Here is a 449,418-nt window from a genome sequence, read left to right as displayed (position 1 = left end):
GCGTGTCGGAAGGTAGCAAGAAGGCCGGTTACGTCATCTCGCATGACAGCGCCGTGCCCTTGTCGCAGCAGGCAACGTTCGTCACGCAGGTGGAGAAGCGCATCGCTGCCTATCGGCCTGATGCACGTATCGTGATGCACGGCCATATCGGCGACGGCAACATCCACATCCTCGCAATCATTCCGGGGCTGGAGCAGAACCAGAAGGATGAGATCCAGGACACGATCCGCGGCATCAACACCATCGTCGATGAAGAGACCGTCGCGCTCGGCGGCAGCATCAGTGCGGAGCACGGCATCGGCATCGCCAATCGCGAGCGGCTCGCGCGCGTCACCAAGCCGACCGAGTTGCGGCTGCTGTGCAGTGTCAAGCAGATGCTCGATCCGAACGACATCATGAATCCCGGAAAAGTGCTGCCTGCGCAATAGGCGAGGCGGCCGCAAGCATTCATCAGAACACTCATTCGAGAAGAGGAACACGCATGAAGATCAAATCCATCCTGATGGCGGCCTGCGTCGCCGTGGGCGCCGTCGGGCAGGCGAGCGCGCAAGATGCGAAATACCCCACCAAGCCGATCACCATCGTCGTGCCCTTCGCGGCCGGCGGCACCGTGGACATCATCGCGCGCATGGTGTCGGAGAACCTGCAGAAGAAGCTCGGCGCCACCGTGCTGGTCGAAAATATGGGCGGCGCCGGCGGCAATATCGGCGTCAACCGTGTCGCCAAGGCGCAGCCTGATGGCTACACGATCGGCCTCGCCAGCACATCGCCGCTGGCGATCGCGCCCTCGCTCTATGGCAGCAAGCTTCAGTTCCAGCCGGAGAAGGACCTGGTGGCCTTCGCGCAAGTGAGCATCGTGCCTAACGTGCTGGTGGTGAATCCCGATCGCATCAAGGCCCGCACGGTGCCGGAGTTGATCGAATACATGAAGGCCAATCCAGACAAGGTGACATTCGGCTCGGCCGGACCGGGCACGTCGCAGCATCTTGCCGGCGAGTTGTTCCAGCAGATGACTGGCACTAAGATGGTCCATGTGCCCTATAAGGGCTCGAGCCAGATGGTCACCGACCTGATATCAGGTCAGATCGATATCGCCTTCGACAATGTCCCGCTGCTGCTGCCGCATGTGGCCGGTGGCAAGCTGGCGATGCTCGCCACGGCAACGCCGAAGCGCGCCGAGTTCGATGCAAATGTGCCGGCCGTCGCCGAATTCCTCCCGGGCTTCGAGGCTGTCGCCTGGCACGGTTTCATCGCACCCGCAGCGACACCGAAGCCGATCGTCGACAAGCTCTCGGCCGAAATCCGCGAATTCATGAGCCTGCCGGAAACGAAGAAGAAGATGGCTGAACTCGGCGCAGTCGCCGTGGCGATCCCGCAGGACGAGTTCACCAAATACATCGCCAGCGAAACACAGCGCTGGAAGAGTGTGATGGAGAAGGCCAACGTCACGATGAACTAGCCGACCGCGCGGGTGGTGACGACGTCACGTTCGTCACCACCTCAGTTTCGAGCGTCCGCCAAAGGACGCCGACAATCAAAATAGAAAAATACATGGAGGAATGTTCAATGAGACTTCGGTCAATCCTGATGGCTGTCTGCCTGACGCTCGGCACGCTCACGCAAGCGACGGCCCAGGACGCGAATTATCCGAGCCGCCCGATCACCAGCATCGTTCCGTTCGCCGCCGGCGGCACGGCCGATATCTTTGCGCGCATGGTGTCGGAGCATCTGCAGAAGAAAATGGGCGCCACGGTCATCATCGAGAATGTCGGCGGCGCCGGCAGCATCATCGGCGTCACCCGCGTCGCGCGCGCGGCGCCCGATGGCTACACGATCGGCCTTGCCAGCACCTCGGCACTGTCGATCAATCCGACGCTGTATGGCGCAAAACTGTCCTACAATCCCGAAAAGGATCTCGTGCCGATCGCGCAGATCAGCATGGTGCCGAATGTGCTGGTGGTGAACCCGACAAGGATCGCGGCGCGTACGGTGCCGGACCTGATCGCCTATATCAAAGCCAATCCCGACAAGGTGACATTCGGCTCGGCCGGCGTCGGTACCACGCAGCATCTTGCCGGCGAACTGTTCCAGCAGATGACCGGCACCAAGATGGTTCACGTACCCTATAAGGGCTCGAGCCAGATGGTGACCGATCTTCTCAGCGGCCAGATCGATATCGCCTTCGACAACGTGCCACTGCTGCTGCCGCATGCGGCAGCCGGCAAGCTCGCGATGCTGGCGACGGCCTCGCCGAAACGCGCCGAGTTCGATCCGAACCTGCCCGCGGTGTCTGAATTCCTGCCGGGTTTTGAAGCCGTCGCCTGGCACGGCTTCATGGCACCGGCCGGAACGCCGAAAGCCATCACCGACAAGCTGTCAGTCTCGATCCGCGAATTCATGCAGTTGCCCGAGACGAAGAAGAAGATGTCCGAACTCGGGGCCGTCGCCGTGGCGGTCCCGCCGGACGAGTTCGCCAAATACATCGCCAGCGAGACGCAGCGCTGGAAGGGCGTGATCGAGAAGGCCGACATCACGATGAACTGAGCTGTGCCGTAGGGTCGATCAGCTTCGCCCATCCACCCTACGGCTGCGTCTCCTTCACCGATGCCAGATAGCGCGACAACCGATCCGCATCCGGCGCATGGTGGCTATGGCGGTCGCGAAGTTCGGCCGGGGCGCTCCAGCCGGGCTCGATCCCGGTCATGTCAGGCAATTCATGCGCGATGCCTTTGTGGCAGTCGATACAGGTACGCTCGCCGGTGACGAGGAACTTGGCATGGATCGCCGCCGCGCGGGGCGCCTGTTTGGTGAAATCCATTGCGATCGCCGAGTGGCAGTTGCGGCACTCCAGCGAGTCATTGGCCTTCAGGCGCGCCCATTCATGTTTGGCAAGCTCCAGACGCATGTCGAGGAACTTCTCGCGCGTCGAGATCGTGCCGAAAATCTTGCCCCACACTTCCTTCGACGCCTGCATCTTGCGCGCGATCTTGTCGGTCCAGTTATGCGGCACATGGCAATCCGGACAGGTGGCACGCACGCCGGATCGATTGGCGAAATGCGGCGTTCGCTGCAGCTCCTGATACACGTTGTCACGCATCTCATGACAGCCGGTGCAGAATTTCTCGGTATTGGTGACTTCCAGCGCCGTATTGAAACCGCCCCAGAAGATCACGCCACCGAGGAAGCCGCCCAGCGCCAGCACGCCGAGACTGATATGCGTGGCCGGTCGGCTGGCGATGCGCCAGAACCACAGAAACTTGGATATCAACCACTTCATGGCGCTCACCTGCCGGATGCCTTCATGTCGGTGAAGGTGTTCGGCACCAGCGGACGCGCATCGGTTTGCGGCACGTGGCAGGCCGTGCAGAAATAGCGTCGCGGTGTCACATCGGCGAGCATCTGGCCATCGCGATCCATGAAATGCGTAATGCTGATCATCGGCGCACCGGAGCCTTCGGTATATTCGCGGCGATGGCATTCAAGACAGCGATTGGCCCGCAGCGTGAGCTGATAGTTTTCGATCGAATGCGGAATGACCGGCGGCTGCTCCGGATAGTTCCGCATCACGCGCTTGTCGTCGGTGACGGGCCGCGGGAAGGGCGGCGCAGGAACGTCGCCCATCGGCTGCGCTGCGCCGGTGACGCGCGGCACGATCCGTGGCGTTGTCTGGACAGACTGCGCATAGATCGCACCGGACACCAGCACCATGGTGCCGGCGATGATTGCCGCGATGACCGTCTTCATCGCACTTAAACGGAAACGATCTTGACCGCGCATTTCTTGAAGTCCGCCTGTTTGGAGATCGGGTCGGTTGCATCCAGCGTGACCTTGTTGATCAACTGGCTGGCATCGAACCACGGCACGAACACCACGCCGCGGGGCATGCGGTTACGTCCGGTCGTATCGACGCGCGTGCGGATCTCACCGCGCCGCGACATCAGCCGGATTTCGGCGCCCTGGTTCAAGCCGCGTGCGCGCGCGTCTTCGGCATGCATGAAGCAGCGCGCGCCGGGAAACGCCTTGTAGAGTTCAGGGACGCGCATGGTCATCGAACCGGAGTGCCAGTGCTCCAGCACACGGCCGGTCACCAGCCAGAGATCGAACTCAGCATCGGGCGACTCGGCCGGCGGCTCATAGGGCACCGCGATGATGCGCGCGCGTCCATCCGGGTTGCCGTAGAATTCGATCTTCTTGCCCGGCTTCACGTAGGGATCGAGACCTTCGCGGTAGCGCCACTTGGTCTCCTTGCCATTGACCACCGGCCAGCGAAGGCCGCGCACCTCGTGATAGGCGTCCCAGGGCGCAAGGTCGTGGCCATGGCCGCGGCCGAACGTGGCATATTCCTCGAACAGCCCCTTCTGCACATAGAAACCGAAGTCCTTGGACTCGTGGTTTCCATAGTCAGCGGGGATTTCGCCGACGGGAAATTTGTCGACCTCGCCGTTGCGATACAGCACATCGAACAGCGTCTTGCCCTTGTAGTTCGGATTGGCGTCGAGGAGGTCGGCGGGCCACACCTCGTCCGTCGTGAACCGCTTGGAGAACTCCATCAGCTGCCAGAGATCCGAGCGCGCCTGGCCGGGCGCATCGACCAGCTGGCGCCAGACATGGGTGCGTCGTTCGGCATTGCCGTAGGCGCCTTCCTTCTCGACCCACATCGCCGCCGGCAACACGCAATCGGCGGACATCGCCGTCACCGTCGGATAGGCATCCGATACGACGATGAAGTTGGCGGGGTTGCGATAGCCCGGATATGTCTCACCCGAACTGTTGGGCGCCGCCTGCACATTGTTGTTCACCTGAACCCAGTAGAAGTTCAGCTTGCCGTCATGCAGCATGCGGTCCTGCTCGACGGCGTGATAACCGATCTTGTCGGGCAGGAGGCCATGCGGCACGCGCCAGATTTCTTCAGCGTGCTTGCGGTGCTCCGGGTTGGTTACCACCATGTCGGCGGGGAGGCGGTGCGCGAAGGTGCCGACCTCGCGCGCCGTGCCGCAGGCCGATGGCTGGCCCGTCAGCGAGAACGGCGAGTTGCCGGGCTCGGAGATTTTGCCAGTCAGCAGATGGATGTTGTAGACGAGCTGGTTGGCCCAGACGCCGCGGACGTGCTGGTTGAAACCCATGGTCCAGAGCGACATCACCTTGCGCTTCGGATCGGCATAGAGCTCGGCGAGCTCCAGCAGAAAGCCGGGCTCGACAGCGGTCAGCTTCGACACCTTCTCGAGCGAATAGTCCTTCACGAATTCGGCGTAGGCCGCGAAATCGATTGGCGTCGTCGCTGCGGCCGTGGCTGCGCCCTTGGCTTTCTTCTCCAGCGGATGTTCGGGACGCAACCCGTAGCCGATGTCCGTCGTGCCCTTCACGAACGTCGTATGGTTGTTGACGAATTCGGTGTTCACGCGACCAGTCGAGATAATGTGGTTGGCGATGAAGTTGAGAATGGCCAGATCAGTGCCCGGCTTGAACACGATCGGGATGTCGGCAAGGTCAGAGCTGCGATGCGTGAAGGTCGAGAGCACCGCGACTTTCACATGCGGATGACCAAGGCGGCGATCGGTGAGGCGCGTCCACAGGATCGGATGCATCTCGGCCATGTTCGAGCCCCACAGCACGAAGGCATCGGCGGCCTCGAAGTCATCATAGCATCCCATCGGCTCGTCCATGCCGAAGGTGCGCATGAAAGCCACGGCCGCGGACGCCATGCAATGCCGTGCATTGGGATCGAGATTGTTGGAGCGGAAACCCGCGCGCATCAGCTTGGTCGCGGCATAACCTTCGAGGATCGTCCACTGACCCGATCCGAACATGCCGATTGCAGTCGGTCCTTTTTCTTTCAGCGTCGCTTTGGCGCGCTGCGCCATGGTGTCGAATGCTTCGTCCCAGCTCACCGGCGTGAGTTCGCCGTTCTTGTCGAACACGCCGTTCTTCTTGCGGAGGAGGGGCGTGGTCAGGCGGTCGGCGCCGTACATGATCTTGGAGAGGAAGTAGCCCTTGATGCAGTTCAGGCCGCGGTTTACTTCCGCCAGCGTGTCGCCATGGGTGGCGACGACCTTGTTGTCCTTGACGCCGACCATGACGCCACAACCGGTGCCGCAGAACCGGCACGGCGCCTTCGACCATTTTATGGACAGCGACCCGACGCCGCCGGCGATCGACTGAGCGGCCGCCGGAACGTTGATGCCAGCCGCCGCTGCAGCGATGGCTGCTGCCTGAGCCTTGAGTAGATCACGCCGCGAAAGGGGCATTTCGTCGTTCTCCTAGTCGAGACGCTGTTCGAAGACCATGTTGGCCGAGAGCACGCCCGGCCACGATGAGATGTCTGCGAGCATCGCACCTAGTGCGCCGCTGCCTGGCCCTTCGAGGACCGCCACGAGTTTGGAGGCCGTGCGGTGATGTATCTCGACACCGGGAAGGCTCGACAACCGCGCAGATACCGCGTCGATATGGGCCGGAAGCACCGACACGACGGCGCTGGAGATGTGCTCATTGTCGTGCGCGGACGCGCCGGCGGTCGCGCCGGTCAACAGAGCGCGTCTGGTGAGTTTGTCTGTCATGTGAAAGTCCTAGTGAAGCAGAGGCGGGCCGGGCGGGCCGAAAATCATCTGGGTCATCCAGACCAGAAAGCCGTAACCGCCGACCACGCCCACCGCGACGACGGGCCAGATGAGAACGACGATCGTGAGAAAGACGAGCAACTCCGACATGCGGCTGTTGCGTCTTTGAGCCTCTGCAGGCTGAGCAATATTCTGGTCCGTCACCATACGCTCCCCCTTCGGTTTGCGGCCATATGCCTGGAGAAGAGGCGAGATTCGCCTAGAGCGAGGGCAATATGCCTGCTGCAGCGCCCACCTTCTTTGCGCTGGATCAAACAACAAACTCTGCGGAGGATTTATTTGATATCGTTGTTCTGATCGCGATGTCGTCGTGCAGAGCCGCTCGCATCAGAATCTTTGATGACAGTTTTATTTGATTGCGACAGCTGCTCGGCGAAATCGCTCGTTCCGGAAGGCGAGCAATGGATCGTGAGATGTGCAATTCGTTTGGTCAAACGCCGCTTTTTGCAGGCCTGGACGAGGGCGCACGCGGCATCGTCATCGAAGCTGGCAGAAAGTACGTTCTGGATTGCGGTTGTTCGCTCTGGCAACAGGGCGACCTACCGGCGATAATCGCTGTGGTCATCGATGGTCAGCTCAAGAAGACAATGATCGATGCGCATGGCGCGCAGAAAACGCTGCAATTCATGCGACGCGGCGATCTCGCCGGAGCCGCATCGATGTTCGGCAATTTTTCTCGCCCGACAACCCTGCGCGCGACAGTCGCGACCGAACTGCTGTGCTGGTCCGCCGATCGCTTCAGCGGACTGATGCATGTTGTCCCGCAGCTCGCGATCAATGTCCTCGGTATCGTCGGACGGCAAACCGATCATCTGCTGCGCCGTCTTCACGAGGCAACGAGTGAGAATGCCGATCGACGTATCGCACGGATCGTTCTGCGCCTGGTGCGGGAAGGAGATCCGGATGGTGAGTGCGTTCCGATCGAACTGAGGATCTCGCGCCAGGAACTGGCCGAACTCAGCGACACCACGCTGTTCACGGTCAGCCGCACCGTTTCGGCCTGGAACCGGATGCTGATCCTGAAAGCCGGTCGCGGCCGCTTGACGGTCATCGATCCCGCCAGACTCGCGGGCCTGGCGGGTGACGTGCGGGCGCACTGAGGCAGTTACGCCGGGTCGAGATATGGCTCGAACGCCTCGACCGACACTTTCAGCGTCGGATCGCCATCGGGTCCCCACAGTTCGGCGCCGTCGAACACGACGGTGTAAAGCCACTGCGGATTTTCGCCCTGCTCATGCGCCGCCGTGTCGGGATAGACATGCGCGCCGTGTATCCGCTCGATCACGCCGACATGACCGCGGACATAGCGCGGCAGCCGCGTATGGGTGGTCGGATGGATGTTCTTCATCCGCACGCGATCGCCGATCGCGAATGCAGCAGGCGCCGAAGCAGGGCGCGTGAACGAGCCGCGGGTCAGCACGCGCTCGACACTATCAACGGTGAAGTTGCCGCGCTTCAGCGGCTTCGGCGGCACGGATGCGTGGCCGGCCTTGACCTCGTCTGCAGCGATGAAGCCACGCTCGACCAGCATATCCTCAAGGCCGAGAAACCATTTCTTGTAGTAGCTGCTGGAGAGATAGACCTCCGGCGGCAGCGTCTCGCGATAGAAGCGCGAGGCGTCGATGTTGAAGGCGCCTGCCGCGCCCATGGCACGCACCATGGCCAGCACGCGGGATTCCCACTCGGCATGAAACATCGGCTCGTTCGGTTCCGGCTCGACCTTGCCGAAGCCGTCCATGCCGCCCATGTCGTGGACGCCGTTCACGACGGGGCTCCCGGCGTCAGGACGAGACCGGTGCCGATCATGGAGTCGCGCGTGACCAGTTCGGCCAGTTGTTCTTCGCTCCAGCCCTCGGTGCCTGCAGGACGCATCGGCAACACCAGGAAACGCGTTTCAGCCGTCGAGTCCCAGACGCGGATTTCCGTGTCATTCGGGATTGTGAAGCCGAAGTCTGCCAGCACGCCGCGCGGATCCTTGACGGCGCGGGAGCGGTAGGGCGCGGCCTTGTACCAGACCGGGGGCAAGCCGAGCATTTCCCAAGGGTAACAGGAGCACAGCGTGCATACGACCATGTTATGGCGCTCGGGCGTGTTCTCGACCACCACGAGATGATCGCCGGTGCGGCTGACATGGCCGAGGGTGCCGACCGCCGCCGAGCCATCGGCCAGCAGCGCTTCCTTGAAGGCCGGATCGGTCCAGGCTTTCGCGACCACCAGGGCGCCGTTGTGCGGCCCGATCTTGGTCTCATAGGCCTGGATCATCGCATCCAGCGCCGCCGGATCGATATAGCCTTTCTCGGTCAGGATGGTCTCGAGTGCACGGACGCGCAGCTCGGTGTCCGACAATTCGGAATGATCGTGGTCGTGGTCATGATGGTGTTCGCTCATGCCAAGCAGGATAAGCGAGGCGCGATTGTTCTGTCGAGGATTTCGGGACTCAGCTAGGTCTACAGCATGGCTGCTCCTCGTTATCGCGCGCTGACGCTGTTCGGCTTCGTTCTGGTCGCGCTGCTGGTGGCTTCGGGCCATGCGGAGGCGGCCAATGGCGCCTATGCGGTCGATGCGGCGGATATCTCGGACCTCGGCTCCTGCAAGGTCGAGAGCTGGTATTCGATGGCCACCAATAGCGACTTCGCAGCGGTGGCCAATCCGTCCTGTGTCGTTGAGATTACGCGTCCGGTCGAACTCAGCGTGCTCACCAATCACAGCCGCTCCGATGGCGAGTTCAGCACCACACTGGCGCCGAAAGCGAAGATCAATCTCGAGCCGACCGGCATCGGAAAATTCGGCGTATCGGCGCTGGCCAGCGGCACATTCGACGCCGTGACCGGCCAGAACACAGCGGTGTTCGCCGAAATTCCGGCGACCTATCGTTTTTCCGAAACCACACGCATCAATCTCAATGCCGGCTGGCTGTGGGATCGCGTGCTCGATCGCCACTACTTCACCTATGGCGTCGGCTTCGACTGGAAATTCACCGACGTGCTGCAATACACAGTGGAACTGTACGGGCAGGCGGGCCGCGCCGAATTCGCCAGCGTGATCCAGCCGCGCGTCCAGACCGGCGTGCGCTATCGGCCCAACGACATTTTCTCGGTCGATGTGATCTATGGCCGCAACATCACCGGGGAGAATTCCAACTGGATCACCTTGGGCACCACGATCCGGTTTCCGCCGCCCGGAAGCGTGAGCAAACCCGACGCGCATTTGTGATTCACATGAGGCCATCGATCGCTGTAAAACCGCGATATCGGCAAATTGCGTGATTTTCCGACAAGCATCTGAAATATCTCGATGTTAACGTCCGGCCGTGTTCAAGCCGGCTTGCGGAAATCCAGTGTCAATCTTGCGACGATCTTGCGACTTCCTGTCCGTCCTCACCATCGCCGCAGCGCTGGTCACGCCCGCATTGGCAGGCACCAGCCTGCTGACCGACAAGCCTGATCTCAGCAGCTTTTCCCAGGACGGCCTGAACCGCGTCTCCGACATGCTCGACCGCGAAGTCGGCCAAGGCCATCTCGCCGGCGCGATCATGTTGATCCAGCACCGCGGCAAGCCGGTCTATTATGAGGGCTTTGGCGTCCGCGATCCCGCGACCATGGCGCCGATGACGACGGACACGATCTTCCGGCTGTATTCGATGTCGAAGCCTGTGACATCGGTCGCGGCGATGATTTTGGTCGAGCAGGGCAAGCTCAGGCTCGACGATCCCATCGCCAAATTCATTCCGTCTTTCGCCCATCCGCAGGTCGCGACCGAACGCGCGGATGCCAGCGGCAAACCCTATCTGGACTTTGCGCCGGCCGAGAAACCGATCACCGTGCTCGACCTGATGCGACAGTCGTCCGGCATCAGTTCGGCCTTCACCAATCTTGGCCTGATCACGCAGCTTTATCTCGACGCAGGCCTGTTCGACGGCGATTTCGACAATGCCGATTTCACGGCGCGGCTTGCGAAACTGCCGCTGGCCTATCAGCCAGCCACAGTCTGGGACTACGGCCATTCGACCGATCTTCTCGGGCGCGTCATCGAGATCGCATCGGGCCAGTCGCTGTACGATTTTCAGAAGCAGTATCTGTTCGATCCGCTGGGCATGACCGACACCGGCTACTACGTGCTCGATCCCGCTAAAGCGCCGCGCATTGCGCAGCCGATGCCAACTGACCGCATCATCGGCAACGAGACCATCAGCGATCCCACGCTGAAGCGAAAATGGGAATCCGGAGGAGGCGGCCTCGTCTCGACCACGGGCGATTACGCGCGCTTCCTGCAGATGCTGATCAATGGCGGCACGCTTGACGGCGTCCAAATCCTGAAACCCGAGTCGGTTCAGCTGATGCGCCAGAACCAGGTAGCGCCGGCCAGCGATGTGAAGCCCTGGGCCTATTACTATCCCGGCGCCGGTTTCGGTTACGGCCTCGGCTTCGGCGTCCGCACCGGACCCGGCGAAGACGGCGTGCCGGGTTTCGTCGGCGAGATGGCCTGGGGCGGCGCCGCCGGAACTTACTTCTGGACCTATCCGGATCAGGACATGGTGATGATCCTGATGGTGCAGACGCCAACTCAGCGCGGCCGTATCCAGCCGATCCTGAAGACGCTGGTCTATGAGGCGATCAGGAAGTAGCGGGAGCGTGGCCGGGGTGCGGCTTTAAGAGAACTGAAACTGGGACCACACGCCAATATCTCGGATTCGCATAAGGTATATTATGGAATATATTATCCCGCAGCGATCCCAGAGACTTAGCTCAAATTGTTGCGATATCCGCTTGAACTAACGGCCATTCGAGCCAGTTTGTGGCCCCACATCATTGCGGCCCATATGGCCTCAGCCGCCGAAATATCTGACGTGATCGAGGTCCGGGATCAATCCTGACCGCGTCGGTCGCCACCCCAGCTGCTGTTGTGTCCAGTCGCTGGACGCCGGTGCGTCCATGGCCGCGAAGCCTGCGAACCAGCCGAAGTGATCCGTGGCTTCAGTCGGCGATTTCGAGACGACTGGCAGGTTCAGGTGCCGGCCGATGACCTCGGCAATCTCACGGAATGCGACGCCTTGTTCGGCGCTGGCGTGATACCGAATGTCGGCGGAACCGTGCTCCAGGACGAGCCTGTAGAGCCGGGCGACGTCCAGCCGATGTGCGGCGGGCCAGCGGTTGAGACCGTCGCCGAAGTAGGCCGAGGCGCCCTTCTCCCGCGCGATATTGATCAGCATCGGCACGAAGCCATGGTCGCCATCGCCATGGACCGATGGCGGCAGCCGGACCGACGAAGTACGCACGCCGCGTGCCGACAGACGTTCGGCGACCTGCTCTGATACACGTGGGCTTGGCGACGCGCTCGACGGGCCCATGTCTTCGGTCGCCAGATGTCCGGGCGCGATGAAGGCCATGCCGGAAGTTACGATCAAGGGCCGCTCGGAGCCCGCCAGCACATCGCCAAGCGTCTCGATGGCACGCGCGTCGATCGCGCAGTTTTCCTTGAATTTCGAGAAGTCGTGGATGAAGGCCGTATGGATCACGCCGTCTGAATTGGCAGCCCCGGACCGCAGGCTGTCCAGATCTTCCAGATCGCCGCGATGGATCTGGGCACCAGCGTCAGCCAGCGCCTTGGCAGATGCATCCGAGCGCGCGAGACCGAGCACCTGATGACCGGCGCCGATCAATTCCTGAACGACCGCAGATCCGACAAAGCCCGAAGCACCGGTAACGAAGACACGCATGTGATATTCCTCTCGTGAATGCGCGGATGTATCGATCCTGCGGTACAGTGCGTGAAGCCGTGACGTTATACGGGTATGGCGACTAACAGGCTGAGCATGACGGTCACCGAAACAACTTCCGGCGCTGGCTCCAATCCGCTGGGCGCTTATCTCAGGGATCGCCGCGCCAGGCTGGATCCCGTGGCATTCGGGTTTTCGTCCGAGCGCCGCCGCACGCCGGGCCTGCGGCGCGAGGAAGTCGCGCAACGCGCCAATGTCAGCGCCACCTGGTACACTTGGCTGGAGCAAGGACGCGGCGGCGCACCATCGGCCGATGTGCTCGACCGCATTTCACGCGCGCTGGAATTGTCGGCAGTCGAGCGCGAGCATCTGTTTCTGCTGGCGCAGCACAGGCTGCCGGAAGTCCACTACGAGCCGTCCGATATCGTCACGCCGACGCTGCAGCGCGTGCTGGATTCGATGGAGTTCAGCGCTGCCGTCGTGCGCAATGCGACCTGGGACATCGTGGCCTGGAATCGCGCCGCGCTGGCCGTGCTTGGCGACTATCCGAACATCGCGCCCGAAGACCGCAACGTCCTGCGCATCCTGTTCTGTCGTCCGAATGTCCGCGCCAAGATGCCGGACTGGGAGAATGATGCACGTTTCGCCGTGGCGGCATTTCGCGCCGACATCACGCGCAGCGGCGCGTCGCAGCGCGCCCAGACATTGATCGACGAGCTCTGCCGCATCAGCCCCGACTTCGCAGCCATGTGGCATGACAACGATGTCGGCAGTTACGGCGAAGGCCGCAAGCATGTGAACCATCCCGTCGTCGGGCCATTCACGATGAGCTATTCGACATTTTCGGTCGATGGCCAGCCGAGTTTGGGCATGGTGGTCTATACGCCGGCGACGGCTGCAGATGCCGAGCGGATGAAGATGCTGATAGCGGCGAAGGGCTAGGTGCGTAGCGACAATCTCGTCATTCCGGGATTCGTCATGACCGGCTTGCCGGTCTAGACGAAGGCCCGGAATCTCGATGTGTTTTCACTAGGTCGGGATTCCGGGTTCGCGGGCGCGAAAGGGCGCCCACGCCCCGGAATGACGAGTTTCTTGCTACGGATATTTCGGCAGCAACCCATGCGCGGCGAAGCCGCCATCGACATTGAGAATGTGGCCGGTGACGAAGCTCGACTTGCTGTCATCCAGCAGGAACATCGCGGCGCCGGCGACCTCCTCCGGCTCGGCATAACGTCGCTGCGGCACCACCTGCATCCAGCCTTCGCGCGTCGCCACCGTATGCATCTCCTGCACCATCGGCGTCTCGAACGGGCCCGGCGCAATGGCGTTGACGCGAATCTTCAATGGCGCCAGTTCGCAGGCCATCACCTGGGTCAGCGTGACGACGCCGCCCTTGGATGCGCCATAGGCCGAGCGCTCGATATTGCCGCGCAGCCCCGACACCGACGCCACATTGACGATGGCGCCGCCGCCATGAGCCTTCATCAGCCGCGCAGCTTCCTTGGCAACGGCAAAGGTGCCGACCAGATTGATGTCGAGGATCTCGCGAAACAGTTTCACCGAGGTCTCGAAGAACGGCACCTGACGGCCGATACCCGCAGAATTCACCAGACCGCGCACCGGGCCGAAACCGGCTTCGCAGTCCTTCAGGCCAGCAATCACGGCGTCTTCATTGGCCACATCCATGACAACGGTTTTGGTCACACCGGCTTTGATGGCGTCGACCTGGGCCTTGGCGGCATCCAGAGCAGGCTGGGTGAGGTCGGCGAGCAGCACTTTCCAGCCCTCGCCCACGGCCGCCTTAGCGATCGCCAAGCCGATTCCCGATGCGCCGCCGGTGATGATCGCTACGCCGTGATCCCTATTCATATGCTGTCCTTGCGTTTCCTCCACCGGTCCTGGCTGCCGGCGGCTTCAGTCGCGCGATGCTTCCCACAAATTCGCGCGGTGCAAAAGCCGTGCGCGGGCGTCCTCTATTGGGCCTTGGCCTTTGGTCGCACGGCGAAAAGGCTTGACCGGGCAGCCCGGGCATGATGACCAGACGGCAAGGGGCCTTGGGCCTCACAAAGGCAAACAAAGAAGTGGTTGGGAGAAACAAAATGACGATTTCACGCCGGACATTGTTGAAGGCATCGGCCGCCGCGACTGCATTTGGCGGCGTCAGCATGCCGTTCATCGCGCGCGCGCAGCAGGCCGAATACGTCTACAAATACGCGAATAACCTGCCCGATACGCATCCGATGAACATCCGCGCCCGTGAGATGTCGGCGGCGATCAAGACCGAGACCAACGGCAAGGTCGACCTGCAGGTATTCCCCAACAACCAGCTCGGCTCCGACACCGACATGTTGAGCCAGATCCGCTCCGGCGGCGTCGAGTTCTTCACGCTGTCCGGCCTGATCCTGGCCACCTTGGTGCCGGCCGCCTCGATCAACGGCATCGGCTTCGCCTTCCCGAATTACGACACGGTCTGGAAGGCCATGGACGGCGATCTCGGCGCCTATATCCGCAAGGAAATCACCAAGGCCAATCTCGTGGTCATGGACAAGATCTGGGACAACGGTTTTCGCGAAATCACCTCGTCCACGAAGCCGATCAAGAGCCCGGATGACCTGAAGGGCTTCAAGATTCGCGTGCCGGTGTCGCCACTATGGACCTCGATGTTCAAGGCGTTCGACAGTGCGCCCGCGTCGATCAATATCAGTGAAGTCTATTCGGCGATGCAGACCAAGGTCGTCGAAGGTCAGGAAAACCCGCTGGCGATCATCTCGACGGCGAAGTTCTACGAAGTGCAGAAGTTCTGCTCGCTGACCAACCACATGTGGGACGGCTACTGGTTCCTGGCCAACCGCCGCGCCTGGGAGAAGCTGCCGGCCGATCTGCGCGACATCGTCGCCAAGAACATCAATGCCGCCGGCATGAAGGAGCGCGAGGACGTCGCCAAACTCAACGCCAATCTGCGCGGCGAACTGGAATCCAAGGGGCTGGCCTTCAATGAGCTCGAGCCCGGCCCGTTCCGCGACAAGCTGAAGTCGGCCGGCTTCTACAAGGAATGGCAGGGCAAGTATGGCGACGAAGCCTGGGCCATCCTTGAGAAGGCCGTCGGCAAGCTCGGCTGATCGGAACCATTATGGCCGTGCATGACATCTCCGCCCTCGAAAGCGGGGCGTCCAGCGTGGAGAGGGCGCCCCTCTCCCGCCGCGACGCCATCCTGACCTCCATCGACCGCGCGCTCGGCCATCTGGTCGAGATTCCCGCGGCGCTGTTGGTGGTGGCGGAGGTGATCATCCTGTTCATCGGCGTGGTCGCCCGTTACGGCTTCCACCGTCCGCTGATCTGGTCCGATGAACTGTCCTCGATCCTGTTCCTGTGGCTGGCGATGCTGGGCTCCGCCGTGGCGTTCCGGCGCGGCGAGCATATGCGGATGACCGCGCTGGTGGCGTCGGTCGGTCCCCGAATGTGGGCCTTTCTCGACGTCGTCGGGACCTGCGCCGCACTCGCCTTCCTCTTGATGATCGTCGCGCCGTCCTTCGAATACGCCTATGAGGAAAGCTACATCACCACGCCGGCACTGCAGATCGCCAACAGCTTTCGCGCGGCCGCGCTGCCGGTCGGCATCTCGCTGATGATCGTCTTCGCGCTGGTGCGGCTGGTGCGCTACGGTCAGGTGCGCACCGTGCTGACGGCGCTCGGCACCGTGGTAGCGATCATCGGCCTGTTCTGGCTTGCCGAGCCGCTGCTGCGGACCCTCGGCAATCTCAACCTGATCATCTTCTTCGTCGGCGTCGTGGCGCTGTGTGTGTTCGCCGGCGTGCCCATTGCCTTCGGTTTTGGCCTCGCGATCTTCGGCTATATGGCGCTGACCACACACACCCCGATGATGGTGCTGGTCGGCCGCATGGACGAGGGCATGAGCCATCTCATCCTGCTGTCGGTGCCGCTGTTCGTGTTCCTGGGCTTGCTGATCGAGATGACCGGCATGGCCCGCGCCATGGTGGCGTTCCTCGCCAGCCTGCTCGGCCATGTCCGCGGCGGGCTGCATTATGTCCTGATCGGCGCCATGTACCTCGTCTCCGGCATTTCCGGCTCCAAGGCTGCCGACATGGCCGCCGTGGCGCCGGTGCTATTCCCGGAAATGAAGGCGCGCGGCGCCAAGCCGGGCGATCTGGTCGCCCTGCTCTCGGCGACCGGCGCCCAGACCGAGACCATTCCGCCGAGCCTGGTGCTGATCACCATCGGCTCGGTCACCGGCGTCTCGATCTCGGCGCTGTTCACCGGCGGGTTACTGCCCGGCGTCGTGCTGGCGATCACGCTGGGCGTGCTGGTGTGGTGGCGCTATCGCGGCGAGGATCTCAGCCATGTGAAGCGCGCGTCCGGGCGCGACATCTTCAAGGCCTTCATTATCTCGGTGCCGGCCATCGCGCTGCCCTTCGTGATCCGCGCTGCCGTGGTCGAAGGCGTGGCGACCGCCACGGAGGTCTCCACCATCGGCATCGTCTATGCCGTGCTGGCGGGCCTGTTGATCTATCGTCAGTTCGACTGGAACCGGCTGAAGCCGATGCTGGTCGATACGGCCTGCCTCTCCGGCGCAATCCTGCTGATCATCGGAACCGCGACCGGCATGGCCTGGGGCCTGACCCAGTCCGGCTTCTCGCGCTCGCTGGCCGCCGCCATGACGGGCCTGCCGGGCGGCGGCGCCACCTTCATCGCGGTCTCCATCGTGGCCTTTGTCATCCTCGGCAGCGTACTTGAAGGCATCCCCGCCATCGTGCTGTTCGGGCCGCTACTGTTCCCGATCGCGCGGCTGGTCGGCGTCCACGAGGTCCACTATGCGATGGTCGTGATCCTCGCCATGGGCATCGGACTGTTCGCGCCGCCCTTCGGCGTGGGCTACTATGCCGCCTGCGCCATCGGCCGTGTCGATCCCGCGGAAGGCATCCGGCCGATCCTTGGTTATCTTCTGGCGCTGCTGATTGGCCTGATCATCGTCGCGATCTTCCCGTGGATATCGATCGGATTCCTCTAAGTGACGTCAAATCAGCGTGTTAAAGCCTCGACCTCATGTAATTTTAGAAGATCATTCCTGCGATAAACTGATAAGTGAGATATTCGGTACAACTCACTGATCCAAATACGAGAGGGCCACTATGATCCCAGATCAGGGCGCCTATAGCGTCGGCCTCGACCAGACTCCGGCCAACTTCGTGCCGCTGTCGCCGCTGAGTTTTCTCAAGCGCAGCGCGGCGGTTTATCCAGACCTCACCAGCACCGTCTATGAGGGACGTCGTTTCACCTGGGCGCAAACCTATGAACGCTGCCGGCGCTTTGCCTCGTTCCTGACCGGGCGGGGCATTGGGCGCGGTGACACCGTCGCGGCGATGCTGCCGAACCTGCCCGCGATGAACGAAGCGCACTTTGCGGTGCCGATGACCGGTGCCGTCCTCAACGCCCTGAACATCCGGCTCGACGCCGCGGCCATCGCGTTCCAGCTCGACCATGGCGGCGCCAGGCTGCTGCTGGTCGATCCGGAATTCTCCGGCGTGATCACCGAGGCCCTCGGCCGCATGACCGGCCCGAAGCCGACCGTGATCGATGTCGACGACGTCTCCTTCGCCGGCGGCCAGCGGATCGGCGAACTCGAATATGAAGCCGTCCTCGCCGAAGGCAGTCCCGATTTCTCCAGCGCCTTCCCGCTCGACGAATGGGACGCCATCGCGCTCGGCTACACCTCGGGGACCACAGGCAATCCGAAGGGCGTGGTGACCCATCACCGCGGTGCCTATCTCAACGCCGTCTCCAATATTCTTGCCGCCGGTCTCGGCCAGCATCCGGTCTATCTCTGGACCCTGCCGATGTTCCACTGCAATGGCTGGTGCTTCCCCTGGACGGTCGCGGCGAGTGCCGGCGTCAATGTCTGCCTGCGCAAGGTCGACCCGACCAAGATCTTCGCGCTGATGCGCGAGCACGGCGTCACCCACATGTCCGGCGCACCGATCGTCTACAACACGCTGATCAATGCGCCCGATGCGCCGGTCTATTCCGGCGGTCCTCTGGTGCAGGGCTCGATCGCAGGTGCACCGCCGCCGATGGCCGTGCTGTCGGGCGCCGAGAAAATCGGCATCAAGCTCACCCATGTCTACGGCCTGACCGAAGTCTACGGCCCCGCCTCGGTTTGCGCCGAGCAACCCGGCTGGGATGCCCTGCCCGCCGATGAGCGCGCCAACCTGAAGCGCCGCCAGGGCGTGCCCTATCACCTGCAGGAAGCCGTGACGGTGATCGATCCCGAGACGATGCAGGAAGTGCCGCGCGACGGCGAGACCATCGGCGAGGTCATGTTCCGCGGAAATATCGTGATGAAGGGCTACCTGAAGAACGAGAAGGCCACCAAGGAGGCCTTCGAAGGCGGCTGGTTCCACACCGGCGATCTCGGCGTGCTGGATGCCGCCGGCTACGTGACCATCAAGGACCGCTCCAAGGACATCATCATCTCCGGCGGCGAGAACATCTCGTCAGTGGAAGTCGAGGACGTACTCTACAAACACCCCGCCGTGCTGTTCGCGGCCGTGGTCGCCAAGCCCGATGCGAAATGGGGCGAAGTGCCCTGTGCTTTCGTGGAGCTGAAGGCAAATGCCGCGGCGACGGAAGCCGACATCATCGCGTTCTGCCGCGCGCAGATGCCGGGCTTCAAGACGCCGAAGGCGGTGGTGTTCGGCGTGATCCCGAAAACGTCGACGGGGAAGATCCAGAAGTTCCTGCTGCGGGATCAGGTGAAGTCGACGGGGTCGTTTAGTAGCTGATTGCAGCAAACTCGTCATTCCGGGGCGGGGTCTCGGCGAAGCCGAGAGCACGAGCCCGGAATCCCGTTATGTTCAAAACACTTCTGGATTCCGGGTTCGCCCGCGCAAGATGCGCGAGCGCCCCGGAATGACGAGATTGGTGTAAGGGTCTCGTCGTCCCCTTGCCGACGCAGAGGTCCCACATGTGACGCAGAACTTCGCCGCAATCATTCTCGGCGGTACCGGGCAAGTCGGTGGTGCAGCCGTCGCGGAGCTGCTGGCAATTCCCCAATGCCGGGAAGTGGTGATGATCACCAGGAAGCCCATTGCCGCGCGATCACGCGTGCGCAACGTCGTGCTCGATACCGGCGCTCCAGACTTTGCCAAGCACACGGCCGTGCTTGCTCGCGACGTCCTGAGCCAAGGGCCCGTCAGCGCTGTGAGCTGTGTGGGTGTCGGTTCCGGCTCGATGCGGTGGAGCGAAGAGGAACTGAAGCGCCTTGAACTCGGCGTTGTCGGCGCCTTCGCGCGTGGCTGCCGTGACGCCGGCATCGCCCAGTTCTGCCTGCTGTCAGCAGTAGGAAGCACAGCCCAAAGCCGGTTTCGCTATGTCCGAGTCATGGGTATGAAGGAAGACAATGTGCGCAGCATCGGCTTCAGCCGCCTCGCTATCTTTCGCCCCGGCATCATTGTCGGCAACGCGCATACCCCGGCCTGGGTCGGTTGGCTGGGACGTCTCGTGCCCGGCCCGTATGGCAATATCGATCAGCGCGAGATCGGTCGCTCAATTGCTGTTGAGATAGCGTTGCATAGTCGAGAGGCCGGCGAAGTAACCTTTGAAAATGCCGCAATGAAAAAACTCGCTGCTCAAATTACTCCAGCGTCAGCCTGATCCCGTCATAGGCGGGGACCACACTCTCCGGCAGTATCGCCTTTACCGCCTCGTAATCCACATCCGCCGTCATATTGGTGATCACGGTCCGCTTCGGCTTGAAGCGATCGCGCCAGCGCAGCGCATCACTGATGCTGAAATGGCTGGGATGCTGCGTATAGCGGAGCCCATCGACGATCCAGAGATCGAGCCCTTCGAGCGCCGGCCAACTTTGCTCCGGGATGTCGTTGAGATCGGGCGTGTAGGCGGTGTTGTCGATCCGATAGCCGAGCGCCGGGATGTTGCCATGCTGGACCAGGAACGGCGTCAGCGTCAGATCACCGCCCTTCCCCGTGATGGTTCGGCTCTCGCCGGCCTCGATGCTGAGGAGATCGAGGATCGGCGGATAGTCGCTGCCGGGCGGCGACTGAAAGCAGTAGCCGAAGCGCAGCATGATATCAGTCGCCGTTGAGGCGTTCATATAGACCGGGATGCGCTTGCGGCGCTTCAGCACCACTGAGCGGAGGTCGTCCATGCCGTGGGTCTGGTCCGCATGCTCATGCGTCAGGAAGACCGCATCGATGTCATCGACATCGGCGTCGATCAATTGCTCGCGCAGGTCCGGCGAGGTGTCGATGACAACGCGCGTGACGCCCTCGGGCCCGCTCCGCTCCGCCATCATCGAACAACGACGGCGACGGTTTTTTGGATTGGCGGGATCGCAGGCGCCCCAGCCCAGCGCCGGGCGCGGCACACCCGCCGAGGATCCGGAACCGAGAATGGTGAGCACCAGCGTCATGCCGACCCGCCAGTGCCAGACGCGCTCTCGGCGGATGCCTTGCTGAACAGGCCGAAGAAGTTTTCGGTGGTCTGCCGCGACAGTTCTTCGAGCGACACGCCTCGCGTTTCCGCGAGCACCTTCGCCGTCTCGACCACATAGGATGGCTCGTTGCGCTTGCCGCGCCATTTGCCGGGCGCCAGATACGGCGCATCGGTTTCGACCATGATGCGGTCGGCGGGAAGCTCAGCGGCGAGATCGCGCAGCTCCTGTGACTTCTTGAAGGTGATAATGCCGGTGAAGGAGATCGACAGACCCATGCCGATGGCCTTCATCGCCAACTCCCGTCCGCCGGTGTAGCAATGCAGCACCGCCTTGAACGCGCCCTTCGCCATCTCGTCTGCGAGAATGGCGCCGCATTGTTCGTCGGCCTCGCGGGTATGGATCACCAGCGGCAATCCGGTCGCGCGTGCGGCGGCGATATGGGCGCGGAAGCCGCGCTCCTGCGCGCCTGATGAGCCGTGTTCGTAGAAGTTATCAAGACCCGCTTCGCCGAGCGCGATGACCTTCGGATGCTTTGTCAGTTCGATCAGCTCATCCGCGGAGATACCGTCTTCCTCGTCCGCATTGTGCGGATGGGTGCCGACCGAGCAATAGACATTCGTAAAGCGCTCCGCGATCGCGAGCAGCGCCGGCAGGCGGCGCACCCGCGTCGAGATGGTCACGAGCTTGCCGACACCCGCGGCCTCGGCACGCGCGACGATGCCGTCGAGGTCTTCGGCGAAGTCGGGGAAATCGAGATGGCAGTGGCTATCAACCAGCATCACGTCAACTCAGCTCGCAGCCGGCGGCTCGACATAGCGCGGGAATACGCCGGTCGGTGTCGGCAGTTGCGTGCCAGCCTTGATGCGGGTCGCAATTGCCGTGAAGTCCCGCTCGCTTTCGGGGATACCGAGCACGTCGAGCAGCTTCGCACATGACGCCGGCATTACCGGCTGCGCCAGGATGGCGACCTGACGCACGACTTCGGCGGTCACGTAGAGCACCGTGGCCTGCTTCTTCGGATCGGTCTTGGCGAGCGCCCACGGCGCCTCGCCCGCAAAATAGCGGTTGGCCTCGGCCACCACGGCCCAGATCGCGTTCAGCGCCTGATGGATCTGCTGCGTCGCCATGGCGCTGCGTGCGAGTTCCAGCATGCCATCGGCCTGCGCCAGGATCGCCTTGTCGTTCTCGCTGTAATCACCGGGCTCCGGCAACACGCCGCCATATTGCTTGGCGATCATCGACAGCGAACGTTGCGCGAGATTGCCGAGATCGTTGGCGAGGTCGGCATTGGTCCGATTGACGATGGCTTCGTGATTGTAGCTGCCGTCCTGCCCGAACGAGACTTCGCGCATGAAGAAATAGCGCATCTGATCGACGCCATATTGCTGGGCCATGCCGATCGGGTCGACCACGTTGCCGACCGACTTCGACATCTTCTCACCACGGTTGAGAAGAAATCCGTGACTGAAGACGCGATGCGGGACGTCGACCCCTGCAGCCATCAGGAATGCAGGCCAGTACACCGCGTGGAAGCGAACGATGTCCTTGCCGATCACATGCAGATTGGCAGGCCAGTAACGCTTGAAGTCGTCGCCATCGACATCCGGATAGCCGGCTGCCGTGATGTAGTTGGTGAGCGCGTCGATCCAGACATACATCACATGACCGGGCGCCCCCGGCACCTTGATGCCCCAGTCGAACGTGGTGCGCGAAATCGACAGATCCTGCAGGCCGCCCTTCACGAAGCTCGTCACTTCGTTCAGCCGCTCGCGCGGCAACACAAAGTCCGGAACGCGCGCATACAGATCGAGCAGCTTGTCCTGATAAGCGGATAGACGGAAGAAATAGGTCTCCTCCTCGGTCCACTCCACCGGCGAGCCGAGCGGCTCGCGCCGGACACCATCGTCGCCGAGCGTCGTTTCCGCTTCGTCGAAATAGGCTTCCTGGCGAACCGAATACCAGCCGGCATATTTGTCGAGATAGATGGCGCCGGCCTTCTCGAGCGCGACCCACAGCGCCTGAACGGAGCGCTCATGGCGCTTCTCGGTGGTGCGAATGTAGTCGTCATAGGAAATGTTGAGCGCAGCATCCATCTCGCGAAAACGCGCTGAATTCCGGTCAGCCAGTTCGAGCGGTGTCAGGCCTTCCTTGACGGCGGTCTGCTGCATCTTCAGACCATGCTCATCCGTTCCGGTCAGGAAACGAACGTCATAACCGTCGAGCCTCTGGAAGCGGGCAATCGTGTCGGTCGCCATGACCGTATAGGCATGACCGATATGCGGCACGCCATTGGGATAGAAGATCGGCGTTGTCAGAAAATACGCCGGTCGGGTTGCATCGGTTGCAGATGTCATGGCTGACTTTACGGACCTTGAATAAGACGATCTTGGTGAAGCGCGGATCGGCTGAAACCAGTCTCGCAGCGATCAGCGCGTTGCTTCCGCGAGCAGTCCAAACACCGAGAAAACCAGCGGTTTTCGCTCGAGATTGTAGGATTCGGTCTCGCGCGCGGCTCGGTTGATCTTTTCCCATACCTCCGCCAGCCGCGCAAGGCGGGGCAGATTGGCGTTGGCATTGGCATCGTCCGCCCGCATGCGCTCGCCGATCCAGCGGTCGACACTGTCGACAAAGGCGCCGAGCGCGACACGGTCACTGGTCCCCAGCGCATCCCCCAGCGCATGCAACTCGCGCGGATCGACATGGGGCAGCGTGTTCAGGAGCGAGGCGGTGCGCTGGTGCAGTTTCAGCGCGCCGCCGCCCAGCAGATTCAGAGCGCGCGACACACTGCCTTCGGAGGCTTCAGCGACCTCTTTGAGCAAGGGATCGCTGGTTTCGATCTCAGCGGCCTGCGACGTAGCGCGGGTCACGTCGGCGACGGAAAGCGGACGCAGCGCCAGCTTGCGACAGCGCGACTGGATGGTCGGCAACACGCGCGCCTGCGCATGTGTCACCAGCAGGAACAGCGAACGCAACGGCGGCTCTTCAAGCACTTTCAGCAGCGCGTTGGCGGCGTTGGCATTCAACTCGTCGACGGTGTCGACGATACAGACACGCCAGCCATCAACGGCGGCGGTCGAGCCGAAGAACGATACGGTCTGCCGGGTCTCATCGACAGTGATGACCGTGCGCATCACGCCCTTGTCGTTGAGCGAACGTTCCAGCGTCAGCAGCCCGCCATGGGATTCGGCGGCGACCTGGCGCACGATCGGATGCATCGGATCGAGACCGAGCGATGTTGCGGATTGCACTTGCGGTGATGCGGGATCGCGATGCGCCAGCACGAAACGCGCCATGCGATAGGCCAAAGTCGCCTTGCCGATGCCCTGCGGGCCGCCGATCAGCCAGGCATGCGGAATGCGGCCGCCGCGATAGGCGTTGAGCAGCGTGGCCTCGGCATCCTGATGACCGAACAGCGCGGTCGTCTCGCGCGGATGCGGAACCGAGATCGTTTGCTCGGACGACTTTGCGCTCATGCCGAAGTGACCTCGTGGTTCGACGGCGTTAGAAGGCGTCGGCGCAACACGCCCCAGATATTGTTCGATACGATCTTTGAATCTGCATTGGCGTCGATCAGTACGCAGCGTTGCGGTTCATCGGCTGCGATCTGCCGGAACGCGTCACGCAGCCCTTGATGAAAGGCGATGCCCTCGGCCTCGAACCTGTCGGGCACATCATTGCCACGCCGCGCTGCTGCGCGTCGCATGCCGATCGAGACCGGGATATCGAGAATGACGGTAAGATCCGGTTTGAGCCGCCCGATGGTGACGCGCTCCATCGCATTGAGCAGTTCCGGCGAGACGTGCCCGAGTCGGCCCTGATAGGCCCGCGTCGAATCCGAGAAGCGATCACACAGCACCCAGATGCCCTGCTCCAGCGCCGGCGCAATCACCGCATGGACATGGTCGTCGCGCGCGGCGGCAAACAGCAGCGTCTCGGCTTCGGGCCCCAGCAGCTTGCCCATGCCCGACAGCACCACATGGCGGATGATTTCGGCGCCGGGCGAACCGCCGGGCTCGCGGGTGACGATGACGCGCTTGCCTTCGGCCTCCAGCCGGTCAGCCAGAATCTTGATCTGGGTCGATTTGCCGGCGCCCTCGCCGCCCTCGAAACTGACGAAGCGACCGCGCGGCGGCGGTGTCGTGGGCGTGTCCGTCATGTCAGAGCTTCTCGGCGCCGGCGCGGAACAGTCCGATCACCAGCTCACCGGCGCCGTCGACGGCGCGCCGCATGGTCGATCCCGTGCCGACGGCGGCCGCCGTATAGAGCGGCGTCTCGACGGCGATATTGGCGCCGCGCCAGACCTTGATCACGCCGACCGGCTGACCGGGCTCGATGGGTGCACGCACGGGGCCTTTATAGACGACGCGAGCGATCAGCTTGTCGGTGCCGTTCTTCTGCACCATCACCTTCACTGGCTCCTTGGCCGAGAGCGCGACCGAGCGGCTCTCGCCGCCAAACACCTTGGCGAAGCCGACGGTCTGGTCGGCTGCGAACAGCGTGCGAGCCTCGAAATTCTTGAAACCCCACTCCAGCAGCTTCTTCGCCTCGGTCGCGCGATCGTCCGGATCGTCCAGACCGTTGATCACCACGATCAGCCGCATGCCGTCGCGGATGGCCGAGCCGACCATGCCGTAGCCACCATCCTTGGTGTAGCCGGTCTTGAAACCGTCAGCGCCGTCCAGCGTCGCCAGCAACGGATTGCGGTTCTGCTGACGGATCTTGTTCCAGGTGAATTCGCGCTCGCCGAACAGTTTGTAGAATTCCGGATAGGTGCGAACGATGTGGCGGGCGAGAACGCCCAACTCGCGCACCGTCATCTTGTTGCCGGGGTCCGGCAGACCGTTGGAATTGGCGAAGGTGGATTTCGGCATGCCCAGCGCACGCGCCCGTGCCGTCATCTTCTCGGCAAAGGCCGCCTCGCCGCCTGCGATGCCCTCCGCCAGGATCATGCAAGAGTCGTTGCCGCTCTGGATGATGGCCCCGCGCAAGAGATCGGCGACCGGCACGCGGCTGTTGATGGCGGCAAACATGGTCGACGCGCCGGCCGGCGCGCCGCCCTTGCGCCAGGAATTCTCGCTGACGCGATATTCATCTGTGAGCTTGATGTCGCCGCGGGTCAGCGCGTCAAACACCAGTTCGACGGTCATCAGCTTCATCATGCTGGAGGGCGCGCGGAGCTCGTCCGCATTCTTCTCGAACAGCACGCTGCCGGAGCCGGCCTCGATCAGGATCGCGGTCGGCGCATCGGTGTCGTAACCGCCGTCCTCGACGACCTTCTTGGCGCCCTGCACGCTCTGGTTCGCAGCCTGTGCTGTTGGGCCGAGGACAACGCCAAACGCCACCAGCGCAGCCAGCAGCGTTCGCCAGCTCCGCGCGGCGAATTGCGGTCGTTTCAAGGGGATGGAGCCAAATGCCATGTGCTGTCCTGAGTGCTCAGGTCTTAACAGGATCGCCGATGGCAAACAACGCGGCAAGGTGCAACGCGGATCAGGGCGCTATGCTGCGCCCGTCTGGTGTCGGTCGTGAACGACGAACCGGCTTAGTAGAGACCGCGACCGGACAGGATCGCCTGGGCGCCGCGCGCATCGACCGTGCCGTCATCCGGCTCGGCAGGCGCAGTATAAGCGGCGTTGCTCTCATAGGACACCGCGCGGTGGTTCTCGGTCATGCGCGGCGCCGACGCCGTGCGCATGCGGCTCGATGCCGACATTTCCGACGTCGAACGGATTGAGGCCACGTCGGCCGAAGTATTGCCGAGCGAATACGGGCGACCCTCCGGCAGAGGAACATCGCGCGAGACAACACGACCACCCTGCATGTCGGGCACGAAAGAGCGCGCCGAGGCGACACGCACCAGCGATGGCGACGGTGCCGGCTCACCGGTGCGCAGCGTGGCAACGAGCTGGCGATCGTCCGACCCTTCCAGCGGCGCACGCCCGACATATTCGACGCGAACCTTGGCGGTGCCGTTACCCTTGAATTCGAGCAGTTCGGCGGCCTTGTTCGAGACGTCGATCAGGCGGTTGCCGTGATACGGGCCGCGATCGTTGACGCGCACGATCAGCGACTTGCCGTTATAGACGTTGGTCACACGGGCATAGCTCGGGATCGGCAGCGTCGGATGGGCCGCGGTGAGCGAGGCCATGTCGAACACTTCGCCATTGGCTGTCAGACGGCCATGGAACGCGTCGCCATACCAGGAAGCGATGCCTTCAGCGCGGTAATTGATGTTTTCTTCCGGCACATAGAGCTTGCCGGCGACGGTGTAGGGCTTGCCGACACGGTAGGTGCCGCCGCCCTTGGGAACCGGCTCGCCCATCCCGACGACCCGAGGACTGCTCGAGACGCCATATTTCGGATCGAGGCGGCTGAAGCTGGTGGTGGAGGAGGAACAATTGGCCAGCGCCAGACAGGCGCTGATGGCCGCTGCTGCCTGAACAGCCTGGCCGAGTCGGTTTGACCTACGAATCCCCATACGCCCCAATACCATTCCAGCGGCCGCCTGCCCATCTCCGGGCATCCCCACGACCAAAATCCCGATGCGGCCCACTTCCCCATCAAGTGGTGAATATATCGCAGCCGGATCGCGGCGGAAATGGGGAGAGCCCCCGTATGGTAAACAGAGGATGTGGGTTTCAGCCCGCACGCCGGGTGTCGCTCGCACCGCAAACGTCGCGCTAGAAGTTCCTCCTGCAATCGGTGAGATGGCACCGTGATTGCGTTCAACCACTTCAGAACACGCGCATTTTTTCCGGGATCGACGCTTACATATTTACCCCGGATTCAGACGAGCTTCGTAGCGTGCACCACTATGAAAAACCTCATCAAGCGATTTATCGCAGACGAAACCGGCGCCACGGCCATCGAATATGGACTGATTGCTGCCGGCATTGCCCTGGCCATCATTGCCGTCATCAACGGTATGGGCACCAAGCTCAATGGCAAGTTTACATCGATCAACTCGTCACTGAAGTGACGACCTGACGATCCATTATCACTCCCCGCGCCGCCACGGCGCGCGGAGTTCTCCCTCAAGTTACGTCTCGCACGATCAATCGTACCACTCGCGGCGGATATACGGGCCGTACAACACGTCCTGACGCCAGTGATAGACCTGCACCAGCAGGCCGCCGACACCGGCAACAACACTCAGCAACAATAAGGTCTCGATCACCACAACGCCCCCGGCATTCTCGTTGGGCACAGCGATACATGGTGATTTTTAAGATCCCCGCTGCGGTTTGTTTTGAATTTGCGGCCCGCCGCTAACGGAGATTAATTTCCGCAACTCGCTGCCCGTCCGTTTCAACTATTTGTTAGTTGAATGATCACGCATGATTTGGATTTGATAGCAGAACGCGCTGACGCGATTCCTGGCGGGACTCTTGCGGCGGGATGTTGGGGATGGAGATGGACGTTTCAAGGACGGATTGCGGCGGAATAACCGGTGCGGGAGAGTACAGGTTTCGCGATGGCCACCTGATCGTGACGCTCTACCAGATCGCCATCTGGGCCGAACATCCCGAAGCCATCTTCACCGTCGTCACATCGCGCTTCCAGAACAGCATGAAGCTCTATGTGCTCGGGTCGTGGCGCCTGCCGAATGCTGCAGCGTCGAGTGAGCGGCCACCTGCTCCCGCTAGTGCGGAAGGAATGTCGCTGCATTGATCACGGTGACGACCGCGAAAGCCATCACCCATAGCGGCCAGACGGGCGCCTGCGCCCGCGGGCGGAACTGTCGGGGAACGCCGAAATTGCGTGCCATTGCCTGCTCCATTGCATCGACCGAACGACACTGAATGTGAGCATGCATTCTGTTAAAATTGCGTCGTGGCTTCGGCTATAATTTGTGCGTCCACGGCAAGCATAGCCTCGGCGCGCGGCGCTTCGTAATGACGCGGAGTGAGCTGGCAGCAAAGCGGGGCACCATCGCATCGTGACGATGGATGCCTACCGACTCAGACGCATATGCTGCCGGTAAGGTTGATTGGTTAGGTTAAACCGGTAATTGCATTGACCGCACCCGCAGCCTTGCTCAATTGCCGGCATGATCGACGATGACGACAGCTATGAGTTGAATGACCAGGGCATCCGGGTGCTGATCGGGCTGACCGTGGAAGAGACTGCGGAATTCACCCGCCTTGACGGCACCATCGGTCACGGCCGCCCGCCTGGGATCTCGCTCGAACAATGGGCCCATGCCGAAGACCGGCGCTGGCTCGAACTCTATCAGAAGCACGAAACTGCGCGGCAGCCGTTCTTGCAGACCGGCAAGACCAGGCACTGAGCGCACGGAAGCGCCATTCTCCGACACCGTAAACTAAAAGCACTCTGCAAATTAAAAGCCGCGCCAACCCGAAGGTTGACGCGGCCATGGCCGTTCTGTTGCAAGGTGGACCTACCCCGAACGGTTACGCCGCGAGGCGCACTTCGTTCATGCGAACGTTATCGTTTGCATTTAGGTTTTGACCCGATAACGGCGGTATCATGCCGAGCACAATTCACAACTTCTTCGCGGCCATCGATCCTGTTTCGCCCCCGCCTGAGCAGCCCGTGCATTTCACCGTCCGGCGAAATCGACCTCACCTGGGTGAGATCGCGAGCTGCTGAGGTGGAGGCGCCGGGTACTGCCCCCGGGTCTGCCCGCAGTCCATTGAGAGGTTCAGCGCCATCGTCTTGCGACGAACCAGATATAGGCGCGATCTCAGGCGAAATCTAGGCTCGGTCCGCCCTGCATTCCGGGCGGAATGCCGCTGGCCGCTAGTCCTTCTTGGCGGAACTCTTTTTGGTGGCGGTCTTTTTGGCAGCGCGCTTGGCCGCTTCCGCCTTGGCCGGCTTTTCTTTAGGTACCTTGGTCTTTGCAGGTTTGGCTTCGGCAACCGGAGCTTCGACCGGCGGCACTACTGCAGCCTGAGGCCCTGAACCCTGCGTCTCGACCGCCAGAACCTCGACAGCCGGCTTCCCGGCAGCCACCTTCTTCGCCGTAGGCGCAGGCTTGCTCTCCGCAGGCGCGGCGGCCTTGCCGGCCTCCTTGATCAGCCGCTGCGCGGCTTCGAATTTGGCCTCGCGCATCGCACGCAAGGCGTCGGCGCGCGGTGTCGGGTTTGCCATGTTGGTCTCCGTCCTCAGAATCGTCAGGCTTTGCTTAGCACGCCCGGCGCCCGGCACCGACCGGCCCAAGGGAATCCCCGTGCCGATGATTTCAGCCCCGGACAGCCGCCCCGGCGCAATCCTCTCTTTCCCTCGGCAGGCCGCTTTGCTAAGCGCTGTCCCACGACGGAAAGGTGGCCGAGTGGTTTAAGGCAGCGGTCTTGAAAACCGCCGTGCCTGCAAGGGTACCGTGGGTTCGAATCCCACCCTTTCCGCCATTTGCCGCATCATCCTCTGTCGGACGACATGATCGATCAATCCGAGCCAACGACGCCCGCTGAAACACTCGGCGCTCTCAAACCGCCGCGCTGCGCGATGTGCCGGGCGCGAATGACATTGTTGCGGAGCGAGCCGGATCCCGGTGGTGGCGACAAGTGCACCTTCACCTGCCCGAAATGCGAATTCGTGAAGACCAAGGTCGTCGGCGGTCCGCCCGATCTCAGCCGCCACAGGCCGCCCAAAAAAACACGACGGCCCCAGACACGTTAGGCCGCCTGAGGGATTACCGCGGCGGCTGTGTTGCTGCCGGGAGCGGAGCGCCGCCGACCGAGATGGCACCGGCGGGACGATCGGCTGGACGCTTGCGCGGCGCCGTGGGTGCCGGGCGCGCGGCCACTGGCGCAGCCGGAGCTGCGGCCATGGGCGCTGGCGCCGCAGCGGCTGGAGCCGGAGCTGCGAGAACGCCCCTGCCCTGCAGCGTATCGATCTTGGCGGTTAGTCCAACGACCTGGGTCGTGAGGCCCTGGATCTGATCGGACAGGCGCTTCAACTCTGTCTGCTGCGCCGTCAGCAGTTCGGTAGCAGTCTGGATCGAGCTTCCGGTCTGCTGCTGGAACGCCGCGAAATCAGTCGCGCTGACGCTGCCCTCTGCCGCGCTCGCCAACACCGGGGCGCTATCTCTGGGGCCAGTGCTTCCTGTCACGGCCTGTGCCATGTCGGTCAGTGCGTCGTGGTAGTTCAGCCAGAGATATCCACCGCCGCCAGCGAGGATCAACAGCACGGCGACAACTCCGAACGGGCCGAACGACCTGCGCTTGCGCAGCGGCACAGGGGGCGGTCCGACATTGATCTCGTTATTGAACGTATCGGCCACTGGAGATCCTCACTTGCGACGTCCGATCCTGCGGCTCGGGGAGCGAGACAACCGGCGCGATTCCTTGAAGCGTATGTAAGCAAAAAATCCACTGAGGTGAACTGCTGGGACTCGGTCATCCCCCATGTCGCCTCATCATGCCCGCGCAGATACGCCTTCAGCGCCCGTTAACCCTGCGCCGGGCTGGCATCGCCTCGCCGGCGCCGCATTGTCATCGCCGTTGCGCCGCGATCGCTCCTCGCAACCGCGTAAAATGTTGCAACGACGCATCACTACAGCTCCGAATGAAAAGCGGACCGCGAATCTCTTTGACTGTGCGGCCCCCCGTACCGTCTGTAGTTCGCGGGGGAATAAGGACCACCACGATGATTGAGACCGTCACTGCACTCTTCGGATTTCTCAGCGCCGGCATTCTGGCCGCTCACGCCTATGACGGTTACCGCGCCCGCTTCTAAGCGCGCGACGATTTCGTGACACCGCCGCTCAGTCATCTCGCAACTCAGCTAGTTGGTGCGCCTGCAGCCACTGCGCTGCTCTGATCGGGAGATTCGGCTTCGATGAAAGCTGTCTCCGACGAAACAAGACTGAAACACGATTCTCCAGAACCGCTTTGAACGCGCCCGACGAGGGCAGCGACTGATGGGCAGGGACACAGTAAAGCGCTCGCGCGCCCACCCAATGGAGAATATCTATGTTTCGCAAAGTAACCCTCGGACTGATCGCTGCAGCCTCGCTCGGTGCAGCCGCCCTCGCCCCCAGCGCTGCATCGGCCCATAGCTGGCATGTCGGTGGCTGGCACGGTGGATGGGGTGGCTACGGTCACCACGCCTTCTATGGCGGGCCCACCTTCTATGTCGGCGGCCTGACCGACGGCTGCCTGCAGCGCCGCGTGGTGGAAACCCGCCGTGGGCCGCGCGTCCGGACCGTCAACGTCTGCGCCTACTGATCGCATCAAGTTACGGAAAGCCCGGCCGCCCAACGGCCGGGCTTTTTGCTGCCGTACTCAGGTATTGTTCTGCTTCTGTTGCCCCCCGGTGACAGCCAAGGTCAGCGTTTCCAGCTAAAGCTTGTGTCGAATTCGCTCAATATCTTCAGAGCGATGGAAGGTCCTGGATGCGAACCCTTTGGCTGGCCGCGATCATCGCAGCGTCGGGCGCGGCGAATGCCGCTGCCGCCGACCTGCAGCCGCGCGTCTGGACCAAGACGCCCGCGACGACCGAAGCAGGCTATAGCTGGGGCGGCTGGTATGTCGGCGGCAACGCCGGCGGTTCCTGGGGCCAGAGCAACGTCTCCAACGCTTTCGTCAATGGCACCGCGCCGATCGCAAACCAGCAGGCAATTGCGGCTGCCTCGCCGCGGCTCAATCCCGATGGCTTCACCGGTGGCGGTCAGGTCGGCTATAATCATCAGGTGGACCGCTGGTTGTTTGGCGTCGAGGCCGACGCGAACTATTTCGGCCTGAAGCAGTCGCGCGGTTTCACTGCGCCTTTCCCGGCCGGCGGTTCGTTCACCACCACAAATTCCGTAACGAGCGATTGGCTGGTCACGCTGCGCCCGCGCGTTGGTTACACGGTCGATCGTACGCTTTTCTACGCAACCGGCGGCCTCGCGCTCACCGAGTTGAATTTTGCGTCGTCGCTCACCGACACGACCGGCCAGAACGAAACCGCGTCACTGTCAAAGACCGTGGCAGGTTGGACCATCGGCGCCGGTATCGAACACGCGTTCACCAAAAACTGGTCGGCGAAGGTCGAATATCTCCATACCGATTTCGGCAAGCAATCGGTCTCGGCTCCGACCTTCACCGGACCAGGCGCTGCAACCGGTATCATTGCCCACGATATCGACCTGAAGACCAATACGGTACGCGGCGGACTGAACTATCATTTCGGCGGCCCGTCGGTCGCGCGCTACTGATCGCTGCAGAGATCTCCAAACAAAAGGCCCTCGCTAGCGAGGGCCTTTTGTTTGGAGATGCATGCGCCGGTCAGCCGGTCATCGCCAGAACGCGACTTTCGACCGGATACGGCTCCACGGTGATCGTCCAGCGCAGTGGCCAGCAGGTCAGATCCGGACGAACGGCGTGAACATAGCCGTTGACGAAAACGCTATCGGCATCGTCGCTGAATCGCTCGTCGATCAACTCGCCATGGAGATGCGCCATCCGGCAGCGGCGCATCTGCGCGTATTTCGTCGTTTCGTATTTGGCCAAATCGGGCCTCCCCAACGTCGCAATGTCCCCATCGGGAACTCTGGGCGACTCGCGGTTAACAAAGCCTCAAGCGGATCCGCGACGGTATCGGGCTGGAGTGCGCGTATCAAAAATGCGCAAAGCCCCCGACTTTCGTCGATTCGATTCACGGCTGCTTCAAGAATGCAGAACAGTGTGGCGCCAATATTATTGGAGCGTCCCATGTTCATGATCGCGAGCATTCTGACGGTCGCTGCCGGTGTCTTTTACGCAGCGAGTATCAACAACAGCGGATGGGCGATGCAGGTGTGCCGCTATGGCGACATATTCTGCATGAACCCGTCATGGCTTGTCATCGCCGCCGTCCTGTCCATCATCTGGGCATTCTTTTTGCGCGTCGATCGACTGTAGTCGTTCGATCAGCAGACGACTTGGTCCGCAACGAGTTCAGCGGGCTTGAGGTGTTGCCGGCGCGGCGCCAAACGCAGCGATTTCGACGTGGCACAATGTGGACAGCCAAAGGTGCGAATTTCACCGCCCTCTTCGTCCGTCTCGATCTTGATCAGATAAACTTGGGTCCTGCAGCCGGAACATTTCAGATGTTCGGTGCGAATGTTATCGTTCAGATGAACTCTGCGGGTGCCGGACATCTGCAGTCTCCGAAAACCGATGACAGTCTGCCCAGACTATCGCGTTTTCACGCATGCCGAGCGCCGAAACAGACAACCTGTAATTGCTTAAAAGAAGCTCTGCGCCCTTAAGGAATCGTCGCCGTATTGAGCTACCGTGTTCCGGCAGGATTATCCAGATTGCGGGTTCCACGCGATACGTCTTTTCACGCAGTTTAGAGTATATCTAAATTCTTCGATTGCGGTTCATCGTCACACAACTATAGATGTTGATGGATCGATCTGCTCGACGACCCTGGAATGTCGCAATGCACAAGCGATATCAGCCGCTCAATATCCCCATCGAGATCGTTCGCACGGTGGTGGCGATCGCGGAAACCGGCAGCCTGACCAAGGCTGCCGAACGGCTGGGCCTGAGCCAACCCGCTGTCAGTTCCCAGATCAAGCGCATTCAGACCATGGTGGGAGGCAACCTCTTCACCAAAACGGTCAACGGCACGACGGCTACCCAGCTCGGCAAGCTGGTGCTGCATCAGGCCAGACGGATTCTGGAAGCGAACGACCAGATGTTGCGGATTGGCGGCGTGGCCAATCTTCCGCAGCCTATCCGGTTTGGATTGAGCACACTGTTCGTGCAGGATTTCTTCAGCCATCAGACCTCCCAAAGCCTGGCCGATCTGGTCATTCACACTGACAACTCGGTGGGCATCACCAAAGGCCTGATCGACGGCTATATCGATATCGCGTACATTCTCGAAAATCCGGAAATGAGCAGCGAGATATCGCACCTGATCGTCAACGAAGCCGATGAGGAGTTCGTGTGGGTGCGCGCAAAGGACTTCGTCCTCAGTCCGGGCGCACCGATCCCGATTCTGACCTGGCCGGGCGACGATCTGATGATCCGGACGCTGACGCGCCACGGCCTGTCCTACAAGATCGTATTCAACAGTCCCGATTATCACGCCAAGTTGGCGGCTGTGGAAAGCGGCATCGGCTTCACCGCGATTCCGAAGCGGATGATTCCGCCTGCACTTGTCTGGGCGCAGGAATATTATCTGCCACACCTGCCGCCCGTCAAAGCGTTGCTGTGCGCGCGTTCGAACCTGGAAACAATGCAGAGCACCGAATTGCTCAACACGATCTCGTCACGCTTTTTCAAATCGCCGGCCATGGTGAACCTGTAGCTCAGCCATGATCGTGAGCCCGGCCGTAGTCCCCATCGGCAGTCAGCGTGGCACGAGATAATGTTCGTCCCATTCGCTGCGCGGCACCTCGGTGCCAAGCTGATAGGCAAAGGATTTGACGTCGAGCCCGTCAGGAGTGGTCTCGCAGACATAGGACAGCCTGTACCACTTGCCCCCGCTGCGGATGGCACCGCCCGGTGCTTTGATCTGGTTGCCTCGAATGACCGGATCGGCAAACGCGTAGGCAACGAACTCGTCCGGCTTGTATCCCTTGTGCTCGCGGCCCACGGAGCCCATCGCACGCGCATCGCAACGCTGCTCCAGACGGGTTTCCGGCGACAGTTTGAGCATCTGATCGGTCCGGGACGACGCTGCATGTAGGGGAGACTGCGCAGCAATGCAGGCAAGAGCCAAGATCGCGAATGCCATTTTTCTCATCGACTTAGGCCAATTACCTTATGTGAATTAGGAGGATTCTTCGGCGCGAACCTATCATGTTCGCACGTGCAAAAAACCCCGCTCGTGTTACCGGCGGGGTTTCAAATTCGGGATCGTCAGCCGATCCGTTTGAATGTCAGCAACTGGTGAAATTCCGAGGGCGAGAACCGGCGGCCGCCGAGACCGGAGATACTGACCCGCCACCCCGCATCGTTGAGCGTCCGGGCCTGCGCGACGGCGACGTCCGGAATGATCCGATGCGTAACCATGCTCTGGTCATTGCGCGTCGCGTGGATGGTGAAGATATCGCCCCGCCGCGAAGCCGCAGGGATATCGGCTGCTTCAAGATCACTGTCAGAGAACACGGTCGCCAACGCCAGCCTCCATCATCAGTCAAAGCCCGATGTGATTGTGCAGCGCGCATGGTTAACTAATTATTACAGCAGCGCGCGCCATCAGGATTTGAAGACGCCCGTGATCTTGTTCCAGAGCGATGAGCCGTCGTCGTTATCGTGTTTCGACCGGTTCGGCTGCGTAGCACTCACAGGATCCGAAGCCGGGAAACTGTCCTTCAGGCCGGTCTTGAGTTCCTCAGACGTTTTGCGATCAGCACGCGCTGCCTCCTTCACGCCAACAGCGTATTTGTCGTGGGGGGCGGGATCGAATTTCTCAGCCATGATCGTCTCCTTCATCTGAAGAAGGAAAAACGTCCCCGTGGCCAAGAGGTTCCTCTCTGCGGCGATTAGTCGAGACCGCGCTCGCGGCTGAGGCCGACCATCTCCTGAATGAACAGAGCCTTCTGCTTGTCATCCAGCGTGGCGAATAGCGGCTCCGCGGCATCGGCAACGGCGCGCTGATCGACGGCCCGGTCGTTGAGGAACTGAGCCTCGTTGCGCATCTGCTCGATGATGTCATCCGGCGGATCGCGCTTGGCGCGGGCGATACGCAATTTCAGACGCTCCGCGCCGTTATTGCCGAGCGTATGCATGGCGTTGCTAAAACCGGCCCAGTTCTTTTCCTGCTCCGGCGTCAGGTTGAGCGACGTCTTGATACGGCTAGTGTTGGCGTCGCTACTCGCGACGATCTGCTCGGCGGTCAGTTCCGGCTCCGCCGCGGGTTGAGAGCCCTTCTTGCCCTTCTTGGCGGCCTTGGTTTGTTTGGCGCTCGACTGCCCGCCCACGGGACCGCGAACATTGTTCGAGGGCACGCCCAGGACGCCGCCAACAACGCCCACGACGCCGCCGATCGCACCACCCAAAACACCGCCGATCGGCCCAGCCGCACGATTGCCGTCTCTTGCACCCTGCTGCACGCCCTGCACCAGCCCCTGCGCATGGACCGCTGCGGAATTTCCGAGCAGCAGAACGGCGGCGACGCACAGCACATGGCGCAGTGGTCGATGCGTGCGCTTGGGCAAATTCATTCTGGTCATCATCGTCTCCTCACCGCAATTTCGCGGCGCAGCAAATCACTTGTGATCATCAGCGACCATAGTGGCTTCAACACGGCCAAGTCCACACGCCACGTCTCCGCCAATGGTAGACCTCATCGAGCCAAGCCTGTTAGATAACGCCCGCGCGGCCATTGGCAGGTGCGCAACAACGTAGAATGCTTCAAGGGGTGGAAATGGCGACCAACAAGAAGAAACTTCTGATTACCGAGTCGATGTCGACCCAGGGAATGGACCTGTTCAATGCACGCGATGACATCGAAGTGGTCAAGTTCAGCAATCTGATTTCCGCTGCCGACTACATCAAGCTGATTGAGCAACACGCACCGGTGCACGGCACCGCGCTCGGCGCCACGCGGTTCGGCGAGTCCGAACTCGAAGCCTGCAAGGACATGAAGGTGGTGGCGCGCATCGGCGTCGGCTACGACGCGGTCGATGTACCGGCGCTGTCCAAGCGCAAGGTGCCGCTGATGATCGCTGGCACCGCCAACTCGCCCTCGGTTGCGGAACAGGCGCTGTTCATGATGCTGACGCTCGCCAAGCGCGCAGTCGAACTGCACGCCATGGTCAAGGAAGGCAAATGGGCGTCGCGTTTCGGAGCGCTGCCATTCGACCTGTTCGGCAAGACTGTGCTGGTGGTCGGCTTCGGCCGCATCGGCACCCGCACCGCCAAGCGCTGCCAGGCGATGGAAATGAACGTACTGGTCTATGACCCCTATGTCTCGGCCGATACAATCAAGGCTGCCGGCTGCGAGCCTGTCGGCGATCTCGACGCGGCCCTGCCCCGCGCCGACTTTGTCAGCCTGCATTGCCCGAAGACTCCGGAGACGACCGGCCTGTTCAACGCTGCGCGGATCGCCCGCATGAAGCCGTCGGCCTATCTCATCAACACCGCGCGTGGCGGCATCATCGTCGAGGCCGCGCTGCATGACGCGCTGGTCTCGGGCAAGCTCGCCGGCGCCGGCCTCGATGTGTTCGAGGCCGAACCGCCGCCGCTCGGTCACGCGCTGTTCGAACTGCCGAACGTGATCATCGCGCCGCATGTCGCCGGCGTGACCCGCGAAGCACTCGACCGCATGGGCGCGCAGACCGCGCGCAACATGCTGAGCGTGCTCGACGGCGAGCCGATCAAGCAAAATGCCGTCAACGCGGACGTGTTCGGCTGAACCGGCGATAGCTGGCGCGGATGATTGATCCGCGCTAGCACTGCCGCAGTCCTCACCAGAGTACCCTGCGATGGCATTCAAGGAATACGGCGATCACGACGCGCTCGGTCTTGCCGGGCTGGTGCGCAGCAAGCAGGTCAGCCCGCGCGAACTGCTCGATGAGGCGGTGGCGCGCACCGAACGCGTCAATCCCCGGATCAACGCTGTCGTGGTGCGCCATGAGGACTATGCGCAGCGCCAGATCGACGAGGGGTTGCCCGACGGGCTGTTCACCGGTGTGCCATTCCTGCTGAAGGATCTCGAACTCCTCGATGGCACGCGCACGACCTTCGGCGCCAGTCTCTACAAGGACTTCGTCGCCGATCACACCGGCACCCTCGCCCAGCGCTTCCTCAAGGCCGGCCTGACGGTATTCGGCAAGAGCGCGAGCCCCGAATTCGGGCTGATGCCGACGACCGAATGCCGGCTGCATGGACCGACGCGCAATCCGTGGAATACCGATCATGCATCAGGCGGCTCGTCCGGCGGCGCAGCCGCTGCCGTGGCTGCGCGCATCCTGCCAGTCGCCCATGCCAGCGACGGCGGCGGTTCGATCCGTATTCCCGCCTCGGCCTGCGGCGTGTTCGGTCTGAAGCCGACCCGCGCGCGCAATCCGACGGGTCCTGACAAGGCGGAAGGCTGGGGCGGCTTTTCCTGCGGCCACGTCGTCAGCATCAGCGTGCGCGACAGCGCCGCGATGCTCGATGCTGTTCACGGGCCTGAACTGACCAGCCCCTACATGGCGCCCGCGCCGGAACGTCCCTTCCTCGATGAAGTCAGCCGTGGTCCCGGCAGGCTGCGCATCTTCTTCACCGACAAGTCGCCCTATGGCGATGCGATCGATCCCGAAGTCGCCGCTGCCGTCCGCGATGTCGCCAGGTTGCTCGAGGCACAGGGTCATCATGTCGAAGAACGCGCGCCGGTGCTGCCGCTGGACCCTGCGCAAGTGATTGCGGCGATCGTGTCGGCCAATACGGCGGTTACCGTGCAGTTCGCGGAGAAGAAGTTCGGCCGCCCGATGACCTCGGATGATTTCGAGAAACTCACACTCGGCAGCGCACACAATGCCCGCAAGGCAAGCGCAGTCGACTACGTGACGGCACTGCAGAACGCATTCCAGATCTCCCGCAGTGTCACCGAATTCTTTACCGGCTGCGACATCTTCCTGTCGCCGACGCTCTGCACGCCGCCGATCAGGATCGGTGAGATCGACACGATGTCGGACGATCTCAGCCATGTCGCGCCTTTGCTGCGCCGCTACATGCCAGGCACCAGCATGGCCAACATGACCGGCCAGCCGTCCATGTCGGTGCCCCTGGCCTGGAGCAGCAAAGGCCTGCCGATCGGTATGATGTTCACGGCGCATTTCGGCGACGAAGCCATGCTGTTCCGTCTGGCCGGGCAACTCGAGCAGATCCGGCCCTGGAAAGACAGGCGTCCGCCGATCTCTGCCTAAAAACAGCCACAGCGATTACCAAAATGAAACCACAGCCGATTAGATTATCGGCGGTATGTGGACGTTGCGTAATTACGGGGAGGCGCATTTCAATGACCCAGAACGATCCGACCGATCACGCCCTCGCGGCCATTGCGAGCATTCTCGACCGCAAGGAAGCGGAATCGCAAGTGGCCGAACACAGCGACGCCGAGCCCGCTTCGATTACCGTCGTCACTGAAACCGTGGTCACCGAGACTGTATCCGTCATGGTCGCCGCCGAACCCGAAGCGCCGCTCGTCGAACACGAGTCGCCCTCCACGGTTCCAGAGGCCCTCGAGGTCGATGGCTACTCCCGTCTCGGTCCGGGTCCGCTCGATGCCATCCGCTTTCGCTGGACCGCACGCCGCGACGACGATGGCCAGTATTTCGTCGATGAAACCATCGGCAGTTCGCGGCCGATTTCGTCAGGCCCGATGCCGCGTGACGAAATCATCGATTTCATCGATGGGCGCGAGCGCGCCGCCCGCGATCGTTTCGAGACGCTGAAGAGCCAGATGACCGTGGGCAGCAGCGCCTCGCGTTACAGCGACTACTGACGAAAGCCGGTTTCAGGCGACGCCGCCGTCCAGCGGCGGCGTTGGGGCCTATCACGCTGCCTCAAACAGAAGATGTCCGGCGCAGGATTGAACCACTTCTTCAGTCGGCGCCACACACCAAAGCAATTGCAATTCCCCCTGAGTGACGCGGATCACAGTGTTCCGGCGCATCCGCGGCTCGGTTCAGGGGCGGGATTTCAACCGCTTTGGAGGACACATGAAGCCGCTCTTCGCCCTCGCCGCTATCCTGCTGACCAGCACCGCCGCTCAGGCTGGCGACAGCTACTCGTTCGACATCGGTGGCCGCACCATTACCATCGAAGCGCCAAGCGACTGCAACTCGACGGACTGCATCTCGGTTTCCATTCCCGGCGTCTACGAATATGGCACCAAGCGCAGCAAGCGCGAGCGTGACCGCGAGACGCGCGAGCAGGCCCCCAACACTCCGCGATCCGAACAGACGGCCAAGCCTGTGGAGACGCAGAAGCCCGTCGTCGCCCCAAAGGAGGCGGCAACTCCGGCGACACCTGTCACGCCATCCGTCGCGGTGGCCCCGCAGCCTGCCCCGGCTCCCGCGCCTGCCGAGAAATCTGCACCCTCTACGGTCATCGCCAACGCAACGCCCACCGATCCAGTCGACAAGCAGGGTGCGCCCGCACCGGTTACGCCTGCCGCCGCGGCAACGCCGCTCGGCATCTGGATGACCGAGAAGAAGGAGGGCAAGGTTCGCATCGAACAATGCGGCGCCAATCTGTGCGGCTATTCGATGAATGCCAAGACCGAGGCCAATGGGGAGAAGGTGCTGATCAACATGAAGCCCGGCAACAACAAATGGGCGGGAAAGATCTTCGATCCGAACAGCGGCAGCACCTACGAATCGACCATCGCTCTGAAGGGCAGTGACACGCTGCGCGTCCAGGGCTGTGCCTTCGGTGGCATGTTCTGCGGCGGCCAGACCTGGACGCGGGTGAATTGATCCCAGCAGACGCGCTCATCGATTGAAAGGTCCAACATCCCCTGTAAGCTGATCGTAACGCGGTGCGCCCCTGAACGGTGCGCTTCGCGATACAAACGGGGGAGACGTCATGATCCGGATCACCGCCGCCTGGCTTGCGGCCTGCCTGCTGCTTGCCGCGCCCTTGCATGCACAGACGCCAGTTGCTGCGCCCTCACCGTCCCGCCTCGACGATATCATCGCCCGGGGGACGCTGCGTGTTGGATTGACCGGCGATTACATGCCGTTCAGCGCGTTCGATCCTGTCACGACATCGTTCAAGGGATTCGACGTGGAGATGGCGGAGGCGCTCGGAAAGGCACTCGGCGTCAAGGTCGACTATGTGAAGACCAGCTGGCCAAAACTGTCAGCAGACTTTGCGGCAGACCAGTTCGATGTGGTGATGGGCGGCGTGTCGATCACCCTCGACCGGCAGAAGAAGGGCGTGTTCTCGATACCCATCATGCGCGAGGGCAAGACGCCGATAGCGCGCTGCGCCGATGCAGGGAAATTCGGCACGCTCGCGGAGATCGATCGGCCAGGTATCAAGGTGATCGTGAATCCGGGCGGCACCAATGAGCGCTTTGCACGGGCGCATATCAAATCGGCCGAGATCACCGTCTTCAACGACAATACCCGCATCTTCGACGAGATCGCACAGGGCCGTGCCGACCTGATGATGACCGATGCGTCAGAGACCCGCTATCAGCAGAAGCTGCATCGCGGCGTGCTCTGCGCTGTGCACCCGGACACGCCGTTCGATTTTGCCGAGAAGGCCTATTGGCTCCAGCGCGATGTGGCGTTGAAGGCCTTCGTCGATCAGTGGCTGCACATCATGCAGGAAGACGGCAGCTTCCGTGCGACCGTCAACCGCTGGTTCGAGTGACCGGTGGCAATCGGTGCGCCGGACACTAAGCCGGCGCACGCGATGTGACGGCACTATCCATTACGGAACGCGTAGCCATATCCATTCAGCGCCGGCGCGCCGCCGAGATGTGCATAGAGCACCTTGGATCCTTCAGGGAAGTAACCCTTCTGCACGAGATCGATCATCCCCTGCATCGATTTCCCTTCATAGACAGGGTCCGTGATCATGCCCTCGAGGCGCGCGCAGAGACGGATGGCGTCCTTGGTCTCTTCCGATGGCACGCCATAGACAGGATAGGCGTAGTCCTCGATCAGCACCACATCATCCGCGACGAGGTCTTTGCCTAATTTGACCAGCTTGGCGGTGTTCTGCGCGATCTCAAGTACCTGCGCCTTGGTCTGGGCCGGCGTGAAAGAGGCGTCGATGCCGATCACCCTGCGCTGGCGGTCGTCCTTCGCGAAGCCCACCAGCATGCCGGCATGGGTCGAGCCGGTCACAGTGCAGACGACAATGTAGTCGAACGCGAAGCCGAGTTCCTTCTCCTGCGCCCGGACTTCTTCGGCAAAGCCGACATAGCCGAGCCCACCGAATTTGTGCACGGAGGCACCGGCCGGAATGGCGTAGGGTTTGCCGCCCTTTGCCTTCACATCCTCGATCGCCTCTTCCCAGCTATGGCGGATGCCAATGTCAAAGCCTTCGTCGACGAGCTGCACATCCGCGCCCATGATCCGGCTGAGCATGATATTGCCGACACGGTCGTAGACGGCGTCCTCATGCGGCACCCAGCTCTCCTGCACCAGCCGGCACTTCATGCCGATCTTGGCCGCAACGGCCGCGACCATGCGTGTATGATTGGACTGTACGCCGCCGATCGATACCAGCGTATCGGCGTTCGACGCGATGGCATCGGGGATGATGTATTCGAGCTTGCGCAGCTTGTTGCCGCCATAGGCCAGCCCGGAATTGCAGTCCTCGCGCTTGGCGTAGAGTTCGACCTTACCGCCGAGATGGGCCGAGAGCTTCTCCAGCTTCTCGATATAGGTGGGTCCAAAGGTGAGCGGATAGCGTTCGAAGCCTTCGAGCATGTGACACCTGTTGTCGTGAAAACTGGCGGTACAGCTAGCATTTTCGGCGCGGAAGGTGCTTTCAAAGATATGGCTGTGCTCTGCAATATATCGTGCCATATCCATCTAAACTGGAAGTAAGATGCATTAAATTCCAAAAATTCGGAAGATTCTTTCATGGCAGAAAATCTGGATAAAATCGGACTTCGCATGCTACATTTGCTGCAGAAAGACGGGCGTTTGAGCAATGCTGATCTGGCGGCCAAGGTGAATGTCAGTCCCGCCACCTGTCATCGCCGCACGCAGCAGCTGTTTGACGAGGGCTATATCCGGAATACGCGCGCCATCATTGCGCCCGAGAAGGTCAACCGCGGCGCGCTGGTCATGGTCGGTGTCGTGCTCGATCGCTCGACGCCGGAAAGCTTTGCAGTATTTGAAAAGGCGGTGGCCAAACTGAGATTCGTTCTCGATTGCCACCTGGTCGCCGGCGACTTCGACTATTTCCTAAAAATCCGCGTCGGCGACATGGCCGATTTCAATCGTATCCACGGCACGCAGCTCATCGCGCTGCCCGGCGTCCGTCAGACCCGAACCTTTTTCGTTATGAAAGAGGTGGTGGACAATGCGCCGCTAGACTTTTGAACCCAGCGTCGTCCTCGTACCCGGCAATGCCTGGCCGTCCTAGCCGACCGGCTTCGCATATTGTTCGTCGCTGACCTTTTCCATCCAATCCGCGGTCTTGCCGTCGAGCGCTTCCTGCATGGCGATATGGGTCATGCCAGTGGTCGGCGCCGCGCCGTGCCAGTGTTTCTCGCCCGGTGGAATCCAGACGGTGTCGCCCGGCTTGATCTCGACGACTGGCTGGCCTTCGGTCTGAAAGCGCCCGACGCCGTCGATGACATAGAGCGTCTGCCCGAACGGATGCGTGTGCCAGGCGGTGCGTGCGCCGGGCTCAAAGCTGACGCGGAAGGTCACCAGCCGCGCCGGCGCTTCGGCGACAATGACCGGATCCTGCCAGACCGTGCCTGTGAAGTATTCCTCTGGCGCCCTTTTGGTCGGGCGCGAACCTGCGGGGAAAAGCTTCATGGCACGGTCTCCAATCTCTGGCCCTCATGGTGAGGAGGCGCGCGGCGCCGTCTCGAACCATGAGGGATGAACACTCCCTCGCCCTTCGAGACGCGGCCAAGCGGCCGCTCCTCAGGATGAGGGTATCGAGTTGGTTGATTACTTCTTCGACGCGGCGTAGCGCGCCTTGGTCTCGGCATTCATCGGATACAGGCCGGGTAGCGTGGCGCCGTTATTCACCTCGTTGACGATCCAGGCTTCCATGCGCTCCTGCTCGGCGCCTTCGGCGAGGATGAGATCGAGGAAGGCCTTCGGGATCACGACAGCGCCGTCCTGGTCGGCGACGATGACGTCGTCCGGGAAGATGGCAACGCCGCCGCAGCCGATCGGTTCACCCCAGCCGACAAAGGTCAGGCCGGCAACTGACGGCGGAGCGGCATAGCCGTCGCACCAGACCGGCAGATTGGTGCCGAGCACGCCTTCGATGTCACGCACCACGCCGTCGGTGATCAGCGCAGCGACGCCGCGCTTCTGCATGCGGGCGCAGAGGATGTCGCCGAAGATGCCGGCGTCGGTGATGCCCATGGCGTCGACCACGGCGATGCAGCCTTCCGGCATGGCTTCGATGGCGGTGCGGGTCGAGATCGGCGACGACCACGATTCCGGGGTCGCAAGATCCTCGCGCGCCGGCACAAAACGCAGCGTAAAGGCCGGACCGACGAGACGGGGCTGACCGGGGCGCAGCGGCTTGGCGCCGCGCAGCCAGACATTGCGCAGGCCCTTCTTCAGGAGAACGGTGGTGATGGTCGCGGTGGTGACCTTCGACAGGGTGGCAATGGCTTCGGGTGTCAGGGACATACGCAGGGCTCTTCAGGTCAGAGGGTGCAGGACGTTGGACTTACGGCGGCGCATCTTGCGGTGGAATGCCAGCGCGTCAAGGGCTGCCGTCTCAAAGCGCCATGCAATGTGATGAAACCTCTGCGATCAGTACGGCTTATCGCCAACATGCGTATTAATTTATTGAAGATGCACGGCTATTTTTAGATTGCGAATTCCACTCGCTGGTAAAACGCGCTATGCATGGTCGTCCAATACTGACGTTGTGAGGCCATGGTCGCAGCTCTCTCCCCGCCCCGCATCCTCCCCAGTGGCGATGCTGCCATCACCGTCGAATTCAGCCGCACCATCGACGAGGAAGCCAACCGCCGGGTGCTGGCGCTCGACAAACTCGTCGCGTCGGCCGGCCTTGCTGCCGTCACCGAAACCGTGCCGACCTATCGCTCCCTGCTGGTGCATTACGATCCCTTGCAGATTGGCTTCGATGCGCTGGGCGAGAAACTGACCGAATTGGCGCTGCAGCCGCTGCCCGAAGCCAAGGCGGCACGACGTTGGCGCATCCCGGTCGCCTATGGCGGCGAAAACGGCATCGATCTCGAAGACGTCGCGAAGGCGCTCAACATCACGCCGGACGAGGTGGTCGCACGCCATGTGGGCGGCGACTACAAGGTGGCGATGATCGGCTTCACGCCGGGCTGGTCCTATCTCAGCGGGCTGCCGAGTTCGATGCAGATGTCGCGCCGGCAGAATCCCCGACTGCTGACGCCGCCAGGCACGATTTCCATCGGCGGCATCCAGACCGGCGTGCAATGTCTTGCCGGCCCCAGCGGCTGGCATCTGCTCGGACGGACCGCCGTGCGCACCTATCAGCTCGGCCGCGATCCCATCTTCCTGCTTGAACCCGGCGACGCCATCACCTTCGCCGCCGTCGACGAGAAGACATTTGCCGAGCAGGACCGCGCGGCCGAGGCCGGCGCATTCGTCGCGGAGCTGATCGCGTCATGAGCAAGCTCATCGTTACTTCCGTGAGCCCCGGCTCCTCAGTGCAGGATGTCGGCCGGTTCGGCGCACAGCGCTATGGCCTGGTGCCATCGGGCGCCGTCGATCGACTGGCGATGGCCGCCGCCAATGCCCTGCTCGGCAACACGCTGTTCGCCGCCACCATTGAACTCGGCCCGCTCAATTCAGTCTTCACCGCCAAAGGCGGCGCCGTGCGTGTGTCGCTGACCGGCGCGACACGGCCGGCCGATATCGCGGGCACCCCCTTCAACGTCAATGCATCCGTCACGCTGGCTGATGGCGAGAGCCTCAATCTCGGCGTCGCCCGCGCCGGCACCTTCGGCTATCTCGCCATCGAAGGCGGCGTACGCGGCGAGCCGATGTTCGGCAGTCTCGCCGTGAATGCCCGCGCCGGTCTCGGCAGTCCCTATCCGCGCCCGCTGCAAGCCGGTGACGAATTGCTGGTGGCGGCTGCGAGCAGCGCCAACGAGAAGCGCATCGATTTGCCTGCGCCGGCCGAAGGTCCGATCCGCGTGGTGCTTGGACCGCAAGATGACGAATTCGGTGACGCCAAGGACCTGTTCCTCAGCAGCGAGTGGAAGATCTCCGCGACCAGCGATCGCATGGGCTATCGCCTTGAAGGCCCCGTCATCAAACATCTGCACGGGCACAACATCGTTTCCGACGGCACAGTCAATGGCAGCATCCAGGTCCCCGGCAACGGCCAGCCCATCGTGCTGATGCCCGACCGAGGCACGTCAGGCGGCTATCCGAAAATCGCGACCGTGATCTCGACGGATCTCGGCCGGTTCGGCCAGACCCAGCCGGGCCGCGCTTTCCGCTTTAAAGCCATCACCATGGCCGAGGCGCAGGCGGAATACCGCGCCTTCGCCGAACTGCTGCAGAGCCTGCCCGGCCGTGTCCATGATTCCAACATCCTGATGTTGGACATCAAGGCGCTGCTGTCGTCCAATGTCGCTGGTGTCGCCGTCAGTGCAACCGATGACAACACGTGGCAGGCACCGCAGACGGCAGACGCGCAAGACTGATTCCGAATCCTACTCACGAAAGAGCACGACCATGGCGACCATCGATCTGAACTGCGACCTCGGCGAAAGCTTCGGCATGTGGGAGATGGGCAACGACGCCGCGATGATCGACCTCGCGTCCTCCGTGAACATCGCCTGCGGCTATCATGCCGGCGATGCCGATGTGATGCGCAAGACGGTGCAGCTCGCCAAGGCGCGCAACGTCAAGATCGGCGCGCATCCCGGCTATCGCGACCTACACGGTTTCGGCCGCCGGCCTATCGTCGGTCTCACCGCACTCGAGATCGAGAACCTGATCGCGTACCAGATTGGCGCCTTGCAGGCGATCGCCGCTATGGAAGGCTACAAGGTCACCCATGTGAAAGCTCACGGCGCGATCTCCAACGTCGCCTGCGAGGACGACATGACCGCCCGCGCCATCGCCGCCGGCATCAAGGCGGTCGACCGTAACCTGACCTTTGTGGTGCTGGCGAATTCCAAGCTCGTGACCGCGGGCGAAGCCGCCGGACTCCCTCTGGCACATGAAGTGTTCGCCGACCGCGCCTATGAGGACAACGGCAATCTCGTCTCGCGCAAGAAGCCCGGTGCGGTGCTGCATGATCCGGTGATGGTTGCTGATCGTGTGGTGAAGATGGCACAGACCGGCGAGGTCATCTCGATCACTGGCAAGGTGATCAAGATGAAGATGGACACGGTGTGCATTCACGGCGACACGCCTGGTGCGGTGGAGCTGGGACGGCACGTGCGAGATGGGCTGAAGGCGGCGGGGATCGATGTGGCGCCGTTCAAGACGGCGCTTTAGAACTCCATCGTCATTCCGGGGCGCGTGCGACTTCGCACGCGAACCCGGAATCTCGAGATGAGACCGCCTCTCGGCCGCACGCTACGTCGAGCCGATGAACATATCGGGATTCCGGGTTCGCCCGCGCAAGGTGCGCGGCCGCCCCGGAATGACGAGATTGGGGCTACCGATCGTTCAACATCCCCTCATGTGGCAGTCCCTCGATCGGGCATTCCTCGACACCGACCGTCGGCCGCGTGAAGGCCTCGACATTCTCCCGCGCCTTGTCGGGATTGTTGACCCAGTTCGCGTAGAAATCGAACGGACACGCCGCGACGCCCTTGTTGCTTTCGCCGGAATTGATCGTGCCGGTGTAGCCGCGATGCAAGAGCTTGAAGAGATGGTTCTCCGATTGCCCGGTACGGCGCGCGTCGCGGATCAGTGACTTCGACAGCGCCGCATATTGAATGCCGTAATCTTCCTCGCCGCATTCGCCGAGCGTGCGGCCATCGAAACCGATGATCGCCGAATGGCCGAAATACGAATAGACGCCGTCGAAGCCTGAGGCATTGGCAACGGCAACATAGGTATTGTTGGCCCAGGCCATCGCCTTAGCCATCAGCACCTGCTGGTCCTTGGCGGGATACATGTAGCCCTGGCAACGCACGATCAGTTCGGCGCCCTTCATGGCGCAGTCGCGCCAGATCTCGGGATAGTTGCCGTCGTCGCAGATGATCAGCGAAATCTTCAAGCCCTTCGGCCCCTCGGAGACATAAGTGCAATTGCCGGGATACCAGCCTTCGATGGGCACCCATGGCATGATCTTGCGATATTTCTGAACGATCTCGCCCTGATCGTTCATCAGGATCAGCGTGTTGTACGGCGCCTTGTGCGGATGCTGCTCATGGCGTTCGCCGGTCAGCGAGAACACGCCCCAGACCTTGGCCTTGCGGCAGGCCTCCGCGAAAATCTCGGTTTCCTCGCCGGGTACGATCGAGGCGGTCTCGTACATTTCCTTGGAGTCGTACATGATGCCCTGGGTCGAATATTCCGGGAACACCACCAGATCCATGCCGGGCAGACCGGTCTTCATGCCGACGATCATGTCGGCGATCTTCTGCGCATTGGCCAGCACCTCGGCCTTCGTGTGAAGCCGCGGCATCTTGTAATTCACGACGGCGACGCCGACCGCGTCCTTGCTGGATGAAATATCGCCGTGATGCATCTGCGCTGGTCTCCGTTGCCGGGCGATGGTGGGCCGACGGAGGGAGACCGGGAATACGTGGATTTACGGATGTGCGGGTTGTGGCTCTGGCGACAGCGAGACGTCCTCGATGCAAACACCGTCATGGCCGGGCTTGTCCCGGCCATCCACGCCTTTACTGCTTGCGGCACAGACGTGGATGCCCGGGACAAGCCCGGGCATGACAAAGTTTAAGTAGCAATTGCCGGGTCTGGAGAGTCTACAGGCCCGCACCCTTCCCGATCGCATCGTTGAACGATCGATCCACGATCGCATTGGCATCGAGCTTCTGTTTGATCAGTCCGCTGCGCAAATAGAGATCGATGGTCTTCTGCTCATCCGCGGCGACGCCATCGTCGATCGGTGCGATGCGGATTTTTGCGCGTGTCAGCCAGTTCAGCGGCACCGACGGCGCCACGTTCATCAGCTTGCCCCAGGTCTGCGCATAGGCGTCCGCGTTCTTCAGCGCCCAGGCGCGGGCCGCGGTGAGGCGGCGGAGATAGTCCTCGAGCTCGGCATGCTTGTCGCGGATAGCATTCGGCGTCGCCACGACAAAGCTCAGCCCCGATGTCAGGCCCTCGGCATTGAGCAGGACGCGCGACTGGAACAGCACCTCTTCCTGACTCACATAAGGCTCCCAGGTCGACCACGCATCGACTGAGCCGCGGGTATAAGCGACCTTGGCGTCCGATGGAGCGAGGAACACGATCTGCACATCGCTCGCCGTCCAGCCCTTTTGTTCCAGCGCGGCGAGAATGAGCTGATGCCCGATCGAGCCGCGGCCGGTGGCGATCTTCTTGCCCTTCAAATCGTCGAAGCTCTTGATCGTCGAGTCCTTCGGCACCAGCACGGCGAGGCCGTCGCCGGTCTGCCGGATCGCACCGATTGCCTTGACCGGCACATTGGCCGCTGCGCCAAAGGTGAAGGGCGCATCGCCGACCAGCCCGCTATCGAGTGCGCCGGCACCGAGCGCTTCCAGCAGCGGCGCTGCCGCGGCGAACTCCTTCCACTCGATCTTGTAAGGCACGTCCTTCAGCACGCCGGATGCTTCCATCACGGCGCGCGCATTGCCCTTCTGGTCGCCAACGATCAGCGTGGTCTCGGCGTGGGCGGAAGTGGCAAACGCCGCGAGGATCAGACCGGCGGCGAGAACAAGCCGTTTCATGCTGCGACAACTCCCTTGGCGGCGTCACGCGCCGCAATCAGCTCACGGGTGCGCGGGATCAGTTCGCGGCCGTAATCGATGGCGTCGATCAGGGGATCGAAGCCGCGGATCAGGAAATGGCTGACGCCGAGATCGTAATAGTCGGCGAACACTTCGGCGACCTGCTCGGGCGTGCCGACCAGCGCGGTGGTGTTGCTGTTGGCGCCGGTGAGCGCCGCCATCTCGGTCCACAGCCGCTTGTCAATGCGGGTGCCCTGCTCGGCCAGAGCCAGCAGGCGCTTGGCGCCGGCAGTGGCATGGCCATCGGCCGGCTTGCGATAGCCGGTCTTGTCCTGCAGCGCGGTGGCGCGGGCGAGAATGTCGTCGGCCTTGGCCCAGGCTTTCTCCTCGGTGTCGGCGATGATCGGACGCACCGACAGGCTGAAACGCGGCGCCGGACGACCATACTTGGCAGCAGCGGCCCGCACGCGGCCGGTGACGTCGCGCACCTGCGCATAGGATTCACCCCACAGCGCGAACGTATCGGCATGTTTGCCCGACACGTCGATGGCCGCATCTGACGCGCCGCCGACGAAGACATGGATCGGCACGGTCGGCTTCACCTGTGAAAAGCCGCCCTCGACCTGATAATACTTGCCGGCATAGTCGAATGGTTTCTCGCTCGTCCATTCCTGCTTGATGATGTCGAGCCACTCGCCGGTGCGTGCATAACGCTCGTCTTTGTCGTCAAGCGTATTGCCGTCCTGCCGCAGCTCCTTGGCATTGCCGCCGGTGATGACATGCAGCGAGACGCGGCCATGGTGGAAATTCTCGATGGTGGCGAGCTGGCGCGCCAGCACCGTCGGCGCGGTGAAACCCGGACGCTGCGCGATCATCATCTTCAGCTTCTCGGTGACGCCGAGCGCATGCTGGGCGACCTGCAGGCCGTCCGGCGTGGTCGAATGGAAGGCGAGTAGCGCGCGGTCGAAGCCGGCGAGCTCATGCGCCTTCGCGACGGTCTCGATATAGGCGGGATCGAGGATCGGACCGGAGCGGACGCGGGTTTCGGATGCGTCATTATTGGTGATGAAGCCGATAAATTCGACGGACATGGGTCTCTCCACTTCCTGCTGTTGTTCAGATGCCGAGCGCGATGCGTCCGGCGGAAATCTTGGTGCTGTCGTCCTGCGGCGTGTGCACGCGGCCACACAGCACGTCGCGATAATGCCGCTCCAGCGGATTGGCACGGGTCAGTCCGTGATTGCTGGTCAGCGACAGCGCGTCCTCGACGACAGCCACGGCATTATTGGTAACCGTGAGTTTGAGGATATTCGCCTCGACCGACGTCAGTGCGACACCCTCATCGATGTCGCGTGCAAACGTATCGAGCAGCCGCGCATTAACCGCGAGCTTCACCTCGATACCGCCGACAATCTCCTGCGCTCGCGGTAGCGTCGCCAGCGGCGCGCCGAGGCTCGATGGCGTGCGGGTCTTGAGAAAGTCGATCAGCCAGTCGCGAGCAGCGCGTGCAACGCCGTCATAGACGGCGCCCACCAGCACAGCCTGGATGGTCGCCTGCGACACATCCGGCGCACCCCAATCACTGGGACGGCGCAGATCCACTTCATGGTCGAGCGGAAGGAGCACGTCGTCGAACACGACGTCATGGCTGCCGCTGGCGCGCAGACCGAGATGATCCCAGGTCTCGACGATCTCGGTGTCTGGCAGACCCGCCGGCACCAGAAAGACGCCGACCCGCACTTCCGGCTCGTCCGTCTTGGCCCATACAGTGTACCATTTGAGGATCGGCGCACCGGTCGAATAGATCTTGCGGCCGGTCATGCGCCAGCCTTCGGCCGTGCGCTTTGCTGTGGTTTGAGGCAGACCACCCCGCGATGGCGATCCCTGATCAGGCTCGACGCGCAATGCGTTGATCAGCGCCAGACCATTCACGGCGTCCCGCGACACCCGCTGCGCCAGATGCGCAGGCCAGTTGCCATTCCGCGTGATGACCAGATGGTGGATATAGTGCATCGCCAATACAAGCGCGGTCGCGGCATCGGCCTTGCCAACCGCGTTTACGACGCGCGCAGCCTCGCGCACCCCGGCGCCCACGCCGCCCAGCGCCTTTGGCACCGGCAGCGCCAGAAGGCCCGCCTCGGACAGTTCCTGAAAATTCTCGAATGGAAAACTTGCCGCACGATCATGCGATGGCGCTCGTTCCGCAAATCCTGGAACGAGCAAATTAACTCTGTCAATAATGCTGGGAACCGCGTCCATATTGTATTGCTTTCGGCTTCTCTAACCCTAGAGAATGCCGTTCGGCAGGCGTTACAAGCGGTACTCGGAAATAACGACAGCGGGACTGATGGGCCTCAGACCCACAGGTGAAAATTCTCTCCGGTGACCTCAGGCGAGAATTTTATTCGCGCGATTTTGAAGCCCGATTCAGGAATCTGCCGCCTTGCCCCGACTGCCGGCGATATGGCTCGTGAGCTTCTGCGTCACCTCGCGCCGCAACGCGTTGAACTCCGGCGATGCGACATCGCGCGGGCGCGGCAGATCGACCTCGATTTCGCAATCGATCCGGCCCGGCCCCGCCGACATCACGATGACGCGATCCGCCAGCATCACGGCTTCCTCGACCGAATGGGTCACGAAAATCACAGTAAGGCCGGTGGTGCGCCAGATCTCAACGAGTTCCTCCTGCAGCTTGCTGCGGGTCAGCGCATCCAGCGCGCCGAACGGCTCGTCCATCAGCAGCACGTCGGTGTCGTTGCTCAGAACTCGCGCGATGGCGACGCGTTGCTTCATGCCGCCGGAGAGCTGGTGCGGGTAGCGATCGGCGAAGGCGGTCAGTCCGACCATGGCCATGAATTTGTCGGTGAGTTCGCTCACGACCTTGCTCGCGACACGGCGATGTTTGGGGCCGAAGCCGATATTGTCGCGAACCGTGAGCCATGGAAACAGCGCGTAATCCTGGAACACCATACCGCGATCTGGCCCCGGCTTGTCGACCGGAAAGCCGTACATGGTGACCGAGCCCTCAGTCGCCTTCTCGAAGCCGGCGACGATACGCAGCAATGTGGATTTGCCGCAACCGGACGCGCCGAGCAGGCAAACGAACTCGCCTTTGCGGATGGTCAGATTGACAGCGCGCAACGCCTCGACCGGACCGTTGGAGGCTTGATAGATTTTCCTGACGTCGCTGACCTCGAGGATATCAGGCGCAGTTGTCGTCGGTCGATCAAGCATGATGCTGCGGGCTCCACCGGAGGAAGTAGTTGCTGAGCATCAGCAGGATGCGATCCGACACGAATCCAGTGATGCCGATGATGATCATGCCGGTGATCACGAGATCGGTGCGCGACAGTGTGCGGCCATCCATGATGACAGCGCCGAGCCCTTCGGGCACGCCGGTCATTTCGCCCACCACGATCAGTATCCAAGCGAAACCGGCACCGAGACGAAGGCCGTTGAAGATGCTCGGTAGCGCTGCCGGTAAAACGACGGAGCGGAACTGCTGCGCGCCGCTGCAGCCGAGCATTTCCGCAGCCTCGAACAGCCTGACATCGACGGATCGCACCCCGAAAACCGTATTGAGCAGGATCGGAAAGAACGCGCCGAGAAACACCAGGAAGATAGCCGCGCGCGGACCTAGTCCGAAGAAGATCATCGACAGCGGCAGCCATGCCGTGACCGGGATCGGCCGCAGCAGCGACAGCGTGGGATCGAGCAGCTTGCGCAGCAGCGGCATGCGCCCGATCATCAGCCCGAGCGGAATGCCGACCGCCGCCGCACAGAGAAAGCCGCCATAGACACGCTGCACGCTTTTCCAGAAATGGATCGGCAGGCTGGCGCTGTAGGCGTCGTCATAGATTCCGCCGAAAGCGAAATCCCACATCATCACGGCAACGCCATAGGGCGACGGCACCAGTCGCGTGCCGGTCCAGCGCACCATGACGTCCCAGACCACCATCAGGCAAACCGGCACGATCAGCGCGAGCGCAACTGTGCGCGCCCGCTGCACGCCCTGCCCGCGCTTCCCGGCCGCAGGCACCGGCGGGGTCTCCGCTGCCGGCGCAAGCTGTACGCTGTTGGATGTATCGTCCATCGTGCTTTGCAGGCTCACGACGCGCTCACGTAGCCGCCAGCGCCTTCACGAAGCTGGCGTCGATGAAGGTCTTGTAGTCCGGCAACTGCCGGATCTGCTTCTTGGCCAGCATCTGGCCGCCGTAATATTCTGCCTGCTTCATGAACTGGTCGTCGATATTCCAGGTCAGCTCCACATTCGGTGCGGCCTTCTCGATCGACGGCTTCTGCTGGCCGAGCTTTTGCATGGCGATGGCGATAAAGGCCTCGCGGTCCTTCATGGCATATTCGCTGGCCAGGCGGTGGGTCTTGAGCAGCGCCTTGATCAGTTCCGGATCTTTCTCGATCAGTTCGCGGCGGGTGGCCAGCACCATGTTCAGCGAACCGGTCGGCGTGGTGTAGGGATATTCGACGATCTGGCCGACGCCATTGGCGAGGCTGATGCCTGGCCCGGGCTCGGCGCCCACATAGGCGTCGATGTCGCCGCGGGCGAGCGCCGGCGCCATGTCGCTGAACGACAGACGCACGGACTCGACATCCTTCACGGTCATGCCTTCGGCGGAGAGACGATCGAGGATCACGACTTCCTGGGTCGAGCCCGGCAGGATCGCGACCTTCTTTCCCTTCAGGTCCTTGATCGTGTTGATCCCGGAATCTTTCTTGGCGACGACCGCCATGCCCCGATTGCAGGCAGATGCGATGACGACAACCGGCTCGCCATTGGCGCCGCCGAGCGTCGCCGCGGCAAAACCGAAGATGCCGAAATCGACAGTGCCGGTCACGACGGCGTTCTTGCCGTCGGTCGGGGTTTCAAACGGGATCACCTCGAACTTGACGCCATCCGGCGCGAATTTCTCGTAGAAATACGGCGTGACGCCGTGAATGAGCTTCAGCGTTCCGATCTTGACCACGCGGTCGGCGGCGAAGGCCTTGATGCTGGTCGTGGACAGCGCCGCGGCAATGGCCGCCAGGCGGATGAAATCACGTCGGTTGGTGCTGTACATGTCATTCCCTTGGGCTGAACCGTGTGCCAGCCCAAAAGGAATGCAATAACCATGCCTCGTATACAGCTATCGGTGGAGCGTGCCCTCGCCCGCAACGGACCATATTCGGGACGAGCTCACCACGTCGCGTCCAGCCCGAGCAGTCCCAGGATCTGCCGTCGCAGCTCGGCCAGATGCGGATCGCCGCGATGGCGCGGATAGGGCCGGTCGACCGTGATATCCGCCGTTACCCGCGCGGGACGATCGCTGAACACGATGACGCGGTTGGCGAGAAACAGCGCCTCCTCCACGTCATGGGTTACCAGCAGTGCCGTGAAGCCGTTGCGCTGCCACAGCGAGACCAACTCGGCCTGCATGGTGATGCGCGTCAGCGAATCCAGTTTGCCAAGCGGCTCATCCAGTACGAGGATACGCGGATCGTTGACCAACGCCCTTGCAAGCGCGACACGCTGTGCCATGCCGCCCGAGAGCTGATGCGGATAGGCTTTCTTGAATGCGCCGAGGCCTACGAGATCGATCGCCGCATCGACGCGGTGACGCTGCGTCTTGAGTACGCCCTGCGCTTCCAGCCCGAGCGCGACATTGTCCCACACCGTCCGCCACGGAAATAGCGTCGGATCCTGAAACACCACGACGCGGGACGGATAAGGTCCGGTGATGGCAACGCCATCTTCTTCCAGCGCGCCGGCACGCGGCGGCTCGAGACCCGCCACCAATCGCAGCAACGTGGACTTGCCGCAACCGGAGGGGCCAAGCAGCGCTACGAACTCGCCGGGCGAGACACTGATGCTGACATCGTCGAGCACCGGCAGCACGCTGCCGTCGATATCGAAGGCGTGGCTGACACCCTTGATGTCGAGCGACGCGCCGGTCGCTACGGGCTGAAACGGCTTTGCCAGAGCTACCATTTGACGACACCCTTCTGCCAGACCAGCAGGCGGTCGCGCACCTTGAACAGCAGCGTGATCGCGCCGGAGCAAAGCAACGACATCACGATCAGCGCCGCATACATGTTGTTGTAGGACGCCCAGCCCTGCGCCCATTGCAGATAGAAGCCAAGCCCGGCCTTGACGCCGATCATCTCGGCCACAACCAGCACCGCGAAGGACGCACCGAGCCCCATGAACAGACCGACGAACACATGCGGCAGCGCCGCCGGGATTGCGACCTTGGTCACCAGGAAAGACGGCTTGGCGCCGAGCGTTCGTGCGACGTCGTAATAGGCGGTGCTGACGCTGGCTACGCCCGACCAGGTCAGCACCGTCACCGGAAAGCCGGTGGCCAGCGCAATCAGAAACGTGCTGGCGCTCCAGGCGGACGGGAACGTGAAGAACGCGATCGGCAACCAGGCCGTCGCCGGCAACGGTCCGATGAAGCGCAGGATCGGATGCACCCAGTAGCCCGCGAGCCGTGACCAGCCGATGGAGACGCCGGTGAAGAAGCCTACGACCGCGCCGATGAAGTAGCCACCAAGCTGCAGCTTCACCGAGGCGAAAGCGCTATCGAGCAGTTTCGGCAGGTCGTCGGTATAGACCTCGACGATGGACTGCGGTGGCGGAAAGAACGGCAGCGGCAGCCAGCCGAATTTCGCCGTCGCAAGCTCCCACAGCGTCAGGAACGCTCCCAAGGCAAACAGCCAGGGCGCGCGTCGCTGCACGCCGTCGCCGAACTTGCCGAGCGCTGCCTGCGCTGTGGTTGCAATCGCGATGCCGCCAGCAATCGCGAATGCCGTATAGGCCACTGCTTCGGTGCGTGGCCAGTCGCCGATATCCGGCCATCGCAGGCACGACAGGCCGAAAGCCAGCCAGGCGAGCCCTGCCCCGATCCCCGTGATGCTGAAACGAAGCTTGTTGACGAATTGAAGTCCACCATCGCCAGCAATAAGCGCGGTCTCGCGGTCACCGCCAAGCGATGAGATCTCAGACGCGGAATACGTCGGCATAGATGCGCTCCGCGAATTTGGTGGTGTCGGTTGACGGCTTGAATACCGAAACCGTCTTGAGATCGTCGGCGTAGGATTTCAGCTCGCGCTTCAGCGCATCGCCGACGGGATGGTGATGATGGGTGTGATACTTCACCATGCCCAGCAGATCTTCGATGGTCGCATTCTTCGGCGCATAGGGCTGGAACGACTTCGCCGCCTTCTCCGGATTCTGCGACGCGAACATCGCAGCATCGAGCAGCGCCTGCGTCAGGCCGCGTGCGACCAGAGGATCGTCACGCAGCAGGCTGCCACGCACGCCAACGATGCAGCAACTGATATCCTTGTAGGGGCCATCGAGATTGGAGCCGACTTCCTTCAGTTCGCCGTCCTTGAGCCAGAGATAGGCCAGCGGATCGGAGGCGAGCCCGATCTGTGCCTCGCCCTTCTCCACGGCGAGCCGCACCAGGTTGCCGGGATATTGCCGCCACTCGACGTCCTTGTCCGGATTAAGTCCGGCTTTCGCGAGCTGGATCGAGAAGAAGTTCTTGTCGGGGCCGGCCATATCGCCGACGGCGATGGTCTTGCCCTTGAAATCCGCAACGCTCTTCACTTCCGACTTCGCCGGCGCCAGCGCGCGCAGGCAGCCGCCATGGGTGCCGGCGACGATCTTGACGTCGAAGCCCTGTTCCAGCGGCTTTAGCCAGCGCAGCGCCATACCCAGGCCCGCATCGGATTTCCCGGTGGCAATAGCTTCGAGAAGCTGGTCCGTCGAGCCGCTGTAATTGACCAACTCGACGTCAAGGTTCTGCTTCTGGAAGAAACCATGATCGATGGCGACCGGCAGCGGCGCAAGGCAGACCGCGCCGGCATTCCAGGAGAGCTTCAATTTGCGCGGTGCACCGGTGAGCACGGGCGCCTCCGATGCGGTCCTGCAGATCGGAAATTCGGAAAAATCGATGGGTGGCGCCTGCCGAAACGGAAACGCCTGCGCGCCCCATACGCCGAGTGGCGCGGCCAGTGCGGCTGCAGCGCCGCCGCGCAGCAGCGACCGGCGATCCATCAGCGGCTTGCGGTTGTGATCATCGTTCGACATCTGGTCTCCTTGCGATCGGCGCAGCGCTGCCCATGGCCGCAACGCATGGTGTTGCGGCTCGCGCTGATGCGATGGTCAATGTGTTGAGTGGAAGCTCAGCCGTGAGAGTCCGACGACTCCCGCCCCTGTGATTTCAATGGTACGAGGATGCGCAGCGCGGCGGCTTCGGTCAATAAAATGGTATTTTGAATGTCGCGCAGGATGGAGAGATTATCTCCAATATCCAGGGCCGTTGAGGAGCAAGCTATTTCGCAGCGAAGAAGCATTCTCTGCTTACTGGCTAATACAGAACAGACCTTCTCGATATCGCCCCGAGCGCCCTCTCTCACAGCCGTCATTGCGAGCGCAGCGAAGCAATCCAGTCTTCCTTCGCTTGTAGCTCCTGGATTGCCGCGTCGCTTCGCTCCTCGCAATGACGACTGAGGGGGCAGCGTGCCTTCAATATACGTCGAGCTGAAATCGTCCCTTCTTCTTCAGCTCACTGACGAACATCACCGCCTCGTCGGTCGAACGCGCGCCATGCTGGGCGGCGATATCGACCAGAGCCCGCTCCACATCCTTGGCCATGCGCTTGGCATCGCCGCAGACATAGACATGGGCGCCTTCGGCGAGCCACGTCCAGACGTCGCGGCCGACCTCGCGCATGCGATCCTGCACGTAGAACTTCTCGCCGGCGTCGCGCGACCAGGCCAGCGACAACCGTGTGAGGAAGCCTTCGGTCTTCATGCCATTGAGTTCGTCGGCATAGAAGAAATCCGAGGCGCTGCGCTGGTGACCGAAGAACAGCCAGTTCTTGCCTGGCGCCTTGGTGGCCTTGCGATCGTGCAGGAACGCCCTGAACGGCGCGATTCCGGTGCCCGGCCCCACCATGATGATCGGCGTCTCCGGATTTTCCGGCAGCGCGAAACCGTGCGCCTTCTGGACATAGACCTTGAGCTCGTCGCCGGGCTGGATGCGATCGGCGAGGAAGCTCGAGGCCAGACCATGGCGCTTCCGCTTGCCGACCATGTAACGAACGATATCGACGGTGAGAGACAGTTTGCCGGGCGTGGCGTTGTGCGATGACGAGATCGAGTAGAGCCGCGGCTGCAGTGGCTCCAGCGCCTCGATGAAAGCTTCCGGATGCGGACGCACGCCAGAGAATTTCTGCAGCGCAGCCATCACGTCGAGCGTTGCCGCATCGCCATCGGGGTCTTCCCCCTGCGCCAATGCGCGTGCCTTGGCGCGCTGTGCCCCGCCGGTGAGATAGGACATCAGCTCGAACAGGCTGTCCGGTGCCGGGGCCAGCGAGACGTCGTATTGCAGCACTTCACGCAGCGTCTTGCCACGCACTTCCGTCATATGCGACGCGCCGAGCAGAGCGATGATCTGGTCGACGTGACCGAGATCGTTCGACGCAAAGATACCGAAACTGTCGCCGACGACGTAATCGAGGCCGAAGCCCGACAGATCGAAATCGATATGCCAGGTCTCCTTTTCGGAGCCTTTGCCATTGAGCAGGCGGCGACCGAGAAACACCGCGGGTGCGGGATTGTCGCGCGAGCGGCCGAGCGTCGACGGATCCGGCGCCGCGACTTCGACCGGTTCTGCAGCAGTCGTAGCTGCTGCCGTGGGCGCAGCGCCAGCCGGCACCTTGTCGAGCTCTTCATAGAGCGACTTCAGCATCCGCGCGGTCTCCTTGCCGCCGGGCACGCAGAGATTCAGCCGCGCTTCGGCCTTGGAGGCGATCGCGTCGGAATAGTCGTTGCAGTTATAGCCGCACTGGCCGCAGTCCTGCTGCGCCATCGCCGCCATCATCTTGCGACGAACCGGCTTGCCTTCGGCGAGCTTCATGCGATCGGCGATCGGCATGGTCTGATCATGCCACGGCGCACCGTCGTCCTCTTCCATGATCGCGGCGCCCTGCTCTGCAGAGAGCGGCGTCGCCGGCGCATCGGACAGCAGGCCGGCGAAGAAGCCGTTCAGCCAGGAGCGTTGTGCTTCCGAGAACGGCGCAGACGCAGGAATGATCTCGAGTTTGGGCGGCGGCGTCATCTGGTTCATGCGGACACCTGTTCATCAGCGAGCTTGCGCAACGAAGCCGCGTCGTGACGGCGCGAGAAAGTGAGGAAAGTTTCATCCGGCGACGCGCGGTGGGCGAGATAGGCTTTCAGCAGCCGCTCGACGACGATAGGCGCGTCCTCGGACTTCACGTTCTGATAGACCTCCTGCCCGACATCGGCGTGCGGGCCGAAACCGCCGCCGGTGAAGATGTGGAAGCCATCCAGCGTATCGTCGCTGTCATCGACGGGGATACGCGCGCCGATCATGCCGATGTCGCTGATGTAATGCTGCGCGCAGGAATGATGGCAGCCGGTGAGATGGATATTGATCGGCGTATCGACCTCGACGCGGGTATCACACCATTCGGCGATGTTCGTCGCCGTGCGTTTGGTATCCGCATTGCCGAACTTGCAACCGGCGCGGCCGGTGCAGGCGATCAGGCCGGCGCGGATCTCGGTGGTCTTGATGGCAAGGCCGAGGGCTTCGATGGCCGCAGTCGCCAGCGCGACATTCGCGTCTTTCACGCCGGGGATGAGCAGGTTCTGCCACACTGTCAGGCGGATATCGCCGTCGCCGAGATCGGCCGCAATCTTCGAAAGCCCCCGCATCTGATCGGTCGTCACCTTGCCCAGCGGCAACACGACGCCGATCCAGTTCAACCCATCCTGCTTCTGCTTGTGCACGCCGATATGCGCCGTGCGGTCGAAGCTTGGGCGCGGCAGCAACGCGTCCTCCGGAACGCGGGTAAACGGCGCGCCGAGCTTCTCCTCGACGATGGTCAGAAACTTCTCCATGCCCATGCCGTCGATCACGTATTTCAGCCGCGCCTTGAGACGATTGGTGCGGTCGCCGAGATCGATGAAGACGCGCACGATGGCGTCGGACACCTTGGTGGAGTCCTCCGGTCTCACGATGATGCCGGTATCGGTGGCGAAATCCTTGTGACCGGTGATGCCGCCGATGCCGAGCTTGAACCAGACACCGGGTGCGACGCCGAAGCCATCCTTCACTTCGACGGCCTGAAAGGCGATGTCGTTGGTGTCCTCCAGCACGGCGATCTTGCCGGCGCCGTCGAAGGCAACGTTGAATTTGCGCGGCAGGCCGGTCAGCGTGCGGTCATTGAGGATGTGATAGTGCCACTCGCGCGCATAGGGCCGCGTGTCCAGCAGTTCCTGCGGGTCGATGCCGGCGGTCGGCGTGCCCGTGACGTTGCGGATGTTGTCGGCCCCGGAGCCGCGTGAGCACAGACCGAGATCCTGGATACCCTCGATCAGCTTCACCGCATGTTTCGGCGGAATCTCGCGCACCTGCAGATTGGCGCGCGTGGTCACATGGGAAAACGGACCGCAGAGCTCGTCACTGAGATCGGCAAGACCCGCAAGCTGCCAGTGCTTCATGATGCCGTTCGGGATCCGAAGCCGGCACATATAGGAGTCTTGCGTTGGCCCGACATAGAAGATGCCGTAATAGCGCCAGCGAAAATTGTCGGCCGGCGATGGCCGCGCATCGGTCGCGGCCTGATCGCGCAGCCGCGGATAGGCGTCGAACGGATGTTCCTCGCGCTTCCATTTCTCCTGCTCGACCAGCTTCTTGCCCGACGCGATGGTGCGATCCTGCGCCTTGATATGCGGCGCATCCGGTCCGGTCGGCTCCGCATTGGCTTTGGCTGACGCAGCGCCGCCGAGACCCTTGCCGACACGGCTGATCTGCAGCCCGGTCGAAAAGCCTTCGAGGTAGCGCTTCTGTTCGTCAGTAAAGTCGATGGAGAGCGTTTCAATTTTCATGCGGGACGAAGCTCCTGCGGGCCACAGCGTGGCTTCAACGGGGATAAGGATCGCGGACCGCACAGGCTCAGGTCAGCGCGTCGCGCCGGCTTGAAGTCTGGAAGCGATCCGATCAGCCTCGTTGCTGCGGAAATCCATCTGAACTGGCCGGCGGGCATCAGCGAACGCCGGTTGACTAGAGACATTCAAGTCTCGTGCCAGATCGTCCTCGGAGGAAAAACGTCAAGAAATCAGGGCATTGAGGTCAAGGTCAGGCGAAAACCGCCTGTTCGGTGCCAGCGTTTGTGCACCGCACGCTCAATAATTAGACGGTGGGAACGTCAATGGCAGCTGTCGTTGCGAAGGGCCCGCGCGACGAAGCCATCCAGCCTGGGCGCGTGGCCTTTCGGATTGCCGCCTCGGTAAGAGGAAAGCTGGCGAACCAGCTTTCCTTGACCTCGCCATGACGTGCAAAAGTGAGCGCGGGCCTAAGCCGTTAGACCGCCTCGAACGCCGCCAGATCGGCGGTTCCGTCGTCCAGCACTTGCGTCTGCCGCAGCATGTCCTCGATGCCATCTATCGCGCGACCCACATCGACCGTTGACGTGTCGATCCGCAGCTCGACCGTCTCCGGCGCCTGATAGTCGTTGGCGATACCGGTGAAGCCCGGCAGGTCGCCGGCGCGGGCCTTGGCGTAATGCCCCTTGGGATCGCGCTGCTCGCAGATCTCTGCCGGAGTCGCGACATAGATCTCGCGAAATGCAGTATCGACCGCGCTGCGGGCCTCGGCGCGGTCGCCGCGCGAGGGTGAGACAGCCGCGACGATGGCGATATGACCGTTGCGGGCGAGATGGCCGGCCATCTCTGCCAGCCGCCGGACATTCTCGCTGCGATCGGCGGCGGAGAAGCCGAGGTCGCGATTGAGTCCGGCGCGCAGCGTGTCGCCGTCGAGCAGGATCGGCGAACCGCCTTTGGCGAACAGACGGTGCTCCAGCGCGCGCGCCAGCGTCGACTTGCCCGATCCCGGCAATCCCGTAAACCACACCACCGCGCCTTGATGGCGATAGCGCGCCGAACGTTCCTCAGGCTGCAGTGCCGACTGCACCGGCACGATGTCCGACGACGCCGCGCGTTGGGCAGCATCGATGGACAGGACGAGACCGCCACCGGCGATCCGGCCGCCGACCTCGATCACGAGACGTCCGGTGCGCGGATTGTCGACATAGCGATCGGCGGCGACCGGTTGACAGTGCGATCTCGATTTCGCCGACGTGATTGCGGGCGATCTGTTTGGTCTCGACACTGGCCAGTTCGCCGGGATCGATCGCCTTCTCGATCGCGACTACACGGCCGCGCACTTCGCGCACGCCGAGCCGCACCAGGATCGACGATCCCGCTGTCAGCGGCTGGTCGTGCAGCCAGAAGATCCGCGCCCGCAGTCGTCGTGTATCCGATGGCACCGCGCCAGCATGCGCGATCACGTCGCCGCGCTCGACGAACAGTTCGCGGTCGAGCGTGATACCGACGGATCGCCCTGCGCCGTGCTCGCCTTCCAGCGGCATCGCCGACCAGCGCTCCACGCTCTTGATCTTTGCCCGCTTGCCGGCGGGCATGATCACCACGTCGTCGCCGACAGCCAGATGACCAGCCTCGATACGACCGGCCACGATGCGCCGGTCGTCGAACTTGTAGATCGCCTGTACCGGTAGCCGCAGCGGCAATTCATCAAGCGCGAGTGCCGGCTTCAGCGCATCGAGCGCCCCCACGACGGTCGGCCCGCGATACCAGCCGATACGGTCGGTATGGGTGGCGACGCCATCGCCATCGCGCGCCGAAATCGGAATCACCGCAGCAGGCGTGACGCCGAGTTCGATGAGATGCGCCGAAATTTCGTCGCTGATCGCCTGAAAGCGCTCGGCGCTGAAATCGACGCGGTCCATCTTGTTGACGACAACGGCAACCTGCTTCACGCCCAGGAGATGCAGGAGATAGGCATGGCGCCGGGTCTGATCGCGCACGCCTTCCAGCGCATCGACGATCAGCACGGCGCCATCGGCCTGCGATGCGCCGGTGATCATGTTACGCAGAAACTCGGCGTGGCCGGGCGCGTCGATCAGAATGACGTCGCGCAATTTGGTGCGGAAGCGGATCTGCGTGGTATCGATGGTGATGCCCTGGTCACGCTCGGTCTGCAGCGCATCGAGCAGAAACGACCATTCGAACGGCATGCCGCGCCGGGCGCTCACCGCTTTCAGCATCTCCAGCTTGCCATCCGGCAAGCCGCCGGTCTCATGCAGCAGGCGACCGACCAGCGTCGACTTGCCATGATCCACATGACCGACGATGACGATGCGCAGTTGCGGGCGCGTGGTGCCGTTGGGCATTCCGAGCGAGGTCGGATTGACGGGTTTGGTCATGGCATCACCTCTACAGATAGCCGGCGACGCGCAGTCGCTCGAAGGCGTCTTCGGTCTCATGATCGAGTGCGCGGCCGGCGCGCTCGGGAATCGTGGTGCCGTCGAGCTCGACCAGGATTTCGGCAATCGTGCTGGCGGTGGATGCGACGGGATTGGTGATGTCGGCATCACCCAGCGAGCGGTAGCGCTTGCCGTCTTTGGCCAGATAGAGCGGGATGATCGGGATGTTTTCCCGCGCCGTGTAGGCCCAGATGTCGGCTTCGGTCCAATGCAGGATCGGATGAATGCGCAGATGCGCACCGGGCGGCGGCGATGCGTTGAACTGGTCCCAGAATTCCGGCGGCTGGTCGCGCACGTCCCATCCGCCCTCGACGCCGCGCGGCGAGAACACACGCTCCTTGGCGCGGGTCGCCTCTTCGTCCCGCCGAATACCGGCGATCAATCCGTCGAAGCCGTGCTTCGCCAACGCAAGTTTGAGGCCTTCGGTCTTGCGCGCTGCGGAGCGCGCCGCCGGCGGCAGTGTCGGATCGACACTATCGATCGACGGGCAATATTCGACGGTGAGGTCGAGTCCCCATTCCTTCGAATAGTGATCGCGGAAGGCGTACATCTCCGGAAACTTCTTGCCGGTATCGACATGCAGCGCGGGGAACGGTACGTGACCGAAGAACGCCTTGCGCGCCAGCCAGATCATGACGTTGGAGTCCTTGCCGAGCGACCACAGCAAGGCCAGCTTCTTCAGCCGGGCGAAGCCCTCGCGCAGGATGTAGATGCTCTGCGCTTCCAGTTGATCGAGGTGGTCCATCGATAGCACGTCCGATCGGACGCGTTCGAGATTGGTCGACGTCATACGCCTTCTCCAGGTCCTCAAAACCGCCGTGAGATTCGCCGTTGCTCACGAAGCGGATACGCTCGGAGAAAGTGCATCTCTGGAACTCGATTTATGGGGTCAAAAAATCTAAACTGCGCTTCTCAAATAGAAAGAATATTTTTCTATTAATGGGCGACAAACAACTGATATATAGAATCTTATTCCAGTCAAGCTGGATGTGTTGAGGAGTTCGAGATGCTGTCGCCCGGAGCCGTCGCAAGTGCTGTCCAATACGATCAAGCGCTGCAATCCGCCTCGCCCGCCGAGGTGATTGCTGCGGCACTTGATGTCGTCGGCCGCGATAGACTCGCGCTGGTATCGTCGTTTGGCACGGAGTCTGCGGCGTTGCTGAAGGTGATGGCCGATGTCGATCCCGCCATCCCCGTGCTGTTTCTCGACACCGGCTGGATGTTCGAGGAGACACTCGCCTATCGCGACCAACTGATCCTGACGCTGGGCCTGCGCGACGTCCGAACGATCCGCCCCGCAGCGGAAGCGCTTGCCGCTCACGACAGCGATGGGGATTTATGGTCGTCCGATCCCGACACCTGCTGCCGGATCCGGAAGGTCGAGCCGCTGGCGCAGGCACTGACGCCGTTCAGCGCGTGGATCAACGGCCGCAAACGATTTCAGGGCGCATCGCGCGCCGTCATTCCCGTCGTCGAGGACGATGGTTCAAAATTGAAATTCAATCCATTCGCCAATGTCACGCCGGACGAGATCGGGCTGATCTATGCGTCGGCGAAGCTGCCGCCGCATCCGCTCATAGCCTCAGGCTTTGCGTCGGTCGGCTGCATGCCCTGCACGTCCCGCACCGCGCCTGGCGAGGACCCCCGCGCCGGCCGCTGGCGCGGCCGCGCCAAAACGGAATGCGGTATCCACACATCGGCGAACTGACGCCGCCGCTACGACTTCATATGCGCGATCTCGAACGCAGCGAGATGGGCAGCGATGTTGCTCGGATCGAATGGCGGTCCAGCGAAGGCGCCAACCGCGTCGGGCACATCAGTCAGAGCGCTCCCGGTGATACCGAGCGCGGCATCGTAGAGGTCGGGGCGGAACACACCCTGTGCGATCTTCAGCGCCTCGGGGCTGATCGCGGCCTGTCCCCAGCGCACCATCTGGGCATAGAGCCAGGCGGCCTGAACGGGATCTGGACGCCCGGCTCCTTCGCGGCCGACCAGCAGATAGCGCCCGCTCTCGCGCATGGTCCCATCCGGTGAAATCTTCAGCCGGCCATCCAGCGTCCGCAGCAGGACCTCCGGCGAGACGCCGATATATTGGGGCTTGGCGAGAATTGCCGCAGTCTCGTTGCGGTTCTCCGGCGCCTCGATGAAGGCAGCCGCGCTCACATGCGCCCGGGTGAGTGCCGCCACGGTGTCCGGGTTCTTCTCCGCCCAGTTCTGCCTCATCGCCAGCACCTTCTCGGCAGCGCGCAGCAGGATGTCGGAGACGAAATGCAGGATATGGCCGACGCCGAGATCGACCGCGACAGAATTCCAGGGCGCGCCGACACAGAACGCATCGACGTGACCGTTGGCGAGGCTGTCGACCATGTAAGGCGGCGGCAGCACCACGAGACGGACGTCCTCATCGGGATCGACGCCGCCAGCCGCCATCCAGAAACGGAGCTGGTAATTATGCGTCGAGAACGGAAACGTCATGCCGAAGGTCAGGGGATCGGCGCCGGCACGGGCACGGGCGACGACCACGCGGCGCAGCGCCTGCGCGGTGGCCATCGGATCGGTCGGGTCACCGTCGAGTTCCGACATCAGCGCCGCATGTAGCGCCGGCGAGACGGTAATGGCATTGCCGTTGATGCCGAGATTGAATGACGCCACGATCGGCACTTTCACATGCCCGAGTCCGAGGCTGGAAGCGATGGCAACGGGCGCCAGCAGATGCGCCGCTTCGAACAGGCCGATATTCAGCTTGTCGCGGACATTCGACCACGACACTTCCCGAACCAGTTCGACATTCAGCCCCTCGGCCTTCGTGAACCCCTTGTCGACCGCGACAATCAGGGCGGCGGCGTCGGCCAGCGGAATGAAGCCGATGCGAAGCGGGTGGTCGATCATTTCAGCAACTCCGCTGCGGTGATGATCGACTGCGCGATCTCACCGATTTTCTTCTTTTCACGCATCGCCGTGGATCGCAGCAATACGTAAGCCTCCTCTTCATTGAGGCCCTTGAGCTTCATCACGATGCCCTTGGCGCGGTCGATGATCTTGCGCTCCTCCAGCGCCGACTTGGTGCGCTCGAGCTCGTCCTGCAGTTTGGAGAAGGCGTTGAAACGGGAGATGCAGAGATCGAGGATCGGCTTGATCCGCTCCTTCTTCAGCCCGTCCACGATGTATGACGATACCCCCGCCTCGACCGACGCCCGCGCCGACTCGGCGTCGCTCTGATCGACGAACATGGCGACCGGCCGGCGCACCGCGCGGGACACCTGGAACATTTGTTCCAGCACGTCGCGGCTGGGATTTTCGAGATCAATGACGATAACGTCCGGATCCAACGCATAAATCCGGGCCAGCAGGTTATGCATCTCCCGGATATGCTGGACGTCCACATAGCCAGCCTCCCGCAGCCCCTCCTCCAGGATCGCGGCCCGGATCGGGCTTTCGTCGACAATGACAATTTTGGGCGACTGGTCGGCAGGCATCGGGCACTCACATGGATGCAGCATACCCATAGCACGCCCGCGCACGGCTTAAAGCCTTGTAATTATGGGCAAATGGGACTACCTGCTGCCTCTCAATCAGGCAGATCGAACATGCAACAGGCCGCCGCGCCGAAAATCTCCTTTGTGTCACTGGGATGCCCGAAGGCCCTGGTGGATTCCGAGCGCATCATCACGCGCCTGCGGGCCGAAGGTTACGAACTCGCCCGCAAGCACGACGGCGCCGACATCGTCATCGTCAACACCTGCGGCTTCCTCGACAGCGCCAAAGCGGAGTCGCTGGGCGCCATCGGCGAAGCCATGGCGCAGAACGGCAAGGTCATCGTCACCGGCTGCATGGGCGCCGAGCCCGAGCAGATCGAAGCTGCCTATCCCAACCTGCTGTCGATCACCGGCCCGCAGCAATATGAAAGCGTGCTCGACGCCGTGCATCGGGCGCTGCCGCCGGTGCACAATCCGCATATCGATCTCGTGCCGCCGCAGGGCATCAAGCTGACGCCCCGGCACTACGCCTATCTGAAAATTTCCGAAGGCTGCAACAACCGCTGCACCTTCTGCATCATTCCGAAGCTGCGCGGCGATCTCGTCTCACGCCCGGCCAACGAAGTCCTGCTCGAAGCCGAGAAGCTGGTGAAAGCCGGCGTCAAGGAATTGCTGGTCGTGTCACAGGACACCTCGGCTTACGGCGTCGACATCAAATACGCTACCAGTCCATGGAAGGACCGTGAGGTCCGCGCCAAGTTCTACGATCTCGCCAAGGAGCTCGGCGAACTCGGCGCCTGGGTGCGGCTGCAATATGTTTACCCGTATCCGCATGTCGACGAAGTCATCGGCTTGATGAATGCCAACAAGAATGTGCTGCCCTATCTCGATATCCCGTTCCAGCATGCCGCTCCGGACGTGCTCAAGGCGATGAAGCGCCCGGCGGCGCAGGACAAGACGCTGGCACGGATCAAGAAGTGGCGCGAGGAATGTCCGGACCTGACGTTGCGCTCGACCTTCATCGTCGGCTTCCCCGGCGAGACCGAAAGCGATTTCCAGTATCTGCTCGACTGGCTGGAGGAAGCGCAGATCGACCGCGTCGGCGCATTCAAATACGAGTCCGTGGCCGGCGCGACCTCCAACGCCATCGCCAATGCGGTGCCTGAAGAAATCAAGCAGCAGCGCTGGAATGCGTTGATGGAGCGTCAGCAGAAAATCTCGGCGCGCCGCTTGAAGCGTAAAGTCGGAACGCGCCAGCAGATCATCATCGACGAGGTCGGCCCGACCGTGTCGAAGGGCCGCTCGAAGGCGGACGCTCCCGATATCGACGGTTCGGTCTATATCACGGCGCGTCGCCCGCTGAAGGTCGGCGAGATCGTCACGGCGAAGATCGAACGCGCGGATGCGTATGATCTGCACGGGACGGTGGCGGGGTTTTAGCTAGAACGTCGGCGTCTGTGGAATCCCTCCCCCTTGTGGGGTCTGGCGGACGAATTCGTCCGCCATGGGTCGGCCGATAGGCCGGGGTGGGGGTGCCCCACGTGACGTCACACTATGCGGCACCACCCCACCTGTCACGATGCTCGCTGAACGCTCGCTTCGTGCCACCCTCCCCGCTGCGCGGCTTCGCCGCTTGAGGGAGGGAGAAGAAAGCAACCTCACACCTTCAAAATCACCGCGCCTGTGGTCTTGCGTGCTTCCAGGTCCACATGCGCCTTGGCCGCATCCTTCAGCGCATAAGCGTGATTGATCGGCACATGCAGCTTGCCGTCGATCACAGCCGAGAACAGCGTGTCGGCGCCCTCCAGCAATTCCGAGCGCTTGGCGACATAGTCATTCAGCTTCGGACGCGTCGCGAACAGCGAGCCGTGATTGTTGAGTTCGGCGATGGCGAATGGCGGCACAGGACCCGACGCGTTGCCGAACGACACCCACATGCCGCGTGGCTTCAGGCATGACAGCGACCCCGGATAGGTGGTCTTGCCAACGCCGTCATAGACCACGTCGCAGAGTTCGTTACGGCTGATCTGCTTCACGCGATCGACGAAGTTCTCTTCGTTGTAATAGATGACGTGATCGCAGCCATTGGCCAGCGCCAACTCGCCCTTCTCTTTCGAGCCGACGGTGCCGATCACATGCGCGCCCATGGCCTTGGCCCACTGGCAGGCGAGCAGACCGATGCCGCCCGCTGCAGCATGGATCAGCACGCGGTGATGCGGCTCAACCTTGAAAGTCTTGTGCAGCAGATACCAGACCGTGAGGCCCTTGAGCATCAGCACGGCGCCCTGCTCGTGGGTGATACGATCGGGCAGCTTCACCAGCCGGTCGGCGGCAAATACGCGCTCGGTGGCATAGCTGCCGAGGGCCGAATAATAGGCGACGCGGTCGCCGGGATGAAAGCCGGTGACGCCCGGACCGACCTCGATCACTTCGCCGGATGCTTCATTACCGGCGATGAACGGCAGCTGCGGCGCCTTGTAGAGGCCGCTGCGGAAGTATGTATCGATAAAATTGACACCAATGGCATGCTGGCGGATGCGCACCTCGCCCGCAGCCGGTGCCGGGACCTGCACGTCTTCATAAGTGAGGACTTCGGGTCCACCGATCTCGTGGACGCGGACGGCTTTGGTCATCGTTCAATCTCCCTGAATGACTTTGGTCTCAAGCGATAACCAACACCCGCGTGATGTCAACCAGTGCCCGGCTGAGCCCGCTTCCGGCGGTTGCGCTTCGCCAGCACATTGAACAGCTCGACCGCCGCCGAGAACAGGATGGCGAAATAGATGTAACCGCGGGGAATATGGAATTTGAATCCATCCGCCATCAGCGAGACGCCGATCAGCACCAGGAAGGCCAGCGCCAGCATCTTGGTGGTCGGATATTGCGCCACGAAGCGTGCCACGGGTCCGGACGATACATACATCACCGCACAGGCGATGATGACGGCGGCCACCATGATCTCGATATCCTGCGCCATGCCGATCGCCGTGATGATGGAGTCGAGCGAGAACACGAGATCAACAACGATAACCTGCAGGATCACCCAGGCAAAGGCGTTCGGTGCCGGCTTCTCGTTGCCGGGTCCCTCGCGCGCCTCGACCTCGGCATGAATCTCGTGCGTTGCCTTGGCGATCAGGAACAGACCGCCACCGATCAGGATCAGATCGCGCCAGGAGAAGGCGAGGCCTCTCACCGTGATGACGGGTTCGGTCAGGCCGATCAGCCAGACGAGGACACTCAGCAGAATAATGCGGAACACCAGCGCCAGCGCGAGACCGATCTGGCGTGCGCGGGTGGCCTGCGGCTCCGGCAACCGCGACACCAGCACCGACAGGAAAATCACATTGTCGATACCGAGTACGATTTCGAGCGCGGTCAGCGTCAAGAGCGCGGCCCAGGCTTCGGGGCTGGAAAACAGTTCGATCATGATTTGGAGAGCCTCATGAGGCGGATGACGGCGTCACCGCAGACAATGTAAAAAGCGATCGCGCAAAGCGCGACCGTAATAGGCCAAGCAACAGCGAAGTTCTGTATCAGCGTGATGACGGCCAGCACAGCCCATATCGCCATCAGCGACAGGTTCAACCGGCGCAGACGCGTCACGCGAACGGGATGCAGCACATGCACCGGCACAAAGGTCAGGACAATCAGCGCCAGCATCGCAAGGCTCGCGATGACGGGTGATGGTTGCAGCAGGAACAGATAGAACGCCGCCCCGTTCCACAGCGCCGGAAAACCGCGAAAGTGGTTGTCGTCGGTCTTCATGCGTTTGTCGGCAAAATATAATGCGCTGGTGATGACGATCCCGGCACCGAGCAGCACCGCTGTCCACGGCACCAACAGACCGGAGGCAGCGATCGCATAGGCCGGCACGAACACGTAAGTGAGGAAGTCGACCACGAAATCGAGCGCATCGCCCGACCAATCCGGCAACACGCGGCCGACGTCGAAGTGTCGGGCGATCGGGCCATCGAGCCCGTCAATGATCAGCGCCAAACCGAGCCAGCCGAACATCACAGCCCATTCGCCGCGCACGGCGCTCATCATGGCAATGAGTGCCACGCCGGCACCGAGCGCAGTAAAGATGTGAACCGAGAACGCCGCCGCGCGCGCGGATCGTGACGACGACGGGAGTTGGTCCGGACTCGAAGCGGTCATGTGCCAGGAATTGCTAGCAGGAATCCGCCCGATTTGCACAGGCACCGATGCGGCACTCGGCCGCCCGATCACGCGGGAACGATTCCGCGGCGCGTAACGGCTTGAAAATACCGGGCCAAAGGCCGATGGTCCGGCCATGACCGAGACCCCTGTTTCCACCTCCATCTATGATGTCGCCGTTGTCGGCGGCGGTCCTGCCGGCCTTGCTGCCGCCCTCGCGCTGGCCGAGACCGGCGCCCGTACCGCCCTCGTCGCCCGCCGCGCCCCCTATGGCGACAACCGCACCACCGCGCTGCTGGGCGGCTCCGTCGCGTTTCTGGAAAGCCTCGACGTCTGGCGCCGCTGCGCCGACAAGGCGGCCGCGCTGACGACCATGCGGCTGGTGGACGACACGGGCCGGCTGATCCGCGCCCCCGAAGTCAAATTCGTCTGCAGCGAGATCGGCCTCGAGACCTTCGGCTACAATATCGAGAACCGCGAATTGATGATCGCGCTCGAAGCGCGCGCCGCGGAATTGACCAATCTCATTCGCATCGATGATGAAGCCGATACGGTCTCGCCGGACGAGATGCAGGTTCAGGTCCGCACGCGGCAAGGCCAGGTCCTGGTGGCGCGGCTGGTCGTCGGCGCCGATGGCCGCCAGTCCCTGTGCCGCGAGGCCGCGGGCATTTCAGTCAAGCGACGCGCGCTTGAGCAGACCGCGCTGACCTTCAACATCGCGCATAGCCGGCCGCATAAAAACATGTCGACGGAGTTTCACACCCCCGCCGGTCCCTGCGTGTTCGTGCCCCTGCCCGGCAATCGCTCCAGCGTCGTCTGGGTCAACAAGCCCCGGGATGCCGAGCGCTTGATGGCTTTGAGCGACGAGGCGCTATCGGACGCCGTGGAGAAGCAATCGCATTCGATCCTCGGCCGCGTTCAGGTCGAGCCGGGTCGACACACGTTCCCGCTGGCAATCGAGCAGCCCACACAGCTGGCGAAGAACCGCATCGTGCTGGTCGGCGAAGCCGCCCATGTGGTGCCGCCGATCGGTGCGCAGGGTCTCAATCTTGGCCTGCGCGACGCCGGCGATATCGCTGACGTCGTTCGCGATGCCGGCATGAATGGCGCGGATATCGGGGCAGCGCCGGTGCTGGCGCGTTTCGAGCAGATACGCCGCAGCGATATTTCCTCGCGCACCTTCGCCATCGACATGGCCAACCGTTCGCTGCTCAGCGATCTCCTACCGATGCAGGTGATCCGCGCGGCCGGCATGCATGCGATGGGGTCCATAGGCCCGTTGCGCCGCCTTGCGATGCGCGAGGGCCTGTCGCCATCGTGGCGCAAGAGCTGACGTAACTTGTCTTTCGTAGGATGGGTAGAGCGTCTTCGCGAAACCCATCATTCACACGTGCGATAGGTGATGGGTTTCGCTGCGGCGCTTCGCGCCTCCGCTCTACCCATCCTACAAGCGGGTATCCTACGGAAACGCGATCTGGCCGGTCTTCAGGAAATACATCACCGACGTCAGCGTCAGCACCGACACGAAGGTGCCGAGCAGCACCGCGACCGATGCAGGCTCGATCCAGCTGTCATATTGCCGCGCGATCACGAACACGTTCAGCGCAGGCGGCAATGACGCGAGCAGCACGGCCGTCGCGGCCCATACCGGCGGGAACGGTCCGAGCAACAACATCAAGCCGAACACGATTAGCGGATGAATGAGCAGCTTGATGAAGATCAGGCCAGGCACCTCCCACGGCACGCGCCCCAGCGGCCGCAAGGCAACCGTCACACCGAGCGCGAATAGCGCAACGGGCGCAGCAGAATTCTGCAGGAACAGCAGCATGCCGTCGATGGCGACCGGCATCTGGATGTGAAACGCCGCGACAAAGGCGCCGAGATAGGCTGCGACGATCAGCGGATGCAGCACGATGTGTTTGATGACGATGCCGATGGTCGGCAGCAGCGGACGCTTGTCGCCTGAGGTCAGCGCCATCATCAGCGGCGCGATCGAGAACAGGAAGATGCTGTCGAAACAGAATACCAGTGCAGTCGGAACTGCCGCCTTGGGGCCGAGCACCGCCAGCGCCAGCCCCGGTCCCATATAGCCGATATTGCCATAGCCGCCGGCGAGCCCCGCCATCCCGGCCTCGCGCATGGTCAGCCGGCCCAAGAATTTACCGGTGCCGACCGACAGAAAGAACGCCGTTGCAGTCGCCAGCGTGGTCCCGATCACGAAGGGCAGATTGTTGAGTTCCTCGAACGGCGTCTTGGCCATGATCCGGAAGAACAGTGCCGGCAGCGACACATAAAGGAGGAAGAAGTTCATCCAGGCGAGGCCCGTTTCGGGCAGGTTCTTCACCTTGCCGCAGGCGAAGCCGATGAAGATCAGCCCGAAATACGGCAGTGCAAGATTGAGGACGTCCATCATGTCAGGCGTGTTTTTCTTGGTTCTTGGCCCGGCGGGCAGGATAGCGGGGAGCGGCTTCCGGCTGTCTTAATTCCGTCGTTTGCCTCTAGCATCGGCCACAATCCTGGTCTATTCGACCAGAATGATTAAAGCGCGGACCGCCAAATTCCAGATTGGACAGATCGTCCGCCACCGGATCTTTTCGTTCCGGGGGGTGGTGTTCGACATTGATCCGGAATTCAACAACACCGAAGAATGGTGGCTGTCGATCCCCGAAGACGTTCGTCCGAACAAGGACCAGCCATTTTACCATCTGCTGGCCGAGAATTCTGAGTCGGAATACGTCGCTTATGTCTCCGAGCAGAACCTGCTTCCCGATGAATCCGGCGAGCCGATCCGGCACTCCCAGGTCGCCGAGATCTTCATCAAGGACAAGTCCGGCAGTTATCGGCCGCGCAATCCGTCGCTGAATTAGCCCGCTTAATGTTTCACGCCTCTCCCTCGTCCGTCATTGCGAGGAGCACTTGCGACGAAGCAATCCAGCTTTTGGCTTGCTGGATTGCTTCGCTGCGCTCGCAATGACGTGGATGGGTCAACACCTCAACCCAACAAAAAAAGGCGCTCATTTCTGAGCGCCTTTTCGTTTGTCTGTTGAACCAGCTTACTTCGCGGCCGGATTGGCCGGAGCCGCCGGTGCTGCACCAGCTGCCGGCTGCTGGGCTTCGAGCTTGGCGCGGGCTTCCGCTGCGCGCTTCTGCAGCTCTTCCTGCAGCTTCTTCTGGGTTTCTTCGAACACCTTCGGATCGGTCGGCGGGCCGTCATAGGCCTTGGCGAATTCGGCCAGCGGCAGCGGCAGCGTCAGCGGTGCGCCGTTGGAGTTGATCGCCTGCACGATCAGGTTCTGGCCCTTCTTCAGATTGGTCAGGAGCTCCGGAGTGACTTCGTAATCCGACATACAGCCGTTGGCGAAGCAGATCACATAGGGGCTCTGCGCCGGGGCATTGCTGTCCACGATCACGCGGGTGCCGTGCACGAGCTGCATGCCGAGCGGCAGCGTCACGCGCAGGATCTTCTTCGGTTCGCCTTCCGGCTCGATGATGACGGCGGCGATGACGGGCTGGCCCGACTCGATGCGGCCGTCCTTGCCGGTGAAGCAGACCTGCTTGGCATTGGCGTCCTGGCCCTTGAGGCAGAACTTGGTCCACGGCGCGTAGATCAGCTGAACCTGCTGATCCGCCGGCGGCGCGCCTGCGGCCGGCGCCTGGGCGGCGGGAGCGGCCGGGGCAGCAGCCTTCGGAGCGGCCTTCGGGGCAGCCTTGGGCGCAGCAGCCTTCGGCGCCGCGGCCGGCGGCGCAGCAGGCGCAGGAGCCTGCGCATACGCAACCGGAGCGATCATCGTGGCGGTCAAGGCCGTCGCCGCCAGAAGCGCGAAGCCCCGCCCGCGCGGCAGAACCGACGCAGCCAAGAGACGGAAATTCATTTCGGAAAACCCTTTCTGAACGGAGGCGCTCATATCCCGGAGGCGGCGCTGACAGTCACCCGTTGGCGGGTGTCTCGGTGCCAATTAAGGCCGTTACGTGACAGGCCGCGCCGTCCTCGTCAATTGTCCGCTTTCAATACAGCGGCCGACGAAAAGATCAATGGCGCCAGCCCTATTTGATGCATGGCACAGGTTCGGGGCGGGCAGCCATGGTAAAGTTCCTCTGTGAAATCAACCGAATCAAATCGCACACATGCACAGGGTCTCTCGACCCTGTCCAAGGTGATCGCGGCGCTGGCCTGCTGGACAGCTCTAGCCGCCCCAGTGGCCGATTCCGCACAGGCCGATCCCAGCCACGCGATCGCCATGCACGGCGCCCCGGCCCTGCCACCCGATTTCAGGCAGATGCCCTATGCCAATCCCGACGCGCCGAAAGGCGGCCGCATGGTCCAGGGCGTTCTCGGCACCTTCGACAGCCTCAATCCCTTCATCGTCCGGGGCATCGCGGTGCCGCAGATGCGCGGCTATGTCATCGAAAGCCTGATGACCCGCGGCCAGGACGAAGCCTTTACGCTCTACGGCCTGCTCGCCGAGAGCGTCGAAACCGACGATATCAGAAGCTTCGTCACCTTCCGGATCAATCCCCAGGCCAAATTCTCCGACGGCAAACCCGTCCTGGCTGCAGACGTGCTGTTCTCCTGGCAATTGCTGCGCGACAAGGGCCGGCCCAATCACCGGCAGTATTATTCGAAAGTGGCCAAGGCCGAGGCGCTGGATGAGCGCACGGTCCGCTTCGACTTCGGCGGCCAGGCGGATCGCGAATTGCCGCTGATCCTCGGGCTGATGCCGGTGCTGCCGAAACACGCCGTCAATCCCGACACGTTCGAGGAAACCTCGATGGCGCCGCCGCTGGGCTCCGGGCCCTATACGGTGACGGGTGTGAAACCCGGCGCGGCGGTGACCCTCACCCGCAATCCCGCTTATTGGGGCCGCGATCTGCCGATCAATCGCGGGCTGTGGAATTTCGACGAGATCCGCCTCGACTACTATCGCGAGGCCAACACCCATTTCGAAGCCTTCAAGCTCGGCCTCTACGACTTCCGCGTCGAGAACGAACCGCTGCGCTGGCACGACGGCTACACATTCCCCGCCGCCACGTCCGGCGAAGTGATCCGCGACAGCATCAAGACCGGCCTGCCGAAGCCGTCGGAATTTCTGGTGTTCAACACGCGGCGACCGATGTTCACCGATATCCGCGTACGTCAGGCGCTGACGCTGCTGTTCGATTTCGAATGGATCAACCGCACCTATTTCTTCGGCCTCTATGCCCGTTCGGCCGGCTTCTTCGCGGGCTCGGATCTCTCTGCTTATATGCGCGCCGCGGATGATCGCGAACGGACACTGCTGCAGCCCTACGCCTCAAATACAGCCGCCAATATTCTCGATGGCAGCTACCGCTTGCCGGTCAGCGATGGCTCGGGCCGTGACCGTCCCGCGCTGCGCACCGCGCTGGCACTGCTCAAAGACGCGGGCTACGAACTTGTAAACAACGTGCTGCGGCGACAGTCGGACAAAGCGCCCCTCGCCTTCGAGATCCTCGTCACCACCCGCGATCAGGAACGCATCGCGCTGGCCTATGCACGCGATCTCAAGCGCGCCGGCATCATTGCCAATATCCGCTCCATCGATGCCGTGCAGTTCGACCAGCGCCGCATCAATTTCGAATTCGACATGATCCAGAATCGCTGGGACCAGTCGCTGTCGCCGGGCAACGAGCAGTCATTCTACTGGGGCTCGGAAGCCGCCGACAATCCCGGCACCCGCAACTATATGGGCGCGAAGAATCCTGCGGTCGACGCCATGATCTCCGTCATGCTGGAGGCCCGCGACCACGGTCCCTTCGTCGATGCCGTCCGTGCCATGGACCGCGCACTGATCGCAGGTTTCTACGCTATCCCGCTCTACTATGTCGGCGAGCAATGGATTGCCCGATGGAATCGGATAGAACGACCTTCTACCATCGCGCTCTCAGGCTATTTGCCGGAGACCTGGTGGGCCAGAACGCTGCCAGCTTCGCCGCCGAACCGGAAGTGACACTGTGACATCACCCACGCCGAATGCCTCGCCCACCCTCGACGGTCTGTTTCGCCGCATCCTCAGCCGGCAGCCGCAGGCGCTGGCGCTGGTCGACCCCGCCGACAAGCTGCGCATCACCGCAACCGAGCCGCAGCGGCTGACCTTTGCGGATGCCGACCGGGCGATCTTGGCGCTGACTGCGCATTTCATGGAGGCCGGCCTCCCCGCCAATTCGGTCATCGCCGTCCAGCTGCCGAACACCGTGGAATTCGTCCTGACCGTGCTGGCTGCGCACCGCGCCGGCCTCGTCGTCGCGCTGCTGCCGCAGCTCTGGCGCCAGGCCGACCTGACCATGGCCCTGAATCGCTGCAGCGCGCGGGCGCTGGTGACGTCGAGCAAGATCGATGGCGTCAGCCATGCCGATCTGATCATGAACGCTGCGGCTGAAGCCTTCTCGATCCGCTATGTCGGCGGCTTCGGCAGCGATCTGCCGGAAGGCATGACCCCGCTCGACGCCGTATTGACCGGCGAATTCGCCGAGCCCACGCCGGTGACGCAGGACGCCCGCCGCGCGGCTATCGTCTCCTTCGATGTCACCTCCGATGGCTTCCGCGCAGTGCCGCGCACCCATCTCAACCTGATCTCCGGTGGCCTCGCCGTCTTCCTCGAAAGCGGCATGCCACAGGGCGCCACGATCATGTCGGCGATGGTGCTGTCGTCTTTCGCCAGTATCGCCTCGTCGCTGGTGACCTGGCTGCTCTCTGGCGGCGTGCTCGCTTTGCATCATCCGTTCGACAATGCGGTGCTGGAACGTAGCATCGCTGCCAACGCCTGCGACGTGCTGGTGGCGCCGGCGCCGCTGGCGCAGCGCCTTGCCGATGGTGGGTTGCTGGATCGCTCACCGGTGCTGCGTTATGTGCTCGGCCTCTGGCGTGCGCCTGAACAGGTCGCCGCCTCGCCTGCATGGCCGGGCTCGCAGGCATCGTTCACCGACGTCTATCTGTTCGGTGAAGCCGGCCTGTTCGGCGCCATTCGCGGCGACGACGGCATGCCCGTCGCCATCATGCCGGGCCCGCACGGCGCGCCGCGCGCCCAGCAAGGCTCCTCCATTGCCGGCGATATCACGCTGACGCCCAGGGGCACGCTGGGCCTCCGCGGCCCGATGGTACCGGTGCTGGCCTATACGGCCCAGGCCGACGCCAGCAACGCGCTGATCCCCGCCCAGCCGCTCGATTATGTCGATACCGGCTATATGGCCCGGCTCGACCGCGCGACGGGCGCGATCAATATCACCGCGCCGCCCTCGGGCATCATGGCCGTCGGCGGCTATCGCTTCCTGGCGCAGGACCTCAACGAATGGGCCAAGCGGCTCGGCGAGAACGCCATGCTGACGGCGCTCCCCGATCGGCTCAGCGGCTACCGCCTCGCCGGCCGCGCCAGCAACAACGGCCGCGCCCGCGACGCCCTGACAGAACTCGGCCTCAATCCGCTGATGGTCGAAGCCTTCCGCGACCGTGCCGCAGCCGACTGAGCGAGCAAAAGCGATCCTGAAAATGCGAGCGATCTCATTGACTCTGCATTAAGGACGTCGGGCTAGCCTGCCGCGATCAGTTTCGCGTAGAGGTTCAGCTCAAGCATGTCCGACCAGGCCACGATCGTCGCCGTCTCCAACCAGCAGCCGGCCGCGTTTGCGACAGCCCTGGCGGAGAGCAACATCTTCCCGGTGGTCGATGCAACATGGGCCGAGGCGCTGGACGCAGTGGCGCGGGTGCAGCCGGCCGCCGTGGTCGTGTCGGCTTCGGCTGACGACATGCCAACCTTCCAGGCGCTGGCCAAGCGCCTCGGCGCCAAGCAGCCTTATGTGCCGCTGATCGCGATCGATCCCGCTACAGACTTGCCGGGCCATGCGATCCCGCTCACGCAGACCGACGGCAATTTCGATCGACTCAGCGCGCGGCTGCGCAATGCGCTGCGTGTGCGCACGCTGCATGCCACCGTTATGCGACGCCTGACCGCCGAAAACCTGCATCGTATGTCCCTGCAGTCGGACCCGCTGGACGATGCGACGGTGATGCTGATCGGCCGCGGCGGTGGTTATGCCGCGCTGTCGGTTGCGCTCGGCGAACGCGTCGGCGTGGTCGGCGCGCTCAGCATCGAGGCTGCCGCCAAGCATCTCAATGCGCGCGACCTCGACGGCATCGTCATCGGCGAGGGCTTCAGCACGCGCGTCGTTGACGCGTTTCTCACTGTCCTCACCGAGGACGCACGCTTCCGCAATCTGCCCGTTGTCGTCACCGTGCCCGGCCTGACGCCGAGCTACGATCTTGCCAATCTCGAAATGGTCGTCGGAGACGCCGACACCGTCGCGGCCGCGGCGCTGCCGCTGCTGCGCCAGCACGCCTTCGAGGCACGTCTCGGCCGCACCTTGAAGTCGATCGAATCCGACGGACTGCTCGATCCCGCCACTGGCCTGCTGACGGCTGCCGCCTTCGAACGCGACATCGCGACCGCCGTCTACCACACGCAAACCCGCGGCGGCGGATTGTCGATGGCCAGGTTCTCGTTCGACAACATCCCGCTGCGCGCACAGCGCGACGCTGCGCGGATCATCAGCCGGCTGATGCGGCGGATGGACTTCGGCACGCTGCAGAACGACGGCTCCATCGTGGTCGCTTTCGCCGAAACCGACCAACGCAACGCCCATATGATCGCCAGGCGGCTCTCCAGCGTGATGAAGCATACCATGCACGGACCCAAGCGCGATGCGCGCAACGATCCCCACGTCACGGTGATCACGATGGAGCCAACGGATACCGCGAAGTCGCTGCTGGCACGCCTGCATGGCGAGGACGCGCAACGCGCAGCGTCTTAGTTCCAGAAATAAAATCAGGAACGAAGTATCGAACATCGCATTGTAGGTGCATCTGCAATGGAGACAACGATAATGAAAAAGCTTGCACTGATCACCGCTTCCCTCGCCCTTCTCGCCACGCCGGTTCTCGCGCAGTCGACAGTCACGACGGGTGCTGCGCCCGCCGAGGCAAAGTTCTCGACCGTTTCCAAGGAGGAAATGTTCTCGTCCAAGCTCAAGGGCCTGAACATCACCAACCAGAAGGATGAAACGATCGGCGAGATCAGCGATCTCGCAATCAAGAACAATCAGGTCGACGCGCTGATCCTGTCGGTCGGCGGCTTCCTCGGCATGGGCGAGCACTATGTCGCGGTCTCGCCGGCTTCGGTGAAGGTGAGCCTGAACAAGGACAACAAGTGGGTGGCGTCGATGAACACCACCAAGGAGGCCCTGAAGGCCGCTCCGGAATTCAAGTATCCGAAGTAAGCGTCGCGTAGTTCAACGAACGGCCGTCGGCAGCTATGCCGGCGGCTGTCTTGTTTTGCGGCATGCTCTGTCCTCATCCTGAGGAGCCGCACTTTGGCGGCGTCTCGAAGGATGCGTGTTCGGCGCTGACTTCGCAGCCATCCTTCGAGACGCAGCGCCATCGGCGCTGCTCCTCAGGATGAGGACGGAGCGAAAGCGCCTAAGCCGCCTTCTTGCTCTCCGCGAGCCCCGCCAGCGCGCGCAGGATCTCCGTCGCACCTTCGAGGCGTTCTTCCGGTGTTCCCCAATCCTGCAGGAACACCACCTTCATATCCGGGCGCACCTTCGCGGCTTGGCCATACTGCTTGATGAAGAATACCAGCTTGTCCGGCTGCGCGAACGAGTTGTCGCGGAACGAGATGACAACGCCCTTCGGACCGGCATCGACCTTCTCGACATTGGCGCGGCGGCAATAGGCCTTGATGGCCGCGATCTTGAACAGATAACGGACCTCGTCGGGCAGCACACCGAAACGGTCACGCAGCTCTGCGGCGAAGGCAGCGATCTCGTCATCGGTCTCGAGATCGGCGAGTCGACGATACAGCGACAGACGGACCGCAAGATCGGCGACAAAGTCGTCGGGGATCATCACCGGCATGCCGAGCGTGATGGTCGGCGACCACCTGTCGGCGACCGGCTCGGAGATACCTGACTTAAGCGCCAGGATCGCCTCTTCCAGCATCGACTGATAGAGCTCGAAGCCGACTTCCTTGATGTGGCCGGACTGTTCCTCGCCGAGCAGATTGCCGGCACCGCGAATATCCAGATCGTGCGAGGCGAGCTGGAAGCCTGCGCCGAGGTTCTCCAGCGACTGCAGTACTTTCAGCCGGCGTTCCGCCTGCCCGGTGATCTTGTGCGTCGACGGCAGCGTGAACAAGGCATATGCGCGCAGCTTGGAGCGGCCGACACGGCCACGGAGCTGATAGAGCTGCGCGAGGCCGAACATGTCGGCGCGGTGAATGATCAGCGTGTTGGCGTTGGGAATATCGAGACCCGACTCCACGATCGTGGTCGACAGCAGGATGTCGTATTTGCCGTCATAGAACGCCGACATGATGTCTTCGATGACCGTTGGCGCCATCTGGCCATGGGCCACGGCGACCTTCATCTCCGGCACATGCTTGTCGAGGAAGTCCTTCACCTCGGCGAGATCGTCGATGCGCGGCACCACATAGAACGCCTGCCCGCCACGATAGCGCTCACGCAGCAGCGCTTCGCGGATCATCAAGGGATCATGCGGAGCCACGAAAGTGCGCACCGCCAGACGATCGACCGGCGCCGAGGCGATGATCGACAGGTCACGTACGCCGGTCAGCGCGAGCTGCAGCGTGCGCGGGATCGGCGTGGCCGACAGCGTCAGCACATGGACATTGGCGCGGAGCTGCTTCAGCCGTTCCTTATGCGTCACGCCGAAGTGCTGCTCCTCGTCAACCACGACGAGGCCGAGGTCCTTGAACTTGATCGACTTGCCGAGCAGCGCATGCGTGCCCACGACGATGTCGATGGAACCATCTGCAAGGCCCTTCTTGGTCGCCGTCAGCTCTTTCGGCGCGACCAGCCTTGAGGCCTGCGCGACATTCACCGGAAAACCCTTGAAGCGCTCGGTGAAGTTCTTCGCGTGCTGACGCGCCAGCAGCGTGGTCGGCACCACAACGGCGACCTGCTTGCCTTCCATGGCGACGGCGAAGGTGGCGCGCATGGCCACTTCCGTTTTGCCGAAGCCGACATCGCCGCAGATCAAGCGATCCATCGGCTTGCCATGTTCGAGATCGTGCAGCGCGGCGTTGATCGCGGTCTGCTGGTCCTCGGTTTCCTCATAGGGGAAGCGCGCGCAGAATTCGTCATACTGCTCGCGCGGTACGACGATCCGCTCGGTCTCGCGCAGATGCCGCTCGGCGGCGATCTTGATGAGTTCGCCGGCAATTTCCTGGATGCGGTTCTTGAGCTTGGCCTTGCGCGCCTGCCAGCCGGAGCCGCCGAGCTTGTCGAGTTCGACATTGGCCGCATCGGAGCCATAGCGCGACAGCAATTCGATATTCTCGACCGGGAGAAACAGCTTGGTCTCGTTGGCGTAGCGCAATTCGAGGCAGTCATGCGGCGCGCCGCCGACCTGCAGCGTCTGCAACCCGACGAACCGGCCGATGCCGTGCTCCACATGAACCACGATGTCGCCCGCCGCGAGACTCGTCACTTCCGAGATGAAGTTGTCGAGCTTGCGGCTCGCCTTGCGCGACCGCACCAGGCGGTCGCCGAGGATGTCCTGTTCGCTGATGACGGCGATCTGGTCGGTCTCGAAACCGCTCTCCATGCCGACCACGGCCAGCATGGTCTCGTTGCGCGGCGTTGCCTGCACCGCGCGCCATGAATTCACCATCTGCTGGTTGAGCAGTTTGTGATCCTTCAACATGCTCGCCATGCGGTCGCGCGAGCCTTCGCTCCACAGCGCGACAACGACCTTCTTGCGCTCCGCCTGCAGCGCCTGGATATGGGCGACCACACGCTCGAACACGTTCACATTGGCGTCGGCCCGCTCCGGCGCGAAATTGCGGCCTGCCCGTGCGCCCGCGTCGACCACGCCCGGCGTGCCGTCCGGCACGGCAAACGGCGACAACCGCGCCATTGCGAGATCTTCCAGCCGCTTGTGCCATTCGCTGTCGGTCAGATAGAGCCGGTCCGGCGGCAGCGGCTTGTAGATCGCGCCGCCGCCGGGGATGCCCATGGCTTCGCGGCGCGCCTCGTAATAATCGCCGATCTGCTTGAAGCGTTCGGTGGCGGCATCTTCGCCCTGCGGCTCGATGGCAACCGGCGTGCCCGGCAGATAATCGAACAGCGTCTCCATCCGGTCCTGGAACAGCGGCAGCCAGTGTTCCATGCCGGGATGACGGCGGCCTTCGCTGACCGCTTCATAAAGCTGGTCGTCGCGCTCCGGCGCGCCGAACTGCGCGACATAGCCCATGCGGAAGCGGCGGATAGTTTCGGTGATGAGCTGGAATTCAGACACCGGCACCAGATCCAGCGCGCGCATATCCATCAGCGTGCGTTGCGTCTCGGCATCGAAGGCCCGGATCGATTCCAGACTGTCGCCGAAGAAGTCGAACCGCACGGGCTGGTCGAGGCCCGCCGGAAACAGATCGAGGATGCCGCCGCGCACGGCATATTCGCCGGGCTCGCGCACGGTGCCGGAGCGGGTGTAGCCGTTGTGTTCGAGCCAGGCGACGATGGAGTCCATCGGCACCACATGGCCGGGCGCAACCGACAGCGCCTGCGCCGCGACGATCTCGCGGGCCGGCACGCGCTGCACGACGGCGTTGACCGTGGTCAGCACGATCATCGGCTTGTCGCTGCCGGTGAGGCGCGACAGCCGCGCCAGCGTGGTCATGCGATGCGCGAGAATGCCGCCATGGGGCGAGACGCGGTCGTAGGGCTGGCAGTCCCAGGCCGGGAATTGCAGCACCGGCAAATCCGGCGCGAAGAATTCCAGCGCGCGCGCGAGCTGCTGCATCCGCGGCCCGTCACGGCAGATCACGGTGAGGCTCACTGCCGGCGGCTTCGGCTTGGCCGCAACTGCGCGTGCCAGATCGGCAACGATCAGGCCTTCGGCGCCCTCGGCGACATTGGCAAAGGTCAGCGCACGGCCGGGCGCAAGCTGCGCGGCCGGCGAGGCAACGGGGGATTTCATAGAGGCTTGTCCAGATTCCGGAACAGCTTGATGCGCTCGAACAGCGGCGTGCGGTACTGCTCGTCCAGTTGGGTATCGCCGACGAAGGCCGGATAAAGCTCGGGGTCTTCGAGGCCGATCAGGTCTTCGAGCTGCTTGAGTTCGAGGTCCGCCAGAATGCCGATCTCGGCATCCGCAAAGCGGCCCAGAATGAGATCCATCTCGCGCGTGCCGCGGTGCCAGCAGCGGAACAGCAGCCGCTTGCGGCGGTCATCCAGGCCGTTGCTCGATCGTGTCGTTCCCGTCATCTGTCCATCCCGCCCAAAGCCCGCAAACGCAGAAAGCCCGGACGTGCCGGGCAGGCTCATATAGCCTCCGCTTCCGCCCCTGTCAGCACCTCATAACGCATTGCTTTCGCCTTGAAATGCATCCAAGTCTCGCAAATACCGTAGCTCTCTCGCCGTGCTGGCCACCTGAGTCGTCCTGATGCGCCCTGAAGTGCTCAATCCCCTGTTCGTCCCGGTCACCAGCATGTCGGGCATCGGGCCGAAGCAGGACAAGCTGCTGCGCTTCCTGCTGGACCGCGCCGAGACGCCGCGCATCGTCGATCTCTTGCTGCATCTGCCCGTCAGCGTGATCGACCGCCGCGACAGGCCGAAGATCAACGAGGCCGAGATCGGCGCCATGGTGACCCTCGAAGTCATTGTCGATCGCCATCGCGAACCGCCGCCCGGCCGCTCCCGCGCCCCGCATCTGGTCTATGCCCACGACGACACCGGCACGGTGATCCTGACCTATTTCCGCACCTATCCCGGGCAGATCGAAAAGCTGCTGCCGGTCGGCGAGAAGCGCTACGTCTCCGGCACAACGCAGCTGTTCGATGGCATGCTGCAAATCACCCATCCCGACCGCGTGGTCGACGAGGAAGGCTTCGCCAAGCTCACGGGCATCGACGCGGTCTATCCGCTGACGCAGGGCCTTGCGATCACCTCGCTGCGCAAGGCCATCGCGCAGGCGCTGACCAAACTGCCGGCACTGCCTGAATGGATCAGCCCCGAAGTGATCCGGCGCTGCAAGTTCCCATCGCTGGCGGAGGCGTTGCAGCGCGTCCATGTGCCGGTCGAGATCACCGACGTCCTTCCGGAAGGGCCGTTCTGGTCGCGCCTCGCTTTCGATGAACTGCTCGCCGGCCAACTGGCGCTGGCGCTGGTGCGTGCGCAACTCCGTCGTCCCGCCGGCGATCGCAATGCCGGCGATGGTCACATCCGCCGCAAGATCATCGACGCCCTGCCCTATGCGCTGACGCAATCGCAGCAGCAGGCGACCGCGGCCGTTGCCGATGATCTCACCAAGCCGCTGCGCATGCTCCGGTTGCTGCAGGGTGACGTCGGCTCGGGCAAAACCGTCGTGGCGCTGCTGGCCGCTGCGGCCGCCGCCGAGGTCGGCAAGCAGACAGCCTTGATGGCGCCGACGGAAATTCTCGCGCGCCAGCACATCAAGACCATCACGCCGCTGGCCGAGCGCGCGGGCCTGCGCGTCGCCATCCTCACCGGCCGCGAGAAAGGCCGGGAGCGCAAGGATATCCTGGCGCGGCTCGCCAGCGGCGAGATCGACTTCATCGTCGGCACCCACGCACTGATCCAGGACGACGTGGAGTTCAAGGCGCTCGCGCTGGCTGTGGTCGACGAGCAGCACCGCTTCGGCGTCCGCGAGCGTCTCACGCTGACCAACAAGGGCAACGCCGTCGATGTGCTGGTGCTGTCAGCAACGCCGATCCCGCGCACGCTGGTGCTGACTTACTTTGGCGACATGGACATTTCGGAGCTGCGCGAAAAGCCTGCCGGACGCCAGCCGATCGAGACCCGCACCATGTCGGCGAGCCGGCTGCAGGAAGTCATCGACGGCATCGGCCGCGCGGTGGACAACGGCAAGCTGATCTACTGGATCGTGCCGCTGGTGGAAGAGTCCGAAATGGACGGCCCGAAACTCACCAATGCCGAAGAGCGCTTTGAAAGCCTGAGCGAGCGCTTCGGCGACAAGGTTGGCATCGTGCATGGCCGGATGAAGGGGGCGGAGAAGGACGCGGCGATGGCGCGCTTCGCTGCCGGCGAGACGCAGATCCTTGTCGCTACGACGGTGGTTGAAGTCGGCGTCGATGTCCCCGCCGCGACCATCATGGTGATCGAAAATGCCGAGCGCTTCGGTCTCGCCCAGTTGCATCAGCTCCGCGGCCGCATCGGGCGCGGCTCGGAGGCGTCGACATGCCTCCTGCTCTATCGCGAGCCGCTCGGCGAGATCGCCACCAAGCGCCTCAAGGTCATCAAAGACTCCACTGACGGTTTTCGCATTGCCGAGGAAGACCTCAAGCTGCGCGGCGAAGGCGACGTATTGGGAACGCGTCAGAGCGGCATGCCCGGCTTCCGCATCGCGCGGTCCGAAGTCCATGCACAGCTCATCACACAGGCGCGCGACGAAGCGCTGCGGATCCTGCAGGACAATCCGAAACTGACAGGCGAGCGCGGCGAAGCGCTGCGCTGCCTGCTGTATCTCTACGAACGCGATGAGGCGATCCCGCTGATCGGTGCGGGATAGCCGCGCTTTCTTGTCATTCCGGGGTAGGACGGACCGCAAAGCGGGCCGGACTGAGCCCGGAATCTCGAAGTGTTTTGCGCTGTCGGAGACTCTCATGCTGGGATTCCGGGTTCGCGTGCGCGAAGGCGCGCCCGCGCCCCGGAATGACGAGCTTGGGGCGGCAAGCCTGCACCAAACATTTTTTCCTACCCGCCGTTGACAACATCCCTATAAGGTTTATATTCCCCTCCGTCCTGCCCCACCGAGAGGGGCGATCGCGATCGTCACGTTCGCGGGGTGGGATGCGGTGGACGCCGGAGATGCGGCGTTACGCGGTTTGGGGGTGACGTCTGTCTTCGGGCAGGACGGATCTGCGCCAGCACTGCCACTGGCAAGGAGACGGCCGACCTTGAGATGGACAGATCCCTGGACAGTGTGACGGACGACCAAATCGAAACGCGTTCGGCCAAGTGCTTTGCGGCTACCCTGTCCCTCCGCCCTGGGACATTAATTTTGGTGATGGGACCGTTCGCCATGGCAGATGTGCAAGCAACCGAAAAAACACCGCATGCGGAACGTCGGGCAATCGCTCGGCGCCTCCGAAAGTCCTGATGCACACTAGATTGCGGAAGACCGCATCGCATCAGGCCCAAGGGTGCAACGGGCACCCGGCGTTCCGCACGCCCTCTCACAGGGGGTAGGGAATGCAAGCAACGACGGCGCCCCCGCGCCGCAAACAATGGGGGCGATGACGCATGTCTGCAGAGCAGTGGCTGTTTGACATTCGAAGAAGCTGAGACGCGCAGGCGGTCGCGATATCCCTCCCCCAAGCAGCGAAGCTGCGCAGTGGGGAGAGTCGGCCGATAGGCCGGGGTGGGGTCTCCCCATGCGAGGACAGCGTTCGTGGCACCACCCCACCCGTCTCGACCGCTCCGCGGTCGATCCACCCTCCCCACTGCGCGGCTTCGCCGCTTGAGGGAGGGAAAGAAAGCTCTACGACCTAATCCACCTGTGCTGGCTGCTTCGCTGGCGGAGCATTCGCGATACCCGCTGCCGTTGCCATCTGCGCCAATGCTGCGATCTTCTTCTGCGAATCGGACCCCGGCTGTACGACGCCCGCTGACATGATCAGCGTCGCGGCATCCTCGGCGGACATGTCGATGTCGATGATCTTGCTCTTCGGCACATAGAAGAAGAATCCCGTCGTCGGATTCGGCGCGCACGGCAGGAACACCGAGATGTGTTCCTCCTGCCCCGGCAGGCTCTTCGCGACTTCGGTGCTTGGTGGCTGCGAGATCAGCACGATCGACCACATGCCGGGCGACGGAAACTCGACGAGGCCTACTTTACGGAAACTCGATCCTGAACCCGAGAACAATGTCTCGAACACCTGCTTCAGCCCGCGATAGATCGCGCGCACCACCGGCATGCGGCCGAGCAGGTTCTCGCCGAGATCGACCAGCGAGCGGCCGATCAGGTTGGCGGTGAGGAAACCCAGCAGGGTCAGCGCCACGAAAGCGACGATCAGGCCGGAGCCCGGAATACCGTAAGGCAGGTACTGTTCGGGCCGATAGGCCTCCGGTACCAGCGGCCGCACGATCGCATCGACCCAGGTGACGAACCACCAGGTCAGGTAAAAGGTAATCGCGACCGGACCGGCAACGATCAGACCGGTGAGGAAATAGTTGCGGATCCGGGCCATGAAGCCGCGCGGCGCCTCGGGCGGCGGGTCGCCAACGGGCGGGGTCAACGGCAAATCGGGGCGTTCCATCAGCGTTTCAAATCCATCTGGCGCGGCGCGCGAAACCGCGCCGTCAGTCCTTATGGGTATCCTAGCAGGATTTCGCCAGTGCGGGGGAAGCCACTTGGCGGCGCCAGGCGGCCAAACCGGCCGCCTGCGACAATCTTGCCGCTTCGCCGGCCTATTCCACCGTGACCGACTTGGCCAGATTGCGCGGCTGGTCGACGTCAGTGCCCATCACCACGGCGGTGTGATAGGCGAGCAACTGCACCGGCACGGCATAGACCAGTGGTGTGAAGGCTGCGTCCATGTCCGGCATCACAATGGTCACCATGGAGTCCACGGTGGCCTCCTCCGCGCCCTTGGCGTCGGTCATCAGAATGATGTTGCCGCCGCGCGCTGCGACCTCCTGCATGTTCGACACGGTCTTGTCGAACACCCGGTCATAAGGCGCGATCACGACCACCGGCATGGTCTCGTCGATCAGCGCGATCGGACCATGCTTGAGTTCGCCGGCCGCATAGCCCTCGGCGTGGATGTAGGAGATTTCCTTCAGCTTCAGCGCGCCCTCCAGTGCCAGCGGATAGCTGGTGCCGCGGCCGAGATAAAGCACGTCCTTCGACTTGGCGATGTCGCGCGCCAGCTTCTCGATCGCAGCTTCGTGCGTCAGCGCGTCGGTCATCAGACGGGGGACCTTGACGAGACCGTGAACCAGTTTGGCTTCGTCGGCGTCGGACAGCTCACCGCGGGCCTTGCCGGCTGCGATCGCAAGCGTCGCCAGCGCCATCAACTGGCAGGTGAAAGCCTTGGTCGAGGCCACGCCGATTTCCGGACCAGCCAGTGTCGGCATCACGGTCTCGCTCTCGCGCGCGATCGTCGAGGTCGTGACGTTGACGACAGCGAGCGTGTGCATGCCCTGCTCTTTGGCGTAACGCAGTGCTGCCAGCGTATCGGCCGTCTCGCCGGACTGTGAGATGAAGATCGCCAGATCGCCCTTGCGTACCGGGGCTTCGCGATAGCGGAATTCGGAGGCGACATCGACTTCGACCGGCACGCGCGCAAAGCGTTCGAACCAGTATTTAGCGATGAAACCCGCGTAGCTCGCAGTGCCGCAGGCGGTGATCGAAATGCGCTGGATGTCCTTGAAGTCGAACGGCAACGTCATCGGCAGCGCAACGCGCTCGTTCGCCAGATCGACATAACGCGCCAGCGTGTGACCAACGACTTCCGGCTGCTCGTGAATTTCCTTGGCCATGAAGTGGCGATAGTTGGCCTTATCGACCATGAAGGCCGACGCGCCGGATTTCAGCACGTCGCGCTTCACGACCTTGCCGGATTCATCGTGGATCTCGCAGCCCCTGCGGGTCAGCACCACCCAGTCGCCGTCTTCGAGATAGCTGATGTCGTCGGTGAACGGCGCCAGCGCAATCGCGTCGGAGCCAAGATACATCTCGCCGTCACCATAGCCGACTGCAAGCGGCGAGCCCTTACGGGCGCCGATCATCAGGTTGTCGTGATCCTTGAACACGAAAGCCAATGCGAACGCGCCTTTCAGGCGCGGCAGCGCCTGCTTCACAGCTTCGACCGGCGATGCGCCCTTCTGCAGATAGAAACTGACGAGATGCGCGACGACTTCGGTGTCGGTCTCACTCGCGAACTTGGCGCCGCTCTTTTCGAGTTCGAGGCGCAATTCGCGGAAATTCTCGATGATGCCGTTGTGCACGACCGCGACGCCTTCGGCGGCGTGCGGATGCGCGTTGGCTTCGGTCGGCTTGCCATGCGTCGCCCAGCGCGTGTGACCGATGCCGATATGACCTGCGAGCGGCGACTTGCCGAGCTTGGCTTCGAGATTCTTCAGCTTGCCTTCGGCGCGGCGGCGATCGATATGCGCGCCTTCCAGCGTGGCGACGCCAGCGGAATCGTAGCCGCGATATTCGAGGCGCTTCAGCGAGTCCACGATCTGGTCAGCAACCGGACCGCGTCCCAAAATTCCGACGATGCCGCACATGCGGGGTTATCTCTCCAAGTGGTATCAAATTGCCCAGAAATACTGGAACTCTCTTAGCGAGAATCGCAAATCGACTGTTACTCAATAATTATTGCCGATTGAGACAAGTTACCGCGGTTATAGGGGCATTTTGCGCGACGCGTTTAACAAACCATCAACGTGTTTGCGGAAGCATCTACGCCTGACCGGAGTAGACGTCCATGTGGGAGGAGCGAGACCCCAGAGCCCCCCGATCGATCGCCGGATCACGGCTGCGACATGTCGAGATGTCGCAGAGCAAACTGGCGCATTGGCCGCCGCCGCAGCGTGATATTGCGGTGAAACCGCATGTCGCTGAGCCCCATACGCCGCAGGAAGAAATTGTCGCCAAGCGCCCGATACGCCGTGGTTGGCACCTGAAGACCCCGGTGACCTGACGTCATCGCGAACACCCCGCGCTCACTTCGGCTTCTTGTTCGCCGCGTTCTTGTCGCGGAAGCGCTTGCCCCAACCTTCCTTCATCGACACCTCGTTGCGCTCTACCGCAAGCGCATCGTCCGGCACATCGCGGGTGATCACCGAACCCGAACCGATATAAGCGCCGGCCCCGATCTTCACCGGTGCGACCAGCGACGAATTCGAACCGACAAAGGCGCCGGCACCGATGATCGTCTTGCTCTTGTTGAAGCCATCGTAATTGCAGGTGATGGTGCCCGCGCCGATATTGGCGCCGGCACCGATATGCGTGTCGCCGACATAGGTCAGGTGGTTGACCTTCACGCCCGCTTCCAGAATGGCCGCCTTGGCTTCAACGAAGTTGCCGATGCGCGCGCCCTCGCCGACCGACGTTCCCGGCCGGATGCGTGCGTAAGGACCGATCGAGGCCTTCTTGCCGATGGCCGCCTGCACGATGTGCGAGAAGGCGTGAATGACAGCGCCGTCGGCGATACTGACGCCGGGCCCGATCACCACATACTGCTCGATGGTGACGTCGTTGCCGAACGTCGTATCGGCCGCGAGATGCACGGTCTCCGGCGCGACGATGGTCACGCCCGCGTCGAGCGCGGCCTTGCGCAGCCTTGCCTGCATGATCGCTTCGGCTTCCGCGAGCTGCGCCTTGGTGTTGATGCCGCGGACTTCATCCTCACTCGTCTCGATCACACTCGCCCGCAAGCCCATGCTGCGCACGATCTCCACGGCATCGGTGAGATAGTATTCGCCCTTGCTGTTGGACGTGCCTATCTGCTCGATGATTGTGAGCGCGGTCTTGCCGGCGAATGCCATCACGCCGGCATTGCAGAGATCCACCTCGCGTTCGGTCGGTGTGGCATCCGCATGTTCACGGATCGCGACGAGCTGATCGCCTTCGACCAGGAGCCGGCCATAACCGGTCGGATCGGCCGCGCGAAAGCCGAGCACGGTCAGCGCGGCACCTGCCTTCAAGGGCGCACGCAGGCGCTCGAACGTCTCGGCTGAAATCAGCGGCGTGTCACCGAAGGCGATCAGCAGATCGTCCGCGCCTTTCGCAATGGCGTCCTTTGCCGCCAGCACGGCATGGGCGGTGCCAAGACGCTCGTGCTGAACGAATGTTGCGGCATCGGGCCGCACCCGCCTGGCTTCATCCGCCACGTCCTGACGATCCGGACCGACAACGACGGCCAGTGCAGAGCCTGCGCCATGAGGCGCCGCCGCGAGCACATGGCCCAGCAGCGACTGGCTGGCGACCTGATGCAGCACTTTCGGCGTCGAGGACCGCATCCGCGTTCCCTCGCCGGCCGCGAGCACGATGGTGAGGCTGGTTCTGCCCGTCATCCGAATCCCCGTTGTGGCGGCGCTCATGCGCCGCGGCCGTCTTAAATGGTTTTGGGCCAATCTGGAAACCGGTTTGGCTCGCCGTGTGGCCCGACAACCTCAGGTTCCCGCCGGTTTCCTGATAATGTTGAACTGTGATTCGCAGGGGCGATGGGGCGACGCAGACGTCGAATGGCGGATAAGCACGACAAGTGGGCCGATACTCTCTCAGCCGAGCATAGCGGCTGGCTGACCGGATTTCTGGCTGAGGAAGACAAGGTCGACCGCCGCATGATGTGGCGGCTGGGCTCCTGGGGCGTTGCCGCCGTGGGCGCGGTGGTGGTTGCCATTCTGGCCAGCCAGTCGCAGGTCCAGTTGCGCCGCGATCAGGTCGCCACGTCCGAGACCTTTGCGCGGCAGGCCCAGCAGATCCAGCTCGTAGCCAAAGAGACCCAGGCCGAGGCCCGGCGCCTGACGCTGGCCATCGAGACGCTGAACAGCGACCGTGACCGGCTCTATGCCCGCGTCACCTCGGTCGAACAGGGACTGGATTCAGTCACCGGTTCGATCAAGCGCCAGACCATTCCAACGCCGACAGCCGCCACAACCACGCCAGCACCGCAGCCATCTGCCACCGCATCCGTCGTTGCCCCGCCGGCAGCCACCGAGCCAAAGCCGGTGGCAGAGCTTCCGAGCATTCCGTCGACGCCGGTCATCGGTCCCGTGGCCGCCATCACGCCGCCTGCCGAAACGACACCCGCCAAACCGGCGCAAGCAGCGGCTTCATCGACAATCAATCCACCAGCCTCTGCGCCGCTCGTTGCATGGAAATCGATGACGGCACCGCCCGACGCTGCGGCCGCCAAATTGAGCGAACCGGCGCCGACCATCGAAGCTCCTCCGGCCGCTCCGGAGACAACGGCATCGGTCCAACCGGCCGCGCCCGAGCCCGCCCCTGCAGTCGTCGAAGCCGTGGCGACGCCGGTCGCGCGCACGGAGTTCGGCGTTGATATCGGCGGCGCCAATTCGGTGGACGGCCTGCGCGCGATCTGGCGCGGCATGTCCAAGTCCCGCGCGCTGCACGGACTGCGCCCGATCATGATGGTGAAGGAACGACCGACCGGACTCGGCATGCAACTGCGCCTGGTCGCCGGCCCGCTCACCGACGCGGCTGCCGCTGCGAAGATCTGCGCCGCGCTGACCGAAAGCAGCCGGCCCTGCGAGACGTCGATCTTCGATGGTCAGCGCCTTGCTATGAAGGCCGAGACGGCGCCCGCGGAAGCTGCGCCTGCACCAGCCAGACCGGCGCCACGCAGGCGCGCCGCGCCGAAGCCACAGGAGCGCACCGAACAAGCGCCGCCGCCCAAACCCGTTGAAGAAGTTGCGCCGCCCAAGCCGCAATCGTCGCTGACCTCGTTCCTGGGGCTGCGTTAAGGATCAAAAGATCAGATTTTCAATCTCTTGGCGTGCGCGGCTGAAGTGTTATCTAGGTCCGACCTCTCACCGCGACCGCATGCCGGGTTGTTCCGCACCGCGTTTTGAACCATGGTTTCCGCATGAAAAAAGATCCGTTCAAGCTCACCGCCCGTCAGGTGCAATGGCTTCTCATCGTCGGCTTCCTGTCCGTCGGCTACGCCATCTATCTGCGCTATCTCGCCATCGAATTGTCGACGACGGCGCTCGCCTGCGACGCCGGCCTGCAGAGCACCCTGTGCAAGAGCCGGCTGGTGATGACCTATCTGTTCAAGAATTCGGTGTTCGGCATCGCCGCGATCGTCATTGCGACGCTGAATCTGCTGCGGCCGTCGATCGTGCTGATCACCGTCGCACTGATCGCAGCCGGTTTCGGGATCGTGCTCTACAACGTTGCCCTGTCCGGCATCGCGATCGGCCTGCTTATTCTGGGCTTTGCACGGCCCGCGCCTGCCACAGCGTGATGCCGAACAGCAGATAGATCGCGCAGGTCCACAGCGACTGCCAGTTATCCGGCCCTTCGTTGAAGCCGATATACAGGGCCGACAGCACGAGCACTCCGGCAAACACCGACTCGGCGATCGGCCGCACACCTTCCTGCGGACGGTTGACAGCCATCAGTCCGGCGAACGGCACCACCGCCATGGTCAGCGCCGCGAACGGAAAGTCGCGGTAACGCGGATCAAACACGAAACCGAGCGCGGTCTCAGCGCCGATCAGCGCCGCCACAGCCAGGGTCAGCCCGAGCAGAACAGTCGACCACGAACGGGCCAGGAACCGGCTCGGTCCGACCAGTTGGAGGAAGGTCGGTAGCGAGCGGCCGGACATCGTCGCATAGGCGCACAGCAGCGGCGACGCGACACCGGCGGCCAGCAGCGCGCTCCACTGGATCCAGCGGCCGACGCCATAGCTTTCATAGATCAGCTTGTCTGCGGCAACGCCCAGCAGGACGCCGGCCACCGTGGCCGATACGGCAACGGTCAGCCAGGCCGACAGACGCGGCGACCAAGGCCGTCGACGGAGCGTCAACATGCCCGTCACGAAAACCAGGAAGCTCAGGCCCATGCCGAGCCCCATCTGCAGCTTCCACGACGGATAATTGGTAATCGGAACGCCCGGCGGATACTTCAATTCGCGCGGCTCATCGTAGATCAGGCCCCAATAGCCGCCGACTGTACCTTCAAGGTCGCGCTTCCACGGCTGGTCATAGGCTTCGATCAGATTGACACGGAATCCCTCGCGCTTGGCCAGATCGAGGATTTCGGACACGACCCGTGCCTGGTTGGTGCGCGATGGCAACGCGCCATCACGCATCCGCCCGGCACTCGGCCAACCTGTTTCGCCGATCAGGATTTCCTTGGATGGAAACGCCACGGCGAGACGCTTGCGGATCGAGTCCACATGGGCGGCGGCGCTCTTCGCGCGAATCGGGAAGTCCTCCCAATAGGGCAGGATGTGGATCGTGACGAAATCGACCGCGTCATAGATCTCGCGATTCTTCAGCCAGAACTCCCAGACATCGGCATAGGTCACGGGGATCTTGCCGACCTGCGCCTTCACCGACCGGATGTTGCCGACGAGATCGGCCGCCGTCATTTCGCCGCGCAACAACACCTCGTTGCCGACGACCACGCTGCTGATCACGTTCGGAAAGCGCTTGGTGAGATCCACGACGCCGGCGATCTGCGCCAGGTTCTTGAGCCGGTTGCTGCCGAGCCAGACGCCCTGAATGACCTTCAGTCCGACCTTGCCGGCCAGTTCCGGCACCTGATCAAGGCCGTTATCGATCGAATAGGTCCGCACGCATTTGGTGATCTGCGCCAGCTGCGCCATGTCAGCGGCAATCTGGCTCGCCGGAATAATGGCGGTCGAGTTCAGCGGCGTCTGCTCACCACGGAACGGCGCATAGGAGACGCATTCCAGTTTGGCGGCGGGATCGATCGGCGCGCGCACCAGCGTGACCGGCGTGGCGAGCCACCACCAAACCGCTGCGATCGTACCAAGGGAAAGGATGAGAAGCGCCAGCGGCGTGCGGGTGGAAATCGGTTCCGTCCTCCAAAGTCGTCCGTCGATTAGCCGGTCATCGCCAATCTGCCAAGTGCATCATGCCGGCAATCACGGACTTGTCGGCCCGACCCGCCACGAAAATCAGACAAACTTCCGGCGTTGCTGGACAAAATCAAAAATGTCCGTCATGGGATTCAGCCGTGGTCGCCGCCGTATTGGGGGCCCATTTGAACGGCATCTGGCGAGGGCGTCAGAACTGCCTGGCAGCCAACTTATCGGGGACTTTATGCGTCGACTGGTGTTCGGGTTCCAATCTGCGGTTCTGCGTTGTCTCGCCGTTCCAGGCCTTGCTCTGCTGCTGGGTGTTGGCTGCGCGTTGGCCCAGAGCGGCCCAGTTCGCGCACAGGATCAGAAGCCTGCGGCAAATGCGCCCGTGACGCCTGCCGACGTTGCCCGTGAGAGCCAGAAGAAGTCTGACGAATTCGTCGAGGCGACCCAGGCGATCAATGGTCCTGCTGGCAATCCCGAATGCGTCTGGCTTGGCCGCCGCGTCGTGGTGCTGATGTGGCGCGACGATCTCGACACCGCGTTCCGTCACCTCGATCTCTACGACCGATTCGGCTGCCCCGGCGGTCATGTGCAGGCGACATTCCGCTGTCTGGTCAAATTCGGACCGCTGATCGATCCGAAAATTGCTGACAGCCTCAACAGCCGCGTCCATGGCTGCTGGATCAATCCGAATGCGCAGCCGCAGCCTGCCGCGCTGAGCCAGCCCGCAGCGCCTGCGCCTGCGCCTGCCGGTGGCGGCGCAGCAGCGCCGGCAGCCACTCCGCAGCCGGACGCCAAACCGCCTGCTGAAGCGCCGAAGTAATGTGGCGCGCTCTGTTCAGGCGGCATTCAGCTGGCGGCGCCTAATCGCATTTGAATAATGGTGCCGCCCTCAAAAGGCCACGGCAGCGTATGAGTTGTTAATTCGTGTGGCGGATATAGTCTCCGTTACCGTTGTACTGGTCGGACCTCGGGGACGGGTCCGCTTCCCGGCCACGCTCGCCCCGTTATGGTTCAGTTGCGATGCGCGCTGTCGTCGCCGTTTTATTGTTCGTGACCGCCGTTCATGGCGCCCTATGGGGCGTATTGCGCGAGAAACAGGAAGCTCCCGATTTCAAGGGCATGATTCCCAGCCTCTCCTATGCGCCGTTCGAGGGCACGGCGCATCCCGACGTAGACAACATTCCGACCGTCGAGAAGATTCGCGCCGACCTCAAGAAACTGTCGACCATCACCCGTGCCATCCGTCTGTATTCGTCGACCGGCGGCGTCGAAATGGTACCCGCCATCGCCAACGAGTTCGGCCTCAAGGTCACCGTCGGCGCCTGGATCGACAAGAACGCGGATCGCAACGAACGTGAAATTGCCTCCGCCGTTGAGCTGGCGAAGAAGAACCCCAACGTCATCGGCATCGTGGTCGGCAACGAAACGCTGTATCGCGATGAACTCAAGCTCGAGGACCTCGTCGAATATATCCGCCGGGTAAAGCGCCAGGTCACGGTTCCCGTCACGACCGGTGAAATCTGGAACATCTGGCGCGACAATCCGCAGCTCGCCTCGTCGGTGGACTTCATCGCCGCGCACATCCTGCCCTATTGGGAAAACTTCACCGACACCCAGGCCGTCGACCAGGCTGTTCATCTCTACGGCGTGCTGCGCGAGACCTTTCCGGGCAAGCGCATCGTGATCGCCGAATTCGGCTGGCCAAGCGAAGGCTACAATCTGCGCAGGGCCGTGCCCGGCCCGTTCAAGCAGGCCGTGGTGCTGCGCAACTTCGTGACCCGCGCCGAAGCGATCGGCATGGACTACAACATCGTCGAAGCCATCGATCAGCCCTGGAAATTCTTCGAAGGCGGCGTCGGCCCCTATTGGGGCGTTCTCAACGCCTCGCGTGAGCCGAAATTCCCATGGACCGGTCCGGTCGTGGATCCGGACCACTGGAAGAACGCCAGTATTGCGCTTCTGGTTGGCATCCTGCTGTCGCTGCCGATCCTGCAAATCGTTGGTGCGACAGCGATGCAGGCTCTCGTGCTCTCGACCGCAGCCAATGCCGTTGGCGCCTGGGCAGCAACCATCTTCGCCTATCAGCAGACCCACTATTTCGTCTGGGGATCGGCCTTCGCCCTCTCACTCGGCTGCATCCTGCTGATCCCGCTGCTCCTGATCGCTTTGGCGCGCATCGAGGAGATTGCGGCCATCGCCTTCGGCCGGAAGCCATTGCGGCTGCTGACAGCCGAACGCAGCGAAAAGCTGCGTGCCGCTGCAGACGCCGAGCAGAAATACCCGAAGGTCTCGATCCACATTCCGGCCTATCGCGAACAGCCCGACATGCTGAAGCTGACGTTGGATGCGGTTGCCCGGCTCGACTATCCGAATTTCGAATGCGTGGTGATCATCAACAACACGCCGGATCCGGCCTATTGGCAGCCGATCCAGGATCATTGCCGCATGCTCGGCGAGCGGTTCATCTTCATCAATGCGGAGAAGGTCGAGGGCTTCAAGGCCGGCGCCCTGCGCATCGCCATGGACCGCACCGCGGCGGATGCCGAGGTGATCGGCATCATCGACGCCGACTATGTGGTGGAGCCGAACTGGCTGAAGGATCTCGTCCCAGCCTTCAACGATCCGCGTGTCGGCCTCGTGCAGGCGCCGCAGGACCACCGCGACGGCGACCGTTCACTGATGCACTACATCATGAACGGCGAATATGCCGGGTTCTTCGACATCGGCATGGTCCAGCGCAACGAGGCCAATGCGATCATCGTCCATGGCACTATGTGCCTCATTCGTCGCTCCGCGATGGACATGGCGGGCGGCTGGGCCGGCGACACCATCTGTGAGGACTCGGATCTCGGCCTCGCCATCATGCAGCATGGCTGGCTGACGCATTACACGAAGGAACGTTACGGCTACGGCGTGCTGCCGGACACCTATGAGGCGTTCAAGAAACAGCGTCATCGCTGGGCCTATGGCGGCTTCCAGATCATCAAGAAGCACTGGCGCCGTTTCATGCCGGGCGCGAGCCGCATGACCCAGGACCAGAAGCGCGAATTCGGCATGGGCTGGCTGAACTGGCTCGGCGCCGAAAGCCTCGGCGTCGTGGTGGCAATCCTCAACATCATCTGGGTGCCGATCATCGCCTTCGCCGATATCGCCATCCCCGACAAGATCCTGACGCTGCCGATCATCGCGTCATTCGTGGTGTCGCTGGCGCACTTCATCGTCTTGTATCGGCTGCGCGTGAAGATCGGCCTGTGGCAGATGCTGGGCGCGATGATCGCCGCCATGTCGGTGCAGTGGACCGTGTCGCGCGCCGTCGCCGATGGCCTGATCAAGGATCACCTGCCCTTCACCGTGACGTCCAAGGGCGGCAAGTCGACCATGTCGATCGAATTCCAGGCCTTCTGGGAAGCCGTGATCGGAGTGCTTCTGCTGATCAGCTGCGGCGTGCTGGTGTTCTCCAACAACTCCAAGCAGGTCACCGAGATCTACATCTTCGCCGGCGTGCTGGTGCTGCAGAGCCTGCCGTTCCTGTCGGCGGTGATGATTGCCATCCTGGAGAATTCACGCGCCAACGACTTCCAGTGGTGGCGCAACACGACGGTCCGCACGGCCGAGCTGATCGGCCTTCGCCCGGTGGCGATGCCGCCGATCGATGTGTCCCGTCCCGGGGCCCAGCGCGAAGCAAGCTGAACCGCGCCAATAGGGCGCGGTTCATGTCCATAACATCAAGCCCTGCCCTTGACCCCGGCGGACCCGCCTTTTACACAGCCGGTCACGCGATACGCTGCATTGCGGGCGCCATCGCGGCCGTGGCTGACCGGCCTCACCGCGCCCCGCAAGGGTCGGTTTCCTCCGTTTAGCTTCGTCAATACGGCACTTTAGGGCGGGTAGCTCAGTGGTAGAGCATTCGACTTTTAATCGACTGGTCGAGGGTTCGATCCCCTCCCCGCCCACCATCACCGCGATGAGCCACGCCGGAACTTCCGGTTTTCACACCATCCTCAGCCTCTGAACACCGGACAATCGAACATGCGGATTACCCTCGTCGGCTCCAAACACTTCGGCGTCACGACCCTCGATATGCTGAAGACCCACAACGTCGAGATCGCGTCCGTGGTGGTTGCAGATGCCGAGGACCGTCTCGCCGCAGCCGCCAAGGCTGTCGGCATCCCGGTAACAGTCCAGGCCAATCCGAAGCTCGTCGTGGCCTCCGAGATCGCCGAGGGCACCGAGCTGATTATCACGGCGCACAGCCACGCCCGCATCGGCAAGGATGCGCTCGCCGCAGCCAGCCTTGGCGGCATTGGCTACCATCCGTCACTGTTGCCCCGTCACCGTGGCATCGCTGCCGTGGAATGGACCATCAAGGAAGGCGATCCGATCGCCGGCGGCACCATCTATCACCTTGCCGATGTCATGGACGGTGGCGCCATCGCCGCGCAGGAATGGTGCTTCGTGAAAAAAGGCGAAACTGCTCGCGAACTTTGGGAGCGCGCGTTGGCGCCGCTGGGCCTCAAGCTGCTCGGCGAGGTCGTGGACTTCGCGACTGTCCACAAGCGTTTGCCCGCAACCTACCAGGACGAGCAATTCGCGACCAATGCGCCGAAACTGGCCTAGAAGCCTCCAAACTGGTTAAAAAGGCGCCGGAACTCGCCCGAATCAACCAAATCTGTCACCTAAAGGGAACCAATTTGCCCGTCGCGACTTGCATCCCGTGAGTTGTTTTGGGTCTATGCGGCAACGCAGCAAATTTTGGACACATTACCCCCCAATAAGGTGGCCATCACAACATCGAGGATTTGATTCAATGCGTTTTGACCGCATCCGTTCCGCCTTGTCCGTTTCGCTGATTGCCAGCGCAGCGTTGATTTCGGCTCCTTCGTTCGCAGCCGACAATGCCTATGACGGGCTCTGGAATGTGACCATCGTTACCAAGACCGGCAGCTGCGAGCCGACGGCTCGCTATCCGTTGACCGTCACCGAAGGCCGCATCACTGCGCCCGGCGCCGACGTCAACGGCAAGGTTGGCCGCGAAGGCACCGTACGCGTATCGATCGGACCTGCTTTCGCCAACGGCCAGTTGTCCGGAAACACCGGATCGGGCAAGTGGAACGGCGCCTCGGGCGGCGTCCCCTGCAGCGGCCGGTGGGAAGCTTCGCGTCAGTAATCCCCAACCAGGAATGCTCCCCATGATGCCTACCTCGACCTCTCCGCGTTCGCTCGTTCGGACCGCGGTGCTCTGCGCGGCGCTCGGTCTGACGTCCGCGTCGGCATATGCCCAGTCAGCGCCGTTCGCCGGTATGGCCGGGGTGTGGTCGGGTAACGGGACGATCTCGCTCGAGGACGGCTCCAAGGAGCGCATTCGCTGCAAGGCGACCTATGCCGTGAGCGGCGACGGCGCGGGACTGAACCAGTCCCTGCTCTGCGCCAGCGACAGCTACAAGTTCGAGCTGAAGAGCGACGTGAAGGCCAGAGGCGGCGAGCTGTCTGGCAGCTGGGCTGAGACGACCCGCGGCGTGACAGGGTCGCTTGAGGGCCGGGCAACCGCCGGCAAGTTCAATGTTGACGTTTCATCGCCAGCCTTCAGCGCGAAGCTGATCCTGACGACGACCGGCAACAAGCAGCAGGTCTCGATCACCTCCGAAGGCCAGTTCAGGGGCGCCAGCATTTCGCTCAGCCGCAGCTGATCGTTCCGCATGTTTGGAATTCGAACCCCGGTTGTTTCAAACAACCGGGGTTTTGTTTTGCTTCCATGCCTCTGCCGAAGAGCGTCCGGGACCACCCGCCCGCAACGCAGCCCCACCGGATTCGTCCGTTGCAAAGCCCGGCGATGTCGCCGATAGAGCCAGTTCTAAGGCTGAAACCGCTGCGTGAATCATTGCAGCGCAAGAAACTGGTTCTCAGGGATTATGGATCGCCCCCCGTCGAAGGCCCGCGCCGCGCTGTGGATGTCCGGCTGGCTGCTTCTGATGCTGTTCGTCGCCATCGGCGGTCGCGAGACGCTGCGCGAACTCAATGTCTTCCAGGTGATGGAGATCCGATCCGTCTTCGGCTTCGTCATGCTGTTGCCGATCCTGTATTTCAACGGCGGCTTTCGCGCCATGAAGACCACGCGGCCGCTGGCGCATGTGTCGCGCAACCTCGTGCATTACGGCGCGCAGCTCGGCTGGTTCTACGCACTCACGCTCATTCCGCTGAGCCAGCTGGTCTCGATCGAGTTCACCATGCCGATCTGGATTGCCATCATGGCGGCGTTCTTTCTCGGCGAACGCATGACGCTCTGGAAGATCGTCGCCATCGTGCTCGGCCTGATCGGCGTGATCGTCATCGTTCGCCCGACCACGGGCGTCGTCAATCCCGGTCAGCTGATTGCGCTAGCCGCCGCGTTTGGCTTCGGCATCTCGATCACATTGATCAAGTCACTGACGCGCACGGACAGCGCGCTGAAGATCATCTTCTGGATGATCGTGGTGCAGTCGGTGGCCGGCGTTTTCCCCGCGCTATACTCCTGGCAGTGGCCATCGGCCTATGTCTGGGGCTGGCTTGTCGTGGTCGCCTTCTGCGGGACGTTTTCTCACTTCTGCATGGCGCGCGCGATGCTCTATGCCGATGCGACGGTGGTCGTGCCGATGGACTTTCTGCGCGTACCACTCAGTGCCACCATCGGATGGTTACTATACTCTGAACGGCTCGACATGTTCACACTGCTCGGCGCAGCTCTCATTCTCGCCGGCAACACGCTGAACCTGCTCAGTACCGATCGACCGCCGGTGCGTGCGGCGGCCTGACGCATCGGGTTCCCCTTTTTCGATTTTATTCTCCGAGTGCGTGTCTCGACATTTTGGCGCACGCCCGCAATTGGTACTTTTCCCAATGTGTCTAGGGTCGAATGACCGGATTCGTGGGGGAGATCGTATCGTGCGCCATTTCGCTTTTGCCCTGTCTGCGCTGTCCATGTCCATCCTGTTCAGCGCGGATGCAGCGCTTGCCGACAAGCGCGTCGCTTTCGTCGTTGGCAATGGCAGCTACAAGAATGTCGATCCGTTGCCGAACCCGCCGATCGACGCGAAGGCCATGGCCAGCGCGCTACGCAATGTCGGCTTCGACGTCATCGAAGGATCGAACCTGACGCGCGACGGCATGACCGAAAAGCTGCTCGACTTCGGCCGCAAGGCGCAGGGCGCCGATGTCGCGGTGTTCTTCTATGCCGGCCACGGTATCTCGGTGAACAACATCAACTACCTTTTGCCGATCGATGCCAATCTGAAGTCGGAGATGGACGTCAAGCTCGGCGCAGCGATCAATGTCGAGACCACCCTCGACCAGACCATGGGCGATGCCAAGGTGAAGCTGGTATTCCTCGATGCCTGCCGCGACAATCCGTTTGCTGCCAAGATCCGCTCCAGCGGATCTGCCACGCGCAGCGTCGCGGTGTCGTCCGGTCTTGCGGAGATGAAATCCGGCGAAGGCACGCTGATCGCATTCGCCACCAGCCCCGGCCAGACCGCCCTCGACGGCAAGAGCGGAAGCAACAGCCCGTTCACCCGCGCACTGCTCAACAACATCACCACGCCCGGCGCCGAGATCCAGCAGGCGATGACGAAAGTGCGCGCACAGGTGCAGGACGAAACCAACAAAGGCCAGCTGCCTTGGGGCCACACCAATCTGATCGGCGCAGTCTATCTCAATCCAGACGTTCAGGCGCAGGTCGCCGTTGCCGCGGCCAGCCCCACCGCCACCATGCCCGCGGCTGCCACCGCCGGCTCCGATGTCGAGCTCGAGTTCTGGCGCTCGATCAAGGACTCGAACCGGCCGGAGGAACTGAACGCCTACATCTCGATGTACCCGAACGGCCAGTTCAAGCCGCTCGCCCTCGCCCGTATCGCCGCGCTACAGGAAGCCGCCACCGCGCCGCGTACCGCTGCGCCGGGCGTCGACAAGGCCGTGTTTACCGAGGAAGCCAACCAGCTCACCGAGGACAAGATCGGTCTCGACAAGATGAAGCGGCGCGACGTGCAACGCCGCCTCAATGGCCTTGGCTTCGACACCCAGACGACCGGCAGCTTCGATGCCGGGACCCGTGGCGTGATCACGCGGTGGCAGGCGGCACGCGGTTACCCGACGTCGGGCTATCTCAACAAGGTCCAGCATGCCGCACTGCTCACCGAGGTCGTTGCGCTAAAGGAAGAACCGGCACCCGCACCGAAGCCGGTGCGCCGCCAGGTGCAACAACAGACCTATGAGGAAGCGCCCGTGGTCCGGCGCCAGGCCGCGCCGGCGCCCGCCCCGGCCATCGACCCCGCAGGTCCCGGCCGGTTCATCGGCGGCGTGGTTGGCGGCTTCCTGAACCGCTAAGCCCGCTACCTGGAGCGGCAGCCTACTTGCCTGCCGCCTTGCGCAGCGCGTCGTTCATGCGGTCCTGCCAGCCCGGGCCGTCCTGCTGAAAATATTCCAGCACATCCTGATCGATCCGCAGCGACACCAGTTCGCGCACACCGGGAACGGCTGCCTTGGCGACCGGTGCCTCGACCGGCTTCGTGGTGGTCTTCTTGAACGCCGCCTCCGCCTCGGTGCGGGCATCCTGGAGCGTGCGCGGGCGTCGCGGGGGCTGTGCCATCTCGGTCAGATTCCTTCCAACATTGCCGTCGAGAGATAACGCCCGCTGAGCGCCTGCACAATCGCTTCCACGGTGTTGCCGAAGATGCGTCCGCACAAGGGCGCGACGTGGCGGCTACTCGCCTCTGCTGCAGGACCGGCAATGTCAGCAAATTTTACAAATGTCATTCATCGTAACAGGCGCATTCTTCGTGACGCACGTGGCATCGCACAAAGGTGACCGCGCTGCGGCACAAACATGCGCTGACTTAAAAAACTTCAAAGCAACGCATTTGTGTTGCGACACGGTCAAACAAATCGGATTAGGATCGCATCATGTCCGATGAGACGACGAAGGAGGTCACGATGTCAGCATCAGCTGAAGTCCGTACGACCAAAACGTCCCATCCCGCGCCGCGTGGCAGCGATCTTCCGACCTGCCCCGTTTGTGCCGACTCGATGATTGCTGCCGAGGCGTCGGCCTTTCTCACCGATGACGTCGTCAGCTATCTCTGGACCTGCGATACATGCGGCTATGGTTTTGTGACCAAGCACGCCTTTCGCCGGACGGTCTGCAACTACTAGTGTGAAAAAACTCTAACTTGGCCATCCAATGACTTTTTTGGCCACGATGCACCGTCTGCGGTGACCATTGCTGGATTTGCTTCGGAAAACTTTGGAAATCAAAGCTAGCCGAGGGCGTCAGGCTTTAAGGCGTGAACTCTCAAGAATTCAGCGAAAACGCAGGCCGCCCGCTCTGTAGGCCCACCCGCTCCCGGCATCGCTCGCGCCAATGATTGGCCAGATGGTCTTCCGTCGGTGTGAGCTGATCGAGGATTCTTTCCGGGCAAAAATCGACGACCGGTCCCTCGCTCTCGGCCACGTCCTTAACGCGGTAGCGGTCGGGACCACCTTCTGGATCATGCCGGATCAAAAGAACCACGGCTTCCACGGCGCCCTCGTTGGCTACTGCAGCGTAGCCGACCGCTGCGAAGTCACCCTCGTTGATCCCGCCCACCTCGAGATCAACCACGTTGCCGTACCCTCGCACGACCCACGCTTCGAGCGCCTCTGCGATGTCTCCGGCAATCCTGATGTCTTGGTAGCTCATGTTGTCCTCCCATTGCTGACACCAACATGCTGGCAAGCCACGCATGCGACAAAGCCGACGGAGTGTGCGGCCCGATATACGCGGAGCACGTTGTAGATCCGCTCAAGCACTGAGCGGCATTTGAATCAAAAGCGCGCAAATTCATTTGGTCGTCCGTTGTTGGGATCGTCGCCCGCGGAGATGCGATGCCTTCGCAACTCCATCCTACGCTCAGGGCTTGAGGCCGCAGCTCGGCTAAGCCAGGGAGGCAACCAACAGTGAATCCGATGCGATTTTCTGACGAGACCCGGCCACCGGGATCGCCCCGACTTGCCTGGCAATAGGGATCGTCGACCGCGCTCGCGTCCGCCCTTATCGGGCACGGCCGCCGTGGCCGGTTCGCTGCTGTGCGCGCGCAAAGTAGTGACGCAGGATCTCCAGAGCCTCGCAGCCACTTTTCATATCGCTTCCCGCGGGCGGATGAACGAAAAGGTAACCTTGGCTTGTCTCAGTTCCATTTGAAACTTGATGGTGTCTAATTAAGCAGAGTAGAGCTCCAACAGTTGACCAAAAGGCGCTGGAGTTTCCGTGAAAGTTTCACTCGCCCGTTTGAATGAGGCCCGAGAGTTGCGAGATATCGCGCTGACGCTGCTCGATCGCCACGGGATGAATGTCATCCTGGTGGACAGGCACAGGCAGATTAAGACCCGTCAGCATCACGTTAACGACCTGAAGATCATGCAAAGCGCGCCAATGGGCGAGCAAATCCTGGACGTCTATCATGGCCGAAAGGTCTTCAGTGTAAACTGGAACGATGTTGATGCGCTCGACGTCGTCGCGTTCAAACCCGGCGAATGGCGTCAGGTGCTGCGCGCGTGCGGCGATCAGTCCTCGAAATTGTCCATCAACGGCGCTCCCCAGCGTGTTGTCAGCGGCGTCATCTCCGTGACGAACGACCAACTGAATTCCCTTCAGCCGGACGAATGGTTGCAACCGCTCCACACCATGACCGATGCAGCCGCAGAAGCTTCCCAACAATCGCGGCCAGGCGACGCATCCTCCGTGAACCATACTGATGCCTATGATGGGCTATCGCATCGCATCCGTCTCGAATTCGATCCCGTCTCGCGGTCATTGCGCGTCGTTAAGCTTGAACGCACTGACGTGTGATTCTGTCACAGACTTGTGCAGGCACCGGCTTCCAGCATCATGCCGGACCGGTACCGATACCAGATTCCGCAAATTCCCATTGATCTACGTTGCTGCCTAGGTTTCGGTCGCCGACCACATGGTGGCGAGTTCAGCAGCCGCGATCCAATAATGGGGATGGTGGACGCGGCGGTTTTGCCGGTTTCTCGCCGCGACAGCAACGCATCGGTACGCGTGGCAATCTAACCCGTTCCCGGCGTATGCGCTCAGCCTTGCACCCTCTGTCCCTCCCCATTAACCTCGTGTTCTCACCAGGCATAAAGTGCCGGTAGGACTTGAGAGCGTTTTTGCACATTTTCATCGACGAAACCGGAACCTTTACGGGTATTGGGCAATCGAACGCTATTTCAGCGATCGGAGCACTTATTGTACCCGACGCGCGCCTGCGAAGTTTGGAGCGTGAGTACCGGAGAGTCAGAAGATACTTTCCGCTGCACGACGGAGAGGTGAAGGGGAAATCGCTAGGCGAGGCCGACATTGTTAAGCTGATGCCAATTCTCCGGCACCACCATGTACTCTTTGAAGTCGTCGCTATCGATCTCGGACTTCACACCGAGGATGGGCTTCGCAAAAATCAAACAGCTCGCGCCGAGGCGATGACTGCCGGCCTCACGACGGAGCATCACCCAAATCTAGTCGAAACTGTATGGAAAGCTCGTAAAGAGCTAGAAGGGTACAGCCAACAACTTAATATCCAAAGCGCCCTCATTTTCGAGCTAATGAGGACGATCCTGGAACACTCGACGCTTTACTACAGCCAGCGGAGACCTAAAGAGCTTTCAAACTTCCATTGGGTGGTAGATGCGAAAGGCGATAACGAGGTCCCTACTCCGTGGGAGAAATGGTGGTCGATGTTCATTAAGCCCGCACTTCAATCAAAATTTGCGGTTAACCCTTTGGCATCTATTAAGTGCGGCGACTACTCCCACATGGATCGCTTTCATATGCGTGAGATATCCGAATTTCATAGGCGGGTTTTGAACCCGCAGCCTGACGGACCACCTCCCTTAGACCTCGGTAAAGTTCTTTCAGAGAGCCTCCGCTTCTCGTTCCTTCCTGAACCGGGACTGGAGCTCGTCGACATCTTGACCAATGCTACGCGGCGCGCGCTCCGCGGCAACCTTCAAGCCGAAGGATGGAGGGAGATTCCATCCCTCATGGTCAACCGCAGTCCCCAAAACATACACCTCGTGTCACTAGATGACAGTGTTCCTGAAACAGCCCACCTGCCCTACGGAAAGGTGGTGCGAGCATTTGATAGGGGCGCTCGTTCGATGCTCACTGCCAAAAACGACCGAGCCGACTGGTGACATATGCGAATCTAACGCCAGCCCCTCCAAGCCAGCCATGAAGCCGCCGTAACCAGTAAAGGGGTCCATAGCGACATCACGAACAGGTACATGTAGCTTGGCCACTTCCCGTAGGCCTTCACCAGCACCGGGACGTGATCGAGCAGCTCGCCCAGGCCCGGCCTTATCAGGGTAACTTCCGCATCGCCTTTGATCCCACAGCCCGCTTTGAAAAGGTGCAAATTCTCTTTGCCAAATAGCCAACGCGACAATCCTACCCAATGGATGCTTCCAGAAATGGCAAAGTCATCCAAATCTGATGGATACTTTGCCAGCATCCATTGTCCGACCGGGGACAAAGATCGTCCGAAAATCGCCAATCCCTACCCACACCTATTCGCTCTCTCGTCCGGATTTCCGGAAAACCCTTCCGGCCTAGCGGAAACTTACTCCGGTCTAAAAACCGACGGCGGTTTTATCTCAGACAGAAAACTGCTGGATCTCGCAAGGCACCGACAAATATTCCTATTAGATTCGGGCGGAAATATGAGGCTTATAGTCTTATCAGAAAAATGCCCACAGCGGCCACGGCAATGAGCCAAGCAGCCAGCACAGCAATCGGGGCAATCCTCAGGCGAGACGGATTAGAATTCTGCATGGGCGGAGATTACGGACACGCAGGTTCGTTTGCGCTGCACGCCTCTCAAGGAGCCGACGACCTTCATCACCTTGCCGAAGCCACAGGTGCTGCTGTGGACGTAGACCACGGCGAAAGGGTTCAGGGTGAGCGGCTCACGGGCGAGATGGGTTGGGCGGACGCCTGCCCTGCCCACAGCAATACGATACCGAGAATGACCGTACGCATACGCAACCCCATCACCCAATAAGCGCTTATAATACGTAAATTGAGATTTAGTTGCTTTGCGAAATCGTCGCACCTATCGGTTTGCGGGCAGCACGTTCCGGAAAAGCCGGCGCATGAACTCCTCGCTGTAGACCGCACCTTCTCGGACCGGCGCCCTATGAATGTATCGAGGGCCACAGTGCTCCGGCACGGTTGAAAGCTGTTCTCTCGCACCTTCCGGCAGCACGAATGGTTTCACGTCCTCCCGCTCCTGGAGCTTGGGCCCTAGCAAAAGCCCGTTCAACCTCAGTGAGAGGTTTGAACGGGTCGTTCGAGAACGCGAACATTATCGGGCGCCCTTGCCCTCTCACATCCGCTTATCGGCCCGGACGGCCGCCTGGCTGTTGAGGTAGATGCCGACCTTCTTGTAACCGGCCTTCATGCGCTTCCAGCCGGTCACGGCATTTCCTCACTGCTCGCAACATCGCTGCCATTCGTCAGGCAGAGGCAAAGGTTGAAATGCTAAAGCAGTAGCGACCGCGGCTATGTGCAGGTTTCAACGGCAATTCGGCATATAAATAGGCTCTCGTCCTTGTGGCACCCATGTCGTAGGCCGCTGAAATCGCTCGATTTACGAGAATCAATGGCAAAACTCGCCTAACTTCTGAGCAAGTGCCTGATTATGAAACGCGCACTGCACCACGATCGCATTGCGCGATTATTGGCATTGCATGACAGTGGGAATCACTCGATGTGAGTTGGAGACCCACACAATGTCTCGCGATCCGATACCAGAAATTAGATTTGAGTGGGGCCGAGCGAAGGTTCTCGCCAAGGGCTGCGACGCGATACAGGCTATCAAGTGGCCTCTCCGTGCGATCCTCTGCGCGGTTGCTTTTCTCATACTTGCCTTAAGCATCACTGGACACTTTGCGATCCCTGCCCTGGGGCGGACGTTCGCCGGTTTGTTTTAAGCGAAGAGATTTTGGTCTATCGCATAAGCCGCAGCCCACGGCATCCGCCTCATCTTCCTTCAACAGAACGCCCCAGCGAGCCTGCGCCGCTGCCTGCATGTCCGGCTTCTTGGCGTTACCCTTCCTGGTAGCGTGGTCTTTAGTCGAGCGAGATGGATCGCCGACCACGGGAGCCCCTCCAGCTCGCAGGCGAGTACGGCAGCTCCAAGCATGGGTAAGAGAGCTTTGACGCTAGAGAACTGTCCAGAAAACGGCTCCTCAATGCACACCCCGACGCAATCCGGTCCCGCAAAGCGATTGATGATACTGGCGACACCGACCGTGCGACTGCCGATGTTGCTTTCAAGCCGAATTGTCTGGGCATCAAGATCTCCATCCGTGAATACTCTGGCAACCCCAAGAGTCGTCCCCAGATCCAAGCCGAGAATAAATTTACGGCCCAACGACGGCGGCTTCGCTTGGTTTTCCAACAACGATGAGTGGAAGCTTCCGGCCCTTGGCCGAAACTAACGCGTTGACCTTCTCAGTCAGACTCACAGGGAGTCGTAGAGGGACCGTATGCTCGCCGTAGCGACCGCTGCCAACATGACGGCCAGCGCGGCGGCGAGTTCCGCCTCTTGCCCCTGGTCGTGCGTGTCTGTCCACCATTGAGTGATTCTGCTCTGCATATCTGATCCTGGCAATACGCTCTTGATGATCGGGTGCGCATCCGCTTCGCTACGGCATGCGCGTGCTTTCAATGACGATTGCGGCGGCGACGGCTGTGGCGCTCATTGCGACCGCAGTATTTCTGATGTCCGTTGCGTGGCTCTAGGCAAGAGCAACAAGGGCAAGCCCAGCACCATCAAGAAAATGACGAGGACACCAAGTCCTAGGTTATCGTCGCCCTCTACTTCTCTTCGGGCCGTCGGTTCGACCGTCGGCATTTTTCGGCCTGACAATAAGCCAGCCACTTATCGACGAGCCATTCATCACCATCGTCATGACCCTTCTACGAGGCCGCTTGAAGCGTGCGCGCTTCGAGAGCTTCCATGTATTGAGTAATAGCTCTGTTTGAGAGCAGCAGGCGGCTCCTTACCCCCTGCCGGATCATGGTTTCAACCGAGCGGAGCAGAATGTGCGAGCAGAACTCTGCGTCCTCGATCTCGCCTGCCCGTTCCAGATAATCCCATGCAATCTGAATCGCCTCTTCCATGAGGACAGCGAGGTGAACCAGTCGGCCAGGGTTGTTTCTCATGCCTATTCAAACGGCACAAATTGGATTCGTTCCGCGCAAACGGGGAACACACGATTAAACCGGAGGTTACGAACATATAGATGAAAGGACCGACCATGAGCGCCGAGAAAACAAACCCGCCAAGCGATGACGACCGCGATAAGCAGGACTGGGGTAAGCAATCACAGAGTAACGAGCCCTGGAAACAGAACGCTCAGAATACCACTGACCCGAGCCTGCCTGATACGCCAAAGCCGGACTTGGAGAAGTGGAAAGACACCAACACTCACTGATCAACAAAAAAGCCCGCCGCACCGGAGGACTCCAATGCGACGGGCCGTTTCGAAGCCACGTTGGGGGCAGCCTCGCTGATGGAATGTGTGGTTATTAGAAACGTTCCGCGACACGACCTTCCGCTTGTTGAGCAGCAGCGATCTTGGCGTCCCGCTCTCTCTTGGCTTCGCGCACACCCTTGAAGGTAATGCCGATCTTGCGGCCCATAACCCTGACCGACGCCGTGTTGCGGTTCAGTGCTGCCGCCACTCGTACAGGAGAAGCTCCTGCCTCTGCCATGGATTTCAATTTGGCGAGTTGGTCCTCGGACCATGCAAGCTTGTTGGTCATCTTTCGCACCTGAAATGAAAAGCATAACGCCAACTTCCTAGTAGGGCGGGCGCCTCATCAGCTCAGGCAAGCGCGAGATGCCCTTAGCAATCCGCCGGGCCTCGTCACGTGACAGGGACTCGTTGGCGTATTGGTAGTTACGAGCGTGAAGGTCTTCCCTGTGCAGGACGACGCAGATCATGAAGCCGTTCGCATCCTTCACGCGGAAGCAGTCCCTATCCTCTTCCGCCACCCAAGGCGCCGGAAACCGCCGGAGGTTGTCCATCACATCCTGCGATGGTCTGGTACGCCCCGAAGGGCTTTGCCGCCGGGATAGGTCCGCTGCTTCAGCCGCTCCTCGCCGTTCAGCCGGTCGCGCTCCTGGCAAAGCCCCTCGACCTTGTCCTGCATCCGCTCCAGAAGGGCGACGGCGGACGCGGTACTGATGCCGGCCTTCTGGAGGGATGAGATATCTTTCTGTTGCCGCTTGATCTGCACGCGCACGCGCGCGATCTCGGCCTTAATGTGGTCGAGTGCCATGAGCCAATTCCGGATGATGGCGCATAGAACAAAAAGAGAACAAAAGAGTCAACCGGAATCCAGACGTGAGGGGTCGCACTGCTTGAGCGGTAAAAGTTTTGGTGGCTTGGGTATCCTGCGGGGGTGTAAATTCAGGCCGTCGTCGAGAGATAGTGATGCTGCCCAACACCGACCACATTACCCGCCCGCACTGTGCGAAATGCTCGACGCGTACCTATTTGATGCGAAGATCGCCGATGGCTGAGGGCGTTGAACTCAGGACATTTGAGTGCCCAAACTGCGGGGAGATCATCGAACAGGTAGCAAGGCCACCGTTTGAGACTCCCTCTCCATGGCCGAAGAGCTAGCCCATGTTCTCGAATGTCCGCATCGCGGCGACAATGTTCTTGCCGAGATATGGCTTGGGAATAAACAGCGCGTTGGCCGGTATACTCAGTGACCGAACCTTGCCGGTCGTTATGATGATGTGGACGGGCGGCCAGCGGTCGCGGACAGCGGCAGCGAGCTTGATACCGTCCATTGAACCCGGCTGTCGATATCGGTGAAGACGAGATGGACGTCCTCGCGCGCTTCGAGGACCGCAATGGCCTCATCAGCAGTGCCGACCTCAATCACCTCGAAGCCCGCGTCCGCCAGCTCCTCGCAGACAACATCCCGGATGAGGACTTCGTCCTCGACTACTAACACTGTCGGCATTGGCACTCCCGAAGGTGGGCGAATGACAGGCCACAACTGCCGATTTGAAGCTGTGTAGTCTAAAATCGTTCCGTCATTAATCAGGGGGATTTAGACCTGAATTCCGCCACCCCTTGGCGCGCTCTTCCGCTTCATCTTTTATCTTTTTGCTGGAGCCTTCCGACTTCCCTCCGGACTTTTCGGTGGGGCCTTTTTCGGACTGGCTGTTAAGGGCATCGTCTCGTCTTGTGGACATGACACACCTCGAGTTTTTCAGCCCAAATAATGCGGTTCCCCAGCAGGAGTTCCGCGGGCCAACTAGCCTGCCAGCCTCAGCAGTTCACGTTTGCGTTCAAGGACATGGTGCCCGCAGGCTTGTCGGACGTTGCGCAGACGCGCACGAAAAACGTGAAACCGCACAGCACAATAAACTTGTAATCCTCCGCCGGAACTCGCAACGCGTTGGTCGTATGTGGGAGGACGGCCGTTTCCCAATCTTTGATGCGATGCCTTGAGCAGAGCGCTCGACATCCTCGGTCAGATCGGATTTGCAGGTGACGCGCGCTCCGACCCATTGGCGATGCGTTGGCTGCAAAACAGCTTGTGACCTGAAAGGCTATTAGGTCCGCATCACTGACCATTTAGTGGCGCGACCAACACACCGGCGGACCAAAATGATCGTCCGAGTTGCGCGACACAATTTCGGCTACTTCCGCCAAGCAGATGATATGGCCGAGAAACGGCGAACAATGCGGGTCTATGGGCTGAAGATGCCGACGCGAGTGTAGAACACCGACAGCGTCCTGACTTGAACATGACAGCGTTCGAATGCGCCTTGAGGTGCCACGATGACGTTTGCGTGGAGGGTTCGAATTGCATCACGACGCCATGTGGCGGCGTGTTTGCTCGCGTTCGCTGCATTGATGGCAGAAGCATCTTCCGGGTCCGCGCAGGTTTGCCCAACGCCGCCGACGGCCAACGGAACGGCATGCACTGTGCCGTCTGGCACGACCCTCAATGTCACTCCCGCAGGCGCCGTAGGCCTCAGCGCTTCCAATGCGGGGCAGATAACAGCGAACGGAATCACAGAGAACCTCACTGCCGCGACGACGACAGGTGCCCTCGCCCAATCGGGCAGCCGAATTATCTTTGATGGCAGCACGCTCCGGACCACGGCGACCACGACGGCGACATCGGCCAGTGAAATTGGCCTCCGCGCCACAGGCTCCGGAAGCCGGATCGACGCGACAGGGTCGTCGATCACCATGGGACCGCCGAACGGCACCACCACTGCCAGCAACATGACTGGCGCGATCGCGGAAGCAGGCACCGCCATTACCCTCACCAACACATTCCTGCAGATGCTCGGCGGCGGGAACGGCTTGAACAATCGCGGCATCGTGGCGACCGGACTTGGTAGCACGATCGGCATATCCGGCGGCGGCGTTTCGACAGCGTCTCGCGGTGCTATCGCGGTGATGGCCGAGGGCGGCGGTATTATCAATATCGGAAACGCTGCGGCGATTTCGACGACCGGCGTTCAGAACACCGTCGGTCCGATCGGCAGTCATGGATTGTTTGCAACAGGAAGCGGAAGCCAGATGGTTGGAAGCGACATCTCCATCAGCACGTCGGGCTTATTGGCGAGCGCAGCGCGCGCGGAGAACGGCGGCTCGATTTTCTTGATGGCGACCGCAATCAACACGAGTTCGACGGCTTCGGCGGACACTGATCCATCGTCGGCAGCGCGGGTGCTGTCAGGTGGTTTCATTGAGCTTCGCAACAGCACGATCACAACCACAGGACAACGCGGTAACGGCATCTCGGTGCAGGATGCAGAATCAATCGCATCCGTCTTCGATACGACGATTTCCGTGTCAGGAACCCGAGCGCCTGCCGCTTTGATCTTCAATGGTGGTACGGCCCAGTTCACTAATAGTTCGCTGTTCTCCGCGAACAATACGGGCGTGCTGGTACAGGATGCGGGTTCGACCGCGACGTTCATCGACAGCACCATCAGAAGCACCGCTGCGGTCGGTTACGGCCTCCGTGTCAATGCTGGGGGAAGTGCGGAGATGAGCGGCGGATCGGTCACCACGGAAGGACGCGACGGTCCCGCATTCGCCGCCACGAACGGATCGATCGTCGCAAACAACGTCACCATCGTCACCCGCGGGCCGGACAACGCGATGGGCGCGCTTGCAGACCTTGGCGGCAACATTACCTTGAACGGCGGCTCAGTGACGACGTTTGGCGATTCCGTCAGGCTAAGCGCCTATCCTCATGGACTGGCCGCGCGTAACCCCGGTGGCATCCTCATGGCCAACGGCACCTCAGTTTTAACGCAGGGTCTAGTTGCCATGGGCGCCGTCGCTGACGACGGCGGCACGATGATCCTGAACGGCAATTCCATCCGAACGCTCGGCACCAGCAGCATTGGCCTTTATGCCACTGTCGAACAGGCGGGTTTGCAATTCCCCGCCACCTTGAATGGGTCGGGCATTTCCGTCGAGACCTTCGGAGAGTTGGCGCACGGGGCCGTATCAGTGCAGCATTTCCTGGTCGCGCCGTCCGTCATCACGCTCGACAATTCCTCGATCACGACCCATGGCAATCTCTCTGCGGGCCTTCGGGCCATCACGGCAGGCACGGTCAACGCCAATCGCACGTCCGTCCTCACCGAAGGCCTCGGATCGAACGGTCTCCATGCACGCGACCTCGGATCGTCGGTCAATATCAGTGCCACCTCGGTTCTCACGACGGGCAACGTCGGCAACGGCGGGGTCGCCGAAGGCGGCGGTCTCCTGACGGGCATCAACTCTGCGGTCCGTGCCACAGGTGCCAACGCCATGGGCCTGTATGTCGCCGGCGCACCGGGGCAAGTCTCCAACGCCAACTTCACCGGGAGCAGCATCACCAATATAGACGGCCCGACCATCGGCGTCGGCGGCAACGGCAACGTTTCACTGACGAACTCCTCCGTGTCCGGCAGCGGTCAGTGGCTGCGCGTCGGGACCATCGCCAACTTCTCGCCGCTGAGCGCGCCTGACTCCGGACCGCCCGGCATCACCGATCCGGAAGGCACGGAAATCCCGATCATCTTCCCGCCGCCCGCAGCCCTGCCCGTGGTCCCCGGTCTTGCCAATGTGACGTTGTCCAGAACGACCGTCATCGGGTCCGCCTTCACCGCGCCCGGCAGCGCCTCGAACGTCACGCTGCTCGACAACAGCACCTGGATCATGACCGGCAGCTCCAACGTCACCAATCTGGTCAACGATCCGAGCCTGATCCAGTTCACCCCGCCGACCGGCGACGCCAGTCTGCTGTCGAGCTACAAGACGCTCACGACCGTGAATTAGGTCGGCATCAACGGCATCATCGGGCTGAACACCTATCTGGGCAACGACAGCGCGCCGTCTGATCGCCTCGTGATCGACGGCGGCACTGCGACGGGCCTGTCCCCTCTTCGGATAGCGAACACCATCGGGCGCGGCGACCTGACGCGCGGCAACGGCATCCTCGTGATCGATGCCATCAATGGCGGTACGACCGCCCCAGGCACCTTCGTCCTTGCGGGTCCCGTCTCGGCCGGGCCTTACGACTACACGCTCCACCGCAGCAGCATCATCGATGCCAGCAACCCCGATGACTGGTATCTGCGCTCGCGGATCAACTGCGCCCTGGAGCCGACGAACCCGGCCTGCGCCCAGCCAACCCCGGCCCCCGCGAATTACCGGCCCGAGACATCGCTCTATGCAGCGATTCCCTCGATGGCGCTGCTCTACGGCCGTTCGCTCCTGGACACGCTGCATGAGCGCGTCGGCGAGGAGGAAGATCAGCGAAACCGCTCGAACCCTGAAAACGGCAAAGTCGGCTGGGCGCGCATCATCGGCGTCACCGGGCACCAGAACGGAGACCGGCTCGGAATCTTCGGCAGCGGGCCGCAGTACAGCTATTCGTTCGGCGGACTTCAGGGTGGCATGGACGTCTATCGACACGACAAACCAGATGGCAGCCGGGACCAGGCCGGTGTCTATTTTGCCATCGGCAACGACCGCGGCCGCGTGACGCATATCAGCGGGGTGCAGGGCAACAGCAACTTCGATGCCTACAGCCTCGGCGGCTACTGGACCCACTTCGGGCCACAAGGCTGGTACACCGACACGATCCTTCAGGGGACGTTCTATGACGTCGATAGCAGCGCCCATCGGGGACTGGCGACGCTTAACACCAGCGGTCAGGGTCTGGCAGCATCGGTCGAGGCCGGGCATCCGTTCCGGTTTGCGGACGGCTATTTCATCGAGCCGCAGGTGCAAATGATCTATCAGAGCATAGCATTCGCAAATGCGAGCGATGGAGCCGCACTCATCCGCTTCGACAACGCCGACTCTCTGCTCGGCCGCATCGGTGCCCGCTTCGGCCGCACCTGGTCGATCGATGGCGGGCCGCGCAGCGTGACTGCATGGATTCGGCCCAATCTCTGGAACGAATTCCGAGGCAATCCGGTCACGTCATTCTCATCCGAGACGGGTTTCATTCCGTTCCGTGCAGATCTCGGCGGCCTGTTTGGCGAAATCAACATCGGTGCCAGCGGGCAACTTTCGGCCGACGTCACCCTTTATGCCAACGCGTCCTACCAGGCCCGCTTCGACGGTGCGGGATCTGCATATGATGGCAAAGTAGGAATGCGCTTTGCGTGGTAAGCGCCTGCCATCATGCGAGATGTATCTCCCAAGACCGTTCTGACGGCGTCTTGCAGTTGCAATTTTCATAGATGCTTTGCGCGTCAATTCAGTGTTTCAGCCGCATTTCTATGACATCGATCGCAAGCAAATCGGTATATCGACGCTCGACTGTTTCGACGTAATCGTCAGCAAAGTGTGCCCCGCTTTCCTGCGACATCGCTTGCCAAGCTGCTTGTTTCTCAGCGCGGCACGACAATATTGCTAAGCGCGAGACAACGAGAGCGCTTTCCGAGCTTTTTGCGTATCGGGTTGCTGTGGCGTCGGCACAGGCCCGCCATTTCTTGATCGCCGGTTTCGAGTCTTCCTCCGCTGTCGCGGCAAAGGAGACAAGACACACGATAGCAGCAAGCATCGGTCTGTACATTCGTTTGCTCCTCAGGTTGCGCCTTCGAGATCAAGGAAAAACCGTCTTCCAGTCCTGTTTCATGTCGACGACCGTCCAGCCCTTCGCGGTGCCTTCATCCAGCGCCTTGTCGAGCTTGCCGACCTTCGATTGACGATCATACGCGTACTCTCGCTCGGCGTCGGTATGGTGCACGATCCCCATGAAGCGCGCGCCTTGACCGGCTGCCGTCCATTGCAGCATCTGGAGATCACCATCGGAATTGCCGAATGCAAAGATCGGACGGCGGCCGATGAAACGGTTGATGCCAACAGGCTTTCCTTGATTGTCGTCTACGAACTCGATTTTGGATGTCTTGCGCAGCGCCGGTTTCCCATCCGCGCCCATCTCGAATTTGACGACGCCGCTGGAGCCGATCACCTGTTCGGGCGGAATGCCGTAGACCTTTTCCATCCATGGCCGCATGAACTCGACCCCGCCGCCAGAGACGACGAAGGTCTTGAAGCCGTTTGCCCGAAGGTAGGCCAAAAGCTCCAGCATAGGCTGGTACACAAGCTGCGTGTAGGGACGGCCGAAGCGCGGATGCCGCGCGGTCGAGATCCATTCGACGACCGACTTCGAAAATTCATCCGTAGTCATGCCGCTATGCGCGGCGGCGACGATCTGCAACATGCCCCGTTGACCCGAAGCGGCCAGCGCCTTCATATCTCCGTCGAGCAATGCCTTGAAGGGCTGTTGCTTCTTCCATTCCGGATGCTGCGGGGCCATCGCCTTGACACGATTGATCGCGAAGGCGGCCTGGAAATAAGCGGGCTGTTCGGACCACAGCGTACCGTCATTGTCGAAGGTGGCGATACGCTCGGCAACGGGCACGAAGCCTGGACCGGCCTCCGTCGTCACCCGCGAGACGAAATCCGTAATGGACTTCTTGACCGCCCCCTCGTTCCACGACGGCAACGGATCCGTCGACGGCTGCGCGGCGGCGACGTCGATGACCGACAACGCGAACAGGAGGGCCAACAGGCGTCGTCTGGTGGGCATCGTCAATTCTCTCCTACCGGCTTCGCCGGCGCTGCGCCTGTCTCGCGCTGCCGCCCGCGCACTTCCTCCAGATCGCGATCGAGGAAGTAGTTCAGGAATGTACGGATCAGCGCGACGGCGGCGATCCGCCCTGTCGCGTTCCAATCGGTCGTGATCGAAGTCTCGACGATGTCAGCGGCAAGCTGGAACGTCAGACCCGCCACCAGCCAGCGTGCATAGCGCAGCCAGACGTCGCGCCGCTCATGCCCGGACGGCGACCCCAGCATCGCACGCATGCCGCTGAAGAAGGCCTCCACCGTGCCCACGACGATGATGACGAGCGCCAGCGCATCGATGACGACGATGGCGTTCTCGGTCGCATAGATCAGCCACTCTTTCATGCGTCGTCATTCCCGCTTCGGACTGAACGTCGCCCCGACCGGTTTCGAGCGGACGATGTCTATGCCGTCATCGTCCGCTGTCGCTCCACGATTGCTGCGCGCTGTTCAGTTCTTACGGCCCCCCTCCTGCAACGCCTGCAATGCCTTCTCAATGCTGAGTGATCCGGAAGCTTGGCTGGGCGGGTAATCTTTGAAGGTAGCGAGGAACTGACCCATGATACCCATGGCGGGCATCATGACCCACAATGCCTTCCCCCACCATTCGCCGTAGGACGTCGACTCGGTCTGGTATCGCTCCCACGGGTCAACGCGCAGGTTGGTTACGAGCGGGACATTGGTAGAGTCTTCCTTGCCCGTGAACAGGTTGCCGACGATGGTCTTGAAGGTGATCTTCCACTCGTTGTAGCGCACGGCCATGAGGTCGGCGTTGTCGCTGAAGTAGAAGAATTCCCGGCGGGGACTTTCCGCTACCTTTCCTTCGAAGAACGGCATGAAATTGTAGCCGTCGAGATGGTTCTTGAAGGTCTTCTCTCCGGCCTTGTAGCCGGTGAGCAGCTTCGCCTTCAGATCCGGATCACCGCCGGCCGCCGCGACGAGGGTCGGCATCCAGTCTTCGGCCGACACGATTTCGTTGATAATGGTGCCCGGCTTGATGACCCCAGGCCACTTGACGAGCATGGGGACCCGGAACCCCCCTTCGTAGACAGTGCCTTTCTCGCCGCGGAACGGATGATTGCCGCCATCGGGCCAACTGAAGATTTCAGCACCATTGTCGCTGGTGAACATCACGATCGTTTCGTCGGCAATGCCGAGTTCGTCCAGCTTGGCGAGCAGCTCGCCTACGACCCAGTCCAACTCGGCCATCGCATCGGCAAACAAGCCATAGCCGGTCTTGCCGTCCCATTGTTTGGACAGATGCGTCCAGGAATGGCACCGCGTGGAGTTGTGCCAAAGGAAGAACGGCTTCTCGGCCTTCACGGAGCGCTCAATGAAATCGCATGAGCGCTTCACCAGATCGGCGTCGATGTCCTCCATACTCACCTTTGCGGCGGGGTCCATGCCCGGATGCGGCGGAAGTGGACCGGCGTCGGTGATCTTCTGTTTGCCGACGCGGCCCCAACGCGGATCCTCGGTTGCATCGTCGACGTCTGTAGCAACGGTACTGATAATGTTGCGCGGGCCAAACTTTGTACGGAATTTCTCGTCTTTCGGATAATCCGGGTAGTAGGGTTCTTCCATTGCATTCAAGTGGTAGAGGATACCGTGGAACTCGTCGAAGCCGTGGACCGTAGGCAGATATTCGTTGCGATCGCCCAGATGGTTCTTGCCGATCTGCGCTGTCGCATAGCCGAGGGGCTTAAGGAATTCGGCGATGGTCGGATCCGAGTCCTGCAGGCCCTGTTTCGCCGCCGGCAATCCGACTTTCAATAGTCCCGTCCGGAAAGGCGTCTGCCCCGTGATGAATGCCGCGCGTCCCGCAGTGCATGACTGCTGTCCGTAGTAGTCGGTGAAGAGCGCGCCCTCGCGCGCGATACGGTCTAGGTTCGGAGTGCTGCCACCCATCATGCCCCGGTGATAGGCGCTGATGTTCCAGATGCCGACGTCGTCGGCCATGATCATGATGATGTTCGGCTTGCTGCTTTTGGCCATTCGATCAACTCCCATTCCTACATCTGTCGAATTCGAGGTCGCTTCTGGTCTCAAACTGATTGTCGTCTCGACGGGACGCGTCGGCGCTCCACTTTCAACCGAACGGCCCGACCTGGAACATCATGCTGACGATGGCGGCGATGCCGATGAACAGCAGGATTACCGCGGTGATCAGTGTCAGCGACACCGGAAAGCCGCTCTGGGCGTGGATCAACCCGTCGGCAGCCATCATCTTCCGCTCTTCACGCAGTTGGACCATGAACTGCAGGTGATAAATCAATCCGCCGATCAGCATCAGGATGCCGAGCGCCACCAGCGTCACGCCGAAATTGCGCGCGGGAGCGCCGTGCGTGATCACGTTCTGGTCGCGCAGTTTCTCGAACACTTGCGAGATCGTGAAGCCGAACGAGATCAGCGACAGTGACGTCCGGATCACGGACATCAGGGTGCGATCCGCGCTCATGCGCGTCCTTTGAAACGACATCCCGGTCCGACGCGACGACAGTTCGACCGATATCTGGTCGGCGGGGGACTTGGAGGACACGCTTTCGATCATCGAACGTCCTTGTGTTACATAGCCTTGCCCGTGCCCGTTCGCGCGAACCACCAACGAGCAATCAACTCGACGATCCATCGGAAGACGAAATATGGAATGACAGCGAGCATGATCGCCATCATCAACGCTTCCACCGGGTAGAAACGGTCGAGCACTTTGAATTGGTAGATCACGTCCATGCTGATGCCGAGCAGCACGATGCGCGCGACGGATGTTACACCTTCCCGCAGCCGCCCCGTGGAGGCGTTACGGTCCCACCAAGCCGACCAGAAGAACGAGCGGTGGCCGAGCCGTGCATCCCGGATGCCGTCGGGGAGTGCCGCCAGCAGCGCCATCGTCGGCTGCAGATAGAAGCGGAACGTCATCGGTCCGTGGAGGCGCTCGAAGATATCCACCCAGAACCGACGGTGGATTTCCATCGACCACCCGTATCGGTAGGCGCCGAGCAACAGGAGGACGACGGACAGCACGATCGCGGCGGACGTCAGGAGGCGCGCGAACGCTGAAGTAGGAGCAGCCGTCATGTCATGCCCCGCACGACACAGCGAAATCCCAGATGGCTGGTTGATGTGTCCACCTGCTCCGCATGCCGCGCCGCTGGCCGGTAGCGGCGGCAATAGTTCGGCGCGCACAGATGCGACCCGCCCTTGATGACCTTGCGCGGAATCCTGATGTTAGGCTGGGCCGCGTCGTAGCTGCCCTCTTCCCGAGCGCCGCGCGGGTTTTCCGGAATACAGCAGGCCTTGGGCGCATCAGCATCATGCTTTGGCGCATACCAGTCTGTCGTCCATTCCCAAACGTTGCCGATCAGGTCGTGAACGCCATAGCCATTCGGCGGGAATGCCGTCACCGGAGAAGTGCGCTCATATCCGTCCGTGTTCACGTTCTGACGGGGGAACTCACCTTGCCAGGTGTTGGCCATATGGACCCCGTCCGGCGTGAACTCGTCGCCCCATGCGAATTCAGCACCGTCGAGACCGCCGCGCGCCGCGAATTCCCATTCGGCCTCGGTCGGCAGGTCTTTGCCCGCCCACTGCGAATAGGCCAAGGCATCGGCGAACGACACATGCACGACCGGATGATGATCGAGGACGTTGATGTTGCTCTTCGGTCCGTACGGATGACGCCAATCGGCACCCTTCAAGAACTGCCACCATTGGCTCCAGTCGCGCAGATTGGTCACACTCTGCTGCGGCGCAAACACCAAAGACCCGGCGTACAGCATGTTCGGCAGCGCACCCGGATAGTCCTTCGGGTCCGGCGGAAGTTCGGCAAACGTCTTGTAGCCGGTCGCTCTGACAAACGCCTTGAACTGGCGGTTCGTCACAGGCGTGCGGTCGATCCGGAAGCCCTCCACCTTTACTCGGTGAACGGGCGCTTCTTCCGGGTAATGGTCATCGGATCCCATTCGGAATATGCCGCCCGGAATCCGGATCATGTCCGAGACGTCGACCGGCCGTTCAATCTGTTCCGGAGGGGCGTCCGACAGTGTCATGACAGGCTGCTCCCGGCATCTACCGGCAATAGTCCCAGAAACCTTGGGTGCGCGATGGGTCCGTGTAGTACCAGCACATCCCGGGTGCCGGAGGAGTGCCTGCCCAGGCTGCAGCAGTCGCGGCGGTTACGACTCCAATCGCCGCTCCCGCCGCTATCGCGCCTCCCCTGGGCCAGCCGTAGGGACGAGCCCATCGAACCCCGCCGCCGGCATACCCGGGACGCACCACGGCTCCTCGGCGAACAACCGTTCTACTGTGATACACGCCGCCTCTTGGGCCGACCGCCGTTCTCGTACGCACCGCAACGCCTCCGCGCGCCCGCACCTGCGTTACGTCACTGTCATTGCGAATTTGCTGATGGAGGCCGGTGTCTGGGCTGAATGCAGATGCAGGTGCAGCATTCCACACAACGCAGGCGCAAAAAATCGCGACTGCGCACGTTGATCTAGTGGAAAGTTTCGGCAGACGACCGACCCGCCGGATAGAGTCCATCACGAACGAATGCATTTTCGACCCTTTCAAGATGCAGCACACTACACTTCAGGAGAGCTATCTCGGGATATCGCTTTTGTCCGCAATCGGACGCAGTCATCTTCGGATTTGCTCCAGTCTGCGCATATTATCTCGGACGTCAATCATGCAAATAACAGTTCCATTTGACGGATGCGCTGCTTCTCAAAACGAGTGGGTGAATGCGTGGTCAGTTTTACTCAATTGGACACGTTCCCATCTGTGATGACTGAAGCGGACCATCGTCCATTGGAAAAGTGTGCCGGTTGAAAGAGCGCAGAAGCTGTGAATACATGGTGCCACTCGATTTGCCATTGAATCGAGCGTTCTATCATACGGTAGGGGTGCCAGATGAGACGTGCGTTCGGTGCTGCGGCTCTTGCGTTTATTGCGCTCTCGTGCGCCCCACGTTCTGCGAGAGCCGCTGAAGGAGCGACAGGCGCCTATTTGCTGGGGACACGGGGGCCTGGCGCCGGCATCACTCCTCCACCAGGCGTGTACTTCCAGGACGACACATACTTCTACAGCGGAAAACTGGGTGGCGGCAGAACCTTGCCCACGGGCGGCCTGCTTGTCGCAAATGTGTCGCAGGAGACTTGGATCAACCTCCCGACAACGATCTGGGTGACGCCCGCCAAGATCTTTGGTGGCGACCTGGCATTCTCGTTGACCACGCCCTTCGGAGAGCCGCGCGTAAACGCAAATCTCTTGGTGAATTCGCCGCGCTTCGGACCGATCGGCGTCAACGCAGTAGATTCCGAACTGGCTCTCAGCGATTTCTTCATCAACTCCTTCGTCGGCTGGCATTCCGGAAATTTCCACTGGCAAGTGGGTGTCGGCGGTGTGATCCCGTCCGGGACTTACGTGCCCGGGCAGCTCTCGAACGCGTCGCTGAACCGCCCGGCCATTGACGTCTTCACGGCGCTGACGTGGCTCGATCCGACACTGGGCTGGGATCTCTCCGCAAGCGCGGGCTTCACGTTCAATCAGCCCAACACGGCTACGGACTACAAGAGCGGCGACGAATTTCATCTTGAATGGGCGGCCACGAAGTACCTGACCAAGGAATTCACACTTGGCCTGGTCGGCTATTATTATCAGCAGTTGACCGCCGATTCCGGAAGCGGCGCTCGCCTCGGGTCATTTGAAGGGCGCGTCGTCGCTCTCGGCGGATCGATCGGCTACACTTTTGAAGTTGGCAAGCTTCCCATTTCAACGCGGCTCAAGGTCTTCCGCGAATTTGCGGTGGAAAATCGGATGGAGGGCACTTCCGGCTTTCTGACAGTGTCCTTACCGATCGCGATGGACGCGAACGTTCGCGCCGGAGCGGTCAAATCGAAATAATGCTAGGCAGCCCAACTTGGGCTGCCTCACGCACATCTTGCGGTGAATTTCAGCGGCAACCAGCGCCCTTTGTGAGGCCGGTTTCTTCAATCACCACGCATGAATGTCCCGGATCTCCTTCTGGATAAGGGACACCGGTCGGGAGCAGGAACGTGACGGAATGAGCACCGTGCAAGCCGGACGGAAATCTGGTCTTCTGTTTGACGATGTACTCACCACCCTTCGCACGCACCAGCGCACCGGACGAGAGTCGAGCGATACATCGGCCATATCGTTAGGCATGATCGCCCGAGGTCCGCGATTGTCCCAATTGATGACCACACCGCTCCAGGTGTTCTCAGTAACGATGCCGACGTCGCCTGCGTCGTTCTTCCAATGGACGCGGGCGCCAATTTTCAGTTTTCTCGATTGATCGTCGGTCATGGCCATGGCCTTTTCAGTGAACGTCATTCCCGCCTCCTCTTAAACGGCACTACGTCATCATTGGCGAAGGCCGCTCTGGCGCGTGGTGGAATGTAGTAAAGAACGACACGAAGTGTCCCCAAGCGTACCACAGGTCATTCTGCCAGTCGGAGACCGTGCAGCCTGGTGCCGAGCACACGAATAAGGCGCGTTGCCTAATCAGAACTGTTCGCTCACTATAGGAGACCTCAACGCGCGTCCAATAACGGAGTTTAGATGCCTAAAACTGTAACGATTGCAGCAGTCACTCATGATCTCTCGCGAAGGCGGTCCCTCGTCACTCTTGCATGGGACGATACACCTGAGAAAGCAGTGTCGTTGCCAGTCACATTCGGATGCAGCTTGGATGATATCCAAAAAGAAGCAGAGCGCGCCCTGCGGGAACTGTCGGCTGAGACCGCCAGTATAAAAGTCAATCGCCCGAACTAGTCAGACTGTGCCTCGCTTCTGACCGACGAGCGAAGAGCAAAATGGCCGTTAAGTGTATCATCGCCAACATCGTGGCGCCGCAGCCTGAAGTCGCTCGCGCCTTCTGCGGCGAGATGCGGCGCAGCGATCACAGACCAAAGCTCAGGCTATGGTGAGTCAGGATTCTGCCTCGCGTTTCGAACGCGGCCCAACCAGAGGAACAATCCCGTTAGCGATCCAAAAGGCAGAATGATCCATCCGATGGCAGCCGAGAAATCTCGACCATCAAACGTGGCGCTAAGAAAGCCCCACGCGAGCCAGAGCAGCGGCGCGGCGAAAAGGCCGGCAAGCATCTGGAACACGTTAGGATTCACCGGGACTTCCCATGCTCTTGCTCTGCTGACCAAAGAACGAGACCTTTCCGGCCGATTGTAATATTGAAAAAGCCCGACATGTCGATGAGTATTCTTAGGAGAGTTGCATTGCTGATCGCAGCAGCGGTTCTTTTCGCTATTCTCGACGTGATCTTTGCGATCATCTGTATGTTTATCCACTCTAAACTTTGGCTGGGACGGGTCGATATCGAAGCCTACCACACGGCGGCAGTTCTGGTTTGGCCAATGCTGCTGGGGGGATTAGCGTCATGCGCAGGACTCTGTTGGGTGTGGAATCGGTCTGGCGAAGATAGAGCCAGCCCGCTCCGGCAGAGCGATACAGATCCGGCACGATAGATCCGCATCGAGGCGACGCCCGGTCCAAGCAACCAAACGGCGACCGCCCCAATGAGGGCCGGTGACCAAGGTGAAGAATTCAAGATGCCTACTATCGTCGGAGCGCTTATTTTCTTGGTACCGATCGCCCTTCTAGCGGGCTACGGATCGAAGCTTGCAGCGTCACGCTTATCCGCAAGGTGGGTTTGGTTGAAGATCCTTGTTGAGGCGGTTATGCTAGCCGTTTGCTTATTTGCCTTCATCGCAGCGTTGCAATTTTACCAAGGCGGCCATGATGAGCTCGGCTTGTCGATGATATTGGTAACGCTCGCGGGACTCGGGGTTCTCGTATGCGGCAGCGCAATTGTCGGCAACCTCGTAGGAATGCAGCCGCGCCCCTGACCATCCCCGACGGTCGGCTAGCAGTCTTTTGTCTCATGTGTTTCGCCATCTTGATAGCGTACATCATGGTGGAGAAATACTGGGATTGCTCTTAGTCGGTATTAAACGAATAGGCCGCTTGCAGGAAGCCGCCATAGCGCTCGGTGCGGGCCGGCAGGGTCTGACACGGACATGGCGTGCCGAAGAAATTGGTCTTGGCATCCTCCGTGGCCCACATCGCCCAATAGCGCGCGCCTGCACCGACGGATAATGACGGCGTCACATAATATGAGAGGATCGTTTCCAGCTGCACGCCCCTGCCTTCGCCGCTCTCCGGCGAACGGGTATCATATGCGTTGCGCAACACGTGGTCGTCGACGCCCGAAAAGCGAACATAAGGCAGATAGGCCGCATCGCCGGTGAGTTTCAGCCGATCGTTCAGCATGACGACCCCGTTAAGGCCGACTCGCAACGAATGCCACGTATCGTCCTCCGTGATCGCCAGCGTCGATCCAGGGATCGCCGGCACACAAGGTGCCGCGACGGTCGCATTGGCGATCTGCGTGCAGCCATAGGCCGATTTGTTCTCACGATAATAATTGTAGCCGATGAACGGGCCCACATTGACTCCCGGGCCGCGGATAAACGCATAGCCGACATCGACCGTAGCATAGGCGATACTGCCCTGCACGGGGTCCGACACCGTGTTCGAATAGGGAACACCGTAGCCGGGCATCCAATCCTCGTCGTTCATCTTGCCGCTTAGCAACTTGCCGCCGCCGATGAAGCCCTTGAGGAAGAAATCGGCCAGGCCATCGACACGACCGAACACTTCGCCAGAGACCGCCGGACTCTCATAAGTGAGTCGCGAGTTCAGGATGTTCTGCTGTGCCGGATCGGTGCCTGCACCGAGATCCTTCTGAAAACGACCGGACGAATACCAGACGCGTCCGCCGATCTCGATGTCGCCGCGCATGCTCGGATCTTCAACACTTTGGGAGCCGCGCAGATGCATGTTCTCGGCATCGTCCCACCGCGCATCGGTATCGCCGCCGAACTTCATGTTCAGCCCGACTTTGACAGTCTGGATGTTCTGCGAAACGCTAGTGCTGCCTGGTGGCGTCGTCCCATAGAGCGCAAAAGGCGGAAACGGCTGGAAATAGCTGCCGGGCGTCGACATGCCGAAGCTGTTGAAACCGGCATAGTCGTATTCCACCTTCACCGACCAAGCTGGTGCCACCGCCCGTTCGATGCCGACGCCTGCGGTCCAGCCCCATTGGCTGTTCTTTGTGCCGGTCGAGAGGTCGATCGGGTTGGTATTGATATCAATCTGCTGATTGAGCCAGGCGACGCCACCTTTGGCATAGAGCAAGGTGCGCCCGGCCTCGCTAGTCGCCAAGCCAACGCGCCCTGTTACGGTGCCCAGCGCGTTCTGCCGCGCGCGGCAATTGGCCGACAGGAAATAGCCGGATGACGCAAGGCACGTATTGGTGCCGTTGGAGCTGACTGCGCTAATATCGGCCTCGACGCCGAGCACCAGATTCCGAGTCGGCTGAAAATTAAAGCCTACCTGTGCGCCTCCCAAAGCCGTCGGCGTTCTGACATCGCCGCCATAAACGGCCGGGCCATTGCTATCTGTAAATCTGGATTGTCCCAATCCGCCGCCGATATGGACGCCGAGATAAGGTCCGGCCCATGTCCAAACCGCGAGGGGATAAGGCTGACCGTATTCCGGCAAATCCGCAGCGACCGCCTGGCTTGCGCCAAGCAGCAGAGAAGCGACGACAACAGATACTCTGGTCATGTACCCCACTCGAACCCCGCATCAAGATTGGGCGCAGCTTCGGCGAGATTCGTTAAATTTCCCCTTTACGTTTCGCTAACTGTGTTTTTTAGCAAGACGTCAACGATGACAGACCGGCGACGCGCTTTTAAACCCGCGCAGGACCAGACGGGCCCCGTCCCGCGCACTCACGACTAATGAACGAGGAAATCGTGGTTATGAGAATGCTTGTCATCGCAACCGCTGTCTTCGCCGCAACATTGCAGCCGGCTAACGCATGCCGCGATCCGAAAAGGAACACCGACACGCTTCTTACTAGCCTTCCGCCTGATTACGATCGCCACTCCGTGGCAGCCCAGGTAGAGATCGTTACCGTCAACGCACCTGCGCATAATATTGATACGCAATGGTCTCCTGAAGCGACCGTCCGGGTCGTGACCGCTATTAAGGGGACCAAGGTCGGAGACCAATTTATAGTCTCAACGGGTGGGACATCCTGCGACAGCTACTTCGATCGCAAAGGTGACTACTCCACTTTGCGCCCCTTCATCGTCGGCGGCTTCGTTGAAACAACGGCTGATCGAGGTGCGGTTTTCCTTGGGAGGTGGTTGACCGACCTAACAACGGGAACGCTGCGGCCTGCCCCTTAATGCTTTACCCCAAAAGACCGGACGCTGCTCGGTTGCGACATAGCCGAAGTGTATTTGCCATTTGTGATGATTTGGGATGACGCCTTCGGATGGTGCGATCCACATACGGATTCCCTCTATAGCCGAACGCACTGGATGGAGCAGCCAGCCCCTCCGCACTCGTGAGCATGTCGTTCAGTGGTCCCGGCTGGAGCCCAAAAACGATAGGGGCCGCGAAAACGCGGCCCCTGATATGATTTACCAGCGGCGCCCGCCGCGCCAGCCCCGGTCCCACCCGCCATAGCGTGGACCGTATCCATACCGTGGACCGTATCCGTATCGGGGCGCATAACCGGGGGTGCGGAAGCAACGTCCGAAGCGGTCGCAAACTAGCCTCACCTGCTCAGTGTTATGTCCGACACCTGCGCCGGTTGCCAGTCCGAGCGGCATCGCCGATGCCGCTCCTGATACTGCCGTGCCTGCTAGAGCGAGCAGCCCGAAAATAGCCAACTTTAACTTCATCTGGTATTTCCTGTATTCAAAAGCCCCAGTCACCACTTACCTGTTCCTTCCTGAACTGGAGCTGAGCGCGCGGATCCCCCCGTTATTTTCTAAGGCAGCACTCTGGCGAGAACACCACGCCTCTCGCGGTGACGCCCTCCCCGCCATCGGGTAAAATGGCGGGATGCAGGACCATCTTTTCGATCTTATGACTTTGGGCATCTTTCTCTTCGGCGTAGTGCTGATCCTTCAGACGCACGAGGAGCCAAAGGACGGCTCTTACTGATGGGCGGGATGCGGAACGCCGTTGGTCGACTTAGAATGACTGTGGTGACGATGAGAAACTGGAAAGACGATATTGATCTCGACTGGACGCTTCGCGACATCTACGCCAACCGGCTAAAGATGTCGCCGATTACCGAAGATCAGCTGAGTGAACTCCTTGAGATGGGCCTGGCCGAGGTCGTCGACGATCAGGTGAAGCTCACCGAGAGAGGGTATCGGAAGATTGCTTGAGGTGTTGTCATGGCAAGACGCCCGATTAACAAGACCTGGACACCAGAAGACATTGCTCGATTGATTATTCTTGCAGATGGCGGCGCAACGGTGACGCGGGCCGCTGCCGCCCTCAGACGGCCGGCCACGGCGGTGCAAAACAAGGCACGCGAACTGGGGAAGCCTTTGGTGGGTATTCGAAAGGCCAAGGCGGCAATACGAGCCCATATCGAGGAGTAGCATGCAGGACTTCAAACAGAGGCTGGAAAAGCTGCGTGCGGACGCGGAAGATTGCCTTCTTATCAGCCAGCTTGCCACGAACCCGGTTAAAAGGAACGCATTCGCGCAGCTTGCCGACGAATACCAAAAGATGGCCCACGACCTCGAGGCGCTTATTGCATCTGGAAACGTTCCGGGCGACCTAGGGATATGACCGAGGCGCAATGACCACGTTCATCTTCACGCTCACGCCTGACGCGTCTTCGGCTGCTGTCGAACGCGCCATTGCAGAGTTGGACGCCGCCTTCCCTCAACACGAGTTTCTTGCCGGGGACCCGGACACCGGCGGTTTCGAGAACACCATCCTAGCGTTACATGCCGGCCCCGGCAGCGGTGACCTACCCGGCGAGATCGTACTGCCGAACCTAGCGCAAGTTTCGGAAGTAAAAATGGCTTTCCGGAAGATCGCCGAAGATTTGAAAGGTTGGAAGCCGTCGTAATGTCTGAATGAAAAATCCCGCCGAAGCGGGATTCCAAGCAGCGTCTTCTTCGGGCCCATATAGGCTCATCGGGAATTCAGAACGAAAAGATGATGATCGCCTGTCCCGCACGACCTCTTCACGGTGTCGGGATCCGGTTCAATCTTCCACCGTCCGCTGCCGGTCTTGATGCGCGACCAGCTGAGACCGCCAAATAGCGAACCGCCGCTCAGCTTCATCGGCTTGAGCTGTCGTCTGGGCGTCTCGAAGCAGATGAGATATTTTCCATCCCTCGATGTTTCCATGCCTACTGGTCGATGATCGTCGTAGATCGGTGGCAACGCCGCTGAGCCTAATCTTTCGGTTTATGTCGATTTGATTTGAGGCATCCATCGTTCGCCGCTCCAATGTCGGCTTCCAACAACAGCGTAAACGCCCGAAGGTTGCATATCGCGATTTTGCTCTACTAAAACTAGTACCTCCGCGCCAGCGACAGTTTCCTAGCCGGAAGTTCAACCTCAGCGGACTCGACTTTTGTTCTTCTTATGTTCTAATTGAGGGTATGACCGATAGACCTGCAAGCTGGCGGATGCCGACGCCCAAACAGATGGAAAAGCTGGCCTCCAAGCCAAGCCGCCCACCTGACCCGCCTATTCCGGCGCCCGGCCCTGCAGACGATCTGCCGGATGCGTACTGGGATTCCATCATCCGGGATCCTCGCGGCCAGATCCGTACCGGCGTTCCAGTTCAACAGCGCCGCCTCTCTGAGATTCCCCGGCACGTTCTGCGCGTGTCCTGCCGTCGCTGTGACCGCATCGTAGAAATCCAGACCATGGACGCTGTGCGTCTCTACGGAGCCCATGCGATCTGGAAAGACGTCGGCATGAAGCTGCTCGACAACGGCTGCAAAGAACGGACAGGACGCCTTGAGGAGGATGGCTGCTGGCCGTCGTTTGAGACGACGTAGCATTTTTGTTTTTGCATTTTTGACCGTCACGCTTGGATGCCCTTATGGCTCCGAAATATCACCCCGCGCCCCTATCTGGCGGAGACCGCAAGGCTCTCAATAAAGAGCTGACGAAGGCGCGCGGCGTGACGCTGATGCTTGCACGTCAATCAGAAGAGCTGCGCGCGAAGGGTGAAGCGCTGATCCGGGACGCCGACAAGCTTTCGTGTGAAAGCTGGAACGAGCGCATGTGGGCGGACGGTGAGCCGATCGACCCGTCACCGACCGTCGACCAGGCTCTCAACGGCGGCTTTCCATGGCTCGAAATCGAATGCTCAAGGTGTCGGATCAAACGGGACGTCAGCCTGGCTGAACTCCCGCACGTCGGCACGACATGCATCCACGATTTGGCCAGCCGCCTCCGCTGCGAGCGATGTTCGAAAAGCGGCAAGCGCCCGCTGGCGACGTTGCTGCAGTTGGCGCCCAGCCCACGGCATGGTGTGGAGACGCCATGATGCCGGAGCTGACACGGCGACGCACCGACGAACGGTTTGAGACCTGGGAAATCTGGTACGGCGACGTGCAGGTCGGTACCATCGCTCAGCAAGATTGGGATCCAAACCCGGAGAGGTCAGGTATCTGGAAATGGTCTTGCGGCTTTTACCCACTCCATCTTGATCGGTGTTTCAGGGGCGACGCCTCGACCTTCGAAACGGCCCACGCCGCCTTTGACGCTGCCTGGAAGGTGTTCCTGCCCAAACGCACCGAAGCGGAATTCGAAGCCTCGCGCCGGCAGCAACAGTGGACCGCCAACAAATACGCGCTATGGGATGCCGGTTATCGCAACAAGTTGGGTCGAGGCCCGATCGAACGCGGTCGCTGTTCGGTGATGGACTACATGGGCGGCAGAGAAATTTTCGCTCGCCTCCGCCAAGCGGCAAGTCAAAATTCATGGTGCGTCCGCACTTGATGCAAACAGGTCTAGCCACGGCCGCTCCTATGCCGCGACGGTGCGGAGCCGCATAGGATCAGCTGCGGTGCCTTGCGTCGAATGGAATATTGCTGCCAACTGAATGCTCAGTTACCCTAGGCAAACGGAGGCCGCCTGCCCCCGTCGTGCTGGCGATCACTGCCGAACAAGGACGACTACCGGTGCCAAGAGTTTGATTGCTCCCGTGTTTCAGAGCAGAATGATGCGCGATTATCGTGCTTATATCGTAGGTAAAGACGGACACTTCGAAAGCTTCGAAGTCGTCCAGGCCGATTCCGACGAACAAGCCTTGAAGGTTGCAGAGAAGCTCGTCGATGGTCACGACGTCGAACTCTGGCACCTTGCTCGCAAGGTTGCAGTGCTCAAGCACAAATCCTAGTCCTGCATCGAACAAAATATCTTCCGCCGTAAATGGGACGTCGGGATGGAGATGTGGCGTGCCGGGCGATCGCGACAAAGAGGAACTCTATCGGCGGCTTGCGCAAGCGCGTCGGCTGATCGCCGAGCCGCTTGATCCGCTGACCATTCAGCGACTAGAGACCTTAGCACTAGAGCTTGAAAAGCAACTTGCCATCGTCGAACTCAACACCGATGCGCCACCATGGCCGGTTAACCTAGACCCGGGGGTGACAAAATCCCGGCCTCCCTATTTGAGCCCAAGGCAAAGGCCCGCTCCGGATGTCCCCGGGGCGGGCCTACACGGCGAAAAAACCTTCTCACTGCGCCGAAATCGAGGACTTCGATTTCACCGGCGCAGAGCCAGGCTGATGTTCCATCGTGCGGGTGGTGGACTGAACTTCTTCGCCCGCTTTCACCTTGGTACGGGTTTGCGAACGGCTGAAGGTGCCGCCGTCATGCGCCTGGGCCCTGGTGTTCGAGTTCAGTACGGGACCATTGCCCTGATACACGTGACTGCCCGACTGCGCCTTGCCGTTCGCCGACGCTGCGCTGCCGCCGCCGGCGATCGATGATCCCGTTCCCGTCGGCGACGTCGAAGTGCCGCCCGTTCCAACGGTCGAAGCAGAGGTTCCGCCAACGGCTGCCGATCCGCCGGTCCCGCCGGAAATGCTTGTCTGAGCGGTCAGAGGAGACGAGGCAGCCAACAAAACGGCGACCGCAGACCATTTGAAGCAAGATTTCATGACGCGTTCCTTCTATGGGGATGAAGTTGATATCGTGCAGCCGTTCACTGTCACGGTGCTTGATGAGGTCGCGCCGGGCCCCCCGGATGTCGAAGATGAACTCGACACACTGCCGCCGCCCGCCTGGACGTTCACCGATGAGCCGCCTGCAGAGCTACTACTGGAAAGCGACCCGGTGCCGCCTGTCGTCGAGGACGATCCGGCCGCGGTAATGCTGCCGTCCGCATGCTTTTCGACCGAGACCTTGCAAGTGTCCCCCGAGGAGGCGACGTTTGACGTCGCAATGAGCTCCGCTCATCGTGGTTTCCGCCTGTTCGGGCCGTCGTGGTGTTGCGACGAAATGTCCGCGACCCTAGTTTGCCCGGACGATCAACCTTGAGAGCCTCCATGAAGCCCCACGTCATCTGCCACATGGGAACGTCGCTCGACGGCCGCACCATTCCGAGTCGCTGGCGCCCCACGGACGCCCAAATCGGTGATCTCTACGACCGCCTGCATACCGAGATCGATTGCGATGCGTGGGTCGTCGGACGGGTCACCGGCCAGGAATTCGCAAAGCGTAAGGGCGGCTATCCCTCAACAACATCGGACAGCTATCCCCGCGAGCCGTGGATTGCGACGCGCGATGTGGACGCCTATGCCGTTGTTCTGGACGAGCGCGGCAGAATCACTTGGGGCCGCTCCGACATCGGCGGAGACCACATTGTCGTCGTACTCTGCGAAGCAGTTCCGGACGCCCATCTCGCCGGTCTGCGGAGCGAGGGAATCTCCTACGTCTTCGCGGGTAATGAGAAGCTCGACCTTTCCACTGCGCTTGAGGTCTTGAACAGCGAACTCGGCGTCGAGCGGTTGCTTCTTGAAGGTGGCGGAAACATCAACGGGGCATTTCTGCGCGCTGGATTGATTGACGAAATCAGTCTTATCCTGGTCCCGGCAATCGACGGCGCTTCGGGAGTTCCGGCGCTTTTCGATGGACCCGATGCATTGGAAGAGACGCCTACGCCGATCCGGTCCATCATGCTGCAGAGTTGCACGCTGAAGGAAGGCGGCAACGTTTGGCTACGCTATGCGGTAAAATCTGAATAGTGGATGAGCTCAGCTCATCGCGGCATCAACACGGCGCCGATTGTTGAAGTGCCCTCTTCCTCTTAGTTGCTGGTCGGTCGCGGTCTTCCGCACGGTTCCAGCAACAGAGTAAACAGATGGCATCCTTGACGGCAGTTCCGCTTTCTACCGAGGACGATCAGACGGTACATCCGTCCTGGAGCGGCATTTACGCGATGGCAGTTTGCGTTGCCGTGCTGATTGCCTCTGAATTCATGCCAGTGAGCTTGTTGAGCCCGATTGCCGCCGATCTCGGATTGACCGAAGGTCAAGCCGGTCAGGCCATCGCGGTCTCCGGCGTGTTCGCCGTAATCACCAGCTTCTCGATCACTTCCATTGCCGGAATGCTCGACCGCAAATGGGTTTTGCTCGCGCTGTCATCGCTTCTGATAGTCTCCGGCGTGATGGTTGCCTTAGCTCCAACCTTTGCAATTCTGATGTTCGGGCGCGCCCTGCTCGGCATCGCGATCGGCGGCTTCTGGTCGATGTCGACCGCGACGATCATGCGCCTTGTACCCACGGCGTCCCTACCACGCGGTCTTGCTATTGTTTATGGCGGTAATGCTTTGGCAGCCGCGGTTTCTGCTCCCCTTGGCAGCCTTCTGGGCGGCATCATCGGTTGGCGCTTCACATTCCTGAGTGTGGTGCCGCTCGCGGTTATCGCCGTCGTCTGGCAGGCTATCACGCTTCCGAGGATGCCCGCCGTTGATCGCGTCGATACCGGCGGCACGTTGCGCGTGCTCCGTAACCGGAATGTCGTGCTCGGTCTATTCGCCGTTGCCATGCTTTTCCTTGGGCAATTTTCGCTCTTTACCTATCTCCGTCCATTCCTTGAGCAGGTGACGGGTGCGACTATCTCGATGCTCTCAGCAATGCTCCTCGTCGTTGGCATAGCAGGATTCATCGGAACCTCCTTCATTGGCCGAGTCATCGGCAATCGGCTTCGTGGTCTTCTCGCCGTCATCCCGCTCATCATGGCCGCGACCGCGATCGCACTCGGCGTATTCGGCAAGTCTTCCATCGTGACCGCACTCCTGCTCGCCGTTTGGGGACTCGTCAGCACGGCAGCTCCCGTCGTCTGGTCCACCTGGTTGTCGCGAACACTGCCACAGGACGCTGAAATCGGTGGTGGCCTCATGGTTGGCACAATCCAATTGGCGATCACGATTGGCGCCGCGGTGGGCGGCATCGTGTTCGACGCGCGAGGCCCCGTGGTCGATTTTGTCGGAAGCGGCTTGGTGCTGGTTATTGCTGCCATCGTCGCCTTCGTCGGAGTTCGCGATGCGGCGGCACGGCCCCAGGAGGCCTGACAGCGGTTGGTGGATGAGCAGCATTCACTAAGGCGTCAAACGAACCTAACGTAACCAAAACCGATCTCGCGGTTTAACTTAGAAGCATTCGAGGAACGGTGGAGATGATATGCAGAACCCCCAATTCGACCTTTCGCGGCGGGAAATCCTCGCTGGCAGCGCTGCGACGGCGGTGATGGCGATCACCCCCGGCGCAAATGCGCAGACAAATGGCTCAGGTCCGGCACCGGCACCCATGCCCGTTGCTTTCGACGTGAACGGTAAGACCGTACATCTCAATCTTGATGCCCGTACCACTCTATTGGACGCGCTACGCGAGCATCTCCATCTGACCGGTACCAAGAAGGGCTGCGATCACGGCCAGTGCGGCGCGTGTACGGTGATGGTTGACGGCGTGCGCATCAACTCCTGCCTCACGCTCGCCGTGATGCACGAAGGAGACCGCATCACCACCGTCGAAGGACTGGGCACCCCCGCCGACCTCCATCCCATGCAGGCGGCCTTTATCAAGCACGATGCGTTCCAATGCGGCTATTGCACTCCCGGACAAATCTGCTCGGCGGTGGCAGTGCTGGCCGAAATCAAAGCTGGCATTCCGAGCCACGTCAGCGGTGACATCTCGGCCGATCCGCAAGCTACGGTCGATGAGATCCGCGAGCGGATGAGCGGCAACATCTGCCGCTGCGGCGCCTATTCCAACATAGTCGAAGCGATGTCCGAAGTCGGAGGGATCAAGGCATGAAGGCTTTCACCTATGAACGCGCCGTTTCCGCTCGGGATGCCGCTGCCAAGGCGAGAAAGACCCCAGGAGCCAGATTTATCGCAGGCGGCACTAACCTGCTCGACCTCATGAAACTGGAGATCGAGGCGCCGCGACATTTGATCGACGTAAACGGTGTCGGTCTCGACAAAATTGAAAATACTGCCGACGGTAGCGTGCAGATCGGTGCGCTCGTTCGAAATACGACGCTCGCTGCGGACATTCGAATCCGGAACGACTATGGGGTGTTGAGCCGCGCTCTCCTCGCTGGCGCATCCGGGCAGCTCCGCAACAAAGCGACCACTGCGGGCAATCTGTTGCAGCGAACCCGCTGTCCGTATTTTTACGACACCAATCAGCCCTGCAATAAGCGGACGCCCGGCTCCGGTTGTTCGGCGATCGGGGGATATAGCCGCCAGCTCGGCGTCGTGGGTGTAAGCGAGGCCTGCATCGCCACCCATCCGTCCGACATGGCGGTCGCGATGCGCGCGCTCGACGCGAAGATCGCTACAGTGGATGCGGACGGACGGACGAGAAGCATTCCCATTGCGAACTTCCATCGCCTACCAGGGGACACCCCGCATCTCGACACGACGCTGGCTCCGGGAGAAGTGATCACGGCAGTGACACTGCCGCCGCCAATCGGAGGCAAACACATTTATCGGAAGGTACGCGACCGAGCCTCCTACGCCTTCGCTCTCGTCTCGGTAGCTGCCGTGCTTCAGCCTGACGGCACGGGACAGGTCGCCGTCGGCGGCGTGGCACCGAAGCCGTGGCGCCTGAAGGATGCCGACGCCGAGTTGCCGCGCGGTCCCAAGGCTTTCTCGGACCGCCTGCTCGCAGACGCCAAGCCGTCTGGCGACAACGCATTCAAGATCCCGCTCGTCGAGAGAACCATGGCAGCAGTGATGAACGAAGCGAGGCAGAAATGAAATTCGAGAAACCCGCAGGAACGAATCCGATCGACCTCATGCTGGTCGTTGGTCAACCCCTGCCCCGCATCGACGGCACACTGAAGACGACCGGTCGTGCTACCTACGCCTACGAACATCATGACGTCGTCACCAATCCTGCCTACGGCTATATCGTCGGGGCGTCGATCGCTAAGGGGCGTATCGAACGGATTCATCTCACCGATGCTCGTCGTGCCCCAGGCGTCATCACGATCGTGACTGCGGCCGAGGCTGGAAAGCTTGGCAAGGGCAAGTTCAACACCGCCAAGCTTTTGGGCGGCCCCAACGTCGATCATTATCACCAGGCAATCGCCGTGGTCGTCGCTGAGACCTTCGAACAGGCGCGCTCCGCAGCGGCACTGGTGCGCGTAGATTACTCTACCGCGTCTCCCGGAAACTTCGATCTCGATACGGCTTTGAAGTCTGGAAGGCTGGTAAAAGATCCAAACGGCGCGAAGGACGGCCCCCTTGAAGACCGCGTCGGCAACTTCGAGCAAGCGTTCGCTGGCGCGGACGTGAAGCTGGACAAGTCGTACACGACGCCAGACCAGAGCCATTCTGCGATGGAGCCACATGCAACCATTGCAGCCTGGGAGGGGGAAAAACTCACCGTCTGGACCTCGAACCAGATGATCGACTGGGGTCGTACAGATCTGGCGACGACGCTCGGGATTGAGAAGGAGAATGTCCGCATGGTGTCGCCCTATGTAGGCGGCGGCTTCGGCGGCAAGCTCTTCCTGAGGACCGACGCCTTGATGGCCGCGCTCGCCGCCAGGTTCGCCAAGCGCCCCGTCAAGGTCGCGCTGCCACGTCTCTTCATCGCCAACAACACCACGCACCGGCCTGCCACGCGGCAGCGTGTCCGGATCGGAGCAACGAAGGACGGGGCGATCGTTGCAATCGCGCATGAGAGCGGCTCTGGCGACCTGGCGGGCGGCGGTCCGGAGACGGCCGTCAATCAGACGAGGCTGCTTTACGCTGGCGCAAACCGTCTGACGTCGATGCGGCTCGCAGTGCTGGATCTCCCCGAGGGCAACGCTATGCGTGCTCCAGGCGAGGCCCCGGGCCTGATGGCTCTGGAGATCGCAGTGGACGAACTCGCCGAGACCCTTGGTATGGATCCGATCGAATTGCGCGTCCGCAACGATACACAGGTCGATCCTGAGAAACCGGACCGACCATTCTCACAGCGCAATCTCGTACGCTGCATGGTCGATGGAGCAGCGCGCTTCGGTTGGGACAAGCGGAATCCAGTGCCGGGACAGACCCGCGACGGTCGTTGGCTAGTTGGAATAGGGATGGCAGCAGGCTTCCGGAATAACATGAACCTCCCGTCCGGAGCACGCGTCCGCCTTCGCCGCGATGGCGTCGTCGTCGTCGAGACCGATATGACTGACATCGGCACCGGCAGCTACACGATCATCGCCCAGACCGCGGCCGAGATGATGGGCGTCGGGATCGAAAGGGTTGTCGTGCTGCTCGGCGACTCCGCCTTCCCGGTCTCCGCCGGTTCGGGCGGCCAATTCGGCGCAAACAGCGCGACATCCGGCGTTTATGCTGCCTGCGTGATGCTGCGGGACGCTATCGCACAGCACCTCGGCTTCAACTCTGCCGACACCACCTTTGCCGACGGCGAGGTCCGCAGCGGCAATCGGACTGTTCCCCTCGCCGACGCCGCTCGCCAAGGAGATCTGGTCGCGGAGGACAAAATCGAATGGGGCGATCTGAGCAAAACCTATCAGCAGTCGACGTTCAGCGCGCACTTTGTTGAATCAGCGGTCGATGGATTCACCGGCGAGATCCGCGTCCGTCGGATGCTGGCCGTCTGCGCGGCTGGCCGCATCATCAATCCGCGTACGGCGCGCAGCCAGGTCATCGGCGCCATGACCATGGGCGTCGGCGGTGCGCTGATGGAAGAACTCGCGGTGGACAAGCGGCGCGGTTTCTTCGTGAACCACGATCTCGCTGGCTACGAAGTTCCAGTCCATGCCGACATTCCGCATCAGGAGGTCGTCTTCCTCGATGAAGCCGACGACAAGGTCTCACCGATGAAAGCGAAGGGTATCGGAGAACTTGGCCTGTGCGGCGTGGGAGCGGCCGTGGCGAATGCCGTGTACAACGCCACTGGCGTCCGTGTCCGGGATTACCCGATCACACTGGACAAGCACCTTCGGGCGCTGCCGGCGATATCCTGATCACCTACACGCGGTGACGCAGCGCCTCGACGAGGGCAACGAAGGCCGGCGACGACTGCCGTCGGCTCGGATAGTAGAGATAGTAGCCGTCCCATGGCGGCGACCATATCTGCAAGACGCGAACGAGCCTTCCCTCCTCGACGTATGGCAGGATGATCTCTTCCGGAATGTACGCCAATCCAAAACCGTCCAAGGTCGCTTCGAGGGCGTCGAAGGTGTTATTGAAGGCAAGTTGCCCATCGACGCGAACCTTTATCTCTCGGCCGTCCTCCTCGAATTCCCACGCATATAGGGCGCCGGAACTGGGCAGTCGGAAGTTGATGCACGTGTGGCCAACCAGCTCCTTCGGATGAAGCGGCGTCTGACGACCGACGAAGTAAGACGGCGCGCCGACGACCGCGAGGCAAAAGTCAGGTCCAATACGTGCCGAGATCATGTCCTTGGCGAGATGTTCGCCCATGCGAACCCCTGCATCGAAGCGCTCGGTTACGATGTCGTTGAGACCGTTGTCGAGGACGAGCTCAACCTTGATGTCAGGATACTGAGGCAGGAATTTCCGCAGTTTTGGCCAGAGGACGTGCTTGATGGCATAGTCAGCCGCCGCGATCCGGATTGTCCCGGCCGGCTTGTCTCGCAGCTCGTTCAACGCATCGACCTGAATTTCGATCTCGTCGAAATGCGGCCCGATGCCATTGAGCAGTCGCTCGCCCGCTGCGGTCGGCGACACCGCTCGGGTCGTGCGTGTGAGCAGTCGCACACCAAGCCTTTCCTCCAGCAGGCGAATGGTATGGCTCAACGCCGACTGCGAAACGCCCATCTTGGCGGCGGCCCTGGTGAAACTGCGTTCCCGGGCCACAGCGACAAATGCCGCCAAATCGTTGATATTTTCGCGCGCCATTGATGAAATCTCCTCATATCAAGATGTCGATTGCGCTCGAAAAATGCAATATGAGGTCAGCTTGGCCGCTTGTCCGGCTTCGATCAGGACGATGTTGGTTAACATCCGTCTTTCCGTTACGTCGCCTTCTGTCGCTTACGCGACAAAACGAGGTACGCCGGCGATCTCACGCCGGCGCGTCTCGATTTTTCTATCGTTGCCGCAGAGGCAAACCTGTCACGCCGAGAGATGCTGTCCGAAAAATGCCTGCAGCTTGTCGAAGGGAATGAGCTTCACCCGATCATAGAGATCGACGTGCCCGGCTCCAGGGACAATGACGAGCTCCTTCGGTTCGGCCGCTCGTTTGTAGGCATCTTCACTGAATTCGCGCGAATGGGCAACATCACCCGTGATGAACAACATCGGTCGCGGAGAGATCGTTTCGATGTCGTTGAACGGATAGAAATTCATGAACTTCGTGTTACTGGACAACGTCGGATGCGTCGTTGTGGTCGGCGACCCACCCTTCGGCGTGAATTCGCCGCGTGGCGTGCGGTAGAAGTCGTAAAACTCGCGCTCGATCGGATTCGAGCTCGCTGTGATTTCGTGGACGGTACCGCTGGTGTATGCGGTCTTCCCTCCTGCGGCCTCGACATCGCGCTGTTCGGCGGCGGCAGCGATCATCTGCTTCCGCTGTTCTACCGTGACGCCTTTACGAAGTCCGTCCCGGTTGGCCGCGCCCATGTCGTACATGCTAACCGTTGCGATGGCCTTCATCCGCGGATCGATTTTCGCCGCGCTGACCACGAAACTACCGCTGCCGCAAATCCCGATCGCCCCGATGCGATTGCGGTCAACGAATGACTGCACACCAAGATGATCGACCGCGGCGCTGAATGCTTCGGCGTAGAAGTCCGGCGAAACCGCGTTGCGAGGGTTGCCTTCGCTCTCGCCCCAGAAAGGCAGGTCGAGCGATATGGCGACGAAGCCCTGCTCGGCCATTTTCGTTGCATAGAGGTTCGCACTCTGCTCTTTCACGGCACCCATCGGATGACCAACGATAATTGCCGGATACTTCGCATTCCGGTCCATCTTCTTGGGCGTGAAGAGATTGCCCGCAACCATTGTCCGGTACTGCGTCTTGAAAGTAATCTTCTTAAGATCGACCTTGTCGCTAGTATAGAAATTGGCCGCACCGTTGGACATGTCTTGGGCCGACGCAAACGGCATGTCGGCGATCGATGCCAATCCAAGTGCGGCCGCGCCTGCGCCAGTCATCTTAAGGACCTTGCGACGATCAACATCGACGCTTGATTGTTCGAATGCGTTTGCGACTTCAGCTTTTCCGTCCATGTCCATCTCCGTAGGCAGTTGTTGTGCATCTAAATCTACTGCGCGTGAACTGGCGGGATTAGTGGAGGCCCGATTGTTGCCCCGATGAGCCGAGCTCATCGTGCGAGCCCTTATGTCGCCGGGCGCAATCAGGTTGACGTGAGCCCTCCAGGCCGAGGCAGAGGAACAGTCCGGCAATTCAAGGCGGACAATATTACCGCAAAGCCAGATTAGTGAGACGTTCTCATAATTGAATACCATTTATAGACGCTATTCGATGGCTGGATTTCGGACTAAATCTTGTAAATCATGCCAGTTGATCGATCCGACCTAGCCGACTTCACGTATTTCTTGGCGATTTCGAAGCATCGCAGCTTTCGCCGTGCCGGTACCGAACTTGGCGTGAGTGCATCTGCGCTGAGCCATTCTCTAAAGGGATTGGAGGCCCGCCTCGGCGTTCGACTCCTGAACCGCACGAACCGCAGCGTCACCCTCACGACGGCGGGAGAGCAGCTACGGGAAGCGATCAGCCAACCGTTCGATGCGATCGGTCACGCGGTCGAAGCTCTGAACAATTTTCGGGACACGCCATCTGGACGCATTCGACTGAACGTCATGCAAGATGCGGTCCCCCTGTTGTTGGGGCCCGTCATGCCAACCTTCGTCGATCGCTATCCGGACGTCGAAATTGATCTCGTCGTCACCAACCGGATGGTGGACGTGATCGAAGAAGGTTTTGACGCGGGTATCCGTTACGGCGGTACCGTCCCTCAAGACATGATCGCTTTACGCCTCTCTGCCGATTTTCGATGGGTTGTCGCAGCATCTCCTGGCTATCTCGAACGCTTCGGCACGCCTCTCCTTCCAAACGATCTGCCAAATCACCGTTGCCTTCGCCTTCGGCTTGGCAACGACCGCATCTATCACTGGGAATTCGACAAGGGTCCCGAACACATTGAGATAGACGTCCCCGGCTCCATCACCATCGATGAGTCGGGAGCGGCAATGGCCTTCGTACGCGGCGGAGTCGGTCTTCTATTTGCTGCCGAACCGATCGTTGCCCCGTTGGTCGAGCGTGGCGAACTGAAGCTGGTGCTGGAGGACTGGGCCACACCCGGACCAGGATTTTACATGTACCACCCTAGTCGGCGCCAAATTCCGACCGGCCTGCGATTACTGTCCGACCTGATCCGTGAATTGCGTCCGATGGGATTATAGATATGCCTTTCAGAAATCAGAACACCTCGAGGCAGACCTCACGGTGTAATCCCTCAGCACCAAGGTGCCGCGCCCCCCGACCAACGTGCCGCGACACCCAACGACCAGTGCAGCTTTCAGCGACTGGAACCGCATCATCCAGCGGAATGCGCGTCGCCATCGGAACGATGCATATGGCGCAAGCTTATGTTGAGATCGAAGTGATGGAGCGCTCTAGACGTCACCGACCGTGCATAGGCGATAACAGCAACGACCGATATCGCCATTTGCGGAAGCACTCGACCGTCACCGCTTCAGCAATAGCGCCGGAAGCGATCCGAGTACCAAGGTTTGAGAACACCGATGTCTGATCACTGTCACAAGGAATAACAATATGTCGAAACCTGACCGTTTTACCGGCAAGGTGGCCTTCATCACGGGTGCAGCCAGCGGTATCGGCCGCGCTGCGGCCATCGCTTTCGCCGCGGAAGGCGCGCGCGTGGCGATCCTCGACCGAACCAAGAATGTGCTGAACGAAACCGAGGAAGCCGTCAAAGTCGCAGGAGGCGACGTACTGGCCATCGCGTGCGATGTGTCGTCACCGGAGCAAGTCGAGGCCGCCATCAAGCAGGTCATCGAGCGGTTCGGGCGACTCGACATCGCCTTCAATAACGCGGGCGTCGAGAACAAGGCGGCGCCGCTTCACGAAATTGAACTAGGTGAATGGGATCGCATCCTCGGCATCAACCTGCGCGGCACTTTCGTCTGCATGAAGCGCGAGATCGCGCAGATGGTGAGTCAGGGCGGCGGCGTGGTCGTGAACACTTCGTCCGGAGCCGGTATCCGCGGCGTTGCAGGCGGCGCTGCCTATGCCGCCTCCAAGCACGCGATCATCGGCATGACCAAATCCGCCGCGCTCGACTATGCAAAGCAGAACATCCGTGTGAACGCCGTCCTGCCAGGCAACATCGAGACGCCGATGATGGACCGTTTCACAGGCGGCGACGTCCAAAAGGCGATTGACCTAGAGCCTGTGGGGCGCCTCGGCAAGCCGGAAGAGATCGCGGAAGCGGTCCTGTGGATGAGCTCTGATCTGGGCGGCTTCGTCACCGGATCTTCGATCGTCGTCGATGGTGGCTGGTCGCTATGAGACTTCGGGGAATTGGAAAGCCCGTGTCGGAGCGTACCGCCCGCGCAAACGCATCCGCAAAAACCCGAAGCAAATTTGGCATTGACTCCGCCTGAAAGTTCTCTATTTGTTCTTTTGAAGATGACCGCGTTTTCTCACACCCTGTTATTGCCTGACGTCGTCTGCTGGTAGCTCAGGTCAGTCCACTCAAAGCCCATGCCGTCGTGCGTCTGGTAGGTTGCCATCTGGATGTCAGCCGTACTGCTCCATCGCTTCTCTCGCCACAGTCATCTTCATGACCTCGGTCGATCCTTCTGCTATCTGTGCGATGCGCGCCGCGAAATAGAGCTGTCCGAAGCGACTTTCCTTCAGCACGCCGAGGCCGCCGTGAATTTGGATCGTCCGATCGAACACTCGGCACGCAGCTACGGGCGCAAAGCACTTGACCATCGCGGCTTCCTTACGCGCGTCGAGGCCCTTGTCGAGCATCCAAGCCGTCTTGTAAGCCATTAGCCGGATCTGCTCGATATCCATCTCGGATTCTGCGATCATCCACTGGATAGCCTGTCGCTCAGCAAGCGGCTTTCCGAAGGTCTCGCGCTCCCGTGCCCGGCGGACCGCCTGCCCTTGGGCCCATCTGGCCGTGCCACCGAGACGCGCGCCGATGACGCAACGATTACGATTCAGCTGATCCATCATGTAGCGAAAGCCCATGCCCTCCCCGCCAAGCATATTCTTCGCCGGGACCACGCAGTCCTTGTATTCGTAGTCGCAGCTACGGCCCAGATAGGTGCCGGGAGCCATGGTTTCGAACTCTCGCACCACTTTTACGCCCGGGTTAGGATAGTCGACAAGGAAAAGGCTGATGCCTTCGTAGCCCTTGGTCGGATCCGTCACGGCGTAACAAAGCAGGTATTTGGGGGTGATGCCCGGATGGTTCGGCGGAGGCGCCCAACGCTTGATACCGTTGATGACATAGTTGTCGCCATCGCGAACCGCCGTAGTCGCGATGCCCGCCGCATCAGATCCTGCTCCCGGCTCGGATATATTGATGTGGTAGAATTTGTCCTCCTTCAGGATCGGATAGAGGTAAGCTTCTTTTTGCCATTCCGGAGCATCGTGCAGCGCTGGATGCGGGTCGAGAAAACCGGACCATGTCGCCAGCAGGCCATGCATCACCGGAGATTTGACGATCTCTTCATAGAGCAAGCATTTGGCCATCGTGCCGAGGCCCTGACCGCCCGCATCTTTTGGAACGGCTATCCCGCGAAAGCCGTACTCGCGAAATTTGGCCACGACGCCCATGAAGACATCGTGCGGCACTTGGTAATCGTCGACGCCCCACGTCTCCTCAAGGGGATGGCAGACCTCCTTCACGAAAGATGCGGCCCGCTCCTTGATATCGAGTTGTTCATTCGAGAAATCGAAATCCATTGTAAAACCCTCAAATTTGTCTGCGGAGATCGTTGTCTAAATCCATGGATCGCACCGCGTTATGGCGCACTCGGTCAATTCGATCGGCTAGGCGGTCCGAATGGTGTCACGCGTCTGCTCGCAAAGGATCATTTCTCGGCATCGATGATGCCCGATATCGCTACCCATTTTGTTCCATCGAACTGCATCATTTGCTCCTGACTCATCGGCGTGTATCTGGTCGGGCTGGTGTTCAACAGAATGCCGGGCAGCATGATGGGCAACTGAAGATCTTTGATATTTGCGGCCTGCTTCATCAGATTCTCGCGGGTGAGATCGTCGCCACATTTCTCAAGAACGTGCACGAAGGTCTGCGCTGTCGCATAGCCGAAGATGTTGAAGGTCTCGGACGGGTTCGCTTCGGGCATGTATTGTTTCATGAAGGCGTAATATTCCTTCATGCCGGGATCGTCGTTCCACGCCGGATCGTTTGGATCCTTCCGGAAGGCGACCGTGATTACGCCCTTGGAATTCTCAAGCCCGGCTGGCGCGAGCACGCTGGCCACCGATCCAGAGGCGTCGCTCAGCAGGTGCAGTGCCTTCCACTGGGTCTCGGCCACCCGTTTGATCGCCTGGGCAGAAAACTTTGGTGTCGAGATGTTTAGAAAAACGTCTGCGCCCGTCGCTTTCAAGATCTGGACCTGCGAGTCGATGGTCGGCTCTTGCGTCTCATAACTCAATTCCCTCAGGATCATCGTGGACGCCGCGTTGCCAAGCCCGTCGCGGAATCCCTTAATGTAGTCGCGCCCGAAATCGTCGTTTTGGAAGAGAATGGCGATCTTGGCGTGCGGCCTCTCCTTCAGAATATATTTCGCGTAGATCACGCCTTTCGCGTGATTATTGGGCTGCCATCCCATCGACCATGGATAGGTCTCAGGTTCTGACACACGGTTTGCGCCTGTCCCGAGGAATAGGCTCGGAACCTTTTTCGCGTTGAGATATTTCTGGATCGCAAAATTCGTCGGCGACCCGAATGTGCCGACGATCGCAAACACCTCGTCGCTTTCGACGAGGCGGCGGGTCTGCTCGACAGCCTTCGGCGGGCTGAAGGCATCGTCCAGCGAAATCAGATTGATCTTGCGACCGTGGACGCCGCCCTCCGCGTTCACTTTTTGAAAGTACGCTGTCATGGCCTTGCCGACGACGGAATAGATCGACGCCGGTCCGCTATATGGCATGGTCTGGCCGATTTTGACCTCCGTGTCCGTGACTCCGGGACCGTATTTCTTCGACTCGGCGAAAGCGTCGGTCGCTTTGGCCAGGCCGAGCAACGCAAGGCATGCGACTATCGCGGCGCGCTTCATGGACGTCTTCCTCTGATGATCTCGATCTGGCGGGCGGCTCTGTGGCCGCTTGGTCGAAGTGTGGAAGTTAGCTGCGGCGGTCGAGAACGGAATGGCCGGGCCTTACAAAATGATTGGCGGTTACGGTCAGGCGTTCTATGCGGCCAGGTAGCGTTTCCGCAGTACGTGTTTGAATAGCTTGCCGTTGTCATGCCGGGGCATCAGCGGCTCAAAATCGACCGACCGTGGGCATTTCACGTTCGAGAGCGTTGCCCTGCAGAACTCGATGAGTTCACGTGCAACCTTGTCGGAAGCCTTCGACGGGTCCTTGAGTTGAACGACGGCTTTGACCTCCTCGCCATACTCGGTATTTGGCACGCCGAACACCGCAACGTCCTCGACGTCGGGATGAAGCGACAGCCTATTCTCGATCTCGGCGGGATAGATATTGACCCCGCCGGAAATGATCATGTGCGAGCGGCGATCGGTGAGGAAAAGGTATCCTTCTTCGTCGACGTATCCGACGTCGCCGACGGTCGTCCAGCCACGATCGTTCCTTGTTTTCGCGGTCTTCTCAGGATCGTTGTGATAAGTGAATTCGGGGCCGTCGAAATAGATGTCGCCTGTTGCGTTAGGGCCAAGTTCGTGGCCGTCTTCATCGAGGATGTGAATGGTGCCAAGCACCGCCTGCCCGACCGAGCCCTTTCGCGCGAGCCACTCGCTCGCGGATATACAGGTGACGCCGTTGCGCTCCGAACTGGAATAGTACTCCCAGACGATGGGCCCCCACCAATCAATCATGCGCTGCTTGATTTCCGCCGGACAGGGTGCCGCCGAGTGGATGGCGCAGACATGTGAGCTCAGGTCGTATTTACCGCGCACCTGTTCGGGAAGCGACAGCATCCGGAAGAACATGGTCGGCACCCATTGACTGTGGGTCACCGCATAGTCCTCGATCGCCGCCAATGCGCCTTCAGGCGTGAACTTTGGCAGGATGACCACTGTGCCACCGCAATCCAGAGTGCGCATTGTGAAGCGCAGCGGCGCGCCGTGATAGAGTGGAGCCGGTGACAGATAGATCGAATCCGAATCGAACTTAAAGTTGCCGCGCACCCAGTCGCCCGACGACCGGAATTGCTTCGCATCGGCGAACAGTGGTTGCTTGATGCCCTTCGGGTTTCCCGTGGTGCCCGACGAATAGAAGAAATCTTTTCCGATGGGGCCTTCCGGTGTTTCAAGATATCGATCGAACCTCGCCATCTCGGTTTCGTAGTCCAGACAGCCTGCCATTTTACCCTCGAGGATGAAGATTGAACAGGCGGTCGGATCTTGCGAGGATAGGGCTTCGACCACCGGCGCGAAGCGTTCTTTCGTGAAGAAGGCCTTCGCCCCGCAGTCCCCGACGATGAAAGACGCCTCGTCAGGTTTAAGATGCGTGCTGATGGGAGTGTAATACACGCCCAGCCGCATGGCGCCCCAGACCAGCTCGAAATATTTCAGATCGTTGTCGAGCATGATGGCAATTCCGTCGCCGCGCGACAGGCCCATCCACATCAAAAGCTGCGCGACCGAATTGGCGCGTTGGTCGAGCTCTCTGTAGGTCATACTGTTGTCGGTGCCAGCGATAAGGCACGCAACCTTGTCCGGACGCGTTGCGCCCCAGTGCTGCAAAGCCGTCATGTTCATCCCTTGATTTTATCGAGCATCGCGCGTGCGCATTGCCCAGCATCTTGACCATGCACGGGCGCTCAGGAATGACCGCGACTTCCAAATTGATTGGCAATTTTAGATTGCCGCAGCGCGGCATCATCCCGCCTGGCTTATTGCTGCCTGAACGTCTGGCGGAATTCACCCGGCGCTTGTCCCGTCCAGCGTCGAAAGGCTCGATGAAACGTGCTGATTTCGGAGAAGCCGACGGCAAATCCGATCTCTTCGAGAGACAGCCGTGACTTCTTCAGCAAGTGCGTTGCAACATCCTGCCGAACCCGGTCCTTGAGTTCCTGAAATCCGAAATTGTTCTCTTCATGGAGCCGTCGGCGCAACGTCGGCGGCGAGACGTTCAATTTCTCGGCTACATCCTCTAAGGACAGCGGCCGCGTCAAGCTTCGCTTTAACAGGCCGCGAACCCGCTCCGAAAAGCTCGCTTCGTCCCGATAGCGGACCAATAAAACGCTCGGTATCGAAGCCAAAAAACGACGCAGGCGCACGCCGTCGGGAATGATCGGAAGGTCGAGGAGCTTGGTGTCGAACCGAAGCTCTGTCCGGAGCTGGTCGAAAAGGATCGGCGCGTCGTAATAGGGTTCGAGCTCGGAACTCATCTGCGTATGCGCCGACTTGTAGTGAACCGTGTTCAGCGGCAGCTTGCGGCCGACAAGCCAGCAAATCAGTCCATAAACGATGAACAGCACGACACCATTGATCGTTCGGCGTTCATCGTCGTCCTCGATCCTGTCTGTCACCCAAATGCACGCTTCGGCCTCGTCCCACTGCAACCTCACTGTGAAGTCGTCTGAGAGCAGATGATAGAAGCGGCAGCCGGTCCGGATAGCTTCCCGCAGGTCGTTGCAGGACATCAGCAGCTTACACATCGCCTCGAACGCGCCGGGCTTGATCGGCCGGGTTCCGAGCAGCCACATCTCATCCTGCGTCAAGCGCGTGAGAAGTGAGACGAACCTCGCGAACTGCGCCTGCGAGAGCCTCCCGCGTGTATTCGCGAGCATTTGCCGATCGATGCCCGCCCGGACGAGAATTCGCTCGCAATCGAGACCATGCTTCGCCGCTCCCCGGCTAATAAGGGTCAGATAACCCGCGGCAATACCTCCCCGCTCGGACCGGGAATCCTCGGTCTCATCGGCGATGGTCGTACCGGCCGATTCCGTCATCGAACCGGCCGCCGAGATGCGCAGCAAGCGCCAAATGAATTGAGCATTTCCGCCATATTGATCCGCCGCCCAGCCTGCATTCTAGCACGGCACTCTATATTGCGACGACTTACGGGGCTTGCGCCAGCTCCCGCAAGACAAAACCGCACGCCAGTTAACGCGACTTGATAATGCTGCGGCGCATAAGGATGCCCCTCCGGACGTCATGACCGGCGGAGGACGAACGAGATTGAAAGGCAATTGGACATGAAGGCGCTTCTCAGTGAGACGGCCGGTGGACCCGATACCCTGAAGCTCAGGGACGTCCCCGATCCCACCCCGGGCGACAATGGTGTCGTCATCCGGGTCGCGAAATGCGGCGTAAATTTTCCCGACGGGTTGCTCATACGCGATCTGTATCAGATCAAGCCCCCTAGACCGTTCTCACCCGGTGCGGAAGTATCCGGAACGGTCGAAGCGGTGGGTCCCCAGGTTTCGCGGTTTGCTGTCGGCGACCGTGTGATCGGACGATCCGGTTGGGGTGGCATGGCCGAGAAGATTCTTCTCACGGAAGATCGCTGTATCGGCATCCCCGATGCAATGTCGTTCGACCATGCCGCGGCCTTCATCTTCACTTATGGTACCGCACATTATGCGCTGGCCGATCGGGCGCATCTGCAGGTCAACGAAACTATTCTGGTGCTCGGTGCATCCGGTGGTGTTGGCATCGCGGCGATACAGGTCGCCCGCGCCATGGGCGCGCGCGTCGTTGCTGCTGCATCCTCGCAAGAGAAGGTCGACGTCGCGATCGCCCAAGGTGCGCAGCATGGCATAGTCTACATGCCGGGACCGCTCGATGGTACCGCGGCCAAATCTCTGTCAGCGGAGATAAGAAAGGTCGTCGGCCCTGATGGCGTCGATGTCGTGCTCGATCCCGTGGGCGGATCGTATGCTGAGCCGTCGCTCCGAAGCATTTCGCCGAACGGCAGATATCTCGTCGTCGGATTCACAGCGGGAATCCCCAAAATCCCTTTGAACCTCGTCCTCCTGAAATCCTGCCAGATTGTCGGCGTTGACTGGGGTGCCTTTGTTCGCCGGGATCTCGAGGGAGCCGAGGCAAACGCTATGGCGGCTCTGAAACTCTATAGCGGTGGAAAGTTGCAGCCGGTGATATCGGCGCGATACTCGCTGAGCGATGCGCCAGTAGCGCTGGCACTGCTCGAACAACGAAAAGTATACGGCAAAATCATTATCGACGTCGAAGGAGCTTCGTGACCGGTCTGAATGGGCTTCTCGGCCTTGCCCTGGAACCGCCGTCGCTTCTCTCATCTTTTGCCATTGCCGGTCAAAAGTGTTCGCCCCTGTCCAATACGATCTTGCGTTCCAACGCTACTTGCAAGACGTCGCTGGAGCACAACGCCTCCACTGACGTCGCGCATGTAACAGCGGAGGATTCATCCAATGGACAGTTTTTCAACCAAGGTCGTCATCATAACGGGAGCATCGCAAGGTATAGGAGCGGGTTTAGTCTTGGGGTACCGCAAGGCGGGATGGCGCGTCGTCGCGAACTCGCGCTCGATCAAGGCAGAAAGTTATGCTTCGGACGACGGCATACTGGTCGTTGACGGCGACATTGGAAACGATGGCACCGCCGACCGGCTCATCGAGCACGCCATGAAGAAGTTCGGACGGATCGATAGCCTAGTCAACAACGCGGGCATCTTCACCGCTAAACCGTTCACCGACTAAGCAGCGCTCACGTCTTCCCCCCACACAGAAGCCGCTGCTGCTGCTCGAGTGGCTTGTGCGTACCTACAGCCAACCGAAGGAATGGATCTGCCGGTTCTTGCTGCGTTTGAGGACCGCGCCGGCCACCGAAGAGGCGAGGCCGACGAACGGTTTCAAGGCTGGCTGAAGCACCGGCACTCGACGCGAGATGGCGGCACACGGCCCATCAGGCAACTTAGGATGTCTGGTAAATCCCCTCCGACTCACGTTACGAATTCCGCCGTCAAGGGAGATTGAAATCGGTGAAGAACGACTTCAACGCATTGCCCGGCAGGGTTTGCCATCGAGATTGACGGCCGAGTAAAGTCCGAATTTGCGACCATTGATGGCGCTATGAGCGGCGCTCGGGAGCTCAAAGCCCGTTTTCCGCAGCTCCAAATCCGGATCTACGACGCCCTCAACAAGGACCGTCTGGACGTTCTGACAACCTGATCTACAGACCGCAGCGCCTTCATTTCGGCCTTCCCATCCCCATATCGGCCGCGGTGCCGATTGGATCAGGAGCCGGTTGAGGTCGGCTTGACAGCACAGGAACATAGCGAGAACATATTGCTGAAGAGAGGAGTTTTATGATGCTATCGGATATTCTCAAAGAAGAGCTCGAAGAAGCGCGGGATCACTTCTGGGACGAACATGGGTTTTGCGATCTCACTGCCGAAGAACATGCAAGGCTGGCCTCATTAGCCAAGCTCAAAAATTCAGTCGACGCAATTCCTGGGCTAATGCGTTATCGCGCTGAAGATTTATTTAACGTCAACACGACCAGAGCTCGAGGTATACTGGAGGGAATGATCAGGCACGTCGGAGTGGATTATTTTCCGGAGAACGCTGCTGCGTTCGTCACTGCAATGACTCAGAAGCTGCTCGCTCCGGCGACGGAACGCTATCACGCCAACGACCGATAGGTTAGCGACGCCGTCCCGCCCCTGAAACCGCCTCAGGCTGCAGCCTGCTCGACAACCTCGACAGTCGCATGCGGCAACACTTGAGGAGCAGCCTTAGTCCAACGAATTGCTTCAGCAGGATTCGCCGTCATCAGCTCAAGGTGCCAGACGATCGGTGCTTTTCCCTCTGGCATGGGCGTGGTTACGCGGACTTTGGTCGTTTGCATATCGTCCCCCGAATCTGTGGATGAGGTGATTTTACGCTTGCTCACAGACACCGCCAACCCTTCGCCTGCCTGCCGGACCCAAATTCTAGCGGATGGTCAGCGGCAGCCCGCGTCGCCTTAGTCACCAGCCGCCTCCAATGGGGCAAACTTCGCGTAGCCCCCGCGCCCGCGATGCCCATGACGCTGTCACCCGGTTTGAAATGCGTAACGGCTTCGCCATCGATTGACTCGAAGAACGGAGGTGCACGGCGGACACGCGAGAGCTTTAGAACTGGCGACGTCCGAAATAGATGTGGCATTCGATCCGGAAGACGTTCCGAAAAGTTTGGCCTGCTGCACAGCGTGATGCGCAGCAGCGCCCTGGTAACGCTGCAGTTATTCGTTGAATTATAAGCTCGGCCGAGGGATATGTCCTTCGCCTTTCTTGACGTGGAAGTCGTATCTCATCTTGAACCAAGGGGTCGAGGTTGCTTCCCCGTCTGGCATGATGCGGTAACGAATCAAACCAGTAGACTGGCTCTGGCATGCGGCTAGGGATGAAGCGTCTGCATTGCAACGCTGAGGAAACGACATGTCCGCTAAAAAGAAAACACCACCAGCCACTCACGACGACAACCCGGAATGGACGAAGGCCGACTTCGCCGTCTCGCGCCCGGCCGAAGAGTTACCGCCGAATATCCTCGCTCAGTTCAAAAACAAGCCCGGTCGGCCGCGCTTGGAAAGGCTTCCGCACCCATGACCAAGGACTGACCAAGGGCTTCCGGCAGATAGAAGGCACATCGAGTTGAACAACGGAGGGCTATCACGGACCGAGATCATTCTGATTTTGACGGGGGTGTTGGCTGCTGTTTCGGCAGTCGGGTATTGGAGTTTGAATCTCTCTCGAACAACTCGGCAACGACAGCAAATGCGGGAGCACTATGAACTGAAGAGAGAACTCAATCGTAATGATCCCTTAAAATATTTGCCGGACGCTAAATCGCGCTAGAAACTTACACGCTCTCACGCAGCGGATGGACAATTGCCTCGCCTGACGTCTTGTTAATTCGGATGGAAATAAGGGCCAAAGCATGGGATTTCGTACAAACTTAGATATGAAGCTCAGGCCTTGGCCCTACGTCGCATTGGCCGCCCTATTAGGCGCCTTGGGTGGCCCGATCATTCCCGCGTTCAGATACGGGTCGCTCGTCGCCATCGTCGCCGCCGCTATTATGGGAGCTGCTGTTCTTTCTGTCGTGGCTTGGAGTGTATTGCGACAACGCGGACTGCCTATCAGCGCGACTGTTCAAGACATGGTCGACGCCCGACAGCGCAAGAAGTCTTCACGGTCAGCCCCCGCCCCCAGCGATCATGGGCAAAGCATGCAAGGATGACGCCCGCCCCGCCATCTGCTAAAAATGGCGGGATGAAAGCAGACGGTCGGCTAGCAGTCTTTTGTCTCGTGTGTTTCGCTATTTTGATAGCGGGCATCATGGTCGAGAAATATGGGGATTGCCGCCTAACAACCAAGCTGTCCCAAAATGAGTGCTTGTTCACGCCTGCTCCCTATACCGTGCCATAGGGGCATGCCATTCTACCGGCTCCGGCAAGGTCTCCCGAGTGCTAACAGTAGGATGGGAGATGGCGTAGGTCGCTTCAGCGCAGATGGAAGCGCAGCGCACGACCGTATCACGAGCCATTCAATCGGACCCAAACCATGTCAGTCACGTTCTTTTTGTTTGCCTGCCTCACGTGGTTTCTGATTGCTGGCGCGCTTGCCGCCTGGCCAGACTTAATACACGGCTTTGTTTTCGCTATTGCCGTGCTCGGAACCCACGCTAGCTATGTCCTCTCGTGCCACGCTGTGGTTTCGTTGTTCGCGGCCGCTGAACGCGCTTCTTGTTACGTTCAAATTAGATGGCGCCTAACCGTGCTTTTAGCATTTTACCTTATTGTGCTCGCGACGGCAGGCTATGTCGCATTGCATTTCAGCAGGCCCGGGACGTATCTTGAAGAGAAATTTGTCTACCCGTCCATAGCAGTTGCAGCAGTTTATGTTCTTCGAAGCGTTTTGCGAAACCAAGACGCGCTGGCATCAGCGCTCACGAATAATGCACGAGGAATTCGTGGTTAAAAGAATGCTTGTCGTCGCAACCGTTGTCTTCGCCGCAACATTGCAGCCGGCTAACGCATGCCGCGATCCGAAATGGAACACGCGCACGCTTCTTACTAGTGTTCCGCCTGATTACGATCGCCACTCCGTCGCGGCCCAGGTTGAGATCGTTGCCGTCAACGTCCCTGCGCATAATATTGAGGCGCAATGGTCTCCCGAAGCGACCGTCCGGGTCGTGACTGCTATTAAGGGAACCAAAGTCGGAGACCAATTTATAGTCTCAACGGGCGGGACATCCTGCGACAGCTTCTTCGATCGCAAAGGTGACTACTCCACTTTGCGCCCCTTCATCGTCGGCGGCTTCGTTGAAACAACGGCTAATCGAGGAGCGGTTTTCCTCGGGAGGTGGTTGACCGACCTAACAACGGGAACGCTGCGCGCCCCTTAATGCTTTACCACAAAAGACCGGACGCTGCTCGGTTGCGACATAGCCGAAGTGTATTTGCCATTTGTGATGATTGGGGATGACGCCTTCGGATGGTGCGATCCACATACGGATTCCCTCTGCAGCCCGACGCACTGGATGGAGCAGCCAGCCCCTCCGCACTCGTGAGCATGTCGTTCAGTGGTCCCGGCTGGAGCCCAAAAACGATAGGGGGCGCGAAAACGCGGCCCCTGATTTGATTTACCAGCGGCGCCCGCCGCGCCAGCCCCGGTCCCACCCGCCATAGCGTGGGCCGTATCCATACCGTGGACCGTATCCGTATCGGGGCGCATAGCCGGGGGTGCGGAAGCAACGTCCGAAGCGGTCGCAAACTAGCCTCACCTGCTCGGTGTTATGTCCGACACCTGCGCCGGTTGCCAGACCCAGCGGCATCGCCGATGCCGCACCTGATACTGCCGTGCCTGCTAGAGCGAGCAGCCCGAAAACAGCCAACTTTAACTTCATCTGGTATTTCCTGTATTCAAAAGCCCCAGTCACCACTTACCTGTTCCTTTCTGAACTGGAGCTGAGCGCGCGGATCCCCCCGTCATTTTCCATGGCTTCAGCACTCTGGCGAGAACACCACGCCTCTCGCGGTGACGCCCTCCCCGCCATCGGGTAAAATGGCGGGATGCCGGAACGTTACGATCTGCAAGCCGTTCGTTCATCCATGGCGGCAAGGTGAGGCCACAAGGATGTGTCCGCTGCCAGCCGATCAAGAAACAGCCGTCGCCCACATGAAACTCCCCAGACCGATCGCACTCCAGCCCCAGCCAAAATGCTGACAATCGGCCTCGTCGTTTGGCTCCTCGTAGGCGGGTTAGCAGTGCTAGGCGCGTATGCCTCCCTCCTTCGAGGTTGACCAAGCCTGGTTAGACTATAAGCAGCATAGCTGAACGCATTGCGGCCGCAGGGTGGGGCTAAGGGGTCTCAGTGCTCGTTGACCGCGGCGCCGAGCTTGATCAGGCTCAACGAGCGGTTGGCGGTCTCGCGCAGACGACAGTAGCTCGCACTGCCCCGGTACATGCCGGGCTCGACTTTGTCGAAGACCGCGCAGAAGCGATCACGCGACGCGGCGAAAGTTTTCTGCGAGTGCTTGACCGCCTTGGTCACGTCGGCAAATCCGCAGGCCTGAACCTTTTTTAGCGCCTCATCGGTTTTCTGCGCCAAATGGCGAGTTCGCGCGCCGCGCCGGCTTTCCATTTGGCGACGTCGTCATTCGCGCCCTCTGTCGCTTTGATGCAGGGGGGCGGCGACGAGCCCGACGCTCGCGCCGCCGAAACCGCCGGTTTCTTCCGCGGTCTTCGGGCAGGCATCGATCACTGCAACGTTAGCGGGCGCGGTGCCTTGGCCGAAAGCCATCGATGCGAGCGGGAGGCTTGCAGCGAATATCGCGGCGGCAAGTTTGAGCTTCATTGGAGATCTCCGTTCGCGACTTTAGAGCCCAGCGTTGGTTCACCTGAATGTGGAATATGACGGCGGCCTCGATTAAATCGCGCGCCGTCGGCAACGCTAGGTTCATGCGACTTAGAAGTTGAACAAAATCCCCTCCAAGGCAGACCAAGGTGGCATGAAACGCTTTCTGATTTTCGCGGCTCTCTTCCCGCCTCTCGGGATGCTTGTTTTCAACGCCCCTGACGTGGTCTCGAAAGGCATTCCATCGAGCGTAGATCTATTGGCTTGGCTGATTGCGTCGTATCCGATTGCGATTGTCCCGGCGTTGTTGATGGCGGGGGTGGACCGGGCACTATCGAAAATGCCTCTCCACGTTTTGAAAACGACGGCCGTGGGAGGTCTGATGTCCGCGTCAGTCCTGATCTTTCTCTGGAGCGGGTTCGCGGAGTTCTGGTCAGTTGTGATGGCCATTCTTTTAGGAGCAGTTCCAGCAGCGGTGTGTTCGTGGCTGTCAGATAAACCAATGAGAAGTGTGCATGCGTGAGCAGACACATTGAACTTCTTCGCCGTGGCTCCGTTGAGGCGGACGCCTACCTTTTGAGGACCAATCCAGACCAACTCCGACGGCTTTTGAGCCTCGAAGTAGCGGGATCATCTGCTCCAAGCTCCACGCTGGTAGTACGGAACGTGGAAACTTACGGCCTGCTGTGCGGACTTCTCGCTGAATGCACGCGAGATGGTCGCTGACACATGTTCGTTGAATGCCGCCATGTCAAAGCAGGCGCGCTACCTCCCGCGCTGAGACCAGCTTGCTCACCTTCTTCGGTAAGCTCACAGGGATTCGAACAGCAACCGTAGGCTCGCCGTAGGGACCGCTTCGAGCTGGACGGCCAGCGCGGCGGCGAGCTCCGCCTCTTGCCTCTGGTCTTGCGTAGCTCCGTCAGCAATCTCAAGCGTCCGCGCTATCAACCGGTCGTGTAGTCTTTTTACCCGGCCGTAGAAAATTGACGCCAAGTTGGTCACCATTCACCCAAGCCAACTCACAACGACGAAATGCGAGTCCGGTGGTCGAAAGGAGCAGGAAGAACTCTTTGAGATTGAGACCACGAATGGAAGTCTTGGTTATGAGTTGAGCGCCGGTTTCAGATACATCCTTCATGATGCATTCGCGCCGCCAAGTTCCGTCAATGCCCATAATCCAGACGTTGAAGCCGCGAGCGAAAATAACGCGATGCTCCTTCCGGTGCTCTTCGGTGACCATGGCTAAAATGCCTTAAAAAGGGCAGCCTAGTACCTACGAGCTAACAAGGCGTGAAATGCTAAAGCGCTGACGTTAGTACTGCACCCTCGGCCGGGCGCGTGGACTTTCTGCCCGCCGCACGATGGGCAAGAACTTGACGATGCGGATGTCACGATCTGTAACGTCGGGCATTACCGAAATCACCGTCCCAAATAGCGCGTTGCCGTTCAGACATATCGAGCCGGATCGGTTCGTATACTGAGCCATTTTTGCTCGTCGGACGTCAGCCGGGTCGCTCACTCTCAATTCTAGCATGAGGGCCAGTCACCTTCGTTTCCGAGTAGGCAATACATCTCTCGCAGCAATTAAGCCTACAATCTCATAGTTAACGAATTCGAACCGACGCCAATCAGAGCTAAAACAGGACTGCATTGGATCGACATGTTGAAGAGGGGTATGAGGTTAGTGACGAACGATCGGGCGGCCCTTTCCGCAGGGAGATAGCGTCCGATTCGCCCAAAGACATCTTTGCCGTTTTGCCTGCCGCCGCTGTCACTCACGGAGCGGGTCTCACTGCCGAAGTTCCGAAGGGCATAAAAACGAACGACAAGATCGGTGCGCAGTCTGGCACCGCGACAAACCGCATTTCGATCGCGTCTTCGGCCTCTCGCTGGGATCCGACTGCAAGCTGCGCTTCCGGAGGCAGGTCTCCGCAAAGTGGGAGCGTTTTGCCTTTGGAGCCCGTGCCCGTTCCATTTACATGATGTCTGGTTCATCGCGCACGGAGTGGAAGCACAGCATTTCGGCCGTTCCGGACAAGCGGTACTCGATCACGTTTCGGACGGTGGCAGGTCCCATTGTTCTGGGAGCGATCTAGCTCTTGAGATGCTGCCAAACCTTCGAAATCACGACGGAACCCTCCCCGACCGAGGAGGCTACCCTCTTGACCGATCCGGAACGGACATCGCCGACGGCGAAGATGCCGGGCCGCGAGGTGGCATACGGAGAATCCTTGTTGGCTTCCGCTCCCGTCAGCACGAAGCCGTTTTTGTCGAGTTCGACCATGTCGGAAAGCCAGGCCGAGTTCGGCTTTGCTCCGATCATGACGAAGACAGAACAAGCGGAGATTTCGCGATCGGTCCCGTCGCGAGAATTGCGCAGCGTAACCGCATGCACCTTATCCGACCCGTGCACCGCTTTGACCTCGGTATCGTATTCGATCGATATCGCCGGATCGGCCTCAAGCCTGCTGGACAAATAGTTCGACATCGACGCGGCCAAGGACGGCCCTCGGACGATGAGGCGGACGTGGCTCGCCGAGCGGCAGAGAAACATCGCCGCCTGGCCCGCGGAATTACCGCCTCCGATGACGACCGTCTCCAAGTTCTTGCAGTATCGCGCCTCGTTCTCGGTCGCGGCGTAATAGACGCCGGCTCCCTCAAGTTCAGCCAACCCGTCGATCGGCGGACGGCGATACTGAACACCGGTCGCGATGACGACGGCCCCGCTACGGACGCGTTGGCCGTTGTCGAAGGTGGCGCAGAATCCGTCGCCGAGCGGCTCCAGCTTAGCCACACGTCGAGGAATGACGAAACGGGTGCCGAACTTCATCGCCTGGACCTCGCCGCGCCAGACGAGGTCGGCGCCGGAAATCCCGGTCGGAAATCCCATGTAGTTCTCGATCCGGCTCGACGTGCCTGCCTGCCCTCCGATCGCGGTATCCTCCACGACGAGCGCCCGCAATCCCTCGGCACCGGCATACACGCCTGCCGCGACCCCTGCCGGGCCGGCGCCGACGATCAATACGTCGAAGGCCTCATCTTCCGGAAGATCGCGGCTGACGCCCATCAGGCGGCCGACCTTATCAGGGGTGGGCTCGCTCACTTGTTCGCGACCGAAGATGACCGCCGGGGTGTTGGGCGCCACGCCACAGGCTGACGCAATATCTTCTGCCTCCCGACTGCCCAGGCCGTGAGACGAGTATGGCAAACGATTGCGGCTGACGAAGTCGCTGATCCTCCGCACGTCCCGGTCGGCTTCGACGCCGATCAGCACGAGCGAGCCGTATCCACTGTCCAACTGGCGACGACGACGCGCCGCCAGAACCGTGATGATGATGTCTGACATTTCCGGAATCTGGGACATCAGCGTCAGCATCTCGCCCCGCGGCACCTCAATGACACGCGTCTCGCGGACTGCGCGCAGGGGCATTGACCAGACACCGCCGTTCAGCAGCGAGATCTCGCCCATGAACTGCGCGGGCCCCAACGTCGCCGAAAGGTGACGCTCGCCCGTGAACGAATTCACCACCTCGAGCTCTCCATCCTCGATGTAGACGAAACGATCAACTGGATCGCCGGGCTGGACGACGACCTTGCCCGCCGGATAATGCGCAATCTTACCTGCCGCCCTTAGCGCGGCGACGTGGGAGTCGGCCAGCGGTACACGCTGCATCTCGTTCAAGTCGCGGCCAATCGTTTCCAAGCCAGTTCTCCGTCGGTTTTGTGTGGCCGGACCTACAACATCGTGACGCCACGTCGAGCGGCGCTACGCTGCCGCGCTACAGGCCGGTTCGATCTCGGACTCTTGCCTCTTTGCGTTCATCAGATTGAGTAGGCTAGCGGCGGCCCGGGCATCGGATAGAGCGCGATGATGGTCCTTAAGGTCGATGTCGAAGGCTTTGCACAGGTTGCCCAGGCTGTAGGACTTGTGGCCCGGAAACCGCCTGCGCATTCCAGCGCACGTGCAGACCTTGGGAAACCGAAACCGCTTCTCCAGGCGCCCGAATTCGCTGCTCAAGAATCCATAGTCGAAGTTGACGTTGTGGGCTACGAAGATGCCGTCCCCCATAAAATCCATGAAACTGTCGGCGACCTCCGCGAACAGCGGCGCTCCTCGCACCATTTCGTTCGTGATACCGGTCAGCTGCACGATCTTGGAAGGGATCAATCTCTGCGGGTTCAGCAATGAATGCCACTCCCCCACGGCCTGGTGATTGCGGATCCTCACGGCGCCGATTTCGGTGATGCGGTCGGATGATGCCCATCCGCCCGTGGTCTCGATGTCGACAACGACGTAGTCTTGGTTGGGGTCGAAGCGGTAGTCGACGCGTCCAATCTCGGCCGGAATTCCGGCGTTGGCCAACTGACGGAGGCGCGTCAATTGATTACGGCGGATGACGTCGCCCTCCGCCTTCACCTCGATAAACGAGACCTCACCGTCCTTGGCCATCATGAGGTCTGGAAAACCGTCGCGCATTGCGCGGAAATCGTCGCACATCTTACGAAGGATCGCGGCAAGACCATCATTGCTGGCCCCCGTCAGAAGCAGGCGCAGTGCCTCGACATCGACGTGATCCCACGCGAACACGCCGTTCGGCCGTCCCCATTTCGCAGCAACGGTCTTGAGAAGCTGCTTCAGCGCATTTCCGGATCGGACTGCTCCAAGCTTATCTTCGATCTGTCCTGCGAACTGTCGTGAGAATCTGCGGTCTTTGAGGCATTGCGGCAACCAGTCGAAGCCGCTGTGCAGTTGGCCGGATTCAAAGAGTTCATCCCAGAGCCCGAACAGCGATTGCCAGAGCGTATTCTCGGCAAAGAACACGTGAAAACCCTTGCGCCGCATGACGCCGGCGACACCGGCCTCCGGACTGCCACGATATGTGTCATCGACCGTGATCGTGCTTGCCGAGCGCAGCAGTTCTGTACAGACGCCCGTCCTTCGCCCGCCGAACTTGCGCGCGTAGAAGTCGGATGCAAACGTGAACTCTTCGTCGCTCGCCGGATCGTCGATCATCTCGCGAAGTAAATCCTCCGCTTCGGCCTTGTCCCCTGCTCCATACGAGAGCCGCACCAGTCGCTCCCGGCAATCCGCGGATAACCCAACCCGGTAGAGTTGATGCGCGAGTTCACTTTCGCCGAGCTTCTCGAAGAATTGACCGACCTGGCACGCAGCACGCCCACGCAGATCCGCGGCGTATTCGCTTGGGCAATGAGGGCCGCCAAGTATTTCGACGACCGCCAGCCGATGGACATTGACTGACTTTGTCGCAAGACTGTCGAGCAGCCGACTGTAATGGAAGCATGACCGCGCCTCATCGCCGTCCGCAAAACGCGCGCTGAACGAAGACGCCTTATTGGTTTGCAATATCCCGAGGTCGCGCAAGGCGAAGTTCTTCAGGTCGTCCTCGGTCTTGCCGAAGTACAGGTAGAGCAGAAATTCGACCGGCCCGGTGTCGTCCAAAGCGACGAAGCGATGTCCGCCGCAATGCTCGAACGCGGTCGAAAACGGCACGCCTGTCAGGAAGAATTCGATGAGCCTAGGTTTCGACCAGGATGTACGGACACCCGAGAAGCCCGCGACCTTCGCGCCCTTCAACAATTCAGTCTTAGGAAGGCACGCCAGGAACTGCCCATAGTCCGCGTCGCGCAGCGGTCTGGCGTGGCCCGCCGCATGCAAATCGGCGAGCGCCCGTTCGAGGTTGCTGATCTCCTCGTATCTGAAGTGGCCGCTGTTGAAGATCGCACCGCGTCGATTGATCATACGGATCAGCAGACACCGCGCATCCCGTGAGAAGCCGTTGAATCGCGCGACGAACGCACGATGCTCATCCGCCAAAACCGAACCGTACGTCGTTTCGACAAACGACAGCATCTCAGTGAAATGGTCGAGGTAGTAGTACACCGGCAATACGGGCAGCTTCATGGGAGAAAAAGCGCCCACAGCGATCCGACGATGCCGGACTTCAGGTCTCTGCCGTCACATCGGGGTCGGACCGGCGATGCCTTGCCTTCAATCTCAAGCTTGAACTGTTCAGGCGGCAAGGTCCGCATCCTTGCGCTCCCCAAACTTCTCAAGAATCCGGATTCGGATTTCCTCGGCCGCCGGGCCGCGAGTCTTTCGAAGTTGGCACCAGAGCCGAATAAGTTCCTGCTGCTTCGCGTTGTCCATGGAAATCCTCCATTGAGGATACAGAACATAATAGGAACGCTTTTGCAAGACCGCGGTTATCTGGAACACAGAGAAGATCGCTAGCTTGCGCATTCTGCCCTCCGCTTTTTGGGGACGAGAACGGGCATTCGCCGGGCCGTTGTTCGCGAACACTTCCGAAGATTTGAGGTGCGAAAATTGAAGCAGCGCATGCAAACTGTGAACATCGCCGATCAGCGATGAGCGTACCGATGCTACCTGACCGCGACCTTGCCTCGCGCGTCAAAACTCGGTTTGCCGTGCGCACGCCTGGCTGGGTGAAGGCCGATGACATCATCGCCGCAAAAATGCCGGGGAAGAACCGAGTCGGTGCGACGATTGGCGCTGCGACTTTTTAGAGGTTCAAAGAACACATCAAACCACGCGACTTCCTGCAACCGACGCGGGTTTCGGCGTGTCATGGCAGCAACAAACGGAAACCCAATCGAAGGTTTAGACTGCTTCTACGTTCCACCTTCTATGACGGGAGTTCCAATACGTTAGACCGCACTCTGGAAACGCCGCAGAAGCTGGCAATGACTTGGGGTGCCTGAACGTGAACGTGAATAATCTGGCTCGGACCGTCTGCCTAAGCGCGGTGAGTTATCTCGCATTGTCGATCGATCTCGCGAGCCCGGCTATTGCCCAGTCCACCGTGCTCCCGGCCGTCACGGTTGATTCTCCGTCACGTCAAAGCACCCGCCGCGTCACGCCATCGCGCCGCGTATCGGCCACGCACGCTGTGCCGCGCCGTGCGGCGGCGCCGATGCAAGCTACTGCGCCCGTGCCCTATATCGTGCCTGGACGCGGCACTATCGGCGCATTGACGACAACTTATGCCGGTGGTCAGGTCGCGACCGGCGGTCAGGTCGGCTTGCTCGGCAATCGCGGCGTGCTGGATACGCCGTTCAACCAGACGACCTATACGCGGGAGTTCGTCGAGAACACGCAGGCGCGCACGCTGGCTGACGTTCTGCTGAACGATCCCTCGGTAGGCTCGGCGCTGCCGCGCAATATCGGCCGTGAGCAGCCGGTGATCCGCGGCTTCCTGCTCGGCAATTCGAGCGTCGGCTTCAACGGTTATTTCGGCCTGATCGGCAATAACAATTTCAACGTCCTCGATGCCGTCGAGCGCGTAGAGGTCATCAAGGGCCTCAACGGCCTGCTCAATGGCCAGTCCCCGGACGACTCTGTCAGCGGTGCCATCAACCTCGTGATGAAGCGCGCGCGCAACGAGCCTATCGCCGAACTCACCACCTCTTTCGCATCGCGCGGCCAGGGCGGCGTGCATCTCGATGTCGGCCAGCGCTATGGCGAGCACAAGGAATACGGCATTCGCTACAACGGCAGCTATCGCGACGGCAAGACCGAGGTGGACAATCAGAGCCTGCGGGATGAGTCCCACGCGCTGGCACTGGATTATCGCGGCGAGCGCGTGCGCGTCTCCGCCGACATTCTCTACAACGAGTTCAGCGGCAGCGGCCTCGGCGCGCGCAACACGCTTGCGACGTCGCTCCCCGGCGTGCCGGCCGCGCCCTCGCCGACCAATTTCTGGAATCCGTCCTGGACCGGCATCAAAGGCGAGAACACGGCGGCGCTGTTTCAGGCAGAAGTCGACGTCACCGACTGGCTGACCATCTATGGCGGCGGCGGCTTCTTCGACAATGCCATCACGCCGGTCATCTCCAATCCAACCATCATCAACGCCCGCGGCGACACCACGGCATCGCCCTTCGTGAACCGGCAGGACCGCCACAACCACACCGAACAGGCCGGCTTCCGCGCCACGGTGGAGACCGGTCCGGTGCTTCACGAGATCAATTTCAACACCACGCTGTGGAGCAACCAGATCGACAGCTCGCGCACCAATGGCACGCCGGTCACGTCCAACATTTACAATCCGCAGCCGTCACCGTTCCAGGCGATCCCGTTGCAGGAGGTGGTCAAGGCCAATACCAGTTCGTTGAACAGCTATGGCATCGCCGACACCATGTCGGTGCTGAACAAGCGTATCCAGTTCACCATGGGAATCCGCCGCCAGGAAGTCGCGTCGGCGGCGTTCGATGCGATCACCGGCGCTAGCACATCGAGCTACAGTTCCGGCGCGTGGTCGCCGGCCTATACGCTCATCATCAAGCCGCTGGAGAATGTCTCGGTCTACGCAAATTACATCGAAGGCCTGCAGATGGGCACGATCGTGGACTCGACGTTCCAGAACCGTGGCCAGATCTTCCCGCCCTACAAATCAACGCAGCATGAAATGGGCGTGAAGGTGGATTGGGGCCGCTTCACCACGACTGTGGCCGCCTATGACATCTCGCAGCCGGCGCAGATCAGCATTTCGAATCCGCTGCCTCGGCTTCCGACCTATTCCATCGACGGCCTGAACCGCAATCGCGGCGTCGAGATCAACACTTTCGGCGAACTCATGCCCGGCTGGCGCCTGCTTGGCGGCGCCTCCTTCATGGATGCCCGTCAGGAGAAAACTCAGAACGGCACAAACGACGGCAAGCGCGCGGTCGGCATTCCCGACGTACAGGTCAGCCTCGGCACCGAATGGGATACCCCTTTCGTCAATGGCCTGACGCTGACCGGCCGCGCCATTCACTTCGGCGATGCCTATGCGGATGCAGCCAACCGGTTTCTGATTCCCAACTGGACGCGGTTCGATCTCGGCGCACGCTACACATTCGCATCGCCCTGGAACGGCAAGCCGATTACACTGCGGTTTGCGGTGGAGAATGTCGCCAACAGCGCATTCTGGATGACCAGTTCGGCGGACAGGCAGATCTACCTCGGCGCACCGCGCACCTATCTCGCATCGACCACGTTCCGCTTCTGATATGAGGCATGCTGGGAACGTGACAACCATGACAAAGGACGCGTGCAGAACCGGACTGCTTCGACACCCGGCCTGCGTGTGGCTTGAGGCATGGTGCGCATGATCTCATTCTCCGTCTTCATTCATAAATGGACGGGACTGTTCACAGCGGTCTTTCTCATCATCGCCGGCGTGACGGGGAGCCTGCTTGCCTTTGAGAAGGAGCTCGAGGCCCTCGTCAACCCAGAGCAATATGTGGTGCAGCCGCGCGTCGATGCGCAGGGGAAGCCCGCTGCCATGCTGGATCCGTTCGAGCTATATGCACGGGCCGTCACGGCGCTGCCGGGCTATCAGATCTTCGGCTTTCCATTTCTGCGCGATGCCGATCGTTCGGTCCGCTTCAACCTCACGCGCAGCGATTCGAATCTGGCCGATGCAGATCAGGCGTTTTTCGATCCGTATGACGGACGCCTGCTTGGCATCCGCAAATACGGCGCGACGCCGTTCGACCGCACCACGCTGATCGGCTTCATCTACCGCCTCCATTATGCGCTCGCGCTACCGAAGCCTTACGGCGAATGGTTGTTCGGCATCGTCGCGCTGGTGTGGACGGTGAATTGCTTGGTCGGCATCGTGTCGACATTTCCGCGGATTTCGCCATTCTGGCGGCGCTGGCTGCCGGCCTGGCTGATCAAGCGCAATGCCAGCACTTATCGTCTGCATTACGACATCCATCGCGCCTCCGGCCTGTGGCTATGGGGCGTGCTGTTCCTGTTTGCGTGGTCGAGCGTCATGCTCAATCTGCGGCAAGAGGTCTACACGCCTGTGATGTCCACCTTCCTCGAATTCAGGAAGGCGCCGGAGCGCCGCAAGGCGGATGTGAGCAAGCCGCTGCTTGGCTGGCAACAGGCCTATGACATCGCCGTCCGGACCATGGATGACCTCGCGGCGACGGAAGGCTTCACCGTCAATTTCCGCAGCCAGCTGTTCTACAATCGCGGCTTGGACGCGTTCATCTACTATGCGAACACCTCGCGGGACGTCCAGAACGATCGCGGCCAGACCGGCGTGTTCATCGATGCCCGCAGCGGCGCGCTGCTCGGCACGCGCATTCCCACCGGTGAATATTCGGGAGACACCGTAAGCCGCTGGCTGCAGTCGCTGCATATGGCAAAAGTATTCGGCCTGCCCTATCGCATCTTCGTCGCGATCATCGGCATGGCTCTCGCCATCAGCGCTTACACGGGGCTGTATATCTGGTGGAAGAAGCGAAAGGCTCGTACCAGAAAATACCGCTTAGACGTCCGTTCACACACATGCCTTTAGCTGGTACTGCCGAAACGGACGCGTTAGGCGAACCTGCATTGACAATCTATTCGCCAAGGACTGGACGATTGCGTAGAGCAAGTTCGATGCAGTCGACCAGGCGCACGACTGGTTGAGGCTCGGCCTCGCTGAAGGCAAACACCCTAGCGAAAACTGCTTTCAAACCGCCGCCATCAAAGCTTCTTACTATCGAGCCAGATGCGGATGACCTGGACGAGTTCTGCCTTGCGTTCCAGCGGTAGCCAATGTCCGCCGGGCAAGCTCCTCACAGTAAGGTCCGAGCAGGCCGCGCGCATTGGGTCGCCCTGGCGATTTCCGATGATGGTGCAGACCTGATCGAAGTCGCCGTTGACGAACAACACTGGCTGCGAAAGGCGGCCGCCATCGGGTGCTTCGCGGGCATAGGCGATGTCGGCGTCGTCGTTCATGTACCACGCGCAGGAGGGAGCGAAACCACGAGCCTCGAACGACTGCACCAATACGTCGAAGTCCGCCGACGGCCATATAGCCGGGTCAGGGTTGGTCGGCGGGGCGCGGTGCGTTTTGCCGAAGCGTCCTCCGTTGCGAGTGACCACCGCAAGCGGCGCCACCTTGCCGATGGCGGCGGGATCGCCCGACCGAAAGATCGAGGCCAGAGATGCCGCCTTATCAGCATCTAGGTCGGCGACCGCCGTCTCGAAATGCTTCGTGTAGTAACGGTAGTAGTCCCACTGGCCATCGGGATACTGCTCATGCGGATAGATCGCTCGGTCGACCAGTGGGACAATTGTTCGCAGGGCGTGTCCATCCGGTTGATACGCCAGCGAGGTCAGCACGACGCCACGGCTGCGCTCGGGCTGATGCGCGACCAGTTCACCGACCACAACACACCCCCAATCGTGGCCGATCCAGATCGCAGGCTCGCCGCCCAGATGGTCATGGAGGTCCGCCATGTCCGCCACAACGTCCTCGATCGCATATGCATCATGGGTTGCGGGGGCCGACGAGCCGCCGAAGCCGCGTAGATCGGGAGCCACGCAGCGCCAGCCGTCGGTGGCGAACGCGTCCATTTGGGCTCGCCACATCAGACTGATACTCGGCCAGCCGTGCAGAAAAATCATCAACGGTCCATCAGCCGGGCCGCATTCGATGTAGTGCGACGTGTGATGAGGCCTGCTGAAAGTGCGCGAAATCAGCGGGGGCCGATGGAAGTCTGTCATGATTGAATACTCCGGCTGAATTCAGCGGTCCTTGAACTTGAAAGAGTTCCCGTGCGCTTGCTTCTACGCCATTGACGATGCACTTTAAAAAAAAAACGGCGGCTTTGCACTTGAGCGGCCGCTCGGCAACCTCCCGGCCCTGCGCGATCAACACATCGACCTGCTCGACGACGGAGACCGCCGCAAGACTCAAGGACACATCGGATTAAACAACGCGAACTCTTCGATCTACAATTGGTGAATCCCCGTGACGCGCTCCCCACCATCGGGTGAATGGGATATGGCTTCTCCGAACTCAGTGGCTTACTTGGAATCTGCGAGTGGCGATGACGAACCCGCGAATAGCCATAGCGTGTTTAATTTTGGTAGTCCTGATGGCGGCCTTCTTCGTGGCCGAAATGCATACCTCATGCAAACAAAAGCATGGGCCGGACTACAAGTGCTATCCGGGCGGCCGACGGCTGGTGCGGTAGTCCTTGCCAGTGGCTTGGCCTGTTCTGAATCTGCGAGCGGCGTCTATCGCCGGGCGGCCTGTCGCCTGGTTCGCTCGATCCCGTCGTTGATCTCGCCATGGCAGGCTTCAACGGCCAATTCGCGCGAGCGAAACTTGACCGGCCCCTGTACTGCGCGATTGCCCAGATAGATGTTCCAGCACCAAAGCCCCGGCTGGATCTCCTGAACGTCGTACTGAACTGTTCGATGTAGCACTCGGCGCACACCCCATTCCCCGGCGGAAGCATATCACAATTGGAATGGCCTAAATTGAAATTGCGAGGGGCCAGCACCAACTGAGGCGGGCCGCTTAAATACTACCTACTGCCCAACAAAACAGTAGGAGGACCAAAACCACGAATGTTGTAATCGGCCCGGCTATGCCGAACGAGAAAAGGACTCGGTAGAGCCTGTCTTCCATTTTGCTGCAACGCCAATTCTCGCCTGTTGTTCCGCCTGCCCATCCCGACGCTCATCGAAATCGTCGCCGCGCATCTTATTCGCCTGCCAGTGTGCAGTAAATCGCGCGCTTGCGATATGGTGGTGAATGCAGATGTCGGCGCGACGCAGGCGAGCGAAAATTATTCTTCCGATGGGTTCTTGCTAGCTCCGTAGAGGCTCTACATTCCTACTGGATCAGCGTTGCCATCGTGTCGGACAGGGCCGCGAGCTGGACTGCAATACCGGAGCGAGATATCGGGTGATGAGTCCAGATCTCGAGAGGCGTTTCGCGCAAGTGCAGGAACGGCTTTGCGCGATCTACCAACTAGAAAGCGATTAGGTCGCAGCTATTCGCATATCAGCTTTGACGACATCCTGGATGCCTCGACCGCGAATCTGAATTATTCGATCTTTAAATCCACGTTGCTAAGCTGGGCGGTTCCCACGCTGGGAGCCTTCCATGTCTGGCGTTTCGCGCCGCGCGCAACTGATTCTGCTAAAAAACGATTTGCACGTTTTGCGCGGTCGAGCCGAACGGCTGGACTTGCCCGAACTGGTCTCGCTCTTATCGGAAGCGGTAGCGCTTCTTTCCAGTCAACCAGAATTAGAGAAGTCTGAGCGACCGCCCGCTTGACCTTCTCGCCATGGCTCGGCACCTGACCCTGGGCCACGAACCTGAGGCGTGGCGGCCGTCGGCTCTCATGATGAAGCGAGGTTATCTTTCGTCATTTGCTCGATCAGCCCGGTGATTGCGCCTCTTGCAAGCTGGCCAGTGACGACCACTGACATCCGCCGATAGTTTGCAATCTTGAAATCAAGCTCGGTACATTTTTCGCACATGCTCACCGCGAGATCAGGCGGGAGCCTAGAGCTCTCTCAGTCACCGATGATTACCGAGGAACGGGCGATGATGGGGAGACTTTACACCTGTCGCCCGCTTCCAGATACAGGAACGCATGGACGGCTCTTATTTCCGCACAGACACTATTTGGGTGGCTGCAATTCGCCCTTTAACCAGCCTACCGCTTGATCTGTTTTAAGCGGATCAGGTCGATGCAGTCGAAACATTGGAACGTGCGCGGCCCATTGCCGCCCGGCGGCAATGCCAAGATCAGATGAGCCCCACAGTGGGGACAGGATGGTCTTTCGGCTTGACCCATAGCGGCTAAATTCTGCCGCTGGTCGCGGATTTCGTCAATTTCAAACTAAGGCCAATTGTCGGTCGCAAGGCCTAAGCAAAGTTTTCCAAACTTGGTGCATCGCCGTGTCGAAGACGGCGGGGATCCGAGACGATATCGCCCGGCTCCGGTCATCCTGAAAAGTAATTGGGGCAACTATCAAGAACGCACGCCCTCCTCAGGGCGGGCTTTTCGCTGCCTATCCGCATTGGCGTCAGTTGCCGATCGGTACTTCGCAATAAAGTGCTCTAGGACGAAAAGACGTATTGTCGATGTAAGATTGCCTCGAACCCGGTCCCGATCAATTCGCCTAGTGAGGTCTGTCGGCGAGATACGTTTTTCGCTCGCGATCTCTTTCAACGCCTCCCAAAAGGCGTCCTCAAGGCTGATACTCGTCGACGTCCCGTCGGGTCTGGTAAACGACTGCTTTCGTGGTGTTGTGGGCCTCTTCAGCTCCGGCATGTTGAAGTTCCTTCGCGCAAGCAGCAAAAAGCCGCCCTAGGCATGACACCGGACGGGTCTTCGACTCCCCAAGTCGCCCGGTGCCACCGCACCAGCCCAAGCTGGACCCACGTGGTTAACGAATACGAAATTATCGACCTTTTATTCTGCATTCGCGACAAACTGTCTGAAAGTCCTTGTTGGTAGGTGTGTCTCCTGCAAGGAGGCAACGATGGTCCGTACGGCAATTTTCATTGCACTGGTGGCCGTAGCAATTGGCCTGATCTACGAGATTCACGGCTCAAAGAAGCCCAAAAAGCCGGGCTAAAAAAGCCACCGCACCGCGCTCACAGTCCGTTGGCACCACAGCAACTTGGATCTCATCACATCTCCAAGCGAAGCCGATTCAACCTCAGCGGACTCGACTTTTGTTCTTCTTATGTTCTAATTGAGGGTATGACCGATAGACCTGCAAGCTGGCGGATGCCGACGCCCAAACAGATGGAAAAGCTGGCCTCCAAGCCAAGCCGCCCACCTGACCCGCCTATTCCGGCGCCCGGCCCTGCAGACGATCTGCCGGATGCGTACTGGGATTCCATCATCCGGGATCCTCGCGGCCAGATCCGTACCGGCGTTCCAGTTCAACAGCGCCGCCTCTCTGAGATTCCCCGGCACGTTCTGCGCGTGTCCTGCCGTCGCTGTGACCGCATCGTAGAAATCCAGACCATGGACGCTGTGCGTCTCTACGGAGCCCATGCGATCTGGAAAGACGTCGGCATGAAGCTGCTCGACAACGGCTGCAAAGAACGGACAGGACGCCTTGAGGAGGATGGCTGCTGGCCGTCGTTTGAGACGACGTAGCATTTTTGTTTTTGCATTTTTGACCGTCACGCTTGGATGCCCTTATGGCTCCGAAATATCACCCCACGCCCCTATCGGGAGGCGACCGCAAGGCTCTCAATAAAGAGCTGACGAAGGCGCGCGGCGTGACGCTGATGCTTGCACGTCAATCGGAGGAGTTTCGCGCGAAGGGTGAGGCGCTGATCCGGGAAGCCGATAGGCTGTCCTGCGAAAGCTGGAACGAACGCATGTGGGCGGATGGTGAGCCGATCGACCCATCACCGACGGTCGACCAAGCGTTGAACGGTGGTTTCCCTTGGGTCGAAATCGAATGCTCAAGATGTCGGATTAAACGCGACGTAAGCTTGGCTGAACTCCCTCATGTCGACACGACCTGCGTCCACGATCTCGCCACTCGCCTGCGCTGTGAGCGTTGCGCGAAAGCAAAAAAGCGCCCTCTTGCGACGTTGCTGCAGTTGGCACCTGGGCGACGGCACGCTCCGGAAGGGTCGTGATACCCGAACTCACCTGTCATCGCACCAGCGACCGACATGAGACATGGACAATCCGCTATGGCGATGTGGACGTCGGCACCATCGCTCATCAAGACTGGGATCCGAACCCGGAGCGATCTGGCGTCTGGCAATGGTCTTGCGGCTTTTACCCGCTCCATCGCGATCAATGTTTCAGAGGCGTCGCACGGGACTTCGAAACGGCGCGAGCCGCCTTCGATGCCGCTTGGAACGTGTTTCTGCCGAAGCGCACCGAAGCCGAGTTCGAGGCCTCGCGCCGCGAGAAACAGTGGACTGCCAACAAATACGCGCTATGGGATGCCGGCTATACTGAGCAAATCCGGCGCGGCGAGATCCACTGCCGTGCGGCGAGACATTCAACCCACGATTCCACGAACAGACCATGGCCCATATCAGCCACATCACCGGGCGAGCACCGGGCATGTAACGGACAGGAATGCTGTATGTGCAATCTCTATTCGATGACAAAGAACCAGGATGCCATCCGCCGGCTGTTCAATTTCGACGTCGACAGCACCGGCAACCTCCCGTCTATGCCAGGCATCTTCCCGGACTACCCGGCACCGATCGTACGCAACCATGAGAGTGGCACGGAACTGACGCTGGCGCGCTGGGGGATGCCGTCCTCACAGTTCGCCCAAATGCAGGCCACCAAAAAGCGAGCAGCGAAACTCGAGGAAAAGGGCAAGCCGGTCGACTTCAAGGAACTGCTGCGAATGGAGCCCGACAGTGGCACGACGAACATTCGCAATCTCGACAGCAAGCACTGGAAACGATGGCTCGGGGTCGATTCCCGATGCCTTGTGCCATTCACATCCTTCAGCGAGTTCAACAAAGCTGAGGGCGGTGACATTTGGTTTGCGTTCGACGAGGCCCGGCCTCTGGCGTTCTTCGCGGGAATCTGGACGAACTGGACGTCGGTTCGGAAGGTCAAAGAAGGTGAGACGACCAACGATCTCTTTGCCTTTCTGACCACCGAGCCCAACGCCGAAGTCGGCGCAATTCACCCAAAAGCCATGCCTGTCATCCTGACGACGCCAGAAGATCTGCAAGCCTGGATGACGGCTCCCGCCGACGAGGCGATGAAGCTGCAGCGTCCTCTACCGGATGGCGCGCTTAAAATCATCGACCGCGGCAAAAAGAGAGACGAAGCCCCTATCCTATGAGCAAGCCGTTCGAGAAGCACATCAAAGACCGCCCCTTTGCCAAGCCTGAAGCCGCAGCAGCCAGACTGCTTGAGATCGCCAAAACGCTCCGGATCGACGAAGGCCGCATACCGATCGGGGAATGGAATTCGACCTTCATATGGAAAGACAAGGCGAGCGTCGCGGAATACACGCTTGGTCGAGACAAGCTCATAGCCGACGGCATTATCAAAATGCACGAGTGCGGCGGGTTCTTCATGTGGAAAGACCAAACGCCCGAAGGTGAACTTCCCGGCACAGATCAACCGCAGGACGCCTAGCTTACTCTCGCTGTGCTTTGAAAGCCTGGTCGGACGGCGCGCGGCTGCCAGAGTTGCGCACGATCAGCGCCCCTCCGAGCACCAAAAGAAGAAATACGGCAGCTACTACATATGGCCTTTGCCGCATAGGACATCCTGACCGCAGTTAATTCGGCTTCGCGGGCAATTTGCCAAGATCCTTTTCGGTCATAGGCGCATCGGCGGGTTTAACTTGTCCCGCCTCCTGCTCCCTTGCAGTCTGCGCGTGCTGCATATTCATGCCAACAAATGTCACGATGATTATCAGTGCGACGATCACCGCAGCGATGACGGCGAACTTTCCGGCTCCGCGCGGTGGCGGCGTTGGCTGACCTGTGGGCATCAAGCTCTTTCGTTTGGAATAAAGATCGAACACTTCCGCTCGCACGATGTTCCGCGTATCCGTGCTGCGTTACGCCGCAGGGCTGATCACTGGTTGCGGAACGACACCGGCCGCCAATCATTGAGGCCCTGGAAAAGGAGCTCTCATGGCAAACGATATGCATACCGATGGCCGAGACCTGCGCAGCGGCACCTACGATCCGATTTCTCCTGCGGGGAAGCAGCAACCTCATCAAGTGAAAGACGCCCCCACGGCCCATGAGGCCGCTCAGCACGGTGCTGATGTAAGAAGCCAGCCGCTACCGGGCACTGACGATCCCATCCCGGAAGGGCTGCTTCGCGAGCGCAAAGGGCCGCTCAACTCACACACTGGTCGCCGGCCCGCAGATTGATGAGGAACTTATGAAGTTTTTCAAACCGAATGACGATGGGAATGAACCTGCCCCGTTGATACTGATCGGAATAGCCTTAATTCCCCTACTCGGTGTGCTGGGATGGGTATTTGGGCTGTTTGGATGAGCCCGGTCCAAGCCTGAGCATTATTGTCCAGCGCTTGATCGCATCTGCTTATAGTGATTTAGGGCAAAAATTCGCATAGCCGACGACAGATTGGCTCTGTCGCGGCCCTCAGCGATAAAGTTGATTAGATCCGTCAGTCGCTGTTCGCGTTCTTCAGCGATTTCCTTGATCGAATCCCAGAATTCATCCTCCAGACTTACGCTTGTCTTGTGTCCGCCAATCATGACCGACCGCTTACGGATTGCGGCTGCAGAGCTGTGAGGGCTCGCCACCTACTTTTTCTCCCGTCTAACCCCCTTAAACTTCTTAGCCACTGTCGTCTTCGTAGCGGTCTTCTTTTTCGCGGCGGCGGCTTTCTTCGGGGCAGCTTTCTTGGCCTTCTTAATGGCCATGAACTCACCGGACGTCTTGTCCCGCTTCGTCCAGGTCGATGCCCCGCCCATGGTTGTCTTGGTCTGACTCCGCTTTTTCACGGCGCCTTTGCGGGCATTGTCGCCCGTCGGTTTGTTGGTAGCCATCGTTAGTCTCCCGAGCACCGCGATACCGCGGCAGACTGAAAACGAGAATTCGATCAACAAGTTCCCGACAGCTTCGGAACGAATCACTAGCGCCCAGCTTGAATCCGCCGTCAGTTGCGTTGGAGTTCCAGTATGCGTCAGTCCCGTTGGACACCCTCTATTGTGCCGAACCTCGGCGATCAAAACGTCTATCTCGTTCTGGACTGCTTCGAGCGATCGGGATGTGCGTGGCGCGAGACCGACGCCTGGGAAACCGACTTAGAGACCGTCATCAAAGACCTGATGGCTGGCCAGTATAATGATCCGCAGCGAGTCATCGCCTTCAATACCTTCGAGCATTGGGCGGACGACGTGTCCGAAGACGTAGCCCGGGAGATCAGGCGCCGAGCTGATCTGCGCCATGAAGACCTAAGCTCGTCCATCGAGCATTTCGTGATCCGCGCCAACTCGCGCTGAGGCTGGTCTGATGCCCTGGTCGACACCTTTCCCCTCCCCGATTGTCCTGCCGGATGGCGGCGAGCTAATCACGCTTCGAGATGCTGGTGCGTATATCACCAACCTTCCAAAATCTCAGCACGACAGCGCGCCGTGGCAGAATGCAATGCACGTTCTGATCCAGGCCGCGGATCACGGCGGGCCGATCGAGTTCGCGCGCCTTGGCATGATGCAGGCGCTCTATCCCAAAGGCACGCCTGTCTATCATGCTGTCGATAAAGACCCTAAGTGGCGCAAGCGCGCCAAACTGGTGAGGGATCGGTGAGAGATGAAATCGGCCCGTTTCAAGTTTGGAGAATTTTGCTTGCTCTTGCTCTGACGGCGGGCGTGATCGGAGCGGCTTACCTAACCTTCGCTTTCATGATTGGAGTCATGAAATGAGAGACATCGACATCATCATGAAGGCGATGCACGACGCTCAGGCACTGCTGGGCACATACATCGAGCCCGGACCACGCGATCCAGAGGCTGTCTTGCAGAGCATGCTAGAGATAGTGGACCGGGAAGACGTGATCGCTGCACAGGACCGGTTGAGTAAAGGGTATGGACGCCTGAAAGTTGTACAATAACCTGGACGCCAAGGGAGATGCGCTCAATAAAAAAGGGTCAATCGCTGGCGGGCAAGTTCACAAAGACAAACAGGTCCGGGTCTGATCGTTGTCGGCCAAAGCCTCAAAGTCTGCCGTGACGGTCTCCGCATCAACGGACGCAGGCAAATCGTCGAGCGGGCGCAGCGTCGGCCTTAGCGATAAATTACTGACCTCAGCGAGGACGGATTCAGCTTCAGCGCGCGACGCGAATTTTAGAACCGGCTCTCCCAATGCAAGAACCGTAAATTCTCTGCCAATTTGTTTCACCGAATACTCACTCATCAATAGCTTAATACCTAAGCTATTCTCGGGTTCCTTCGCAAATGGCGAGATGTGCTGCATCGCAAATAAGTCGTTAACAGAGCTGACGATACCGCTTCGCTTTTTATTTAAGTATCACCAGACGATGCGGAAGCCGCCAGTGCCCTTGTAGCTGTGGTTCGCCGCCGTGTCCTCAAGGCTCGCGCTATAGGAGACCTCGCCGAACACAGCGTAGCGGCCATCATCGCTGAAGACGCACGCAGTGGTGGCGGTACGCATCAACAAAAAATGGATCGGGCGAAATCTGCCGTTTCTGGCTGCGATTGCCGATCTGAGCGCCGTTCTTAGACAGAAGACGCAGGGTTGAAAGACACGATAAGGCCCGCGGCCGTAGCACGGTCGCGGGCTTGGCGCATTATCACTGATCCGCCGCCTATCAACCTGGACGCAGCCGCTCTCAAATCGACCGCAGATCGCGCGGCAGCTCGAACATAGACGGATCATTTCCCAGACCCATCCGACGCCCTTCGATGAGGCGATCGGCGAGAAGATTCGCCATAGTCCGTCTCGGAACCCAACTGCCGTCGGCATCTCACGTTTATGTGTCAAAGAAGGGCCGTCACCTCCATTGAATTACGTTCGTAATTTAATATTATGACCGTAATGGCATGAGCGGCTGCCCATTGGGGCGACGACCTGCCGCAATCAGCATTTTGCGAGGATATATGAACGACACCCCCGCCCTTTCAGGCATTCCGCAAGAGACCATGGATCTATCCTCGCTCGGGGTAGCAGCCGCGGCAGCGGCGATCCGTAACGGCGATATCACATCGGAAGCCTACACTGCGGCCCTCCTGCAGCGCGCCCGCGCGCTCGCCGAGCTCAATGCCTTCATCACCATCGATGAGGCTGCCGTGCTGGCGGCAGCGAGGGATGCGGACAAAGCTCGTGCGGCCGGATCGACGGCGTTGCTACTGGGCGTGCCCCTGGGGGTGAAGGACAGTTATTTGACTAAAGGGCTGCCTACGAGCTTGGGTCTCGATAGTCTTGCTCACTTCATTCCGCAGGAAGATGCCGACGCGGTCCGTGCAATCAAGGACGCGGGTGCCCTCGTCTTCGGCAAGAACAACCTAGTGGAGATGTCCTACGGGCTGACCGGCCACAATGAGCGTTACGGTCAAGTGAAGAACCCGCACGCCCGCGATCGCGTAACAGGCGGCTCTTCGAGCGGCTCTGCCGCATCCGTGGCCGCAGGGATTGTACCCGCCTCCTTGGGCGGGGATACGGTCGGCTCGATCCGGATACCCGCATCGTTTTGTGGCGTGGTGGGATTCAAGCCAACCACCGGACGTTGGCCGCGAAACGGCGTTGCGCCGATCTCCCATACGCTAGACACGACAGGCACATTCGCCAGGAGTGTCGAGGACTGCATTTTGGTGGATCAGGTCGTGACTGGTGAACAGACTTCGGAGTTCTCCAACATTGGCCACAGCCTGAAGGGAGCCCGACTGGCCTTCGCGCCGCGGCAGTTTCTGGATTTGGTGGATCCGGAAGTAGAAGCTGATTTCCGCGAGGTGGTTCGACAGCTACGAGCTGCCGGTGCCGAGGTCGTCGAGGTCGACCTTGGCGAGGATTTCAATGCCCTGATCCAAACCGCGACGTGGGGCATATTCGCTCACGAGACGATGGGCGCAATTTCGGAATTCCTTCGGCGCCACGACATTCCGACCACGTTCGAAGCGATCTACGAGAGTCTCAAGCCCCAGCTTCGGCAGGCGTGGGGGCACATCGTCCTACCGGGCGGCGCGGGTGCCACCTCGGTAGAGGCCTATCAGACGGCACTCCGCGTCGGCCGGCCGGAAATCCAGCGCCGCTTGAACACCGCGTTTGTCTCTCATGGAGCGCTGGCCATTCTGCAGCCGACTACGCCCTGCACGGCGCCTTTGATCGAGGAGCAGGCCACCGTCCATATCGCGGGGCAGGAAGTCAGCTACCTCGCCTTGGCGAACCACACCGTGTCGGCGAGCAGCGTGGGGCTGCCGGGTATCAGCCTTCCTGCGGGTCTGTCTCACGTGGGCCTTCCGATCGGCCTTGAGCTGGACGCCCCGTTAGGAAGCGACCGAGCGCTTTTGGACGTTGCGCGCCGGATCGAGGGCGTCTTGGGCGCCACGTCGAGAGCGATCTAACGCCGTGGCCCCCTTCGCATGGCGAAGGGGCCACAAACACGACAACCGATAAAGGATCAACGGATGACCAATGCACTGTACTCCACGCGAGCCATTACGGTCGAACACGTGACCATTAGCTCAAAAAAGCCTTTCGAGGAGGTTCAGGCCAAGCTGGCGACCTTGGCCCCCCGCATCGACGACGGGATCTTCACTCTCCTACGATACGGTGAAAGCTCGCGCGCGCTTCGAGAGTTGGAGGCAAGTCCGCCACTCACCATTTTCGGCCAGCGTGACCATGGGGCACTCCTGGCAATTGCTGGGCAGACGAGCCGATCAATCCAGTACGATATCGGGAATCCGCTCACCGCATCTAAGATGACCCGCCACCAGTTGTCAGCTGGGCTCTATGCGCCGATCCGCGTTCTGCTGCGCGAGGACGGCGGTGTTGGGTTTGAGTATGATCGGCCAGCATCGATTTTTGGCCAGTTTGGCAACGATGACGTCAATGCCGTGGCCCAGCAACTTGATCGCGATCTCCAAGCTTTGTTGGAAGCGGCTGCAGCGTAAAGGCTGCGGGTATTAGTGGAGTAGAAAGAAGATGCGTTTCGAGAAAGGTCATAAGGCAGCGACGCGACGGCACATCGTCGATGTGGCGTCGAAGTGCGTGCGCCGAGACGGCATTTCCGCCGCCGGGATCGCCGGGATCATGGGCGAAGCCGGCTTGACCAAAGGGGCATTCTCTCCGCATTTCGAGTCCAAGGAAGCGCTCGTCCGCGAGGCGATAGCGAGCGCGCTCGGCGACCAGCAACATCGCCTCGATGAAGATCAGCGGAAAGGGCTAGACCTCGAGAGAGCGATCCGGAGATACCTCAACCGCGCTCACCTCGAAGACAAGTCGGCCGGTTGCCCTTCGGCGGCGTTGCTCCCGGAAATCGCCCGCCAGCCCCTGTCTACTCGGCAAGACTACGAGAAAGCGCTGCAACGCTACGTGTCCACTCTCGCCGCATTGCTTCCTGACGCCGATTCTGCAGCGAGCCGCCGCCGCGCGACCGCCATCTTCGGCCTCATGGTGGGCACCCTCCAGTTCGCTCGGGCCGTGCCCGACACTCTCCAGGCGGAGCAGATCTTGGAGGGCGGCGTTGAGGCCGCGCTGCACTTGGCACGAGTTTGATTTTATCGATGATCCGCCGACAAACGGTTGAAAAATGCATGCGCAGCATCATCTCGCTAGTATTCCCTACGCGACGCTTTCAGAGCGCCTATAGCCCGTCTCAGTTGGCTTCAGCGCAACTGGTGCTTGGGATCAATCAGACGAGATTCTGATCACCAGCAAAAAGCCGCCCGGCATGACACCGGACCGCTCTTCGATGCGGCTGCCGGTCCCCAAGTCGCCCCGGTGCCACCGCACGGACTAAGGCTGCTCTCGCATGGTAAGCGAAATGTTAATACCTACTTGCCGGCTCCGACGTTGCCGCCCTTGATGTTGCCGAGGGAGTTGTCGCCCTGCCCTGAATTGCCGTTGTTGCCTTTCAGAGCAGCATTGCTACCTGCCGATGGACGCTGGGTTCTGGGTGCAGACAGCATTTCAGCGGGGTCCTTGCATTGCGACGTGTGGCGCGGTCCAGCTATTGAGCTTCTTGGCCGGAATATGCTTTGCGTTAAGCCAGTGAACGGCTGGTGGCGCAACCGCGCTTCAGCGGACGTCTGCAATCAGCAAACACGGTATTCGCTAATCGTTTCACTCAAGACGAAGAATGTCGAACTCGACATTCACACGCCCATCAGTTCGGCGGCGGTGAAGGTGCCGGTCGAAGTCGAGACGGAAATCTAACGAGCATTAGTTCAAGCATCTATCTGCTGCTGGACGCGCGAGTCGACAACCGCCGTCGCAGGTTTGCCTGCCGGGCGCACGCTGGAGAAGCTCGGCATCCCGCGGCGCGGCACTTGCCGGTAATGGCGGTAATGACGAATATTCCATCCACGATAGCTGCAACCTCCTCAGTTTGGACACGGCTGCCCAGCGGCTCCCCACATTGCCATGTCTTTGACATGCTGTTCAAAAGTACCCGGCGGAGTTGCACGGCCTGCGCCGGGTTGCCATGCCCGCGGTATGAACCCGCTCAACGACTCGTCGTGCCGCAAGTGCGCGAGGAGCGCGACTGCATCGCGACCGCCGTTGCGCTTGGGATTCTTGAGCTGTGCGCAAATTTCGGCGCCGCTCTTGCCGTACCAGATGAAATCGACGGGAGCCAACTGCCAGTCGATGCCTGCCCGCAATGGCGCCGGGGCGAGATCATTCGGCTGGGTCGAGGTCATGTGACAGGTAGAACAGCGAAGCCCTTCAGCACCGATGCGGCTCATGCCGGCGTGGATGTTCATGCCATGCACCCGGTCTTTACCTTCGCCGGACGGAGACCATACCGGGATCGCCTTGGCATCGACATGACAGTTGGCGCAGCGCGGATGTGTTACGACCGCTTCAATCCGCTTCCAGGCTTTCAGCCCTTCAGCGCGACTGACACTTCCAGGTGGTAGCGCGTCTTTCGCCGGCCCCTTGGCCGCAACCAGTCCGGTAATCATAGCGATCGATGAAACGGCGACGGCGAGTGCGATAGCAGCTTTTCTCATGACCACCCTCACACAAAATCGATATATTTGTTGAAGGGCATTTCGCGGATTCGTTGCCCAGTCGCTGCGAATATCGCGTTAGCCAGCGCCGGCGCTGCCGGCGGCACCGGAGGCTCCCCGACCCCTCGGACCTTTGGATCGTTCTCAAGCCCGCGAACTTCGATCACCGGGCATTGATAGAGGCGCATGGCCTCGTGGTGGTTGAAGTTGGTCTGCTGGACCGCGCCTTTTGCGTAAGTGAGTTCGCAATTGATAGCGTGGCCGAGCCCCCACACCACGCCTCCCTGGACCTGGTTCTCAAAATTGACGGGATCGATGACCTTGCCGACATCGACGGCGACCCAGACCTTGTCGATCCGGATGCCACTTCTGGTCATCGTCACTTCAACAACTTCAGCCGTGGGTGTTCCGAATGACTCGACGAATGCGACACCCCGGCCTCTTCCGTTACCCAGAGGCCCCTTCCAATCTGACATCTCCCCGACCGTCTCCAGCACCTTTCTGTAGGTGGGAACCGTGCACATCTCGATACGTGCGCGCAGAGGATCCAGACCAGCCGCATGGATCAACTCATCAATAAAACTCTCGGTAAAGAAGCCGGCTGTCGAGGCTCCGACAGACCGCCATGTCGTACTCGGCGACAGTCCCTGCGCTTCGTAGCTGGTAGAGCGGAAATTCGGGATGTTGTAATAGACATTCCACAAGCACGCCCCCAACTGGCCGTCGGGATCCTTCGACGGAGCTCCCATGCGCTCGAGCAAACCTTTGAAAGGTGCGGTCGAGGCGGATTTAAGCTCAGCAGCAACGATCTTTCCCTTCTCGACAACACCCGAATGTCGGGCGAGGGAAATCTGGCGCGGAATATCCTGGAGAAAATCCTCTTCACGCGAAAAGACGAGCTTGACCGGCGTGCCTCGCATCTGATTGGCGATCTCGGCGAGTACACCGATATTCTCGAATTCAAGTCGATGACCGAAACTTCCGCCAGTCCATTGATTGTGAAATGCGACCTGTTCAGGCTTGAGACCGATGGCTGCGGCCGCAATGGATTGCACGGCTTGTGGGCTCTGATGACCAACCCAGATCTCCATCCCGTTGTCTGTAACGATGGCGACGCCATTGAGAGGCTCTAAGGGCTGATGCGCCACATAGGGCGCACGATATTCTGCCTCGATGACCTTTCCCGACTTGAACGCTGCATCCACATTGCCGATATTGCGCCACTCCTTGCCTAGGAACTCTGGCTTGAAGGACTCTTCCAAAACCTTCCAATGGCCTGCCTGTTCGGCAGGATACTTCGAAGGCGCCCACTTGCATTCAATTGCTGCAACTGCCCTCATTGCGTACCAGCTATTCGTTGCAACTACGGCAACGCCATTTTTAAGCCTCAGGATCTTCTTCACGCCTGGCATGGCGCGCGCCTTGCGACCATCGTATGAGAGCAGTGGCTGCCCTTTGTTTGGATTCAGCTTGACCGAGGCGTACATCATTCCGTCGATACTGAGATCGATGCCGAATTTCAGTTCGCCCAACGCTTTCGATCGAACATCGAGGCGCATCATCTGCTTCCCCAGAATTCGCCAGTTCGACGGGTCGCGTGGCTTGGCGTCGAGAACAGGCGGAATCTTCGCGGCCTCGGCCGACAATTCAACGTAGGGAATTCGCGTTCCGTCTGGCAGGATCACGTGACCGGATTGGGTGCGGATGTCAGCGGCAGAGACGCCTGAGCGTTTGGCCGCAGCAGCCTTCAAGGTTTCACGCGCGACAGCACCGGCGACACGCAGCTTCTCATAGGTGTCCGGGATCGTGCTCGACCCACCCGTCATCTGCAAGCCGGACTTTCTGAGAGTTTCGAACACGGCTGCGCGCGCCTGTTCAGCAGCTGGGCTTTGATCGGCCGCCACGAAGGGCGCCAACTCCTCCGCAAAGCCAGTATTGAAGTATGCGGGGCTCGGGCTTGCAAATCGAACTTCGAACTGGCCGATATCAAGATCCATCTCTTCAGCGATCATGATCGGCTGAACGGATCCGACACCCTGCCCGATATCGGCGTGTTGCGCGACGAGCGTGATCTTCTCCGGGCTGATTTCGACCCATGGATTGAAAGAGACGGAGTTCGGCCCGAGGCCCACAGCTAACGGATTTACGTCACCGGCTCGGAAGGCTTCCGAAGCATTGCCGTAAGTCCCGAATGCGATGCCTCCGGCCGTTGCGGCAGCGCCAACAATGAAGGCGCGGCGAGATAAGTTCCGATGCGCGCCCATCTCACTTCTCCGCCATCTTCGCTGCCGCCGCATGTATCGCAGCGCGAATGCGCGAATAAGTGCCGCAGCGACACAGATTACCGGACATCACCTCATCGATCTGCTCATCGTTCGGCTTGGGGATCAGTTCAAGAAGTGAAATCGCCTGCATGATCTGGCCGGTCTGGCAGTAACCGCATTGCGGAACCTGATGCTCGATCCATGCCTGCACGACTGGATGCGTTTCTCTGTCGCGCAGACCTTCCATCGTGACGACTGACTTTCCGACGACGTCGCCAACACGCGACTGGCAGGAACGGACAGCATGTCCATCGATGTGGACGGTGCAGGCACCACATTGCGCCACTCCACAACCGTATTTCGGGCTTGTAATACCCAACTCATCGCGCAAGGCCCATAACAACGGCATCGATGGATCGACATCGACCTTGGATTTGGCTCCATTGACAATCAGTTCGATCATCTCAACACCTCCTCCGAGAACGATGGTTCCGCATCACGCATAGACGCATCTTGGTTGATGGAATCTCGTCCGAACCAGATGTCGGTCCCACTCCATAATTCGGGGGAAAGCTACAGCAGCCTGCGGCTCTAGAACGGTTAAAATATGTAAAGCCCGAGAAGGCAGAGATCAGACACTTGGTACCTGGCCATCTTCGCCGCGATGGAGCGCGTCCACTAATCGTCGCATGGCAATACGGGAGACACAGGCTCAGACGCCACTCCGCGATAAATCACGAGTGACTAGGCCGCCCAGGTGGATGCGGAATATCACCTGCAGTACGCTCGCCAGATGCAGCGCATTGCGCCGCACAGGCTTGTTCGAACATCCGGTACTTCGGCAACCAAGGGATATGTGATCGTTCAGTAAGTCATAGAAGCTACTGCAGCAGCCCTATCAATCGCTTCATTTGAGGACGGTCATCTTCATGACAGTGACGCCACCGTCAGCCAGTTTTTCGATCGTCTTGAACCATTCCTTGACATACGGCATGGCATTGTGCGCCTCGAAGTCCGCCTCGGTGGCAAACACCTCATAAAAGATGAAATGTCCCGGCTGCTCGCGACTTTCCTGCAAAAAATAGACAAGATTCTTGGGGTCGCTTCGCACTTGCGCGATCAAGGGCAAGGTCACGCTCCGCAGCTCTTCCGCTTTACCGGGCTTCGCACGCACTCGCGCGACAATCGAGACAGCGTTGGGAGGAATGCTCGAATAGCTTACGCCCCTTGCCTCCTGCCCGTACGACTGCGTCGCCGGCGCCAAACAACAAACAAGTGCTAATGCAATCCCTGCAGCTCTACGCATCTGGCTCATACCCATCTCCCGCGGCGACGTCATAGAGCGTTTCAATTCTTTCCGGATACACGCTTCTGACGGACATCAAACGCCGTCATGAATTTGCGCTTCACTGGCCCCAACGCCTGCACGAATTCAAGCTGTTCGCCTTCCGGACCTTTGCAATAGATCAGCGCCCACCCGTCGGACGCCCCCTCGGTGATCTTGTTCGTATTGGAGGAAAGGGGCGCAGCGAGGCGTTCCTTTTCGGTCAGCACCGTTACGGTTCGGTTGGACCTTACCTGCGACATTCCGCGCCGACCACATTCGGCCTCGAGGTCATGGATGAACTTGTTAAAGTCGACATCATCGCGAATATAGAAGCAGAAGTGCATGGATCGCGGAAACGCCGGGCTCATGTGATCGCGCGGTTCGGCGAAACTATTGGCCGTTCCCTGCGGCTCCGTTGCTTCCCGATACTGGAGCAGTTCGATGACGATATTGTCGAACTGGATGAATCGCACGTCGAGCCGCTGCTTTCCACCGCGAAGATCCGGCACTCCGATCGTTACCGGATTGATATTCAGTTCGCGCGCGAGGATCTCCTGATCCGTCAAAAGCGTATTGTGCACCTTCTCGCCGAAGAAATCCCCGTCTCGCATGACCTCGGTGCCACCGAGAACTTCGGTATAGAACTCGTAGGCTCTTTCCATGTTCTGCACGGTAAGGCCGATATGCTGCACGCCTTGCAGTCGCTGGCCCAAAGGAGCGCTATCGATATCACCGGCTGATGATTTAGCCGCTGTTTGGGCCGGGGAGCTCGTCGTCGACAGCGCAGCTCCCGCAAGACCCGCAAGTACGGATGCTCCCGCCAGCCGGATTACATCACGGCGATCTTCATCAACATCGCCCTGCATCAGTTCCTGATCAGATTTCATGCTTGCTCCGTCTGCGCTTCATACAATTCAACGGTCACGGATAATGCTAATGTCCGCAGCAGTCGGCGCGAGTAAAAGGATGTTAAGAGCAATGCATCGATGCCGTAGGCGATACACCTGCTTTCCGGAGAGCCAGGAACGCGTTCGAGGAAAGCCGCAGTATAGTCACGAGGTCAGGAACTGTAGTAGGTCGATAAAACAAAGATATTTGGACGGCCATCCGCCTGAGAACGTCCATCCTGACGAAGAAGTTGCCGAAACCCGAGACGCCAACGCACAAAAGAAACCGCAACTTAAGCTGTGCGACAACACGTCGCTGGCGGAGCGCGGATTTCGTCTGGCAGGAAACGTCCCTAGCAAGCCATAGCTCACCCATCCACCGGATTGCGTAAGCGACTGCGACGGATGCCCCTAGAAACAAAGGGCCGCCCCTCCGTTGAACAGCGTGCCCATCCACCCGCCACGAGCAATGCCGCAGCACCAACGAGACTCGCGACAAAGAGCCCGTCTGCATCGCCGTAGGCTTAGTTCAGATTGGCCTCGATCAAAGATCCGATGCGCTGCCATCTATCGCCTTCGAAACGCATCATCTGCATTTTCCTGATTGGAAAATGGTCTTTCGACAGGGGCTGCAATGTGATTCCGGGCAATAGCGAAGCGGGGGCGAAATCGCCGAGCTCGCTCGTAACCCTCATGATATTCTCGCGCGTGAGATCGTTACCGGCCCGCCTGATAATGTACTCCAGCGTCTGCGCGGCACCATAGGCATAGAGCACAAGGCCATTGCTCCGATCCACATCCGGCGCGTATTTCTGCAGGAACGAGGCGAAGCGGTTCATCCCCGGGTCGTTGTCCCAGCTCTCGTCCATCGGATCCTTGATGTAAGCGGCGCTTATGATGCCCTGAGCGTATTCAAGGCCGGCGGGCCTCATGACGGCGCCGGTCGACTGGCTAACCTGGTTGAGGACATGAACGGGCCGCCAGCCGATCTCGCCAATCTTGCGAATGGCCATGGCGGCAAATTTCGGCGTAGAGAAATTCACGAACAAGTCAGCTCCGGAGGCCTTCAGCTTCACGATCTGTGAATCGATCGTCGGATCAGCGTTGTCGTAATTCGCTTCGGCAAGAATGGTGGTCCCGCGCTCGGTGAGACCGTCTTTCACGCCCCTATAAATGTCACGGCCATAATCGTCGTTCGCGTAGAGAATGGCGATCTTCGCGCCCGGATGATTTTCGGTGATCCAGGTCGCGTAAATCCGGCCTTCCGCTTGATACGGCACATTCAACGGCACTGTCCAAGGGAATGTTGTCGGATCGTCGCCGAAGCGGGTGCCGCCGGTCGACAGGAGTATGTGCGGCACCTTCTTGCTGTTGAGATACTTCATCACAGCAGCATTCGACGGTGCGCCTACCGTTTGCGACAGCAACAGAACTTCATCACCCTCAACCAGCCGCCGCGCCTGCTCGACCGCCTTGGCCGGGCTATAGGCATCGTCGTACGATAGCCAGGTAATCCGACGCCCATTTATCCCGCCCGCCTCGTTCAGCATCCTGAAATAGGCGCCATTGATCCGACCAATCACACCATAGGCGGAAGATGGACCGCTATAGGGCACGAAATTCCCGATCCTGATCTCGGTGTCAGACGCACCGACGCTATATTTCGGTTGGGCGACGGCGAATGTGGCTATCCCCATCGACAGGCACAGACTCAAAAACGACAGAAGCCGCATATTTCCGCATTCACCCATGGTCACGATCGACTTGCGCGAGTCCGGAGGCGCGCGCCTCGCGATCGACCCGCTCAAAACATTTCCGAGAATACGCAGTCTGCCTTGTGCGAGCGAGGTCTTGCGCTCGCGTGTTCTCATGACGCTGGAGCACATATGCGCGCGTCGTTTCCAGCAGACGATATTGAATCGAGGAAACCTGCTGACTCACATTCAACAGCGATTTGTTAGCGAGTGCGACGATGACATTCCGGACTTTTTCCGGCCGCATCGTCCCGTCACTGGCGATCGCAAGCGCTGCGTCGAGCGAGAACCAACCATGCAACTTAGCCAGGCAATACAGCGTGCTTCTTTCCTCTGCAGAAAGAAGGCCGTAGCTCCACTCGACAGCAGCGGACATCGAACTATGGCGCGGTATCGCCGTTCGACGCTCCATCGTGAGCAGCGGAAACCGCTCGTCCAACCCGCGCTGTATCTCGTCGAGATCCAGCACGCCAACCATGGAGGCGGCAAGCTCGATCGCCAACGGAATTCCGTCGAGCCGGCGACAGATCGCGACGACCGACGACGCATTCCCATCGTCCAGGTGAAATGCCAACGCATGCTGCCGCGCAACCTGCAGGAACATTTGCACCGATCGATATGCAGATGCCGTCTTCGCGACCGCCTTGAAGTTTGCCGGCGGCACCTCGAGGGGCTCCAGTCGCCGGACGATCTCGCCGCTAACCCGCAATGATTCCCGCGAGGTCGCCAGAACGACGGCCTTCTCCGTTTCCCTCAATATCCTCTCGGCTAGAGCGGCGACGTACTCGGCAACATGCTCGCAGGAGTCCAACATCAGCAAAGTCTGCCTGCCCCGCAGAGCAAGCACTACCTGCTCAATCGAACATCCCGATTCGCCCCTGCCCAACGAGCAGGCTACTGCCGCGTGCACTTGCCGCTCGTCGGTCGCCCCGCCGAGATCGACGAAATGGACGCCGTCGCGATACTCACGTTCCATCCGGCGCGCGACGGCCAGCGCGACGACCGTCTTTCCGACGCCCCCCGGGCCCAGCACTGTGACCAGCCGGCCTTCGCTTAGCATCCGGATGAGATCATTCACCATCTCGTCGCGCCCCATCAGTGCCACAGCCGTGGACAGCGCGTGATGCGGAAGACCGGCAGCAACGATTTCGGTGGATGCGTCTGAACTCAATCGACCGGTGAAGCGGTAGCCAAGCGAGGCTTCGGTCCGGATCAGGGCGCCATAATCGCCCAGTGCCTTTCTCAGGCCTGAGATCTGAACTCGCAAGTTACGTTCGTCCACCTGGAGGCCAGGCCACGCGCGCTCGTAAAGCTGCGCCTTCGGTATGAGTTCGCCCGGCTTTTCGATCAGGGCGCCAAGCAGGGCGCGTGCCCGCGAGCCGAGCTGGACCAGATTTTGCCCGTCCAGCAATATTCCGCTGGATCGATCAAATCGAAATGGTCCGAAGGCAGCCTCTGCACGCGACATCGTTGTCTGGCCCAGTTCAAACTTCCGCCGTCAGGTCCGATCGTGCCCCCGACCGAGGCGGTGAGGTACGTGAACGGGTCGCATCGTATCACATTATTTCCATAGCTGATCGCGATGCGGCATAAGGTCAGGAGCGCCGATTTTTACATCATTTAACACCCGCGTGAGTTGACAATCCACAACCGAGAGGAGTGGGCGGCATCTCCGCCGTGGGCTGCAGCTGCGCGCGAAAATGTAGTTACCATTTGCAAATCCTGTTCCGCCGCTCAGTCGGGCAACGGAAAGCAGAGCTCGGTGCGCGCCCGCGTAACTGCCGCAAGCCCACAATGCGCGATCGAGCATTTCCGCGCGACCAGGCGAGGCCCTGCGTGCCTCAACCGGCTCTCTGGAAAGCCAAAGGTAAAATGTGGTAAAATCGGCCACGCGTGAGAGATCGGATCGACCAACTCAGTTTGCTCACAGTGATGGCCCGCGAAGGTGATCGGCCGTTCTCATGATGAATCGAGAGATACTGTTCGGACCATTTCGCTTTGACCCGACGACCCGCGTGCTATGGGATGGCGACACCCCTGCGCGGCTTGGTGCGCGCGCGCTGGCAATATTAGGTCACCTGCTCGAGACCCCAGGGGTCAGTGTCTCGCGAGATGAGCTCATTCGCGCCGCCTGGCCGGGGCTGCACGTCGATCAGGGCAATCTCCGGGTCCAGATCTCAACCCTCAGAAAGGCATTGAGGGAACAGGGTAAGGCGATCCAAAGCAGCGCATCGCAAGGATATTGCTTCGCCGGCGATATCGTCGTCAGGACTACAGACGGGCAGTTTTCCGCCGCCCGGCCTCGACTTCACGTCCCTTCTCCGCTGACGCCGCCAGTCGGGCGCGCCGCCGTCGTTGCAAGGATCAACGAGCTCTTCGCCACGCGCCGGCTGGTCTCGATTCTTGGATCGGGCGGCATCGGGAAGACGACAGTTGCGATGCAGATCGCGAGCGGTCGCGCGGACGATTACCTGGATGGAGCTTGCTTCGTCGATCTGGGCCGATCGTCAGCCGCGGCCTCCGTCAACACCACCATCGCGAGTTCTGCGCACCTGGCGGTAACGGAATGGCCGAGTAACGATCAGATTGCCCTGGCGCTCCGGAACAAACATATGCTCCTTGTCCTGGACTGCTGCGAGCATGTCCTCGATCCCGTCGCTCGGCTGGTCGAGCACCTGCTCGCCAAGACGTCGATCGACATTCTCGTCACAACGCGCGAGCCGCTGCGCACCGTCGACGAAGAGATCTGGCATCTGGAGCCCCTGGCAGTTCCGCCATCGTCCGCGATGCCGATAAACGCCTCGGACCTCAGGGACTACGCTTCCGTTCAGTTGCTCCTGCAAAGCATCAATCACCGCGGCGCGAACCTGCAGGTCGGTGGCGAGACATCGGCCGAGATAGCCGATGTCTCCCGACGCCTTGAGGGGATTCCGCTGGCCATCGAGCTGGCCGCATCCATGATTGCCACGCTCGGGCTGTCGCAAGTGCTGCGCAGCCTCGATGAAAGTGCACCTCTGATCACGATCGATCGCCGCAGCACTACGCCTCGCCAGCGATCACTGTTCGCGACCATCGAATGGAGCTACAATCTCCTCTCCGACGAGGAGCAGTCGACTCTTAAATGCCTTTCCTGCTTCGCTGGTCCATTCACCGTCGAGGCAGGCGTTACGGTCGCACAAGGTGACAACCGAACACCGGACTCTTCACGCGACGCAATTCTTGCCCTCGCGCGCAAATCGCTTCTTGCCTCGCATACGGCGTCCGCCGATGGCGGTTTCCGCCTGCTGGACACAACGCGCGCTTTTATCGCCCAGACACCCGACCCATCCGACGACCGCGATAAGGCGCGAGAGCGCCACGCAAGGTATATTCTCGCGCGTCTGGAACTGACCGAGTGGAATTTCGCAGATGTGCAGTCCGCGAATGCCATCGTCGGCAACTATGTCGGCGAAGTCCGCCTGGCCCTCGACTGGTCGTTTGAGGTCGCTCCCTGGCTTGGCGTACAACTGGTGCTGGCCGCGGAACGGCTTTGGCTGGAACTCACATCGCTGTTTCACGGCGCCCCTTATATCGCCAGGGCACTTGGCTATGCCGATACCGATCCGAGCCTCGGGCCCGTCGTGCAGTCACGCCTGTTAGTGTCTCTCGCGTCGGCACAAGCCTATATTCCAGGGGGCCAGGGTGCGGACCTCTATGAGCGCGCCTGGAATGCGACACGCGATGCAGGGGATGATTTTCTTGAACTGCGCGCTCTCTATGGACTGATCCAGAGTCTGTTGCTCACGCGACGGCCCGCTTCATCCCATCTTGATGAATTTGCCGCGATATCCAGGCGCTCCGATCATCCTGCGACCTATCACCTGTATCAGCGCATGCGGGCCTTCAGCGAATTCGAGTCGTCGAGACTGATGTCCGCCCAGGCACATTTCGAAAGCTTCCTGAACGACTTCCGGTCGATCCCCAGAAGTGTATCGCTCTATTTCGGCGGCATGGATTCCGTTATCTCGAGCAAGGTGGGGCTGGCTCTTTCCAAATATTACATGGGCTATTGCGATCAAGCCCGCCTTCTTCTCGAAACCGCGGTCCAAGACGCCGAACGCCTGGGGCACGCCACCACATCTTATTTCGTCCTCGCACAGGGCGCCATTTGGGCCAACATCAACTCGCGCGACTTCGAACGGGCGCATGCATATCTTCACAAGCTCGAACGTCTGGCAGCTCACTATCGTCCCTGGCAAGCGCTCGTCGATGCGTTTCGCGGATTGATCGCGACATATGAACATGACGACGCCGAAACCGCTGCACGGTTGCTGACGTCCTGCCTTCAGGATCCCTACATGATCAAGACCGGGTCCTTGCGCCCGATCCTGTGGATCGAACTTGCAAACGCCAGGCGCCAGGCCGGCGACATCGCCGGCGCCGAAGCAGCCCTTGAAAATGCATGGGCACAGTGCCTCGGCACCTTCGACGTGCGCGTGATCGGCAAGCACCATCCCGCCCGCGCCGATCTGCTGATGGCACGAAACGAGCCGGGCGACATCGAGCGCGCGAGGCTTCTTCTCCAGGAAGCCATCGATCTCAGTCAGGCGTCCGATTTCTATCTTTATCAATGCGAGGCTACGGTGATCCTTGCCACGCTCGAGCGAAATGCCGGCCACATCGACGCAGCGCGCAGTGCGCTGACCCGTCTCGTAACGAACCACGGCGATCGCGAGAATGTGCCTCTCTTTGCACGAGCCCAGAGTCTGCTTGCGGAAATCGAAACCATCGGCAGCGATACATCCGACTGACCAGGGACGGAAATCGCCTTTGATCTACCCCTCGCGGATGATCTCGACCGTCACATCAACCGGCGCGACGAAGCGATACCCTCTGCCGTGGACCGTCGCGATATAGGGCAAGCCCGACTGCATTGGCGGAAGCGCACGGCGCAAGGCCGAAACGGCCACCTTGAGATTGCTGGCGTTCATTCGACTGTCCGGCCAGACGAAGGAAATCAATTCAACCTTGCTCACAACCTCTCCTGCGCGCGAGACAAGGAGTTGCAGCAGGTCCAGAGACCGTGAGCCGAGCTCGATGTTCATGCCTTGATACTGGAGCAGTTGCCGGTCCGGAATGAACAGGATATCGCCAAACCGGTAAATCGTGCGCGGTGTCGCAGCCATACCCCTCACCCGAGATGCCCCCCCTGGCACCGGTGGTCGAAACGAACTCCTTTCGGCCATGTGCCAAAATTGCAAGTGTAAGGGCTACGGTGCCACTTATCGGCTTACATCAACAGTCTGGCCGAGCGACACGGCTCAATTTACCCCGCTATTGACCTGTCCAAAATGGCGACGCCATCCGGTGGGCGTCCATCCCGTCGACCTACGAAACAAACGGCAGAAGTGGGCCTGATCCGAAAATCCACATTCCAACGCGATATCGGTCAGTTTCATATCCGGCGATCTCAAGAGATCCACTGCGCGCTTCAGCCGGCACGCGACTAGGTAGGCGTGCGGTGTATTGCCGGTTCTGTTTCTGAACACGCGCGAGAAATGGCCTTTGCCCAAGCCCGCGATTTGAGCCATTTGCAACACGGACAACTGGCGATGAAGGTTTCCTGCCACATATTTTTGCACGGCATCGAGTCTTGGTTCGACTGGGGACCGCCTGAGAGAGAGCGACGTCTTCACGACAAGTCGTGATTGGGACGCCTGTTTCTGGTCCGGAATCACGGTCCAAGATCCATCACGGCTACCTGATCGTCTCTGATCAGGCATGACCATCTCTTGCCGACATTCAGACCAAGATTTCACGGTCACCAACCCCTGCGACGATGCTCTACATAGCCGTTATGGCGGTAAACCTTCCACGTGTTGGGAACTGAGTGTAGTTAAATGATATAAGGCCGCACGACGCTGCTGACCCAGCGCCGACTCCCCCTGTGCGGACAGGGCCGCCTGCCCAAGCCGCGCAGATGCTATTTTGCCTCTCGAGCGGCTTGCTTGATCACAAGCGCCACCGCGCGCGGCTGAGAAATCAGAACCGCGTGACTCGCCTTGACTTCGGTCACCTTGGCCTTCGCCCGCGCATACATTGTTCGCTTGAGATCCGGGTTGATCATACGATCCTGTGTCGCAACGATTCCATAGGACGGCTTGGTCTTCCAGGCGGCTAAAGTGACCGGCGTGGCGAAGGCCTTCGCATTGGTCGGCATTTGGGCAAGCGCCATGAATTGCGCATCGGCTGCTGGAATATCCGCGGCAAAGTCCGCATGGAAGCTTTTACGGTCGATCAGCAGGTAGCCATCGACCGTCGGAGCAGTGCTGCTCGCGAGTGGCGGTTTGGTGCTGCGCAGTGACCTCACATGCTCGCCGTCGTCAGGAGCGTAGGCCGCAACATAGACCAGGCTAACCACGTTTGCATGCTTTCCGGCCTCCGTGATGACGACGCCACCATAGCTGTGCCCAACCAGCACAGTCGGGCCAGATTGCCGATCCAAGATTCGCGTCGTCGCAACGACGTCTTCCTCGAGAGAGGTCATGGGCTGCTGAACCACACTGACCATGAAACCATCTTTTCGGAGAATGTCGGCTACCGCTCGCCATCCCGATCCATCCACGAAGGCACCATGAACGAGAACGATGTTATTGACTGAATTTCCTTGCGGCGCGGCAACCGTGTTCGCGGACAGGACGGCAGACCACAACAGCGCCAGGGCCATCATTCGGAAAATCATTGGCGTCTCCAGTCTGATAAAATGAGTTGCGGCAATCACATGGAAGACGCCATCGAAGACGCGTCTGAGGTCCATGCCGAGAAGAGTGTACCCGACCTTTGCCATCCGGAGGTGTTAAGACACATTAAAACGATCAGATGCTCACTTCCTTCGCACCGAAGCGGTAAGTTGGAAAATCTGCATTCGCATCCTTCTGAAGGAGCCGGATGGCCTATGCATCATTCAGGCTTGATACCGGCCGCCCTGAGCATCGGCCACCATTTCTCGATCTCAGTTTGGTGGAACGCCAGCGTGACCCCCGCAGGAAGCGCGGGCACTGATGGAAGGCGTGACGAAGGAACAATCCACTGCAAACACGTCTGATCGCATGGCCGAGGTCGAACGAGCCGCTTTGACCGCAATCCGGGAGCTCGCCAAACATCGGCACGATAGCATTCTGCCCCAGAGCTCCATCCCGTGGACGCGGGCCATGCAAGCCATCGAAATTTGGCTGAACGTTCATCATCGATAAGACCTCGCGCGGCATGCGGGAAACTGGACGTAAGCGATGGCAACACAGCAAAAGACAGCTCGTGAGCTGCGGCTTCTGGTGTCGGAATGGCTTGGTATGCCGCCAGGCGACCAAAGGTCCGAGCAAATCAAGATATTCGCGTTGAACGATACCTGGCGCGCCATGTCTGCTCGCCACGATGACCATCCCGACTTCAGGAACGACGTCATCGCCGCAAGCATCCTGCTCTCGGAGCACTATATCTTGAAGGACTGAGCTCTTGCTCATGGCACGTCACCGCGTGCGCGCGTCGTGCGGGGAAATCCTCTGGAGAGGCCGGATTCTTTGACCTGCCCAGTCAAGGTGATATCCAGCTTGAGAGTGTGATGGGTGTCTCGGTGATGAAGCGATTGCACTGGTTCGCTGTGCGTGGCGCTGTGGCCAGGGCGTCTGAATCTCCTTGCACCGAGGAGCTGGACAAGGGGATCGTTGCTCGGCCTACGGCCAACAGATCAAATGCCACGGAATTTGCAAGACCGTTCTTCAGAAAATGGTGGTCTCTGGCGATTGCCAAACTGCGAAGACGTCGCGACGTGCTGCCTTCCCTTTTGCCGCGATGAGGGAATGCTGTGAACAATTCGACAATCTACGCGATCGGGGACGTTCATGGTTGCTCCGATCTCCTCGCTCGCTTGGTCGACTTCATCGGCGATCATGCAGAACGTAATCGTCGAATTCCGATGATCTTCTTCCTCGGTGATATTGTGGATCGGGGACACCACCCGCTCGCGGCGATGATCATCGTTCAAGACTGTATCCAACGATGGCCGGGCAGCCGCCTTTTTTGCGGAAATCACGAGCAGATGTTTCTCGAGGTGCTCGACAACCCCGGCGACGAGCATTTGAAAAACAGGTTCATACGCAACGGAGGTTATAATACCCTCCGTTCTTTTATCGGATACGACGATCCCCATACCGCGGAAGAGATTGCCGATGTCGCAGTTCGCCACGCGGATCATGTAAATCTGATGAGGCGAGCGTCGCTGATTGAGATCGTGGGACGATATGCGTTCGTACATGCCGGTATTGATCCGCACATCGCCATCGGGGAGCAGAGCGAGAAAGATATGATGTGGATCAGAGAGAAATTTCTCGATTACGTGGGGCCGCTCTCACACATCATCGTCCACGGCCATACGATGCTTGAGCCACCACGACCCGTCGTCACCGAAAACCGTATATCATTGGACACGGGTGCTTATCATTCCGGTGTGCTTTCGATGGCCATCATCGATCCCGAAACGGACGCGGTCGAATTCTACGCGACGAATTGCGATGGTTCTGTCCAGGCGGTGGAGCCGCTGCGTTTAGACCGCGGTAAGGAGATGCATTGACGGTTCACACCCCACGGACAAGATTGCTGGGTGTCAGAAAAGTCGGCATATCAATCGCCGAGCGCCGCCGCCTAAGATAAGTTTTCGCCTCCCGCCTCCGCCCCAAATGTGTGTCTCCGTTACTCGTGCGTGTCGCCACAGGGAGTTTCCTCCAGCTTTCTACATAGCGATAGCGCCGGGTTACGACTGACTTCGCAGATAGCTCACTGCACTGCTCAATCGAATTCCAATATCATTGTCGAATTCATTGAGTGCGACGTCATGTACACTCAAGGGCCGCTTATCCCCTTGCCGATCATGCCGACAAACTCGAAGCGGATACCCGCCGACTCGAATGTTCGCTGAAGAGCGACAAGCGTGTCTGTATAAGGCACCGATCTACCCAGTTCATAACGAGCGATTGAACGCTTCGATATCCCCGCTCGCGCGGAGAGCTCATCCTGGCTCCATCCGAGCCAAGCGCGGGCAGCCCTCATCTGCGCAGGCGTCACTATCGCCGCAGCATTAACCATAAGTGAATCCCACAAATGACAACTTTGACGGCCCGTGATATAGTTAAGGCGCGATTAACTGACGCTTGTGCGCGCAGCACAAGAACGCTCCATTCAACAACCCCGACTGATCGTAACGTTAAAACCTTGCCAAGGATTTAGTGGCGGACGAATCCTGTCCGCCAGACTCGTAAAGCCGGATTCGTAACGTGAATCCTAACCATCGTTTTCGCATCGCCTGAAATCCGTTCAATCCTACCGAACATCTCGTGAGGGACAACGCATGCTGTCGATCAAGCTGAAGACCGCCTCCATTGGAAGGATTCACTGGCAACCGGGCGGACCGGAGGGAAGACTACCGATCACCGCACCGCACGCAGCCGCGAATTCGCCTGTCAGGTGGTGGCGCACACGCGGGCCGCTTTCATTCTCGCGCAAGGATCTTGCTCCGCTAAGAAGATGCCTGATCAGAACAACGATTATCGCCGAACCAGAATGGATCGAGGCAGCCACGGGGGACGCGGTGTCCGCAATCGCCGTTGGCATTAGGCTGCTCAATAGCCACGTCATCGGCGCCGCAGAAATTGATCTCGCGCTCTCTTCCGTGCTTGCATGCGCAATAGAAGGTGACGCCACCTCGCCCATACTGATTTCGTCGGCTTTGCGGCGTCGATCAAAAATCGATCCGGCATGTCGTCGCCTCAGCGAGCTTTGGCTGGGTGCAAGGTTCTGACGACTAACGCGTCCGACAAGTGCGCTGCCGATATCGATTCTCAGAACCATTGACAATCGACCGGTAAGGCTTTCGCAGCCCATTATCGAAGGCAATCTCTACTGGTTTCGACCATTCCAGCGCGGCGGAGTTTCCTCCCCCGACTTGCCCTCCATCGAATTTCACAAAGTGTCCTTCGTCACCGAGCGATGCGGGACCACAAGAGGCGGAGCTCTGTCATGGCTAGTCTGATTAAAGATCGTTCCCCTAGTCCCCAACTTGATGTCGAAATAAATCTCTTGCGCGATTTACTGCGCGATCTTGAGCGCGTTCGCACCGGTCAACACCCAGGTCGGCGAATACTCGCCGACGCACCGGTCCTGGAAAACTGGGAGGTGACGGTACGCACGGAACCGTGTCTCAAGGGTATCGTCCACGGTCATCCGCGGATCCATGACCGGCGAACGACCATCACTTCGCAGCTTTGGCTGCTGGCGCCGACGCTTGGATATGCGCGAACGCTGTCCCGGTTCTATGCCTTGGGCGAGCCTGCCCTCGGGCCGGAGGACCGTCACTGACAGTCGCCCCATTCATTCGTTCCCCCGTTGTTTTGGAGTTGTCTATGAACAGTCAGAAGTTCGCAGATCCGTCGCGGCGTCAGGTCAAAATTCGCCCCCAGAATGCCGCCGCGTTGATCGCACGCAATCTCATCGTTCGAGGGCTGCGCAGGCATGATCTTCATCACGCCTTGCGCGGCAGGCCAGCATTCGTCGGATTCGTCGTCCATCGCGCGGAAGATATCGAGGTATTCGCCAACGAAGGCCTATTACTTTTGCGGGAAACTACCGAGAAAAAAGCGATATGCGACGTAATGGCGTGGCGCAAGGAGAATGCACGAAAGGTCACGGACGCCAACGATACAGTTCAAACGCTATCGGAAAAACACACCGTATTCGGATTCGCTTTGGACCGAACAGATATGCCAAGCGCATTCCGGAACCTCGCGGACGGGATCGTTATACTCGAGCCGGTCGATGAACGGGCACTGGCCGCAACGTTTCAAACGCTCTTCCGTAGCAGACCGCCCACCAGCATCCTCTCCGCGGCAGCCACCCTCCCGATCGATGTATTGAACATCTGCTTGCAGCGAGGGATTACTCTGCGACAAGCCACTGGTCGGATCCAGAGATACCTGTCTGCCTGCAAGGAGCCGCCGATCACCGTCGCGTCCAACCATCCCCGCCTCGAGAATATGGCCGGACTCGGCGAAGTGGCGGACTGGGGAAAATCGCTGGCAAGAGACATCTTGGACTACCGCGAGCGGCGCATCCCGTGGACCGACGTCGATCGCGGAGTACTGGTTAGTGGTGCATCCGGAACTGGGAAAACGATGTTTGCAAGAGCCTTAGGCAACACCTGCGGCGTTCCCGTGCATGTCCATTCCCTTGCGAGGTGGCAAGCCCGGGGTCATCTCGGCGACCTGCTGAAAGCGATGCGCGCCGCCTTCAATGAAGCCGTCAAATCTGCACCAAGCATTCTGTTCATCGACGAGATCGATGCTGTGGGAGATCGCCGAAATCTCCGCGGGCCAAATGAGAAATACTCTCGGGAAGTCGTGAACGCCCTGTTGGAATGTCTGGACGGCGCGGAAGCGCGGGAAGGCGTCGTCGTCGTTGCGGCGACAAACTACCCTGAAAAAGTCGATCCGGCCCTTCTCAGACCAGGGCGCCTCGACAGGCACCTCAGGATTCTTTTGCCGGATCGCCAGGCGTGTCTCAGTATTCTGCGCTATCACCTCGGTCATGATTTGCCGGATGTCGATCTTGCCGATATCGCAACCCAACTTGAGGGCGCAACCGGTGCAATGATCGAACAGGTTGTCCGTGATGCACGCAGGCGCGCGCGACATGCACACCGACCAATGACGATCGCCGATGTCTTGCATGGCCTGCCTCCTCGCATTCGTCTCTCCGAGGCAGCCCTTCGACGCATGTGTGTTCACGAGGCCGGGCATGCGTTAGTCGGGAGCCTGTTGAGCACTGATACTGGAAGCACCCTGATCGACATCCGGGTGATGCAAGAGATCACGCAACAGAACACTGGATTACAGACGACGTTTCGCCGAACACCTGGCTTTGATCGTTCAAGAGCAAGCTATCTCGCCGAAATCACCACGCTGCTCGCCGGTCTCGCTGCTGAAGACGTCGTTCTGGGTGGCCACGCAGACGGTGGCGGAGGGGAGGAAAACTCAGACATTCACCTCGCTACGATCCTGGCGGCACGGATGGACGCATCGCTTGGGCTGGGCGGAAGTCTTGTCTACCTGACTTCGGACGACCCAGCGAAAATCCTCGCACAGGTTCGTCGCGATTCTCACCTCCGTTGCCAGGTCCACGCGAGGCTCAAGGCGTGCGCACATCGAGCGCGAACGATCATTGGTCAAAACAAACACGCGCTCGAATTACTCGAAACCTCTCTTGCACGTCGAAAAACCCTAACTTCAGCGGAGGTTTCCGAGATGCTCGGCGAAATTAATCCGAATAATTTTTCATCGAATTGTGATCGCCTTGATAATGAAGGAGCAACTCAGACTCCAGTGGATTAGCACGCCGTCTACTGAGATCTTGCGCTAAAATCGTTGCTGCCGTATTTGAGCACCACCGACGAACTTGCCTGTGCGAACATCTACTTCGCGCATCGCGAGGGAACAGCACCCGATCATCAACTGCGGTGATCACGACCAGAGGAGGCACAATATGTTCAACGCATTCGTTCGCGCCTCCCTCTGTGGCTCTTTCCACGTCAAATCGGCGATCCTCAACATATCGGCCTGACGGTCTGGCGGCTTGCCGCCAGCATTGTCGAATGAATGCTATCCGGCGCTCCCTGCGCCCGGACGAGGAGATATCGCCGTGATCAACACCACCCAACTTTACGACCTCATAGCCCGCTGACGTCGCGGCCAAATCCGCGGCTTCACGGCGTTTTCGATCATCCGATCGGAAGCGAAATCAGCACTCAAGGCAGCCGGTCATGGAACCGGAACGCTTGAGATCCGTCTGGAGGTCATCATGAACTATTCTAAGCCCCCCAAACCTTCGCGCGCCTCGCGCAGGATTGCGTTGAAGTCGCGCGGCTCCTGCCGTGGCTTCGCCGTCTTCCAGAACCGCGTCATCGTGTTCGAGAGCCATCTTGAGCTCATGGTATTCTTCATGCTCACCCTGCGCATGCAGACGGCAACGGTTGAAGACCAGCCGGCCGCCGTGACGTATTGGGATGGCGAAACCCTTCGCCGCCACACGTTCGATTTCCTCGTGATCAATCACGACGGAAGCCGCATGTACGTGGCGGTGAAGCCCGCAAAGCGCGTCGAACGCTCCGGGATCAAGACGACCCTGCGTCTGATCGCGGAGCAATCCCCGCCCGGCTCCCCTTCCGTGCATCTGGTGACCGATGCCGACTTCTCCTACGCGGCGCGTTACAACGCCACGCAGGCGTTCGACTTCCTTCGCTTTCCCGTCGAGGAGCACGACGAGGCGATCGCGGCGCTCGCCACCGAAATCACCGCTTCGGTGCGCATCGCCGACCTTGTTGAGGCGAGCGGCCTCGGCGCCATGGGCTTTCGCTCCATCGTTCGCCTCATCGTGCATCGCGTGTTCGAGCCGGTGAACCCGAAGGAACGCATCACCTACGAGTCGTTCATTCGCCCGGTCGCCGGGACGTAACTTCCGCCTCTCCCCGAGCACGCGCACCAACCGCAAGCTTCCTCTCTCCCCAACGAGCGTCAGCAGCACCTGCTGACGCCACGACCCCTCATGCCCACTTTTTGGAGAACTGCCATGACGAAAATCAACATCGGCGAGAACGACCGCATCACCCTCAAGAACTCCGAGCGCCGTGTCGTCTCGAGCGACGCCGTCGGATACGTGCTGGCCCGCACCGGTCACAGCGTCGATCTCCACGAACACTTCACCCATGAAGAGATCGTCAAGCTCATCGACGCCGGCGAAATGCGCATCGACCGCAAGTGGTTCGACGAAAGCCGTGCCCGCGCTCGCCTCATGGCAGGCGTGGACAGCCTCGCCGACCTCAAGACCGAGGAGCAGAACCTGTTGCTGCACCGCGAGTACTATGTCTCGGAGTTCCTGAAGATGGAATCCGCGAACAAGGACGTGAAGCGCACGGATGACGCCATCAGGAAGGCGATCGTCCGGATCGAAGTGAACCGTCTCACCGACGGAACGCGTTGTGATGTCTGGATCAAGGACAAGCGCCCTCCTTCGGCACGCACCTTCCGCCGCTGGCTCAAGAACTACGAGGACGGAGCGCGCAACGTCGTTGCCCTGCGCACCAAGCATCGTCTCTGCGGCAATCCGTTGTCGAACATCGATGCGGAGGTCCACAAGCTCCTGACCAAGTATGCCGTGGCTTACTGCCACGAAGAGCGGCCGACCGTCAGCATGTTGCATGGCAAGCTGGTCACCGAACTTGCCGAGATCAATCGTCAGCGTGAAGCCGACGGCCTGGCCCCCCTGACGCCCCCGGCAAAGGCAACGCTTCAGCGCCGCGTCAACAAGCTCAACCAGTTCGAGGTGCATGCGAGCCGCTACGGCATCAACGCCGCACGCGCACGCTTCACCGTGGTCGGCACCGGACTCGACGTGACCCGTCCGCTCCAGCACGTTCAGATCGACACCGTGACCATCCCGTTGCACACGATCATGAACGATCTCGGTCTCGATCAGCAACTGACGCCCGAGGACCGCAAGAAGCTCAAGAAGGAACGCATCAAGGCCTGCGTGGTCTTCGACGTCGCCACGCGCAACGTCCTCGGGTTCCGCATGTCCAAGACCGAGGATGCACAGAATGCCATCGCCGCCTTGGCAATGAGCGTGTCCGACAAGAGCGCCATCGCTAAGTCCGCCGGATGCAAGTCCGACTGGCATCAGCGCGGTCCCGGTTCTTGCTATTCGCCCGATGCCGGATCGCCGCACATCGATGGCCAATTCCGCGGCACGATCGCCGGTCTGAAGTCGGTCTACGAAAATGCACCCGCCGGTCTGTCGCACTTGCGCGGGCATATCGAGCGCGCTTTCGGCACCTTCCACACCATGCTGATGCCCCACTTTACTGGACGGTCCTTCAGCAACATCATCGAAAAGGGCGAGTACGAAGCGGACAAGCGCGCGTCCATCCTCACCACGCAGTTGCCGATGATCTTCACGCGTTTCATCGTCGACGTTTACCATCACACGCCGCATGAAGGGCTCGGCGGCGAAACGCCCTACAACGCCTGGAATCGCCTCACCGCCCTCTACGGGACCGCCCCCTGCCCGAACGTTCACGAGCGTCGCGACATCTTCGGCGTGCCGCTCAAGCGCGATCTCGATACGCGCGGTGTTCGCGTCGACAACAACTTCTACCAGTCCGCCGAGATGCAGGAATGGCGCCGCCAGGTCGGAGACACCGAACTGGACATCCGCTTAGATACTACCGACATCGGACACATCTCCGCCTGGTTCGACGATCGCTGGAACGTTGTTCCGGCCGTTCGCAAGTGTCTTCGCGGTGTCGATTTGAACACCTGGAAGGCAGCAGTCGCAGACCTGCGGCGGCGCCATGCCGCAGGCGCGCGCATCTATGAACATGTCGTCCATGACGCCATCCGCGCGATCTCCGCCATCGCCGAGGACGCCGTCTGCCGCACCGCCATCTCCGGCACCCGCCCGACCGCGGCGGAGCTCGACTGGGAGAAGAACGGTCTGTTGCTCGGCTTCGACATCGTGAGCGACGACGTCGCCGAGGACAAGCATCCGGACGACATCCTGGGCGCCGGTTTCCCGGGCGCGACCGGCCAGCCCCCGCTGCCCCAGGCGCCCTCGCTGCCTCCGGTCTCCGGTGACGGTCCGGAGGACACCGACGGTGACGAACCGGATGACACCGACCGCCCCGAGCTCGAGGACTGATCACACCCAAACAACCCGCCGCGCATGTCGCGCGGCGGGTGCCCCGAGAACCGGAGTACCCACCATGCCTTTCGATGACCAGAACGACCTTGCCGACCTCGCCCTCGATCCCGTCGCACTCCTCCACGAGGAGGCGTCCAGAGCGCCCGATTTCACGATCATGGAAACTATCCGCGCAAAATTTCTGCCGACCAAGCGTGATGCGAAATTGGCGGCGGCGCTGAAGCTCTTGATCCGTGAGGCGGTCAAGCGCAAGGACAACTCGCTTCCCCCCTCGTTCGAAAACCGCGGCATCGGCGGCGGACTGGCGCTCATCGGACCCACAGGGGTCGGGAAGTCGCGGTCCCTCGCACGATACTTCGACAAGCACTTGGTCCTGCGCGGATACGCCGATCCGGCGTCCAGGTCTCCCTTGATCAGCATCACCGTGCCGAGCCCCTGCACCTCCATGCAGCTCGCCCGCGCACTCCTTCGCGCTACCGGCTACGGGGTCGAGCGCGAACTCCCCGCCCATCGCCTGTGGGAGATGGCTTTCGAACGCCTGCACAACATGAAGAAGTTCATCGTGCATTTCGACGAAATCCAGCACGTCGTCCATAACATGCCTGACAAGGAACTCCAGCAGATGGCCGACACGCTGAAAAACGCGATGGACGACCACCGTATCACGATCATTCTTTCTGGCGTCGAAACCCTGAGACCGTTTCTCCAGTTCGACACGCAATTGCTTCGCCGCTTCGCAATCGTTCCGTTCGATAAGGTCAAGCGCGAAAACCACGCCGACATCGTCCACGTGGTCGAAACCTACGCCAAGGCCGCAAACCTGGAGTTCAAACTTGGTGAACGCGACGGCATCAAGCCCAGCGACGTCAAAGCCGAATTCATCGCGCGCCTCTCCCACGCGGCGTTCAACGCCTACGGATACGCGATCGTCCTGACCCATCTTGCGATCGAACATGCCTTGCAGGGAGGTCGCGCCCATCTCGTTCCCGAGGACTTCGCGACCGTCTTTGCGCGTAAGAGCGGATTTGCTGCGGATCGTAACCCGTTTATCGCTCCGGCTTGGCTCGATATCGACTGCGAGAAGATCTTCATCGAGCCCAATCTCAGTGGCGCGACGCAGACGATGAAGCCCAATGCCAAGGCCAAAAGCAAGGGAGGCGCTTGATGCCCGCGAAACTGACACTTCGCGTTCCGCTGATGCCGGACGAGCTCGCGACCGATTACTGCTCGCGGCTTGCGCTCCGCAATTTCCGCTCCGCATCCCAATTCGCTCTCGACATGGGATTCCGCTTCCCCCATCTCGTCAGCGGATCGGATGCAGCTCTCTCCCAACTCGCAGAGGTCAGTGGTGAGCCGCTTGGGTCGCTGGACGAGAACCGTCTCCGGTGGACGAAAACCGATCGCTATCGTCTGAAGGGCCAGGTTCTGGCTCGGCAGACGCTACGTCTCGGCCACTTCTTCGGCTGCCCGGAGTGTTTCAATGAAGACATCAACACTTCCGACATGCCCGCGGTTGCGGCAGTGCGGCCCCGGATGCACTGGATGCTCGCCTCCGTCCAGACCTGCGACAAACACCACATCGTGCTGCAGAATATCGGCGATCGTTACAATGGCAGCATGAGACGGAACTGGTCGGACATTGCGGACTCCATCGTACAAAGGCTGCCTGCTCTTGCGGCAACCGCCGTGTCCCGCTCGCCCTCCAAATTCGAAATCTATCTTCTCAATCGGCTGTACGGTACGCCGACGCGGAGTTGGCTCGACCAGCTCGATTTCTTCGCCGCGGAGCACACCGCTCGGATTTTCGGAGCCGTTGCAAAGCCGGATCTCAAAACTGACCTCGATCGGTTGAGCGAGAGCGAACTTCATGAAGTCGGACGAGCCGGGTTCGAGATCGTAAACGGTGGTCAGGAAACCATTTTCCCTTTCCTTCTTGACCTTCAACGAAGCTACAAGCGCGAAGCGAAGAGGCTTCGGGTCTGGGAGATCGGCCCGGTGATGGTTTACGGTCGAATGTACTCAAGCTTGAAACGCCTGGAGAACGATCCGGCATTTCTTCCCGTGCGCCAGACCGTTGCGGATCATGTTCTTGCGCACTTTCCTCTCGGTTCCGGCGATACCGTTTTCGGTCGCACGCTCGACGCGCGCCGATTCCACTCGGTTTTGACGGCCGCGAAACAGTTCAAGATCCGGCCTTCACGCGTGCTGGGAATCCTCACTGCGGGCGGCCTATTGCCCCGACCCGGCTGGAAAGATCACGAAGCGGTGGTGGACGCCTTGGAAGCGGAGACTCTGATCAGACAGCAGATGGAAAGCGTCACGCAAGCACAAGCCCAGCAGCACTTGAATGTGTCCACCAAGGTGATGGACGGCCTGATTGATTACAATGTCATCCGTCGCCACAAGCAGAGTATGGGGCTTCAAGCGCATCGCTTTCTGGTGTCGGACCTGGACGATTTGCTCACGGGTCTCTTTTCCGAGGCCGTCGCCATCGACCCGGACACGAACGGTGTCGTGCCGCTGAATAAAGCCGCCAACCGCGTCAAATCGTCCGTCCACGCCATCGTAACCTTGATCATCAAACGCCGCCTGAAATGCGTGCGATACCGCCCGGACTTTCGCGGGTTCGCTTCGCTCCTCGTGGATCCCGAGGAGGTCGCAGGAGTTTTGAAACAATCGCACCCACGGTTGCTGAACACGTCCGCAACCGCGTCCAAACTAAAACTCTCCCAACGCGCGGTACGTCATTTGGTCCGGCAGGATCTCCTCGTGGGATCCTGGATGAAACATCCGGTCACTCACAAGCGCAGGCTCTTCTTTGAGCCATCGGACGTTGATCGTTTTGAGGAAGAGTATGTCTCCCTTTACAACTTGAGCCGCTCGACCGGCCGTCAGAGCGCCGAACTCAAAAAGGCGTTCGCTGAACGGACCATCCTACCGGTAGTCGAAGAAAACCGCGTGACGACGATCTACCGCCGGGCCGATCTCGTCTGAAGCAGCCGAAACGGCAAAAAGGCTCCCAGTTTGGGGGCCATTTTTTTGGCCTCATTCCTTGGTGATGGCCACACCTGACAGTACCTGATGGCCATTTTGGTCAATCGGCATTGTCGAAAACACCAGCAAAACCGCGGTTTTTTAAATTGGCAATGGACGACCTAGATGTTCCCTCACACTAGACTAGCGCTGTTCGCGCGGACCAGCGTGAACCGATCTTGGATTGCTCCGCGATCCGAGGAAGCCACCGATTGTGACTATCGCATTCACCGTGCCTCTGCTTGCCCGTCGAGGGCTGCCTTCCACGCAAATGGCACAATCAAAACGCCCAGTAAGGCGAACGCTGCCAGTATCGCCCATGCGTCATTGACGCTCCAAACAAAAGCAGCCGCTCGCGCCGAGGCTCAGCATATCGTCTCGACCGGCGTCCGCGTCGGCGCAGCATCGGCACGCGTCAAGGTCAGCAATCTGCGCAAACGATTTGCACCGTCACGCGTGCACTAGGTAATGACCACGCCGCAGTCACACCTTCGCCATTTCTGATGTTCCCAAGCCGTGCTAACCAGCTGTCGGGTCTACAGCGGAGAAGCCGTCTCTCAGGTCGAGGGGATACCCGCACTGGAGTCGGTCATGACCGGTCAAATTCCCTTCTTCGTGCCTAAGCGCACGATCACTGCAAGTGAGGTCGCGGGCATCGCGGGCTTACTTTTTGTTACAAAAGATTTCCTCATTTCGGCTGGAGCAGCGCTAGAGACAGCGCGCCGCGGCGAGCTGAGCTATATGGACAATCACAAGTATCTTGAGGCCTTGAGGCAGACGAATGCAGGCGCTTGTCTCGTCTCCCCGCGCTTCAGCGCATCCGTTCCAAAGGAGACTTACTCTTTTGTGACACCTCAGCCGTACTTGATTTACTCAAGGATCCTCGCGTTGCTCTATCCAGGAGCGGCTATCCCGGGGTCACTTTTCGAGACCGACGGCATTTCTCCAAACGCCACGATTCATGCTTCGGCCATTATCGATTGCGGGGTTACCATCGATCCCGGCGCAGTGATCGGTCCCCGGGCCAAGATCGGTGAACGCACTTATATCGGGTCAAACGTCGTGATCGGTCCAGACGTAACCATCGGGAGCCATAGCTCAGTCGGCGCCAGCGCTATCATTGCGCACGCAACTGTCGGCAATCACGTCATTGTCCATCCAGGCGTATCGATCGGGCAGGACGGCTTCGGATTCGTGCCTGACAAAGGCGGACATATAAAAATTCTCCAGGTCGGAGGCGTCATTATTGAGGACTGCGTCGAAATAGGCGCAAACACGACCATCGATCGCGGGTCGACCCGCAACACGTCTATCGGCGAAGGTACGAAGCTCGATAACCTCGTACAAGTCGCCCACAACGTGACGATTGGCAGACACTGCCTCATCGCCGCGCAAGTCGGAATTGCCGGATCCGCAACTCTCGGGAGCTTTGTTGCAATAGGCGGCCAGACTGGAATTGCTCCTCATCTGACGATCGGCGACGGCGCACAGATAGCCGGTGCAAGCGGCGTCACGCGCGACGTGCCCGCAGGAGAGCGATGGGCAGGATTCCCAGCTCGCCCGAGCCGCAGGTTTTTCCGGCAATACAAGGCCATGGAAATGCTTGCGGCCGGTGACCGCGAGACAAACGATTGATGAACCTGCAAACCGGACCTGGCTGCCGGCCGAGGCACGGATGATCGACTGGCCGGTGAAGTCGGAACCGGTGAAGGCGACCTAGTTGACCTCCGGTTACCGCGGCGGAATGTCGCCGCGTGCCCAGCCCTCGCGCGTATGCGCCCGAAACTCTTCGAACGTTCCGGCCTCGATGGCTGCGCGGATGCCCTGCATCAGGCTCTGGTAATAGGCGATGTTGATTTCCGACAGCAGCATCGCGCCGAGGGTCTCACCTGATCGCACCAGATGATGCAGATAGGCGCGCGAGTAATCGCGTGCCGCCGGCCAAGTGCTCTCTTCGTCCAGCGGCCGCGGATCATCCTGATGCCGCGCATTGCGCATGTTGATCTGGCCGTGGCGCGTGAAGGCCATGCCGTGGCGACCGTTGCGCGTCGGCATCACGCAGTCGAACATGTCGACGCCGCGCGCCACCGCTTCCAGCATATCATCCGGCGTGCCGACACCCATCAGATAACGCGGCCGGTCCGAGGGGAGGATCGGAACCACCTCCTCGATCATCGCCAGCATCACGGCCTGCGGCTCGCCGACGGCGAGCCCACCGATCGCATAGCCATGAAAGCCGATATCGATCAGCCCCTGTGCGCTGGCGCGGCGCAGTTCCGGCACATCGCCCCCCTGCGCGATGCCGAACAGCATGTAGCCGTCCGGCGCCGTCTCGAAGGCGCGCTTGCAGCGCTCGGCCCAGCGCAGCGACAGCTGCATCGCACGATCGATGTCGGCGTGCTCCGCCGGCAGCCGCACGCATTCGTCGAGCTGCATGGCGATGTCGGAATTCAGCAGCCGCTGGATCTCGATGGCGCGCTCCGGCGTCAATTCGAACTTCGCGCCATCGATATGCGAACGGAACGTGACGCCCTGCTCGGTCACCTTGCGGAGCTGCGCCAGCGACATCACCTGGAAGCCGCCGGAATCGGTCAGCATCGGTCCGTTCCAGGTCGTGAATTTTTGCAGACCGCCGAACGACGCGACGCGTTCGGCGCCGGGACGCAGCATCAGGTGGTAGGTATTGCCGAGCACGATATCGGCACCGGCATCGCGCACGTCGCGCCAGTGCAGGCTCTTCATCGCACCGAGGGTGCCGACCGGCATGAAGGCAGGTGTGCGCACCACGCCATGCGGCGTCGTCAGCTGGCCCCTGCGTGCCGTGCCGTCAGTGCGCAGCAGTTCGAAATGATTGGCGACGGTCATTGATTGCGTGTGTCCCGAAACAGCAGACTGGCGTCGCCGTATGAATAGAAACGATAGCCGGTCGCGATGGCATGGGCATAGGCCTGCTTCATCGTATCCATGCCGGCGAAGGCAGAGACCAGCATGAACAGCGTCGAACGCGGCAGATGGAAATTCGTGAGCATGATATCGACGGCGCGGAAGCGATAGCCGGGCGTGATGAAGATCGCAGTCTCGTCGGCGAACGGATGAATAACGCCGTCCTCGGACGTCGCGCTTTCCAGTAGGCGCATCGAGGTCGTGCCGACAGCGACGATGCGTCCGCCGGCTGCATGCGCTGTGTTCAACGCATCCGCCGTTACGCGCGAGATCGTACCCCACTCGGCATGCATCTTGTGCTCTGCGGTGTCGTCGACCTTCACCGGCAGGAACGTCCCGGCTCCGACATGCAGCGTGATGCGATGCAGGCCGACGCCGCGCGCCTTCAGAGCGGCTTCCAGTGCCGGCGTGAAATGCAGTCCTGCCGTCGGTGCGGCGACGGCGCCGTCATTGGCGGCGAACATGGTTTGATAGTCGGCCGTGTCACGCTCGTCCGGAGCGCGTTTTCCGGCGATGTAAGGCGGCAGTGGCGGCGCGCCGAGTTCGGCAATCGCCTGATCCAACGCCGGGCCGTGAAACGAGAAAGAGAAGATGATCTCGCCGGCATCGCCCTTGTGCTCGACTTGAGCGTCGAGATGTCCGAGCAGGCAGACGCGGCCTTCATTGCCGAAGCGCACCGTATCGCCTTCGACGAGCTTCTTTGCAGGCCGTACCAGCGCCTGCCAGCGCGAATTGTCGAGGCGCTTGATCAGCGTCGCATCGATCTTCGGTTCGGTCTCGCGGCCAATACGACGGCCGGTGAGTTGCGCCGAGATAACCCTGGTGTCGTTGACGACCAGCTGATCGCCGGGCTTCAGCCAGGTCGGCAGATCCGATACGACATGATCCTGCACGCCGATACCCGGCTGAACGACAAGTAGCCGCGCGGCGTCGCGCGGGCTGGCAGGCCGCAGCGCGATGTTCTCGGCGGGAAGTTCGAAATCGAAGATATCGGTACGCATGGGTTTGTAGTTATTCCCACTCCGTCATGGCCGGGCTCGTCCCGTCCATCCACATCTTGGTGTTGATGCCTATAAAACGTCGATGCCCGGGACAACTAGCGAAGTTCGCTTCGCGCTGCCCGGGCATGACGAACGTGAGGGAGGAGCTTAACTTAGGCAGCCGCGTCAGCAGCCATGGTGGCCTTGACGATCTTGTCCGGGTTCTGCACCGGCTCGCCGCGCTTGATCTTGTCGACGTTCTCCATGCCTTCGGTGACCTTGCCCCAGACAGTGTACTGCTTGTTGAGGAACGACGCGTCGTCGAAGCAGATGAAGAACTGGCTGTCTCCGGAATCCGGGCTGGCCGCGCGCGCCATCGACAGTGTGCCGCGCACATGCGGCTCGTTATTGAATTCGGCCTTCAGCTTCTTGCCCGAACCGCCGGTGCCGGTGCCCTGCGGACAGCCGGTCTGCGCCATGAAGCCGTCGATGACACGGTGGAAGACGATACCGTCGTAGAAGCCTTCGCGCACGAGCTCCTTGATACGAGCGACATGGCCCGGGGCCAGATCCGGGCGCATCTCGATGGTGACGGGACCCTGGGTGGTTTCAAGGATCAAAGTATTCTCGGTAACAGCCATGCTCGTCTCTCTACTGGTTTGGGTTGGTTTCGGCGGTCGTCAAACCGCACTCGGAAGGGGCGTCCAGCGACCGCGTCGCCCAGGCCCCCGGTAAATGGCATCGGCGTGCAATGTTGCAATGTCTCCATCACAGCCGTTCGGTAAGCAACGCTGTCGGCCTCGGAGGCATCCGGCGTCTCGAAGGTAATTCGCGGCCTTCCGAGAAGTTCACCGGATCGCTTGAAGCTGAACAGTACCGTGATCTCCATGCCCGGATGGCCGCGCGGCAAGGCGGGCGGATGCCAGCACGCTTTCAGCCTTCCGAACATGCCCTCCAGCGTGCTCACGGCTTCAGACTGAGCCGATGCCGGATGCGCCTGAAGAACGCCAGACAGTAATAATGCCGCGAGCAGAGCAATGCCCCTGCATCGCGGCATCATGATGCTCACTTGATGTCGGAAGCGACCTGAACCTTGACCATCTTGTCAGGGTCGGTCACGGCACCACTGGCCGAGCCGGGAGGCGCCTTCTTGAGCTTGTCCACCACGTCCATGCCGGCGACGACGTCGCCAACCACGGTGTATTTGCCGTTCAGGGATGAGCCTTCAGCGAACATGATGAAGAACTGCGAATTGGCCGAATCCGGATCGCCGGCTCGCGCCATGCCGACGACGCCGCGCTTGTACGGCACCTGCGAGAATTCGGCCTTCAGGTTCGGATACTTCGATCCGCCGGTACCGTTGAAGTTCTTGCCGTCGCCGGTCTGCGCCATGAAGCCGTCCATCACGCGGTGGAACGGTACGTTGTTGTAGTAGCCTTCGCGGGCGAGCAGCTTGATGCGCTCGGCGTGCTGCGGGGCGATATCGGTGCGCAGCTTGATGATGATCCGGCCCTTGGTCGTGTCGATCACGACCGAATTGGCCTTGTCGAGGCCAGCCGGAAGGGCTGCCGGAGCCTGCGCGAAAGCGGGAGCCGCGAACATCAGCGCGGCAGCAAGTGCGACTATACGGATCATGGAAACTCCGGATCAGAGAAAGCCGGTCAGCCGGCGTTTGATTAAGCGGCGAATTTGGACTTGAGGCTCTTGGCAACCGCGTCCGGGACGAAAGCCGAAACGTCGCCGCCCATGGCGGCGATTTGCCGGACCAGTGTGGCGGTGATCGGGCGGACACTCACCGAGGCCGGAAGAAATACCGTCTGCACATCCGGCGCCATGGTCTCGTTCATACCGACGATCTGCATCTCGTAATCGAGATCAGTACCGTCGCGCAGCCCGCGGATCATGATGGTCGCACCGATCTGCTGCGCCAGTGTGGTGGTGAGATTGTCATAGGTCGTGCAGTCGAATTCGCAGCCGGCGGCTGACGCCAGCGGTCCGAACACCTGCTTCACCATCTCCAGCCGCTCGTCCGTCGAGAACAGCGGCTTCTTGCCGGGGTGCACGCCGATCGCGACCACGAGCTTGTCGCACAGGCCAACGGCATGGCGGACCACATCGAGATGGCCATTGGTGACGGGATCGAATGAACCGGGATAAAGCGCGATACGGGGCATTCCCCCTCCTACCCCGCCCCCGTTCGAGCCGCAAGCCGACTTGGTTCCGCCCGCTCGGGCCGAATGGCCGATGTTTATTTTCGGACAGGGCTCGAACCGGATGCCGGGTCAGCGCGTCTACTGGGTACGCAGCAACGATATTGAAAACATTGGGCTTTCGAGCCTCATGTGTCGTCATGCGCGTACGGACGAAACACAAACTGGGCCGGATGAAACCACTTTGCCCGGACACGACAACTTCCTGAAACCGGGCCTGATTAATCAGGCAAGCACAGGAAGCGACAAACAAACCGGGCCAAAACGGCCCGAATGACAGGGGACCGTCATGATCAAGACTCTCTCAGCAGTTGCCGTCGCAGCTTTCATCGCAGCCGCCCTCACCGTTCTGCCGGGCTTTGCCCCGAAGGTCGAGGCGTCGGTGCCGGTGGCCCTCGCCAAGGCCGACCGTCTGGACATCCACACCGTAGGTCGCAACTGCTCCGAGCAGGCCTGGCCGAACTTCGAGGCCTCCTGCCTGCGTAACGCAGCCAGCAAGACGATCACTGTCCGCGAAGTACGCCTCGTGACCACCGAGCGTCGCTAAGCGGCAAAGGATACCGCACCCCGGTCAGAGCCAGGGTGTTCTGATATTCAATCTGGACAACCACGATCCACTCACCGAACCCGCACGACGCATAGTTCAGTGAAACTCTCGCGACACCTGCTTCAACTAATTTCATAGCAATTCGCGACGCAACGTCGCAGACTGCTGGTTAAGCGCGATCGTGAAAGCGCGAGTCCCGTGAGGGCTGCCAGTGACCGCCATCCCAGCCGCATCGCCAGGCCACTCTGGCGGACTTCCTCTCACGGCAACGATCGGCGCGCTCGGCGTTGTCTATGGTGATATCGGCACCAGCCCCCTTTACGCATTGAAGGAAGCCGTGAAGGCAGCGGCCCATGGCGGGCCTCTCACGTCCGAAGCGACGCTCGGTGTGGTGTCGCTTATCCTCTGGGCGTTGATCCTGATTATCTCCCTGAAATACGCGCTTCTAATTCTGCGCGCCGACAATCGCGGCGAAGGCGGCATCGTCGCCCTGCTGGCACTGCTCCACGCGCGCAACGCAGAGCCGGGCACGTGGCGCATACATCTGCTGGTCGTCGGTCTCGTCGGCGCCGCCCTGCTCTATGGCGACGGCGCCATTACGCCGGCGATCTCGGTCCTATCAGCCATTGAAGGCCTCAAGGTCGATGCACCGTCGCTTGCGCCAGCCGTGGTGCCGCTCACCGTCATCATTCTGATCGGGCTGTTTCTGATGCAGAGCAAGGGCACCGGTTTCATCGGCGGTATCTTCGGGCCAGTGATGCTGGGCTGGTTTGCCGTGCTGGCGCTGCTCGGCATCCATGGCATCGTGCAATCGCCCGGCGTGCTCGCTGCCGTCAGTCCGCTCTATGCCTTCGAATTCCTGATCCACCAGGACTTCCACATCAGCTTTGCCATTCTCGGCGCTGCCTTCCTTGCCGTGACCGGCGGCGAAGCGATGTATGCCGATATGGGCCATTTCGGCCGGATGCCGATCAGGCTCGCCTGGTTTGCCATCGCCCTGCCGGCGCTGGTGCTGAACTATTTCGGCCAGGCGGGACTGCTGATCGCCGACCCGACCGCCATCAACAACCCGTTCTATCAACTGGCGCCGGACTGGCTGCACTACCCGCTGGTGGCCTTTGCCACTGTCGCGACGGTGATCGCCTCGCAGGCTATCATTTCCGGTGTGTTCTCGCTGACGCAGCAATCGATCCAGCTCGGCTTCCTGCCGCGGATGCAGATTCGGCACACCACCAGCCACGCCATGGGCCAGATCTATGTGCCGCTGGTGAACTGGCTGCTGGCGGCGGCGACGCTGGCCGCCGTGCTCAGCTTCGGCACGTCGGACGCACTGGCAGGCGCCTATGGCATCGCCGTATCGCTGCTGATGGCGATCACCACGCTGCTCGCGGCATTGGTCGCACTGCAATGGGGCTATCCGCCGCTTCTCGTCGTGTCGGTGAACGGCTTCTTCTTCATCATCGATTGCATCTTCTTCGCCGCCAATTCCACGAAGCTGTTCGAAGGCGGCTGGTTTCCGCTATTCTTGGCGGCTGCTGTGGCGTTCCTGATGCTGACATGGCGCAGCGGCGTCAAACTCGTCGAAAGCGCCCGCGCCAAACTGCGTCAACCCGAAGAGGACCTGATCGAGACGGCCGTCAGTCGCTGCCATGCGCGGCTCAATGGCACCGCGGTGTTCCTGGCATCCATGCCGAATGGCGTGCCGCTGGCACTGACGCAATTCGTCAAGCATAACCACGTCCTACATGAGCGGGTCATTCTGGTGACTGTGCTGATCTCCGAAGTGCCGCGCGTCCCGGATGCCGATCGCGCCGAAATTATCGAAGTCATTGAAGGGATCACGCGCGTCATCCTGCATTACGGCTTCATGCAGTATCCAACGATTTCAGACGGGCTCGGCCTGGCCTCCGAACAGGGCAAGCTGCCCGGCATCGACCTCGCCGAGATCACCTATTACATCGGCCGGGAGACCATCATTCCCAGCGACAAGGTCGCCGGGATGGCGGTGTGGCGCGAAACCGTATTCGCGTTCCTGCAACGTAACGCCGAACGCTCCGCAGCGTTCTTCGGCGTGCCGACCAAGCAGGTCGTCGAGTTCGGCACCGAAATCGAGATATAAGCCGCGCGCGACTTAAGCCTCGGCCGGTCACGACTGCTCGCAGCAGGCCTGGCCGAACGTCGAGGCCTCCTGCCTGCGCTCTAGCGATCGACGCCCGCAAGGCGCGGGGCCTCTGCGAAACACGCGATGAGCATTTCGGTAAGAACCCGCACCTTCCGTGCGGGATGCTGACTTGGCGGCCGGATGACATAGACACCTGCCGGTGGTGGCGGATGGCGTGTCATGACCGGAACAAGCGCGCCCGAGGCGACATCGTCATGGGTGATGCCATCGGGGAGCCAGGCGATGCCGAGTCCTGCCAATGCTGCGGCGCGGAGAGCCGTGCCGTTGTCGGCTTTGAAGCGCCCTTGCGGGCGCACCGTGATTGTCTTGTCGCCATCCATGAATTGCCAAGCTTCTGTGCCCTGCATGAGAGCCTGATGCGCGACGAGTTCGTCCGGCGTCTCGGGGGAACCATGCGCTGCGATATAGTCCGGGCTCGCGACCAGTTTTCCATAGATGGGACCGACGTGTCGCGCGATCAGGTTGGAGTCCGGAAGATAGCCAACCCGGATCGCGCAATCGAAACCTTCGGCGATGAGATCAACGAAGCGATCACTGTAGACGCTATGGATGTGGAGCTGCGGGTGCCGTCGCGCCATGTCCGCAAGCACGGGAGCTAAGTGCGTTGGGCCGAAAGTCAGCGGCACAGCAATGCGCAAGCGGCCGCAAAGCTCGCCATCAGGCAGGAGCAACTCCCTGGCCGCGTCGATCTCGGCGCAAGCACGCGCTGCATGGTCGCGAAACGCGACCCCCGCTTCGGTGAGCGCAGCGCCGCGCGTGGTTCGTGCGAGAAGCTGCACGCCAAGTTCCGCTTCAATGCGAGCAAGCTGCCGACTGACGATCGACTTGGAGACGCCGAGCCGGCGCGCGGCGGATGACACGCCCCCGGCGTCGGCGACTTCCACGAACGTCCTGAGATCTTCGATATCCAATTCGGCGTTCCCCGTTCTGCGACACAGCTTGGCACGAGCGGTCACTATCGCATTACCGACAAGAACGGCAATACGCCCTCAGACAACGTCGCCGTTGGCGCATGTCTCCCGATCCGTCTCACTTAACAACGGCAGCAGAGGATATATTCATGACCTTTCGTAATGGCCTTGCGTCGCTTCTTCGCCCCGAAGATTCGGTTCTCGTTCTGATCGACCACCAGCCGTTCCAGATGGCCGCCCTGAACAGCCACGACCAGCAGATGGTGATCAACAACACGGTGGGCCTGGCCAAGGCCGCCAAGGTTTTCGGCGTCCCCACGATCCTGACGAGCGTGCTCATTGAACGTGGCGGTGTCCTGTTTCCACAGATCACCGATGTCTTCCCCGGACAGGAGGTGATCGACCGGACCTGGGTCAACACCTGGCAAGATCCGAAGGTGGTGAACGCGGTGAAGGCGACGGGTCGCAAGCAACTCATCATCGCTGGCCTGTGGACCGAAGTCTGCGTGGCAATGCCCACGATCCAGGCGCTCGGCGAGGGCTGGGACGTTACTGTCGTCACCGACGCGTCCGGCGGCATGTCGCTGGAAGCCCATGAGGTCGCGATCCAGCGCATGATCCGAGCTGGCGCCAACATGATGACCTGGTTCGCAGTGATCGGCGAATGGCAGCGCGACTGGGCCCGGCTGGAGACGGTGCCCGGAGTGACGGACATCATGATACGGCACGGCGGCGGCACCGGTATCGCCTATGTGTGGGAGCAGCAACTGCTCAACACGCCGGTGCCGAAAAGCTAACTGAGGCAAGGGACGGCGCGACTGTACGAGCATCGACCGCTCATCGCGGTTTCGCCGCCCACCCTCAGCGCAAAACAACGGCCAAGCGCAGCGGGAACGAGCTGTCCCGCCCAAGATCTGACTGCCCTCGTCGATGAAAACGCCTGATGATCAAGTTGAGCTTCGTTCTTGCGGCGACGATCGCCGCGACGACTACATTCGTACAGGCACAGGTCGGCACTGACGTCGAGCGCGCGCCAACGCTGACGAACGAACGATATCGTGAGGATTGGTCCTATCTCGCGGATCCATCTAAGCGAACCGGCCATTGGACGGAGCCCTTCAAATACATCCCGTTGCAGGAGCAAGCATTGATTTATCTCGCGACCGGCATGGAAGTCCGGTCGCGCTACGAAGGCTATACCAACGTCAATTGGGGATCCGCGCCGAATGACAGTTATATCTGGCACCGTTTCATGCCCTATGCCGACCTTCACGCAGGCAAGGTGCGGTTTTTCACCCAACCCATCTTTTCGACGATCACCGGCACCAGCCGTCCCGAGCGTCCGGTCGATACGACCGGCGCCGATATGCTTCAGGCATTCGGCGAGATCGAAATGGATGTCGGAGACCGCAGCACACTGCGCATGTCGGCGGGGCGCAAGCTGATGTCGCTGGGCGCTGGCCGCTTCATCGACACCCGCTACGGTCCCAATGTTCCGCAGGCCTTTGACGGTCTCGACGCGATCGTCACCGGACCTGATCGCCAGATGACGCTGTTTTACGCCCGTCCCGTTGACAATTTTCCGGGCGATTTTGATGATCGCATGTCGCGCCAAAAAACCGTCTGGGGCGCCTATGCAACCCAATGGCTGCGGGAGAACAAGTCGGTCGGTGTCGATATCTACTATCTCGGTTTGCTGGATCGCGATGCGGTTTTCGATCAAGGCCGCGGCAGGGAACTCGCGCATACATTCGGAACGCGAATCTTCGGCGACACGGGCGCCTGGTTCTGGAACGTCGAAGGCGCCCTACAGCGTGGGACTTTCGGAACGCGACGCGTGGAAGCATGGGGTATTGGTGGTGAATTCGGCTATCGCTTCCTTCAGACGCCTTTTCAACCCGAACTCCGGTTCATGTCCGATGTTATTTCGGGAGACGGCAACCCGGACGATGCAAAGCTCGGGACGTTCAATCCTCTATTTCCGAGGGGCAAATATTTCGGTGCTCTGTCTCCGGTCGGCCCGCGCAACCTCATTCAGGTCCGGCCGTCGATCACCGTCTATCCGCGCAAAGATGTCGCAGTCTCGCTCACCGGAGCGGCCTATTGGCGACAGAGCACGGTCGATGGGATCTACGGGGTCCCCGGAAATCTCGTGAGAAGCGGCAAAGGCAGCGATGCGCGCTACATCGGACATCAGATCGAGCTGTCCGTAGCATGGCAGGCTACGGCCGAGCTCAATCTGTCTGCATCGTTGAGTGCCTTCGAAGCCGGGCGTTTCCTATCGGACACCGGACCCGCACAGACCATAACCCTGATCAGCGTGATGGCGAACTTCCGGTTCTAGCTGTGACACGACCTGATCGACGAGTTGAACAAGGAGTTCTCATGGAAATCGGCATCGACAGTTTTGCAGCCATCCTTCCCGATCCAGCGACGGGCAAGCTGCCTTCAGCGACCGATCGCATGGCGGACCTCCTTGATGAGGTCGAGGTCGCCGACCGGGTTGGGCTCGATGTCTTCGGCATCGGTGAGCATCACCGCGCCGAATTCCTCGATTCCGCGCCCGCGATCATCCTGGCCGCGGCAGCAGCGCGCACCAGCCAGATTCGTTTGACCAGCGCCGTAACAGTGCTGAGCGCCGCTGATCCCGTGCGCGTGTTTCAGGAATTCGCGACTCTCGATCTCATCTCGAAAGGCCGTGCGGAACTCGTCGTTGGTCGAGGCTCGTTTGGCGAAGCCTATCCGCTGTTTGGCATGGACCCGCAGGACTATGACAAACTCTTTGCCGAGAAGCTCGCGCTGTTCTTGAAGCTTGGCGAGACCAAACATCCGATCTGGAAAGGTCGCTTTCGTTCGGCGCTCGAGGGCCAGGGTGTCTATCCGCGTCCGCATCAAGCCCGGCTGCCGATCTGGATCGGCGTCGGCGGCACGCCGGAATCCTTCGCGCGCGCCGGCACGCTGGGCCTGCCCCTGATGGTCGCGATCATCGGCGGCACATTCGAACGTTTTCGTCCGCTCGTCGATCTCTATCGCGACGCCGGCAGCCGCGCCGGGCACAGTCCCGACAAACTCAAAGTGGGTGTGCACGCGATGGGTTTTGTCGGCGAGACCACCGCAGCCGCCAAAGACGCCTTCTTCCCCGGCTGGGCGCATCTGACGGCGAGAATCGGCCGCGAACGTGGCTGGTCACCACCGTCGCGCCAGCAATTTGACGCCATGGCCGGCCCGGAAGGCGCGTTCCTCGTCGGCGATCCCGCAACGGTCGCAGCGAAGATGCGCCATGCCGATGAGGCTCTCGGCGGCGTCTCGCGCATCACCTTCCAGATGAGCACGGCTTCCCTCGAAACCGCCGCGATGAAGCGTTCGATCGAGCTTCTCGGCACTGACGTCGCGCCGATCATCCGGGCGGCGCACGCACGGACATGAGAAGCACTGCATGTCTCTCATGCAGCGTATGACGGTTCTCTTCACGACGTGAACCTGACGCGCTGAATTGCCGCACGCGTGGCGGCATCGGACAAAGCCGCCAAAGTCATCTACTCTGCTCGCGACGCACTGTGCGAAAATATAAGGCACGCCGGATTGGAGACATCCGGCAGATCAACGAAAGAGGTGAAATGGCGGACGCTTCCGGTTTTAGTTTGGGACACGCAATTGTCCTGCTGGGTGCGGCCACCGTTGCAGTGCCACTGTTCAAGCGATTGGGCCTCGGCTCCGTCCTCGGTTATCTCATCGCCGGCTTGGCCGTCGGGCCGTTCGGCCTTGGCCTGTTCAATGATCCCGAGACGCTGCTGCATACGGCCGAGCTCGGCGTCGTCATGTTTCTGTTCATCATCGGGCTGGAAATGCGCCCGTCAAAGCTGTGGAAGCTGCGCCGGCAGATCTTTGGCCTTGGCGCAGCGCAGGTCATCACCTGCGGCTTCCTGCTCACGCTGGTCGGGATGGCCGCGGGCCTCAGCTTTCCCGTCGCCATGATCGGCGCCATGGGCTTTGTGCTGTCCTCCACCGCCGTCATCATGCAGCTGCTGGAGGAACAAGACGAGACCACATCGCCAGAAGGCCAGCGCGCCATCGCGATCCTGTTGCTGGAGGATCTTGCCATCGTTCCGCTGCTGGCGCTGGTCGCTATCTGGGGCGCCGCCGATGCGCCGGCCGCCGCGAACGCAAAACCGATGTGGCAGAGCGCCGCCATCGCCCTCGCCGGCCTCGCCGCGCTGCTGGCGGCGGGCCGCTGGCTGCTCGACCCGTTCTTCCGCATCATTGCTCGGGCCGGCGCGCGCGAAGTGTTGACCGCCGCAGCGCTGCTCGTCGTGCTCGGCTCCGCCGTGTTCATGCAGAGCGTCGGCCTGTCGATGGCGATGGGCGCCTTCCTCGCCGGCGTGCTGCTCTCGGAATCGAACTTCCGGCATCAGCTCGAGGCCGACATCGAACCGTTCCGCGGCATCCTGCTCGGCCTGTTCTTCCTCAGCGTCGGCATGTCGCTGAATCTGCGCATCGTCGCCAGTGAATGGATCATGGTGCTGGGCGGCGTCGTGGCCTTCATGATCGTCAAGGCGATCGGCATCTATGTGATCGCGCGCCTCGCAAAGTCTGATCACGCCGCCGCCACCCACCGCGCCGCGCTGTTCGCGCAAGGCGGCGAATTCGCCTTCGTCCTCTATGCGGCTGCCGGCACCGCTGGCATCTTCGACACCCGCGTCTCCGCGGTCATGAGCGCGATCGTCATCCTGTCGATGGCACTGACGCCCATCGTGTTGCTGATCCACGCGCAGATGCGGCAGAGCACGCCGGTCTCCATGGACGGCATCGACAAAGCCGACGGCCTGCGCGGGAAAGTGCTGTTCATCGGCTTCGGCCGCTTCGCGCAGGTGGCGAGCCAGGCCCTGCTGGCGCGCAACATCGAACTTTCGCTGATCGAAACCGATGTGGACATGATCCGCGCCGCCGGCAATTTCGGCTTCAAGATCCACTATGGCGACGGCACCCGCCTCGACGTGCTGCACGCTTCCGGCGCTGGCACCGCTGAAGCGATCCTGATCTGTGTCGACAAACCGGAGGCAGCAGATCACATCGTCGAACTGTGCCGCTCGGAATTCCCGCTGGCCAAACTCTATGTCCGCTCCTACGACCGCGGCCATTCGCTGCGCCTCATTCATGCCGGCGTCGATTTCCAGATCCGCGAAACCTTCGAATCCGCACTGCTGTTCAGCGAAGCCGTCCTGACCGGCCTCGGCCTCGACGAAGACGAGGCCCGCGAAGCCATCGCCGATGTCCGCGACCGCGACGCGCAACGCGTCGAGCTGGAAGTCATCGGCGGCCTGGAAGCCGGCCGCAAGCTGCTCCGCGGCAATGCCGAAACGCCGGAGCCGAGCCCGTTCTTCAAGACACGGCCGGCGAGTGCGGAGTAGCGGTTCCACGAACGGTGTCGAAAATTGGGATGTGAGGTCCGAGACCGGCCGACGACGCCGACGATTGTCTCTGCAAGCAAAAAGCCCGCGGCATAACCCCGGGCTTTTTTGATCGACTTGTCGAAGGCGGATGCGGAGAGCCTCAGCCCTCCGCCACCGGCGCACCGTTGCCATTCTCGCCCTCTTCGCCCTCGCCCGCCTCGCCGATATGCTCGACCGACACGACGTGTTCGTCGTCAGCCGTGTTGAACACGATGACGCCCTGGGTCGAACGGCCGGCAATGCGGATACCTTCCACCGGGCAGCGGATGAGCTGGCCCTTGTCGGTGACAAGCATGATCTGGTCGCTGTCCTCGACCGGGAACGAAGCGATCAGCTTGCCATTACGGTTGTTGACCGACATCGCGACGATGCCCTTACCGCCGCGGCCGGTGGTGCGGTACTCGAACGACGAGGTCCGCTTACCGTAGCCGTTCTCGCTGATGGTCAGTACGAACTGCTCACTGGCCGACATCTCGACATAGCGCTGCTCGCCGAGTTCGATGGCTCCCGTCGCCTCTTCGGTCTCCACGGCAGCCGCCGCTTCGTCCGCAACATCGGCACGCTCCTCGGCGCCGCCGCGACGTACCGCATTGGCACGGCGCAGATAGGCCGCGCGTTCGTCGGAATTGGCCTCGAGGTGGCGCAGGATGGTGAGCGAGATCAGCTTGTCGCCGTCCGCCAGCGAGATGCCGCGCACGCCCATCGAGCTGCGGCCCTGGAATACGCGGACGTCAGTCACCGGGAAACGGATGCACTGGCCGCCGGCAGCGGTCAGCAGCACGTCATCATGTTCGGTGGCGATCTGCACATCGACGATCGCTTCGCCCTCATCGAGCTTCATCGCGATGATGCCGGAGCGCCTGACATCGACGAAGTCAGAGAGCTTGTTGCGGCGGACGTTGCCGCCTGTCGTCGCGAACATCACGTCGAGATCGTTCCACGTCGCCTCGTCCTCAGGCAGCGGCATGATCGTGGTGATGCGTTCGCCCTGCTCCAGCGGCAGGATGTTGATCATCGCCTTGCCGCGGCCGTTTGGCGGCGCGATCGGCAGACGCCAGACCTTTTCCTTGTAGACCTGGCCACGCGACGAGAAGAACAGCACCGGCGTATGGGTCGAGGCCACGAACAGACGCGAGACGAAATCCTCGTCGCGCGTCGCCATGCCGGAGCGGCCCTTGCCGCCGCGGCGCTGCGCCCGATAGGTCGAAAGCGGCACGCGCTTGACGTAGCCATGATGCGACACCGTCACCACCATGTCTTCGCGCTGGATCAGGTCCTCGTCTTCGACCTCGCCTTCCTGTTCCATGATGACGGTCTTGCGCGGCGTCGCGAATTCCGCCTTCACCGCGCCGAGCTCGTCCTTGATGATGCCCTGAACGCGCGCGCGCGAACGCAGGATCTCCAGATAGTCCGCAATCTCGACGGCGAGCTTGTCCAGTTCGTCGGAAATTTCCTCGCGGCCCAGAGCTGTTAAACGTGCGAGGCGCAAGTCGAGAATGGCCTTGGCCTGTTCGAAGGACAGCCGCGCGGTGCCGTCTTCCTCGAGGCGATGACGCGGATCGTCGATCAGCATCATCATCGTCGCCACATCCTGCGCCGGCCAGCGGCGCTCCATCAGGATATCGCGCGCAGTGGTCGGATCCGGCGAGGTCCGGATCACACGAATGACCTCGTCGATATTCGCCACCGCAATGGCCAGGCCGACGAGGATATGCGCGCGATCGCGCGCCTTGTTGAGCAGGAACTTGGTACGGCGCGTGACGACCTGTTCGCGGAACGCGACGAAGATCGTCAGTAGGTCCTTCAGGTTCATCAGCAACGGCCGGCCGGTGTCGAGCGCCACCATGTTGGCGCCGAAATTGGTCTGCAGCGGCGTGAACTTGTAAAGCTGGTTGAGCACCACCTCCGGCACCGCGTCCCGCTTCAGTTCGACGACGACGCGAAAACCGTCGCGGTCAGATTCGTCTCTGAGATCGGAGATGCCTTCGATCTTCTTATCGCGCACCAGTTCGGCGATGCGCTCCACCATGGTGGCCTTGTTCACCTGGTAGGGAATTTCAGAGACGATGATCGCTTCGCGGTCCTTGCGCGTCGGCTCGATAGAGACCTTGCCGCGCATCACGATGGAGCCGCGGCCGGTGTGATAGGCCGTACGAATCCCGGCGCGGCCGAGGATGATGCCGCCGGTCGGGAAATCCGGACCCGGAATGATCTTGTTCAGATCGTCAATGGTGAGCGACGGATCATCGATCAGCGCGACGCAGGCGTCGATGACTTCGCCGAGATTGTGCGGCGGGATGTTGGTGGCCATGCCCACGGCGATACCGCCGCCGCCATTGACCAGCAGATTGGGAAACTTGGCGGGCAACACGCGTGGCTCGCGGAACGAGCCGTCGTAGTTGTCCTGATAGTCGACCGTGTCCTTGTCGAGATCGTCGAGCAGCGACTGCGCGATCTTGGTCAGGCGCGATTCCGTGTATCGCATCGCGGCGGCCTGATCGCCATCCACCGAACCGAAATTGCCCTGACCGTCGATCAGCGGCACGCGCATCGAGAAGTCCTGCGCCATGCGGACCATGGCGTCATAGACCGACTGGTCGCCATGCGGATGATATTTACCGATCACGTCGCCGACGGTTCGCGCCGACTTGCGATACGGCTTGTTCCACTCGAAGCCGTTCTCGTACATCGCGTAGAGAATGCGGCGATGCACCGGCTTCAAGCCGTCGCGCGCATCCGGCAGCGCACGCGCCACGATCACGCTCATGGCGTAATCGAGATACGAACGCTTCATCTCATCGAGGATGGATACGGGACGAATATCCGAGGGGGCCGGTGGCTCCCCAGGCTTCTGGTCTTCAGTGTCGGACAAGGATGATTTCCGGTCAGGTTTTGCTGGGAATCATATAGCGCATCGCGCGGCTTCAAGCCACCCCGCAGACAACGCCCGCGGCTCTATTTTCCTGCTGATTTTTCAAATGCTTACGGGAGCTGTACAGGGCTTGTGAAGTGCCCCCGAATAAGCCAGCCCAAAGCAGCCGAATCTTGCGAAAATCATGCGCCCGTCTTGCGGCAATCTAGCGACCGAACACCACGGTGTGCATGACCCGGCCGGGCACAAGGGTGAACACGCCGGCGATCACCAGGGCGCCGGCGAAGATCGAAATCATGGTGATGGCATGCGCCCTGACGCGGTGCCGGCGCGCGGCGACCACTCCGACCACCAGCATCACCGGCGCGATGATCGACAGCAGGTGGATCGGGCTCCAGTCTCGCCACAGCCGGTAGCTATGGCCATGGATCCCAAACGAGCTGATCGCAACGGTGGCGAGCAACGCCACCCAGATCCAGCCGAGCGTCTTGTGCGGTAGCGTGCCCTTGGGCGCGATTAATTGAACGACACCGAGCACGAATGCGACCATGGCCGCAAAAGCATGCAGCGGGATTGGAGCGGCGGCATCAAGCAGCGGCTGCAGCGACATGGTGGCCCTCGCGTTCAGGAGGCAGAGTCAGCTCACCATCGCAGAAATCTTTCCATTGTAAAGATCATATTGCCGCCACGTTGCCGCAGCTAACCGTCCCCTCAAAAAAGCAAAACGCGCTGCGAGCAATCAGCTCACAGCGCGCGATGCAGAAGTTCAGGACGTCCTGACAGCAGATCAGAAGGGTTATATGTGGTTATGGACGTGATGCGTGAGGCGGTCGAGGAGCGCGCCGGTGACCGAGGCTGGATTCCGGGATATCTCCAGGTCGCGCCTGGCGGACGGCTGCACTTTGTTTCGTGCGCGCCTCACGGGCTGATCGTGGCTGAATGGTTGGTTTCGGACGCAAGGCTCTCCGAGACAGGGGACCGCGCTAGTCGAGGCGACCCAAAGTATCCATGCCTCGCTCCGGGCGGACCGGGGCTCGACCACGCAATGATTCAAATCGTGAGCGAGCGTCAGATGCTGCCACCAGGCCCCCGTGCGAAATGTTGAGATCCATCAAGTTCACAGTTGCCAGCTAATCCAGTGGTTTGGCTTTTATCGCCTTGGTCACCCAGGGCGGTCTCATTGATATGCTCTCCCAGGACTCGCGTGATGACCTTATCGAAATTGAGGGGGTCGGCACCGTTGACTTGTATCAAGGACCATCCGTCCCGGCGCAAGCACTCGCCGATCTCCCTTGAGATATTGGCCTGCTTCAAGCCCCTGTCCACGCCGAGTTCGAACAGGAGGACTTCGATGAGCGGCTGGTGCGCATGCCGATCCGTAAGACGGCGGCGCAACGTTTCCTGCGGCGCATCGAGCTGGACAAGCAGGTCCGGTCGCGGAAGGAACGCTAGGCAGTCACGAACCACGTCAATGCTTGGAGTTCGCGCCAGCAAAACCAGCGCACACAATGCCTGGATCAGGCCTTCTTCAAAAATGAAGTAACCTTCCGATTCCTGCGCTTTACGCCAAGATTCGCACAGTAGAGCGATGTCGACCTTCATGCGCCACGACCATGTGCGGCTTCGTAGCGGGATTGATGCTAGAAGCCGCGCCGCGACACCGTCCTTCGGCAGGGTCGATAGCAAGACAGGACCGGAGGTGGCAATCTTTCTGCCAATACGCCCAATGCCATGGCGCGTCTCCGGGCCGTCATCCTGGGCCGACGCATATTCAATCAGGCGATAACCGTTCACTGTCTTCAGGTTGATGCCTTCTTGCGCCAGCCCCCGGCAGAGGCCGCGAAGAAGTGTGGTCTTGCCTGCACCAGGCGGCCCAAATAACTCGATGATCATGGTGGAATGCCCAGCGCCTCGGAACAAGCCGTCATTTACCTGCAGGTCAGAGCTTAGCCGGATTACAAACCACACCAACGTTCATTTGAATGACTGTTCGGATCCGCGGACTGTCGCCCGTCGACTAGTCGGATCACGCCTGCCGCTCCGTTCCGGCATCGTGCGAATGCATGAAGACGTCGTCCCGACATCGAGGTTAGCGTCGGCGGACTCGAGGGACATATCCTTATGCTCAACGGAGACACGTTCAGCTATCGCGCGAGCCACCAGTCGGTTGATGTCGTTGCCGACTACGTCACCACCTTCGAGGTGGGCCATTGCGCGGCATTGTGGCGGGACGTCGAACAGCCCTTGCTCGAAAGCATTCTGCGCCGGCTCGGAGGGCCACAGCGAACAAGCCTCGACTTCGCCTGCGGAACCGGACGCATTGCGAAGGTCGCCGCTCGGTTGTTCGGCTCGGTTGTCGGGGTCGATGTGTCAGAAGCGATGCTTTCGGCAGCTTCGGTGCCAGACAACGTGACGCTGCTATGCGTCGACGTCACCAAGGTTCCTCTCGAACAGACATTTGACGTTGCCACCGCATTTCGGTTCTTCTTGAATGCAGAAGACACGCTTAGGCGCGACGCATTGCGGGCGATCTATCGGCATCTTCGCAACGACGGCATATTGGTGTGCAATATCCAGCTCAATGCAACGTCACCCATCGGGTCGTTCAGTCGTGTCCTGAACTGGGATATCCGAGCAGACCTCGACACACCCTGACTTTGTATCAATTTTCAAGCCTGCTGTCGGATGAGGGATTTGAGGTCGTGGAGAGCACGTATTACGGCTATCTCCCGCGACCGGGCCGGTTGTTTCCACATCTCTGCGAGGCGCTGATCGAGCCATTCGAAAAGGCGTGCCGGAGGCTCAAGGTGCCGGGATTATTGGCGGAGAGTTTTATTGTCGCGGCGCGAAAGCGGGAACGCCTGTTTCCTCAGGTGCAGGACCCTCGGCGAATCGTGCAGGCACCAACAACCTCTTGAGGTTCGGGAGCATGATCATCGAGTTCTTTGGCCCGGCAGCCGCAGGAAAGACCACCTTCGCCCACGCGCTGTGCAAGCGGCTCAACGAGCGCGGCCATCATGCGAATGTTGTGCTCAGCTAGCCCAAGGGTCCGGCAGCCCGCTCTCCCTGTCCAAGAGAAGCCCAAACCTCTCGCCGCCCTCCATTACAACGGGCTTTACGCGAAATCGGCTGGCAATGCGTTGATTTATCAAACGAAAGCCCCCCTTGTTTACACAAGCGGGCCCCACAGAATCTGATCGAGTCTCGTCGGCAATCCGGAAGCTGAAAAACGCTAAGTCATTGAAGAAGCGACGAAAGCGTTTTTTAGTTTACACACAGCTCCAACCAACAGTCAGAACGGGATGTCGTCATCCATGTCGCTGCCACGGCCACCACCGCCACCTGCCGGTGCGGCCACGCGGCGCTGCGGCGGAGCGCTCGACTGGCCGCCGCCGAAGCTGTCGCCCATGTCATCGCCGCCGTAACCGCCGCCACCACCCGCGCCGCCGCCCTTGCCGTCGAGCATGGTCAGCGTCGAATTGAAGCCCTGCAGCACGATCTCGGTGGAGTATTTCTCGACACCCTGCGGATCAGTCCATTTGCGGGTCTGCAGCGCGCCTTCGATATAAACCTTGGCGCCCTTCTTCAGATACTGCTCAGCGACCTTGGCGAGACCTTCGCTGAAAATCACGACGCGGTGCCACTCGGTCTTTTCCTTGCGCTCGCCGGTGCCCTTGTCGCGCCAGGTATCCGAGGTCGCGACGGTCAGGTTGACGACCGGGTTGCCGTTCTGCATCCGGCGGACTTCTGGATCCTTGCCGAGATTGCCGACCAAAATCACCTTGTTGACGCTACCCGCCATACCACTCTCCTACGCTCGAACCTGAATTTGCTGATTGGGCGCCGGCGCAGGCCCTGGCCCGCGCGCAAACGCCGCTGATGATGGGACCCTATACGGTCCGCGCTCCCGCGCAGGCCCCCGCGACCGGGTTATCCACGATCTCTTATATGATCGTCCTCGTATATAGCATGTTCCATTTTTGTTCTCAAGGACACCCCTTGGCGAATTGTTGGGCGACGACGAAGTGCCGAGTCGTCGCTGTCGCGTCTGAGTCGAGCAATAGTGGAACCCGAAGGGAACCGCGCCCCGCCAAAATTCATATACCTTTCATTAACTTAGAAACGGCCAAACATCGAAGACGAGTGTGCTATTTGGGTGACGGACTTTTTGGCAGACTTGCGTATATTTCGATCACTGAATTGCATTTGGCGCTTGCGCCGGGACACGAGGCTTCGCCGACGCGAAGCAATTTTGGGGAGAATTCACATGAAGAAGTTTCTTTTGGGCACCGTTGCCTTGATCGCTCTGGGCGCTTCGGTTCCGGCAATGGCCGCTGACCTCGCCGCTCGTCCCTACACCAAGGCTCCGGCCTATGTTCCCGCCCCGATCTACAACTGGACCGGTTTCTACATCGGCGGTCACGTCGGCGGCGCGTTCAATGGTTCGAACGGCTTCGGCGGCACTTCCGACAATTCGGACGGTCGCTTCCTCGGCGGCGTGCAGATCGGTTACGACTACCAGTTCGCTCCGAACTGGGTGTTCGGCATCGAAGGTCAGTACAGCTGGGTTGGTTCGAACAACACCAACGTCGCTTTCGTTCCGGCTGGCGTCACCTACAACCTGAACCAGAAGGGCCTCGCCTCGGTCACCGGTCGTATCGGTTACACCTGGGGTCCGGCACTGCTCTACGTGAAGGGCGGCTACGCTTACTCCGACTACAGCGAATCGCTGGTCACGACCGTTGGCGCCGTTCCGGTTGCCTTCGCAGCTGGCACCAAGCATGACGGTTACACCGTCGGCGCCGGCCTCGAATACCTGTTCACCCAGAATTGGTCGGGCAAGGTTGAGTACCAGTACTACGACTTCGGCAAGACCACCTTCGCTGCTCCGTCGCCGATTGGCATCGTCGGCCTGTCGTCCCGCAACGACGAGCACACCGTCAAGGCTGGCCTGAACTACCGCTTCAACTGGGGTGGCCCGGTTGTTGCGAAGTACTGAGCTTCGCGCCTGATTTCAGGCTCGTGACTACGGAAAGGCCGGCGGAAACGCCGGCCTTTTTGTTTGGCTGGAAGCCCGGATTCCGGAGAGATTAAGAGCTAACCCATCGCCTGCGGTCGAATACTACCCACGACTGTAGCGCAAGAATTTTCACGCAACTATTGCGTTTGTTTTCCTCCGTTGCAAGGAAGGCACAGCCCGATCGCCTGAATCGCGCTAGAGTTGAAACACTCACAAGGGGAGCATGCCATGAAGAAAATTCTGCTCGCATCCGCCGCCCTCGCTGTTCTCGGCTCGGCAACGTCCGCTTCTGCGGCCGATCTCGCAGCACGGCCCTACACCAAGGCGCCTCCGATGATCGCCGTCGTCTATGACTGGACCGGTTTCTATATCGGCGGCAACGGCGGTTGGGGAACGAGCCGCAAATGCTGGGACACGACCCAGGTTCTCGGTGCCGCACTGGCCTTCAGCGAGGGATGCCATGACGCAAGCGGCGGCACGGCTGGCGGTCAGATCGGCTATCGCTGGCAGAGCACTGCTTGGGTGTTCGGTCTGGAAGCACAGGGCAACTGGGCAGACTTCAAGGGCTCGAATGTCAGCCAGCTCGTACTCGGTACGACCGGTAACCGGTCCAAGATCGAAGCCTTCGGCCTGTTCACCGGCCAGATCGGTTACGCCTGGAACAACACCCTTCTTTACGTGAAGGGCGGCGCTGCCGTGACGAGCGACAAGTATCAGGGCTACACCGTGGGAACCAATGTCGTATTCGATAACGCCAAGGAAACCCGCTGGGGCGGTACGGTTGGCGTTGGCCTGGAATATGGCTTCACGCCAAACTGGTCCTTCGCGGTCGAATACGACCATCTGTTCATGGAGACCAGCAGCAACAGCTTCACCGCTGTGACACTTCCTGTGACCTCGCGTATCGATCGCATCAGCCAGGACGTCGACGTCGTCACCGCCCGCATCAACTACAAGTGGGGCGGCCCTGTCATCGCCAAGTATTGAGAACTGCGACCGCCTTCCCTCATTCCGACAAACTTGGCCCGGCCTCGCGCCGGGCTTTTTGCTGGCAGCTCGCTCAGCCCTGACGCGCTCCCGATTGGCCGTTCACTGGCATGAGCCCGATACCGGAAGACCTGTCCTGCGCAGGCCGTTCGATTTGCAGCCTTGCCTCGCAACCCCTCCGCCAACAAACCGTTGATCGTTGCTGCGGAGCACTGGAAATCCGTCCTCGTTCTTCCTATGTTCCGATGACAATCAATCGGCGTTGATCCCGGCCCGGCCGGCGGTGCGCGCCCGGATGAGCGCGTCTCGCGCGCTGGGGAATTGCCTGTTATGGACGAGATCATCAAGGCGAAGCGGCAGCAGGCCGCCACGAACATGCGCAGCATCACCATCCGCGGCGCCCGCGAGCACAATCTCAAGAATGTCGACCTGACGATCCCGCGCGACAAGCTGGTGGTGTTCACAGGCCTGTCCGGCTCCGGCAAATCGTCCCTCGCCTTCGACACGATCTATGCCGAAGGCCAGCGCCGCTACGTGGAGTCGCTGTCGGCTTACGCCCGGCAATTCCTCGAGATGATGCAGAAGCCGGATGTCGACCAGATCGACGGCCTGTCGCCGGCCATCTCCATCGAGCAGAAGACCACCTCGAAGAATCCGCGCTCGACCGTCGGCACCGTCACCGAGATCTACGATTATATGCGCCTGCTGTGGGCACGCGTCGGCATTCCCTATTCGCCGGCGACGGGTCTTCCGATCGAAAGCCAGACGGTGTCGATGATGGTCGACCGCGTGCTGGCGCTGCCGGAAGGCACGCGGCTGTATCTGCTGGCGCCGGTGGTGCGCGGTCGCAAGGGCGAGTATCGCAAGGAGCTGGCCGAATATCTCAAAAAGGGTTTTCAGCGCGTCAAGATCGACGGTACCTTCCATGAACTCGCTGAAGCGCCCGTACTCGACAAGAAGTTTCCGCATGACATCGACGTCGTCGTCGATCGCATCGTGGTGCGTCCTGATATCGGCCAGCGCCTCGCGGAAAGTTTTGAGACCGCGCTGAAGCTCGCCGAAGGTCTTGCGGTTATCGAATATGCCGACGCGCCTGCCGCTCCCGCGGACGAAAAGAAATCCGACAAGAAAGTGGCGAAGATTCACGACAAGACAGGTGCCGAGCGCATCCTGTTTTCCGAGAAGTTCGCCTGCCCGGTCTCCGGCTTCACCATCCCCGAGATCGAACCGCGCCTGTTCTCTTTCAACAACCCCTATGGCGCCTGTCCGAAATGCGGTGGCCTCGGTGTCGAGCAGACCATCGATGCCGACCTGGTCATTCCCGACAAGGAGCTGACGCTGCGCAAGGGCGCCATCGCGCCCTGGGCGAAGTCGTCGTCGCCTTATTACATCCAGACGCTGACCGCGCTCGGCAAGTTCTACAAGTTCACCCTCGACACCAAGTGGAAGGATCTGCCGAAGAAGACGCAGAACGCCATCCTGCACGGCTCGGGCGATGACGAGATCAAGTTCTCCTATGAAGACGGCGTGCGCTCCTATGACACCAAGAAGCCGTTCGAGGGCGTCGTCACCAATATCGACCGCCGCTTCCGCGAGACCGAAAGCGAATGGGCGCGCGAAGAACTCGGCAAGTATTTTTCCGACGTGCCCTGCGATGCCTGCGAGGGTTATCGACTGAAGCCCGAAGCGCTCAGTGTGAAGATCGGCGGCAAGCATATCGGCAACATCTCGGAAATGTCGGTGCGCAAGGCTGGCGACTGGTTCGAGTCCGTGCCGGATTTGCTCAACAAGCAGCAGAACGAGATCGCCGTCCGCATCCTCAAGGAAATCCGCGAGCGCCTCTCCTTCCTGCTCGATGTCGGCCTCAACTATCTCACGCTGGCGCGCTCAAGCGGCACGCTGTCCGGCGGCGAAAGCCAACGTATTCGCCTGGCGTCACAGATCGGCTCGGGCCTCACCGGCGTGCTTTATGTGCTCGACGAGCCATCGATCGGCCTGCATCAGCGCGACAATGCACGCCTGCTCGATACGCTGCGGCGGCTGCGCGATCTCGGCAATACCGTGATCGTGGTCGAGCATGACGAGGACGCGGTGATCGCGGCCGACTACGTGGTGGATGTCGGCCCCGGCGCGGGTACTCATGGCGGCAACATCGTCGCCCAGGGCACGCCACAGGAGGTGATGAAGAATCCGAAGTCGCTGACCGGCAAATATCTCACCGGCGAAATGTCGGTGCCGGTGCCGGAGCGTCGTCCGCCGAACCATCGCCGCACCATCAAGGTGATCAATGCGCGCGGCAACAATCTCAAGAACGTCTCGGCGGAAGTCCCGCTCGGGCTGTTCACCGCGGTGACCGGCGTCTCCGGTGGCGGCAAGTCGACGCTGCTGATCGACACGCTCTACAAGGCGATCGCGCGAAAGCTCAACGGCGCCAGCGAAGGCGCCGCGCCGCATGACCGCATCGAGGGCCTGGAGCATATCGACAAGATCATCGAGATCGACCAGTCGCCGATCGGCCGCACGCCGCGCTCCAATCCGGCGACCTATACCGGCGCCTTCACGCCGATCCGCGAATGGTTTGCCGGCCTGCCGGAATCCAAGGCACGCGGCTACGAGGCCGGCCGGTTCTCGTTCAACGTCAAGGGCGGCCGCTGCGAGGCTTGCCAGGGCGACGGCGTCATCAAGATCGAGATGCACTTCCTGCCCGACGTCTATGTCACCTGCGATACCTGCAAGGGCAAGCGCTACAACCGCGAGACGCTCGAAGTCCTGTTCAAGGGCAAGTCGATCGCCGACGTACTCGACATGACCGTGGAAGAAGCCGCCGACTTCTTCAAGGCGGTGCCGCGCGTGCGCGAGACTTTTAAAACCCTGCATCGCGTTGGACTGGATTACATCCATGTCGGCCAGCAGGCGACGACGCTATCCGGCGGCGAAGCGCAGCGGGTGAAGCTTGCCAAGGAGCTGAGCAAGCGCGCGACCGGTCGCACGCTCTACATTCTCGACGAGCCGACCACGGGACTCCACTTCCACGACGTCGCCAAACTGCTCGAAGTGCTGCATGAGCTGGTGGCGCAGGGCAACACGGTGGTGGTGATCGAGCATAATCTCGAAGTCATCAAGACCGCCGACTGGGTCATCGACCTCGGCCCCGAAGGCGGCGACGGCGGCGGTGAAATCGTCGCCTGGGGGCCGCCGGAAGATATCGTCAAGGCACCGCGCAGCTATACGGGCAAATTCCTGAAGCCGGTGCTGGAAAAGGCGGGCAAGCCGAAGAAGCGGAAGCAGGCGAGCGAAGCGGCGGAATAAATAGCGAGAAGCTTAGTGGCAGACGAGACGGCCTCAACGAAGGAAAATCCGCGAATCCGATGGGAAGAGCTGTCAAACTATCATAACTACTCTCCCCGATCCTTCGCAGAACAACACAAAGAGCTAGAAGGCCTTTCTGCGTTGATCGAGAGCTTAGGCTTCTCTGTAAAAAGTTCCCGTCTCGGATCATACGAGCGCCTTCTCAAAAGCATCAAGCAGAAAGCTAGCTATCGTGAAAAGCTTTCCTTTTCCGACGCGATGCAGCTTATCCATACGAGCGTCGAACTAAATCAACTAAGAAAAATTTTTGAGGCTGCATCCGCAACACCTAGCGCCGAGATTTGGCGTCGTCACCTCGAACACTTGCTTTCTGGTACGCATCCCAGCGTTATCCCTAAATATTCGAACTCTTGGGACTATCAGTACGAGGCGCTCGTGGCCGCAATCGTGCAACTCAGTGGATATAAATTCAGATTCGCTGAACCAGATATCATTGTCTCACTAGACGACTGCTTAGAACTGGGTGTTGCTGCTAAGCGGCCAAGAAATCGTAATGGATTTGGCCGAAACTTGCGAAAAGCAGGAAGGCAAATATCGAATTCTGGCGTTCCAGGCATAATTGCGATCGATTGCACTGCAATGCTTGCTACCGATCGCTCAATAAATTCAAACGATGATAGGAATGCATCCAAGCTAGTCACTGCCATTTTGCACCAATTTATGGATCAAGCTCAGAGTGATATATATGAGGCTCGTGTGCGTGGAGAGGCCAAAGGTCTCTTCATTTCGCTGTACATGCCGATAACAATCGTCGATGCGGATTGGCACCATGCGGAGAAGATGGTCACTGGCTATCGTTGGACCTTAATACCGTTCACAGGACCGGAAGATCCGTGGCATCACCGACTACTTACATTCGTTGAACGGTATCAGCGCGGCTTATTCAATGGTGGAGATCGAGACTTCGCTCTTTGAGCGAACGCAGCCCGGATGAGCGTAGTGACATTCGGGGCTCATCATCGCGTTGTGTCGCGGCAAATGCGAGAACCGCATTGATATCCGCGCCAAGACGTCGTTCATGCCTCACCTCAGCCCCGTCCCGTGACAACGCTGGCACTTCACCACCTTCTCGCCCTTCTTCAGCAGGCCCTTGCCTTCGCAATTCTTGCACTTCTGCTTCTTCTTGGTGTTGGGGCCTTTCTGGTTAGGTCTATCGTCTGCCATGAGGGCCTCCTGCGGGTGATGTGAAACGGTAATGACGGGCTTAGCACGCTTGCGTGCGGCTCGTGCATCGTTTCGCCGCGCGAATGCGGGTTGAAAACCGGGTCTGATGGGATCATCCTTGCGACGGGTCGCATATCGGCCACGACTCAGACGAGAACCAGCCCGTGACCGCCACTGCCAAACATCCAGCCGAGACCGAGACCCCGGCCACCTCCCCGCCCGCCAGCCATGCCCTATAAGCTCGCCATCTTCGATTTCGACGGGACGCTGTCCGACAGCTTTTCGTGGTTTCTCAGCGTCATCAATTCCGTCGCCGACAAGCACAAGTTTCAGCGTGTCGAACGCGACCGCATCGACGAGTTGCGGAGCGTCGGCGCCGGTGAGCTGATCCGGCTGCTCGGTGTCGCCAAATGGCGGATCCCGTTGATTGCGCGCGACATGCGCAAGCGCAAGGCGCAGCAGATCGACCGCATTTCGCTGTTCCCAGGCGTCGACCGCATGTTCTGTGAATTGAAGGCGCGTGGCATGACGATTGCGATCGTCAGCTCCGACAGCGAGGACAATGTCCGACACGTGCTCGGCGATCTCGATCAGCACGTCGCCTATTTCGCCTGCGGCGCCGGCCTGTTCGGCAAAACGGCCAAGTTCCAGCGCATCCTCGAGCTCACCGGAATCTCTGTCGATGACACGATCAGCATCGGCGACGAGATCCGCGATATCGACGCGGCACGCGAGGCCGGAATCGATTTCGGCGCGGTGACGTGGGGCTATACCAGCGGAGCGGCCCTGAAAGCGCGCACGCCGAATTATGTGTTTTCCCGGATCGACGAAGTCATCGCGACGCTGGCTGTGCCAGGACGCTAACAGCCGGCCACAGACAGACGAAACCCGCCGGCCTCACGACAAGACCGGCGGGCCTGATCGCTTGTTGTCACTGCCCGTGCTGGGCCATTTCCCCATCACTCAAATCCCAGTCCTGCCACAACTGCAGTGCTGCCAGCAGCACCACGAGACCGCCGAGGCAGGTATGGATGAATCTGAGCATGCCATCACCGGAATAACCGAGGAAAAGTGGCGAGACGATCAGCCACAGGCCGAGAATGATCGCGGCCACCTCCTCCCAGCGTTGCAGCGCGACATACTCAAGCTGCGCAAGGCCAAATACCAGGACGCCAACCGCCACCGTATTAATGATTATGGCGCTGGGGGTCCCCCCGGCATATTGATGACCGTTCTGCGTAGGAAACCAGGGCGAGAGCGCAATCAGGACGCCAAGCGCCATGCCAAACCAGTCTTCCCACGTGCGATGCGTACCGAGAAACCGAGAGTCTGACATCGTGACCTCCTCCAAAAGAGGCATACGTCAGCGGCCGTTGGCATGACACTCCAACTGTCAAACGACCGATCCGGCCGCTTCGGGGCGTATGTCTACAATTGACGTAGGAACCCGCTTTGCCTTTGCAAGGCCACGCCAAAGCCATTTTTCACAGCGCGCAGAACGGCAAAGAGACCCGCGCGACGACACGGATTTCCCCTATCAGATGGAGCATGCGGCGGCTGCATTGCACCCGTTTGGAAATGACTGCTACCTTCTCCCGGACACCTGTGAATGGAATGAGAATGAGCAACGCGGTCTATAACAATACTTCGCTTCACCGTTTCGAACTTGCGGTCGACGGCCATATTGCTTTCACCGAATATACCCGGACGTCCGATACCATCACCTTCGTCCACACCGTCGTGCCGCAGGAATTGGGCGGCAGAGGTATCGGCTCACAGCTTGCCCGCGGCGCGCTCGATGCCGTCCGCGCCCAGGGATTGAAGGTCGTGGCGCAGTGCCCCTTCATCGCGGCATATATCGCGAAACATGCGGACTATCAGGATTTGCTGAAAGACGCGGCATGACCGGCGTTCGCGACAACAAGGCGCTCAATCGCTTCGAGCTGGATGTCGGCGACTCCGTCGCCTTTGCGAATTATCGCCGTGCCGGCGATCGCGTCATCATCACGCATACCGAGACGCCGCCTGCCCTGCGCGGCCGCGGCATCGCGTCAGAACTGGTCAAGGGCGCGCTCGGATTGATCCGTGCGGATGGGCTGAAGGTCGTGGCGGGTTGTTCGTTCGTGGTGGATTATCTGCGCCAGCATCCGGACTATGCGGATCTGGTCGGCTAGCCACACACACGTCTTTCCGGGGCGCGCCACTTGGCGCGCTCCCGGAATCTCGAAGTGTTTTGAGTCTTCCTTACATCGGGATTCCGGGTCTGTGCTTAGTCGGCGTCGCCGACTTGCGCACATCCCGGAATGACGAATGGATTGCGAACTCAAACGACCTTGATCGACATGTCCGGCAAGCCCTGGATCTTGCAAAGCAGCACGTCGCCTTTCACGACCGGGCCGACATTCTCCGGCGTACCGGAATAGATGATGTCGCCGGCCTTCAGCTCGAAGGCGTCCGAGAGTTTCGATATCTGCTCGGCGACGCTCCAGATCATCTTGTCGAGGTCGGAGGTCTGCTTCACCGTGCCATTGACCGCGAGCGAGATCGGACCCTTGGTCATGTGGCCGGTTTTGCTGGCCGGATGGATCGGGCCGATGACTGCGGCGTGGTCAAAACTCTTGCCGATCTCCCATGGCTTCTTCTCGTCGCCCATGGCGCGCTGCAGATCGCGGCGTGTCATGTCGAGTCCGACAGCATAGCCATAGACATGGTCGAGCGCCTTATCGACGGGGATATTGGTGCCGCCGGATTTCAGCGCGGCGACGAGTTCGACCTCGTAATGATAGTTCTTGGTAAGCGACGGATACGGGTGATCGGCGACCTCGCCTATCTTGACGTTCTGGATCGCGTCGGTCGGCTTCTGGAAGAAGAACGGCGGCTCGCGCGTCGGGTCCGATCCCATCTCGCGGGAATGCGCCGCGTAATTGCGGCCGATACAATAGATGCGGCGCACCGGAAACACGTCGGTCTCGCCGACGATGGGAATCGTCACCGTCGCGACCGAGAATATGCCCTTGGGACCGGCCTGCGCCTGCGCGGCCTCGCCCGCCAATGCGCTGCCAGCCAGGGCAACGGCACCGGTGGTCAGAATCGTTCTGCGGTTGATGAGGTCCATGGCGTTTCTCCTCGTATGTTTTGTCTTGTTTTCTGATCTTGTATTTATGCGTGCTGGTATACCACAGCAAAAAGGCCCGCGCGAGCGCGGGCCTTCAACTCCGTCCCAAATGGGAAGTTTAGTGCTTGATGTCGGCCGGCAGCTTGCCGCCATTGGCAGCGAGCTTGGTCATCATCTGCTTGTGCAACCAGATGTTCATGCTGGCGGAATCGCTGGTGTCGCCGGTGTAACCGAGCTCCTTGGCGAGATCCTTGCGGGCCGACAGGCTGGAGTCGATGTCGAGCGCCTTCATCAGGTCGACGATCGAGGTCTTCCATTCCAGCTTCTCGCCCTTGGCCGCCACGGCCTTGTCGAGGATCGCAGCAACGTCAACACTGTCCATCGGCGCGGCGCCTGCGGGAGTCGAACCGCCGGCGGCCGGCGCGGCATCAGGGGATGCTGCACTGGCGCTGGTGCCGAAAATCGCGCCCATGATCTTTCCGAAAATGCTCATATGTCGCTCCCAATAGCTTTCGTGACAGATTGAAGAATTCGTGCCGTGTTTGGTTCCGGCAGCACCAGCCGGTTCGTACTTGTATCCGCCCACCGTTCGCTTGCCAATGCGACGCGATAGACTGCGGGGAAGAGTCGTTCCAAGCAACTGCCCAAGCCAGTTGGCAAAGTTATCGGCAGATCGTTTGACATCGGTAGCAAGGTCCGCCTGAATTGAGGCAAAAGCCCGGCCGCTGCATTGCAGCGCTGTGAATGTCCGACGACATTTTCACCGAAGCGTGAGCCACGGCGTCAGGTGCTGACCACGCCGCAAGGCTGGCAGCTCATCATCTTCAATGGCGCAGCGACGAGTAATGTGGACCCGATAGTCTGATCTCGCCCAATGACGGCCTCTCGCAGAATTGCGCGAGAGGCCGTCATGCCGTTCTGATATCACTGCGCAAGCCTTGTTTTGGCCGTGGTTCACCGGAAGGCTCATCGCGCACTATCGTTCGCGACACACGATTTCATCATCGAATGAGAGCCTTGAGACCATGCGCGCCCTGCTTTGTACGTTTCTGCTTGGTACAGTCCTGATCTCACCACTAGCGCCGGCCCTTGCTGCGCCCTCCTGCGGCACCGGCAGTTTCGATGGCTGGCTCGCCGCCTTCAAGACGGAAGCCGTTGGTAAGGGCATTTCGCAGAAGACCGTCGATGCAGCACTGACCGGCGTCACCCTCGACAACAGCGTGCTGTCGCGCGATCGCGGCCAGCAGGTCTTCAAACAAAGCTTCGAGGAATTTTCCGGACGGATGGTGCCACCAAGGCTGCGTCGCGGCAGCGACATGCTGAAGCGTTACGGCTCGGTGCTCGGACGCATCGAGCAGCAATATGGCGTGCCCGGTCCGGTGCTGGTGGCGATCTGGGGATTGGAGACCGACTATGGCGTGAATGTCGGCAAATTCCCTACCATCCGCGCCATCGCGTCGCTCGCATATGATTGTCGACGCGCCGAGATGTTTCGCGGTGAATTGCTCGATGCCCTGCGCATCGTCGACCGCGGCGACCTCGCGCCGGCCGAGATGCATGGCGCCTGGGCCGGCGAAATCGGCCAGACGCAATTCATGCCATCGTCCTACCTGAAATTCGCTGTCGACTTCGACGGCAATGGCCATCGCGACCTGCTGCGCAGCGCGCCCGACGTGCTGGCCTCAACGGCAAACTATCTCGCCAGTTATGGCTGGAAGCGCGATCAGGATTTTGCGCCGGGGACTGCGAACTTCGCGGTCATTCAGCAGTGGAACAAGAGCGAGGTCTATTCGAAGACCATCGCCACTTTCGCCAGTCAGCTCGCCAAAGAACCGTAGACTCGCATGAGATGATGGAAGGGCCGTCCGCTCCTCAGCAAGCGGCCCCTCCCGTGATGTCCTACTTCGTCATGCCGACATGCATGGCCCTGGTCAGATGGACAGCACACACGCCCATCTTGTTGTCGAGCAACGCGGTCTGCGCATCCGTCATTTCCTTGAACGCAACCCACTTCGCATCGCCGTCCGGCATCGCTTCGACGGCGGTTTCGGTTTTCAGCAGGTTGCTGCCGCTGCAGCCTTCCATACGTGCAGCCGAAGCCGGCACCGTAGCGAACACAACAGCAGCCATGGCGGCCGCTCCCAGTAATCTTGTGATCATCTTATTTGTCCTTCGCAACAGAACCGACGCCATTGCCGGATTCTGTAGAAGGAATTGATACGTCCCGCTGCGATCCAGGAAATAACAGCCGCAGTGAATTGAATGTGAGCCGGTTGTGATCGCCACCAAGAACACTCAACTTTTTGGCGCTTCAGACATCACGAGCAACAAACTTACACAAATGTAATTCGCGCGCGTTTACTGACGTCGCAGCATCGGCCTTTTGATGTGCCTCCGGAGGCCAACAGCAACCGCGTTTCGCGCAGGACCTCGAGTTGCATATGTATTTGCCTTCACGCATGCAGTTTAGAGAAAAGTCGCCCCGCAAGCCTCGCGTAAGGATGACTTTATGTTCATTCTTAACACTCGCATGCGAATCACGCATAGCGACGCCAGGCAGGAACTTACGAGGAACCGCCGAGTGCGCTGGCTGATTGAGGTCAGAAAGGCTTCATCGCGCCGGTTCAGCCTCTGGCATCCGGCTAGCTTTGGAATACCTCCAAACGCATGATTTAACTGACTAATTAACAGCTACGATCATCTCTAAAGGTGCCTCAATACGCACTGTGCCCGCAAAATCGCCTCCGAGCGCCGAGAGGTTAATCATTCCTTGCGCGAGCTATGCAGTCCTTGACTAGCTGCATCGCAACATCTCGACTGCTGCACTGCGATATTGTCACCTATATTCACTTCAACAGCGAAGCACCTCGCAAGAGATGAATCGCTTAACGAAGGAGAACTCAAATGCTGCTTTCATTCATCCGCATGATCCAGGCGTTCCGCGACTATCAGCGCAACGTTGCCGAACTCTCCCAGCTCAGCGATCGCGAGCTTTCCGACATCGGTCTCGACCGTTCGGACATTCCGCGCGTTGCTTCTGGCGCCTATAACGGCTGATCCGTCAGGACGTTCTATCTGTCCTGCCTGACGTTTCACGGATTGCGGCCGCCTCGCGCGGGCGCAATCGTGGTTCCCTGAAGACACCGTCTTCGGAGCCAGACGTGCTTGAACCAAAGCGTCTTCAAAGCTTTGGCTAACCGGCCGAATTTCCGCGAAGCGAATTCCACTTCGCGCCGAAACGCGCTACATGCGGGGCCATGACAACAGCCCCAAACCCAGACGACTGCGTCCATGTGATCGGCGCGGGCCTTGCCGGCTCGGAAGCCGCCTGGCAGGTCGCCAATGCCGGCATTCCCGTGATCTTGCACGAGATGCGGCCGCACCAGATGACCGATGCCCATCGCACCGATGGCCTCGCCGAATTGGTCTGCTCCAATTCCTTCCGTTCTGACGACGCGCTCAACAACGCTGTCGGCCTGCTGCACGCCGAGATGCGCAAGCTGGGCTCGCTGATCATGCGCTGCGCCGATGCCAACCAGGTGCCCGCCGGTGGCGCACTGGCAGTGGATCGCGACGGCTTCTCCGATGCCGTGACCAAGGCGCTGAACGACCACCCGCTCATCACCATCGACCGCGCCGAAGTCGCCGGCCTGCCGCCTTCCGACTGGCGCAATGTCATCGTCGCGACAGGGCCATTGACCTCCGCAGCGCTCGCGGACGGCATCCGTGGGCTGACCGACGAGAACGCGCTGGCCTTCTTCGATGCCATCGCACCGATCGTTCATAAAGATTCGATCGACATGGAGATCGCCTGGTTCCAGTCGCGCTACGACAAGGTCGGGCCCGGCGGCACCGGCGCCGACTACATCAACTGCCCGATGACCCACGAGCAATATGACGCCTTCATCGACGCACTGTTGGCGGGTGAAAAGACCGACTTCAAGGAATGGGAAACCAACACGCCCTATTTCGACGGCTGCCTGCCCATCGAAGTGATGGCCGAGCGCGGCCGCGAAACGCTGCGTCACGGCCCGATGAAGCCTGTCGGCCTCACCAACCCCAGGGATCCGCTGGTGAAGCCCTACGCCATCGTGCAGCTGCGCCAGGACAACAAGCTCGGCACGCTCTACAACATCGTCGGCTTCCAGACGAAGCTGAAATACGGCCCGCAGCAGCAGGCGCTGCGCATGATCCCCGGCCTGCAGAATGCCGAATTCGCACGGCTTGGCGGCCTGCATCGCAACACCTTCCTGAATTCGCCAAAGCTGCTCGACGAGCAACTCCGCCTGAAGGCGCAACCGCGCCTGCGTTTCGCCGGCCAGATGACCGGCTGCGAAGGCTATGTGGAGTCCGCCAGCGTCGGCCTGATCGCCGGCCTCTATGCCGCGGCCGATGCCAAGCGCCAGTCGCTGGCGCCCCCGCCCGTGACGACGGCTCTGGGCTCGTTGCTCGGCCACATCACCGGCGGCCATATCGAAACCATCGATGCTGGACCGCGCTCTTTCCAGCCGATGAACATCAATTTCGGCCTGTTCCCGCCGCTGGCTCAGGCGCCGACCAAGAAGCCCGACGGCTCGCGGCTGCGCGGCAATGAGAAGACCGTTGCCAAGAAGCAGGCGATGAGCGTGCGGGCGCTGGCCGACATGGATGACTGGATTGCCGCCAGCCTGCCCGTTGCAGCCGCGGCATGACGCCGGCGATTTGAATTTCAGGATTGTTCGATGAGTTTGCCGCCACAGGACGCCGCAGCGCTGTCCAAGACCTGGACCGAAGGCGTGTTGCTGAAACGCGACGTGTTCTCGACCGTCGAGCGCGGCCGCTATCGCACGTCATCGGGCGAAGTCGATGCGGTGCTGCGCCGGCTCGACCAGGTGCCGTGGTGGTCATATCTGCTGGCGCTGCATCTGTTCACGCGGGAACGCCGCGCACTGACGCTGGCGCGCGATCTGCGCGTCGGGCCTGAATTGCTTTGGGCCGGCGACCGCGCGCTGGTGCGCGGCTTCATCGACGGCGTCGCACTGCATCTCGCCAAGCCGCATCACGATGCGCGCTATTTCAAATCCGCGAAGCGGGCGCTGCGCAAGCTGCATCGCATGGGCGTGTGCCACAACGATCTCGCCAAGGAGCAGAACTGGCTGCGCGGCAGCGACGGGCTAGCTTATGTCACCGACTTCCAGCTCGCGGTCTGCTTCAAGTCCCGCAGCCAGCTGTTTCGCATCGCTGCCTATGAAGACCTGCGTCATCTCCTGAAGCACAAGCGCACTTACGCGCCAGAACTGCTGACGCCGAAGGAAAAGGCGATCCTGGCGAAGAAGTCGCTGCCAGCACGGATCTGGCTGATGACCGGCAAGAAGGTCTATCGCGCCATCACACGCGGCATCTTCAACTTCACCGACCGCGAGGGCGGCGGCAAGCGTCTGGTCAACGACGCGCCCCCTCTGCTCGAGATCATCAAGCAGAACCCGGCAGTGCGCGACGCGTCGATCGTCGCCTTTGCCGACCGGCGCACCGGCGTCGGCCTCTATGCATTCGTGGAAGCCGATGATGTCGCGCTGGAAACGAAGCTGCAGGGTGAACTGGCTGCCACAAAGGGGGCAAAGCCGCCTGAGCATCTGCAGGTCGTCACAGCCCTGCCCCGCGACGCCTCCGGCCGCATTCGTACCGAAGTGCTGCAGCTCGTCGCAATGAATCAGGTTGATCTGCTGGAGCCATTGATGACCAGCGACGCCGACCGCGCGTTCCTGAAGGGCATCCTGGAGTCGCGGAAGAACCTGCGCGACCGTTTCAACTTCGAGACGACAGACCAGAAGCTGACGTCACACTGAGCGCGACGCGCGCCACAGCGTCCACAGCGTCCGCAAGCGCGATCTGACGTGGAGTTCGAACGGATCGTGATCCGCTCGGGCCATTTGCGCCAGATCGTGCATCACCAGCGCCATGGGCAGGAACGCCGTACGCGCAGCCGGCGACACATCGGCGAGCATTCCCTGCGCTGTCGCGAGTTGCTCCTGCGCGCCTGATATCAGCCGATCCAGCGTTGCACGGATGCTTGGCGTCATCTTGCCGGCAAACATCTGATCGGCGCTGCTGCCGTTCTGCAGGAGCATGTCCTGGGGAACGAACAATTGCCGCCGCATCGTGTCATAGGGCAGACGCGTAATGATCCACGCGACGCCTTGGGCCAGCCCGGCATGCTCGGCGACATGAGCGCTGGCCTCAGACCCGTCGCCGAGGATCTTTGCCGATGAGAACAGCAAAGTCCCGAGCGTATCGCGAAAGTGGCTCTCGAGCAGCGCGAGATCCGGCATCGGGTCGTTGTAGAGATCGAAGATGTGCACATCGATCAGCTTGGACAGCCTGTCGACGGAAAGATCGTGCGCGCGGATCGCCAGAAGTAATTCGGCAGCAACGGGGTTCTGTTCGACATCGCCGTGACCTGCGCCGGCCAGCATGTCGGTCCACCATTGCAGCCGGATCTCGCCGGGCAACGGTTGTTTCACGAGCTCGCGGACGCGGGTAATTTCCGTATTGAACGCATAGAGCGCCAGCAGCGAACGGCGCTTGTCGGCAGGCACGAACAAGGTCGCCGCGTAGCGGTCAAAGTCATGGCTGCGCACCAACTGCGCGCAGAAAGCCGCGGAGCTCTGATCAGCACCACTCATGGCACCGCGATCAACGCAGCGGCAACGCGGCGGCGCTCGCCCAACATGACATTATAGGTGCGGATCGCCGGCCCAGTTTGCATCGCGTCGATCACCACGTGAAGATTGCGCAAGGCGTTGCGAAGATCGTTCGGGACGATCCAGACCTCGTTGCCGGTGCCGATGATCAGCGTGTCGATGCCTGCCGCGCCTTCGAACACGCGCCGCAGCGAATGGCGGTCAATGTCACTGGCCTTGGTGACCGACCACGCCCACACCGCATCCGGCAGGCACAGCAGCGAGCCCTGATGCGACATGGTGTCAAAGTGGAAGCCGCCCTTGCCGTAGGCTTCGATGGCGGCCGAGCGCGGAAGGTGCGGCGCTTCGGGATCGACCGGCATCTCAGGGCTTCGGCTTCGCGGCCGGCTTGTCGGCATCTTCGCGGTGTTCCCCGACGCCGAGATAGATCAGCAGCGGTGCAGCGATGAAGATCGAGGTGTAGGTGCCGACCAGCACGACGCCGAAGATCATGACGGCGGTGAAGGAGTGGATCGCCTGGCCGCCAAACGCATATAGCGCGAGCAGCGCCAGCGTCACGGTGACGTGGGTGATGATCGAACGCGACAGGGTCGAATTGATCGACTCGTTCAGCAGCTCCGGCATCGGCATCTTCTTGTAGCGACGCAGAATCTCGCGAATACGATCGTAGATGACCACGGTGTCATTCAGCGAATAGCCGAGAATGGTCAGCAGCGCCGCAATACTGGTGAGATCGAAGTCGACCTGCGTGATCGACATGAAGCCGATGGTCAACACGATATCGTGGACGTTGGCGATCATGGCGCCCAAGGCGAACTGCCACTCGAAGCGGAACCAGAGATAGATCAGGATGCCCATGATCGCGACAATCAGGCCGAGCATGCCGTAAGCCAGCAATTCGCCGGAGACGCGCGGACCCACCACTTCGACGCGGCGATATTCGACGCTGTCGCCGAGGGCTGCACGAACCTTCTGAACGGCGGCCTGCTGCGCGGCATCGCCACCCGGCTGTTCGGCCAGACGGATCAACACGTCGGCCGCGCCGCCGAACTGCTGCAGCTGCACGTCGCCGAGTTGCAGGGCGGCGAGCGTCGAGCGCATCGCGCTGATATCGGCCGTACCGGATTTGGCCTGGACTTCGAGCAGCGTGCCACCCTTGAAGTCGATGCCGAAATTCAGTCCGTGCGTGAAGAACAGCACGATGGCGAGGATCGACAGCAGCGCCGAAATCGGGAACGAGATGCGGCGGAAGCGCGTGAAATCGAACTTCGTATCGTCGGGGACGATGCGGAGCGACGGCAACAGATCGAAGATCGCCACGATCGACAGAATGACGATCAGCGCGCCCAGACCTGCCAGAACCATTTGTGTCGTTGTCAAAATCTGCTCCGTAAACTCAAATCGGCACGCTGGTCGGCCGCTTCCACCTGACCCAGCCGGCGACGATCAGACGGGTCACGGTGAAGGCCGTGAAAACCGTTGTGATGATGCCAATGCCAAAGGTCACGGCGAAGCCGCGGACCGGTCCGGTGCCGATGTAAAACAGCACCGCAGCGGCGATGAAGGTCGTGATGTTGGAATCCAGAATGGTCGCCAGCGCGCGCTTGAAGCCGGCATCGATCGCCGAAATGGCGGTGCGGCCGGCGCGCAACTCCTCGCGGATGCGCTCATAGATCAGCACGTTCGAGTCCACGGCGATGCCGACCGTCAGCACGATGCCAGCGATGCCGGGCAGCGTCAGCGTGGCGTTGAGCAGCGACAGGATGCCGAAAATCATCAGAACGTTGATGGTCACCGCGATATTGGCGAACAGGCCGAACAGGCGGTAGGTCAGCAGCATGAAGACGATGACGAGGATGGAGCCGACATAGGCGGCGAGTTCGCCCTTCGCGATCGAGTCGGCGCCGAGGCCGGGGCCAACGGTACGCTCCTCGATGATGCTGAGCGGCGCAGGCAGCGCGCCGGCACGCAGCAGGATCGCGAGATCATTGGCGCCCTGCACCGTGAAGCTGCCGGAGATCTGGCCGGAGCCGCCGGTGATCGGCTCGCGAATGACCGGGGCGGAGACCACTTCGTTATCGAGCACAATGGCGAAGGGCAGATTGACGTTCTTCACCGTGGCATCGGCAAACTTGCGGGCGCCGGACGTGTTGAAACGGAACGAGACGATCGGCTCGTTGGTGCGCTGATCGAAGCCCGGCTGCGCATCGGTCAGGTCAGCGCCCGAGACCAGCACTTCCTTCTTCACGAGATACGGCGTCTTCGGAGACTGCGAGCTCATCAGGAGTTCGGAGTCCGGCGGCACCCTGCCTTGTGCCTGCTCGGCCGGGAGCGAGGTGTCGACCATGCGGAAGTCGAGCTTCGCGGTCTTGCCCAGCAATTCCTTGAGGCGGGTCGGGTCCTGCAGACCCGGCACCTGCACCAGGATGCGATCGAGGCCCTGACGTTGGATCAGCGGTTCGACGGTGCCGAGTTCGTTGACGCGGCGCTCGACGATCTGGATCGACTGCTCGACCGACTGGCGGATGCGGTCATTGATCGCTGCCGGCGGCACCGAAAGACGGATCAGGCCGTTGCCTGCGTCCGAGACTTCCAGGCTGCGCTGGCCGCTCTGGCCCATGAGGCCGCCGAGCGGCTGCGACAGTTCGCGCAGCTTGCTGAGCGCGGTCTGATACTCGGTGTCCTTCGTGATGCGGACTTCGACATTGTCGCCACGAACACCAAGGCCGGTATAGACGATCTTGGCGTCACGCAGCGTGCGACGAACGTCGTCGCGCACCTGATCGAGCTTGTCCTTCTTGACCGAATTGGCATCGACTTCGAGCAGGATGTGCGAGCCGCCCTGCAAGTCGAGGCCCAGCACCAGATGGCGCTGCGCCCATTTCGGCCAGGTTTTCACGGTGGCTTCGGGGAAGAAATTCGGAACCGCGCACAGGCAGACCACGAGCGCCGTCAGAATGACCGCCAGCGCCTTCCACCGCGTGAAATACAACATCGAGATGATCCGTCAGATTCTTGAAATGGCGACGCGCAAACGCATCAGCTCGCGGCCGCGTCGTCCTTGGCATCAGCCTTGTCCGCCTTCTCCTTGGCGGGCTCACCCTTGGTGCGCACGCCCGAGATCATCGTGCGGAGCTGACGTACGCGAACGCCTTCGGCGAGTTCGAACTCAACCTGCTCGTCATCGACCACCTTGGTGACCTTGCCGACCAAACCGCCCGAGGTGACGATGGTGTCGCCGCGGCGGATGTTCTTCACCATCTCGGCGTGGTCCTTCACCTTCTTCTGCTGCGGACGCAGGATCAGGAAATACATGATCACGAAGATCAGCGCGAAAGGCAGCAGCGACATCAGCATGCTGTTGGTGTCGCCGCCGGCTGCAGCCTGGGCAAACGCAGGGGTAATGAACATCGGAAGTCCTCGTGAACGCTGGGGAATAACCGGCGACGCGTCGGCGTTCGGCCGGTTTGGGTAAATTCGCGCGGACTATAGCGGCCGGCGTCCCAATTGCAACGCCGGTAAACCCTCTGATTTGTCTGCGATTTGTACCGCTTGCGGATGTGTTCCGGGCTCGATATGGGTGCGCGCCGAGGAAAGTCAAAAATGTCAAAAAAGCCCAATAAAACAAGCCGCCGCCCTGCCAAAAAGGCCCCTGCGACCCGCACGTCCAAGACCGTCCGCACGACCGCGGCAAAACGTCCGCGACCAGCCGCCGCCCCCCAGATCGATGAGCGGATCGCGCTCGCCCTTGAGGCCATTGCCGCGGGTATGGCTGCCACGGCGCCAAAGCGCTCCAATGCCGATTCTCTGGCCAGCGCCGAGGCCTTCATCTGGCATCCCGACGGCCGCCTGGCTCCCGTACCGAAGGTCAGCCGGGTCGATATTGGCCTGCTGCAGGGCATCAATCAGCAGGTCGACACTCTGATCGAGAACACTCGGCGTTTCGCCAACGGCCTGCCGGCCAACAACGCGCTGCTTTGGGGTGCGCGCGGCATGGGCAAGTCGTCGCTGGTTAAGGCCGCACATGCCTCGGTCAATACCAGCAAATCCGTCGCCGGCCGCCTCAAGCTGGTCGAGATCCATCGCGAGGACATCGAGAGCCTGCCGGCGCTGATGGAGCAGATCCGCGCCTCCGATTTCTATTTCATCGTGTTCTGCGATGATCTGTCTTTCGACGGCAACGATGCGTCCTACAAGTCGCTTAAGGCTGTACTCGAAGGCGGCATCGAAGGCCGGCCGGACAACGTGATCCTCTATGCGACCTCGAACCGCCGCCATCTTCTGGCGCGCGAGATGATCGAGAACGAACGCTCGACCGCGATCAATCCCGGCGAAGCCGTCGAGGAGAAGGTGTCGCTGTCGGATCGTTTCGGCCTGTGGCTCGGCTTCCACAAATGCAGCCAGGACGAATATCTCGACATGGTGCGCGGCTATTGCAGCCACTATGGCCTCAAGACCGACGCCGCCGAGCTGGAGCGAGACGCATTGGAATGGTCGACCACCCGTGGCTCGCGCTCAGGTCGCGTGGCCTGGCAATTCGTACAGGAACTCGCAGGACGCCTGGGCGTGAAGCTGGCCACAAAGTAAAGGCAAGTGCCGCCCCGTCATGACAACGGGGCGGCATTCGACTCGCCCTAGGCGAGGCTTCGCAACTCACGTGCCGCCGCGACCATATTCACGAGCGCAGGCCGCACCTCCTCCCATTTGCGGGTCTTCAGCCCGCAATCGGGATTGATCCAGAGCTGGGAGTCCGCCAGCCGCTGCCGTGCAAGCTTCAGCAGGTCGACCATGTCGCGCGTTTCGGGCACCCGCGGCGAGTGGATGTCGTAAACGCCCGGACCTATCTCGTTCGGGTACTTGTAGGTCCTGAATGCATCGAGCAGTTCCATCTTCGACCGTGACGTTTCGATGGAGATCACGTCGGCGTCCATGGCACCGATCGCGTCGATGATGTCGTTGAACTCCGAGTAACACATATGCGTATGGATCTGCGTGTCGTCACGCACACCCGACGAACAGATACGGAAGCTCTCCACGGCCCAATCGAGATAGGACTTCCATTCCGATTTGCGCAGCGGAAGCCCTTCGCGGAGTGCCGCTTCGTCGATCTGGATCATACCGGCGCCCGCCTTTTCCAGATCGAGCACCTCATCGCGTATCGCGAGCGCGATCTGGCGACACGCGACTTCGCGGGGAATGTCGTCACGCACGAATGACCAGTTCAGAATCGTGACGGGCCCTGTCAGCATCGCCTTCATCGGCCGCTCGGTGAGCGACTGCGAGTACTGCCACCATTCGACGGTCATGGGATGTGGCCGGGACACATCTCCAAACAAGACAGGAGGCCGTACATAACGGGAGCCATAGGACTGGACCCAGCCATGCTTGGTGAAGGCGAAGCCGGAAAGTTGCTCGCCAAAATACTGCACCATGTCGTTGCGCTCGAACTCGCCATGCACCAGCACGTCGAGACCGATATTCTCCTGCCAGCGCACCGCCCTCGCCGTCTGGTTCTGCAGGAACGTCTTGTAGGCGGCATCGCTGAGTGTGCCCCTGACATGGGCCCCGCGTGCGTTTCTCACTTCCGCGGTCTGCGGAAACGAGCCGATGGTCGTTGTCGGGAATGCCGGCAGCTTGAAGCGTCGATGCTGATCGGCCGCACGTGTGGCAAAGTCACTGCCGCGACGATGCATGGTCGCATCAACAGAGGCAACGCGCTTGGCGACAGCAAGGTCGTGGATCTTCGACGATGCCAGTCGCGCAGCCGCCGCGGTATCCGACGCCGCGAGCGTTGCAGCGACATCCGCGCGACTGCCAGCCAGTGCCGCTCCAAGCGCGGCCAGCTCTTCCATCTTCTGGATCGAAAATGCCAGCCAGCTTTTGACGTCCGGATCGAGCGCGGTCTCAAGGCTGAGATCGATCGGCACATGTAGCAACGAACAGGATGGCGCCAGCTCCACACGATGTCGTCCCAGCAAATCGACCATGGGCTCCAAGCCATCGAGCAGGCTGGACAGGTCGGACCGCCAGATATTGCGGCCGTCGATCACGCCGAGTGAGAGGATCAGGTCCTTCCGTGCCTTCGCAGCGACTTCGTCGAACTGCTCCGGTCCACGGACCAGATCGAGATGAAGCCCCGCGACGGGAAGCGACAGGGCCAGATCGAGGTTGTCGCCAAGTTCGCCAAAGTACGTGTTCAGCATGATCCTGAGCTGCGGGACCGCTTCCGCAAAAGCAGCGTAAGTCCGCTGCAGCGCCTGCCTTGCGGGCGCGTCGAGATCGAGCACCAGACACGGCTCATCCAGTTGCACCCACTCAGCGCCGCTGTCGGCTAATTCCCCGAGCACCTCGACATAGACGGGCAGCAATCGATCGAGCAGCGTCACCGGGTCGAATGACGCATCCATACTCTTGGCCAGTTTGAGATAGGTCACAGGCCCAACCAGCACAGGCCGCGTCTGATAGCCGAGCGACTTCGCCTCCTCATATTCCCTGATCGGCTTGCGCGATGCGAGACTGAAGGTCTGATCCTGCGCCAGTTCAGGCACCATGAAATGGTAGTTGGTATCAAACCATTTGGTCATCTCCTGTGCTGGTACGCCTTGCGACGTATCATGCGTATGAGAGCCGTGCGTGCACGCCTCGTCATGCTCATCGCCTTGTGATCCACGTGCCATGGCAAAATAGGTCGCGAAGGAGACGTCTCCGCCGTTCCAGCCATAGACTTTGGGAATGGCGCCGACCATGACGCTGGTATCGAGCACCTGATCGTAGAATGAGAAGTCGTTCGACGGCAGGACCGTGATCCCGAGCGACTTCTGACGCGCCCAGTTTGCGGCACGCAGCCCGACGCCGACATCGATCAGCGCGTTCTCGTCGATTGCACCGGACCAATAGCTTTCCAGCGCCATCTTGAGTTCACGCCGCGGACCGATCCGTGGCGTGCCCAATGTAGCAACAGGAAGAGAGGTGGTTGATTTTGAAGAAGTAGACTTTGACACAGTAGACATGGCTTAACCCCAATGATTGGGGGCAAAAGGCCAAAGTGACACGTCTGGATTCCACGACGGCAGTCGCGGAATCGCAACCGCACCACCGGGACACCCCGCCCGAGGACGTTTATGTTGTCGAGGCAGGTCTCCTGGCTCGCGGGTCAATGCTGCTGTCCGGCCTTCCCAAAACCTTTGCGGGTCTCAGTGACTTTAATGGACAGCGGCTCACCGCTTACAGTTGCGGGGGCAGCTCCGGCCTTGGCTTAACGCCTCACCGGCTTCCCTCTTAGCTTCGGGCAAACCTTCCCGAAGAACCACGACATGTCCACATATGGGCAACATCGCGCGGCAGTCAACCGAGCTTGCTCGCGCAAGCTGCCCACTCGCAGCAGCGCGTTGAAGACTCCGGAGCTGGAGTGGGCCGTAGCCCCGAGATCAAACGCATCAAGCCCGGCACGAGGCCGGGCTTGCTTAAATGCGAACTACACTTCGTGGATTGCGCTTACGCCCCGTTGAGGAACTGCAGCGGATCGACCGGCGACGAGCCCTTGCGGATCTCGAAGTGAAGCTGCGGCGAAGTAACCTCACCGGACTGGCCGGACTTGCCGATCACCTGACCGCGCTTGATGGTCTCGCCACGCTTCACCATCAGCTCACTCGCATGGGCATATGCGGTGACGTAGCCGTTGGAGTGACGAACGAGGACCAGATTGCCGTAACCCTTCAGCTCGTTGCCGGAATAGGCAACGACGCCATCTTCGGCAGCCTTGATCGGCGTGCCTTCCGGCACGGCGACGTTGATGCCGTCGTTGGACTTGCCATTGGTCTTGGCGCCATAGCCTGTGACCACGCGGCCGCGCACCGGCCAACGGAACGTCGGCAAAGCGCCGGTTGCGTCAGCGGCTTTAGTCGGCGATTCCGGCGCGGTTTCTTCAGGCGTCGTCGTGGCACTTGCCAGACGGGCCTTCTGCGCGGGCTCGGCAGAAGCAACACGGGCCACGGCAGCGGACGTGACCGCGCCAACCGGAGCGGCCGTCACGGCTGCGACGGGCGCAGCAAGCGGCGCGGCCGCGGGAGCCGCAGAAGCCGCAGAAGCCGTACGCGCGCCCGGTATCGTAATCTTGGAGCCGAGCTTCAACTGGGCAGTCGGCGCCAGACCATTGGCGCGTGCGAGTTCGGCCACCGGCACGTTGTTCCGGCGCGAGATGCTCATTAGCGTATCGCCGCGATTGACAAAATGCGTGGTCGACGCGCCGACAGCAGGTTTGTTCGGAGCAGCGGCAACGGCCGGAGTTGCCGCAGCGCCCTGGCGCGGAATGATCAGCGACTGGCCGGGCGACAGCGCGCGGGGACCCTTGTAGCCATTGGCCTGCAGGATCGCAGCCGACGAGACGTTGTAGCGTTTCGCCAGACCATCGAGCGTATCGCTGGTGCCGACGATGATCGAGGTGCCGCCATCACGGGCAAGGCCGTTGGTCGCTGCAACCGAGCGCGGTGCCGTGGAGCCGGTGGTTTCGATCGGCGCACGTGCGGGCGGCGGCGTATACATACCGTTGCCGCCCCCGCTGACGGGAGCAGCCGACGCAACCGGACGAGCTGTCGGATAGGACTGCGGCGCCGAGATCGGCGGCGGCAAAGCCTGGGATTGATACTGCGGCTGCGGATTATAGGCCGGGCGCTGATATTGTGGCAGTTCCTGACGCTCGACCGGCGCGCGCGGTGCGCGCTGCGGTACCGAGCCGGTGGTTTCACCTTGCCAGCCAAAGCCACGGGACTGACCTGAGTCAAAATTTGGATTCTGAGATAGCCGTGTCTGCATGTCGGCGCTGCAGCCGGCAAAACCGATAGACATCAGCGCCAGCACCGCGACCTGCGGAGCGCGGCGCGAGTAAAGCAACTCGACAACGCTGGACATTGGTTACTCACTCATACGCAACAAACAACTGAATTGAGTAAACACCGTCTCCGTTACCAAGCCTTTAACCTTGCGACCAACACGTGACAGCCGTTCACGAACTTTTTTCAGAGTTCGCGCGCGATGCCCGGAAGTGCAGGCACGAAACGTACATCCACGAGCTCCTTTCGCTCCAATCCATCCCCGGTTTTGCGGATCCGGACCAGGGTCTGGACGCCATTATGAGGACCAACCGGCGCAAGCAGAATACCCCCCTCCTCAAGCCGATCGGTCAGCGCCACCGGCACCTCCTCCACTGCGGCGGTCACGACGATCCGGTCAAACGATCCCAAATTGGCAGCCGGGTTGAGGCCGTCGCCGAGCATGACCTCGATATTGTGGAGGCCGAGTGCCTCCAACCGGGTCCGGGCGGCGTCGGCCAGCGTGCGATAGCGCTCGATGCTGAGCACGTCGCGGACGAGCTTTGACAGGATCGCGGCCTGGTAGCCCGATCCCGTGCCGACCTCGAGCACACGGTGACCAGCATTCAATTGCAGCTGTTCGGTCATATAGGCCACCACGAAGGGCTGGCTGATGGTCTGACCGCAGGCAATGGCCAAGGCCGTATCGCGCCACGCGTGGGCGCGATCGTTCGGCTCGACGAAGCGATCACGCGGAATATCCTCCATTGCGCGCAGCACCAGCCGATCGCTGATCCCACGGCGCCGCAGACCAAGCTGAAACGTCATCTGTTCGGGCGGCTGTCCGACGGTAATCATGGAAATGCCTCACGCAGCACAGGTTAGAAACACTCTCGATCTAGCAAAGATAGATTGATGTATTTCTGCGATCGGAACCGGGATAGCCTTACGACAACTTTTATTGTTCCGCGCGCGGAACCAGCAACATACGAGCCTGTTATGGGCGGGGCGCTGAAATCCTGATCTTGCTCTATCTGGTACCGAACACGCGACTGCGTCTTTGGGTCACGAAAATGGCAATGCGTCGAGATTGCGTTCAACCCGGGAATTTGCGATTTTGTTCAGAGGATTGGGGCAAGGAAACCGGCCATGACTGCAACGAACCCGCCGGGCGGCTCCGTCTTCCTGGTCGAAGACGAGGTCATGATCCGCATGATGGTCGCCGATATGCTCGAGGAACTCGGCTACAGCGTGGCCGCGGAAGCCGGCGACATCAACGAGGCGATCAGGCTGGCTGGGTCTGCGAAGTTCGACATCGCGATCCTCGACGTCAACGTCAACGGCAAGGTGATTTCGCCGGTCGCCGAAGTGATCGCATCGCGCAACCGCCCGTTCATCTTCGCGACTGGCTACGGCGCGCAAGGCCTGCCGGAAGAGTTTCGTGACCGCCCGACGCTGCAGAAGCCTTTCCAAATGGAAACGCTGGCGCAGGTCCTGTCCACGACGCTCAAGGGCGTTGCGGTTTAGGCGAGCCCACTCGCCTATCTCGAAATCTCAGCCAAGCGCCTTGGTCAGCGCTTCGGAGAATACATCGTCCGTACGATCGAGCCGCAGCGGCGTAACGGATACATAGCGCGCAGCAAGGGCTGCGAGATCGGTGCCCTCCAGCGGGGCTTCCGCGGCGACGATGCGCTCGAAACCGATCCAGAAATACGGATTGTTGCGGCCATCGCGCCGCTCATCGACGCGCAAAAAGCCCTGATTGCGCTTGCCCTGCCGGGTGACGACGACACCTTTCACCTCGTCGGCCGCGCAGGCCGGGAAGTTGACGTTGATGACGGTGTTCTTCGGAACGCTCGCCTTGATGACCTTGCGCAGCACGTCCGGCCCATATTTCAACGCGGTCTCCCATTGCGGGTTGTGACGCGTTTCCATCGAGAATTCCTGGCTCAACGCCACCGACGGAATGCCGAGAATGGTGCCCTCGAGCGCACCGGCGATGGTACCGGAATAGACCACGTCCTCGGCGACGTTGCGGCCCTTGTTGACGCCGGACAATACGAGATCTGGCTGCTTGTCTTTCAGGATATGACGCGCGCCCATGATGACGCAGTCGGTCGGCGTGCCGCGCACGGCATAGTGCCGGGGGCCAACTTCACGCAACCGCAGCGGATCGTTAAGCGATAACGAATGCGACACACCGGACTGATCGAGCTCGGGCGCCACCACCCAGACATCATCCGACAATTCCTTGGCGATCTGCTCGATGATCTTCAGGCCGGGGGCGTGAATGCCGTCGTCATTGGTGCAGAGAATGCGCATTCGTGAGGTGCCTTTTCGATCGGGAGGGCCGCTGGCCGGCACCGGTTTTTGCCAGCATGTACCGGCTTTTGCCACCCCCATTTTGGGCGCTGCTTGTGCGCAGCCATGGCTGTCTTGAAGGCGATTTTTCCCGCGGGCCGGAACATTTCGGCGTCGCCGGGATTTTTAACTTAGGTAGGTGAGTGCCAGTTGCGTCTGAAGCATGCGCGCTCGACCCGGATGGCCTTGGTCGCAGCGCCCCACAGGGCGACGGAGATGGCGAAACAGCTCGAACGGGTGTTGATCATCGGATTGCCGGCGATCGCGGTTGTCGCCCTGACGGGGTGGCTGCTGCTTCCCAGATTGGCCGAGACCAAGCCCGATCTCACCCTCAATACGGCGGTAGTGGCAACTATGCCCGACGAGTTGAGTGAGGAGGACTTTGCCAAACCCACTCCTTCACAACTCGTCAGCGTCCCCGACGCCGCGGAGCTCACCCGTCTCAGCCTCTCCCGCCAATCGTTTCGCCGCGGCGGCCTCGGTTCCAGGGCGCTGATGACGTTCACCGTGCGCAACGCCAACGACTATCCGGTCAAGGACCTCGAAATCGCTTGCGCCTTCCGCAGCAGGGATGGGCGCTATGTGACGGAGCGTCGCCGCGTCATCGCGGAGACCGTCAGCACGAAAAGCCGCAAGGCGTTTCCGATGACGCATATGGGCTTTGTCAACATAAAAGCCGAGAAAGCCAAATGCGCGCTGGTCACAGCCAGCCGCGCCTGAGCGGCTGGCGCGCGACGACGCCTAGCTGGCCTGAACCACCTTGAGGCCGCCCATATAAGGCTGCAGCACATCCGGAACGGCGATCGAGCCGTCTTCCTGCTGATAGTTTTCCATCACGGCGATCAGCGCGCGACCGACGGCGGTGCCCGAACCATTCAGAGTGTGCACGAAGCGCGGTTTGCCATCCGGCCCGCGCGAGCGCGCATCCATGCGACGCGCCTGGAAATCGCCGCAGACCGAACAGGACGAAATCTCGCGGTAAGCACCGCCCTCGCCCTGGCCCGGCATCCAGACCTCGATGTCGTAGGTCTTCTGCGCGGCGAAGCCCATATCGCCGGTGCACAGCGTCATCACGCGGTAATGCAGACCAAGCCGGCGCAGCACTTCCTCGGCGCAAGACAGCATGCGCTCATGCTCGTTCTTGCTTTCCTCGGGCGTGGTGATCGAGACCAGTTCGACCTTGGTGAACTGGTGCTGGCGGATCATGCCTCGCGTATCGCGGCCGGCAGCGCCAGCCTCGGCACGGAAGCACGGTGTCAGCGCCGTCATGCGCAGCGGCAGTTCTTTTTCGTCAAGGATGGATTCACGGACGAGATTCGTCAGCGGGACTTCAGCGGTCGGGATCAGCCAGAGTTTCTTGGGGATGTTTTGAACCTCTGCTTCTACTCTTGCTATTTCAATATCAAAATCTGCGACTGTATCTTGCTGCTCGATAATCCGTTCGCTTAACAGTGGCTGGGCATCGCCAAACAATGTTCGATCACCAAATTTTTCATACAGTATTTTCAGTTTCTGCAAGTGCGCTCTGAACATGGTTCGATTGGCCCGCAGTACATCGAGATGCGCAAGCTTCGCATTTTCGGTCGAGAATTGATCGTCTTCGAATTTTGGCAACTGCGCAGTGCCAAACATCGCATCGTCGCGAACCAAGAGCGGTGGGTTCACTTCCGTGTAGCCATGCTCATTCGTATGCAGATCGAGCATGAACTGCCCGATGGCACGCTCCAGTCGTGCAAGGCCTTTCTTGAGCACGACGAAGCGTGCGCCCGAGAGGTTGGCCGCGGCCTCGAAATCCATGAAGCCCAAGGCTTCGCCGAGCTCATAATGCGGTTTCGGCGTGAACGCGTAGTTGCGCTTGGCACCGAAGTGATGGCGCTCGACATTGCCGTGTTCGTCAACACCCTCAGGCACTTCGTCGAGCGGCAGGTTCGGGATTTCAGCAAGCGCGACCTTGAGCTTATCCTCGGTGTCCTTCACCGCGGCTTCCATCGCCGGCATCGTCGTCTTGAGCTCGGTGACCTCGGCCATCAGCGCATTGGCGCGCGCCTCGTCCTTGGTCTTCTTGGCCTCGCCGATTTCCTTCGAGGCCGCGTTGCGACGAGCCTGCGCCTGCTCGGACGCAAGGATCGCGGTCCGGCGCGCTTCATCGATCCCCAACAGCGATGCCGACAGTGGCGCCAGCCCCCGCCGCTTCAGCGCAGCGTCGAAAGCTTCGGGATTGTCGCGGATCGATTTAATGTCGTGCATGACGGGATTCCTGAGCGAAAGCGGCTCTGAGTACCCCGAATAGCTGACATTTGGAACATGAAATGGCGCGATCGCCCCGTTAGTGCGCTCGCAGCAGAAACGCAAGTATTCCAATGCAGGCGACGGCGACACTCACTGCGGTAACGACGATGCCACCCAAGCGCACTGTAAGACGAAGCGTCTGAGCCTCCATGGCTGCCTGCAAATCGTTGCGCGTCGCCAACAATCGCGCGTCCAGATCGGACTTAACAGCGAAGAGATCGGATTTCGTGACAAGCTCGGTCATGATGAAATCCCGTGCCGCTTCGGCATGAGCCTCGGCCTGATTGTTCGCTACCCCGGCTTCGCGGAGCCGCTTGGAATAGCCGAGTGTATCAAATGCAAAGGCCACAATCACCTCCGTAGCAGCGCCCGCTGCACAACTTAAGGTAGATTGCCACAATTGCAATTACAAGAACACGTAGGCGCCTACTCCGCCGGCGTCACGTCCGTGCCGGTCCCCGCCGCAGCCTTGGCAGCAGCGGCCTTGGCGGCATTCTTCTCGACCATGCTGACCGCGATAATCGAACCTTCGTAGAGGATCAGCAGCGGGATTGCGAGGGAGGCCTGGCTGATCACATCGGGCGGCGTCAGCACGGCCGCGATAACGAAAGCGATGACGATGAAGTAGCGGCGCTTTTCGCGCAGCTGCTTCGACGTGAGGATGCCGATGCGGCCAAGCAGTGTCAGGATGACGGGGAGCTGGAAGGCGATGCCGAAGGCGAAGATCAACGACATCATCAGCGAGAGATATTCGCCGACCTTGGGCAGCAGCGCGATCTGCGCGGTATCGGAGCTTCCGGTCTGCTGCATGCCCAGCGAAAACCGGATTAGCATCGGCAGCACCAGGAAATAGACCAGCAGCGAGCCCAACGCGAAGAAGAACGGCGTCGCGATCAGATACGGCAGGAACGCGCCCTTCTCGTGCTTGTAGAGGCCGGGCGCCACGAACATGTAGATCTGCGCGGCGATCACGGGGAAGGAGATGAACCCAGCGCCGAACATCGCGAGCTTCAGCTGGGTCAGGAAGTATTCCAGCAGCGCCGTGTAGATGAATTTCGAGTTCTCGGGGCCGGCGACCCAGACGAACGGCCAGACCAGCACGTTGTAGATCTGCTTGGCGAAGAAGAAGCAGAAGATGAAGGCCACGGCAAATGCGAGCAGCGCCTTGATCAGCCGCGACCGCAGCTCGATCAGGTGGTCCATCAAGGGAGCCTTGGAGGCTTCGATATCTTCGGCACTCATGACGCTTTGGCGTCCTTCAGAACGTCGGGATTGGCCGCGTCGGGGGCTGCCGCGCCATCATTAGCAGGAGCGTGGGTTTCGACCGGCGACGGCTGCACTTCCCGGGTAATGGCCAGCGGCTCGTTTACCGCAGCAGTTTCCTGCGCATGCGTCTCGGCCTCAACGAAGGTCTCGGGTGTAGGCGGCTCGGGCGTGGTGGGCACGGCCGGAGGCGTGTCGAGATTGTCAGCCTTGTCGATGGCCATGGCGTCGCTGACGTCCTTGGTCAGCGAGGTCATGATGTTGTTGGTGGTGAAGCCGGAAGCGACATCCTTCACGTCGTCGAAGGCCTTTTTGACGTCGGCCATTTCGGCTTCGCGCATCGCCTCGTTGAACTGGCCCTGGAATTCCGAGGCCATCTTGCGGGCCTTGCCCATCCACTGCCCGACCATGCGCAGCACGCCGGGCAGTTCTTTCGGGCCGATGGCAATCAGCGCGACGACCGCGATGACGACCAGTTCACTCCACCCGATATCGAACATGAAAAAATCCGCTCACGCGGGGCTGGATGTGCCCGCGTCTCCTTCAATGGCCGCCGCGATCCCCAAGGACAATCCCTTCGGAACCTCAGACAACCTTGCTGCCGACGTCCGTACGGTTGGCGGTCGGCGCCGGCGGGGTCTGGTCGATGGTGCGAACCGGCTCGGTCGGCTTGTCTGCCGGCTTGTCGTCGTCCGCCATGCCCTTCTTGAAGGCCTTGATACCCTGCGCAACGTCGCCCATCAGGTCGGAAATCTTGCCGCGCCCGAACAACAGCAGGACCACTCCGATCACGACGATCCAGTGCCAAATGCTGAGTGAACCCATCCTGCTAACCCTCCAAACACGCGGCCAGTCGCCCGGCCTGATCTGACCGGAACGTAGGCTGCGGGGGTGTCAAAAACAAGGACTTAACCCTCGTGGAATCGCGGATGTCGCGGCGCAATGCCGCGAGCGTTAATGCCGCGATCAGTGCTTGCGGTCGTCGTCCCGGTCGGTTGCGTCCGGCTCAGCGTCATCCGGCTCATCTTCGTCCTGATCGTCCTCGTCGTCTTCCGCGTCGTCGGAATCGTCTTCATCGTCGTCGAGTTCGGCCGTTTCGGGCTCAGCGGTCTCGTCTTCATCCGACTCGGGCTCTCCGACTTCAGCCGCTTCGGCCTCGCCTTGCTCGGGCTCGATCACGTCGAGATCGCGCGCTTCAAGTTCCGCGACCTCGGCCGCTTCGCTCTCTGGCTCCACAACATCTGCCGTTTCAGTGAATTCGGCCTTGGCCTCGGCAAATGCCTGGGCCTCACCAGCGTATCCGACAGTCCCGGCTTCGGGTTCCTTGAGCTGCAGTTCGGGGAATTCCGGATCGGGTGCTGACAGCGCCAGTTCCAGTTCGCCGCCCTCCAGCGGATCCTCGTCCTCGCGGAGCGTCGGATCGTCGGACGGATTGGGCACGCTGAAGCCGGACGGCAGCCGCGAATCCAGCAGACCCGTGCCCTTTAGTTCCTCAAGACCCGGCAGATCGCCGAGTGCCTCAAGACTGAACTGCGACAGGAAGCTCTCGGTGGTACCGAAGGTCAGCGGACGGCCCGGCGTCTTGCGACGGCCGCGCGGCTTGATCCAGCCGGTTTCCAGCAGCACGTCAAGCGTGCCCTTGGAGGTGATGACGCCGCGAATGTCTTCGATTTCGGCACGGGTCACCGGCTGGTGATAGGCAACGATAGCGAGCACTTCGATCGCCGCACGCGACAGCTTGCGGGTTTCGGTGGTCTCGCGGGTCATCAGCCAGGACAGGTCACCGGCGGTGCGGAACGTCCACTTGTTGGCGACGCGAACCAGATTGACGCCGCGCATGGCGTAATCGGCCTGCAACTGCGCCAGTGCCGCCTTGATATCGACGCCATCCGGCATGCGCTTGGCCAGCGCGGACTGGTCGAGCGGCTCGGTGGATGCGAACAACAGCGCTTCAAGCAGGCGCAATTCTTCGGGGCGCGCTTCCGACTGGACCTCGGATTGTCCCTCGGACTGCACGATCTGATCCTCGACATCGTCGATGCGTTTCTCGGCGAGGCTTGCCATGTCTGGATCTCCTTCTTCCACTTACTCGGCCGGAACTTCCGGCTCCACCTGCACAGGCTGGGCGATGTGCTTGCGGAAATACAAAGGCGCGAATGCTTCTTTCTGGCTGAGGTCGAGCGTGCCCTCACGGACCAGTTCAAGCGCAGCTGCAAAACTCGAGGCCATCACCGTCGCGCGCTGCGCGGGGTCGGCGACGTAAGCCAGCAGATATTCGTCGAGGCGGCTCCAGTCCTCTGCCATGCCAACCAACCGTTCCAGCGAGGCGCGCGCTTCGCTCAGCGACCAGACGGTGCGCTTGGCGAGATGGACGCGCGTCAGCACGCGAGCCTGGCGCTGGGTCGCATAGGCCGACAGCAGATCGTAAAGCGTCGCCGTGAAGCGCGGATGCTTCACCTCGGCGATCGACTCGGGAACGCCGCGCGGAAAGATGTCGCGGTTGAGCTGCGGCCGGGTCATCAGCCTGTTCGAGGCCTCGCGGATGGCTTCGAGGCGGCGCAGCCGGTTGGCCAGCGCGGTCGCCATATCCTCGGCGCTCGGGCCTTCGCCCGGCACCGTCGTATCCGGCAGTAGCAGGCGCGACTTCAGGAATGCCAGCCACGCCGCCATCACCAGATAGTCGGCAGCCAGTTCCAGACGGATCTTCCGCGCGGCTTCGATGAACAGCAGATACTGGTCGGCCAGCGCGAGGATCGAAATCTTGTGCAGGTCGACCTTCTGTTGCCGCGCAAGCGCGAGCAATAGGTCGAGCGGGCCTTCGTAACCTTCGACGTCGACGACCAGCGACGGCTCGTCGTCGGGAACGACCTCGGCCGGCAGTCCGGTCTCAAACGACAAAATCTCAGCGCTCATGCACTTGCTCCTGCTCGAGCGATCAAGGCGTCCAGTTCCGCGCGGCCAGCGGCGCGGTCGAACGGCTGCGGCTGACCGCGGGCAGCGATGGCCGCCTTGGCGCGCTCAAGCGCCTTCCCAGCCAGAACCGGGGTCTCGCTGACGACGTCGCGCATCTCGTCCAGCTTGCCGTTGCAATGCAGGACCATGTCGCACCCGGCGCTGACGATCGCCCGCGTGCGTTCCGCGATCGATCCCGCCAGAGCATTCATGGACACGTCATCACTCATCAACAAACCCTGGAACCCGATACTGCCGCGAATCACCTGTTCGATGATTGTCGCAGAAGTCGTGGCCGGTTGGGTGGCGTCCAGAGCGCTAAACACAACATGTGCAGTCATCGCCATGGGCAGGTCGGCGAGCGGACGAAATGCTTCGAAATCAGAAGCTTCGAGCTCACTTCTCGCGTTATCTACGATCGGTAATTTGAAATGGGTATCGGCGGTCGCCCGACCATGGCCGGGAATGTGTTTGAGCACCGGTAGAATGCCACCTTGCGACAGACCTTCGGTCACGGCGCGCGCAATAATCGCGACCTTGCCGGGCTCGGTGCCATAGGCGCGATTGCCGATCACGGCATCAGCGCCTTCCACCGGGACGTCTGCCAGCGGCAGGCAGTCCACGGTGATACCGAGGTCCACAAGGTCACTCGCTATGAGCCGTGAGCTGAGCCAGGCCGCCCTGAGGCCTGCTTCCGGGTCGGCATCGTAGAGAACACTGAACACGGCGCCGGGTGGATAGACCGGCCAATGCGGTGGCCCCAGGCGCTGGACCCGACCGCCTTCCTGATCGATCAGGACTGGCGCATCGAGATCACCGGTCGTGTTTCGCAATTCTTCTACAAGTCGAGCAACTTGGGCGGGATTATCGACATTGCGCTTGAAGAGAATGAAGCCCCACGGCCGTTCCGCGCGCAGAAATGCGCGCTCTTCAGCGGTCAGTTCCAGCCCAGATACACCGGTGATGAATGCGCGTGTGCTCATGGGGCCGATTAGCCCCCATCAACGCCCAGGGTCAAGGAAACGGCCGTTAATTCCTTTGGACGACGCACTGTCCGCCGGCAGATTTCAGGTTCCCGCAGACCTGTGACGCTTCGTCCTGCGAGCCGAACGGTCCAACCATGGCCCGATAATAGGTCCCCTTGTCGCCAAGGTCGGCCTTCTTGATCAACGGCGCACGCGATCCCAGCACCGAGGGGAACTTGGTCTGTAGGGCACGGAACGACGCCTGCGCATCGCCCTCCGACCGCTGGGACGATACCTGGACCACATAGCCGCCGCTGGAGGCGACTGGGGCCGCCTGCTGGGTCGGGTTGGTCGAGGCCATACGCGAGGGCGCCGGAGGAGCGGCTGCAGCCGGAGGCGCGGCCTGCGGCGACAGTGACATCGGGGCATTGGCTGATGCGTTGGCATTGGTCGCGCGCGGTGCCGCAGCGGGCGCGGCTGCAGGAACCGCTGCCGGAGCGGCGATGCGGGCCGGCGCCTGACGCGCGGCCGGTGTGGCCCCGGCGTCGGACTGGTCACCCTTGACGGCAAAAGTACGGATCTTGCGGGGCTCATCGCCCTGCATCGCGCCATTGCCGACCATCGGCTTGTTGGATGGCGACACGCTGGCGGTGGATGGCGGGTTGGCGTTCTGGTTCAGCGGCGGGAACACCACACGCGGACCAGCCTTGGTGGCATCCTGCACGTTGACGGGCTGCTCTTCGCGCGACACCAACCGCTCGGGGGCTGCGCCGCCGAGACGATCTTGAATCGGCTTGCCGTCGGCCGCGGCTGTCGCCGACGGCGGGACGATCTTGTTTGGACCGGGCTCGGCCTTGATCACCGGCGGTTCGCCAGTGCGCGCCGACCCCATAAATGTACGATAGGCGAAGGCAGCACCGGTACCGACTACGGCCAGCGCCAGCACGACGGCGACGGTCGCCATGCCACCGCGACGCTTCGGCGCCTCTGCCTGCTCGGCATAGCCGTCCTGATAGGCGTAAGGATCGTCCTGGTATTGATCGTCGTGCGGATGCTGGGCCTGTGCGCCATCGGCGTGGCCATATAGCGCATCGTCATAACGATTGGGATCATGCGGCGCGTGAGCCTGGTCGTACTGGCCCTGATAGTCCTGCGCCTGATGATCCGTATGCGCGGCAAATGCCGGCGCCTGATGATAATCGGCCTCCGGCTGCAGATGCTGCGGCTCCTGATGCTGAGCGCCGTAACGCTGCACTGGATGAAGATTTTCGAATTCCTGCTGCTGCGGCTCGTGGGCTGCTGCACGCTGCATCCATGGCGGCGGGCCGGGCTGCGCGGGTTCTTCCTCATATTCCGGCTCGTCCTGATAGGCCGGTTCAGCCTGGCGCGGCGCAGGCGCAGGGCGGCTGTTGCTCGCGAACGGGTCGGTTTGCCCGATCAGCCGCGCGAGCTCGGCGAGCGGATCGCCCTCGCCCTTCGTCCGCGATTGAGCGTCGCGGCCGTAATCGTCATCCGCTGGGAAAGGTCGGTTCTGGTATCGATTAGCCATTGTGATGTCGCATCCCCTTCGGGAAAGCCGCCAACCCGCTTTTCAAACGAAACAGCTGCTATCAAGAACCACCCACAGATCCCCATGTGAGCGGCCGTCCCCTGTCTACCGCATCTCGTCCGGTGCGGTGACGCCGAGAACGGCGAGGCCCGAAGCCAGGACTGAGACGACGCTCTGGACGAGTGCCAATCGCGCTTTGGTAAGTTCTGCATCATTAGTGATAATGAAGCGTAAATGAGGCATATCGCGTCCGCGCGTCCAGAGCGCATGAAATTCGCTGGCGAGATCATACAGATAGAAAGCGATCCGGTGCGGCTCGTGCGCCGTGGCCGCAGATTCTATCATCCGTGGGTACAATGCTAACTGCCGCATCAGGCCCAACTCGGCGATATCGTCGAGCCGCTCCATCGCCGCGTCTTTTAGATAGGCAATGCGCGCCTCGGTTTCCAGAGGCAGGTCGGCCAGCATCTCCCGCGCATTGCGGAAGATCGAATGGCCGCGGGCATGCCCGTACTGGACATAGAAAACCGGATTGTCCTTGGACTGCTCGATCACCTTGGCGAGGTCGAAATCCAGCACCGCGTCGTTCTTGCGGAACAGCATCATGAAGCGCACTGCGTCGGAGCCGACCTCGTCGACCACTTCGCGCAGGGTGACAAAATCGCCGGAGCGCTTCGACATCTTCACCGGCTCGCCATTGCGCAACAGCTTCACAAGCTGCACGATCTTGACGTCGAGTTCAGCCTTCCCTGCCGTTACCGCCTTGATCGCCGCCTGCACACGCTTGATATAGCCGCCGTGATCGGCGCCCCAGACGTCGACCATGTTGAGGAAGCCACGGTCGAACTTGGTCTTGTGATAGGCGATATCGGACGCAAAATACGTGTAGCCGCCATCCGACTTCAGCAGCGGACGATCGACATCGTCGCCATAGGCCGTGGCGCGGAACAGGGTCTGCTCGCGGTCCTCGTAGTCGTCGATGGGTTTCCCCTTCGGCGGCGGCAGCCGGCCGATATAGACGTCACCCTTGCCGCGCAGGAATTCGATCGTTGCGCCGACCATGTCGGTACCGCCATCGATCAGTGAACGCTCGGAAAAGAACACTTCGTGGGAGATGTTCAGTGCGGCGAGATCGCCCTTGATCATCTCCATCATCATGGAAATGGCCTTGGCGCGCGTGATCGGCAGCCACTTGTCCTCGGGCATCTGGTTCAGCGCAGCGCCGTACTCAGCCACGAGCGCCTGCCCCACCGGCACCAGATAGTCGCCCGGATACAAGCCTTCCGGAATATCGCCGATGGCTTCGCCGAGCGCCTCGCGGTAACGCAAATGCGCGGAGCGCGCGAGTACGTCGACCTGCGCACCGGCGTCGTTGATGTAGTATTCGCGGGTAACGTCATAACCGGCGCAATCGAGTAGACTCGCCAGCGCATCGCCGAATACGGCGCCGCGGCAATGGCCAACATGCATCGGTCCCGTCGGATTGGCCGACACGTATTCGACATTGACCTTCTCACCGGCTCCGACGGCACTCCGGCCATACGAGGCACCGTCGCGCAGCACCGCGCGCAGCGCATCGGCCCAGGCCGACGACTTCAGCGTGAGATTGATGAAGCCGGGTCCGGCGACATCCACCGACGTCACCAGATCGTCTTCGCACAGCTTCGCAGCGATAGCGTCAGCCAGATCGCGCGGCTTGGCTTTCGCCTCTTTCGCCAGCACCATCGCGGCATTGCTCGCCATGTCCCCATGCGACGCATCCTTGGTCGGCTCGACGACGACGCGCGACAGATCGATGCCGGCGGGCAACACGCCTTCACTGACGAGGGCGTTGCAGATCGCGTGAACGCGCGCGAGCACGTTGGCGAACAGATGCGGGGTCGGAATAGTCGAGGCCATGGCGATACGGGAACCAGCTTGCGCCGGAGGATTCCGGCAGGATTGCATCAGGATGGAATAGCGGTTTCGGGGGCCTTCCGCCAATTCTTTGACGGCCGATCCGCCAAGTGGGCAAGGATCGAAATCTGCAGCCCCGAAAGGCACTTAGAGGCTTTCGCCTAACGCAATTCGGGGGTCGAGTCAAAGAGCCGGATATGTTCGGTGATGGCAAAACGGTCGGTCATCCCGGCAATGAAATTGCCGATCCGGCGCGCCTGTTCGCCCTCCGATTCCGGCTCGGCGCCTTCAGGGGGCAGCCATTCCGGCGGTAGATCCTCGGGCGCGCGCTGATAGCGTGCGAACAGGTCGGTAACCAGACATTCCGCCTCTACCATCACCCGCATGACACGCTCATGGCGATACATGTGCTGCCAGAGGAAGGCCTTGATCCCAGCCTCGGCTTCTGCTGCGTTAGCACGAAACGCGACGAGCTTGCGCCCGCAGCGGCGAATGTCCTCCGCGGATTTCGGCAGCACCGCGCCGAGTCGTTGCTCCGTCTCACCGACGACCGCGCCAATCAGATAGGAAATCAACTCGCGCACCAGTTCGGCGCCGCGGCGGCTCTCGTCGAGACCGGGATAGCGCGTGTCGATCTTGGCGATCATGTCTTGCGTCAGCGGCATCGCCTTGAGGTCATCGACGGTGAACAGCCCGGCGCGCAATCCATCGTCGATGTCATGAGCGTCATAGGCGATATCATCTGCAATCGCCGCAACCTGAGCCTCCATTGACGCGAAGCTCGACAGCTCCAGATCAAAGGTGCGGTCATATTCGGTGATCCCGAATGGCACGCCGTGAGTGGCATAACGTCCGACCGGCGCGCCTAACGCGTCGGTCAGAGGCCCGTTGTGTTTGACGATGCCTTCGAGGGTTTCCCAGGTCAGATTGAGGCCATCGAACTCGGGATACCGATGCTCCAGCGACGTGACGAGGCGCAGGGTCTGGGCGTTATGATCGAAGCCGCCATGGGCCTCGAGACAGGCGTCCAGCGCCCGCTCGCCGGCATGGCCGAACGGCGGATGGCCGATGTCATGGGCCAGCGCCAGGGTCTCGGTCAGGTCCTCGTCGAGGCCCAGTTGCCGGGCCACGGCGCGGGCGATCTGCGCCACCTCCAACGTGTGGGTGAGACGGGTGCGGTAATGATCGCCCTCATGGAACACGAAGACCTGGGTCTTGTGCTTGAGCCGGCGAAACGCAGTCGAGTGGATGACCCGGTCGCAATCCCGGCGAAACGCGCTGCGGGTCCGGCTCGGAGCCTCGGAAAACAGCCGTCCACGGCTGCGATCGGGGTCGCAGGCATAGGGTGCGCGGGGAGCAGCCATTCCGACCGACACGGCGTGTTTATCCTTGATCCAATTGATTCCTGAGCCTGCCGCACTTAACTATGGGGAGCGGCAGATTCAAATGGTTCGAATCCTGCCCGGAGAGCCAGATATGACCGACACTGCAGTCACCGAGGCCCCCCTCACCGTCAGCGCGCGTGCTGCGCGCCGGATCGGCGAGATCCTCAAGACCGAAGGCAACGGCGCCATGCTCCGCGTGTCGGTTGAAGGCGGCGGCTGCTCCGGCTTCCAGTACAAGTTCGACGTCGAGCGCGCCAAGGCGGACGACGACATCCTGATCGAACGTGACAGCGCCGTGGTGCTGGTCGACCCTTCCTCAGCGCCATTCCTGGCCGGCTCCGAACTCGACTTCGTCGATGACCTGATCGGCGCCTCGTTCCGCGTCGTCAATCCGAACGCGACGGCGTCCTGCGGCTGCGGGACCAGCTTCTCGATCTGACCTCTATTCGGTTCATTTAGATCGGTCTATTTCTCGGCGAACAGCGCCCGCGCGTTGCCGTGCGCGATCTGTTTAGCGACCGCCGGCGGCAGTTGCGCCAGCCAGGCACGATAGCCATCCATAATGTCGCCATAGCTCGCCCAGCGTTCCGGCACCCAGGTGTCGGAGCCCAGCAGGAAGCGATCGGGGTAGCGCTCAAACAGCACGCGCCATTGCGGCGTCAGTCTGCCTGATCCATCCACGATGCCGCTGCGATAGGATAACTCACCCCAGAGCTTTGGATATTTTACCAGCATCGCCGCAACCCGATCCGGCGCGAGGCTAAAGCCGGTATGCGCCCAGATGATCTGCGCGCGCGGATTATGCCGCATCAGGATTTCGACGGCCTCATCGTCCGCATGAGCGTGCAGATAGAGATTGTTGGCGACCGCGAAGTCGACGGTCTTCTTGACCATCTCGGTATCGGCCGCCTTGCCGGTCAGATGGAATTCGCCGACACCGCGATAGTAGCCGCGCTTGAACTCCTCCTGCACGAGATCGAAGATTACGGGATCGTTGAACCAGCTGCCGATATCGGCGCGCACGCGATACGGCCGGATGAACGGCACGACCTGCAGATCGCCTGCCTTGCCGCTGGCCTTGCCGTCCATCAGCACATGGGTGCCGGTGTTCGGGCGGCTGGTGGCGAGAATCCCGGTGACGCGATTCTTCCTGAAAACCTCCAACACTTCGTCGGGCTGGTAATACGGCTTCGGCTCCCAGTTGTAATGCATATGGGCGTCGAAGATTTCGATCCGATCGTCGGCACGGACCGGCGCGACAACGAGTGCGGCCAGCAAAGCGGCCACAGTGAGTGTTCTCACCGGCATTGAAGACATCCCTATTCCGCAGCCACGACGCGCGGACGATCGTCGTGGTCTTCTTCCTCGAGCTGCGGCTGCAGCTTGCGCTTCAGCTTGCGGTCGATGCGATCGAGATAGATGTAGATCACCGGCGTGATGAACAGCGTCAGCAATTGCGAGACACACAGACCGCCGACCACGGCAACACCAAGCGGCTGACGCAGTTCGGCGCCGGCACCGGCACCGAGCGCGATCGGCAGCGTGCCGAAGATGGCCGCAAAAGTCGTCATCATGATCGGGCGGAAACGCAGCAGCGCGGCTTCGCGGATCGCGTGTTCGGCCGACAGGCCGACGCGACGACGCTCGAGTGCGAAGTCGACCATCATGATGGCGTTCTTCTTGACGATGCCGACCAGCATGACGATGCCGATCATGGCGATCACAGACATTTCCATCTTGAACAACATCAGCGTCAGGATGGCACCAATGCCGGCCGATGGCAGACCGGAGATGATTGTGATCGGGTGGATGAAGCTCTCATAGAGGATGCCGAGGATCACGAAGGCCGCGAACACAGCGGCGAGGATGAGCACGCCCTGCCCGCGCAATGAATCCTGGAAGACCTGCGCCGTGCCAGAGAAGCCGGTGGCGATGGTCACCGGCAGTTTGGAATCCGCCTCGATTTGCGTGATCTGGTCGACCGCATACCCCAGCGAATAGCCGGGCACCAGATTGAACGAGATCGTCACCGCCGGCTGCTGACCCTGATGGTTGATCTGCAGCGGCCCGACCGTTGGCACCAGACGCGCGACCGCGCTCAGCGGAATGGTCTGATTGTTCGACGTCTTCATATAGAGCTTGGAGAGGTCGCTCGGATCGATCCGGAACTGCGGCTGTGCTTCCAGAATGATCTGATAGTCGTTGGTCGGCATATAGATGGTGCCGACCTGACGCGAGCCGAATGCATTATAGAGCTGGTTACGAACCTGATCGACGGTCACGCCGTAAACCGCTGCCTTTTCGCGGTCGATATCGACCGTCATTTGCGGGTTCTTGATGTATAGGTCGGTGGTCACATCGAGCAGGCCCGGCACCTTGGCGATGCGGTCGCGCATCTCCGGCGATACGCGATACAGCGTGTCGGTGTCGCTGCCCTGAAGCACGTATTGATACTGGCTCTTCGACGGTCGGCCGCCGATGTTCAGATTCTGGATGCTCTGGAAGAAGGCCTGCAAGCCAGGAACGGCCAACGACTTCTGGCGCAGCCGCGTCATCACCACCTGCGCGGGATCACGATCCTGGCGCGGCTTCAGCGCAACGAACAGACGACCGTAATTCGCCGTCGCATTCGGGCCGCCGGAGCCCACGGTGCTGTTGATGTATTCGACGGCAGGATCGGATTTCAGCAGATCAGCAAGCGCCTGCTGCCGCGCACTCATCGCTTCGAAGGACGTATCGGTTGCGGCTTCGGTCGTACCGGTCAGGAACCCGGTATCCTCCTGCGGGAAGAAGCCCTTTGGTACGATGTTGTAGAGATAAACGGTGCCGCCGAGGGTCGCGAGTGTCACCACCAGCATGATGCCCTTGTGTGCCAGTACGCGATCGAGCGCCCATTCGTAACCGCGCAGCCAAGCCGCAAATATGCGCTCGAAACCGCGCAGGATGAAATTTTCCTTGTGCTCGGGATTGTGCGCCTTGAGCACGCGCGCGCAGAGCATGGGCGTCAGCGTCAGCGACACGAAGCCGGAGACGATGATCGCCACCGCGATCGTCACCGCGAATTCACGGAACACACGGCCGACAATTCCGCCCATCAGCAGCACGGGAATGAACACCGCGATCAGCGAGAAGGTGATCGAGACGATGGTGAAACCGATTTCGCGCGCGCCCTTCAGGGCCGCATCGAACGGCTTCATGCCGAGTTCGATGTGCCGGACGATATTCTCCAGCATGACGATGGCGTCGTCGACAACGAAGCCGACGGACAGTGTCAGCGCCAGCAGCGTCATGTTGTTGATGGAGTAGTCCAGCATGTACATCGCAGCGCATGTGCCGAAGATCGAGATCGGCACCGCCAGCGCGGGAATCAAGGTCGCTGAGGCTGAGCGCAGGAACAGGAAGATCACGAAGATCACCAGCACCACGGCGATCAGCAATGTCTCCTCGACGTCGGCGACGGCTTCGCGGACCGAGATCGAGCGGTCCATCATCATATTGACTTCGACCGATGGCGGCAATTGCGCGCGCAGCGACGGCAGCTTGGCGCGGACGCCGTCGACCACAGCGACCGTGTTGGCGTCGGGCTGCTTCTGGATCGCCAGCACGATGGCGCGCTCGCCATTCAACCAGGTCGCGACCTTGTCGTTTTCGACGGCGTCATAGATCTTGGCGACTTCGTTCAGCTTGACCGGCGAGCCGTTGCGCCAGGCAACAACGACCTGGCCGTAGTCGGCGGCCTTGGACATCTGTCCGGATGCCTGCAGCGAGATATCCTGCTTCGGTCCGTTCAGAGTTCCGACCGGCGTCGAGGAGTTCGCGCGTGACACCGCCGTACGGATATCTTCAAGCGACAATCCACGAGCCGCCGCAGCTTCAGGATCGGCCTGGACGCGAATGGCGAATTTCTGCGTGCCATAGATCAGCACCTGCGCCACGCCGGGAATCTGCGACAGCGCCTGCCCGATGGTGATATCGCCAAATTCATTGACGGCCGAGAGCGGCAGCGTCGATGAACTCAGCGCAATGAACAGCACCGGGAAATCGCCGGGGTTCACCTTGCGGAAACTCGGCGGGATCGTCATTTCGATCGGCAACCGGCGCTGTGCGATCGTCAGCGCAGTCTGCACGTCCAGCGCCGCCGCATCGATATTGCGGTTGAGATCGAACTGAATGATGATCTGGGTCGTTCCCTGCGACGAGCTCGACGACATCGAAGAGATACCAGCGATGGTCGAGAGCTGACGCTCAATGATGCCGGCGACCGAGGCCGCCATCGTGTCGGCGCTGGCGCCCGGCAGCGTCGCCGTCACCGCGATGGTCGGAAAGTCCACTTTCGGAAGCGCCGACACCGGCAGCAGCCGGAAACCGAAAATGCCAAACGCGATAATCGTCGCCGTGATGAGCGTGGTCATCACAGGGCGACGGATGCAGAGCTCCGAGAGGGTCATGTTTTATGCCCCGGCCTTGCGAGCCCGGGCTTCGACCCGTGTGCCTTGTGTCAGCAAGAGCTGGCCGTCGACGACGACGTCCTCATCCCCTTTTAAACCCGACGAGATCACCGAAATCCCCTGGAAGGTCCGATCGACTTCGACAGGCTGAACACGGGCGACGCCGTCCTTCACCATGAAGACGAAGTTCCCGGTCTGGCTGCGCTGCACGGCCACGGTGGGTACAACAACGCCGTCCTCGGTGCGCACGATCAATTTGGTCTGTACCAGAATGCCCGGCCACAGGGTTTCGTTCGGATTGCTCATGATGCCGCGCACAGTGACCATGCCGGTGGTGGAATCCACAGTGTTTTCCACCATCGCCACCTTGCCGGTTTCAGAACGGCCGCTGTTCGGGATGGTCGCAATGACCGAGGTCGATCCCGCCGCCATCGCTTCGCGCAGATCGCCAAGCACACGTTGCGGAATGGCGAAGGAGACATAGACCGGAGCCATCTGATTGATGGTGGCGAGCGGCGCCGTATCAGCCGGGCGCACGAAATTGCCGACCTTCACATTGGCTGCACTGATCCGGCCGGAGAACGGCGCGCGAATGATGGTGTAGCTCTTCTGGACCTTGAGATTATCGAGCGCCGACTGATCGGCCCGGATGGTTCCGGCCAGGATGTCGGATTGGGTCTTGGCATTATCGACGCTCACCTGGGTGGTCGCGCCCTTCCCGATCAGATCGGTAAAGCGCCGCACGTCGCGTTCCGCACCGGCCAGTTGGGCCTGATCGCGGGCCAGCGTGCCTTCGGCCTGCTCGATCTGGGCATCAATCTGCCGCGAATCGAGGGTGAACAGCAGATCGCCTTCCTTGACCTTGGCGCCGTCTTCAAAATGCACCGAGGTGATGGTGGTTTCCACCCGCGACTTGAGCGCGACACTCGAAATGGGCGTTACTGTACCGATCGAATCGACATCGACCGGAACCGGTTTGCGTTCCGCCTTGGCAATCTCGACCGCAACGATCCGCGCGCGCTGCGGGGCCTGTGCATTGGTGTTGCCACCGGTCCACGAGGAGCGCGTCGTGTAGGCCGCAACCGCGGCAGCGCCGACGAGAACGAGTAGAGCGATCGATGTGCGTTTCTTCATATGGTCCATGTCACCTGGTACAGAAGATCGGGTCGCCCCCGTTTCCCGCCCATGGCAGCTTTAAAGACAGCGTCTGTGCGCTTTAGGCTTAAAGCTTATCATGTTGGCAGGGATGATGGTATGCCACGTTGACGTATTTTTGCCATTGTTGTTACCGGAATCCCATCAGATGAGAATTGCCACCTGGAATGTGAATTCTGTCCGCCAGCGGCTGGACCATCTGGTGACGTGGCTGCGCGACTGCTCGCCGGACATCGTCTGCCTGCAGGAGATCAAATGCCTCGATGAGGCGTTTCCGCGCGAGCCCATCGAGGCGCTCGGCTACAATGTCGTCACCCACGGCCAGAAGACGTTCAACGGCGTCGCCCTGCTCTCGAAATATCCGCTGGAGGAAGCCACGCCTCGGCTGGCCGGCGATGACGAGGATCTTCATGCCCGCTTCATCGAAGGCGTAGTGTCGCTGAAATCCGGGGTGGTCAGGGTGGCCTGCCTGTATCTGCCGAACGGCAATCCGGTCGATACCGAGAAGTATCCCTACAAGCTGAAATGGATGTCGCGACTACAGGAATTCACGAAGCTGCGGCTGAAGACGGAAGAGCCGTTGATTCTCGCCGGCGACTTCAACGTCATCCCGGCGGCGGCCGACGCCTATAATCCGGCGGCCTGGATCAATGACGCGCTGTTCAAGCCGGAAACCCGTGCCAGCTTCCAGACCCTGCTCGGCTTGGGCATGACCGACGCCCTGCGCGCCGTCACCGACGAGCCCGGCCAGTACACGTTCTGGGACTATCAGGCCGGCGCCTGGCAGAAGAACTGGGGCATCCGCATCGACCATCTGCTGCTGTCACCGCAGGCCAGCGACAAACTCATCGACGTCGGCATCGACAAATATGTGCGCGCCTGGGAGAAGCCGAGCGATCACGTGCCGGTGTGGGTCGACCTGGATCTTGAAGCGGCGTAAAGGCCCGTCGCCAAGCGCTCCCCAAACACAAATTGTCATCGTCCAGCTTGACCGGGCGATCCAGCAAACGCCCGGGGCAACGTTCCGAGACGGCGCCTGACGCGAGCACTCGTTGATAATAATGAAGGCTGGCGATTACTGGGTCACCCGGTCAAGCCGGGTGACGACTGTCGAGTGTGAGGTAATCGCGCTCGGAAACGGTCGCTTAGTCCGGGACAACCCTCAGTCCCGTTTGCCGGACACCCAGTGCTCAAGCATCTGCAGCGCCATGGCGCGGTCGTCTTCGGAGGCCTTGGCGATCGCCTTGTTGTAGCTATCGCGGATCCAGGTGTCGTCCGGGCCGGCATTGTCGCGGGCCAGCGTCAGCCACATCAGGCCGCGCGCCATCTGCCGTGGCAGCGATTCACCGTTGAACAGCATCTGGCCAAGCAACGCCTGCGCCTGGTGCTGGCCCTTCTGCGCAGCAAGGCCAAGCCAGCGGGCACCATACTTGGTGTCGCGCGGGGTACCGATGCCCTTCAGATACAGCCGGGCCAGATCGTATTGTGCGTCGGCATTGCCGAAATAGGACGCAGCGTAGGAGAACATCTCGCGCGCGCGTTCGGTGTCGGCCTTGATCTTCGAATTCGGAATGCCGTCGAGGTAATAGCGACCGAGCGCCACGAAGGCGTTGGCGACGATGGTGGCCTGCGGCGCGGACGGCGAGTCCTCGGCGTGGGCATTGGCGATACGGCTGAAATATTCGAAGGCGCGCAGGTCGTCCTGTGCCACACCGTTACCGTCGGCATACATCCGGCCGAGCTTCCACTGGGCGATCGGATGACCGCCTTCGGCGGCATATTGGAGCGCAGTCAGCGAGGTGTCAGGCTTGGCGGACTTCTTCAAGACCGGAGCAGCACCGGGGATGGTCGTTACAACTGGCAGGGCCGCGTCGCTGCTGCCAACGGGCGCACCGTCAAAGGCAAAGGCCGGCGCGGCCACTGACGCGGCACCCAAAGCAAACGCTACAAAAATGGTACGCTCAACTATCCGCATAACAGTATTTCTCGTGGGCCCGGCCGGTTTGGGTCACGGCGCAACCAATGGCCGATCCAACCTGCTGGGCATATGTCCACAGCGTCCCTGACATATGGTTAGTCGCGCGACGCTTCCGTTTGGTCGGGTGCGCGGCCAATTCTTTGTCGGTCAATTTTACGTTAAGGCAGCCCTCACCGGTTTCGCGCCCGATGGTGCTACCGCCCATCGATTCGAAGGTGTCAGGAGCCAGAGTCCCCTTCGATCCAACAAGGTCACCGATAACGGCGATCAGCTTGTCGGCAGAACGAATGACGTCCTGATGGGAATTCCGCGTCACGGGCTTCATTTTCTCCGCGATCATCTGCCCCGTCGCAGTAAGGCACGCTCCCTGCGACCGGCTGTGATCGAGCAATGTCGTCTTCAGCAACAGTATGTCGGCAACTTCCAATATGTCTTTGGCGACATAACGGCTCACCCGCTTCAAATCGGTGCCATATGGTGTCTTTTTGAAGATTTCGACGGTGCGAGATTCTTGCGCGCGCAGCACGGGGCCGGCGATGAACCGTTCGCGCCGGAGCGTCGCCCAGGGGAGCGCGCCACGCGACGCCTGCTCCCGGCCCTCCGTCATAAGACGGCTAGGCAAACGCGACTTGATGTTCGTCTTGGCGTCCATCGCGAACCTGGTTTCTCAGGCCGCTTCGGCGATCCGGGACAATCCCACTGACATCCCGCCGATCAACAAAGCGCTCCAGCCTTCTGGCTGGTGAGAAATGATTTCACGAAGGCGTGTGGCCAAATAGCGGCGGTTACAATACCCACAGCACGACAGGGTTAAATCTTGGGAGACTGTGGCAACCAAGCAACATTTGTGGCGCACCGGCAACCCTTTTGAGCGAGGCTAAAATCGCTGCCGCGTTACCGGAAAGTCGGCGCAAGGCCGACCTTTCCATTCGTTGCCGATCTCAACGTCCGGCGGGCGCGGAGGTGGCACCACCGTAGACCAGCCCGGGATAAACACCGCGGACGAGCACGGGATCACGGCCCCAGCCCGGGTAATAGGCGAAGGCATCGCGTGAGTCGCCATGGGTTGTGACGGCCTGCGGTTGAGCATGCCGGTGTGCAGAGCGCTGCTCTGACGCAGTGGCGACACCGGACATTATCAGAGCAATGAGGGCCGAAGCCGCGGCAGTGGTGATCGTTGTTTTCATGAAAAGCTCCCTGAATTTAGCGTTACTCGGAAATGACAGCACTTTGCGCCTTGGACGCATTCGCGTCTGACCTTGACGGCAGATAACGTCGGGAGACCGGAACGTAAGCCCGCCGCAACTTCACGATGCGGCGATCAAAATTATCGATCGGAAATGCTTCCGACTACGTATTCAGCACGCGCCCATAGGCGTCGAGCACGGCTTCCTTCATCGTCTCCGAGATGGTCGGATGCGGGAAGATGGTGTGGAAGAGTTCCTCTTCCGTGGTCTCCAGATTCATAGCGACCACAAAGCCCTGGATCATCTCGACGACCTCAGCGCCGACCATATGGGCGCCGAGCAGCTGGCCAGTCTTCTTGTCGAAGATCACCTTCACCATGCCCTGGTCCTCGCCCTGGGCGATCGCCTTGCCATTGGCGACGAAGGGGAAGCGGCCGACGCGGATGTCCTTGCCGGCTTCCTTGGCCTTGGCTTCGGTGAGACCGACCGAGGCCACCTGCGGGTGACAATAGGTACAGCCCGGGATCAGCGACTTGTCCATTGCATGCGGGTTCATCCCCTTGATCGCCTCGACGCAGATCACGCCCTCATGCTCGGCCTTGTGGGCCAGCATCGGCGGACCGGCGACGTCGCCGATGGCATAGATGCCGGGCACGTTGGTCTTGCCGTATTTGTCGATCACAATACAGCCGCGCTCGGTCTTCACGCCGAGCTTCTCAAGGCCAAAGCCTTCGATATTGCCAACCACACCGACCGCCGAGATGACGCGATCGACGGTGAGTTGCTGGGTAGCCCCCTTGCCATCTTCGATGGTCACGGTGACCGAATCCGACTTCTTGTCGAGCTTGGTCACCTTCGCGCCGGACATGATCTTGATGCCCTGCTTCTCGAACTGTTTGCGGGCGAAACCGGCGATCTCGGCGTCTTCGACTGGCAGGATCTGCGGCAGCACCTCGACTACGGTCACGTCGGCGCCCATGGTCTTGTAGAACGATGCGAATTCGATGCCGATGGCGCCGGAGCCGACCACCAGCAGCGACTTCGGCATCTTGTCGGGGTTCATGGCCTCGAAATAGGTCCAGACAAGCTTCTTGTCGGGCTCGAGACCCGGCAGCACGCGCGGCCGGGCGCCGGTGGCGACGATGATATGCTTGGCAGTATAGCTGCCTGCCCCGAGCGCGCCCTTGGGTGCTGCGGCTTCCGTCTTCTTGACAGTGAATTTGCCCGGCGCATCCAGGGTCGCGTCGCCCCAGATGATCGAGATCTTGTTCTTGTTCATCAGATATTCGACGCCGCCGCTGAGGCGCTTCACGACGCCGCGCGAGCGCGCGATCACGGCCTTGATGTCGAACGTCACGTTGTCCGCCGACAGGCCATAATCCTTGGCATGCTGCATGTAGTGATAGATTTCCGCCGAGCGCAGCAGCGCCTTGGTCGGGATACAGCCCCAGTTATTGCAGATGCCGCCGAGATAGGCCTTCTCGACGATCGCTGTCTTGAAGCCGAGCTGCGCGGCCCGAATGGCCGTCACATAGCCGCCGGGACCGGAGCCGATGACGACGACGTCGAAGGAATTATCAGCCATGAGTTACTCGCTCTTTCTTCCCTCTCCCCTTGTGGGAGAGGGTGGATGCGCGCCGTCAGGCGCGCAGACGGGTGAGGGGTAATGCTGGGCAGCGTCGAGAATGGCTTCAAGCACCATTTCCGAGCGCTGCAGAATGTCGTTGTTCCAGAAGCGCAGGGTGCGAAATCCGCGCTCCTTCAGATCTCGGTCTCGTTGTTGGTCTCTCGTACTCTCCGCATGCTGGCTGCCATCGGCTTCCACGATCAAACGACGTTCGAACGACACGAAATCCGCGATCCAAGGACCAATCGGCACCTGCCGGCGAAATTTTAGATTTGTCAGACGACGGGATCGCAGCAGGCGCCACAGCGTCTTTTCAGTCTCGGTCGCATTCGCTCGCAGCGATTTGGCGAACGCGCGCTTCTGATAGGACACCGGCTGGTGCATACCCCTCACCCGTCTCGACCGCTGCGCGGTCGATCCACCCTCTCCCACAAGGGGAGAGGGAAGAAAGAACTGCGTTACTACACCACCATCATCACCGGATTTTCGATCAACTTCTTGAATGCCGTGATCAGTTCGGCGCCGAGCGCGCCATCGATGGCGCGATGATCGCAGGAAAGTGTCACGCTCATGATGGTTGCAGCGACGATCTGGCCATTGCGCACCACGGCCCGTTCCTCGCCCGTGCCAACCGCAAGGATCGAGGACTGCGGCGGATTGATCACCGCCGTGAAGTCCTTGATGCCGAACATGCCGAGGTTGGACACGGATGACGCGCCGCCCTGGTATTCGTTGGGCTTGAGCTTCTTGGCCTTGGCGCGCGCGGCAAGTTCCTTCATCTCGTTGGAGATTGCCGAAATGGACTTGATCTCGGCCTGGCGGATGATCGGCGTGATCAGGCCGAACGGCAGCGCCACCGCTACCCCGATGTCGGAATGCTTATGACGGAGCATCGCTGCTTCCGTCCACGACACGTTCGCTTCCGGAATCTTCTGCAGCGCGATGGCCATCGCCTTGATGACGAAATCGTTGACCGAGAGCTTGTAGAGCGGCTTGCCGTCCTTGTCCTTGCCGGCCGCAGCGTTGATCTCCTCGCGCGCGGAGGAGAGCTTGCCGAGATCGCAATCGACCGTGAGATAGAAGGTCGGCATCGAGTTGGTCGCGGCGGTGAGACGCTGCGCAATCGTGCGGCGCATCGAGTCGTGCGGCACGCTCTCGTAAGCGCCCTGCTCGTACAGCCCGCGAATCTGCTGATCGGACATTGCAGGCGCACCGATCGCTCCAGTTGCACCTGCGGGAGCGCCAGCCGCCGCGGCAGGTGCCTTCAGGCCACCACCGGACTTCGCCTTCTCGACATCCGCAGCGACCACACGACCATGCGGACCCGAGCCGTTGATACGACCGAGTTCGATGCCGGCATCCTTGGCGAGACGACGCGCCAGCGGTGACGAAAATACGCGCGCGCCATTGCTCTGTGCGGCGGCCGGCTGCGGAGCTGGCGCAGCGGCCGGTGCCGGTGCTTTCGCTGCGGAAGCAGCAGCCGGCGCAGGTGCACCAGTTGCAGGCTTCGGCGCGGGAGCTTCGGCAGCAGGCGCGGGCTTCGGCTTATCAGCCCCTGCCCCCGAACTCGCAGCCTTCACGTCCTCACCGTCGGCGGCGAGCACCGCGATGACGGCGTTCACAGCAACATCCTGCGTACCTTCCGCCACCAGGATCTTGGCGATGGTGCCTTCGTCGACAGCTTCGACTTCCATCGTCGCCTTGTCGGTCTCGATCTCCGCGATCACGTCGCCAGACTTGACCTTGTCGCCCTCCTTCTTGAGCCACTTGGCAAGGTTGCCCTTTTCCATGGTGGGCGACAGCGCAGGCATCAGAATGTTGATTGGCATTGTCAGTGACCTTGTTGCGACCGCGGCGTGGTGTTGCCCATGTCAGTCGGACGCGCGATTTCAGCTTCGAACATTTCGACGATGCGGTTCAGCGCCTCGTCCTCGGAATAGTTGGCCTCACGCGCATAGGCGCGTGCGGCATGGCGCGCGATATCGACCAGCAGGAGCCCCCACATGTCGGGCTCCTCGAAGGCACGCATGAAGGCGATGGACAGCCCGCCATCCAGCACGAACGCGCGCAACACCTCGGTGGCGTCCTCGCGATCCATGACATCCGGCGGCAGTGGCTGTTCCTTCGGACCTGCCATGGTTCACCGATAGCAAACGGCTTTGGCCGCAGCCACGACGTCGGCCACCGACGGCAGCGCCAGCTTTTCAAGATTGGCGGCGTAAGGCATCGGCACGTCCTTGCCCGACACGCGCGCGACCGGCGCATCGAGATAGTCGAACGCGTGCTCCATGATGCGTGCGGCGATTTCGGCGCCCACACCCGACTGTTGCCAGCCTTCTTCCACCGTCACGGCGCGCGAGGTCTTCTTCACGGACTCGATGATGGTGTCGGTATCGAGCGGACGCAGCGTGCGCAGGTCGATAACCTCCGCCTCGATACCTTCCTTGGCGAGTTCTTCGGCAGCCTTCAGAGCATAGGTCATGCCGTTCGACCACGAGATCAGCGTCACATCCTTGCCGACACGTGCGACCTTGGCCTTGCCGATCGGCACGATGTAGTCGTCGAGCTTGGGCACCTCGCCGGAATGCCCGTAGAGCATTTCGTTTTCGAGGAAGATCACCGGGTTCGGATCGCGGATCGCGGATTTGAGCAGGCCCTTGTAGTCGGCGGCGCTATAGGGCGCGACAACCTTGAGGCCCGGGATCTGCGAGTACCAGGCCGAGTAGTCCTGGCTGTGCTGGGCGCCGACGCGCGCGGCGGCGCCGTTCGGGCCACGGAACACGATCTGACAGGTCATCTGGCCGCCGGACATGTACAGCGTCTTGGCTGCGGAGTTGATGATCTGGTCGATCGCCTGCATGGCGAAGTTGAAGGTCATGAATTCGACGATCGGCTTCAGGCCGGACATCGCCGCGCCGACGCCGACACCGGCGAAGCCGTGCTCGGTGATCGGCGTATCGATGACACGGCGTGCGCCGAATTCCTGCAGCAGGTTCTGGGTCACCTTGTAGGCGCCCTGATATTCGGCGACTTCCTCGCCCATGATGAAGACGTCTTCATCCCTGCGCATTTCCTCTGCCATCGCGTCGCGCAGCGCTTCGCGGATGGTCATGGTCACCATCTCGGTGCCTTCAGGAATTTCAGGATCGGGCTGGATCGAAGCCGTCGGAGCTGCTGGCGCTGTAGCCTCTTCCTTCGGAGCCGGAGCAGATTTCGCTTCCGCAGCAGGCGGCGCGGATTCTGCGGCCTTCTCCTGCTTCGCGGGGGCCGGTGAGCCCGCCGCGGCAGATGCGTCTTCGCCATCGGCGAGGATGGTCGCGATCGGCGTGTTGACCGCGACGTCGTTGGTCCCTTCCGGGATCAGGATCTTGCCGAGCGTCCCTTCATCGGTCGCTTCGACTTCCATCGTCGCCTTATCTGTCTCGATTTCGGCAATAACATCGCCGGACTTGATCGTGTCGCCTTCCTTCTTGAGCCATTTGGAGAGGTTGCCTTTCTCCATGGTCGGGGACAGCGCGGGCATCAGAACTTGAATGGCCATTATAACTCCAGATCGGTCTTTAAGCCGCGCGCTTAGCGGTACACATCGGTGTAAAGTTCGGATGCATCGGGCTCAGGGTCCTGCTGCGCGAAATCCGCCGATGCGTTGACGATGTCACGCACCTCGGCGTCGATCGCCTTGAGGTCCTGCTCGGTCACGTCAGCGGCCAGCAGACGGTTGCGCACCTGCTCGATCGGGTCTTGATCGTGGCGAACTTTGTCTACTTCCTCGCGGGTCCGGTACTTGGCCGGATCGGACATCGAGTGGCCGCGATAGCGATAGGTCTGCATTTCCAGAATGAACGGACCCTTGCCGGCGCGGCACCAGGCGACCGCACGGTCACCGGCGGCCTTCACGGCGCGGACGTCCATGCCGTCGACCTGCTCGCCCGGAATGTTGAAGGAGATGCCGCGCTTGGAGAAGTCGGTCTGAGCCGAGGAGCGCGTCACCGAGGTACCCATGGCGTAGCGGTTGTTCTCGATGATGTAGATCACCGGGAGCTTCCACAGCTCCGCCATGTTAAAGCTCTCATAGACTTGGCCCTGGTTCGACGCGCCGTCGCCGAAGTAAGCGAGGCTGACGAGATCATTGCCGCGATAACGGTTGGCAAAAGCGAGACCCGTTCCGAGCGACACCTGCGCACCGACGATGCCATGGCCGCCATAGAAATTCTTCTCGCGGCTGAACATGTGCATGGAGCCACCCTTGCCCTTGGAGTAGCCGCCCTTGCGCCCCGTGAGCTCGGCCATGACGCCCTTGGCGTCCATGCCACAGGCCAGCATGTGACCGTGGTCGCGATAGCCCGTGATGACCTGATCGCCATCCTTCAATGCCATCTGCATGCCGACGACGATGGCTTCCTGACCGATATAGAGATGGCAGAAACCGCCGATCGCGCCCATGCCATAGAGCTGGCCGGCCTTCTCCTCGAAACGCCGGATCAGCAGCATGTCGCGAAGCGCGTGCATCTCCTGATCGCGGGTGAAATCTGGCGGCGATGACGGGGTTGCGCCATTGCTCGTTGCCTGCCCTGCGGGAGCGACGCTTTTCTTCGGTGCGGCCATGAAAATTCCGGATGCGAGAGTGAATGGCCCTTCCTACTCCAAGTGCTTGCGGCTTGAAAGGGATTGCGTCGCGCGGAATGCCACACGGTTGTTTCGCACTGCAGCGAAGGCGTGAAACTTTCGAAATCGAATTGGATCGGTTTTGTAATTTGAGGAATGAAAGCGCGTGTCGTGGTCACGTTGCCGTCACGATGAGCAGGCGCGAGCGATCCATAGCTTTGATGCAAAGCTGTGTTGCTTCATGCGAGGACGACTCGCCGCCGAAGAGAGAATCTTAGTTTGGCTTGATGACCTTCACGAGGTCGCGCGGATGCGCGTAGTCGAGCTGGTAGCGCGCGCGCTCGTCGAGCATGTCGGGATCGAGTCCACCAGATCGCAGGAGCGCCACGCGCTGCTCGGCCTTGGTGCGTTCCTTCTTCAATTGCACCAGTTCGGAGGTCAGCGCGACGATCTCCTGGTCGAGCTCCTGACGTGCGTTGAGGCCGTATTTACCGGTATATGCATTGACCCCGAAATAGCTGATCATCATCGCCGCCAGTGCATAGAGCACGAGCCCGGTGAGGATCGATTTGAGGCGGGTATGCTTGACCATTCCCGAAAATGCGACGGCCCGGTTAAGGCGAACCTAACAACCGGGCCGCAACCTGAATTTGCGCCGGTTATTTCTTCAGCTTGTCGACCCAGACGGCGAAAGCGTCGATATAGGCCTGCAGCACCGGCCGGATGGATTCCTTGACGATCTCGCCCTGTTCACTGAACGCGTCACCGACGGCATTCAGATAGATTTCAGGCTGTTGCATGATGGGACCGACAATCCCCGGCAGGGTCTGGCGCAAGCTGAGGGCTGCACCCAGGCCACCGATCGGACCGGGCGAGCTAACCACGATGCCGGTGGGCTTGCCGAGGAACGAGCTCTTGCCATAGGGCCGCGAACCGACGTCGATGGCGTTTTTCAGGACACCCGAAACTGAGCGGTTATATTCCGGAGAGACAAACAGTACCGCATCCGAGGCCTGGATCGCTTCGCGGAACTTGACCCAGTCGGCCGGCGGCGCGGCTTCCAGGTCTTGATTGAAGAATGACAGCTCGTTCAGCGTGATGACGTTCAGCTTCAGCGACGGCGGCGCCAGCTGGGCGAGTGCATTCGCAACCTTGAGCGAGAATGACTGTTTGCGGAGGCTGCCGACAATGACGGCAACGCTGTAGGTGGCCATGAGATATCCCCTGAATAACTGCTTCCAAAAAGCGCGGAGCGCATCTGGAACCTGTCACCTATCCCGGCAAAAGATGCAAGTGCATGGATTGTATTTGACGGCCGTAATCGTACCGAACCGGCACGTCCGCCTCGCCCGCCCAAACACATCTTCGTTATGCTGATATCGCTCAAATGGATGACGCCCGGAGCGCCGCTGTGATCGAACCTTCGGAGAGTGCTGCGCGACAAACCACGTAAGACAAACCACGCACGCCAGTCCCGACTGATCTGCGACGTCTGGCCAGGCTGCTCGAATTCGACCGTCGCAATTGCGGGGCTTCCGATGCGCAACCTTGGTCTTGTGGCTTCCGTAGTCTTCGCCTTGAGCTTGCTCAGTCAGTCGGCCTTCGCCGACAAACGCGTCGCGCTGGTGATCGGCAACTCGGCCTACCAGAACGTCATTAAGCTCGCCAACCCGGCCAACGACGCCGCGGCGATGACCGAGACCTTGAAGACCGCGAATTTCGACATTGTCGAAGCCCGACGGGATCTGAAGGCGACTGAGATGCGCCGGGCCCTGCGCGATTTCGCGGACAAGGCGCGCGATGCGGACGTTGCTCTGGTCTATTTCGCCGGCCACGGCATCGAGGTCGATGGCACCAATTACCTGATTCCGGTCGACGCACTGCTGGAACGCGACACCGACGTCTATGACGAGGCGTTCTCGCTGGAGCGCATCCTCGTGACCATCGAGCCGGCCAGGAAGCTGCGGCTGGTGATCCTCGATGCCTGCCGCGACAACCCCTTCATCAAGAACATGAAGCGCACCACGGCATCCCGGGCGATCACCCGCGGCCTCGCCAAGGTGGAGCCGGCCAGCCCCAACACGCTGATCGCCTATTCGGCCAAGGCCGGCTCGACGGCGCTGGACGGCGACAGCAAGAACAGCCCCTTCACGGCCGCGCTGGTCCGCCACATCGCGACGCCTGGCCTCGACCTCCGCAAGGCCTTCGGCTTCATCCGCGACGACGTCATGAAGAACACCAGCAACCGCCAGGAACCGTATGTCTACGGTTCGCTCGGCGGCGACGACGTGCCGCTGGTCCCGGTGGCTGCCGTCGCCACGTCGCCCGCCGTCAGTGTCCAGGCCGAAACCCGCCGTGACTACGAGCTGGCTTTGCAGCTTGCGACCAGAGACGGCTGGAACGCGTTCCTGACCCAGCACCCCGACGGCTTCTATGCGTCGCTGGCCAAATCCCAACTCGCGAAGCTCGCAGCCGAGGACGCCCATACCGCTGCTGCGGAGAAAGCCCGCCTCGCCGTTGAAGAGAAAGCCCGTCTGGCTGCCGAAGGCGCCAGGAAGGCCGAACAGACCAAGGCAGCGGCCGATGCCAAGACCGCCGAGGATGCCCGGATCGCTGCCGAGAAACTCAAGACCGCCGAGCAGGAACGCGCCGCCGCCGGCGAGCGCGCCCGCGCGGCAGCGGAAGCCAGGGTCGATGCCGGCAAGCTGGACACGCCTGCCGCCGGACCGCAGTTGGCGACACTCCCTTCCCCCACAGCCGATGTGTCACGAACACCCGCACCGACCGATCTACCCCGTCAGATCCAGGTCGAGCTTCAGCGGGTGGGCTGCCTGCAGGGCTCAGTCGACAACACATGGACTGCGGCTTCCCGCAAGTCGCTCGAACGCTTCAATCGCTACGCGTCGACCAAATTCGATGCCAAGGCAGCCAGCACCGATGCGCTCGACGCGATCAAGACCAGGTCGTCCCGCGTCTGCCCGCTGGTCTGTGCACATGGTTCAGAGGCGGACGGCGACCGCTGCGTGAAGATCGTGTGCCGCGCCGGGACGTTCCTGAACGATGATAACGAATGCGAGAAGAAGCGCAGCCGCACCGAGGCCAAGCGCAACGTGCCGCGCCGGGAGCGCGATGAGCTTGATCGCCCGCAGATTCAGGCCCGCACGCCGCGCGCGCAGCCGTCCGGCCAGATCGTCTGCGACAATGCCGGCTGCCGTCCAGTGCGTCCCGGCTGCCGCTTGGTGTCGCGCGACATGCGCATCGGCCTCACCAATGTCGAGGTGTGCAACTGACGACGTGCTTGCCTGACAGGATCGCAAGCGACATTCTGACGATCCAAGTTTGCGAGCCGGAGCCATCATCGTGACCATCGAATTTCTCATCACCTCGCTGATCGTGGTGGCGTCGCCGGGCACTGGCGCCCTTTACACACTAGCAACCGGATTTTCGCGCGGAGGCCGCAGCAGCGTCGTCGCCGCGTTCGGTTGCACGCTCGGCATCGTTCCGCATATGGCCGCCGCGATCCTTGGTCTCGCAGCACTGCTGCACACCAGCGCCGTGGCGTTTCAGGTGTTCAAATATGTCGGCGTCGCCTACCTGCTCTATACGGCCTGGAAGACGCTGCAGGAGCATGGCGCGCTGAAGGTGGAAGCCGACAACAGCGCGCAGTCCACACTGCAGGTGATAACCACAGCGATCCTGATCAACATCCTCAATCCGAAACTGTCGATCTTCTTCCTCGCCTTCCTGCCCCAGTTCATCAGTGCTGACGAGGCGCATCCGCTGTCGCAGATGCTGCTGCTGAGCGCGGTATTCATGCTGATGACCTTCGTAGTATTCGCGCTCTACGGCCTGTTCGCCGCGTCGATCCGCAACCACGTCATCACACGGCCACGGGTGCTGACCTGGATGCGACGCACTTTTGCCGGCGCGTTTGCCGCGCTCGGTGCCAAGCTAGCCTTCGCCGAGCGCTGACGCGCCTATTCCAGCCGCTCCACATTGCGCAGCGTCGGAAACAGCCGCATCCACAGCAACGCGATGGCAACGGTCCCGAGGCCGCCGATCAGTGCGGCCGGGACGGTGCCGAACAATGCGGCGGTGACGCCGCTCTCGAACTGGCCGAGCTGGTTTGAGGTATTAATGAACAGGTAGTTCACCGCGCCGACCCGGCCACGCATGTCGTCTGGGGTTGCGAGCTGCACCAGCGAGAAACGGATCACCACGCTGACCGTATCGGCCGCGCCGAGTACCGCGAGCGCGGCGACCGACAACCACAGCCATTGCGACACCGCGAACACCGCTGTCGCGAGGCCGAAGATGATGACGGCCTGGAACATCCGCATGCCGACCCGGCGATTGATCGACCAGCGCGTCAGCACGATGGTGGTCAGCAACGCGCCGACCGCCGGCGCCGCGCGCATGAAGCCGAGGCCCCATGGACCGGTCTGCAGAATGTCGCGCGCATAGATCGGCAGCAGCGCGGTGGCACCGCCGAGCAGCACCGCGAACAAATCGAGCGAGATGGTGCCGAGGATCGCCGGATTGCTACGCACGAAGCCCACGCCGGCAAACAAAGTCCGCAGCGACGGCGGATCCTTCACCGCCACCTCGCGCGCCAGTTTGATGGCGCTGTTGAGCAGACCGCCGATCAGCCAGAATGCCGCCATCAGCACATAGGGCGTCGACGGCGATAGCGCATAGGCAAAGCCGCCAAGCGCGGGGCCGCAGATCATCGCCACCTGAAACACGCCGGTCGAGAGCGCGGTCGCCTTCTGCAAATGCCCTTCGGGTACGACGCCGGGCAGCAGCGCCGAGCCGGCCGGCGCCTCGAAGGCCGTCGCCGCGCCGATCACCACCAGCGCCACGAAAATCTGCGGCACCGTAATCCAGCCGGCATAAGTACCCCAGGCGAGCAGGATCGCCGTCAACCCCTGCAGCATCTGGCAGATCTGCACCACGCGGCGGCGATCATAGCGGTCGGCGATATGGCCGGCGACGAAGACCAGCGCCAGCATCGGCACGAATTGCGCGAGGCCGACCATGCCGAGCTGGAACGCGCTGCCGGTCAGATCATAGATCTGCCAGCCGACCGCAACCGCGGCGATCTGCGAGGCGAAGCGCGAGAAACTGCGCGATACCATGTAGTACAGATACGGCGGATGGCGCAGCAAAAGCCGCGCGCCATCCGTGACCACGCCGGCAGACTGATCGGCGAGTGTCATCCCGGCATGTTCGGATTGATCAGATACTTCTCGCCGGTGGCGCGCTTCGCATAGGCCCGGAGATTGTCGAGCTGCAAGACGCCTTCGAGCGAAATCACCTTGGTGTAGTGACTGGCGAAGGTGGTCTTGAGTTCGGCGACCACGCGGGCACGGAGCTTCGCGGCATCAGCCGCGCCGATCTTCTGCAGGAACGGAAACAGCAGCCAGCCACCCATGCCCCAGGCCATGCCGGCAGGGACGAATTCGATCGGGCGCAGATCCAACCGACCATAGACGTAGACCTGCTTGTGAGTCGTCGAACCATAGCGGCTGTAGACCTTCATCGCCTTGACGGCGGCAACTTCCATCGCCTGCAGGATCTGGCCCTGCAGCTTGCCGCCACCGGTAGCATCGAAGGCCAGCGTGGCATTGGTGGCAATCAACGCGGCTGTCAGATCTTCCATGAAACTCGGCGACGTCGAGTTGCAGACATATTTCGCGCCGATGCCGCGCAGAAGTTTCTCCTGCTCCTCGCTGCGGACGATGTTGACGAGATCGATGCCGTCCTTCTGGCAGATCTTGTTGAGCATCTGGCCGAGATTGGACGCGGCGGCCGTATGCACCAGCGCCGTGTGCCCTTCCCGCTTCATGGTCTCGACCATGCCGAGCGAGGTCAGCGGATTGACGAAGCAGGATGCGCCCTCGGTGGCCGTCGTGCCCTCGGGCAGCGGCAGGCATTCCTTGGCCTTGATGACGCGATACTGCGCATACATCGCGCCGCCGATCAGCGCGACGGTCTTGCCGAGCAGCGCCTGCGCGGCCTCGGACGATCCGGCCTTCACCACCGTGCCGGCGCCTTCATTGCCGACCGCCATCGACTCGTCGAGACGGCCGCCCATCGCTTTCATATTGGCCTGCGGGACGGTCGCGGTAACCACCGAGGACGCGCCAGAGCCTGAAATTTTCGCACTCGCCGGATCGGCCGCGCCGAGCAGGAGACCGAGATCCGACGGGTTGATCGGCGCAGCCTCGATGCGCACGACGACCTCGTCGGGACCCGGCGCCGGGATCGCCACCTGCTGCAGCGATATTTCCAGTTCTCCGCTGCTTTTGATGAGCGAGCGCAGTTCAAGTCCGGATGTGATGTCAGTCATGGTCGTTTCCCCTCAATCTGTCCGGCGGTCTGGTGCCGCGTCAGTAGATGCCCGGAATGATGCGCTTGGTTTCACGTATATAGGCCCGGTAGTCGTCGCCGAATGCCTCGATCAGCATCCGCTCTTCATAGTCGATGCGGGTGAAGAACAGGATCGCGATCGCGACCAGCCCGCCCAGCGCGGCCATGGCATTCGGCAGCAGGAATGCCTGCGCCAGTGCCCACAACCAGAACGAGGCATACATCGGATGGCGGATGCTGCGATAGACGCCGGCACGCACGATCTGGTGAGCCTCGCGGATTTCCAGACTGGCCGACCACTGCCGGCCGAGATCCTTGTGTGAGCGGCGAAACAGCCAGAGCGACAGCACATAGAGCGCGCCGCCAACCACGACCGCCACATAATTCAGCTGATAGTTCAGCGCGGCCGGCCAGCCGGTCACCAGCCAGATCAGCGGTACCACGAATAGGCCGATGGTGGCGATCGCCAGCAGGATGCGTTCACGGCTCCAGCCGACCGCACGCAGCGTCGCCGTGCGGCGGGCTTTGCGCGCATAGGGGTAGCGAATGATGAACCAGGCGATCAGACCGATCGCCCAGACATATGTTCCAAGAAGTGACGCGGTCATTGTCGTCCGATCAGGCCATCATGCGGCATTCACGGATGCCCCGGCTTGCGATTGAGAGGATGTGATCTTGGACAGCGGCATGTCCAGCAGCGCGCCATCCGCACCGAAGCGTTTGAGGCCGCCTTCGCCCGCGGTGATCTCGTCAAACGGCAGAGGACCGCAGATCACCATGCAATAGTCGTAGGGCGCGCGGCACTGGTTGCCCATCACCATCTGATAGTGAATGCGCATGAAGTTGAAGCGATAGCGCTTGAACTGTTCCATGCCCATCATGGCATGCATCTGGACGCGCCGGATGTTCGGCCTGCCCTCGTCGCGATCGCGACTGCGGCGTTTCAAGGTCACCGGATCGAAGCGGTAGAAACTGATGACGTCGTCGCGGGCGTGATATTCGGTCCAGCGGATCGCCGGCGTGTCGGCGACGAGACGCGTTGCTGCGCGTACGCTCTTGCCGGCGGGATGCAGCGAGAATTTCGGGATGGTCGCGCTCACCGTCATCACGCAGATGGTCGGGCCATGTTTTGTCAGATCCGGGTCGAGCGCGAGTGCGCGGGCCACCACCTCCATCACCAATGCCGCACCAAGGCAATGCCCGACGATGACGATCTCGTCGACATCGGCCTTCTGCGCGCGCGCCGCGATTACCCTGGCGAATTCATCGACGCGCGCCGTCATCTTCGGGCGCTGGCCATGGACATATTGCCGCGAGAAGATCCAGTCGTCGAACACATGATTGATCGGCTTGCGCCAGCCGTAATGGTGCAACAGCGCCGTGAAGACGGCAGCAGCGACAATTGCGCCAGCGATCCATGCGGCGGCACCATTCATGCCAAGCAGCCAGGTCAGCCCATAGCCCACCGCTGCGCCAGATGCAGCAAAGCCCGCGATCCACAGATAGGAGAACAGGAAGAAGCCGGCATATTTCCAGCTCGCATAGAAGAAGCGGAACAGGGTTCCCGTCACCAGCCAGTCGCCCAGCGTAACAAAGGCGGCGCCCAATCGCGACAGCATGCTTCGGGTGTGATCCTGCAGGATCAGGTCATCCCAGCGCAGCATTTCGTAGGTGGTTTCTGTCTTCCAGTTCGGCCCGGAGGTCTCGGCCCGCCAGGAAGCGCTCACATCCGTAGCGTCAAGCACGCCAGACGCCTTCGCGGACACGCTCCACGTCTTCTCGAAACTCGACAGCGAACGGCGGAACCGCTCGAGCTGCGTGTCCGGCAGAATCGGGTCGTAGCCGCCAATGTGAAAGACATGTCGCCGCGCGATCATCGTCCGTTCGCTCCCGAGTGCATCACGCACCGTTCTGATCCGGTGCATAGCAAATTCGCCTGCGCCGACAAACCTGCCCATGCCCAAAACGGAAGCGTCCGGCAGGATTTTGTCGCCCTCAGGTCACACAGCCGCTCTTTCGCAACCCCCTTCATCACAATTCCGGGAATCGAGGCAGGACTGTGATTGACGGCAGGGTCTTATGTCTGAACATGTCGCGGGTTTTTTCGAAGAAAGAAAGCACTATGTCGATTGCTCTCAAGGGCTTCAAACGGCCGTCGTGGACCTCTCCAGCGGCCGTTTTGCTGATTCTGTCGTCGCTCTTTGTGGCCTCACTCGCGAGTTCCGGGGATGCCGATGCGGCGCCCGGCCGTCGCCCCGGCCATGTCTATCTCTATCGTGGCCTCATGAACGTGTTCTCGCTCGGCATGGATCAGATCGCCTACAAGCTCGAAGCCGCCGGCGTCGCCTCCTCGGTCAGCAATCACACGCTGTGGAGCGGCCAGGCAGACGACATGATCGCCCGGTACAAGGCCGGTAACCGCGAACCGATCATCCTGATGGGCCACTCGGCCGGTGCCGACGTGACCATCTCGATTGCCCGCAAGCTTGCGCAGTACAACATCCCGGTGGCGCTGATCGTGAACTTCGATCCGGTGGCGCCCGATGCGGTCCCCAACAATGTGAAGCAGATCGTGAACTATTACGTACCCGCCGGCTGGGGACGCGCGGTGTCTGCGGATCCTCGCTTCAAGGGCAAGCTTGCGAACGTCAACGAGAACGCCACCACCAACCACTTCTCGATCGACAAGGACGACAGCCTGCAGCGTCAGGCCATTGCCCGTGTCATGGCCGTGACCGGTGGCGGTACTCGCCGCAAGCCGGCGGCGCCGAAGCCTGCACAGGTCTCGGCTGCTCCGCAATAATACGCAGCCAATATCGAAACGCATTCAGCCGAGGTGATCGTCACCGCGGCTGAATTGTTTTGGCCATCCGGAATCCTCAGACGATCAGCACGTCATGATGTGACGGAGGCGTCACCGGCGCGAGCGCGGCATCGTGTGTGCCGAGAGCGTCGTCCGGTGCCGGCGCGGCCGCGACGGGATGGCTGGACGCCGTCAGGACCTGAGCAAGAGCGACTTCCGCAGCGCCCTCACCCTGCGCACTATTCTGCACCTCCGCGTGCCCGGACATCGTGTGGCCGGACGTCAGACTGAAAGCAAAGTTCTCACTGCCAGTGCTGCTCGCAAGTGCTTGTCCAAGCGTATCGACGGCAATACTGGCATTCGCGAATTTCAGAAACTCCGTATTGGTGAGATAGTCGGTGCCGTCGCGACCGGCGATTCCGTCGGTGACGATCGTCTGAGCGCCGCTGCGGCTGATGCTGTAGTCGGCCACATTGCCGGAGAATACCGCGGTGTCGGTGCCGTTGCCGCCATTGATGATGTCATTGCCGATCCCGCCAGCAATGTAGTCATCGCCATCACCGCCGCGGACGACATCGTTGTCGCTCGAGGCGCCGAAGAACCAGTCCTGATGCTTGACCGTGTCGAACTGGATGCTGCGGACATAGAGATCGAACGAGCCGGGTGAACTGGCATTGGTGCCGTCGGCCGGCACCAGATCGACGCCATTGATGGCAATGTCCTTGAAATGCAGCGCGCGCCCGGGCTCGGAATTCGCAAGGTTGATCGCGACACTGGAGATGCTGGCGGGATTGTCGAAAGTGACCGTGTAGGTCTGGTAGCCCGACGGATCGCTCGCGGGCGTGAATTCAAGCACGCCCGAAACCGGCTGGCCATTGACAAGAACCTGCGCCTGCGCACCGATGCCGTTCACGATGGAACCATAGCCCGTCAGCGTGATGGTGGTCGTGGCGAGCTTGCCCGCTACGCTTGGACCGGCGACAATCGTATCGTTCCCGGCACCGCCATAGATCTCGTCATGACCGAGCCCGCCGAAGATGACGTCGTTGCCGCCTCCGAGATCGATCGTGTCGCCAATCGACGAGCCCGTGATGGTGACGCCCGGCGTTACCCCTGTCCCATGGAAATATTGCGCCACCACATCCTGCGCCGGCTTGTCCATGACCGAATAGCCGGTCTCGGAATAGAAGTTGTTGAGGTCCCACTGCCAGAACTCGGCGCCTTTCAGCCAGCTGCCGCCATGCGCGCTCCAGACTTGAAAGAAGGCATTATAGGCATCGGCCTGTTCGGCGAGATCCGCAGGCGCCTTGGATGATCCACCGCCCGGATTGATAGCCGTACCGTCGATGCTGCGATAACCGACCTCGGTCATCAGCACCGGCTTGCCGTAATCCATCGACAGCGAATGAAAGAAATCGACGGGCGACTGATAGCCGAAGGCCTTGGCGTAATACGGATTGTACGGCACCTCGTTCCACGCGTGCACGAGATCGTCCACCGTCGGCGTCGTGCTGGCCGTCAAGGGTGGATAGGCGTTGATGCCGATCGTATCGACCTGGTCCCAGAAGCTGACCTTGGATGCTTCGTCGGTTGCCGCCGCGTAAGTGACTTCGCCATGATAGACGCCGCGCACGGCCGAGATGATATCAACCCAGTAGCTGCGATAGGCATCGCCCGAAAGGCTGCTCATCTCATTGCCGATGGCGAAACTGGCGACATCGCCCTGCTCTGCAATTTCAGCCAGGTGAACGATCTCGGCCTTGTAGGACGCGAAGAAGGCATCGACGTCCGACGGCGCCAGACTGTGCGAGATCGTGCCGTCGAGACCTGTAATGCCCGGCTTGAAGACAACATCCAGCCCGGCGGCATGGGCCTTCTGAAAACCGGCCAGCAGGCTTGCGTCGCTTTCGGTCTTGGCCGGCACGGCGAGCACGTCATTGCCCGTACGGCTGTCGGTCCATATCCGCGTCGTCAGCGCGATCGAATTCGATCCGAGGGACGCCATGGCCTGAAACGCCTGATCGGCCGACGCACTGGAGAACTGTCCATTCCACTCCGACAGTGCACCGAAACCTTGGACCTTAAAGATGTTGGGCATTTACGCTCTCCGTCGGCATTGCCCGGAGAAGGCTGAACCCGCAACGTGATACCTTCGCGACCGCAATGGGGTATCATGATGACGTCTACAAATTGAACCTCGTTGTAGGCTTACACGGTCAGGGTCCTTCAATGAAAAACGCCGCCCGCTATTTCAGCGAACGGCGTTGATCGCGTAGTTTCTTGCTCGGCCGAAAGCCGCGCTTGCGCTTTACGCGAGAGCTTTCAGTGCGGCCTTGCCGGCATATTTAGCCTGGGTGCCGAGCTGCTGCTCGATGCGCAGCAGCTGATTGTACTTGGCGGTACGATCCGCGCGTGCCAGCGAGCCGGTCTTGATCTGTCCGCAATTGGTGGCGACGGCGAGATCGGCAATCGTGGAATCTTCAGTCTCACCCGAACGGTGCGACATGACCGCGGTATAGCCCGCCTTGTAGGCCATCTCGACGGCGCTCAGCGTTTCGGTCAGCGAGCCGATCTGGTTGACCTTGATCAGGATCGAATTGGCGCGGCCATTCTTGATGCCGTCGGCAAGACGCGTGACATTGGTGACGAACAGATCATCGCCGACCAGTTGGCACTTCGAACCGATCAGGTCGGTGAGCTGCTTCCAGCCGTCCATATCGTCTTCCGACATGCCGTCCTCGATGGAGACGATCGGATAGTTGGCGACGAGCTGCGCGAGGTACTTGGCCTGTTCGGAGATGTTGCGGGTCTTGTTCTCGCCGCCATAGACGTAAGCGCCGTCCTTGAAGAATTCGGTGGCGGCGCAATCCATCGCCAGCATTACGTCCTTGCCGGCGCTGTAGCCAGCCTTGGTGATGGCGGCCATCACAAAGTCCAGCGCCGCTTCGGCCGAACCGATATTGGGTGCGAAGCCGCCTTCGTCACCGACATTGGTGTTGTGGCCGGCCTTCTTCAGCTCGCCCTTCAGCGTGTGGAAGATCTCGGCGCCGCAGCGCAGGCCTTCGGCGAAGGTCGACGCGCCCACCGGCATGATCATGAATTCCTGGAAGTCGATCGGATTGTCGGCATGCATGCCGCCATTGATGATGTTCATCATCGGCACCGGCAGCGTGCGGGCCGAGGTCCCGCCGACATAGCGATACAGCGGCATATCGAAGGATTCCGCAGCCGCTTTGGCGGCGGCCAGCGAGACGCCGAGGATCGCATTGGCGCCGAGGCGCGACTTGTTCGGGGTGCCGTCGAGCTCGATCATGATCTCGTCGAGCTGGACCTGGTTCTCCACGTCCATGCCGCCGATGGCGTCGAAGATCTCGCCATTGACGGCATCGACCGCTTTCTGCACGCCCTTACCGAGATAGCGGGACTTGTCGCCGTCGCGCAGCTCGACCGCCTCATGGGCGCCGGTGGAGGCACCCGACGGAACCGCGGCGCGGCCCATCGACCCGTCTTCGAGGACGACGTCGACTTCAACCGTGGGATTGCCGCGGCTATCGAGAATTTCGCGGCCGATGATGTCGACGATGGCGGTCATGAATGCCCTCTTTGTGCTGGGGGTGGGTCGTTGGCGCCGCTTCTACAGCAAGCCTCCCGGCGGGAAAACCCCGCCTGACGTGACGACTGGCCCGGGATTGGCTATGAACCGCCATAACGGAGATATTTATGTCAAAAACACCCCACAAATCCCCGAAATTGCCAGATGACTTGCAGCTCGGCCGCGCTGTGGAATGGCCGACCTCCCCCGAACAGGCCAAGCTCGACCGGGTGCCGAACCCGCAGAAGGACACCAATTACGTGGTGCGCTTCACGGCTCCGGAATTCACCTCGCTGTGCCCGATCACCGGCCAGCCGGATTTCGCCCATCTGATGATCGACTATGTGCCCGGCCAGTGGCTGGTCGAGTCGAAGTCGCTCAAGCTGTATCTCGCCTCGTTCCGCAATCACGGTGCCTTCCACGAGGATTGCACCGTGGAGATCGGCAAGCGCGTCGCCTCCGCCATCAAGCCGAAATGGCTGCGTATCGGTGGCTACTGGTATCCGCGCGGCGGCATCCCCATCGACGTGTTCTGGCAGACCGGAACGCTGCCCAAGGGCGTCTGGGTCCCCGAGCAAGGCGTCGCTCCGTATCGCGGGCGGGGATGAAACCTCAGCCCGAAAGGGAAACAACGGAAGATCCAAGCATGCGCCAGCGCAAATCCGCGCGTCTGCTCGTCGTCGACAACGACGGGCGCGTTTTGCTCTTCCGTTTTATTCACAGATCAGGTGCCCTCGCCGGCCAGGATTATTGGGCAACACCGGGCGGAGGTTTAGAGGAAGGTGAGACCTTCCATGACGCTGCCATTCGCGAACTCCGGGAAGAAACGGGCTTGATCCGCGATACGGTCGGTGAGCCTGTGGCGGACCGAGAGTTCAGTCTACAAATGCCCGATGGCGAGTGTGTCAGCGCGTTCGAGAAATATTACCTCGTAACATCGCACGATGCCACGCTGTCCCGTCTCGGATGGACCCCGGATGAGTCGGAAGTGATCGCCGATCACCACTGGTGGTCGCGAGATGAATTGATGCACACGACCGAGATCGTCTGGCCTGAACAAATACTGCAGATGCTGGCGACCGCCGCACCACGCTAGCCCGACATCAAGCGCTTCCCGCATCCGCCGGCTTGGTCGATTTCAGCAGCTTTGCTGCCGCAAATCCAAGCGCAAACACGATAGCGGCTGACAGCAGCAGCGTCGGCATCTTGCCGGCGTGCGCCAAACCGAAACCATAGGCGATCGGGCCGACTGACTGGCCCATGAAGAAGCAGAAGGCGTGCAGCGACATGGCGCTGGCGCGGGCTTCCTGCGAGAGCTCCGTCGAGAAGATCTGCAGCGAGCCGTGCAGCATGTAGAAGCCCCAGCCCATCAGCAGCAGGCTCAGTGCCTGGATTTGCCAGTTCGGGCTGAAGGCGGTCGCGGCAAGCTGGATCGCGATCACGATGCCGCCATAGATCATCATGCCGTTGATGCCGAGCCGCGCCAGCATGCGCGACACGGTCGCCGTATAGAACAGGCCGCCGACGGCAAAGCAGGCGATCACGAGGCCGGCGATCGAGAGGCTTGTGACGCCGCGGTCGAACAGGAATGACGAGATATAGGGAAACAGGCCGAGGATACAGCAGCCCTCGACGAACACGGCACTGTAGACGATCAGCGTGTTCGGGTTGCGGAAGATCACCTTGTAGCCCTGGGCAAGCTTGCCGAAATCCGCTTTCACAGTCGGCTTGATGATCGCGGCGCCCTTGAAGCCATACGCCACCGCGACCGATGCGACGATCGCGAGGCCGCCGAGAATAACCAGCACGCCGCGCCAGCCGAAGAAATCGCCGATTACGCCGGATGCGGTCGATCCCAGGAGGTTGCCGGTCATGGCGCCGGCCATCACGCGGCTGAGCGCCACCTGACGCAGCTTCGGCCCGACCAGATCGCTGGTCAGGCTGAGCGTCACCGGAAACACCCCGCCTGCCCCAATGCCGGCCAGCACGCGCGTCGCCAGCAGCAGCGGATAGTCGGTGGTGATCGCGCCGAGAATATTGGCGATGCCGAGCAGAACCAGACAGACGATCATCAGGCGCGGCTTGCCGAACAGGTCGGCGGCAGCACCGAGTGCCGGCTGCACAATGGCGAAGGTGAAGGCCAGTGCGGAGGCCAGACCGGCGGCGATCGCCACCGTGATGGACAGATCGTCGGCGACATGCGGCAGCACCGGATCCAGCGCGCGCATCGACAGCGCGGCGGCGAAGGACGCCAGTGCGATGATATTGAGGACCGGAGGCATCAGCGCGCCACCAGCGCCGCGGCAGAGGGCTGCATGATCAGGCCTTGGCCGCCGTCTCTTTGGCCAGCGCGTCGAACGCCATCAGGTTCTTCACCAGCGCCTCGAAATCGCGGAGCGGCACCATGTTCGGCCCATCGGACGGCGCATTATCCGGATCGGGATGGGTCTCGATAAAGACACCGGCGACACCGACGGCCACGGCCGCACGCGCCAGCACCGGCACGAATTCGCGTTCGCCACCCGATGATGTCCCTTTGCCGCCCGGCTGCTGCACCGAATGGGTCGCGTCGAAGATCACAGGCGCGCCGGTGGTCCGCGCGAGGATCGGCAGCGCCCGCATGTCCGAGACCAGCGTGTTGTAACCGAACGACGCGCCGCGCTCGGTGACCAGCACCTTGTCATTGCCCGACGATGTCAGCTTGCTGACGACATTGGCCATGTCCCAGGGCGCCAGGAACTGGCCCTTCTTCACATTGACGACCTTGCCGGTCGCGGCAGCGGCCAGGAGCAGATCGGTCTGCCGGCACAGGAAGGCCGGGATCTGTAGCACGTCCACTGCCTCGGCAGCGCGGGCGCATTGATCGTTCTCATGCACGTCCGTGAGAACAGGCAGGCCAAGCGTCTCGCGGATCTCGGCAAAGATCGGCAGCGCGTCGTCCAGGCCGATGCCGCGCGCCGCGGAGGCGCTGGTGCGGTTGGCCTTGTCGAACGAGGTCTTGAAGACGAGACCGATCTTGAGCCGGTTCGCGATCTCCTTCAGCGCATGGGCCACTTCGAGCGCATGCGCGCGGCTTTCCAGCTGGCATGGCCCGGCGATCACCGAAATCGGCAGAGCATTGCCGAAGCGGACGGTGCCGAGGGCGACGACGGGCGCGGCTGTGGAGGATGCGGTCAAAATGGTCTCCTTATGCCGGCGACCATGACCGCAGGACCGGGCGGGATGCAAGCCGGATCAGGCCCATCCCGCCGGTCGGAATATCAGGGTTGCGGCGGGAGCCGCCTCCAAACTGACCAGGGCGGCCTCCGCACCGGGCGGACCGGCCTGCCCCGGGACCAGGCTTACTTCAGCGCCGAGAAGGCCGTCGGCGCCAGCAGCTGGCTGACGATATTGCCAACGATCTGGCCGTCCTCTTCGGACTTGGCGCGCGCCGACATCCATTCCGGGTCGGACATGAAGGCAGTCCAGACTTTCTCGCGCTCTGCGAGAGATTCCCATTTGAGAATGTAAGTGAGTTCCTGATTGGATTCGCCGATCACCGTGGTGAAGAAACCGGACTGCCGGATGCCGTGCTTCTCCCAGAGCTTCAATGTGACAGATTCAAATCGCTTGATCAGCGCCGGCAAACGTCCCGGCAAACAGCGATAGACGCGTAATTCATAGATCATCGGCTTTGGTTCCTTCCCTTTTTGTCAGCCTTGAAAGACTCTAACGCATGGCTTGTTGCGGCATCGTCCCTTGCCTGCGCAACGTCAGGCTTACATCATGCCGCCTGTGACGCAACCGACTTGGATCCACGATGCAAAAGCCCCTTTTGTCGCTAGTCGCCCTGATGACACTGACCGTGTCTGCCACCGCTCAACAGCCCGGCAAGATCACGTCGGGCGCCACCGGCGTGATGGTCGATGGCAAGCCGGCGGCACGCGTCGGTGACACCACCACCGACGGCAAGATCATCGAGGGTGCGAAGGGCGTCTACATTAACGGCAAGCCTGCGGCCGTCGTCGGCGGCAGCACCGAATGCGGCGGTAAGACCATCTCGGGCAGCAACGGCGTGTTCATCAACGGCAAGCCGATGGCCCGTGCCGGCGACAGCACATCGGGCTGCAAGTAGGACTTGCCGGAGATGTCTTTGTCATCCCGGGCGCAATGGGCCGCCGGCGTTGCCGCTCGGCTTGCTATCGCCATCGCCAGTGGCCTCATCCTATTGCCGGCTTTCGCCCCCGTCGCCGAAGCGCAGAACAGCCGCGCACCCAGCGAGCGCGAGCTCACAGCCAAGATTCAGGATGCGTTAAACGCGTTACGCGCCAGCAATGATGGCAGCGGCCGCGATCGACTGAAGAACGCACTGCGCGAGGTTACGCAGAGCAACTATCACAGCCTCACAATCACGGCCTATCTCAATGCCGCCAGTTCGTTCGAGCGGCGGCGCGACAACGCGACCGTGTCGGAGCTTTTTGCCGAAGCGGCCAAGACCCGCGCCGCACGCGACGGCGGCCGCGATGCGGTTACATTCTGGTTCGAATACGCGCGCTTCCTCGAACGCAGCAATCAATATGATCTCGGCATTCCCGTGGCGACCGAAGCCCGCAAGCGCATGCGCGCGGAATACGGCCTGAATTCAGCGCAGGACATTGCCGGCGGCGACATCCTCGCGACGCTGCTGACCAATAACGGCGCCGTCGCATCCGGCCTCAACCTGTCCGAAGAGACTTACCTCAACGCGCGAAAGGCACTCGGCGACCGCGAGCCGCTGACCTGGCGCACCGAGAACAATTATGCCGAAGCGCTGCGCATGGTCGGGCATCCCGACGTCGCCGCGGGGATCGACGAACCACTGCTGCGCAAGCGCATCGCGCATTACGGCTATGGCAGCATTCAGGCGCTGGTGAGCGCCAGCAATCTCGCGCTCAACCATCTGGCCATGGGCAACGAAGCCGAAACGCTCCGCGCGCTCGACTTGCAAAAGCGCTGCGCGACCGAACTCGCCGATCCCCGCTCCGAACATGTCCAGCAGGCCAATGTCTGGATCGCCTATACCAAAGCCTATTTCCATCCCGACCAGCAAATGAGCCACCCTGATCTGGAAGCCATGGCCAAGGTCAAGGACTGGAACGGCGCACCGGATCTCCTGCGCATCAAGGCGGCACAACTCGCTGCCGATCAGTATGAGACACGTGGCGAGACCGACCGCGCGCTGGCGCTGCGGATCGACGCCTATCACCGTTCGCAGAAGACCATTGCGCGTCAGCATCCGATCACATTCGATGCCTTGCTCGGTGTCGCGATGACTCGAATGAAGCGCGGCGACAAGGACACGCTGGCAACCTTCAAGGACGTCGAGCAGCAGGCGTTCCGCTGGATGCTGCGTGAGGTCGGCACGGCCGGCAACCGTTACGTCGCCGAGACCATGCGCAAACTGGCCGATGATATCCTGTATGAGTTCGGCCGCTACGCACTGGTCGAACCAGCCGCCGCCATCGCCTATGCCGACGCAGTGTCGCGCTGGAAGACGATGGAAGATGGCGAACGCACCATGCTGCGCCTGACGGCCGACCGGCTGCCTGACGACGCCACCAAGGCACTGGCACAGACCGTGCTGCGACTGTCCGGCCAGCAGCAGGAATTGCTGTCGTCGGGCAAGATCGATGACGACGCGCGCGACGTGCTCAGGCAGTTGCAGGACGCGCGGCAGGCGCTTGCGGCGAAGATGGGTAACAAGGCGCCGACCGATCTCCAGCTCCCATCCATCGAGGAAAGGCTCGAACGATCAGACGCGCTGGTCGACTTCTTCGTCAGCGGCCGCCGTAACCGCGTTAATCCGATCGCGCCAAAACCGGAGATGCGGCTGCAGGCCGTGATCCGCCGCCACAACACCGCGCCAGCACTGTTCGATCTCGGCCCGCTCGACAGCTTCCTCGCAGTCGATGCGACGTCGCCGGATCATGCAAAGCTCTTCCGTCGCCTCCATGACACGCTGCTCGGACCGCTGAAGCCGCAGCTCGCCGACGTGAGACGACTGTTTCTTGTCCCCGATGCCGAACTCTACAGCCTGCCCTTCGCGATGCTGCAGGATGCGGGCGGCCGCTATCTCGACGAGATTTACGACACCCGGATCATGACGCGCGCCGACGCGCTGTTCTTTGCGAACAACGACAACAGGCTTGCATCGGGCGACAAGGCGCTGTTGGTCGGCGGGCTCGACTATGCCGGCGCCGCCAATGAGCTACCCTCGACGAAGACCGAAGTTGATACGGTCAGCGCCGATCTGAAGAAGCGCAACCTTGTCGTTACCATCCTCTCGGGCAGCGACAGCGGCGAAGCGACGATCCGCGCCGATGCCAAAGGCGCGTCCCTGATCCATCTCGCCACCCACGGCTTCTACAAGACCGCCTCCAACCGCACCGACGCGCTCTGGCGCAGCGGCCTCGTTGCCTCGCGCCCCAATCTCAGCCGCCCGCCGCAGCGCGACGACAATGACGGCGTACTTTATGCGCACGAGCTGATGAACTGGGATTTGTCGTCGGCCAACCTTGTCGTGCTGTCCGCCTGCCAAACCGCGCTCGGCGATCCCAGCCGGATTGGCAGCGTGCGCGGCTTGCCCACCGCCCTTGCCATCGCCGGCGCCCGGCGTTCGCTGCTGACATTGTGGGAGGTCGCAGACGAAGGCACCGCCAACTTCATGGCGCGGTTCTATCAGGTGCTGGCCGACGAGAAACTCGATTACGCCAGCGCGCTCCGGAAGGTCCGCATCGAAGCGATCCAGGGCAAGATCACGGCCGCCAAAGACCCGTCGGTCTGGGCGGCGTTTGTATTCTTCGAGAGCTGAAACCTGTGGCTGAGCCGTAGGGTGAAGCGTAATCCGCCCTACGCGATCCCATCCGAACTACGCTTGCCTGAAGCCAGTCAGGAAGGAATCGAGGCAGTCCTGGATCGCATCGATGCCGTATCCGCCCTCCTGAACGATGAGCGTCGGCAGACCCAGTGATTGCATCTTGGTGCCGACGCTCCCGAAGTCCTTTGCGTCAAGCTTCAGGATGCCGATCGGATCATCGCGATGGGCATCAAAGCCAAGCGCCACGACAAGGGCATCGGCGCCAAATGCGCGAACGCGTTCGATCGCCGTGTCGAGCGCTGCATTCATCTCAGCACCACCGGCACCGGGCGGTAAGGGTAGATTGAGATCGAAGCCCTCGCCGGCTCCATGGCCGGTCTCGCTTGCATAGCCCGTATAGAACGGCACGAAATTCGTGGGGTCGCCGTGGATCGAGATCGTCAGCACATCTGGACGATTATAGAAAATCTGCTGCGTGCCATCGCCGTGATGAACATCGACATCGATGATCGCCACCTTTCCAAAGCGACTGCGCAATCGCTGCGCGGCAATCGCGCTGTTATTCAGGTAGCAGAAGCCTGTGCCGCGATCGGCGCGCGCGTGATGGCCCGACGGCCGGCACAGCGCATAGGCAGCGCGGTCCCCGCCGACGATAGCGTCTGCGCCAGTGACCGCTGTTTCCGACGAGCGCAGGATGGAACGCCAGCTATCGGGGCCCATCGGCACCGACAGATCGCCGAGATACCAGCCCACCTGAGCGATAAATCCGGTTGCCGGGCAATCCCGCCGTGCAGTCTCTTCCGGGCGTCCGCTCCAATACGGGAAATATTGCGGCCACACTTCCGGTCCGTGGTCAGGCAGTTGCGCCCAATTATCCCACGCGGTTTCCAAGAAGCGTACGTAAGCCGGCGTATGCACCGTCAGCGCGGGCGCAGTGCCGTACTCCGCCGGCTTTTCAGGCGTGATCTCGTGCCGCGCCAAAGCGCCGATCAGTCGTTCGGTGCGAACCGGCGAATCCTTGATGGGCACGAAGCGGCCGTAACGCATGAATTGCTGCGGCGAATGAATTGCCTGATCCGGGTGATAGAAAGCGCGCATGGATCATCCCTCTGTCCGTTCGGCCGGTCAGAAGACCGACGCCTCAGGGATCATTCGCATGATTGGTTTCTGCCGATCAATCGGCAGTCTGCGCAGCCCTTATGAGCGCAGCGACATGGGCAACTCGGTCGTAGGGCGGATTGATGAAGCGTGATCCGCCATCTTTCCGTCCCACACACGCCGACGGCGGACTACAGATTCGCCAAACCCGCTCCTCCGGTCTCACACCAGCCGGCTCTGCGCCGCCGCAGCCTTGATGAAGGACGCAAACAGCGGGTGCGGTTCGAACGGGCGCGACTTCAGTTCGGGATGATATTGCACGCCGATGAACCACGGATGGTTCTCGTATTCGACGATTTCGGGCAGCACGCCGTCCGGCGACAGGCCGGAGAACTTCAACCCATGCTTTTCAAGACGGTCTTTATAGGCCGTGTTGACCTCGTAGCGATGGCGATGGCGCTCGGAGATTTCGGTGGCGCCGCCATAGACGTCCGAGACCTTGCTGCCCTTGGTCAGCGTCGCCGGATAGGCGCCGAGCCGCATGGTGCCACCGAGATCGCCGGCATTGTGGCGCTTCTCGAGTTCGTTGCCGCGCAGCCATTCGGTCATCAGGCCGACGACCGGCTCCTTGGTCTCGCCGAACTCCGTGGAGTTGGCGTCCTTGATGCCGCCGAGGTTTCGCGCGGCTTCGATGACCGCCATTTGCATGCCGAAGCAAATTCCGAAGTAAGGCACGTTACGCTCGCGCGCGAACTGCGCTGCGCGGATCTTGCCCTCGGCACCGCGCTGGCCGAAGCCGCCGGGCACGAGAATGCCGTTGACGTGTTCGAGGAACGGCGCCGGATCTTCGTTCTCGAAGACTTCGCTTTCGATCCAGTCGAGATTGACCTTCACCTTGTTGGCGATACCGCCATGGGACAGCGCTTCGGTCAGCGACTTATAGGCGTCCTTCATGCCGGTATATTTGCCGACAATCGCGATGGTCACCGCGCCTTCCGGATGGCGGATACGCTCGTTGATGGTGTTCCAGGTCTTCAGCTCGGGCAGCGCCTTCGGCGTCATGCCGAAGGCCGCCAGCACTTCGTCGTCGAGGCCGGCGACGTGATAGGCCTCGGGCACCGCATAGATGTTGTCGACGTCGCGGGCCTCGATCACGGCGCTTTCGCGCACGTTACAGAACAGGCCGAGTTTGCGACGCTCTTCCTTGGGAATATCGCGATCGCAGCGGCACAGCAGGATGTCGGGCTGGATGCCGATCGAGCGCAGTTCCTTGACGGAATGCTGGGTCGGCTTGGTTTTCAATTCGCCGGCGCTCGGAATGTAGGGCAGCAGCGTCAGATGTACGAACACGGTGTCGCCGCGCGGCAAATCGTTGCGCAACTGACGGATCGCCTCGAAGAACGGCAAGCCCTCGATGTCGCCGACAGTGCCGCCGATCTCGACCAGCACGAAGTCATAGCCGTCATTGTCCGACAGGACGAAGTCCTTAATGGCGTTGGTGACGTGCGGGATCACCTGGATGGTAGCGCCGAGATAATCGCCGCGGCGTTCCTTGGTGAGGATGTCCTGATAGATTCGCCCGGTGGTGATGTTGTCCTGCTTGGTGGCAGGTCGCCCGGTGAAGCGCTCGTAATGGCCGAGATCGAGATCGGTCTCGGCGCCGTCGTCGGTCACGAACACTTCGCCGTGCTGATACGGCGACATCGTTCCGGGATCGAGGTTGAGATAGGGGTCGAGCTTGCGAAGCCGGACCTTGTAGCCACGCGCCTGCAACAGCGCGCCTAACGCCGCTGAAGCCAGACCTTTACCGAGCGAGGAAACCACGCCGCCGGTGATGAAAATGTACCGCGCCATGGGACTTAACCTTTAAGGCTCCGAAACCGATTCGCCAAAACGAATCGCAGCCGTCAGCCGAGAATCGGTGAGGCTGTGGGTGACTTGAAAAACGAAATGATTGCAGCCCCTTGATGGGATCTGCTGATGCAGGACGGTAGTCCCCGTCCTGCATGGCGCCTCTGCTTTATTGCGAGCGCGGCGGTGCCGGGGCTGCAGGAACCTGCTGTTCGTCGGATTTCTTCAGCGTATCCAGCAGGCCGCCCGAGGTTGGCGGAGCCAGCGGCGAGCCCGGCTGCGACACCGGCGCGGTCGAGCCCGGCAGGATCGAAGTCGGCTTGCGCTCATAGGTCGCGAGCCACGACAGGAACAGGCTGGTCAGGAAGAAGCCCACCGCAAGAACGCCGGTGGTGCGTGTCAGAAGGTTCGCCGTGCCGCGGCTCGACATGAAGCCGCCACCGCCGCCGCCACCGACGCCCAGGCCGCCGCCTTCGGATTTCTGCAGCAGCACCGTCCCGATCAGGGCCGCAACGATCATGAGGTGAATAACGATAATGACGCTTTGCATCGTGTCCTTCCATCGCAAGCACGCAGCGCCGATCGCCGGCTGCAGTCGTGGCTTGCGGGGTTTGAATCCAGCGGTGTCTACACGATCGACCGGGGGATTGTCACCCCCGCGCCGACCGGTCTGGACCGCAAATTCCAGCATTCCGTGGGAGTTAGGGACAGCCCGCCGCGATCGCAAGGAAATCGGCGGCCTTCAGGCTGGCGCCGCCCACCAGCGCACCGTTCACGTGAGGAACCGCCATCAACTCCTTGGCGTTGGATGGCTTGACCGAACCGCCATAGAGGATGCGGATCGAGGCACCCTCGTTCTTAAAGCGTTCAGTCAAACGATCCCGGATAAACTTATGAACTTGCTCGACATCTTGAACTGTCGGCGTCAGTCCGGTGCCGATCGCCCAGACCGGTTCATAAGCCACGATCAGGTTGCCTGAGGTGGCATCGTCCGGCAGCGAGCCCTGGAGCTGGGTGCCGCAGACATCGAGCGTCTTGCCGGCATCACGTTCGGCCTGGGTCTCGCCGATGCAGACGATCGCCGTGAGCCCGGCGCGCCAGACGGCCAGCGCCTTTTCGCGAACCACGGCATCGGTCTCGCCGTGATCGGCGCGGCGTTCGGAATGTCCAACGATAACAGCGGTCGCGCCGGCATCGGCCAACATTTCGGGCGCAATATCGCCGGTATGCGCGCCTGAGACGTTCTTGTGACAATCCTGCGCCCCGACAGAGACGACGTGGCGGCCCTCCTGCCCGAAGCTCGATGCCTTCGATGCGAAACTCGCCAACAGCGTGACCGGGGGACAGACCAGCAGATCGGCCTTGTCCAGCACATCCGGCGCGCCGCGCAGCATCGCTTCGAACTCGGTCATCGACGCCTTGAGGCCGTTCATTTTCCAGTTGCCGGCGATCAGCGGCCGAACGGCATCAGTCATGAGGATATCCTGTCATTTGAAAGAGGTTATCTGAGCTAACAGAGGCGATCCGCCAGCTCAAGCCGACCTGGAGTTCAGGCAGGTTTGGAGTTCAGGCCGGTTTGGTGACCCGCAACCCGCGCTCTTGCTTGATCTGGTCAGCCGTGAGGTCCGGGGCCGAGGGATCGAACTTGCTCCAGCCCGTTGCGGCCAGATCGGTGCGGCGCTGGGCGATATCGACCGATGATGGGTGCAGCAACGCCTCGAGGCGGTCCTTGTCGGCCACCTCGACCTTGGCGCTGACGAGGCTGCCGCCGCGGCGGATGCTCTCGGCATAGACCTCAGCATCGTTCACGGCGACGCCGGCTTCGGCCAGCATCCCGATCACGCCACCAGCTGCGCCCGCGGCTACGGCGCCGGCTGCGGCCGCTGCCAGCCATCCGGCAGCCACGACCGGTCCGAGCCCGGGAATCGCCAGCAGTCCGAGGCCAGCCAATAGTCCGCCGACCCCGCCAAAACCGGCGCCGATCGCGGCGCCCTTGCCGGCGCCCGCGGCATAATCGGGCGCGTACCATTTGTCGGCATTGTTGGCGATGATGCTGATGTCGTCTTCGGCCACGCCGGCTTCACGAAGGTTGATAACGGCCTTCTGCGCGTCGGCGTAGTCGTCGAACAGCCGGGAGATCGTCACCTTGCTCATCGCGCTATCCCCACGGTCATTCCGGCTTCGCCGAGACGTTACCCTTGTAGTCGACGCTGACATGGACCTTCTTGGATCCGCTCATCGCAGTGCCGCGCCAGATCCCCTGGCTGTCGTTCACCAGCGGCGACACGTCGACATAGCCTTGTGACTCCAACGACTTGCGAGCCTGACCTTCAGTAAAACTATTGGCGCCGGGACGTGGCGGCGTTTCTGTTTTCGGCTGCGAATTCGTCGACTTCGTCACCGTGGGATTCTGCATCGCCGGATTTGGCTGCGCGCCTGCCGGCGCGAGCGCCATCCAGATGCCGCAGGCGGCAACTCCCGATCGCCAACCGATCCGCATGATGTCTCCCGGCAGGCCTGAACGCCCGCTCAACAAAGCGGCAGCGGGCCGGAAAGTTCCATGTGCCGCTAATGCCTCGCGGTAGCGCCGGAAACCGCTTCAATCCGCCCCGCCCCAGCCGGTTGCGACCCGGCTTTTGCCACTTTATGATGCGCCTCCTATTTGGCGACGCCCTCCGGCCCCATGGGCTGCTGGTGCGAGCCGATTCCCCTCCTGACAGATAAGAAGACCCTATGCTTCGAGGAATGCGCAAAGCCTCATCCAACTGGATTGGCAAGACGATTATGGCCGTCGTGATGGGCGTGCTGATTGTCAGCTTCGGCATCTGGGGCATCGCCGACGCGTTCAAGGGCTATGGACAGTCCAAGCTCGCCACCATCGGCTCGACCGAGATCACGACCGAGCAGTTCCGCCAGCTCTATAACGACAAGCTGCAGCAGATCGGCCGCCAGTTCGGCCGCCCGCTGACCTCGGATCAGGCCCGTGCTTTCGGCCTCGACCGCCAGGTCCTGCAGCAGGTCGTCGCCGAAGCGGCCCTGGATGAAGACGCGCGTCGCAAGGGTCTCGGTGTCGGCGACGCCGAGGTGATGCGGCAGATCATTGCGGACCCGAACTTCCAGAGCCCGACCGGCGGCTTCGATGCGCCGCGCTTCCAGCAGCTGATCCGCTCGCTTGGCTTCACCGAGCAGCGCTACATCGCCGAACAGCGCAAGGTCTCTCTGCGCCGCCAGATCGCCGGCACCGTCACGTCAGGCGTCGAACCGCCGAAGACGATGATCGAGGCGCTGAGCCGCTACCAGAACGAGACCCGCACCGTCGATTACGTGAAGCTCGATGCTGCGCAGGCCGGGACCATTGAGGCGCCCTCGCCCGAAGCCCTCGCCGCCTATTTCGACGAGCGCAAGACCCAGTTCCGCGCCCCCGAATATCGCAAGATCGCCTTCCTCGCCTTGACGCCTGATGAGATGGCGAAGTGGTCGACGGTGTCGGACGACGACGCCAGGAAAGTGTTCGAAGAGCGCAAGGACAAACTCTCCACGCCGGAACAGCGCCAGATCTCGCAGATCGTCTTCCCGAACGTGGCGGACGCTGAAGCCGGCCGCGCCAAGTTGAACGATACGTTCAAGTTCGAGGACCTCGCCAAGGAACGCGGCCTGTCCGCCTCCGACATCGATCTCGGCATGGTTGCCAAAGCGGGCATTATCGATCCCTCCGTCGCCAATGCTGCCTTCTCGCTGGCACCGGATGGCATCAGCCAGCCGATCACCGGACGGTTCGGCGTAACGCTGGTCAAGGTCGGCAAGGTTCAGGCCGGCACGACGCCGAGCTATGACAGTGTTGCCGCCAACCTGAAGCGCGATATCGCCATCGAGCGCGCCCGCGCCATCGTGTCCGACATGCACAACAAGATCGAGGACGAACGCGGTGGCGGCGCCAATGTCGTCGATACCGCCAAGAAGCTCGGCCTCACCGCCGTCACCATCGAGGCGGTCGATCGCTCCGGTCGCACCCCCGACGGCCAGCCCGTTGCCGGCCTGCCCACGGGTGTGGACGTCGTGACCCAGGCCTTCAACAGCGATGTCGGCGTCGACAACGACGCATTGCAGGCCGGCGGCGGTTACATCTGGTACGACGTGCTCGGCGTCACGCCGGCGCGCGACCGTACGCTCGACGAAGTGAAGCCGCAGGTCGAGGCACGCTGGCGCGAAGAGCAGATCACCACCCGCCTACGCGACAAGGCTGTCGACATGGCGAAGAAGCTCGAAAGCGGCGCCAAGCTCGCCGACGAAGCCGCAACAGCCGGCCTCAAGGTCGTGACCTCCGCGCCATTCAAGCGCGACGCGAGCGATCCGGCTCTCTCGGCCGGCGTGATCCAGTCCGTATTCCGCGGCGTCAAGGATTCGGCCGGACAGGCGCAGGGTGCCACGCCGTCGGAATGGATCGTCTACCGGATCACCGATGTCACCGCGCCTGCGGTTGATATGGCCTCCGAAGATGCCAAGAAGCTGAAGGAGACGCTGCAGCGCGGGCTGACCGACGAACAGGTCGCGCAGTATGTCACCAGGCTCGAGACGCAGATCGGCACCAAGATCAACGCGGAAGCCGTTGCGATCGCCACTGGTGCCGCGAACAGCAACACCAATTAGGAAACCCACGTCGTTATTGCGGGCGCAGCGAAGCCATCCAGAAGCAACAAGCAAAGGCTGGATGGCTTCGTCGCAGATGTCGCCTGCAATGACAGTGCATCACTCTGAAAGCATCCGATGGACAATCTCAGGGCAATCATTGCCAAGGTCGCGACCGGCGCCTCCCTCTCGCGTGAGGAAGCCTCGGCGGCCTTCGACAGCATGATGTCGGGCGAAGCCACGCCTTCGCAGATGGGCGGCCTGCTGATGGCGCTGCGCGTGCGCGGCGAGACCGTGGACGAGATCACCGGCGCGGTTGAGGTAATGCGCGCCAAGATGCTGCGGGTCGACGCACCGGCCGGCGCTGTCGATGTGGTCGGTACCGGCGGCGACGGCTCCGGCTCCGTGAACGTCTCGACCTGCGCCTCCTTCATCGTCGCCGGTTGCGGTGTGCCGGTGGCCAAGCATGGCAATCGTGCGCTGTCGTCGCGCTCCGGCGCGGCCGACGTGCTGGCGGCCCTCGGCGTCAGGATCGATCTCACGCCCGACGACGTCAGCCGCTGCCTTAGAGAGACAGGCATCGGCTTCATGTTTGCGCCGGCGCATCATCCGGCCATGAAGAATGTCGGCCCGACCCGTGTCGAGCTCGCCACCCGCACGATTTTCAATCTGCTGGGACCGCTTTCCAATCCGGCGGGAGTCACCCGGCAGATGGTCGGCGTGTTCTCGCGGCAATGGGTGCTGCCGCTGGCACAGGTGCTGAAGAATCTCGGCTCCGAATCCGCCTGGGTGGTGCACGGCTCCGACGGCCTCGATGAGATCACCCTCACCGGCCCGACCTTTGTGGCAGCGCTGGAGAACGGCAATATCCGCAGCTTTGAGATTTCGCCCGAGGACGCGGGCCTGCCGCGCACCGGTCCGGATTCCCTGAAGGGCGGCGACGCCCAGGAGAACGCCGCCTCACTGCAGGCCGTGCTCGATGGCAAGCCAAGCGCCTTTCGTGACGTCGCGCTGCTCAATGCAGCCGCGGCCCTGATCGTGGCCGGCAAGGTCAAGGACGTGAAGGAAGGCGTGGCACTCGGTCAGAAGTCACTCGACAGCGGTGCGGCGCTGGAGAAGCTGAAGCGACTGGTCGCCGTCTCCAACGCCAACCTGTGAGACGACCATGTCCGACATCCTGACCAGGATCGAAGCCTATAAGCGCGAGGAAATCGCGGCCGCCAAGCGCGCCCATCCGCTCGCATCCATCGAAGCGCTGGCCAAGACTGCGCCGGCGCCACGCGGCTTCATGACCGCGATCCACAAGAAGCTCGACAAGAACGAGTTTGCGCTGATTGCCGAAATCAAGAAGGCGTCGCCGTCCAAGGGGCTCATTCGCGAGGACTTCGACCCGCCGACGCTGGCCAAAGCCTATGAGGCCGGCGGCGCCGCGTGTCTCTCGGTCCTGACCGATACGCCGTCCTTTGAAGGGCATCTCGACTTCATGGTCGCGGCGCGCGCCGCGACCAAACTGCCGGTGCTGCGCAAGGACTTCATGTTCGACACCTATCAGGTGGTCGAGGCCCGCGCCCATGGCGCCGATTGCATCCTGATCATCATGGCTGCACTCGACGATGCGCAGGCGCGTGACATCGAAGACGCCGCCATCGACCAGGGCATGGATGTGCTGATCGAAATCCACGACCAGCCGGAGCTGGAACGCGCGCTGAACCTGCGCTCGCCGATGATTGGCATCAACAACCGCAATCTGCGCACCTTCGAGACCACGCTGACCGCCAGCGAAACGCTGGCGCCGATGATCCCCCGGGATCGTCTCAAGGTCGGCGAAAGCGGAATCTTCACGCCAGACGACCTCGCACGCCTCGAGCGCGTCGGCATCTCCACCTTCCTGGTCGGCGAAAGCCTGATGCGGCAGGCGGACGTGACGGCTGCAACGCAGACGCTACTCAAGCGCGCGAACGGAACGCATTGATCATGGCCGGCAAGACGAAAAAATCGAAGCAGGCCCCGGCCCTCACCCACATCGATTCCTCGGGCGAAGCCCGCATGGTCGACGTGTCGGAGAAACCGGCGACCGAACGCATCGCGGTGGCCGAAGGTCTGGTGATCATGAGCAAGGCGACGCTCGAGATGATCGTCTCCGGCAATGCCAAGAAGGGCGATGTGCTCGGCACGGCGCGTATCGCCGGCATCATGGCGGCAAAGCGCACATCGGATCTGATCCCGCTGTGCCATCCGCTGGCGCTATCCAAAGTCACGCTGGACATCACGCCCGACAAGAAACTGCCGGGCTGCCGCGTACGTGCGTCGGTCAAGGTCACGGGCCCCACGGGCGTCGAGATGGAAGCGCTGACGGCCGTCTCCGTCGCATGCCTGACAATCTACGACATGATCAAGGCCGTCGAGCGCGGTGTCCGCATCGAGGGCATCCACCTCGTCGAGAAAAAGGGTGGCAAGTCCGGGCACTATCTGGTCACGGACAACGCCGCGAATTGAATACTCCGCGGTCGCCCGGCGTCAGCCGCAGACATACACGCGCCGCCATCGCCAACCGTGATAAGTCCGCACCCGTATAACGTCATAGCAGTTGTCGTAATACGGATAGCCCGCATAGGCGTAGGACGAACCGAATCCGATCACAAACGGGGCGAAATTCCGGAAGCGGCGGTTATGGTGGCCGAAGTGATGGAAGCCTCGATTGGACATTCCGGCGAAGCGTGCTCCGCCGGGCATAGCGACGAAACGAGTTGCACCGAACCCGCCGCCGCGCAGGCCGCCCATGGCCATACCGCCGCCGCGGAAGCCACCTCCGTGAAAACCACCACCGTGGAAACCACCACCGTGCCCGCCACCACCGCCGTGGCCGCCCCCGCCGCCGCGCGCGGAAGCATCCATCGGCACGGACGTCATGCCGATGGCCGCAATTGTGGCAAGTCCGATCAACATTTTCCTGAGCATGGCACACTCCTGTCGCAGGTGTGGGCCCCCATCCTCAGAACACCGGTTGCCGCAAATAATTCCCGATGATCGCCAGCGACATCGAACAAGTGGCCGTCACTTGATCATCGGACAACCGCCCTCGGCCATCGACCGCAATGCTGCGACAGCACGCTTCGACGAAATCGCGAACTGTTCGAGATCGCGCAGGCGCTCATCGAGCTGCTGTCGCCGCGCAACCATCTTTGCGGCCAGCACGACGCGCAATTTCTCATGAAGTTCCCAGAGCGCGTCATCACTGCGAAATCGCGATCCTGCGCCGTCATCGATCTTGTTTACGAACAATAACCGGGACCGCGCGCGACATGGGGGGTGTTTGGCGGCGGTCCCGGGCCAGATCAAGCGACCAACCGGACGGATGAGACATCCAGGCTGGTGCTCGTGGCGGGATCAGCACTACCAAGCAGGACAAGGCCAAGTGTGAATGCGCACTACTTAGTTACGCGCGCGCGTTGTAAGTTTTGCGGTAACCTGAATAGGGGCAGATTTCAGCGATCGCTGTCATCACGGTGCTCGCGCACGAGACGCTGCCGGCTGCGCTGCGGCTTCATCTCACTGACGATCCACGGCCCGATCTGCGCATCGAGATGACGCTCATATCGTTTGACCAGCAACCACGCAGCAGGTGGCAGCAGCAAGGCCATCAATCCAACCATAATCGACATTCCAAATCCTTTAAATCAAAGGGTTTCGATGTCATTAGGTACGTGGAATAGCCTTTTATGTTTGAAATTGCCCGCATGTATTTTCTGCGGAGCAGCAAGTTACCTACCGATCCGCCAATTCCCGCAACTGGCCCCACATCGATACCGGGAACGACTGATGTTGCCGGTATCGATGCGCGACAGGCTACTTGATCATCGGACAACCACCCTCGGCCATCGGTCGGAACGCCTTTTCGGCAGGGATGGTCGAGAGCAGCTTGTAATAGTCATACGGCCCCTTCGACTCTGCCGGCTTCTTGATCTCGAACAGGTAGATCGGGTGGATGACGCGGCCATCGGCACGGATCGTGACCTCACCGAACAGCTTGTCCTTGCCCTTGAAAGTCTTCATCTGCGGTACGACGACACTGGCATCGTCGCTGCCCTTGGCGGCTACGGCATTGAGATAGGCCAGCGTGGAGGCATAGACGCCCGCCTGATTGGCGCTCGGCATCTTGCCGTTCATGCCCGGCCGCGCCGCAAAGCGTTTGCCAAAGGCGCGGGTGTCGTCATCCATGTCCCAGTAGAAGGATTCCGTCAGCAACAGGCCCTGCGCGGTCTTCAGGCCCATGCCGTGAACGTCGTTGATGAAGATCAGGAACGCGACCAGCTTCTGCGGGCCGTCCTGCATGCCGAACTCGCCGGCCTGCTTCACCGCATTGATGGCATCGGCGCCGGCATTGGCAAGACCGATCACCTTGGCCTTGGAGCTCTGCGCCTGCAGCAAGAGCGAGGCGAAATCGGAGGTGCCGAGCGGGTGCTTCGATGACCCCAGCACCTTGCCGCCGTTCTTCGTGATGTAGTTGGTGGCTTCGGCCTCGATGCCCTGCCCCAGCGCGTAATTCACCGTGAGAAAGTACCAGTCGTCACCGCCCCGCTGCATCATCGCCGCTGCGGTGGTGTTGCCGGTGGCCCATGCGTCATTGACCCACTGGATGGTGTTCGGCGAACAGTCCTTGCCGGTCAGGTCCGAGGTCGCTGTCGACGAGGCCAGGAACGTCATCTTGGTGTTGCGGGCGATATTGTTGATGGCGAGACCCACCGATGAATTCGGCACGTCGACGATGGCATCGACCTTTTCGACATCGAGCCATTTGCGCGCGATGGCGGAGCCGACATCCGCCTTGTTCTGATGGTCGGCATAGACGATCTCGACCTTGATATTCTGGCCGCCGCCGTTGAAATCCTCGGCCGCCATCCGCGCGGCTTCCACCGAGCCCATGCCGTTGGTGTCCTGAAACACGCCGGAAATATCGTTAAGCACACCGACCCGCACCACATCGTCGGACACCTGCGCCTGCACTGCCGTCGCCATCACGCAGGATGCCGCAGCAGCCAAAACTGTCTTGAAGCCCTTCATTGTCGTCTCTCCCCTCTACCTTGATTGCGCGGGTCCGGACGTTGCCGGTCGCGGTCTTGCTTGCGAGTTACACCTGTCGCTCCGGCAGCCGGAGCACGAGGCCATCGAGCGCCTCGGTGATCTTGATCTGGCACGACAGCCGGCTGTTCGGCAGCCGCTCGCTTGCGACACCCTCCAGCAACTCATCCTCGTCGGCACCGACTGTGCCAACTTTGCCCAGCCAGTTGTCGTCGACATAGACGTGGCAGGTGGCGCAGACCGCGCCGCCACCGCATTCGCCCGTGATGCCGTCGATGCCATGCAGCAGCGCCGTATACATGGCGCTATCGCCGTCATTGGCGCTGACTGTCTCGGCACGGTCGTCGTGATGAATGAACGTAATGCTCGGCATGGAATCCTCAGGCAGGCGTGAAGGTGACCGGCAGGCTTTCGAGCCCGCGCAGTGTGTTGTTGTAACGGCGCTTGACGTCGCCGGTGATCTCGATCGACGCGACCTTGCGCGCCAGTGCGGAGAGCATGACCTCGCCCTCAAGCCGCGCCACGAGCTGGCCGACGCACATGTGGATGCCGGAGCCGAAGCCGACATGACCCGATGTCTTGCGGGTGATGTCGTAGCGTTCGGGATCGGCCCAGCGGCGCGGATCGCGGTTGGCGGCGGCCAGGAACATCAGCACCTTCTCGCCCTCACCGACATGGCAACCGCTGATCTCGACATCGCGGGTCGTGGTGCGGAAGAAGGTCTGCACCGGACTTTCGTAACGCACGGCCTCCTCGAAGGCGTTGCGCGCCAGCGACAGGTCGCTGCGTAGCCGCGCGAATTCTTGCGGGTAGCGCGCCAGGCAATAAACGGCAGCGCCGATACCGTTCACCGTCGTGTCCAGTCCTGCCGACAGCAATGAGCGCACCAGCAGCGGCGCCTCGTCGGCGGTGATGTCGCCGGTGTCGACCCGCGCATGGATGCAGGCGCCGAAACCGCCCGGTGCGAGATTGTCGCGCTGGCATTGCGCGGCGACATAGGCCTGATGCGGCGCTGAGCGTTCGATGGCGTCCTGGCGCAGCTGGTTCGGCGGACCGAAGGCATTGAAGACAAGACCGGCATAAGGCAGCAGGTTTTCGCGGCCCTCCTTCTGCAGTCCCATCGCATCGGGGAACACCGATAGTGGATAGGCTTCGGCGAGATCCGCGACCGCGTCGAAACTGCGCCGCTCCAGCAGTTCGTCGACCTTGGCATCGGCCGCCGCAGCGAAGCCATCGCGCAGTTGCTTCATCACCGCGGGTGACAGGACCTTGTTGAGCACCGCGCGCGTGCGCGTATGCGCCGGCGGATCGGCTTCGAGGATGAGGCTCGGCGGACGCCACGGCTTCTCCCTGGCAAAGTCGCTAAGACCCACGCCGCGGCTCGAGCAGAACGTCGCGGGATCGTTCAGGACTGCATGAACTTCGGCATAGCGCGCGACGGCGTAGACGTTCCATTTGTCGAGATAGACCACGGGCCCGGCTTCACGCAGCACCTCGTGGGTGGGGTGAGGATCGGCGAAGAAGTCCATGGCGAAGGGATCGACGTCGAGGTGGACGACGGGCTGAGACGATGCGTCGTTCGGCAAGGCTCCGCCAAAGGACAGCACCGGCGGGGTGTGGGGCGATGCCGTCGTGACCGTGGCGACCATGTGAATCTCCCATATTTTCTTGTTGGCAATTGTGGCTGCGTGTCTCTATTCCTCAGGACCATGTGATCTCGCCGATTTCGACGACGTCACGCTGGCAGGCAGGATCGTGGTGCATGAGCAAGAATGGATCGGGAAAAACGGTTCGAAAGCCCGCCAAGGCGAAAGTGACAAAGGTCAATGTCAGGACTGTCGCCGCGAAAGCGCCCGCTTCGAAAGGCGGGCAGTTGCTCGATCTTGAGCGCTATGTGCCGGCCTTCATCACCTTCATTGCGAACAAGCTCTCGCGCAACGCGACCGCGCTCTATCAGAAGCGCTTTGGCGTGAATGTCACCGAGTGGCGCATCATGTCGCTGCTGGCCATCGAGCCCGGCATTCCCGCCTCGCGCATCTGCCACGTCATCGGCTTCGACAAGGGACCGGTCAGCCGCACGCTTGCCATGCTGGAAGAGCGCGGCCTGGTCGCCATCAATGCCGACCCGGACGACGCGCGCACCCATTCGATTACGCTGACCACGAAGGGTCGCACGACCCATGACGCCGTCATCGTGACCGCACTGGAACGCGAGCGAAAGCTGCTGTCCTGCCTGGATGAAAGCGAACGCGAAGTGCTGATCGACTTGCTGCGACGCATTCACGGCAATCTCGGCGCGGTAACCGGCTAGGCCCTCACGCGTTACTCGCGCGTCATCAATCGCTGTCCCGCACAAGCGGTCCACCATCGTTTCTCTCCCTGCAGGGCCCGGCAGTTGACTGCTCTAGGTAGCGCCCTCTTTGGAAAGGCTCTCACGAATTAGTTGCCTAGGCAACAGAAATATCGGGACGGTTTGTCACGCGGAGGCAAGGATTTTCTGCCATCATCCGCTAACCTGCGCCGCACATGTTCAATCGTTGAGCCAAAAGATACAGATGACGATGTCGCTTACGCCAAATTCCGCAGACGCCCTGCTGTTTGATCTCGGCCGCGTCGTGCTGGATATCGATTTCACGCGCGTGCTGAAGGTCTGGTCGGACTACGCGCAGTGTACACCGGACGACATCGTGAGCCGGTTTGCGCGCGGCGACGTCTATATGCGACACGAGCGCGGCGAGATTTCCGACGACGCATTCTTTGCGCATCTGCACGACACGCTCGGCATCGATCTGACGCCGGCACAATTTCTCGAAGGCTGGAATGCGATCTTCGTCGGGGAGATGCCGGGCATTGCCGAACTCCTCGCGCATGCCTCGAAGCGCTGGCCGCTCTACGCGTTCTCAAACACCAATGTCGCGCATGTCACGCATTTCTCGGAACACCATGCCGATCTGCTCAGTCACTTCCGCACGGTGTTTCTGTCGTCCTCCATCGGGCTTCGCAAGCCCGATGCAAAATCCTATGAGCACGTCATCGCGGAAATCGGCATCCCCGCCGACCGCATCGTGTTCTTCGACGATCTTGCCGACAATATCGAGGCCGCCCGTGCTTGCGGATTGCAGGCCGTCCACGTCACCTCGCCGACATCGGTCGCCGAGGCGCTCAAGGCACTCGGGCTTTAGGTCCGCGAGATGCGCCGGAAGGCGATGCTGGTGAGGACGCCGAGCAGTGCCCAGAACAGCAGGCTGGTCAGGACCGCCGCAACGACGAAACTGTGCGACAGTGCCTCGGGGACATCCGTATGGCCAGCCGGCGCCAGCGGTGCGCCGATCAGGTGCGGCAGCACGATCAGGCCGAGGCCGAGAATGGTGGCCCATGACGCCTTGCGGAAGACCAGCAGGCCGAGCCCCGCCGCAGTGGCGCAGGCAGTACCGATCCACCAGGTCTGGCGCAGTGTGAGGTCGGCGACAGGCATTCCCGGTAATTCCGGCGGCAGGCCGAGGCCGGGCGCCGCCGTGAAGACAACGAAACCGCCGAGGCCCCAGAACAGCCCTTCCCGCCAGCTCACGGCCCGGCCACGCAGCGCGAAGATGCCGGCCAGTAGCAACGCGAAGCCGATGGCAGTCAGGATATTGGCGCCGGTGGTGAAGGCATTGCGCTGCAAGCCCTCGGCAGGCTCCCATTCAGCCTCATGGCTATGGGCGGCGGCGCCATGGTCGTGCGTATGGGCGGGCTGCGCGGCAGCCGTCGGCGCAACCGCGGCCGGAGCTTCCGCCTTGCGCTCATAAACTTCGCTTTTCTGGATCAGGGGAATGGTCCCGACCATCTGGGCGCCGGTGATGGCAGCGCCAGAGATCACGCCAGCCAGCGCTGCCGAGAAGACGATCGACCTGAAGACGGACATGTCTCAGTGGCAGGGGAATGCGTTGGCGTGGCGCGTGTCATGGGCCGCATTGTGGACGGCGCTGATATGCGAGAAGCCGACCACACCGACGATGAACAGACCGAGCGCCATGGCCAGAACGGCTTGCACGACGACATTGACGTCAGTGGTGACGGCGGAGATCTGGGCGGTCTGGGTCTGTTGCATCGGAATCCTCGCGAAATAGACAGCCAATTTAGCCGAGTTGCTCCGGCGGCGCGACCGTTAATTTTACATCGCGCGGGCGAGATCGCGGCTGGTCAGATGAAAATTCGCATCTGCCGCCACCGGCGCACGCACCAGCTTGGCGCCGGCCGCCGCCTGGAACACGTCTCTGTGGTCGCGGAAATAGGCCGCGCAGTCCTCCGGCGACGGGTAGCGCCGGAGCAGCGTCCGGAACGCATGACGGTGCACCATGCACAGCCCGCCATGGCCGGACGGCCGGAATGCCAGCGCATCGACATCCTCCCGCCAGACAGGCGCTTTATCGTCGGTTGCAGCGTGATTGTCGGTCATGATCGCCGATGTCTACCGTGTTTCCCTGCCCTGCCAAAGCGCCGGTGGTTTTGCGTCCGCTCCCGCTCTCCGCTATGACGGGCGCCCACACTGCCGGAGATCCCCGCGATGGCCCTGATGCCGGTTAACGATGCCATGGCCGCGATTCTCGCGGGCGCCGATGCGCTGCCTGAGGAGATGGTGCCGCTGGAAGACGCGTTCCACCGCGTGCTCGCCCGCGACATCGCTTCGCTGCGCACGCAGCCACCGGAGCCCATGTCAGCGATGGACGGTTATGCTGTGCGCGCTGCCGATGCGACTTTGGGCGCCAAGCTCCGCGTCATCGGCGAGATTGCCGCAGGCAAGCCGTTCGACCGCTCGCTGCAGACCGGTGAAGCCCTGCGAATCTTCACCGGCGGCGTTTTACCCGCTGGCGCCGACGCCGTGGTGATCCAGGAAGATACCACGCGCGATGGCGATATCGTCGGGATCAACGAAGCTGCAATTTCCGGCAAGCATATCCGCCCGGCGGGCGTCGATTTCAACGAAGGCGATGTGCTGCTGCGCGCCGGCACCCGCCTTACCGATCGCGACCTGGCGCTTGCTGCCGGGATGAACCATCCGTCACTGCCCGTGCGGCGACGGCCGGTCGTTGCCGTGCTCGCCACCGGCGACGAACTGGTGATGCCCGGCGCGGTCCCCGGCCCCGGCCAGATCGTGCTCTCCAATGGTTTCGCGCTGCGTGCGCTGGCCCGTGCCGAAGGCGCCGAGGTGATCGATCTCGGTATCGCCGTCGATACGGTGGAGGCGACCACATCGGCCATTCAGCGCGCGATCGACCTGAAGGCCGACGTGCTGATCACCACCGGCGGTGCGTCGGTCGGCGACCACGACCTCGTGCAGCAATCCCTGATCAATGCCGGCGTCGAGATGGCGTTCTGGCGCATCGCCATGCGGCCCGGCAAGCCGATGATGCACGGACGCCGCCAGGGCATGCGCGTGATCGGCCTGCCCGGCAATCCCGTCTCGTCCTATGTCTGCGGCTTCCTGTTCATGGTGCCGCTGCTGCGCGCGCTGTCCGGCCGAAACGAGGTCGCTCACGCGCTCGAACCCGCGGTGCTCGGCCGCCACCTCGCCGCCAACGACCAGCGCGAGGACTATCTGCGCACGCGTCTGGAAACCCGCGCCGACGGCACCGTGGTGGCGACGCCGGTGATGAAACAGGACTCGTCGCTGCTAGGAAATCTGGCTGTTGCCGAAGGACTTCTGATCCGCAAGCCATTCGCTCCCGCCGCCGCCGCTGGTGATTCCTGCGCGATCATGCGACTGCCTGTTTAAAGGCCGAGATGCGCGATGGGATGCCGGGCCACCGGAACTTCCGCCGCGCGGCATGTTCTCTGAGCTTTTTTCTGACTGAGATACCTTAACGCGGCTTCAGTCACTGAATTGTCACGTAACGCAGCGAGACATCGCAGCGAAACAAGATCGGTGCACAAATGGACTATTTCAAACGCTTCAATTTCCTGTTTGCGATGCCAACATTCGACGCCGACGATCTCGAGGGCATTCGCCTCAATCAGATCGTCGATGAGATCGAGCGTTCCGGCTTCGAGGTCGTCAAGGCGCGCAAGCTCGAAGACGCAACGATCGCGGTCCAGACCGACGCGGCGATCGGCTGCATGGTGGTCGACTGGGGCAAGAAGGGCCTCGAAGGCAAGACCGCGGCGCTGATCAACCTGATGCGCAAACGGGGCCTCGATTTCCCCATCATCCTGCTGATCCGTCGCAAGCGGTTTGAAGACGTCCCGGTCGAGGTGCTCGATTTCATCGACGGCTATGTCTTCCTGTCGGAGGAAACACCGCCGTTCATCGCCAAGAATCTCATCAGCCGATTGAAGCAATATGCCGAGACGCTGAAGACGCCGTTCTTCGGCGCTTTGGTCGACTATGCCGAGGAAGGCAACCAGCTCTGGACCTGCCCCGGGCACAATGGCGGCGTGTTCTACAGCCGCAGCCCGATCGGGCGGGTGTTCATGGAACATCTCGGCGAAGCCGTGTTTCGCGACGACCTCGACAACTCGGTGCTCGATCTCGGCGATCTTCTGACCCATGAGGGCCCTGCGCTGCAGGCGCAGAAGGAAGCCGCGCAGATTTTTGGCGCGGAGAAAACCTATTTCGTGCTCAACGGCACCTCGACCTCCAACAAGGTCGCGCTATCGGCTCTGGTTACCGATGGCGATCTGGTGCTGTTCGATCGCAACAATCACAAGGCGGCTTTGCACGGCGCGTTGATGATTTCAGGCGGTGTGCCGATCTATGTGCCGACGACGCGCAATCCCTGGGGCCTGATCGGCCCGATGAACTGGGACGCGCTCGACGAGGACGCGCTGCGCGAGCGCATCCGTATCAATCCGCTGGTCACGGATCCCGAGGCCTGGAAGCGTCCACGCCCGTTCCGCGTCGCCGTGGTCGAACAGTGCACCTATGACGGCACCATCTACAGCGCCGAGATGATCATCGCGCGCATCGGCCATCTCTGCGATTACATCCTGTTCGACGAAGCCTGGGCGGGTTTCATGAAATTCCACCCGCTCTATGCCGGCCGGTTCGCCATGGGACTCAAGGACCTCGGCCCGGATTCGCCGGGTATCATCGCGACGCAGTCGACCCACAAGCAGCTCGCGAGCTTCTCTCAGGCGTCGCAGATCCACATGAAGGATCGCCACATCCGCGGCCAGAAGCGCCGCGTCGAGCACCGGCGCTTCAACGAAAGCTTCATGCAGCACGCCTCGACCTCGCCGTTCTATCCGCTGTTCGCATCATTGGATGTCGGCGCGCAGATGATGAAGGGCCGCTCCGGCGAAGTGTTGTGGGACGATACGATCCGGCTCGGCATCGAACTGCGCAAGAAGATGCGCGCGGTGCGCCGCGAATTCGAGGAGAAGGAAACCCGCGCCGAGCGTCGCTGGTTCTTCGAACCCTTCGTGCCCGAGCGCGTCGCGATTCCCGACGCAGCCAGCGAAGGTGCTGTTCACAATGTGCCGTGGGAAAGCATCGGCACTGACCAGCTGGCCACCAATCCGGCTTATTGGCAGCTCGCGCCTGACGCCGCCTGGCATGGCTTCCCCGGCATGGAAGCCGGTTTCACCATGACCGATCCCAACAAGCTGACGGTACTGACACCCGGCTTCGACCGCACCACCGGCGGCTATGCGGAACACGGCATCCCCGCGCCCGTGGTCGCGCAGTTCCTGCGCGAAAATCGCATCGTGCCGGAGAAGAACGATCTCAACTCGCTGCTCTTCCTGCTGACGCCCGGCGTGGAAGCCAGCAAGGCCGGCACGCTGATATCGGGCCTTGTCGCCTTCAAGAAGTTTCATGACGACAACGCGCTGCTGGAAGACGTCATCCCCGAATTCGCCAGGCGCAGGCCGGCGCGTTATGCGGGCATACGCCTGCGCGATCTGTGCGGCGACATGCAGCGGTTCTTCCGCGAGGCCAATGTGAGCGAACTTCAGACCAGGCAATTCTCCGCTGACCATCTGCCGGAGATCGCCATGTCGCCCCATGATGCTGCGCGCTGTCTGGTGCGCAACGACGTCGATTACCTCCCGATCGATGAGATCTTCGGGCGCGTCGCGACGACGCCGTTCGTGGTCTACCCGCCCGGCATCGCCACGATCGTCCCCGGAGAACGGCTCACTGAACGGTCAAAGCCGATGATCGATTATCTCAGGATGTTCGAGACCTGCTTCAACACCTTCCCGGGCTTCGACGTCGAAATCCAGGGCATCTACCGCAAGGTCGACGCCAATGGCCGGATCCGACTTTACACTTACGTGGTCTCCGAATAGGGAGCACGTAAGGAGCCTGATTTGCCAACGGAACTCGAACAGCCGGTCGTCATCCGACCATCACGCGACACCGACGTCGATGCCATGCTGGCGATCTATCGCCGGCACATCCGGCAAGGCGTCGAGGAAGGCGTCAGCGACGCCGACACGCCGCAGCCTGACGATCTCAGAGACCGGCGTAAGAACCTGCGCAGCAAACGGTTCCCGCACCTCGTCGCCACGCAAGGCGGCGAGGTCGTCGGCTATGCCTATGTGGTGCTGTTCCGCAAGCGACCGGCCTATCGCTACACGGTCAAGCATTCGATCTATATCCACCACGGACATGTCGGCCGGGGCATCGGCCGGCTGTTGATGCGCGAACTCATCGACGTGTGCGCGGCGGCCGGCTTCCGGCAGATCATCGGCTATATCGATGCCGACAACACGGCCTCGCTCGGCTTGCATGAGAGCTTCGGCTTTGCCCGCGTCGGCTTGCTGCCCGGCGTCGCCTATCGCTCGGGCCGCTGGGCCGACACGATCATGGTTCAGCGCTCGCTGGCGACCGGCTCCACGACTCCGCCGCCGCCCATTGGGCGCATGACGTCCGCGTAGCCCAAGCGACCGCGGAAGCATTTTCCATGTCCGTCGAGGATCGACGACTGGTGAGGAACAGCCTCCTCAAAACCTCGCTCAACGTGCGTTCTGTTGACGGCAAATTAAGCATTGCAGAACACATATGGAACATATAGTGTTCGTTCATGATTTGTTTCGAGATTCTGTGGCTTTGAGTAGTTTGAGAGTGCCCGAACTCGCGCAACCGATCTTCGAACGATCGTCTCAGGATTGAGGCTCACTGTTCGAAGGCCCTTTGAAACGCACGCGGCGGCCGACACCGTCAACTGAGGATGGCTTCAGATGCTCACGCGCAAACAATACGAACTCCTGCGATTCATCGATCAACGGCTGAAGGAAGCCGGCGTCCCGCCCTCCTTCGACGAGATGAAGGATGCGCTCGACCTGCGCTCGAAGTCCGGCATCCATCGTCTGATCACGGCGCTGGAAGAACGCGGCTTCATACGCCGTCTGCCCAACCGCGCCCGTGCCATCGAAGTCATCAAGCTGCCAGAGCTCGGCGCGCCGGTCACCGGCGGCACCGGGCGCCGCGGCTTCACGCCCAGCGTCATCGAAGGCACGCTTGGCAAGGTGCGTTCGGCCGCCAGCATCGCCAGCAACAGCGGCGATGATGACAATGGCCGCACGGTTGCTATCCCGGTCATGGGCCGGATCGCGGCAGGTACGCCGATCGAGGCGCTGCAGACCCGCAGCCACACCATCAGCATGCCCGCGGACATGCTCGGCTCCGGCGAACATTACGCGCTCGAAGTGCGCGGCGATTCCATGCAGGACGCCGGCATTCTCGATGGCGATACCGTGCTGATCCAGCGCAACGAGAGCGCCGACACCGGCGACATCGTGGTGGCCCTGATCGACGACGAGGAAGCCACGTTGAAGCGCTTCCGCCGCCGCGGCGCGTCGATCGCGCTGGAGCCCGCCAACGACGCCTACGAGGTCCGCATCCTGCCGCCCAACCGGGTGCGCATTCAGGGCAAGCTGATCGGCCTGTATCGCCGCTACTGAGATTGCGCCTCGGCGGATTACTGATCTTCGGGTTGAAGATCGGTTTCCGCCGGCGTCGCATCCACCGGCCGGTTTTGTGGCGTGCGACTGTTCTGGATCAGATCGTGCTGGGGCTCATCGGGGATGGCGCGCGACCACGGGCGGTCCAGGCCACGCGGGCGCACGGCATCGATGGTAAAGCCGTTCGCGGTTCGCTGCAGGCTCACCGCACCATTTCGTTGCAAGCGATCCTGATCGATCACCAGCGCCCTGCAATCCCTCGGCGATTGTCTCGTTGTGATGATGAGTGCCGCTTTCTCGCAATCATCTGTGAATGCATCCGGCTGTAAAACCAGCGCCACCAAAGCGCCATCGGCCAGCGCCGCGATGCACCCGTCGCGGTCGCAGGACACACCGTGGCTGAGGGAGGCATCCGTTGGCAGCCGGGCGTCGGCATCACCGGCAAGCCACTCCTTCGTGAGAAACGCATCCTTGGCGCTGCGCATCATATGCAGGCGCCCCTCCCTGCCCCGTACCGCAACGCTGTGACCGTCACCCGAAATCAGGACATCCGGCTGCTTGACCAGCAACGCCCAGACAATCGAGAGCGCAAGCACACCAAGCCCTGCGAGGCGCAACGGCGTGCGCAGCAATCCCAGCACGATGATGCCGATACTGGCTGATATCAGCGGTCCCGTCCCGAAGGCCGGCATCCGGCCGATGGCGCCGGGCAAGGCTGCCACCCATTGCGTGACGACAATCATCCACTGGATGCCGACATCCATCAGCCGCCAGAACACACCGTCAAAGCCAAACGGCATGGCCACCAAACCGAGAATACCCGTCGGCATAACCAGTGCCGAGACCACCGGCATCGCCAGGAGATTGGCGACGACGCCATAAGGCGTGACGCGATGGAAATGAAATGCGGCATAGGGCGTGGTGGCAAGGCCCGCGACCAGCGAAGCCAGTACGAGCATCGCGATCTCGCGTCCGCCCCATAGCGCCACGCGCGCGGTCGCGGAATGATCGGGCGAGGCAAACAGCGCGGGCATGCCTATCTGCACCAATGCGACCAGCCCCAGCGTCGCCGCGAATGACATCTGAAAACTCGGATGCACCAGTGCTTCCGGCGCCACGATCAGCACAACCATTGCTGCCACCGCCAGCGTACGGAACGTCACCGCCCGGCGATCGACCATGACTGCCATCAACACAACGGCCGTCATGAAAAAGGATCTCTGTGTCGCGACTTCGGCACCTGACAGCAGCAAATAGAACAGTGCTGCGAATAACGCCGCAGCCGCTGCGACTTTCTTGATCGGGAATGTCACCGTCAGGACAGGGATCAGTGCCAGCAGTGCGCGTATCGCAAAGAACACCACGCCGGCGACAACGGCCATGTGATAGCCAGAGATCGACAACACATGACCGAGGCCGGAGATGAACATCGCATCATTGACGTCAGCCGAAATCGCATCGCGGCGGCCCGTGAGCAGCGCCGTGGCAATGGCGCGGCTATCGCCCGAGAGCACGGTGCGGATCCGCGCGTCGATGGCGTCGCGCAGACCCTGCATGGTCGCTGAATAGCGTAGCGCCACACCCGGCTGTATCGGCGGATCGACCGCCTTAATGCCGCCCATCACGAAGCCTGATGCGCCGATCCCCTGGAAATACAGATCGCGGCCAAAGTCGTAACTCCCTGGCCGGAGCGGCGACAGCGGCGGCTGCAGCCTTGCCTTCAATTCGACGAAGCTGCCGACGACAGGCGCCGTGCCCTTCTTCACCGACAGCCGCACACGGGCGAGCTTCGGTGCGGCGCGCGGGCTGTCCATCGTGGCAACGCGCAGCACGAAGCGATCCGTGCGCTCCCGTTCCTCGTGCGTTTCGACGAAGCCGGTAAGCGCGACGGAATAGAGCGGCTTCGCCAGAACCTCATGAGCCACGCGCGCGGTTTTCATGGCCCCCATCGCAAAGCCGGCCGCGATGGCCGCAATGAGCAAGATCAAGGGAAACCATCGTTGTCGCCGCAGCAAAAACGCAGCCACGCAAAGAAGGCCAGCCGTCGCAGCGGCAACCCAGGCCACCGGCTCATGCTCAGCGGCAAAATACAGCGCGATGCCGGTGCCGAAAGCGATCGGCAGCCAGGGCAGCAAGCGACCGGGACCCGCTTCGGCCCGCACCCACGTCCAGAGCGTCTCGAAGCCCGACGTTGATGACGTCGGTGACGGGACAGCGACGCCTGCCGTGGCCGGCGGCGGCCATGTGGTCGCCGTGCCGGATCTGCCCCGCCGCTGTTGCTGATCCCCGCCCCGCGCCATCGAACGCCCGCACGCCAAGCTTGTCCTTCCGAATGCTATCGGAAGGGCAAGCGGCGACTAGCGGAACGGATGCAGAATACGAAAACTAATCTCTAGGGTTGCTCAAGCGAGCTTGGCGTAGCTGTCGCGCAGACCGACGGTGCGGTTGAAGATCAGCTTGCCCGGCGCTGAATCCTTGTCGCGACAGAAGTAACCCTGGCGCTCGAACTGCACGACATCGCTTGTGTTGTCGCTCGCCAGCGCCGGCTCCAGCATGGCGCCGGTCAGCGTCTCCAGCGAGTCCGGATTGAGCTGTGATGCGAACTCGGTCGCATTGGGCTGCGGATCGGCAAACAGCTGATTGTAGACGCGTACTTCCGCCTGCACGGCATCTGCGGCGCTCACCCAATGGATCGTCGCCTTGACCTTGCGGCCGTCCGGCGCATTGCCGCCCCGGGTTTCCGGATCATAGGTGCAGCGCAATTCGACCACTTCGCCGGCGGCATTCTTCACCACGTCCTTGCAGGTAATGAAATAGCCGTACCGCAAGCGCACCTCGCGGCCCGGCGCCATGCGGAAGAATTTCTTCGGCGGCTCTTCCATGAAGTCGTCATGCTCGATGTAGAGCTCGCGGCCGAATGAAATCTGCCGGTTGCCAAGCGACGCATCATCGGGATGGTTGATGGCTTCGAGCTGCTCGGTCTGTCCTTCCGGGTAGTTCTCGATCACCACCTTCAGCGGCTTCAGCACCGCCATGCGGCGCTGCGCCGTGCGATTCAGTGTCTCGCGCACGGCGAAATCGAACATCGAGATATCGACGGTCGAGTTGGCCTTGGCGACGCCGATGCGCTTGACGAATTCGCGCAGCGCTTCAGCGGGAATGCCGCGGCGCTGCAGGCCGGCCAGCGTCGGCATCCGTGGATCGTCCCAGCCCGTGACATGGCCACCGCGGACAAGTTCGGTCAGCACGCGCTTCGACAGCAGCGTGTAGGTCATGTTGAGGCGCGCGAATTCATACTGATGCGGCCGCGATGGCACCGGCAGGTTTTCCAGACACCAGTCATAGAGCGGCCGGTGATCCTCGAATTCGAGCGTACAGATCGAATGCGTCACGTGTTCGATGGCGTCGGATTGGCCGTGCGCGAAGTCGTAGCTCGGATAGATGCTCCAAGCGGTGCCCGTGCGCGGATGGTGCGCATGCAGGATGCGATAGATCACGGGATCGCGCAGGTTGATGTTGCCCGACGACATGTCGATCTTGGCGCGCAGCACGCGGGCGCCGTTCGGGAATTCGCCGGCGCGCATCCGCGCGAACAGATCGAGGTTCTCGTCGACCGGGCGATCGCGGAACGGGCTGTTCTGGCCGGGCTCCGTCAGGGTGCCACGCTTGAAGCGGATTTCTTCCTGCGACTGGTCATCGACATAGGCCTTGCCCGCGCGGATCAGATGTACCGCCCAGTCATAGAGCTGCTCGAAATAGTCCGAGGCGTAATGCAGGTTGCCCTCGCCCCACTCGAAGCCGAGCCAGCGCACATCGCGCTGGATGGCGTCGATATATTCCTGCTCTTCCTTCGTCGGATTGGTGTCGTCGAAACGCAGGTTGCAGTGACCGCCGAATTCCTCGGCGACGCCGAAATTCAGGCAGATCGACTTGGCATGGCCGAGATGCAGGTAGCCGTTGGGCTCCGGCGGAAAGCGCGTCACCACGCTCTTGTGTTTGCCGGATTGCAGGTCCGCCGCAACGATGTCGCGGATGAAGTCACGGCCTGCGTCGGATACCGATTCGTCTGTCATTTGCTGCCTTTCAAGCTGCGCCCTATGTGCCAAATCCGGAAGGCCGCGCCAAGGCCGGATCAGGGGCCGGGTCCCGCGAAAGGGCCTTTTCCGATGCGGTTCCGGCCCCAAATCCGCGTTTATTCGCCGTGAGACAGCGCCCTGTCGTTGTGATAAACGCCCGCCAACACTCACACCGAACTCGATCGAACCCGCTGATATGACCGCTCCCGTCGTTACCCGTTTCGCCCCCTCGCCGACCGGCTTCCTCCATATCGGCGGTGGACGCACCGCGCTGTTCAACTGGCTGTATGCCAAGAAGACCGGCGGCAAGATGCTGCTGCGGATCGAGGATACGGACCGCGAGCGTTCCACCGATGCTGCGATCGACGCCATTATCGACGGGTTGAAGTGGCTGGGCATCGAATGGGATGGCGACACCGTCTTCCAGTTCGCCCGTGCCGGCCGTCACCGCGAAGTCGCCGAACAGCTGCTCGCCGAGGGCAAGGCCTATTATTGCTATGCCAGCGCCGAGGAACTGCAGCAGATGCGCGAGACCGCCCGCGCCGAAGGCAAGTCCAAGCTCTATAACGGGCTGTGGCGCGACCGTGATCCGTCGGATCCGCGCCCCGACGTCAAACCGACGATCCGCCTGAAGGCGCCGCTCACTGGCGAGACCGTGATCGAGGATCAGGTACAGGGCCGCGTGGTCTGGCAGAACGAGAATCTCGACGACCTCGTGCTGCTGCGCGGCGACGGCAATCCGACCTACATGCTCGCCGTGGTGGTCGATGACCATGACATGGGCGTGACCCATGTCATCCGCGGCGACGACCACCTGATCAACGCCGCCCGCCAGAAGCAGATCTACGACGCGCTCGGCTGGACCGTGCCCAGCATGTCGCATATTCCGCTGATCCACGGACCCGATGGTTCGAAACTCTCGAAGCGCCACGGTGCGCTCGGCGTCGAGGCCTATCGCGCGCTGGGTTATGTGCCGGCCGCCCTGCGGAATTACCTGGTGCGGCTCGGCTGGAGCCATGGCGATCAGGAAATCTTCTCGACCCAGGAGATGATCGACGCCTTCGACCTGTCGGGGATCGGCCGTTCCGCCGCGCGCTTCGATTTCGCCAAGCTCGAAAATCTCAACGGTCACTACATCCGTCACACCGACGATCAATCCCTCGTGACCATGTTCGAGGACGTGCTGAATTACGTGCCCGGCGGCGCCGAACTGAAGGCGAAGCTCAACGACACCACGCGCGCCCAGCTGTTGCGCGCCATGCCCGGCCTGAAGGAACGCGCCAAGACGTTGATCGAACTGATCGACGGCGCCAATTTCATCTTTGCCGATCGCCCACTGGCGATGGAGCCGAAGGCGCAGGCCGCGCTGACGCCGGAAACCCGTGTGCTGATCGGCAAGTTGCGCACGGCACTGGAAGCCGTCACCGACTGGACTGCAGCAAATGCCGAAGCTGCTACCCGCGCCTTTGCCGAGGAAGCTGGCATCAAGCTTGGCGGGGTCGCGCAACCGCTTCGCGTGGCGCTGACCGGCAAGACCACATCGCCCGGCATTTTCGATGTTCTGGCGGTATTGGGACGGCAGGAATGCCTGGACCGGCTCGCCGATCAGGCATCTATTTAGCATAGCTGTAGGCTGCTTTTGCCCGCCTTGCAGCGCACACAGCAATACGCTACGCATTCTGGCGAATGCTCTGGAATTCCCGGCTAGCCTCCCCATTTCTCCTGAAATGTCGGTGGCTTGCCGGCCCCTCAACGATCTCATCGGGGACCACGCGATGGACGCAAAAACCAATACCAAATCCGCAACGCTGACAGTCGACGGCAAGAGCTTCGAACTGCCGATCCACAGCGGGACCGTCGGCCCTGATGTCATCGACATCGGCAAGCTCTACGCCCAGTCCGGGATGTTCACCTACGATCCCGGCTTCACGTCGACAGGCAGCTGCCAGTCCAAGATCACCTATATCGATGGCGATGCCGGTATCCTCGAATACCGCGGCTACCCCATCGAGCAGCTCGCCGAGAAGGGGGACTTCCTCGAGACCTGCTACCTGCTGCTGTACGGGGAACTCCCGACCAAGACGCAGAAGGCAAAGTTCGACGCATTGGTCACGAACCACACCATGGTTCACGACCAGATGAGCCGCTTTTTCCAGGGCTTCCGCCGCGACGCGCATCCGATGGCCGTGATGGTCGCGTCGGTTGGCGCCCTCGCCGCTTTCTACCACGACTCAACTGATATCAACGATCCGAAGCAGCGCGACATCGCGTCGATCCGCATGATCGCCAAGATTCCGACGCTCGCGGCGATGGCTTACAAGTACACGATCGGTCAGCCCTTCGTGTATCCGACCAACTCGCTCGATTTCGCGGCGAACTTCATGAAGATGTGCTTCGCCGTGCCGTGCGAGGAGTACAAGGTCAATCCGGTGCTCGCCAAGGCGCTGGACAAAATCTTCACGCTGCACGCCGACCATGAGCAGAACGCATCGACCTCAACGGTCCGCATCGCCGGCTCGTCGGGCGCCAATCCGTTCGCCTGCATCGCCGCCGGCATCGCCTGCCTGTGGGGACCGGCGCATGGCGGTGCCAACGAAGCCGCGCTGCAGATGCTCGCCGAAATCGGCACCGTCGACAAGATTCCGGAATTCATCGCCAAGGTGAAGGACAAGAATTCCAGCGTCCGCCTGATGGGCTTCGGTCACCGTGTCTACAAGAACTACGATCCGCGCGCCAAGCTGATGCAGCAGGCCTGCCACGAGGTTCTCAAGGAAACCGGTCACGGTGGCGACGAGATGCTCGCCGTTGCCATGGAGCTCGAGAAGATCGCGCTGTCGGACCAGTACTTCATCGACCGTAAGCTGTACCCGAATGTCGATTTCTATTCCGGCATCACGCTGAAGGCGATGGGCTTCCCGACCTCGATGTTCACCGTGCTGTTCGCGGTCGCCCGCACCGTCGGCTGGATCAGCCAGTGGAGCGAAATGATCGGCGACCCGCAGCAGAAGATCGGCCGTCCGCGCCAGCTCTATACGGGTGCTGCCCGCCGCGACTACGTAGATATCGCCAAGCGCGCCTAAGACCTCGTTTCGCAGAGTGCGAAAATCAAAACGGCGGATCGCAAGATCCGCCGTTTTTGTTTCGCTGCAATCTCTTGAATGAAGGCCTTCAACTCTTCCGCATCGTAGCCAGCACGACATTGGCCGCACCGACGCTCGGCGACGCTGCGCCCGTCGCCATGATCCCGTCGAGCCGCGCCAGCGCTTCGACCTGACGCCGCCGCATGGGTGTGTCTGCCAGCACCTCTTGCAACGACGCCGCGAGCTTCTCCGGCGTGCAGTCTTCCTGGATGAACTCCGGAATGACGTTCTCGCCGATCACCAGATTGGCGAGGATGACCGACGATGAGGTGATGCGGCGGCGGATGATCCAGGCCTCGACGCTGCCGGCCTTGTAGGCGGTGACCATCGGCACGCCCGACAAGGCAAGCTCCAGTGTCACCGTCCCCGATTTGGCGAAGGCCGCATGCGCGATGCGGAACGCCGCGCGCTTTTCTGTTTCACCTACAACGATCTGCGGCTGCACCGGCCACGCCTTGAGCGCTTCGGCGATGACCTCAACGAGATGTGGCATGGTTGGCAGGATCAGCTCGAATTGCGTGCCCTGCTTTTGCAGCAGATCGAGCGTCGCGCCGAACGTTGCCATGTGATGACGGATCTCGCTGCGACGGCTACCGGGCAGCACCAGCAGCACCGGCGGCTTCGTTTCGCGACGCACCTGCTCGTCCGCATTGGGACGCAGCGCATCGATCTGCTCGATCAGGGGATGACCGACATAGGTGCATGGCGGTCCGCCGAGCCGCCGATGCGCCTCCGGCTCGAACGGCAGCAGCGCCAGCACATGGTCAACATAAGCGCGCATCGCCTTCGCGCGCCCCGGCCGCCACGCCCACACCGTTGGCGACACATAGTTGACGACGGGAATCGAGCGATCGCGCTGGCGCACACGCTTGGCGACGCGATGGGTGAAGTCCGGGCTGTCGATGATGACCAGCACGTCGGGTCTGGCCCGCAAGACGTCCTCGGTCGCGCGCGTGATGAGCTTCAGGATCGACGGCAACTTCCGTAGGACGGCGGCAAGGCCGATGATGGAAAGCTGTTCGATCGGAAACAGCGACTGTAGCCCTTCGCGTGCCATCGACGAACCACCAACGCCTTCGAAGCGCACATCGTCGCCGAGCCGCTGGCGCAGCACCGTCATCAGCGCGGAGCCGAGACGGTCGCCGGATTCTTCGGTGGCGATGAGATAGATCGTCTTTGTCACGTCGGAAGTCCCGTCACGAAAAGACCTGCGGCATCGGCGGCGACAATCATCTGCTGCGGTTCGGCGACGATCGTATTGCCTGCGACGATGGCGATGCCGGCGAGCTTCGCGGCCGCAGCGCGCTCGATGGTCCGCGGTCCCAATGTCGGCAGATCGAAACGCAGATCCTGACCGCTCTTCGGCGCCTTCACCAGTACACCCCGCCCTGCCTTGGCGCGAATACGTCCCTGCTCACGCAAGAGCGCCACGCGGGCCAGCAACCCATCGGTGCCTTCGATATCCTCGATCCCCACCACATGGCCGTCGATCACCACGGTCGCCTGGCCGATATCGAACGGGCTCAAGGCGCGCAGGACGTCGCGCCCACGCGCGATATCGGCTTCAGCATCTTGATCCGGTACGGCACGTGTTACGCTACCCGCCGGCATCAGCACATCGGACGCGACGTCCTTGATCCCCAGCAGACGAAAACCTTCATGCTCGAACAGGCGGCTGATACTCGTCAGCAAATGATCGTCACCGCCGCGAAACGCGCGAAACACTTTCGGCATCACGCGAAGCGTTGCCCAGTCCAGCCTGATCTCGGAGATTGCCGGCCGCACAAGCGTGCCGATGAAGGTGAGATCCCGGCAATTTTCGCTGCGCATCAGCTTCAGCAAACGGCCAAACTGGCCGATAGGAATCCAGTGGTGCTGAAATCGCGCCACCAGCGCCGGATCGCAGAACCCCTTCAGCGCGAACACGACAGGCTTGATGCCACGCGCCTGCAGCGAGTCCGCGACGGCGAAGGGCAGCGAGCCGCCGCCAGCGATGATCCCGAATGGCGAGCCTATCGGCGGACGTTCTTGCAGATCCTGCGCTTGAGCCTGGTCGGTCATGGTTTGCCCCGCGATACCCGAACTCAAGAGTTGTTCTTGCTATCCTCGGGCAGACACAGTGCGCGGTGTTTGGCGCCCGCGATGAATGTCAGGATTTCTGCAATCGCCGGATCGTCATTTGCCAAAGGCTGCACGCGCTCAAGCCGCTCGGCGAAGACGCCCGCGCCATGGAACAGCTTTTGATAGAATGAACGCACGGCGGCGACGCGCTCCTTGGTGAACTTGCGGCGCTTCATGCCGATGATGTTGAGGCCTTCCAGCGCCGCATACTGACCATTCACAAGCCCGAACGGGATGATGTCGCCGCGCACACCGCAGATGCCGCCGACCATAACCTGCGAGCCGATGCGGGTGAACTGGTGTACGGCCGACAGCCCACCCATGAAAACGAAATCGCCGATCTCGCAATGACCGCCCAACGTTGCCGAGGTCGCGAAGATCACGTCATTGCCGACGTGGCAATCATGGCCGACATGGGCGCAGTTCATGAAGTAACCGCGATCGCCCACCGACGTGATGCCACCGCCGGCGACAGTACCGGCATTCATGGTCACGGACTCGCGGATGGTACAGCCATTGCCAATGGTCAGTCTGGTCAGTTCGCCCTTGTAGCTGAGCGACTGCGGGGGCGTGCCCAATGAGGCGAACGGATAGATCGTGCAATTCTCGCCGATGGTCGTCTGCGCCGTCACGTTGATATGCGACAGCAGCTTCGTGCCTGCACCGATCGTGACATGCGGTCCGATGATGCAGAAGGGTCCGATTTCGGCGCCCTCGCCAATGACAGCACCGTCGGCGACGCGGGCGGTTGGATCGATCTTGCTCATCGAGAAGTCCAGTTCCTGCAAATTTCTAGGATTTTCCGCTGCGTAACCCGCGTCACGTGGACTGTCCAGTACCGTGCCGACAAGCACCACGGGAACCTTGCTGAACTTAAGATGTTCATGATACGTTCTTTATAAGCCAGTACGGAATGACCATTTATGGCGCGTCTGACCAATCGCGAGGAGGAAGTATTGTCGCTGGTTGGCCAGTCGATGAGCTGCAAACAGATCGCGCGCGCCCTTGCCATTTCCGAGTTCACCGTCCGCAAACATCGCGCGAGCATCCTGCACAAGATGCGGCTGGGAACGACGGTGCAACTCACCGCCTTCGCCAAAACGTCTTGCGCCCATGGCGATACATCGCAACACGCCGATCGGCGGGAAAGACACGACCGGTCTTTTTGATCGGCAGCCCACCCGTCCTGCGACCGCGCGAAATCGACGTCGCGCGGCTCATTACTGTTGGCCTCACCAGTAAGCAGATTGCCCGCAAGCTCGGGATCAGCCCCCTCACCGTCCGCAAGCATCGCGAGAATGCGATGCGTAGCCTGAACGTCCACAGTCTTGCCGAGCTGATCGATGCGACGAGACGGCTCGGTTTCGTCAATACGCCATCGGAGCCATATCGCACAACCAATGGTTGATACACGCTATGGTTGTTATCCGCGACATCGTCACGACATCACGCAAGCCGTAATGCTTCCTCGCTTCGCAAGGCCGCTTGTTGTCGCCGACCAGTCATCATTCAGCCAGGAGCAGCAACATGGCCAAGTACACGATCAAGGTTCTCAACAACTCTGGATTCGCGAAGAATTATGTTCTCTTCATGCAACCACCCGCCGTGACATCGACGGGCGGATAGCCGGTCGTTTACAGTAACGCGTGGGTGACGTTCAACGGCATCCTCCCGGGTGGAACGGATACGGTTGAGTACACCGACGAGACTTTCGCCTATTGGGCGACTGCAACCATGCCCATCGCTCCAGGGACAACCATGGGCCAGAGTGGCGCTGCTGCGGTCGACGTCACTCTGCAGGACAGCGTCACCTTCGCCGGAACGACGCCCATCGGGTTCGGCACCGTTACACCGGGCGGCGCGATGACCGGCTCTTACAGGATTATCGCCAACAACGATTTCACGGCATCCAACGGATACTTGTTCGGTCTGGCGCGTCCAGGCAACGTTCCAAGCATCCCGTCACCGGTCGCGACCTTCATCGCGGAGCCGAACGACACGTTCAACGTGACACCTGTGATCAACTTCTATGTCGCGGATGGCGCATACACGCCCGGTCAGATTATCGACTACACCGCAGCCTCGACCAAGGCCGGCAATGTCAACTTCACGGGTCGCGCGCAAACCAGCGCTGTGGTCACGCAGAACCCCGACGGCTCCTTCTCGCCTCAGTACTACTGATCGATCAGCTTCGGCGAAGGTCTCCGTCCTGGCACGCACCAAATCCTGATCTGATCTGCACCATGTGCGCCGAGATCGGTGCCGCCGCCCGCGGGCGGCGGCACCGCGCAACCATCCCCTCCAATTCACATGCTGACATCACAAGAGGTCCACATGGCTGTAGCCTATTCATCCTTTGTCACACCGGCCGGGAATCTCGCACCGGCGATTCACGGCGCCAATCTCGACGCTCCGTTCAAATGTTCCGCCACATTCACCGGCACCTGCTCGGCTTGAATATCGCCAATATGTCATGGGCCAGAACACGGCCAATGGCAGCGTGGTCGCCCTCGTGTTGTGCGGAGCTGTGGTGCTGCTACCAGCGGCATATCAGGAAGATGGCTGCCCCTCCGGCAGCTGTACGGCGTACGGACATCGAACCTGTCCACAGCACCCGTATGATCGTTATGACCCTGCACGCGCGGACGGATGCCAGTTCTCGATGTATGATGCGCCCGGGTTCAAGAACGTGGTGCGAGGGACCAAATACGTCGTCTATTTTTCATTCCAGGGAAAACTGATCGACACGTCAGCCGGCGGCGCCGTCCTTGCAACAAAAGGATGGACGGTAGAAGGGACTACGACCGTGGCAGAGACTCCTCCAACACCGGCCTTGGTTGGCTTGTCGGCGACCGAGAAACTCATTGGTGCGCATACTGCGCTCAATCTCGACACCGGCGCTCTTGAATTGCACATCGTGGTCACGCGCCCCCCTGGCTTACCAGGCCTCGATGGCTCGTCGATAAACCTGTCTCTCATCGATCAGGTGGGAAAAAGATCGCATCCGCCTGACGCACCAGCGGTGCACGAGATCGGAACTCAGAGCCAATCGACGGTGAGTATCGTCTATACGCTCCGCTAGGGCACCACCCCGCCGAGCTCGATAGAACTGGCGATACATGGCGGCGTCGTCACGATGCGTGTTCGGCAGCGCTAGCGCGTTTCCGAGCGAAGTGGGTACCGGTTCGCATCAAGAAAACGCGTCTAAACAAAAAGCTAGAGCCTCGGTTCTGATTCTATCAGAACCGAGGCTCTAGACGAATGACGCGGACTGAGCGGTGTAACCTCAGTCTGTCAGCATCGCGCCGACATCGGCCTCGGCGACGACCTTGCCATTTACCTTGGCGTCGCCATGGAACCACCACATCGCCTTTTTCCTGCCGATCAGGTGCAGATGATATTCGATCGTATCGCCAGGCATCACCGGCTTACGAAACTTGCACTTGTCGATGGTGAGGAAATACACCGCACGCGGCTTCTCGGTGCCTTCGACGGACGAGATGCCGATCACGCCCGCTGTCTGAGCCATGCCTTCGATCATCAACACGCCGGGATAGACCGGGCGATCAGGGAAATGCCCGAGGAATGCCGGCTCGTTGATCGTGACGTTCTTGATACCAATGCCGCTGAAGTCCTTGCGGATGTTGACGACACGATCGATCAGAAGAAACGGATAGCGATGCGGAAGGGTCTTGAGGATGGTGTTGATGTCGACCGTCTCGATGATGATCGGCGATGCGCCATCGCTTGGTAAATCCTGGCTCATTCCCGCCCCTCTTTCGTATCCTGCGTCGTCGCATCCGTTCCGGGCATGCTCTCGCGGGCGAGTTTCTCAACCGCGAGGATCTCGCGGAACCATTGCTTGGTCGGCCGGGCAAAGATGCCACCCCACCGCGCGCGCGGCGGAATGCTGTCTTTCACTCCGGCCATTGCTGCGACCTGCGCGCCATCGCCAATCGTAATGTGATTGTTGAGGCCCACCATGGCGCCCAGCGCGACGTTGTCGCCGATGGTCAGGCTGCCTGCAAGGCCACATTTCGCAGCGATCACACAGTGCCGTCCAATTGTCACATTGTGGCCGATCTGGACCTGATTGTCGATTTTGGTCCCCTCGCCAATCACGGTATCGCGCAGGCTGCCGCGGTCGATGGTGGTGCCGGCACCGATCTCGACGTCGTTCTGGATCAGGACACGGCCGGTCTGCGGCACCTTGATGTGCTTGTCCCGGCCGAACACGAAGCCAAAGCCGTCCTGGCCGAACTTGCAGCCGGGATGAACGAGTACGTTGTTGCCGATCAGTGTGAACTGCAGCGTGCTGCCAGCGCCGATATTGCAGTCGCGGCCGATCTTGACCCCGGCGGCGATCACCGCGCCAGAGCCGATGATGGTGCCGGAACCGATCTCCACATCCGGGCCGATTACGGCCAGCGGATCCACCGTAACGTCATCCTCGAGCTGAGCAGAGGGATGGATGACGGCGGATGCGGCGATGCCGGTAATGTCAAAGCCGGAGACCGGACGCAGCGTATCCGCGTGCAGCTCGCGCGCCAATTCCACGAAGGCTGCGAACGGCCGCTTGGCGCGCAGCACCGTCACGTGAGCCGGAATATCGCCCCTGAAGTTCTCGCTCACCAGGCAGGCACCGGCCTTGGTGTGGGTGAGCTGGTCGATGTAGCGAAGATTTTCGAAGAAGGTCAGGTGATGGGGGCCCGCCTCGTCGAGCGAGGCTACGCCAGTCACGACCTGGTCGGCCCGCGTCGGGTCAACCAGTCGTGCCTTCGTTGACGCTGCTATTTCAGCCAGCGTCAACGAAGGCGATTGCTTGAAGAACGTCGGCAGAACCATTCCACCCGTCGCGGTCCGGCCGGAGATCAAACTCAGAACGAAGTTCCGCCGCCGAACTTGAACTGCTGCACGCGATCGTAGGCGCCCTTGGTGATCGGCACTGCGTAGTCGAAGCGCAGCGGACCAAACGGCGACTGCCAGATCAGGCCCACACCGACCGACGACCGGACGACATTGCCGTCGTCATAGGTCATGCCGGCGCAGTTACCGACCGAAGTCCGGCTCGCAGGCACACAGCCGGCGGCATTGATTTCGCCAGTCTGAGCCCAGCTGGTCGGTCCCTTATAATCCCAGAGACCGCCGGCATCGGCATAAACCGCGCCCTTGATGCCAACTTCCTTCGGCAGGAACCAGAATGGCATCTGCAATTCGGCCGAAGCGCCCCAATACTTGGTGCCGCCGAGCGCGTCACCGTAGGATCCCAGCGCAACGTAGCTGATGTCACGCGGACCGATACCGTTCTGCGCGAAACCACGCACCAGGTTCGGACCCATCTGGAAGTGATCCAGCATGCGGATGTCTTCGCCGACCTTGTTCAGCATACCGCCCTGGACACGCAGCAAACCAACGATGTCGGCCACCAGCGGAGTGTAGTACTTCGCGTCGATCGTGGTCTTCAGGTAGGTCACGTCGCCACCGACGCCAGCGTAGTCCTGCTTGAACTCCAGGAACAGACCATCGGTCGGGTTCTTGTTGTTGTCGAGGGTATTGTAGTTCAGCGTGTAGCCGAGCGCCGAGGTCAGCGTCTTGCCGCTGGCCAGTTCGCGGCGAACTGGCAGAGACGACTCGCCATCGGCGTAACAACCCCAAGTGTTGGCATTGGCTGGATCAACAGAACCCGGGAACAGTGAATTCAAATAACCGGGAGTGTTGGTCGCGGTTGGACTGCCTGGCAGGTTGTTACAGTTGCTCAACGTCGCCGGGAGCGAAATCTGCTGCTGATAGACGGAGTAGCGGAGCTGCAGCGCGAGATCTTCACGCAGCTGGAAACCGAGGCGCGGGCTGAAGCCGAGCGTCTTGGTGTTGTATGAGATGTAGCTGTTGGACAGCTGCTCGCGCTGATAAAAATCGAGGCCGAGCGCGACGCGGTAGTCGAGCAGGTAAGGCTCAACGAAGGACAGCGAGTAGCCACGGGCATACTGGCCGTACTGAACCGATGCCTTCGCAAACAGGCCGCGGCCGAGGAAGTTACGTTCCGAGACGCTGACTTCGCCGAGCGCACCGTCGGTGGTCGAGTAGCCGCCCGAGACCGAGAAGTCGCCGGTGGATTTTTCTTCCAGATCAACCACCAGGATCACGCGATCGCTGGACGAGCCGGGCTCGGTCGTCACCTTCACGCTCTTGAAGAAGTCGAGGTTCTTCAGGCGGCGTTCGGCACGATCAACCAGCGCGCGGTTATAGGCGTCGCCTTCGGCGAGATCGAATTCGCGGCGGATGACATAGTCACGGGTACGCGTATTGCCGCGCACATTGATGCGCTCGATATAGACGCGCGGGCCCTCTTCCACCGTGAAGCCGATGGTGACGGTGTGAGATTCGAAATTGCGATCGCCACGCGGACGCACGACGGCAAAGGCGTAGCCGCGGCGGGACATTTCGATCTGCATTTCCTCGACCGACTTCTCCAGCGCTTCCGCGTTGTAGAGCGAGCCGACGCCAACGCGCGAGAAGCTGCGCAGCGAATTCGGATCGAACTGCGGAATGGTGGACGAGAAGTCGACCGACGACACGCGGTACTGCTGGCCTTCTTCGATCTTGAAGGTGACCAGGAAGCCCTTCTGGTTCGGATCGTATTCGGTGAGCGCGGCGACGACCTGAACGTCGGCGAAGCCGTTCTTCAGGTAATAGCGGCGGATCAGGTCGCGATCGGCTTCGATGCGGTCCGGATCATAGATATCGCCCGAAGCCAGGAAGCTCAGGAGGTTCGATTCACGGGTCTTGATGACGTCCTTGAGGCGGTAGGACGAGTAATAGTTGTTGCCGATGAACTGGATCGACTTCACGCCGGTCTTCGCGCCTTCGTTGATCGTAAAGATCAGGTCGACGCGGTTGTTCGGCTGCTCGATGAATTCCGGAACGACGCTGACGTCATAACGGCCGGAGCGACGATAGATTTCGGAGATGCGCTGCGCGTCTGCCTGCACCATCGGGCGCGACAGCGTCCCGCGCGGCTTCGACTGCACTTCGGCGTTCAGCTGGTCGTCCTTGACCTTCTTGTTACCTTCGAAGGCGACACGGCCAATGACCGGGTTTTCGACGACGCTGACGACCAGACGGCCACCGGCCTGATTGATCTTCACATCCTGGAACAGACCGGTCTCGATGAGCGACTTGAGGCCGTCATCGATGGTGCCCTGATCCAGCCGGCCACTCGGGCCCGGACGGAAATAGGAGCGGATGGTCTCCACATCCACGCGACGATTGCCTTCAACAACAATCGAAGCGGCGGTCTGAGCCACGGCAGTCGAAGAAACGAGCGCAGCAGTCGCTGTAACGGCGACCGGCATGGCGACCAAGATCGAAGCAGCAAGAAGGCCGCTCCGGAAACCCCGCAAACCAAAAATCATGCGCAAAGCGCCCTTATCATTCCATCGCCAGCCCGCACCCCTACGGTCTGACAGAATCCCTTTAGTGGCCCAGCTTGTAGCCAATTTTACCTGACTGGCAAACGACCTTTCGCGCTGCAATTCTAATTTCATTCCAAGACGTTGCCCATCGGCCACGTTACCCCCAGCCTCGATCATGACGAAGCCAGGTGAAGAATGTCGTTATAGGTCGCAAATACCATCAACATCAGCACTAAACCGAGGCCAATGCGGAAGCCCATCTCCTGCGCGCGCTCCGACAGCGGACGCCCACGAACGGCTTCGACGGCATAGAACAAAAGATGACCGCCATCGAGAAGTGGCACCGGAAACAGGTTGAGAAGGCCGATCGAGATCGACAGAACCGCCGCCAGGTGAATCAGGGCGGTCAGGCCTATTGTCGCCACCTGCCCCGAGATCTGGGCGATTCGCATCGGGCCGCCGATCTGGTCGGCCGCCTCGCGTCCGGTGAATACACCGCCGATATAGGCGATGGTGCGGTCCACGACGAACCAGGTTTCCTTGACGCCCAGCACGAAAGCGGTCGCCGGATTGACCCGCTCAGTGGTCGCTTCGCCAACCGCTGTCGCGCGGGTAATGCCGAGGACGCCGAGACGATGGACGTTACCGAAGCTGTCTTTGACTTCGCGAAGTTCTGGCGTGCCCTTCAGCTCAACCGTGGCTTCGCCGCGCTTGACGCTGAAGGCCAGCTGCTCGCCAGCCTTGGTGCCGACGATGCGCTGCATGTCGGAGAAGCTGCCAATGACCTTGCCATCGATGGCCTTGATGACGTCGCCCGACTGGAACCCAGCCTTCTCGGCCGCGCTGCCCGCCTGAATGCTGTCGACCTTGGCGGTCGTGCTCGGCTTGCCAAAGAACGTGAACAGGCAGGTGAAAATGACGATCGCGAGGATGAAGTTGGCGATCGGACCCGCAGCCACGATGGCGGCACGCTGGCCAACCCGCTTGTGATGGAAGCTGCCCTTGCGCTCATCCGCCGTCATGCCTTCCAGCGCGGCGCTTGAGGGGGTCGAGGCTTCGCTCTCGTCGCCGAAGAACTTCACGTAGCCGCCAAGCGGAATCGCGGAAATCTTCCAGCGCGTGCCATGGCGATCGTTGAAGCCGGCGAGTTCAGGACCGAAGCCGAGCGAGAACGTCAGGACCTTAACGCCGTTCCAGCGGGCGACCAGGAAGTGGCCGAGTTCGTGGAAGAACACCACGATCGTCAGGACAAACAGAAAGGGGATGATATAGCCGATAAAGCCGTGGCTTAACGTATTGAAACTATGTTGGAAAAACTCAAGCATCCCGATCCCCTAACGCGAGGCCAAAGGCCTCGTCCCCAATGCTCTAGGATGCCTTTGCGGCAATTTGAGGCAAGAGGGTGGCAGCCATTTTTCTCGCTTTATGGTCAACAGCGATGGCGTCATCCGCCGACGACAACGGCGCCAAATTCCCTGCCCGCACCCATTCATTCATGGTGGCTTCGACCAGCCGTGCAATGGCGCCAAAGCGGATCTTCTGGGCGGTGAAGGCAGCCACGGCGATCTCGTTGGCCGCGTTGTAGACGGTGGTCGCACCGCTGCCGGTGCGCAGCGCGTCATAGGCCAGCTTCAGGCCAGGAAAGCGCGTGTAATCCGGTGCCTCGAAGGTCAGCGACCCGATCTTGGCGAGATCGAGCGGCGCCGCCCGGCCCGGAATGCGGTCCGGCCAACCCAAACAATGCGCGATCGGCGTGCGCATGTCGGGCGAACCGAGCTGCGCCATCACCGAATAGTCCCTGAACTCCACCATGCCGTGGATGATCGACTGCGGATGCACCAGCACGTCGATTTCGTCCGGTGCCAGCGCGAACAGATAGGACGCCTCGATCACTTCGAGACCCTTGTTCATCATCGATGCGGAATCGATGGTAATCTTCTGCCCCATCGACCAGTTCGGATGTTTCAGCGCCTGCGCCAGCGTTGCCTGCTCGATATCGGCGGCAGCCCAGGTGCGGAACGGTCCGCCCGAGGCGGTGATGATCACGCGGGTCAGTTCCTCGCGGCTGCCGGAGGCCAGCGCCTGGAACAGCGCATTGTGCTCGCTGTCCGCCGGCAGGATGCAGGCGCCCGCCTTGGCGGCGCGATCCATGAAGAAATCGCCGGCGCACACGAGGCATTCCTTGTTGGCCAGCGCGACGGTTGCACCGCGATCAACGGCGGCGAGCGCAGGCTTCAAGCCGGCGGCGCCCGACACGGCGGCCATCAGCCAGTCGGCCGGCCGCTCGGCGGCCTCGACGATGGCGCTATCCCCTGCTCCGCTGGCGATGCCGGTGCCGGCGAGTGCCGCGCGGAGTTCGTCCAGCTTGGATTCATCAGCGACGGCCACAAAGCGCGCGTTGAATTCCTTGGCCAGCTTGACCACGCCTTCGACGTTGCCGTTAGCCGTCAAAGCCTCCACCTGGTACCGCTCGGGCGACGCCCGCAGCAGATCCATGGTGCTGTCGCCGATCGAACCGGTCGCACCGAGGACAGTGATGCTGCGCAGACTGGACGCGGCGGGCTTGTTATTTCGCAGGGGAACAGCGCTCATCAAATCACCAAACCATAAGACCGCGGCCGACGCCATCTGCGCCGCCGCGTAAAAGACCGATCACCGCGGCAGCAACCACCGCGAACACGTAGCCGTCGAGGCGATCCAGCAGACCGCCATGACCAGGAATGATCTGGCCGGAATCCTTGACGCCGAATTTGCGCTTCACTGCGGACTCGAAGAGATCACCGAGTTGCGACAACACCGTCAGCACGGTTGCGACCATGAGCAGCGGCAGCAGGCTGCCCAAACCATTCATGGCAAAACCGGCAGCCACAGCAAGGCTGAGAACAAAACCGCCGATAGCGCCGGCCCATGTCTTCTTCGGACTGACGCGCGGCCACAGTTTCGGGCCGCCGATGCCGCGCCCGGCGAAATAGCCGCCGATATCGGTCATCCAGACCACCAACAGAATGAACATCAAGGCCAAGAAGCCCCAGACGGGATCGAGGCGCACGACAATGGACGCCGCAAACGCAGCCAAGGCATAGACGACGCCGAGCCCGATCCAGCCGACATGATTGCCGACAATGGCCCGCCATTCCAGGAAGAGACCAACCGACACCAGCGTCACGAGGCCGAACCACAGCCAGCCACCGGCATAGGCGGCGAAAATCGCGACGGGGATCAGCACCAGCGCGGCCAGGATGCGCATCAAGAGATTGCGCAGCCCCCGGTCATCCGCCTGCTTCGGCGTGCTGTCGTCCTGGGTCACGCCGGTCACGAACCGGTTTTCGCGGCGAGACCGCCGAAGCGCCGCTCGCGGCGGGCATATTCGGCAATGGCGCTTTCCAGCGCGGCCTTGTCGAAATCCGGCCAGTGGATCGGCACGAATACGAACTCGCTGTAGGCAGCCTGCCACATCAGGAAGTTCGATAGCCGCTGTTCACCCGACGTGCGGATGATCAGGTCCGGGTCCGGAATATCAGGCGCGTCGAGATACTGGCCGAGCGTATCGACATTGATGCTTTCGGGCGTCCGCTTGCCCTCGGCAACCTCGCGCGCAAGGCGCTGCGCTGCCGTGGCGATCTCGTGCCGCGAGCCGTAGTTGAAGGCGACCACGAGATTGAGCTGGGTGTTGCCCCGCGTCAGGTCCTCGGCCTCTTTCAGCAATGACGCGATATCGGAATCGAGGCCCTGGCGCTCTCCAATCACACGGACCCGCACACCGTCGCGATGCAGGGTGGCAAGGTCGTTGCGGATGAAGCGACGCAGCAGGCCGAACAGATCGCTGATCTCGGATGCGGGCCGCGACCAGTTCTCGGAGCTAAACGAGAAGATCGTCAGATACTGGATGCCGAGTTCGTTGGATGCCCGCACCACACGGCGAAGTGCCTCGACGCCGCGGCGATGGCCTTCGGCGCGCGGAAGCCCCCGCGCTGCAGCCCAGCGCCCATTGCCGTCCATGATGATCGCGACATGCAAAGGCGTGGATCGGTCCGATCCATCATTTGCGGGCGCGGCGGCATTCGACATCGATTAAAATCCCCAGCCTATGGTCCGGCACATATGTGACCAATTTGCGGACCATACGCTTTTCAACAGCTTAAAAGCGGCTTCTGACGCTTAAACTGTCATGATTTCCTTTTCCTTAGCCGCCAGCAACTGATCGATTTCAGCGATTATGCTGTCCGTGACCTTCTGCACTTCGGTATCGTGGCGCTTCTGGTCGTCCTCGGAAATCTCGTGAGCCTTCTCGAGCTTCTTGATGATGTCGAGACCGTCGCGGCGGACGTGGCGCACGGCGACCTTGGCTGCCTCGGCATATTTATGCGCGACCTTCACGAGTTCCTTGCGGCGCTCGGTGTTCAATTCGGGAATGCGTAGCCGCAGAATCTGGCCTTCGGTTGCCGGGCTAAGGCCGAGATTGGAATCGACGATCGCCTTTTCCACCGCCTTGACCATCGACTTGTCCCAAACCTGCACCGACAGCAGGCGCGGCTCGGGAACGCTGACGGTCGCAACCTGGTTCAGCGGCATGTGGCTGCCATAGGCTTCCACCTGGACCGGCTCCAGCATCGAGGCTGCCGCACGTCCGGTGCGCAAGCCGCCAAGCTCATGCTTCAGCGACTGGGTCGAGCCCTGCATACGGCGCTTGAGGTCGTTGATGTCGAATGGGGCCATGGTGGCCATGCAGCTCTCCCTTGTATCCTGCTGGTGCGAAGCGGGTATGGCGCTCCGAACCCGTCTAAAATCAGCCCGCGACGATGGTGCCGCGGCCAGTACCAGTCAAAATGGCGCCGATCGAACCCGGTTCGGCGATCGAGAACACGATGATAGGCAGCGAGGTCTCGCGGGCAAGCGCGAAAGCCGTCGCATCCATGACTTTGTAGTTCCCCTCCACCGCCTGCGAATGGCTGAGACGCTCGAAGCGCGTCGCGTTCGGATCCTTCTTTGGATCGGCGCTGTAGACGCCGTCCACATTGGTCGCCTTCAGCACGGCCGATGCGCCGATCTCGGCAGCGCGCAACACTGCGGTCGTGTCAGTGGTGAAGAACGGATTGCCGGTACCGCCGGCCAGCAGCACGATCCGGCCCTCGGACAGGTATTTGTGTGCGGCAGCACGTGTGAAGAGTTCGCAGACCTGCGGCATCACCATCGCCGACAGCGTGCGGGCCGGCACGGCGTGGCGCTCGATCGCAGCTTCCAGTGCTAGGCAGTTCATAACGGTAGCGAGCATGCCCATGCTGTCGCCGGTCGGGCGCGACACACCACGCGAGGAGACTTCGACGCCGCGGAAGATATTGCCGCCACCGACGACGACTGCGACTTCGACACCAAGTTTCTGGGCTGCAATGAGATCGACGGCAATGCGGTCGATGGTCGGCTGATCGATACCGAATGACTGGCCTCCGGCGAAAGACTCACCCGAGACCTTGATCACGACGCGACGATAGAGCGGCTCACCCATGATGCGATCGCTTCCTTTCGAGGCGGCAGCTCCCGGCGTAGATCGCCGGGAGGTCTTCCAATTCGTCTTACTTCTGGCCGCTGGCGGCGGCAACTTCGGCAGCGAAGTCGGAAGTCTGCTTCTCGATGCCTTCGCCGAGCGCGTAGCGCACGAAGCCAGTGAGCTTGATCGGCGCGCCGACCTTGCCTTCGGCTTCCTTGACGGCCTGCGCCACCGACTTACCGGTGTCGTGGATGAAGGCCTGATCCAGCAGGCAGACTTCCTTGTAATAGGTCTTCAGGCCGTTCTCGACGATCTTCTCGATCATCGCGTCCGGCTTGCCCTGCTGGCGATACTTGTCCGCCATCACTTCCTTTTCGCGAGCAACGACCGCCGGATCGAGGCCGGCCGAGTCCAGCGCCTGCGGGTTGGCAGCAGCGACATGCATCGCGATCTGTTTGCCGAGAGTCGCGAGCTCGTCAGCCTTGCCGGTGGATTCCAGCGCGACGATGATGCCCATCTTGCCGAGACCTTCGATCACGGCGTTATGCACGTAGCTCGACGCGACACCGGCCGAGACTTCCAGCGTCGCGGCGCGGCGCAGGGTCATGTTTTCGCCGATGGTGGCGATGGCTTCGGTGATCGCGGTCTCGACGGTAGCTTCGCCAATCTTGTGAGCCTTGATGGCTTCGACGTCGGAGCCAACCTTGAGCGCCACCTGGGCGATCATCTTGACCAGACCCTGGAACTGATCGTTGCGCGCGACAAAGTCGGTCTCGGAATTGACTTCGACCACGACGCCCTTGTTGCCGGCGGTGAGAACGCCGATCAGGCCTTCGGCCGCAACGCGGTCAGCCTTCTTGGCGGCCTTGGACAGGCCCTTCGCGCGCAGCCAGTCGATTGACGCCTGCATGTCGCCGTCATTGGCAGCCAGTGCGTTCTTGCAATCCATCATGCCGACGCCGGTGGTTTCGCGGAGGTCCTTGACCATCGCTGCAGTAATCGTTGCCATCGTTGAACCCTTTGCCTGTCAGGGCGCCTGCGAGCCAGCCGGTGCTGGTCAATCGCGTTACGCCGCAGGAACTATCATCGAGAGAAGTGTAGAGATGGAAAGTGCGGCCGGGATGACGGCCGCACAATAGTTTCTTGGCTGTCGCATCGGCATGATTTTGTCCGGAACCGGGACACCGGTTCCGGGATCACGCCTGCGCGTTATTCGGCTTCCGCCGTCAGACCCTTGGCCTGGGCGACCCAGCCGTCGGCACGGGCCGGAAGACCAACTTCTTCGCCAATCTTGTGGGCGGTGTCGTGATCGAGTTCGGCCAGCTGCCAGTAGTGGAAGATGCCGAGGTCGTTGAACTTCTTCTCGATCGCACCGGACACGCCGGTGAGCTTCTTGAGATCGTCGGCGGTGCCGCGCGGACCGGCCAGGCCCTGGAAGCCAGCTTCCGGAGCCGGAATGGCTTCAGCAACCGGAGCAGCCGATGCGCCGATATCGAAGCCAGAGTCGCCCTGGGCGCGCGAGATGCCGTCGATGACAGCGCGCGCGATCAGGTCGCAATATAGCGACAGCGCACGGCCGGCGTCGTCGTTGCCCGGGACCACATAGGTGATGCCCTTCGGATCCGAGTTGGTGTCGACGATCGCCGCGACAGGGATACCCAGACGCTGGGCTTCCTGGATCGCGATGTCTTCCTTGTTGGTGTCGATCACGAAGATCAGGTCGGGCAGACCGCCCATGTCCTTGATGCCGCCCAGCGAGCGATCGAGCTTGTCGCGCTCGCGCTGCAGCGTCAGACGCTCCTTCTTGGTGTAGGCCGACGCATCGCCGGAGTTCAGCACTTCGTCGAGGTGACGCAGACGCTTGATCGAACCGGAGATGGTCTTCCAGTTGGTCAGGGTGCCACCGAGCCAGCGCGAATTGACGAAGTACATCGCCGAGCGCTTCGCAGCTTCGGCAACGACGTCCTGCGCCTGGCGCTTGGTGCCGACGAACAGAATGCGGCCGCCCTTGGCGACGGTGTCGCTCACAGCCTTCAGCGCGGTGTGCAGCAACGGCACGGTCTGCGCGAGATCGATGATGTGGATGTTGTTGCGTGCGCCGAAGATGTAATTCGCCATCTTCGGATTCCAGCGGTGCGACTGGTGGCCAAAGTGGACGCCAGCTTCGAGCAGTTGACGCATAGAAAATTCGGGTAGTGCCATAGTATCAATTCTCCGGTTGTTTCCTCCGGAAGCGTGTGAGCAAACGAGCGTTCGGGCAGAGGATTCTGCCGTGCAGCCCGGATGCCACCGGACGGCGATTAAGCCATGCTTCCGTGTGAGATGGGCCGGCTTATAGCCGGATTCCCGGGATAAGCAAGGCAATATGGACCGGGGGGAGCCGATGAAATCGCCTGCCCCACCCCCGCCGCGACTCCTGCACTCGTCACAACAGGTACCCTGATCTTGACCCAACAAGCAGCAAACGCCACAACCAGTGGATGTATTTCGAGATTTTGGGCGGAATTCTCGACATTGAAACGATTGCTGTTGGATCCGGAATCCGAGAGGTTGCCCGGCTTCGAAGGGCTTATGGCCGGGGCCCATGGCAAGCGAAAGGGCGTTTGCCGTGTACGACTAGCCGATGGTCAAGTCCGGCTGGCCGAATTACATTGGTACGAGGCGGCTGGCATCGGTCGCCGGGAATACAAGATCAAACATCTTCTTTGATTGTGACCCATGACAAAAACTTCGTCCCAGCGGCTCGTCGTATGCCTCGACAATGATGGCTATGCCGCCTCGCTGGAGCGGCGGAAGATTTATGTCGCTCTTCCGGATGCTGAAGCCGAGAAGAACAGCCTCCTCCGCATCATTGATGAGTCCGGGGAAGATTACCTGTATCCGAAATCCTTATTCGGCCCGATCAGTCTGCAGCAGGCTGTCAAAAAAGCCGTTCTAGCCCCCTAAGCTCCCACCCGATCAAAGCGTTTCGACCATTTCCACCCCGGAAACCGCCTTGATGGCTCCGGCGATCTGCGGGGACACCTGGAACCGGCCTTCGAGCTTGAATTCGACCTCAGTTTGCAGGTCGAGGCGCAGGATCAGCGAGACGTCGCCCCCGCCGGCGGCATTGCTCGGCTGCGGTTGGAGGCGTTTTACCAGCGAATCCAGTGCCTTGGTGTCCTTCATGGTCACCCTGAGCCCCTTCTGGGTCTTGGCAGCGGCGGCATCCAAAGGCTCCGCGTGGAGAACCCGGGCCCGAACGTCCTCGCCCTGGAGTTCGGCACCGAGTTGCAGCAGCACCGCGGTACCCGGTTCCAGCACGTCGCGGTATTGGGCAAGCCCTTCGGAGAACAGCACCGCCTCGAAATGGCCGGTCGGGTCGGATAGACCCATGATGCCCATCTTGTTGCCGGTCTTGGTCCTCCGCTCCATGCGCGACACGACCGTTGCCGCCACCCTGCCCGCCGTAGCGCCGGCTTTGACGGCGCGGCAGAACTCGGCCCAGCTCTGCACCCGCAGTCGCTTCAGGGCGGTCGCATAGTCATCGAGCGGATGGCCGGACAGGAAGAAGCCAATAGCGTCGTATTCCTTGCGCAGCTTCTCCGCCGCCAGCCAGTTGTCGATCTGCGGCAGCATGATGGTCGGCGCATCGGCCGCGCCGCCAAACATGTTTCCCTGACCGATTGTCGTATCCACGTGGGCGCTCTGGCAGGCGGCCAAAATAGCATCCGCGCCGCCATGCACGCGGGCACGATGTGGATCGAGCGTATCGAAGGCGCCGGCCGCAGCGAGTGTTTCGATGATGCGCTTGTTGACGGCGCGTGGGCTCACGCGCGACGCAAAGTCGGCAAGCGACGTGAACAAACCATTCTTGTTGCGCTCGGCGACGATCAGCTCGACGGCGCCAGCGCCGACGCCTTTCAACGCGGCCAGCGCATAATAGATCGTGTTGTCGCTGACCTCGAAGGTGACGCCCGAACGATTGATGTTCGGCGCCTCGACCTTGATACCGAGCCGCTGCGCCTCGGCGCGAAATTCCGACAGCTTGTCGGTGTTGCCCATGTCGAGCGTCATCGACGCCGCAATGAACTCCACCGGATAATGCGCCTTCATATAGGCGGTGTGATACGACACGAGCGCATAGGCCGCCGCGTGGCTCTTGTTGAAGCCATAGTCGGCGAATTTTGCCAGCAGATCGAAGATCGTATCGGCCTGCCCCTTCGGCACGCCGTTCTTGACAGAGCCTGCAACGAAGATCTCGCGCTGCTTTTCCATTTCGGCGCGGATCTTCTTGCCCATCGCGCGGCGCAGCAGGTCGGCGTCACCGAGCGAATAGCCGGCCATGACCTGCGCGATCTGCATCACCTGTTCCTGATAGATGATAACGCCGAAAGTTTCCTTCAGGATCGGCTCGATGATCGGATGCAGATATTCCGGCTCTTCATCGCCATGCTTGCGCGCGCAATAGGTCGGGATGTTCGCCATGGGGCCCGGACGATACAACGCGACCAGCGCGATGATGTCCTCGAAACGGTCGGGGCGCATGTCCACGAGCGCGCGCCGCATGCCCTGGCTTTCCACCTGGAACACGCCGACCACTTCACCGCGCGCCAGCATCTCGTAGCTCTTGGCGTCGGTAATCGCCGTGGTCGCAAGATTGACGTCAATATTGCGCTGCTTGAGCAGCTTCACGGCGACATCGAGCACTGTCAGCGTCTTCAGGCCGAGGAAGTCGAACTTCACGAGACCTGCTGGCTCAACCCATTTCATGTTGAACTGGGTGACCGGCATGTCCGATTTCGGATCGCGATACATCGGCACGAGCTGCGACAGCGGCCGGTCACCAATCACGATGCCTGCGGCGTGGGTCGAAGCGTGGCGTGTCAGGCCCTCGAGGCGCTGCGCGATATCGAAGGCTTTGGCGACGATCGGATCCTCGTCGCGGAGCGCCTGGAGTTTCGGCTCGCCCTCGATCGCGGCTGCAAGTGTCACCGGTGCGGCCGGATTTTGCGGCACCAGCTTGGTCAGCTTGTCGACCTGACCATAGGGCATCTGCAGCACACGGCCGACGTCGCGCAACACGCCGCGCGCCTGCAGCGTGCCGAAGGTGATGATCTGCGCGACCTGATCGCGGCCGTAGCGCTGCTGCACATAGGAGATCACCTCACCGCGGCGATCCTGGCAGAAGTCGATATCGAAGTCGGGCATCGAGACGCGTTCCGGATTGAGGAAGCGCTCGAACAGCAGGTTGAACTGCAGGGGATCGAGATCGGTGATGGTCAAGACCCAGGCGACCAGCGAGCCGGCGCCCGAACCGCGGCCCGGTCCGACCGGAATGCCCTGCGCCTTCGCCCATTTGATGAAGTCGGACACGATCAGGAAGTAACCCGCATAGTTCATGCGGGAGATGACGTTGAGTTCGAAGTCGAGCCGCGCGTGGTATTCCTCTTCGCTCTTGCCCTGCGACACGCCGTGGATCTCGAGACGTTTGCGCAGGCCCTCCTCGGCCTGACGGCGCAATTCGTCGGATTCCTCCTGGGCCGCACCTTCGGCGTTACTGCCGGCGCCCACCGTGAAGCGCGGCAGGATCGGCTTGCGCGTCTTTGGCCGGAACGAGCAGCGCTCGGCGATTTCGACGGTTGACGCCAATGCCTCGGGGATGTCGGCAAACAGAACTGCCATTTCGGCGCGGGTCTTGAAGCGATGATCGGTGGTAAGCTGCTCGCGGTCCGTCTCGGCAATGATCCTGCCACCGGCGATGCATAGCAGCGCATCATGGGCCTCATAGTCATCCACGGCGGCAAAATACGGCTCGTTCGTTGCCACCAACGGCAGGCCCTTGGCGTAAGCCAAGTCTATCAAACCGGCTTCGGCGCGGCGCTCCTTCTCGGCGCCATGACGCTGCAGTTCGATATAGAGCCGATCGCCAAACAGCGACGCGAGCCGGTCGCAACGCGCAGCGGCAAGCGCGGATTGATCGGCAAGCAGCGCCTGATTGATCGGACCGTCCGGACCGCCGCTCAACGCGATCAGGTCTTCGGTTTCCTCCAGCAGCCATTCCAGCTTGATGTGAGGCGCGTGATTGACCGGGGTTTCCAGAAACGCGCGCGAGTTGAGTTTCATCAGGCTCTGATAGCCACGCTCCTTGGCAGCCAGCAGCACGATTCGCGGCATCACGGCGTTCAGCGCGTTACGGGCGTTGGGATCCTGGTCGCCGAAATCGATGGCGACCTCGCAGCCGGTGATCGGCTGGATGCCATAGCCCACCAGCTTTTCGGAGAATTCCAGCGCGCCAAACATGTTGTCGCTGTCGGTCAGCGCCAGCGCCGGCTGGTGGTCGGCCTTCGCCAGTTCCGCCAGTTTCTGGATCTTGATCGAGCCCTTCAGCAGCGAATAAGCCGAATGCACGTGCAGATGGACAAATCCGGCATTCGACGCGGCGGCGGGCTTCTGACTCATGGCGTGGGGCGTTCCGGACTTTGCAGCGCCCGATCTGGGCAGTCATCGACACTGGGGATCGCGGCAGCCTGTTCAGACCGACTCGCTGCCCCATGGTGATGCCTGCCCCCGGCCAAGTCCATGTGAAACCCGCTCGGGCCCGGAAGCGTCCCCGCATTCCCTAGGGAATGCTTGTCATTCCCCGGGAGCGTTCCCGTATCCACCGGAGAGTGCTTCCCCGGTGTTCCGGCGCCAGCTTCGCAGCCAGCGTCCGGGAGCAGGATCACAGCTGGGGGATCAGTTGCGCCCAAACCGCAATCATGCCGACGAACAGAACGATCGATGCCAGCGCAGCGGCTTCTTCAACAAAGGTCTTCAACATGGTGGCCTCCGTGATCTCTGGAACATATGAAGAACATTGTTCTCATTCTGTTCCTGAGTCAAGCAGCCGATCCGGGCTCGTCGCGCCTCATATTCGGGATGGTTAAAATGGCAGGCCGGCACGCTTTACGCCCAGCCAGCCAAGGCCATCCCTCGCCGGCGATCACCTACGCCGTATTGCGTCGCCTGCGCCGAACAAGCCCTGTTACGGCATGTTTCCGGCGCCGGATGCGGAGCGGAATCCGGCTTTGTGAGTTGACGAATACCTCTCGGACCGGCTTTGTGCCGGTCAGAGATCACACGCAGCCGGCCATCTGAGTCGGCAGGAGAATTTGATGCGCGCAGCCCTGCTTGCTCTGGTCGCCTTCGGCGCCCTCTCGGCCCTCACCGTCACGCCCGCCGCAGCACAGCGCACCGATCCCGGCCCGTTCTCGTTCAACACGCCGAGCGGTTATCCGTTCTGCATGCGCTCGCTCTATGACGACGACGACTGCAGCTACCGCACCTATGCGCAGTGCGCCGCGACGGCATCGGGCATCGGTCTGACCTGCTTTGCCAATCCGGCGCTGGCCTATGCGCAGACCTACGCGCCGCAGCAGCCGCGCGTGAAGCGCAAGCGTAAGAGCAGCTACTGAGCGACGGCGCCGTCCGCGGCGCCTCGCTTTTTCTCTCTCAAATGAAACGAGTGGCGGGGTCAGTCGAGTTCGACGACCTTGCCGTTTTCCAGCGACACCCGCCGATCCATGCGGCCAGCCAGTTCCATGTTGTGGGTCGCGATCAACATCGCCACCTTGGTCGCCTTCACCAGCTGCATCAGCGCCTTGAAGACATGATCCGCGGTGTGCGGATCGAGATTGCCCGTCGGCTCGTCGGCAAACAACACGCGCGGTGCATTGGCCACCGCACGGGCAATCGCAACGCGCTGCTGCTCGCCGCCCGACAACTCCGCGGGGCGATGTGTGATGCGTTCGGCCAGACCCAGATAGGCCAGGATTTCCTTGGCGCGGGCGACCGTCTCGGAGCGCTTCAAGCCGCGGATCATCTGCGGCAGCATGACGTTTTCCAGCGCGGTGAATTCCGGCAGCAGCCGATGTGACTGGTAGACGAAGCCGATATCGGTGCGGCGGATCTGGGTGCGCTCGGTGTCCGACAGGCCCGAGGTCGCGGTGCCGCCGACATAGACCTCGCCGTCATCCGGGCTCTCGAGCAGGCCGGCAATATGCAGCAGCGTCGACTTGCCCGAGCCGGACGGCGCCACCAGCGCGACAGACTGCCCCGCCCACAATGCCAGCTTGGCATTGTCGAGAATGGTCAGAACGCTTTCGCCCTGGGTGTATTGCCGCTTGATGTCGTGGAGATAGACCACCGGTACATCATCTGCCCCTTGCGCCATATCAGTCACTCACTCGTATCTTAGCGCATCGACGGGATCGAGGCGCGCGGCGCGCCACGACGGGTAGAGGGTCGCCAGGAACGACAGCGTCAGCGCCATGATCACGACCGCGCTGGTCTCGCCCACGTCGACCTCGGCCGGCAGCTTGGACAGGAAATACAGTTCCGGCGAGAACAGCTCAGTGGATGTCATCCACGAGATGAATTGCCGGATCGTCTCGATGTTGAAGCAGACCAGTAGTCCAACGAAGAAGCCGACCAGCGTGCCGACCACGCCGATCGCAGCACCCGTGATCAGGAACACCCGCATGATCGAGCCTTGAGAGGCGCCCATGGTGCGCAGGATCGCGATGTCGCTGCCCTTGTCCTTCACCAGCATGATCAGGCCGGAGACGATGTTCAGCGCCGCCACCAGTACGATCAGCGTCAGGATCAGGAACATGACGTTGCGCTCGACCTGCAGCGCATTGAAGAAGGTCGAGTTGCGCTGCCGCCAGTCGACGATGAAGATCGGCCGCCCGGCCGCCTCGGTCACGAGCTTGCGATACTCGTCGATCCTGTCGGGATTGTTGGTGTAGACCTCGATCGAGGTCACGTCAGAGGGGCGATTGAAGTAAGTCTGCGCCTCGGCCAATGGCATGAACACGAAGGTCGAGTCATATTCCGACATGCCGATCTCGAAGACGGCAGCAACCTTGTAGGGCTTGATGCGCGGCGTCGTGCCCATCGGGGTCACCGCCCCCTTCGGCGAGATCAACGTGATCATGTCGCCGGCGTGGATCGAGAGTTGATCTGCCAGCCGCCGACCGATCGCCACACCCTGCCCGTCATCGAAGCCTTCGAGCGTGCCCTGCTTGATGTTCTTGGCGATCGACGTGAGGTTATTGAGATCGCCAGAGCGAATACCGCGGATAAAGATGCCGGCAGCACCGAACGCGGATGATCCCAGTCCCTGGCCATCCACGACCGGCGCCGCGAGACGAATGCCATTCACGCCGCTGATGCGGTCGGCGACATCCTTCCAGTCGGTCAGAGGACTTTCCAGCGGCTGCACCAGCAGATGCCCGTTGAGACCCAGGATCTTGTCGAGCAGCTCCTTGCGGAAGCCGTTCATCACGGCCATCACGATGATCAGCGTGGCAACGCCGAGCATGATGCCGAGGAACGAGAAGCCGGCAATGACGGAGATGAATCCCTCTTTACGGCGCGCGCGGAGATAGCGTCCGGACAGCAGCCATTCGAAGGCGGCGAAGGGTGGGGTTCGAACTGGCTCGCTCATGGCATCATCCATCGCCCGACTCCCATACGAATCGGGCTTATTCTAGCCGCATCGTGAGTGATGCGGCGACCACACAGTGGATAAGTCGTCAGGACGTCAGCTTTGCGACGACCTCAGCGGCACTGATATTCTCACGCGAACCGTCATCGCGCCGCTTCAGCTCGACCTTGCCTTCGGCCAGCCCCTTCGGGCCAACGAGGATCTGCCAGGGCACACCGATCAGGTCAGCGGTGGCAAACTTGCCGCCGGCGCGCTGGTCGGTGTCGTCATAGAGCACATCGACGCCCTTGGCCGAGAGCTCCTTGTAGAGCGCCTCGCAGGCCGCATCCGTATCGGGCGAGCCCTGCTTCAGGTTGAGGATCGCAGCACGGAACGGCGCCACTTCCTCGGGCCACTTGATGCCGTTCTCGTCGTGGCAGGCCTCGATGATCGCGCCCAGCAGCCGCGACACGCCGACGCCATAGGAGCCGCCATGGATCGGCGTCTCCGCGCCATCGGCGCCCGCGACGGTTGCCTTCATCGCGTCGGAATATTTGGTGCCGAAATAGAAGATCTGGCCGACTTCGATACCGCGGGTGTTGAGCCGCCGCTCGGCCGGCACTTCGCTCTCGAACCGCGCGGCGTCGTGGACGTCTTCGGTTGCCGCATAGATCGAGGTCCACTGATTGATGATGCCCGTGAGATCACCGCTATAGTCGACATCGGCCGGCGGGATCGGCAGATCGAGCACGTTCTTGTCGCAGAATACGCCGGACTCGCCGGTTTCGGCGAGCACGATGAATTCGTGGGAGTGATCGCCGCCGATCGGTCCGGTCTCGGCGCGCATCGGGATCGCCTTGAGGCCCATGCGCGCGAAGGTGCGCAGATAAGCGACGAACATCTGATTGTAGGAATGTTTCGCCGCGGCTTCGTCGATGTCGAACGAATAGCCATCCTTCATCAGGAATTCGCGGCCGCGCATCACGCCGAAACGCGGACGCTGCTCGTCGCGGAACTTCCACTGGATGTGGTACAGGTTCAGCGGCAGGCTCTTGTAGGACTTCACATAGCCGCGGAAGATCTCGGTGATCATTTCCTCGTTGGTCGGCCCGTAGAGAAGCTCCCGCTTGTGGCGGTCGACGATGCGCAGCATCTCCGGCCCATAGGCGTCGTAGCGCCCACTTTCGCGCCAGAGATCGGCGAGCTGCAATGTCGGCATCAGGAGCTCGATGGCACCCGCCCGGTTCTGCTCCTCGCGGACGATCTGCTCGATCTTCTTCAGCACCCGCAGGCCCAGCGGCAGCCAGGCATAGATGCCGGCGGCCTCCTGCCGGATCATGCCCGCGCGCAGCATCAGCCGGTGCGAGACGATCTCGGCTTCCTTCGGCGTTTCCTTGAGAATGGGCAGAAAATAGCGCGACAATCGCATGGTTAGGCCTGGGAATCGGAGGGACACGGGAGAACGCGAGTGAAACCGGATCGGCCGCCAAAATACAAGGGCGACGGGCCGGACGCCGGACAGTCTAGGATGGAGCCGGCAATCAGGGCTTAATTCCGTTCGCCTGGCGAATTGCTTCCCAGGCTGTCAAATATCTCCATTTCCGATGCCGGCCAGAGCGACCCAGCGTGACCGGAAATCGCGTAAAAGGTCGCGATTCTACCCTTGGCCTAAATTTTGAACACACATTGCCGAAATTGGTGACAAACAAAAAAAGTTAAGCTACGACTCACAGCTCAGGCGGTTCGTAAGGACAGAGTCTGGTGGTCCAAGTCTCGGGAGGAGCCCTGACGCGCTCAAGCAGCGTCAACCCGCTAAGCAAGGATAAAATCCAAAGTTTGGGGTAATAGGGTCGACACAATTTTCCGAGCAGGGCTGCGGCCCTGCTCTTTTTTTTCGGCAGATTCCCGACAACGATAGCGACGCTTCATATCGTCCGAGACGAAAAAAGGCCGGCATCAATGCCGGCCTTTTTTTTTGGAGATGCAACGCGCTGCGTGCTACAGCGCACCACCCTTCGGCTTGATGCCCGACAGCCACGAACAGACCAGGCCCTGTACCGCGCCGACGATCCCGAATGTAAGGATCTGGCGCAGCGGGATCGACACCGACGTCCAGATCAACATCATCCCGATACTCACGACATAGCCAGTAAGCGCCGAGGTCAGCACCTTCGGCCACAGCTGCATCTTGTCTTCGAGGAACCAGTCCTCAAGCCACATCACCAGCGACGGGATCAGCCCGAACCAGTAGGCAAAGGGCAATCCCATGATGAAGCCGGGAAAGCCGCCGATGATCCTGCCGCTGGCAATTTCGCGCAGCTCGAAAACGGCAAAGCCGACAGCCGGCCCAAGCAACAGAAAAAGCAGAAAGCGCTTCATGCGTCAGCTCCGTATCGACACCTGAAAGGACAGACTCCGCAGGTTAAAGATCGCTCTCAGATCGGCACGCCCATCAGCTTCGAGAGCCGCTCGATGTTGAAGTAGTCCATGCGATACGCATACATGCCGCCCGCGAACAGCACCGCGGAAATCAGTGTGGTCCAGATCAGCTTGCGCCCCATCCGCGCCAGCACAGGCGCACCGGGATCGGTGCCGTCGGTGCCCTTGCCATCCTCATGCTGGCTGCGCACGCCGAATGGCAGCGTCAGGAACAGCGTGATCCACCAGATGACGAAATAGACCGCGAGCGACGTCGAGATCGTATAGGCCATCGCGTCCTCAGGACTGTTCGATTTCGGAAGCTTGTTCGATCTCTACCAGCGCGCCCGAGAAATCCTTGGGATGCAGGAACAGCACAGGCTTGCCGTGGGCGCCGATCTTCGGCTGGCCGTCGCCAAGCACACGCGCGCCTTCCTTGATCAGGTTGTCGCGTGCCGCGATGATATCCGGCACTTCGTAACAGATGTGATGAATGCCGCCGTCGGGATTACGCTCGACGAATTTGGCGATCGGCGAGTCCGCGCCGAGCGGTTGGATGAATTCGATCTTGGTATTCGGCAGCGTCGCGAACACCGTGATCACGCCATGTTCCGGCAGCGGCACGGTCGCGGAAATCTCGGCGCCGAAGGCGGTGCCGTAGATCTTCGCAGCTTTCTCCGCATCGGCGACGGCAATCGCCACATGATTGAGCCGGCCCAGCATGGTGTCCTCCGTAGTCTTTGTTTCTTTGCTTTTAGTCTTCGACCTGCAGGATGTGAACGTAGCACATCGTCTTCTTGCCCCATTGATCGGCGAGTGACGAGCGGACGGCGCGTCGCACCGACTCCGCCATCGCATCCGGATCGCGCTTGCGCGCCTTGGGCAGGTTTTCGACGATGTTGACGACGATGTCGAACACGACATCCTCCATCACCTCGCCCTTGAGGTTCTTTTCGGGAATGCCGATCAGATCGACCGCAGGATCGTCGACCAGTTCGCCCTTCATGGTCACGGCCAATGCCACGAACGCACAGCCGGCAAAGGACAGCCGGCGCCGCTCGCTTACGGCGCGGGACTTGGAATCCTCGAGAATGAGGCCGTCCTTGAACATGCGGCCCGACGGCAGTTCGTCGATGACGGCAGCATCGCCGGGCGCAAGGCGCACCAGATCGCCGTTCTTGACGATCATGGTCCGCGGCACGCCGCAGGCGCGCGCCAGCTTGGCATGCTCGTGCAGATGCAGCGCCTCGCCATGGACGGGGATGAGCAGCTGCGGCCGCACCCAGGAGATCATGTCGCGCAATTCGTCGCGGCGCGGATGGCCGGACACATGCACCAGCGCATCGCGATCGGTGATCACCTCGATGCCCTGCGTGACAAGACCGTTGATGATGGTGCCGACCGCCTTCTCGTTGCCCGGAATGGTCCGCGACGAGAAGATCACCGTATCGCCCTTGTTGAGCGTCACCATCGGATGATCGTCGCTGGCGATACGCGCCAGCGCCGCCCGCGCTTCACCCTGGCTGCCCGTGCATAGCGCCACCACCTTGTCCGGCGGGAAATGGCCGTAATAGTCGGCGTTGCGGAACGCCGGCAGTCCATCGAGATAGCCGCATTCGCGGGCCACCTGCACGACGCGCTCCATGGCGCGGCCGACCAGCACCACTTCGCGGCCCGCGGCCTGCGCCGCTTCGGCAACCGCCCGCAACCGCGCCACGTTCGATGCGAAGGTCGTGACGGCGACGCGGCCCTTGGCAGCCTTCACCAGTTTGGTGAGCGTGGCGGCAACTTCCGTTTCGGACGGTGAGCGGCCATCGCGCACCGCATTCGTGGAGTCGCCGATGATGGCAAGTACGCCGGCATCACCGAGTTCGCGCAGCCGCTTTTCGTCGGTTGGCAGGCCGATGATCGGTGTCGGATCGATCTTCCAGTCACCGGTATGCAGCACGGTGCCGAGCGGCGTGTGCAGCGCGATCGCATGGGATTCCGGAATCGAATGCGCGACCGGAATGAACTCGATATCGAACGGGCCGAGATTGATGCGGCCGCCCGACGGCACCACGGTGACGGGGATCTTCGGCGGGTTGCGCTCGCTGGCGCATTTGGCTTCGAACAATGCGGCGCTGAACTGCGTCGCATAGATTGGGCATTTCAACTTGGGCCACAGATCGATGATGGCGCCGAAATGGTCCTCATGGGCGTGGGTGAGCACGAGACCGACGAGATTCTTCTTTTCCTTTTCCAGGAAGCGCACGTCGGGCATCACCAGATCGATGCCGGGCAGATGCTCCTCGTCACCGAAATAGACGCCGAGGTCGATCGCCAGCCACTTCCCGGCCAGGCCATAGATCGACAGGTTCATGCCAATCTGGCCGACGCCTCCCAGCGGTGCGAAGGTCAATTCGTTGGGTCGCGTCATTTGCGTGCTGTCCTTGTCGACGCGGCCGATCCGAAATGAACGTCGCCGGCGGTAATAGGGATTCGCCGGCGATCCGCTGTCGCGACAATCATACAACCGGCCTCATCAATGGTGTCGAAAATTCCCGAAATCGTCTGTACCCCGTTGTCCACGGACACCGGCTGAGCGATCCCTGCTGCACGCTCCAGCCACTGTCGCCGGATCTCGGCAAACCCGCGGCCGGAATCCCAAATGCCGCGCATCTCCTGCCAGGTGTCCGAAAGCGCCGCAAACAGGTCTTCAGCGCTGGCGCTGACACCCATCGCATGCAGGCAAGCAACCGGATAAGGCATATTGTCGGGGGCCGCCACCACATTGGTGCCGATGCCGACGACAACAGCAAGCTGGCCGTTCGGCGCTGCCTCCGCCTCCAGATTCATTCCGACCAGCTTGTGCCCGCCTGCCAGAACGTCGTTCGGCCATTTCAGCCGATAATCATTCGCGGCCGACTGCGGCGCCCGCATCGCGGCTTCGACGCTGATCTGTCGGAGCGCCTTCTCAACGGCAACGCCGGCCGCAAAGCCCAGCGTCGCCGCAACTGAGGGCGTCACATCAAGAACTTCCAGCACCGAACTGGCGAGGTTCCCGCGGGGAGCGACCCACGGCCGATGCCGCCGCCCACGTCCCGCAGTCTGTTCCGTTGTGACAAACCACATCGGACCGCGCTCGCCTGCGCGCGCGCGGTCCATGGCTTCCGTATTGGTCGAACCGGTTGTGTCGAATGCGGCGAGCTTCGTGCCCGCCGCGAGGGCTCGGGGACCGAGCGAAAATACCATCTAGAACAGCGACTTCGCTGCAAATGCCGCCGCGCTGACCAGAGGCGCCGGATAGACGAAGAACAACACGTTGAAGAGACCCGCCACAGCCAGCACCGTGCGCAGTTCAACACGCATCGGATCGAGCTTCCCGACCGGCTCGTCGAAATACATGAGCTTCACGATGGACAGATAGTAGAACGCGCCCACCACGCTGGCCAACACACCGACCACGGCCAGTACGAACAGGCCCGACTTGATGGCCGCCATGAAGACGTAGAACTTGCCGAAGAAGCCGGCCAGCGGCGGCACGCCTGCCAGCGAGAACAGGAACATCGCGAAGAAGAAGGCGATGATCGGATTGGTGCGCGACAGGCCGGCGAAATCCTTGATCGTCTCAACCGGCTGGCCACCCCGCTTCATGGTCAGGATGATGGCGAAGGTGCCGAGGGTCATCGCGACATAGATCGCGATATAGACCAGCACGCCCTGCGCACCCTCCTGCGTGCCGGCGGCAAGGCCGACCAGCGCGAAGCCCATATGGCCGATCGACGAATAGGCCATCAGGCGCTTGATGTTGGTCTGGCCGATGGCGGCGAACGAGCCCAGCACCATCGAGGCCAGCGACACGAACACCACGACCTGCTGCCATTGCACCACGATGCCCGGGAACGCGGTCAGCGTGACGCGGGTGAACACAGCGAGTGCTGCAACCTTCGGGGCCGAAGCGAAGAAGGCGGTGACGGGCGTCGGTGCGCCTTCGTAGACATCGGGCGTCCACATGTGGAACGGCACGGCCGAAACCTTGAAACAGAGGCCGGCGAGCAGAAACACCAGCCCGAACACCAGGCCGATATTGCCGGTCTTGGCTTCGGCGGCGATGCCGGCGAAGGACACCGTGCCGGTAAAGCCGTAGATCATAGAAGCGCCGTAGAGCAGCATGCCGGACGACAGCGCACCCAGCACGAAATACTTGAGGCCGGCTTCGGTCGACTTTGCATTGTCGCGGTTGGAGGCTGCGACGACATAGAGCGCAAGGCTCATCAGTTCGAGGCCGAGATACAGCATAATCAGGTCGCCGGCCGAGATCAGCACCATCATGCCGAGCGTCGAGAGCAGCACCAGAATGGCGTATTCGAAAATGCGACGGGACTGGTCCGCAAGGAATTCACGCGACAAGATCAGCGTCACGGCCGATGCGATGATCGCCAGCACCTTCAGGAAGCGCGCATAGTCATCGACGATGAAGCTGCCGCCGAAAGTGACATGCTTGCCCGCGGGCAGCATGATTTCAGCCACGCCGACCACCACCAGCAGACAGACGGCGAGCGTGGTGACCAGGCCCGTGACCTTCGGTCCGTTGAAGGCACCGATCATCAGCAGCACCATGGCGCCAACCGCGAGCATCAGCTCCGGCAGTACGGGCAGCAGGGAATATCCGGCGGTCGTAATCGTCATTGCGCGTTATCCTGATCTGCTGCGGTCATTGCAGCAGCGCGGCTGCCTTCACGGCAGACGTTGCAGCAGCGTAATTGTTAACGAGGAGCTGAATCGAAGCCGCCGACATGTCGAGCACCGGCTTCGGATAGACTCCGAACAGAATGGTGAGAATGACCAGCGGCACCAGCACCAGGCCTTCCCGGAACGTGATGTCCTTGATGCCCTGCAACGCAGGCTTGGTCAGTTCACCGAACACGACCTTGCGGTACAGCCACAGTGCATAGGCCGCCGACAGGATCACGCCGATGCTGGCGAATGTCGCCGTCGGGATCGAGACCTTGAAGGTGCCGATGAGCGTCAGGAATTCACCGACGAAGCCGGAGGTGCCGGGCAGACCGACATTGGCCATGGTGAAGACCATGAACAGCGCCGCATAGATCGGCATCCGGTTGACGAGGCCACCATAGGCCGCGATCTCACGGGTATGCAGGCGGTCGTAGACGACGCCGACGCAGAGGAACAGCGCGCCCGACACGATGCCATGCGACACCATCTGGAACACTGCGCCGGAGACGCCCTGGGTGGTGCCGGCGAAGATGCCCATGGTCACATAGCCCATATGCGCGACCGACGAGTAGGCGATCAGCTTCTTGATGTCTTCCTGCATCAGCGCGACCAGCGACGTGTAGACGATCGCGATCACGGAGAGCGTCCAGACCATCGGCGCGAAATAGAGAGAGGCATCCGGGAACATCGGCAGCGAGAAGCGCAGGAAGCCGTAACCGCCCATCTTCAGCATGATCGCGGCCAGCACGACCGAACCTGCCGTCGGCGCTTCCACGTGTGCGTCAGGCAGCCAGGTGTGCACCGGCCACATCGGCATCTTGACCGCGAAGGACGCGAAGAATGCCAACCACGCCCATGTCTGCAGGTTGCGCGGCACGGCGGTGTGCATCAGCGTCGGGATGTCGGTCGTGCCCGCGTTCCAGTACAGCGCCATGATGGCCAGCAGCATCAGCACCGAGCCGAGGAACGTGTAGAGGAAGAACTTGAACGAGGCATAGACGCGGCGCGGGCCGCCCCAGATGCCGATGATCAGGAACATCGGGATCAGGCCGCCTTCGAAGAACAGATAGAACAGCACCAGATCCAGCGCCGAGAAGGTGCCGATCATCAGCGTTTCCAGGAACAGGAACGCGATCATGTATTCGCGGACACGCTTGGTGACCGACTTCCAGCTGCACAGGATGCAGAACGGCATCAGGGCCGTGGTCAGGATCACGAAGGGCAGCGAAATGCCGTCCACACCCATATGGTAGTTGATGGTCGCGGCCAGCCACGGCGCCTTTTCGACGAACTGAAAGTCGCCGTTCGACGGATCGAAGCGCATCACCAGGATCAGCGAGACCGCAAAAGTGATCAGCGTGGTCCAGAGCGCGATCCAGCGCGCATTGCCCTGCGCAGCCTCATCATCGCCGCGGCTGAGATAGATCAGGATCGCGCCGACGATCGGCAGGAAGGTGACGACCGAAAGAACCGGCCATGTCATGACGGACGCCATTGTTACTGGCCCCCCAGGCCGAAGATAAACCAGGTGATCAACCCGGCGACGCCGATCAGCATCGCGAAGGCATAGTGATAGAGGTAGCCGGTCTGCAGCTTAACCACGCCGCGCGTGATATTGAGCACGCGGGCCGAGACACCATCAGGCCCGAGGCCGTCGATGATCATGCTGTCGCCCTTCTTCCAGAGGAAGTGGCCGATCCACTTGGCCGGGCGGACGAAGATGATCTCGTAGAGCTCGTCGAAGTACCACTTGTTGAGCAGGAACTTGTAGAGCAGCGGATGCTGGTTCGCGAGCTCGACAGGCAAATAAGGCTTGCGAACATAGAACAGGTACGAAATCAGGAAACCGAGCACCATCATCACGGTCGGCACATAAGGCACCCAGCCCGGGATGTGATGCATCTCCTCGATGATGTGCGGGTTCATCTTCAGCGATTCTCGGAAGAACTCTCCGACGTGATGACCGGCAAACAGCTCCTTGAACGGGAAGCCTGCGGCGAATGATCCGATGCCCAGCACGGCCAGCGGGACCAGCATCCACAGCGGCGCTTCATGCGCTGCATCGTAGTGCTTCTTGTCGTGCGGCTCGCCATGGAACGTCTTGAACACCAGACGCCATGAATAGAACGAGGTCAGCAGCGCCGCGACCACGGTCATCAGGAAGCCGTAGAAGGCGAACTGGGTGTGCGAGGCGTAAGCCGCTTCGATGATCGCGTCCTTCGAGAAGTAACCGGCCGTGAACGGGAAGCCGGTCAGCGCCAGCGTACCGATGGTCATCATCGCGTAAGTGAACGGGATCTTGTTCCACAGGCCACCCATCTTCCGGATGTCCTGCTCGTGATGCATCGCATAGATCACCGAGCCCGAGCCCAGGAACAACAGCGCCTTGAAGAAGGCATGCGTGAACAGATGGAACATGGCGACGGAGTAAGCCCCCGTCCCCAGCGCCACGAACATGTAGCCGAGCTGCGAACAGGTCGAGTAAGCGACGATGCGCTTGATGTCGTTTTGCACCAGACCGATGGTCGCGGCGAAGAATGCAGTGGTCGCGCCGACCAGCATCACGACGGCCTGCGCGTTCGGCGCAAGTTCAAACAGCGGCGACATGCGCGCCACCATGAAGACGCCCGCGGTGACCATGGTCGCCGCGTGGATCAGCGCCGACACAGGCGTCGGGCCTTCCATCGCGTCCGGCAACCAGGTGTGCAGCAGGAACTGGGCTGACTTGCCCATCGCGCCGACGAACAGCAGCAGACAGGTCAGTGTCAGTGCATCGGCGTGCCAGCCGAAGAAGTTGATCGTCTTGCCGGTCAGGCCAGGCGCGCTGGCAAAGATGGTGTCGAGATCGGTCGAGCCGACCAGCATGAACAGCGCGAAGATACCGAGCAGGAAGCCGAAGTCGCCGACGCGATTGACCACGAAGGCCTTGATCGCCGCCGCATTGGCCGAGGGCTTCTTGAACCAGAAACCGATCAGCAGGTAGCTGGCCAGACCCACGCCTTCCCAGCCGAAGAACAGCTGCAGCAAATTATCCGCGGTCACCAGCATCAGCATCATGAAAGTGAACAGCGACAGATACGCCATGAAGCGCGGCCGGTTCGGATCATCTTCCATATAGCCGAGCGAATAGATGTGCACGAGCGACGACACCGTGGTGACGACGACCAGCATCACGGCGGTCAGCGTATCGACGCGCAGCGTCCAGGATAGCTGCAGGTCGCCCGAATTGATCCAGTTCAGCAGCACGATACGGGCATCGTGATGCATGAAGGCGACGTCCACGAAGGTCATCCAGGACAGCACCGCCGACACCACCAGCAGACCGGCGGTGATCAGCTCGGCTGCACGCGAGCCGAGCGCGGCCGGCTCGGCAACGTGGTGATGGTCGTCGTGATCATCGTGACCATGATCGTCATGCCCATGCGCAGCATGTGCATGCGCGTTGGCATCGCCGTGACCGTGGTCGTCATGCGCATGGTCCATCTCGTCGCCGCTCGGGTTACGCCCATGCGCACCCAAGATGGCGATGAAGCCTGCGATCAGTGCGCCGATCAGCGGCAGGAATACAAGAGCCTGGATCATAACTGGCTCAGCCCTTCATCAGATTGACGTCTTCAACCGCGATCGAGCCGCGGTTGCGGAAATAGACCACCAGCACGGCGAGACCGATCGCTGCTTCCGCAGCGGCCACGGTCAGCACAAGCAGCGCGAACACCTGCCCGACGATGTCGCCGAGGAAGGTCGAGAACGCCACCATGTTGATGTTGACGGCGAGCAGGATCAGCTCGATCGACATCAGGATGACGATGATGTTCTTGCGGTTCAGGAAGATGCCGAGAATGCCCAGCGTGAACAGGATCGCTGCGACCGCCAGATAGTGTCCGAGACCGATCGTCATTTGACCCAGCTCCCCGCGTCGGCGTCCTGCAGGCCCTGCCCGGTCGCGACCTTGCGCACTTCCATCGCCAGCTCCGGATTGCGCGCGTTCTGAACATTGATGTCCTGGCGCCGGACTTTGACCTTGTGACGCAGCGTCAGCACGATCGCGCCGATCATCGCCACCAGCAGCACCATACCGGCCAGCTGGAAGTAATGGATGTACTTCGTATAGAGCACGAGGCCGAGCGCCTCGGTATTGCTCACATTCGTCGGGATGGCCGCCGTGATCGACTTGGTGACGTTCGGGTTCATCACCCAGCCACCTGCGACCAGCAGCAATTCGGCGAGGAAGATCGCACCGATCACGAGACCAAACGGCAGATACTGAATGAAGCCTTCGCGCAGCTGCGTGAAGTCGACGTCGAGCATCATGATGACGAACAGGAACAGCACCGCGACGGCGCCGACATAGACGACGATCAGCAGCATCGCCAGGAATTCGGCGCCCATCAGCACGAACAGGCCCGAGGCGTTGACGAAGGCCAGGATCAGGAACAGCACGGAATGCACAGGATTGCGCGAGGCAATCACCATGACCGCGGAAGCCACGCAGATGCTGGCGAACAGATAGAAGAACAGTGCGGGAAGGATCATCTGGTCACCTTACCGGTACGGCGCGTCGAGTTCGATTGACTTCGCAATCTCGCGCTCCCAGCGGTCGCCGTTGGCGAGCAATTTCGCCTTGTCATAATAGAGTTCCTCACGCGTCTCGGTGGCGAACTCGAAGTTCGGTCCCTCGACGATCGCATCCACCGGACAGGCCTCCTGGCACAGTCCGCAATAGATGCATTTCACCATGTCGATGTCGTAGCGCACGGTACGGCGCGTACCATCGTTGCGGCGCGGGCCGGCTTCGATGGTGATGGCCTGCGCCGGACACACCGCTTCGCAGAGCTTGCAGGCGATGCAGCGCTCTTCACCGTTCGGATAGCGGCGGAGCGCATGCTCACCGCGGAAACGCGGCGAGATCGGCCCCTTCTCGAACGGATAGTTCAGCGTCGGCTTCGGCTTGAAGAAATACCGCATGGCGAGGACGAACGCCGAAACGAACTCCGCCAGCAGAAGCGAGTGAGCTGTTGCCCTGATATTCATAGTGACCTCATTTCGGAGCAAGGCCCCCGAATTGCAGCACGGCAGCGACGATGATGACGTACGCCAACGACAGCGGCAGAAACACCTTCCAGCCCAGACGCATCAGCTGGTCGTAGCGGTAGCGCGGCACGATCGCCTTCGCCATCGCAATCAGGAAGAACATGAACATCACCTTGATGGCGAACCAGATGATGCCTGGCACCCAGGTGAATGGCGCGAACGGGATCGGCGACAGCCAACCGCCGAGAAACAGGATCGTTGCCAGCGCGCACATGGTAACGATGGCAACATATTCGCCGAGCATGAACAGCAGATACGGGGTCGAGCCGTATTCGGTCATGAAGCCCGCGACCAGTTCCGATTCCGCTTCGACGAGGTCGAAGGGCGGACGGTTGGTTTCAGCCAGCGCCGAGACGTAGAAGATCACGAACATCGGGAATAGCGGGATCCAGTACCAGCCGAGAATGCCCCACTTCGAATCCTGCGCGGCGACGATGGCCGTCAGGTTCAGCGAACCGACGCAGAGCAAGACCGTGATGATGACAAAGCCAATCGAGACTTCGTAGGACACCATCTGCGCGGCGGCGCGCAGCGCCGACAGGAAGGGATATTTGGAGTTCGACGACCAGCCGGCCATGATGATGCCGTAGACCGACAGCGACGAGATCGCGAAAATATAGAGCACGCCGACATTGATGTCGGAAATGACCCAGCCGAGATCCATCGGGATCACCGCCCAGGCCGCCAGCGCCAGCACGCAGGACACCAGCGGCGCCAGCAGGAACACGCCCTTGTTGGAGCTGGAAGGAACCACCGGCTCCTTCAGCACGAATTTCAACAAGTCCGCGAAGGATTGCAGCAGGCCGAATGGCCCGACCACGTTGGGGCCACGGCGGATCTGTACCGCTGCCCAGATCTTGCGGTCAGCCAGCAGGATGTAGGCAATCGCAATCAAGAGCACCACGAGCACAAGAAGGCTCTGCGCGACCATGATGATCAGCGGCCACAGGGTGCTTGTCCAGAATTCAGCCATCGGTTTACTCCGCCGCCGTCAGCATCTGGCCGGAGGCCAGGCGGGAGCATTCCGCCATGATGGCTGACGCACGCGCGATCGGGTTGGTCAGGTAGAAGTCCTCAACGGAGGCCTTGAACGGTGTCTTGTCGACGGTGCCGCCCTTGCCCGCAAGGGTCTTGATCGCACCGGCATCGCCGGCCTCGATCTGATCGATGCGCATCAGGTGCGGTGCAGCCTTGAAGATCGCCTGCCGCAGCGCAGCCAGCGAGTCGTAAGGCAGCTTGTGGCCGAGCACGTCGGACAATGCGCGGATCACTGCCCAGTCCTCGCGGGCATCGCCCGGCGGGAAACCGGCGCGCTCCGCCATCTGCACGCGGCCTTCGGTGTTGACGAAGATGCCGGACTTTTCGGTATAGGCCGCACCCGGCAGGATCACGTCGGCGCGATGCGCACCGCGATCACCATGAGTGCCGATATAGACGACGAAGGTGCCGTCGGCGACTTTCACGTCGTCGGCGCCGAGCGAGAACAGCACGTCGAGCGAACCAGCCGACGTCATCTGCGCGAGGCTCAGGCTGCCCGCGGTCGGCGCGAAGCCGATATCGAGCGCGCCGACCGTCGAGGCTGCCGTCTGCAGCACCGCAAAACCGTTCCAGCCGTCCTTGATAACACCGAAGTCCGAAGCGAGCTTGGCAGCCGCCGCGAGTACCGCAGCGCCATCGGCACGTGCCGCCACACCGGCGCCAACCAGCACGATCGGATGCTTGGCGTTCTTCAGCACATCGGCGAAGGCGTTCTTGCCGGCGGCGAGTTCGGCCAGCGAGTCCGTGCCAGCACCGAGATAGTCGTAACGATAGGTCAGATCGGCCTTCTCGCCGATCACGCCGACCTTCAATGCACCGGTGCGCCATGCCTTGCGGATGCGCGCGTTGAGAACGGCGGCTTCCTTGCGCGGGTTGGCGCCCACGATCAGCAGCGCATCGGCCTGCTCAATGCCGGCGATGGTCGGGTTGAAAATGTAGGACGCACGGCCGGTGGCCGTATCGAAAGCGCCTGCGCTCTGGGTCGCCAGATTGGCCGAACCCATGCTTGCGAGCAGTTGCTTCAGCGCGAACATTTCCTCGACGGCGGCGAGATCGCCAGCGATGGCGCCGATCTTCTTGCTGCCGGCAACCTTCGCAGCGATGGCACCGAACGCTTCAGCCCAGGTCGCAGCGCGCAGCTTGCCGTTGTCGCGGATATACGGACGATCGAGGCGCTGCGTGCGCAAGCCGTCGACGATGTGACGCGTCTTGTCGGAGATCCATTCCTCGTTCACCGCCTCGTTGACGCGTGGCAGGATGCGCATCACTTCGCGGCCACGGGTATCGACGCGGATCGCCGAGCCGACGGCGTCCATGACATCGATGGACTGGGTCTTGCCGAGCTCCCACGGACGCGCGGCGAAAGCGTAAGGCTTCGAGGTCAGCGCACCGACCGGACAGATATCGACCAGGTTACCCTGCAGCTCCGACGTCAGCGCCGTCTCGAGGAACGAGGTGATCTCCATGTCCTCGCCGCGGCCGGTCGCGCCCATTTCCGGCACGCCGCAGATTTCGGCGGCGAAGCGGACACAGCGCGTGCACTGGATGCAGCGGTTCATCGAGGTCTTGACCAGCGCGCCGAGGTACTTGTCCTCGACGGCACGCTTGTTTTCGGCAAAGCGCGACGTGTCGACGCCATAGCCCATCGCCTGGTCTTGCAGATCGCACTCGCCGCCCTGATCGCAGATCGGGCAATCCAGCGGGTGGTTGATCAGCAGGAATTCCATCACGCCTTCGCGTGCCTTCTTGACCATCGGCGAACGGGTCGAGATTTCCGGCGGCTCGCCCTTCGGACCCGGACGACAATCGCGCACGCCCCAGGCGCAGCTCGCGACCGGCTTCGGTCCGCCCTTCACCTCGACAAGGCACATACGGCAGTTGCCGGCGATCGACAGGCGCTCGTGGTAGCAGAAGCGCGGGATTTCGGCGCCGGCAGCTTCACACGCCTGCAGCAGCGTGTATTCCGCGGGAACCTCGATCTCTTTGCCGTCGATGATCAGTTTCGTCATAGCCATGCGCCCTACTCCGCCGCGACCAGATGCGCGGGATCGAGGATGCCCTGATCGTCGAGCGTGGCCTTGCGGCTGAACTCTTCGATGCGGCGTTCGATCTCCGGGCGGAAGGCGCGGATCAGGCCCTGCACCGGCCACGCGGCGGCATCGCCGAGTGCGCAGATGGTGTGGCCTTCAACCTGCTTGGTGACTTCGAGCAGCATGTCGATCTCGCGCTTGTGGGCGCGGCCCTCGACCATGCGGCTCAACACGCGCCACATCCAGCCGGTGCCTTCGCGGCACGGCGTGCACTGGCCGCAGCTCTCATGCTTGAAGAAGTAGCTGATGCGGGCAATCGCGGCGACGACGTCGGTGGACTTGTCCATGACGATGACGCCGGCGGTGCCGAATGACGACTTCACCGCGCGGGTACCGTCGAAATCCATGATGAGTTCTTCGCAATCTGCAGCCGGGATCAACGGGCATGATGCGCCGCCCGGAATGATCGCGAGCAGATTGTCCCAGCCGCCGCGAATGCCGCCGCCATGCTTCTCGATCAGCTCACGGAACGGAATGCTCATCGCGTCCTCGACGACGCAGGGCGTGTTGACGTGGCCGGAGATGCCGTAAAGCTTGGTGCCGACATTGTTCGGACGGCCGATCGAGGCGAACCACGCCGCGCCGCGGCGCAGGATGTCCGGCGCAACAGCAATCGACTCCACGTTGTTCACCGTGGTCGGGCAGCCGTAGAGACCAACATTCGCCGGGAATGGCGGCTTCAGGCGCGGCTGCCCCTTCTTGCCTTCAAGGCTTTCGAGCAGTGCAGTTTCTTCGCCGCAGATATAGGCGCCGGCACCGTGCGCGACATAGAGATCGAACGGGAAGCCGTGAATGTTGTTCTTGCCGATCAGATTGGCCTCATAGGCCTGATCGATCGCCGCCTGCAGATGTTCGCGCTCGCGGATGAATTCGCCGCGCACATAGATGTAACCGACATGGGCGCCCATGGCGCAGCCGGCGATCAGGCAGCCTTCGACCAGCGTATGCGGATCGTGCCGCATGATCTCGCGGTCCTTGCAGGTACCGGGCTCGGACTCGTCAGCATTGACGACGAGATAGCTCGGGCGGCCGTCGGCATTGTCCTTCGGCATGAAGGACCACTTCATGCCGGTTGGGAAACCTGCACCGCCGCGGCCACGCAGGCCGGACGCCTTCATCTCGTTGACGATCCAGTCGCGGCCCTTGTCGATGATGGCCTTGGTGCCATCCCAGCCGCCGCGGCGGCGTGCGCCGGCGAGACCCCAGTCGTCGAGGCCGTAGAGATTGCGGAAGATGCGGTCGTTGTCGTCGAGCATGGCTTCCTCGATCAGCGATTGGATTGCTTGTAGGCGAGCATCGCGGCGCAACCGCCGAACACAACGGCCCACAACAGACTGGATTCAAGCGTGGCGTTCAAAAAGAACCGCTGCAGCGAGAAAATGAACGCAGCTGCGACCATCGTATGCAGTGCGATGTAGAGCCACTTGTTCATTGCCGCGTCCCCCGACAGCGTTGCAAATTTCATCGACAGCACGCGCGTCATTTCTTCGGCTCCTTGGGAGTCTTCGGCTCCTTGGGAGCACCACCCTTCGGCGGATTGGTCTTGGTCGCATCAGCCGCCGGCGGCTTCGGCGCCGGGCGCTCCTGCACATTGGCCGACTCGGTCTGCTTCTTCGGCTCGGCATCGGCGAGCGCGGGTTCCTTCGGCATATCCAGAACCTTCGTGTATGTGGCGGCGCCACCACTCGTCATCACGCGCGCGCCGCCTTCGGGCGCAGCAAACTGACGGCCGATCTGCGAACCCGGCTTCGGCGGCGTGCCGGCAGCGAAACCGTCGATCAGCTTGTTCATGCTCTCTTTGGTGAGATCTTCGTAAGTGTCGCTCCAGATCATCGCCATCGGGGCGTTGACGCAGGCGCCGAGACACTCGACCTCTTCCCAGCTGAAGTCGCCATCTGCGGACAGATGGAACGGGTCGTGATGGATGCGATGCTGACAGACGTCGATCAGATCGCCGGCACCGCGCAGCATGCAAGGGGTCGTGCCACAGACCTGAATGTGCGCCTTCTTGCCGACCGGCTGCAGCTGGAACTGGGTGTAGAAGGTCGCGACTTCGAGCACGCGGATATAGGGCATTTCCAGCATGTCGGCGACGACGCGGATCGCGGCTTCCGAGACCCAGCCAGCCTGCTGCTCCTGTGCGCGCCACAGGATCGCGATCACGGCTGATGCCTGACGGCCGGGCGGATAATGCGTGATCTGCTCTTTCGCCCACGCCAGATTCTCAGGCGTGAATTCAAACGAAGCGGGCTGAACTTCTTTTGGAGCCAAACGGCGGACGGACATGTCTAGTCTCTCAATGAGTGCGGCGCGCCGCGCTCGCATTCAGGCTGTTGATGCGGTCGAGCCAGAACGCACTCGATGTGCCAAACACGTTGTAGCCAACATGTGTGGACACCTTGATGCGATCGAGGATCGACAACTCGGTCACGGTTTCGAAACGGTTGGTGGCGGGATCATGCACGATCAGCTTGAGCGGCGTTTGATCCAGGATAAAGCGTGAGACGGTGTGATGCGGGTCATTGCCGTGCTCTTCGCACATGATGACCGAGTCGCCCTGCAGCAATCGTGCGCCGCCCTTGATGGCCTCGATCTCGACGCCTTCGACGTCAAGCTTGATCAGATATTTGCCCGACATCGACACCTTGCCGTCGTCGAGCAGATTGTCGAGCGCGATCACCGGCACTTCCTCGCCGCCGGCATTCGGATCGCCGGCGATGCTGAAAGCTTCGTGCTTGGTGCCCGACAGATGTGCCGTGCCACGCTGCGAGCCGATCGCGCATTTGATGACGTCGAACCGGTCGCCATTGATCCTGGCGTTATTGGCGAGCTTGGCGAAATTGTCGAACGAGGGCTCGATCGCAATCGCCTTGTGTGAGCCGAACGGTCCGCTCGACACCAGCACCGACCAGTATCCGTAATTCGCGCCGCAATCGAGCAGCGTGTAATCGACATCGATCGAGTTCCGGAACAACACCTCAAGCTCGTCTTCATAGGAGAACGTGCGGTTGAGCAACTTGCTCCAGTAACCATCGCCGAACGGGAACGCGAACAGCGCATCCGCATTCAGCTTCACCACGAGATCGCGCGCCGGCAGCACAGTCCTGCGCATCAGATTGGCGCACATGTTGTAGCCGCGATGCGAGAACGACGACGAGATCTTCGAGCCAACCACCAGCGCACAGGCCATCGCACGTTCCCAGAGATTCACGCTCTGGAGAACGCCGGACGCCCGGTCAAACTGTATGGGAGGCGTCAGCGTCACCGATCGACCTCTCCGAACACGATGTCGAGCGAACCGAGAATGGCGGAGACGTCGGCAAGCAGATGGCCGCGGCACATGAAGTCCATGGCCTGCAGATGCGCAAAGCCCGGCGCGCGGATCTTGCACTTGTACGGCTTGTTGCTGCCATCGGAGACGAGATAGACGCCGAACTCGCCCTTCGGCGCTTCGACGGCGGCGTAGACCTCGCCTTCAGGAACGCGAAAACCTTCGGTGTAGAGCTTGAAGTGATGGATCAGCGATTCCATTGAACGCTTCATCTCGCCGCGACGCGGCGGGAAAATCTTGTTGTCTTCGACAGCAACGGCGCCCTGCCCGTCCGCCGCACGCATCTTCGCGATGCACTGCTTCATGATCTTGGTCGACTGCCGCATCTCTTCGACGCGAATACAATAACGATCATAGCAGTCGCCGTTCTTGCCGATCGGAACGTCGAAGTCCATTTCGGCGTAGCACTCATAAGGCTGCGACTTGCGCAGATCCCAGGCAGCGCCGGAGCCACGCACCATCACGCCGGAGAAGCCCCACTTCCAGGCGTCTTCCAGCGAGACCACGCCGATATCGACGTTACGCTGTTTGAAAATACGATTGCCGGTGAGCAGCGTTTCGAGATCGTCGAGCACCTGCGGGAAGGCATCGCACCAGGCATCGATATCGTTGATCAGTTTGGGCGGCAGGTCCTGATGTACGCCGCCGATGCGGAAGAACGCGGCATGCATGCGCGAGCCCGAGGCGCGCTCATAGAACACCATCAGTTTTTCGCGCTCTTCGAAGCCCCACAGCGGCGGGGTCAGCGCGCCGACGTCCATCGCCTGCGTGGTGATGTTGAGAAGATGCGACAGGATGCGGCCGATTTCGGAATACAGCACGCGGATCAACTGGCCGCGGCGCGGCACGGTGACGCCGAGCAGCTTTTCGGCGGCCAGACAGAATGCGTGTTCCTGGTTCATCGGCGCGACGTAATCGAGCCGGTCGAAATACGGGATCGCCTGCAGATAGGTCTTCTGCTCGATCAGCTTCTCGGTGCCGCGGTGAAGCAGGCCGATATGCGGATCGACGCGCTCGACGACTTCACCGTCGAGTTCCAGCACAAGGCGGAGCACGCCGTGCGCGGCCGGATGCTGCGGTCCGAAGTTGATCGTGAAATTGCGAACGTTGGGTTGTTCGGTCATGGCTTGACCTCTGCCTTCTCGTCACCGGGCAGCACGGGATAATCCGCGCCTTCCCAGGGCGAGAGGAAATCGAACTTACGGAATTCCTGATTGAGCCGGACCGGCTCATACACCACCCGCTTCTCCTGGTCGTCGTAGCGAACCTCGACGAAACCGGTGAGCGGGAAGTCCTTGCGCAGCGGATGGCCGTCGAAACCGTAATCGGTCAGCAGACGGCGCATGTCGGGATGGCCGACAAAGATCACGCCATAGAGGTCATAGGCTTCGCGCTCGAACCAGTCAGCGCCGGGAAACACCGAAATGATCGACGGCACCTGAGTTGTTTCGGATGCCAGACCTTTCAGACGGATGCGGGTGTTCAGCGTCGGCGACATCAAGTGATAGACGACGTCGAAGCGCTTTTCGCGACCGGGATAGTCGACGGCGGTCGCATCGGTGAAATTGACGAAGCGGCAGCGCGGATCGTCACGCAGGAACTGCGCGACCTCGACGATCTTCGATGTTTCCACCGCAATCGTCAGCTGGCCGAACGCCACCTCATGCGCGAGTGCGGCACCCGGCAGGGCGCCGACAATCGTCTGACCCAGTGTGTCGAGCCTCACATCGTCCATGACAAAGCCTTAAGCGTTCGCGAGTCTTAGCGTTCAATCGTGCCGGTGCGGCGGATCTTCTTCTGCAGCAGCAGCACGCCGTAGAGAAGCGCTTCTGCGGTGGGCGGGCAGCCCGGGACATAAATGTCGATCGGCACGATACGGTCGCAGCCCCGAACCACCGAATACGAGTAGTGATAGTAGCCGCCGCCATTGGCGCAGGAGCCCATCGAGATGACGTAACGCGGCTCCGGCATCTGGTCATAGACCTTGCGCAGCGCCGGGGCCATCTTGTTGGTCAGCGTGCCGGCGACGATCATCACGTCGGACTGACGCGGCGACGCGCGCGGCGCGAAGCCGAAGCGCTCGACGTCGTAACGCGGCATCGACACCTGCATCATCTCGACCGCGCAGCAGGCGAGACCGAAGGTCATCCACATCAGCGAGCCGGTGCGCGCCCAGGTGATCAGGTCGTCGGTCGCGGCGACGAAGAAGCCCTTGTCGGACAGCTCGGCATTGACCTCGAGAAAATACGGATCGTTCGCGCCGACCGGCTTGCCGGTGGACGGATCGATGATGCCTTTCGGCGCCTGCGCGATCGCGGGGGCCGAGGCTATGACTGGGCTCAATCCCATTCGAGCGCGCCTTTCTTCCATTCGTAGGCGAAACCGATGGTGAGCACGCCGAGAAACACGATCATCGACCAGAAGCCGGTTGCGCCAAGCTTGCCGAAGGCCACTGCCCACGGAAACAGAAAGGCGACTTCCAGATCGAAGATGATGAAGAGAATCGCCACCAGATAGAACCGCACATCGAACTTCATGCGCGCATCGTCAAAAGCGTTGAATCCGCATTCATAGGCGGACAGCTTTTCCGGATCTGGCTGCTGGTAGGCGACGAGAAATGGCGCGATCAGCAAGGCCAGACCGATGACGGATGCGATGCCGATAAAGACCACAAGTGGGAGATAATTATGCAAGATGCCGTTCATCGGCGAGCCTTACTCCTGCGGCCCTGACTTTGCCACAGATTCGAACATTGGAATGGTTCTGAGGCTTAGCGCAGCGCAACAAGCCATGCAAGACAAGGGATGTTGACAGTTTCATGCTCTGCCATGCGCGGCGCGACGATTGAAACGCAACCTTGCCGATGCATCGCCGGCTGCGACAAACCTTCCGCAGATTCTCAAAAATCCGGCATGACTTCTCAACCGCCGGGACCGTCAAACCTCGCCCGTCGGCGGGTCGGACCTGACGTTCCTTCCCTGCCACAACATGCCATCCAGTTCGGCGCGTTTCCGTACCAGCAGCAACTCCGCGGCGGCGTTGTCCATGCCCGCCTGTCGCAACAGGCGGATCGCCGCGCCGAGCTCGGCGATCTGCGCCCGCAATGTGATGATCCTGAGTTGCGGCGGCTCGCTCACGCCGGACATGCCAGCGCCTCACGTTCCGCAATGAACGCCAGCAGATCGGCCTGCATCCGCCGCAGGCGCGTGGAGGCATTGGCACAGTCCAGCCCGGCATTGGTCAGCAGCCGGATATCGGACTGCACCCCCTTCATCTGGTAGCGCAGCCGGGCGATTCTGAAATTCAGGTTGGCGAGCTTGGTCATTTGCGATATAGAACAAAAAGAGAACAGATTGACAAGCCATTGTTTCGACCCAGATCGGATTTTTGGAGGTTCCCATGACCCTTGCTTTGAAGGCCCTGGCTTTGAAGACCCCGGCTTTGAACACCCGCGGTGAGATCGTCGTCCCCGCGATTGCCGCATCGGTATCGTCGTATGAGAGCCTGCCGGATCGCCTCTCCGGCCCGATGACTCGCGGTCAGGCGCTGACGCTGAAATCGCTGGCGATCGAGGCCTATCAGCCCAAACAATTCGAAAAGGATCTGACGCGCGCTGAAGCCGCCCGGCGAATCGAGGCGCTGAAGCAGGAAATCGCGCTCGCAGATTCGTTCTGAGCGCTGGCACGTCAAATGCCGCGCGAGACGTCTGCAACTCTATAGTTCTTTTGAGGAAACTTGAGGGGACGACCGCGGATGGACCTGAATCCCGCCATTCCCGATGGAATGGCGCGAGAGACGGGACTCGAACCCGCGACCTCTGCCGTGACAGGGCAGCGCTCTAACCAACTGAGCTACTCCCGCGTGGATCGTCTGCAATCCCGCAGTGGGGCTGGACATAAAGGGACGTCCTTTTGAAGTCAAGGACGTTGCAGAACCATTCCCGGGGACATCACAGGAAGGCGTCGTTGCAGGCTGTGCGAGAAGGCCGTTTTAAGGCCGGAAATGCAAATAAGCCCCTGTTTGCAGGCAAAACAGCGGGGCGGCATCGCTCCGAATCGTTTAAGCCCTGCTGCGTCACAGGTTTAAGACAGACCACCAACGAGAAGGGCCAGATTCATGGCAAAAGCTGCAACCACCACCGCCGCGAAAGCGGCCACTCCTCCCACCATCACGCTGAAGCATCTCGCCGCGGCCCTGGCTGAAGATCACGAGCTGTCGAAGAAGAAGGCCGAAGAAATCCTCGGTGACATGGTGGAGCGCATCACCAACCACCTCAAGAATGGCGAGCGTATCCGTATCGTCGGCCTTGGCATCCTTCAGGTCCGCAAGCGCGCCGCCCGCATGGGTCGCAACCCGGCGACCGGCGAGCAGATCGAGATCGCGGCCAGCAAGAAGGTCGCGTTCCGGCCGGCCAAGGAACTCAAGGAAGCCGTCTGATCGACCGCTTGAACTTCTCATTCCGGGCCGCGTCCTCGTGAGGGCCCGGAATGAAACTTCTAAGCTGTGAGGACTTCTGCAATCAGATGGTGCCCTTTGACAGCAACTCCCCCCTTCGATTTCGCCCATGATGTGACTGCGTGCTTCCTGCGCTATGTGGTGATCGACACCCAGTCCGACCCCGCCTCCCCCACCTGCCCATCGACCGAAAAGCAGAAGGATCTCGGCCGCGTACTCGCGCAGGAGCTGCTGGACCTGGGGCTCAGGGACGCGCATCTCGACGAGCATGGCTATGTCTATGCGACGATCCCCGCGACATCGGACAAGAAAGTGCCGGTGATATGCTTCTGCTCGCATATGGACACTTCGCCCGACTGCAGTGGCAAGGACGTCAAACCGCAGATCGTCAAGAACTATCGGGGCGGCGATATCGTGCTGCCGGTCGACACAACGCAGGTCATCCGCGTCGCCGACAATCCGGCGCTGAAGGACCAGATCGGCCATGACATCATCACCACCGACGGCACCACTTTGCTGGGCGCCGACAACAAGGCCGGCCTTGCCGAGATCATGGACGCGGCACGTTTCCTGGTTGCCAATCCACAGATCAGGCACGGCACCATCAAGATCCTCTTCACACCCGATGAAGAGATCGGCCGCGGCGTCGACAAGGTCGACCTGACAAAGCTGGGCGCCGACTTCGCCTACACCATGGATGGCGAGACCGCCGGCTATGTCGAAGACGAGACTTTCTCGGCCGACGGTGCCGTCATCACCATCGAAGGCGTCAGCGCGCATCCCGGCTTTGCCAAGGGCAAGATGGAGCACGCCATCAAGATCGCCGCCGCAATCGTCGAGCGACTGCCGAAAGACACCTGTTCGCCTGAGACCACCGACGGCAAGCAAGGCTTCCTGCATCCGATCGGCATTTCTGGCGCGCTTGAAAAAGCGACGCTCAGTCTGATCGTGCGCGACTTCACAGATGACGGCCTTGCCGAGAAGGAAGCGCTGCTGCAATCCATCGTGGACGACGTGATGACGGCCTATCCGCATTCGACGGCGACACTCGAGATCAAGCAGCAATACCGCAACATGAAGCAGGTGATCGACCGCTATCCGCAGATGGTCGAATACGCCGTGGAAGCGATCCAGCGCGCCGGGCTCAAACCCGTCCGCAGCAGCATCCGCGGCGGCACCGACGGATCGCGGCTGTCCTTCATGGGCCTGCCCTGCCCCAACATCTTCGCCGGCGAACACGCCTTCCATGGCCGTACCGAATGGGTCAGCGTCCAGGACATGGAAAAAGCCGTGCAGACCATCGTGCATCTCGCGATGATCTGGGAAGAAAAAGCATGATGATGGCGCGTCTCTGTCCCGCCAGTTCGTCCTCGCTGATCGTGCGCTAAACCATGCGCGCTCCGCTCGACGTCGCGATCATCGGTGCGGGCGTCGCGGGACTTGCGGCCGCGACGCTGCTGACGCGTGCCGGTCATCGCGTGGTCGTTCATGAGCGCTTCGAGACGTCGCGGCCGCTCGGTTCGGGCCTGATGCTGCAGCCAACCGGTCTGGCGGCTCTGGACCGGCTCGGACTTCGCGGTTCGATCGAGGCGCTGGGCGCGCGCATCGGGCGCCTACACGGCATCACCGAACGCGGTGGCACGATCTTCGATCTGCTCTATGCCGACCTTGCGCCGGAATTCTACGCAATCGGCATTCACCGTGCCGCGCTGCACGGTGAATTGTGGGCTGCCTTCGCGCGATCGGGCGCGGCGCTGGAAACCGGCAGGCTTATCGTCGATATCGAGGCGCGCGCCGACGGGCGCTCGTCGCTGCAAGACGAAGATGGCCGCAGCGGACCAGGCTTCGATCTTGTCATCGACGCATCAGGGGCGCGGTCGCGTTTCCGTCCGCTGGTGTCGCAAGCGGCCGCGCAGGATTTCAGCTACGGCGCTGTATGGGCTGCAGTCCCCGATATCGGCATCGCCGACGGCCAACTGGCGCAGCGTTACGTCGCTGCACGGATCATGATCGGCTATCTGCCGGTCGGCCGCGCGTTGCCCGGCGGGCCGCCGCTGGCGGCATTGTTCTGGAGCCTAAAACCCGGAGATTATCCGCAATGGCGCGATGGTTTCGAACCATGGCGCGAAAGATCGTAAAATTGTGGCCTGCGCTTGCGCCGGTCGTTGCCGGCTTAACCAGTCCAGATGACCTCACGCTGGCGACTTATGTGCACTACACGGCACGAAAGCCGTTCGAGGGAGCGCTGGCCCTGATCGGCGATTCAGCGCACGCCACGTCGCCGCAACTCGGCCAGGGCGCCAACAACGGATTGCTCGACGCACTGGCGCTGGCCGATGCGCTTGCGTCTTGCACCGATGTGCCATCGGCACTCGCGCGTTACGCACAGGTTCGACGCGCTCATGTCCGTTTCTATCAGCTGGCGAGCCGAGTGATGACACCGTTCTTTCAGTCGGATTCCGGCACGCTGGCTTTGGTGCGTGACCTCACCTTTGATCGCGCCGCGAAGTTACCTTATCTACGCCGGCACATGCTGCACACACTTGCGGGTCTCAAGACCGGTATTTTAACGCACCGCTTACCCGGTGATCTGGCCGGCGATTCCGCTGTCGGCTTCGACCAGGCTGCCAATGCAGCCATTTGAACGCAGCGTGTTGCTGGTCGGAGCCACAGGCGCTTTCGGCGAGCGGCTTGCGGCAGGTCTCATCCGGTCCGGCATCGCCGTGATCGCGGTCGCGCGCAACACCGCGCGGTTGGAAAAACTCGCTCAGCAGCTCGGCACGCAAATATCAATCGAGGCCTGCGAGCGCAGCCGCATCGACACGCCGTTCTTGAATGCCCTCCGTAGCCGCTATCCCGGTGTCTATGCCGTCGCAGACTCGTCCGGCCCGTTTCAGGCCAGCGACGATCGCTTGCCTCGCGCGGCCATCGGTGCCGGCCTTCACTATGTCGACCTTGCTGATGCCCGCGATTTCGTAGGCCATATCGGCAACCTCGACCAGGATGCCCGCTCGGCGGGGGTTGCCGTATTGTCAGGCGCAAGTTCGACGCCCGCACTGTCGCATGCGGCCCTCGACAGGTTGTTGGCCGACGCGCGCGCGGTCATCTCGATCGACGTCAGCATTGCGCCGGGCAACCGGGCTCCACGCGGGCTGAGCGTGGTCAAGGCCATCCTCTCCACGGTAGGCCAACCGGTCCGCGTGTTTCGCAGCGGTCGCTGGAGTGAATACGCCGGCTGGAGCCTTGGCAAAAAGGTGACGTTGCCTGGCATTGGCAGTCGTCCTGTCGCATTATGCGAAACGCCTGATCTCGATCTCCTCGTCTCGCGCTATCATCCCAAGGCAGACGCCATCTTTCGCGCCGGTCTTGAACTCGGTCTATTGCACTACGGCGTTGCCGCTCTCGGACTGTTCGTCCGTCTCGGCCTTATCAAGACGCTCACCCCATTGGCACGACCGCTGCGCGCTATCGCCGATCTTCTAAAGCCCTTCGGCTCCGACCGCGGCGGCATGCGGATCGATGCACTCCTCATCAACGACAAAGGCGATCTTGCACGTCGGGTCTGGACGCTATCGGCAAATGCAGGCGTCGGCCCCTATATCCCGACGTTACCGGCGCTCGCGGCGCTGAAGATGCTCGCTGATAACAGTCTATCGTGGCGCGGCGCTGCGGCATGTGCCGGCATCATTCCGTACGACGTCATTGCTGCTGAGTTTGCCCATCACGGCATCACGGCAGAGCAATCCGAGACGGCGGCGCCACCGCCTCTAATGAAACGACTGCTCGGCGCCGACTATGACACTTTGCCTGCCGCCATCCGCGATAGCCACGACGTGAGTGGCGTTCTCGTGCTCGAAGGCCGTGCCGATGCGACCACTCCCGATGGGATCATCACTGCTATGTTTTCACGTGTATTTCGCTTTCCGCGCGGCGGCACGAACATGCCGCTGCGCGTAGAAATGCGCAACGAGAACGACGCGTCGGAAACCTGGACCCGGATCTATCCCGATGTGACGATGCGCTCGAACTTGCGCAACGTCGATCCGTTCACGCATTGTCTGGACGAGGTGTTCGGGCCAGTCGCCATCAGACTGGAATGGAAAGCGACGGATTCGGATCTGACGCTGCACATCGCCGGTGCACGGCTTCTCGGACTTCCCTTGCCGTCCATCCTGCAACCCCGCTCCAGCGCCCGCGAAAGCGTGGACAACAACGGCCGTTTCCATTTCGATGTGGATATCGCGATGCCATTGGTTGGCTCGATCGTCAGATACAAAGGGTATTTGACCCCCGCTGCGCTAAGCTAGGCAGCCTTTCCGGTAACTGGGAACCACTAAACATAACTATCATGAGGCCGCCCAAGCCGCATCATTCGTGACGGAACGGTGTATAGTTGTGGTGTCAATCGAATGGCGAATTGCGCGCCGTGACGGCGACGATATCCTCCCCAGTACATATTATAAATTATAACAAGAATTATTTCCCAAAAACATAGCTCCATTTCAGCTGATATGCAGGCGCGCCATGGGGTCATTCAAAGGCAAGCATTTTCAGACCGCTTTATCGGCCATCGAAAGCATTGCCAATGCCGCCTCCATGTCTGCGGTTGGCGATATCGTGGCCGCTACGGCCAAATCGTTCGGCTACAACCACATCTGCTTTCTGGCCTCGACCGGCGTCAACCAACCGTTCGAAGATCGCGTATTGCTGAAAGTATGGCCCAAGCCATGGGCCGAACAATACAGCGCGTCCAATTTCTATGCCTCCGATCCCGTTGCGCCGCGGATCCGCCGGCAACCCGAGCTGTTCACCTGGTCCGACATCCGGCTCGAGGAGGTCAGCCCGATATCACGGACCATCATGGAGATCGCGTCTGTGGATTACGGATTGAAGTTCGGCCTCTGCGCACCGGTGCACGGCATGAACGGCTATCAGGCCGGCCTCTCGCTGGCAGGCTACGAAGTCGAAAATACCGAGGACGCGCACGGCGCCATCGAGCTCGTCACCATGTATGCGTTCAACCGCTTTGCAACGCTTCGCTCTCATCAGCGTGCGAAGTTGATCGCCCTCACCTTGCGGGAGCGCGAGGTCGTCAGCTGGGTCGCTGCCGGAAAGACCGCCTGGGATACGAGCGTCATTCTCGGTATCTCCGAGGATACGGTGAACAAGACTGTCACCGCTGCCATGCACAAGTTGAATGCGCATACGCGCGCGCAGGCCGTGGCCGAAGCGATCACACAAGGACTGATCGCTTTCTGAATTGTCAATCCCCTGCCCACGGAATATCGCGACCAAACTCATCATGAGAACCCTCCACGCAGACGAGCGTGGAGAGCTTTTTATGATCGAGGTCATTCACAGCGGTAATGCTGGGCAGTTCGGCGATCTCCTGGACAAGCAATTTCGGTTACGGCACGAGGTCTTTGTCGGAGAGCGCGGCTGGACCGCCTTCGATGTCGATGGCGAGCACGAGAAAGACCAGTATGACGATGATGCCGCCGTCTATCTGGTCGCGGCCGACGACGCAGGCACTGTCGCAGGCGGCTTCCGGCTCTATCCAACCGTCTTGCCTCACATGCTCAGCGAGAATTTTGCGCAGCTTGTCGATGGCGCGCTGATCCGGCGCCGCGATGTGTTCGAGCTGACACGCTTTGCCATGCGCAAATCCGAACGCCGCAGCCATCACTATTTCGAACTGCTGCTCGCGATTCAGGAATATGGCCTGATGGAAGGCCTGTCCGGTTTCACCTCGGTCATCAATCCCTTGCGCATCCCGATTCTTCAGGGCTTCGGACTGGAGATCGAGCCGCTGGGATTGCCGGCCATGATCGATGGCGAGGCCACCATCGCCGTGCTGTTTCATGTCAGCGAAAAGTGTCTCGCCCGCGTCAGCAAGAGTGTCGCCATCAAAGACAGCGTCTTTGCACTGCCTCAGACATCCCGGCGGATCGCCTGATGCCGATGTCCCCCAATCAGTTCCAGGTCATTCAGGGCGGCAAGGACAGCGACGAGCTGATCGTCACGATGCTGCAAGCTTTGCGGCTGGCGAACGCATGCGGGTCCGAGACGACCTATGATCTGCTGCGCATGGCGCTGTTGAACGAAGGCGTTCAACTCGCCAAGGTGCTGGCGGCGCGCTAGGCGAAACACCTGAGGGCGAGATCGGAATATCCGCGCGGGAACGCCTTGCCGCGACGGAGTGCTGGCGTTAAAGAGAGGCCGTGAGGGTGATTGCCCGAGGGCGGCTAGCTCAGCTGGTTAGAGCATCTCGTTTACACCGAGAGGGTCGGGAGTTCGAATCTCTCGCCGCCTACCACCACCTCCCTGGGCCGCTATGGATCGTTCGATCCCTTCGGCCGCGCTGGCAGTTCCGCAAGATCATGAATCCAGGACGCGGCTGACCGGCACCAGATCTGACGTCGTGGCGGCAGCTCGGCGCGCTGGCGGATACTGCCCCAACGAATCCCCCACTCGTTATCCTCCGCCTCCTCGCCACTGGCGAATATCGGCGAGCCGCAGTCCCCGCAAAAGTGCTGCAGCCGGTTGAGACCGTTGTCGCCACGCTTGACATAGATCTTCGGCGCACCGCCCGTCATCTCGATCGTGTCAGCCGGCGTCAGCACCGTGACGCGATAGACCGAGCCGGTCATGGTCTGGCAATCCGTGCAATGGCAAATCGACACCCGCTGCGGATCGATCGTCGCGCGATAGCTGATGAAGCCGCAGTGGCATCGGCCGTCGATCTGCATCGCGCCTTCCTTCGCTACGTCTTTGTCCGCCGCCATGATGCCACAAAAAAACGGCGCCCCGAAGGGCGCCGCTGATTGCTATCGAGGATGTCGGCCTTAGTGGGCCGTCAGGCCGCTGCCGGCCTCTTCCGCGCCGTCGGCCTTCACCGGCAGCTTGGTGTCCTCTTCCCAGACGATCGCCTTCGGTGCCCGCACCAGGGCGTTGGCGATCACCTCGTCCATCCGGGCGACCGGGATGATATTCAGCCCGCCCTTGATGGCGTCGGAGATCTCGGTGAGGTCCTTGGCATTGTCCTCGGGGATCAGCACCGTCTTGATGCCGCCGCGGGCCGCTGCCAACAGCTTCTCCTTCAGACCACCGATCGGCAGGATCCTGCCGCGCAGCGTGATCTCGCCGGTCATGGCGACATCGTGCCGGATCGGAATGCCCGTGAGCACGGACACGATCGTCGTCGCCATCGCCACGCCTGCGGACGGACCGTCCTTGGGCGTTGCACCCTCGGGCACGTGGACGTGGATGTCGCGCCGCTCGAACAGCGGCGGCTCGATCCCGAAGTTGATCGCACGCGAGCGGACATAGGATGCTGCCGCCGAGATCGATTCCTTCATCACGTCACGCAGGTTGCCGGTGACGGTCATGCGGCCCTTGCCGGGCATCATGACGCCTTCAATGGTGAGCAATTCACCACCGACATCCGTCCATGCCAGACCGGTGACGACACCGACCTGATCGTCGCTCTCGATCTCGCCGTAGCGATACTTGGGCACGCCCAGGAACTCTTCGAGATTCTTCTCGGTGACCTTCACCACCTTCTTCTTCGAGAGCATCAGCTCCTTCACGGCCTTGCGGGCCAGTGTGGAGAGCTCGCGCTCCAGATTACGCACGCCCGCTTCGCGGGTGTAGCGGCGGATCATCAAGAGCAAGGCGTCGTCGTCGATCGACCATTCCTTGGCATCCAGACCGTGCTTCGAGAGCGCGATCGGAATGAGATGCTTGCGGGCGATCTCGACCTTCTCGTTCTCCGTGTAGCCGGCGATCCGGATGATCTCCATACGATCCATCAGCGGGCCCGGAATATTCAGGGTGTTCGCCGTGGTGATGAACATCACGTTCGACAGATCGTAGTCGACCTCCAGGTAGTGATCGGCAAAGGTGCCGTTCTGCTCGGGGTCAAGGACCTCAAGCAGAGCCGACGACGGATCGCCGCGGAAATCGGCGCCCATCTTGTCGATCTCGTCCAGCAGGAACAGCGGATTCGTCGTCTTGGCCTTGCGCATCGACTGGATGATCTTGCCGGGCATCGAACCGATATAGGTCCGGCGATGTCCGCGGATCTCCGCCTCGTCACGCACGCCGCCGAGCGACACGCGCACGAACTCACGTCCGGTCGCCTTGGCGATCGACTTGCCGAGCGAGGTCTTGCCGACGCCGGGAGGTCCGACGAGGCACAGGATCGGCCCGCTCAGCTTGTTGGCGCGCGTCTGCACCGCGAGGTACTCGACGATGCGGTCCTTGACCTTCTCGAGCCCGTAGTGATCGTCGTCCAGCACGGCCTGCGCCGCCGCGAGGTCCTTCTTGACCTTGGACTTCTTGCCCCACGGAATCGACAGCAGCCAATCGAGATAGTTGCGCACGACGGTCGCTTCCGCGGACATCGGCGACATCTGGCGCAGCTTCTTCAGCTCGTGCTGCGCCTTCTCGCGGGCTTCCTTCGACAGCTTGGTCTTGGCGATCTTCTCTTCGATGTCGGCCAGCTCGTCACGACCTTCGTCGTCGCCGAGTTCCTTCTGGATCGCCTTCATCTGCTCGTTGAGATAGTACTCGCGCTGGGTCTTCTCCATCTGGCGCTTGACGCGCGAGCGGATGCGCTTCTCGACCTGCAGCACCGAGATCTCGCTCTCCATCAGCCCAAGCACCTTCTCCAGGCGCGCGGTGACGGAGAGCGTTTCCAGGATGCCCTGGCGATCCGCGATCTTGACGGCGAGATGCGACGCGACCGTGTCGCCGAGCTTGGCGAAGTCAGTGATCGCCTGCACCACGCCGACGACTTCGGCGGAGATCTTCTTGTTGAGCTTCACATAGCTCTCGAAGTCCGAGACCACCGAACGCGACAGCGCTTCCGCCTCGACGCTCTTGGCATCGGTATCGGCCAGCGCGACCGCCGTCGCTTCGTAATATTCGGTGCGATCGGAATACTTCTCGACCTTGGCGCGCTCGAGCCCTTCCACCAGCACCTTCACGGTGCCGTCGGGAAGCTTCAAAAGCTGCAGCACGCTGGCGAGCGTACCGATCTCGTAAATCGAGTCCGGCGATGGATCATCGTCCGACGCATTCTTCTGCGTGGCGAGCATGATGAGCGCATCATTCTTCATCACCTCTTCGAGCGCGCGGATCGATTTCTCGCGGCCAACGAAGAGAGGCACGATCATGTGCGGGAAGACGACAATGTCGCGCAGCGGCAACACCGGATAGGAGTGGCTTTCGCCGTGAACAATGGTTGGCCGGGGTTTGGAGGCAGTCATGGCCCATTCCTTTTGCTGTGCCCCCTTGCAAGCAGTCCGCCCGATGGCGCAACCGCACAAGGTGCCGATTTTCCGTCTTTGCTCGGCCGTCTCAGGCTCTACGTGTCCGGATCGTTATGGCGAATCTTGAGGGAGATTTTGTGTTCGCCGAGAGCATTAGGTGGCTATGGGCCGGGGGGGTGTCAAGTCGCGGAAATACCCATGAACAAGGGCGGTTTACAGAGCGTAGCAGCAATAAAATAGGCGGCTGCCGATCACCGGCAGCCGCCTATTGAACTTAAGTCGATGGGCCCGAAAGCCGCGTGGATCAGGCGCTTGCGCTGCTCTCCGCGGTCCGGTCCGAACGGTCGGCGTAGATGTAGAGCGGGCGAGCCGTCCCATCCACAACCTCCTTGGAGATGACGACTTCCTCGACACCTTCCAGACCGGGCAGATCGAACATGGTTTCGAGCAGGATGCTCTCCAGGATCGACCGCAGACCACGTGCACCGGTCTTGCGTTCGATAGCCCGGCGGGCCACCGCACCCAGCGCCTCATCGGCGAAGGTCAGCTCGATGTTCTCCATCTCGAACAGGCGCTGGTACTGCTTGACCAGCGCGTTCTTCGGCTCGATCAGGATCTTCTTCAGCGAGGTCTCGTCGAGGTCCTCGAGCGTCGCGACCACTGGCAGACGGCCGACGAATTCGGGGATCAGGCCGTACTTCAGCAGATCTTCCGGCTCGACGTGGCGGAAGATCTCACCGGTGCGGCGATCTTCGGGTGCCAGAACCTGCGCTGCGAAGCCGATCGAGGTGGTCCGTCCGCGCGACGAGATGATCTTCTCGAGGCCCGAGAACGCACCGCCGCAGATGAACAGGATGTTCGTCGTATCCACTTGCAGGAATTCCTGCTGCGGATGCTTGCGGCCGCCCTGCGGAGGCACGGAGGCAACGGTGCCTTCCATGATCTTCAGCAGAGCCTGCTGCACGCCCTCACCCGACACGTCACGGGTGATCGACGGATTGTCCGACTTGCGCGAGATCTTGTCGATTTCGTCGATATAGACGATGCCGCGCTGCGCACGCTCGACATTGTAGTCGGCCGCCTGCAGCAGCTTGAGGATGATGTTCTCGACGTCCTCACCGACATAACCGGCTTCGGTCAGCGTCGTCGCATCGGCCATCGTGAACGGCACATCCAGAATGCGGGCGAGCGTCTGTGCGAGCAGCGTCTTGCCCGAACCAGTCGGACCGATCAGCAGGATGTTCGACTTCGCGAGTTCGACGTCGTTGTGCTTGGTCTGATGGTTGAGGCGCTTGTAGTGGTTATGCACCGCGACCGAGAGAACCTTCTTCGCATGGAACTGACCGATGACGTAATCATCGAGCACCTTGCAGATTTCCTTCGGCGTCGGAATGCCGTCGCGCGACTTGACCAGCGAAGACTTGTTCTCCTCGCGGATGATGTCCATGCAGAGTTCAACGCATTCGTCGCAGATGAAGACGGTAGGACCCGCGATCAGTTTGCGAACTTCGTGCTGGCTCTTGCCGCAGAACGAACAATACAGCGTGTTCTTGGAGTCGCTGGTACCGACCTTACTCATTCCTATCTCCGTCCGCCGTTCGATCTTTGTCTGCCGGTCGCCCAGTTACGGGACATATCCCGTAGATAGAGCAAAATCCGTACCAAAAAAGACCTCGTTCCAGAATGCCGCTCGAATCACGGCTCACTCGAATCCCCGCGATACTAACCGATCCGCATCAGCGAACCATGCTGACAGCCGATGATCAAGAATTCGCTAATCGGCTCCATCGCCTGGAGCGTGACAATAGCGTGATTTGCGGCATTTGCGCGGGAGAACCCCGAAAATTGGGGAACGTTGCGTGAATGACACCACCCGACCAGCACGAAAGCGGAACTCTCGCGTCTGCTGGCGTCGGCACATAGTACCAATTCGGGAATAACTTGATCGATATGGCTTGCTTGGGACAGGCGGCGCGCGGGCGCCGTCTGTCTCGGTCTCGATATGTTCGCCGAAACGGCGTCGTTTAGGCCGGCTTCGCCGGGGTCGATTCTTCAGCGCGCTTGTCGATGACCTTGTCGATCAGCCCGAAATCCTTCGCCTGATCCGCCGTCATGAAGTTATCGCGCTCGAGCGCGTTGTGAATGTCCTCGTAAGCACGTCCCGTGTGCTTCACATAGATCTCGTTGAGCCGGCGCTTCAGGCTCTCGACTTCCTTGGCATGGATCAGGATGTCGGTGGCCTGGCCCTGGAAGCCGCCTGACGGCTGATGAACCATGATGCGGGCGTTCGGCAGCGCAAAGCGCATGTCCTTTGCGCCAGCCGTCAGCAACAGCGAGCCCATCGACGCGGCCTGACCGACGCACAGCGTCGACACCGGCGGACGGATGAACTGCATCGTGTCGTAGATCGCCAGACCCGACGTCACCACGCCACCGGGCGAGTTGATGTACATCGAGATTTCCTTCTTCGGATTCTCGGCTTCGAGAAACAGAAGCTGGGCAACGGTCAGCGTCGACATGCCATCTTCGACCGGACCGGTCACGAAGATGATGCGCTCCTTCAGAAGGCGCGAAAAGATATCGTAAGCCCGTTCGCCGCGGTTGGTCTGTTCGACCACCATCGGGACGAGGTTCATGTAGGTTTCTACCGGATCGCGCATTGATCACCCGAAAGGTTGGAGGAGACACACGTCCATCGGCAAGACTGGAACCGGTTACGGTTTGCCGGGAGAGGACGAACGTCCCGTGATGCAGGAACAACAAACAGAGCCCACAGATATGGACCAATCGAGCAGCAACAAGACCACCGGTCCACATGCCGCCCTGAACCTCAGTTCAAGCCGATTCGGACGGCCACCGCAAAGCGCTGGAGCCCTTTTGGAACCTGTTTCGAGCGGTATCCTTAACGTCAAAACGCCGGCTGGAGGACCCGGCCGGCGTTTCTTTTAACGTCTTCTAAGAAGCTGCGGCTCAGGCCGCAGTCTTCTCGTCCTCGTCCTTGTAGAGGTCGTCCTTGGACACCTTCTTCTCGGTCACATTGGCCAGTTCGAGGATGAAGTCGACGACCTTGTCCTCGTAGATCGGTGCACGAAGCTGGGCCAGCGCGTTGGGATTGCTGCGGTAAAAGTCCCACACTTCCTTCTCGCGGCCCGGCATCGAGCGGGCGCGCTCGATCACGGCACGGCTGACCTCGTCATCGCTGACGGTGATCTTGTTCTTCTCGCCGATCTCCGAGAGCACGAGACCGAGGCGCACGCGGCGGTCGGCGATCTTGCGGTACTCTTCCTGAGCGGCTTCTTCGGTGGTGTCCTCGTCGGCGAAGGTCTTGCCCGACGATGCCATCTCCTGCTGGATCGAATTCCACATCAGCTTGAACTCTTCGTCGACCAGCGACGGAGGCGCATCGAATTTGTGGGTCTCGTCGAGACGGTCGAGCAGCAGGCGCTTGACGCGCTGGCGGGTCGCACCGGCAAATTCGGCAACCAGACGCTCGCGTGCAGCTTCCTTCAGCTTGTCGAGGGACTCGAGGCCGAGGGTCTTGGCGAACTCGTCGTCGATCACGGTGTCGACCGGCGATTCCACCTTGGCCGCGGTGGTCTCGAACTCAGCGGCCTTACCGGCCAGCGTCTCGCTCGCATAGTTGACCGGGAACGACACCTTGAGGGTGCGGGTCTCGCCGGCGGCGATGCCGATCAGCTGGTCCTCGAAGCCCGGGATGAAGGTGTTGGAGCCAATCGCAACCGGGATCTCCTCGCCGGTACCGCCCTCGAAGGCGACGCCGTCGATGGTGCCCTTGAAGTTGACCGTAACGCGGTCGCCTGACTCGGCCTTGCCAGTCTTCTCGGTGAACGAACGGTTCTGATCGGCGACGCGCTTGATGGCTTCATCGACGTCCGCATCGGTCACTTCGGCCACCGGCTTCTCGACGGTGAAGCTCTTGAAATCGGCGAGCGCGATCGGCGGCACGACTTCGATAGCGACGGTGTAATTGAGGTCCGACTTGCCCGACAGGATGTCTTCGACTTCCTTCTGCTCGGTCGGCATGGTGATCTTCGGCTCGGAAGCGAGCTTGAAGCCACGCTCGGTGAAGATCTGCGTGTTGGTGTCGCGGATCAATTCATCGACGGTCTCGGCGGCAACCGAGCGACCATAGAGACGCTTCAGGTGACCGACGGGAACCTTGCCCGGGCGGAAGCCGTTGAGCTTGACCTTGCCCTTCATGTCATCGAGGCGCGCATCGACCTTGGCTTCGATGTCGGCAGCCGGCACGTTGACCGAGAACTCGCGCTTCAATCCCTCGGAGAGGGTTTCATTCACCTGCATGGCGTCAATCTTCTTCCCGCTTGGTCCGGCCCAATGGCCCGGACATTGTAAATCTGTGCGGCATCAGGCCAGAGCCTGCGCCGGTGGTGCGAACTGTCTCTGCAAGGCCAACCTTGCGGAAACACGTCCGAAAATCGTCATGGTCAAACGCTATGTGCGCTTGGTGCGGGCGGAGGGACTCGAACCCCCACAACTTTCGTCACTGGAACCTAAATCCAGCGCGTCTACCAATTCCGCCACGCCCGCGAAAAACATCATGTCCGGCCGCGATGTCGCGAGCGGCGGGCTTATAACATGGGGACCGTGGTTCGCAGCAAAAAAATGGTCACATAACGGCTTACTTGCCGCAGCCCCGGCAACTGGACTTTGGCGCGGCAAAATGGTCGGGATTTGGGCATGACGAACCGCTTTCTCCCCCTCACGCGCCGGACCCTGCTTGCAGGCGCCGGGAGCGCGTTGATCGCCCCGATTCTGCCCCGGGTCAGCCTCGCGCAAGCCGTCGCCGCGCTGGAACTACAGGCCAAGGCTGATCCCTTCCCGGTGAAGCCCGGCGCCTCCGCTGAGGCCTGGACCCTCCATTCGCCCCAGAAGGGTCCGCTGCGCTTCAACCGCGGCGACGAGATCACAGTTCAACTCGCCAATCAGCTGCCTATCCCTATCGTCTTGAACTGCCGAGGCATTAACGGCTCGTCCGGGACCGGGCCGCTGCTCGACCGCAAGCCGCTCGCGGCCGGGGCCAAGGACGCGCTCAAGCTGCAGATGCGCAGCGCCGGGACGTCGTATCTGGACATGCGCCTGCTCGGCGACGGTCAAGCGCTGCCGTCCCAGGTCCGCAGCCTGGTCGTCCAGGAGAGCGATCCGGTGGAGGTGGACCGCGACGAGGTGCTGCTGATCGAGGACTTCCGCCTCAGGCCGGACGGCAGTCTGCTCGCCCCCGCCAGTGATCCGAAAGACGCCGCCGCGCTGTTCCTGATCAACCGGAAATCCACGCTGGAGCTGTCGGCACGCGTCAATGAACGGCTCAGACTCCGTCTCATCAATGGCTGCCAACGCAATGTGGTTGCTCTGAAATTCGACGATCACGAGGTCCGCGTCATGGCCATCGACGGTCAGCCCTCGGAGCCATTCCCTGCCCGCAACAATCAGGTGGTGCTGGCGCCCGGAACCCGGGTCGACGTCTTCCTCGACGCCGTCAGGCCGGCGGGATCGACCTCGGCGATCCTGCTCCATGACGGCAAGACAGCCCGGCCGATCGGCCAGATCAAAATGTCCAACGATCCGCCGCTACGGGCCACGCCCCTGCCGGCCGCCGCGCCGCTGCCCTCCAACGGTTTGCCGGCTCAGCTCGATCTCAAGGGCGCGCTGCGCGTCGATATGGCCCTGAGCGCCGTCAGTCCCGAATGGGTGAAGCCGGTCGATCTGTCCGCCAGCACACCGCCGGCATTCCGGACCAAGCCCGGCCGCACCGTGGTGCTCGCGCTGACCAACCGGGCCACCAGCCCGATGGTATTCCAGATCCACGGCCATCACGTCCGCCTGCTTGACAGGCTCGATGACGGCTGGAAGCCGTTCTGGCTCGACACCCTGGCGCTGGACGTCGGCCAGACCCAGCGCATCGCCTTTGCCGCCAACAATGTCGGGCGCTGGCTGATGGAGGCCTTCGTCGCCGACTGGGCCGCTCCGCGGCAGGTCCGCTGGTACGGCGTCGACTAGGCCTTCTCAGTACTGGATACCAAGCTGGTCATAGAGCCGGCGGAACACCGCCGGCAGCACCTCCGTCAGATCCTCGGCGATCAGCCCCGGCCCAGCCTCGCTGCCCGCCTCGCCATGCATCCAGACGCCGATACAGGCGGCCTCATAGGCCGGAACGCCTTGCGCCAGCAGCGCGCCGATAATGCCGGCCAGCACATCGCCGGAACCGGCAGTCGCCAGCCATGGCGGCGCGTTGGCAGCGATGGCGGCTCGGCCATCTGGCGATGCCACGACCGTATCCGGCCCCTTCAACAGCACGATAGCGCCCGACTCTTGCGCCGCCAGACGAACGCGCTCCAGTTTAGATAACGCTGGATGCTCCCCGTCCAATTTACTGAATATGCGCGAAAATTCACCTTCGTGAGGCGTCAATACAATACCGGATTCCGGGCTGGCCTTGATCAGACCGAACAGCCGTTCGGGCGCCTCCGCGAAGCTGGTCAGCGCATCCGCGTCGAGCACCGCATGTCGCTTCGCAGCCAGGATGGCCTCCACGAACATGCGCGTCCGTTCACCGATGCCAGCGCCCGGCCCGATCACGCAGGCGGACACCTTGCCGCCGATCAGCGCGGCGAACTCCGCCGCCGTATCCACCGGCCGCACCATCACCGCCGTCAGCGCGGCGGCGTTGACCGTCAGCGCATCGCGCGGCGACGCTACCGTCACCAGCCCGGCCCCACCTCGCAAGGCGGCGCGGGCGGACAGCCGGGCAGCGCCCGTGGACGCGATGTCGCCGGAAACAACCACGGCATGACCGCGCGAGAATTTGTGGCTGTTGATTTTCGGCACCGGAAACGCGTCGGCCCACAGGTCCGGATTGTTCTCGAAGGTCTGCGGGCGGATTTCCGCCAGTACATCCTCGTCGATGCCGATGTCGATCACCCGGAGCCGGCCACAATGCACCCGGCCCGGCACCAGCAGATGGCCCGGCTTGGGCCTGAAGAACGTCACGGTCTCGGTCGCCCTGATAGCGCCGCCCATCACGGCCCCTGAATCGCCGTTGATACCGCTCGGCAGGTCAACAGCCAGTACGGGCACGCCGGCCGCATTGATGGCGTCGATCATGATCAGCGGATCGCCCTTGACCGGACGATTGAGCCCAGCGCCGAACAACGCATCGATGATCAAAGCCGGCTGCCCGATCAAGGAGGGATCACAGGGCAGCACCTCACCCTTCCATCCCTTGGCAGCCAGCGCGGCATCGCCCTTCAGCGTCGCCCGGTCGCATAGCAGGATCACTGAAACGTCACGCCCCTGCGCCGCGAGCTCGGCCGCCGCGACGAAGCCGTCGCCGCCATTGTTGCCACGACCGGCAACGACCAGGATCGCCCCCTCCTCGGCCAGTTCGCCCGCCACATCCGCGACCGCCCGTCCGGCGGCGCGCATGAGTTTGAAGCCTGGCGTGCCCGCCGCAATCGTGAGTTGATCAGCGCGCGCCATCTCCTCGGTCGTTAGAATATCCATCTCGCTTCTCACTACGCCTTTTTGGAAGGCACTCGCGTCACACGCGAACGCAGCAGAGTAAAACTGCACATCATGCGATCACTTTGATCACTATGTAGGCAAAAGTAATCGAATACTCTTGATGCGAACCTCGTCAGGTGCGATGTAATAACCTGATAATGCTTCAAAAATAGCCGAGGAGCGAACTTGGCACGGACCCTGCTTTTAGGGAAGCCAGCTTCGGGTCCGTCGCGCTCACCGGCAAATGTTGAAAGACACCTGTTCAAGAGACAGGGGTGGCCGACCGTCTACCGCATCGGGCGAGATTTCGTCTGTGCGGCGTGGCGGCAGCGTAATAACGCCCGAAATTGGGTATCGAACAGTGTGCGCAAAACGCGCAATGGTCAAAGCTACTTGAGGCAAATAACTTGCGGCCTGATTGGAAGTGCCGGGGAGACGTTCAGTGAAAAAGATCGAAGCCATCATCAAGCCCTTCAAGCTGGACGAGGTGAAAGAGGCTCTTCAGGAAGTCGGGTTGCAAGGCATTACCGTCACGGAAGCCAAGGGCTTCGGCCGTCAGAAGGGCCACGCCGAACTTTATCGCGGCGCTGAATACATCGTCGACTTTCTACCCAAGGTGAAGATCGAGATCGTGATTGGCGACGACCTCGTCGAAAAGGCGATCGATGCCATCCGTCGCGCCGCACAAACCGGCCGCATTGGTGACGGCAAGATCTTTGTGTCGAACATCGAGGAAGCCGTGCGCATCCGTACCGGCGAGTCTGGACTCGACGCGATCTGACGGCAAGGATCTGCGACGCAGGACCTGCAATGCAGGACCTGACGGACTGGACGCTCTCCAAGCCGGGTGCTATCCGACATTCAACGCTTCAAGGCGTCACCAAAAAGGCTGCTTCGGCAGCCTTCTGTTGTTGACGGTTTGTCTTGTTGAAAACATGCCGTTGTGACCTGATCGTCACGACAGATTGTTACGTCCCGGAAATCGGCCCGCAAAAAAGGTAGGGAGCCCCATGACGACCGCCAAAGAAGTCCTGCAGTCCATCAAGGACAATGACGTCAAATACGTCGACCTGCGTTTCACCGATCCCCGCGGCAAGTGGCAGCACGTGACCTTCGACGTCTCGATGGTCGATGAAGAAATGTTTGCCGAAGGCACCATGTTCGACGGTTCCTCGATCGCCGGCTGGAAGGCGATCAACGAGTCCGACATGATGCTGATGCTGGATCCGGCAACGGCGACGATCGATCCGTTCTTCGCAGAGACCACCATGGTCATCACCTGCGACATTCTCGAGCCCTCCACCGGCGAGCCCTATAACCGCGACCCGCGCGGCATCGCCAAGAAGGCCGAAGCCATGGTCAAGTCCATGGGCATCGGCGACACCGTGTTCGTCGGTCCGGAAGCCGAATTCTTCGTGTTCGACGACGTCCGCTTCTCGAGCGACCCCTACAACACCGGCTTCAAGCTCGACTCGTCCGAATTGCCGACCAACTCCGGCACCGAATATGAAGGCGGCAATCTCGGCCACCGCATCCGCACCAAGGGCGGCTACTTCCCCGTCCCGCCGCAGGACTCGGTGCAGGACATGCGCTCGGAAATGCTCGGCGCGATGGCGCGCATGGGCGTCAAGGTCGAGAAGCATCACCACGAAGTGGCGTCCGCCCAGCACGAACTCGGTATGAAGTTCGACACGCTGACCTACATGGCCGACCAGATGCAGATCTATAAGTATTGCATCCATCAGGTCGCGCACATCTACGGCAAGACCGCCACCTTCATGCCCAAACCCGTTTTTGGCGACAACGGATCGGGCATGCATGTGCACCAGTCGATCTGGAAGGACGGCAAGCCGACCTTCGCCGGCAACAAGTACGCCGATCTTTCCGAGACCTGCCTCCACTACATCGGCGGCATCATCAAGCACGCCAAGGCGATCAACGCCTTCACCAATCCGTCGACCAACTCCTACAAGCGCCTGGTCCCCGGCTACGAAGCCCCGGTGCTGCTCGCCTACTCCGCGCGCAACCGTTCGGCCTCCTGCCGCATCCCCTACACCACCAACCCGAAGGCCAAGCGCGTCGAAGTCCGCTTCCCGGATCCGATGGCCAATCCGTATCTCGCTTTCGCCGCGATGCTGATGGCCGGTCTCGACGGCATCAAGAACAAGATCGATCCGGGTCCGGCCATGGACAAGGACCTCTACGATCTGCCGAAGGAAGAGCTGAAGTCGATCCCGACGGTGTGCGGTTCGCTCCGCGAAGCCCTTGAGAACCTCGACAAGGATCGCGGCTTCCTCAAGAACGGCGGCGTGTTCGATGACGACTTCATCGACAGCTACATCGAACTGAAGATGACCGAAGTGATGCGTTACGAAATGACGCCGCACCCGGTCGAATTCGACATGTACTACTCGCTGTAATTCCCTTCCGGGATTACATCGAAACGATCGAGGCGCTCCGGAAACGGGGCGCCTTTTTCGTTGCGCCTCTCCTGGCGCTATTTCCGGGCGAGAGCCATCGCCGGTTCAGGCGTGTTCGGGAAGCCTATCGCCGCAAGCGCCCTAGCTGCCTCCGCTTCGCTGGCCGCCCACGGCAGTCTCGTGGTGAGGCCGCGCGTAACGGGCTCGCCGAGACTCCCGCCGAAATCGAACGGCCACAGACCATTCGGCACCGCCTCCACCGTGACGCCGCGCAGACGCGTGCCAACACCGAGGGGCGACAGATCATCCGGCTGCAGTCGTCGCGCCGTCGATGCATCCCGGGGGTCTGTGAAACTGGCCAGCACCGGCATTAATTCGCCGGTGACCGGAACGGCGCCGGTCTGGCTGCTGACGTCGCGAAAGGCGATCTTGCGCCCCGCTGCCTGATAGGCGCGCATCGCCACGAAATTGGCGCCGTCGAAATCCGCGCTGCCCTTGTCGTCATGCAACATCAGCGCGGCAAGATTCCTGCCGCCGCCGAGATCGACGACCACGGCATCGCCCCGTGACGTCACCTTGCCGGCAGGTTGGTAGCCCCGATAGGGATGCACGGATACGACATTCGAGGCCGACTTCACGCCGTCCGGCGTCTCGACCTCCATGGTCAGCCGATATTTGTGCGCGGGCCGGTTGATCCGGATCTGATCGCCGATCACCAGGGCAGCGAGCAGTCCGAGCGGACCGACCCATTTCAGCATGTTCATTATTATTGGCCTCCCCCATCGGCCATGCACGATCGCGACGGAGACGTCAAAGCGGCGATATGTCTTGATCCCCGATGCAATTGACGGAACAGTGAAAGTCCAATCAATGCGAAGGATCCACCGTGCCCGCAGAAGCCAATGTCCAGACGCGTAGTGACCTTGCCTGGGCGATCACGGCGGGCGGCATCGCCACGGTGTCCTTCGCGATCCTCATAGGCTTCGCCTGGTACTTCTCGGGAACGCTATTCCTGATCTTCGCAGGCATCCTGCTCGGCGTGGCGCTCAATGCGCTGACGGAATTATCCGGGCGCTTCATGGGCGGCCCGCATCCAATGCGGCTCGTCATGATCTGCATTGTGCTCGCCGCGATGCTGGTGGGCGTGATGTATCTGGGCGGGTCGACCATCGCCAATCAGGCCAAGACGCTGTCCGGCACCCTCAAGTCACAGGTCGTCAACGTAAAGACCTATCTTGAGCAGCACGGCGTCGACACCAGCTATTTCGATTTCAACAGCATCACGTCGGATACGCCCGCCGAGCCCGGCACGTCGCCCGCCACCTCAACGCCGAAGTCGGGTAGTGGCCTGCCGAGCGCCGGCACCATCGCATCATCAGGCGGCGCCATTGTCAGCCAGACACTGAAGATCCTGCTCGGCACCGTCGGCGCGGTCGGCAACTTCTTCATCGTGCTGTTTCTGGGCCTGTCCTTTGCCGCACAGCCCAGCGTCTATCGCAAAGGGCTGTTGCATCTCACGCCGGCGAAGCATCGCGCGCCGATGACGGTCATCGTCGATCGCATCAGCGACACGCTGCAGCGCTGGCTGATCGCGCAGATGCTCACCATGGTGGTGGTCGGCGCCATTACCTGGATCGGGCTGAAGCTGATCGGGATTCCCAGCGCCTTCATTCTCGGCGTTCAGGCCGGCCTGCTCGCCTTCATTCCCACCGTTGGCGCCCTGCTCGGCGGGTTGATCGTCGTGCTCGCCAGCCTCGCCTCGGGCTGGGTCGCCGCCGCGTCAGCCTTCGCGCTGTTCATGGGCGTGCATGCGTTGGAGAGCTACATCCTGACCCCGATCCTGCAGCGGCAGGCGCTGGACATTCCGCCCGCCACGCTGTTCGCGTTCCAGATCCTGCTCGGCGTGGTGTTCGGCGTCTGGGGCCTCGCACTGGCGCTGCCGGTGCTGGCGATCGTCAAGGTCGTCATCGACTTCATGCGCGAAGAGGACGAAGCCTCTGCGCAGGATAAGGCGATGGCGGCGTAAGGCGGACTACGCGGAGTTTATCATCGGGCGCGTTTCGCGCGACCCGTTGGCTAATCCGCCTTACCTACTGATCGAACTCAGGTGGTCAGCACAGTCTCGGTGTGCTCGACATAAGGCGGCGTTTCGAAATACGGGCCGACCAGCGCGCGCCATTCGGCGAAATCGGGCGAACCACGGAAATCGACGGTGTGGTTTTCGAGGGTTTCCCACTTGGCGACGAGACGGTAGCGCGAGGGCATCTCGACCGACTTGTGCAGCTCAAAACCCTTGCCACCCTTGGCGCGGAGGAACAGCGGCTTCGCCTTGGCGACGGCCGCCTCGAAATCCTTCTCGGTGCCCGGCTTGACGTCGATCTGTGCGATTTCAGTGATCATGGTTTCCCGACCCTTTGTTTTGCGGTCGGTGTCTTTACCGCAAAGTCGGGGTTCGGTGAAGGCGGCGCGGAAACGCGATCAGGCGAACAGCAGAACCGTGCCGACGACCATGACGCAGCAGCCGATGAAAGCGATGACCGGCAGTTTGCCTTGCTGCGCGCCGTAGCGCCCCTGCGCACGACGTTCGGTAATCAACGCGGTCTCGTATTCGTCGGAGCTCGAGAACATGCAGGCAAAGCCGGCACGGGCCGAAGCGGCAGCCGCTTCAAGCGACATCAAAGCAGTATTGGAGGTCGAGTCAGGCGAGGTCATCATGCGATGACCATAGGGATCGAATGGTAAACGGATCCTTTATCGCACGCCGCTTGCCGTCATCGTGACCGCAGCCCGCACGACGCTCGGCTTCGCCGCTTGCCCGATCGCCGCAGCGCGGCGCCCCTGCTCCAGCGACAGCGGTTCTTCTTCCGCCGCCTGCACGCGGTTACGTCCGCTGCGCTTGGCCTGGTAGAGCGCGGTGTCCGCAGCAGCCAGCAGGACATCGAGTTCAGTGCCGGCCGGTCCGCCGGCCACGCCGATACTCACGGTGGTCGCGACCGGCGCCTCGTCGACCTGGATGCCGCAGGTCGCAAACGCCTCGCGCACGCGCTCGGCCGCCTGCATCGCCTCGTCCAGGCTGCACGGCAGCATCGCCGCAAATTCCTCGCCGCCGATGCGGCCCGACAGATCGGTGATCCGCAGCGTATGCGTGATGACCGTGGCGAACAGTTTCAGCACCTCGTCACCGGCGGGATGGCCGAAGCGATCATTGATCGACTTGAAGTGATCGATGTCGAAGATCATGACTGTGACCGGGCGGCCGGCCTTCGCTTCGCGCTCAATCATCCGCGCCGTAGCCTCGGAGAAGCCGCGGCGGTTGAACAGGCCGGTGAGCGGATCGCAGGACGCAGCGACCTTGTGCGCCGTGACCGCGCGCTCGGACACCAGCATGAAGATCAGGAACACCGTGCCGACCGCATAGAGCACGAGTTCGACGGCAAAGGCCGTGACCCAGATGCTGTTGCCGAAATTGCTGTGATCGCCATGCAGCAGATCGCCGAGCAGGATCGGCAGCATCAGCACGAAACCATGCAGCATCGGCACCAAAATGGTCGGCCACCGCCGTTGCACCGCCTTGCGACGCTCGTTCCACAATTCATGCGCCGTCAGCATCGCATAAAGCGCGACGATGCCGGCGCCGATGGTCATGCGCAGCGACGCGGCCTCAGCCGGCAGGGCGAAGATGACCGCGATCCAGGCGATGGCGCCGAGAAACAGGCCAGCCCAGCTCGGGCTACGGCCATGGAACACGCGCGCAGCGTTCCACACCATGCCGCAGGCCACGAAGCCCACGGCATTGAATGCCAAAGACAGCACGTCACCCAGGAGCGACGCGGCAAGTGTCCACAATGCGACCGATACGGCGCCAAGCAGGTAAGCCAGCCCCCACCAGTTGAGGGCCGCGATCTTTTCCTGTCGTCCGAAGAACAGCAGCATCCCGCCCAACATCGCCGCAACCAGGGTTGCCACCAAATAGAGCGTGGAAGAATCGAGCGACATATTTGAGCACCGGCAATTGTTGCGAGATTTCCAAACCATCATGATTCGGACTGGCCTCTTCGCCATCATCGAACATACGAGTGTACCGATTGGAAATCCGTTTGCGCGCCTGCACAAGTTTTCACGAAAAACTGCATCAATCTGTCGGTATCTGGAATATCCCGGAACGCAAAAAGGGCGCCCGAAGGCGCCCTTTTCAAAATTGTATTCACCGCATTTGCAGCAAATTTTATCGAAGCAGAAATTAGCGCTTCGAGAACTGGAAGGACTTGCGGGCTTTCGCCTTGCCATACTTCTTGCGCTCGACGACACGCGAGTCACGGGTCAGGAAGCCGCCCTTCTTGAGGACGCCGCGCAGATCCGGCTCGAAGCAGGTGAGAGCCTTGGAGATACCGTGGCGCACGGCACCAGCCTGGCCCGACAGACCGCCACCGGCAACGGTGCAGATCACGTCGTACTGGCCAGCGCGGGCTGCAGCGACCAGCGGCTGCTGGATGAGCATGCGCAGCACCGGACGAGCGAAGTACACTTCGACTTCACGGGTGTTGACGACAACCTTGCCGGCGCCCGGCTTGATCCAGACACGAGCGACAGCGTCCTTACGCTTGCCGGTCGCATAGGCGCGGCCCTGCTTGTCGATCTTCTTCACATACTTCGGCGCATCCGGAGCCGACACCTTCAGTGACGCCAGCTGGTCGAGAGACTGCATGGTATCCGACATTATGCGGCCCTCTTGTTCTTGCGGTTCAACGCGCCAACGTCGAATGCTTCTGGTTGCTGGGCCTCGTGCGGGTGCTCTGCACCGGCATAAACACGCAGATTGCCGAACTGGACGCGACCGAGCGGGCCACGCGGGATCATGCGCTCAACGGCCTTCTCGACAACGCGCTCCGGGAAACGACCTTCGAGGATCGACTTTGCAGTGCGCTCCTTGATGCCGCCGATGAAGCCGGTGTGGTGATAGTAGACCTTGTCTTCACGCTTGCGGCCGGTGAAAACCACCTTGTCCGCGTTGACGATGATGACATGGTCGCCGCAATCGACATGCGGGGTGTAGGTCGGGAGGTGCTTGCCGCGCAGCCGCATTGCGACCAGCGTGGCCAGCCGGCCCACCACGAGACCAGTGGCGTCGATGACGATCCACTTCTTCGTGATCTCGGCGGGCTTTGCCGAAAACGTCTTCATTGTGAATATCCATGAAAAGGGGATATCGGCGGTGATCCGCCGAACTGAGCGCGTTTCTAGATAGAGAACCGGATTCCGTCAATGCCAAATATGACTGAATTCGCCAGTTAAATCATTACGTTATAATTATGGTTCTATAATACCCTTGGAATTACCCAACGTTCGGAATGGAATAGGTCGACGTTACATGGGCGATCGGATCGGCCGAAGTGCCTGACAACAGGGTCACTTCACCCACCGCGAGGCGTTTTCCGAGCTTCAGCAGCTTGGCGGCTGCCAGCACATCCTGCCCCGGCAGGCCCTTGCGCAGGAAATTGATGTTCAGGCTGGTGGTCACCGCGAGACCGACCGGACCGATTGCCGACAGCAGCACGACGTACATGGCAAAATCGGCCAGGGCCATCAGTGTCGGCCCCGATACCGTACCGCCCGGCCGCAGCATGCGTTCGCCATAGGTCTGGCGCAGCAGGCAAGTGGTACCATCAGCGCTTTCAATCGCGATATCGCCGGCGCCAAAGGCCTGCGGGAACTCGCGCTTCAGAAACGCCTCGAGTTCAGCCACGCTCATTTTCGCAGTCGCCATGTCTCTACCCTGCTCTCGCTTGTGCCGTCCTGTTACAATATGGTGACGGTCCTGCCCAGCGATGGAATCTCAAGTCATGGTTCAACCAGCACGCGCGGAAACAGCGCGGCCATCCATTCTTCTGCGTGAAACGGTCGGCAGCATCGGCGTGTTGACGCTGAACCGTCCGGCCGCCCGCAACAGTCTCTCCGAAGGACTGATCGGCGAATTGCACGCCGCCCTCGATGACCTGGCCGGCGACAAGACCGTGCGCGCCGTGGTGATCGCCGCCAACGGCTCGGTCTTCTCCGCCGGACACGACCTGAAAGAACTTACCGCGCGACGTACAGACACCGATCGCGGCCGCGCCTATTTCGCGCATATGATGACGATCTGCAGCGCCATGATGCAGGCCATCGTGCGTCTGCCGAAGCCGGTGATCGCAGCGGTGCACGGCGTCGCCACTGCCGCGGGCTGTCAGTTGGTCGCGAGCTGCGATCTCGCTATCGCCTCCGAACACGCAAAATTTGCGACGCCCGGCATCGATATCGGCCTGTTCTGTTCGACGCCGATGGTGGCGCTGTCGCGCAACGTGCCGCGCAAGCAGGCGATGGAAATGCTGCTCACCGGCGAGCCCATCTCCGCCACCCGCGCCCGCGAGATCGGCCTGGTTAACCGCGTGGTGCCTGCGGGCACCGAACGCGATGCAGCGATCACGCTGGCAGAGCAAGTTGCGCGCAAGTCGGCGCATACGGTCAAGATCGGCAAGGAAGCCTTCTATCGCCAGGCCGAGATGAACCTCGCAGACGCCTATCGCTTCGCCGCTGAAGTGATGACCGAGAATATGATGGCCCGCGATGCCGAGGAAGGCATCGGCGCGTTCATCGCGAAGCGCGAGCCGAAGTGGGAAGACCGGTAATTGAAATGAACCACGACAGCTACAACGACGCCTATATCCGCGAGATCCTCAACACCGTCAAAACCGTCGCGATGGTCGGCGCCTCCCCGCAAAACGTGCGGCCGAGCTATTTCGTGTTCAAGTATCTCGCCGAACGCGGCTACGACATGATCCCGATCAATCCGGGCCAGGTCGGCAAGAGCCTGCTGGGCAAGCCGTTCGTCGCCTCGCTGCAGGAGATCGATCGCCCGATCGACATGATCGACATCTTCCGCAGCGCCGAGCATGTCATGCCGATTGTTGAACTCGCACTGACGCTCAATCCGCTGCCCAAGGTGGTCTGGATGCAGCTTGGCGTGCGCCATGATGAGGCCGCCGCCAAGCTTGAAGCCGCAGGCATCAAGGTGGTGATGAACCGCTGCCCCAAGATCGAATATGGCCGGCTGTCGTCGGAGATCCAGTGGATGGGTGTCAATTCGCGCACACTCAGCTCCAAGCGCGCACCGATCCCGACCCAGGGCATGCGGCTGTCGCTGAATCGCAGCAGTGTTGGCGGTGGCAGCACCGCTGCGGCCGATCGCGTTGCGCAGCAAAATAACAAGAACAAGAACGACACCGCCTGACGGCGCTTTCGCGATTTTATTTCCTTTGAAATGACACAGCGCAGCACGACTGTTGCGAAGTCAGGGCAAAATGCCGCCTCGCCTTGACGGCGGCGCTGCGCCCGATCAGGTTGGCGCCAACAAACCGCTATTCGACAGGGAGTGATGATGAACGATCGTATTCCAGGCTTCGGCACCCTCGCCGTCCATGCCGGCGCGCAGCCCGACCCGACCACCGGCGCACGCGCGACGCCGATCTATCAGACCACTTCGTTCGTCTTCAACGATGCGGATCACGCCGCCTCGTTGTTCGGCCTGCAATCCTTCGGCAACATCTATACGCGCATCACCAATCCAACCACCGCTGTCCTCGAGGAACGCGTCGCAGCGCTGGAAGGCGGCACCGCGGCCCTCGCCGTCGCATCCGGCCATGCCGCGCAGCTCGTGGTGTTTCAGCAGCTGCTGCAGCCCGGCGACGAATTCATCGCCTCGCGCAAACTCTATGGCGGTTCGATCAACCAGTTCAGCCACGCCTTCAAGAGCTTCGGCTGGAACGTGGTGTGGGCCGATCCCGATGACGTCCCCTCGTTCGAGCGCGCGGTGACCGACAAGACCAAGGCGATCTTCATCGAGTCCATCGCCAATCCTGCCGGCTCGATCACCGACATCGAGGCGGTTGCTGCCGTAGCCCGCAAGGCCGGTGTGCCGTTGATCGTCGATAACACGCTGGCGACCCCCTATTTGATCAAGCCGATCGACCACGGCGCCGACATCGTGGTGCATTCGCTGACCAAGTTTCTCGGCGGCCACGGCAATTCGCTCGGCGGCATCATCGTGGACGCGGGCACCTTCGACTGGTCGAAAGGCAACAAATACCCGGTGCTGTCTGAGCCGCGCCCGGAATATCACGGCATCAAGCTGCAGGAGACGTTCGGCAACTTCGCTTTCGCCATCGCCTGCCGCGTACTCGGCCTGCGCGATCTCGGCCCGGCGCTGTCGCCGTTCAACGCATTCCTGATCCAGACCGGCATCGAAACGCTGCCGCTGCGCATGCAGCGCCACAGCGACAATGCCAAGGCGGTCGCCGAATGGCTGTCGGCACATCCGAAAGTGGCGGCGGTGAATTATTCGGGATTGTCGGATAACCGCTATCACACCCTCGCGCGCAAATATGCGCCGAAGGGCGCAGGCGCCGTGTTCACCTTCAGCCTAAAGGGCGGTTATGACGCCGGCGTCAGCTTGGTGTCGAACCTGAAACTGTTCTCGCATCTGGCCAATGTCGGCGACACCCGCTCGCTGGTGATCCATCCGGCCTCGACCACCCACAGCCAGCTCGACGACGAAGCCAAGACGCGCTCCGGCGCCGGACCCGACGTTGTCAGGCTGTCTGTCGGTATCGAGGACAAGGAAGATCTGATCGCGGATCTCGAACAGGCGTTGAACGCGTAAGCCGGACTGCGATGCGCGCTCACGCTTTGGCGCGCATCGCCTTCGCTTCGCGGATCAAGCGCGCATTGCGCTGGAACACTGAATAGGTCGCCAGCGCGAACAGCACCACCAGCAACTGGATCGACAGCGCTTCCAGCGTCGGATTGAAACCGATCGCCGTCAGGAATGCGCTGCCCGGCGCGTCTGTCACCGGGATCATCGCCTGTTCCTGCAATTCCTGGATCGCCTCGCCGATGAACTTGATGCCCATCACGAACAGGAAGGCAGAGGTGATGATGAACAGCGGCCGCAGCGGGATGCGCTGGGCAATCATGTTGATGAAGTAGAACAGCACGACCAGACCGGCGGTCGCCGCCGCCAGACCGCCGAACAGTCCGACGCTCCAGCCACCTTCGGTGGTCGCGAGCGTGTTGATGAACAGCACCGTCTCGGCGCCCTCACGGAACACTGCCAGAAACGCCAGCATCGCGACGGCGAGACCCGTATCCTGCGCCAGCGCCTGATCTGCCTTCGCCGCCAGATAATCCTGCCAACCGCGCGGGTCCTGCTTCACCATCAGCCAGCCGCTGACATAGAGCATCAGGCCCGCCGCAAACAGGATGACGATGGCCTCGAAGACATCGCTGTGATCGCCGGAATTGAACACCGCAAAGGCCCAGGCTGCGATCAGGCTGGCCAGGATCGCCGCCAGCGCGCCCAGATAGAGCGCGGTCACGCGATGGCCGCCGCCGGATTTCCGGAGATAGCCGGCCAGCGCCGCGATCACGAGCATGGCCTCGAGACCCTCGCGCAGCAGAATGACGGCAGCCTGAATGAATGCGGAGGACATGACCCAATCCCGTGTGGTGGCGTGCCGTATCTATTGCGCGGTGCGCATGAGCGAAAGCCGCACAGCCACACGACTGCGTCAACTCCGTTACAATCGTTCTAGTCGGTAACGCGCAACAGCTAGGCGGCCTTGCCGACCGCGAGATCGAGCTGACGCTCCGTCAATGCCGCTCCGCGCGGCTTCATCCGCTCAACCTGCAGGATCGCCAGCGTCAGCACCACGATCGCGACCGCCTGATGCGTCAGCGCCAGATCGATCGGCACCTGATGCAATAGCGTGAGAATGCCGAGTACGGCCTGCACCGCGATCGATGCCGCCAGCCACAGCGCGCCATTGACAACCGGTGCCCCTGCCCGTGCGCGGATCGCATCGATCACATGCCAGATCGCAAGTGCGAACAACACATAGGCGGTCATGCGATGCTGGAACTGAACCATCAGCGTGTTGTCGAACATGTTGCGCCACCACGGGTCCTCGAAGAACAGCCGCGACGCAGACGGGATCAGCGCGCCGTCGATCTCCGGCCAGGTGTTGAAGACGCGACCGGCGCGCAGACCCGCAACCAGCGCACCGAAATAGATCTGCAGGAAGGTCAGCCCCAACAATACCCAGCTCGTCACGCGCAAGCGACTTGCCGCCAGCACCGGCGCACGGTCGCTCAGGCGGCGCAGCGTCCAGACGATGGCGGCGAAGATGATCAGTGCCAGCATCAGATGTGCCGCCAGCCGATATTGCGAGACTTCGACGCGCTTGGTCAGGCCAGATGCCACCATCCACCAGCCCACCGCGCCCTGCAGGCCGCCGAGCCCGAAGATCACCCACAGCCGCTTCTTCAGTTCCGAGGTGAGAACGCCGCGCCACAGGAACCAGAGGAACGGCAACAGGAACGCCATGCCGATGACGCGGCCGAGCAGACGATGGCTCCATTCCCACCAGAAGATGGTCTTGAACTCGTGGAGCGTCATGCCGGAATTGAGCTCGCGATATTGCGGGATCTGCTTGTAGGCCTCGAAGGCCGCGATCCAGTGCGATTCATCGAGCGGCGGGATTGCGCCGGTCACCGGCTTCCATTCGACAATCGACAGGCCGGACTCGGTGAGCCGCGTCGCGCCGCCGACCAGCACCATCGCCACGATCATCGCGGCCACGGCAATCAGCCACCAGCGCACCGGGCGTAATTCCTTGGGGCGGGTTTGGGACGAAGCGGTCATCGCAGGGGTCTCGGGAACAGCCGCAAAATCAGCGCCTTGAATGAAATTTCGAGCCCCTTATAGTCCGCCCGCGAAGGCCTGCAAAGTTGGGCACTTTGCCTACCCCGATCTCAGGCCGACTTTGGACCGCACATTTCTGTCATGACCATCCGCACCCGCAAATTCTTCGGAACCATCTTTCTGCTGATCCTCGTGGTGGTGTGGTCGCTGCTCGGCATGACCATCGCGCAGACCCCCTGGCTGGCCAATAACGGCTGGCTGCAGGCAGCCTTCTATGTCATCGCCGGCCTCGGCTGGGTGCTCCCGGCGATGCCGATCATCAGCTGGATGGGCAAGGCCGATCCTGTGGATCCCGAGGCCGGCTAGCGCCGCGCCCCCGCGCCGAGCATCACGCCGGATACCATCACCCGCAAGGCGCGCAGCGATTGTCGACGGCCGTCCCAGGCCAGCCGCGGCAGTGCATGCAGATCCGATCCACCATCGGCCTCGATGACACCGGGGAGCGATGTCACGGCACTGGCAAAGCCGGCCTGCGCCACCATCGCGACGTGCCGCCTGTCGAACGAGGCTTTATCGCCGAACGGATAGGCGAAATGCCGCGGCTCATAGGGCAGCGCGGCTTGCGCCACGGCCCGTCCCATGGCGATCTCGCGCGATGCTGCGCTGTCGCCGAGATTGGCGAGCGCCGGATAGTTGACCGTGCTGCTGCCGATCGTCGCCTGCGGATTGCCCGCAAACGTGGCCACATCGTCCCAATGCATCGCAGCATGATGTGACAGGGTCGCACTATCGACCGAATAGCGTTTGCAGAGATCGTCCGCCGCAACGGCCAGTTCGTGCGGCGGCAGTGTCCGCAGCCAGCTATCGAGATAGTAATAGGCGCGATATTTGTCGGCGATAGTGGCCGTCTCGAAATGCCGCTGCCGGTGATCGATGATCAGGCTGATGCGATCATGCGTTGCGATCGCCTGCTCCAGCGCCAGCCACCACATGGCGCCGAGCCCGTCAGCAAAGGCGCTCGGCAAATAGAGCGTGAACGGCACCTCATGCGCCTGAAGCAGCGGATAGGCGAAATCGACGAAATCGCGCGTGCCGCCATCGAAGGTCAGCGCAACGAAGCGCCGTCCCGCACGCGGCGCGCTGGCGCGGCGACACACCTCGTCCATACCGACGATATCGATGGGCCAGCGCTTCAGCGCGCGGATCGTGCGATCGAGAAACCACGGTGTGATCTCGTGGGCTTTCAGCGGCTGGAATGCATCCTGCCGGGGCGGTCGCACGCGTTCGAATTTGAGGATGATACCGGCACCGCCCCGGCTGCGTTCCAGCAGACGGTGCATGCCGCTGAGATAAGTCAGCTCGAAGCCCAGCGCCAACAGCGAACCGGTCTTGTATGACACCGCAGATTCCCCCAAGCGGCGTCATGCCTCTCGCCAGTCGGCTATTGTCATTACTGTTTGTTGACATTTCTTTGCAAAGGTCGGCCCAAACCTAAAAATCTAAACAAAATGTGAAACAGGCTCGCGATGACCATGGCTGCTGTGATGGAAACACCTGTGGCGATGGCGACTGCGAGCCGCATCGCGCGCGTCGATGTGATCAGCGATTTCAGCGCCGCCGAAGTCATCTGGCGCAGCCTTGAGACGGCCGAACAGCTCTCCACGCCCTATCAGCGCTTCGACTTCCAGTCGGCCTGGCAGACCCATATCGGCGTCCAGGAAGGCTTGAAGCCCTTCATTGTCGTCGCCTGTGACGCCGCGCATCAGCCGCTGATGTTGTTGCCACTCGCCGCCAGTCGCGAAAACGGCATGCGCGTCGCCGGCTATCTCGGCGGCAAGCACGTCACCTTCAACATGCCGCTGTTCCGCCGCGACTTCGCGGCGCAGGCGACAAAGGCAGATATCGACGCCCTGCTGCAGGGGATTCAAAAGCACACCGAGACGGTCGACGTCCTCGCACTGGTCCGTCAGCCCAAAAGCTGGATCGGCATCGACAATCCGCTCGCACTTTTGCCAAGCCAGGCCTCGACCAATGATTGCCCGGTGCTGAAAATGGTGCCCGGCGAAGCGGCGACCGATCGCATCAGCAATTCGTTCCGCAAGCGCCTGAAGACCAAGGAAGGCAAGTATCGAAATCTCGCCGGCTATCGCTACATGCACGCGAAGACGGAGGCCGAGGTCAAGCACGTACTCGACGCCTTCTTCGCCATCAAGCCGCTGCGCATGGCCGAACAGAACCTGCCCAACGTGTTCGCCGAGCCCGGCGTCGAAGCCTTCATCCGCCAGGCCTGCACGACGCCGCGGGCGGATGGCTACACCATCGATATCCACGCGCTCGCATGCGACGAGGAAGTGATCGCGATGTTCGCCGGTGTCGCCGACGACAACCGCTTCTCGATGATGTTCAACACCTACACCATGTCGGAGAATGCCAAATACAGCCCCGGCCTGATCCTGATGCGCACCATCATTGATGCCTATGCCGAGCGCGGCGTGACCTCGCTGGATCTCGGCATCGGCGGCGACGATTACAAGCGGATGTTCTGCAAGGATGACGAGCCGATCTTCGACAGTTTCGTGCCGCTCACCACGCGCGGCAGGCTAGGCGCCATGGGCCTGTCATCCTTCGCCCATGCCAAGCGGATAGTGAAGCAGACACCTGCCCTGCTGCAGATGGCGCAAATGCTGCGCCACGCGTTTCAGCGGTAACGAATACCTTCAATTGGCAATTGAAACGACGTCATGCCCGGGCTTGACCCGGGCATCCACGTCTTAGTCGTTGCGTTGAGGCGAAGGCGTGGATGGCCGGGTCAAGCCCGGCCATGACGAGGGTTCGTCGACTACGCCGCAAACACGCGGCCGCCCGGCCCGACCGGGTCGTTGGCCGGCGGCGTTGAGCGCAGCATCTTCACATCGGCGAAGCCCACGGCCTTGAGCTGTTCGGCCATCAGCTGGCGCGCATCCGTGCTCATGGTCACTTCCGGCACCACCACGGCACGGGCCTGATCGGTCAGAAGTCCCGCCGGCAGATCGGCCGCGGTGCCGGCATCCAGCAGCACGTGATCGTAGACACGCAGCAGCGCATCGAGCGCCATGGTCAGGCGCGGCGACTGCAACAGCGAGCGATCGGCGCCGGCGCGGCCGGCGGCGACCATATGCAGGCCCGACATCCGGTCCTTGGTGATGACCTGGCCGAACGTCGCCTCGCCCAGCATCAGCTCCGCCAGTCCGGGCGCACGCGGATCGTTCGACACCGCTTCCAGCGTCGGCGACGACGAGGCCAGGTCCACCAGTACCACTTTCGCATCGCGCGACAGGATGCGCGACAGCGTCAGCGCGGTGAGCGCGATGTTGTCGTTGTGGCCAGTGCCGAGGATCGTGATCTTGCGCGCCGATTTCCCGGCGGCGCGAAACTCCTGCGCAAGCTGCTCGATTTCGCTCACGCCAGCCGCCAACTCGGGATGGGTATCGCGCACCACAGGCTGCGGCGCGGCAACGGGAGCCGGCTCGGGCACGATGCCCGGCGCAACGACAGTTTCCGGCTCACGCACGGCAGCAGGCACCTGATCCACGAACGGCTTGAACGCCGGCTCGGTGACGCGGGCCTGCGCGACCGGCACCATCGGCGCAGCGCCGCGCGGCGCGGTCATGCGCAGCAGCTCGCTGGTGACGATGCCACCGGCGGTCAGCATCAGCGTCGCCAGTGTCGCGATCAACACGATCGGGAGCTTCTTCGGATAGGCCGGCGTGTTGGACACGATGGCGCGGGAGATGATGCGGCCATCGGTCGGCGCCGCCTCGATATTCTCGCGGGTGGACGCTTCGCGGTATTTCGCCAGATAGGATTCGAGCAGATCGCGCTGCGCCCTCGCCTCACGCTCCAGCGCCCGCAACTGCACGTCCTGGCCATTGCTGGACGTCGCCTGGCGCTTTAGCTGTTCGAGATTGTTGGTGAGGCCATCGACGCGGCCGCTGGCGATGCGCGCATCGTTCTCGAAGATGCGCGACAGTTTGGCGGCTTCATCACGCAATTGCTTGTCGAGATCGCCGAGCTGGGCCCGCAGCTCCTTGATGCGCGGATGCGCGTCGAGCAGCGTCGAGGACTGTTCGGCGAGCTGCGCACGCAGCGTCACGCGCTGCTCGGACAGCCGGCGGATCAGGTCGGAATTCAGCACTTCCGAGAATTCGATCGGCTTGCCGGTCTGCAGCATATCCTTGATGAGCCGCGCCTTGGATTCAGCGTCGGACTTCAACGAGCGCGCATTGTTGAGCTGGCTGTTGATCTCGCCGAGCTGCTGGTTCGAGAGCGACGTATTGTTGGTGCCGATGAACAGGCTGGACTTGGAGCGGAATTCCTCCGCGCGCGCTTCCGCCTCGACGACCTTCTTGCGCAGGTCATCGATCTCACCGGACAGCCATTGCCCGGCCGATCGCGCCTGGTTCTGCCGCGCATTCTGCTGCATCACCAGATAACCGTCGGCGATGGAATTGGCGACGCGCGCGGCGAGTTCGGGATCGCGCGACTGGAATTCGACGACCATGACGCGCGACTTGTCGACAGCATAGGCCGTCAGGCGCTCGTAATAAGCATCGAGCACGCGCTCTTCAGGCGTCATCGAGAACGGATCGCGGCCAATGCCCATCAGGCCGAGCAGCGACCGCCATGGCTGCGCACCCTGCAACACTGGATCGAATTCCGGACGCTCCGCAAGCTTGTTCTTCTTGATGATCTCGCGGGCGAGATCGCGCGACAGCAGCAGTTGCACCTGGCTGGTCACGGCTTCCGCATCGAGAGAGGTGCGTTCTTCGTTGCGCTCGCCGCTTGGCCGCAGGAAAACGTTTTCACGCCCGTCGATGAGGATACGCGCTTCCGACTTGAAGCGCGGCGTGATCATGTTGACGATGACGAGCGAGCCGACAAGCGCCAGCAGCGTCGGAACGAGGATCCACATCTTGCGGCGGACGAGCGCCTGCCACAGCGCGCGCAGATCGAGGTCGCCGAGATCGGGCGCCGGCGCAGCGATCACGCGCTCTGCTTTCTTCTCCGGATTTTTGCAAGAAACCGGGTTTGGCATGGTTGGCGCCTTGATGGCCCGTTCGACCGACGCGTCACCCTTGCCTGCACGCCAGAATGCCAAACGCATCGCCTACCCCACCCAAACGCCACTGCGTCTACTCAACGGAATCGATTAAAGACGATTAAGGTTGCCGCGCGGTTAATTGGCAGGCTAATACCGGAACGTTGCAGCGGAAGCCTGAATCCACACGGTTTTTTAACGACGAAGGCTCTTATTGGATTCAATTGCTTCAGTGATTTTCCGATGTGCGTTCCAGCTCCCGGCGACGCCCTCCTCGTCAGCGAATGCCGATTCTGATCATGAGCGCACCTTCGGACAAGCCGCTTCGCATCCTGCACGCTGTCCGCGCGCCGGTCGGCGGCATCTTTCGCCACATCATCGATGTCGCCAACGGGCAGGCCGACCGCGGCCATGAAGTCGGCATCGTCGCCGACAGTCTGACCGGCGGCGACCGCGCCCGCGATGCACTGGCCGAGATCGCCCCACGCCTGAAGCTGGGCACCTATCGCCTGCCGATCCATCGCGAGCCACATCCGGGCGACGTGCTGGTCTGGATGCAGTTCATGTGCCTCGTCAGCCGGCTGAAGCCAGACGTGCTGCATGGCCACGGCGCCAAGGCCGGCGCCTTCGTGCGCCTGAAGGCAAAGTCGAGCAACGTCATCCGCATCTACACGCCGCATGGCGGTTCGCTGCATTATCCGCAAAACACAGCGAAAGGCGCCTTCTACAGCCGCCTCGAACGCGCCCTGATGAACCGCACCGAGCTGTTCCTGTTCGAGAGCGCCTTCGCCCGCGATACCTATCAGCGCATGATCGGCACGCCGTCAGGCCTCGTGAAATGCGTGTTTAACGGCGTGACATCTGGCGAATTCGACCCCATCGAGCCCGCCGATGACGCCACCGATGTCTGCTATGTCGGCGAGTTCCGCCGCATCAAGGGCGCGGATCTGCTGGTCGATGCCGTCGCGCGCCTGCGTGCCGACGGCCAGCCCGTCACCTTGACGCTGGGCGGCGACGGCGAAGAGACCAACACATTGAAGGCTCAGATAACGCGCCTCGGTCTCACCGACGCCGTACGCTTCATCGGCCATGTCAAACCGCGTTACGGGTTTTCGAAAGGACGCCTGCTGGTGGTTCCATCGCGCGGCGACTCGATGCCCTATGTCGTGATCGAGGCCGCCGCCGCGGGCGTTCCGATGATCGCCGCCAATGTCGGCGGCATTCCGGAAATCTTCGGATCGCACACCTCCGCCTTGTTCCAGTCGAACAATGTCGACGACATGGCCGCGGCGATCAAAACTGCTCTCGATGACATCGCCGCTGCGCGCACGCGTGCACAATTGCTCCGTGAGCGCATCGCGGAACATTTCTCGCAGGACGCGATGGTCGAGGGTGTCATCGAAGGCTATCGCAGCGCATTTGCGAAACGTTAACTCTCCTTAACCTGTAACCAAATCTTCCGATTTGTCCGGTAATTCTCACGAAAAGCGGTAGGCTTGACGTGCGACATCGCATGTCAGCGCAACAACGGACATTTCACCTTGGACCCGATCAACGCACGCTCAATGATCGACGCGGCCGCGACGGACGCGCCCGGCGAACGCCGGTTCGAACGTCGTCGCAGATTGACGCCCGCGGCGCTCGCCGTCGCCGATCAGAAGGTGCGCGCCGCCTACTCGCCCGTCGTCATCACCGGCGTCGTGCGCGTGGTCGATTTCCTGATGCTCAGCATCATCGGCATCGCGCTCAACCTGCTCTATGTCGCGCCAGAAGCTGGCTTCAGATGGGAATACTTCGCCGCGATCGTCGCGATGGCTGCTGCTGCCGTGGTGTGTTTCCAATCTGCCGACATCTATCAGGTGCAGGTCTTCCGCGGCCACATCAAGCAGCTCACGCGCATGATGTCGGCATGGGCCTTCGTGTTCCTGCTGTTCATCGGCGTCTCATTTTTCGCCAAGGTCGGCGGCGCGGTGTCGCGTGTCTGGCTGTCCTCGTTCTTCTTCGTCGGTCTCGTCGCCCTGATCGCGGAACGCGCCGTCGTGCGTGCGCTGATCAAACGCTGGGCGCATCAAGGTCGTCTCGACCGCCGCACCATCATCGTCGGCGCCGATTCCAATGGCGAGGCGCTGATCAGGGATCTCAATGCCCAGGAAGATTCCGATATCCAGATCCTCGGCGTGTTCGACGACCGTAACGACAAGCGCTCGATGGACACGATCTCGGGCGCGCCGAAGCTCGGCAAGGTCGATGACATCATCGAATTCGCACGGCGCACCCGCGTCGATCTCGTGCTGTTCGCGCTGCCGATCTCGGCCGAGACGCGCATTCTGGAAATGCTGAAGAAGCTGTGGGTGCTGCCGGTGGATATCCGCCTGTCCGCGCATACCAACAAGCTGCGCTTCCGCCCGCGCTCCTACTCCTATCTCGGCAAGGTACCGACCCTCGACGTGTTCGAGGCGCCGATCACCGACTGGGATCTGGTGATGAAATGGCTGTTCGACCATATCGTCGGCGGCCTGATCCTGATCGCCGCACTGCCCTTCATGGCGCTGGTCGCCATCGCCATCAAGCTCGACAGCCCGGGTCCGGTGCTGTTCCGGCAGAAGCGCTTCGGCTTCAACAACGAGCGCATCGACGTGTTCAAGTTTCGCTCGCTCTATCACGACCAGGCCGACCCGCTGGCCAAGACCGTCGTGACCAAGGGCGACAAGCGCGTCACCCGCGTCGGCCGCTTCATTCGCAAATCCTCGATCGACGAATTGCCGCAACTCTTCAACGTGGTGTTCAAGAACAACCTGTCGCTGGTCGGCCCCCGCCCCCACGCCGTTCAGCAGAGGGTGCAGAGCCAGCTGCTGGATGAGGCCGTGGACGGCTATTTCGCTCGCCACCGCGTCAAGCCCGGCATCACCGGCTGGGCGCAGGTCAATGGCTGGCGCGGCGAAGTCGACAGCGAGGAGAAACTGCAGAAGCGCGTCGAGTTCGATCTCTACTACATCGAGAACTGGTCAGTGCTGTTCGACGTCTACATCATGCTGAAAACGCCGGTTTCAATGCTGACGAAGAACGAGAACGCGTATTGAGGCAGGCCTCAGCCTCTGCCTTACACCACTCGTCAACCCTGCCTGCGTAGAGTGATGCCGCCATGAGCACTCACGCGACTGCCAATCATTACATCGCCTCGCCCGCGGCGCCTCCCGCCGTGGTGACGCTGCAGCGCGCGCTGCTGTGGGCGATGGGTTTTGGCGGCGCCATCGTCTTCATCGAGCCGAGCCCTTTCGAGATCGCCACCCTCACGGCGATGGTCGTATTCTTCGCGTCGGGCCTGCGCATGCGGCTGGTGTTCATGCCACTGCTGATCCTGCTGTTCCTGGTCAATCTCGGCTACACGATCTGCGCGGCCTATCTGCTGGACAAGGCGCCAATCGTGAACTGGATCCTGACCTCCTGGTACATGGCCATCATGGCGATCTTCGTCGCGCTGGTGATGTCCGAGGACACGCTGGCGCGCATCGATCTGCTGCGCCGCGGCCTGATCGTCGGCGCACTGGTGGCATCGCTGGCCGGCATCCTGGGCTATCTGCATCTGATCCCCGGCGCGGAGATGTTCACGCTCTACGGCCGCGCCGCCGGCACGTTCAAGGATCCCAACGTGCTGGGCGCGTTTCTGGTCCTGCCGGCGCTGTTCTGCCTGCAGAGCGTCGTCAGCGACGGTTTCGGTCGTTCGCTCCGCAGCGCCATTGCGCTCGGCATCATTGCGCTCGCCGTCCTGCTCGCTTTCTCCCGCGCCGCCTGGGGTCTGCTGGCGATCACCTCGGCATTCATGCTGATGCTGATGGTGCTGACCAGCCAGTCCAACAAACAGCGCTCGCGCATCATCATCATGGCGCTGGCCGCCGTCGCCGTCGTGGCGCTGGTGATCGTGATCCTGCTGCAGTTCGACTTCATCGCCGACATGTTCAAGCAGCGCGCCTCGTTCGATCAGAAATATGACGAAGGCCGCTTCGGTCGTTTCGGCCGACATATTCTCGGCGCGCAGATGGCACTCGATCTGCCCTTCGGCATCGGCCCGCTGCAATTCACGCGCTTCTTTCCGGAAGACACCCACAACTCCTATCTCAACGCCTTCATGTCCGGCGGCTGGATCTCCGGCGTGTGCTATCCCGCGCTGGTGTTCATCACGGCGCTACTCGGCTTCCGCTACATCTTCGTGCGCGTGCCATGGCAGCGCGCTTATCTTGCGGTGTTCGCAGCCTATCTCGGCACGGTCGGCGAGGCCTTCATCATCGACACCGATCACTGGCGCCATTTCTGGATGATGCTCGGAATCATGTGGGGCATGTTCGTCGCCACGCAGCAATATATGGCAACGGCGCAATTGCGTGCGGCGTCCGGACAGCCAGGCAGCGTCTGACAAGCTCAGAAACGAAAACAGCCCCGCTTGCGCGAGGCTGCCTCGTTAAGACGACCGATTGCTGTTAGCGAACGATCACAGTCTTGGTGCGCGAACCGCGGCGATCCCAGCCGTGATGGCGGTGACCGTAGTCGCGGCGCACATAGGCGCGGCTCTGGCGATAGCCATGGCCGCGATGATAGCCACGATCCTGATGGTGATAACCACCGCCGCCGATCTGCACATTGATGCCCTGCGCAGACGCGGGGCCTGCAGGTGCTGCGACATAGAGAACGGCCGCAGCCGCCAGCAAAGCCAGTTTCTTGATCATGACAATTTATTCCTTCCTTTAAAAGTATCGCGGGACAAGCCATTACCGCCCGGAAGGTTCCGCACGAAATGAAGCACATCGACAAAGGACCCGCGTATGTTCGAGCCGTGCCCGATTCTCTTGTGATTTGCGATGGACATCCATCATCAGAGGGAACACGCGAGGAACTGAGCCGTTCTCTTCGCATGACACAGCAAGCAAAGAACCGCGCCTTCGACAAACAGCCGAAGCCCGATCAGAAAATTCCGCCGGCCGGCCCGCACGACAAGCCGGAACTGACCGACGAGAACAAGACGCCCGGCAGCGGCGTCTTGCCTGACAAGGATCACAAGGAAGTCGAAGGCCCGACGGGATGACCGCGATCGGTCATCATGTCGTCACGCATCACCGTTAGACATTTATTAACCTACTCGACTCACTGTGGAGTCAAGGAAGCGCAGACCGGATGTACGTCTGCGTTTGATGGCTCGGAGTTCGCTCCGGGCCATTATCTTTTCTGGACCCCACCACGAGCTGCGAGATGATCGACGCTGCGCGCGCATCTCGCTTTCGGTTGCAACGCGTAAAGCGGAACGCCGCTCGCTGATCACGCGATATTATTCGTTCCCTTATCGCGGCAAAATTTGTGGTCGATATGCCATGAATCGGAACTGAACCTTCAAAACACCGACACGTTGACTTCCCGATACGAAGGAGAAGCAGCATGAAGAAGACAGCACTTATTCTTGCCACCGTCGCTGCCGTCGGCGCGGCGTCGATCGCATCGAAACCCGCAGAGGCCCGTGGCGGTCGCGGTGCCGCCATCGGTCTTGGCATCGCTGCCGGCGCATTGGCGGCCGGTGCCTATGGCGCTTACGGCCCCGGTTACGGATATGGTTATGGCCCGCGCCATTACGGCCCGCGTTACGCCTATGGTCCGCGCTACGGTTACGGCAACGGCTACTATGGCGGTCCCCGCTACTATCGCAGCTACGGCTACTACTAAACGCGGCTGACTGAATTGACGAAGGCCCGGAGCATATGCTCCGGGCCTTTTTCGTCACCATTATCCAGCATTCGCGCGCATCGCTGCTGCGTTGCCGCAAGGGCTTCAGTTACGCAGTGGGCTAGATACCAAACAGCCAAACAGCCGTGATGGTCGCAACCACCGCTAACCCGCTGATGGTCCAGCCACCGTAGTAGCCGATATCATCGTCATGCCGGACCTCCGACGGACCATCTGCGGTATGCCAGTGACTTGCCATGCGAGCCTCCTGTTTTCAGGATAATCGGTTCGATGGCGAAGGGTTCCATTGGCGCAAAAACGACACATCCGGCGCCGCTCCCTGCCGCTATTCCAAACGCGACACCGGCATCTGTGACCAAAGGGTCACGACGGCAAGGATTCATGAAGGAGTGCGGCCGGGGCAATTGACGGAACCCGGAGCCGAAAGAAGTCTAATGTTTTCAGCGTAGAGTAGATATTATGTTAGAGATTATTGTCCTCGGCTTCCTTGCCTGTGCAGCGGCTTATGTCGGGCTTCTCTGGTTCGCCGGACGGAAAGACGACGTGATTCACGGTGATTTCGTCGAACCGAAATCGTAAGGCCTGCGTCGCGCGCGCTTGATCGAGGCCCCCCTATTCAGGCGGCACCGCTCGCGTGCGAGACTACTAATATCTTGAAATGATTTGGAAAAATGGTCGGAGCGAGAGGATTCGAACCTCCGACCCCTAGTCTCCCAGCTACTGGGGCTAGTGCTAAGGCATTGATTTTTCAATCAAGTGGCCGAGGCAATAGCCATGAACGAAACGGGAAACCAAGGGCGTAGCGTTACCGTAGGATTACCGGCACCCGTCCCCTCTGACGAGCTTCTTCCCTGCCCGCTATGCGGTCCCGGAAAGGTCTTCCTGAACCCACCAAGCGCACACCAGCGTTATGGATCGATCAATTGTCCAGCATGTCTGTTGACGCTGCCGGGTGAGATCAAAGACCCACGCGAAATGATCGAGGTTTGGAATACGCGTCCGTCAGGCTGGCAGCCCATCGAGACGGCGCCGAAGGATGGGACGCAATTTCTTGGCGCTCGCTTCATGGGCACGGCCATGACCGGCGCTATTGTGAATTGGTCTCGGCTGAGCGACGCTTGGTACAGCTCAGCGACCGGAACCTATCTGGTCCCCACTCACTGGATGCCCCTCCCGGCCCCGCCGGAGGTCAAGCCATGAGCATCCGCGTCGGATTGATCCTTATAGCAACCGCCATCTGGTCAATGATTCTGCTGGCTACGGCGAAGGCATTCCTGTCGCCAGACGCAGTTGTTTTTGCCGCCCTCGGCATCGGCGCCGTTGGCGCGCTGATCGCCAGCCATTGCGCCGAATACGATTTCAAACGCAGCCAGAGGAACCGCCTATGACCACCCGCACCCAATTCATCGCCGAACTGCACGCCGACCGTCGAGTCCATGGGCCATACAGCCCTATCGGCTCCCGGTGCAGCCAGCTTGAGCAGGTTACCTCGAACATTGACAAGCCGCACTTCGCTCACGTCCGGCCAAAGCTGATCGCGCAGGCAGAGGCATTCGCCCTCGAAATCCACGCCATCAAGCACGGAGCGCCGGCAACGACGCAGATCCGGCCGCGCGATCATCAGTAACGACTACCAACCTCTAGGAAACACCATGGTCAAAGTCTGCACCATTACCGATCGCAACGACCTCGCGACCACTCTCGCCGGAATGCCCTTCGCCGAACTCATGGAGGTGGCGAAGGCACTTGTTTCAATGAATGAGGACAAGGAGTTCGACCGCAACGTTAAGACACCGCTCGGCATGGCCGAGACGCTTACCGATTGGGCGGACGCCGAACTTACCGGCTGACGCTCGCCCACCATGAACGCTGCACCATAGGAGAACGACCATGGAAGTGATCAACCGCTGCCGCGATATCACTGCCGACAAGATTGCTGAGATTGAGGAATTTGACCGCCGCAACGGCCGGCGGAAGGAGGAGATTGCGAACCGGGCCGAATACCGTGAGCAGTCGGAAACCTTCGGCAACCGCAAAGAGCGGCGCCGGCAGGCTGCGCTGGATCGCCAGAACAAGGAGTGCGTCTGATGGCTGATCGCCTGGGAGACGGCCCGATATCGCAGCAATATCGCGACCAGATGAACGTCATTGCGGGCGTGCTTGACGAGACGTTCAACGGCGATGCCAAGGGTGCGGACAAGCAAGTCGGTTTCGTCCTGCTCGTCTTCCCGCTTGGCCAGGTCGAAGGATCGCGCTGCAACTTCATCTCGAACGGCTCGGATCGCCGCGACATCGTGGCGCTGATGAAGGAAATGATTGCGCGGTTTGAAGGCCAGCCAGAGATGGCCGGCACCGCCTAGCACTGCCCCCAGAGGCTCTGAACCCCACTACCGCACTCACGGAGATTCGATATGGCCTTCAATCGCAGAGAGTTTGTCGTCACGGGTATTGCAGCCGCCGCTGTCGCCAGCATCCCCTTGCCCGCTTCGGCCGCGCCAGAGCTTGTGGCGGAAATGTTCTATACTGAGGACGAGCCTTGGGGAGCGTTCGTGCGCGGCCACGTTCAGAAGGATCAGTTCGACAAGGCTGTGCTTCGAATGATCGAGACGGACCGGGATGCTAGGGAAAACGGCGAGGATTGGCTATGGGAAGAGCGCCACGACGATGATGGCGAGGTGATCCGAACGTCGGTATGCTCAGAGCCGCAGCTCACATACATGCACATCACCAGCGACGAAGGCGACCGAGGCCTGCTGTGGAATCGATGCGACGCATGGGAGCCCGGTGCGCAGCCCATCACCGTCGTGATGTACTGAGGCCTTTTTGTTCATGGAGTGAGAACAGATGATCGATATCCGCGAGCCGTTCGAACTGCGCGCCCTGCTGGCAACGATGAAGTCCGCCAAAGAAAAGGGCGTCTTGATGTGCGTTTGGGACCGGGACATTAAAGCTGTAGAGGACGCCATTGCTATATTTGATGGCCTCCGAGCCATCGGCGACAAGCCGGCTCCCGCGGTTCTGGAATATGATGGATAGACACCATGACGCTAAAACAACTTTGGGCGATGCTCCGTGGTCGCCGAACGAACTTTCGATTTCTGAATATCTCGTGGACATACGCAGGAGATGAAATGCCAGTGCGCGGAGGATACCAGCCAAAACAGAGCGGCGACCCCAAAATCCCGACGACCGGCAGCGGAGTCAAGCCGCCTCGACCCACAGTTACGATTGTGGTGCCGTGTGGTTACAAAGACGCGAACGAGTTCCTGAAAGATTGTGGATTTGAACCGGCCCCCACGTCTTCGAATAAGGAACACGACCATGGATAAGATCATCGACCTTTTCGAGAAGTCACTTGCCGAGCATGAGGCCTCGATCGGCAAAAAAGACAATCTTGTGGGCTGCGGGGAGATCGTGGTGAAGGAGTTTCGACGGCAGCGAGAGCAAATTATCACGCTCGGCCGGCTGTTGGCGGACTTCTATGCTGGACAGCAACCGTCCGTCGAAGGGCCTCCCGGATCTCCCGTCAACGTCATTCCGCTGCGGGTCCCGCGTTCCTGACCAATCAGCACTACGGCCCTTTCCAGTCAGTCCCCGGCGACTTAGGATAAGGCATGAAATGCCATCAATGCCCTACCCCAGCTTTTTACATAATTGAGCACTTCAAAAAGGACGTCCCCCTTTGTCTTGACTGTTATTCTAAGCTCAGATCGCTGAATCACGTCGAGTTTCTAATGAACGCGTCAATGATGAATCAGGCCCTTGATGACATGGACGCCATGATGCCCTTCGCAGTGGGCGGCGGCAGAATCGCAGTCCCGGAGATCGCCAAAGCCATGCAAAAGCCATCGCATGTTTACAACAATATCCGGCTTTCCAACTCTCAGGTCGGCGTTTTGAATACTGGAGACTTGGCCAAAATTGACGCGGTAATCACCATCAGTACCGGATCTGACGTGGCGAGTATCGGACAGTGTCTGAAAGACCTTACTCAAGCAGTAATCGATGCTGCAGAGATGCCCGCTTCCGCAAAGCAGGAGATGGTAGATCTGATTAATGTGCTGGCCACTCAGATCGTCAGCGCTACCAGCGAGCGAAAACCATCAGTCATAAAATCGCTCTACAAGAGCATTGAGGAACGAGCCAAGGGCTTTGTTGCAATTTCAACTATTGCTCACGCTTTGGGCTCCGAAATCGGCCGGGTTTTCGGCTGACGCCTTTCCCGCCATCGGGTAAAATGACGGGATGCTCCGCCTCCGCAAAGTCACTAGCCACATACATGCGCCGAACGCCTACAGGGTCGTTCTAAAGCTCAGCGACGGGACCGATGTCGAGGTGGGATCGGTTGGCGAACCATACCTCCGGGTGCCAGTTGACTATGTGTCCCAGCCCTGCACTCCAGAATAACGAACGCCTCCCCCATTTACTTAAGACCTCCACGAAGATGAAAGCTGCACCGAACCAGTGTCCTCTTGCCCCCAGCCGCAAGTTGCGTACACATGTGATTGGGTCTGGGGAGTCTTTCTCGTGCGCATTTTACTTCGAGCGGCCGCTGTCGCTTTACTTTTCGTTTCGCCTGCCTTTGCCGAGCCTGGCGCCACCGGCGGCGACTTAGGACAAGTGAATAAAACGCTTTCAGGCGCATCACCCGTGACAGCAACGCCAAAGCCAAAAAAAGAGGCGCGGCAACGCGCAGTCGAACGAGAAACTCCGCCTCCACCGCGCCAAGCCGCTCAACCATCCCAATCTTCTAATCAGCGGGCGGCGGTGTCAGGAGAGACTTGTTCCTCCATACAGAGCACCTGCGTAGCTGGTTGCGTTGCTCCTCGTCCGAATGAAACCTGCCAGCAGGAATGTCTCCGTTATCGAAACACTTGCCTTCGAACCGGCGATTGGCGAGGCCGAATGTGGACCATATCAGGAGCTACGCGCCAGTGACTTCAACGCTGTTGCATTGAAATCGTACTTTATTGGCGGACAATCCTACACACTCCTGACCAATAATCACTCGACGCGGCTAGTCGCCAATCCAGTTCTTAACACTCGCGGAGATCCGCAGCATCTGTTCAGCAATGTGAACATCACCGCAGCCCGCGACTTTCATGTGCTTTTCAAATTCTGGAGCAACTACCGACCAGCCAACCTGTTCTTTGCGAAGAACTGTCAGCAATTGGAAAGCTCGCTCCTTGTCTAACGGATGGCCAGCGAAAATTTGATCGTTTTCTCCAAAACAACCCGGGATCTGGCTCTTCCAATTCACACGAATGCTTCATCATTGTAAGTATGATCGATACCATTAGCGGAGTGGATAGCCAACGCAACCCCTAGGCGCATCATTGGCTGCCGGCCGAGGATGACGCTCTCCACGCCATCCGCTAAAATGGCAGCATGCCAAACTTCCTTCTCCGCAAGAACTCAGTCGTTCCAGCCTACCCTAACACGTTCCTCGTCATCCTGCCGCTGGACGACGGCTATGAATTGGTTGCAGGGAATATCGCAGAAGGCTCATCAGCCGGCACCAAGACGCACTGGGCTTGGTCATGCCCGGGCGGAAACGGACGATGCGGCACGCGCGACGACGCCATGGCGGCCTTCCGTGTGGCTTGGGCTAACGTGGCGGATCAGACAATCAGGGAGCTGCGCTACCAGCAGGAATGGACCGATTGCAAATACGCTCTCTTCGACGCGGGCTATAAGTCACAGATTGCCCAAGGAGCCATCCGGTGCCCTTGTGGCGTGACCTTCGCACCCAGCGACCACGAGTTGCTTTTGGCGCACATCACCCACATCAAAGCGCAACATAAGTCTGGCAACTAGCGCTTGACCGATCAGTAGCCCGGCGAGACTTGTCGATCGCTAGACCTAGCGGCTTCTCGCCTTGAGCGATTCCGATCTATTCTGAAATGCCATGGCTCCGAAATATCATCCCATCCCGCTGTCCGGAGGCGACGGAAAGGCGCTTCGAAAGGAACTGGGGAAAGCGCGTGCCATGACCAATGTATTCGCGCGCGATGCAGCCGACAGACGCGCCCGCGGTGAAGCACTCATCCGTGAGGCCGACAATTTAGACTGCCAGAGCTGGAACGAACGCATGTGGGCAGATGGGGAACCAATTGATCCTTCGCCGACGATTGACCAAGCCATCAACGGCGGTTTCCCTTGGCTCGAGATCGAGTGTTCTCGATGCAAAGCGAAGCGGGATGTGGATCTAGCGGAGATACCGCACGTCGAGACGACGTTCGTCCACGATCTTTCAAACCGGCTCCGCTGCCAGCGCTGCGCGAAGGCCGGCAAACGCCCGTCCGCAACTCTGCTCCAACTGCAGCCTAAGCCGAGGCACGATGTGTAACCTTTACTCGATGACGCGGAACCAGGATGCGATCCGGCGGCTCTTCAGCTTCGACAAAGACAGCACCGGCAACCTGCCCTCGATGCCCGGCATTTTCCCAGACTATCCAGCGCCGATCGTGCGTAACGTGGCCGGCGCCACGGAATTGACTCTCGCTCGGTGGGGGATGCCGTCGTCTCAATTCGCTCAGATGCAGGCCGCTAAAAAGCGCGCCGCCAAGCTCCAAGACAAGGGCATGCAGATCGACTTTAAGGAACTGCTGCGAATGGAGCCCGATAGCGGGACGACCAACATCCGCAACCTCGACAGCAAGCACTGGAAGCGATGGCTCAGTGTCGAGTCCCGATGTTTGGTGCCATTCACCTCATTCAGTGAATTCAATAAAGCTGAGGGCGGCGACATCTGGTTTGCGTTCGATGAAACCCGGCCTCTGGCATTTTTCGCGGGTATCTGGACGAACTGGACCTCGGTTAGGAAGGTCAAAGAGGGCGAGACGACCAACGACCTCTTCGCCTTCCTGACTACCGAGCCAAACACCGAAGTCGGTGCCATCCACCCGAAAGCCATGCCAGTGATACTGACCAAGCCGGAGGAGCTGACGACGTGGATGAATGCTCCCGCCGAGGAGGCCATGCAGCTGCAGCGCCCTCTTCCCGACGGCGCGCTAAAAATCATCGCCCGCGGCAAGAAGAAAGACGAAGCGCCTGCCCTATGAATTACGACGACGAACTTCGCATGCGCCCTACCCGCCTTAACGGCGATATCGCCGGCCCTAACGACTACGTGGTGATCTGGCGAGGCATCACCGTCGGCCGCATCCTTCAGCAGCCCGGCACGCCCGTAGGCAAGCCCAACTGGTTCTGGGGCGTTAACCTGCCCGGCCAGCCGCAGCCCGCCGTGCACCGCGGCATTTGCAGCGACATCGAGGAATGCAAACGGCGCTTCAAGGTAGTCTGGTCCGGCGTGCGTACAGGACTGTCCGATGAGGCGATCGACGCCGCCCGGCGGGCCGAGGAGCGAGCCGGCGAGCGCAAGAAGTGGCCGGGTGCCGATCGGGGCAATGACTAACAAACCTCGTTTGTTCTTTTATGCACTCATCAGGGAATTAATTGGAGTCCGCGAACAGATCAGGATTTCGACGGCTTGTTTCTCATGCAACGAGAAGTTTGGATTTAATCTTCGCCCACCGTCGCGCGTCCGTCCACAAGTGCCTGGAACGAATCCTCACACGGCAGCTTGAATCCGCCGTCAGTTGCGTCGGAGTTCCAGTATGCGTCAATCCCGTTGGACACCATCTATTGTGCCGAATATCGGCGATCAGAACGTCTATCTCGTTCTGGACTGCTTCGAGAAATCGGGATGTGCGTGGCGCGAGGCAGACGCCGGGGAAACTGACCTAGAGACCGTCATCAAAGACCTGATGGCCGGTCAGTATAATGATCCGGAGCGGGTCATTGCCTTCAATACCTTTGAACATTGGGCCGACGACGTGTCCGAAGACGTAGCCCGGGAGATCAGGCGCCGCGCCGATCTGCGCCATGAAGACCTCAGCTCCTCCATCGAGGATTTCGTGATCCGCCATGCCGGCCGCGAGCGCCAGTTGAATTTGAGGCTCGCATGACCGATCCCCGGGCCGTCCGATATCGTCGTCTTGCCTTAGCGGAAAAGGATTTGGAAAAGGCTCGCATCCTCCGCTTGCTCGCTGACGAAGCGGAGCAAGGCATTCTATGCGTGTCGCAGCAAAGGGTGAAGAATCCCGCACCGCAGGCCACGCCGGCGCCCGACGTCCTTAGGCCGTAAGATGCCCTATCCTAAACCGAAGGTCCCGGAAGGTGGCGTGAAAGCGGCCTTCCCCGGATTCGTCGCGCCGGCGCTGGCATCTTCGATCGGTAAGGTGCCGTCGGGTGACCGATGGATACATGAAGTAAAATTCGACGGCTATCGGGTGCAATTGCACATCGCGAACGAAGCCATTCACGTCTACACGCGCCGCGGCCATGATTGGACGGATCGTTTCAAGAAGATTGCGACCGATGCTTGGCATCTGAAAACCAAGTCGGCAATCATCGACGGTGAAGTCGTTGTCCCAGCCGAGGATGGCACAACAGACTTTGCTGTCCTCCAGAAAGTGCTGCGCGCCGGCCTCCCCTCCGATCTGCTGGTGATGTACGCTTTCGACCTTCTGTATTTAAACGGCTACGACATGCGGAAAGCGCCGCTGGTCACGCGGAAGGCCGAGTTGGAGAAGGTGCTCAAGGGCAGCGACATTCTGCTCAGCCAGAGCTTTGATACCGATGGCGCGCACATGCTTAAGACCGCATGTGAGATGGGCTTGGAAGGCGTGGTCTCGAAGCGCCGCGATAGCCGCTACACATCCGACCGGACTGACGCTTGGGTCAAGATGACATGCCGACAGCGCGAGACACTGCAGATCGTCGGCTTCGCTTTAAAGGAAAACCGCTTCGACGGGCTCTATGTCGGACGCCAAGACGGCGATCAGCTAATCTATGCAGGCAAAGTTGATCACGGCTTTACCCCCGGCACAGTGACTGACGTTCGTAAGCGCCTCGCGCCATTGGTTCAGAAGGCCCAAGCTTACAGTCAGAAGATCAAGAAGCCTAACGCCGTCTGGGTAAAGCCATCCCTCTTGGCGGAGGTTGAATATCGAGCAAAATCAGCTGAGGGAAAATTACGACATCCGGTTTTCAAAGGATTCCGGGAGGATTTGTGATGCGCGACATCGACATCATCATGAAGGCCATGCACGACGCTCAGGCACTGCTAGGCGCATACATCGAACCCGGCCCACGCGATCCGGAGGCTGTCTTGCAGAGGATGCTGGACATACTGGACCGGGAAGACGTCATCGCCGCACAAGACCGGCTGACCAAGGGTTATGGGCGCCTGAAAGCTGTACAATAAAAGGGAGAGACGCGTGGCTAAGAAAGCAAAGAAGACCGCAAAGAAAACCGCGAAGAAGGCGTCAGCCGCCGGCCCTCGTCGGGATTGGACCGAAGCCGAGTTGAAAAACATGAAGACGCTGGTGAAGCAGAACACTCCGACGCGACTGATCGCAATGAAATTGAAACGGACTGTGACGTCAGTCTACGGTAAGGCAACCCGTGAAGGGATATCGCTCGCGCCGACAAACCGAAGCCCAAGGGACTAAATAGCAGCCCGGGCATGAAACCGGACGGCATCCGTCGGATCAGTTCAGGCCTGTATATGGGAGGTCGCCGCACGACCTAGTTGGAGACGTTCGGCGTCGCGTCGCATAGTGGAGACAGAGCTGCAGTCTCTGGACGGAACATTACTTGAACTCCCCGTTTTGTCCCTTGATCACTTAGGGAGAAAACTTATGATTTCAAAATACGCGATTATCGTTGCCTTGCTTCTGGCTGGCGCGAGCCCATCCCTCGCCCAGGGTGGTGGAGGCGGCGGCGGCGGATCTGGTGGCAGCGGAGGTGCAAGCGGTGGAAGCGCGTCTTCTGGCACATCGTCCGGCTCTGGAACCGCTGGCACATCTGGTTCGACAGGCACAAACAATGCCACAACCAACAGTGGGCCCGGCGCTCCGGCTACCAACAGCGCCGAACAAGCAGCCCGTAATTCTGGAGCGGCCTCGACAAACTCCCCTGGCGTCCGAAGCAATTCACTAAATTCGACGAGCACCGGTGTTACACCCGCAGCTCCCGCCGGTAACTCGGCCGAACAGGCGGCACGTAATAAAGGTGCGGCAAAATAGACCAACCTTGCTTTTCAGCACAAACAAAAGCCGCGCCATCCGCAAGGATGACGCGGCAAGTTTGGTCTGTGTCCATGCGATGGACGCCGATTAATGGCAATTATCGGGAGTTGTTCCGCGTCCAAGTTACTTTTCATGCTGTCGGTCAGCCCATCGGATTAGCGCCCAGATGACGACGGCAAGTGCACTGCCCGCAGCCACGCACAGCCATGGTGTCATTGGACCGTGACCGCGCGGTCCCAATCATGCGGATTGCGTTGGCTGCTGCTCGAGACAGATCAAGGCAGCGCCCTTTGATGAACGGCCCGCGGTCAGTGATCCGCACCCGCACCGATCGGCCGTTGGCCTTGTTCGTCACCGTGACGTGGCTGCCGAAGCGCCTGGTGCGGTGCGCGGCCGTCAGGGCTTAAGTATTGACCCGTTCGCCTGAGGCAGTCCGGCGGCCGTAGTAGCCATCCCCGACGGCAAGTAGCACTTAAACTCCGTTTCAGAAAAATTCGATCCCTCTGGAAGCTGCACCCGAACTTGCGACGACGCGCGCAGACGTTATAACGGCTGGGCTTAACTTTGCGCCAGAACGCCAACTTGAACGCCCTTGGATAGGGGCCGGTTGTACCGAGATCGTGTTTTTCAAATGCACGGCAAAGTAACCCTTGGAATTTTCATGCGACCTGCCTCCCTATCTCTCGCCCTTGTGATCGTTCTCGGATCTTACCTGCCGATGCGAGCAGATCCACTTCTTTGCTTCGGCGATAGTCAGACGGTGGGGGTACGAGAGGGGGTCAGGCCTGGAGAGGAATGGTGTTCTCTCTTAGCACGCCGCACGGGACGGACCGCGATCAATAAAGGCGTCGGCGGAAACACCACGAACGACGCTCTTGCTAGAATTGATGCCGACGTTCTGCAGCAACCAGGCTCTTGCGTCGCCGTTATGCTTGGAGCAAACGACGGGTGGCGAGATCCACGAAGCGAACCATCGCCGCCAGCAGAGGTGACGGTTGAACGCTATGAGAATAATATATCAAACATTATCATGCTTATTAAAGAGCGCGGCAAAGACGTCACCCTGATGACACCTTGGCCTTTTATTTCTGCCCCAACTTTACACAACATGGACGGGTATGTGCAGGCCGCCCGCGCGGCGGCAGTTAAGACACGTACACCGCTTATTGACGTCTACACCTCCTCATTGATGCGATGGTTTGATCATTGCAACATTGGAAGCGAACGCTGCGAATGGTTTGACCGGCGCTATACCGATTATCAGCACCCGTCGGCGGAAGGACACGCCGAAATCGCGTCGCTCTGCTCGCTGCCGCAGAATTCAGAATCGTGCGCATGCAAAGCAGCTAACTAACGTCTTCCTTTGAGCGGCAATAAAGCGTGAAAACATCGCCAGATTTCCCGGCCAAAAGAAGAAAATAAGCGACAAGCGAGGCCAGCCCCAAAGGTACGGCCAAAATTAAACTCGCTAAAGTGGGCCACCACGCACTCCGCCAGTCTTTCCTAAGAGAACTGCTCTTCAAAAACTTGAAGAGATAATTCTGATTTCCGACTATCGAATTGAGTGCACTTTGCAGAATAGTAAAGGGGCCCATCTCAATCGACGACCGATCGACCTGGCTTACCACAAAGCCTTCCTGCTCCACTAATGCCCCTAGCGTTTTTGCGCTGAATTGCCAAAGGTGACGTGGCGGGTCTAGAAAAAGCCACCGAGGTCCGAAAACGCGAGCTTGAACACTTTCGAAGTCTTGCTGTGCTAAAACGAGTATCCCACCCGGCTTTAAGACCCGTTTGAATTCCCTCACCATTGCACGGGGATTTGATAGATGTTCAACAACATACCAGAGTGTAACAGCGTCAAACGATGCATCGGGATATTTGAGCTTTACCCAATCGTCCACTAGCTCGAACGAGGAGCTTTCGCTAGCTGCCCCGCTGTAAGGGTCCAAAGCAACGACTTCCCAGCCCTGGGCGCTCTGAGCGCGCGCAAAATGGCCGGATCCCGAACCGAAGTCGAGAAGCCGACCACGCTTTTGCGCTAGCCGATTGAGCGATCTCCCCCGCAGCGACGCCAAGCCCGCCCGCAGCCATTCCATCCACCCCCGGAAACGCTGGCCGCTTTCCGTATAAAATTGATCGCTATAGAATCCCGCGACTTCCTGTGGCTTTGGAAAAGGGCTGAGCACGCCTAGATGGCATTGATCGCACGATAATATCTCCCATCTGCCGGGAGTGCCTTGATTGGTATCAGTAACTTCGTACAAGCTCGTGAAGGCGGTGCTCTTGCAAAGCAAACATACGGAATCATGATCCTCTGATGGCATCGTAATCATAGTCCCTTACTCTGGCATTTCGCGCAGCCGATAGATTCGGTGTGTTACGTTCTCATACACCAAATCAGCCGGCACGCGTGGGGTCGTAGTGCTCGACAATTCCGCGCCACTAACGACAATGTACTTGATCTTAAGGTCGCGCGTAGCCCTGAGCGGTTCTGATTGCTCGTACATCGACATGGCCCACCGAATGAAACCTTCAGTAGGAACTCCGGCGCTATCGGCGACTGCGACGCCATCGACCGTTGCAATATAGGGCCAATAAATTACTGCCTCAGCGATTTGCCCAGCCGCATATTCCTCTTCGCTAGGGGATAGCGGCGGTGCTCTCAATTGCCGAGCGTTCAAAGAAAGACGAGCAGAGGCAGCGCGGGTGCTGTTTTCTAGCCGCGCGCGAAAGGCTTCTTCGCTGAGGCCGATGATTTTGGCTACCGCAGCGTACCTCATCATTTCATTAGATGGGCTTCGTCCGCCGACGATCAGATTATCAACGGCAAGTTTTGCCCGTGTATAGATCGGGACGAAGGTAATATCGTCCCAATTCAGTGCGGCAACCGTGTCGTTCGATTGAACATTTGCGTCGACCCAGCGTAACGCCTCCCATCGACCAGCCGGCATGAATCGCGTCAGATTCTTGGAGGACGCTATTGCGTATTCACCGAAACCTTTGAGAGGGATCAAGAGAACGCCGATGACTACGACAGCTGCAAGCGTGCGCCACACCAAAATTGACCGCCCGTCGCCTGACATTCGTTTTCCTAAGCGGGAAAAAAGCAGGACAAACGCGATAGGGAAACAAGCCAGCCAAGTATGATCAATGCCACGCCCTAAAAATCGGTCCCAGAGTAATGGTGTGTTGAACAGGCCCACACACGCGGCCCCCGAAGCGATCAAGCCAACCACGCCAATCAACGCTCTAAGTTCTCGATCACGCCAAACGATTAGCAGCGAAACAACGTAGGTGATGAAGTATTTATTGACGAAGACGATCAGCAAAGCTTGGCCAAGTGGGCGATTGACGAGTTCGATCTTTTCGTTCTGAAAGATATTATTCCAGAGTTCATTTTCCGCGAACACCTGCCTCACGTATCCCACATATCCGCCTGCCAAGAGCATCAGTATGCTAGCTACGCAAATGGAAAACAGCGCCAAAGCTGGCTTTTTTCTGCCCTCGATTGCGGCAAGAGCGCCGAATCCTACGAGCAAAAGAAAAGCAATCAAGGTTCGGCTCGGATAGAAAAATGCAAATAGCGGCGACGAAATCGCAACAGCCAGCCAAATCAACCAAAAATATCGCGTCTCTCGATACAGTGAAAAGCACCCGTATAAGTACAGAAGCTGAATAGGCGCGCTAACTGAATTGTTGATAAACCTGAACGTCCCTGGATCAGCCTCATACTCATAAATGTCGAAAAACGACGCGAAGGAGTAATGCGTTAGGATGTCGTAGCACTGAGAAAGCCACGCTAACACGTCCGCGGGCGCACCGAAGCCAGGCGCTACGGGCAGCCGTACCCACCAATGCCCAGCTAGAAAAAGGACGAAGATACCGACAATCACAGCGCCGGCTGCACTACGGGTATGTGACCATGTAATAGCGAAAGGGACACTGAAAAGAACGAGCGCAGTGAAGGCGTAATCCACCACGTACACGACTCTGAAATCGCTAACGATGTATCCTGGCAGCGCCGCCACCCAGAGCGGAAACCACCTAATCGTCTCTAGAATGGGCTTCCCGGACAGCTCAGCGGCACTTGGACTATGCGGCGGAACGCCGTTGCGAATGATTTCGGCCACCCAGGCCGCGTAATAATAGCTGTCCCCGTACCGATATAGCGGCGAGTTGATCGGGGTCCATACCATTCCGGGCCGGCCAACGATCGCTGGCAGCACGTCGGGCGCGATCACGAGCGCTATCGAATAGGCAGCAATTACTGTTGCAACAGCAACAGCGAACTTCCGAGCTGGAGGACTCATAGAGTGCCAGCCGCTGAACGCCCCACTTTAGGGCGGCAAATCAAAAGGATGGAGTCGCGCAAGTTTAGCGGCACCACGGCTGCATCGAGACCAGGCACGCTCGGCAACGCCCACCGAGGGAGGTATTGCAATAAACGCTTGCGCAGATAACCGACCGTAAAATACCAGCCTGGCCGCTTCCGCTTGACTGTTTCGAAGCCAAGGCTACTGCAAAGGCGTTGAAGGTTGAAAAAATTGAAATAGCCGATGTGCGCGGTCCTGTAGTGCCACCATCGCCACCCCATCATACGGGCCGCGAGCGAAGAGGCATCTGGCGTGACGATCGCAAGAACGCCATCCTGCGCCAGTATATCCCCGACCGTGCGCAACAAGGCTGCCGGGTCTTCGACGTGCTCAATCACATCCACGACAGTGATAATGTCGAATGGCCCTTGCAGCCGCGAGTCCGGCAGAATACCTTTTTGCACTGGCAGGCCGAGCCGCTGTGCGCTTGTAGCAAGCCAATCCGACGGCTCAATCCCTTCGCTATCCACATCGAACGCCCGCGCAGCTTCCACCAGGATTCCGCTTCCAGCCCCAACGTCCAAAAGCTTCAGCTTTTGTCGCCCTTTCGGCGCCAATGGCAAAATAGCCTTAAGTAACTCCCGCGCCTGCAACAAACGTTCGTCTCGCCCATCCTCATAACCGGGATCAACGAGGTCTTCGTAAAAGCTAAGAACCTTCGGCATGTCATGGCACTGCATGAATGCGCAGACTTGGCACCTATAGATGTTGCCAGTAACCCCATAACCATCGTCCGTTATGGCGAAATCACTCGGATCTAGCGCTGCCGGAATGTTACTCTTCTTGACCAAACGTAGATCGACTGCACCACATACTCGGCAAACGTCCACCATTCCAATCTACACCTTACGGGCCGTAAAGAATATCTTAGGGCTAAGCCAGCCCGCAATGGGTGCAACGGCGGGGCGAACGAGAAAGTCCGAAATCGCTGTGGAGAGCTTTCCCGTCGGCCCAATGAGTAGACCGTTGTACTCCTCAACCTCCATTGCGAACTTTCCGCGCAATAGTTTTCGGTAGCTAGCAAAAGTGCCTAGACGCAAAAGCCCGTGCTCATTGCGATCTAGTGCACACATGGCCGCCAACAGAGGGTTCAGCTTATTCGGCTCGAATACGACGAGCTGCCCATCGTCTTTCAAAACCCTATGTACTTCATTCATGGACGCGGATGCGTTCTCCAAATGATGGATAGTGTCCACCATAAGCACACGGTCGAACTCGCCGTCGCCGAATGGCAAGAGCGTCGACTCATTCAATATTACCGAGGCGTTCTCCAGGCCGCGTCTATCGATTTGCGCCCTGCATTCTTCCACAAATGCTGGCACAATATCGACGCCAACAATCTTGCTGCATAAGGGAGCCGCGACCGTGAGGAAGCCGCCCGGACCACATCCGAGATCCAAACAGGAGTGGCTCGGCGATAAGACGGTTGCGATTTTTTCTTGGAAATGTCGCCTCACGGATGGGAGTTGGGCAATCGTCTCCGGGTTGAACCGGCTCTCTTTACCCCAAATTCCCCGCGCCTCCTTACCGGACGAAAGCCCCTCATAAAAGTCCTGGGTCTGCTTAGTTGATAGTGGCCGGAAACCGTTCGACATGACCCCTCCTACAGAGACAATTGAGTACGTCGTAGTAGTTCGACAAAAAAATTAGGCTTATCACAGAGCAAGAATGGCACGCCGGCAGCCCGCGAGCAGCCCCCATCGTGGTCGTCCCTATCGCCGATCATAACACAGCTTGCGGCATCGACCCCTAGCCGCTCAAGCACTAGCCGTAATCCAAACGGATGGGGTTTCAGGTAGCCCTCATCATGTTGCAGCGAATGCATCAAAATATCAGGATTTAGTTCCAAGACCCGCAATTTTTCTTTCGGATCATAATCTGAAAGCACAGCCACCCTTGTACCTCGGCGCTGCATGGCATTGAAGAACTCGACGACTCCAGCACGTCTTGCAGCATAGATATGCTTCAAGGGCCGGCGATGTATCCATTCATTTACAATGGAAACAACGCGTTCCTGTCCTATACCAAGCGCGTCCGCGACCTGTCGGAATTGAGCCTCGCTTGCCCCGGCCGCGAGCTCACTTGCCAATCGTTCGCGACTTTCTCTGAATTTCTTGATGGTCCTCATAGTGAGAAGTCCATCGCGAGACGTCACTGCAAAGCGCAGCATCTCAGCAATCATCGTCAGGCGGAGGCGCCGTTGATCATAAAGCGTGCCATCCATATCCAGAATTACGGCCTGCACTCTCGACCAATCCTCGCGGATCTTAGCCAAGCGAGAACTCCATGAAGGTGCTTTGCAGTAATTGCTCTAACATCGGTATGTTGATGAAAGACAATGCTGCCATCAAGGAAAGCAGCAAGATCATAATCGATACTAGAATGGGATCTTTGTGCAGCGTTTCTGGCTTCTGAGCGACGGAAGAGGGCTTGAGACCAAGATGGAGATAATACCCAAAAAGCAACGCAATCAGCGGAAAGCTGATGATGTACTCCTCCCGATACTTGATCAGAAAAACAGAAACGAAGAACGTCGCCATCACTGCATAGAAGAAGCAGGAGATCGTGAGGCTCTCCATACTGTAGTATCTGAAAGATCTTCGGTACAGCCCGGGACCATCTGGTCCTTTTTCGACGAGGATAAAATTGTACTCGGACAGCCGCTTAGCGGCCATCAAGAAAGCGCCTCCCATCCAGAATGCTCCGAACAGGCTAAGCGGCGGCACGGTTGTACTTGAGACCATCGACCAGCCAAGAACAAGACGGATTGGATTGTTTATCGCCTCAGAGATGACATCAAAAAATACACGATCTTTTGTTCTCAACGGGCGCACATTGTAGCAGATTCCGCTGATCCAGAACGTTACCGAAGCTAGCAAAAAAAGCCGATCCACTTGTGATGCCAGCAATAAGCCGGCTACTGCTAGAGCCGCGTACTGCGCGTACACTAAGACGGGGCTCATTTTGCCCATCGCTGCGGGGCGAGTGTGCTTTTGAGGATGATGACGGTCCTCATTAGCGTCTAACCACTCATTGATCGTATAGTTTGCTGAAGCGATCAGACAGGCGCTCACCAGGCCAACGATGATGTTGTATGCGATGGTCGACGGAGGCAACGTCGGAGCAAGCACTGCGGCAATGATTGTGCCCGGCACAATAAAGATGTGCTTGATCCAATGGTCAGGCCGCGCGATTGAGATGTAATCACCAATCGTGCCGATGGTCTTAAGTGAAGTGTTGTTTGCAGGACTATTTACTGACATCTGCAAGCACACGTTCGGAGTCCAGCTTGGGAAAAATCCAAGGAGCGTATCGAAGGCCGTAGAGTTTTGCCTGCTTGAATAGGGACATCGACATCTTTGTACGGAACTTTAAGCTCAAGAGAGTAAACGTCTCTTCCATCAGCTTCTTTGGATGGAAGCGAGCCTTAGAGACCAACAAGTTGATGTACATCCGGCGGCGGTATGCCGTTAAGACTCCATAGTCCTTACGCCATGATGGCGACGGCGTGCATTCACTGTAGTGACGGAAGTCATTGATTGCACCGGACAGTTTCGCACCTGGGAGCGGCGTGAAAATCACCAGCGAAACCTCATCTACTCCAGCTCTTATAAGTTCGCGCGCGTAAGCAACACTTAGGTCTCGGTCGGCGGGCTCTTCGCCTGGCACACCACCGATGAACACTGCCTGCATTCTGATGCCCAGCTCATTCATACGACGCGCCATCCTCAGGCCGTGCTCATGATCGAATGGCTTGTTCATGATTTTCAGAAGACGCTTCGAACCGCTTTCGGGAGAGAATGAAACAAAACGGCAGCCCGCCGCGTACATCAGATCGAGAGTTTCCTCGTCCTTAATCGTTTCAATCTTTGTTCCTTGGGCAAGCTTCCACACTATTGGAAGTTTGCGAGCGATCAATTCACGGCAGATCTCCCGTGTCCTCTTGTCGTTAACCGTCGGGTCTAAATCGGAGACGTGAAAATCTCGCACGCCGAGCACTCTGTAGAAGTGCTCCATTTCATCGACTACATGTTTCGCAGATCTCGATCGCCACGTCGGGTTGACTTCTGGAGCAATGCAAAATGTGCACCGATAAGGACACCCACGAGACGTCAATATCGGCAAGAATCGATGGGCTGTGACCGGGGCGTGGGCGAACCCGGCCGTCCAATAGCCTTGTAACGGAAACTTCTCCCAAGCAGGCATTGGAAGGCGATCTAAGTGCTTCGGCAATTTGGCGTCAGGGTTGACGACGACGTCCGCCCCGCGGGCAAATGCTACGCCAGGAATGTCGCCAAAGTCTGCGACACCTTCCTCCAGCATGTTAGTGACGGCTACGACGCGATCCTCAGGCTCACCCATAATAATGCCACTAGCACCCTTCCTCACAAACTCGGATGCTACGTGCTTCAAGCTATAAGACGTCACAGCCTGGATATTCTCGAAGAGGACGATGTGGATTTCTGGCCGCTTCTGTTTGATTTTCGCGATAAGCCGCTCGACGGCAATGAACTCCGCGATTGTTCGGCAGTAGATGTGACAGACTCGCACGTCAGACTGAAGATGAGCGACCACCCACTCTTCATCCACACCCATCAACATAAAGTTGGCTACGACTTGACGATGATTCGGCTGGAGACCAAAGCAGTCAATTACCTGCACCTGCCGGCCAGCGGCCGACAAGGCTCCAGCCAAGTGCGCCGCCATATGAGGCATAAACGGTATGCCCGTGTGGGGGTCTAGATTATGACACACCACAGGCGGAACGATAACGGCGACGGTCCGCGATGCGACCATAATAAATCCTCATAACCACCGCGGCCTTAGCAACTCCTCTCCGTCATTGCAACCGAGATTAAGGTTTCCTCCTCTATTGCATCGTAATTTCTGTCGATGGATCATATAGTTATAGAGGTCGCGCGGGTTCCAGTGCTCATCGGTCAACCTTTAAAGGAAAGCGGACCGCGCTCGTTGTGCTTCTGAGGGGCTTTTAGACGTGCGAACGGCCCGCGTGGCCAGTTGCAGATCTGTTTGCCGTCACCTGCAAGGCGGCTTGGCCCGGCGCTCATGGATTCGGTTGAGCGTCGGGCCATTCACTTCACGGAAGCGTAGGAACAATTCCGAAAAACTCACATTTTTATGCGGCCGGTAGTTTGCTCACAGGCTGCCGGCGGGCTCGGCGGCGTCTCCAATGCAGAACCTCAACCGTCGCTGGGCCTTTACAAGTCCATGAGCTCGAATCCTTGGTCCCGAGCTCCGGAGGCGGCCCGGCGGTTTTGTCGCCCCACCGTCGGGCCGCCTTATTTGCGCCGGTGCGGGTGCTCGCGCCGCGCGTCTAGGGCCTCGTCGACCTTCCCGGCCAGCTCCTCAAGCGCATTGGTGAACTTGACCTGATGCTGGCGGTCCAACGCCTCGGCGTGGCCCTTGAGGGCAATCGCTAACTTGTCCAGCACCTTCATGTAATCGGCGAATTGGTTCGCTTCGACGATGCCGGTCGCGATGTTCACCATCGGCGCTGTCTGGATGGCCTGCTTCTTTGCGCTGTCCCCCTGCGAGGTGCCCCGGACCATGGCCACGATCGCGCCGGCGATCGTGCAGAAGACAGCAGCGTCAGCTAATGTGATACCGAGCATCGAAGGCCGCCCTGTTGATCGAGAAAAGCTCGAACGCTGCAAGCAGGGCGTAAACCGCGCACCCCGTAGTAACGGGGGTATTGTTGATTCCGGCCGCTTCGTAGAGAAGAACTGACACTTGCACCCAGGACACGGCGCCGAACAATGCGCCGACCATTCGAATGTGCGGTGACCGCGGCCACCGCCCGTTGATGTAGAGCGCAACGAGCCGCGCGGCGCCGACGAAGGCGAATAAGGCGGCCCATGAAGCCTCGGTCATCCCGAACCGTCGGAATGCAACAAAACCGGGTTGGCTGAGAAGATCGCCAGGCAGCGCCAGCGTGCCCCCCCAAGCGATCATCACCAGCGACGAGAACCACTCGTTGCTGCGGTCGGCTAAGCTTTTGAGAGCGGTCTTCATCGCCTCCCCCATCCGCAGGCGCGCTTGCCGGCGGCGTTGATCAGATCGGCGCGGTTCTTGGTCTCTTCAGTGTCATTGCGGGACCAGCGCACCGGGCCGCCCTGTCGGTTCATCACGTCGCAGAACGACGCGGCGTTGACGGGCGGGTCTTTCGTCTCGCATCCAAATTCCATGAAGCCGTCGAACGTCGGGCGGCAGATTGTCTTTGCAGCCATGGCCGGGCTCATCCCGGCGATCAGCAACAGGATGGCAATGAAGCGCATCAGTCCCTCCGGAATTGTGTGTCGCGGCCGTCGTCGCCCGGCGTGGCTGCCTGCTTCGCGCGGGCTTGCTCGACGGACTCGTTGATCTCAGCAAGCTGCTTGACCATCATCTTGACGCCGTCGGCCACCGCCTGGTCGTACCCGACCCCTTGCGCAGCCTTTGCGTCCGCAGACGCCTTTAACCGCGACACGAGCGCGATCAACTCTGGCGCTGCCTTAAGCAGCGCCAGGATGAAGGTGAGCACGGTCACGGCTGAACAGCGCCGGTGGCGGCCGACACCGTCGGAACGTCAGGGCGGGCTGCAGTCGCTGCAGGCACTGCCTTGGTGCCGAACTTGACGTACAAGCCCCAGATTGCCGTGCCCGCCGCGGTCAGCGCACCGATGATGCCGGGCAGATTGTCGATCAGGGTGTTGACCTGTTCCATGGTCACATAACCCTTGCCGGCGAGGAAACCGCCGCCGATCAAGAGGACATAGCGAATGACTTGCCAGAGCTGGTCGCTCATCGTTTTCGTCTCCAGTTTGTTTTGAGGATGTGCGCGATGCCGTCGCGCGGCGGAACACAGAGCGGCTGCCGTGATTATCCTTTCAAAGGATATTCAGATGCGGCTGCCTGAAAATGATCGGGAAGAAACCACGGACCTGATGCTGGCCGCGCTTGCGGCCACTGCTTTCATCGTCAGTCTCGTCTACCTGCCGATTTGGTATCAGTAAGAACGACGGGCATGATCACAAAAGACGGAACAACGGTCATCGGATCTAATGGTGAGCAGGTAGCGAAATTGGCTGCCGCCCGCAGGATCTTGGAACGGGCGCGCGACATGCTCGAGTCGGAAATCAAGCCTCAGACCCCGCTTTCACCGCCTGCCCGGTGATGCCCAACTTGCGGCCAGCGGTCGGTAGCGGCACGCCAATAGGCCAGCGGATCGCCTTGATGGGGCGAGACTTCGGGATCTTGGTGACGTTGACGCTGTCGGATTGATTGCCGCCGCGGCAGTAGTAATAATTCGCGTCCTCGGACTCATAGAGCGTGACGTGGCCGCCACCGGTGCGGCTGTAGACCAGCACGGCGCCGGGAGTCGGCACCTTGAGGCGCTGGCCCCAAGTCCCCCACGCGAGCGCTGAGAGAGGCGCACTGGCCGGCTTGATGCCGTTCACAGCGAAGACGTAGCCGATGCCCAGGCCGCACCACGGGATCGAGTCATGATTATACCAGCCGACGTTCCCCTTCAGGTCCGGGTAGCGCCGCACGATCTCGTGGGCCATCTCGACGATGAATGGGTTGTCTTTCGAGGACGGCGCCTCCTTCGTGCCGGTGATGGCCCGCATGGTCGAGAGCCAAGGTGCCACCTTCAGGACCGACGGCGGCGGCGCGATCTTGTCGAGTTCGGCCGCGGTAGGCTTGTCGACCACGCCATCCGGCTGCAGCCCATGGCTCGCCTCAAAGGCCTTCAGGGCGGTCTGAGTGATGGTCCCGAAGCCCCCATCGGCCTCAAGATCGTATCCCGCATTGCGCAAAGCAAGCTGAACGGCAGTCACGGCCGGCCCCGTTGCGCCCATGCGCAAGGGTCCCGACGCAAGGAGTGCGGCGATCGTCATACTGTCTCTCCATGAATTATCGACCGCCAACCCGTGCGGTTCGCGGTTTGAACTCTTACGGCTGGTCGTGGTGAAGCGTAGGGTTTGGGTGTTGTGGAACGGCAATGTGCGATCTCGAAGAGCTTGTGATCGGCCTTGGCATTGCAGCGACGGCCTTGGCGGCGACTCACGGCGGCGTAGCGGTGCTTTAAGCAGTGGCCAGCCTCCTGCGGTCGGAACGCCTAACGATAGCCGCCGTTGACCCAGACTAGCTCGGAGTTTTCATGATGACCGACAAGAACACCTGGATGCTGAGCGGCAATCAGCCCGACCTCTCCAGCGACGAAGCGGCGCTGGCGTTCGGAAAAGGTGCATCAATGATGCCGACCCTTGGGGTGGCGCCTCCTCATCCCATCGTCGGCCTGACGCCAGAAGACAATGCGGCGCTCGTCGCTGAAATCGAACAGCAGGAGCAAGAGCGCATCAAGACACAGTAAGTTTGGCTGATGAAATTTCCGCCGCGCTCTAGGCACCAAGGAATGAGTTGGCATAAGCACCGGTGCCGACCTTGCCAGCGGCCCACGCATTCCCCGCTACGGAGAAATGCTGACCTAGACCAGGCGGCTCGATGTACATCGCGTTTTGCGTTGCGCTATCCAACGCGACGATATCATCATAAAGATCGAAGCCGTCGCAACTGAGCGACGATATCAAACTGCGCATTGCAGTGCGGTATGGCGCTATGGATGTGTTGAGCGTCGAGTCCTGCGCATAGACGGGCACCCACAGCGTCACGCGCGCGCCAGCTATCCTCGCCTTTCTAACCATCTCCGTGATGTTGGCGGAAAAGAGCGTTGCTCCGACACCATTCGTCGCATCGTTATGCCCTGTGCCGATGGCGACCATTGAGGGTCCGTAAGCCAGACAATCGGCCTCAAAGCGCGCAAGAATAGCGGCCGAGTCTTCCCCACCGACACCTGCGTTTCGGGATGGAACATAGCCTTTGGCCAGTCCGACCAGATTCGGGATCGCCTGAGCGAACGTTACACCTGATCTTTCGCCACGCGTAATGCTGTCGCCGATGAAGACAGCGCACCCCTTATTTAGGCCGCCAAATCCGACCGGCATCAGAGATCATCCTGCCAGCCGGCCACATCCAAAACGACCGTCGTGCTAGCGGAACCTGACGCATATTTGATCTGGCCCGAGCTATCGACCGGGCACTGCGCGATGAGCGTCCCGCCCCCTGTCGCGCTGATGTTTATTGCGAAACCGTTTCTGGCAGTATCAGGCAGAAAGCCGGGCCAGACGTAATAGGTGACTGCTGCTGCCGCAAATCCAGTGCTGGCAAAGAACGCGATCACACCCTGAACGTTCGGGACGCTGAGAGGGGCGGTTATCGTTGTCGTTCCGACGGACGAGTTGTTGACATCACGGATTGTGGTCGTCCAAAACCAGCGATTGTTGACCTGCGTGAACGGCAGGATTTGCGACGAAGCATTTGTCTTGACCATCCCCACGCGCCGAAAATAGACGTATCCACTGGGCAAGGTCGGCGCGGTAGGACTCAGGGAGCCGAGCGCGGCGGCCGTTAGATCCGCTTTCATGATGATGAAGGTGTAATACTTGGTGGTTGCAGCGAGCGAGCCAGCGTCGATCCCGTTGGCACCTACTGTCCCGAAATCAATGGTCTTGGCGGTCGCCGTGATGTTGATCGCGTCAGTGCTATCCCGGACGGTACACGAAGAGACATCCACTTTCGTGTTTGGCGTGCTGACATTGTTCGAGTGCTGGCAGCCAGACCAGTAGCGAGGGGGCAATGCTGCCGTGACGGTGCACGTCCCAGAGGTCGTGATCGTGCACGTCCCAGAGGTCGTGTTGAGGCCGCTGCCTGCAATGGTCACGCTCGTGACGCCGCCGCCACCACCGCCTGCGCCTGGCGTCGTGATTGCCCGCCAACGAGAGGCGACGCCATCATAGCGAATTGTGACCGACGTATCGGCCGCGAGGGTCATATCGCCGCCAAGCAGGAAGCGATTTGCCGCCGTTGACCCGGCGTCTTGGTTCGTCAGGACGGCGGCAAAGGTCCCGACGTTATGGATGATGCGGATATCACCCTCGGCCTGTCCGCATGATAACCCCGTGACGTTGCGCGACGCGTTCGTTGAGAGCCGCAACGTGGTCTTGGTCGAGCAAGTGTTTGACCCGTCTGTTGCGGTGTAGTCGTTCTGATTTGCTGTGATCTGCGTCGAAGTAACGAAGCTGGATAGCTTCAGCGTCCCTTGGTTGTCTTCGACGCCGGTAAAGACTGGGCTTGCGGAGTTCGCTTTCAGCGCCAGGTTGCCCACGACCTTCTGGAAGGCAGTCAGGATCGAATCTGACGATGACACGGTCCCGGCTCCGGCCGAGAACGCCGTCAGGACTTTGGCGATCACTGAGGCGTTGGTGACGGTGGTCGCATTGCCGACGCTCGTGACTTCGCCTGTCAAATTGGCATTGGTCGTGACGTTGCCGGCCGTCAAGCCCGCTGCGGTGCCCGTGAGGTTCGTCGCAATGCCTGATGAAGGCGTGCCGAGCGCGCCATTGAACAGGACGGGCGCGCCGGCAGAACCGGTATTGACCGCAAGCGCCGTCGCGATGCCCGTGCCAAGGCCGGTTACATCCGCTCCGATCCGGACGACGCAACTATTGCCCGTGCCGTTGCAGGCGAAGGCGGTGTTCGTCAGCGTCTTCGACGCGGCCCACTTTGTCGTGTCGCTCGTATTATCGACGTTGCCGAGGCCGACATCAGCCTTGACGATCCAAGCCTTGATCCAGGTCTTGATGGCGGCCAGCGTCTGCTTGAGATTGCCAGCGCCCTGATTGGTCGGGAATGTGTCGGCATCTGCCGCCGCTGTTGCCGCCGACATTCCTGAGAACGCCGGGAGCTGCGCCAGAGCGGCCGTCCCCGCGAGGTCGGTAAAGTTCGGCTGCGAACACGCAGGGACACCCGATGTGGATATTTCGAAAAGCCATTGCGAAGCCGAGCAGGTCTTGGACTGCACACCACCCAGCGTCGACGCCGTCGGGACCGGCAGACGCGCCGCCGGCAGAGTGCCGGTCGTCAGATCCGCCGCGCTCGAACTTGTCGCTACAGCCGCGATCGCCACCCCGCTGCGGTAGGGCGTCCAGACATGCGTCGACGTGTTGAGCGCCCCGAATATGACCCACGAAGCACCGTCATAGAATTTGTAGACGACCGGGTTAGAAGTCGTGTCGGCCCAACACTGGAAGTGCACAGGGACCACTGTCGGTCCGTTCGCCGGAGCCGTGGTACCGGAGTTGCAGGTCTGAATTGCCAGCAGCGCTGCGTTCGCACGCGCGGCATAGTCAGCCATGTTCATGGGGCCAGCGACAGGCGTGACGATGCTGCCCTGCTCCGCTCGCGCCGGTGCGACAAGGATCAACGCCGCAAGCGGGAGCGCTCGCAGAAAGCGGAGAGCTTTCATTCGGGTAACCTCAGTGATGATGAGAATGGATTACGGAAGAACGACGACGACGCACTCAGCGATCTGCGTCGGCTGAACGATTGGTGAGGCCGCGCCAGAACCTTTGGAGTCGATTACGACGCCCCCACTGAGGACGCCCGCGAGTGGCGTCGCCACTGCACCATTAACAATGGGAACAGCGTTGCCGCCGGCAGCCAGATTTGCACTGCCCGTAGTGGCTTTGTCGTAAGTTGTTGTTCCTGTCGAAAGCGACAAGGTGTTGCTATGATCATGCGCCGCCATCTCAGCGATGGTCTGAGCATGCGACTGTGACCCGCCTTTTGCGCCGATCCTGGATGTAGCTGTTCCGAAGTAAGTAGATGTCAGAACGTTGGCAGCGCCGAAGATCATGTCGTCGCGGCCTGCCATGGTGCGGCCCCGACAATCGGTCACGCCTACCGTCGTGCTGTCGCCGCCGGTCCCATAGCCCGTAATGAAAGCCGTGACTGTTTGAGAGCCGGTAACCGTCGCGGTATTTGGACTGGTCATGACGATGGTCGACGACGTCACGCTCGCGATTGTCGTGCCGGCGGGAATTCCGGTCCCCTCGATGGGCATGCCAGCGCCCAGGCCTTCGGTATTCGGCACCGAAGTGATCGTGGCGCTTCCCGACGTGAGCGTCCCCGTCTGAACACGGGTCATTGCCGCGAGATAATCAGGATAGGAAGCACGCGGCAAAGCCTGACCGACCTTATAGACCGTCTTCGCCGGGATCGTGCCCCACTCTCCAAACAACGTGGTTCCGATTGGGACGGATGGGTTCGTAACGCTGCTGCCGTCAGCCTTGTTGATGGTCAGCACCCGCCAATTGCCGGAGCCCAGATAGATGGCCTCGGCTGCGTCACCGGCCGCTGCGGTGTAGTTGCGCTGGGCCGGCAAGATCAACGAGGTTGCGTTGTAGGTGATCGGTGTGGCGCTGGAAAAGACCAGCGTCTTGCGCG

The 449,418-nt window shown here is 61.0% G+C and carries 450 protein-coding genes, 5 tRNA genes, 1 other RNA gene, 3 pseudogenes and 1 riboswitch (2 of these 460 running past the window's edge); of the genes and pseudogenes, 199 read left to right on the top strand and 260 right to left on the bottom strand.

Translation table 11 applies throughout. The features are described 5' to 3' along the window. The 3 genes from AB8B20_RS03730 to AB8B20_RS03720 all read left to right on the top strand — a co-directional run. On the top strand, positions 1–428 hold the end of the coding sequence (locus tag AB8B20_RS03730) for an FAD-binding oxidoreductase (protein WP_439071736.1). 1,003 nt of this gene lie to the left of the window's left edge; 428 of the gene's 1,431 nt are visible here — the last part of the coding sequence; its start codon lies beyond the left edge, outside the window; it ends in the stop codon at positions 426–428. 53 nt (positions 429–481) lie between these two features. Next, a complete protein-coding gene (locus AB8B20_RS03725) occupies positions 482–1,459 on the top strand; it encodes a Bug family tripartite tricarboxylate transporter substrate binding protein (protein WP_439071735.1) in 978 nt (325 codons plus the stop codon). A 107-nt stretch (positions 1,460–1,566) separates the two neighbouring features. Continuing rightward, the gene (locus tag AB8B20_RS03720; protein ID WP_439071734.1) at positions 1,567–2,544 is read left to right on the top strand and encodes a Bug family tripartite tricarboxylate transporter substrate binding protein; all 978 of its coding nucleotides are present in this window, start codon (positions 1,567–1,569) and stop codon (positions 2,542–2,544) included. Between the two features lie 37 nt (positions 2,545–2,581). Here the strand turns inward: AB8B20_RS03720 and AB8B20_RS03715 are convergent, their stop codons facing one another. From AB8B20_RS03715 to AB8B20_RS03695, 5 genes are read right to left on the bottom strand one after another with little or no spacing between them, the layout of a single operon-like run. Then, positions 2,582–3,277, bottom strand: coding sequence for a NapC/NirT family cytochrome c (locus AB8B20_RS03715; protein WP_439071733.1), 696 nt, complete (start codon positions 3,275–3,277; stop codon positions 2,582–2,584). Positions 3,278–3,282: 5 nt separating this feature from the next. Beyond that, complete coding sequence (locus AB8B20_RS03710; protein ID WP_120289709.1) at positions 3,283–3,777, bottom strand: nitrate reductase cytochrome c-type subunit; 495 nt, start codon at positions 3,775–3,777, stop codon at positions 3,283–3,285. Continuing rightward, positions 3,750–6,245, bottom strand: a complete 2,496-nt coding sequence (gene napA / locus AB8B20_RS03705; protein WP_439071732.1) for a periplasmic nitrate reductase subunit alpha — start codon at positions 6,243–6,245, stop codon at positions 3,750–3,752. Before napA ends, AB8B20_RS03710 begins: the two co-directional genes overlap by 28 nt. 12 nt (positions 6,246–6,257) lie before the next feature. Next, positions 6,258–6,554: a chaperone NapD gene (locus AB8B20_RS03700; RefSeq protein ID WP_120289713.1), complete on the bottom strand. Its 297-nt coding sequence runs from the start codon at positions 6,552–6,554 to the stop codon at positions 6,258–6,260. A gap of 9 nt (positions 6,555–6,563) precedes the next feature. Next, entirely contained in the window at positions 6,564–6,761 is a 198-nt protein-coding gene (locus tag AB8B20_RS03695) for a nitrate reductase (RefSeq protein WP_120289715.1), read from the bottom strand. Between the two features lie 266 nt (positions 6,762–7,027). Between AB8B20_RS03695 and AB8B20_RS03690 the strand changes: the two genes are divergently transcribed. Then, entirely contained in the window at positions 7,028–7,714 is a 687-nt protein-coding gene (locus AB8B20_RS03690) for a Crp/Fnr family transcriptional regulator (RefSeq protein ID WP_439071731.1), read from the top strand. Positions 7,715–7,719: 5 nt separating this feature from the next. Here the strand turns inward: AB8B20_RS03690 and nthB are convergent, their stop codons facing one another. Together nthB and nthA are read right to left on the bottom strand one after the other, a co-directional pair. Next, positions 7,720–8,379 carry a nitrile hydratase subunit beta gene (nthB, locus tag AB8B20_RS03685; RefSeq protein WP_439071730.1) on the bottom strand — a complete coding sequence of 220 codons (660 nt, stop codon included), beginning with the start codon at positions 8,377–8,379 and terminating at the stop codon, positions 7,720–7,722. After that, positions 8,376–9,002, bottom strand: a complete 627-nt coding sequence (gene nthA / locus AB8B20_RS03680) for a nitrile hydratase subunit alpha (protein ID WP_439071729.1) — start codon at positions 9,000–9,002, stop codon at positions 8,376–8,378. Before nthA ends, nthB begins: the two co-directional genes overlap by 4 nt. A gap of 66 nt (positions 9,003–9,068) precedes the next feature. On the opposite strand from nthA, the gene AB8B20_RS03675 reads away from it, so the two are divergent. Beyond that, positions 9,069–9,827 (top strand): hypothetical protein, encoded by a 759-nt coding sequence (locus AB8B20_RS03675; RefSeq protein ID WP_439071728.1) that lies wholly within the window; start codon positions 9,069–9,071, stop codon positions 9,825–9,827. A gap of 124 nt (positions 9,828–9,951) precedes the next feature. Continuing rightward, on the top strand, positions 9,952–11,238 hold the full coding sequence (locus AB8B20_RS03670; RefSeq protein ID WP_439071727.1) for a serine hydrolase domain-containing protein: 1,287 nt from the start codon (positions 9,952–9,954) through the stop codon (positions 11,236–11,238). 201 nt (positions 11,239–11,439) lie between these two features. Here the strand turns inward: AB8B20_RS03670 and AB8B20_RS03665 are convergent, their stop codons facing one another. After that, complete coding sequence (locus tag AB8B20_RS03665) at positions 11,440–12,330, bottom strand: SDR family oxidoreductase (RefSeq protein ID WP_439071726.1); 891 nt, start codon at positions 12,328–12,330, stop codon at positions 11,440–11,442. Positions 12,331–12,426: 96 nt separating this feature from the next. Between AB8B20_RS03665 and AB8B20_RS03660 the strand changes: the two genes are divergently transcribed. Next, the gene (locus AB8B20_RS03660; protein ID WP_439071725.1) at positions 12,427–13,272 is read left to right on the top strand and encodes a helix-turn-helix transcriptional regulator; all 846 of its coding nucleotides are present in this window, start codon (positions 12,427–12,429) and stop codon (positions 13,270–13,272) included. Between the two features lie 153 nt (positions 13,273–13,425). On the opposite strand, the gene AB8B20_RS03655 is transcribed toward AB8B20_RS03660, so the two are convergent. Further along, positions 13,426–14,199, bottom strand: a complete 774-nt coding sequence (locus AB8B20_RS03655; protein ID WP_231080687.1) for an SDR family NAD(P)-dependent oxidoreductase — start codon at positions 14,197–14,199, stop codon at positions 13,426–13,428. Positions 14,200–14,429: 230 nt separating this feature from the next. Here AB8B20_RS03655 and AB8B20_RS03650 point away from each other — a divergent pair, with 230 nt between their 5' ends. The 4 genes from AB8B20_RS03650 to AB8B20_RS03635 all read left to right on the top strand — a co-directional run bounded on the left by AB8B20_RS03650 (position 14,430) and on the right by AB8B20_RS03635 (position 19,998). Continuing rightward, complete coding sequence (locus tag AB8B20_RS03650) at positions 14,430–15,449, top strand: TRAP transporter substrate-binding protein (protein WP_175369049.1); 1,020 nt, start codon at positions 14,430–14,432, stop codon at positions 15,447–15,449. 11 nt (positions 15,450–15,460) lie between these two features. After that, positions 15,461–17,356, top strand: coding sequence for a TRAP transporter large permease (locus tag AB8B20_RS03645; protein WP_439071724.1), 1,896 nt, complete (start codon positions 15,461–15,463; stop codon positions 17,354–17,356). 121 nt (positions 17,357–17,477) lie between these two features. Continuing rightward, complete coding sequence (locus AB8B20_RS03640) at positions 17,478–19,127, top strand: acyl-CoA synthetase (RefSeq protein ID WP_439071723.1); 1,650 nt, start codon at positions 17,478–17,480, stop codon at positions 19,125–19,127. Positions 19,128–19,311: 184 nt separating this feature from the next. Then, positions 19,312–19,998 (top strand): hypothetical protein, encoded by a 687-nt coding sequence (locus AB8B20_RS03635; protein ID WP_439071722.1) that lies wholly within the window; start codon positions 19,312–19,314, stop codon positions 19,996–19,998. Here the strand turns inward: AB8B20_RS03635 and AB8B20_RS03630 are convergent. From AB8B20_RS03630 to AB8B20_RS03600, 7 genes are all read right to left on the bottom strand, one after another. Continuing rightward, positions 19,979–20,776 (bottom strand): MBL fold metallo-hydrolase, encoded by a 798-nt coding sequence (locus AB8B20_RS03630; RefSeq protein WP_439071721.1) that lies wholly within the window; start codon positions 20,774–20,776, stop codon positions 19,979–19,981. The genes AB8B20_RS03635 and AB8B20_RS03630 overlap by 20 nt on opposite strands. Beyond that, on the bottom strand, positions 20,773–21,579 hold the full coding sequence (locus tag AB8B20_RS03625; RefSeq protein WP_439071720.1) for a TatD family hydrolase: 807 nt from the start codon (positions 21,577–21,579) through the stop codon (positions 20,773–20,775). Before AB8B20_RS03625 ends, AB8B20_RS03630 begins: the two co-directional genes overlap by 4 nt. A gap of 9 nt (positions 21,580–21,588) precedes the next feature. Then, a complete protein-coding gene (gene metG / locus AB8B20_RS03620) occupies positions 21,589–23,154 on the bottom strand; it encodes a methionine--tRNA ligase (protein ID WP_439071719.1) in 1,566 nt (521 codons plus the stop codon). A gap of 72 nt (positions 23,155–23,226) precedes the next feature. Beyond that, the gene (locus AB8B20_RS03615; RefSeq protein ID WP_115028791.1) at positions 23,227–24,273 is read right to left on the bottom strand and encodes a DNA polymerase III subunit delta'; all 1,047 of its coding nucleotides are present in this window, start codon (positions 24,271–24,273) and stop codon (positions 23,227–23,229) included. Next, entirely contained in the window at positions 24,270–24,956 is a 687-nt protein-coding gene (gene tmk / locus AB8B20_RS03610) for a dTMP kinase (protein ID WP_092143015.1), read from the bottom strand. Before tmk ends, AB8B20_RS03615 begins: the two co-directional genes overlap by 4 nt. A 1-nt stretch (position 24,957) precedes the next feature. Then, a complete protein-coding gene (locus AB8B20_RS03605) occupies positions 24,958–26,217 on the bottom strand; it encodes a D-alanyl-D-alanine carboxypeptidase family protein (RefSeq protein WP_439071718.1) in 1,260 nt (419 codons plus the stop codon). A gap of 122 nt (positions 26,218–26,339) precedes the next feature. Further along, positions 26,340–27,275, bottom strand: a complete 936-nt coding sequence (locus AB8B20_RS03600) for a septal ring lytic transglycosylase RlpA family protein (protein ID WP_439071717.1) — start codon at positions 27,273–27,275, stop codon at positions 26,340–26,342. Positions 27,276–27,611: 336 nt separating this feature from the next. On the opposite strand from AB8B20_RS03600, the gene AB8B20_RS03595 reads away from it, so the two are divergent. Continuing rightward, complete coding sequence (locus tag AB8B20_RS03595) at positions 27,612–27,776, top strand: Flp family type IVb pilin (protein ID WP_089264337.1); 165 nt, start codon at positions 27,612–27,614, stop codon at positions 27,774–27,776. A 75-nt stretch (positions 27,777–27,851) separates the two neighbouring features. Here the strand turns inward: AB8B20_RS03595 and AB8B20_RS03590 are convergent, their stop codons facing one another. Continuing rightward, the gene (locus AB8B20_RS03590) at positions 27,852–27,974 is read right to left on the bottom strand and encodes a hypothetical protein (protein WP_439071716.1); all 123 of its coding nucleotides are present in this window, start codon (positions 27,972–27,974) and stop codon (positions 27,852–27,854) included. Between the two features lie 236 nt (positions 27,975–28,210). Between AB8B20_RS03590 and AB8B20_RS03585 the strand changes: the two genes are divergently transcribed. Further along, on the top strand, positions 28,211–28,468 hold the full coding sequence (locus tag AB8B20_RS03585; RefSeq protein ID WP_439071715.1) for a hypothetical protein: 258 nt from the start codon (positions 28,211–28,213) through the stop codon (positions 28,466–28,468). Between the two features lie 379 nt (positions 28,469–28,847). Beyond that, positions 28,848–29,087 (top strand): hypothetical protein, encoded by a 240-nt coding sequence (locus AB8B20_RS03580; RefSeq protein ID WP_175369058.1) that lies wholly within the window; start codon positions 28,848–28,850, stop codon positions 29,085–29,087. An 82-nt stretch (positions 29,088–29,169) separates the two neighbouring features. Here AB8B20_RS03580 and ssrA read toward each other — a convergent pair. Continuing rightward, positions 29,170–29,522: a transfer-messenger RNA gene (gene ssrA, locus AB8B20_RS03575) on the bottom strand. Positions 29,523–29,560: 38 nt separating this feature from the next. Then, the gene (locus tag AB8B20_RS03570; RefSeq protein WP_439071714.1) at positions 29,561–29,911 is read right to left on the bottom strand and encodes a histone; all 351 of its coding nucleotides are present in this window, start codon (positions 29,909–29,911) and stop codon (positions 29,561–29,563) included. A gap of 167 nt (positions 29,912–30,078) precedes the next feature. Between AB8B20_RS03570 and AB8B20_RS03565 the strand changes: the two genes are divergently transcribed. After that, positions 30,079–30,168, top strand: a tRNA-Ser gene (locus tag AB8B20_RS03565). Positions 30,169–30,452: 284 nt separating this feature from the next. Here the strand turns inward: AB8B20_RS03565 and AB8B20_RS03560 are convergent. Then, the gene (locus AB8B20_RS03560) at positions 30,453–31,043 is read right to left on the bottom strand and encodes a hypothetical protein (protein WP_439071713.1); all 591 of its coding nucleotides are present in this window, start codon (positions 31,041–31,043) and stop codon (positions 30,453–30,455) included. A gap of 691 nt (positions 31,044–31,734) precedes the next feature. Here AB8B20_RS03560 and AB8B20_RS03555 point away from each other — a divergent pair. Beyond that, on the top strand, positions 31,735–31,989 hold the full coding sequence (locus AB8B20_RS03555; RefSeq protein WP_068731748.1) for a hypothetical protein: 255 nt from the start codon (positions 31,735–31,737) through the stop codon (positions 31,987–31,989). A gap of 167 nt (positions 31,990–32,156) precedes the next feature. Beyond that, a complete protein-coding gene (locus AB8B20_RS03550) occupies positions 32,157–32,960 on the top strand; it encodes an outer membrane protein (RefSeq protein WP_439071712.1) in 804 nt (267 codons plus the stop codon). A gap of 70 nt (positions 32,961–33,030) precedes the next feature. Here AB8B20_RS03550 and AB8B20_RS03545 read toward each other — a convergent pair whose 3' ends face one another. Beyond that, complete coding sequence (locus AB8B20_RS03545; RefSeq protein WP_068731744.1) at positions 33,031–33,255, bottom strand: hypothetical protein; 225 nt, start codon at positions 33,253–33,255, stop codon at positions 33,031–33,033. A 201-nt stretch (positions 33,256–33,456) separates the two neighbouring features. On the opposite strand from AB8B20_RS03545, the gene AB8B20_RS03540 reads away from it, so the two are divergent. Then, positions 33,457–33,645 (top strand): hypothetical protein, encoded by a 189-nt coding sequence (locus AB8B20_RS03540; protein WP_089264349.1) that lies wholly within the window; start codon positions 33,457–33,459, stop codon positions 33,643–33,645. Between the two features lie 8 nt (positions 33,646–33,653). Here the strand turns inward: AB8B20_RS03540 and AB8B20_RS03535 are convergent, their stop codons facing one another. Beyond that, positions 33,654–33,884 (bottom strand): hypothetical protein, encoded by a 231-nt coding sequence (locus AB8B20_RS03535; protein ID WP_120289761.1) that lies wholly within the window; start codon positions 33,882–33,884, stop codon positions 33,654–33,656. Positions 33,885–34,171: 287 nt separating this feature from the next. On the opposite strand from AB8B20_RS03535, the gene AB8B20_RS03530 reads away from it, so the two are divergent. Continuing rightward, positions 34,172–35,047 carry a LysR family transcriptional regulator gene (locus AB8B20_RS03530; protein WP_439071711.1) on the top strand — a complete coding sequence of 292 codons (876 nt, stop codon included), beginning with the start codon at positions 34,172–34,174 and terminating at the stop codon, positions 35,045–35,047. 42 nt (positions 35,048–35,089) lie between these two features. Here AB8B20_RS03530 and AB8B20_RS03525 read toward each other — a convergent pair whose 3' ends face one another. From AB8B20_RS03525 to AB8B20_RS03510, 4 genes are all read right to left on the bottom strand, one after another. Next, a complete protein-coding gene (locus tag AB8B20_RS03525; protein ID WP_089264352.1) occupies positions 35,090–35,398 on the bottom strand; it encodes a DUF930 domain-containing protein in 309 nt (102 codons plus the stop codon). Between the two features lie 203 nt (positions 35,399–35,601). Continuing rightward, positions 35,602–35,859: a hypothetical protein gene (locus tag AB8B20_RS03520; protein ID WP_089264353.1), complete on the bottom strand. Its 258-nt coding sequence runs from the start codon at positions 35,857–35,859 to the stop codon at positions 35,602–35,604. Positions 35,860–35,940: 81 nt separating this feature from the next. After that, positions 35,941–36,162, bottom strand: coding sequence for a hypothetical protein (locus tag AB8B20_RS03515; RefSeq protein ID WP_439071710.1), 222 nt, complete (start codon positions 36,160–36,162; stop codon positions 35,941–35,943). A gap of 65 nt (positions 36,163–36,227) precedes the next feature. Next, positions 36,228–36,917 (bottom strand): Spy/CpxP family protein refolding chaperone, encoded by a 690-nt coding sequence (locus AB8B20_RS03510; RefSeq protein ID WP_439063856.1) that lies wholly within the window; start codon positions 36,915–36,917, stop codon positions 36,228–36,230. A gap of 194 nt (positions 36,918–37,111) precedes the next feature. On the opposite strand from AB8B20_RS03510, the gene AB8B20_RS03505 reads away from it, so the two are divergent. The 5 genes from AB8B20_RS03505 (at position 37,112) to AB8B20_RS03485 (ending at position 42,054) form a co-directional block, all read left to right on the top strand. Then, positions 37,112–38,101: a hydroxyacid dehydrogenase gene (locus AB8B20_RS03505; RefSeq protein ID WP_439071709.1), complete on the top strand. Its 990-nt coding sequence runs from the start codon at positions 37,112–37,114 to the stop codon at positions 38,099–38,101. A 70-nt stretch (positions 38,102–38,171) separates the two neighbouring features. Then, positions 38,172–39,596: an amidase gene (locus AB8B20_RS03500; protein WP_439071708.1), complete on the top strand. Its 1,425-nt coding sequence runs from the start codon at positions 38,172–38,174 to the stop codon at positions 39,594–39,596. A gap of 92 nt (positions 39,597–39,688) precedes the next feature. After that, positions 39,689–40,174, top strand: coding sequence for a hypothetical protein (locus tag AB8B20_RS03495; RefSeq protein ID WP_439071707.1), 486 nt, complete (start codon positions 39,689–39,691; stop codon positions 40,172–40,174). A gap of 217 nt (positions 40,175–40,391) precedes the next feature. Further along, positions 40,392–41,150 (top strand): DUF2147 domain-containing protein, encoded by a 759-nt coding sequence (locus tag AB8B20_RS03490; RefSeq protein ID WP_439071706.1) that lies wholly within the window; start codon positions 40,392–40,394, stop codon positions 41,148–41,150. A 109-nt stretch (positions 41,151–41,259) separates the two neighbouring features. After that, complete coding sequence (locus tag AB8B20_RS03485; protein WP_439071705.1) at positions 41,260–42,054, top strand: transporter substrate-binding domain-containing protein; 795 nt, start codon at positions 41,260–41,262, stop codon at positions 42,052–42,054. Positions 42,055–42,107: 53 nt separating this feature from the next. Here the strand turns inward: AB8B20_RS03485 and AB8B20_RS03480 are convergent, their stop codons facing one another. After that, on the bottom strand, positions 42,108–43,121 hold the full coding sequence (locus AB8B20_RS03480; protein WP_439071704.1) for a 1-aminocyclopropane-1-carboxylate deaminase: 1,014 nt from the start codon (positions 43,119–43,121) through the stop codon (positions 42,108–42,110). 156 nt (positions 43,122–43,277) lie between these two features. On the opposite strand from AB8B20_RS03480, the gene AB8B20_RS03475 reads away from it, so the two are divergent. Beyond that, positions 43,278–43,742, top strand: coding sequence for an Lrp/AsnC family transcriptional regulator (locus tag AB8B20_RS03475; RefSeq protein WP_439071703.1), 465 nt, complete (start codon positions 43,278–43,280; stop codon positions 43,740–43,742). Between the two features lie 39 nt (positions 43,743–43,781). Here the strand turns inward: AB8B20_RS03475 and AB8B20_RS03470 are convergent, their stop codons facing one another. Beyond that, positions 43,782–44,186, bottom strand: coding sequence for a (R)-mandelonitrile lyase (locus tag AB8B20_RS03470; RefSeq protein WP_439071702.1), 405 nt, complete (start codon positions 44,184–44,186; stop codon positions 43,782–43,784). A gap of 138 nt (positions 44,187–44,324) precedes the next feature. Then, a complete protein-coding gene (locus tag AB8B20_RS03465; RefSeq protein ID WP_089264363.1) occupies positions 44,325–45,023 on the bottom strand; it encodes a ribonuclease activity regulator RraA in 699 nt (232 codons plus the stop codon). 252 nt (positions 45,024–45,275) lie between these two features. Between AB8B20_RS03465 and pxpB the strand changes: the two genes are divergently transcribed. The 3 genes from pxpB to AB8B20_RS03450 are packed head-to-tail and all read left to right on the top strand — an operon-like array spanning position 45,276 to position 47,852. Further along, positions 45,276–46,007 carry a 5-oxoprolinase subunit PxpB gene (gene pxpB, locus AB8B20_RS03460; RefSeq protein ID WP_068731715.1) on the top strand — a complete coding sequence of 244 codons (732 nt, stop codon included), beginning with the start codon at positions 45,276–45,278 and terminating at the stop codon, positions 46,005–46,007. Then, complete coding sequence (locus AB8B20_RS03455) at positions 46,004–47,050, top strand: biotin-dependent carboxyltransferase family protein (RefSeq protein ID WP_439071701.1); 1,047 nt, start codon at positions 46,004–46,006, stop codon at positions 47,048–47,050. Before pxpB ends, AB8B20_RS03455 begins: the two co-directional genes overlap by 4 nt. A gap of 31 nt (positions 47,051–47,081) precedes the next feature. Continuing rightward, positions 47,082–47,852, top strand: a complete 771-nt coding sequence (locus AB8B20_RS03450; protein WP_309948961.1) for a LamB/YcsF family protein — start codon at positions 47,082–47,084, stop codon at positions 47,850–47,852. A gap of 163 nt (positions 47,853–48,015) precedes the next feature. Here AB8B20_RS03450 and AB8B20_RS03445 read toward each other — a convergent pair whose 3' ends face one another. The 14 genes and pseudogenes from AB8B20_RS03445 to cysD form a co-directional block, all read right to left on the bottom strand. Continuing rightward, entirely contained in the window at positions 48,016–49,056 is a 1,041-nt protein-coding gene (locus AB8B20_RS03445) for an aliphatic amidase (protein ID WP_439071700.1), read from the bottom strand. A 238-nt stretch (positions 49,057–49,294) separates the two neighbouring features. Beyond that, a complete protein-coding gene (locus tag AB8B20_RS03440) occupies positions 49,295–50,239 on the bottom strand; it encodes an ABC transporter substrate-binding protein (protein ID WP_439071699.1) in 945 nt (314 codons plus the stop codon). Next, positions 50,236–51,330: an LLM class flavin-dependent oxidoreductase gene (locus tag AB8B20_RS03435; protein ID WP_439071698.1), complete on the bottom strand. Its 1,095-nt coding sequence runs from the start codon at positions 51,328–51,330 to the stop codon at positions 50,236–50,238. The genes AB8B20_RS03440 and AB8B20_RS03435 overlap by 4 nt, the downstream gene beginning before the upstream one ends. A 25-nt stretch (positions 51,331–51,355) precedes the next feature. Further along, positions 51,356–52,498, bottom strand: a complete 1,143-nt coding sequence (locus AB8B20_RS03430; RefSeq protein WP_439071697.1) for an acyl-CoA dehydrogenase family protein — start codon at positions 52,496–52,498, stop codon at positions 51,356–51,358. A gap of 168 nt (positions 52,499–52,666) precedes the next feature. Then, positions 52,667–53,473: an ABC transporter ATP-binding protein gene (locus tag AB8B20_RS03425; protein WP_439071696.1), complete on the bottom strand. Its 807-nt coding sequence runs from the start codon at positions 53,471–53,473 to the stop codon at positions 52,667–52,669. Continuing rightward, entirely contained in the window at positions 53,466–54,332 is an 867-nt protein-coding gene (locus tag AB8B20_RS03420) for an ABC transporter permease (RefSeq protein WP_439071695.1), read from the bottom strand. Before AB8B20_RS03420 ends, AB8B20_RS03425 begins: the two co-directional genes overlap by 8 nt. Positions 54,333–54,357: 25 nt before the next feature. Further along, positions 54,358–55,314 (bottom strand): NrtA/SsuA/CpmA family ABC transporter substrate-binding protein, encoded by a 957-nt coding sequence (locus AB8B20_RS03415; protein WP_439071694.1) that lies wholly within the window; start codon positions 55,312–55,314, stop codon positions 54,358–54,360. Positions 55,315–55,430: 116 nt separating this feature from the next. Further along, positions 55,431–56,222, bottom strand: a complete 792-nt coding sequence (locus AB8B20_RS03410) for an ABC transporter ATP-binding protein (protein WP_439071693.1) — start codon at positions 56,220–56,222, stop codon at positions 55,431–55,433. Next, positions 56,216–57,256 carry an ABC transporter permease gene (locus AB8B20_RS03405; protein WP_439071692.1) on the bottom strand — a complete coding sequence of 347 codons (1,041 nt, stop codon included), beginning with the start codon at positions 57,254–57,256 and terminating at the stop codon, positions 56,216–56,218. The genes AB8B20_RS03410 and AB8B20_RS03405 overlap by 7 nt, the downstream gene beginning before the upstream one ends. After that, entirely contained in the window at positions 57,234–58,331 is a 1,098-nt protein-coding gene (locus AB8B20_RS03400; protein ID WP_089264376.1) for an ABC transporter substrate-binding protein, read from the bottom strand. The genes AB8B20_RS03405 and AB8B20_RS03400 overlap by 23 nt, the downstream gene beginning before the upstream one ends. A 438-nt stretch (positions 58,332–58,769) precedes the next feature. Further along, the gene (locus AB8B20_RS03395; RefSeq protein WP_439071691.1) at positions 58,770–60,374 is read right to left on the bottom strand and encodes a sulfite reductase subunit alpha; all 1,605 of its coding nucleotides are present in this window, start codon (positions 60,372–60,374) and stop codon (positions 58,770–58,772) included. Next, the gene (locus AB8B20_RS03390) at positions 60,371–62,158 is read right to left on the bottom strand and encodes a NirA family protein (protein ID WP_439071690.1); all 1,788 of its coding nucleotides are present in this window, start codon (positions 62,156–62,158) and stop codon (positions 60,371–60,373) included. The genes AB8B20_RS03395 and AB8B20_RS03390 overlap by 4 nt, the downstream gene beginning before the upstream one ends. Before the next feature lie 475 nt (positions 62,159–62,633). Beyond that, positions 62,634–64,554 (bottom strand): annotated as a pseudogene (cysC, locus tag AB8B20_RS03385) (adenylyl-sulfate kinase). Between the two features lie 10 nt (positions 64,555–64,564). Further along, positions 64,565–65,404, bottom strand: a complete 840-nt coding sequence (cysD, locus tag AB8B20_RS03380) for a sulfate adenylyltransferase subunit CysD (protein ID WP_439071689.1) — start codon at positions 65,402–65,404, stop codon at positions 64,565–64,567. 216 nt (positions 65,405–65,620) lie between these two features. Here cysD and AB8B20_RS03375 point away from each other — a divergent pair, with 216 nt between their 5' ends. After that, positions 65,621–66,322 (top strand): phosphoadenylyl-sulfate reductase, encoded by a 702-nt coding sequence (locus AB8B20_RS03375; RefSeq protein WP_089264381.1) that lies wholly within the window; start codon positions 65,621–65,623, stop codon positions 66,320–66,322. An 8-nt stretch (positions 66,323–66,330) separates the two neighbouring features. Here the strand turns inward: AB8B20_RS03375 and AB8B20_RS03370 are convergent, their stop codons facing one another. Then, entirely contained in the window at positions 66,331–67,500 is a 1,170-nt protein-coding gene (locus AB8B20_RS03370; protein ID WP_439073019.1) for a CmpA/NrtA family ABC transporter substrate-binding protein, read from the bottom strand. Then, positions 67,500–68,090, bottom strand: a complete 591-nt coding sequence (locus tag AB8B20_RS03365) for an ANTAR domain-containing response regulator (protein ID WP_089264382.1) — start codon at positions 68,088–68,090, stop codon at positions 67,500–67,502. The genes AB8B20_RS03370 and AB8B20_RS03365 overlap by 1 nt, the downstream gene beginning before the upstream one ends. 111 nt (positions 68,091–68,201) lie before the next feature. Here AB8B20_RS03365 and rimO point away from each other — a divergent pair, with 111 nt between their 5' ends. Further along, complete coding sequence (gene rimO, locus AB8B20_RS03360; RefSeq protein WP_093758613.1) at positions 68,202–69,530, top strand: 30S ribosomal protein S12 methylthiotransferase RimO; 1,329 nt, start codon at positions 68,202–68,204, stop codon at positions 69,528–69,530. Positions 69,531–69,748: 218 nt separating this feature from the next. On the opposite strand, the gene AB8B20_RS03355 is transcribed toward rimO, so the two are convergent. Genes AB8B20_RS03355 through pcsA form a run of 3 tightly spaced genes read right to left on the bottom strand, consistent with a single transcriptional unit; the run spans position 69,749 to position 72,248 of the window. Continuing rightward, positions 69,749–70,723, bottom strand: coding sequence for a quinone oxidoreductase family protein (locus tag AB8B20_RS03355; RefSeq protein WP_068731670.1), 975 nt, complete (start codon positions 70,721–70,723; stop codon positions 69,749–69,751). 56 nt (positions 70,724–70,779) lie between these two features. Then, positions 70,780–71,517: a TerC family protein gene (locus AB8B20_RS03350; protein WP_089264384.1), complete on the bottom strand. Its 738-nt coding sequence runs from the start codon at positions 71,515–71,517 to the stop codon at positions 70,780–70,782. Then, complete coding sequence (gene pcsA, locus AB8B20_RS03345) at positions 71,514–72,248, bottom strand: phosphatidylcholine synthase (RefSeq protein WP_439071688.1); 735 nt, start codon at positions 72,246–72,248, stop codon at positions 71,514–71,516. The genes AB8B20_RS03350 and pcsA overlap by 4 nt, the downstream gene beginning before the upstream one ends. 136 nt (positions 72,249–72,384) lie before the next feature. Here pcsA and AB8B20_RS03340 point away from each other — a divergent pair, with 136 nt between their 5' ends. Beyond that, on the top strand, positions 72,385–73,581 hold the full coding sequence (locus AB8B20_RS03340; protein WP_439071687.1) for a UbiH/UbiF family hydroxylase: 1,197 nt from the start codon (positions 72,385–72,387) through the stop codon (positions 73,579–73,581). Positions 73,582–73,707: 126 nt separating this feature from the next. Here the strand turns inward: AB8B20_RS03340 and AB8B20_RS03335 are convergent, their stop codons facing one another. Next, complete coding sequence (locus tag AB8B20_RS03335; protein ID WP_089264387.1) at positions 73,708–74,661, bottom strand: AEC family transporter; 954 nt, start codon at positions 74,659–74,661, stop codon at positions 73,708–73,710. Between the two features lie 121 nt (positions 74,662–74,782). On the opposite strand from AB8B20_RS03335, the gene hspQ reads away from it, so the two are divergent. Further along, positions 74,783–75,115, top strand: coding sequence for a heat shock protein HspQ (hspQ, locus tag AB8B20_RS03330; protein WP_089264388.1), 333 nt, complete (start codon positions 74,783–74,785; stop codon positions 75,113–75,115). A gap of 186 nt (positions 75,116–75,301) precedes the next feature. On the opposite strand, the gene AB8B20_RS03325 is transcribed toward hspQ, so the two are convergent. Beyond that, positions 75,302–76,120, bottom strand: a complete 819-nt coding sequence (locus AB8B20_RS03325) for an invasion associated locus B family protein (RefSeq protein WP_439071686.1) — start codon at positions 76,118–76,120, stop codon at positions 75,302–75,304. A 294-nt stretch (positions 76,121–76,414) separates the two neighbouring features. On the opposite strand from AB8B20_RS03325, the gene AB8B20_RS03320 reads away from it, so the two are divergent. From AB8B20_RS03320 to AB8B20_RS03305, 4 genes are all read left to right on the top strand, one after another. After that, complete coding sequence (locus AB8B20_RS03320; protein ID WP_439073018.1) at positions 76,415–78,214, top strand: extracellular solute-binding protein; 1,800 nt, start codon at positions 76,415–76,417, stop codon at positions 78,212–78,214. Positions 78,215–78,218: 4 nt separating this feature from the next. Beyond that, positions 78,219–79,727 (top strand): AMP-binding protein, encoded by a 1,509-nt coding sequence (locus AB8B20_RS03315; protein ID WP_439071685.1) that lies wholly within the window; start codon positions 78,219–78,221, stop codon positions 79,725–79,727. A gap of 105 nt (positions 79,728–79,832) precedes the next feature. Further along, a complete protein-coding gene (locus AB8B20_RS03310; RefSeq protein ID WP_439071684.1) occupies positions 79,833–81,068 on the top strand; it encodes a GGDEF domain-containing protein in 1,236 nt (411 codons plus the stop codon). A 72-nt stretch (positions 81,069–81,140) separates the two neighbouring features. Beyond that, positions 81,141–81,533: a PRC-barrel domain-containing protein gene (locus tag AB8B20_RS03305; protein ID WP_093758623.1), complete on the top strand. Its 393-nt coding sequence runs from the start codon at positions 81,141–81,143 to the stop codon at positions 81,531–81,533. A gap of 199 nt (positions 81,534–81,732) precedes the next feature. Here AB8B20_RS03305 and mfd read toward each other — a convergent pair whose 3' ends face one another. Further along, positions 81,733–85,251: a transcription-repair coupling factor gene (gene mfd / locus AB8B20_RS03300; RefSeq protein WP_439071683.1), complete on the bottom strand. Its 3,519-nt coding sequence runs from the start codon at positions 85,249–85,251 to the stop codon at positions 81,733–81,735. Continuing rightward, the gene (locus AB8B20_RS03295) at positions 85,248–85,538 is read right to left on the bottom strand and encodes an FAD assembly factor SdhE (RefSeq protein ID WP_089264393.1); all 291 of its coding nucleotides are present in this window, start codon (positions 85,536–85,538) and stop codon (positions 85,248–85,250) included. The genes mfd and AB8B20_RS03295 overlap by 4 nt, the downstream gene beginning before the upstream one ends. A gap of 178 nt (positions 85,539–85,716) precedes the next feature. On the opposite strand from AB8B20_RS03295, the gene recG reads away from it, so the two are divergent. Continuing rightward, a complete protein-coding gene (recG, locus tag AB8B20_RS03290; protein WP_439071682.1) occupies positions 85,717–87,822 on the top strand; it encodes an ATP-dependent DNA helicase RecG in 2,106 nt (701 codons plus the stop codon). Between the two features lie 979 nt (positions 87,823–88,801). On the opposite strand, the gene AB8B20_RS03285 is transcribed toward recG, so the two are convergent. Both AB8B20_RS03285 and glmS read right to left on the bottom strand, forming a co-directional pair. After that, complete coding sequence (locus tag AB8B20_RS03285; protein ID WP_374725664.1) at positions 88,802–89,575, bottom strand: DUF502 domain-containing protein; 774 nt, start codon at positions 89,573–89,575, stop codon at positions 88,802–88,804. A 148-nt stretch (positions 89,576–89,723) separates the two neighbouring features. Beyond that, a complete protein-coding gene (gene glmS, locus AB8B20_RS03280) occupies positions 89,724–91,550 on the bottom strand; it encodes a glutamine--fructose-6-phosphate transaminase (isomerizing) (protein WP_439071681.1) in 1,827 nt (608 codons plus the stop codon). 266 nt (positions 91,551–91,816) lie between these two features. On the opposite strand from glmS, the gene AB8B20_RS03275 reads away from it, so the two are divergent. Then, positions 91,817–91,966, top strand: a complete 150-nt coding sequence (locus tag AB8B20_RS03275; RefSeq protein WP_158550328.1) for a hypothetical protein — start codon at positions 91,817–91,819, stop codon at positions 91,964–91,966. Positions 91,967–91,988: 22 nt separating this feature from the next. Here AB8B20_RS03275 and glmU read toward each other — a convergent pair whose 3' ends face one another. Further along, positions 91,989–93,341, bottom strand: a complete 1,353-nt coding sequence (glmU, locus tag AB8B20_RS03270; RefSeq protein WP_439071680.1) for a bifunctional UDP-N-acetylglucosamine diphosphorylase/glucosamine-1-phosphate N-acetyltransferase GlmU — start codon at positions 93,339–93,341, stop codon at positions 91,989–91,991. Between the two features lie 171 nt (positions 93,342–93,512). Between glmU and AB8B20_RS03265 the strand changes: the two genes are divergently transcribed. Together AB8B20_RS03265 and AB8B20_RS03260 are read left to right on the top strand one after the other, a co-directional pair. Then, complete coding sequence (locus AB8B20_RS03265) at positions 93,513–94,754, top strand: hypothetical protein (RefSeq protein WP_439071679.1); 1,242 nt, start codon at positions 93,513–93,515, stop codon at positions 94,752–94,754. A 122-nt stretch (positions 94,755–94,876) separates the two neighbouring features. Then, a complete protein-coding gene (locus tag AB8B20_RS03260) occupies positions 94,877–95,257 on the top strand; it encodes a hypothetical protein (RefSeq protein WP_068730752.1) in 381 nt (126 codons plus the stop codon). Here AB8B20_RS03260 and AB8B20_RS03255 read toward each other — a convergent pair. Continuing rightward, positions 95,217–96,884, bottom strand: a complete 1,668-nt coding sequence (locus AB8B20_RS03255; protein ID WP_439073017.1) for a beta-(1-6) glucans synthase — start codon at positions 96,882–96,884, stop codon at positions 95,217–95,219. The two genes, AB8B20_RS03260 and AB8B20_RS03255, sit on opposite strands and share 41 nt — an antisense overlap. Before the next feature lie 202 nt (positions 96,885–97,086). On the opposite strand from AB8B20_RS03255, the gene AB8B20_RS03250 reads away from it, so the two are divergent. The 8 genes from AB8B20_RS03250 (at position 97,087) to AB8B20_RS03215 (ending at position 105,206) form a co-directional block, all read left to right on the top strand. Further along, complete coding sequence (locus tag AB8B20_RS03250) at positions 97,087–97,671, top strand: beta-1-3, beta-1-6-glucan biosynthesis protein (protein WP_439071678.1); 585 nt, start codon at positions 97,087–97,089, stop codon at positions 97,669–97,671. Positions 97,672–97,871: 200 nt separating this feature from the next. After that, positions 97,872–100,541, top strand: a complete 2,670-nt coding sequence (locus AB8B20_RS03245; protein ID WP_439071677.1) for a glycosyltransferase — start codon at positions 97,872–97,874, stop codon at positions 100,539–100,541. A 191-nt stretch (positions 100,542–100,732) separates the two neighbouring features. Beyond that, positions 100,733–100,807, top strand: a tRNA-Lys gene (locus AB8B20_RS03240). Positions 100,808–100,880: 73 nt separating this feature from the next. Then, positions 100,881–101,468: a formyltransferase family protein gene (locus AB8B20_RS03235; protein ID WP_439071676.1), complete on the top strand. Its 588-nt coding sequence runs from the start codon at positions 100,881–100,883 to the stop codon at positions 101,466–101,468. A gap of 190 nt (positions 101,469–101,658) precedes the next feature. After that, positions 101,659–102,018, top strand: coding sequence for a hypothetical protein (locus AB8B20_RS03230; protein ID WP_068730757.1), 360 nt, complete (start codon positions 101,659–101,661; stop codon positions 102,016–102,018). A 22-nt stretch (positions 102,019–102,040) separates the two neighbouring features. Continuing rightward, positions 102,041–102,538, top strand: coding sequence for a hypothetical protein (locus AB8B20_RS03225; RefSeq protein ID WP_089264707.1), 498 nt, complete (start codon positions 102,041–102,043; stop codon positions 102,536–102,538). Between the two features lie 222 nt (positions 102,539–102,760). Then, positions 102,761–103,639 (top strand): DMT family transporter, encoded by an 879-nt coding sequence (locus AB8B20_RS03220; RefSeq protein ID WP_175367010.1) that lies wholly within the window; start codon positions 102,761–102,763, stop codon positions 103,637–103,639. A 166-nt stretch (positions 103,640–103,805) separates the two neighbouring features. Then, positions 103,806–105,206, top strand: coding sequence for a caspase family protein (locus tag AB8B20_RS03215; protein ID WP_439073016.1), 1,401 nt, complete (start codon positions 103,806–103,808; stop codon positions 105,204–105,206). Between the two features lie 22 nt (positions 105,207–105,228). Here the strand turns inward: AB8B20_RS03215 and AB8B20_RS03210 are convergent, their stop codons facing one another. Further along, complete coding sequence (locus AB8B20_RS03210) at positions 105,229–105,468, bottom strand: BrnA antitoxin family protein (RefSeq protein WP_068730761.1); 240 nt, start codon at positions 105,466–105,468, stop codon at positions 105,229–105,231. A 344-nt stretch (positions 105,469–105,812) separates the two neighbouring features. On the opposite strand from AB8B20_RS03210, the gene AB8B20_RS03205 reads away from it, so the two are divergent. Continuing rightward, the gene (locus AB8B20_RS03205) at positions 105,813–106,031 is read left to right on the top strand and encodes a hypothetical protein (protein WP_439071675.1); all 219 of its coding nucleotides are present in this window, start codon (positions 105,813–105,815) and stop codon (positions 106,029–106,031) included. A gap of 139 nt (positions 106,032–106,170) precedes the next feature. Here AB8B20_RS03205 and AB8B20_RS03200 read toward each other — a convergent pair whose 3' ends face one another. After that, positions 106,171–106,557 carry a hypothetical protein gene (locus tag AB8B20_RS03200; protein ID WP_439071674.1) on the bottom strand — a complete coding sequence of 129 codons (387 nt, stop codon included), beginning with the start codon at positions 106,555–106,557 and terminating at the stop codon, positions 106,171–106,173. A 567-nt stretch (positions 106,558–107,124) separates the two neighbouring features. Between AB8B20_RS03200 and AB8B20_RS03195 the strand changes: the two genes are divergently transcribed. After that, complete coding sequence (locus tag AB8B20_RS03195; protein WP_439071673.1) at positions 107,125–107,706, top strand: hypothetical protein; 582 nt, start codon at positions 107,125–107,127, stop codon at positions 107,704–107,706. A 326-nt stretch (positions 107,707–108,032) separates the two neighbouring features. Then, on the top strand, positions 108,033–109,055 hold the full coding sequence (locus tag AB8B20_RS03190) for a hypothetical protein (RefSeq protein WP_439071672.1): 1,023 nt from the start codon (positions 108,033–108,035) through the stop codon (positions 109,053–109,055). Between the two features lie 11 nt (positions 109,056–109,066). On the opposite strand, the gene AB8B20_RS03185 is transcribed toward AB8B20_RS03190, so the two are convergent. Continuing rightward, positions 109,067–109,372 carry a hypothetical protein gene (locus tag AB8B20_RS03185; RefSeq protein WP_439071671.1) on the bottom strand — a complete coding sequence of 102 codons (306 nt, stop codon included), beginning with the start codon at positions 109,370–109,372 and terminating at the stop codon, positions 109,067–109,069. 2,471 nt (positions 109,373–111,843) lie between these two features. Next, a complete protein-coding gene (locus AB8B20_RS03180; protein WP_439071670.1) occupies positions 111,844–112,089 on the bottom strand; it encodes a hypothetical protein in 246 nt (81 codons plus the stop codon). Between the two features lie 95 nt (positions 112,090–112,184). Between AB8B20_RS03180 and AB8B20_RS03175 the strand changes: the two genes are divergently transcribed. Beyond that, positions 112,185–112,361 carry a hypothetical protein gene (locus tag AB8B20_RS03175; protein ID WP_439071669.1) on the top strand — a complete coding sequence of 59 codons (177 nt, stop codon included), beginning with the start codon at positions 112,185–112,187 and terminating at the stop codon, positions 112,359–112,361. A 94-nt stretch (positions 112,362–112,455) separates the two neighbouring features. On the opposite strand, the gene AB8B20_RS03170 is transcribed toward AB8B20_RS03175, so the two are convergent. From AB8B20_RS03170 to AB8B20_RS03160, 3 genes are all read right to left on the bottom strand, one after another. Then, on the bottom strand, positions 112,456–112,692 hold the full coding sequence (locus AB8B20_RS03170) for a hypothetical protein (protein WP_439071668.1): 237 nt from the start codon (positions 112,690–112,692) through the stop codon (positions 112,456–112,458). 264 nt (positions 112,693–112,956) lie between these two features. Then, a complete protein-coding gene (locus tag AB8B20_RS03165; RefSeq protein ID WP_439071667.1) occupies positions 112,957–113,211 on the bottom strand; it encodes a hypothetical protein in 255 nt (84 codons plus the stop codon). Between the two features lie 343 nt (positions 113,212–113,554). Then, positions 113,555–113,731, bottom strand: a complete 177-nt coding sequence (locus AB8B20_RS03160; protein ID WP_439071666.1) for a hypothetical protein — start codon at positions 113,729–113,731, stop codon at positions 113,555–113,557. Here AB8B20_RS03160 and AB8B20_RS03155 point away from each other — a divergent pair. From AB8B20_RS03155 to AB8B20_RS03145, 3 genes are all read left to right on the top strand, one after another. Next, positions 113,731–113,895, top strand: a complete 165-nt coding sequence (locus AB8B20_RS03155; protein WP_439071665.1) for a hypothetical protein — start codon at positions 113,731–113,733, stop codon at positions 113,893–113,895. The two genes, AB8B20_RS03160 and AB8B20_RS03155, sit on opposite strands and share 1 nt — an antisense overlap. 986 nt (positions 113,896–114,881) lie before the next feature. Then, positions 114,882–117,245 carry a beta strand repeat-containing protein gene (locus AB8B20_RS03150; protein WP_439071664.1) on the top strand — a complete coding sequence of 788 codons (2,364 nt, stop codon included), beginning with the start codon at positions 114,882–114,884 and terminating at the stop codon, positions 117,243–117,245. A gap of 6 nt (positions 117,246–117,251) precedes the next feature. Continuing rightward, positions 117,252–118,589: an autotransporter family protein gene (locus tag AB8B20_RS03145; protein ID WP_439073015.1), complete on the top strand. Its 1,338-nt coding sequence runs from the start codon at positions 117,252–117,254 to the stop codon at positions 118,587–118,589. A gap of 88 nt (positions 118,590–118,677) precedes the next feature. Here AB8B20_RS03145 and AB8B20_RS03140 read toward each other — a convergent pair whose 3' ends face one another. The 7 genes from AB8B20_RS03140 to AB8B20_RS03110 form a co-directional block, all read right to left on the bottom strand. Continuing rightward, positions 118,678–118,995 (bottom strand): hypothetical protein, encoded by a 318-nt coding sequence (locus AB8B20_RS03140; protein WP_439071663.1) that lies wholly within the window; start codon positions 118,993–118,995, stop codon positions 118,678–118,680. A 30-nt stretch (positions 118,996–119,025) separates the two neighbouring features. Then, positions 119,026–120,015: an HAD family hydrolase gene (locus tag AB8B20_RS03135; protein ID WP_439073014.1), complete on the bottom strand. Its 990-nt coding sequence runs from the start codon at positions 120,013–120,015 to the stop codon at positions 119,026–119,028. A gap of 2 nt (positions 120,016–120,017) precedes the next feature. Next, on the bottom strand, positions 120,018–120,395 hold the full coding sequence (locus AB8B20_RS03130; protein ID WP_439071662.1) for a DUF1622 domain-containing protein: 378 nt from the start codon (positions 120,393–120,395) through the stop codon (positions 120,018–120,020). 105 nt (positions 120,396–120,500) lie between these two features. Next, positions 120,501–122,045 (bottom strand): arylsulfatase, encoded by a 1,545-nt coding sequence (locus AB8B20_RS03125; protein ID WP_439058296.1) that lies wholly within the window; start codon positions 122,043–122,045, stop codon positions 120,501–120,503. A gap of 94 nt (positions 122,046–122,139) precedes the next feature. Further along, positions 122,140–122,601, bottom strand: coding sequence for a YidH family protein (locus tag AB8B20_RS03120; RefSeq protein ID WP_439058295.1), 462 nt, complete (start codon positions 122,599–122,601; stop codon positions 122,140–122,142). A gap of 14 nt (positions 122,602–122,615) precedes the next feature. Beyond that, entirely contained in the window at positions 122,616–123,125 is a 510-nt protein-coding gene (locus tag AB8B20_RS03115; RefSeq protein ID WP_439071661.1) for a hypothetical protein, read from the bottom strand. Then, positions 123,122–124,096, bottom strand: coding sequence for a formylglycine-generating enzyme family protein (locus tag AB8B20_RS03110; protein ID WP_439071660.1), 975 nt, complete (start codon positions 124,094–124,096; stop codon positions 123,122–123,124). The genes AB8B20_RS03115 and AB8B20_RS03110 overlap by 4 nt, the downstream gene beginning before the upstream one ends. 862 nt (positions 124,097–124,958) lie before the next feature. On the opposite strand from AB8B20_RS03110, the gene AB8B20_RS03105 reads away from it, so the two are divergent. After that, positions 124,959–125,951 carry a SphA family protein gene (locus AB8B20_RS03105; RefSeq protein WP_439071659.1) on the top strand — a complete coding sequence of 331 codons (993 nt, stop codon included), beginning with the start codon at positions 124,959–124,961 and terminating at the stop codon, positions 125,949–125,951. Positions 125,952–126,041: 90 nt separating this feature from the next. Here the strand turns inward: AB8B20_RS03105 and AB8B20_RS03100 are convergent, their stop codons facing one another. Together AB8B20_RS03100 and AB8B20_RS03095 are read right to left on the bottom strand one after the other, a co-directional pair. Continuing rightward, complete coding sequence (locus AB8B20_RS03100) at positions 126,042–126,401, bottom strand: hypothetical protein (protein ID WP_439071658.1); 360 nt, start codon at positions 126,399–126,401, stop codon at positions 126,042–126,044. A gap of 1,623 nt (positions 126,402–128,024) precedes the next feature. Next, entirely contained in the window at positions 128,025–129,716 is a 1,692-nt protein-coding gene (locus AB8B20_RS03095) for an outer membrane beta-barrel protein (RefSeq protein WP_439071657.1), read from the bottom strand. 203 nt (positions 129,717–129,919) lie between these two features. Between AB8B20_RS03095 and AB8B20_RS03090 the strand changes: the two genes are divergently transcribed. The 9 genes from AB8B20_RS03090 to AB8B20_RS03050 all read left to right on the top strand — a co-directional run bounded on the left by AB8B20_RS03090 (position 129,920) and on the right by AB8B20_RS03050 (position 134,334). After that, on the top strand, positions 129,920–130,345 hold the full coding sequence (locus AB8B20_RS03090) for a hypothetical protein (RefSeq protein WP_439071656.1): 426 nt from the start codon (positions 129,920–129,922) through the stop codon (positions 130,343–130,345). Positions 130,346–131,146: 801 nt separating this feature from the next. Beyond that, positions 131,147–131,341 (top strand): hypothetical protein, encoded by a 195-nt coding sequence (locus tag AB8B20_RS03085; RefSeq protein ID WP_439071655.1) that lies wholly within the window; start codon positions 131,147–131,149, stop codon positions 131,339–131,341. Positions 131,342–131,350: 9 nt separating this feature from the next. Further along, the gene (locus AB8B20_RS03080) at positions 131,351–131,560 is read left to right on the top strand and encodes a hypothetical protein (protein WP_439071654.1); all 210 of its coding nucleotides are present in this window, start codon (positions 131,351–131,353) and stop codon (positions 131,558–131,560) included. A 1-nt stretch (position 131,561) separates the two neighbouring features. Next, positions 131,562–131,753, top strand: coding sequence for a hypothetical protein (locus AB8B20_RS03075; protein ID WP_439071653.1), 192 nt, complete (start codon positions 131,562–131,564; stop codon positions 131,751–131,753). Between the two features lie 10 nt (positions 131,754–131,763). Then, entirely contained in the window at positions 131,764–132,039 is a 276-nt protein-coding gene (locus AB8B20_RS03070) for a hypothetical protein (RefSeq protein WP_439071652.1), read from the top strand. Between the two features lie 568 nt (positions 132,040–132,607). Then, complete coding sequence (locus AB8B20_RS03065; RefSeq protein ID WP_439071620.1) at positions 132,608–132,985, top strand: hypothetical protein; 378 nt, start codon at positions 132,608–132,610, stop codon at positions 132,983–132,985. Between the two features lie 44 nt (positions 132,986–133,029). After that, positions 133,030–133,479 carry a hypothetical protein gene (locus AB8B20_RS03060; protein ID WP_439071651.1) on the top strand — a complete coding sequence of 150 codons (450 nt, stop codon included), beginning with the start codon at positions 133,030–133,032 and terminating at the stop codon, positions 133,477–133,479. Then, complete coding sequence (locus AB8B20_RS03055; protein ID WP_439071650.1) at positions 133,476–133,934, top strand: hypothetical protein; 459 nt, start codon at positions 133,476–133,478, stop codon at positions 133,932–133,934. Before AB8B20_RS03060 ends, AB8B20_RS03055 begins: the two co-directional genes overlap by 4 nt. Positions 133,935–134,154: 220 nt before the next feature. Then, complete coding sequence (locus AB8B20_RS03050) at positions 134,155–134,334, top strand: hypothetical protein (RefSeq protein WP_439071649.1); 180 nt, start codon at positions 134,155–134,157, stop codon at positions 134,332–134,334. A 337-nt stretch (positions 134,335–134,671) separates the two neighbouring features. On the opposite strand, the gene AB8B20_RS03045 is transcribed toward AB8B20_RS03050, so the two are convergent. Then, complete coding sequence (locus AB8B20_RS03045) at positions 134,672–135,097, bottom strand: hypothetical protein (protein ID WP_439071648.1); 426 nt, start codon at positions 135,095–135,097, stop codon at positions 134,672–134,674. Here AB8B20_RS03045 and AB8B20_RS03040 point away from each other — a divergent pair. The 6 genes from AB8B20_RS03040 (at position 135,096) to paoC (ending at position 141,419) form a co-directional block, all read left to right on the top strand. Next, complete coding sequence (locus AB8B20_RS03040; RefSeq protein ID WP_439071647.1) at positions 135,096–135,476, top strand: hypothetical protein; 381 nt, start codon at positions 135,096–135,098, stop codon at positions 135,474–135,476. The genes AB8B20_RS03045 and AB8B20_RS03040 overlap by 2 nt on opposite strands. 8 nt (positions 135,477–135,484) lie before the next feature. Continuing rightward, a complete protein-coding gene (locus AB8B20_RS03035; protein WP_439071646.1) occupies positions 135,485–136,183 on the top strand; it encodes a dihydrofolate reductase family protein in 699 nt (232 codons plus the stop codon). A gap of 116 nt (positions 136,184–136,299) precedes the next feature. Then, on the top strand, positions 136,300–137,511 hold the full coding sequence (locus AB8B20_RS03030) for an MFS transporter (RefSeq protein ID WP_439071645.1): 1,212 nt from the start codon (positions 136,300–136,302) through the stop codon (positions 137,509–137,511). A 109-nt stretch (positions 137,512–137,620) separates the two neighbouring features. After that, positions 137,621–138,253, top strand: coding sequence for an aldehyde dehydrogenase iron-sulfur subunit PaoA (gene paoA / locus AB8B20_RS03025; protein WP_439071644.1), 633 nt, complete (start codon positions 137,621–137,623; stop codon positions 138,251–138,253). Further along, positions 138,250–139,203, top strand: a complete 954-nt coding sequence (locus AB8B20_RS03020) for an FAD binding domain-containing protein (RefSeq protein ID WP_439071643.1) — start codon at positions 138,250–138,252, stop codon at positions 139,201–139,203. The genes paoA and AB8B20_RS03020 overlap by 4 nt, the downstream gene beginning before the upstream one ends. Continuing rightward, on the top strand, positions 139,200–141,419 hold the full coding sequence (gene paoC / locus AB8B20_RS03015; RefSeq protein WP_439073013.1) for an aldehyde oxidoreductase molybdenum-binding subunit PaoC: 2,220 nt from the start codon (positions 139,200–139,202) through the stop codon (positions 141,417–141,419). Before AB8B20_RS03020 ends, paoC begins: the two co-directional genes overlap by 4 nt. Before the next feature lie 4 nt (positions 141,420–141,423). Here paoC and AB8B20_RS03010 read toward each other — a convergent pair whose 3' ends face one another. Further along, the gene (locus AB8B20_RS03010) at positions 141,424–142,317 is read right to left on the bottom strand and encodes a LysR family transcriptional regulator (RefSeq protein WP_439071642.1); all 894 of its coding nucleotides are present in this window, start codon (positions 142,315–142,317) and stop codon (positions 141,424–141,426) included. Between the two features lie 216 nt (positions 142,318–142,533). Further along, positions 142,534–143,649, bottom strand: a complete 1,116-nt coding sequence (locus AB8B20_RS03005) for an alpha/beta hydrolase (RefSeq protein WP_439071641.1) — start codon at positions 143,647–143,649, stop codon at positions 142,534–142,536. A 288-nt stretch (positions 143,650–143,937) separates the two neighbouring features. On the opposite strand from AB8B20_RS03005, the gene AB8B20_RS03000 reads away from it, so the two are divergent. Both AB8B20_RS03000 and AB8B20_RS02995 read left to right on the top strand, forming a co-directional pair. Continuing rightward, positions 143,938–144,846: a LysR substrate-binding domain-containing protein gene (locus tag AB8B20_RS03000; RefSeq protein ID WP_439071640.1), complete on the top strand. Its 909-nt coding sequence runs from the start codon at positions 143,938–143,940 to the stop codon at positions 144,844–144,846. A gap of 373 nt (positions 144,847–145,219) precedes the next feature. Continuing rightward, the gene (locus AB8B20_RS02995) at positions 145,220–145,975 is read left to right on the top strand and encodes an SDR family NAD(P)-dependent oxidoreductase (RefSeq protein ID WP_439071639.1); all 756 of its coding nucleotides are present in this window, start codon (positions 145,220–145,222) and stop codon (positions 145,973–145,975) included. A 231-nt stretch (positions 145,976–146,206) separates the two neighbouring features. Here AB8B20_RS02995 and AB8B20_RS02990 read toward each other — a convergent pair whose 3' ends face one another. The 4 genes from AB8B20_RS02990 to AB8B20_RS02975 all read right to left on the bottom strand — a co-directional run bounded on the left by AB8B20_RS02990 (position 146,207) and on the right by AB8B20_RS02975 (position 151,619). Next, complete coding sequence (locus tag AB8B20_RS02990) at positions 146,207–147,388, bottom strand: acyl-CoA dehydrogenase family protein (RefSeq protein WP_439071638.1); 1,182 nt, start codon at positions 147,386–147,388, stop codon at positions 146,207–146,209. Between the two features lie 128 nt (positions 147,389–147,516). Beyond that, positions 147,517–148,731 carry an ABC transporter substrate-binding protein gene (locus AB8B20_RS02985; RefSeq protein WP_439071637.1) on the bottom strand — a complete coding sequence of 405 codons (1,215 nt, stop codon included), beginning with the start codon at positions 148,729–148,731 and terminating at the stop codon, positions 147,517–147,519. Between the two features lie 135 nt (positions 148,732–148,866). Continuing rightward, positions 148,867–150,390: an acyl-CoA synthetase gene (locus tag AB8B20_RS02980; protein WP_439071636.1), complete on the bottom strand. Its 1,524-nt coding sequence runs from the start codon at positions 150,388–150,390 to the stop codon at positions 148,867–148,869. A gap of 140 nt (positions 150,391–150,530) precedes the next feature. Continuing rightward, on the bottom strand, positions 150,531–151,619 hold the full coding sequence (locus AB8B20_RS02975; RefSeq protein WP_439071635.1) for an AraC family transcriptional regulator: 1,089 nt from the start codon (positions 151,617–151,619) through the stop codon (positions 150,531–150,533). 219 nt (positions 151,620–151,838) lie between these two features. Here AB8B20_RS02975 and AB8B20_RS02970 point away from each other — a divergent pair, with 219 nt between their 5' ends. The 3 genes and pseudogenes from AB8B20_RS02970 (at position 151,839) to AB8B20_RS02960 (ending at position 154,264) form a co-directional block, all read left to right on the top strand. Continuing rightward, complete coding sequence (locus AB8B20_RS02970; protein WP_439071634.1) at positions 151,839–152,846, top strand: NADPH:quinone oxidoreductase family protein; 1,008 nt, start codon at positions 151,839–151,841, stop codon at positions 152,844–152,846. Between the two features lie 186 nt (positions 152,847–153,032). Beyond that, a pseudogene (locus AB8B20_RS02965) lies at positions 153,033–153,317 on the top strand (SDR family NAD(P)-dependent oxidoreductase); the annotation flags it as partial. A 614-nt stretch (positions 153,318–153,931) separates the two neighbouring features. Continuing rightward, a complete protein-coding gene (locus tag AB8B20_RS02960) occupies positions 153,932–154,264 on the top strand; it encodes a hypothetical protein (protein ID WP_439071633.1) in 333 nt (110 codons plus the stop codon). Positions 154,265–154,296: 32 nt separating this feature from the next. Here AB8B20_RS02960 and AB8B20_RS02955 read toward each other — a convergent pair whose 3' ends face one another. After that, positions 154,297–154,515, bottom strand: a complete 219-nt coding sequence (locus AB8B20_RS02955; protein WP_439071632.1) for a hypothetical protein — start codon at positions 154,513–154,515, stop codon at positions 154,297–154,299. 526 nt (positions 154,516–155,041) lie between these two features. Here AB8B20_RS02955 and AB8B20_RS02950 point away from each other — a divergent pair. Then, complete coding sequence (locus AB8B20_RS02950) at positions 155,042–155,209, top strand: hypothetical protein (protein ID WP_439071631.1); 168 nt, start codon at positions 155,042–155,044, stop codon at positions 155,207–155,209. Positions 155,210–156,503: 1,294 nt separating this feature from the next. Beyond that, positions 156,504–157,010, top strand: coding sequence for a hypothetical protein (locus AB8B20_RS02945; RefSeq protein WP_439071630.1), 507 nt, complete (start codon positions 156,504–156,506; stop codon positions 157,008–157,010). Positions 157,011–157,976: 966 nt separating this feature from the next. Here the strand turns inward: AB8B20_RS02945 and AB8B20_RS02940 are convergent. Next, positions 157,977–158,249, bottom strand: a complete 273-nt coding sequence (locus AB8B20_RS02940; RefSeq protein ID WP_439071629.1) for a hypothetical protein — start codon at positions 158,247–158,249, stop codon at positions 157,977–157,979. 12 nt (positions 158,250–158,261) lie between these two features. After that, positions 158,262–158,462 (bottom strand): hypothetical protein, encoded by a 201-nt coding sequence (locus AB8B20_RS02935; protein WP_439068330.1) that lies wholly within the window; start codon positions 158,460–158,462, stop codon positions 158,262–158,264. A 154-nt stretch (positions 158,463–158,616) separates the two neighbouring features. On the opposite strand from AB8B20_RS02935, the gene AB8B20_RS02930 reads away from it, so the two are divergent. Beyond that, a complete protein-coding gene (locus AB8B20_RS02930) occupies positions 158,617–158,985 on the top strand; it encodes a hypothetical protein (protein ID WP_439071628.1) in 369 nt (122 codons plus the stop codon). Between the two features lie 405 nt (positions 158,986–159,390). On the opposite strand, the gene AB8B20_RS02925 is transcribed toward AB8B20_RS02930, so the two are convergent. The 4 genes from AB8B20_RS02925 to AB8B20_RS02910 form a co-directional block, all read right to left on the bottom strand. Next, positions 159,391–159,702: a PilZ domain-containing protein gene (locus AB8B20_RS02925; RefSeq protein ID WP_439071627.1), complete on the bottom strand. Its 312-nt coding sequence runs from the start codon at positions 159,700–159,702 to the stop codon at positions 159,391–159,393. A gap of 852 nt (positions 159,703–160,554) precedes the next feature. After that, on the bottom strand, positions 160,555–162,165 hold the full coding sequence (locus AB8B20_RS02920; RefSeq protein ID WP_439071626.1) for an FAD-dependent oxidoreductase: 1,611 nt from the start codon (positions 162,163–162,165) through the stop codon (positions 160,555–160,557). Positions 162,166–162,228: 63 nt separating this feature from the next. Beyond that, the gene (locus AB8B20_RS02915; RefSeq protein ID WP_439071625.1) at positions 162,229–164,385 is read right to left on the bottom strand and encodes an exonuclease domain-containing protein; all 2,157 of its coding nucleotides are present in this window, start codon (positions 164,383–164,385) and stop codon (positions 162,229–162,231) included. A 108-nt stretch (positions 164,386–164,493) separates the two neighbouring features. Beyond that, positions 164,494–164,724, bottom strand: a complete 231-nt coding sequence (locus AB8B20_RS02910; RefSeq protein WP_439071624.1) for a hypothetical protein — start codon at positions 164,722–164,724, stop codon at positions 164,494–164,496. 481 nt (positions 164,725–165,205) lie between these two features. Between AB8B20_RS02910 and AB8B20_RS02905 the strand changes: the two genes are divergently transcribed. Then, positions 165,206–167,491 (top strand): TonB-dependent receptor, encoded by a 2,286-nt coding sequence (locus AB8B20_RS02905; RefSeq protein ID WP_439071623.1) that lies wholly within the window; start codon positions 165,206–165,208, stop codon positions 167,489–167,491. A gap of 99 nt (positions 167,492–167,590) precedes the next feature. Then, positions 167,591–168,796: a PepSY-associated TM helix domain-containing protein gene (locus tag AB8B20_RS02900; RefSeq protein WP_439071622.1), complete on the top strand. Its 1,206-nt coding sequence runs from the start codon at positions 167,591–167,593 to the stop codon at positions 168,794–168,796. A 173-nt stretch (positions 168,797–168,969) separates the two neighbouring features. Here the strand turns inward: AB8B20_RS02900 and AB8B20_RS02895 are convergent, their stop codons facing one another. Both AB8B20_RS02895 and AB8B20_RS02890 read right to left on the bottom strand, forming a co-directional pair. Next, positions 168,970–169,995, bottom strand: a complete 1,026-nt coding sequence (locus tag AB8B20_RS02895; RefSeq protein WP_439071621.1) for an alpha/beta fold hydrolase — start codon at positions 169,993–169,995, stop codon at positions 168,970–168,972. Between the two features lie 2,270 nt (positions 169,996–172,265). After that, positions 172,266–172,568, bottom strand: coding sequence for a ribbon-helix-helix domain-containing protein (locus tag AB8B20_RS02890; RefSeq protein WP_439068321.1), 303 nt, complete (start codon positions 172,566–172,568; stop codon positions 172,266–172,268). Positions 172,569–173,030: 462 nt separating this feature from the next. Here AB8B20_RS02890 and AB8B20_RS02885 point away from each other — a divergent pair, with 462 nt between their 5' ends. The 4 genes from AB8B20_RS02885 to AB8B20_RS02870 all read left to right on the top strand — a co-directional run bounded on the left by AB8B20_RS02885 (position 173,031) and on the right by AB8B20_RS02870 (position 175,385). After that, entirely contained in the window at positions 173,031–173,408 is a 378-nt protein-coding gene (locus AB8B20_RS02885) for a hypothetical protein (protein ID WP_439071620.1), read from the top strand. Positions 173,409–173,452: 44 nt separating this feature from the next. Continuing rightward, the gene (locus tag AB8B20_RS02880; protein WP_439068319.1) at positions 173,453–173,902 is read left to right on the top strand and encodes a hypothetical protein; all 450 of its coding nucleotides are present in this window, start codon (positions 173,453–173,455) and stop codon (positions 173,900–173,902) included. Positions 173,903–174,363: 461 nt separating this feature from the next. Beyond that, positions 174,364–175,086 (top strand): SOS response-associated peptidase, encoded by a 723-nt coding sequence (locus AB8B20_RS02875; RefSeq protein ID WP_439068989.1) that lies wholly within the window; start codon positions 174,364–174,366, stop codon positions 175,084–175,086. Beyond that, positions 175,083–175,385, top strand: coding sequence for a hypothetical protein (locus AB8B20_RS02870; RefSeq protein WP_439071619.1), 303 nt, complete (start codon positions 175,083–175,085; stop codon positions 175,383–175,385). Before AB8B20_RS02875 ends, AB8B20_RS02870 begins: the two co-directional genes overlap by 4 nt. 145 nt (positions 175,386–175,530) lie before the next feature. Here the strand turns inward: AB8B20_RS02870 and AB8B20_RS02865 are convergent, their stop codons facing one another. Continuing rightward, positions 175,531–175,779 carry a hypothetical protein gene (locus tag AB8B20_RS02865; protein ID WP_439068317.1) on the bottom strand — a complete coding sequence of 83 codons (249 nt, stop codon included), beginning with the start codon at positions 175,777–175,779 and terminating at the stop codon, positions 175,531–175,533. Positions 175,780–175,891: 112 nt separating this feature from the next. Between AB8B20_RS02865 and AB8B20_RS02860 the strand changes: the two genes are divergently transcribed. Next, the gene (locus tag AB8B20_RS02860; RefSeq protein WP_439071618.1) at positions 175,892–176,137 is read left to right on the top strand and encodes a hypothetical protein; all 246 of its coding nucleotides are present in this window, start codon (positions 175,892–175,894) and stop codon (positions 176,135–176,137) included. 147 nt (positions 176,138–176,284) lie between these two features. Here AB8B20_RS02860 and AB8B20_RS02855 read toward each other — a convergent pair whose 3' ends face one another. Together AB8B20_RS02855 and AB8B20_RS02850 are read right to left on the bottom strand one after the other, a co-directional pair. Further along, entirely contained in the window at positions 176,285–176,536 is a 252-nt protein-coding gene (locus AB8B20_RS02855) for a ribbon-helix-helix domain-containing protein (RefSeq protein WP_439068316.1), read from the bottom strand. Next, positions 176,537–176,782, bottom strand: coding sequence for a hypothetical protein (locus AB8B20_RS02850; protein ID WP_439068315.1), 246 nt, complete (start codon positions 176,780–176,782; stop codon positions 176,537–176,539). Positions 176,783–176,914: 132 nt separating this feature from the next. On the opposite strand from AB8B20_RS02850, the gene AB8B20_RS02845 reads away from it, so the two are divergent. The 3 genes from AB8B20_RS02845 to AB8B20_RS02835 all read left to right on the top strand — a co-directional run bounded on the left by AB8B20_RS02845 (position 176,915) and on the right by AB8B20_RS02835 (position 177,846). Further along, complete coding sequence (locus AB8B20_RS02845) at positions 176,915–177,238, top strand: hypothetical protein (RefSeq protein WP_439071617.1); 324 nt, start codon at positions 176,915–176,917, stop codon at positions 177,236–177,238. Between the two features lie 10 nt (positions 177,239–177,248). Continuing rightward, complete coding sequence (locus AB8B20_RS02840; RefSeq protein WP_439071616.1) at positions 177,249–177,542, top strand: hypothetical protein; 294 nt, start codon at positions 177,249–177,251, stop codon at positions 177,540–177,542. Between the two features lie 112 nt (positions 177,543–177,654). Then, positions 177,655–177,846: a hypothetical protein gene (locus AB8B20_RS02835; RefSeq protein WP_439071615.1), complete on the top strand. Its 192-nt coding sequence runs from the start codon at positions 177,655–177,657 to the stop codon at positions 177,844–177,846. A gap of 57 nt (positions 177,847–177,903) precedes the next feature. Here AB8B20_RS02835 and AB8B20_RS02830 read toward each other — a convergent pair whose 3' ends face one another. Together AB8B20_RS02830 and AB8B20_RS02825 are read right to left on the bottom strand one after the other, a co-directional pair. Continuing rightward, positions 177,904–178,209 (bottom strand): hypothetical protein, encoded by a 306-nt coding sequence (locus AB8B20_RS02830; protein WP_439068311.1) that lies wholly within the window; start codon positions 178,207–178,209, stop codon positions 177,904–177,906. 54 nt (positions 178,210–178,263) lie between these two features. Beyond that, positions 178,264–178,413 carry a hypothetical protein gene (locus AB8B20_RS02825; RefSeq protein ID WP_439071614.1) on the bottom strand — a complete coding sequence of 50 codons (150 nt, stop codon included), beginning with the start codon at positions 178,411–178,413 and terminating at the stop codon, positions 178,264–178,266. A 440-nt stretch (positions 178,414–178,853) separates the two neighbouring features. Here AB8B20_RS02825 and AB8B20_RS02820 point away from each other — a divergent pair, with 440 nt between their 5' ends. The 3 genes from AB8B20_RS02820 to AB8B20_RS02810 all read left to right on the top strand — a co-directional run bounded on the left by AB8B20_RS02820 (position 178,854) and on the right by AB8B20_RS02810 (position 181,467). After that, positions 178,854–180,314 carry an amidase family protein gene (locus AB8B20_RS02820; protein ID WP_439071613.1) on the top strand — a complete coding sequence of 487 codons (1,461 nt, stop codon included), beginning with the start codon at positions 178,854–178,856 and terminating at the stop codon, positions 180,312–180,314. 63 nt (positions 180,315–180,377) lie between these two features. Beyond that, entirely contained in the window at positions 180,378–180,863 is a 486-nt protein-coding gene (locus AB8B20_RS02815; RefSeq protein ID WP_439071612.1) for a DUF302 domain-containing protein, read from the top strand. Between the two features lie 31 nt (positions 180,864–180,894). After that, a complete protein-coding gene (locus AB8B20_RS02810) occupies positions 180,895–181,467 on the top strand; it encodes a TetR/AcrR family transcriptional regulator (RefSeq protein ID WP_439071611.1) in 573 nt (190 codons plus the stop codon). Between the two features lie 278 nt (positions 181,468–181,745). On the opposite strand, the gene AB8B20_RS02805 is transcribed toward AB8B20_RS02810, so the two are convergent. The 8 genes from AB8B20_RS02805 to AB8B20_RS02770 all read right to left on the bottom strand — a co-directional run bounded on the left by AB8B20_RS02805 (position 181,746) and on the right by AB8B20_RS02770 (position 190,624). Then, positions 181,746–181,880 (bottom strand): hypothetical protein, encoded by a 135-nt coding sequence (locus AB8B20_RS02805; RefSeq protein WP_439071610.1) that lies wholly within the window; start codon positions 181,878–181,880, stop codon positions 181,746–181,748. A gap of 414 nt (positions 181,881–182,294) precedes the next feature. Beyond that, a complete protein-coding gene (locus AB8B20_RS02800; RefSeq protein ID WP_439071609.1) occupies positions 182,295–182,924 on the bottom strand; it encodes a hypothetical protein in 630 nt (209 codons plus the stop codon). A gap of 8 nt (positions 182,925–182,932) precedes the next feature. Further along, on the bottom strand, positions 182,933–185,188 hold the full coding sequence (locus AB8B20_RS02795; RefSeq protein WP_439071608.1) for a xanthine dehydrogenase family protein molybdopterin-binding subunit: 2,256 nt from the start codon (positions 185,186–185,188) through the stop codon (positions 182,933–182,935). 1 nt (position 185,189) lies between these two features. Further along, positions 185,190–185,651, bottom strand: coding sequence for a (2Fe-2S)-binding protein (locus tag AB8B20_RS02790; protein WP_439071607.1), 462 nt, complete (start codon positions 185,649–185,651; stop codon positions 185,190–185,192). Positions 185,652–186,095: 444 nt separating this feature from the next. Then, a complete protein-coding gene (locus AB8B20_RS02785; RefSeq protein WP_439071606.1) occupies positions 186,096–186,503 on the bottom strand; it encodes a putative quinol monooxygenase in 408 nt (135 codons plus the stop codon). 32 nt (positions 186,504–186,535) lie between these two features. After that, positions 186,536–187,402, bottom strand: coding sequence for a VOC family protein (locus tag AB8B20_RS02780; protein WP_439071605.1), 867 nt, complete (start codon positions 187,400–187,402; stop codon positions 186,536–186,538). Between the two features lie 524 nt (positions 187,403–187,926). Then, positions 187,927–189,153: an ABC transporter substrate-binding protein gene (locus AB8B20_RS02775; RefSeq protein ID WP_439073012.1), complete on the bottom strand. Its 1,227-nt coding sequence runs from the start codon at positions 189,151–189,153 to the stop codon at positions 187,927–187,929. Then, on the bottom strand, positions 189,146–190,624 hold the full coding sequence (locus tag AB8B20_RS02770) for an ATP-binding protein (protein ID WP_439071604.1): 1,479 nt from the start codon (positions 190,622–190,624) through the stop codon (positions 189,146–189,148). The genes AB8B20_RS02775 and AB8B20_RS02770 overlap by 8 nt, the downstream gene beginning before the upstream one ends. 493 nt (positions 190,625–191,117) lie before the next feature. Between AB8B20_RS02770 and AB8B20_RS02765 the strand changes: the two genes are divergently transcribed. After that, positions 191,118–193,946: an ATP-binding protein gene (locus tag AB8B20_RS02765; RefSeq protein ID WP_439071603.1), complete on the top strand. Its 2,829-nt coding sequence runs from the start codon at positions 191,118–191,120 to the stop codon at positions 193,944–193,946. 24 nt (positions 193,947–193,970) lie between these two features. On the opposite strand, the gene AB8B20_RS02760 is transcribed toward AB8B20_RS02765, so the two are convergent. The 3 genes from AB8B20_RS02760 to AB8B20_RS02750 form a co-directional block, all read right to left on the bottom strand. Next, positions 193,971–194,321, bottom strand: coding sequence for a winged helix-turn-helix domain-containing protein (locus AB8B20_RS02760; protein ID WP_320446258.1), 351 nt, complete (start codon positions 194,319–194,321; stop codon positions 193,971–193,973). 135 nt (positions 194,322–194,456) lie between these two features. Continuing rightward, complete coding sequence (locus AB8B20_RS02755; protein WP_439071602.1) at positions 194,457–194,918, bottom strand: helix-turn-helix domain-containing protein; 462 nt, start codon at positions 194,916–194,918, stop codon at positions 194,457–194,459. A gap of 200 nt (positions 194,919–195,118) precedes the next feature. Beyond that, complete coding sequence (locus AB8B20_RS02750) at positions 195,119–195,877, bottom strand: alpha/beta hydrolase (protein ID WP_439071601.1); 759 nt, start codon at positions 195,875–195,877, stop codon at positions 195,119–195,121. Between the two features lie 547 nt (positions 195,878–196,424). On the opposite strand from AB8B20_RS02750, the gene AB8B20_RS02745 reads away from it, so the two are divergent. Continuing rightward, positions 196,425–196,643, top strand: coding sequence for a hypothetical protein (locus AB8B20_RS02745; protein ID WP_439071600.1), 219 nt, complete (start codon positions 196,425–196,427; stop codon positions 196,641–196,643). A gap of 353 nt (positions 196,644–196,996) precedes the next feature. After that, entirely contained in the window at positions 196,997–197,761 is a 765-nt protein-coding gene (locus AB8B20_RS02740; protein WP_439071599.1) for a metallophosphoesterase family protein, read from the top strand. 269 nt (positions 197,762–198,030) lie between these two features. Here the strand turns inward: AB8B20_RS02740 and AB8B20_RS02735 are convergent, their stop codons facing one another. Then, positions 198,031–198,237, bottom strand: coding sequence for a helix-turn-helix domain-containing protein (locus AB8B20_RS02735; protein ID WP_439073011.1), 207 nt, complete (start codon positions 198,235–198,237; stop codon positions 198,031–198,033). Between the two features lie 298 nt (positions 198,238–198,535). Here AB8B20_RS02735 and AB8B20_RS02730 point away from each other — a divergent pair, with 298 nt between their 5' ends. From AB8B20_RS02730 to lpxD (AB8B20_RS02695), 8 genes are all read left to right on the top strand, one after another. Next, a complete protein-coding gene (locus AB8B20_RS02730; RefSeq protein ID WP_439071598.1) occupies positions 198,536–198,985 on the top strand; it encodes a hypothetical protein in 450 nt (149 codons plus the stop codon). 218 nt (positions 198,986–199,203) lie between these two features. After that, positions 199,204–199,542, top strand: a complete 339-nt coding sequence (locus AB8B20_RS02725; RefSeq protein WP_439071597.1) for a DUF6634 family protein — start codon at positions 199,204–199,206, stop codon at positions 199,540–199,542. Between the two features lie 44 nt (positions 199,543–199,586). Beyond that, positions 199,587–201,569, top strand: a complete 1,983-nt coding sequence (locus AB8B20_RS02720; protein ID WP_439071596.1) for an AAA family ATPase — start codon at positions 199,587–199,589, stop codon at positions 201,567–201,569. A gap of 517 nt (positions 201,570–202,086) precedes the next feature. Then, the gene (locus AB8B20_RS02715) at positions 202,087–202,689 is read left to right on the top strand and encodes a hypothetical protein (RefSeq protein ID WP_439071595.1); all 603 of its coding nucleotides are present in this window, start codon (positions 202,087–202,089) and stop codon (positions 202,687–202,689) included. A 114-nt stretch (positions 202,690–202,803) separates the two neighbouring features. Further along, positions 202,804–204,930: a Mu transposase C-terminal domain-containing protein gene (locus AB8B20_RS02710; RefSeq protein WP_439071594.1), complete on the top strand. Its 2,127-nt coding sequence runs from the start codon at positions 202,804–202,806 to the stop codon at positions 204,928–204,930. Continuing rightward, complete coding sequence (locus AB8B20_RS02705) at positions 204,887–206,098, top strand: ATP-binding protein (protein ID WP_439071593.1); 1,212 nt, start codon at positions 204,887–204,889, stop codon at positions 206,096–206,098. Before AB8B20_RS02710 ends, AB8B20_RS02705 begins: the two co-directional genes overlap by 44 nt. Continuing rightward, positions 206,098–207,927, top strand: a complete 1,830-nt coding sequence (locus tag AB8B20_RS02700; protein WP_439071592.1) for a TniQ family protein — start codon at positions 206,098–206,100, stop codon at positions 207,925–207,927. The genes AB8B20_RS02705 and AB8B20_RS02700 overlap by 1 nt, the downstream gene beginning before the upstream one ends. 630 nt (positions 207,928–208,557) lie before the next feature. Next, positions 208,558–209,601, top strand: a complete 1,044-nt coding sequence (lpxD, locus tag AB8B20_RS02695) for a UDP-3-O-(3-hydroxymyristoyl)glucosamine N-acyltransferase (RefSeq protein WP_439071591.1) — start codon at positions 208,558–208,560, stop codon at positions 209,599–209,601. A gap of 96 nt (positions 209,602–209,697) precedes the next feature. On the opposite strand, the gene tgt is transcribed toward lpxD (AB8B20_RS02695), so the two are convergent. The 6 genes from tgt to coaD all read right to left on the bottom strand — a co-directional run bounded on the left by tgt (position 209,698) and on the right by coaD (position 214,063). Beyond that, positions 209,698–210,831: a tRNA guanosine(34) transglycosylase Tgt gene (gene tgt, locus AB8B20_RS02690; RefSeq protein ID WP_120289859.1), complete on the bottom strand. Its 1,134-nt coding sequence runs from the start codon at positions 210,829–210,831 to the stop codon at positions 209,698–209,700. Then, positions 210,828–211,910, bottom strand: coding sequence for a tRNA preQ1(34) S-adenosylmethionine ribosyltransferase-isomerase QueA (queA, locus tag AB8B20_RS02685; RefSeq protein WP_439071590.1), 1,083 nt, complete (start codon positions 211,908–211,910; stop codon positions 210,828–210,830). The genes tgt and queA overlap by 4 nt, the downstream gene beginning before the upstream one ends. Positions 211,911–212,062: 152 nt before the next feature. After that, entirely contained in the window at positions 212,063–212,530 is a 468-nt protein-coding gene (locus AB8B20_RS02680) for a peptidylprolyl isomerase (RefSeq protein ID WP_116663619.1), read from the bottom strand. Beyond that, positions 212,506–212,949, bottom strand: coding sequence for a hypothetical protein (locus AB8B20_RS02675; RefSeq protein WP_309946204.1), 444 nt, complete (start codon positions 212,947–212,949; stop codon positions 212,506–212,508). The genes AB8B20_RS02680 and AB8B20_RS02675 overlap by 25 nt, the downstream gene beginning before the upstream one ends. Positions 212,950–212,954: 5 nt before the next feature. Further along, positions 212,955–213,524, bottom strand: coding sequence for a peptidylprolyl isomerase (locus tag AB8B20_RS02670; protein ID WP_089264448.1), 570 nt, complete (start codon positions 213,522–213,524; stop codon positions 212,955–212,957). Between the two features lie 41 nt (positions 213,525–213,565). After that, positions 213,566–214,063: a pantetheine-phosphate adenylyltransferase gene (gene coaD, locus AB8B20_RS02665; RefSeq protein ID WP_089264449.1), complete on the bottom strand. Its 498-nt coding sequence runs from the start codon at positions 214,061–214,063 to the stop codon at positions 213,566–213,568. 70 nt (positions 214,064–214,133) lie between these two features. Here coaD and AB8B20_RS02660 point away from each other — a divergent pair, with 70 nt between their 5' ends. The 3 genes from AB8B20_RS02660 to AB8B20_RS02650 all read left to right on the top strand — a co-directional run bounded on the left by AB8B20_RS02660 (position 214,134) and on the right by AB8B20_RS02650 (position 216,765). Beyond that, entirely contained in the window at positions 214,134–214,376 is a 243-nt protein-coding gene (locus AB8B20_RS02660) for a hypothetical protein (protein ID WP_184516379.1), read from the top strand. Between the two features lie 12 nt (positions 214,377–214,388). Further along, entirely contained in the window at positions 214,389–214,646 is a 258-nt protein-coding gene (locus AB8B20_RS02655; RefSeq protein WP_089264450.1) for a hypothetical protein, read from the top strand. A 211-nt stretch (positions 214,647–214,857) separates the two neighbouring features. Next, positions 214,858–216,765 carry a potassium transporter Kup gene (locus AB8B20_RS02650; protein WP_089264451.1) on the top strand — a complete coding sequence of 636 codons (1,908 nt, stop codon included), beginning with the start codon at positions 214,858–214,860 and terminating at the stop codon, positions 216,763–216,765. An 80-nt stretch (positions 216,766–216,845) separates the two neighbouring features. Here the strand turns inward: AB8B20_RS02650 and AB8B20_RS02645 are convergent, their stop codons facing one another. Further along, positions 216,846–217,739, bottom strand: a complete 894-nt coding sequence (locus AB8B20_RS02645) for a LysR family transcriptional regulator (protein WP_439071589.1) — start codon at positions 217,737–217,739, stop codon at positions 216,846–216,848. A 149-nt stretch (positions 217,740–217,888) separates the two neighbouring features. Between AB8B20_RS02645 and AB8B20_RS02640 the strand changes: the two genes are divergently transcribed. From AB8B20_RS02640 to AB8B20_RS02625, 4 genes are all read left to right on the top strand, one after another. Beyond that, complete coding sequence (locus tag AB8B20_RS02640; RefSeq protein WP_439071588.1) at positions 217,889–218,536, top strand: hydrolase; 648 nt, start codon at positions 217,889–217,891, stop codon at positions 218,534–218,536. 146 nt (positions 218,537–218,682) lie between these two features. Continuing rightward, positions 218,683–220,083, top strand: coding sequence for an alginate export family protein (locus AB8B20_RS02635; protein WP_439071587.1), 1,401 nt, complete (start codon positions 218,683–218,685; stop codon positions 220,081–220,083). 41 nt (positions 220,084–220,124) lie between these two features. Next, positions 220,125–221,165: an LLM class flavin-dependent oxidoreductase gene (locus AB8B20_RS02630; RefSeq protein WP_439071586.1), complete on the top strand. Its 1,041-nt coding sequence runs from the start codon at positions 220,125–220,127 to the stop codon at positions 221,163–221,165. A 191-nt stretch (positions 221,166–221,356) separates the two neighbouring features. Further along, the gene (locus tag AB8B20_RS02625; RefSeq protein WP_439071585.1) at positions 221,357–223,147 is read left to right on the top strand and encodes a monovalent cation:proton antiporter-2 (CPA2) family protein; all 1,791 of its coding nucleotides are present in this window, start codon (positions 221,357–221,359) and stop codon (positions 223,145–223,147) included. Positions 223,148–223,289: 142 nt separating this feature from the next. Here AB8B20_RS02625 and gyrA read toward each other — a convergent pair whose 3' ends face one another. From gyrA to AB8B20_RS02610, 3 genes are all read right to left on the bottom strand, one after another. Then, positions 223,290–226,061 carry a DNA gyrase subunit A gene (gyrA, locus tag AB8B20_RS02620; protein ID WP_439071584.1) on the bottom strand — a complete coding sequence of 924 codons (2,772 nt, stop codon included), beginning with the start codon at positions 226,059–226,061 and terminating at the stop codon, positions 223,290–223,292. Between the two features lie 205 nt (positions 226,062–226,266). Then, positions 226,267–226,671, bottom strand: a complete 405-nt coding sequence (locus AB8B20_RS02615; RefSeq protein WP_439071583.1) for a DUF2306 domain-containing protein — start codon at positions 226,669–226,671, stop codon at positions 226,267–226,269. Positions 226,672–227,129: 458 nt separating this feature from the next. Beyond that, positions 227,130–227,954 (bottom strand): AAA family ATPase, encoded by an 825-nt coding sequence (locus tag AB8B20_RS02610; protein WP_439071582.1) that lies wholly within the window; start codon positions 227,952–227,954, stop codon positions 227,130–227,132. Positions 227,955–228,182: 228 nt separating this feature from the next. Here AB8B20_RS02610 and AB8B20_RS02605 point away from each other — a divergent pair, with 228 nt between their 5' ends. Beyond that, positions 228,183–228,716, top strand: a complete 534-nt coding sequence (locus AB8B20_RS02605; protein ID WP_439071581.1) for a class I SAM-dependent methyltransferase — start codon at positions 228,183–228,185, stop codon at positions 228,714–228,716. 637 nt (positions 228,717–229,353) lie between these two features. On the opposite strand, the gene AB8B20_RS02600 is transcribed toward AB8B20_RS02605, so the two are convergent. Continuing rightward, positions 229,354–229,863, bottom strand: coding sequence for a single-stranded DNA-binding protein (locus AB8B20_RS02600; protein ID WP_092142634.1), 510 nt, complete (start codon positions 229,861–229,863; stop codon positions 229,354–229,356). A 465-nt stretch (positions 229,864–230,328) separates the two neighbouring features. Between AB8B20_RS02600 and AB8B20_RS02595 the strand changes: the two genes are divergently transcribed. From AB8B20_RS02595 to AB8B20_RS02580, 4 genes are all read left to right on the top strand, one after another. Further along, the gene (locus tag AB8B20_RS02595; protein ID WP_439071580.1) at positions 230,329–231,060 is read left to right on the top strand and encodes an outer membrane protein; all 732 of its coding nucleotides are present in this window, start codon (positions 230,329–230,331) and stop codon (positions 231,058–231,060) included. A 249-nt stretch (positions 231,061–231,309) separates the two neighbouring features. Continuing rightward, the gene (locus tag AB8B20_RS02590) at positions 231,310–232,068 is read left to right on the top strand and encodes an outer membrane protein (RefSeq protein ID WP_439063814.1); all 759 of its coding nucleotides are present in this window, start codon (positions 231,310–231,312) and stop codon (positions 232,066–232,068) included. Between the two features lie 330 nt (positions 232,069–232,398). Further along, on the top strand, positions 232,399–235,377 hold the full coding sequence (gene uvrA / locus AB8B20_RS02585; RefSeq protein ID WP_439071579.1) for an excinuclease ABC subunit UvrA: 2,979 nt from the start codon (positions 232,399–232,401) through the stop codon (positions 235,375–235,377). Between the two features lie 15 nt (positions 235,378–235,392). Continuing rightward, positions 235,393–236,352 (top strand): hypothetical protein, encoded by a 960-nt coding sequence (locus tag AB8B20_RS02580; RefSeq protein ID WP_439071578.1) that lies wholly within the window; start codon positions 235,393–235,395, stop codon positions 236,350–236,352. Positions 236,353–236,460: 108 nt separating this feature from the next. Here AB8B20_RS02580 and AB8B20_RS02575 read toward each other — a convergent pair whose 3' ends face one another. Next, positions 236,461–236,601: a hypothetical protein gene (locus AB8B20_RS02575; RefSeq protein ID WP_165826921.1), complete on the bottom strand. Its 141-nt coding sequence runs from the start codon at positions 236,599–236,601 to the stop codon at positions 236,461–236,463. A 228-nt stretch (positions 236,602–236,829) separates the two neighbouring features. Between AB8B20_RS02575 and AB8B20_RS02570 the strand changes: the two genes are divergently transcribed. Next, entirely contained in the window at positions 236,830–237,465 is a 636-nt protein-coding gene (locus AB8B20_RS02570; RefSeq protein WP_089264461.1) for an HAD-IA family hydrolase, read from the top strand. Between the two features lie 67 nt (positions 237,466–237,532). Here AB8B20_RS02570 and AB8B20_RS02565 read toward each other — a convergent pair whose 3' ends face one another. Further along, the gene (locus AB8B20_RS02565) at positions 237,533–237,937 is read right to left on the bottom strand and encodes an SPW repeat domain-containing protein (protein ID WP_439058274.1); all 405 of its coding nucleotides are present in this window, start codon (positions 237,935–237,937) and stop codon (positions 237,533–237,535) included. Between the two features lie 284 nt (positions 237,938–238,221). On the opposite strand from AB8B20_RS02565, the gene AB8B20_RS02560 reads away from it, so the two are divergent. Together AB8B20_RS02560 and AB8B20_RS02555 are read left to right on the top strand one after the other, a co-directional pair. Further along, on the top strand, positions 238,222–238,506 hold the full coding sequence (locus AB8B20_RS02560; RefSeq protein ID WP_093758688.1) for a GNAT family N-acetyltransferase: 285 nt from the start codon (positions 238,222–238,224) through the stop codon (positions 238,504–238,506). Continuing rightward, positions 238,503–238,775: a GNAT family N-acetyltransferase gene (locus AB8B20_RS02555; protein ID WP_093758689.1), complete on the top strand. Its 273-nt coding sequence runs from the start codon at positions 238,503–238,505 to the stop codon at positions 238,773–238,775. The genes AB8B20_RS02560 and AB8B20_RS02555 overlap by 4 nt, the downstream gene beginning before the upstream one ends. Before the next feature lie 149 nt (positions 238,776–238,924). On the opposite strand, the gene AB8B20_RS02550 is transcribed toward AB8B20_RS02555, so the two are convergent. Together AB8B20_RS02550 and AB8B20_RS02545 are read right to left on the bottom strand one after the other, a co-directional pair. Further along, positions 238,925–239,716, bottom strand: a complete 792-nt coding sequence (locus tag AB8B20_RS02550; protein WP_439071577.1) for a fumarylacetoacetate hydrolase family protein — start codon at positions 239,714–239,716, stop codon at positions 238,925–238,927. A gap of 118 nt (positions 239,717–239,834) precedes the next feature. After that, complete coding sequence (locus tag AB8B20_RS02545; RefSeq protein ID WP_175367031.1) at positions 239,835–240,209, bottom strand: DUF3597 domain-containing protein; 375 nt, start codon at positions 240,207–240,209, stop codon at positions 239,835–239,837. Between the two features lie 532 nt (positions 240,210–240,741). Between AB8B20_RS02545 and AB8B20_RS02540 the strand changes: the two genes are divergently transcribed. Further along, positions 240,742–241,554: a lytic murein transglycosylase gene (locus AB8B20_RS02540; protein WP_184516344.1), complete on the top strand. Its 813-nt coding sequence runs from the start codon at positions 240,742–240,744 to the stop codon at positions 241,552–241,554. A gap of 61 nt (positions 241,555–241,615) precedes the next feature. On the opposite strand, the gene AB8B20_RS02535 is transcribed toward AB8B20_RS02540, so the two are convergent. Then, on the bottom strand, positions 241,616–241,876 hold the full coding sequence (locus AB8B20_RS02535) for a hypothetical protein (RefSeq protein WP_089264718.1): 261 nt from the start codon (positions 241,874–241,876) through the stop codon (positions 241,616–241,618). 744 nt (positions 241,877–242,620) lie between these two features. Here AB8B20_RS02535 and AB8B20_RS02530 point away from each other — a divergent pair. The 3 genes from AB8B20_RS02530 to AB8B20_RS02520 all read left to right on the top strand — a co-directional run bounded on the left by AB8B20_RS02530 (position 242,621) and on the right by AB8B20_RS02520 (position 245,541). Then, positions 242,621–242,773 carry a DUF1127 domain-containing protein gene (locus AB8B20_RS02530; RefSeq protein WP_081421766.1) on the top strand — a complete coding sequence of 51 codons (153 nt, stop codon included), beginning with the start codon at positions 242,621–242,623 and terminating at the stop codon, positions 242,771–242,773. A gap of 200 nt (positions 242,774–242,973) precedes the next feature. Next, entirely contained in the window at positions 242,974–244,407 is a 1,434-nt protein-coding gene (trmFO, locus tag AB8B20_RS02525; protein WP_439071576.1) for a methylenetetrahydrofolate--tRNA-(uracil(54)-C(5))-methyltransferase (FADH(2)-oxidizing) TrmFO, read from the top strand. A 30-nt stretch (positions 244,408–244,437) separates the two neighbouring features. Then, positions 244,438–245,541 carry a serine/threonine protein kinase gene (locus AB8B20_RS02520; RefSeq protein WP_439071575.1) on the top strand — a complete coding sequence of 368 codons (1,104 nt, stop codon included), beginning with the start codon at positions 244,438–244,440 and terminating at the stop codon, positions 245,539–245,541. Here AB8B20_RS02520 and AB8B20_RS02515 read toward each other — a convergent pair. The 5 genes from AB8B20_RS02515 to yajC are packed head-to-tail and all read right to left on the bottom strand — an operon-like array spanning position 245,533 to position 249,807. After that, positions 245,533–246,378, bottom strand: coding sequence for a phytoene/squalene synthase family protein (locus AB8B20_RS02515; RefSeq protein WP_439071574.1), 846 nt, complete (start codon positions 246,376–246,378; stop codon positions 245,533–245,535). The two genes, AB8B20_RS02520 and AB8B20_RS02515, sit on opposite strands and share 9 nt — an antisense overlap. After that, on the bottom strand, positions 246,375–246,758 hold the full coding sequence (locus AB8B20_RS02510) for an Mth938-like domain-containing protein (protein ID WP_089264470.1): 384 nt from the start codon (positions 246,756–246,758) through the stop codon (positions 246,375–246,377). The genes AB8B20_RS02515 and AB8B20_RS02510 overlap by 4 nt, the downstream gene beginning before the upstream one ends. A 1-nt stretch (position 246,759) precedes the next feature. Beyond that, on the bottom strand, positions 246,760–247,761 hold the full coding sequence (gene secF / locus AB8B20_RS02505; protein WP_170849718.1) for a protein translocase subunit SecF: 1,002 nt from the start codon (positions 247,759–247,761) through the stop codon (positions 246,760–246,762). A gap of 31 nt (positions 247,762–247,792) precedes the next feature. Continuing rightward, on the bottom strand, positions 247,793–249,391 hold the full coding sequence (secD, locus tag AB8B20_RS02500; protein WP_231080757.1) for a protein translocase subunit SecD: 1,599 nt from the start codon (positions 249,389–249,391) through the stop codon (positions 247,793–247,795). A 44-nt stretch (positions 249,392–249,435) separates the two neighbouring features. Next, positions 249,436–249,807: a preprotein translocase subunit YajC gene (yajC, locus tag AB8B20_RS02495; RefSeq protein ID WP_093758697.1), complete on the bottom strand. Its 372-nt coding sequence runs from the start codon at positions 249,805–249,807 to the stop codon at positions 249,436–249,438. A 192-nt stretch (positions 249,808–249,999) separates the two neighbouring features. On the opposite strand from yajC, the gene AB8B20_RS02490 reads away from it, so the two are divergent. Then, positions 250,000–250,983 (top strand): ATP-binding protein, encoded by a 984-nt coding sequence (locus AB8B20_RS02490; RefSeq protein ID WP_439071573.1) that lies wholly within the window; start codon positions 250,000–250,002, stop codon positions 250,981–250,983. 47 nt (positions 250,984–251,030) lie between these two features. Here AB8B20_RS02490 and metE read toward each other — a convergent pair whose 3' ends face one another. The 3 genes from metE to AB8B20_RS02475 all read right to left on the bottom strand — a co-directional run bounded on the left by metE (position 251,031) and on the right by AB8B20_RS02475 (position 256,061). Beyond that, the gene (gene metE, locus AB8B20_RS02485) at positions 251,031–253,406 is read right to left on the bottom strand and encodes a 5-methyltetrahydropteroyltriglutamate--homocysteine S-methyltransferase (protein WP_439071572.1); all 2,376 of its coding nucleotides are present in this window, start codon (positions 253,404–253,406) and stop codon (positions 251,031–251,033) included. 104 nt (positions 253,407–253,510) lie between these two features. Then, a riboswitch (cobalamin riboswitch) is annotated at positions 253,511–253,722 on the bottom strand. A gap of 168 nt (positions 253,723–253,890) precedes the next feature. Continuing rightward, entirely contained in the window at positions 253,891–255,303 is a 1,413-nt protein-coding gene (locus AB8B20_RS02480; protein ID WP_439071571.1) for a peptidoglycan DD-metalloendopeptidase family protein, read from the bottom strand. Between the two features lie 107 nt (positions 255,304–255,410). Continuing rightward, positions 255,411–256,061 (bottom strand): protein-L-isoaspartate(D-aspartate) O-methyltransferase, encoded by a 651-nt coding sequence (locus tag AB8B20_RS02475; RefSeq protein WP_244558313.1) that lies wholly within the window; start codon positions 256,059–256,061, stop codon positions 255,411–255,413. Positions 256,062–256,352: 291 nt separating this feature from the next. On the opposite strand from AB8B20_RS02475, the gene AB8B20_RS02470 reads away from it, so the two are divergent. After that, positions 256,353–256,730: a response regulator gene (locus AB8B20_RS02470; protein WP_093758704.1), complete on the top strand. Its 378-nt coding sequence runs from the start codon at positions 256,353–256,355 to the stop codon at positions 256,728–256,730. 27 nt (positions 256,731–256,757) lie between these two features. Here AB8B20_RS02470 and surE read toward each other — a convergent pair whose 3' ends face one another. Further along, on the bottom strand, positions 256,758–257,525 hold the full coding sequence (gene surE / locus AB8B20_RS02465) for a 5'/3'-nucleotidase SurE (RefSeq protein ID WP_175367039.1): 768 nt from the start codon (positions 257,523–257,525) through the stop codon (positions 256,758–256,760). A 255-nt stretch (positions 257,526–257,780) separates the two neighbouring features. Here surE and AB8B20_RS02460 point away from each other — a divergent pair, with 255 nt between their 5' ends. Next, on the top strand, positions 257,781–258,284 hold the full coding sequence (locus AB8B20_RS02460; protein WP_439071570.1) for a hypothetical protein: 504 nt from the start codon (positions 257,781–257,783) through the stop codon (positions 258,282–258,284). 21 nt (positions 258,285–258,305) lie between these two features. Here the strand turns inward: AB8B20_RS02460 and serS are convergent, their stop codons facing one another. From serS to AB8B20_RS02405, 11 genes are all read right to left on the bottom strand, one after another. Further along, on the bottom strand, positions 258,306–259,811 hold the full coding sequence (serS, locus tag AB8B20_RS02455; protein WP_439071569.1) for a serine--tRNA ligase: 1,506 nt from the start codon (positions 259,809–259,811) through the stop codon (positions 258,306–258,308). 79 nt (positions 259,812–259,890) lie between these two features. Next, on the bottom strand, positions 259,891–260,202 hold the full coding sequence (locus AB8B20_RS02450) for a hypothetical protein (protein WP_231080765.1): 312 nt from the start codon (positions 260,200–260,202) through the stop codon (positions 259,891–259,893). Positions 260,203–260,279: 77 nt separating this feature from the next. Next, positions 260,280–261,095 (bottom strand): twin-arginine translocase subunit TatC, encoded by an 816-nt coding sequence (gene tatC / locus AB8B20_RS02445; RefSeq protein ID WP_089264481.1) that lies wholly within the window; start codon positions 261,093–261,095, stop codon positions 260,280–260,282. Further along, the gene (tatB, locus tag AB8B20_RS02440; RefSeq protein WP_439071568.1) at positions 261,092–261,616 is read right to left on the bottom strand and encodes a Sec-independent protein translocase protein TatB; all 525 of its coding nucleotides are present in this window, start codon (positions 261,614–261,616) and stop codon (positions 261,092–261,094) included. The genes tatC and tatB overlap by 4 nt, the downstream gene beginning before the upstream one ends. A gap of 85 nt (positions 261,617–261,701) precedes the next feature. Then, positions 261,702–261,941 (bottom strand): twin-arginine translocase TatA/TatE family subunit, encoded by a 240-nt coding sequence (locus tag AB8B20_RS02435; RefSeq protein WP_068730798.1) that lies wholly within the window; start codon positions 261,939–261,941, stop codon positions 261,702–261,704. A gap of 141 nt (positions 261,942–262,082) precedes the next feature. After that, the gene (scpB, locus tag AB8B20_RS02430) at positions 262,083–263,180 is read right to left on the bottom strand and encodes an SMC-Scp complex subunit ScpB (protein WP_439071567.1); all 1,098 of its coding nucleotides are present in this window, start codon (positions 263,178–263,180) and stop codon (positions 262,083–262,085) included. Positions 263,181–263,201: 21 nt separating this feature from the next. After that, the gene (locus AB8B20_RS02425; protein WP_093758709.1) at positions 263,202–264,029 is read right to left on the bottom strand and encodes a segregation and condensation protein A; all 828 of its coding nucleotides are present in this window, start codon (positions 264,027–264,029) and stop codon (positions 263,202–263,204) included. Beyond that, positions 264,026–265,051 carry a beta-N-acetylhexosaminidase gene (nagZ, locus tag AB8B20_RS02420; protein ID WP_439071566.1) on the bottom strand — a complete coding sequence of 342 codons (1,026 nt, stop codon included), beginning with the start codon at positions 265,049–265,051 and terminating at the stop codon, positions 264,026–264,028. Before nagZ ends, AB8B20_RS02425 begins: the two co-directional genes overlap by 4 nt. A 46-nt stretch (positions 265,052–265,097) precedes the next feature. Further along, positions 265,098–266,582, bottom strand: a complete 1,485-nt coding sequence (locus tag AB8B20_RS02415; protein WP_439071565.1) for an SPOR domain-containing protein — start codon at positions 266,580–266,582, stop codon at positions 265,098–265,100. A gap of 105 nt (positions 266,583–266,687) precedes the next feature. Continuing rightward, complete coding sequence (gene argS, locus AB8B20_RS02410; RefSeq protein ID WP_439071564.1) at positions 266,688–268,481, bottom strand: arginine--tRNA ligase; 1,794 nt, start codon at positions 268,479–268,481, stop codon at positions 266,688–266,690. A gap of 158 nt (positions 268,482–268,639) precedes the next feature. Next, a complete protein-coding gene (locus tag AB8B20_RS02405) occupies positions 268,640–269,854 on the bottom strand; it encodes a deoxyguanosinetriphosphate triphosphohydrolase (protein WP_439071563.1) in 1,215 nt (404 codons plus the stop codon). 100 nt (positions 269,855–269,954) lie between these two features. Between AB8B20_RS02405 and erpA the strand changes: the two genes are divergently transcribed. Beyond that, a complete protein-coding gene (gene erpA / locus AB8B20_RS02400) occupies positions 269,955–270,302 on the top strand; it encodes an iron-sulfur cluster insertion protein ErpA (protein WP_093758714.1) in 348 nt (115 codons plus the stop codon). Between the two features lie 26 nt (positions 270,303–270,328). On the opposite strand, the gene AB8B20_RS02395 is transcribed toward erpA, so the two are convergent. Genes AB8B20_RS02395 through AB8B20_RS02385 form a run of 3 tightly spaced genes read right to left on the bottom strand, consistent with a single transcriptional unit; the run spans position 270,329 to position 275,445 of the window. Continuing rightward, the gene (locus tag AB8B20_RS02395; RefSeq protein ID WP_439071562.1) at positions 270,329–271,171 is read right to left on the bottom strand and encodes an amidohydrolase family protein; all 843 of its coding nucleotides are present in this window, start codon (positions 271,169–271,171) and stop codon (positions 270,329–270,331) included. Between the two features lie 11 nt (positions 271,172–271,182). Continuing rightward, the gene (locus AB8B20_RS02390) at positions 271,183–274,311 is read right to left on the bottom strand and encodes an efflux RND transporter permease subunit (protein ID WP_231080773.1); all 3,129 of its coding nucleotides are present in this window, start codon (positions 274,309–274,311) and stop codon (positions 271,183–271,185) included. A 3-nt stretch (positions 274,312–274,314) separates the two neighbouring features. Further along, positions 274,315–275,445 (bottom strand): efflux RND transporter periplasmic adaptor subunit, encoded by a 1,131-nt coding sequence (locus AB8B20_RS02385; protein WP_089264722.1) that lies wholly within the window; start codon positions 275,443–275,445, stop codon positions 274,315–274,317. A gap of 169 nt (positions 275,446–275,614) precedes the next feature. Between AB8B20_RS02385 and xth the strand changes: the two genes are divergently transcribed. Further along, positions 275,615–276,406: an exodeoxyribonuclease III gene (xth, locus tag AB8B20_RS02380; RefSeq protein WP_093758717.1), complete on the top strand. Its 792-nt coding sequence runs from the start codon at positions 275,615–275,617 to the stop codon at positions 276,404–276,406. A 222-nt stretch (positions 276,407–276,628) separates the two neighbouring features. Here the strand turns inward: xth and AB8B20_RS02375 are convergent, their stop codons facing one another. The 11 genes from AB8B20_RS02375 to AB8B20_RS02325 all read right to left on the bottom strand — a co-directional run bounded on the left by AB8B20_RS02375 (position 276,629) and on the right by AB8B20_RS02325 (position 286,077). Further along, positions 276,629–277,441 carry a tetratricopeptide repeat protein gene (locus tag AB8B20_RS02375; RefSeq protein WP_093758718.1) on the bottom strand — a complete coding sequence of 271 codons (813 nt, stop codon included), beginning with the start codon at positions 277,439–277,441 and terminating at the stop codon, positions 276,629–276,631. After that, complete coding sequence (locus AB8B20_RS02370) at positions 277,428–278,096, bottom strand: hypothetical protein (RefSeq protein WP_439071561.1); 669 nt, start codon at positions 278,094–278,096, stop codon at positions 277,428–277,430. The genes AB8B20_RS02375 and AB8B20_RS02370 overlap by 14 nt, the downstream gene beginning before the upstream one ends. 289 nt (positions 278,097–278,385) lie before the next feature. Further along, positions 278,386–278,631: a hypothetical protein gene (locus tag AB8B20_RS02365; RefSeq protein ID WP_231080775.1), complete on the bottom strand. Its 246-nt coding sequence runs from the start codon at positions 278,629–278,631 to the stop codon at positions 278,386–278,388. Between the two features lie 163 nt (positions 278,632–278,794). Continuing rightward, positions 278,795–280,216, bottom strand: a complete 1,422-nt coding sequence (lpdA, locus tag AB8B20_RS02360) for a dihydrolipoyl dehydrogenase (protein WP_093758721.1) — start codon at positions 280,214–280,216, stop codon at positions 278,795–278,797. 3 nt (positions 280,217–280,219) lie between these two features. Further along, positions 280,220–280,642 (bottom strand): endonuclease domain-containing protein, encoded by a 423-nt coding sequence (locus tag AB8B20_RS02355; RefSeq protein WP_093758722.1) that lies wholly within the window; start codon positions 280,640–280,642, stop codon positions 280,220–280,222. Positions 280,643–280,719: 77 nt separating this feature from the next. Beyond that, a complete protein-coding gene (locus AB8B20_RS02350) occupies positions 280,720–282,087 on the bottom strand; it encodes a pyruvate dehydrogenase complex dihydrolipoamide acetyltransferase (RefSeq protein ID WP_439071560.1) in 1,368 nt (455 codons plus the stop codon). A 2-nt stretch (positions 282,088–282,089) separates the two neighbouring features. Further along, positions 282,090–282,395, bottom strand: a complete 306-nt coding sequence (locus AB8B20_RS02345) for a DUF5076 domain-containing protein (protein WP_068730814.1) — start codon at positions 282,393–282,395, stop codon at positions 282,090–282,092. Between the two features lie 3 nt (positions 282,396–282,398). Then, complete coding sequence (locus tag AB8B20_RS02340; RefSeq protein ID WP_231080777.1) at positions 282,399–283,799, bottom strand: pyruvate dehydrogenase complex E1 component subunit beta; 1,401 nt, start codon at positions 283,797–283,799, stop codon at positions 282,399–282,401. A gap of 32 nt (positions 283,800–283,831) precedes the next feature. Then, positions 283,832–284,863, bottom strand: a complete 1,032-nt coding sequence (gene pdhA, locus AB8B20_RS02335; protein WP_068730816.1) for a pyruvate dehydrogenase (acetyl-transferring) E1 component subunit alpha — start codon at positions 284,861–284,863, stop codon at positions 283,832–283,834. Positions 284,864–285,137: 274 nt separating this feature from the next. Beyond that, positions 285,138–285,455 (bottom strand): FtsB family cell division protein, encoded by a 318-nt coding sequence (locus AB8B20_RS02330; RefSeq protein ID WP_068730817.1) that lies wholly within the window; start codon positions 285,453–285,455, stop codon positions 285,138–285,140. 67 nt (positions 285,456–285,522) lie between these two features. Continuing rightward, positions 285,523–286,077, bottom strand: coding sequence for an NADPH-dependent FMN reductase (locus AB8B20_RS02325; RefSeq protein ID WP_231080778.1), 555 nt, complete (start codon positions 286,075–286,077; stop codon positions 285,523–285,525). A gap of 324 nt (positions 286,078–286,401) precedes the next feature. Here AB8B20_RS02325 and AB8B20_RS02320 point away from each other — a divergent pair, with 324 nt between their 5' ends. Together AB8B20_RS02320 and AB8B20_RS02315 are read left to right on the top strand one after the other, a co-directional pair. Beyond that, positions 286,402–288,153 (top strand): caspase family protein, encoded by a 1,752-nt coding sequence (locus AB8B20_RS02320; RefSeq protein WP_439071559.1) that lies wholly within the window; start codon positions 286,402–286,404, stop codon positions 288,151–288,153. A 70-nt stretch (positions 288,154–288,223) separates the two neighbouring features. Further along, complete coding sequence (locus AB8B20_RS02315) at positions 288,224–288,835, top strand: LysE family translocator (protein ID WP_439071558.1); 612 nt, start codon at positions 288,224–288,226, stop codon at positions 288,833–288,835. A gap of 5 nt (positions 288,836–288,840) precedes the next feature. Here AB8B20_RS02315 and AB8B20_RS02310 read toward each other — a convergent pair whose 3' ends face one another. Genes AB8B20_RS02310 through AB8B20_RS02295 form a run of 4 tightly spaced genes read right to left on the bottom strand, consistent with a single transcriptional unit; the run spans position 288,841 to position 293,142 of the window. Then, on the bottom strand, positions 288,841–290,082 hold the full coding sequence (locus tag AB8B20_RS02310; protein ID WP_439071557.1) for an MFS transporter: 1,242 nt from the start codon (positions 290,080–290,082) through the stop codon (positions 288,841–288,843). Continuing rightward, entirely contained in the window at positions 290,079–291,215 is a 1,137-nt protein-coding gene (locus AB8B20_RS02305; RefSeq protein WP_439071556.1) for a zinc-binding dehydrogenase, read from the bottom strand. Before AB8B20_RS02305 ends, AB8B20_RS02310 begins: the two co-directional genes overlap by 4 nt. 40 nt (positions 291,216–291,255) lie before the next feature. After that, positions 291,256–291,843: a protein-S-isoprenylcysteine O-methyltransferase gene (locus AB8B20_RS02300; RefSeq protein ID WP_439071555.1), complete on the bottom strand. Its 588-nt coding sequence runs from the start codon at positions 291,841–291,843 to the stop codon at positions 291,256–291,258. An 18-nt stretch (positions 291,844–291,861) separates the two neighbouring features. Next, positions 291,862–293,142 carry a hypothetical protein gene (locus tag AB8B20_RS02295; protein ID WP_439071554.1) on the bottom strand — a complete coding sequence of 427 codons (1,281 nt, stop codon included), beginning with the start codon at positions 293,140–293,142 and terminating at the stop codon, positions 291,862–291,864. Positions 293,143–293,357: 215 nt separating this feature from the next. Between AB8B20_RS02295 and AB8B20_RS02290 the strand changes: the two genes are divergently transcribed. After that, complete coding sequence (locus tag AB8B20_RS02290) at positions 293,358–294,038, top strand: hypothetical protein (protein WP_439071553.1); 681 nt, start codon at positions 293,358–293,360, stop codon at positions 294,036–294,038. Between the two features lie 76 nt (positions 294,039–294,114). On the opposite strand, the gene AB8B20_RS02285 is transcribed toward AB8B20_RS02290, so the two are convergent. Then, on the bottom strand, positions 294,115–296,136 hold the full coding sequence (locus AB8B20_RS02285) for a glycoside hydrolase family 113 (protein WP_439071552.1): 2,022 nt from the start codon (positions 296,134–296,136) through the stop codon (positions 294,115–294,117). Positions 296,137–296,346: 210 nt separating this feature from the next. Then, positions 296,347–297,630 carry a phosphopyruvate hydratase gene (eno, locus tag AB8B20_RS02280; RefSeq protein WP_120289946.1) on the bottom strand — a complete coding sequence of 428 codons (1,284 nt, stop codon included), beginning with the start codon at positions 297,628–297,630 and terminating at the stop codon, positions 296,347–296,349. Positions 297,631–297,758: 128 nt separating this feature from the next. On the opposite strand from eno, the gene queF reads away from it, so the two are divergent. Both queF and AB8B20_RS02270 read left to right on the top strand, forming a co-directional pair. Further along, a complete protein-coding gene (gene queF / locus AB8B20_RS02275) occupies positions 297,759–298,238 on the top strand; it encodes a preQ(1) synthase (RefSeq protein WP_439071551.1) in 480 nt (159 codons plus the stop codon). 38 nt (positions 298,239–298,276) lie between these two features. Next, entirely contained in the window at positions 298,277–298,726 is a 450-nt protein-coding gene (locus AB8B20_RS02270) for an NUDIX hydrolase (protein WP_439071550.1), read from the top strand. Positions 298,727–298,733: 7 nt separating this feature from the next. On the opposite strand, the gene AB8B20_RS02265 is transcribed toward AB8B20_RS02270, so the two are convergent. The 3 genes from AB8B20_RS02265 to AB8B20_RS02255 all read right to left on the bottom strand — a co-directional run bounded on the left by AB8B20_RS02265 (position 298,734) and on the right by AB8B20_RS02255 (position 301,298). Next, on the bottom strand, positions 298,734–299,912 hold the full coding sequence (locus AB8B20_RS02265; protein ID WP_439071549.1) for an MFS transporter: 1,179 nt from the start codon (positions 299,910–299,912) through the stop codon (positions 298,734–298,736). 37 nt (positions 299,913–299,949) lie between these two features. Further along, entirely contained in the window at positions 299,950–300,807 is an 858-nt protein-coding gene (kdsA, locus tag AB8B20_RS02260; protein ID WP_439071548.1) for a 3-deoxy-8-phosphooctulonate synthase, read from the bottom strand. Between the two features lie 164 nt (positions 300,808–300,971). Further along, on the bottom strand, positions 300,972–301,298 hold the full coding sequence (locus tag AB8B20_RS02255; protein WP_089264511.1) for an NIPSNAP family protein: 327 nt from the start codon (positions 301,296–301,298) through the stop codon (positions 300,972–300,974). Positions 301,299–301,429: 131 nt separating this feature from the next. Here AB8B20_RS02255 and AB8B20_RS02250 point away from each other — a divergent pair, with 131 nt between their 5' ends. Together AB8B20_RS02250 and AB8B20_RS02245 are read left to right on the top strand one after the other, a co-directional pair. After that, entirely contained in the window at positions 301,430–301,744 is a 315-nt protein-coding gene (locus tag AB8B20_RS02250) for a PAAR domain-containing protein (RefSeq protein WP_439063782.1), read from the top strand. 12 nt (positions 301,745–301,756) lie between these two features. Next, positions 301,757–304,459: a CHAT domain-containing protein gene (locus tag AB8B20_RS02245; RefSeq protein ID WP_439071547.1), complete on the top strand. Its 2,703-nt coding sequence runs from the start codon at positions 301,757–301,759 to the stop codon at positions 304,457–304,459. Positions 304,460–304,516: 57 nt separating this feature from the next. On the opposite strand, the gene AB8B20_RS02240 is transcribed toward AB8B20_RS02245, so the two are convergent. Beyond that, positions 304,517–305,563: a histone deacetylase family protein gene (locus AB8B20_RS02240; RefSeq protein ID WP_439071546.1), complete on the bottom strand. Its 1,047-nt coding sequence runs from the start codon at positions 305,561–305,563 to the stop codon at positions 304,517–304,519. On the opposite strand from AB8B20_RS02240, the gene AB8B20_RS02235 reads away from it, so the two are divergent. Next, a complete protein-coding gene (locus AB8B20_RS02235; RefSeq protein WP_158596801.1) occupies positions 305,562–305,717 on the top strand; it encodes a hypothetical protein in 156 nt (51 codons plus the stop codon). The two genes, AB8B20_RS02240 and AB8B20_RS02235, sit on opposite strands and share 2 nt — an antisense overlap. A gap of 68 nt (positions 305,718–305,785) precedes the next feature. On the opposite strand, the gene AB8B20_RS02230 is transcribed toward AB8B20_RS02235, so the two are convergent. The 5 genes from AB8B20_RS02230 to AB8B20_RS02210 all read right to left on the bottom strand — a co-directional run bounded on the left by AB8B20_RS02230 (position 305,786) and on the right by AB8B20_RS02210 (position 309,914). Continuing rightward, entirely contained in the window at positions 305,786–307,417 is a 1,632-nt protein-coding gene (locus AB8B20_RS02230) for a CTP synthase (protein ID WP_068730833.1), read from the bottom strand. A gap of 166 nt (positions 307,418–307,583) precedes the next feature. Continuing rightward, positions 307,584–307,964, bottom strand: a complete 381-nt coding sequence (secG, locus tag AB8B20_RS02225) for a preprotein translocase subunit SecG (RefSeq protein ID WP_439071545.1) — start codon at positions 307,962–307,964, stop codon at positions 307,584–307,586. 151 nt (positions 307,965–308,115) lie between these two features. Further along, complete coding sequence (gene tpiA, locus AB8B20_RS02220; RefSeq protein ID WP_439071544.1) at positions 308,116–308,889, bottom strand: triose-phosphate isomerase; 774 nt, start codon at positions 308,887–308,889, stop codon at positions 308,116–308,118. 91 nt (positions 308,890–308,980) lie between these two features. Continuing rightward, positions 308,981–309,568 carry a general stress protein gene (locus AB8B20_RS02215; protein ID WP_439071543.1) on the bottom strand — a complete coding sequence of 196 codons (588 nt, stop codon included), beginning with the start codon at positions 309,566–309,568 and terminating at the stop codon, positions 308,981–308,983. A gap of 16 nt (positions 309,569–309,584) precedes the next feature. Further along, positions 309,585–309,914 carry a PepSY domain-containing protein gene (locus tag AB8B20_RS02210; RefSeq protein ID WP_439071542.1) on the bottom strand — a complete coding sequence of 110 codons (330 nt, stop codon included), beginning with the start codon at positions 309,912–309,914 and terminating at the stop codon, positions 309,585–309,587. 233 nt (positions 309,915–310,147) lie between these two features. Between AB8B20_RS02210 and AB8B20_RS02205 the strand changes: the two genes are divergently transcribed. The 4 genes from AB8B20_RS02205 (at position 310,148) to moaC (ending at position 314,536) form a co-directional block, all read left to right on the top strand. Then, entirely contained in the window at positions 310,148–312,061 is a 1,914-nt protein-coding gene (locus tag AB8B20_RS02205) for a SurA N-terminal domain-containing protein (protein WP_439071541.1), read from the top strand. Positions 312,062–312,178: 117 nt separating this feature from the next. Next, positions 312,179–313,198, top strand: coding sequence for an anthranilate phosphoribosyltransferase (trpD, locus tag AB8B20_RS02200; RefSeq protein ID WP_120289973.1), 1,020 nt, complete (start codon positions 312,179–312,181; stop codon positions 313,196–313,198). A 7-nt stretch (positions 313,199–313,205) separates the two neighbouring features. Further along, complete coding sequence (gene trpC, locus AB8B20_RS02195; RefSeq protein WP_439071540.1) at positions 313,206–314,012, top strand: indole-3-glycerol phosphate synthase TrpC; 807 nt, start codon at positions 313,206–313,208, stop codon at positions 314,010–314,012. 2 nt (positions 314,013–314,014) lie between these two features. Then, positions 314,015–314,536 (top strand): cyclic pyranopterin monophosphate synthase MoaC, encoded by a 522-nt coding sequence (moaC, locus tag AB8B20_RS02190; RefSeq protein ID WP_120289975.1) that lies wholly within the window; start codon positions 314,015–314,017, stop codon positions 314,534–314,536. Positions 314,537–314,557: 21 nt separating this feature from the next. On the opposite strand, the gene AB8B20_RS02185 is transcribed toward moaC, so the two are convergent. The 6 genes from AB8B20_RS02185 to AB8B20_RS02160 form a co-directional block, all read right to left on the bottom strand. After that, the gene (locus AB8B20_RS02185) at positions 314,558–314,998 is read right to left on the bottom strand and encodes a hypothetical protein (protein ID WP_439071539.1); all 441 of its coding nucleotides are present in this window, start codon (positions 314,996–314,998) and stop codon (positions 314,558–314,560) included. Between the two features lie 96 nt (positions 314,999–315,094). Then, positions 315,095–315,322 (bottom strand): hypothetical protein, encoded by a 228-nt coding sequence (locus tag AB8B20_RS02180; protein ID WP_439071538.1) that lies wholly within the window; start codon positions 315,320–315,322, stop codon positions 315,095–315,097. Positions 315,323–315,525: 203 nt separating this feature from the next. Next, positions 315,526–315,702 carry a hypothetical protein gene (locus AB8B20_RS02175; RefSeq protein ID WP_439071537.1) on the bottom strand — a complete coding sequence of 59 codons (177 nt, stop codon included), beginning with the start codon at positions 315,700–315,702 and terminating at the stop codon, positions 315,526–315,528. Between the two features lie 184 nt (positions 315,703–315,886). After that, positions 315,887–317,101 (bottom strand): ABC transporter substrate-binding protein, encoded by a 1,215-nt coding sequence (locus AB8B20_RS02170; protein WP_439071536.1) that lies wholly within the window; start codon positions 317,099–317,101, stop codon positions 315,887–315,889. 67 nt (positions 317,102–317,168) lie between these two features. Beyond that, positions 317,169–317,492 (bottom strand): 2Fe-2S iron-sulfur cluster-binding protein, encoded by a 324-nt coding sequence (locus AB8B20_RS02165; protein WP_439071535.1) that lies wholly within the window; start codon positions 317,490–317,492, stop codon positions 317,169–317,171. Between the two features lie 7 nt (positions 317,493–317,499). Then, positions 317,500–318,648 carry a cytochrome P450 gene (locus AB8B20_RS02160; protein WP_439073010.1) on the bottom strand — a complete coding sequence of 383 codons (1,149 nt, stop codon included), beginning with the start codon at positions 318,646–318,648 and terminating at the stop codon, positions 317,500–317,502. 233 nt (positions 318,649–318,881) lie between these two features. Between AB8B20_RS02160 and AB8B20_RS02155 the strand changes: the two genes are divergently transcribed. Both AB8B20_RS02155 and AB8B20_RS02150 read left to right on the top strand, forming a co-directional pair. Next, complete coding sequence (locus AB8B20_RS02155) at positions 318,882–319,430, top strand: MarR family winged helix-turn-helix transcriptional regulator (RefSeq protein WP_175367079.1); 549 nt, start codon at positions 318,882–318,884, stop codon at positions 319,428–319,430. Between the two features lie 244 nt (positions 319,431–319,674). Next, entirely contained in the window at positions 319,675–320,301 is a 627-nt protein-coding gene (locus AB8B20_RS02150) for an HAD-IA family hydrolase (protein WP_439063774.1), read from the top strand. Here AB8B20_RS02150 and AB8B20_RS02145 read toward each other — a convergent pair. From AB8B20_RS02145 to AB8B20_RS02135, 3 genes are all read right to left on the bottom strand, one after another. Continuing rightward, positions 320,298–321,023, bottom strand: coding sequence for a CbtA family protein (locus AB8B20_RS02145; RefSeq protein WP_439071534.1), 726 nt, complete (start codon positions 321,021–321,023; stop codon positions 320,298–320,300). The two genes, AB8B20_RS02150 and AB8B20_RS02145, sit on opposite strands and share 4 nt — an antisense overlap. 3 nt (positions 321,024–321,026) lie before the next feature. Next, positions 321,027–321,209: a CbtB domain-containing protein gene (locus AB8B20_RS02140; RefSeq protein ID WP_089264725.1), complete on the bottom strand. Its 183-nt coding sequence runs from the start codon at positions 321,207–321,209 to the stop codon at positions 321,027–321,029. A 63-nt stretch (positions 321,210–321,272) separates the two neighbouring features. Then, a complete protein-coding gene (locus AB8B20_RS02135; protein WP_439071533.1) occupies positions 321,273–321,557 on the bottom strand; it encodes a hypothetical protein in 285 nt (94 codons plus the stop codon). Between the two features lie 108 nt (positions 321,558–321,665). Between AB8B20_RS02135 and AB8B20_RS02130 the strand changes: the two genes are divergently transcribed. The 4 genes from AB8B20_RS02130 to lexA all read left to right on the top strand — a co-directional run bounded on the left by AB8B20_RS02130 (position 321,666) and on the right by lexA (position 327,007). After that, complete coding sequence (locus AB8B20_RS02130) at positions 321,666–322,874, top strand: molybdopterin molybdotransferase MoeA (RefSeq protein ID WP_439071532.1); 1,209 nt, start codon at positions 321,666–321,668, stop codon at positions 322,872–322,874. Between the two features lie 158 nt (positions 322,875–323,032). Continuing rightward, complete coding sequence (locus tag AB8B20_RS02125) at positions 323,033–325,390, top strand: Orn/Lys/Arg decarboxylase N-terminal domain-containing protein (RefSeq protein ID WP_439071531.1); 2,358 nt, start codon at positions 323,033–323,035, stop codon at positions 325,388–325,390. Positions 325,391–325,411: 21 nt separating this feature from the next. Further along, positions 325,412–325,981 (top strand): GNAT family N-acetyltransferase, encoded by a 570-nt coding sequence (locus AB8B20_RS02120; RefSeq protein WP_276509735.1) that lies wholly within the window; start codon positions 325,412–325,414, stop codon positions 325,979–325,981. Positions 325,982–326,284: 303 nt separating this feature from the next. Continuing rightward, positions 326,285–327,007 carry a transcriptional repressor LexA gene (gene lexA / locus AB8B20_RS02115; protein WP_068730850.1) on the top strand — a complete coding sequence of 241 codons (723 nt, stop codon included), beginning with the start codon at positions 326,285–326,287 and terminating at the stop codon, positions 327,005–327,007. Positions 327,008–327,024: 17 nt separating this feature from the next. On the opposite strand, the gene AB8B20_RS02110 is transcribed toward lexA, so the two are convergent. After that, the gene (locus AB8B20_RS02110) at positions 327,025–329,307 is read right to left on the bottom strand and encodes a ComEC/Rec2 family competence protein (RefSeq protein WP_439071530.1); all 2,283 of its coding nucleotides are present in this window, start codon (positions 329,305–329,307) and stop codon (positions 327,025–327,027) included. Positions 329,308–329,409: 102 nt separating this feature from the next. Beyond that, positions 329,410–331,080, bottom strand: a complete 1,671-nt coding sequence (locus AB8B20_RS02105) for a glutamine--tRNA ligase/YqeY domain fusion protein (RefSeq protein WP_439071529.1) — start codon at positions 331,078–331,080, stop codon at positions 329,410–329,412. A gap of 199 nt (positions 331,081–331,279) precedes the next feature. Between AB8B20_RS02105 and gltX the strand changes: the two genes are divergently transcribed. Together gltX and gltA are read left to right on the top strand one after the other, a co-directional pair. Next, positions 331,280–332,704, top strand: coding sequence for a glutamate--tRNA ligase (gene gltX / locus AB8B20_RS02100; protein ID WP_093758757.1), 1,425 nt, complete (start codon positions 331,280–331,282; stop codon positions 332,702–332,704). A 154-nt stretch (positions 332,705–332,858) separates the two neighbouring features. Further along, positions 332,859–334,163 carry a citrate synthase gene (gltA, locus tag AB8B20_RS02095; RefSeq protein ID WP_439071528.1) on the top strand — a complete coding sequence of 435 codons (1,305 nt, stop codon included), beginning with the start codon at positions 332,859–332,861 and terminating at the stop codon, positions 334,161–334,163. An 88-nt stretch (positions 334,164–334,251) separates the two neighbouring features. Here the strand turns inward: gltA and lpxB are convergent, their stop codons facing one another. Genes lpxB through lpxA form a run of 3 tightly spaced genes read right to left on the bottom strand, consistent with a single transcriptional unit; the run spans position 334,252 to position 337,111 of the window. After that, on the bottom strand, positions 334,252–335,406 hold the full coding sequence (lpxB, locus tag AB8B20_RS02090; protein WP_439071527.1) for a lipid-A-disaccharide synthase: 1,155 nt from the start codon (positions 335,404–335,406) through the stop codon (positions 334,252–334,254). After that, positions 335,403–336,284 (bottom strand): LpxI family protein, encoded by an 882-nt coding sequence (locus AB8B20_RS02085; protein WP_439071526.1) that lies wholly within the window; start codon positions 336,282–336,284, stop codon positions 335,403–335,405. The genes lpxB and AB8B20_RS02085 overlap by 4 nt, the downstream gene beginning before the upstream one ends. A 23-nt stretch (positions 336,285–336,307) precedes the next feature. Next, positions 336,308–337,111 (bottom strand): acyl-ACP--UDP-N-acetylglucosamine O-acyltransferase, encoded by an 804-nt coding sequence (lpxA, locus tag AB8B20_RS02080; protein WP_439071525.1) that lies wholly within the window; start codon positions 337,109–337,111, stop codon positions 336,308–336,310. A gap of 156 nt (positions 337,112–337,267) precedes the next feature. Between lpxA and AB8B20_RS02075 the strand changes: the two genes are divergently transcribed. From AB8B20_RS02075 to AB8B20_RS02055, 5 genes are all read left to right on the top strand, one after another. Further along, entirely contained in the window at positions 337,268–337,513 is a 246-nt protein-coding gene (locus tag AB8B20_RS02075; RefSeq protein WP_093758761.1) for a response regulator transcription factor, read from the top strand. Then, on the top strand, positions 337,510–337,752 hold the full coding sequence (locus AB8B20_RS02070) for a response regulator transcription factor (RefSeq protein ID WP_244558315.1): 243 nt from the start codon (positions 337,510–337,512) through the stop codon (positions 337,750–337,752). Before AB8B20_RS02075 ends, AB8B20_RS02070 begins: the two co-directional genes overlap by 4 nt. 326 nt (positions 337,753–338,078) lie before the next feature. Next, a complete protein-coding gene (locus tag AB8B20_RS02065; RefSeq protein ID WP_439071524.1) occupies positions 338,079–338,525 on the top strand; it encodes a hypothetical protein in 447 nt (148 codons plus the stop codon). Between the two features lie 153 nt (positions 338,526–338,678). After that, entirely contained in the window at positions 338,679–338,801 is a 123-nt protein-coding gene (locus tag AB8B20_RS02060; RefSeq protein WP_439071523.1) for a hypothetical protein, read from the top strand. A 205-nt stretch (positions 338,802–339,006) separates the two neighbouring features. After that, on the top strand, positions 339,007–339,426 hold the full coding sequence (locus AB8B20_RS02055) for a hypothetical protein (protein ID WP_439071522.1): 420 nt from the start codon (positions 339,007–339,009) through the stop codon (positions 339,424–339,426). A gap of 204 nt (positions 339,427–339,630) precedes the next feature. Here the strand turns inward: AB8B20_RS02055 and fabZ are convergent, their stop codons facing one another. From fabZ to AB8B20_RS02000, 11 genes are all read right to left on the bottom strand, one after another. After that, the gene (fabZ, locus tag AB8B20_RS02050) at positions 339,631–340,110 is read right to left on the bottom strand and encodes a 3-hydroxyacyl-ACP dehydratase FabZ (RefSeq protein ID WP_068730861.1); all 480 of its coding nucleotides are present in this window, start codon (positions 340,108–340,110) and stop codon (positions 339,631–339,633) included. Further along, positions 340,107–341,189 carry a UDP-3-O-(3-hydroxymyristoyl)glucosamine N-acyltransferase gene (gene lpxD, locus AB8B20_RS02045; RefSeq protein WP_439071521.1) on the bottom strand — a complete coding sequence of 361 codons (1,083 nt, stop codon included), beginning with the start codon at positions 341,187–341,189 and terminating at the stop codon, positions 340,107–340,109. The genes fabZ and lpxD (AB8B20_RS02045) overlap by 4 nt, the downstream gene beginning before the upstream one ends. Before the next feature lie 32 nt (positions 341,190–341,221). Further along, positions 341,222–343,756, bottom strand: coding sequence for an outer membrane protein assembly factor BamA (gene bamA, locus AB8B20_RS02040; RefSeq protein WP_439071520.1), 2,535 nt, complete (start codon positions 343,754–343,756; stop codon positions 341,222–341,224). Positions 343,757–343,929: 173 nt separating this feature from the next. Then, the gene (gene rseP, locus AB8B20_RS02035; protein WP_439071519.1) at positions 343,930–345,081 is read right to left on the bottom strand and encodes an RIP metalloprotease RseP; all 1,152 of its coding nucleotides are present in this window, start codon (positions 345,079–345,081) and stop codon (positions 343,930–343,932) included. Between the two features lie 43 nt (positions 345,082–345,124). After that, positions 345,125–346,348, bottom strand: a complete 1,224-nt coding sequence (gene dxr / locus AB8B20_RS02030) for a 1-deoxy-D-xylulose-5-phosphate reductoisomerase (protein ID WP_309944069.1) — start codon at positions 346,346–346,348, stop codon at positions 345,125–345,127. A gap of 4 nt (positions 346,349–346,352) precedes the next feature. Beyond that, positions 346,353–347,063, bottom strand: coding sequence for a phosphatidate cytidylyltransferase (locus AB8B20_RS02025; RefSeq protein ID WP_439073009.1), 711 nt, complete (start codon positions 347,061–347,063; stop codon positions 346,353–346,355). Positions 347,064–347,068: 5 nt separating this feature from the next. After that, complete coding sequence (locus AB8B20_RS02020) at positions 347,069–347,824, bottom strand: isoprenyl transferase (RefSeq protein WP_068730865.1); 756 nt, start codon at positions 347,822–347,824, stop codon at positions 347,069–347,071. A 90-nt stretch (positions 347,825–347,914) separates the two neighbouring features. Next, complete coding sequence (gene frr, locus AB8B20_RS02015) at positions 347,915–348,472, bottom strand: ribosome recycling factor (protein WP_374725665.1); 558 nt, start codon at positions 348,470–348,472, stop codon at positions 347,915–347,917. Positions 348,473–348,542: 70 nt separating this feature from the next. Then, on the bottom strand, positions 348,543–349,259 hold the full coding sequence (gene pyrH / locus AB8B20_RS02010; RefSeq protein WP_068730867.1) for a UMP kinase: 717 nt from the start codon (positions 349,257–349,259) through the stop codon (positions 348,543–348,545). Positions 349,260–349,326: 67 nt separating this feature from the next. After that, positions 349,327–350,250 (bottom strand): translation elongation factor Ts, encoded by a 924-nt coding sequence (gene tsf, locus AB8B20_RS02005; RefSeq protein ID WP_439071518.1) that lies wholly within the window; start codon positions 350,248–350,250, stop codon positions 349,327–349,329. A gap of 200 nt (positions 350,251–350,450) precedes the next feature. Continuing rightward, positions 350,451–351,443 carry a 30S ribosomal protein S2 gene (locus tag AB8B20_RS02000; RefSeq protein ID WP_068730869.1) on the bottom strand — a complete coding sequence of 331 codons (993 nt, stop codon included), beginning with the start codon at positions 351,441–351,443 and terminating at the stop codon, positions 350,451–350,453. Between the two features lie 516 nt (positions 351,444–351,959). Here AB8B20_RS02000 and AB8B20_RS01995 point away from each other — a divergent pair. Then, complete coding sequence (locus AB8B20_RS01995) at positions 351,960–352,187, top strand: hypothetical protein (protein WP_068730870.1); 228 nt, start codon at positions 351,960–351,962, stop codon at positions 352,185–352,187. A 12-nt stretch (positions 352,188–352,199) separates the two neighbouring features. On the opposite strand, the gene dnaE is transcribed toward AB8B20_RS01995, so the two are convergent. Beyond that, positions 352,200–355,682 (bottom strand): DNA polymerase III subunit alpha, encoded by a 3,483-nt coding sequence (gene dnaE / locus AB8B20_RS01990; protein WP_439071517.1) that lies wholly within the window; start codon positions 355,680–355,682, stop codon positions 352,200–352,202. Positions 355,683–356,377: 695 nt separating this feature from the next. Between dnaE and AB8B20_RS01985 the strand changes: the two genes are divergently transcribed. Continuing rightward, complete coding sequence (locus tag AB8B20_RS01985) at positions 356,378–356,677, top strand: DUF3551 domain-containing protein (protein WP_089264549.1); 300 nt, start codon at positions 356,378–356,380, stop codon at positions 356,675–356,677. Between the two features lie 59 nt (positions 356,678–356,736). On the opposite strand, the gene AB8B20_RS01980 is transcribed toward AB8B20_RS01985, so the two are convergent. From AB8B20_RS01980 to AB8B20_RS01855, 26 genes are all read right to left on the bottom strand, one after another. Continuing rightward, positions 356,737–357,435: an ABC transporter ATP-binding protein gene (locus tag AB8B20_RS01980; protein WP_068730961.1), complete on the bottom strand. Its 699-nt coding sequence runs from the start codon at positions 357,433–357,435 to the stop codon at positions 356,737–356,739. Positions 357,436–357,444: 9 nt separating this feature from the next. Then, positions 357,445–358,725 carry a lipoprotein-releasing ABC transporter permease subunit gene (locus tag AB8B20_RS01975; RefSeq protein WP_068730873.1) on the bottom strand — a complete coding sequence of 427 codons (1,281 nt, stop codon included), beginning with the start codon at positions 358,723–358,725 and terminating at the stop codon, positions 357,445–357,447. A gap of 76 nt (positions 358,726–358,801) precedes the next feature. Further along, a complete protein-coding gene (proS, locus tag AB8B20_RS01970; protein ID WP_439071516.1) occupies positions 358,802–360,121 on the bottom strand; it encodes a proline--tRNA ligase in 1,320 nt (439 codons plus the stop codon). A gap of 569 nt (positions 360,122–360,690) precedes the next feature. Beyond that, positions 360,691–361,071 carry a hypothetical protein gene (locus tag AB8B20_RS01965; protein ID WP_089264551.1) on the bottom strand — a complete coding sequence of 127 codons (381 nt, stop codon included), beginning with the start codon at positions 361,069–361,071 and terminating at the stop codon, positions 360,691–360,693. A gap of 56 nt (positions 361,072–361,127) precedes the next feature. Further along, positions 361,128–361,403 (bottom strand): DUF1467 family protein, encoded by a 276-nt coding sequence (locus AB8B20_RS01960; protein ID WP_184516167.1) that lies wholly within the window; start codon positions 361,401–361,403, stop codon positions 361,128–361,130. Positions 361,404–361,410: 7 nt separating this feature from the next. Beyond that, a complete protein-coding gene (gene mce / locus AB8B20_RS01955; protein WP_068730877.1) occupies positions 361,411–361,833 on the bottom strand; it encodes a methylmalonyl-CoA epimerase in 423 nt (140 codons plus the stop codon). Positions 361,834–361,864: 31 nt separating this feature from the next. Further along, positions 361,865–363,529 (bottom strand): ribonuclease J, encoded by a 1,665-nt coding sequence (locus AB8B20_RS01950; RefSeq protein ID WP_089264553.1) that lies wholly within the window; start codon positions 363,527–363,529, stop codon positions 361,865–361,867. Continuing rightward, on the bottom strand, positions 363,526–364,344 hold the full coding sequence (locus tag AB8B20_RS01945; RefSeq protein ID WP_439071515.1) for a biotin--[acetyl-CoA-carboxylase] ligase: 819 nt from the start codon (positions 364,342–364,344) through the stop codon (positions 363,526–363,528). Before AB8B20_RS01945 ends, AB8B20_RS01950 begins: the two co-directional genes overlap by 4 nt. Then, a complete protein-coding gene (nuoN, locus tag AB8B20_RS01940; protein ID WP_439071514.1) occupies positions 364,345–365,781 on the bottom strand; it encodes an NADH-quinone oxidoreductase subunit NuoN in 1,437 nt (478 codons plus the stop codon). A 25-nt stretch (positions 365,782–365,806) separates the two neighbouring features. Next, complete coding sequence (locus AB8B20_RS01935) at positions 365,807–367,312, bottom strand: NADH-quinone oxidoreductase subunit M (protein ID WP_439071513.1); 1,506 nt, start codon at positions 367,310–367,312, stop codon at positions 365,807–365,809. A gap of 14 nt (positions 367,313–367,326) precedes the next feature. Next, positions 367,327–369,411 (bottom strand): NADH-quinone oxidoreductase subunit L, encoded by a 2,085-nt coding sequence (gene nuoL, locus AB8B20_RS01930; protein WP_439071512.1) that lies wholly within the window; start codon positions 369,409–369,411, stop codon positions 367,327–367,329. 7 nt (positions 369,412–369,418) lie between these two features. Further along, entirely contained in the window at positions 369,419–369,727 is a 309-nt protein-coding gene (nuoK, locus tag AB8B20_RS01925; RefSeq protein WP_068730883.1) for an NADH-quinone oxidoreductase subunit NuoK, read from the bottom strand. Next, entirely contained in the window at positions 369,724–370,362 is a 639-nt protein-coding gene (locus tag AB8B20_RS01920; RefSeq protein WP_068730884.1) for an NADH-quinone oxidoreductase subunit J, read from the bottom strand. The genes nuoK and AB8B20_RS01920 overlap by 4 nt, the downstream gene beginning before the upstream one ends. 9 nt (positions 370,363–370,371) lie before the next feature. Further along, on the bottom strand, positions 370,372–370,860 hold the full coding sequence (gene nuoI, locus AB8B20_RS01915; protein ID WP_089264557.1) for an NADH-quinone oxidoreductase subunit NuoI: 489 nt from the start codon (positions 370,858–370,860) through the stop codon (positions 370,372–370,374). Between the two features lie 7 nt (positions 370,861–370,867). Further along, positions 370,868–371,893: an NADH-quinone oxidoreductase subunit NuoH gene (gene nuoH, locus AB8B20_RS01910; protein ID WP_089264558.1), complete on the bottom strand. Its 1,026-nt coding sequence runs from the start codon at positions 371,891–371,893 to the stop codon at positions 370,868–370,870. Positions 371,894–371,897: 4 nt separating this feature from the next. Continuing rightward, a complete protein-coding gene (gene nuoG, locus AB8B20_RS01905) occupies positions 371,898–373,967 on the bottom strand; it encodes an NADH-quinone oxidoreductase subunit NuoG (protein WP_439073008.1) in 2,070 nt (689 codons plus the stop codon). An 11-nt stretch (positions 373,968–373,978) separates the two neighbouring features. Continuing rightward, complete coding sequence (gene nuoF / locus AB8B20_RS01900) at positions 373,979–375,304, bottom strand: NADH-quinone oxidoreductase subunit NuoF (protein WP_068730888.1); 1,326 nt, start codon at positions 375,302–375,304, stop codon at positions 373,979–373,981. 11 nt (positions 375,305–375,315) lie between these two features. Next, entirely contained in the window at positions 375,316–375,531 is a 216-nt protein-coding gene (locus AB8B20_RS01895) for a hypothetical protein (protein ID WP_089264560.1), read from the bottom strand. Next, the gene (gene nuoE / locus AB8B20_RS01890) at positions 375,528–376,334 is read right to left on the bottom strand and encodes an NADH-quinone oxidoreductase subunit NuoE (protein WP_093758777.1); all 807 of its coding nucleotides are present in this window, start codon (positions 376,332–376,334) and stop codon (positions 375,528–375,530) included. The genes AB8B20_RS01895 and nuoE overlap by 4 nt, the downstream gene beginning before the upstream one ends. 10 nt (positions 376,335–376,344) lie before the next feature. Next, on the bottom strand, positions 376,345–377,313 hold the full coding sequence (locus tag AB8B20_RS01885; RefSeq protein WP_439071511.1) for an FkbM family methyltransferase: 969 nt from the start codon (positions 377,311–377,313) through the stop codon (positions 376,345–376,347). Further along, positions 377,310–378,503 carry an NADH-quinone oxidoreductase subunit D gene (locus tag AB8B20_RS01880; RefSeq protein WP_439071510.1) on the bottom strand — a complete coding sequence of 398 codons (1,194 nt, stop codon included), beginning with the start codon at positions 378,501–378,503 and terminating at the stop codon, positions 377,310–377,312. Before AB8B20_RS01880 ends, AB8B20_RS01885 begins: the two co-directional genes overlap by 4 nt. Further along, complete coding sequence (locus AB8B20_RS01875) at positions 378,500–379,114, bottom strand: NADH-quinone oxidoreductase subunit C (RefSeq protein WP_089264563.1); 615 nt, start codon at positions 379,112–379,114, stop codon at positions 378,500–378,502. Before AB8B20_RS01875 ends, AB8B20_RS01880 begins: the two co-directional genes overlap by 4 nt. A gap of 26 nt (positions 379,115–379,140) precedes the next feature. Then, on the bottom strand, positions 379,141–379,728 hold the full coding sequence (locus tag AB8B20_RS01870) for a NuoB/complex I 20 kDa subunit family protein (protein WP_089264564.1): 588 nt from the start codon (positions 379,726–379,728) through the stop codon (positions 379,141–379,143). Next, positions 379,719–380,084, bottom strand: coding sequence for an NADH-quinone oxidoreductase subunit A (locus AB8B20_RS01865; RefSeq protein ID WP_068730894.1), 366 nt, complete (start codon positions 380,082–380,084; stop codon positions 379,719–379,721). The genes AB8B20_RS01870 and AB8B20_RS01865 overlap by 10 nt, the downstream gene beginning before the upstream one ends. A 231-nt stretch (positions 380,085–380,315) precedes the next feature. Continuing rightward, on the bottom strand, positions 380,316–380,525 hold the full coding sequence (locus tag AB8B20_RS01860; RefSeq protein ID WP_089264565.1) for a hypothetical protein: 210 nt from the start codon (positions 380,523–380,525) through the stop codon (positions 380,316–380,318). Next, positions 380,513–380,704 (bottom strand): hypothetical protein, encoded by a 192-nt coding sequence (locus AB8B20_RS01855; protein ID WP_439071509.1) that lies wholly within the window; start codon positions 380,702–380,704, stop codon positions 380,513–380,515. Before AB8B20_RS01855 ends, AB8B20_RS01860 begins: the two co-directional genes overlap by 13 nt. 74 nt (positions 380,705–380,778) lie before the next feature. Here AB8B20_RS01855 and AB8B20_RS01850 point away from each other — a divergent pair, with 74 nt between their 5' ends. After that, positions 380,779–381,054 (top strand): DUF3072 domain-containing protein, encoded by a 276-nt coding sequence (locus AB8B20_RS01850; protein ID WP_231080817.1) that lies wholly within the window; start codon positions 380,779–380,781, stop codon positions 381,052–381,054. A gap of 109 nt (positions 381,055–381,163) precedes the next feature. Here AB8B20_RS01850 and AB8B20_RS01845 read toward each other — a convergent pair. Further along, positions 381,164–381,240: transfer RNA gene (locus AB8B20_RS01845), tRNA-Asp, on the bottom strand. A 255-nt stretch (positions 381,241–381,495) separates the two neighbouring features. Between AB8B20_RS01845 and AB8B20_RS01840 the strand changes: the two genes are divergently transcribed. The 9 genes from AB8B20_RS01840 to AB8B20_RS01800 all read left to right on the top strand — a co-directional run bounded on the left by AB8B20_RS01840 (position 381,496) and on the right by AB8B20_RS01800 (position 388,150). Beyond that, on the top strand, positions 381,496–381,816 hold the full coding sequence (locus AB8B20_RS01840) for an HU family DNA-binding protein (RefSeq protein WP_068730898.1): 321 nt from the start codon (positions 381,496–381,498) through the stop codon (positions 381,814–381,816). A 96-nt stretch (positions 381,817–381,912) separates the two neighbouring features. After that, a complete protein-coding gene (pepT, locus tag AB8B20_RS01835; RefSeq protein WP_439071508.1) occupies positions 381,913–383,172 on the top strand; it encodes a peptidase T in 1,260 nt (419 codons plus the stop codon). Positions 383,173–383,225: 53 nt separating this feature from the next. Then, the gene (locus AB8B20_RS01830) at positions 383,226–383,972 is read left to right on the top strand and encodes an FAD-dependent oxidoreductase (RefSeq protein WP_439071507.1); all 747 of its coding nucleotides are present in this window, start codon (positions 383,226–383,228) and stop codon (positions 383,970–383,972) included. After that, positions 383,954–384,478 (top strand): FAD-dependent oxidoreductase, encoded by a 525-nt coding sequence (locus AB8B20_RS01825; protein WP_439071506.1) that lies wholly within the window; start codon positions 383,954–383,956, stop codon positions 384,476–384,478. Before AB8B20_RS01830 ends, AB8B20_RS01825 begins: the two co-directional genes overlap by 19 nt. Beyond that, a complete protein-coding gene (locus AB8B20_RS01820) occupies positions 384,465–386,141 on the top strand; it encodes a DUF4166 domain-containing protein (protein ID WP_439071505.1) in 1,677 nt (558 codons plus the stop codon). The genes AB8B20_RS01825 and AB8B20_RS01820 overlap by 14 nt, the downstream gene beginning before the upstream one ends. Before the next feature lie 217 nt (positions 386,142–386,358). Continuing rightward, positions 386,359–387,093: a helix-turn-helix transcriptional regulator gene (locus AB8B20_RS01815; RefSeq protein ID WP_439071504.1), complete on the top strand. Its 735-nt coding sequence runs from the start codon at positions 386,359–386,361 to the stop codon at positions 387,091–387,093. An 82-nt stretch (positions 387,094–387,175) separates the two neighbouring features. After that, a complete protein-coding gene (locus AB8B20_RS01810; protein WP_439071503.1) occupies positions 387,176–387,790 on the top strand; it encodes an acyl-homoserine-lactone synthase in 615 nt (204 codons plus the stop codon). Then, complete coding sequence (locus AB8B20_RS01805; RefSeq protein ID WP_089264572.1) at positions 387,790–387,975, top strand: hypothetical protein; 186 nt, start codon at positions 387,790–387,792, stop codon at positions 387,973–387,975. The genes AB8B20_RS01810 and AB8B20_RS01805 overlap by 1 nt, the downstream gene beginning before the upstream one ends. A 98-nt stretch (positions 387,976–388,073) precedes the next feature. After that, a tRNA-Val gene (locus AB8B20_RS01800) sits at positions 388,074–388,150 on the top strand. A gap of 16 nt (positions 388,151–388,166) precedes the next feature. Here the strand turns inward: AB8B20_RS01800 and AB8B20_RS01795 are convergent. From AB8B20_RS01795 to AB8B20_RS01770, 6 genes are all read right to left on the bottom strand, one after another. Next, positions 388,167–388,583, bottom strand: coding sequence for a GFA family protein (locus tag AB8B20_RS01795; protein ID WP_439073007.1), 417 nt, complete (start codon positions 388,581–388,583; stop codon positions 388,167–388,169). 96 nt (positions 388,584–388,679) lie between these two features. After that, entirely contained in the window at positions 388,680–391,106 is a 2,427-nt protein-coding gene (lon, locus tag AB8B20_RS01790) for an endopeptidase La (protein WP_093758782.1), read from the bottom strand. 307 nt (positions 391,107–391,413) lie between these two features. Next, positions 391,414–392,688 (bottom strand): ATP-dependent Clp protease ATP-binding subunit ClpX, encoded by a 1,275-nt coding sequence (gene clpX, locus AB8B20_RS01785; RefSeq protein WP_089264575.1) that lies wholly within the window; start codon positions 392,686–392,688, stop codon positions 391,414–391,416. A 445-nt stretch (positions 392,689–393,133) separates the two neighbouring features. Next, on the bottom strand, positions 393,134–393,769 hold the full coding sequence (locus AB8B20_RS01780) for an ATP-dependent Clp protease proteolytic subunit (protein ID WP_089264576.1): 636 nt from the start codon (positions 393,767–393,769) through the stop codon (positions 393,134–393,136). A 310-nt stretch (positions 393,770–394,079) separates the two neighbouring features. After that, positions 394,080–395,432 (bottom strand): trigger factor, encoded by a 1,353-nt coding sequence (gene tig, locus AB8B20_RS01775; protein WP_093758783.1) that lies wholly within the window; start codon positions 395,430–395,432, stop codon positions 394,080–394,082. Positions 395,433–395,593: 161 nt separating this feature from the next. After that, positions 395,594–395,678: transfer RNA gene (locus AB8B20_RS01770), tRNA-Leu, on the bottom strand. 150 nt (positions 395,679–395,828) lie between these two features. On the opposite strand from AB8B20_RS01770, the gene AB8B20_RS01765 reads away from it, so the two are divergent. Beyond that, on the top strand, positions 395,829–397,145 hold the full coding sequence (locus AB8B20_RS01765) for a multicopper oxidase family protein (protein WP_309944118.1): 1,317 nt from the start codon (positions 395,829–395,831) through the stop codon (positions 397,143–397,145). A gap of 6 nt (positions 397,146–397,151) precedes the next feature. On the opposite strand, the gene AB8B20_RS01760 is transcribed toward AB8B20_RS01765, so the two are convergent. Then, positions 397,152–398,648 carry an NAD(P)H-hydrate dehydratase gene (locus AB8B20_RS01760; RefSeq protein ID WP_309946209.1) on the bottom strand — a complete coding sequence of 499 codons (1,497 nt, stop codon included), beginning with the start codon at positions 398,646–398,648 and terminating at the stop codon, positions 397,152–397,154. Positions 398,649–399,090: 442 nt separating this feature from the next. Here AB8B20_RS01760 and AB8B20_RS01755 point away from each other — a divergent pair, with 442 nt between their 5' ends. Next, positions 399,091–399,429, top strand: a complete 339-nt coding sequence (locus tag AB8B20_RS01755) for a P-II family nitrogen regulator (RefSeq protein WP_068730910.1) — start codon at positions 399,091–399,093, stop codon at positions 399,427–399,429. Positions 399,430–399,658: 229 nt separating this feature from the next. Next, positions 399,659–401,068, top strand: a complete 1,410-nt coding sequence (gene glnA / locus AB8B20_RS01750) for a type I glutamate--ammonia ligase (protein WP_068730911.1) — start codon at positions 399,659–399,661, stop codon at positions 401,066–401,068. A gap of 77 nt (positions 401,069–401,145) precedes the next feature. Here the strand turns inward: glnA and AB8B20_RS01745 are convergent, their stop codons facing one another. Next, on the bottom strand, positions 401,146–401,832 hold the full coding sequence (locus AB8B20_RS01745; RefSeq protein ID WP_439071502.1) for a hypothetical protein: 687 nt from the start codon (positions 401,830–401,832) through the stop codon (positions 401,146–401,148). A gap of 122 nt (positions 401,833–401,954) precedes the next feature. Here AB8B20_RS01745 and AB8B20_RS01740 point away from each other — a divergent pair, with 122 nt between their 5' ends. Further along, positions 401,955–403,094, top strand: coding sequence for an AI-2E family transporter (locus AB8B20_RS01740; protein ID WP_439071501.1), 1,140 nt, complete (start codon positions 401,955–401,957; stop codon positions 403,092–403,094). Positions 403,095–403,171: 77 nt separating this feature from the next. Here AB8B20_RS01740 and AB8B20_RS01735 read toward each other — a convergent pair whose 3' ends face one another. From AB8B20_RS01735 to AB8B20_RS01710, 6 genes are all read right to left on the bottom strand, one after another. Then, positions 403,172–403,468, bottom strand: coding sequence for an antibiotic biosynthesis monooxygenase family protein (locus tag AB8B20_RS01735; RefSeq protein ID WP_092142187.1), 297 nt, complete (start codon positions 403,466–403,468; stop codon positions 403,172–403,174). A 78-nt stretch (positions 403,469–403,546) separates the two neighbouring features. Continuing rightward, entirely contained in the window at positions 403,547–403,780 is a 234-nt protein-coding gene (locus tag AB8B20_RS01730) for a hypothetical protein (RefSeq protein WP_439090625.1), read from the bottom strand. A 39-nt stretch (positions 403,781–403,819) separates the two neighbouring features. After that, complete coding sequence (locus tag AB8B20_RS01725) at positions 403,820–405,064, bottom strand: diguanylate cyclase (RefSeq protein WP_439071499.1); 1,245 nt, start codon at positions 405,062–405,064, stop codon at positions 403,820–403,822. A 244-nt stretch (positions 405,065–405,308) separates the two neighbouring features. Continuing rightward, positions 405,309–405,785 (bottom strand): 30S ribosomal protein S9, encoded by a 477-nt coding sequence (gene rpsI, locus AB8B20_RS01720; RefSeq protein WP_320443966.1) that lies wholly within the window; start codon positions 405,783–405,785, stop codon positions 405,309–405,311. Continuing rightward, a complete protein-coding gene (gene rplM / locus AB8B20_RS01715; protein ID WP_068730918.1) occupies positions 405,785–406,249 on the bottom strand; it encodes a 50S ribosomal protein L13 in 465 nt (154 codons plus the stop codon). The genes rpsI and rplM overlap by 1 nt, the downstream gene beginning before the upstream one ends. Positions 406,250–406,400: 151 nt before the next feature. Then, complete coding sequence (locus tag AB8B20_RS01710; protein WP_068730919.1) at positions 406,401–406,832, bottom strand: PaaI family thioesterase; 432 nt, start codon at positions 406,830–406,832, stop codon at positions 406,401–406,403. A gap of 76 nt (positions 406,833–406,908) precedes the next feature. On the opposite strand from AB8B20_RS01710, the gene AB8B20_RS01705 reads away from it, so the two are divergent. The 3 genes from AB8B20_RS01705 to AB8B20_RS01695 all read left to right on the top strand — a co-directional run bounded on the left by AB8B20_RS01705 (position 406,909) and on the right by AB8B20_RS01695 (position 409,760). Further along, positions 406,909–407,730, top strand: coding sequence for an enoyl-CoA hydratase (locus tag AB8B20_RS01705; RefSeq protein WP_320443964.1), 822 nt, complete (start codon positions 406,909–406,911; stop codon positions 407,728–407,730). Between the two features lie 5 nt (positions 407,731–407,735). Beyond that, on the top strand, positions 407,736–408,332 hold the full coding sequence (locus AB8B20_RS01700) for a CoA-binding protein (protein ID WP_439071498.1): 597 nt from the start codon (positions 407,736–407,738) through the stop codon (positions 408,330–408,332). Positions 408,333–408,479: 147 nt separating this feature from the next. After that, the gene (locus AB8B20_RS01695; RefSeq protein WP_068730964.1) at positions 408,480–409,760 is read left to right on the top strand and encodes an O-acetylhomoserine aminocarboxypropyltransferase; all 1,281 of its coding nucleotides are present in this window, start codon (positions 408,480–408,482) and stop codon (positions 409,758–409,760) included. Positions 409,761–409,779: 19 nt separating this feature from the next. Here AB8B20_RS01695 and AB8B20_RS01690 read toward each other — a convergent pair whose 3' ends face one another. Continuing rightward, a complete protein-coding gene (locus tag AB8B20_RS01690; RefSeq protein WP_439071497.1) occupies positions 409,780–410,589 on the bottom strand; it encodes an FTR1 family iron permease in 810 nt (269 codons plus the stop codon). A 119-nt stretch (positions 410,590–410,708) separates the two neighbouring features. Beyond that, complete coding sequence (locus AB8B20_RS01685) at positions 410,709–411,800, bottom strand: COX15/CtaA family protein (RefSeq protein ID WP_439071496.1); 1,092 nt, start codon at positions 411,798–411,800, stop codon at positions 410,709–410,711. A 141-nt stretch (positions 411,801–411,941) separates the two neighbouring features. Between AB8B20_RS01685 and AB8B20_RS01680 the strand changes: the two genes are divergently transcribed. Next, positions 411,942–412,166: a DUF2842 domain-containing protein gene (locus tag AB8B20_RS01680; protein ID WP_089264591.1), complete on the top strand. Its 225-nt coding sequence runs from the start codon at positions 411,942–411,944 to the stop codon at positions 412,164–412,166. Here AB8B20_RS01680 and AB8B20_RS01675 read toward each other — a convergent pair. Beyond that, positions 412,163–413,200: a polysaccharide deacetylase family protein gene (locus tag AB8B20_RS01675; RefSeq protein WP_439071495.1), complete on the bottom strand. Its 1,038-nt coding sequence runs from the start codon at positions 413,198–413,200 to the stop codon at positions 412,163–412,165. The genes AB8B20_RS01680 and AB8B20_RS01675 overlap by 4 nt on opposite strands. 126 nt (positions 413,201–413,326) lie before the next feature. Here AB8B20_RS01675 and AB8B20_RS01670 point away from each other — a divergent pair, with 126 nt between their 5' ends. Next, positions 413,327–414,508 (top strand): GNAT family N-acetyltransferase, encoded by a 1,182-nt coding sequence (locus AB8B20_RS01670; protein WP_439071494.1) that lies wholly within the window; start codon positions 413,327–413,329, stop codon positions 414,506–414,508. A 131-nt stretch (positions 414,509–414,639) separates the two neighbouring features. Here AB8B20_RS01670 and AB8B20_RS01665 read toward each other — a convergent pair whose 3' ends face one another. Beyond that, a complete protein-coding gene (locus tag AB8B20_RS01665) occupies positions 414,640–416,943 on the bottom strand; it encodes a GumC family protein (protein WP_439071493.1) in 2,304 nt (767 codons plus the stop codon). Between the two features lie 233 nt (positions 416,944–417,176). Between AB8B20_RS01665 and AB8B20_RS01660 the strand changes: the two genes are divergently transcribed. The 3 genes from AB8B20_RS01660 (at position 417,177) to AB8B20_RS01650 (ending at position 421,288) form a co-directional block, all read left to right on the top strand. Continuing rightward, complete coding sequence (locus AB8B20_RS01660; RefSeq protein WP_439071492.1) at positions 417,177–418,310, top strand: glycosyltransferase family 4 protein; 1,134 nt, start codon at positions 417,177–417,179, stop codon at positions 418,308–418,310. A 108-nt stretch (positions 418,311–418,418) separates the two neighbouring features. Then, on the top strand, positions 418,419–419,957 hold the full coding sequence (locus AB8B20_RS01655) for an undecaprenyl-phosphate glucose phosphotransferase (RefSeq protein ID WP_439071491.1): 1,539 nt from the start codon (positions 418,419–418,421) through the stop codon (positions 419,955–419,957). A gap of 62 nt (positions 419,958–420,019) precedes the next feature. Next, positions 420,020–421,288, top strand: coding sequence for an O-antigen ligase family protein (locus AB8B20_RS01650; protein WP_439071490.1), 1,269 nt, complete (start codon positions 420,020–420,022; stop codon positions 421,286–421,288). Between the two features lie 64 nt (positions 421,289–421,352). Here AB8B20_RS01650 and AB8B20_RS01645 read toward each other — a convergent pair whose 3' ends face one another. Further along, positions 421,353–421,598 carry a hypothetical protein gene (locus AB8B20_RS01645; protein WP_089264595.1) on the bottom strand — a complete coding sequence of 82 codons (246 nt, stop codon included), beginning with the start codon at positions 421,596–421,598 and terminating at the stop codon, positions 421,353–421,355. Positions 421,599–421,666: 68 nt separating this feature from the next. On the opposite strand from AB8B20_RS01645, the gene AB8B20_RS01640 reads away from it, so the two are divergent. Then, positions 421,667–421,954: a hypothetical protein gene (locus tag AB8B20_RS01640; protein ID WP_439071489.1), complete on the top strand. Its 288-nt coding sequence runs from the start codon at positions 421,667–421,669 to the stop codon at positions 421,952–421,954. 347 nt (positions 421,955–422,301) lie between these two features. After that, entirely contained in the window at positions 422,302–422,583 is a 282-nt protein-coding gene (locus tag AB8B20_RS01635; RefSeq protein WP_439071488.1) for a hypothetical protein, read from the top strand. A 121-nt stretch (positions 422,584–422,704) separates the two neighbouring features. Here AB8B20_RS01635 and AB8B20_RS01630 read toward each other — a convergent pair whose 3' ends face one another. Then, positions 422,705–422,842: a hypothetical protein gene (locus AB8B20_RS01630; protein WP_158596804.1), complete on the bottom strand. Its 138-nt coding sequence runs from the start codon at positions 422,840–422,842 to the stop codon at positions 422,705–422,707. Between the two features lie 536 nt (positions 422,843–423,378). Between AB8B20_RS01630 and AB8B20_RS01625 the strand changes: the two genes are divergently transcribed. From AB8B20_RS01625 to AB8B20_RS01535, 19 genes are all read left to right on the top strand, one after another. Then, positions 423,379–423,804 carry a DUF551 domain-containing protein gene (locus AB8B20_RS01625; protein ID WP_439071487.1) on the top strand — a complete coding sequence of 142 codons (426 nt, stop codon included), beginning with the start codon at positions 423,379–423,381 and terminating at the stop codon, positions 423,802–423,804. Next, positions 423,801–423,992, top strand: a complete 192-nt coding sequence (locus tag AB8B20_RS01620; RefSeq protein WP_439071486.1) for a hypothetical protein — start codon at positions 423,801–423,803, stop codon at positions 423,990–423,992. The genes AB8B20_RS01625 and AB8B20_RS01620 overlap by 4 nt, the downstream gene beginning before the upstream one ends. After that, positions 423,989–424,231 (top strand): hypothetical protein, encoded by a 243-nt coding sequence (locus tag AB8B20_RS01615; RefSeq protein ID WP_439071485.1) that lies wholly within the window; start codon positions 423,989–423,991, stop codon positions 424,229–424,231. Before AB8B20_RS01620 ends, AB8B20_RS01615 begins: the two co-directional genes overlap by 4 nt. Positions 424,232–424,256: 25 nt before the next feature. Then, positions 424,257–424,454 (top strand): hypothetical protein, encoded by a 198-nt coding sequence (locus tag AB8B20_RS01610; protein WP_439071484.1) that lies wholly within the window; start codon positions 424,257–424,259, stop codon positions 424,452–424,454. 40 nt (positions 424,455–424,494) lie between these two features. Next, positions 424,495–424,692 (top strand): hypothetical protein, encoded by a 198-nt coding sequence (locus AB8B20_RS01605; RefSeq protein ID WP_439071483.1) that lies wholly within the window; start codon positions 424,495–424,497, stop codon positions 424,690–424,692. Further along, entirely contained in the window at positions 424,692–424,964 is a 273-nt protein-coding gene (locus AB8B20_RS01600) for a hypothetical protein (protein WP_439071482.1), read from the top strand. The genes AB8B20_RS01605 and AB8B20_RS01600 overlap by 1 nt, the downstream gene beginning before the upstream one ends. Positions 424,965–425,015: 51 nt before the next feature. After that, positions 425,016–425,420, top strand: a complete 405-nt coding sequence (locus AB8B20_RS01595) for a hypothetical protein (protein ID WP_439071481.1) — start codon at positions 425,016–425,018, stop codon at positions 425,418–425,420. A gap of 28 nt (positions 425,421–425,448) precedes the next feature. Beyond that, the gene (locus tag AB8B20_RS01590) at positions 425,449–425,640 is read left to right on the top strand and encodes a hypothetical protein (protein WP_439071480.1); all 192 of its coding nucleotides are present in this window, start codon (positions 425,449–425,451) and stop codon (positions 425,638–425,640) included. A gap of 285 nt (positions 425,641–425,925) precedes the next feature. Continuing rightward, complete coding sequence (locus AB8B20_RS01585) at positions 425,926–426,165, top strand: hypothetical protein (RefSeq protein ID WP_439071479.1); 240 nt, start codon at positions 425,926–425,928, stop codon at positions 426,163–426,165. Positions 426,166–426,350: 185 nt separating this feature from the next. Beyond that, positions 426,351–426,818: a hypothetical protein gene (locus tag AB8B20_RS01580; RefSeq protein WP_439071478.1), complete on the top strand. Its 468-nt coding sequence runs from the start codon at positions 426,351–426,353 to the stop codon at positions 426,816–426,818. A gap of 620 nt (positions 426,819–427,438) precedes the next feature. Next, a complete protein-coding gene (locus AB8B20_RS01575) occupies positions 427,439–427,798 on the top strand; it encodes a hypothetical protein (RefSeq protein ID WP_439071477.1) in 360 nt (119 codons plus the stop codon). A gap of 194 nt (positions 427,799–427,992) precedes the next feature. Then, entirely contained in the window at positions 427,993–428,421 is a 429-nt protein-coding gene (locus tag AB8B20_RS01570; protein WP_439071476.1) for a hypothetical protein, read from the top strand. A gap of 91 nt (positions 428,422–428,512) precedes the next feature. Continuing rightward, the gene (locus tag AB8B20_RS01565; RefSeq protein WP_439071475.1) at positions 428,513–428,953 is read left to right on the top strand and encodes a hypothetical protein; all 441 of its coding nucleotides are present in this window, start codon (positions 428,513–428,515) and stop codon (positions 428,951–428,953) included. Beyond that, a complete protein-coding gene (locus AB8B20_RS01560) occupies positions 428,946–429,668 on the top strand; it encodes an SOS response-associated peptidase (RefSeq protein WP_439071474.1) in 723 nt (240 codons plus the stop codon). The genes AB8B20_RS01565 and AB8B20_RS01560 overlap by 8 nt, the downstream gene beginning before the upstream one ends. Further along, entirely contained in the window at positions 429,665–430,021 is a 357-nt protein-coding gene (locus tag AB8B20_RS01555) for a hypothetical protein (protein WP_439071473.1), read from the top strand. Before AB8B20_RS01560 ends, AB8B20_RS01555 begins: the two co-directional genes overlap by 4 nt. A 232-nt stretch (positions 430,022–430,253) precedes the next feature. Beyond that, a complete protein-coding gene (locus tag AB8B20_RS01550; RefSeq protein WP_439071472.1) occupies positions 430,254–430,574 on the top strand; it encodes a hypothetical protein in 321 nt (106 codons plus the stop codon). 180 nt (positions 430,575–430,754) lie between these two features. Next, positions 430,755–431,684 (top strand): non-homologous end-joining DNA ligase, encoded by a 930-nt coding sequence (ligD, locus tag AB8B20_RS01545; protein WP_439071471.1) that lies wholly within the window; start codon positions 430,755–430,757, stop codon positions 431,682–431,684. Beyond that, positions 431,684–431,875, top strand: coding sequence for a hypothetical protein (locus AB8B20_RS01540; protein ID WP_439071470.1), 192 nt, complete (start codon positions 431,684–431,686; stop codon positions 431,873–431,875). Before ligD ends, AB8B20_RS01540 begins: the two co-directional genes overlap by 1 nt. A 13-nt stretch (positions 431,876–431,888) precedes the next feature. Next, complete coding sequence (locus AB8B20_RS01535) at positions 431,889–432,122, top strand: hypothetical protein (protein WP_439071469.1); 234 nt, start codon at positions 431,889–431,891, stop codon at positions 432,120–432,122. Positions 432,123–432,843: 721 nt separating this feature from the next. On the opposite strand, the pseudogene AB8B20_RS01530 reads toward AB8B20_RS01535, so the two are convergent. Then, positions 432,844–433,137, bottom strand: a pseudogene (locus AB8B20_RS01530) (septal ring lytic transglycosylase RlpA family protein); the annotation flags it as partial. Between the two features lie 225 nt (positions 433,138–433,362). On the opposite strand from AB8B20_RS01530, the gene AB8B20_RS01525 reads away from it, so the two are divergent. After that, positions 433,363–434,055, top strand: coding sequence for an SGNH/GDSL hydrolase family protein (locus tag AB8B20_RS01525; RefSeq protein ID WP_439071468.1), 693 nt, complete (start codon positions 433,363–433,365; stop codon positions 434,053–434,055). On the opposite strand, the gene AB8B20_RS01520 is transcribed toward AB8B20_RS01525, so the two are convergent. The 13 genes from AB8B20_RS01520 to AB8B20_RS01460 form a co-directional block, all read right to left on the bottom strand. Continuing rightward, positions 434,048–435,034 carry a class I SAM-dependent methyltransferase gene (locus tag AB8B20_RS01520; protein WP_439071467.1) on the bottom strand — a complete coding sequence of 329 codons (987 nt, stop codon included), beginning with the start codon at positions 435,032–435,034 and terminating at the stop codon, positions 434,048–434,050. The two genes, AB8B20_RS01525 and AB8B20_RS01520, sit on opposite strands and share 8 nt — an antisense overlap. A gap of 6 nt (positions 435,035–435,040) precedes the next feature. Continuing rightward, positions 435,041–436,942: a hypothetical protein gene (locus tag AB8B20_RS01515; protein ID WP_439071466.1), complete on the bottom strand. Its 1,902-nt coding sequence runs from the start codon at positions 436,940–436,942 to the stop codon at positions 435,041–435,043. 65 nt (positions 436,943–437,007) lie between these two features. Beyond that, entirely contained in the window at positions 437,008–437,739 is a 732-nt protein-coding gene (locus tag AB8B20_RS01510; protein ID WP_439071465.1) for a class I SAM-dependent methyltransferase, read from the bottom strand. 174 nt (positions 437,740–437,913) lie between these two features. Further along, a complete protein-coding gene (locus tag AB8B20_RS01505) occupies positions 437,914–438,669 on the bottom strand; it encodes a class I SAM-dependent methyltransferase (RefSeq protein ID WP_439071464.1) in 756 nt (251 codons plus the stop codon). 8 nt (positions 438,670–438,677) lie between these two features. Beyond that, positions 438,678–439,349 carry an HAD family hydrolase gene (locus AB8B20_RS01500; RefSeq protein WP_439071463.1) on the bottom strand — a complete coding sequence of 224 codons (672 nt, stop codon included), beginning with the start codon at positions 439,347–439,349 and terminating at the stop codon, positions 438,678–438,680. Next, positions 439,342–440,337, bottom strand: coding sequence for a UbiA family prenyltransferase (locus AB8B20_RS01495; protein WP_439071462.1), 996 nt, complete (start codon positions 440,335–440,337; stop codon positions 439,342–439,344). Before AB8B20_RS01495 ends, AB8B20_RS01500 begins: the two co-directional genes overlap by 8 nt. Beyond that, complete coding sequence (locus tag AB8B20_RS01490; protein WP_439071461.1) at positions 440,324–441,871, bottom strand: B12-binding domain-containing radical SAM protein; 1,548 nt, start codon at positions 441,869–441,871, stop codon at positions 440,324–440,326. Before AB8B20_RS01490 ends, AB8B20_RS01495 begins: the two co-directional genes overlap by 14 nt. A gap of 503 nt (positions 441,872–442,374) precedes the next feature. After that, positions 442,375–442,707, bottom strand: coding sequence for a hypothetical protein (locus tag AB8B20_RS01485; RefSeq protein ID WP_439071460.1), 333 nt, complete (start codon positions 442,705–442,707; stop codon positions 442,375–442,377). Then, positions 442,685–443,107 (bottom strand): hypothetical protein, encoded by a 423-nt coding sequence (locus AB8B20_RS01480; RefSeq protein WP_439071459.1) that lies wholly within the window; start codon positions 443,105–443,107, stop codon positions 442,685–442,687. Before AB8B20_RS01480 ends, AB8B20_RS01485 begins: the two co-directional genes overlap by 23 nt. Then, positions 443,104–443,370, bottom strand: coding sequence for a hypothetical protein (locus AB8B20_RS01475; RefSeq protein ID WP_439071458.1), 267 nt, complete (start codon positions 443,368–443,370; stop codon positions 443,104–443,106). Before AB8B20_RS01475 ends, AB8B20_RS01480 begins: the two co-directional genes overlap by 4 nt. Beyond that, positions 443,370–443,621 carry a hypothetical protein gene (locus tag AB8B20_RS01470; protein ID WP_439071457.1) on the bottom strand — a complete coding sequence of 84 codons (252 nt, stop codon included), beginning with the start codon at positions 443,619–443,621 and terminating at the stop codon, positions 443,370–443,372. Before AB8B20_RS01470 ends, AB8B20_RS01475 begins: the two co-directional genes overlap by 1 nt. Next, positions 443,618–443,878, bottom strand: coding sequence for a Pam3-gp28 family putative phage holin (locus AB8B20_RS01465; protein ID WP_439071456.1), 261 nt, complete (start codon positions 443,876–443,878; stop codon positions 443,618–443,620). The genes AB8B20_RS01470 and AB8B20_RS01465 overlap by 4 nt, the downstream gene beginning before the upstream one ends. A 331-nt stretch (positions 443,879–444,209) precedes the next feature. Next, positions 444,210–444,971, bottom strand: coding sequence for an NlpC/P60 family protein (locus AB8B20_RS01460; protein WP_439071455.1), 762 nt, complete (start codon positions 444,969–444,971; stop codon positions 444,210–444,212). A 263-nt stretch (positions 444,972–445,234) separates the two neighbouring features. Between AB8B20_RS01460 and AB8B20_RS01455 the strand changes: the two genes are divergently transcribed. Continuing rightward, positions 445,235–445,447: a hypothetical protein gene (locus tag AB8B20_RS01455; protein ID WP_439071454.1), complete on the top strand. Its 213-nt coding sequence runs from the start codon at positions 445,235–445,237 to the stop codon at positions 445,445–445,447. Positions 445,448–445,475: 28 nt separating this feature from the next. Here the strand turns inward: AB8B20_RS01455 and AB8B20_RS01450 are convergent, their stop codons facing one another. From AB8B20_RS01450 to AB8B20_RS01440, 3 genes are all read right to left on the bottom strand, one after another. Next, positions 445,476–446,078: an SGNH/GDSL hydrolase family protein gene (locus AB8B20_RS01450; RefSeq protein ID WP_439071453.1), complete on the bottom strand. Its 603-nt coding sequence runs from the start codon at positions 446,076–446,078 to the stop codon at positions 445,476–445,478. Continuing rightward, on the bottom strand, positions 446,078–448,327 hold the full coding sequence (locus tag AB8B20_RS01445) for a hypothetical protein (protein ID WP_439071452.1): 2,250 nt from the start codon (positions 448,325–448,327) through the stop codon (positions 446,078–446,080). Before AB8B20_RS01445 ends, AB8B20_RS01450 begins: the two co-directional genes overlap by 1 nt. A 141-nt stretch (positions 448,328–448,468) precedes the next feature. Next, positions 448,469–449,418, bottom strand: the 3' portion of a protein-coding gene (locus AB8B20_RS01440; RefSeq protein WP_439071451.1) for a hypothetical protein. It continues 475 nt past the right edge of the window; the window shows 950 of its 1,425 coding nt (coding positions 476–1,425); its start codon lies beyond the right edge, outside the window; the stop codon is at positions 448,469–448,471.

The organism is Tardiphaga sp. 866_E4_N1_4 (assembly GCF_052076075.1).
In the GTDB taxonomy this organism is placed as follows: Bacteria; Pseudomonadota; Alphaproteobacteria; order Rhizobiales; family Xanthobacteraceae; genus Tardiphaga; species Tardiphaga robiniae.
This window is presented reverse-complemented; position numbering and strand designations above follow the sequence as displayed.

Excerpts from the sequence above, each read along its gene's own strand:
- AB8B20_RS03725 (WP_439071735.1), top strand. The coding sequence starts at position 482 with ATGAAGATCAAATCCATCCTGATGGCGGCCTGCGTCGCCGTGGGCGCC.
- AB8B20_RS03720 (WP_439071734.1), top strand. The coding sequence starts at position 1,567 with ATGAGACTTCGGTCAATCCTGATGGCTGTCTGCCTGACGCTCGGCACG.
- AB8B20_RS03715 (WP_439071733.1), bottom strand. The coding sequence starts at position 3,277 with ATGAAGTGGTTGATATCCAAGTTTCTGTGGTTCTGGCGCATCGCCAGC.
- AB8B20_RS03710 (WP_120289709.1), bottom strand. The coding sequence starts at position 3,777 with ATGCGCGGTCAAGATCGTTTCCGTTTAAGTGCGATGAAGACGGTCATC.
- napA (WP_439071732.1), bottom strand. The coding sequence starts at position 6,245 with ATGCCCCTTTCGCGGCGTGATCTACTCAAGGCTCAGGCAGCAGCCATC.
- AB8B20_RS03700 (WP_120289713.1), bottom strand. The coding sequence starts at position 6,554 with ATGACAGACAAACTCACCAGACGCGCTCTGTTGACCGGCGCGACCGCC.
- AB8B20_RS03695 (WP_120289715.1), bottom strand. The coding sequence starts at position 6,761 with ATGGTGACGGACCAGAATATTGCTCAGCCTGCAGAGGCTCAAAGACGC.
- AB8B20_RS03690 (WP_439071731.1), top strand. The coding sequence starts at position 7,028 with ATGTGCAATTCGTTTGGTCAAACGCCGCTTTTTGCAGGCCTGGACGAG.
- nthA (WP_439071729.1), bottom strand. The coding sequence starts at position 9,002 with ATGAGCGAACACCATCATGACCACGACCACGATCATTCCGAATTGTCG.
- AB8B20_RS03675 (WP_439071728.1), top strand. The coding sequence starts at position 9,069 with ATGGCTGCTCCTCGTTATCGCGCGCTGACGCTGTTCGGCTTCGTTCTG.
- AB8B20_RS03665 (WP_439071726.1), bottom strand. The coding sequence starts at position 12,330 with ATGCGTGTCTTCGTTACCGGTGCTTCGGGCTTTGTCGGATCTGCGGTC.
- AB8B20_RS03660 (WP_439071725.1), top strand. The coding sequence starts at position 12,427 with ATGACGGTCACCGAAACAACTTCCGGCGCTGGCTCCAATCCGCTGGGC.
- AB8B20_RS03655 (WP_231080687.1), bottom strand. The coding sequence starts at position 14,199 with ATGAATAGGGATCACGGCGTAGCGATCATCACCGGCGGCGCATCGGGA.
- AB8B20_RS03650 (WP_175369049.1), top strand. The coding sequence starts at position 14,430 with ATGACGATTTCACGCCGGACATTGTTGAAGGCATCGGCCGCCGCGACT.
- AB8B20_RS03645 (WP_439071724.1), top strand. The coding sequence starts at position 15,461 with ATGGCCGTGCATGACATCTCCGCCCTCGAAAGCGGGGCGTCCAGCGTG.
- AB8B20_RS03640 (WP_439071723.1), top strand. The coding sequence starts at position 17,478 with ATGATCCCAGATCAGGGCGCCTATAGCGTCGGCCTCGACCAGACTCCG.
- AB8B20_RS03630 (WP_439071721.1), bottom strand. The coding sequence starts at position 20,776 with ATGACGCTGGTGCTCACCATTCTCGGTTCCGGATCCTCGGCGGGTGTG.
- AB8B20_RS03625 (WP_439071720.1), bottom strand. The coding sequence starts at position 21,579 with ATGCTGGTTGATAGCCACTGCCATCTCGATTTCCCCGACTTCGCCGAA.
- metG (WP_439071719.1), bottom strand. The coding sequence starts at position 23,154 with ATGACATCTGCAACCGATGCAACCCGACCGGCGTATTTTCTGACAACG.
- AB8B20_RS03615 (WP_115028791.1), bottom strand. The coding sequence starts at position 24,273 with ATGAGCGCAAAGTCGTCCGAGCAAACGATCTCGGTTCCGCATCCGCGC.
- tmk (WP_092143015.1), bottom strand. The coding sequence starts at position 24,956 with ATGACGGACACGCCCACGACACCGCCGCCGCGCGGTCGCTTCGTCAGT.
- AB8B20_RS03605 (WP_439071718.1), bottom strand. The coding sequence starts at position 26,217 with ATGGCATTTGGCTCCATCCCCTTGAAACGACCGCAATTCGCCGCGCGG.
- AB8B20_RS03600 (WP_439071717.1), bottom strand. The coding sequence starts at position 27,275 with ATGGGGATTCGTAGGTCAAACCGACTCGGCCAGGCTGTTCAGGCAGCA.
- AB8B20_RS03595 (WP_089264337.1), top strand. The coding sequence starts at position 27,612 with ATGAAAAACCTCATCAAGCGATTTATCGCAGACGAAACCGGCGCCACG.
- AB8B20_RS03585 (WP_439071715.1), top strand. The coding sequence starts at position 28,211 with ATGGACGTTTCAAGGACGGATTGCGGCGGAATAACCGGTGCGGGAGAG.
- AB8B20_RS03580 (WP_175369058.1), top strand. The coding sequence starts at position 28,848 with ATGATCGACGATGACGACAGCTATGAGTTGAATGACCAGGGCATCCGG.
- AB8B20_RS03570 (WP_439071714.1), bottom strand. The coding sequence starts at position 29,911 with ATGGCAAACCCGACACCGCGCGCCGACGCCTTGCGTGCGATGCGCGAG.
- AB8B20_RS03555 (WP_068731748.1), top strand. The coding sequence starts at position 31,735 with ATGTTTCGCAAAGTAACCCTCGGACTGATCGCTGCAGCCTCGCTCGGT.
- AB8B20_RS03550 (WP_439071712.1), top strand. The coding sequence starts at position 32,157 with ATGCGAACCCTTTGGCTGGCCGCGATCATCGCAGCGTCGGGCGCGGCG.
- AB8B20_RS03540 (WP_089264349.1), top strand. The coding sequence starts at position 33,457 with ATGTTCATGATCGCGAGCATTCTGACGGTCGCTGCCGGTGTCTTTTAC.
- AB8B20_RS03535 (WP_120289761.1), bottom strand. The coding sequence starts at position 33,884 with ATGTCCGGCACCCGCAGAGTTCATCTGAACGATAACATTCGCACCGAA.
- AB8B20_RS03530 (WP_439071711.1), top strand. The coding sequence starts at position 34,172 with ATGCACAAGCGATATCAGCCGCTCAATATCCCCATCGAGATCGTTCGC.
- AB8B20_RS03525 (WP_089264352.1), bottom strand. The coding sequence starts at position 35,398 with ATGCTCAAACTGTCGCCGGAAACCCGTCTGGAGCAGCGTTGCGATGCG.
- AB8B20_RS03515 (WP_439071710.1), bottom strand. The coding sequence starts at position 36,162 with ATGGCTGAGAAATTCGATCCCGCCCCCCACGACAAATACGCTGTTGGC.
- AB8B20_RS03510 (WP_439063856.1), bottom strand. The coding sequence starts at position 36,917 with ATGACCAGAATGAATTTGCCCAAGCGCACGCATCGACCACTGCGCCAT.
- AB8B20_RS03505 (WP_439071709.1), top strand. The coding sequence starts at position 37,112 with ATGGCGACCAACAAGAAGAAACTTCTGATTACCGAGTCGATGTCGACC.
- AB8B20_RS03500 (WP_439071708.1), top strand. The coding sequence starts at position 38,172 with ATGGCATTCAAGGAATACGGCGATCACGACGCGCTCGGTCTTGCCGGG.
- AB8B20_RS03495 (WP_439071707.1), top strand. The coding sequence starts at position 39,689 with ATGACCCAGAACGATCCGACCGATCACGCCCTCGCGGCCATTGCGAGC.
- AB8B20_RS03490 (WP_439071706.1), top strand. The coding sequence starts at position 40,392 with ATGAAGCCGCTCTTCGCCCTCGCCGCTATCCTGCTGACCAGCACCGCC.
- AB8B20_RS03485 (WP_439071705.1), top strand. The coding sequence starts at position 41,260 with ATGATCCGGATCACCGCCGCCTGGCTTGCGGCCTGCCTGCTGCTTGCC.
- AB8B20_RS03480 (WP_439071704.1), bottom strand. The coding sequence starts at position 43,121 with ATGCTCGAAGGCTTCGAACGCTATCCGCTCACCTTTGGACCCACCTAT.
- AB8B20_RS03475 (WP_439071703.1), top strand. The coding sequence starts at position 43,278 with ATGGCAGAAAATCTGGATAAAATCGGACTTCGCATGCTACATTTGCTG.
- AB8B20_RS03470 (WP_439071702.1), bottom strand. The coding sequence starts at position 44,186 with ATGAAGCTTTTCCCCGCAGGTTCGCGCCCGACCAAAAGGGCGCCAGAG.
- AB8B20_RS03465 (WP_089264363.1), bottom strand. The coding sequence starts at position 45,023 with ATGTCCCTGACACCCGAAGCCATTGCCACCCTGTCGAAGGTCACCACC.
- pxpB (WP_068731715.1), top strand. The coding sequence starts at position 45,276 with ATGGTCGCAGCTCTCTCCCCGCCCCGCATCCTCCCCAGTGGCGATGCT.
- AB8B20_RS03455 (WP_439071701.1), top strand. The coding sequence starts at position 46,004 with ATGAGCAAGCTCATCGTTACTTCCGTGAGCCCCGGCTCCTCAGTGCAG.
- AB8B20_RS03450 (WP_309948961.1), top strand. The coding sequence starts at position 47,082 with ATGGCGACCATCGATCTGAACTGCGACCTCGGCGAAAGCTTCGGCATG.
- AB8B20_RS03445 (WP_439071700.1), bottom strand. The coding sequence starts at position 49,056 with ATGCATCACGGCGATATTTCATCCAGCAAGGACGCGGTCGGCGTCGCC.
- AB8B20_RS03440 (WP_439071699.1), bottom strand. The coding sequence starts at position 50,239 with ATGAAACGGCTTGTTCTCGCCGCCGGTCTGATCCTCGCGGCGTTTGCC.
- AB8B20_RS03435 (WP_439071698.1), bottom strand. The coding sequence starts at position 51,330 with ATGTCCGTCGAATTTATCGGCTTCATCACCAATAATGACGCATCCGAA.
- AB8B20_RS03430 (WP_439071697.1), bottom strand. The coding sequence starts at position 52,498 with ATGGACGCGGTTCCCAGCATTATTGACAGAGTTAATTTGCTCGTTCCA.
- AB8B20_RS03425 (WP_439071696.1), bottom strand. The coding sequence starts at position 53,473 with ATGCTTGATCGACCGACGACAACTGCGCCTGATATCCTCGAGGTCAGC.
- AB8B20_RS03420 (WP_439071695.1), bottom strand. The coding sequence starts at position 54,332 with ATGGACGATACATCCAACAGCGTACAGCTTGCGCCGGCAGCGGAGACC.
- AB8B20_RS03415 (WP_439071694.1), bottom strand. The coding sequence starts at position 55,314 with ATGTACAGCACCAACCGACGTGATTTCATCCGCCTGGCGGCCATTGCC.
- AB8B20_RS03410 (WP_439071693.1), bottom strand. The coding sequence starts at position 56,222 with ATGGTAGCTCTGGCAAAGCCGTTTCAGCCCGTAGCGACCGGCGCGTCG.
- AB8B20_RS03405 (WP_439071692.1), bottom strand. The coding sequence starts at position 57,256 with ATGCCGACGTATTCCGCGTCTGAGATCTCATCGCTTGGCGGTGACCGC.
- AB8B20_RS03400 (WP_089264376.1), bottom strand. The coding sequence starts at position 58,331 with ATGTCGAACGATGATCACAACCGCAAGCCGCTGATGGATCGCCGGTCG.
- AB8B20_RS03395 (WP_439071691.1), bottom strand. The coding sequence starts at position 60,374 with ATGAACCAGATGACGCCGCCGCCCAAACTCGAGATCATTCCTGCGTCT.
- AB8B20_RS03390 (WP_439071690.1), bottom strand. The coding sequence starts at position 62,158 with ATGAAAATTGAAACGCTCTCCATCGACTTTACTGACGAACAGAAGCGC.
- cysD (WP_439071689.1), bottom strand. The coding sequence starts at position 65,404 with ATGACGTCGACCAATCTCGAACGCGTCCGATCGGACGTGCTATCGATG.
- AB8B20_RS03375 (WP_089264381.1), top strand. The coding sequence starts at position 65,621 with ATGCTGTCGCCCGGAGCCGTCGCAAGTGCTGTCCAATACGATCAAGCG.
- AB8B20_RS03365 (WP_089264382.1), bottom strand. The coding sequence starts at position 68,090 with ATGCCTGCCGACCAGTCGCCCAAAATTGTCATTGTCGACGAAAGCCCG.
- rimO (WP_093758613.1), top strand. The coding sequence starts at position 68,202 with ATGCAACAGGCCGCCGCGCCGAAAATCTCCTTTGTGTCACTGGGATGC.
- AB8B20_RS03355 (WP_068731670.1), bottom strand. The coding sequence starts at position 70,723 with ATGACCAAAGCCGTCCGCGTCCACGAGATCGGTGGACCCGAAGTCCTC.
- AB8B20_RS03350 (WP_089264384.1), bottom strand. The coding sequence starts at position 71,517 with ATGATCGAACTGTTTTCCAGCCCCGAAGCCTGGGCCGCGCTCTTGACG.
- pcsA (WP_439071688.1), bottom strand. The coding sequence starts at position 72,248 with ATGACCGCTTCGAGTCCGGACCAACTCCCGTCGTCGTCACGATCCGCG.
- AB8B20_RS03340 (WP_439071687.1), top strand. The coding sequence starts at position 72,385 with ATGACCGAGACCCCTGTTTCCACCTCCATCTATGATGTCGCCGTTGTC.
- AB8B20_RS03335 (WP_089264387.1), bottom strand. The coding sequence starts at position 74,661 with ATGATGGACGTCCTCAATCTTGCACTGCCGTATTTCGGGCTGATCTTC.
- hspQ (WP_089264388.1), top strand. The coding sequence starts at position 74,783 with ATGATTAAAGCGCGGACCGCCAAATTCCAGATTGGACAGATCGTCCGC.
- AB8B20_RS03325 (WP_439071686.1), bottom strand. The coding sequence starts at position 76,120 with ATGAATTTCCGTCTCTTGGCTGCGTCGGTTCTGCCGCGCGGGCGGGGC.
- AB8B20_RS03310 (WP_439071684.1), top strand. The coding sequence starts at position 79,833 with ATGTCCGACCAGGCCACGATCGTCGCCGTCTCCAACCAGCAGCCGGCC.
- AB8B20_RS03305 (WP_093758623.1), top strand. The coding sequence starts at position 81,141 with ATGAAAAAGCTTGCACTGATCACCGCTTCCCTCGCCCTTCTCGCCACG.
- mfd (WP_439071683.1), bottom strand. The coding sequence starts at position 85,251 with ATGAAATCCCCCGTTGCCTCGCCGGCCGCGCAGCTTGCGCCCGGCCGT.
- AB8B20_RS03295 (WP_089264393.1), bottom strand. The coding sequence starts at position 85,538 with ATGACGGGAACGACACGATCGAGCAACGGCCTGGATGACCGCCGCAAG.
- recG (WP_439071682.1), top strand. The coding sequence starts at position 85,717 with ATGCGCCCTGAAGTGCTCAATCCCCTGTTCGTCCCGGTCACCAGCATG.
- glmS (WP_439071681.1), bottom strand. The coding sequence starts at position 91,550 with ATGTGCGGCATCGTCGGAATTTTGGGACGCGGTCCGGTTGCTGACCAG.
- AB8B20_RS03275 (WP_158550328.1), top strand. The coding sequence starts at position 91,817 with ATGTCGCAGAGCAAACTGGCGCATTGGCCGCCGCCGCAGCGTGATATT.
- glmU (WP_439071680.1), bottom strand. The coding sequence starts at position 93,341 with ATGACGGGCAGAACCAGCCTCACCATCGTGCTCGCGGCCGGCGAGGGA.
- AB8B20_RS03265 (WP_439071679.1), top strand. The coding sequence starts at position 93,513 with ATGGCGGATAAGCACGACAAGTGGGCCGATACTCTCTCAGCCGAGCAT.
- AB8B20_RS03260 (WP_068730752.1), top strand. The coding sequence starts at position 94,877 with ATGAAAAAAGATCCGTTCAAGCTCACCGCCCGTCAGGTGCAATGGCTT.
- AB8B20_RS03250 (WP_439071678.1), top strand. The coding sequence starts at position 97,087 with ATGCGTCGACTGGTGTTCGGGTTCCAATCTGCGGTTCTGCGTTGTCTC.
- AB8B20_RS03245 (WP_439071677.1), top strand. The coding sequence starts at position 97,872 with ATGCGCGCTGTCGTCGCCGTTTTATTGTTCGTGACCGCCGTTCATGGC.
- AB8B20_RS03235 (WP_439071676.1), top strand. The coding sequence starts at position 100,881 with ATGCGGATTACCCTCGTCGGCTCCAAACACTTCGGCGTCACGACCCTC.
- AB8B20_RS03230 (WP_068730757.1), top strand. The coding sequence starts at position 101,659 with ATGCGTTTTGACCGCATCCGTTCCGCCTTGTCCGTTTCGCTGATTGCC.
- AB8B20_RS03225 (WP_089264707.1), top strand. The coding sequence starts at position 102,041 with ATGATGCCTACCTCGACCTCTCCGCGTTCGCTCGTTCGGACCGCGGTG.
- AB8B20_RS03220 (WP_175367010.1), top strand. The coding sequence starts at position 102,761 with ATGGATCGCCCCCCGTCGAAGGCCCGCGCCGCGCTGTGGATGTCCGGC.
- AB8B20_RS03215 (WP_439073016.1), top strand. The coding sequence starts at position 103,806 with ATGTCCATCCTGTTCAGCGCGGATGCAGCGCTTGCCGACAAGCGCGTC.
- AB8B20_RS03210 (WP_068730761.1), bottom strand. The coding sequence starts at position 105,468 with ATGGCACAGCCCCCGCGACGCCCGCGCACGCTCCAGGATGCCCGCACC.
- AB8B20_RS03205 (WP_439071675.1), top strand. The coding sequence starts at position 105,813 with ATGTCAGCATCAGCTGAAGTCCGTACGACCAAAACGTCCCATCCCGCG.
- AB8B20_RS03200 (WP_439071674.1), bottom strand. The coding sequence starts at position 106,557 with ATGAGCTACCAAGACATCAGGATTGCCGGAGACATCGCAGAGGCGCTC.
- AB8B20_RS03185 (WP_439071671.1), bottom strand. The coding sequence starts at position 109,372 with ATGCTGGCAAAGTATCCATCAGATTTGGATGACTTTGCCATTTCTGGA.
- AB8B20_RS03180 (WP_439071670.1), bottom strand. The coding sequence starts at position 112,089 with ATGAGAAACAACCCTGGCCGACTGGTTCACCTCGCTGTCCTCATGGAA.
- AB8B20_RS03175 (WP_439071669.1), top strand. The coding sequence starts at position 112,185 with ATGAGCGCCGAGAAAACAAACCCGCCAAGCGATGACGACCGCGATAAG.
- AB8B20_RS03170 (WP_439071668.1), bottom strand. The coding sequence starts at position 112,692 with ATGACCAACAAGCTTGCATGGTCCGAGGACCAACTCGCCAAATTGAAA.
- AB8B20_RS03165 (WP_439071667.1), bottom strand. The coding sequence starts at position 113,211 with ATGGCACTCGACCACATTAAGGCCGAGATCGCGCGCGTGCGCGTGCAG.
- AB8B20_RS03160 (WP_439071666.1), bottom strand. The coding sequence starts at position 113,731 with ATGGACGGTATCAAGCTCGCTGCCGCTGTCCGCGACCGCTGGCCGCCC.
- AB8B20_RS03140 (WP_439071663.1), bottom strand. The coding sequence starts at position 118,995 with ATGTACAGACCGATGCTTGCTGCTATCGTGTGTCTTGTCTCCTTTGCC.
- AB8B20_RS03135 (WP_439073014.1), bottom strand. The coding sequence starts at position 120,015 with ATGCCCACCAGACGACGCCTGTTGGCCCTCCTGTTCGCGTTGTCGGTC.
- AB8B20_RS03130 (WP_439071662.1), bottom strand. The coding sequence starts at position 120,395 with ATGAAAGAGTGGCTGATCTATGCGACCGAGAACGCCATCGTCGTCATC.
- AB8B20_RS03125 (WP_439058296.1), bottom strand. The coding sequence starts at position 122,045 with ATGGCCAAAAGCAGCAAGCCGAACATCATCATGATCATGGCCGACGAC.
- AB8B20_RS03120 (WP_439058295.1), bottom strand. The coding sequence starts at position 122,601 with ATGATCGAAAGCGTGTCCTCCAAGTCCCCCGCCGACCAGATATCGGTC.
- AB8B20_RS03115 (WP_439071661.1), bottom strand. The coding sequence starts at position 123,125 with ATGACGGCTGCTCCTACTTCAGCGTTCGCGCGCCTCCTGACGTCCGCC.
- AB8B20_RS03110 (WP_439071660.1), bottom strand. The coding sequence starts at position 124,096 with ATGACACTGTCGGACGCCCCTCCGGAACAGATTGAACGGCCGGTCGAC.
- AB8B20_RS03105 (WP_439071659.1), top strand. The coding sequence starts at position 124,959 with ATGAGACGTGCGTTCGGTGCTGCGGCTCTTGCGTTTATTGCGCTCTCG.
- AB8B20_RS03100 (WP_439071658.1), bottom strand. The coding sequence starts at position 126,401 with ATGACGTTCACTGAAAAGGCCATGGCCATGACCGACGATCAATCGAGA.
- AB8B20_RS03095 (WP_439071657.1), bottom strand. The coding sequence starts at position 129,716 with ATGACCAGAGTATCTGTTGTCGTCGCTTCTCTGCTGCTTGGCGCAAGC.
- AB8B20_RS03090 (WP_439071656.1), top strand. The coding sequence starts at position 129,920 with ATGCTTGTCATCGCAACCGCTGTCTTCGCCGCAACATTGCAGCCGGCT.
- AB8B20_RS03085 (WP_439071655.1), top strand. The coding sequence starts at position 131,147 with ATGACTGTGGTGACGATGAGAAACTGGAAAGACGATATTGATCTCGAC.
- AB8B20_RS03080 (WP_439071654.1), top strand. The coding sequence starts at position 131,351 with ATGGCAAGACGCCCGATTAACAAGACCTGGACACCAGAAGACATTGCT.
- AB8B20_RS03075 (WP_439071653.1), top strand. The coding sequence starts at position 131,562 with ATGCAGGACTTCAAACAGAGGCTGGAAAAGCTGCGTGCGGACGCGGAA.
- AB8B20_RS03070 (WP_439071652.1), top strand. The coding sequence starts at position 131,764 with ATGACCACGTTCATCTTCACGCTCACGCCTGACGCGTCTTCGGCTGCT.
- AB8B20_RS03065 (WP_439071620.1), top strand. The coding sequence starts at position 132,608 with ATGCCGACGCCCAAACAGATGGAAAAGCTGGCCTCCAAGCCAAGCCGC.
- AB8B20_RS03060 (WP_439071651.1), top strand. The coding sequence starts at position 133,030 with ATGGCTCCGAAATATCACCCCGCGCCCCTATCTGGCGGAGACCGCAAG.
- AB8B20_RS03055 (WP_439071650.1), top strand. The coding sequence starts at position 133,476 with ATGATGCCGGAGCTGACACGGCGACGCACCGACGAACGGTTTGAGACC.
- AB8B20_RS03050 (WP_439071649.1), top strand. The coding sequence starts at position 134,155 with ATGATGCGCGATTATCGTGCTTATATCGTAGGTAAAGACGGACACTTC.
- AB8B20_RS03040 (WP_439071647.1), top strand. The coding sequence starts at position 135,096 with ATGACGCGTTCCTTCTATGGGGATGAAGTTGATATCGTGCAGCCGTTC.
- AB8B20_RS03045 (WP_439071648.1), bottom strand. The coding sequence starts at position 135,097 with ATGAAATCTTGCTTCAAATGGTCTGCGGTCGCCGTTTTGTTGGCTGCC.
- AB8B20_RS03035 (WP_439071646.1), top strand. The coding sequence starts at position 135,485 with ATGAAGCCCCACGTCATCTGCCACATGGGAACGTCGCTCGACGGCCGC.
- AB8B20_RS03030 (WP_439071645.1), top strand. The coding sequence starts at position 136,300 with ATGGCATCCTTGACGGCAGTTCCGCTTTCTACCGAGGACGATCAGACG.
- paoA (WP_439071644.1), top strand. The coding sequence starts at position 137,621 with ATGCAGAACCCCCAATTCGACCTTTCGCGGCGGGAAATCCTCGCTGGC.
- AB8B20_RS03020 (WP_439071643.1), top strand. The coding sequence starts at position 138,250 with ATGAAGGCTTTCACCTATGAACGCGCCGTTTCCGCTCGGGATGCCGCT.
- paoC (WP_439073013.1), top strand. The coding sequence starts at position 139,200 with ATGAAATTCGAGAAACCCGCAGGAACGAATCCGATCGACCTCATGCTG.
- AB8B20_RS03010 (WP_439071642.1), bottom strand. The coding sequence starts at position 142,317 with ATGGCGCGCGAAAATATCAACGATTTGGCGGCATTTGTCGCTGTGGCC.
- AB8B20_RS03005 (WP_439071641.1), bottom strand. The coding sequence starts at position 143,649 with ATGGACGGAAAAGCTGAAGTCGCAAACGCATTCGAACAATCAAGCGTC.
- AB8B20_RS03000 (WP_439071640.1), top strand. The coding sequence starts at position 143,938 with ATGCCAGTTGATCGATCCGACCTAGCCGACTTCACGTATTTCTTGGCG.
- AB8B20_RS02995 (WP_439071639.1), top strand. The coding sequence starts at position 145,220 with ATGTCGAAACCTGACCGTTTTACCGGCAAGGTGGCCTTCATCACGGGT.
- AB8B20_RS02990 (WP_439071638.1), bottom strand. The coding sequence starts at position 147,388 with ATGGATTTCGATTTCTCGAATGAACAACTCGATATCAAGGAGCGGGCC.
- AB8B20_RS02985 (WP_439071637.1), bottom strand. The coding sequence starts at position 148,731 with ATGAAGCGCGCCGCGATAGTCGCATGCCTTGCGTTGCTCGGCCTGGCC.
- AB8B20_RS02980 (WP_439071636.1), bottom strand. The coding sequence starts at position 150,390 with ATGACGGCTTTGCAGCACTGGGGCGCAACGCGTCCGGACAAGGTTGCG.
- AB8B20_RS02970 (WP_439071634.1), top strand. The coding sequence starts at position 151,839 with ATGAAGGCGCTTCTCAGTGAGACGGCCGGTGGACCCGATACCCTGAAG.
- AB8B20_RS02960 (WP_439071633.1), top strand. The coding sequence starts at position 153,932 with ATGCTATCGGATATTCTCAAAGAAGAGCTCGAAGAAGCGCGGGATCAC.
- AB8B20_RS02950 (WP_439071631.1), top strand. The coding sequence starts at position 155,042 with ATGTCCGCTAAAAAGAAAACACCACCAGCCACTCACGACGACAACCCG.
- AB8B20_RS02945 (WP_439071630.1), top strand. The coding sequence starts at position 156,504 with ATGTTCTTCGAAGCGTTTTGCGAAACCAAGACGCGCTGGCATCAGCGC.
- AB8B20_RS02940 (WP_439071629.1), bottom strand. The coding sequence starts at position 158,249 with ATGGAAAGCCGGCGCGGCGCGCGAACTCGCCATTTGGCGCAGAAAACC.
- AB8B20_RS02935 (WP_439068330.1), bottom strand. The coding sequence starts at position 158,462 with ATGAAGCTCAAACTTGCCGCCGCGATATTCGCTGCAAGCCTCCCGCTC.
- AB8B20_RS02930 (WP_439071628.1), top strand. The coding sequence starts at position 158,617 with ATGAAACGCTTTCTGATTTTCGCGGCTCTCTTCCCGCCTCTCGGGATG.
- AB8B20_RS02925 (WP_439071627.1), bottom strand. The coding sequence starts at position 159,702 with ATGGTCACCGAAGAGCACCGGAAGGAGCATCGCGTTATTTTCGCTCGC.
- AB8B20_RS02915 (WP_439071625.1), bottom strand. The coding sequence starts at position 164,385 with ATGAAGCTGCCCGTATTGCCGGTGTACTACTACCTCGACCATTTCACT.
- AB8B20_RS02910 (WP_439071624.1), bottom strand. The coding sequence starts at position 164,724 with ATGCGCAAGCTAGCGATCTTCTCTGTGTTCCAGATAACCGCGGTCTTG.
- AB8B20_RS02900 (WP_439071622.1), top strand. The coding sequence starts at position 167,591 with ATGATCTCATTCTCCGTCTTCATTCATAAATGGACGGGACTGTTCACA.
- AB8B20_RS02895 (WP_439071621.1), bottom strand. The coding sequence starts at position 169,995 with ATGACAGACTTCCATCGGCCCCCGCTGATTTCGCGCACTTTCAGCAGG.
- AB8B20_RS02890 (WP_439068321.1), bottom strand. The coding sequence starts at position 172,568 with ATGCCGGAGCTGAAGAGGCCCACAACACCACGAAAGCAGTCGTTTACC.
- AB8B20_RS02885 (WP_439071620.1), top strand. The coding sequence starts at position 173,031 with ATGCCGACGCCCAAACAGATGGAAAAGCTGGCCTCCAAGCCAAGCCGC.
- AB8B20_RS02880 (WP_439068319.1), top strand. The coding sequence starts at position 173,453 with ATGGCTCCGAAATATCACCCCACGCCCCTATCGGGAGGCGACCGCAAG.
- AB8B20_RS02875 (WP_439068989.1), top strand. The coding sequence starts at position 174,364 with ATGTGCAATCTCTATTCGATGACAAAGAACCAGGATGCCATCCGCCGG.
- AB8B20_RS02870 (WP_439071619.1), top strand. The coding sequence starts at position 175,083 with ATGAGCAAGCCGTTCGAGAAGCACATCAAAGACCGCCCCTTTGCCAAG.
- AB8B20_RS02860 (WP_439071618.1), top strand. The coding sequence starts at position 175,892 with ATGGCAAACGATATGCATACCGATGGCCGAGACCTGCGCAGCGGCACC.
- AB8B20_RS02850 (WP_439068315.1), bottom strand. The coding sequence starts at position 176,782 with ATGGCTACCAACAAACCGACGGGCGACAATGCCCGCAAAGGCGCCGTG.
- AB8B20_RS02845 (WP_439071617.1), top strand. The coding sequence starts at position 176,915 with ATGCGTCAGTCCCGTTGGACACCCTCTATTGTGCCGAACCTCGGCGAT.
- AB8B20_RS02840 (WP_439071616.1), top strand. The coding sequence starts at position 177,249 with ATGCCCTGGTCGACACCTTTCCCCTCCCCGATTGTCCTGCCGGATGGC.
- AB8B20_RS02835 (WP_439071615.1), top strand. The coding sequence starts at position 177,655 with ATGAGAGACATCGACATCATCATGAAGGCGATGCACGACGCTCAGGCA.
- AB8B20_RS02830 (WP_439068311.1), bottom strand. The coding sequence starts at position 178,209 with ATGCAGCACATCTCGCCATTTGCGAAGGAACCCGAGAATAGCTTAGGT.
- AB8B20_RS02820 (WP_439071613.1), top strand. The coding sequence starts at position 178,854 with ATGAACGACACCCCCGCCCTTTCAGGCATTCCGCAAGAGACCATGGAT.
- AB8B20_RS02815 (WP_439071612.1), top strand. The coding sequence starts at position 180,378 with ATGACCAATGCACTGTACTCCACGCGAGCCATTACGGTCGAACACGTG.
- AB8B20_RS02810 (WP_439071611.1), top strand. The coding sequence starts at position 180,895 with ATGCGTTTCGAGAAAGGTCATAAGGCAGCGACGCGACGGCACATCGTC.
- AB8B20_RS02805 (WP_439071610.1), bottom strand. The coding sequence starts at position 181,880 with ATGCTGTCTGCACCCAGAACCCAGCGTCCATCGGCAGGTAGCAATGCT.
- AB8B20_RS02800 (WP_439071609.1), bottom strand. The coding sequence starts at position 182,924 with ATGAGAAAAGCTGCTATCGCACTCGCCGTCGCCGTTTCATCGATCGCT.
- AB8B20_RS02795 (WP_439071608.1), bottom strand. The coding sequence starts at position 185,188 with ATGGGCGCGCATCGGAACTTATCTCGCCGCGCCTTCATTGTTGGCGCT.
- AB8B20_RS02790 (WP_439071607.1), bottom strand. The coding sequence starts at position 185,651 with ATGATCGAACTGATTGTCAATGGAGCCAAATCCAAGGTCGATGTCGAT.
- AB8B20_RS02785 (WP_439071606.1), bottom strand. The coding sequence starts at position 186,503 with ATGAGCCAGATGCGTAGAGCTGCAGGGATTGCATTAGCACTTGTTTGT.
- AB8B20_RS02780 (WP_439071605.1), bottom strand. The coding sequence starts at position 187,402 with ATGAAATCTGATCAGGAACTGATGCAGGGCGATGTTGATGAAGATCGC.
- AB8B20_RS02775 (WP_439073012.1), bottom strand. The coding sequence starts at position 189,153 with ATGGGTGAATGCGGAAATATGCGGCTTCTGTCGTTTTTGAGTCTGTGC.
- AB8B20_RS02770 (WP_439071604.1), bottom strand. The coding sequence starts at position 190,624 with ATGTCGCGTGCAGAGGCTGCCTTCGGACCATTTCGATTTGATCGATCC.
- AB8B20_RS02765 (WP_439071603.1), top strand. The coding sequence starts at position 191,118 with ATGATGAATCGAGAGATACTGTTCGGACCATTTCGCTTTGACCCGACG.
- AB8B20_RS02760 (WP_320446258.1), bottom strand. The coding sequence starts at position 194,321 with ATGGCTGCGACACCGCGCACGATTTACCGGTTTGGCGATATCCTGTTC.
- AB8B20_RS02755 (WP_439071602.1), bottom strand. The coding sequence starts at position 194,918 with ATGCCTGATCAGAGACGATCAGGTAGCCGTGATGGATCTTGGACCGTG.
- AB8B20_RS02750 (WP_439071601.1), bottom strand. The coding sequence starts at position 195,877 with ATGATTTTCCGAATGATGGCCCTGGCGCTGTTGTGGTCTGCCGTCCTG.
- AB8B20_RS02745 (WP_439071600.1), top strand. The coding sequence starts at position 196,425 with ATGGCAACACAGCAAAAGACAGCTCGTGAGCTGCGGCTTCTGGTGTCG.
- AB8B20_RS02735 (WP_439073011.1), bottom strand. The coding sequence starts at position 198,237 with ATGAGGGCTGCCCGCGCTTGGCTCGGATGGAGCCAGGATGAGCTCTCC.
- AB8B20_RS02730 (WP_439071598.1), top strand. The coding sequence starts at position 198,536 with ATGCTGTCGATCAAGCTGAAGACCGCCTCCATTGGAAGGATTCACTGG.
- AB8B20_RS02725 (WP_439071597.1), top strand. The coding sequence starts at position 199,204 with ATGGCTAGTCTGATTAAAGATCGTTCCCCTAGTCCCCAACTTGATGTC.
- AB8B20_RS02720 (WP_439071596.1), top strand. The coding sequence starts at position 199,587 with ATGAACAGTCAGAAGTTCGCAGATCCGTCGCGGCGTCAGGTCAAAATT.
- AB8B20_RS02710 (WP_439071594.1), top strand. The coding sequence starts at position 202,804 with ATGACGAAAATCAACATCGGCGAGAACGACCGCATCACCCTCAAGAAC.
- AB8B20_RS02700 (WP_439071592.1), top strand. The coding sequence starts at position 206,098 with ATGCCCGCGAAACTGACACTTCGCGTTCCGCTGATGCCGGACGAGCTC.
- lpxD (WP_439071591.1), top strand. The coding sequence starts at position 208,558 with ATGACCGGTCAAATTCCCTTCTTCGTGCCTAAGCGCACGATCACTGCA.
- tgt (WP_120289859.1), bottom strand. The coding sequence starts at position 210,831 with ATGACCGTCGCCAATCATTTCGAACTGCTGCGCACTGACGGCACGGCA.
- queA (WP_439071590.1), bottom strand. The coding sequence starts at position 211,910 with ATGCGTACCGATATCTTCGATTTCGAACTTCCCGCCGAGAACATCGCG.
- AB8B20_RS02680 (WP_116663619.1), bottom strand. The coding sequence starts at position 212,530 with ATGGCTGTTACCGAGAATACTTTGATCCTTGAAACCACCCAGGGTCCC.
- AB8B20_RS02675 (WP_309946204.1), bottom strand. The coding sequence starts at position 212,949 with ATGATGCCGCGATGCAGGGGCATTGCTCTGCTCGCGGCATTATTACTG.
- AB8B20_RS02670 (WP_089264448.1), bottom strand. The coding sequence starts at position 213,524 with ATGATCCGTATAGTCGCACTTGCTGCCGCGCTGATGTTCGCGGCTCCC.
- coaD (WP_089264449.1), bottom strand. The coding sequence starts at position 214,063 with ATGCCCCGTATCGCGCTTTATCCCGGTTCATTCGATCCCGTCACCAAT.
- AB8B20_RS02660 (WP_184516379.1), top strand. The coding sequence starts at position 214,134 with ATGTTTATTTTCGGACAGGGCTCGAACCGGATGCCGGGTCAGCGCGTC.
- AB8B20_RS02655 (WP_089264450.1), top strand. The coding sequence starts at position 214,389 with ATGATCAAGACTCTCTCAGCAGTTGCCGTCGCAGCTTTCATCGCAGCC.
- AB8B20_RS02640 (WP_439071588.1), top strand. The coding sequence starts at position 217,889 with ATGACCTTTCGTAATGGCCTTGCGTCGCTTCTTCGCCCCGAAGATTCG.
- AB8B20_RS02635 (WP_439071587.1), top strand. The coding sequence starts at position 218,683 with ATGATCAAGTTGAGCTTCGTTCTTGCGGCGACGATCGCCGCGACGACT.
- AB8B20_RS02630 (WP_439071586.1), top strand. The coding sequence starts at position 220,125 with ATGGAAATCGGCATCGACAGTTTTGCAGCCATCCTTCCCGATCCAGCG.
- AB8B20_RS02625 (WP_439071585.1), top strand. The coding sequence starts at position 221,357 with ATGGCGGACGCTTCCGGTTTTAGTTTGGGACACGCAATTGTCCTGCTG.
- AB8B20_RS02615 (WP_439071583.1), bottom strand. The coding sequence starts at position 226,671 with ATGTCGCTGCAGCCGCTGCTTGATGCCGCCGCTCCAATCCCGCTGCAT.
- AB8B20_RS02610 (WP_439071582.1), bottom strand. The coding sequence starts at position 227,954 with ATGATCATCGAGTTATTTGGGCCGCCTGGTGCAGGCAAGACCACACTT.
- AB8B20_RS02605 (WP_439071581.1), top strand. The coding sequence starts at position 228,183 with ATGCTCAACGGAGACACGTTCAGCTATCGCGCGAGCCACCAGTCGGTT.
- AB8B20_RS02600 (WP_092142634.1), bottom strand. The coding sequence starts at position 229,863 with ATGGCGGGTAGCGTCAACAAGGTGATTTTGGTCGGCAATCTCGGCAAG.
- AB8B20_RS02595 (WP_439071580.1), top strand. The coding sequence starts at position 230,329 with ATGAAGAAGTTTCTTTTGGGCACCGTTGCCTTGATCGCTCTGGGCGCT.
- AB8B20_RS02590 (WP_439063814.1), top strand. The coding sequence starts at position 231,310 with ATGAAGAAAATTCTGCTCGCATCCGCCGCCCTCGCTGTTCTCGGCTCG.
- uvrA (WP_439071579.1), top strand. The coding sequence starts at position 232,399 with ATGGACGAGATCATCAAGGCGAAGCGGCAGCAGGCCGCCACGAACATG.
- AB8B20_RS02575 (WP_165826921.1), bottom strand. The coding sequence starts at position 236,601 with ATGGCAGACGATAGACCTAACCAGAAAGGCCCCAACACCAAGAAGAAG.
- AB8B20_RS02570 (WP_089264461.1), top strand. The coding sequence starts at position 236,830 with ATGCCCTATAAGCTCGCCATCTTCGATTTCGACGGGACGCTGTCCGAC.
- AB8B20_RS02565 (WP_439058274.1), bottom strand. The coding sequence starts at position 237,937 with ATGTCAGACTCTCGGTTTCTCGGTACGCATCGCACGTGGGAAGACTGG.
- AB8B20_RS02560 (WP_093758688.1), top strand. The coding sequence starts at position 238,222 with ATGAGCAACGCGGTCTATAACAATACTTCGCTTCACCGTTTCGAACTT.
- AB8B20_RS02555 (WP_093758689.1), top strand. The coding sequence starts at position 238,503 with ATGACCGGCGTTCGCGACAACAAGGCGCTCAATCGCTTCGAGCTGGAT.
- AB8B20_RS02550 (WP_439071577.1), bottom strand. The coding sequence starts at position 239,716 with ATGGACCTCATCAACCGCAGAACGATTCTGACCACCGGTGCCGTTGCC.
- AB8B20_RS02545 (WP_175367031.1), bottom strand. The coding sequence starts at position 240,209 with ATGAGCATTTTCGGAAAGATCATGGGCGCGATTTTCGGCACCAGCGCC.
- AB8B20_RS02540 (WP_184516344.1), top strand. The coding sequence starts at position 240,742 with ATGCGCGCCCTGCTTTGTACGTTTCTGCTTGGTACAGTCCTGATCTCA.
- AB8B20_RS02535 (WP_089264718.1), bottom strand. The coding sequence starts at position 241,876 with ATGATCACAAGATTACTGGGAGCGGCCGCCATGGCTGCTGTTGTGTTC.
- AB8B20_RS02530 (WP_081421766.1), top strand. The coding sequence starts at position 242,621 with ATGCTGCTTTCATTCATCCGCATGATCCAGGCGTTCCGCGACTATCAG.
- trmFO (WP_439071576.1), top strand. The coding sequence starts at position 242,974 with ATGACAACAGCCCCAAACCCAGACGACTGCGTCCATGTGATCGGCGCG.
- AB8B20_RS02520 (WP_439071575.1), top strand. The coding sequence starts at position 244,438 with ATGAGTTTGCCGCCACAGGACGCCGCAGCGCTGTCCAAGACCTGGACC.
- AB8B20_RS02515 (WP_439071574.1), bottom strand. The coding sequence starts at position 246,378 with ATGAGTGGTGCTGATCAGAGCTCCGCGGCTTTCTGCGCGCAGTTGGTG.
- AB8B20_RS02510 (WP_089264470.1), bottom strand. The coding sequence starts at position 246,758 with ATGCCGGTCGATCCCGAAGCGCCGCACCTTCCGCGCTCGGCCGCCATC.
- secF (WP_170849718.1), bottom strand. The coding sequence starts at position 247,761 with ATGGTTCTGGCAGGTCTGGGCGCGCTGATCGTCATTCTGTCGATCGTG.
- secD (WP_231080757.1), bottom strand. The coding sequence starts at position 249,391 with ATGTTGTATTTCACGCGGTGGAAGGCGCTGGCGGTCATTCTGACGGCG.
- yajC (WP_093758697.1), bottom strand. The coding sequence starts at position 249,807 with ATGTTCATTACCCCTGCGTTTGCCCAGGCTGCAGCCGGCGGCGACACC.
- AB8B20_RS02490 (WP_439071573.1), top strand. The coding sequence starts at position 250,000 with ATGTCAAAAAAGCCCAATAAAACAAGCCGCCGCCCTGCCAAAAAGGCC.
- metE (WP_439071572.1), bottom strand. The coding sequence starts at position 253,406 with ATGTCTACTGTGTCAAAGTCTACTTCTTCAAAATCAACCACCTCTCTT.
- AB8B20_RS02480 (WP_439071571.1), bottom strand. The coding sequence starts at position 255,303 with ATGTCCAGCGTTGTCGAGTTGCTTTACTCGCGCCGCGCTCCGCAGGTC.
- AB8B20_RS02475 (WP_244558313.1), bottom strand. The coding sequence starts at position 256,061 with ATGATTACCGTCGGACAGCCGCCCGAACAGATGACGTTTCAGCTTGGT.
- AB8B20_RS02470 (WP_093758704.1), top strand. The coding sequence starts at position 256,353 with ATGACTGCAACGAACCCGCCGGGCGGCTCCGTCTTCCTGGTCGAAGAC.
- surE (WP_175367039.1), bottom strand. The coding sequence starts at position 257,525 with ATGCGCATTCTCTGCACCAATGACGACGGCATTCACGCCCCCGGCCTG.
- AB8B20_RS02460 (WP_439071570.1), top strand. The coding sequence starts at position 257,781 with ATGGCGAAACAGCTCGAACGGGTGTTGATCATCGGATTGCCGGCGATC.
- serS (WP_439071569.1), bottom strand. The coding sequence starts at position 259,811 with ATGCACGACATTAAATCGATCCGCGACAATCCCGAAGCTTTCGACGCT.
- tatC (WP_089264481.1), bottom strand. The coding sequence starts at position 261,095 with ATGAGTGCCGAAGATATCGAAGCCTCCAAGGCTCCCTTGATGGACCAC.
- tatB (WP_439071568.1), bottom strand. The coding sequence starts at position 261,616 with ATGTTCGATATCGGGTGGAGTGAACTGGTCGTCATCGCGGTCGTCGCG.
- AB8B20_RS02435 (WP_068730798.1), bottom strand. The coding sequence starts at position 261,941 with ATGGGTTCACTCAGCATTTGGCACTGGATCGTCGTGATCGGAGTGGTC.
- scpB (WP_439071567.1), bottom strand. The coding sequence starts at position 263,180 with ATGGCAAGCCTCGCCGAGAAACGCATCGACGATGTCGAGGATCAGATC.
- AB8B20_RS02425 (WP_093758709.1), bottom strand. The coding sequence starts at position 264,029 with ATGAGCGCTGAGATTTTGTCGTTTGAGACCGGACTGCCGGCCGAGGTC.
- nagZ (WP_439071566.1), bottom strand. The coding sequence starts at position 265,051 with ATGAGCACACGCGCATTCATCACCGGTGTATCTGGGCTGGAACTGACC.
- AB8B20_RS02415 (WP_439071565.1), bottom strand. The coding sequence starts at position 266,582 with ATGGCTAATCGATACCAGAACCGACCTTTCCCAGCGGATGACGATTAC.
- argS (WP_439071564.1), bottom strand. The coding sequence starts at position 268,481 with ATGGCCTCGACTATTCCGACCCCGCATCTGTTCGCCAACGTGCTCGCG.
- erpA (WP_093758714.1), top strand. The coding sequence starts at position 269,955 with ATGACCGACACTGCAGTCACCGAGGCCCCCCTCACCGTCAGCGCGCGT.
- AB8B20_RS02395 (WP_439071562.1), bottom strand. The coding sequence starts at position 271,171 with ATGCCGGTGAGAACACTCACTGTGGCCGCTTTGCTGGCCGCACTCGTT.
- AB8B20_RS02390 (WP_231080773.1), bottom strand. The coding sequence starts at position 274,311 with ATGACCCTCTCGGAGCTCTGCATCCGTCGCCCTGTGATGACCACGCTC.
- AB8B20_RS02385 (WP_089264722.1), bottom strand. The coding sequence starts at position 275,445 with ATGAAGAAACGCACATCGATCGCTCTACTCGTTCTCGTCGGCGCTGCC.
- xth (WP_093758717.1), top strand. The coding sequence starts at position 275,615 with ATGAGAATTGCCACCTGGAATGTGAATTCTGTCCGCCAGCGGCTGGAC.
- AB8B20_RS02375 (WP_093758718.1), bottom strand. The coding sequence starts at position 277,441 with ATGCGGATAGTTGAGCGTACCATTTTTGTAGCGTTTGCTTTGGGTGCC.
- AB8B20_RS02370 (WP_439071561.1), bottom strand. The coding sequence starts at position 278,096 with ATGGACGCCAAGACGAACATCAAGTCGCGTTTGCCTAGCCGTCTTATG.
- AB8B20_RS02365 (WP_231080775.1), bottom strand. The coding sequence starts at position 278,631 with ATGAAAACAACGATCACCACTGCCGCGGCTTCGGCCCTCATTGCTCTG.
- lpdA (WP_093758721.1), bottom strand. The coding sequence starts at position 280,216 with ATGGCTGATAATTCCTTCGACGTCGTCGTCATCGGCTCCGGTCCCGGC.
- AB8B20_RS02355 (WP_093758722.1), bottom strand. The coding sequence starts at position 280,642 with ATGCACCAGCCGGTGTCCTATCAGAAGCGCGCGTTCGCCAAATCGCTG.
- AB8B20_RS02350 (WP_439071560.1), bottom strand. The coding sequence starts at position 282,087 with ATGCCAATCAACATTCTGATGCCTGCGCTGTCGCCCACCATGGAAAAG.
- AB8B20_RS02345 (WP_068730814.1), bottom strand. The coding sequence starts at position 282,395 with ATGGCAGGTCCGAAGGAACAGCCACTGCCGCCGGATGTCATGGATCGC.
- AB8B20_RS02340 (WP_231080777.1), bottom strand. The coding sequence starts at position 283,799 with ATGGCCATTCAAGTTCTGATGCCCGCGCTGTCCCCGACCATGGAGAAA.
- pdhA (WP_068730816.1), bottom strand. The coding sequence starts at position 284,863 with ATGGCCGCACCGAAGAAAAGCGTCGCTCCCGCAGGGCAGGCAACGAGC.
- AB8B20_RS02330 (WP_068730817.1), bottom strand. The coding sequence starts at position 285,455 with ATGGTCAAGCATACCCGCCTCAAATCGATCCTCACCGGGCTCGTGCTC.
- AB8B20_RS02325 (WP_231080778.1), bottom strand. The coding sequence starts at position 286,077 with ATGGCCACCTACAGCGTTGCCGTCATTGTCGGCAGCCTCCGCAAACAG.
- AB8B20_RS02320 (WP_439071559.1), top strand. The coding sequence starts at position 286,402 with ATGCGCAACCTTGGTCTTGTGGCTTCCGTAGTCTTCGCCTTGAGCTTG.
- AB8B20_RS02310 (WP_439071557.1), bottom strand. The coding sequence starts at position 290,082 with ATGACACTCGCCGATCAGTCTGCCGGCGTGGTCACGGATGGCGCGCGG.
- AB8B20_RS02305 (WP_439071556.1), bottom strand. The coding sequence starts at position 291,215 with ATGACTGACATCACATCCGGACTTGAACTGCGCTCGCTCATCAAAAGC.
- AB8B20_RS02300 (WP_439071555.1), bottom strand. The coding sequence starts at position 291,843 with ATGACCGCGTCACTTCTTGGAACATATGTCTGGGCGATCGGTCTGATC.
- AB8B20_RS02290 (WP_439071553.1), top strand. The coding sequence starts at position 293,358 with ATGTCGATTGCTCTCAAGGGCTTCAAACGGCCGTCGTGGACCTCTCCA.
- AB8B20_RS02285 (WP_439071552.1), bottom strand. The coding sequence starts at position 296,136 with ATGCCCAACATCTTTAAGGTCCAAGGTTTCGGTGCACTGTCGGAGTGG.
- eno (WP_120289946.1), bottom strand. The coding sequence starts at position 297,630 with ATGACCGCCATCGTCGACATCATCGGCCGCGAAATTCTCGATAGCCGC.
- queF (WP_439071551.1), top strand. The coding sequence starts at position 297,759 with ATGTCAAAAACACCCCACAAATCCCCGAAATTGCCAGATGACTTGCAG.
- AB8B20_RS02270 (WP_439071550.1), top strand. The coding sequence starts at position 298,277 with ATGCGCCAGCGCAAATCCGCGCGTCTGCTCGTCGTCGACAACGACGGG.
- AB8B20_RS02265 (WP_439071549.1), bottom strand. The coding sequence starts at position 299,912 with ATGCCTCCGGTCCTCAATATCATCGCACTGGCGTCCTTCGCCGCCGCG.
- AB8B20_RS02255 (WP_089264511.1), bottom strand. The coding sequence starts at position 301,298 with ATGATCTATGAATTACGCGTCTATCGCTGTTTGCCGGGACGTTTGCCG.
- AB8B20_RS02250 (WP_439063782.1), top strand. The coding sequence starts at position 301,430 with ATGCAAAAGCCCCTTTTGTCGCTAGTCGCCCTGATGACACTGACCGTG.
- AB8B20_RS02245 (WP_439071547.1), top strand. The coding sequence starts at position 301,757 with ATGTCTTTGTCATCCCGGGCGCAATGGGCCGCCGGCGTTGCCGCTCGG.
- AB8B20_RS02235 (WP_158596801.1), top strand. The coding sequence starts at position 305,562 with ATGGATCATCCCTCTGTCCGTTCGGCCGGTCAGAAGACCGACGCCTCA.
- AB8B20_RS02240 (WP_439071546.1), bottom strand. The coding sequence starts at position 305,563 with ATGCGCGCTTTCTATCACCCGGATCAGGCAATTCATTCGCCGCAGCAA.
- AB8B20_RS02230 (WP_068730833.1), bottom strand. The coding sequence starts at position 307,417 with ATGGCGCGGTACATTTTCATCACCGGCGGCGTGGTTTCCTCGCTCGGT.
- secG (WP_439071545.1), bottom strand. The coding sequence starts at position 307,964 with ATGCAAAGCGTCATTATCGTTATTCACCTCATGATCGTTGCGGCCCTG.
- tpiA (WP_439071544.1), bottom strand. The coding sequence starts at position 308,889 with ATGACTGATGCCGTTCGGCCGCTGATCGCCGGCAACTGGAAAATGAAC.
- AB8B20_RS02215 (WP_439071543.1), bottom strand. The coding sequence starts at position 309,568 with ATGAGCAAGGTGACGATCTCCCGGCTGTTCGACGACTACGCCGACGCG.
- AB8B20_RS02210 (WP_439071542.1), bottom strand. The coding sequence starts at position 309,914 with ATGCGGATCGGTTGGCGATCGGGAGTTGCCGCCTGCGGCATCTGGATG.
- AB8B20_RS02205 (WP_439071541.1), top strand. The coding sequence starts at position 310,148 with ATGCTTCGAGGAATGCGCAAAGCCTCATCCAACTGGATTGGCAAGACG.
- trpD (WP_120289973.1), top strand. The coding sequence starts at position 312,179 with ATGGACAATCTCAGGGCAATCATTGCCAAGGTCGCGACCGGCGCCTCC.
- trpC (WP_439071540.1), top strand. The coding sequence starts at position 313,206 with ATGTCCGACATCCTGACCAGGATCGAAGCCTATAAGCGCGAGGAAATC.
- moaC (WP_120289975.1), top strand. The coding sequence starts at position 314,015 with ATGGCCGGCAAGACGAAAAAATCGAAGCAGGCCCCGGCCCTCACCCAC.
- AB8B20_RS02185 (WP_439071539.1), bottom strand. The coding sequence starts at position 314,998 with ATGCTCAGGAAAATGTTGATCGGACTTGCCACAATTGCGGCCATCGGC.
- AB8B20_RS02175 (WP_439071537.1), bottom strand. The coding sequence starts at position 315,702 with ATGTCGATTATGGTTGGATTGATGGCCTTGCTGCTGCCACCTGCTGCG.
- AB8B20_RS02170 (WP_439071536.1), bottom strand. The coding sequence starts at position 317,101 with ATGAAGGGCTTCAAGACAGTTTTGGCTGCTGCGGCATCCTGCGTGATG.
- AB8B20_RS02165 (WP_439071535.1), bottom strand. The coding sequence starts at position 317,492 with ATGCCGAGCATTACGTTCATTCATCACGACGACCGTGCCGAGACAGTC.
- AB8B20_RS02160 (WP_439073010.1), bottom strand. The coding sequence starts at position 318,648 with ATGGACTTCTTCGCCGATCCTCACCCCACCCACGAGGTGCTGCGTGAA.
- AB8B20_RS02155 (WP_175367079.1), top strand. The coding sequence starts at position 318,882 with ATGAGCAAGAATGGATCGGGAAAAACGGTTCGAAAGCCCGCCAAGGCG.
- AB8B20_RS02150 (WP_439063774.1), top strand. The coding sequence starts at position 319,675 with ATGACGATGTCGCTTACGCCAAATTCCGCAGACGCCCTGCTGTTTGAT.
- AB8B20_RS02145 (WP_439071534.1), bottom strand. The coding sequence starts at position 321,023 with ATGTCCGTCTTCAGGTCGATCGTCTTCTCGGCAGCGCTGGCTGGCGTG.
- AB8B20_RS02140 (WP_089264725.1), bottom strand. The coding sequence starts at position 321,209 with ATGCAACAGACCCAGACCGCCCAGATCTCCGCCGTCACCACTGACGTC.
- AB8B20_RS02135 (WP_439071533.1), bottom strand. The coding sequence starts at position 321,557 with ATGACCGACAATCACGCTGCAACCGACGATAAAGCGCCTGTCTGGCGG.
- AB8B20_RS02130 (WP_439071532.1), top strand. The coding sequence starts at position 321,666 with ATGGCCCTGATGCCGGTTAACGATGCCATGGCCGCGATTCTCGCGGGC.
- AB8B20_RS02125 (WP_439071531.1), top strand. The coding sequence starts at position 323,033 with ATGGACTATTTCAAACGCTTCAATTTCCTGTTTGCGATGCCAACATTC.
- lexA (WP_068730850.1), top strand. The coding sequence starts at position 326,285 with ATGCTCACGCGCAAACAATACGAACTCCTGCGATTCATCGATCAACGG.
- AB8B20_RS02110 (WP_439071530.1), bottom strand. The coding sequence starts at position 329,307 with ATGGCGCGGGGCGGGGATCAGCAACAGCGGCGGGGCAGATCCGGCACG.
- AB8B20_RS02105 (WP_439071529.1), bottom strand. The coding sequence starts at position 331,080 with ATGACAGACGAATCGGTATCCGACGCAGGCCGTGACTTCATCCGCGAC.
- gltX (WP_093758757.1), top strand. The coding sequence starts at position 331,280 with ATGACCGCTCCCGTCGTTACCCGTTTCGCCCCCTCGCCGACCGGCTTC.
- gltA (WP_439071528.1), top strand. The coding sequence starts at position 332,859 with ATGGACGCAAAAACCAATACCAAATCCGCAACGCTGACAGTCGACGGC.
- AB8B20_RS02085 (WP_439071526.1), bottom strand. The coding sequence starts at position 336,284 with ATGACCGACCAGGCTCAAGCGCAGGATCTGCAAGAACGTCCGCCGATA.
- lpxA (WP_439071525.1), bottom strand. The coding sequence starts at position 337,111 with ATGAGCAAGATCGATCCAACCGCCCGCGTCGCCGACGGTGCTGTCATT.
- AB8B20_RS02075 (WP_093758761.1), top strand. The coding sequence starts at position 337,268 with ATGGCGCGTCTGACCAATCGCGAGGAGGAAGTATTGTCGCTGGTTGGC.
- AB8B20_RS02065 (WP_439071524.1), top strand. The coding sequence starts at position 338,079 with ATGCCCATCGCTCCAGGGACAACCATGGGCCAGAGTGGCGCTGCTGCG.
- AB8B20_RS02060 (WP_439071523.1), top strand. The coding sequence starts at position 338,679 with ATGGCTGTAGCCTATTCATCCTTTGTCACACCGGCCGGGAATCTCGCA.
- AB8B20_RS02055 (WP_439071522.1), top strand. The coding sequence starts at position 339,007 with ATGTATGATGCGCCCGGGTTCAAGAACGTGGTGCGAGGGACCAAATAC.
- fabZ (WP_068730861.1), bottom strand. The coding sequence starts at position 340,110 with ATGAGCCAGGATTTACCAAGCGATGGCGCATCGCCGATCATCATCGAG.
- lpxD (WP_439071521.1), bottom strand. The coding sequence starts at position 341,189 with ATGGTTCTGCCGACGTTCTTCAAGCAATCGCCTTCGTTGACGCTGGCT.
- bamA (WP_439071520.1), bottom strand. The coding sequence starts at position 343,756 with ATGATTTTTGGTTTGCGGGGTTTCCGGAGCGGCCTTCTTGCTGCTTCG.
- rseP (WP_439071519.1), bottom strand. The coding sequence starts at position 345,081 with ATGCTTGAGTTTTTCCAACATAGTTTCAATACGTTAAGCCACGGCTTT.
- dxr (WP_309944069.1), bottom strand. The coding sequence starts at position 346,348 with ATGAGCGCTGTTCCCCTGCGAAATAACAAGCCCGCCGCGTCCAGTCTG.
- AB8B20_RS02020 (WP_068730865.1), bottom strand. The coding sequence starts at position 347,824 with ATGTCGAATGCCGCCGCGCCCGCAAATGATGGATCGGACCGATCCACG.
- frr (WP_374725665.1), bottom strand. The coding sequence starts at position 348,472 with ATGGCCCCATTCGACATCAACGACCTCAAGCGCCGTATGCAGGGCTCG.
- pyrH (WP_068730867.1), bottom strand. The coding sequence starts at position 349,259 with ATGGGTGAGCCGCTCTATCGTCGCGTCGTGATCAAGGTCTCGGGTGAG.
- tsf (WP_439071518.1), bottom strand. The coding sequence starts at position 350,250 with ATGGCAACGATTACTGCAGCGATGGTCAAGGACCTCCGCGAAACCACC.
- AB8B20_RS02000 (WP_068730869.1), bottom strand. The coding sequence starts at position 351,443 with ATGGCACTACCCGAATTTTCTATGCGTCAACTGCTCGAAGCTGGCGTC.
- AB8B20_RS01995 (WP_068730870.1), top strand. The coding sequence starts at position 351,960 with ATGACAAAAACTTCGTCCCAGCGGCTCGTCGTATGCCTCGACAATGAT.
- dnaE (WP_439071517.1), bottom strand. The coding sequence starts at position 355,682 with ATGAGTCAGAAGCCCGCCGCCGCGTCGAATGCCGGATTTGTCCATCTG.
- AB8B20_RS01985 (WP_089264549.1), top strand. The coding sequence starts at position 356,378 with ATGCGCGCAGCCCTGCTTGCTCTGGTCGCCTTCGGCGCCCTCTCGGCC.
- AB8B20_RS01980 (WP_068730961.1), bottom strand. The coding sequence starts at position 357,435 with ATGGCGCAAGGGGCAGATGATGTACCGGTGGTCTATCTCCACGACATC.
- AB8B20_RS01975 (WP_068730873.1), bottom strand. The coding sequence starts at position 358,725 with ATGGATGATGCCATGAGCGAGCCAGTTCGAACCCCACCCTTCGCCGCC.
- proS (WP_439071516.1), bottom strand. The coding sequence starts at position 360,121 with ATGCGATTGTCGCGCTATTTTCTGCCCATTCTCAAGGAAACGCCGAAG.
- AB8B20_RS01965 (WP_089264551.1), bottom strand. The coding sequence starts at position 361,071 with ATGAAGCGCTTTCTGCTTTTTCTGTTGCTTGGGCCGGCTGTCGGCTTT.
- AB8B20_RS01960 (WP_184516167.1), bottom strand. The coding sequence starts at position 361,403 with ATGGCCTATACGATCTCGACGTCGCTCGCGGTCTATTTCGTCATCTGG.
- mce (WP_068730877.1), bottom strand. The coding sequence starts at position 361,833 with ATGCTGGGCCGGCTCAATCATGTGGCGATTGCCGTCGCCGATGCGGAG.
- AB8B20_RS01950 (WP_089264553.1), bottom strand. The coding sequence starts at position 363,529 with ATGACGCGACCCAACGAATTGACCTTCGCACCGCTGGGAGGCGTCGGC.
- AB8B20_RS01945 (WP_439071515.1), bottom strand. The coding sequence starts at position 364,344 with ATGGTATTTTCGCTCGGTCCCCGAGCCCTCGCGGCGGGCACGAAGCTC.
- nuoN (WP_439071514.1), bottom strand. The coding sequence starts at position 365,781 with ATGACGATTACGACCGCCGGATATTCCCTGCTGCCCGTACTGCCGGAG.
- AB8B20_RS01935 (WP_439071513.1), bottom strand. The coding sequence starts at position 367,312 with ATGACATGGCCGGTTCTTTCGGTCGTCACCTTCCTGCCGATCGTCGGC.
- nuoL (WP_439071512.1), bottom strand. The coding sequence starts at position 369,411 with ATGATCCAGGCTCTTGTATTCCTGCCGCTGATCGGCGCACTGATCGCA.
- nuoK (WP_068730883.1), bottom strand. The coding sequence starts at position 369,727 with ATGACGATCGGTCTCGGACACTATCTGGCGGTCGCAGCGATCCTGTTC.
- AB8B20_RS01920 (WP_068730884.1), bottom strand. The coding sequence starts at position 370,362 with ATGATCCTTCCCGCACTGTTCTTCTATCTGTTCGCCAGCATCTGCGTG.
- nuoI (WP_089264557.1), bottom strand. The coding sequence starts at position 370,860 with ATGAATATCAGGGCAACAGCTCACTCGCTTCTGCTGGCGGAGTTCGTT.
- nuoH (WP_089264558.1), bottom strand. The coding sequence starts at position 371,893 with ATGGCTGAATTCTGGACAAGCACCCTGTGGCCGCTGATCATCATGGTC.
- nuoG (WP_439073008.1), bottom strand. The coding sequence starts at position 373,967 with ATGACGAAACTGATCATCGACGGCAAAGAGATCGAGGTTCCCGCGGAA.
- nuoF (WP_068730888.1), bottom strand. The coding sequence starts at position 375,304 with ATGCTCGACGACAACGACCGCATCTTCCGCAATCTCTACGGCCTCGAC.
- AB8B20_RS01895 (WP_089264560.1), bottom strand. The coding sequence starts at position 375,531 with ATGACGCGCGTGCTGTCGATGAAATTTGCAACGCTGTCGGGGGACGCG.
- nuoE (WP_093758777.1), bottom strand. The coding sequence starts at position 376,334 with ATGTCCGTCCGCCGTTTGGCTCCAAAAGAAGTTCAGCCCGCTTCGTTT.
- AB8B20_RS01880 (WP_439071510.1), bottom strand. The coding sequence starts at position 378,503 with ATGACCGAACAACCCAACGTTCGCAATTTCACGATCAACTTCGGACCG.
- AB8B20_RS01875 (WP_089264563.1), bottom strand. The coding sequence starts at position 379,114 with ATGGACGATGTGAGGCTCGACACACTGGGTCAGACGATTGTCGGCGCC.
- AB8B20_RS01870 (WP_089264564.1), bottom strand. The coding sequence starts at position 379,728 with ATGGGATTGAGCCCAGTCATAGCCTCGGCCCCCGCGATCGCGCAGGCG.
- AB8B20_RS01865 (WP_068730894.1), bottom strand. The coding sequence starts at position 380,084 with ATGAACGGCATCTTGCATAATTATCTCCCACTTGTGGTCTTTATCGGC.
- AB8B20_RS01860 (WP_089264565.1), bottom strand. The coding sequence starts at position 380,525 with ATGTCCGGCGTGAGCGAGCCGCCGCAACTCAGGATCATCACATTGCGG.
- AB8B20_RS01855 (WP_439071509.1), bottom strand. The coding sequence starts at position 380,704 with ATGACCAAGCTCGCCAACCTGAATTTCAGAATCGCCCGGCTGCGCTAC.
- AB8B20_RS01850 (WP_231080817.1), top strand. The coding sequence starts at position 380,779 with ATGACCCTTGCTTTGAAGGCCCTGGCTTTGAAGACCCCGGCTTTGAAC.
- AB8B20_RS01840 (WP_068730898.1), top strand. The coding sequence starts at position 381,496 with ATGGCAAAAGCTGCAACCACCACCGCCGCGAAAGCGGCCACTCCTCCC.
- AB8B20_RS01830 (WP_439071507.1), top strand. The coding sequence starts at position 383,226 with ATGCGCGCTCCGCTCGACGTCGCGATCATCGGTGCGGGCGTCGCGGGA.
- AB8B20_RS01825 (WP_439071506.1), top strand. The coding sequence starts at position 383,954 with ATGGCGCGAAAGATCGTAAAATTGTGGCCTGCGCTTGCGCCGGTCGTT.
- AB8B20_RS01820 (WP_439071505.1), top strand. The coding sequence starts at position 384,465 with ATGCAGCCATTTGAACGCAGCGTGTTGCTGGTCGGAGCCACAGGCGCT.
- AB8B20_RS01815 (WP_439071504.1), top strand. The coding sequence starts at position 386,359 with ATGGGGTCATTCAAAGGCAAGCATTTTCAGACCGCTTTATCGGCCATC.
- AB8B20_RS01810 (WP_439071503.1), top strand. The coding sequence starts at position 387,176 with ATGATCGAGGTCATTCACAGCGGTAATGCTGGGCAGTTCGGCGATCTC.
- AB8B20_RS01805 (WP_089264572.1), top strand. The coding sequence starts at position 387,790 with ATGCCGATGTCCCCCAATCAGTTCCAGGTCATTCAGGGCGGCAAGGAC.
- AB8B20_RS01795 (WP_439073007.1), bottom strand. The coding sequence starts at position 388,583 with ATGCAGATCGACGGCCGATGCCACTGCGGCTTCATCAGCTATCGCGCG.
- lon (WP_093758782.1), bottom strand. The coding sequence starts at position 391,106 with ATGACTGCCTCCAAACCCCGGCCAACCATTGTTCACGGCGAAAGCCAC.
- clpX (WP_089264575.1), bottom strand. The coding sequence starts at position 392,688 with ATGAGTAAGGTCGGTACCAGCGACTCCAAGAACACGCTGTATTGTTCG.
- AB8B20_RS01780 (WP_089264576.1), bottom strand. The coding sequence starts at position 393,769 with ATGCGCGATCCGGTAGAAACCTACATGAACCTCGTCCCGATGGTGGTC.
- tig (WP_093758783.1), bottom strand. The coding sequence starts at position 395,432 with ATGCAGGTGAATGAAACCCTCTCCGAGGGATTGAAGCGCGAGTTCTCG.
- AB8B20_RS01765 (WP_309944118.1), top strand. The coding sequence starts at position 395,829 with ATGACGAACCGCTTTCTCCCCCTCACGCGCCGGACCCTGCTTGCAGGC.
- AB8B20_RS01760 (WP_309946209.1), bottom strand. The coding sequence starts at position 398,648 with ATGGATATTCTAACGACCGAGGAGATGGCGCGCGCTGATCAACTCACG.
- glnA (WP_068730911.1), top strand. The coding sequence starts at position 399,659 with ATGACGACCGCCAAAGAAGTCCTGCAGTCCATCAAGGACAATGACGTC.
- AB8B20_RS01745 (WP_439071502.1), bottom strand. The coding sequence starts at position 401,832 with ATGAACATGCTGAAATGGGTCGGTCCGCTCGGACTGCTCGCTGCCCTG.
- AB8B20_RS01735 (WP_092142187.1), bottom strand. The coding sequence starts at position 403,468 with ATGATCACTGAAATCGCACAGATCGACGTCAAGCCGGGCACCGAGAAG.
- AB8B20_RS01730 (WP_439090625.1), bottom strand. The coding sequence starts at position 403,780 with ATGACCTCGCCTGACTCGACCTCCAATACTGCTTTGATGTCGCTTGAA.
- AB8B20_RS01725 (WP_439071499.1), bottom strand. The coding sequence starts at position 405,064 with ATGTCGCTCGATTCTTCCACGCTCTATTTGGTGGCAACCCTGGTTGCG.
- rpsI (WP_320443966.1), bottom strand. The coding sequence starts at position 405,785 with ATGTCGGATACCATGCAGTCTCTCGACCAGCTGGCGTCACTGAAGGTG.
- rplM (WP_068730918.1), bottom strand. The coding sequence starts at position 406,249 with ATGAAGACGTTTTCGGCAAAGCCCGCCGAGATCACGAAGAAGTGGATC.
- AB8B20_RS01710 (WP_068730919.1), bottom strand. The coding sequence starts at position 406,832 with ATGGCGACTGCGAAAATGAGCGTGGCTGAACTCGAGGCGTTTCTGAAG.
- AB8B20_RS01705 (WP_320443964.1), top strand. The coding sequence starts at position 406,909 with ATGGTTCAACCAGCACGCGCGGAAACAGCGCGGCCATCCATTCTTCTG.
- AB8B20_RS01700 (WP_439071498.1), top strand. The coding sequence starts at position 407,736 with ATGAACCACGACAGCTACAACGACGCCTATATCCGCGAGATCCTCAAC.
- AB8B20_RS01695 (WP_068730964.1), top strand. The coding sequence starts at position 408,480 with ATGAACGATCGTATTCCAGGCTTCGGCACCCTCGCCGTCCATGCCGGC.
- AB8B20_RS01690 (WP_439071497.1), bottom strand. The coding sequence starts at position 410,589 with ATGTCCTCCGCATTCATTCAGGCTGCCGTCATTCTGCTGCGCGAGGGT.
- AB8B20_RS01685 (WP_439071496.1), bottom strand. The coding sequence starts at position 411,800 with ATGACCGCTTCGTCCCAAACCCGCCCCAAGGAATTACGCCCGGTGCGC.
- AB8B20_RS01680 (WP_089264591.1), top strand. The coding sequence starts at position 411,942 with ATGACCATCCGCACCCGCAAATTCTTCGGAACCATCTTTCTGCTGATC.
- AB8B20_RS01670 (WP_439071494.1), top strand. The coding sequence starts at position 413,327 with ATGACCATGGCTGCTGTGATGGAAACACCTGTGGCGATGGCGACTGCG.
- AB8B20_RS01665 (WP_439071493.1), bottom strand. The coding sequence starts at position 416,943 with ATGCGTTTGGCATTCTGGCGTGCAGGCAAGGGTGACGCGTCGGTCGAA.
- AB8B20_RS01660 (WP_439071492.1), top strand. The coding sequence starts at position 417,177 with ATGAGCGCACCTTCGGACAAGCCGCTTCGCATCCTGCACGCTGTCCGC.
- AB8B20_RS01650 (WP_439071490.1), top strand. The coding sequence starts at position 420,020 with ATGAGCACTCACGCGACTGCCAATCATTACATCGCCTCGCCCGCGGCG.
- AB8B20_RS01645 (WP_089264595.1), bottom strand. The coding sequence starts at position 421,598 with ATGATCAAGAAACTGGCTTTGCTGGCGGCTGCGGCCGTTCTCTATGTC.
- AB8B20_RS01640 (WP_439071489.1), top strand. The coding sequence starts at position 421,667 with ATGAAGCACATCGACAAAGGACCCGCGTATGTTCGAGCCGTGCCCGAT.
- AB8B20_RS01635 (WP_439071488.1), top strand. The coding sequence starts at position 422,302 with ATGAAGAAGACAGCACTTATTCTTGCCACCGTCGCTGCCGTCGGCGCG.
- AB8B20_RS01630 (WP_158596804.1), bottom strand. The coding sequence starts at position 422,842 with ATGGCAAGTCACTGGCATACCGCAGATGGTCCGTCGGAGGTCCGGCAT.
- AB8B20_RS01625 (WP_439071487.1), top strand. The coding sequence starts at position 423,379 with ATGAACGAAACGGGAAACCAAGGGCGTAGCGTTACCGTAGGATTACCG.
- AB8B20_RS01620 (WP_439071486.1), top strand. The coding sequence starts at position 423,801 with ATGAGCATCCGCGTCGGATTGATCCTTATAGCAACCGCCATCTGGTCA.
- AB8B20_RS01615 (WP_439071485.1), top strand. The coding sequence starts at position 423,989 with ATGACCACCCGCACCCAATTCATCGCCGAACTGCACGCCGACCGTCGA.
- AB8B20_RS01610 (WP_439071484.1), top strand. The coding sequence starts at position 424,257 with ATGGTCAAAGTCTGCACCATTACCGATCGCAACGACCTCGCGACCACT.
- AB8B20_RS01605 (WP_439071483.1), top strand. The coding sequence starts at position 424,495 with ATGGAAGTGATCAACCGCTGCCGCGATATCACTGCCGACAAGATTGCT.
- AB8B20_RS01600 (WP_439071482.1), top strand. The coding sequence starts at position 424,692 with ATGGCTGATCGCCTGGGAGACGGCCCGATATCGCAGCAATATCGCGAC.
- AB8B20_RS01595 (WP_439071481.1), top strand. The coding sequence starts at position 425,016 with ATGGCCTTCAATCGCAGAGAGTTTGTCGTCACGGGTATTGCAGCCGCC.
- AB8B20_RS01590 (WP_439071480.1), top strand. The coding sequence starts at position 425,449 with ATGATCGATATCCGCGAGCCGTTCGAACTGCGCGCCCTGCTGGCAACG.
- AB8B20_RS01585 (WP_439071479.1), top strand. The coding sequence starts at position 425,926 with ATGGATAAGATCATCGACCTTTTCGAGAAGTCACTTGCCGAGCATGAG.
- AB8B20_RS01580 (WP_439071478.1), top strand. The coding sequence starts at position 426,351 with ATGATGAATCAGGCCCTTGATGACATGGACGCCATGATGCCCTTCGCA.
- AB8B20_RS01575 (WP_439071477.1), top strand. The coding sequence starts at position 427,439 with ATGAAACCTGCCAGCAGGAATGTCTCCGTTATCGAAACACTTGCCTTC.
- AB8B20_RS01570 (WP_439071476.1), top strand. The coding sequence starts at position 427,993 with ATGCCAAACTTCCTTCTCCGCAAGAACTCAGTCGTTCCAGCCTACCCT.
- AB8B20_RS01565 (WP_439071475.1), top strand. The coding sequence starts at position 428,513 with ATGGCTCCGAAATATCATCCCATCCCGCTGTCCGGAGGCGACGGAAAG.
- AB8B20_RS01560 (WP_439071474.1), top strand. The coding sequence starts at position 428,946 with ATGTGTAACCTTTACTCGATGACGCGGAACCAGGATGCGATCCGGCGG.
- AB8B20_RS01555 (WP_439071473.1), top strand. The coding sequence starts at position 429,665 with ATGAATTACGACGACGAACTTCGCATGCGCCCTACCCGCCTTAACGGC.
- ligD (WP_439071471.1), top strand. The coding sequence starts at position 430,755 with ATGCCCTATCCTAAACCGAAGGTCCCGGAAGGTGGCGTGAAAGCGGCC.
- AB8B20_RS01540 (WP_439071470.1), top strand. The coding sequence starts at position 431,684 with ATGCGCGACATCGACATCATCATGAAGGCCATGCACGACGCTCAGGCA.
- AB8B20_RS01525 (WP_439071468.1), top strand. The coding sequence starts at position 433,363 with ATGCGACCTGCCTCCCTATCTCTCGCCCTTGTGATCGTTCTCGGATCT.
- AB8B20_RS01520 (WP_439071467.1), bottom strand. The coding sequence starts at position 435,034 with ATGATTACGATGCCATCAGAGGATCATGATTCCGTATGTTTGCTTTGC.
- AB8B20_RS01510 (WP_439071465.1), bottom strand. The coding sequence starts at position 437,739 with ATGCCGAAGGTTCTTAGCTTTTACGAAGACCTCGTTGATCCCGGTTAT.
- AB8B20_RS01505 (WP_439071464.1), bottom strand. The coding sequence starts at position 438,669 with ATGTCGAACGGTTTCCGGCCACTATCAACTAAGCAGACCCAGGACTTT.
- AB8B20_RS01495 (WP_439071462.1), bottom strand. The coding sequence starts at position 440,337 with ATGTCAGTAAATAGTCCTGCAAACAACACTTCACTTAAGACCATCGGC.
- AB8B20_RS01490 (WP_439071461.1), bottom strand. The coding sequence starts at position 441,871 with ATGGTCGCATCGCGGACCGTCGCCGTTATCGTTCCGCCTGTGGTGTGT.
- AB8B20_RS01485 (WP_439071460.1), bottom strand. The coding sequence starts at position 442,707 with ATGCTCGGTATCACATTAGCTGACGCTGCTGTCTTCTGCACGATCGCC.
- AB8B20_RS01480 (WP_439071459.1), bottom strand. The coding sequence starts at position 443,107 with ATGAAGACCGCTCTCAAAAGCTTAGCCGACCGCAGCAACGAGTGGTTC.
- AB8B20_RS01475 (WP_439071458.1), bottom strand. The coding sequence starts at position 443,370 with ATGCGCTTCATTGCCATCCTGTTGCTGATCGCCGGGATGAGCCCGGCC.
- AB8B20_RS01465 (WP_439071456.1), bottom strand. The coding sequence starts at position 443,878 with ATGAGCGACCAGCTCTGGCAAGTCATTCGCTATGTCCTCTTGATCGGC.
- AB8B20_RS01460 (WP_439071455.1), bottom strand. The coding sequence starts at position 444,971 with ATGACGATCGCCGCACTCCTTGCGTCGGGACCCTTGCGCATGGGCGCA.
- AB8B20_RS01455 (WP_439071454.1), top strand. The coding sequence starts at position 445,235 with ATGATGACCGACAAGAACACCTGGATGCTGAGCGGCAATCAGCCCGAC.
- AB8B20_RS01450 (WP_439071453.1), bottom strand. The coding sequence starts at position 446,078 with ATGCCGGTCGGATTTGGCGGCCTAAATAAGGGGTGCGCTGTCTTCATC.
- AB8B20_RS01445 (WP_439071452.1), bottom strand. The coding sequence starts at position 448,327 with ATGGCTGACTATGCCGCGCGTGCGAACGCAGCGCTGCTGGCAATTCAG.